Source organism: Pseudoalteromonas sp. T1lg65, assembly GCF_051930985.1.
Taxonomy (GTDB): domain Bacteria; phylum Pseudomonadota; class Gammaproteobacteria; order Enterobacterales; family Alteromonadaceae; genus Pseudoalteromonas.
This window is the reverse complement of the sequence record NZ_CP196837.1, coordinates 2,822,501-3,283,873: the sequence shown is the minus strand read 5'-3', so window position 1 is coordinate 3,283,873 and position 461,373 is coordinate 2,822,501. Positions and strand designations below refer to the sequence as shown.

Genomic DNA, 461,373 nt, shown 5'->3' with positions numbered 1-461,373 from the left:
AAGTGCTGTCGTTCCTCTTTGGAAATGGAACTTAACAATGATTTTAAGTATCGCATGGTAATAGGATTGAATAACAGCACTCGGGCTGGGTTTTTTCTAACCTTGTTTCTCTTGGCTAAATATCTCAGTACACACTCTTCATAAGCACCATGTGATGGTTTACAGCATTCGTTTTCCCAATTGTAAATGGTTTGATGAGAAACTCCCATGTTCAAGAATTTAGCAAATCCACGCAGGCTCAAACCAAGTGATAGGCGCATATAAAGAACATTGTCTCCACTATACTTGGAACCAATTAAGTTGAGATCCTCGATCATTTTAGTTTTGCCGTTATCCTGCTCTGCCATAAGTCCTTGCCATTTGCTTTAAACATGCACAAATTCGAATGTTAAATTACTGTTATTTTGGTGTCAAGTGTATGTTTTTTTTATTTGATTTCATTTTAGTGCTACTAAACTACTTCCATTGTGTAGTGAGGTAAGTGTAACAGAAGTTGTCAGTGTTTTATTTATTGCCTTTGATTTTTAAGACTTTTTTATGTAGCTGTGTAAGATGTATTTACAGCTGTTTTCATTTGTACCTTGATTAAGTCCGTTTGTTGAGAATAATGAACGGCAGATGACTAATAGAGTTATACACAGGGCAGATTATGAAAAAGACAGTTTTAGTACTAGCCGTATCAGCGGCATTGAGTGTGTTGGGCGGTTGTTCTCAGCAAGTGAAACATGAATCGACAGCGACCACTGTTGTAGCGCAAAACTTACATTCAGGTATCGACAAAGAAAACTTTGATATGAGTGTACGTCCACAAGACGACTTTTATCGTCACGTAAATGGTACTTGGTTGGCAAATACAGAACTACCAGATGACAAGACTTTCATGGGTGGTTTTTTCACTCTAGCGGATGAGTCGGATGATGCGGTGAAAGAAATCATTCTACAAGCTCAAAAACAGTCGGCTAAGTCTGGCACGAGTGCACAAAAAGTAGGTGACCTTTATGCGAGTTTCTTAAACGTTGAAAAAGTAAATGCGTTAGGGTTTACACCAATTAAACCACTTCTAGATAAAATCGCTAAAGCGAACACTCACGACGAAATCGCTGCTGTAATGGGTCAATTAGCCGTGTACGGTGTCACCACACCTATCGGTTTAGCGATAGAAGCTGATGCTAAAAATGCCGATGTAAACGTACTTTATATGGGTCAAGCTGGATTAGGCTTACCGGATAGAGATTACTATTTAAATGATGATGAGCAGTCTGCGCAACTACGTGCGGCTTATCAACACATGTTGACGACTCAGTTACAACTAATTGGTGAGTCAGCTCCTGAAAAGATGGCTAACTCTATAATCGAAGTAGAAACTAAGTTAGCAAAAATTATGTGGGACCGCACAAAAGCTCGCGAAACGAGCTTAACGTATAACCCAGTTACACCAGAAGAATTGAAGCAGAAATTAGCTTCATTTAGTTGGTCTGAGTATACCAAGGTAGTCGATTTACCTGAGATGGATAAAGTGGTTATTGCTGAGCTTAGCTACGTTGAAGACTTTGGCGCTTTATTTGCTGATATTTCGGTAGCGCAATGGCAAGCGTACTTGAAGTTTCATACTGTAAATGGCTTTGCATCTTACTTAAGTGAAGACTTTGGTGAAGCGGCTTTTGCTTTCTTTGGAAAAGTATTAAGTGGCTCTCCTCAGCAGCGTCCTAGATGGAAAAGAGGCGTAAGCTTAACAAATGGTACGTTAGGTGAAGAAATTGGTAAGTTGTACGTAGAAAAACACTTTACACCTGAAGCCAAGGCGAAGATGGAAACGCTGGTTAAGAACTTAATCGAAGCATACCGCATTAGTATTGATGAACTGGAATGGATGTCTGATGAAACCAAAGCTGCGGCAAAAGTAAAACTTTCTCAATTCCGTTATAAAATTGGTTACCCGAACAAATGGCGCAGTTACGACTTTGAGATCAAACCTGATGATCTAGTTGGTAACATTATGCGCTCTGCAGAATTTGGTGTGAAAAAAGCAATTGCTAAAATCGGCAAGCCAGTAGATAAAGAAGAGTGGGGTATGACACCACAGACGGTTAACGCATACTACCATCCGCTAAGAAATGAAATAGTCTTCCCAGCTGCTATTTTACAACCGCCATTTTTTGATATGAATGCTGATGATGCCGTGAACTACGGTGGTATTGGAGCGGTAATAGGTCATGAACTTGGTCATGGCTTTGATGACCAAGGTGCGCAATATGACGGTCACGGTAACATTCATAACTGGTGGCAAGAGAAAGATCTTGAGCAATTCAAATCTCGTGGTGACGCGTTAGTAGAGCAGTTTGGTAGTTACAAGTTGTTTGACGATGCATCGGTAAATGGCCGTTTAACGTTGGGTGAAAACATTGGTGACTTAGGTGGCTTGACGGTAGCGTACAAAGCTTATCAGTTGTCACTTGAAGGAAAACCACGCCAAAACCTAGACGGTTACACACCAGAGCAGCGTTTCTTTATTGGCTTCTCGCAAATTTGGCGTGCGAAAATTCGTGAACAAATGCAGCGTCAATTGCTTCAAGTAGATACGCACTCACCGGGTGAATTCAGAGCAAATGGTTCATTGACAAACTTTACACCGTTCTATGAAGCGTTCGATGTAAAAGAAGGTGATAAGCTTTATAAACCAGAAAACGAGCGTATCAAGATCTGGTAATTATTAATCCCTTAAGATGATTAAAAAGCCGTTATCAATCAGTAACGGCTTTTTTATTGGTCTAGACCATCAATCATGAAGTTCCCGAGAGGTAATGGTATTCAGAGTAACCATCACGGTTTGCTGATTCGCTTTTCCCAAGTTCTGGTTGCTTAGAGCTGGTTAGTCTGGCTTGCCATCTGCTTCAACCAGCTCAAATCTTGGAATAGGCTCTCCTTCAACCAGTACGTTTTCCACAAACATTGCAAGCGGCCTCACCCAAAAACTATGATCTCCATACAGAGTTTGGTAGACCACGACCTTTTCTTGCGTTTCACTGTGTGTTGCAACGTGATGCACGCGATATAAATTGCCTTTGTAATGACGATAGATGCCTGCAACAGGGAGGTTATTGCTTGCTGTCTTCATATAATTTTCTTCTTCAATTAATGAAATAAAAGCCATACTACACGGTTTGTAAATGATATACTGGCGAGTATGAAAACGTGTGATTTTAGATTATGAATTATATTGAGCTTGAAAACTTTAGAAAAGCATGGGTATTTAAACATCAAGACCTAAAAGTCAGTGAAGATGACCTCGCGCTTATCAAGCCAATGACTGCAAATCGTGCTGCGATTCTATGGAGCACCATGATATGCAAAGAAAAAGACCATCCTGACTTTTTTACTTCAAGTGATTGGGTTGGTAAATCTGAGACTTGGCAAGAAGAGTTAAACTGGGAAAAAGCGTGGGAAGAAGGCGAAGACTTCCCTGAAGCTATTCAACAGTTCTTAGATTGGCAAGCGAATACCACAGTGTATTTTTGTTTATCTCGTGATGAAGTACTCGAAACACGATTTGATGTATTTGTAAGAAATTGGCAGAACTTTATGTTTTTAGCGGATGGCAGCTTTTTAGTTGGTAAAAAGCGCGATGCCGTGGTGCAATTTATGGCTGAAGGCAACGCTAAGTTAGGTAAGCGTCCTAACAACTAGTAAAGCGTTTTGTTTGTGCTGGAGGCCATGATATAACACCTATAAACAGGAGGTATTTTTGGCTCAGCAACAGCAAGACACAATTTGGTATGATGCAAAAGCGCGATTGGCATTTGCTGAACTTGTTAATGCGTTTTATGCCAGAGAACTTCCTGAGTTGGCGAAGTTGGCTGATCATGCACGTCTTCAGCGGCTATTAACCAGTTTGCCTTATTATGTTGAGCGAGCGGCTACTCATATTGTTAGGGGCGACGTGCCATTGGAGCTAGACAGCAACAACGGTTGTTGGTTAGCAAAGCAGCGAGCGGAACCTAACGTAGATAAGGCTGCTAATCAGGCTTTCTTTAGTACCCACTCTGACGTGGGGTTAGTTGTGCCGGTGATGGTTTCAGATCAACGTGGTTGTGGATTGCAACTGGATTCGATTGACCAAATCCGAGCTGACCAAGGCGTACACTGCAATCAGTTTGGATGGTTTAACTTTAGCGGTGATTCTATTACTGTAAATGCCCAAACGGATGCTGATGGACTACAGCTACTCAAACCATCCAAAGTATTCATGGTTGCAGCCTGTTGTGGTCATCGCTGGCAGTTTGGTAAAGCCATGCCGCCAAGACGATTAACGCTCAGAGAAATGTTATTAGCAAGCGGAATTAATTGGCGTCAGGTGCAAAAGCGCAAGAAACAAAATAAATAACCTCAGCTGCGGATAAGAGTTTTGATTTAGTAAACGGGTTTTGGCTTAACGATGCGATTTTTTCAAATTGCGCTGGTAGTATTGGCGCTGTTTCTCCAATATAAACTGTGGTTTGGACACAACGGTGTTCAGGACTACACGCGCATAAAATCTGCAGTAAAAGCCCATCAAGAAATAAACGCCAACCTCACAAAACGTAACAAATTACTCAAAGCGGACATTGAAGATCTCAAACTGGGTCTTGAAGGTGTCGAAGAGCGTGCTCGTCACGAGCTCGGCATGATTAAACCGAATGAAACTTTTATCCGCGTCTTACCTAAAGTACCCCATGAAAACTAAAATAGCGATTGTCGTGCCAGCTGCAGGAGTTGGTAGTCGAATGCAAGCTGGAATACCAAAGCAATATATCGAACTATGCGGTAAACCAGTCTTGCGCCATACCTTAGACAAACTTGCACAATTGTTAGTTGTCGACAAATTTATTGTGGCAGTGAGTGCCAGCGACGAATATTTTCAAGAAAGCTATTTGCCAGACGCGCGCTTTGTGCGTTGTGATGGCGGAAAAGAACGTGCTGACTCGGTGTTAAACGCGCTTCAGGTGCTACAAGATTTTTCCCCTGAATGGGTGTTAGTACACGATGCTGCACGTCCGTTGGTGGCATTGACGGATATCGAAAAACTGATCCGCGAGTGTATAGAGAATGGCGAAGGCGGGATCTTAGCTTCTCAGGTAAAAGATACGATTAAACGTGGTGATACATATGCAGAAGAAACGGTGCCACGCTCCGCACTCTGGCAAGCATATACGCCACAAATGTTTCGCTACCAAGAATTGAAAAGTGCGTTACAAACGGCATTACAAAATGGTGTAACGATTACGGATGAGGCATCAGCAATGGAGCTACAAGGTCACCCTGTACGTTTGGTCGCAGCACGCAGTGATAATATTAAAATAACCACACCAGAAGATTTACCTTTAGCAGAGTTTATTATTCAACAACAAGAGAAATCGCATGTTTAGAATCGGTCATGGCTTTGATGTGCACCGCTTTGGTGGTGACGGTCCGCTTACCATTTGCGGTGAAAAAATCCCTTACGAGCAAGGCTTTATTGCTCACTCTGACGGTGATGTAGCAATTCATGCGCTATGCGATGCGTTATTAGGCGCAATGGCTTTAGGCGACATAGGCAAACATTTCCCCGACACTGCCAGTGAATTTGAAAATATCGATAGCCGAATTTTACTTCGTCGAGTGATGCAGCAAGTGGATGATAAAGGGTATAAAGTCGGTAACTTAGATGTGACGATTGTGGCGCAAGCACCAAAAATGCGCCCTCATATTGATGCGATGAGAGCCAACCTCGCAGAAGATTGTTTGGTGGCGTTAGACCAAGTGAATGTTAAAGCGACTACCACTGAAAAACTGGGCTTTGAAGGGCGTAAAGAGGGGATCTCTAGCCACGCTGTTGTACTGTTGGTTGCAAAATGAAAGCATTAAATTATTTGTACGGTCAGCCTGAGTCACAAGCTGATTTTAAAGCGAGTGCCGAAGATTTCCAAGTTGAGGAAATCATTGATATTCCGTTTACCGGTGAAGGTGAGCACGTTTGTCTGCAAGTGGTCAAAAAAGGTGAAAACACAGCTTATGTTGCCAAGCTAATTGCTGCGCACGCTAAGGTGCAGGTAAGAGATGTCAGTTATGCTGGAATTAAAGACCGACATGGTGTTTGTACGCAGTGGTTCAGTGTACCGGTGCCAATTAAAAAGCAAATAGACTTTTCAGAGCTAAACAGTGAATCGGTTTTTGTTGTGAAGCAACTGAGACACAATCGAAAACTAAAAACCGGATGTCATCGTGGCAATCGATTTATTATTAAGTTACGTAACCTTTCCAAACCACTGGATGTGTTGTCGCGGATCAATGCGGTCCGCCAAGGCGTGCCAAACTATTTTGCAGAACAACGTTTTGGCCATGATGGTAATAATTTAGAACTTGCTAATAAGCTGTTTGCAGGTGACACCATCCGTGATAAAAAACTAAGGGGGATCGTTCTTTCCGCCGCTCGTTCACACTTATTCAATCATGTAGTGAGTAACCGAGTTGCAGAAGGGGGATTAGCGAAAACCTGGCATCGAGAGATTTTTTTACTCAGTGGTAGCAATGCGTTTTTTGAGGCTGATCTCGATGCTGAGTTAGTTGAACGCCTGCTCAGCGGTGATATCTTAATGTCAGCACCATTAGTCGGTAAAGGTGATAAAGGTTTACTTGATAAAGAACGACAATGGCTGCAGCCTTTTGCGGATTGGCATCAAGGTCTGGCAAGCTTTGGGATGAAAAACGAACGCCGTGCTGCGAGACTGATCCCTCAGGATATGACGGTGAAAATGCTTGACGGTACCTGTATGGAGTTAAGCTTTTCGCTACCAAAAGGCGCCTATGCAACGGCGGTATTAAGGGAGCTAGTAATGCATAAAGATGTGAGCATCAAAATCAATCGCAACGAGGTAAATAACAATGAGAATACTGCTGAGTAATGACGATGGCGTGCATGCCAAGGGCATTTTGGTGCTATATCATGCATTATCTACAGTGGCTGATGTGACCGTTATTGCGCCGGATAGGAATTGTAGTGGCGCAAGTAATTCACTCACTTTACTCAACCCTTTACGGGCAACTGAACTAGAAAATGGCTTTATTTCTGTTAACGGTACTCCTACAGATTGCGTTCATCTAGGAGTGAATCAATTAATGGATAAAGCACCTGATCTGGTGATTGCTGGAATTAATAACGGTGCAAACCTAGGCGATGATACGCTGTATTCAGGTACCGTTGCAGCTGCGACCGAAGGACGTCATTTAGGACTGCCTGCCATTGCTGTGTCGTTATGCTCTAAAAAAGAAGCCTACTATGAAACCGCTGCCGAGGTAGTTGTGGAACTCGTCAGAAAGCTTGCGAGTCACCCACTACCTAAAGATCAAATCATTAATATCAACGTGCCTGACATTCCAAAACATGAATTAAAAGGGATCAAGGTAACGCGCCTTGGCGCGCGTCATAAAGCGGAAACCATGACCAAACAAATCGACCCTTGGGGCCGTGATGTGTACTGGTATGGTAATCTTGGAAGTGAAAGCGATGCTGGGGAAGGTACTGATTTTCATGCGATTAATCATGGGTATGCTTCTGTTACTCCATTAAAGATTGATATGACCGCCCATGAGAGTCTAGATGCCATGTCTAGCTGGTTGGCGTAGCCGTAGGAGAGCTTAACCGTGCTGAGTAACTTCCAAGGTAGCGCGAAGTCATTAGTAGAATTGCTTAAGAAGCAAGGGGTTGAAGACGCCTCCGTTCTCAAAACCATCGAAAATACACCACGGCATTTATTTGTTGATGATGTGCTGAAACATAAGTCCTATGAAAATACCGCTTTGCCGATTGGGCAGGGACAAACAATCTCACAGCCTTTTATCGTCGCTAAGATGACTGAAGTACTTAAACAGGTGGGCGTTTCTGGAAAAGTATTAGAAGTTGGTACGGGTTCTGGCTATCAAACTGCAATATTGGCACAGCAGTTTGATGAGGTATATAGCATCGAGCGTATTAAATCATTGCAATGGCAAGCGCGTAGAAGATTACATCAATTAGATCTTTATAACGTCAACATGAAGCATGGCGATGGTTGGCAAGGCTGGTCAGCGAGAGCGCCGTTTGCAGGAATTATTGTCACGGCTGCCGCGAAAAGCGTGCCACAAGCGTTGTTGTCACAGTTGCAAGATGGGGGCGCCATGGTGATCCCGATCGGTACAGATGATCAGGTCTTAACACTGTTTGTCAGACAGGGCGATGACTTCATTCATCATAAATTGGCACCTGTCAGATTTGTGCCACTCATTGAGGGAGAGGTGAGCTAATCTTGCTCTGTGGAAGTGGTCAAAATGGTAAGATGTTTATTTGCCGATTTCGCATGTGGACCTAATTCGTCGAGAAAAATCGAAAAACAACTGATATATTAGTGCTCTAGTCGTTAAAAAGGTACAGTGAATGGGGATCGTAAAATCCATTACCATTGGTTTTTTAGGAAGCATGTTGATTGCGTGTTCTTCTAACCATTCACCTGCACCGGTTACAACTTTAAAGACTGGTCAGAGCAGTAAATTGAATAAACTATCTATTTCTGGTGATAATTACCGAGTCCAGAAAGGTGATACACTCTTCTCTATTGCGTTTAGCGCTAACAAAGACTTCAGAACCGTCGCGAAACTCAATGATATTAGCCCTCCTTACACAATTTACCCAGGCCAATTGATTCAACTTGAGTATTCCAAAAAAAGAACTAAATGGACTAAAAAACAAACAAGAAAGCCCGTCAAGTCCCTCAAAAATCAACAAAAAAATAACATAACTGCGAAAAAAGAGCTTGATAAGCCAAAACAACGAGAGTATGTTCAAAGACAAGCCAGTAAAAAATCCGATGCTACCAAGGCTCAGTATAATAATAAGGTACGTTGGAAATGGCCTGCTGAAGGAAAGGTTACGCGCCGTTTTTCCGTAAAGGTAAACGGCTATAAGGGGCTTGAAATCTCTAACCGACCTGGAACCTCAGTTAGGGCTGCTGCCGATGGTGTCGTTGTTTATGCAGGAAATGCATTACGAGGTTACGGTAACTTGATTATTTTGAAGCATACCGATGACTATTTGAGTGCTTATGCACATAACGCAACGTTACTAGTTAAAGAGCAGCAAAAAATTAAAGTTGGAGAGAAAATTGCCGAAATGGGTAGTACAGACGCATCTAAAACGGCATTGAGGTTTGAAATCCGTTATCAAGGGCAATCTGTCGACCCGGCAAAACACTTGCCATAAAGCGGTGTGCTGTATATTGCAGTTCACTGTCTTTTATTCGCTTGGGCAGAATACTTATGGCTCAAACTGCAAAAACACCTACTAAACCCACTCCTGGAATAGACAACAAGTTTGATGATACGGATATTGACGAACCACAAGATGAGCTTCTTGAAGATATTGAAGAAGATGAGGAGCTTTTTGCCAAAGACGAAACGGTTAAAAATCTCGACGCAACTCAGCTGTACTTGGGTGAAATTGGTTTCTCTCCGCTACTTAGTGCTGAAGAAGAAGTTTATTTCGCAAGAAAGGCACTAAAAGGCTGTGAAGCTTCACGTAAGAGAATGATTGAAAGTAACTTGCGATTAGTGGTTAAGATTGCTCGTCGCTATAATAACCGAGGTCTAGCATTACTGGACCTGATCGAAGAAGGTAACTTAGGCTTGATCCGAGCAGTTGAAAAGTTTGACCCAGAAAGAGGGTTTCGTTTTTCAACATACGCAACATGGTGGATAAGACAAACCATCGAACGTGCAATCATGAACCAAACTCGCACCATTAGGCTGCCAATTCACGTTGTTAAAGAATTAAATGTTTATCTCAGAACCGCACGTGAGCTAACCCAGAAACTTGATCATGAGCCAACAGCTGAGGAGATAGCCGAAAAGCTTGACCGTCCAGTGGAAGATGTCAGTAAAATGCTGCGCTTAAATGAACGGATCACTTCAGTGGATACGCCAATTGGTGGAGACAATGATAAGGCGTTGTTAGATATCATTGCGGACGAAAAGGGCGGTGGTCCAGAAATTGAAGTTCAAAGCAACGATATCAATAAACACATTGTTGATTGGTTAGGGGAGTTAAATCCAAAACAACGTGAAGTACTAGCGAGACGCTTTGGTTTATTGGGCTATGAACCTTCAACCCTTGAAGATGTAGGTCGTGAAATAGGCCTGACGCGAGAGCGGGTAAGACAAATTCAGGTAGAAGCGCTGAGAAGGCTCAAAGATATTTTACAGCACGAAGGGCTAAGTACCGACAGCTTATTCGAGCAGCAATAGTTTTATTCCAACTCACAGCAATAAAAAACCTGCACTAGGCAGGTTTTTTTGTTTGTTGATATCACATCATGGTGATATTAAACCCGAATTCAGGTTATTTAAAGACTTTCAATTTTTGCTTTTTGCTCTAAAAGCTTAGTTTTTGCGTCTGAGTACTCAGCTAATTTTTCCTTCTCTTTAGCAAGTACAGCCTCAGGCGCGTTGTTTACGAATTTTTCATTCGCTAACTTTTTCTCCACCTGAGCTAAGCCTTTTTCCGCCTTCTCTAATTGCTTAGCGATACGAGCAAGCTCCGCTTCAACGTCAATGAGACCAGCCATTGGGATCATAATTTCTAGGTCGCCTATAAATGCCGTTGCACAAGCTGGAGCGTCGGCTTTATTGTCCAATTGACTAATGCTTTCAAGTTTTGCCAGTGAGCTTAAGAAGGCTTGGTTTTCTTCAAGGCGGCGTTTATCTTCATTGCTGGCACCAGCAAGTAACACATTAAGCGGTTTACTTGGACTGATGTCCATTTCACCACGAATGTTACGAATAGCTAAAATGAATTGCTTAACCCACTCTAGATCTGCCATTGCGCCCGCATCAACTTTGCTTTCGTCAAATACTGGGAATGCTTCTAGCATAATAGTATTTGCTTCAATACCAGCGATTGGTGCTACACGCTTCCAGATGGTTTCAGTGATGTAAGGCATCAGCGGGTGCATCAAACGCAGTAGGCCTTCAAGTACGGTGATCAAAGTATGACGAGTGCCACGCTGTTGGGCATCGTTACCTTTGAATAAAATCGGCTTGGTTAGCTCTAAATACCAGTCACAGAATTGATTCCATGTGAACTCATAAATGGTATTGGCTGCGAGGTCAAAACGGTAGTTATCTAGATGCTCTGAGAAGATCTTCACCGTATTTTGGAATTGTCCCAAAATCCAGCGATCTGCCAGAGAATATACTTTTTCGTTGTCATTGAAGCCACAGTCTTGTTCTTCTGTGTTCATCAATACGTAACGGCTAGCATTCCAAAGTTTGTTACAGAAGTTGCGATAGCCTTCAAGGCGGTTCATATCCCAGTTGATATCACGGCCTGTAGACGCCATAGCAGCAAGAGTGAAACGCAGTGCGTCAGTGCCATGTGCTTCAATACCATCGACAAAGGTTTTACGGGTATTCTTTTCGATTTTTGCTGCCAACTGTGGCTGCATCATGTTACCCGTACGTTTGGTTACTAGACTTTCTAAATCGATCCCATCGATCATGTCTAGCGGATCAAGCACATTGCCCTTTGATTTAGACATCTTATCGCCGTTTTCGTCTCGGATAAGCCCGGTTACATAAACCGTTTTAAATGGTACCTGCGGCTTCCCGTCTTCATCTTTGATAAAGTGCATGGTCATCATGATCATGCGCGCTACCCAGAAGAAAATAATATCAAAACCGGTAACCAAGGTGTCAGATGGGTGGAACACTTTTAAATCTTCCGTGTTTTCAGGCCATCCCAATGTTGAAAATGTCCAAAGCGCAGATGAAAACCAAGTATCTAGTACGTCTTCATCTTGCTGAAGTACAACACTTGCATCTAGGTTGTGGTTGTTGCGGACTTCTTGTTCATCGCGACCAACGTACACATTACCTTCGTTATCATACCAAGCAGGGATGCGGTGACCCCACCAAAGTTGACGAGAAATACACCAATCTTGCACGTCACGCATCCAAGAGAAATACATGTTTTCGTATTGCTTAGGTACAAATTGAATATCACCATTTTCAACAGCTTGAACAGCAGGCTCTGCTAAAGGTGCAACGCGGACATACCACTGATCGGTAAGTAATGGTTCGATAACCACTCCTGAACGGTCGCCGTAAGGTACCGTAAGGCTGTGATCTTCGATTTTCTCTAGTAGACCAAGTTGTTCGAATTCATCGACAACCAGTTTACGAGCGTCAAAACGGTCTAGGTTATGGAAACGCTCAGGAATAGGTGCGTCTAATGCTTCAAGCGGCTTACCATCAAAGGTGAAACATTCACCCGTGTTAAGAACTGCAGCGTCTTTATTGAAGATATTGATCATTGGCAGCTCGTGGCGCTTACCAACTTCGTTATCGTTGAAATCGTGTGCAGGTGTGATTTTTACGCAGCCAGTGCCTTTTTCCATGTCAGCGTGTTCGTCAGCAACAATTGGAATACGGCGATTAACGATAGGTAGTAAAATCTCTTTACCAATCAAGTCTTGATAACGCTCGTCATCTGGGTTTACAGCAACACCTGTGTCACCGAGCATGGTTTCTGGACGTGTGGTTGCAACGACAATGTAGTCTTTACCATCCTGTGTTTTAACGCCATCCGCAAGTGGATAACGCAAGTGCCACATGTGACCTTGCTTGTCTTTATTTTCAACTTCTAGATCAGAGATGGCTGTGTGTAGTTTAGGATCCCAGTTTACCAGGCGTTTACCGCGATAAATCAGGTCATCTTGGTATAAACGTACGAAGACTTCTTTTACCGCTTCAGATAAACCGTCATCCATCGTGAAACGTTCACGGTCCCAATCAACAGAAGCACCTAAACGACGAAGCTGTTTGGTGATTGTGCCACCAGATTGTTCTTTCCATTCCCAGATTTTATTAATGAACTCATCACGACCAAGATCGTGACGTGATTTGCCTTCTTCGGCAGCAAGTTTACGCTCTACTACCATTTGAGTCGCGATACCAGCGTGATCCGTACCAACTTGCCAAAGGGTGTTTTTACCCTTCATACGTTGGTAGCGGATTAACGTATCCATGATGGTATCTTGGAACGCGTGGCCCATGTGCAGGCTACCCGTGACATTCGGTGGTGGGATCATAATTGAATATGCGTCACCTTGGCCGGATGGCTTAAAGTAGCCGTTTGACTCCCAGTCTTGATATAAAGACTGTTCAATATCTTGTGGATTATAGGTTTTATCCATTACACAGAACCTTAAAAAATGCTAATTCTCAAAATCTTCGGTGGAAATCGTGGCGCCAATGTTGCGGAGCTGTTTAAAACGCTCTCGCGCAGCTTGTTTGGCGCTAGCTTCAACAGGTACAAAGTCGTAAACCTGTTCGAAGCGACGAATAAAGTCGGGTATGACCTTAGCTAAATTAATCAATATCGGGCGACGAGCGACCGGTGGCATCTCACCAATTTCAACAGGTGCACCACCTTTGGGGCCTTCGCCTTGCAGATTATGCGGCACAAATCGTTCAGCATCGAAACACCATAAATGTTCGTCGATGAGCTGCGCATCTTGAATATTATCAACATAAATAAAGATGCGATGGCCTTCACGATATAAAGATGCCGCGGTTTGTGCAGCCAGATCAAAATGAGCCGGTATATTGGCCGCCGGCTCATCATTATGTTTTAACACGTAAAAGCGCGCTTTGATTGTCATGACAGAAATACCAATTTGCAACAAACGAGATACTTGTTTTTATCTTCAAGCGACGTCTATTTGAACGCAGTTTAGCATCTTACTCAATCTGCTTGTGAGCGCTATTTACTAATGTTCAAAATAAAGCCGCATTCTGACACAGAATGCGGCCTCCATCAATGCAGGACAGTGTATATCGAGTATTAACTCGACATAAAATTAGTCTTGCTGAGCGTCGGTAAGATTGGCTCGGTTTAGCAGGTATTGCATAAGCATGGGAACCGGACGGCCGGTTGCACCTTTGTTCTTACCACTTTTCCAAGCTGTTCCCGCAATATCAAGGTGGGCCCAGTTGTATTTCTTCGTAAATTTCGACAAGAAGCATGCTGCCGTAATAGTTCCCGCAGCGCGACCACCAAGGTTAGTGAAATCGGCAAATGGGCTTTCTAGCAGCTCTTGGTAATCATCCCACATGGGTAGCTGCCAAGCACGGTCACCGCTTTGCTCTGAGGCTTTTAGCAGATCATGGGCTAGTGGGTTGTGATTAGACAGCAAGGCACTTGCATGGTGGCCTAATGCGACGATACAAGCTCCGGTTAAAGTGGCAACATCAATCACGGAGTCCGGTTCAAAAGCTTCAACGTAAGTGAGCGCATCACACAATACTAAGCGACCTTCGGCATCGGTATTGAGTACTTCAACAGTCTGCCCTGACATGGTAGTCAAAATATCACCTGGGCGGTAAGCGTCACCACCTGGCATATTTTCACAGCCAGCCAGTACACCAATAATGTTTAATGGTAACTGCATCTGCACGACCGCACGCATCAAGCCTAGTACACCAGCTGCGCCACCCATATCATATTTCATTTCATCCATGGCTTCGCCTGGTTTGATAGAAATACCGCCAGAGTCAAAGGTTAAGCCTTTGCCAACAAATACGATTGGGGCCTGACCCTCATCACCGCCATTGTAATGAATTACGGACATTACCGATTCATTGCGGCTTCCACGGCCTACAGCTAAATACGAATGCATACCTAGCTCTTCCATTTCTTGCTCACCCACAAGATTTACCGTGACGTTGTTGAACTCTTCAGCTAATTTTTGTGCTTGTTCACCTAAATAACGCGGATTACAAATATTAGGTGGCATGTTGGCTACGTCTTTGCAGAGTTTGCTACCAGCTGCAATGGCTAAACCATGCTCAATGGCGTTTTCACCAATGGTAAGTTCACGACGAGTTGGAACGTTAAAAACGATTTTACGTAATGGCCTACGCGCTTCACTTTTTTTGCTTTTTAATTGATTGAAGGTGTAAAGACAATCTTGGGTGGTTTCAACTGCTTGTCTAACTTTCCAGTAGGTGTCTCGGCCTTTTACGTGTTGCTCGGTCAAAAAGCACACCGCTTCCATTGAACCAGTTTCATTTAACGTATTGATAGTTTTTGAAATGATTTGTTTGTACTGTTTGTCGTCAAGCTCTCTTTCTTTACCACAGCCGACTAATAATACGCGTTCACTGAGTACATTTGGTACATGGTGTAATAACAGTACTTGACCTGGTTTGCCTTCAAGGTCACCACGTCTTAATAAATTGGAAATATAGCCTTCGCTTATTTTATCCAGCTGTTCTCCTATCGGTGAAAGGCGGCGTGGTTCATATACTCCAACAACAATACAGGCACTGCGTTGTTTCTCGGGACTACCACTTTTAACGCTGAATTCCATTGCGACTCCTAAATCTTAGTTATGTCATTTTGAACTTTTCATGCCAAGGACTATTCCTACAGTGAAAGCCTAGTTCTGCTTAAACCTTTGGTAGGATAATCGAATCTGTTGGCATATAATAAAGTGACTAAAATAATCAGTTTACTCAAAATTTCCCACTATGCCAGTGAAACAAGACGTTTTATAGGGACGAACATTGTTAATTTTCCGCTATTTAACGGGTGAAGTACTAAAATCGCAGGTTGCGGTTTTCCTGACCCTAATGACAATATTTCTGTCACAAAAGTTTGTGTCAATCTTGAGCTCAGCCTCTGAGGGAGGGATCCCAGGTAAACTAGTGCTGTCCTTATTGGCGCTCAAACTCCCACAACTTGCAGGGTATATTTTACCGCTCAGTTTATTTTTGGGGATTATCCTCGCTTATAGCCGAATTTACGCTGATAGCGAAATGACCGTACTGCGGGCATGTGGCGTTAGCGAATGGTATGTAGTTAGAGTGACGTTAGTCTCCAGTGCTGTATTCGCCCTATTAGCTGCTTGTGTCAGCTTGTATGTTGCGCCTTGGGCAAGTGAACAAGAGTATCAACTGAAAGAACAAGCGGATGCAGAATCAGGGCTATCAACGCTTAGAGCCGGGCGCTTTCAACAAACTGGTAATGAAAAAGCGGTGGTATTTGTGCACTCTATCGTTGAGCAAGGGCGCGAGCTAGACAAAGTATTTGTTGCGCAGCTTCCAGACAAAAACTCTAATCAGGCTGCCCGCCTAGTGTATGCGCAAAAAGGTGAAATCATAGAACAAGAGTCAGGTGCACAACAGCTGTTACTCCACGAAGGTAAGCGTTATGACACGGATGGATTCAGCCAAGCCTTGAACAAAACGGAATTTGCGACTTATCAAGTGCAAATTAGAGAGCAAGAAATAGAACATCAACGACGTAAATTAGAAGCAATCCCAAGCCTTCAACTGCTTGATATGGATACACCAGAAGCGGCCGCGCAGTTGCAACTGCGTTTATCTGTACCAATTTCTATTATCTTACTTACTTTACTTGCAGTACCTCTTAGCGTGGTTAATCCAAGACAGGGCAAGTTCGCGAAGTTAGTGCCAGCCATTGCCTTGTACCTAGGATACTTTATTCTTTTGAATGCTGGTAAGTTCTTACTGGCGGAAGAAAAAATACCACGCTCAGTCGGCCTTTGGTGGATACATCTGTGTATTTTGTTTATCGGCGCATACTTGATTGCCAAAGGGCGTCCGTTTGGCGTTTGGCTCCGTTCAATGCTGCTCAATAGGAAAGCCACATCATGATGAAAACGTTAGATTGGTATTTGGGCCGCAGCATTTTGCAAACTACAAGCTTTGCTCTGCTTGTCTTTGTTGGGATCAATACCCTTATTAAGTTTATTGAGCAACTACGCTCTGTGGGCCGTGGTAGTTACGATTTAATCGATGCATTTTTGTACACCATTTACAGTATGCCAAGTGATATTGTGGTGTTTTTTCCCATGGCTGCGCTTATCGGTGGCTTGATAGGACTAGGTGCATTGGCCTCAAGTAGTGAGCTGATTGTGATGCAAGCGTCTGGTTGGTCTCGATTGCAGATCATCGGCTCGGTGATGAAAACCGCTGTAATTCTCGCGCTGATGATGATGGCTCTGGGTGAGTGGGGCGCGCCAAGAGCAGAGCAAACAGCGAAACAAATTAAAAACGATGCGATTTATGGCGGTGAGGTATACAACGCTAAAAAAGGCATTTGGGCCAAAGATGGCAATAACTTCTTGAATATTGCGAGTGTCGATAAAAGCGGATTATTGCAAGACGTGGCCATTTACATTTTCGACGACACCTTGACTTTGCAAAAGATCATTCGTGCTCAGCAAGCGAAAAGTATCGCGACGGGCTGGCAATTGCTGGATGTAGAGGAAGTGACGATAGCAGCCCAACAGATTCAAACTCACTACAGCAAATCTGTCGTTTATGAGTCTGAATTAAGTGAAGACCGTTTGGGGGTTGTGTCAGTTGAGCCTGATTCATTATCTTTTACAGGCCTTTGGTCATTTTTGTCTTATCTGGAGCAAAATCAGCAAGATGCTAGTAGTTATGAACTGGCACTATGGCGTAAAGTGATGCAACCACTGACAATTGCGGTAATGTTACTTGTCGCATTGTCATTCATTTTTGGGCCACTGCGTAGCGTGAGTATGGGCGCGAGAATTATCATGGGCGTAGTGACTGGATTGGCATTTCATTTAAGTAATGAAATATTTGGCCCCATCGTTATGGTGTACCAAGTGCCACCAGTGATTGGTGCGCTGATGCCGAGTGTGCTGTTTGTGTTGCTGGCAATACACTTGTTGAAAAAGCAGGTTTAGTGCAAGAGTGGTAATGATTGGCGGTGATAAGCCGCCAATATTCAGCAACCGCTGAGGTTGATTAATCTAAGCTGTTGTATACGCGTTTATTTTCTTCTTTACTGAGTACTACCATTTCGGTACCACACAGTATATCTTGTAGCGCTCTTTTCTTTTTGAAGTCTACGAGTGCAACTAAGTTGCCAAGTCCAAGTAATGCACAAAGGCTACGGGCGATAGCGACTTGCCAAGTTAATAACTTGCCGTCTGGCATTTGTACTTTTAAACGCCAAGCACGCATGCCTATAGTCTGGCCGCTCTTAGTCCAAAAATAACTGAAAAATATCACCGCTACACTGATCAGTAGTACCGCTCTTAGTCCATATAGCCAAGGCGTTGATTGAATTAATGCTGACACATCTTCATGACCTTCAAGGCTTAAATAACCAAGTGAAATAATCCCCTGAATTATCAATAAAAAAACGACCGTAGTAAGCATGGAAAATGCCACGACAACTAAGCTATCGTATATCAATGAAGCAATTCGACGGATAAAACCTGCAGGTGGAAAATCAGACATATCTAAGCCCGTAAAATAAAAATTAGAGTTGCATTTTACACGTAAATTATAGAAAAACTTAGTTTTGTCGGTGTTTTGCTCAAATACCAAGCAGTTGAGCCAAGATTGCAAAAAAATTACTTGCTGTATTAAAGCCGCTTTGTATAATGCAAAGCATAGAGACGAAGGCAAACAAAAAAAGCCTGAGCTCAAAGTGGTTTTTCTTTATTTTCTCTTGTTTTAGAAGATGAAAGAAAAATTATGCCAGTGTGATGGAATTGGTAGACATGACGGATTCAAAATCCGTTGCCTTCGGGCGTGGCGGTTCAAGTCCGCCCACTGGTACCACTTTTTATAACCCTAGCCGAATGGCTAGGGTTTTTTTATGCCTGAGTTTTAATGAATTGCCATTAGGGTAAAGTTGGACTTGTGCGCCACGCCTTCGTGGCACTGTTGCGACGATACGAGTCCGCCCACTGGTACCACTTTTTATAACCCTAGCCGAATGGCTAGGGTTTTTTTATGCCTGAGTTTTAATGAATTGCCATTAGGGTAAAGTTGGACTTGTGCGCCACGCCTTCGTGGCACTGTTGCGACGATACGAGTCCGCCCATTGGTACCACTTTTTATAACCCTAGCCGAATGGCTAGGGTTTTTTATGCCTGAGTTTTAATGAATTGCCATTAGGGTAAAGTTGGACTTGTGCGCCACGCTCTTGTGGCACTGTTGCGACGATACGAGTCCGCCCATTGGTACCACTTTTTATAACCCTAGCCGAATGGCTAGGGTTTTTTTATACCTGAGTTTTAATGAATTGCCATTAGGGTAAAGTTCGGCTCATGCCCACCTCTTTTTGGAAAAGCAATTATTGTTCTTTGTTTCGATTGATTTCAATCGTAATTGAGCCGTCTTCTTTTACTGAGCCAAGATAGAATGGGTGCTCTTTCCATTCTTTCTCTTGCAGGGCTTTTCCTATTGCTTGAGCTGTTTCGATTGGCTCATTGTCATAGATAAATAAATCTATATCACATTTGGTGCTGTCACAGTTTATATTTTGAATATGAAAATTTACTAGTTCGGGATGTGTGGAAAAATAGTTATACACCTTATCTGAAAACTCAAATGCCCACTGTTCATCATTAAGTTTGTTATCGATACTGGCTTGATTCTTGACAGCCTCATTTATGTAACTTTCGTCGTTATATCTGGAGTTTTCATTTGGTTTATTAAAAGCATTAGTCGACATGTTAGTACTGAGTATTTTACTAACACCTTGGGTTGGAACGTTGCATTCGATGCTTTTTTCTAGTTTTGTTTCTAAAATTGGGCCCGAATTAAGTTCTAATTTTTTCCTTAGAGATTCCAGTTGATTAAAAAGGTTACTATTTTCATTTTTTATCTCACTTATTCTCAAAAATAAATAAATTGAAGTTAGAGATGATAATATGGATATTAATAAAAGTGTTTTTTTCATGTTGTTTTTTCATTTTAATAGCTGTTTTTAGGCAGCTCTTTTTGGAAATTTATTATCTTTCAGGTGGGCAGATTATTTTTACACATTTAATATCGTCACATTTTATGCAATAAAACTCTGCCGCATAGGCTATAGAAAAACCAAGCGCCATTGACGAAAAAAGAATGGCTTTAGATATTTTTTGTATTTTTTCTTTCACTTGTTAATCTCCTTTTTTTGGTACTGTTGGTACTGCTGGGCAGCGAATGATAACGCATTCATTATCTGAGTTGCATTTATAACAACGTATACCAGATGCTGTTATAACTTCTTTCAAGATACTAAAGTACCCTTCATCTTTATAATTTGTGTTTGCATTAGCAAAACCGATAGACATTGACATTCCAAAGCCTAGCATTAGCGCTATCGTCTTTCTCATTTTTTCTCCTTAGTGAGTTAGTTGGCCGAATGACCGAGTTGCTCTAATTCCTTTACGATTAGAGATTTATTAAAGCCACTAATTGCTTTATTCCCAATGATAATCTGAGGAACTCCTTCAACATCCAAGGACTCATAAAGCATTTTAACTTTTTTATTACTTGTTTCGATATCATATTCAGTAAAGGTGATGTTATTTAATGTCAAAAACACTTTTGCCTCTTTGCAGTAAGGACACCAAGAAGTAGTGTAAATAACAGCAACGCTATCTGTGTCTTTAAAATGAGGAGCAGGGTCCACTTCTACATACGGTGCAGGTGAGTTAAAATGCGCAAAGGCCTTTATAATTGAAACGCCCAGTGTGAAGCCAATAATTCCAAACAACAAATAAGAAATTGCATTTTTAAACTGCTGATTCATTATTATCTCAAATCCTTTTGTGTTATTTATGTTTATTTTTGGTATATTAATTGTTTTTTTTGGTTTTCAATAGGGCTGGGTGTTTTTTATTCTACTAACTAAGTTTTTAAAATTAACGACCACTTTTCAGTATCTGGCTAGTAGTCCATATGCAAATAAAATAGCAGTGGTCTTTCATTTCTCACTAAAAAAGATATCCATTGTGTTCTTTTGTGGCATCTAACAGCTGCTCAAATAGCGCTTTTTTTCCAAGAAGATCGAGTTTTGTATCATCCCACACCGGTAACTGATAACCGCACTGTTCCATCCATTGTTGTTTTGCTTCGGCGCTTAGAGTGGAAAATTGTACGCCTTCTAATCGTAACGCGGCTCTACACATATTTACCACTGTGTGGCGAGACTTTAGGTGGTCAGCAAAAGTGTGCTCGGCTGCATCAAACAACGCATGTTGTAGTTTGAGGGGGAGGGAGTCTAAAAACTTTTGGCTAATGATTGCAGCCCAGCCATCTTGAACAGATTCTACTTCACAAACCACACCAAGGTGTTTTTTTAAGTCAGAAGGGCCATTAAATAACCCGACAATTGACGGGTCTAACGCTTCAATTTTACCGAGCTTTGCAAGTTTTGCGACGTCTTTCCAATGTACATCAATCGGTGTTGTGTCACATAGCTGATATAGTTTTTTCAATACTTGGCTTGCAGGCACTCGGAAGATGATATTTTTGAGTGATTGGGGTGTACATAACGCGCGGTTAAATCTCTTTGTTGTGGTGATGGTCCTGGGGCCGGGAATGATGTGATATAGGACTTGCAGTTTACCTTGTGCTTTTATTGGTTGTAGCACTTTTTCGCGCCATACCTTTGATGTCACTAAATTAAGATAGGCTTGTGGTTGGGCTGACCAAAATGGAATATTAAGAATGTCCAGCATTGGAACCGCTGGAGTCAGATTTGAGATGGACAATAATGCGCCTTGAATTGTGCCTCGAGATACTTGAGCTGCCAGCTCCCTGCCCACACCTTTGCTGCCAAGTTGATGGATCTGAACATAAATTTGTCCTTGCGAATAATGCTCTATCCAATGTTTTAATTCATTATGCATGTGAGGAGATAGGTGCGCCTGTTCAGTATCGTAAGGGGAGCCGAAATGTAGCTGAAAGCTGGCTTGGCGACGTTTTTCTGTGTCTTGTTCTTTATCGGATAAGGCATGTAGCTGTGGTGGTACAAGCAACCCACAGGCGGAAGCTAACGTGAGTTTAAGCAAGCTTCGGCGGCTAAGGGGTTGAGATAGAGTCATGTTACCACCTGTCATATCGATTAGTATTTACTGACGAGCTTAACTACGTCAGTCTTCAAAAAACTATCTAGCACAACTCCTTTTATCTGTTGAATAGTACAAATTTTAGCAGGAAATACTTGATATGCAGGCTTTGCTCTAGGTGGAGAAACAAGCCCGCATTCATCAAATCTGGATTTGCTGTTGAAAAGCTAGGTGGTGACACAGGAATTAGACTAGGCTTATGAGTATTATCATGCGCTTGGGGGTTACCTGTGCAACTCCGAAAATCGGTCTTATTTTATAAGTTAGCGGCTTTGACATCGGTTGTTGTGATCATCATAACCAGCTGGTTTTTATATTTTGAGTTAGCGAGATCTCATCAGTTGTCCGCCTATTTCACTCAGCTTCAATCAAAGCTTCAAAAAGTAACTGACTTCGAAGAACTTTTATTACTGGAGCCCAGCGTTACACATAAAAATACCTTTGCTCAGCTTAAATTTGATTATCAAAACACTTTCAACGAGTTGCTTGCGTTTCACCAGAGCGGCGGCGCAGATGCAACAAGCTTGGCAAGCCTAGATGAAAAGGCGCAAGCTTACTTCACCACGATGAAAAAACTTATCCATATTCAAAGTGTGATGGGGTTTGACGAAACATCAGGAATTTACGGAAATTTTCGACGTAATGCTCACTTATTGCAACAGCGTGTCGAAAACTCAGCACTCGCTGAACTTGAAGTTGCCATACTTGAGCTCCGGAGAAGAGAAAAAGACTACTTTCTTCGTGGCGAAATACGTTACTTAACCATGCATGATGAATTAAATAACGAAGCCAGAAAAGTTATCAAAGCACTTAAATTAGAAAATGACTATCTCAATTTACTCGGGTCATATAAACAAGGGTTTGATAGTTATGTGGAGTTACTGCAAGTATTAGGAATGGCTCAGGGCTCTGGCGTGAAAGCACAATTATTTTTTGAAAAGCGCCAACTACGCTCTGAGTTTGACTCTGTATCGTTGCAACTACAAAGCGCATCACAAGGCCGAAAAGAACTGATTATTCTGAGTGGATTGATCATTATTGTTTTGGTCAGTGGCATTGTTTTAATGCTACTGAGTTATCAAAACGGCAAAGTTAGTGAGCATGTACTCGCAATTAACCGAGTACTGATTAAAGTTGCCAAGATGGAGGACTTTAGTCTGCGTGTTAACCTGCGCGGTAGTGATGAAATTGCCCAAATAGGTCATCACCTTGATAATTTATTGGCGTTTATAGAGACCTTGCTGCAACGTTTGTCAGCGGCTCAGCAAAAGCTCATTGATGAAGCCAAAATGGCGAGTTTGGGAAATATGGTGAGCGGCTTTGCACAAGAGCTAAATATGCCCATTGATGAAGCGATGGTCGGCCAAACTAAACTGAAAAAACAAGTGATGACATTGAAAGAGCAGCTGGGGATGGGAAGAATGCAAAAACAAGCATTAGCTACGCTGATCTCGGATGCAGAATCCGCTTTGTATTTACTAGAGAGCAACTTACAGCGAACCGCTTCACTAGTGGATGATTTTCAACTGGTTGCTGGTAACCAAGAGTTTGAAGCGCGAACATGGTTTAATCTTAAACACTTAGTTGAAACCACATTTGGTTGTTACCACACAGAGCTTCCCAGCGATGCTTTTCAGGTTGAGTTGGAAATACCAGAGCACTTGCGATTGAATAGCTATCCATCGGCATTTAACCAGATCCTTAGTTATTGTATTCATAATTGTATTAAGCATGCGAGAGTGAAAGGAAAGGTGCTAAATATTGTTGTTTCAGCCATGGTTATCAATGATTACGTGCATTTGTACTTTAAGGATGATGGTGCAGGTATTGATAAATCGCTGTTGCCTTCGATATTTGAGCCATTTGTTACTTCAAAGCGGTTTGCTGGAGGCACGGGGCTTGGTCTAAGCATTGTGTACAATTTGGTAAAACAAAGGTTGGCAGGTGAGGTTAAAATGCAAAGCCCAGCCCATGGCGGAGCTTGTCTTCATATTATCTTAAGTGATACACCTTATGACGTATCCGAGGCCAATACAAAGCTCCAGATGGATCGCGAGTAATAGCGAGCTTTGGATAACCAATATCTCTCTGCTAGTTAGCTCTAAAACTATTTTGCTAGAGTAGATGCTGCAGTTCAGGGTTGTCTCTATTAACACAATCTGTTACTTAGTCGTTATCCCAGCTTTAGGTTACATAAACTTATGCCAATTCACTTAATAAAGTAATTATTAACGAGGATTGGTATCAGCTGCAGATAAGCGTTTTGAAAGTGGAAAGATTAAAAAGGCCGCATGTGCGGCCTTTATCGATCAAGCTGTACGGTTAAGCTTTTTTACTCGCGACCCACTCATTCACGAATTGCTCTAGTACATTCAATGGTACAGGACCATTTTTCAGCACAACGTCGTGGAACTGGCGAATATCAAACTTGTCGCCAAGTTCTTTTCTGGCTTGTTCACGAAGTTCTACGATTTTCAGCATACCAATTTTGTATGCCGTTGCTTGTGAAGGCATTACAATGTGACGTTCAACCATTTTCACAGCATCAGACTTGGCATTCGGGGTGTTGTTTACGTAGTAATCAATCCCTTCTTGACGAGTCCATTTCATAGCATGAATACCAGTATCAACCACCAGACGACATGCACGCCAAAGTTCCATTGCTAAACGGCCAAAGTCTGAGTACGGATCTTCGTAAAGCCCCATTTCTTTTGGCACTAATTCTGAGTACAAGCCCCAACCTTCAACATACGCAGTGTAACCACCAAATTTACGGAACTTAGGAACGCCTTCTAGCTCTTGCGCAATAGCGATTTGCATATGGTGTCCAGGAATACCCTCGTGGTAAGCAAGTGCTTCCATTTGATAAGTTGGCATGGCTTCCATGTCATATAAGTTGGCATAGTAGATACCAGGACGAGAGCCATCAGGTGCAGGCTGTTGATAGAAAGCCTTACCTGCTGCTTTTTCACGGAATGCTTCTACACGCTTAACGATCATGTCCGCTTTTGGCTTCACGATAAACAATTCGTCTAGTCTAGACTTCATGTTATCAATCATGTCCTTAGCGTCTTTTAGGTATTTTGCTTTACCTTCTTCAGTGTTTGGCAAGTAGAATTGTTTGTCTGTTTTCATGAATTCCATAAAGGCTTTTAAGTCGCCCTTGAAACCCACTTTGTCTTTTATGGCACGCATCTCATCGTGGATACGCGCTACCTCAGAAAGGCCAATTTGGTGAATGTCTTTTGCTGTTAGGTCAGTAGTGGTAGTACGTGCTAGCGCATTGTTATAGAACGCATCGCCTTTTTCAAACTTCCATACACCGTCTCTGTCATCTGCGCGTTTTTCTAATTTCTGAAGGTAACTGATCAATTCGTTGTATGCAGGTTTTACCGCGCTGTTAAGCGCGTCAGACGCCTTGTCGATAAGCGCTGACTTTTCGTCTTCAGTAATTTCTAATGCAGTGACTTTACGTTTAAAGTCAGCAAGCAAAGTAGAGTCAGCTCCACTTTCAAAAGGCGCACCCTTAATAATGTTTTCACTTGAGCTAATCACGTGAGGAAATACAAACTTAGGTGCAATGATGCCTTTGTTAGCACGAGTTTCCAGTCCTTTGATAAGCTGGCTGAACACCTTAGGCACACCATTTAGGCGAGAAATATAGGCTTCTGCATCTTCAACGCTGCTGATTTGGTGCTGGTTTATCAAAAATGCCGGTACCATTGAGTGTGTACCATACATTTGGTTGACTGGATAACTGTAATGACGCCATTTGAAATCGGCAATGGTGTTTTCAAGATTTTGCTTGAATAAGTCGTAACTAACCTGGGTATTCGCATCAAGCTTGTTGCGGTCGATAGCGTTTAGCGACGCGAGATCTTTTTTGGTTAAAGCTAGATCTTCTAATGCACGCTCTTCGCTTTCGTCATCCCACTTGTCGTAGTCTTGCTTGATACCCATGTACGTTTGGTAAACAGGGCTTCGCATCACGCCGCGATTGAAGACTTCTTCAAATAGTGCATTGGCTTTTTCAACTTCACTTTGTACAACTTGTTGCTTCACGACAGTTGCCGCGTTCTGAGTTTCTGCAGTTTGCTGACAGCCTGCAAGTAAGGCAACGCTTACAGCTGCAGCTAAAATGGAAAGTTTACGCATTGTTAAACCCTTTTTTTATTGTTGCCAAAATGGCAGGTTAGTATTAAACGAATAACTCTAACAGATCATTTAAGTATCTGTGTCCTTTATTTGTTACTATCCATGAATCAGTGAATTCTTCAAGTAAGCCGAGATTTACAGCATGTATAATCTGCGGCTCTATCGTCTGCAAAGATAACCCTGTGTAATTCACAAAGTCGGCTTTTACAGTAGGCTCTTTGAGTCGAAAAGTATTCATAAAAAACTCAAAAGGCCGGTCTTGTTTTTCGACTTGCCAGCTGTCGAATAGATATGGCTTAGTGAGATCCATATATCCTCTGGGGTGCTTCACTTTGACCGTGCGGAGAATGTGCTTTTGCTCGGTAAGAGTGATTTTTCCGTGTGCACCACACCCAATTCCTAGGTAGTCACCAAAACGCCAATAGTTGAGGTTATGCTGGCATTGAAATCCTGCTTTTGCGTAACCGGATATTTCATATTGGGTGTAACCATGTTGAGCAAGTAAAGCTTGGCCTTGTTGTTGAATATCCCACAGTGTCTCATCTTCTGGCAAAGTGGGAGGCTTAGAAGCAAATTGCGTATTTGGTTCGATGGTTAACTGATACCAAGAAAGATGCGGCGGAGCCATCTGTATAGCCTGCTTCAAATCGGACAAAGCATCGTCGACCGATTGGTTTGGCAAACCATGCATTAAATCAAGGTTGAAACTACGCAGCCCCGCTTCATGAGCTTCTTTAGCTGCATTTAGTGCTTCTTGTTCGTTGTGAATACGTCCCAAACTAATCAGTTTGTCTTTTTGCAAACTCTGCACGCCAATGGAGATCCGGTTAATCCCAGCATTGACATAATGTTTGAATTTGTCGGTTTCAACAGTGCCTGGATTCGCCTCTAAGGTGATTTCGATGTTTTCTTCAAACCCAATCAGCGATTCAATTTCAGTGAGTAGGTACTCATAAGCAGAGCCGCTCAGTAAGCTTGGGGTCCCGCCACCAATAAAAATACTATGTAACTTACGACCTTGTACATAGGGTAAATCAGCTTTTAGATCTGCCAATAAATGCTGAATGTATTCGGCTTCAGGGATCTCCCCTTTTTGACCATGACTATTAAAATCACAATAAGGGCATTTTTGCACGCACCAAGGTACGTGCACATATAGACTAAGGGGAGGTAGTTTCACGAAAGCCCTTGAAAATAAGCGAGTAACTGTTGTAATGCTTGACCACGATGGCTAATCGCGTTTTTTTGCTGTTTGCTGAGTTCTGCTGAAGTGCAGCCTAACTCGTTCACATAAAATATCGGATCGTAACCAAAGCCTTCCTGTCCAGCTTGAGAACGTGTTATTTCGCCTTCCCAGCTAGCCTGGCAGATCACTGGCGTCGGGTCATGTTCATGACGCATGAACACTAGCACACACCAAAAACGCGCACGTCTATTGGGCGTATCACCGAGCTGTGCCAATAGGTGATCGATGTTATCTTGATCAGAGGTATTTGCACCGGCATATCTAGCTGAATAAACACCAGGTTCACCGTTTAGTGCGTCTACCTCTAGACCCGAATCATCAGCAATTGCTGGCAACCCTGAAATTTTCGCGGCGTGTCTTGCTTTAATAATGGCATTTTCCACAAAAGTGGTGCCAGTTTCTGCCACTTCAGGAACTTCAAATTCACTTTGTGGTAGCACTTCAATATGGCAGTCAGCGAGCATTGAACTGAGCTCTTTTACTTTGCCTTGATTGCTTGTGGCGAGTACAACTTTGCTTATTGTCATGACTTAATCTTCATAAAACTTTTGTTGGAAAACCAGCTTACGAGTCTGTTGTTTCTCAGTGATATCTATTTCGAACCTGAAAATATCTTCGTTATCAAAGTCTAGCTGTGCAAGGTAATAAACAGCGTCCCCTTCAACGACTTCTTTAAACTCTAATTCGACGGTTTTGCCCAGTAAATTACGGGCTGTACCAGTGACTTGTGCCTTGAGTGCTGGTTTTGCTGGCGTGTCAGCCAACACAGAAATATTAACGATGGCTTTGCTACCACTGCGTGTTAAGCCATAGGCTTTTGCTATGGTTGGCTGAATAAAGGTTGATGGGAAAGCAATGTAATGCACCTCCCACGGTCCTAGGTCTTTAAATTGGCCACCTTGTGTTTCGCTGGTTAGGCCTGATGTTGAAAATAGAAGGCACAATAATAAAAGCAGTTTTTTCATTTTGATTACCTCAGCATGTCCATCAATAAGATTTGGAAGAATTGAATGCCTATAATCAGAACTAAAATAGATAAGTCTAAACCGCCAAGTGATGGAATGACTCGGCGAATCGGTTTTAGCATAGGTTCAGTTAATTGCTCAAATACTGCTGCAATAGGATTATAGCCTTGAGCAACCCAACTCAGTATCGCGCGAATAATTAAAATCCAAAAAACTAGGCTAAAAGCCTCTTTGAGGACAGTTAATGCACCGTTCATGGCGGCACCAACAAAGTCGAAGTAACCCCCGAGCATCAACATTAAGACGGAAATTTTTGCGAAACCAACAATGAATGCCAGTACCAAAGAGGCAAAATCTAATCCACCTACGCCAGGAATGATTTTTCGCAGCGGATTAACCGCAAATGAAGTTGCTTTGACAATAGCTTGACTAAATGGGTTATAAAAGTCTGCGCGCACCAGTTGCAACCAAAAACGCAACAGCACAACCATTAAAAATAGGTCAAATACGATCCCGACTAAAAATTGTATGGCATTCATTGATTACCCTTATATTTCTTTTTCCATTTCTAGCGCACGTGCGATACAAGCATCCATCGCGTCTGCAACTGTTTTATGTAAGTGTTGTGATTTTAAGTGTTCAACAGCTGCGTGCGTTGTACCACCTTTAGAGGTGACGTTGGCGCGCAGTTGAGAAATTGAGATATCGGCTTGGTCGCAAGTCATCTCCGCGGCACCAAGTGCGGTTTGCTGTACTAACTGTCGTGCTTGCGCTGGTGTAAAACCTAATGAGATAGCTTTTTCTTCAATGGCTTCCATAAATAAAAAGAAGTAAGCAGGAGATGAGCCGGTGACCGCGATAACATCGTTAATCTTTTCTTCTGCATCTAGCCACAAGGCAATACCGGTTGAAGAGAAAACTTGTTCGACATAATGTTTTTCTTCCTCGGTGATACCATCACCATATAAACCAGATACACCACGGCCAAGCAGCGATGGGGTATTGGGCATACAGCGCACCATCTTAACGTTTTGGCCGAGCATTTCACGTAGACGCGCAATCGTGATGCCGGCGGCAACTGAAATAAATAACTTATCGCTTAGGTCTACACCGCTTTGTTGAAAGCTTTGACATAAACCTTCCATCATTTGTGGCTTGACTGACAACACGATAACGTCTGCTTCTGCAACGGCTTTTAGGTTGTCTTGAGTTGTGTTTACGGCAAGTTGCTCGGCAACTTTGGCAAGCTTTTCTGCATTTCGGTTAGTGGCAATAATGGATTTTGGGTCAAACCCACTTTTGATCATACCGCCAATAATGGCGTAGCTCATATTTCCCGTACCGATAAATGCGATAGTCTTGTCTGTCATGCTAGTATTCACCTCATTGTCTTTTGCCAAATAGATCTGTACCAATGCGAACCATAGTAGAGCCTGCGGCAATTGCTTGCTCAAGATCACCACTCATTCCCATTGATAAGGTATCTAGCTGTGGATATTGGTCCCTTAGTCTATCAAAGCAAGCGCGCATTTGCTTAAAATAATGTAGCTGCTTTTGCGCATCATCAGTTTGTTCTGTGATTGTCATCAGTCCTCGTAGCGTTAACTGTCTTGCTGAGTCTATATACTCAACCAGTTCGTCAAGCTCGCTTAACTGGCAACCGGATTTATTCACATCGCCGCTAATATTCACTTGGATCAAGATATTCAGCGGTTTAAGGTTAGTGGGACGCTGTTCGTTTAAACGACGCGCTATCTTCAACCGATCAACACTTTGCACCCAACTAAAGTGCTCGGCGATATGTCGAGATTTATTAGATTGGATCGGGCCAATGAAATGCCATTCTAATTGCTTGTTAGCGCTAAAATGTTGTACTTTTTCGATCGCTTCTTGAACATAAGACTCGCCAAACTTAGTGTGACCAGCGTTAATTGCAGCTTCGATATCGGCAATAGGTTTGGTTTTTGATACCGCGAGCAAATCTACCGGCTCTAAGCGGTTAAATTGTTGTTTGGCTTTTTCTATCCTAGCGTAGGCGTTATCTAAGCGTTCTGCTATTGTAACCATATATATACTAGTGCTCGTTGTGGAGTTAAAAATGGATATTACAGAATTATTGGCATTTAGTGTGCAATACAAGGCCTCTGACTTACATTTATCATCGGGTGTACCACCGATGATCCGTGTTGATGGAGATGTACGCCGCGTTAATATTCCCGCCTTGGAAGCTAAAGATGTCAATAATCTTATTTATGACATTATGAATGATAATCAACGCAAGAACTACGAGCAAAATTTAGAAATCGATTTTTCTTTCGAAGTACCAAACCTTGCACGTTTTAGGGTGAATGCGTTTTTCTGTAGTCGGGGTCCCGCTGCGGTATTTAGAACCATACCGAATACAGTAATGACATTAGAGCAACTCGGCGCACCAGAAGTATTCTCTAAAATTGCCGAGCATGAGCGAGGCTTGGTATTGGTAACAGGTCCTACCGGCTCGGGTAAGTCAACCACACTCGCTGCTATGGTTGATTACATTAATGCGACGCGACACCAACATATTTTGACCATAGAAGATCCGATTGAGTTTGTGCACCAAAATAAATTGAGCTTGGTAAATCAGCGTGAGGTGCATCGAGACACGAGAAGTTTTAATGCTGCACTTCGCAGCGCCTTGCGTGAAGATCCTGATGTCATTTTGGTAGGGGAATTACGTGATCTGGAAACCATACGTTTGGCGATGACCGCTGCAGAAACAGGCCATCTGGTATTCGCTACTTTGCACACCACCTCGGCTCCTAAAACCATTGACCGTATTGTTGATGTATTCCCTGGGGAAGAAAAGGATATGGTGCGCTCGATGTTGTCTGAGTCGTTGCAAGCGGTAATATCTCAGTCTTTGGTGCGTAAGGTCGGAGGAGGACGGATTGCTGCGCATGAGATTATGCTAGGCACACCTGCGATCCGCAACCTAATTCGCGAAGACAAAATTGCGCAGATGTATTCATCAATTCAGACTGGCGCGATACACGGCATGCAAACGATTGACCAATGCTTAACTAATTTGGTCAATCGCGGCCTTATCACGCAACAAGATGCTAGGGCAAAAGCGCACGATAAAAACCAGTTTAACGGCGGGTACTAAGGGGGCACGATGGCAATTGAAGCATATTTAAAAGCGATGGTCGACAAGCAAGCATCGGACTTGTTCGTATCTGCAGGGTTACCGGTGAGTGCCAAAATTGACGGTGAGTTAACGCCCTTAGGCTCTGAAAAACTCACGGCCGAGGCTGCTTTATTGTTAGTTGAGTCAATAATGAATGATGCGCAAAAAGCGCTTTTTCATGACACCAAAGAATGTAACTTTGCTCTGGCAAACGATATTGGTCGGTTTCGTGTCTCGGCATTTTGGCAACGTGATTGCGCTGGGATGGTGATCCGCCGTATCGTCACAACCATACCGGATGTAAAAGATTTAGGTCTACCCTCGGTGCTGACGGATGTCATTATGGCAAAACGTGGCTTAGTGCTCTTTGTGGGTGGTACAGGCACCGGCAAATCAACTTCTTTAGCAGCCTTACTTGGTTATCGAAATCGTAATCAGCGCGGACATATTTTAACCATTGAAGATCCCATAGAGTTCGTTCACGAGCATCAAAAAAGCATTGTCACTCAGCGCGAAGTGGGGATTGATACCGAAAGCTTTGAAGCGGCGTTAAAAAGCTCGCTCAGACAGGCTCCAGATGTCATCTTGATTGGTGAAATTCGTTCTCAAGACACTATGGAATATGCGCTGAGTTTTGCCGAAACTGGGCATTTGTGTGTTGCTACGTTACACGCCAACAATGCAAACCAAGCAATCGATAGGATAATGCATTTAGTTCCTAAAGAAAGCCACGATAAATTGCGCTATGACTTAGCATTAAATTTGCGCGCGATTGTTGCACAGCAGCTTGTGCCTTCTGCTAAAGGAGAAGGACGAGAAGCTGCGATAGAAATTTTATTGAACTCGCCACTAGTGTCCGAGTTGATCCGAAAAGGCGATGTGGGATCGCTTAAAGAGGTAATGGCGAAATCTAAAGAAATGGGGATGCAAACTTTTGATCAGGCATTATTCGAACTTTATAAAGCACAAAAGATTAATTACGCCGATGCACTGCACCATGCGGACTCTCAAAACGATCTGCGCTTAATGATCAAACTCCAAAACAACGAGCAGTCAGGCGCTGGCTTTTTGCAGGGGGTAACGGTTGATGGTTTGGGCTCTGATAAAGAATAGTCTCGTTGCTGGGTTACTCGGAGCTGTTGTATTTTCTGCGCGGGGTAACGAGCTAGATATTTATATTCGGGATGATGTCTTAACTGAATACCAGCGCTTTTTACAAGGGCGCTCGGTATTAGAGGTGAATGATTTCGGGGGGGCGTATACGCGTCGAGATGTTATTGATATGGTGCTTGCTATGCAAGCGTTGCGGCTCGGCGGTTTTACTACGGCTATTCATTTTCGTCCAGGTAACGTTAGTTTTCGGGAGTCTAGTATAATTGCCAGCGGTAAACAGTTATTGAGCTTTGATAGCTATTGGCTAAGCGAATTACAGGGACAACTACACTTTTTTATCAGTGATCCAGTAGTTGAAAAAGGCGACTATATTGCCGGTATTTACTACTCACCACAAAACACCAAAGTAGCGAATATCCGATCGCTTGAAGACTTCAGTTCCTTAACAGCGGTGTCTAATCGCAAATGGCGCGCTGATTGGACTGTATTGACTAAGTTGTCTTTACAGCAGCTCCATGATGAGTACAGCTGGACAGCGCAGGCAAGGATGGTGAGTCAAGGTTGGGTTGATTTTATGCTCGCTCCGTTAATGCCAAGTCAAAACAATCAGTTTAAATTAGAGGATATCAACTTAGTTGCGCATAACCGTTTAGCGGTGCTGATAAATGATAGTCGTCATTTTGCTATTTCACGGTTGCATATAGACGGTGAGCGTGCCTTTGCTGCAATGCAAAAGGGGTTATCCATCATGCGGCTACAAGGTAAATTAAAATTGGCCTATCAGCAGGCTGGTTTTATACCTAGTGAACAAGCGTACAAAATTATTAATCCTGCCACTGAGATTCAAAGAAACTCTCCAAAATAATACATGCAGACATGCCGTCTACATTGCCTTTGGCAAGGTTACGATAACCACCTTCATCAAATAATCTCGCTTTGGCATCTGCGGTGGTTAAGCGTTCGTCTTGTGTTTCAACAGGAAGTCGAAAATGGTTATGCAGACGGTTGGCGAACTTTTTTGCTTTGAAAGTTACGTCTTGATTAGTACCATCCATATTTAAGGGTAATCCCACGACGAGTAGATCGGGTTGCCACTGGGTCACAAAGTTTTCTAACTCCTGCCAGTTTGGAATCCCATCTTTTGCTTTAACAGCACCTAAACTATTGGCCGTGCCTGTGATTTCTTGTCCTATGGCAATACCAATGCTTTTGGTGCCAAAGTCAAAGCCCATTACACTGCGTTGACCGGCGGGCGTTTTTTCTTTTTTACTCATTGACTGCTAATTTTTATTAATTAATTTATCTGTAAGCCACTTTACGCGTGGCCAATTTCATTGCTCAGTTGAGCAACATCAATCCCCAGCATTTGCACTGCTTTTTCCCAGCGTTTTTCGGGAGGGGTGTTAAAGATGATTTCTGGATCGGCTTCAACCACCAGCCAAGAGTTTTCTTTCAGCTCTTTTTCTAGCTGACCACTCACCCAACCAGCATAGCCAAGGGTGATAATAAAGCCGTCAGGGCAGTGATTAGAAGTCAGTGATGCCAGCACGTCCTTAGACGTAGTCATCATGATATCTGAGCTCAATTCTTGAGACGACGCATAACCATGTTTTGGCGTATGCAGTACAAAGCCTCGATCAGTGTGTACAGGACCGCCAGCAAAGACACTGGCCTTAGCTGCGATACTTTGTTTGTCATTGTTGATGTCAATTTGATCGAGTAACTCACCCACAGTAACGTTAATGGGATGGTTGACTACCAGCCCCATTGCACCGTCTTCACTGTGCTCACAAATATACGTCACCGTGTGGTTGAAAAAAGGGTCGTCCATGGCAGGCATCGCAATCAAAAAGTGGTTGGCGAGAGATTTCATAATCGGACCCCCAATAAAGTTATCTCATAGTATGGTCGAGCTTGTGCTCAATCGCATCAAAAAACTTGTCCATAATAGAAATATCGAATGCAGCTTCGATTTCTTTAACACAAGTTGGTGCGGTGACATTAATTTCGGTTAATTTGTCGCCGATAATATCTAGGCCGACAAACATTAGTCCTTTGGCTTTAAGGATTGGCGCCACTGCGTTGGCAATGTTACGCTCAACATCCGTAATAGGGCGAGCTTCACCACGCCCGCCTGCCGCAAGGTTTCCACGTGTTTCTCCACCTTGAGGAATACGCGCTAGGCAATAAGGAATGACTTCTCCGTCAACCAATAGTACGCGCTTATCTCCGTCTTTAATCGCTGGAATATACGCCTGCGCCATGGCAAAACGTGTACCATGCTCTGTTAACGTCTCGCAGATCACGCCAATGTTGGCATCATCTTGTTTTATTCGAAAAATAGAAGCACCGCCCATACCATCTAAAGGCTTAAGGATAATGTCTCCGTGTTTTGCCAAAAATGACCGGATCTGCTGTTGATTACGTGTCACGAGTGTATCTGGCGTATGCTCGGTAAACCATGCCGTGAATAGCTTTTCATTGGCATCGCGTAAGCTTTGCGGTTTATTTACCACTAGACATCCAGCATGTTCAGCCTGTTCTAAAATGTAGGTAGCGTAAATATACTCGGTATCGAATGGTGGATCTTTACGCATCAAGATAACGTCTAACTCACCCAGCGCTACAGTCTGTTTGTCATCAAGCTCGTACCAATGTTGAGTATCATCAAAAACTTTAGCCTTTGCGGCGGTCGCCATTGCAATACCTTGTTCTAGGTAGAGATCACCCATTTCCATGTAATACAGTTCATAACCACGTTGTTGCGCTGCCATCATCATGGCAAACCCAGTGTCTTTTTTGATATTAAAGCCACTGATGGGGTCTGAGATAATACCGAGTTTAATCGTCATAATTTCTACCTAAACTAAAAGCTATCAATGATATGGGGACGCTTGGCGATTATTAAAGAGTTAAATCGCCAAACTGTAGTTGCAGTGCGCTCAATACGGTTAATGCTGCGGTCTCGGTACGCAGTACGCGAGGGCCTAAGCGTACATCGGTGAAGCCACTGTCACTCGTTGCGGTCATTTCTTCGTCAGTGAAGCCGCCTTCAGGACCGACTAAAAATCGCACGCCTTGAGTCGGCGCCGGAAGCGTTTTAATACTGTGATTTGCTCTTGGGTGTAATGTGAGTTTTAGCGCTTGTGTTGTTTGCTGTAGCCACTGTGTCAATTCAATGGGAGGATGAATTATCGTGATGCTGTTACGTCCTGATTGTTCAGCGGCAGCAATCGCAATTTTTTGCCATTGTTGGTGTTTCTTTGCGAGCCGCTCAGCGTTTAACTTTACACCGCATCGAGTGGTGAACAGTGGGGTAATTTCGTTAACCCCGAGCTCTACTGATTTTTGAATGGTAAAATCCATTTTATCACCGCGCGAGATCCCTTGGCCTAAATGGATGTGAAGTGGAGACTCTACTGATTTATCATCGAACTGCTCAGGTAACGCGACGACTTTTTTCTTACCAATTTCTACCAAAGAACATAGGTATTCTCCGCCTTTGCCATTAAAAAGACTGACCTTGTCTTGAGTCGTCATTCGTAATACGCGGCCAATATGACCGGCAGCGTCATCTGATAACGTGACTGGGACACCGACTTCAAGTGTTGAATCTTGGAAGATATGAGGAATTCGCATAGTTTAATTATTTAGGAGATTTTCAGGCAATGTTAAGACCTGTCTGTGCATTCGTCTAGTGGCTGAGCTCAATCTTTGTATGAAATCGAGATGATAGATATTGCTGAGCGTTTTTATCTTCACTGGTTAGTTTACCGCTGTGACAGGTTAAGTGATTATGAATTGGGTGCGTACTCACCAACTTGATGGTATACCCTTGCGGAGTTTGGTCTACCAAAAAGCGGTTTGGATGCAGAGAATTAAATATAAACTTTTGTTCGCGAGAAGCTAATTGATAATCCAGTGCATGTAAAAGCACACCATTGATAACGTGGTAATCTAGCAGATAGCTGGCTAACTCCGTGACACTAATCTCGTTACTAAAGTCGCAATAGTAATAGTCTTTTACCTGTTGTTTGAACATCATTTTTAGCATTTGCCGGGTATAGTCACCTGCAATGATCATGTCACTGGGTGCTTGCGGCGCTTGGCTTTGCAGATAGTCGAGTAGTTCTTGGCTGAATTCCCCATTACTATCTACAAGTAAAAAATTACTACTTTTTGTTGCCATAACGCCTCAATAGACGCTCTGTATTATGAGCTAGACTGAAAACAAGTTAATAAGTAGATAGCCCATAGAGCAGAAAACGGCAAATTCGATACAAGCAATACCAACATTATCTTGATGGTCTACTTCCAAACCTATGTCTATTTTAGGTAATGAAATATGCAGCAACACAAAGCTACAGACATACAGTGCACACCACATAATTCCGCAATGTAAAACGACTGAAAATAAATTTTCAACGACTTTTGCACCATGGTACGGAGCACTGTGAAGTCCCGCATAAATCGCCAGTGCCAGACCTATGGTTTTACCGGCGTAACGAATACCGATAGAGGTGTTTCTGAGGCTAAAGTTTTGTTGCAGGGAAGCGCCTTGGTTAGATTTAGCGAAGCGACTTTCCCTTAGCTTACTGTCAATGGCGAATAATATTTGCAGTATGCAGAAGCCCAAGCCGACAACCAATAAGTCACTCCAACCTTTGGGATGCACCCAATGATATAAGCCTAATACCAAAATCGTGTTGGCAATCAGCATGCCTGAGTCAACGATCGCTGCACAGATGTTCTGTTTGAGTATTTCTCGCTCTTCATTGAACTGATATAAGATCCAGTTGCGATGAATACGTTGTCCAAGATAAATAAAGCAGATAACTAAAGCGATACAAAGCAGCGTGTGCAGTGGCTGTGCATAGGCTTTATCGACACCTAAATCATTGAATAAGTAAGCGATTGATACACAAATTAGAGTAACCTGACTGGCATAGTTGATACCCAAGGCAAAGTTATCACGTTGCGCTAACTCTTCTTGCAAAAGTTTCTTAGCATTATGTTGTACCACGAAGCGCAACATCATCATAAAAGCACAGATAATGATGAAGCATGCTAGGATGGCTAAAAAGTTGATATTGGCTAAAGACAAATAACTCATACTCGGTGTAAGGTTGTGTTTTAGATAGAGTTACTATAACACTGCTCTTCTCAAGAGCTAGGTTTATTGGAGTTTTTATGGATGGTTTGTTTGCTCAACCTGAACTGAATGAGTTGGCAGCTGAGCGTTATGCTCGGATCTATCCTAGCTTGCCTTTTGATGCAGAGCTTGCCCGTTTACTCGCATTGAGTGATTTTGCTTTTCGGATTATAGAACGCTTTCCCGACTGGGGAGTGTGGCTTACAGATGAACAAGTAGTCAAATCAAGAGACTGTCCAGATATTTTCGACTTTTCAAATCCGTTAGTTGAGGAGAAACAAGCGTGGCAGAGTTTGCGCCATTATCGATTAAGATATTGGCTTAAAGTAATGTGGTTAGATCTGATTAAACACAACCCAATTGAAGATAGTATTACGTACATCTCTAAGCTATCTGAACAATTGATCAGCCAAGCTTATCAATGGGCTTATGCGAGTTGCGAGCAACAGGCTGGCTCTCCAAAAGATGAACTTGGTAATGCGCTACCGATGATTATTCTGGGAATGGGGAAGCTGGGAGGCGGAGAGTTAAACTTTTCATCTGATATAGACCTCATTTTTGCCTACCCACGTAATGTTGCGACCACAGGTGGACGCCGAGAATTAGAAGCGCAAATGTTCTACACCCGAGTTGCACAAAAGTTAATTGCTGCTCTGAATCAAACTACCATAGATGGTCAGGTGTTTAGGGTCGATATGCGACTAAGACCCTTTGGCGACAGTGGTCCGCTGGTAATGAGCTTTACTGCGATGGAAGATTACTACCAAGATCAAGGTCGTGAGTGGGAACGTTACGCCATGCTAAAAGCGCGTCCATTGGGGGCAAAATCACCTTATTGGCAAGAATTTACCGACTCGCTCAAGCCTTTTATTTATCGGCGTTACATAGACTTTTCCGTGATCGATTCACTACGCAAGATGAAAAACCTAATTGCGCAAGAGGTGCGACGCAAAGGCTTGGTTAATAATATCAAGCTCGGCGCGGGTGGCATTAGAGAAGTAGAGTTTATTGTCCAAGCACTGCAATTAATTCGCGGTGGTCGAGAGTCTCAGCTACAAACGCCATCCTTATTAAATGCGTTAGCACAGCTTCAGCAATTATCGATCGTACCAGACTCTGTCGTGCAGAAATTGCGTATTGGCTATCTGTATTTAAGGAGAATTGAGCAGTATTTACAGGCTTTTGATGATAAGCAGACGCAGACTTTGCCAGAGGATAGATTAAATCAGTCTCGACTTACCGCTTTACTTGGGACTGAAAGCTATCAGCAAGTGCAAACCGAAATAGCGGACATGATGCGAGAGATCCGCAATGAGTTTTCTCAGGTGATAGGCGCGCCCCCAGAGCAAGAACAAAATGAAGATGAAGGAGCGAGTTATGCTTGGCTAAGTGGTGATTTGTCTCAATTACACAGTGGCGGTGTAGAGCTTGATGGTTGGGAAGCACAACTTGGTGAGTTCAAAGCGCTGTTAAGCCGTAAGCAGATGGGAACACGTGGTCGTGATATTCTCGATAAACTGATGCCATTGGTATTAGCGTCGTTGCTTAAACAGCCAAGTGAGGCCGGATTACAGCGCGTGCTGGCGGTGATTGCAAAAGTTGCCTCTAGAACCGCTTATTTGGAATTGTTGTATGAAAATCGTGGTGCGTTGACGCAGCTTATCAAGTTATGTAATCACAGTGCCTGGATTGCAGAACATATCGCTAAATACCCAATTTTGTTGGATGAGCTGATTGACCCGCAGACGCTTTATAAGCCGTTGCCGTTAAACGCATATCACCGTGAAATACAGCAAACATTTTTGCGTATAGACGAGCAAGATATCGAAACACAAATGGAAGCGCTGCGTCAGTTTAAACAAACCCACCAACTAAAAATAGCAGCAGCAGATGCAACGGGTGTTTTGAGTATAATGAAAGTTAGCGATCACTTAACCGCGCTAGCAGAAGCCATTATTGCCAAATCTGTCGATATTGCTTGGCTCCACATGGTTGCACGGTACGGCGCGCCTGATAATACTTGCGCAGATAACAAGGGATTTGCTGTTATTGCTTATGGTAAAGCGGGTGGTTATGAACTGGGTTACAACTCGGATTTAGACTTGGTATTTGTGCACAATAGTGATGGAAGTGGCGAGACTAACGGGGAAAAGTCGATTTCTTCGCGACAATTCTATTTAAAATTGGCGCAACGATTAATGCACCTGTTCAATACCAATACTCTCTCTGGCATTTTGTATGAGCTTGATACAAGACTTAGGCCTGAAGGCAATTCTGGTCTTCTTGCAATTAACATAGAAAGTTATTATCAGTACCAGCTAGAGCAAGCTTGGACTTGGGAGCATCAGGCGCTTGTCAGGGCGCGTATGGTTGTTGGTAACGATGAGTTAAAGCAACGCTTTAGTGCGATCCGCAACGATATATTGCAGCTGGAACGTGACTCTGAAAAACTTCGAACGGATATTGTGTCTATGCGAGAAAAAATGCGTAATCACCTCGATAGTAGCAGCGACACACAATTTGACCTTAAACAAGGTGCCGGCGGGATAACTGACATTGAGTTTTTAAGTCAATATTTAGTTCTTCGCTATGCACACCAATATCCTCAGTTAACAGAATATCCAGATAATATTCGTATTTTGGAATGTGCGGCGAACTTATCGGTATTGTCAGCAACAGAATTGCAAAGCCTTGTTACTACGTATTGTGGATTACGAGAAGTATACCATTTGCAAAGTTTAAATGGCCTAGGACGTACACTGCCTCGTGAACAACTTGCGGAAGATATTCAGCAAGTTGAGAAAATTTGGCACAAGGCATTGAGCTGATATGGACGAAAAGATAAAGGCAAGTCTTATGCTTGCCTTTATCTCAAATTCTCTAATTTCTTGCAGTTTTCTCTGACATAAATCGAGGGGTTTTCTGTTATCACAGCAGCTCTTGCTTTGTGACAGAAGAAAGTGAACACTTCAAACTCGAAGTCATCATCGATAGCGGTGCCAACTTGATACAATGCGGAGACAAAGTCGGTATCAAGTCGGAAATTGTATTTGACCACGTAATCACGTTCAAGATACCAGTACAACTCGACGCCTTCAGCTTTGGCCTGCTCGGTTAAAACTTCTTTTAACGTATCGCCCGCTTCAAACCGACGGGGCAAAATTGCGCCAGTCCAGCGAGGATTCGATGGTTTTACGGCAAGTTCGCGCCGAGCGATGGCATCTTCTAGCGGATAGGTTGGTTTACCTATGGTTATTACGAACTTTTCACGCTCAGTATCTCTGTCACTTACTCTGTTTCTGAAGCTTTCATAAAACTGCGACAGACCGCGAGCCGCTACGTTAGTGGTTTCTTTAAAGTTCATATGTTTGGCTGCACCAAAAAGAAAGTAATAGGCAGCCCACACAAGTAAAAACCCCAGTGATAGATGCTTGATCCAAAACCAGGTGTTTGATATTGCGTTGTTATTATTACTTTTTCTTCTTTTCCTTTTTGCCATAACTACCACGTAAGGTTATTAGTAAAGTGATGGAGCGTTTTTATCTGGCCGAGTTTTGAATCTTCTATGTAGCCACATATACTGCTCGGGCGCGCACATAATCGCTTGCTCCATACGTTTATTTACTCTACTAACATCTGCAAGATCGTTGCCACTTGGAAAGTTTTCCATCATTGGCTGTATTTCAAGATGATACAACCCTTTGTCGTCTCTCGTACAGTGTAAGCTCACCGTCTCGGCATTTTTACTACTCGCAAAGAGCAAAGTGCCTGTTGTGGTAGCGGCATCTGGCACGGCAAAGAAAGGGGCAAACTCGCAGCGTTTTCGTCCATAGTCCTGATCAGGAAGGTAGTAGCATAATCTTTTGTTGGCAAGTGTCTTTAGTAAGCCTTTCACATCTCGTTTCGAGACGAGATATTCATTTGAGCGCAAACGTCCACGTGTCATAAAAAACTCCATAAGTGGGTTATTGTGTGGACGATAAAAACCGACACCTTGCATTTCTGTACCGAGCACTCGACCAGCCATTTCTAGGTGCAGCATATGAGGTACAAGCAGAATAGCCCCTTTACCTTGATTCTGGATAGCCTTGACGTGTTCTAGCCCTTTAATAGAACCCACAACTCGTTTAATTCGCCATTCTGGCCACCACCATGCCATACCGGTTTCTAGTGTGGCGATACCGGTGTTTTCCATATTTTTACGTAGAATAGTTTCGCGTTCTTGCTCGCTGAGCTCAGGAAAACAAAGAGCAAGGTTTACGCGTGCGACATGACGTCTCTTCTTCATGTATTTATAAACTAGGTGACCAAGCCCTCGACCAAGCGATAGCTGCCATTGCTGAGGCAGCCAAGACACTAGATATAAAAACAATACGCCTAACCATGTCGGCCAAAATTTGGGGGTTAAGAAGGACCACTTGAAGGGACTATGATTTACCAAAATCGTCTACCTAAAACAACACAGAGCGAGTATTTTAGCGATAAGTACTTAAAAACACAAAAGCCAGCAATCGCTGGCTTTTTGAATTGTATCGGTTGTGTCGTATTAACCCTCAACAAGTCCTTTATTGATAGACTCAAGATCAGCACGAGACAATGTTCCAGTAGCTTGTTTTAGCTTTAAGCTAGAAAGCACATACTGATAACGCAGATCTGCTAAGTTACGTTTTGCGTTGTATAGGTTTTGTGTACTGACTAGTACATCGACGATAGTACGAGTACCTACCTCAAAACCAGCTTCTGTCGCTTGTAACGCACTTTCAGCAGATACCACTGCTTGTTCTAGCGCTTTATAAGTTGCTACGTCTGACATCACTTGATTATACGAAGTGATAACCGAGCGTGTCACATTACGCATCGCCGCTTCTAAGTCTTCTGACGTGGCAACATAATTGGCGCGAGCTTGAGAAGTCGCTGCAGTAGTTTGACCACCTGAGTAGATAGGCACATTCAACGTTAATCCAACCGAGGTACCATCACCACGCGGTTTTAGTTGCGTCCCAGGTCCATCTTCTAAGCTATCTGAGTATGATGCGCTTAGCTCTAGAGTTGGATAGTGACCAGCCTGAGCTAACTCGATTTGATCTTTAGCAATATCAACAGCCGATTTGGCGACTTGTAAATCTAAGTTACTTTCTTTAGCCACTGTGATGAAATCAGCTGATTGCTTATTTGGCGTTACGGTTGAGAAAGTATCTGTATCCAACTTATCTAATTTATCGTGGTATTTACCCGTAATCGTTCTTAACGTTTCACGTGCGGTTTCAACGTTGTTTTTCGCACCAATCTCGTTAGCAACGGCGCGGTCGAACTGGGCACGTGCTTCATGCACATCGGTGATTGCCGTTAACCCAACTTCGTAGCGCTGTTTAGTTTGTTCAAGCTGACGCTCGATAGCGCGTTTTTCTGCTTGGACAAATTCTAAGTTATCCAATGCACTCAATACGTTGAAATAACCTTCAGCAATACGAACTATAAGCGATTGCTGCTCTTTTTGGTATTGAGTATCGGCTTGCAAAGCGCGTTTTTCTTCAATCGAAAGGCTTTGCCACGAGCGCATATTGAAAATAGTTTGGCTTAGGCTAATAGAACGAGAAAAGGTATCCGTATCGGCTTTACCCATAGTATAGCCTTTAAGGTCGTTCCCTGTTGCACCCTCTCCACTGTTATCCGAATAACTCATCTTAAAACCGAGTTGTGGAAGCAAGGTACCTAGCGCTTGTTCTTTAGCATAGCGCTGCGCATCAGCTTGTGCTTTGGCTTTCAACACTGTTGGATCGTTAGCGGTCGCGATATCGTAGACTTGTAATAGATCTTCCGCATGAGATAGGCCGCTGGTTAACGCGCACGACAGCCCGACAAACAAAGATAGTAGACTTTTTTTCATTGGTTGCTCAGTCCTTAGACAATTTTTGTACTAACAGCATGTTACCCTGTTTTCGCAATCTGGTTAAAGTCGTAATACGTAAATCGTCGCCAACAAGTGTAACAGAATATAAAAATACTCGGTGTTTATGATATACAAGCATACGTTAGTTAGGTAAACGCGCTCGTATACTATGTTAAGTAACCCTACTATAAGGGCGATAGCTTTGCTTTTAAACCGTTATCGATGAAAATTACAGGATTTTTTTATGAAGCCTTTGAGTCAATTTTCGAAACAAGACGTGATTGTTTCTTCAACAGAAACAATCTTTGATCGTTTCTTCAAGATCCATCTCTATGAATTTGAACACGCGCTGTTCGCTGGTGGCAGGTCAGGACCTATCAAAAGAGAAATCCTCGAACGAGGTCATGCTGTGGCTGTTTTGCCTTATGACCCTAAAACCGACGAGGTGTTACTTATTGAACAAATTCGAATAGGCGCGTTAGCTTCAAAATCGTCACCTTGGTTACTTGAATGCATCGCAGGGATGGCTGAAGGGAGTGAACAGTTTGAAGATGTCGCCCGTAAAGAAGCAAAAGAAGAAGCGGGTCTGGATTTAGACAAATTGATTTACATGCGCTCTTATCTTTCTAGTCCGGGAGGAACAACTGAGCGCTTGTATTTATATCTTGCGTTGGCTGACTTGTCTGAAGCATCTGGCATTTATGGTCTTGCTGAAGAAGGAGAAGACATCAAGGTGCATGTGCTTCCTTTCCAAGAAGCCATGGCTAGACTTGAGTCAGAGGAAATTGATAACGCTGCTACAGTAATTAGTCTACAATGGTTGGCGTTAAATAAGTCTCGTATTTCAACGCTGGGTTGAGGAGTTTACTTTTGACACAACTCTTAAGTTCGAAACAATACATACAGTCGTTACCTCGGTTTATCACCTTGTGTGAACGTAACTACTTGCGCGCAATTAAATTGCTTCCTAATGAACAGGTAGGTGAATGTCGAACGATTGATTTGGCATCAGCGCGCTATGAACTGCGCATTGATGATGTAAAAAAGTACACGACAGACATACGTATCAAGCAGCAACATGCAATTACCCCTTACTTACCACATTTCGAATTGGCAGTGAGGCTCTATCACGACGCAAAAGTTGCCGAAGTGATCCAGCATGATTATCACAGTAAAATTAAACCTTCTTATGGTTACCCAAATCCAGATATGCATCAAAAAGATGAAAAATATCAAATCAATGCATTTTTAGCTGATTGGTTGATGATCTGCTTGGAAAAGGGGCGGGTGCATTTAAACTGGGACGTGAATAATGGCTTGGTTTGAACAAAGTTATCATTTTGCAACACCAAGATTAACCTTAGCGCATTTTACCGATAGTCATTTATTTGCGACTAGAGATGGTAAATATTTCGCTGAGAATACCGCGCTAAATCTAATGGCGACACTAGCACAGCTTAGTTTTGAAAATGTAGACTGTGTGATTTTTGGTGGCGATCTTACCCAAGATCACAGCTTTGAGTCCTATCGATTATTCGCTGAGCTGGTTGAACAAAGCCCGCTTAATTGCCCGGTGTTTTGGGTGCCGGGTAACCATGATGATATTGCATGGTTAGAGGAAATCAGCCAAGGACAAATTCGCAATGAAAAACGCTTAAACGGGCCTTTTGGACAGGTTTTATTGGTAAATAGTAAGGGAGAAACACCTGCAGGTTGGTGTCAGTGGTCGCATCTGAGAGAATTGGCCCAGTATCTTGATGAGCCTAGCTTAGTGTTCTGCCATCATCATCCAAAAGCAATAGATGGGTATCTAGACAAACATATGTTGGAAAATGGCCCACAGTTACTAAATACGTTAGTAAATAGCAATCAAGTGCAAGCATTAATACACGGTCATGTACATCATGAGTACGAGCTCATATTTCGTAATTTACCCATATACGCAACGCCAGCAACTTCAGTGCAATTTGCGAAGCATACCGAAGATTGGCAACAGCAACGAGCAGGTCCTGCGTTTCGGCTAGTCACATTAACCAAAGATTCTTTTTCAACAACAGTAAAATGGCTCAAAAAGTAGTATATATTCACGGTTTTAATAGCTCTGAGAAGTCACATAAAGCGGTAATTTTTGGTCAACATTTAAAGAGTAAAAAAACGCACTATGTTGTACCTAGGCTGCATTACGATCCGCGGATAGCGATTTCCCAGCTGCATAGCTGCATTGATTCTGATACTGTATTACTCGGAAGCTCCTTAGGAGGATATTATGCGACCTACTTTGCAGAGCTTTTTGGTTGTAAGGCCGTGGTCATTAATCCGGCGGTGAAACCATTTTCACTTTTAAATGACTTTCTGGGACCACAATACAATCCCTATCAGGATTGTCACTATCAGTTGCGGCCAGAGCATGTTGAAGCGCTAAAACAACTGTACGTGCAAAACTTAACGAAGCCGAGTAACTTGTTATTATTGCAACAAACTGGTGATGAGGTGCTGCCTTTTGTCGAGGCGGTACGCTACTATAAGACATGTCACCAATACATTGAATTTGGTGGTGATCATAGCTTTGTGGATTTTTCCCGATATTTTGAAACCATCACCACCTTTTTAGAGATTACCTAAGCGCGAATACGAATCTGCATATCACAAGATGTGCTGTTAAAATTGAGCGGATAAAGATAACTAGAATTAGCCTATGAGTCAGCAAAACTATAATGCCGAAGCCATTGAGGTGTTGAATGGCCTAGAGCCAGTAAAACGCCGTCCTGGCATGTATACCGATACCACTCGCCCCAACCACTTAGGACAAGAGGTTATCGATAATAGTGTCGATGAAGCATTGGCCGGCCATGCGAGCAAAATTGATGTTATTTTGCATGAAGATAACTCATTAGAGGTTATCGATGATGGTCGCGGTATGCCAGTGGATATCCACCCAGAAGAAGGCATACCTGGGGTTGAACTTATTCTTACCAAATTGCATGCCGGTGGTAAATTTTCCAATAAAAACTATCAGTTTTCTGGTGGTTTGCACGGCGTGGGGATTTCTGTTGTTAACGCACTTTCTACGCGTGTGGAGATCACCGTAAAACGAGATGCTCAAATCTATGAGATGGCGTTTGAAAACGGTGACAAGGTGGAAGACCTTACGGTAACGGGTACTGTTGGTAAACGTAATACCGGAACTTCTGTCCACTTTTGGCCAGATCCAAGCTATTTCGATTCAGCCAATTTCTCTTTAAGTAAGCTTAACCACCTATTAAAAGCCAAAGCCGTCCTTTGTCCGGGACTGCGTATTCGCTTTGTAAACAAGCAAACGAAAGAAACCCAAGAGTGGTATTACGAAGCGGGCTTAGAAGATTACCTCAAAGATGCGGCCGCAGGATATGAAGTACTGCCTAAAGCGCCTTTCACAGGAAGCTTTAGTGGTTCGACCGAAGGGGTTGACTGGGCATTGCATTGGTTACCTGAGGGTGGGGAATCTATCGCAGAAAGCTATGTCAACTTAATCCCGACGGCGCAAGGCGGAACCCATGTTAATGGCTTACGTCACGGTTTACTTGAAGCAATGCGAGAGTTTTGTGAATTCCGAAATTTACTGCCGCGAGGCGTAAAGCTTACGCCTGATGATGTATGGGATAAATGTAGCTATGTCCTTTCGGTTAAAATGCAAGATCCTCAGTTTGCGGGTCAAACGAAAGAAAAGCTTTCTTCCCGTTCTTGTGCGACATTCGTTTCAGGAATTGTGAAAGATGCCTTTAGTTTATGGCTAAATGAGCATACAGAAACCGCCGAACTACTCGCAGAATTGTGTATCAGTAACGCACAAAAACGCATGCGCGCGGCAAAGAAGGTTGTTCGTAAAAAGGTCACCTCAGGACCTGCTTTACCCGGAAAACTAACCGACTGTTCAGGTAGTGAAACAGAACGTTCAGAGCTGTTTTTAGTGGAAGGGGATTCAGCTGGTGGTTCTGCTAAACAAGCGCGCGATCGCGAGTTCCAAGCCATCATGCCGCTGCGCGGTAAAATCTTAAATACTTGGGAAGTAGAATCAGGACAAATTTTGGCTTCGCAAGAAGTGCACGATATTTCAGTTGCACTGGGTATGGATCCGGACTCTGAAGATCTATCAGGACTGCGTTATGGCAAGATCTGTATTCTTGCTGATGCGGATTCTGATGGATTACACATTGCCACATTACTTTGTGCTTTATTTGTTAAACATTTCCCTGAGTTGGTTCGAAAAGGACATGTGTATGTGGCAATGCCACCACTGTTTCGAATTGATGTGGGTAAGGACGTCTATTACGCGCTAGATGAAGATGAGAAAAAGGGCATCTTAGATCGTATTGAAGCGGAGAAAAAACGCGGCAAAGTAAATGTTCAGCGCTTTAAAGGTCTAGGTGAAATGAACCCAATGCAGTTGCGTGAAACCACCATGGACCCAAATACTCGTCGATTAGTCCAACTGACATTAGATGAACCAGCAGAAACGCTTGAGATGATGGATATGTTACTGGCCAAGAAGCGCTCGGGTGACCGTAAAATATGGCTAGAACAACACGGTGACAAGGCAGAGGTATAACAATGACAAGAGCAACTAAGTTACTCGCATTTAGCGTGTCCATAACTAGTTTATTTTTAACTGCGCAAGCAATCGCTGAGGATATTTTGCCAAGACTTAGTGTCCCTGCGGGCTATAAAATTAGTTATTTTGCCAAAGACGTCGATAACGCTAGACAAATGGCAGTTGGCAAAGATGGCACCGTTTACGTCGGCTCTCGTAAAGCTGGAAAGGTTCACGCACTTATCGATCACAACCGCGATGGCGTTGCGGACAAAAAAATTCTCATCGCAGAAGGATTAAATTTACCATCAGGGATCGCGTTAAAAAATGGTGATTTATATGTCGCGGAAGTTGAGCGTATTATTAAGTTCAGCCAAATAGCGAAGAACTTAAAAGCACCAAAAAGTGAAGTGGTATTTGATGATCTTCCTGACAAGCGTCATCACGGCTGGAAGTATCTGACTTTTTCTCCAGAAGGTGAGTTAATCATTCCAGTTGGCGTGCCTTGTAATGTCTGTGCGGAAGATCCTAAGTTCGGTCGTATTTTTTCGTTGAATTTGGAAACCAAAAAATTATCCACCATTGCATTAGGTGTGCGCAATTCTGTTGGGTTCGATTACCATCCTAAAACCGGCAAGTTATGGTTTAGCGATAATGGTCGAGACATGATGGGAGATGATATTCCACCTTGTGAGCTTAACCGTGTCGATGAAGTGGGGCAACACTTTGGCTTTCCCTATGTACACGGTGGCAGTGTCTTAGATCCTGAGTTCGGTGAAGGGAAAAAAGTCACTGACTATGTTATGCCTGCCTTGGCATTACAAGCCCATGTGGCTCCGTTGGGCATTCATTTTTATCGTGGTAAACAATTCCCGCAAGCAATGCAACATCAACTCTTTGTTGCTGAACATGGTTCTTGGAACCGTAGTAAAAAAGTGGGCTATCGAGTGATGGTTGCCAAAGTAGAAAATGGCCAGATAAGAGGGTACGAACCTTTTATAACAGGCTTTATGGAAAATGAAACAACTTACGGTCGTCCAGCCGCCATTGCTGAACTTGCCGACGGTAGTTTGCTGGTTTCCGATGATTACGCCAACGCGATTTATCGCGTCAGCTACAACAATAAGTAAGGTGTAATATGACAGATCCACAAGCCCTGTCATTACAGGGTATAGAACAACTTCCTATGGGGCGTTTTACTGAAGACGCCTATCTGAATTACTCCATGTATGTGATCATGGACCGTGCCTTACCACACATTGGTGATGGCCTTAAGCCTGTGCAACGGCGTATCGTGTATGCCATGAGCGAGTTGGGCTTATCGGCACAAGCGAAATATAAAAAGTCAGCGCGTACAGTCGGTGATGTGCTTGGTAAATATCATCCTCATGGTGATAGCGCATGTTATGAAGCCATGGTGTTGATGGCACAGCCGTTTTCTTACCGTTATCCACTAGTTGACGGACAAGGTAACTGGGGGGCAGCAGATGACCCTAAATCCTTTGCAGCGATGCGTTATACTGAAGCGCGTTTGTCTAAGTTTTCAGAGATCCTGTTAAAAGAGTTAGGCCAAGGTACAGTAGATTGGACCGCCAACTTTGATGGTACATTGGATGAACCCTTAGTACTGCCTGCTCGATTGCCACATATTTTGCTCAATGGCGTGACAGGTATTGCGGTTGGTATGGCAACAGACATTCCACCTCATAACGTACGTGAGCTTGCTGAAGCGTGTTGTTTGCTATTGGATAAACCTAAGACTGAGTTGGAAGAAATTTTAGACTTAGTTAAGGCGCCAGACTATCCGACAGACGCCGAGATTATTACCCCGGCAGAGGAAATCAAAAAGCTCTACACCACAGGCCGTGGTTCCATAAAAATGCGTGCCGTATATACCGAAGAGCAAGGTGAGATAGTGATTACTGCGCTACCACATCAATGCTCTGGGGCTAAAGTGCTTGAGCAAATCGCAGCCCAGATGACAGCGAAAAAGCTGCCAATGGTTGCAGATTTACGTGATGAATCAGATCATGAAAACCCAACTCGAATCGTTGTGGTGCCACGTTCAAACCGTGTAAAAGTAGAGCCACTAATGGCCCACCTATTTGCAACCACAGACTTAGAAAAGAACTATCGCGTTAACCTGAATATGATAGGTCTAGATGGTCGTCCGCAAGTTAAAGATCTGCGTCAGATCTTATCTGAGTGGTTGGTCTTCAGAAGAGAAACTGTTCGTAAGCGATTGCAATACCGTTTAGATAAAGTCTTAGCTCGATTACATATTCTTGAAGGTTTGATGGTTGCCTTTTTGAACATCGATGAAGTCATTGAAATTATCCGAAATGAAGATAAACCGAAAGATGAGCTAATGGCTCGATTTAGTTTATCTGACAAACAAGCGGAAGCGATTTTAGACTTAAAACTGCGCCATCTTGCCAAGCTTGAAGAGGTGAGAATTCGTGGCGAGCAAGATGAATTAGAAAAAGAGCGTGAAGGATTAGAAAAGACTTTAGGTTCTGAGCGTCGCATGTCGACATTGATGAAAAAAGAAATTCAGGAAGCAGCAGAAATTTACGGTGATGATCGACGCTCGCCCGTGGTTGAGCGGGTAGAAGCCAAAGCACTGAGTGAAAAAGATCTGATCCCATCAGAATCAGTTACTGTCGTACTGTCTGAGAAAGGCTGGGCTCGTGTTGCGAAAGGTCACGATATTGATGCGGAAGGACTGAATTATCGTGCAGGTGACAGTTACAAAGCTAGTGCCAAAGGTAAGAGTAATCAGCCTGCGGTATTTTTAGACACTTCAGGGCGAGCCTTCGCTACTGATGCGCATAGCTTACCATCTGCACGTAGCCAGGGTGAGCCGATGACAGGTCGTTTCAATTTAGGTACAGGTTGTAACTTCGAGCATGTTGTCATGGGAGATGAAAAGTCGACCTACTTAGTGGCGACAGATGGTGGTTATGGCTTTATCGGCGAATTCTCCGATATGGTCAGTAAAAACAAAAACGGCAAAGCTTTTGTCAGCGTGCCAAAAGGCGCACACCTTATTGCCCCGATCCCTGTTTATGATGTCGCTACCGATCGATGTATGGCGATTTCTAGCGAAGGTCGGATGTTAATCTTCCCACTGCGAGATCTACCAAAACTCGGCAAAGGAAAAGGGAATAAAATTATTTCCATCCCTAGTGCAAAAGTCCAAGCTCGGGAAGAGTATGTCAAAGTGCTCGCGGTAGTACCTGATGGTACGTCAGTTACCTTACATGCTGGTAAGCGCAAACTGACCTTGAAGCCTAGTGATCTAGAGCATTACTATGGTGAACGTGGGCGACGAGGTAATAAATTACCTCGCGGGCTGCAACGTGTTGATGAATATGAAATTGAAAGCAACTTCATAGATCAGAATGCAGAAGACGTTGCGGAAACACCAATAGATGATACTAGTGAATAACCTCATTTATTAACTAACCTTAGCCGCCAATAAGAGTTTTAAGAGCCTAATCACCGGATGATTAGGCTTTTTTATGCCTAAAATTCACGCTGTCATCAAATTCCAATTTTATCCCTATTCTTTCTATTAGTTGATCAACTACGAGTCGAGAAAAGCGCGTTGATAACACCGCTCTCGCGTCCTGCTATCGCCAAGGTACCAACATCCGTGTAGGCACCGCTCTCGCGTCCTGCTACCGCCAAGGTACCTACATCCGTGTAGGCAAGGCGAAAATTTGCTATTTAGTTGTTCTACATAAGAAATTTTTAACGCGGTTAGCGACTGCCTTTATCTCTTAAATGGATAAGATATTAATGTGAATTGGAATTATTTCTACAACTTCAACTTTTTTTAAAGTGCTACGTCTTATAGGTATCGCAACGGTTACTACTTAAGGAAACATAACCGATGAAAACTATTTTGATGTTGTTGAGCTATGCGCTTTTTTCTCAGATGGCTTTTGCTGAACCGATTTTACTCATTAATGGAACCTTACTAGATCCTAGTGACCGAAGTGTTACTCAACATCACTTGATGTTGGATGAACAGCAAATTATTGGCCGATTTCATGAGATCCCCGACAACTATTCTGGAAAGATAATTGATATTACCGGAAAATTTGTTATTCCCGGCATGATAGATATGCACACACATGCTTTTGGTAATCGAGCACCAAATACACAGACGGAAGTTATGGGACCGAGTACCACCGCACAAGTCGTTTTACACGCAGGGGTAACGGGATACGTTGATTTGTTTGGTAATGAAAACCAATTGATTGCGCATCGTGAATTACAACGCCGTGGTGTAATAGAAGGCGCAGATATCTACGCCAGTTTAACCTGTTTAACGGCCCCCGGAGGGCATTGCTCACAATTTGGAAAAACGCGTACCATTGCCAATGAAGCTGAGGCAAAAAAGCATATTCTTGAGCTCGCAAAACACCAAGCAGACGTCATCAAGCTCGTTAGTACAATCAATGGTCACCTTCCTTCATTATCACCAGAGTTACTTAAGTTCTCTGTTACTTTTGCAAAACAACAGGGGTTAAAGTCGATAGTGCATATTCATACGCTAGCCGACATTGAAAATGCGATTTCAGCAGGTGCGGATGCGATAACACACTTACCTGATGATGCAGCTATTCCTGATGACTTGGCGAAAACAATTGCTGCTAACAACATTGCCATGATCCCGACATTGGCATGTGACACAGATGAGTATGAGTTTATGTTTTCGGCCGCACTGGAGAGCCCTTTGGTACAGAAATTGACTGCTCCAAGGGTAGTACAAGGCTATGCGAGCGCAGCGGCTAAAATGACAGAGTCACAAAAACAACAAGCTAAGCAACGCACTCAAAAGTATTATCAATCTATTAGCAGCCTGATTAAAGCTAATGTTACCCTACTTGCAGGCTCTGATGCTGGAAATTATGGAACCCTTCAAGGTTTTACTGTGCATCGAGAAATTGAAAAGTTTGCAGCCGCTGGACTTTCAAACTGGCAAGCGTTAGCCAGTGCGACAAGTCATGCTCGCGCCTTTTTAGGTGAGCCTGTGGGCCTAAAAGAAGGAGCGCAACCCAGTGTTGTGATCCTCAATCAATCGCCAATTGAAAGTGTGCGTCATACGCAAAGTATATGGGCTGTGATACACCGAGGTCAGCTCGTCAATTAAGTACTCCATATATGAGGTTTATTCGCGCGCAGGGTGTGCTTTATGTGTTGTTGGGGGCAGTCTCATCATGGGCTGGGCTAATTTCGGCACAGCCGTTGTTTGCCAGTTTACCTTGTGTAAATAGTATGCTTTAGTTGTGTTTAGTTACAGCTAGAGGTGGAATACATGAGTTTTTTGAAAACAGTTATTTATGTGGATAGCGTCGAAGAAGTTTTAGATTTCTATTTTCAGGCGTTTGGTATAAGTGCACATGATATGACTGATGAGGGGGATTATGGAGAACTCGACACTGGAGAAGTTAAATTGGCATTTGCCAGCCATCCCTTGGCGCAGTCGCAATTCAAACAAAACTATATTCGCTGCCACCCAAAGCAGCCATTGCTTGGTTTTGAAATCAATTTATCTTGCGACAATGTAGTACAGAGCTATGACAAAGCAATTGAAGCAGGTGCCGAGCCTTTAATGCCGCCGCATTCCAAAGGGGGGAAAACTCAGGCCTATGTGCGTGCAATAGAAGGAACGTTGATTTCGCTCACTCACGATTGAATTGGGGTTACTTTATACCTGAAGAAGTAACCCAGTTATATTTATATATCGAAGTCAGCTAACACCTTAGCAAGTCCAATTGGCTCGATCTCTACACACACGTTGTCGTCGTTCCAATTTAATCCAACTAATGCTTCGTCTTCTTTTAGATCTAATACCCACTCATCCAAGAAATCAGCAAGATCAATACTAATAGGTGTGAAGTCCGCCCATTCATCGCGGCATTGAGCTTGAGCTTTTTCCTCGCTGTCCCAAAGCAATAAAACATCTGTTTCATCAAACTGGTTTGAGTCAACCACAACCATGCCACCATCTTCGGCACCGAGCGCCCAAACTATGGCATCTTGTTTCACTCTATCAGCAAAGGTGCTCACTTCTGAGCTAATTTCTTCATCTATCATTTGTGTTATCTCAATTACGTGGATTGGTGTTCTTGGCAATTTCCAAATTGTTCCATTGGTTATGGAGTGCAATCAAATTTGAAAAAGCGGATATTTCGGTGAGTTCTCTAAAGAGAATCCAATCAAGCAGGCAGTATAAACTGATTTGTAAATAATCACATTGTAAAAATGGCGACGTCACACAGAGTTCATTCAGCGCTTGCAAAGTTCCATGTACACGTTCTCTTTGCAAATTAAAGAACAGTTTATCTTCATTGGTATTAAAGCCAGACCTTTGACATAGTAGTAGTTCAACAAGAGAGTCATTACAGGCATTTATAGTGACCAAGAAGTTTTCTTGTTGCCAACTGGGCGTGACTAACTGGTATTTATCCTGCAGATACCTAGCAATGAGGTTGGAATCACAGATGATGTCATCGTCGATTAAAAAAGGAATCTTTCGAGCTGGGTTGGCTGCAATGAGTTGTGCTTTTCCAGTATCTGAAAAAATATCAATATGCTGATATTCGACGGGGAGCTGCTGTTGCAGGATCCACATTCTGAGTCTGCGAGCATAAGGGCTGGTATTAGAACCGACAAGTTTCATGGCCATCATTCCTTTTGATAAGTAATTGAACAGAATGATGGCTGACGATTAAGCACGACGCAAGTGTTAATCGATATCGATTAAAAATCTAACAAGTTAGTCTGAACGACTTGTTACTTCTAGTAAATGAAATCCAAACTGCGTTTGTACAGGACCCTGAACCTGATTAAGCGGTGCAGAGAATACTACCTTGTCGAATTCAGGCACCATCATACCTGGCCCGAACTCCCCGAGAGCTCCACCGTCTTGGCCCGATGGGCAGTTAGAGAATTGCTTTGCCATTTCCGCAAAGTCTTCACCAGCTGCAATGCGCTCCTTCAATTCGATGCATTGGGCTTCACTGTCTACAAGAATGTGCCTTGCACTTGCAATCGTCATAATGTCTCCATTAATTATGTTTATTACTACTTTATTCTAATGCATGGAGAGTGAAACACCAGTCTATTGTGACAACAGTTTTTCTATCGCTGTGGTCAGCTCTTCAGACATCGGTTCCACTCTGCTGTTGAAACGTTGGATTGATTGACGATCTGCTGACACTAAGTATTTGTAAAAATTCCAATTTGGTGAACTGGTTTTTTCGTTTAAATGCTTAAATACTGGATTTGCATCACTGCCTCGGACTGGGCTAGTCGACATCATATTGAAGGTTACGCCATAGTTAATGAAGCAGACTTCGGCGGTCGCTTTTTCGTCATCTTCTTCTTGAAAAAAGTCATCTGAAGGAAAGCCTAAGACTACCAGGCCTTTGTCTTTGTATTTTTGATGCAGTTTTTCGAGTCCTTCAAACTGACCGGTAAACCCACAATTACTCGCAGTATTTACTATCAATAAAGGCTTATCTTTGAATTCACACAGATTAATAGAATCAGATGATCTTAACTTGCGTAATTCAACATTGGTGAAGTCATCACACTGCTGTGCTGAAGTATAACTGCTGAAACAAACAACTAAACCGGCTACCAGGATTTTTCTGAACATGATATTTTCCTTTATTCTAATTGCCCTTATGATACGCCTAACAGACGTAAGTTGATCAAATTTATTTATGCAGATAAGACTCGCTACACAACAGGACCTAGGTCAAATCGTTGCTATCTATAATGAAACAATCCCAAGCCGACTGGTGACTGCCGATACTGAGCCAACTTCGATTTCTCAAAAACAAGCCTGGTTTGATTCGCACACCGATAATCGTCCCATTTATGTAGCGGAAAAGTCCGGTCAGGTAGTCGCTTGGTTAAGCTATAGCGACTTTTATGGCCGCCCCGCGTATGCAGGCACCGCTGAAATTAGTATTTACCTTACCGAATCTCAACGCGGAAAAGGACTCGGAAATACACTACTAAAGTTTGCTGAGCAAAAAGCCCCGGCGCTTGCCATTAACACATTACTTGGTTTTATATTTAGCCATAATCTACCAAGTATCAATTTATTTAAAAAGCATGGTTATGAATCGTGGGGAGCCTTACCCGATGTTGCGGTGATGGATGGCAACTCATACAGCTTAACGATTTTAGGAAAGCGCGTCAGTAATTAAGGGTCGAACAATAACTTGGTTTTTAGCGACTTATTTTTCTTCTACTACACTGAGATTTGAAGCGAAGGAAATGGGTTTTTAAAGCATGAATCAAGTTTTAATTATCGACAGCAGTAGCGTACAAGCAATGAGAGTAAAAGTGTTGTTTGAGCTACTTGGTGGGCAAGTTGAACATATTCACTATCGCTCTGTTGATGATGAACTCGATGTTACCAAATATGATGTAGTGGTTGTGGCTCATGGCGTTCCGGCTCGAGAAGTAACTCGACTACATGAGCTGCGAAGACATGAGAAACTCGTTTTATTGGCACCTAAGCCTGATAATGCCGAGCACTTAAAATCCTTCAGTGAAATTAACAAAGCTTTACCCAATGGCATTGTTATTTATCCGTTTTTTGCAAATAAAGATATCACTTCGTTGCTTGAACGATTGCTTGAGATTGGCGCGACCAACTCACTCGTCTTACCTAAGGTATTGTTAGTTGATCATTATACGCCTCGACTGGACGCGCTCGCCAATGGCCTTCGGGGTGCACAATTGGCCGTTACCACCGCCACCAACATTGAAGAAGCGCTTCAAGTTGCAGAGCATCAACACGTCGATTTATTAATTTGTGACTTTAAACTCGACAAAGACACCGGACTGGAGGTGTTCAATAAAGTGCGTCAGGTCCACCATAATTGCCGCTGTTTACTTATGACATCACGTGTTAATCAAGTTGACATGTTAGAAGCAGTTAGAAAAGGTGTTGAAGACGTATTAATTAAACCATTTGATGAAAGTGAGCTATTACAAACCCTTCATAAACTATGGCAGAACGAACTATTAAGAAGACACAATAGTGAGCTTGTAGAGCGCCTTCAGGACACGGTTGATGCCCTTATTGAACGAGACAGTCTGCTGAGAGTTATTTACAAGCACACACCGGATCCTATCATGCTATTTGATCGCCAAGGCAGGGTGTTAGAAGCCAATGATGCCTGCTGTGAATTGTTTGAAATTGAAGAAGCAATGCTGCCTACGCTATCTATCTTTGAGCTGTTTGAAGAGTCATCACTAACGCAGCTTAGAGAAATGATCAAACATTCAGCTTCTTTGCATCATTTTAATTGCGAACTCACATTACCACGTATCGAAGGTGCAAATATTCGTTTAATGGGGACTTTTAATGAAATTGACCACCACGGAGATATTGCTCTCGCGGTGATCTTTAAAAATGTTTCTGAGCTCAGAGAAAAGCAAGATTTGTTAGAAGAAACCAAAGAGCTATTAGAGGAAGAAGTTCAAGCTCGAACAGCTGAATTGTTAAAAGCCAAAGAGTTAGCCGAAGCCGCTAACATATCCAAGTCAGAGTTCTTGGCTAATATGTCACACGAGTTGCGCACTCCAATGCATTCGATTCTGAGCTTTGCAAGATTTGGTATAGAAAAAACCAGCAGTGAAGATATCCCGATTGATAAGCTTAAAAAGTATCTCTCAAGAATAGAAACCAGTGGAGAACGGTTGCTGATGTTACTTAATAATCTACTGGATTTATCCAAGCTGGATGCGGGTAGGTTTCCTTTTAACCCGAGCAATCACAACCTAGTTTCGCTCATTAAAAGTGGCATTGAAGACGTGCTAGGAACTGCGCTGGATAAAAATATTCAAATCAAATTTAAAAAGCCTATCTCTGAAGTAATGGCGTATTGTGATGCTGAACAAATTAATCAAGTTATTAGAAATTTACTTGCTAACGCGTTGAAGTTTAGTCCTAATAATTCTAGCGTGGTTATCTCGCTAGAGTGCATTGGCGAGCAAGCGCATATAAGGGTTATTGATAAAGGCATCGGTATTCCTGAAGATGAACTCGAGCAGATTTTTGCCAAGTTTGTTCAAAGTAGCAAAACTAACAATGGAGCTGGTGGAACGGGGCTGGGGCTGGCGATTTGTAAAGAGTTTATATTGCTACATGGTGGACAGATTTATGCCAGTAACAACGAAGATGTTGGTGCTTGTATTCGTCTTGTATTACCACTTTGTCCAGAGCCTGGACTACGTAATGACGCGTAATCAAAACGGTTGGCAGAACTTTCAAGCTCAGGCTATAACTAAATCAGGCCCTATCAGATCGTGAACAATAAGGATGACGAAAGATGGCACTGAAGCGAATTTTGGCAGTTGATGATGAACCTTTTAATCTGGAAATAATTGAAGAAATTCTTGAGGACTTAGACTTTGAGCTACAAACCGCTGGCAGTGGTAAAGAGTGTTTAGCTGTAGTGGAGGAGTTTGACCCTCAGGTTATCCTACTTGATGTCAGTATGCCGAAAATGAGCGGCTATGAAGTATGTAAAGCAATAAAGTCCAATCCTTCAACCAGTCATATAGTGGTGATGTTCGTCTCAGCCAGAGGTTCGGTTGAAGAGCGAATGGAAGGTTATTCTGTCGGTGCTGAAGACTATATCGTTAAACCTTTTGGGCAAGGAGAATTAAAAGCCAAACTGCTGAATCTGAGTCAGCTTTTATTGGAAAAGGATATTCTAGCTCAGCAGGTTGAAGACGCCACTACCACGGCATTTAGTGCAATGGCGACGAGCAGTGAAATGGGGCAGATCGTCAACTTTGTTGAGCACATTGGAGAAATAACCGATCCCCAGCAGCTCGCAGCTGAACTTATAAATTGTTTAAATGGACTCGGCTTGAGTTGTAACGTTGAGTTTCGTTTAAATGGTGAATATCTGCATTTTGCCTCCAGCGGTGTATGTTCGCCAATTGTGGTTGAACTGTTTGAAATTCTTCATACCAAGGGCCGCTTGCATGAGTTTACCAATCGCATTTTAGTAAATTACCCCGCGCTGAGTATTCTAATTTTAAACATGCCGGATGAAGACGTTGAAAAACATGGCCGTCTCAGAGATCATATATGCTTTATCGCCAGCGTGACTGAGCAACAACTGATGTCGATAGATACACGCTGTAAACTGATCCAGCAGCGTCAAGACCTTGAACAGTTGATCGAAAAAGTAGAAGGTAAATTTGACCGGCTAGTTAGCCTACTGGATCAAAACCGCCGAGAAAACGAGGAAGTATTCAGAGGGTTGCAAGAGCTATTTGAAGATCGTATTCCCACAATGGGATTAGACGAAGATCAAGAACAATTTATTTACCAAAATGTAGATATGGCGATACTAAAGTCGGTGGCTAGAAAGGAAGCGTTAAACGAAGTAAAAGCTGCATTTCAAGCGATAGAAACAGAGTTTGAAGTTTTATCGGAGAAAAATAAATAGCGGAGCCATTATCAAGGATGCTAACTAAGCATCCCGTGGCAACCCTTTTTCTATGATCCTTATCAATCGCTGCTGTTTGCGTTCAGCGTGTGTTTGTTGCAGCCGTTGTTTTTCCAATGCCCATTCGATATGTTCAAGCACCATAGTGGAGGCATGTGGTTTTCTATCTTCCAATGCGCTAATAATGTTAGGGTCATACTCTGCGTTACCCAGTCCGACCGCTAAATTGCGCTGCCAACGATCATAACCAATTCGACGAATGGGACTGCCTTCTGTTTGCTTGAGAAAAGTCGCTTCGTCCCATGCAAACAAACTCAGCAACTCCTGATCTTTCAACCCTTTCCTAGGTAAAAAATCAGCTTCTTCGGTTAGTTGGCTAAATCGGTTCCAAGGACAGACTAATTGGCAATCGTCACAGCCATAAATACGATTGCCTATCTTGTCTCTAAATTGTTCTGGGATCGGGCCTTGTAATTCGATGGTTAAATAAGAAATACACCGCCTAGCGTCAACCACATAAGGTTCAACGATTGCGCCCGTCGGACATAAGGTCATGCAAGCATTACAATTGCCACAGTGATTCTGCTGTTCTGGCTCATCAATCGGCAAGGGGAGATCAACAAAAAGCTCTCCAAGAAAAAACCATGAACCAGCTTCTCTATGGATCAATAAACTATTTTTACCACGCCAGCCAAGTCCTGCCTTTTCGGCCAATTGTCTTTCTAATACAGGCGCGGAGTCGACGAATGGTCGGTATCCAAGAGTAGCGACTTCTAGCTCTATTTTTTGCCCAAGTTGTTTGAGTTTGTTGCGCATGACCTTGTGGTAATCTCGACCTAGCGCATAGCGGCTGATGTACGCAGTACTTTTGTTGGCGAGCGCTTTAGCAAAACTCGCATCAGGTGGTAAATAGTTCATTTTCACTGAAATGACGCGTTGAGTCCCTGGAACTAATTCTGCGGGGCGGGTACGTTTTAATCCATGTGCAGCCATATAATGCATATCACCGTGAAAACCTGCAGCAAGCCAGCGTTCAAATTGCGCTTCGTGGGCACTTAAATCGATATCGGTGATCCCAACTTCGGCAAAGCCAAGTTCTTGACCCCATTGCTTAATTTTATCTGCGAGTTCACTATAATTGATATTGTTGGTCGTCACTGGAAGAAAATAATGGCTATTGAATACACGGATAATTTACCACAACTTACCTACACAGCCCAGCAAGTGCAGCAAAATGAAGCTGAAGCTGCACGCTTAAGTGGTACAACGCTCAGTGACTTGATGCAGCGAGCGGGTCACGCGGTGTTTAGATATATCGTGGATCATTACAATAGTGCTGAACGAATTGTAGTTCTTGCGGGCAAGGGGAATAACGCAGGTGATGGATATGTGATTGCTCAAAAGTGCGTTGAGGCAGGTTACGATGTTTGTGTGTATCCAGTATTTCCGCCCTCGCTTTTGAGTGGCGATGCAAAAAGTGCATTTCAGGCATATCGAGGGAATATCAGCGATAATTTAGGTGCTGTGTTGCAATCTCAGCCGACCGTAGTCGTTGACGCCGTATTTGGTAGCGGATTTGCAGGTCAACTACCTGAACATATCCAGGATGTTTTTAGTATTATCAATGGATTAAGAGATGTTGCTAAAATAGCTGTTGATCTTCCTAGCGGGTTAAATGCAACCACATCACAAACGACACAACATTGCTTTTGCGCAGACGTGACCATTACCTTTATTGGCCTGAAATGCGGCTTGCTGACCGGAAGCGCCAAAAGAGTAGTTGGTAAGTTGTATGTGGCCGATTTAAAAATTAAACATGCTTTTGAGCAACTAGTTAATAGCACTATCTCGTTTCTTGCGCACGATACGTTGCTCGCGCTTTGCCCTAAAAGAGAAATAGACAGCTATAAGAATAACCATGGTCATGTTTTGTTAATTGGTGGAAACCTTGGTATGGCCGGAGCTATTCGACTAGCCGCTGAAGCATCCCTACGCTCAGGGGCTGGCCTTGTTTCAGTGGCCACTCATCCAGAAAATTGCCAAACTGTATTACAAGGTCGCTATGAGTTGATGGTGCATGGTGTTAGTGGTGCATCGCAGTTACAGCCACTATTAACACGGGCACAAGTAATAGTAATTGGTCCAGGTCTTGGCACTGATAACTGGGCTAATGAGTTACTCGATAGTGCCATTGCTTGTGGTAAACCGCTCGTGGTAGACGCTGATGGATTGAACTTGCTAGCTAAACGCAGGCTACCAATTGCTAATGCGGTAATAACACCGCACGTCGGTGAGGCAAAGCGTTTGCTTAGTTTATTTGATCCGCAAGTAGAAATAGATAATCGGTTTTTGGCAGTATCGTTATTACATCAGTATTATCAATCAATTTGTGTGCTCAAAGGCCCTGGTACCATTATCAGCGATGGTAAGCGAATGAATATTAACCGCTCGGGTTGTTCAGGCATGGCGAGTGCTGGGATGGGAGATGTTTTATCTGGTATCATAGGCAGTTTTATGGCGCAAGGGTTGGAACGATTTGATGCTGCAACGCTAGCTGTGTATATTCATGGTTTAGCGGCAGAGCAAGCCGCACATCAAGGTTCAAAGGGAATGCTAGCCAGTGATTTATTCGAGCATATTCGGAGTATTGTAAAGTGACACACAGTCATTTGATTTTAGATTTAGCTGATGAAGCAGCAACGGTAGAGATGGGCAATCGTATCGCTTCAGTGATCCGTGATGGCGCAGTACTATTTTTACATGGAGATTTAGGTGCAGGTAAAACCACCTTAAGTCGCGGTATTGTTCAAGCTCTGGGACATTCAGGAAAAGTTAAAAGTCCAACTTATACCTTAGTTGAACCTTACGAGTTGGAAGATGTCTCAATATATCATTTTGATTTATATAGATTAGGTTCACCCGAAGAACTTGAGTTTATGGGGATCCGCGATTATTTTGCAGAACAAACAATTTGTATTGTTGAATGGCCCGAGCGTGGTAGTGGTTTTATCCCTGAACCTGATCTTGCCATCACAATGCGTTATAAAGATGAAGCTCGACAAATAGAGCTTAATGCGAAGTCTGAGCGTGGTAATAAGTTAGTAGAACAACTCAAAAATTATGCGTAGCAATTGGCAGTTAACTTATCCTTTTATCGTAATCGGCATGCTCTTGGTGAGTATGTCTGCTTATGCAAAAAATAAAATAGAAAACGTCAGAGTATGGCCCTCACCAGAAAGCACACGAGTGGTACTCGATCTGACGGAAAAGCCTGATTTTAGCTACTTCGTTCTAAAAAATCCGTTAAGATTGGTAGTAGACATACACAATACGCAGCCAAGAACCTCATTTCCTGACATCCCAGCCGAGCATAAAGTTGTCAATAAAATTCGCTATAGTAAACCTGCTAAAGCGGGTACTGCACGTATTGTTTTAGAGCTTTCCCGCAGTGCAAAACCAGTATTAATGTCACTTGCACCGACAGGACCTTATAAAGACCGCCTGGTTATTGACTTGTATCCAAAACAACAAAATGCCTACAGTAGCGTTCCAAGCAAGAAAAAAGAAATCGTCAAAGACCGCGATATCGTTATTGCTATTGATGCCGGCCATGGTGGTGAAGATCCCGGCTCAATAGGCCCTTCTGGGACTTATGAGAAAAACATCACCATGCAAATTGCCAAACGAGTGGCACGTTTGATTGATCAACAGCCAGGAATGAGTGCAAGACTCACTCGGACTGGGGATTATTATTTAAAATTAAATACGCGAACAGCGAAAGCAAGACAAAAGCAAGCCGACTTTTTTGTTTCTATACATGCTGATGCATTTTCAAGCCCTGGCCCGAATGGCGCATCGGTTTGGTTACTGTCGTTACGTAGGGCAAATTCAGAAATAGGTAAATGGCTGGAAGATAAAGAAAAGCACTCACAATTATTGGGGGGAGCTGCAGATGTTATCAAAGATACGGCCAGTGAAAAATACCTAGCCAAGGCGCTACTGGATATGTCGATGGATCATTCGATGAATACCGGTTATCGGGTGGCTGAGGAAGTGATTAAAGAACTAAAGAAAGTGGCCAAACTGCATAAAAAGACACCTCAGGCTGCGAATTTTGGGGTGTTAAAATCTCCAGATATTCCTTCGATATTGGTTGAAACAGGGTTTATTTCAAATCCCAAAGAAGAAAAGCTGCTGAAGTCACCGTTTCATCAAGAGCGCTTGGCCAAAGCCATATTTACCTCAATCAAGCGATACTATGAGAATAACCCTCCTGACAATAGCTTGTTTGCCCGTTTGCGATCTGATAAGCCAGTGATACACAAAGTGAAAAGTGGCGAGTCGCTTAGCGTATTGGCAAGTCGTTATGGTACTAGTGTTGCAGCATTAAAAAGTATCAACAACTTAAAATCTAATACCTTGTTTATCGGACAAGTGTTAACAATTCCTAAAGCATAATAATGACCATAGAAATTTTACCTGCTCGATTGGCTAACCAAATAGCGGCAGGAGAAGTAGTTGAGCGACCAGCGTCAGTAGTCAAGGAGCTGGTAGAAAATAGCATCGATGCAGGCGCGACACGAATACAAATAGACATTGAACGTGGTGGTCACAAACTAATTCGTATTCGTGATAATGGCAGTGGTATTGGCAAAGATGAGCTGCAGTTGGCATTATCACGCCATGCAACGAGTAAGCTAAAAACACTTGATGACTTAGAGTGTATAGCTTCATTAGGATTTAGAGGTGAAGCATTAGCGTCAATCAGTTCAGTATCTCGACTCACTTTAAGCTCAAAACCAGCTGAACAAGAAACCGCTTGGCAAGCCTTTGCCGAAGGTCGTGATATGGCTGTTCAAGTGCAGCCCACAGCTCATCCTGATGGAACAACCATCGAAGTCAAAGACTTGTTTTTTAACACGCCAGCAAGACGGAAATTTCTTCGTACAGAAAAAACCGAATTTAGCCATATAGATGAGCTAGTTAAACGTATCGCATTAAGTCGCTTTGATATTGCTATCACCTTAACGCATAACCAAAAGGTGGTGCGTCAATATCGACCAAAGACAATGGAAAAAGGAGTTGAGCGCGTAGCCCAAGTCGGCGGTAAAGTATTTTTGCAGCAGGCAAGCTTTATTGAATCTGGACATGAAGGTTTAAAACTGTATGGCTGGGTACTGCCTGCAGGTTTAGGAAATAGCACTCAGTATACTTACGTCAATGACAGGATGATGCGCGATAAACTAATTTTGCACGCTATCCGTCAAGCGTTTGAAGAATCAAGTGGGAGTGAAGAACTTCCTGGTTTCGTGATTTACTTGCAACTAGATCCCCGCCAAGTCGATGTGAACGTGCACCCTGCAAAACACGAAGTTAGATTTCATCAGGCACGATTAGTACATGATTTTATTGTGCAAGCTATTAAGCAAGTTGCGACTCCCCAGCAAGACTTAACTGAGCCTGAATCGTTCGTAGAACAAGTAACGAATCCAGTAACCAATCAGCAAGCTAGTGAACAAGCTTACCACCAAAGCTATCGCTCAGAATTACAGCCTTTGTCACCATCGCATTTTGATTCGTCTACACAGAGCGATATCAGTAATGTACATGCTGGCGGTGTTCGCCCAGAACGCAATCGTGCGTCTAGTTCAGAGGCAAGTGGACGTAAAGTCAACGTCAACCAGCTTTATCAAGGGTTATCACATCAACATGTGCAGCAGTTTGATGTCGTTACAGAACCTAGACTCATATCCACAGGCACAGAGTCAACAAAGCAAGTCACATGGCTAGCGCTGGATGATGGCGATGTGCTGTTTATGGATGAACAACAGTTATTTTTGGGACACTGTAAAGATGGTTTGCGGTCATATTGGCAGCAACAACTTGAAAGCGATGGTACTTTGCAGGGGAAAGCCTTATTGCTACCCGTCAGAATTAAGCTGGATAAACAAAGCATTAGTCAACTCAATATCAGAGAGTCTTGGTTGACTTTGCTTGGCTTTGGTTTTGAGATCTTTGATACACATATCATGATGAAAAAGTTGCCAGTTTCTCTTTATAGCTTGGACGTTGCTATTGTTTGTGAACGACTGATAGCATCAGAATTAGGTGAAGAGTTGTCATTTTGGCTTGCGTGGTTAGAACGGCAAACACCCATTAGTTATTTTTCAAGTCAACACTTTATGCAAGTAAGGACAAGGTTGTTTGAAAACCCCAGCTGTTTTGCGAAGATAAAAAGTACGGCTGTTAAAATCGATACAAAACGTCTATCAGAAATCGTAATTTCACCTTAATTCACGCTTGTTTTGATTATTATTCACAGTATTGATGCGTTATAATAGTCTTTCTGAGTTGTACAAGAATAAGGTTTGATGTGAATAGCTTACCTGTTATTACCCTGATGGGGCCAACTGCTGCAGGAAAAACGGCACTAGCCATAGAACTTTGTCAGCAGCTAAACACGGAAATTATTAGTGTAGACTCGGCACTCGTGTATAAAGGGATGGATATCGGCACGGCAAAACCGTCATTGCAGGAACTGAAAACAGCACCACATCACCTTATCGATATTATTGATCCAAAAGAAAGTTACTCAGTGGCTGAGTTTCGAGCGGATGCCATCAAGCTGATTGATCAATTACATCAACAGGGAAAAGTGCCCGTATTGGTTGGCGGCACCATGATGTATTTTAAAGGATTGATCGAGGGTTTATCGCCATTGCCCGAAGCTGACTCAAAAATCAGAGCGGAACTTGAACGCGAAGCGCAAGCAAAAGGGTGGCCGGCGCTACATACAGAACTTTCGGCTGTTGACCCGCAAGCCGCTGGTAAAATTAGTGAAAATGATTCCCAGCGTATTAATCGGGCGCTTGAAGTTTATCGGCTTACCGGTAAAACAATGACTGAGCTGCAGCAAACCAAACAGGCTGAATTACCGTATCAGTTCCATCAGTTCGCAATTGCACCAAGTGAGCGCAGTGTGTTGCATGAGCGAATAGAGAAAAGATTTAAAATAATGCTTGAACAGGGCTTTAAAAAAGAAGTTTTGGCCCTATATCAACGAGATGATTTACACCCTGATTTGCCGTCGATTCGCTGTGTTGGTTATCGGCAAATGTGGGAGTATTTGGATGGTGAATGCGATTATGATGAAATGGTTTTCAAAGGTATCGCGGCAACCAGACAGTTAGCGAAGCGTCAACTTACATGGTTAAGAGGCTGGGAAAATGTCACTTGGCTTGAGACTGATGAGCAAGAAAACTTGCAACGTGTTTTAACTTCGCTAAGCTAATAAGTAGTCGGGAAATCAGTAGCTTCTGATTTCACCGTCCACCTGACATAATAACACCTAAAACGAAGGATAAGAAAATGGCAAAAGGCCAATCTTTACAAGATCCATTTTTGAATGTCTTGCGCCGTGAGCGCATTCCTGTTTCAATTTTTTTGGTCAATGGTATTAAGCTACAGGGTAAAATCCAGTCTTTTGACCAGTTTGTAATTTTATTAGAAAACACAGTAAACCAAATGGTTTATAAACACGCGATTTCAACCGTAGTTCCAGCTAGAGCTGTTAATTTCCAAGGCAGCCAAGGTACAGATGCGCCGGAACAAGGTGATGAAGGTAATTATTAATTAAAGAAGTAGGAGCTTAATGCTTGTTTGACCGTTATGAAGCCGGCGAACAGGCAGTCTTGGTTCACATAGAATTTCCTCACGAGGGAGATCGAGAAGATCTTCGTGAACTTGAAATGCTTGTGTCTTCTGCTGGTGTTAGTAGTGTGGCGGTTGTGCAAGGCAGCCGCCAAGCACCACACGCAAAACTGTTTGTTGGCACAGGTAAAGCCGAAGAAATAGCCGAGATTGTCAAAACCCACAACGCAGATGTCATTATATTTAATCACCAACTTAGTCCCTCACAAGAGCGAAACTTAGAGCGCATTTGTCAGTGTCGGGTGTTAGATAGAACAACATTGATCCTGGATATATTTGCCCAACGAGCACGTACCCACGAGGGGAAGCTGCAAGTTGAGCTTGCACAATTACGCCATATTTCCACCCGCCTCATTCGTGGCTGGACGCACTTAGAGCGTCAAAAAGGTGGTATAGGTTTACGAGGACCGGGTGAAACTCAGCTTGAGACCGATAGACGTTTACTTCGAGAGCGCATAAAGAGTATTCGCAAGCGACTTGATAAAGTGGCTGTGGTGCGGGAACAAGGGCGTCGTGCGAGAAGTCGCAATGAAATCCCAACAGTTTCGCTTGTTGGTTATACCAATGCGGGCAAGTCTACTTTGTTTAATAAGATCACGGATGCTGATGTATACGCTGCCGATCAGCTTTTTGCGACTCTTGATCCGACACTCAGAAAGTTAGAGGTAGACGACGTAGGCAGTGTGATCCTTGCAGACACAGTAGGATTTATCAGACACCTGCCACATGACTTGGTTGCGGCTTTTAAAGCAACGTTGACAGAAACTCGAGAGGCAGATCTTCAGCTACATGTTATTGATGTTGCGGATCCTAGAAGAAAAGAAAATATAGAACAGGTACAATTGGTACTTGAAGAGATTGAAGCCAATGAAATTCCACAATTATTGGTTTATAACAAAATTGATCTAATGGACGATGTTGCGCCTAGAATAGATAGAGATGATCAGGGCAAACCGATCCGAGTTTGGCTGAGTGCGCAAGCTGGAGTTGGCATTGAGTTGCTTTTTGAAGCGATAAAAGAGTTGCTAGCCAAAAAGATTTTTGTTGCTCAGTTAAGTGTTCCTCCGAGTAAAGGTCGTATAAGAGGAGCGCTATTTAATCTTAATGCCGTTGAAAAAGAAGGCTATGATGAGCAAGGTAATTGGCAAGTAGCGGTTAGAATGCCACAAGTTGAGTGGGAAAAACTTAAAAAAGAGCTAGAAGAAAACCTCGACAGTTTGGTCGTGGGTAATTGAAAAATCTCTATTTTCGAGCGTTTTTAGTATGAGACTCGTTCGATTTTTGTTAGATTTAGACTAATTCATTTTAATAACAATGGAGTATAGCTATGGCCTGGAACGAGCCGGGTAATAATGGCAATGATAATGACCCGTGGAAAAACCGCGGTGGAAAAGATCAAGGCCCGCCTGATCTAGACGAAGTATTCCGTAAGTTTGGTAACAAGTTTGGTGGCATTTTTGGTGGTAAACCAGGAAAAGGTGGCAATGGTGGTGTTGGTGGAGCAGGTCTCACTTTCATCATATTAATTGCCCTCGTGGTTTGGGCACTAAGTGGTATTTACACCGTAAAAGAAGCTGAACGAGGTATAGTCCTACAGTTCGGTAAATTTGCGCGTATTTCAGAGCCTGGTCTACGCTGGAAAGCGACCTTTATTGAACGTGTTATTCCAATAGATATTGAGGCTGTGCGTTCACTCTCTGCTTCTGGCTTTATGCTAACTGAAGATGAAAACGTGGTTAGTGTTGAGTTTGAAGTGCAATACCGTGTTGTCGATCCAAGATTGTACCGCTTTAGCGTTACTGATGCGGACCACAGCTTGCAGCAATCACTAGACAGTGCGCTTCGTTATGTTGTTGGTCATTCACGCATGGATGAGGTACTAACCACAGGTCGTGAAGTGGTGCGTCAGCGTACATGGGATGAGTTAAATGAAATCATTGAACCATACAACCTTGGTCTGATTGTCACCGATGTGAACTTTAAAGATTCAAGACCGCCTGCAGAAGTAAAAGACGCGTTTGATGATGCGATTGCTGCGCAAGAAGATGAAGAACGCTTTATTCGTGAAGCTGAAGCTTACGCAAAAGAGATTGAACCTAGAGCTCGTGGTCAAGTGACTCGTATGACCCAAGAAGCAGAAGCGTATAAAGAGCGTGTAACGCTGGAAGCTCGAGGTGAAGTTGAACGTTTTGAGAAATTGCTACCTGAATATCAAGCTGCGAAAGAAGTAACCCGCCAACGTTTATACATTGACGCTATGGAACAAGTGCTTAGCAGTAGTTCTAAGGTACTCGTTGATGTTGAAGGTGGAAATAACATGATGTATTTACCACTTGATAAGATCATGCAATCTCAAGGTGGTAACTCAGCACCGGTTAGACTACCAAACAAAAATGACCTAGAGCAACTTCGTAGAACGCTTGAGCAAAGCCAGAGTAAAAATAGCTCAGTGAACTCAGGTGGTGATCGTTATGATCGCGATAGATTTGGTAACGGGAGGTAATTGACATGAAAAATACGTTAGTTGTTGCATTACTGATCGTCGCCGTGATGGCGGTATCTTCAGTGTTTGTTGTTACTGAAGGGCAAAAAGCGATTGTACTTACATTTAGTAAGGTAGAAAAAGACAGTGAAGGTAATGCCGTCGTTTATGAACCAGGCCTACACCTAAAAATACCTTTTTTCAGTCAGGTACGTCGTTTAGATGCGCGTATTCAAACTTTAGATGGTCAACCAGATCGCTTTGTCACCAGTGAGAAAAAAGACCTTATTGTTGATTCTTTTGTGAAATGGCGGATCAGTGATTTCAGTGCTTATTATCTGCGTGCTCGTGGAGATAAACAGTATGCTGAAACGCTGCTTAAACAGAAAGTAAATAACGGCTTGAGAACAAACTTTGGTTCTCGGACTATCAAAGAAATTGTTTCTGGTGAGCGTAGTGAATTGATGGAAGAAGCACTTGTTCAGGCTTCTGAAAGTGCGACTGAGTTGGGTATTGAAGTGCTGGATGTGCGTGTTAAGCAAATCAACTTACCTAATGAAGTTAGTAACTCTATCTATCAACGTATGCGTGCTGAGCGTCAAGCAGTGGCAAAAGAGCACCGCTCTGAAGGTCAAGAACAAGCAGAAAAACTCAGAGCTGATATCGATAGACGTGTCACTGTTATGTTAGCCGATGCTGAACGTAATGCTCGAGCAGTTCGTGGTCAAGGTGATGCAACGGCAGCTAAGGTTTATGCAGATGCTTACAACAAAGATCCAGAGTTTTTCTCTTTTGTACGTTCACTTGAGGCATACAAGCGTACGTTTAAAGATAAAGGTGATGTGATGATACTTTCACCTGATAGTAAGTTCTTCGACTATATGAAGAGCTCTTCAGGTAAGTAATCTTTCAATCACACTCGTGAGTCATATAAAACCCCGAAACGCTTGTTTTGGGGTTTTTTATTATTAGCGCGTCTGGGTTTTATACCAATCCTTTTAATAAGTTGATCAATTTTGAGTCGAGAAAAGCGAGTTGATAACTCCGCTCTCGCGTCCTGCTACCGCTAAGGTACCTACGTCCGTGTAGGCACCGCTCTCGCGTCCTGCTATCGCCAAGGTACCTACGTCCGTGTAGGCAAGGCGAAAATTTGCTATTTAGTTGTTCTAAATGAGAAATTTTTAACGCAGTTAGCAGTAGGTTTCGTCTCTGAAATTGATCAGAGATTTAAGCGGATTGATATTAGATGTGTCTAAGGAGCTTCTTTCTCTCTAAATCAGTCGTCGGCACTGTTGCGCATCTCTTCGAGTGTACTATGTGTGTAACTTTAGTTGCGGATAAGCGAATTTGCTGAGCAATACCGGTTTCCCGATCCCCTGCGTGCGCTCTACTTGAATAGCGAGCGACCACTTCATGAAGAAGCCTGGATATTAATAAATGAGGAGCATTGAATGTCAGCGCCGCTTGATATGAGATATTTACACTCTACAAAGTATTTTAAGTTAGTAATGCATTGACAATAAAACATATTTTATTTTTCAGAGTAAAGTCAGTGTAAAATCAGAGAAAGCTCCAGTTTTTTATTTTGCCCACCTTAAGCTTAGCCTCAGTAACCTCACAACAGCGCCTTTTTCGCGAAAGCATGATAATCCTCAGTATACCTTTTGCGTTCAATGGGCAGCTTTTACTTAATAGGATTTGGTATGGCGATAAAATTAATATGTAAAACAATGTGCACAGTGGTATTCCTAAGCAGTATTAATCTGTATGCGGCAGGAAGTAAAGTTGCTAGAGCATCAGCACCTGAAGCAAACCAAGCGCAGATTAATGGCGCTTATAGGGATATTCAGCCTCTAGAGCAGGCTTATATCAGCATCGCACCTGAGGATCGGAAAGACGGACTGATGGTGGGGGAATTAGGCATTGATGGTGGTAAGAGCGCATTAATGGTTAAATTGGCTGAGGAGATTGGCGAGGGTAAACATAGTGATTTTGACAGTCTACTGATCGTACATCAAGGCAAGCTATTATTTGAGTCTTATTATTCTAGAGGTCGAATCAACCTTCCTCACTACCAAGCATCCGCCACCAAAGCTTATACCGGTTTAGCGCTGGGCAGAGCGATCCAACTTGGTTATCTAACTATGGCTGACTTGGATAAGCCATTGATTAGTTTTCTAAAAGATCTGGACACTAAAAAGTTAGTGAAGGGTGCAGAAAAAGTGACGTTGCATAAAGCGCTTACCATGCACTCAGGTATCCGCCTCAGTCGTGAACAAAAAGAAATTATAGAAAAAGATCCAACAAAAATAACAGGGCAAGCGCATGTGCAAGCTTATCTAGAGCACAGTACGCCCATTACGAGTGAGTCACAAACGTTCAGGTATCAAGCCGATCCTATGTTAGTTATGCAGGTAATCGAAGCGGTGGTTCCGGGTTCTGCTGAAGATTTTATCAAAAAGGAGTTACTCGATAAGCTGGGGATCACAAATTATCTTTGGAGAACCGATATTAATGGTCTTCCGGTGTCAGGTTCTCGTACGACTATGACCTCGCGCGATATGGTGAAATGGGGGCTCTTGACTAAGAATAAAGGCAAATGGAATGGTGAGCAGCTCATTCCCGAGGCCTACATTAACAGAGCAGCTAACCGGATCCTACTCACTGGTGATGATGATATTTTTGGTGGTGGAAAAGACGTTTTTAATCAAGGGTATGGTTATTATTGGTGGAGTGCAGATATGAAATATGGTGGCAAAAAGTATTTCACTCGCTCAGCTCAAGGTGGTGGCGGTCAGTATATTATCTTGATAGATGAGCTTGATTTGATGGTAGTAGTAACTGCTAACAATCGTAACGATACGACTTTACAGTTAACAGCAGAAAGAATTTTGCCTGCTTTTGTAAAATGACATTTTCGAGTCTGAAGACGAAGGAGTTGCTTGTAACCAAGCTCTCCTTCTCTCAAGGCCGCTAATAAAGCACTAAAAAGCGTATTTTACGGAGAATTGTATTCTGTCTAAGTCACCTTTTAAGCCACTTTCGGTCTCTCGTTGCGCCACTTTATACTCAGCACCAAAGGTGAGCTTTTTAACTGGTGAGTAGAGAATATTAGCACTAAAGCTGGTACTGGATTCAGTAGGATCGCCCATCACCCCCAACAGATCTTGATCATTGTCAGCACTAAAGAATGAATACAAAAACGTTGAACGGAATTGTGTATTCCAATGGTGTTGATACGCAACAAAACCAGAGGTTGAATCAATAGCATGTAGAGAATTACCGTCGAAGACGGCGCCATTCACTAAGTTTAATCCAACATATCGGCCTAATCCTTGACCCTGAGTCAGCATAAATTTAAGACTGTCTTTGCCAAAGTTAATTTGACCGGATGCACTTAGTCCAAAAGAACTTTCGGTTTCATCTGCACCGTCCATTTTATAGGTAAGTTGACGTGCTATACCGGCAATAACAAAGTGACCCCAGTCGGCTTTGTGAGTATATCTTGCGGTAAAGTCTGGCATCCCAGCGTCATCGGTGACAACTCGACCTGAATCGGCTGTTGTCACTGTGCTTTCAGGGTTTTCGATGGAGAATGACCAATTACCCGTTGTATATTTTGCCATCGCTTGTCGCACGAACACAGTACCATCTGCAGGGCCAACAAAGTCTAATGTTTCTGGCAGGGCACTGACATTTTGGAAATTTGACCATGTTTGTCCAAATAGCCAGCCCTTGTAGGTCACAAATGCTTGTCTGATCCTTGGTGAATAGGAATTTGTTACTCGTTCGTTGCCGCCCGTTGAAGCAATAAAGTCCAGTTCCACTTTGGTTTTAATATTGTCACCGTCGTCTAGCTTAGTGTCGGTTGAAAAGCTAAATCGTGACTGCCTGGCGTGCATATCAAAAACAGCGTCACTGTCACTATTAGCGCCAACAGGCGTGGTACCTGGCACATAAAAATCGCGACCTATATGTTGTGCGCCTAACGTTCCATCTGAAAAATCACTCCAAATAGCATCTAACTTTACGTAGCCGCCGTAGTTTAGTTGTGTATCCCCAATTTGTGCAGCCATTGCAGGTGCTGCAATGATGCTGCTGATCGCCAGAGCCAGTGAGCGCTTATTAATTTTGATTGTTGTCATAATCCGGTTCCTTAATTACTTGGTTGTTGCTGTTATTTTGACAACCAAGCATGATGTAGAAAGTTCACCTTTCAATGTTGTTTAAGGTCGTAATTTGCTCAATTATCTATTGGTCTATAAGACTAAGGTGTAATGAATTCATATACCTATTGAAGGGACTTTTGGATAGTGTTAAAACTGGTAACCCTCAGCTGCGGATAAGAGATTTGAAAGTGTCAATACCTAAGAACCTATGTGTCTAATTCCAATGATGAGATTTTGTTCACTATCAAGGCGTCTTTACGCAGTAATAGCTGGCTATTACGAGTAAAACCTACGAAGAGAGTGGACTAAATAGCGTTATTGGACAAATTCGCTTATAAGCACTTGAGATTAGTTAACATAAAGCTTCAAAGTGTGAACGACTAAAAACACGTTCGAGTTAACTATCTACAACTAAGGTCTAATACTTTAGCGAGTAGTACTGAGTGATCCTAGTTGGCAGCGAGTCTGCCGTGGAATGTGATTATGAAACATTCACGGGACAAATCATGTTAATGGAGATGAGTATGTCGCAAAGCATTTATCCTGTTATTGAGCAAATCAAAGAAACCGCGTTGGTTAACGACGAGCAATATCAACAACTATATAAGCAGTCGATAGACAACCCGGAAAGTTTCTGGGCTGAACAGGGCAAGCGTCTAGATTGGTTCACCCCTTACAATAAAGTTAAAAATACCTCTTTCGATAAAGGCCACATTAGCATCAAGTGGTATGAAGATGGCGTGCTAAATGCGTCGTATAACTGTATCGACCGTCACCTTGCTGACAAAGCAAATAAAGTAGCGTTAATTTGGGAAGGGGATAACCCTGAACACAGTGAAAATATTACTTATCAGCAGCTTCATGATGAAGTTGCAAAGTTAGCAAATGGTCTGAAAAGCTTAGGCGTTCAAAAAGGTGATAGAGTTGCCATTTATATGCCAATGACCCCGCAAGCTATTTATGCGATGCAAGCGTGTGCGCGTATTGGTGCTATTCATTCGGTGGTGTTTGGTGGTTTCTCACCGTCTGCAATTGCTGATCGGATTAAAGACTCTGGCGCCAAGGTGGTGATCACCTCTGACGAAGGTCGCCGTGGTGGGAACTCGGTACCATTAAAAGCAAACGTTGATGAAGCGGTTGCACAACCTTCTGTCACTAGTGTTGAGCACGTGATTGTGCATCAGCTTACTGGCGGGGATGTTGAGTGGAATAGCCATGATGTGTGGTGGCATGAACTAACAGCACAGCAAGCAGCGCTATGTGAGCCAGAGCCAATGAGTGCTGAAGATCCGCTATTTATCCTGTACACCTCAGGATCAACAGGTCAACCAAAAGGGGTTGTGCACACCACTGGCGGTTATCTCGTTTACTCGTCTATGACGCATGAATATGTATTCGATCTAAAAGAAGAGGATATCTATTGGTGTAGTGCCGATGTGGGTTGGATCACTGGTCATAGCTATATTGCTTATGGACCGCTAGTGAATGGCTGTACTCAGGTAATTTTTGAGGGCATACCCACGTACCCCACTTCTGGCCGTATGGGAGAAGTTGTCGATAAACACGGCGTAACCATTCTATACACTGCCCCAACAGCGATTCGCGCTTTGATGGCTAAAGGGGATGAGCCTACGGCGAGCTCCAAGCGGGATAGCTTAAGAATTTTAGGGTCGGTGGGTGAGCCAATTAACCCTGAAGCGTGGACTTGGTATCACGAGCAGATCGGGAATAGCCAGTGTCCAATCGTGGATACTTGGTGGCAAACTGAAACCGGTGGCATTATGATCACGCCATTACCCGGGGCAACCGCATTGAAACCGGGCTCAGCAACTCGTCCATTCTTTGGTATTGCGCCTGCTTTGTTTGATGCTGAGGGCAATACATTGGAAGGCGCGGTGGATGGTAACTTGGTTATTCTCGATAGTTGGCCTTCTCAAGCAAGAACGGTTTATGGCGACCATGAACGTTTCGAGCAAACCTACTTCTCAGCCTATCCGGGTGTATATTTCACTGGTGATGGTTGTCGTCGAGATGAAGATGGATACTACTGGATCACTGGTCGAGTAGATGATGTATTAAACGTATCTGGGCACCGTCTGGGCACCGCAGAAATTGAAAGCGCGTTGGTCGCGCACGAAGCGGTCGCTGAAGCTGCTGTGGTTGGCTATCCACATGACATCAAAGGGCAGGGAATTTACGTCTATGTCACACCGAATGAAGGCGTGGTGGTGAGTGAAGCGTTAACTAAAGAAGTACGTGCTTGGGTCAGAAAAGAGCTTAGCCCGATTGCTTCGCCGGATATGATCCAGTGGTCGCCAGGTCTGCCTAAAACGCGTTCGGGCAAAATTATGCGCCGTATTTTGCGTAAAATCGCAGCCAACGAATATCAGCAATTGGGGGATACTTCGACACTTGCCGATCCAAGTGTGGTTGATGAACTAATTGAGAACCGTCTCAACCGTTAACCTAAAAGCTTGAATTGCGGCCTAATATAACCATACTATTACGGCTGTTATCTTGCAGATAACAGCCGATTTTTTAGGAGCATAGCATGTATCAGTTTTTAATTGCGGACGATCACCCATTGTTTAGGGAAGCACTTAAAGGCGCTCTTAAGTCGCACTTTGAAGCGCTGGAAGTATTTGAGTCCGAGAATTTTGACACCACGCTTGCGGTCCTTGAACAACAAGAAGAATTGGACTTACTCCTCCTTGATCTGCACATGCCCGGAAATGGTGACTTGTACGGATTAATCAGAATTAGAGAAGACTACCCAAGCTTGCCTGTTGTTGTTGTATCTGGAAGTGAAGACGTAACTATTATCTCTAAAGTGATGGGATACGGTGCCATGGGCTTTATTCCCAAGGCTGCATCAGCTACACAGATAGCGGAAGCCATCAATAGGGTGTTAGAAGGGGATACTTGGTTACCCGATGAAGTACAGGACAAAGTAGCTGAAATCGAGTCAGAAGATAAAGTTTTAGCTCAGCAGGTCGCGTCGTTAACGCCACAACAATACAAAGTCTTACAGTACTTACATGAAGGCTTATTAAACAAACAAATCGCCTACGAGCTCAATATTTCAGAAGCCACTGTGAAGGCACATATTACGGCAATTTTTAGGAAGCTTGGGGTGTATAATCGCACGCAAGCGGTGTTAATTGCTTCAAAATTGCAACTAGAACCAATAGAAGCGACTGAGTAATAACACATAAAAAACCAACCCAGTTATTCATGTCAGAGCAATCGGGTTGGTATTCATTTATAACCGTGTTACTAATATTAAGAAAACACCACCGTCTTATTGCCGTTAATAAACACTTTGTGTTCGCAGGCGAGTTGCAACGCATTACAAAACACCGTTTTCTCAATATCCTTACCGATTTTCGCCATTTCTTCAGCGTGATTGGCATGGGTAATTTGCGTGACATTTTGCGCAATGATTGGGCCTTCATCGAGTTCATCATTGACAAAATGTGCCGTTGCCCCAATGATTTTAACCCCACGTTCAAACGCTTGGTGATAGGGTTTTGCGCCAATAAAAGCGGGTAAAAATGAGTGGTGGATATTGATAATTTTGCCATCAAAACGACCCACAAATTCAGGGCTTAGAATGCGCATATATTTGGCCAAGCCAATAATGTCTGGTTGGTAGCGCTCAATAACTTCAGCCATTGCTTTATCATGCTCAACCCGACTCAGCCCTTCATGAGATACACAATGAAAAGGAATACCAAAGCCACTCGCTAATTTTTCTAGGTCAGGGTAGTTTGCGATCACCGCTTGGATTTCAATATTGAACGCTTGTTCATAGTGTTTAAGCAGCACACCACCCAAGCAATGGGCTTCTTTGGTTGCAAGTAACACCACTTTGGTTTTTTCTTGACCGTGCAGCGCCACTTTGGCACCACTGGGAAGTTGTTGGCGTAATTGCGCCAGAAAACCTTCGCTGGGCGTGCCCGTCAGCTCGGTACGCATAAAAAAACGCTTGGCAGATTTATCAACAAACTCGTTATTACGGACAATATTAAGCTTATGTTCGTGACATAAGTTAGTGACCTTAGCGATAAGCCCGATATCATCGGCACACTCGGTCGTTAGTATGTATTTCATTTCCTCATTCCTGTTCGTTTTCACGAACTTTCAGCATACTGCGAAATTCACCAAGATGGAAAGTCTTATCTTGCATGATTCAGTAGTGCCTTCAGCTTGGCTGGTTTCACTGGCTTAGACAAGTAATGAATGTCTTGTGCTTTGGCTTGTGCTTTGAGTTCGTTGTCACGTACCGCGGTAATTAAAATTGCTGTCACCGGTGATTGCCAAATTTCTCTCAGCGTCTTAATCAGTGAAATACCGTCGTATTGCTCATCATTAAGTTGGTAGTCCATTAAAATCACATCAGGAGCGTCATGTTGTCGTGCGTATGCAATGACTGCATCGGCTTTTGAAAAAGAACTGTACTGGGTATTCCACTTTTCTAGCAAACTGGCCATGGCTTCGAGGTTTTTCGGGTCGTCGTCGACGGCAATTAGGTTGAGCGTTTTTTCGCTAATGGTTTTTTGACTCAGTTCATTTTTTTGAGTGATCAACTCGACATTACCGTAAGGAATTTCGATGCTAAAACAGCTGCCTTTATCTTTAGTTGAGCGCACCATAATGGGAATCGAGAGAAGATCGCACAAGCGTTTTACCACACCCAGTCCTAGTCCAATGCCTTTATTATCGCGGGATTGTATCCGGTAAAAGTCATTAAAGATCTTTTGTTGCTCTTGTTCGCTAATTCCAGGCCCAGTATCCCAAACTTCTAACCTCAAACTATGATTTCGCGCTCGGCAGGCGATGAGTACTTTTCCGTGTTCTGTATATTTCACCGCATTTGACACCAAATTTTGGATAATTCTGCGCAGATAAGTGATATCGCTGTGCACGGTAGCGCTACAACTTCTTACTTTTAGTTGTAGCCCTTTTTCTTTGGATAAAATGGCGTACTCACTGGCAAGGGGACTAAGAATATCGTCAATCGCAAAGTGTCGAGGCGAGGGCTTCATTGCGCCTTGTTCTAATTTTGCGATGTCTAATAAAGCGCTCATTAGGTGGACAGTCGAATCTAAACTGTCACTGAGCTTTTCAAAGTTACTTTGGTCTTTACTTGCTAGCTGGTTCTCATCAATGGCGCCAAGGTACAGTCTTGCTGCATTCAACGGTTGCAGAATATCGTGACTGGCTAAGGCCAAAAAGCGTGTTTTGCTGTCGTTAGCGCGTTCGGCTTCTTTTTTGGCTGCAACCAGTGCTTGCTCTGTGGTTTCTCGGTTTGCTATTTCAGCCTTCAAATCTTGGTTGATAGCTCGGATCTCTTGAGTACGAGCTTCGATCCGGTTTTCCAGATCCATGTTGATTTCTTCCAGCGCATTTTGTGTGGCGATGTGAGCTGTAATGTCGGAAAAGCTAGTAACAAATCCGCCTTCTGGCAGCGGGTTACCTGTCATTTCAAACACCTGTCCATCACGGCGATGGCGAATAAAGTGATGTGATGTGCCATTTTTAAGGTGTTGCACCCGTTTATTCACGTGCTTTTCAATTTCACCAGGGCCACATTCACCACGCTCTGCATTGAAGCGGATCACTTCTTCAATTGGCTGCCCAACTTGTAAAAAACCATCGGGATAGTCGAACATTTCATTGTAACGCTTGTTCCAAGCGACGAGGTTTAAGTTCTTGTCCACCACAGAAATACCATGACTAAGGTTTTCTAGCGACGTAAAAAGGATGTTTTGATTAAATTGCAGTGCTTGGGTGGTTTCATCAAAAAAGTTAACCACTTCCTCAAATGCAAGTTGCTTACCCGATGACACACTGCGAATTAAGGCGCGCGCAGAAGACGCACCCAATACGCCAGTGAGCGCCCGTTCACAAAAAGCGATAAAGTCTGGCTCGGGGTAAGTGTCGTTATCTCCAAGTTCATGGTTCAGCACATAATGACTAAGAAGTTGCTGGCTACGTTGTACGCCCAAAAAGGTTTGGAGCAGAATTTTAAAGTCATAAATAGTGGCTCTGACTTCTTTATTAAGTCGTCTAGCAAGTGCTGCTTGCTCTTTGGGATTAACAAATGCAGCGGCTTGAATACGGTCAACTAAGCGCTCCTGCGCACCCAGTGAAAAACTGATATAACAACTGATATTGGCAAGCAAGGCCAGCAACGTGCCTTGGGTGATGATACTTTGACGTGCTTCGTATTCAATTAAACTGGGCGCCTCAAGGATCGGCAGCATTAAAAAGAGCACCCAACAGATAAAGCCCGCTATCAGGCCTGCGTAAACGCCGTAAGCATGGCCTTTTCGCCAGTACAAACCACCAACAATGGCTGGCAATAACTGAGTAACTAAAGAAAACGCCACCAATCCCATATTGGCTAAGGCTTCGCCGTGACCAAACCATTGTTGATACATATAAGAAAGCACAAGAATAGCGGCAATAATAAAGCGCCTAACCAGTAAAATTGGTGTTTTATAGTTGCTATTCAGCGCATTCTTTTTAAATTTTCTTTTTAATATCAATGGCAAAACGACATCGTTAGATAACATGGTACTAAGCGTTAACGTTGCGACCACAATCATCGCTGTTGCTGCCGACAGCCCTCCGATAAACACAAAGGTTGCCAGAATCGGATGTTCCATCATCAATGGAAGCGCCAGAACAAAACTATCCGCGCCGGTACCTTGGCCAATATCAGGATGGATTGCGGCAGTGGCGATGGGGATGATCATGGCTGCAATTAGCAACAGATAGAGCGAAAAGCCCCAACGTGCGGTTTTTAGGTGATTAGTATTATGGTTATCAACCACAATGACATGAAACTGTCTTGGTAAACAAACAATGGCAGCTGCTGCCATCAGCGACTGGCCAATAAAGTTGAAGTTGAAAAATTCAAAGCCTTGCCAGTGAACTTTCATTTCGCTGAAAGTTGTATCAGTATCGCTCAAGGCTAACCATGCCAGTACCGCTACTACGGCTAAAGCTAATAGCTTGATAATGGACTCAAAGGCGATAGCGAGCATTAATCCGGAGCGGTATTCGGTCACATCCACTTTACGAGTACCAAAAAAGATAGCAAACAATGCCATCGCAAATGTACCGAGTAACGCTAACGCCGTGCCGGAGATCTGCTCGCCTTCTTGTAGCAGTGAAAAGCTGCTGCTTAGGGCTTTAAGTTGCAGCGCGATATAGGGGATGGTCGCCAGCAGTGCGATCATAGTTACCATAATGGCGGTGGATTGGCGCTTACCATAGCGAGCAGAAATAAAGTCAGCGATGGTGGTGATATTTTGTTTTTTACTAACCAATATCAGTTTTCTTAAAAATCGCTGACCGAAAAGAAACAACAAGGTTGGGCCAAGCAATATTGGCAGATAATGCCAAGAACTGGTGGCAGCGGTGCCCACCGAGCCATAATAAGTCCACGAGGTACAGTAAATCCCCAAAGAAAACGCATACACGAACGGATGGTGGCTTATTTTTAATGCAGTTGGTGTGGTTTTGTCTCCCCAGTTCGCCAACCAAAAAAGTATCCCGATGTAAGCGACTGAAACCAATATGAGCGCAATAGTCATAGTGTGCGTGTTGTTATTATCCTGTTATTTCTGAGCCCTACTGTATCAGAACATCTACGGATTGTTGTGGATTAATTACCACACAACAGCTCCCGTAATGTGATTAGGACCAATATAAAGATCAAGACGTTAAGCGTCTTTAACCTGAATATCATGATACTTCATTGTTGAAATTAGACTAATGTCTTATGACATCACCTTTCCTTCAGTCCGGTAGCTAAATCGGCACATGAAAAAAGTTAACGTTATGAAAATAAATAGCTTTTTACTCAATGAGCCTTTGTCGGTATGCAGTTTACGTAAACGTAACCTGTTCGTTACGACTAAGGTCTCAATTTAAACTTGCCCCGCCATTGCTACTCTCACAGAGGACAACTAACACTAATTCTTGTTTATCGTTAGCAAGTAATAGGGGATTTAAAATGGCTTTTAAAAGTGAAGAACAAGCAAAAGCATACTGGTCAGAAAATCTCGCCTTAATGTTTAAGCTACTAACCATTTGGTTTGTCGTTTCCTTTGGGTTCGGCATCTTATTGGTAGATGTACTCAATGAAATCAGATTCTTCGGTTTTAAACTGGGTTTTTGGTTTTCGCAGCAAGGTGCAATTTATACCTTCGTGGCACTGATTTTTGTTTACGCGATAAAAATGAATGCCTTAGATAAAAAATACGGCGTAGATGAATAAGGAGTCGGGTGATGGATGTGCAAATTCTAACCTTTATTATAGTTGGCCTTAGCTTCGCACTTTACATCGGTATTGCGATTTGGGCGCGTGCGGGCTCAACTAATGAATTTTACGTAGCGGGAGGCGGTGTTCCACCGGTTGCAAACGGGATGGCGACGGCCGCAGACTGGATGAGTGCAGCCTCGTTTATTTCAATGGCTGGGATCATCTCTTTCGCAGGTTATGACGGTGGTGTGTATTTGATGGGATGGACCGGTGGATACGTGTTACTCGCGCTCTGTCTTGCGCCATATCTTCGCAAGTTTGGTAAGTTTACCGTGCCAGACTTTATCGGTGACCGCTACTATTCACAAGTAGCACGTGTTGTCGCTATTCTGTGTGCGATCTTTATCTGTTTCACCTACATTGCGGGCCAGATGCGCGGCGTTGGCGTAGTATTCTCGCGTTTCTTGGAAGTCGACATTGAAACTGGTGTTTACATCGGTATGGTAATCGTTTTCTTCTACGCGGTGCTTGGTGGCATGAAAGGGATCACGTATACCCAAGTTGCACAGTACTGTGTATTGGTGTTTGCGTATCTCGTTCCAGCCATCTTTATCTCATTGATGATGACAGGCCACTTACTGCCGCAAACGGGCTTTGGTGCGACGTTATCTGACGGTTCAGGTACTTATTTGCTTGATAAACTCGATGGGCTAAGTACCGAATTAGGCTTTGCCCAATACACCGAGGGTTCTAAGAGTATGGTTGACGTGTTCGCAATCACAGCTGCGCTAATGGTCGGTACTGCAGGTTTGCCACACGTTATTGTACGCTTTTTTACCGTACCAAAAGTAAAAGATACTCGTATTTCAGCAGCTTGGACTTTGGTTTTTATTGCTATTGTGTATACCACAGCGCCGGCGGTTGCTTCTTTTGCTCGTGTAAACATGATCGACACCATTAATGGTAAAGATGGCAGTGGCACAGTTTACGAAGAAGCGCCGCAATGGGTGAAAAACTGGGAAAGAACAGGTCTTATCGTGTTTAACGACAAAAACGGCGATGGCAAAATGTCTTACTCAGCAGGCAAGTTAGAAGACCCAGCTAGCGCGAATGAGGTAAAAATTGACCGCGATATCATGGTATTAGCCAATCCAGAAATTGCTGATTTACCAGCATGGGTAATCGCATTGGTCGCAGCCGGCGGTATTGCCGCAGCGCTATCAACCACTGCAGGCTTACTGTTGGTGATCTCAACCTCGGTATCTCATGATCTGTTAAAACGAACAATTAATCCAAATATCAATGATAAACAAGAGCTGTTGGCGGCTCGACTATCGGCGATGGTTGCCATAGCCATCTCTGCTTATTTTGGTATTAATCCGCCTGGGTTTGTGGCATCGGTGGTGGCATTTGCTTTTGGCCTTGCGGCGGCTAGCTTCTTCCCTGCCATTATCATGGGCATTTTCTCTAAGCGAATGAACAAAGAAGGTGCCATCGCGGGTATGGTGACTGGCATCGGCTTCACTGCGGCTTATATCATTTACTTCAAGTTTGTCAGTCCCGAGTTGAACGCGCCTGCAAACTGGTTGTTTGGTATTTCACCGGAAGGGATCGGTATTATTGGTATGTTGATCAACTTTGGTGTGGCAGCTGTAGTGATGAAATTAACTGCTGATACCCCTGAAGAAGTAAAACAAATGGTTGAAGGGATCCGTAACCCCAAAGGAACGAGTGCTGCACACGCGCACTAATAAGGTGTTGTAATAGAAGTGCCCGGCTGTAATGTCGGGCACGTTTGTTTTGACCCACAGTAAACAGGGATTGAAATGACACCCGAAATTCAAGATATCTACCAGTTTGTGCTTAAGCAGGCACCGTTTAGTGAGCTGCCGGAGTCAGCAGCCAGCTACTTTGCAAAGCATCTCGAAATTGTCTACCTGACGGCTGCAAACCAGCATCATTGGCTGAAAAGTGGCGAGCCGAATCTGTATTTGATCCGCTCAGGGTTAGTCGACTTAATCTCACCAAAAGATGAATTAATTGGGCGAATGAGCCAAGGTGACTACTTTGGCTATCCGTCACTACTCACCGGCGATGCCATTCAAAATCGGATTGAAGTGCAACAAGAAGGGTTGTTGTATGTGTTGGCCCAGCCTGAGTTTGACTTTTTGCGCCGTGAATACAAAGCTTTTGAGCAATACTTTGTGCGTGCTCATGCCAATCGGTTGCTGTCATCCAAATATAAGCAACAAAATGAAACGTGGTCGGAACGAAAGATCGCTGAATTGATGAACAAAGCTGCGGTGTCTATCTCGCCCACTTCTAGCATTAGAGAAGCGGCAAAAAAAATGAGTGAGTTCGGCGTTTCATCCATAATGGTCACTGAGCAGGCTAAGTTGGTGGGATTGGTGACAGACAGAGATCTGCGTAACCGAGTATTGGCTAAAGATGTGTCGCCAGAGCTTGCTCTCGCTGAAATTATGACGAGATCACCCAAGCATATTTTTGAAAACAATCGGGTTTTTACTGCCCTGCACTTAATGCTAAAACACAATATTCATCATTTACCCGTGTTAGACGAAAACTTTAGACCATTAGGAATGTTGACCAGTACGGATCTACTACGGCAGCAAAAGAGCGATCCGGTGCAATTGATTGGGCGGATCTACAAGGCGCAAAACCTTCATACCTTAAAAACCTGCGCACAAGAGATCCCAGAGTTGCTTCGCAAGTTTTCGTATCATATTGAAGATATTTCATTAATCGGCAAGCTGCTCAGTGGTCTCACTGATGCGATGACCTCTCGATTGATCTTTTTATATCAGGATAAACACGGCCAAGCGCCTTGTCGCTTTGCGTGGATCTGTTTTGGATCGCAAGCAAGGGAGGAGCAAACACTTCACTCAGATCAAGACAACGGGCTATTGCTACCTGATGATGTTGAGCCTCATCACCGTGAATATTTCGCAGCGATGGGAACGTTTGTTTGTGAGCAGCTTAATGAATGTGGCATTGTCTCTTGTCCAGGCAATATTATGGCAAGTAATCCAGAATGCCAGGCGACAGTCACACAATGGACCGAAAAGTTTTCAGCCTGGATAACATCTCCCACGCCAAAGGCGATGCTAAATTGCAAAATTTACTTTGATATGCGCTTTATTGATGGGGCGGGAGATTTGTATGCCGCACTGAGTCACGCGTTGGCAGGGATCAGTAAAAATGAGCTTTTTTACGCGGCGATGGCAAGTGATATTAATACTAATTCTGTGCCAATTGGGTTATTCCAGCAATTTAAACTGGAAGGGGAAGATAGTAAACATAAGTATCTGAACCTTAAAAAGCGGGGCGTTGCCATTATCAATGATGTGGTACGGCTTTATGCACTGCGAGCGGGTGTAGAGAAAGCCAACACTTTAGAGCGCCTCGATACTTTAGCTGGTGGTCAATTGTTGGTGAAAGAAGATCTCGATAACTTAACAGACTGCTGGCGGTATCTTACTCAGTTAAGATTAAAAACTCAGATCAATCATGAAGGGTTACCGGCCAATTGTATTAACCCTGAGCATTTATCCTCACTGGAACGCCATCAACTTAAAGAGGCCTTTTATCTGGTCAAGCAAGCACAGCAAGCATGTGCATTTAAATTTGCCAGAGGCAGTTTATGAGTTGGTTTTCGCGAATTGTACAGCAATGGAAAAACAGTCATTTAGAATTTTCAGAGGCAAGCTGTGTTGTCGTCGACTTAGAGCTGACAGGACTTGATCCCAAAAACGGTGAAATTGTCTCGCTGGCTTGGCTGCCAGTGGAAAGCGGTCGGATAATCGTAAAGCGCAGCCAACTACTACTAAACAAAGAGGTCGCAACATTATCACAAAGCCCAATTTATCATGGTGTGGATAACCATACGTTAAAAGCTCAAGGCAAGAGTTTGAAGACTTTAGTTACTCAGTTTTGCAAAGAAATTGATGGCAAAGTGTTGGTGGCACACAACCTTCCGTTGGATTGGTCTTTTCTGAAAGTAGCAATAAATCACTACCAGCTTTCACAAAAACCAGCTTTGATGCTAGATACAATGCAGATCGAAAAAAACAAAATCTTGCAAAGTGGTTATCCGCTTGCGCAAGATGCGCTAACTTTAAGTCAATGCCGTGCAAGATACGGCTTGCCATCTCATCAAGTGCACGATGCGTTAAGCGATGCGCTAGCTACAGCCGAGCTGTTACTTGCCCAAGTTAGTAGTACTAAAAATCCCCACTGTCGTATTCGAGATTTAAAATAACTCCTACACGACTATGCTGCTTAATAGAATAAAAAGGTGACTGTAGGCAAATAGAGAGTTTCAATGAAATATTTTCGTGATGTTTACGCTACTCAAAAGTGTGCTATGTTTGGCCTTGAATAATGCCTGTGGTACAGGTGTCAACGTTGGAGTGAATATGCCGATTAGGCGAGATTTTGTAGTCTCCTCAGTATAATTTCTAATTTAATTTCGATTCCCAAAAAGAGACTAAAAAATGGATAAACAGGCGACTATTGCAGGGCAAGCAGTCTATACAAAGAATGTACTTTCAATCTATGATTTTTGGGTATTAGGCGTATCTAACCGTTATTTTTGGAAATGTCCAACGCCACGGATTGCTGAAAAGTTTGTTGAGCAGGTCTCGGATAACCATTTAGATGTTGGAGTTGGTTCTGGCTATTATCTTAAGCACTTTTTACCCCAGACAACACAGCGAATCGCGCTGTTAGACTTAAATCAAAACAGTTTGGATAAAGCATCTGAAGTGATCAGTCACTTTCAGCCTGAAATTTACCGAGCTGATATCCTACAGCCACTTAAGCTGAACGCGGAAAAGTTTGATTCAATCAGCGTTAACTTTCTACTTCATTGTTTGCCGGGAAGTATTTCCACAAAAGGAATTATATTTGAGCACTTGAAAGAATATATGACGACGGGTGGAGTATTGTTTGGAAGTACTATTTTAGGAAAGGGAACCGAGCAGAACTTTGTTGCGCGCAAGCTAATGGGTATTTATAACGAAAAAGGGATCTTTAGTAATCTTGATGACGATCTGGATTCATTGACCGAAGTGTTAAATGAGCAATTTATTGATGTTAGCGTCGAGTTGGTCGGGTGCGTCGCTTTGTTTTCAGGTAAAAAGGCCTGAACTTAATGAAAGACCAACAGGCTCTAATTATCCCGATTTAAGACGTCCAGTTATACCTGCTCTTTGTATTAGTCACGTCATAATGAGGCTAGAAGGCAAAGTTGGACAAGCAGCTATAAAAATTTATGCCTAAGTCTTACACATTTGTCTAAGGTCTATTACAATAGCCGCATCTTAACGGGGGGAGACTTTCGTACTTGCGATTTAGTAGGTTTTTATTTTAATGGCAATTAAGCTCGCAATTAATGGTTTTGGGCGAATAGGGCGCAACATTGTTCGCGCACTGTATGAATCTCAGCGCAATAATGAAATTGAAATCGTTGCTATCAACGAGTTAGCAGACCCACAAGGCATTGCGCATCTATTAAAGTATGACACATCACATGGCCGTTTTGGCTATCCTGTTTCTCTAACCGCCTCCTTTTTACAAGTTGCTGACGACCAAATTCAGCTTTTTTCTGAGCCTGATCCTAGTCATTTACCCTGGCGTGCGCTCGATGTGGATGTGGTATTGGATTGTACCGGGGTTTATCATTCGAGACAGCATGCCCTGCAACACATTCAAGCTGGGGCAAAGAAGGTATTGTTTTCGCACCCAGCAGATGCGGATGTTGATGCGACCGTTATTTACGGTATCAACGACGAGGTATTGCTGCCCGAACACACCATCGTATCAAATGGGTCTTGTACTACTAACTGTATTGTTCCTGTCATAAAAGTACTAGATGATCACTTTGGAATAGAATCAGGGGCTATCACAACGATTCATGCTTCGATGCATGATCAACAAGTGATCGATGCGTATCACAGTGATTTACGCCGTACTCGTGCTGCGAGTCAATCGATTATTCCTGTCGATACCAAGCTGGCACGCGGTATAGAAAGAATCTTACCTAAGTTTCAAGGTCGTTTTGAAGCTATTGCGGTACGTGTACCAACTATAAACGTGACGGCGATGGATCTCAGTGTGACGGTGAATCAAGACGTAACACTTGAAGCGGTAAATCAAGCATTACAAAACGCCAGTGGTGGTCGACTGGAAGGAATTTTGAGTTATACCGAAGAACCATTAGTCTCGGTTGATTTTAATCATGATGCGCATTCTTGTATCATAGATGGTACACAAACCCGGGTAAGCCACAAGCGCCTAGTGAAATTATTGGTCTGGTGTGACAACGAGTGGGGATTTGCCAATCGTATGCTAGACACGGCAGCATCTATGATGCGCTAAATTTTAGGCAATGGTGATAGGCCATACCTTTGTCATTGCCAATAAAACAAAAGTATCAGTAGTCAAAAAATCATGTATCGTTCTTGAAGGAGAGTTCCCATGTCAGTCATTAAGATGGCAGATTTAGATTTAAACGGTAAACGAGTACTCATTCGTGAAGACCTAAATGTGCCTGTTAAGGATGGCAAAGTCGCTTCAGATGCGCGCATTCGTGCCGCGTTGCCAACCATTAAGCTTGCTTTAGAAAAAGGCGCAAAGGTAATGGTAATGTCGCACCTGGGTAGACCGACAGAGGGAGAGTACGATCCTCAGTTTTCTATGCAGCCAGTCGTTGACTATCTAGCACAAGCATTACCACAGCAAGTTCGCTTAGCAAAAGATTACCTAGATGGTGTTGAGGTTGCAGACAACGAGGTTGTGGTGTTTGAAAACGTGCGCTTTAACATTGGTGAAAAGAAAGACGACGAAGCGCTTGCGAAGAAGCTCGCTGCACTGTGCGATGTGTATGTAATGGATGCGTTTGGTACTGCTCACCGTGCTCAAGCATCAACGCATGGCGTTGGTTTATTTGCAGAAGTTGCTTGTGCAGGACCATTGCTTGCCGCTGAGCTTGATGCTTTAGGCAAAGCGCTAGACAATCCAGCAAGACCGTTAGTGGCAATTGTTGGTGGGTCAAAAGTGTCGACGAAACTAACCGTATTAGATTCATTGTCTACTGTGGTTGACCAGTTAGTTACTGGTGGTGGCATAGCAAACACCTTTATCGCAGCTGCGGGTCATCCAGTAGGTAAGTCTTTGTATGAAGCGGATTTAATTCCTGAAGCAAACAAGCTGTCTAATGCTGCTAAAGCCAATGATGGCGAAATTCCAGTACCGACCGATGTCGTGGTAGGCAACGAATTTTCTGAATCTGCAGTAGCAGTAATTAAAGATGTTACAGAAGTATCTGATGATGACATGATCTTTGACATCGGTCCTGATACAGCGACTCATCTTGCAAATATCATTGCTAAAGCAGGCACTGTAGTTTGGAATGGTCCGGTTGGGGTATTCGAATTTGATCAGTTCGGCAACGGCACAGAAGCGATTGCGAATGCCATCGCTAAGTCATCGGCATTTTCGATTGCCGGTGGTGGTGACACATTAGCTGCAATTGATAAGTATGGTGTAGAAAAAGACATTTCTTACATCTCAACAGGTGGTGGTGCTTTCTTAGAGTTTTTAGAAGGCAAAAAATTACCAGCAGTTGCTATGCTTGAAAAAAGAGCAAATAGTTAAGTAATAGACTCAGAAATAAAGCTCTCTCACTTTCACTTTATTTCTGAGTAGGCGCATTGCGCCAATGCTGGACGGGTCATGGATTCGTTCAGCTTTTCTAATCCCGTTCAAACCGATAGCGATGGCTATCAACAATTGGAGAAAAGCGATATGGCTTTAATCAGTATGCGTCAACTTTTGGACCATGCAGCTGAACATGGCTACGGTGTTCCAGCGTTCAACGTAAACAACCAAGAGCAAATGCGTGCCATCATGGAAGCAGCGGACAAGACCAACAGTCCGGTTATTGTGCAAGGTTCAGCTGGTGCACGTAAGTATGCAGGCGCGCCTTTCATTCGTCACATGATTTTAGCAGCGATTGAAGAATGGCCGCATATCCCAGTTGTTATGCATCAAGACCACGGTACTTCTCCAGCTGTGTGTCAGCGTTCTATCCAGTTAGGTTTTTCATCAGTGATGATGGATGGTTCACTGCTTGAAGATGGCAAAACACCTTCGAGCTATGAGTACAATGTGGATGTAACACGTCGTACCGTTGAAATGGCGCATGCGTGCGGTGTTTCTGTTGAGGGGGAACTAGGTGTACTAGGTTCATTAGAAACTGGTGAAGCTGGGGAAGAAGATGGTATTGGTGCGGTTGGTAAACTAACTCACGACCAACTACTTACCGATCCTGAAGAGGCGGCTGACTTTGTAAGAAAAACCGGTGTTGACGCGCTAGCAATTGCGTGTGGTACATCGCATGGTGCTTACAAGTTTACTCGTCCACCAACAGGCGACATTCTTGCGATCAATCGCATCAAAGAAATCCACGCACGTATTCCAAACACACACTTAGTCATGCATGGCTCATCTTCAGTACCGCAAGAGTGGCTGGCGGTGATTAATGAGTTTGGTGGTGAAATCCCAGAGACTTATGGCGTGCCAGTTGAGCAGATCGTGGAAGGGATCAAACATGGTGTGCGTAAAGTAAATATCGATACGGATCTGCGTTTGGCATCTACCGGTGCGGTTCGTCGTCACCTTGCACAGAACCCTTCAAATTTTGATCCTCGTAAATTCCTTGCTGAAGCAACTAAAGCGATGACTGAAATTTGTATTGCACGCTACGAAGCTTTTGGCACAGCGGGTCAAGCCAATAAGATCAAGCCGATTTCTTTGGATGAGATGCACCTTAAATACTTAAGTGGTGAATTAAACGCACAAGTTAAGTAATCACTTAGCTTATAGTATCCAGCAATTAAGCATAAGCCCTCTGATGATCAGGGGGCTTTTTTTTACCAACTAAATGAACATTTGTCTGTTATACCAATTGTATTAATTCTCTAACCAATTTGAAGGGAGAAATACCCTATTAGCTTCGTTAAAAATTTCTCATTTAGAATAACTAACTAGCTCATTTATTTAATGCAATTGGTATTGCAGGGATCAGATTTTTATCAAGCACAGCATGTAGAGATCAACTTCTTACTAACAAGGATCAGGATCTTACTAAGCAGGATCATCGTTTTACCAAGTTGTTTGATCTCATTATGAAAAGATCAATGACTTACCACGTAATCAATATAGGTGCAGCTATGAATAAGAGGCTTTGTGCTTATAAATTGCACTACCAGTTGGTATAAAAATGATCTTTAACACTTCGTCTTAGTAAAAAAATGATCCTCAAAGCGTTAGTTAATAAAATCGTGATCCGTGGATCTTTGCTTATCATTTACCGATCAATGTAGGAGTCATTATCACTGCGTATGGTCTGAGCCTAATTATAGTGGAAGTAGCTACCCGCAAAAATTAGCTAGGTTTTTCATTGTTTAAGTCGCTATGTATCCAAAATAGAAATTTTTTTTAGCGAGATTGTACTTTAGCAGTTAGACTTTCATAAAATTGTCATAGTTAGTCATAATAATGACATCAACACATCAGTAATGAGAGAACATTTGGGATGTCACGTAAAGTACTTGTAGTTGATGATGAAGCACCTATCAGAGAGATGCTGGTGTTTGTACTAGAGCAAAATGGTTTCCAAGCGATTGAAGCCGAAGATTACGATTCTGCGATTGCAGCAATGGTAGAACCTTATCCAGACATGGTGTTATTGGATTGGATGTTACCAGGTGGTAGCGGCATTCAAATTGCGAAGAAATTCAAGCAAAGCGAATATACACGTCAAATCCCTATTATCATGCTTACCGCTCGTGGTGAAGAAGAAGATAAAGTCAAAGGATTAGAAGTCGGTGCCGACGACTACGTGACAAAGCCGTTTTCTCCTAAAGAACTTATGGCTCGAATTAAAGCGGTGATGCGTCGAGTTTCTCCTACCTCGTTGGAAGAAGCAATCGAAGTGCATGGTTTGCGATTAGATCCAATTTCTCACCGCGTGACTTCGGCAGGCACAGAGCTAGATATGGGGCCAACTGAGTTCCGATTACTACACTTCTTTATGACACATCCTGAGCGTGTATATAGCCGTGAACAGCTACTTGATCATGTTTGGGGTACTAATGTATATGTTGAAGATCGTACCGTTGACGTGCATATTAGACGTTTACGCAAAGCGATTGCGCCTTTAGGTCATGACCGTTTAGTACAAACTGTACGTGGCGCGGGTTATCGTTTTTCTAGTAAACTGTAGTCGTATACTATGTTGGAGTACGTAGTAAGTACTCCATAACGGACTTGATTCATGTATAAAGTGATTGATAAACAGGCGCTGTTCAGACGCCTGTTTTTGTATTTTTTACCGCTAGGCGTTATCGGGTATTTCCTCGACATTCCCTTTATTCTGTTATCTGTTGGTGCACTCGCGCTGTTGGTGTGGCATTACCAGCAGTTATATCGACTCAGTGACTGGTTGTTGAATCAACGCAGCTTTAATCCACCTGAAGGGAAAGGGGCGTGGGAACAAGTATTTGAAGGAATTTACCAACTTCAACAACGCAATAGAAAAAAGCGTAACGAGTTGGCGGAGCTAATTCGTCGTTTTAGAGAAGGTGCTGAAGCAATTCCTGATGCTGTTGTCGTTTTGCAAAAAGATTTGAGTATTGTGTGGTGTAATCAATTAGCACTTAAAGTACTAGGATTACAGTGGCCAACTGACCATGGTCAACGCTTAGACAACTTGATCCGAGATCCAAAATTCGTTCGCTACATGCTGCGTCAACGCTTTGATGAGCCGCTCGAGTTAGAGACCGGGCTTGCGCATGAGAAAGTATTGGAAATTCGAGTGATGCCTTATGCAGAGCAGCTGATGCTAGTTGCCAGGGATATCAGTCGCTTAAAGCAACTAGAACAAATGCGTAAGGATTTCGTGGCAAATGTTTCTCATGAATTGCGAACGCCTTTAACCGTCATGGCGGGTTATCTTGAAATGATGGACAGTGATAATATGCCACCGCCAGCGATATGGGAAAAAGCACATGGTACGATGATGGAGCAATGCAAACGGATGGATAGTTTGGTGAACCAGTTATTGTCACTTTCTCGGATCGAAGGCGCAAGAAAACAAGACAACGACAAAGCGGTAAATGTGCCGGCGATGCTCGATCTTATTCATACCGAAGCCAACTCACTTAACCAAGATAAAGGACATGAACTGGTATTTAACATTGATAGAAATATCGATGTTAAAGGTGCGCCAGATGAGTTGAGAAGTGCTTTTTCTAATCTGGTTTTTAATGCCATTCATTACACTAAGCCTGGCGGTAAAATTGAAGTCAATTGGCAGCTGGTAAATGACCTGCCTCAATTTAGTGTTATCGATAATGGAGATGGTATTGCGGCTGAACACATCCACCGTTTGACTGAACGATTTTATCGAGTTGATAAGGCTCGTAGTCGCAAGACCGGTGGATCGGGCTTGGGCTTAGCTATTACCAAGCATGTACTTTCTAGACATGACTCTACATTAAAGATTGAAAGTAAAGTTGGTGAAGGCTCGAAATTTTGGTTTGCTTTTCCAAAAACAAAAGGCATTTTTATGACAATGGATTGAAGTCACAAAATTGTAATCTGACAGTAATTTTATTGTCATTTATGAGCTGCAAAATGAGCAACATAAACTAATGGGACCAACAACTGGAGTGACCCGAATGAAATTTAAAAGCTTAGTTGCCGCAATGGGTGTGGCTGTTACTACTTTAGTATCATCACAAGTTTCTGCTCTTGATGAGAAACTACCTGCATATGAGAAAACCAGCGGTATCTCAGGAAACTTTTCATCTGTGGGCTCAGATACCCTAGCAAACATGATGACATTTTGGGCTGAAGAATATAAGCGCATTTACCCAAATGTAAACATCCAAATTCAAGCCGCAGGTTCATCTACTGCGCCACCAGCGTTAACAGAAGCAACAGCTAACTTCGGTCCAATGAGCCGAAAAATGAAATCAAAAGAAATCGAAGCTTTTGAGAAGCGTTATGGCTACAAGCCAACCGAAGTTCGAGTTGCAATCGATGCCTTGGCTGTTTTTGTTCATAAAGATAATCCAATTGAAGGTTTGACGATTCAACAAGTGGATTCGATTTTCTCTTCTACACGTAAATGTGGTGCCGCTGCAGAAGCAAATCGTTGGAGCGACTTAGGGTTATCTGGTGATTGGGGTACGAAAGACATCCAGTTATACGGTCGTAACTCTGTATCAGGTACTTACGGTTACTTTAAGAAGAAAGCGTTGTGTAAGGGTGATTTCAAAAACAATGTAAACGAGCAGCCAGGTTCAGCATCTGTTGTACAGTCTATTTCTTCATCGGTGAATGCAATAGGGTACTCAGGAATTGGTTACAAAACTTCAGGTGTTCGTACTGTACCACTTGCGAAAAAAGGTACCAATTTTGTTGATGCAACATTAGAAAATGTCGCAACAGGTAAGTATCCGCTTTCACGCTTCTTATATGTATATGTGAATAAGCACCCAAATAAACCGCTTTCTCCAATTGAAGCCGAATTTTTGAAAATGGTGCTTTCTAAAGAAGGTCAGAAAATTGTAGAAAAAGACGGATATGTGCCACTTACGAGTGAAATGGCGACTAGAGAGCTAAACAAGTTAGGCTTGCTATAACCGTTCTTTTTTAGAAATCCAAATGCCGCGTAAGAACGCGGCATTTTGCTATCCAACGCTGAAAAAACACTTTGGCCTACAAAAAACTGACCAATCATCACCCTCAATCTTCATATTTCTTCATAGAAAAGCGTCAGCAAGGCGTATTTAAATCGTATAACGAATAAAATCTCACCTTTGCTATAAATTTTGATTTGAGTTCACTTAATTGCAAAAAGTTGTATCTAGAATAAAGATTTTGAACAAAATTATTGGAAATACTCTATAGTTAACTAAGATAAAAACAAATCTATAATCCGTCTTTCTTTAGAAGGTGTAAATATGAGCCTAGGTGCCGCTTTTGCAGATCTGAGTATCACCAAAAAGATACACGCAATAACCTTGGTTGCAGTCGTAGCGTTCGTAGCTATCGTGATGGTTAACTACAATGCAATTAGCTCCAACCAGAAAGCCCTCAATGAACTTAAATTATCCACCTACAAACTATTAAATATCACGGCAGAAAACGCCAATAACCTTCAAAACTTGGATCAACTCTACACACAAGCAGTCACGTTTGGTGATACTGAGCTTATTGGCAAAGCCGCACAAACAGTAAAACAAATCACTGAAAATTTGGACAAGTTGGACTCAGTACAACGTGGATTTATGCCAAGTAATAGTGCTGATGAACTGAAAAAATACAGTGAGGTGGCGCGTTTAATTGCTTCAGGCATGATAGATGGAACTGCGGATTTTAGTAAAATTCAAGAAGATGCAAGAAGAAAAACCGAAGTATACGAAAGCCTAGTTAAAAGCTTTAACAATGCTAAAGAAAGAGCAAATGATCGATTCATTGAGCTTTTGGAAAACACCGAAGCTCGCTCCGATAACGCCCTAAAAATTATGCTTATTGTAGCAGTTTGTTCTTTGATCATTCTAATCATGCTAGCGATAGCAATTGCGCACCGTATTGGAAGCTCAGCTCGAGATGCAGCAGAAAATTTGAAGCTTTTAGCGCAAGGTGAAGGCTCTTTATCGACTACTTTGAATGTCCGCTCTCGTGATGAGATAGGCCAAGTATCTATCAATTTCAATGAATTTGTCGCGCTACTTAAGGGGACAGTAGTAGATGTGATGAGTGTTGTTGAACCTCTGGCTAAAGATTCTGGACGCCTGATTGAAGGGATGGGCAAAGCAGAGTCTGCAACAAATCAACAAACACACGATGCCGAAGTGGTGCGCCAATCAATGGAAGAAATGCGTTTGAGTGTTGGTGATATTTCTCAGTCAGCTTCCCAAGCCTCTGATGCAGCACAGGTTGCAGAGCAAGAAGTTGAGCAAAGTAAACGTCAAATTCAAGTCTCGGTAAATGAATCACAGGCTTTGAGTGAAGAAATCAACCGTGCAGCAGACACAATCAATAAACTTGCTGACGACACTCAGAATGTGACGCAGATTCTAAACGTTATTACCTCAATTGCAGAGCAAACAAACCTCTTAGCTTTGAATGCTGCGATAGAAGCTGCGAGAGCGGGTGAGCAAGGACGTGGTTTTGCCGTGGTTGCTGACGAAGTAAGAGAGTTAGCATCTCGTACCGCGCAATCGACTAACGAAATTAGAGAGCTATTAAACGTTTTGACTGAAGCTGCGAATCAAGCTGTAAATGCAATGACCAGTGCCAGTGATATGGCTTCTAATAACGCGGAGGCTGCAGCCCAAACCGGTCAGTCAATAGAACAAATAGCTGAGCAGATATTATCAATTAATAGTATGAATGGCCAAATTGCAGCCGCAACAGAGGAGCAAACGTCTGTTGCTGCTATGGTGGTGGATAATGTCACTTCTATGCATAACTCTTTCCAAGATACCATGCATGCGTTACACGATGTAAGAGATGTTGCTGAAAACTTGAACACGTTATCTGAAAACCTGAAAGATGCGACCTCTAAGTTCAGGGTTTAAGGTTGATGGTAGGCTAAGATGGACAGCCACATACTATAAATAAAAAACACGGTCTCGACCGTGTTTTTTATTATGTATTAATGCGACAGCGCGGACGTATTGATGAATTAGTTGTTTTGACTCGCTTTTTTAAGCAGTTCGGCCTGTTCTTTACACTGATTAAAAGCTTCTACACATTTGTCTGTACAAACACTGTGAGACAGCGTACCAGCCGTTGTTTGTAGCTCACAATTACTTTCGCATTGATAGTTTTGTTGTGCACATTGATTCAACTCTGGCGAGTTAGTGTTAGCACAACCAAATATGACGAAGCAAAGTGAGATAACAGTGAGCGAGTTTTTCATTATTTTTCCTTAAATAGAAACCTGAATATTGTCTATTAATCTTACTTTACCTAAAAAGGCAGCAGCTAATATGACAAAATCACTATCTTTCAGTGTAGCAGGCTTTAAGGTATCCCTTTGGGCAATATTAAAATAATCAGCAACTAATCCAGCTTCCGTTAGATCGGTAATGGCTTTATTGCGAATGGCATCGAAATTCAGCTCACCTTCTAGTATGCTATCAGCGGCGTGTTTCAACGTCTGGTATAACACTTTTGCTTGGTCTTTTTCCGCCTCAGTGAGATAGCCATTTCTTGAACTCATCGCAAGTCCTGATACTTCACGTTGAGTTGGTACTCCTATCACTTCGACAGGGATAGATAGGTCCTTAACCATGGCTTTTATGACTTGCAGCTGTTGAAAATCTTTTTCACCGAAGCAGGCAAAGTCAGGCTGAACCAAATTGAACAGTTTGCACACTACCGTAGCGACACCTCTGAAGTGTCCCGGCCTCGCGCCGCCACAATGGCGTTCAGAGACTCCTGGTACGTCGACAAAAGTTTGTTCTGCATGACCATTCGGATAGATGGTTTCGACAGTGGGCGTAAATACAATATCGGTATCTAAGTCTGCGAGACCTTGTTTATCTTGATCTAGAGTACGCGGGTAGGTCGATAAATCTTCATTAGCGCCAAATTGCATAGGGTTAACAAAAATACTGACAACGACCTTATCTGCTAGCGTCTTGGCTTTTTCAACTAAAGAAAAGTGTCCTTGGTGTAGATTGCCCATTGTCGGTACGAAGGCAATGCTTAAGCCTTGTTGACGCCACGCTTTTATTTGACTGCGTAGTGATTTAATTTCAGTGATCGACTGCATTTTTAGTCTCTTTTTCTGAGTGAACCATTGATAAGCTTAAAGTGCACTCATGACGATTTTAATTAAATTCATGCTCGTTAGTTGGAAACAGTCCTGCTTTTACATCATCGCAGTACTTTTTGACAGCATCATGCATGTTTCCTGTTTCCAGTAAAAAGTTTTTAGAAAACTTTGGTATATAACCTGCCGAAATCCCAACAAGGTCATGCATCACCAATATCTGACCATCAGTATCTTTTCCAGCACCAATCCCTATTACCGGAATTGAAACGGCTTCAGTAATGCGTTTGGCCAATGCCGACGGAATACATTCGATGACCAGTAGTTGGGCTCCTGCAGCTTCTAGGGCCTTTGCATCCTCTACCATCTTATTCGCTTTATCGTCGTCTCGACCTTGAATCTTGAAGCCACCGAATACGTGCACTGATTGCGGCGTTAGCCCTAAATGACCACACACAGGAATACCTTGTTGTGTTAACGCTTTAATACTGTCATAAAGCCAATCACCGCCTTCTAGTTTGACCATATTCGCGCCAGCCCGCATTAGCTTAGCCGCGTTTTCGCAGCTAGTTTGTACGTTGGAATAGCTCATGAAAGGCATATCAGCAATGACAAAAACGTCTTTGCTTCCAGCTCTGACACATTTTGTGTGATAGGCAACTTCGTCCGTGGTAACGGCTAACGTGTCATCGTTACCTTGCAAGACCATTCCCAGCGAGTCGCCGACGAGTAAAACGTCGACACCACAATCGTGAAATAGCTTTGCAAAACTTGCATCATAAGCGGTCAAAGAGGTGATTTTATTATTCTCACGCTTCATTTTAGCAAGCGTAGATACAGTAATTTTTGCCATAGTCATTCCTTCTCGTTGTTATTATGATTGTAGCTTGGTGAGGCCATTTAACGGAACATCAGAGGCTAGCGTTTTTAGTTGCCTACCATCCGGTAATTCGAGCTCATAGTCGAGCTCAAGCAGAGGATAAACGACAAATTCACGCACAGTTAGGCCGTAGTGTGGGACCGTAAGCCGAGAGGTCGTTATTATTTCATTGTTAAATAACAAAATATCTAAGTCTAAAGTTCTTGGTCCCCAGCGGTTATCTTTTCTTACTCGTCCGTGGTTTAGCTCAATCTCTTGTAATATGTCGAGTAACTCGATCGGCTCAAGCGAAGTTGATAATTCAGCAACGGCGTTGACATAATCCGGTTGGTCTTGTGGTCCCATTGGTTTTGAGCCATAAAAGCTCGATTGCTTGTTCAATGTCAACTGTGGGTGCGCAGCCAGTACGTTAAGGGCACTAGTAAGCTGCGCTATTGGCTCAGAGAGATTTGCACCGAGCCCGATATAGACGGTATTCATTTATTCAGCTTTCTGTTGTTTTCTTGGCTTTCTTTTGTATCTACGTTTTGGTTTACCTTGGCCACTGCCTAAGGCTTTTACCATGTCTTTTTGACCTGTGACATCTTTATTCAAATACTCAGTCCACCAGTCAGCAAGCTCTTTTTGCTGCGTTTCTCCACTGTCTACTCTCAGCAACAGAAAATCGTAAGCAGCTTTAAAACGCGGTAACAAACTGAGGCGGTATGCGCGCTGGCCTGAGCGTTTATCAATACGTTGTTGAATATGCCAGATATCACGTGCACCTAAAGTGAAACGTTTGGGAACCGCAACACATCGAGCGTTATCAGCGAGCACCTGATTAATAGCTTGCATAAAGGCATCGTGAGAGTTAAGGCCATCAGCTTCAAGCTCGGCTACCTTTTCAAGAATTGGGAACCAAAGCAAGGCAGCATAGATAAAGGCTGGTGTCACTTTTTTGTTGCTATTAATCCGCTCGTCGGTGTTAGCAAACATTTTTTGGATGAAGTTTCGCTCAAAGTCACTTTCTGGTTTGCTAAGAATCGCTTCTAAAGCAGGATATAATTGCCCAAATAGTCCTAGCTCTCTTAGCATCAAGAAGTTTTCTTCGGCTTTACCACCTAAAAATAGTTTTAAAGATTCTTCGAACAGGCGGGCTGCTGGAATATTACTTAACAGAGGTGCCAAAGGCTTAATTGGAGTTTTGGTGGCCTTGGCTATTTCCATATCTAGTTTTGTGGCAAACCTGACGGCGCGAAGCATGCGCACCGGATCTTCGCGATAGCGAGTTTCTGGATCACCAATCAGTTCTATTTTACGTGCTTTGATATCTGCAACGCCGCCAGCAAAATCTTTGATAGAAAAATCATTGATAGAGTAATAAAGGGCGTTAATAGTGAAATCACGACGCTCGGCATCTTCTTCGATACTACCGTAGACATTGTCACGCAATAATTGCCCGTGCTCACTGGCTTGACTGATTTTATTTGCTTCGTCTTCACCTTGGTGGTGACCGCGCATGGTTGCAACTTCTATAATTTCTCGGCCAAATACAATGTGAGCTAAGCGAAATCGTCTACCAATTAGGCGGCAGTTTCTGAATAGCTTTTTCACCTGCTCTGGGGTGGCGTTGGTGACGACATCAAAATCTTTAGGTTCAAGTCCCAATAGGATGTCTCGAATACAACCGCCAACGAGGTAAGCGTCGTAACCACCATCTTTTAAACGATAAAGTACCTTGATGGCATTTGGACTGAACTGTTTACGCGAAATACCATGCTCACTGCGAGGGATGACCACAGGAGTTTTGTTTATTGTTTTTACCTCTGTGTTGCCAGATCCTGAAACCAGCTGGCGGCAAAAGTTTACAAGTGTGGTAATAATAACCTGTCTCCTGAGCAATGTTTGTTTATTTCGCTAAATGATTTGTTGTATTTAACAGAATGAAGCTGAATGTCTTATGTCTGCATAACTTAACACAAACTACATCGTCGACTCTCACCTAAAAGCTGACATCGATTCAACTCTCTGTTTGGATACTTTAGTTGCAACCGTACGCAAGGTGTTTCGCATTTCGGTGCAATCGCTTAAACGAGATGAATACTTAAGTCACTTTTGGTCGTTTAAGCGCTAAGTTAGTTTGCAGTTGATGCGATATTATGGGTTTCACTTTATATTACTGCCCATCACATTAGTGCAATCAATCAACAAATTAACAAGGCTCGCTATAATATACTCAATTGAGCAGAAATTGAAGCGTTAGCGGTGAACAGGAATAAACTCAAAACTATCTTCGGCTGTAGGTCGTACTTGAATTTCAGGGACTTTAGGCAAGCGGTTAAAGTCGTAATTTTGGACAGCATGCTGTAATAACGCTTTACTTGAGTCATAATTTTCAAGTGAATCAACAGGCTGTCCCAAGAACCTTAGTGCTGCGTGTAAAGTTGGCATTGGGTTAGTCTTATTAATCGCTGGCGCATGATTTTGCTTTGAAAGCTTGAAACCAGGTTTTGCAACCGCCAATGGGACATGTGAATAAAACGGGACGCTTTGCTTTAATTGATTGAACAAACTGATCTGTCGGGCTGTCGGTTCTAATAGATCCGCGCCTCTAACGATGTGCGTGATCCCTTGTTCAATATCGTCCACCACTACCACTAACTGATATGCGAATAAACCATCTCGCCTGCGGATAATATAATCTTCATGTGCCAAACTTGGGGGAATGTCTACTCGGCCTTGAATGGCGTCATTAAAACCTGTTATCGGAAAATGTTGCTCGATTCGAATAGCATTTTGTGATTGTGGCAATGACTTGTTTCTACAGCGGTTATCATACAAGCCACCCATCGCTTTAATTTCTTTTCGGGTACATTGGCACGGATAGACAAGTCCCAATTTATTGAGAGTGTTAAGCGTGTCTTGATAAAGTGCATGTCGCTGAGATTGATAGACAACGGTTCCGTCCCAGTGTAATCCATAGGCATCCAGCGTAGCTAAAATGTCGCTGTCGGCACCATCAATCATACGCGGAGTGTCAATATCTTCGATACGAACCAGCCATTGGCCGTGGTGAGCTTTTGCATCTAAGTAGCTTGCTAATGCTGCTACTAATGAACCGAAGTGAAGTGGCCCAGAAGGGGAGGGAGCAAATCGGCCACGATAGCTCCCAAAATATTCAGCGTTTGGGGACATAACAGGTTGAGATTATCCTCGGCCCTGTTGTTTTTCTTTGATTTCAGCTAGCGATTTACAGTCCACACATAAATCGGCAGTTGGACGAGCTTCTAAACGGCGAATTCCAATTTCGATACCACATGACTCACAGAAACCAAAATCATCGTCGTCGATAAGTTGTAGTGTCTTTTCGATCTTTTTGATCAATTTACGTTCACGGTCACGAGTACGCAGCTCTAATGAGAACTCTTCCTCTTGTGCCGCTCTGTCAACAGGATCTGGGAAATTTGCCGCTTCATCTTGCATGTGCGTTTTCGTACGGTCAACTTCGTTACGTAAGTCTGCACGCCATGCTTCCAATATTTTTCTGAAATGAGAACGTTGTGCCTCATTCATGTATTCTTCGCCTGGCTTTTCTTGATAAGGTTCTAACCCGGCTTGAGCCAATAACCCTAATTTTTTCTGGTCTGGCATACCATTCTCCTAAATCCTTAATACATAACCCCAGCTAACGCCGGCGGCTATAAATAGCAAAATCTTCACCCCATAGCAAACACTTTTTTATTAAAAGAGTATGCCGAATTTTAAAAGCTAACCCTTTTTTCTGGTGCGAGCGATTGCCACGTTATGTGGGCAAATTTATTATTATCAATAGGCAGTAAAGCGTATTTGTTCAGTAATAGCTATTTTTGAGGCAGAAATAGCCGCTTTATAGGCATAAATTTCAACACCTTGTTGCTGTGCTTCGATTATCAGTCTGGCGTATTGAGGGTCAATGTGGGCCGCTGGTTGCACGGATTCTATGCCTGTATGTAATACCACGAACAACAGTACTGCACGATTTCCTTGTTGTTTAATGTGAATAAGTTCTCGAAGGTGTTTTTGCCCCCTAAGGCTTGGTGCATCAGGGAAGTAACCTTGGTGTTGTTCAAGTAGAGTCACGGACTTGACCTCAACATAACAATACTTTGCACTATCATCATTTGGCTCGCTTAACAGTATATCGATTCTGCTGTTTTCGTTTCCATATTTCACTTCGGTTGCCAGAGATTGATAGCCGTTTAACTGCGAGATGCGTTTTTCTTCAATGGCCTCTACAGCAACTTTGTTGGCAACCGTTGTGTTGACACAAATAAGTTCGCCTTTGTCGTTTTGGGTAAGTTCTAGAGAATGTGGGTACTTACGCTTCACATTGTCGCTAGTTGAGAAATAGCCAGTGAAACCAGGCTCGGCACAGCCTGTCATTCTGCCAGTATTGGCGCAGTGGGCTGTAAAGGTTTCACCATCACCTGTTTCTAAATCGGCAAGGAAGCGTTTATAACGTTTCAATAATTTTGCTTTTTTTAGTTTTGGTTCAAACTTCATTAATCGCTTTCGGTTGGGTGTATTTGCAGCCTAGTGTACACTTGTGAGATCAAATGAACACAAGAGTGAATATAAGAATGTCAGATAAATTTGTTGTCAAACTCACGGAAGATGCCGCACCAAGTTATTTGGGCGCGAACGCGGTAGTATCTTTTGAAAAAGATACTGCTGTGATCCACCTGCAAGAAAACGAAACCCTAAAAAATGTTCAAAAAGCCGCGCGTAGCATAGCTCAGCAAGGGGTTGCTCAAGTGGAACTCTGTGGGGCACTTTGGTGTACTGAATCACAATGGGCTTTTTACCAAGGTTTTGTGAGTGCAAAATCACTAGACCCTGTGACATTTTGTGAAAATGCGCAATCTGATCTCAATGAGCTTGCGGCACTTAAACGTGCTGCAACTTGGATGCGCCAGATGATCAACGGCACAGCCGAAGACATCTATCCTGAAAGTCTCGCGGGTAAAGCGGCAGAATTTATCCAGTCACTTGCTCCTGAGCATGTGAGTTATCAAATCATCAAAGGTGATGCGTTACTTGAGCAACAATGGATTGGGATCCACTCTGTAGGACGCGGTAGTGATCGTCCTCCTGTTTTGCTTGAGCTTGATTACAATCCAACTGGGGATGATGAAGCGCCAGTCAGCGCTGCTTTAGTTGGTAAAGGTATTACATTTGATTCGGGTGGCTACTCAATTAAGCCAAGCGAAGGAATGTTAACGATGAAGTGCGATATGGGTGGTGCTGCGACGGTGACTGCGGGTCTCGCGTTGGCAATTCAGCGTGGTTTTGATCGCCGAGTTAAGCTCTTCTTATGTTGTGCTGAAAACCTAATATCAGGCAATGCCTATAAGTTGGGGGATATTCTAACGTACAAAAATGGCACCACCGTTGAGATTGTTAATACCGATGCAGAAGGTCGCTTAGTGTTAGCTGATGGCCTGATGGCAGCGGGAGAAACTGGCGCTGAGCTAATTATTGATGCTGCCACGTTAACGGGGGCTGCGCTGGTTGCGGTTGGTCAAGAATATAATGCCTTGTTTGGCTTAGATAAAGACCTTGTCAGAGACGTACAGACTTTGGCTAGTGAAGAATTTGAAGCCGCTTGGCCTTTGCCTCTTGAAAAGTGGCACCAAAATAGCTGCCCTTCGCCCTATGCAGATACTGCGAATAGTAGAGCACAAAAAGGCGGTGGATTTGGTGGCGCATCAAATGCCGCTGGGTTTTTGTCTCGTTTTGTTCCAAATGAAGGCAAAGGTTGGGTGCATATTGATTTGGCTGCATCATTTCAAAATAGCGCAGATAGCCTTTGGAGCGCAGGAGCAACAACAGTCGGTATGAGAACGGTCGCCAGAACGTTACAAGATAAAGCTTAATTTTAGCGAGTGGGGAGGACTATTGTTAGTACTTCCCCACATGTTTATGCCAGTAATACCGCGGCCAGTCTAACAAAATCAGAAGAAGTCAAAATACCGACCAGCTTATTTTCATCATCGACCACTGGCATGCAGCCATGTCTGTTTTCCACAAAAAATTTCACCACGTCTTGTAGGCTTTGTGCTGGTGTGACACTGGCGAAATCCGTCGCCATGATATCGTTAACTTTGGTTTGTTTTTCTTTTCTTTCCATTGCGTTGGCGCCATATGTCGCCATAATCCCCATTACTTTTGCAATCATTATTTTTTGAGTTAGCATGCCCACGAGTATGCCTTCTTCATTGATAACGGGAATATGCCGGACATTTTTTTCTTTCATTATATTGTGTGCATCATGAAGAGTATTGTCAGCGGTAACCGCAAAAGGATCTGCGGTCATTAGGTCTGCAACGGTGTGATTCATAATAATTCCTTGAAAAGTACCAATCTTAAATAAGTCTAGATGTTAGCCAAAGACTGTCCAATTGATGCTAACCGAGATCAAGGTTTTTGAACTTTTTCTACTTTAAAGTTGTCGACTGACGACCAATAAAGATAAAAGGAAGAAATAATGAAAAAAGTGATTTTGGCGAGTGCGTTCGTTAGTTTATTTAGCGCATCGGTGTTCGCAGAAAGCCGCAGTATTGAATATGGTGAAATAAACGAAATTCTCGATTTGATCCACAACCAAGCTAAATCTGACTATATTCTTTCTAAATTTCATTTAGATATCAAAGATGATGCCCTAGCGTTGCAAGATATTAAGCTTTGGCTTGAGCAAGATGGCAAGGTTATCGGGCAAGGGAGTGTTGATACAGAAGGTAACATTGACTTGCCAATTCTACCTCAGAAACAAGCTGAGAATGTTAAATTAGTGATAAATCAGCCTAAAGGTGCGGTTGCCATCAATGTTGCCACCGATATAGCACCATTGACTCGTCAGCAAGTCTCGTATCAAGAGTTATTTGTGTTACTTGATGATGTAAATGAGTTCACGAGTTTAATGGCCGGTGGCCTTTCATGGTTTGTTCCATCGATGGACAAACTGGAATTCACCTTCGCGGCCCCAGCGGAAATTACTTTCACGGATGAGAAAGGCCGAAATAAAGTGTTCAAAACAGACTCAGAGCACAAAATCGAAGTCCCGATGAAAAGTAAATGGATGAAATTAAACCCGACGTTGCAATTTAGCGCATTACCTGAAAAGTTTGCGCCAATGGATTAATCTTCCAATGTGGTCGGCTGAGCTGGGCTAAGGGAATCAATCTTGGCTTTTGCTAGCCGAATATATTTTTGCTCGACCAGTGTCGATACAGATACCAGTTCAATTCCCAGCAAAGGTAATTGCACTAGTTTTTGTTTAAGAAATTGGTAAGTTTCGGGATAAGGGTGGGCAATCATGATAATCGGCTCTCCCTGATAAGCTCTGCTGACTAACTCATCCCATTGTTTGTTCATTGCGTTGCTCGATACTTCATTATCTAAAAAGATATGTCTAGCTACGTTTTTTACGCCAAACAAGTTTGCGGCATGTTGAGCTTGGCTCTCGGTAGTTGTGCGACTGTCCAAGAAATACAGGTTTCTGCGCTTTAGCACTTCCATAGTCCACTTCATTGGCTCAAGATTCTGAGTTAACGCTGATCCCATGTGGTTATTTACCCCTTTTACTTGAGGTAAGGTAGACAGCGCATTACCCAAAGTGGTCTGCAGTTGCCACTTTTCCATGTCAACAGTTAAGGCTCCAGGGCCAAGCGCTTTTTCGCTATTAAGTGCTTGCATGGGCACGTGTAACAATAACTCTTTATTTTGTTGTGTCGCTGCAAAGGCAAACTGTTGAGAAAAAGGAGTATGAGGCAATATCGAGTAACTGATATGACCTGGCAGGTTAAGTAATTGTAGATCGCGCTGGTGATTACCTATGTCATCAATAACGATAGCCAGTTGTGATGCTGGCACGACGGCAGAAGTAAGCGCGAATAAAATCCCTAAAATTATTTTTAGCACTGTATTTATTATTATCTTGTTGCGCTACCAAGGTAGCAATCCTGTTACACCTGTCGGTATTATTATTATTTGGCCTCATTATCAAAGCTGAGGTTATTTAGGTCGAACCAATGCTACTGCCTTAGGCCAATGTGTAGCAAGTTGCTCGATACCAACTTGTTTGGGTGATTCTTCACCAGTCATTATAGCGCTTTTATTCATAAGAGAAAGCGCTTGTTCTGAGATAGAGACATCCGGTTCAACCCCTGTGCCTTCGATTGAGAGTCCATCGGGGGTGAAATATCTAGCCGTTGTGAGCTTCAAAGCGGTTGTACCATTGCCAATGGGAATTAATGATTGAACCGAGCCCTTACCAAAAGAGCGTATGCCAACAACGAGTGCTCGCTTGTTATCTTTCAAGGCCGCGGCAAGGATCTCTGCAGCAGACGCTGAGTTTTTATTTATTAGCACTAAAATTGGCGCACCATTAAGAATGTCTCCGCGTTTTGCAAAATAGGCTTGGTTTGCATCAAAAAAGCGGCCTTTGGTTGTCACTATGGTGCCTTGATCTAAAAATAAATCAGAAATCGCAACCGCACTGCTAAGTGTCCCGCCAGGGTTGTCACGTAAATCAATAATCAAGCGGCTAAGTGGCGTGCCGTTTTCATGTTCTAGCTTGCTAATATGCCTTGCAACATCATGATATGAATGGTGATTGAAGCTATTTAAGCTTAAGTAACCAACACTGCCATTGAGAAGCTTACTTTCAACACTTTGAATGGTGATTTCTTCACGTTTTACATTTAGTGTGACAAGCTTTTGACCACGAAGCACATCGACTTTAATGAGCTCTTTTTGCGCTGACTTTAGTAAGCTCGAAACATGTTCAATGGAGGTGCGCTTGACATTTTTGCCGTTGATCGCGATAAGCTTATCACCGCTTTCAATGCCTGCGAGTTCTGCGGGTGAATTGGGTAACGTATCTAGGATGACCACATAATCTTGCTGTTCTTCAACTTCGATTCCAAGCCCCGTGTAGCGACCGTTAGCAGCACTAAAAACGGCTTCAAGTTCGTCTGCGTCGAGATATTTAGAATAGGGGTCAAGATGATCAAACAGCACATTAAAATTTTGCGTGTTAAATTGGCTTAACGGGATATCTTCAACATAGTAGGTGTGGATGTGATAGAGAATTTCATCGACTTCTTGAGAATTAAATTTTTGTGCGAATGCAAGACTAGATGTAAAAAAGAGCGCTAACAAAAACACACACAGTACGACAACGCTCTTCACTATTCGAGAGGTAGTGTGAAAAAAAGATGTTGAATTCATGTGCTGCTCCTCGCTGAGGTGCAGCAGTGTTACTCATTTAACTAGAACTGCACCATTTAACAGGGTCCACAGCGCTTCCCTTATGCCGTAACTCAAAGTATAGACCAGGATTTCGCTGCCCGCCGCTTTGCCCCACAAGTGCAATCGTTTCGCCGCTTTGCACTTGATCTCCGACATCGCGTAGCAGAGTCTGAGCGTGACCATATAAGCTCATATATCCATCCCCATGATCCAGTACAATGACCCAGCCAAAACCATTTAGCCAATCGGCAAATACCACTTGACCGGGAGCGATGCTGTTTATGCCATCGCCATCGGAGGCATCAATCAATACGCCTTTCCAGTTCATGCCTGCGTGTTTGCGTTGACCAAAACGATGCTTAATACGACCTTGTACTGGCCACGGCATTTTACCTTTCAGGTTACGCAGGCCCGCTAATATGATTTCATCAACGGATTGGACCTTGCTAAGTTCTTCTAGCGTTGCGATTAGGGTTTGTTCGTTTTCTTTCAAATAGGCAATAGCGGATTGAGTCGACTTCAGCTTTTCGTTCAACGCAGCGAGGTGGGCCTGTCGCTCTTGCCGGGCAATTTGTAGTTGCTGATGACGCTCTGTTTGTTGCGTTTTAAGTGCTTCCAATCTACGTTGAGCCAGCAGTAAGGATTGTTGGGTGCTATTAAGTTGTTCAGAGACCAACTTTAATTCATTGAGTTGCCTAATTCGCGCTTTATTGAAATAGTTGTAATAACTAATTGTACGTTCAAGCTTTGCGGCTTTTTCTTGATTAAGCAGCATCCGCGAATAATCATGGGCGCCAGTCATATACGCGCTTTTTAGTTGAGCTGCGAGCAGCTTTTCTAAAGTTTGCTTTTTAGATGCAAGTTGATGGGATTGTCGACGAAGTTCACTTTGCTCTTGTTGGTTATCTGCAATGCCTTTGGCAGTTAAAGACAATGCCTTCGCACTTTTAGCAATATCCAGTTCAAAGCTACGAAGTTTGGACTCCATCGCTTTTATTTCAGCACGTTGTTGGTTATAAGCTTGAGTGCTCTTTTTTATTTCCTGTTGAACTGCGCTTAAATCCTCTTTGGTACGAGATTCATTGGCAACGACAGATGTCGTTGCCAATACGAGCAAAATACTGGCTATCTTTAGCGCGTTTATCATCATTGCAGGTAATAATTATTTAAGTAGCATTATTGGAGAGCCTGTCATTTCTATTGGTTGCTCCATACCAAGTAGATGCAACATGGTTGGTGCTACGTCGCTGAGTGACTTACCTGCTTGTGCTTGAGCGTCACGACCCACGTAAATAAACGGCACGGGCTCGCTTGTGTGTGCTGTGTGAGCTTGACCTGAGTTTGGATTGACCATCTGTTCTGCATTACCATGATCGGCGGTGATCAATGCTTCGCCACCGACTTCTTGCAGGGCATTCAGTACACGTCCTATGCATTTATCAACCGCTTCACATGCTTTCACCGCAGCTTCAAATACGCCGGAGTGACCTACCATATCACCGTTCGGATAGTTGCAGATGATCACATCAAATTCGCCACCATGAATTGCTTCGACCAATTTGTCGGTGAGCATTTCAGAGTTCATCTCAGGCTGGAGATCGTAAGTAGCAACTTGTGGAGAAGGAATTAACTCGCGTTTTTCACCCGGGAATAATTCTTCTCTGCCGCCACTGAAGAAGAACGTAACGTGGGCGTATTTTTCAGTCTCTGAAATACGCAACTGTGTTTTGTTGTGTTTAGCCAACCATTCACCCAAGACATTATTTAGTGCTTCAGGTGCAAAAGCGACGGGAGCCTCTATATCTGCCGCGTATTCGGTCATCATCACAAAGGCACTCAGTGCTGGTGTCTTTTTCTTCTCAAAGCCAGAGAAGTTTGCATCAACAAAGGCGCGAGTCATTTGACGTGCTCGGTCGGCTCTGAAGTTTAGGAATATCACCGTATCGCCATCTTCAATAGTGGCCGGGTTTTGTTGTGCAGTTTTTATTACTGTCGCGTCAACAAATTCATCGTTCTCACCTCTAGCGTATGCTGCTTCAAGCGCAGCGACACCGTTTTCATAACTATGTGGCGCTTGACCTAATACCATAAGATCGTAAGCTTTTTCGACACGATCCCAACGGTTATCTCGGTCCATAGCATAATAACGGCCAACGATAGTTGCTAATCTGCCACAGTTAAGGTCAGTGAACACCTGTTCCACGCGCTCAATTGAGGCTTTTGCACTGCGTGGTGGTGTATCGCGTCCATCTAAAAATGCATGTAAATACACTTGGACGCCTCGGCTAGCTGCCAGTTTTATCGCTGCAACGATATGATCTTCATGACTATGTACACCGCCAGGGCTTAATAGTCCCATCAAGTGAACCGCTTTGCCTTTAGCTGCCGCCTTTTCAATGTTTTCAACAAGTATAGGGTTGTGTTCAAATTCTCCATCTGTGATGGCTTTGGTGATGCGAGTAAAATCTTGGTAAACCACACGACCCGCACCCAAATTGACATGTCCGACTTCAGAATTGCCCATTTGCCCTTCTGGTAGACCCACATCTAAACCAGAACCAGAAATAAGAGTGTGAGGCACTGATTGCCATAGTTCGTCCATAACTGGAGTGTTTGCTGCTAATATCGCGTTACTTTCACTTTCTTCACGATATCCCCATCCGTCCAAAATCATTAAAACCAAAGGTTTTTTCTTAGCTGTCATTTGCACTCCTGAACATAGAAATTAGGCACGATATGTGACTCAACCCAGCCTATTTGGAGACCAGATAGATATAAAAATTGAGTCTTTAATCACGGTTACGCTGGCTTTTTCGTAGAATACCTTTTTTTGTATGAATATTCAGCCCCTAATACGCTCTATTCGGTCAGTTTACAGTTGATTTATCCTCAATTTGAACAAGTTTGTTTTGTGTCAACTAAAGAGGGTATACTTGCTGCCACTGAATACTTTGACGTTAGATTTTTGATTGGTAAGTTCATGGAACAATACATTACGTTTTTAGGAAACAATCCGGTACTAAGTATTATTTGGTTAGTGCTGGCTGCAATGTTAGTAGCAAGCTGGTTTAAGAGTAAGTTTTCTGCGATCCGACAGATCAATACGCAACAGCTTACATTACTAGTGAATCGCCAAGATGCTCAAGTACTAGATATGCGTACGCAAAAAGAGTTTAACCAAGGACATATTGCAGGCTCTGAGCTCATTAAAGCTGAGAAAGTAAAACAAAAAGATTTTACGGGCCTTGAAAAGTATAAATCTAAGCCCATTATACTTGTGTGTAACGCTGGTATGACGGCCTCTGCAGTTGCTGATAACATGCATAAAGCGGGTTACGAGCAAGTATTTGTACTGTCAGGTGGTATGGGTGCGTGGCAAAACGCTGGATTACCGTTATCAACAGGAAAGTAATTAGGATTTTTTATGAGTCAAGTTGTCTTATATACCAAAGATTACTGCCCTTTCTGTCATCGTGCGAAAGCGCTGCTGGATGCAAAAGGTGTCACATATACCGAATATGATATCGGTGCTAAGCCAGAACTTCGCGAAGAAATGATAGCTAAAGCCAATGGCGGACACACTGTTCCGCAGATATTTATCGATGATCACCATGTTGGTGGTTGTGATGATATGATGGCTTTGGAAGCGCAGGGCAAATTAGATCAATTATTAGAGGCTTAAAACCAATTAATACTGGTACATGCCATTAATCAATTTTATTTTTATTTAGGCTATAAGTTGTAGTCATCACCGCAAAAGAATTTTAGGAACCATCATGTCAGAGCAAAATCAAAACGAAGCAGCACAACAAGAAGGCGCACAATTCAACATTCAACGTATCTACACCAAAGATGTATCGTTTGAAACGCCTAACTCTCCAGCTATTTTTCAAAAAGAGTGGACGCCAGAAGTTAAGCTGGATATGGACACGCGTTCAGCAAAGCTTGACAACAATGTATTTGAAGTTGTGTTAGCACTAACTGTAACTGCGACGATCGGTGAAGAAACGGCTTTCTTATGTGAAATTCAGCAAGCAGGTATCTTCGCTATCGGCGATTTAGAAGAAGTACAAATGGCACATATGCTTGGTGCTTTCTGTCCAAACATTCTATTCCCATATGCGCGTGAAGCAGTAGCAAGCTTAGTTAATCGTGGTACATTCCCACAGCTTAACTTGGCTCCAGTTAACTTTGATGCACTTTTTGCTCAATACATGCAGCAGCGTGCAGCTCAGTCGCAAGAGCAAGCTGAGCAAACAGCTGACGCATAAGCGATGAGTACAGCAAAATCAGCTGTAACAGTATTGGGGGCGGGGTCGTATGGCACCGCCCTTGCTATTTGTTTTGCCCGCAATGGCCACAAAGTCACTTTGTGGGGGCGCGATAGCAAACACGTTGAGGCGTTAGCAGCTGAACGTCAAAATCAACGTTACTTATCTGATATTACCTTTCCCGAATCACTAGAGCTAGAGGCAGATCTGCAGCAAGCTGTGCAGTCAAGCCAGTTGGTGCTAGTGGTAGTACCGAGTCATGCATTTGCGGACACGTTAAAACGTATTAAGCCGATGTTGCTTAATGATTCTCAAGTTGCGTGGGCAACTAAAGGGTTAGAACCAAACACTGGGCGCTTGCTGCAAGAAGTGGCGTTAGATGTACTTGGTGATGGTGTGCCTTTGGCTGTGTTAAGTGGTCCTACTTTTGCGAAGGAAATGGCGGCGGGCTTGCCTACGGCGATTTCAGTATCATCAACCTGTGCTAATTTTCGAGAGAAACTTGCTGAACTGTTACACTGCGGTCGTTCGTTCAGAGTGTATAGCAATGACGATTTTATTGGTATCCAATTGGGTGGTGCGGTTAAAAACGTGATTGCTATTGGCGCTGGTATGTCTGATGGCTTCGGATTTGGGGCTAATGCCAGAACCGCATTGATCACACGCGGATTGGCTGAGTTATGCCGATTAGGCTGTGCGTTGGGTGCTAAGTCCGAAACGTTTATGGGTATGGCTGGATTAGGTGACTTAATCCTGACTTGTACTGACAATCAATCTCGCAACCGTCGTTTTGGATTGGCGCTCGGTCAAGGCAAAACGGTTGATGAAGCGATGCAGAGCATTGGTCAGGTCGTTGAAGGTTACCGTAATACCAAAGAAGTATATTTACTGGCGAAACGCACCGGCATTGAAATGCCCATTACCGAGCAAATCTATCAGGTCTTGTACGAGAATAAAGACGTGAAAGAAGCGGCAATGGCATTACTAGGTCGCGAGAAAAAAGCGGAATAACTTCTGTTCAATAAAAAAGCGGGGATGCCCGCTTTTTTATTTTGCACCAGCAAAGTCCAGTTGTCGCCACGACTCATAAACGAATACTGACACCGCGTTGGATAGGTTCATACTACGACTATCTGGACGCATGGGAATACGGACTCGTTGCGGCTCAGGGAGTGAATAGATAATGTCTTCTGGCAAGCCACGGGTCTCAGGACCAAATAACAAACAATCACCAGCTTGGTAGTCTACTTCATGGTGATATTTAGTTCCTTTGGTGGTGCAAGCAAATACTCTGGTTGGATTACGTTGAGCTAAATAGTCTTCAAAACAGGCATAGCGTTTTACTTCACTAAACTCATGGTAATCAAGGCCAGCACGTCGTACTCGTTTGTCATCCCAATCAAACCCTAATGGCTCAATTAAGTGTAATGAGTAACCTGTATTTGCACATAAACGAATAATGTTCCCTGTGTTTGGTGGAATTTCAGGTTGGTAAAGTACGATATCTAACATGATACACCTCAAAGCTAATTTGCCGGGCAGTATAACGGAAGCGTAGTTTTCTACAAGTGATACCAAGTCTACGCTAGGCATAACAAATTTGAGGCGCTAAATCTGTCGCTAATTGAATTTTTCTCCTCCGAATTTAGATTCACTCAACCGTAAAGACGCGCATACCGTAATCAGTTTTTCATTTCTGTACGGTAAGTTGTATGATTTAGCGATAGTGGAAGAAGTGTGAGGTTTTCGTGGATCGCAGTTATGAATTTTGGGTGAGACTTTCCAGTATTTTTACCATTACCATGGTGAGTTTGATGATCATTGCTAAATGTTGGGCATGGTTATCTTCTGGCAGTGCTGCGATGCTCGGATCTCTAACTGACTCTTTGCTGGATGTTAGTGCTTCGGTAATGAATTTTTTGGTATTAAGTTATGCACTGCGTCCGGCGGATGATGACCATCGGTTTGGTCATGGTAAGGCTGAATCTCTTGCTGGTATGGGGCAAGCGGCCTTTATTGCTGGATCAGCTAGCTTATTGGCGTTTCATAGTGTTGAACGACTTTATAATCCTACCGTTATGCCGCAATCTTTGTTTGGCGTGTGGGTCAGCCTTTTTGCCATTGTTTGTACTTTGCTAATCGTGTTGGTGCAAACCCAAGTAGTAAAACGGACTAAGTCGGTCGCTGTTAAAGCGGATGCATTGCATTACAAGGGCGATATTTTATTGAACTTGGCCGTACTAGCGGCGATAGTTCTTAACTACATTGACATCGGCTACGCAGACCCAATTTTCGCTATCGGAGTGGCAATCTATTTGCTTTACAACAGCTGGGAAATAGCAGGGGAAAGTGCAGCGCACTTGATGGATAAAGAATTGCCAGATGAGGAAAAAGCGGAAATAGTGCTTATCGCATCAAGCCACGAAGAGGTTTATGGTGTCCATGACTTAAGAACTCGGCAAAGCGGCAAGATTAAATTTGTACAACTGCATTTGGAACTGGATGACCATATGCCACTAGTCCGAGCTCATCAAGTCGCTGATGAAGTAGTCGCTAATATCAAAGCTGAGTTTGACGGAGAAATTGATGTGTTGGTGCATCAAGATCCGGTTTCATTAGCGGTAAGTGATGAGCAAAAGGCATAAAAGTCAGAGATTACCGCACTTCGAATAGGATCAGCTTCACACAAAAGTTCATGCTTGCCATCAAACAGCATACAACTAGCATCAGGATGGTGTTGTATAAACCGCTGTTGGGCGAGGTTATCGACAATGGTATCGTGTTTGGCCGATGCAAGCCTGATTGGAATCGCGAGCTTCGCCTTGGCTAACCGTTGACATGCACTAAGCGCTTCGTAAAGCCACGAAAAGCTAACCCCACCCAATTGTAGTTCTGGATAGCTATCGTATAACCCTCTAAAAAGGGCATATCGAATGGAGCAGCCCGTTAATTCGTTATTGGCAAAAGGTTTATTGATATAGGGCTGTTGCCCGATGGCGTAGTGCTTGCCCAAGCCAAGCAAGCAAGCGCAACCGGCAATAAACTTTGCTACCCCTGCTGGATAAGGAGCGGTATTTATCCCGAGCATTGGAGCACTTAGATAAAGCCCGTGAATGGTGTTTGTTTGATAGCGAGTCAGATAATCACACGCAATTGCTCCGCCCATGGAATGTGCCAATATCACCTGCGGTACGTTACTATTTGGACTGACAATATTTGCAATAAAGTTGTGTAGCGTGTCGCCGTAGTCAGAAAAACACTGAATATGACCAATTTGGTGATTTTTCAGCGGGCGAGGGGAATAACCTTGACCTGGGTGGTCATAACTAAATACCGCGATTTGATTTTTCGCAAACTCCCAAAACAATTCTCGATATTTGTGGGCTGATTCGATTCTGCCATTGACCAATATCACAGTGTAACGAGGCTGAGATGGCACGTAATAGGCGTAAAACAGTTTACCGGAAGGGCTCTGAAAATACCCCTTTTGGCATTGCTGCCAATGCTTATCAATGTTGGGAAGGTGCTGCTCTAGCTGCTTACTCTCACTAATGTACATATTTTTCAGAATTGGCAGGTAAGGTAATACCTATCCCAAAGCCTTGAGCGTCTTGAAGTTCGATATTTGCATCATGCACTGTTAAGCCATGCAGTGCAACCGCAAGTCCAAGACTAAATCTATTATCCATTTGGATAAGAGTCTTTTTGCCGCTAACTTTGAACTTGGGGCGGTGAGGCCCGCGAAAAAGAAGGAGAAGAATCCCCTTCTCAAGTTATACCAATTCTCTTAATTAGTTGAGCAACTTTGAGTCGAGAAAAGCGAGTTGATAACTCCGCTCTCGCGTCCTGCTACCGCTAAGGTACCTACGTCCGTGTAGGCACCGCTCTCGCGTCCTGCTATCGCCAAGGTACCTACGTCCGTGTAGGCACCGCTCTCGCGTCCTGCTATCGCCAAGGTACCTACGTCCGTGTAGGCACCGCTCTCGCGTCCTGCTATCGCCAAGGTACCTACGTCCGTGTAGGCAAGGCGAAAATTTGCTATTTAGTTGTTCTAAATGAGAAATTTTTAACGCAGTTAGCAGCAGATTTTATCTCTCAAATTGGTCATATATTAATGTGAATTGGTATTATATGCCTATCTATTGCATTCTTTAGGCATCGTTGGGCAATAGACTCCAAACTGCGAGAAGCATTCCATATAAGTGCCTAAATATCCACCCGCGACTTGTGGGGTGAGCTTATTCGCTAATGGTGCAGGTTCTTGTGATAGTTTCTTAATGCTTTTCTTTTGCAAATTGAGTTTCATTTTAATTTCCTTATGACTAATTGTGATTGCTAGCAATCGACTGTGTACAACAATGTACCCAAAAAATATGACATCAGGGTACGACTAGGTCAACTGCGTAATATTCATCTTGAGGGAACTTTATCACTTGAATAAAACTTAATTGAAAAAAGTTTTATTTTATTATATATCATATGGTTAGTTTGTTTTATCGTGGGTGGGGGAAATTACTGAAGCAGCGGCATGAGCTAATTTAAATCGTTAAATTAGACTCACACCAGCATAGTGTTACCTACTCTTTAAAAAAGCTATCTTCATTGTTGGCAAGCATGGCTTCTATATCTTCGATCATGGCTTGCGCATCTTGTTCGGACATATCTGCATTTTGCATTGGCGTAGAAATTTTATGTGATTCTTCAGACCACTCACCTAAATCTATCAATTGGCAGCGTTTGCTACAAAATGGACGGAATGGACTTTGTGCCGTCCACTCCACTTGGTTTTCACAAGTTGGACAGTTTACTTTAGTCACCATAAAAGCACCTCTTTGTTTAACGGCCGCAGTGTATCGCTAAATGGATATATGATCCAATCTGTGGCGGTTACTAGAGCCTGTTGTTCTTTGCTGTTTGATGTTTGTTCTCTTTAGTGGGTTTTGAGGGCGGCGCTCGACTTGCCACCCAGTAATCTAAGCAAAAGTTGCGTAACAATGCACAAAGCGCACAGGGGTGAACCCGAACAGCTGCGCTTGATTGGCGTTTCAACTATGTAATCGCCTGACTCATCTAGCATAACGATGCTACGCAGGCTCTGTCTTGTATGAATGCCAATCAAACAGCGGCAAAAGCAAACTTGAAAGATCAACTGGCCCTAATAGCTTGTGACACGATTAATTTCAGTGAGGGATGTGAGCCCTTCAGCCGCCTTTTTAAGCCCTGATTTGCGAAGGTTTGAGAAGCCCTGTAGCTCAGCTTGCTCTGCAATTTGTAGTGAGTTTCCTCCTTCCATAATTAGATGGGAAATTTCACTGGTGACTTTCAGTACTTCATAGATCCCGACGCGGCCTTTATAGCCGTCGGTACAGTGTTCGCACCCTTTTGGCGAGAATAACGTTAAGCTTTTAATCTGCTCAGCAGTAAAGCCTTGTGCAGCTAATACGTCATCAGGCAAAGTTTCTGGTTGTTTGCATTTAGGGCAGAGCCTTCTTGCCAAGCGCTGTGCAATAATCAAGTTAATAGAACTGGCTACGTTATAGGCAGGTACGCCCATATTCAATAATCGGGTAAGGGTCTCAGCTGCTGAGTTAGTGTGTAGAGTACTCATCACTAAGTGACCGGTTTGTGCCGCTTTTATCGCAATCTCGGCCGTTTCTAAATCTCGGATCTCACCCACCATGACCACATCGGGATCTTGTCGTAAAAACGCCCGTAATGCATTGGCAAATGTCATCCCCGCTTTGGGATTGATTTGAACTTGATTAATCCCTTCTAAGTTAATTTCTACCGGATCTTCTGCTGTGCTGATGTTTCGCTGCGGCTGGTTGAGGATGTTTAAGCCAGTATACAAGGACACGGTTTTACCAGAACCCGTAGGGCCGGTTACTAAAATCATGCCTTGAGGCTGGCTTAGCGCTGTTAAATACATTTGCTTTTGTTCTGGCTCATAGCCGAGTACATCAATACCTAACATGGCGCTAGATGAGTCTAAGATCCGCATTACGATTTTTTCACCCCACATGGTTGGCAGGGTACTGACACGAAAATCGATGCTCTTACGCTCGGAGATTTTTAGCTTGATACGTCCATCTTGTGGCTTGCGTTTTTCTGCGATATCCAAGTGCGCCATCACTTTGATACGGGCGGCAAGTCGATTTGACAAGGTATTAGGGGGACTGGCCATTTCATGTAGTAAGCCGTCAATTCTGAAGCGCACGCGGTAGCGTTTTTCATACGGTTCAAAATGCAAATCGGATGCACCTTTTTTGATGGCGTCCATCAAAATTTTATTGATATAGACAATGATTGGGGCATCGTCTTTATCTTCAGAGCGGTTTTCCTGCTGTGGTACATCCTCGACTTCTAAATCGGCAAACTCTTGGAACTCAGAATCTGAGAGCGATAATCCACCCGTTGCATCGAATAACTGATCAATTTTTCGTTCTAGCAGCTTGTAATCAGCGACCACGACTTCACATTGTAAACCCGTGCTGAACTCAAAGTTTTCAAAAGCATCAAAATCCGTTGGATCTGAGGCGGCAATGTATAGCTTACGGCCTTTCTTGCGCAGTGGCAGAATAAGATGCTCACGGATCAGTTTTTCTTTAACAAGATCCTCTGGGATTTCTCGTATATCAAAGAAATTCAAATCAAAGCAGGGGACTTTAAAATGTTCAAGACATTGCTCGGCTAATTCTTTTGGAGAAAGCCCTGAACTCAAGCAGATTAACTCAGCAGTGGAATTAGCTTGCGCTTGATGAGATTTTATCTGTTCTGCGGTTACCACGCCAAGGGTCATAAATTTACGTAGTAGAGGGGAGTGATGTTCCATAAAGCCTCTTAAATGTCAGTTATTTATGGCGACTCAATTAAAAGCTTACTCTATACCGCGGTGTTTTTACAGCGGTTTTGCTTGTTTAATAAAGTCCATATGCAGCTTTGCCAATTCAGCCAGCGTTCCGTCAAGCGGGCGATTGTTATTGATAATAATATCAGCATGTTGCTGTTTTTCTTCACGAGACATTTGTGCATCAATAATTCTGTGTACTTGCGTTTCATCAACATTGTCCCGCGCACAAGTTCTAGCTACTTGGATTTCTATGGGAACATCAACGAGTAGCGTTTTATCGCAATATTGTTGTAAGTTGTTTTCAAAGAGCAAAGGGGCCGATAACACGACGTAAGGGCTAGTTGCGCTTTCAAGCTGTTCAATCATAGCGTTACGGATCAATGGATGCATCAGGTTATTCAACCAAGTTTTTTCTTCGTCTTTGGTGAAAATAATCTCTCTGAGTTTCGCGCGATTGAGTGTGCCGTCAGCATGTAAAATTTGCTCACCGAAGTGCGCCACAATTTGCTTAAGCCCTTCGGTATTTGGCGCGACAACGTCACGGGCAACGACATCGGCGTCTACGACAATAATGCCTTGCTGCTCAAGATAATGAGTTAACGCCGATTTTCCAGCGCCAATGCCTCCGGTAATGCCAACTATCCAGTTTTTTAACTTCATAATAGGTTTACTTCTTTCATCATGGCTCTGTGGGTAAACACCTTAAGACAGTAACAAATTTACGTACCAGTGCTGTAATTGTTCACCGTAGAGCAAAGTAATCCATCCTGCTATTGCGAGATACGGACCAAAAGGAATGGGTGTCGCTTTGTTTTTGCCTTGTACCGAAAGCTGCACACTTCCGATAATAGCACCAACAACACTGGATAGTAGCACGATAGTTAGAATGGCTTGCCAACCCATTAACGCGCCAAAAATAGCCAGTAATTTAAAGTCGCCATAGCCCATGCCTTCTTTGCCGGTAACCAGTTTGAATACCCAATAGACACTCCACAAACTGAGATAACCCACAGCCGCTCCAATTAATGCCTCGGTCGGAGAAATGCCTAAACCAAAGGCACTAGCGAGTAACACTAGCCACAACGTAGGCTGAGTGAGCTGGTCGGGTAGCAGCATCTCGTCAATATCAATAACGGTGAGAGCGATCAACACCCAAGTGATAACGATGTAAAGTACGGCTTCGGCTGTTGCGCCAAAGTGCCACGCAACCCAAAGGGATAATAATAGGGTGGCTAATTCAACCAAGGGATAACGAATTGAGATAGAAGCTTGGCACGATGCACATTTTCCTCTGAGCCATAGCCAACTGAGTAAGGGGATATTTTGCCAAGGTTTAATTGGTGTTTTACAGCTAGGGCAATGAGAATGAGGAAAAACTAAATTAAAACGTTGCTCTTTGGTATCTTCGGCGTGCTCAAGTTCTAACAATACACGGCATTCAGTTTGCCAGTTCGTTTTCATCATTTTGGGTAAACGTAAAATCACCACGTTTAAAAAACTGCCAATACAAACACTAACAAGAGCGACAGTAAGCAGCCAAAACCAGCTTTGAGTTTGTAGTAAAATAAGTACTTCTTGCATAGTGGAGTGTTGTCCTAGCCTTGTTGTTATTGGTTGCAATCAGAGTATCGTTTGATAATCAGTATGGTGAGCACTAGTCGTAAGGTTAGATAACTGAGCCAAGCTGGAAAATAGGTAAGTACATCGCAACAATCAGGCCACCGACGACCACGCCCAATACCACCATAATAATCGGCTCAAGCAGGGTAGATAAACCATCTACCGCATCATCGACTTCTTGCTCATAAATGCTGGCTGCTTTGCCTAGCATACTGTCTAGCGAACCTGATTCTTCGCCGATGGCGACCATCTGTACCACCATATCAGGAAACACGTTGGTATTACGCATCGCCCAATTCATTTGATTACCAGCGTTAACCTCAGCTTTGATCTCTTTGATAGCGCTTTTATAAACGCTATTTGCAGAGGCACCCGCTGCAGAGTCAAGCGCATCACCCAATGGCACGCCAGCAGCAAAGGTTGTTGATAGGGTACGAGCGTACCGTGCCACGGCGGCTTTTCTTAAAATACCACCAACAATAGGTAAGCGCAGTAGCAGTCTGTCATTGAGGCTGCGAAATGCTTTACTTCTAAATAGCAGCTCTTTATAGGCATAAATCCCAGAGATCAACGCGATAACAATGATCCACCAATAAGCCTGAGCAAATTTGGAAATGCTGATGACCATTAGGGTAAATGCCGGAAGCTCGGCGCCAAAACTACCAAAAATATCTTGGAATTGCGGCACTACAAAGATCAATAAGATGGAAGTTACAATAAGTGCGACCACCATCACCGCAATAGGATAAAACAACGCTTTTTTTATTTTTGATTTTAGCGCTTCGGTTTTTTCTTTATACACCGCGATGCGGTCAAAAATTCGATCCAGCGCTCCGGATTGCTCTCCTGAGTGCACTAAGTCACAATACAAATCATCAAAGTATCTAGGGTAGGCGCGTAATGAGCCCGCCAGTGACTGCCCGGCTTTAACTTCATCAGCAACATGGTTGATTAATTTGGTGAGGCTTTTATTTTTTACGCTGGTGGCCACCATTTCCAGTGTTTGTACTAAAGAAACCCCTGCCGATAACATGGTCGCGATTTGCCTCGTCACGGTTGCGATATCTTGAGAAGCGATTTTATCAGTACCACCCAGGCCAAATAACGGCTTAGGCTTGCGTTTAACCTTAGATGGGGTAATACCTTGTTTTCTTAACTGGGCTTTAACCAGCGCAACGCTTTCGCCAGTCATTTCACCGCTGAGTTTTTTACCACGGTTACTGACGCCAGCCCAAATAAAAATATCAAGGTTATTTTGTTTCATGGATGCCTTTAAAAGAAAAAGAAGAGGAAGCAATTCCTCTTCTTTACTTTACTCAGTGTTGGTTAGTTGTTACGTGGTTGGTGTCGCTGCAGCAGCTACAGTACAGCTGCTAGGTAACCATGCTGTAGAAGCATTTCCTGTTGCAGCACCAGTACAAACCCATTGAGAAATATTGAAGCCAGCAGTGAAGTTTGCAGCAGTTGCGTTTGTAGCCGCGTTACCTACACCAGTCTGTGGTGTTAATGTGATGGTTAATCCAGTAAGGTCATCATCGCCAGTTACTACAATTACACCTGCAGCAGACACATCAAGTGCACCAGCAAACTGAGTTGCAGAGAAGCCTGCATCACAATCATCCGGATCTTGACCTATCTGTGCTTTTTCACTAACACAGGTTTTTGCTGTACTGGCAGCAAGTAATACTTCAGATGCTCTAGCGCGGTTGGTGTAATCTTGATACTGCGGCAAGGCCACCATGGCTAAAATGCCGATGATTGCTACCACAATCATTAATTCGATAAGGGTAAAACCACCCTGTTGTTTGTGTGTCATGATGTGTCTCCTAAGAAGAAAAATTACAAAACCGTTCTGGGCCGAGTTAGTTCATTGCTAGCAAACGGTAATAAACCTTGGATGCTATTTGGGAATAACTCTTATTTAGTTTTGTTATAATAAATAATATTATAATTCTATTTATTATAACAATTAAACTTTAATTACTCGCGGCAAAATTCTATTGGTTAAACACATTGTAGCAGTATTTAAAAATAGCTGGTGTGTTACTTAAAACACGATTCATGCATTTTACTAAATACCGGATAAGTATGCTTAAGTGTGCCGTCCATAGCGCGCGTGTTCAAAGTAAAAAAGAATGTGCCTAAAGCTGTTCAAAATGAGTTCATTCTTTTTTCGTATTTAACTTTTTTTCAAAATATTTGTCAATGACATAAGTCAATCAGAGGTGAGAAAAAGCGGGAAGTAAATAATCGTTCTGTGACGTGTTTTTCTAGTTATTATTTAGTAGTAAAACACGTCACAGAGAGTAGAGTGCATGTCTATTCAAAACGCATGGATAAATCAATGCTGTGTAAATGTTTAGTCAGTGCACCGCTAGAAATAAAATCAACCCCAGCTTGTGCGTAGGTCGTTAAGGTTTCAATGGTCATATTACCCGACACTTCTAAGCGCGCTTGCTTATTGGTTATGGTAACGGCGCGGCGGATATCTTCCACGCTAAAGTTGTCGAGCATAATAATATCGCTGCCTGCATCTAACGCTTGTTGTAGCTCATCTAGGCTTTCGACTTCCACTTCAACGGGCTTGTCTGGGTGGTTTTGTCTGGCAGCAGCGACCGCTTTAGCAATGCCACCACACGCGGCAATATGGTTTTCTTTGATCAAATAAGCATCAAAAAGGCCAATTCTATGGTTTTCTCCACCACCACATTTCACTGCATACTTTTGCAGGGCTCTTAAACCCGGAATGGTTTTGCGGGTATCTAATAGTTTGGTGTCGGTGCCTGCCAGTACCTTAACATAGCGAGCTGTGGTGGTTGCGGTACCGGACAAGGTTTGCACAAAGTTCAAGGCGGTTCTTTCTGCGGTCAGTATGGCTCTTGCAGAGCCCTTAGCGGTAAACAATCGAGTGTTCGCTTTAACATGCTCACCATCATTTACTAATACATTAACCTGTACACTCGGGTCGACCTGTTTAAAAACCTCTAGGATTAGGGCTTTGCCAACAAACACGCAATCTTCACGGGTGATAACGTAGGCGCTGGCTATTTCTGCTGCTGGAATGAGTGCAGCGGTAATATCGCCTTGATTCGGTGATTGGTGGTTGAGATCTTCGGCTAATGCTTGCTGGACGAGATGTTCTACGAGTGCTTGATCGATCATATTGGCAACGTGCTTATTGTAAAAAATTGCCGGAAATTTTACGCGTGTTTGTGACAATGTACAATTATCTTATATTTACCCGCGATTTTTTGACTTAGATCTTATGCTTGGGTAGTTTATCAACAAAAACGAGGAGCCGCATGATGTCGACTTTGCTACCGTTTGCAAAGCATCAACAAAGCCCATTTTGTGATGCACGTCCTGAGGAACACGAAATTGACTTATTGGTGATCCACAATATTTCTTTACCTGCAGGGAAATTTGGCACTGATTATGTGGACGACCTATTTATGGGGACCATTGACTGTGATGCGCATCCTAGCTTTTCAGATCTAAATGGTCTGACTGTGTCGGCGCATTGCTTTATTCGTCGAGATGGTTCTGTCACGCAATACGTGCCTTTTAATCAGCGCGCGTGGCACGCTGGCGTGTCACAATTTGACGGGAGAATACGATGCAATGATTTTTCCATTGGCATTGAACTTGAGGGGACGGATCTTCATCCGTATACCGATGAACAATATGAAACCTTGGTGAAAGTGACACAATTCGTGCAAGCTCTCTATCCAAAAATTACAAAAAACCGTATTGTAGGGCACTGTGACATTGCGCCGGGAAGAAAAACGGACCCTGGCGCGTCATTTGATTGGGCCCATTATTTTACACTTCTTGATAACGCAGAGGATCAGGTATGATCTTGATATCTATTATATTGGCTTTAATTATTGAGCGCCTAGGGGCGAAGGAAAGGTATTGGCAAAGTGAATATTATTTGTGCCAATACTATCAAAAAACCAAAAAGCATATTGCCCATGATGGTTTGTTGGGGTCAACCTTTGGCACCATGCTATGGGTACTTGTTCCCACTTGTATTATTGCTGTAATTTTTAACTTAAGTGAGGTCATTGTCTGGCAATTTATTGTCAATGTAGTGATTTTACTAGTGTGTTTTGGCTGTGCTAATTACCGCGACTTATATAAAAAGTATTTAAATGCTCTGACCCGAGGTGATAACGAAGCCGCCACCTTGTATGCATTACAAATGGGGCAAGATAAATTAGAACACGAACCGGGTGGCGAGACATTTGGACAAACGTTGGCATGGATTAACTTTCAGCATTATTGTGCGGTGATGTTCTGGTTTGTGGCGCTAGGTGCGCCGGGCGCAGTGTTTTATGCTTCTGTAAGACAACTGGTACATTGTCGTGATAACTTAGTTGACACACCGCTTGAAAGATTAATGCCACAGTTTAGTCGACTTTACTTTGGACTGAACTGGTTGCCTGCACGAATTGCCAGCTTTGGCTTTTTAATCATCGGTAACTTTTCGAAGGGGACTTCAACCTGGATTGGTTATTTACTGGATTTTAAAACATCAAATCGCAAAGTCGTTACTAACATTGCGCTTGCTGCAGAGCAAATCGAGCAGCAGTTTTTGGGGTGCACCTTTGAGGCGACCTGTATGATGCGGTTGGTTAAACGCAATATATTGTTTTATCTAGTTATTATTGCGGTCTTAAGTTTATTGGGTGTAGTCGATTAACGAGCAAAAAGGTAGCGCACCGCGGTATCGAGCTGTGCGCTATTGTTAGTTACTTACTATCTTTTTTTGCCACTCTTTTTTACGTTCTTGCATCATGGCCACCAATTGCTGGTCGATTGGTAGATTTTCAAGTACGAACTCAGAAATATCGATCAGATCGCATACCCCGGTGACAGACCAGAGCGCTTCTTCTAAGTCCTTCGCTTTGTGAATAGCATAATGACTGATATACCTGAGTTCGTTGGCAAGGTAATCCATATCAGGGCGACCTGTTTTTGAAATATACACGTCATAAACGAAAAGCAGCTCTTTGCGAAGTGCGTTTTTCAAAAATAGGTGTAATTCCTTAAAGCTATTTCCTGCCGGAATACATTCTGCCTTCATCGCTTCGTGTTGTTTGTGTTTGCTGGTGTTAAAACGAATGAACAGGGTGTACCGTAAAGGTTTATCTTGGCGCGAAATACTCTTTAAAGTTTCGGTCAAAGTTTCTTCAATAAATCTATCTGGGAAAACGGCTTTTGCATCAATGTGATCTTGTCCATCTTCTCTGAAAGAGTGCAATATTTTATGCAGTGAAGTTGGATAGAGGCCTTGACCAATTGCGCCTACTGCATTGTGAGAGGTCTCTTTTTGCAAGTAGAGCGGAAATTGGCAAACTGACTTCGTTACCATGTTTCTCAGTGCTAAAGATAACCCTGGGATCTTCGGAGCTTCATCACAGGCGACGAGTTTATTTTTATTGTTTTCAATTAACACTCTGAAAAAGTGGACCGCTGAGTGATCCAAATCGCCAATTTTTGCCACTTTTAAATTAATAATGGTCTTGGCTTTATTGACCGCCATCACCTCATACCTTAATTTGGTGAGGTCGTAGCTTTTGGTAATCCTTTGTAGGTCGAGCAAATCAACATGAATGTAATCTCCTTTTGCGATAGGTAAAGGTTGAGGACATTCAACTTGCATCCCCATTACCGAAAAGTCTCGAGTTACGCCCTGCACACTCCCTTTACCATCAATGTGGATGGCTACGTGCGTTTTGTACAAATATCGTTTATGTGCTCGTAAGTTAACATATTCTAAAGAAACGACTTCTAGCGGCGGCGGCGTTGCCGATTTACCATGACCAAAGAGTTTCAGTTTGTTCACCAGTGCTTGGTCAAATTGTAGTGTTTGGAAATGTTCCGTTATATCCGGTTGGCTTACCTCGGTAACCAACAGCAGATGCTTTACATCTTGAATAAACCCTTGCACTCTCGGGGTGGGTTTTTTATTGAGCTTTTCGACATTTTTCCCAGCGCTAGTGGGTAATGAAAGTGGAATGTAGGCGTCTTCATGATGACTTGGCATCATTTGTATTTTAAATACGCGCCAGCTGTCTTTTTTGCTGCCAAATCCAAGAAACAAGTCTCGAAGTTGCGCGTGCTCTTTTAATTCATGATCAAACGCTGAGTAGAAGTAAATTTTGCCCTTACTTGAATGCGTAAATACATAGCAATATGCCTCTTTTACGGCGCTTTTCTGGGTTTGTAAGTAACGTAGTCTTTTTGAGCTAAAAATCTGGTAAAGCGAAGAGCTCTTTTGTTCATCTTCGAAGTAATAGTTTACATACGCATTGTTTTCGTTAGTCAGTACCATGCTTGGGTAAAGGTGGTTTTTGCGTTCACTAACAAACATAAACAATGAACTGACACGTGGTAAGTAATACTGCTCATAGCCCTTACAAACCACAGCATCCAAGGTGTTATCTAGATTTATCTTATAGCGTCTTTTGTTACCATGAATAAAGCTATTTAAGAACTCATCAAACCCCGGCTTATGCTCAATAAAGGTCCTTTTCAAGCGTACTTGGTTGTATTCGACAGTACCTTGTTCTACCGCGACGACTTCGTATTGGATCCCTTCTTTGAGGCCAAGCTCAAAGTCTTGCTCTAATCCAACCAGTCTTATATTTAATAACTTACCGGGTTCGACTTTAATTGCGACGGGCAATTTAATTTTAGCCCCGCTGAGGGATATGTCTGAAGTAGTCGCTGCAATTCTGGGTTCATTGCTATTTACTTCTACTGAAATCTTGATGGAATAATTCATGCGCTCTTCGGAGCGGCATTCATAAGACGCAAAGCGAATAAGTGGAGTGTAGTTATGGTGATCTTTTTCTTGTTCTACTTTTTCGGCTTTTTCTACTGCATTCCTTTGCATGACCTTAAAGTTGTTTTCAGTGCTCATTACGGCTTCGTATACCGCTAACGTATAGCCACCAAGACGTGCAACTTCTCGTTCAAACACTTCAATCGCGATATCGTCCATAAAGTGTTGTTTGCCTTGGTACTCGTAAGGTTTCACTTCGCCAGCGACTTGTCCCCGCAAATCGATAAAGCGAGCGATAGGTTGTGATAACCGTGTCATTTCCATTTTCAGTAGGAACTGATCTGGTTTAGAGAGTTTTGCCGTTTTTTGCTTAAAAATACGCTCAAAGGCAGGATCACCAAGATCTGCTTTCAACTCGTCAATTAAGCTTTGGTATTGTTGTAATTTATCTTCAGGCATAAACAGTTTTACACGCGCTTGTTAACTTATGACCATTGGGCCAGTGCCATAATTATGTCACTATATGGCTCATCATTTGTTATTCTCAACTTATTATTGTTTATAAGCAAGATATATACCTGTAATTTATGGCGAAAAAGAAAACAGCATTTGTCTGCAATGAGTGTGGTGCCGAATTTGCCCGTTGGCAAGGTCAGTGTTCAGAGTGTAAATCGTGGAACACCGTCACGGAGTTTCGAGTACCCTCTGTAAAGTCAGCACCGATAGGGGGTTCAACATCCGGCTACGCCGGGTTGGTGGAAGCCAAAGTGCAAACATTGGATGAAGTAAACCTCGAACAACTTCCTAGGTTCTCAACAGGATTTAAGGAATTTGACCGAGTTTTAGGAGGTGGAGTTGTTCCGGGGAGTGCAATACTTATCGGTGGTAGTCCAGGCGCAGGGAAAAGCACCGTGTTACTACAAACTATGTGTCGACTAGCCGAAACCATGAATACGCTCTACGTTACCGGCGAGGAGTCGCTGCAACAAGTTGCCATGCGAGCAGCGCGATTGGGATTACCGACTAACAAACTCAAGACGCTCGCAGAAACCAATGTTGAGACTATTTGTCAGCTAGCACTACGAGAAAAACCCAGCATTATGGTGATTGACTCCATCCAGGTAATGCACATGAGTGATATTCAATCGGCCCCAGGAAGCGTTTCTCAGGTCAGAGAAAGTGCTGCATATTTGACTCGCTTTGCTAAGCAGAACCAAGTTGCCATCATTATGGTTGGTCATGTAACCAAAGATGGTACGCTTGCCGGCCCAAAAGTGCTCGAGCATTGTATTGATTGTTCAATTCTGCTGGAAGGGAGTGCAGATAGTCGATTCCGTACCCTAAGAGGTAATAAGAACCGTTTTGGGGCAGTCAATGAGCTTGGTGTGTTTGCCATGACAAGTCAGGGGTTGAAGGAAGTCAGCAACCCTTCCGCGATATTCTTAAATCGGGGAGAGGAGCAAACTCCCGGCTCATTGGTTATGGTGATTTGGGAAGGAACACGACCGCTGTTAGTCGAAGTACAAGCTTTGGTTGATTATTCTCAACTCGCCAATCCAAGGCGTGTTACTGTGGGGTTGGAGCAAAATAGGTTGGCGATGTTGCTCGCTGTTTTGCACCGACACGGAGGATTACAAGTTGCTGATCAGGACGTATTCGTTAATGTTGTAGGGGGAGTAAAAGTCACCGAAACAAGCGCTGATTTAGCCTTGATTGCAGCATTGGTATCTAGCTTCAAAAACCAGTCATTAGACAGGCAGCTCGTCGTGTTTGGAGAAGTCGGACTTGGCGGTGAAATAAGGCCTGTGCCTAGTGGCCAAGAAAGACTAAAAGAAGCTGCTAAACACGGGTTTAAAAGAGCTATTTTACCAAAAGCAAACCAGCCCAAAGAGGTAATTGAAGGGATGGAGGTGGTCGGTGTCTCAAGCTTAAGCGAGGCACTAGAAGCCCTATTTTAGTAGCGACGAATCTATAAACGGTTCTAGTCGTAAGGGCTAAGATCAATAAAGGCAGCGCTAGCTGCCTTTATTGTTTGATAGTTATCAACGGCTAAAAGCGACTCTTATCTCGCTGCTAGCATTAGTTCTCGGTTACGTTGTAATTTAGCCACTAACTGAGAAGCAACTGGTTTAAATTTAGCCAGTTCAGCTTTCGGTAACGGCTCTGATTTTGGCAACTTAACCGTTTTAGGGTTGCGATGTACGCCATTAACTAAAAACTCGTAATGTAGATGAGGTCCAGTAACACGACCTGTAGAACCGACAGTACCAATTTTTTGACCTTGCTTTACCTTTTGCCCATTTTTAACATGGCGCTTATTAAGATGCAGGTATTTCGTGATGTATTTACCGCCGTGCTGGATAAATACGTGATGACCATTTAAACGGTCATAACTGGCTTTAATCACTTTACCGTTACCTGATGAAACCACAGGCGTACCAACACGAGCAGCGTAGTCAATGCCGCGATGAGCAGAAACTCTGCCTGTTACAGGATGAAGTCGTTTCGGGTTAAAGTTGGAGCTGATGTACTTGAAGTTAACAGGCGCGCGCAAGAAGGCTTTTTTCATACTTCTGCCTTCCGGTGTGTAATAGTCACCGTCAGTATGGCGTACGGCGCTGTAACTTTCGCCTTGATTAATAAATTCAGCAGCAATGATTTTGCCTGTGCCGATTTCTTCACCATCAACAAAAAAGGTTTCGTAAATCAACGAAAAGGAATCACCTTTTCTGATATCGTTCGCAAAATCGATGTCCCAGCCAAAAATATCCGCAAAGTTCATGATTTGACGTTCACTCAAACCTGCTGAAATACCTGCACTCCAGAAGCTGGAATTGATTTGGCCTGTTGCGGCATTTTCTCGCACTTCTATTTCTTTGCTTTCAATGCGTGTCTCGTATTTGCCTTCACCATTGCGGGTAATGAACAGGGTATCAGTTTTTGAGAGTACATATTTTAATTGTGCGAGATCACCATTACCATCACTGGCAAAACTTAATACCTCACCAGGATGAATTTTGGTTAATTTTCGAGTCTCGGCATTGGTACTTACAACGTTATGAACGGTTTTTGCTGAATAACCGGCTCTTTTAAAGATTAAAGCTAAATTGTCCCCTGGCTTAACCTGATGATCAGTAAATTGGAATTCTGCCTGGTTGTTATCCGAATTGCTTGAAGCTTTTGGAGCTGCATCTAATTCTGTTAGTTGTTCTGTTTTTTCAGCGACTTTGACCGGTAACTCGTAACGTTTACCGACTTCTAATGCTTTACCATTATTATCTCGAGAAGCTGTTGCTTTTTCAGAAGGGATCAGGGCAATTCCGACCATCGCAGAGAGGAAGCCGATAATGAGCACTTTGTGCCTTTTGGGGAGCTTATGAACGACATGAACCATAATGCGCCTTTTCTGCTGTCAAGAACTTTTCTAATGATTATTTCAGGATATACGTAATAAACAGTGAATACCAGAGTTTTGTGCATTTAAACTCACAGAAATATACGCTAGAATCGAGCGATTACAACTAATTATCTGTTGGAGCAAGAATGGTGGACTTTGAAACTGCACTCGCCGAAATAAAAAGAGGTGCAGAAGAGATATTAATTGAAGATGAGCTAAAAGAAAAACTCAAATCGGGCAAAAAACTGCGTATTAAGGCGGGATTTGATCCTACAGCGCCAGATTTGCATTTAGGTCACACTGTTCTTATCAATAAATTGAAGACTTTTCAGGACTTAGGTCACGAAGTGATTTTCTTGATCGGTGACTTTACAGGAATGATTGGGGATCCAACAGGCAAAAATGTGACGCGTAAACCGCTCACACGCGAAGATGTGCTAGCAAACGCTGAAACATATAAAGAGCAGGTTTTTAAGATTCTAGATCCAGCCAAAACCACCGTTGCTTTTAACTCAGAGTGGATGGAAAAACTTGGTAGTGCAGGCATGATAAAACTTGCAGCCAGACAAACGGTTGCTCGAATGCTTGAACGAGATGATTTTAAAAAGCGTTATAATGGTGGCCAATCTATTGCCATTCATGAATTTTTGTATCCGTTAGTTCAGGGCTGGGACTCCGTTGCTTTAGAGTCAGACGTAGAACTGGGTGGAACCGATCAACGTTTTAATTTATTAATGGGACGCGAGTTACAAAAAGAAGAAGGACAAAAGCCACAAACCGTATTAATGATGCCATTACTTGAAGGCACTGATGGCGTTCAAAAAATGTCTAAGTCACTAGGTAACTACATCGGTATTACGGATGCGCCAAATGATATGTTTGGTAAAGTGATGTCTATTTCTGATGATTTAATGTGGCGTTACTATGAACTACTGAGTGCTAAATCTTTGGAAGATATCGAAGGGTTGCGCGGTGAAGTTGCAGCCGGTCGTAATCCTCGAGATATCAAAATCGAGTTTGCCAAAGAAATGATAGCGCGCTTCCATAGTGAAGAAGACGCTGAAGCAGCGCACCAGGACTTTATTAAGCGCTTCCAAAAAAATGCGCTACCAGATGATATTCCTGAAGTCACAATTACCATCGATACTGCTTCAACCTTTATCACGACAGCACTAAAAGAAGCTGGACTAGTTGCCAGCACGTCGGAAGCCATCCGTATGATTAAGCAAGGTGCAGTAAAATTAAACGGTGAGCAGAAAGTAACTGACTCAAAGCTAGAAGTAGTAAAAGGAAGCAGTGATATTTACCAAGTGGGTAAACGTAAATTTGCAAAAATCACTATTTCATAGTTATAGCAATTGTTTTAACCAAAAAGCCGGGTCGCAGCCCGGCTTTTTTTGTGTTTAGCCTAGCATTGAAAATGTAATATTTGCGCAAACCATTAACAGCGCAAGAGTTGCTATAAATAGCCAGCGCATTTGCGTTAATAGTTTCAACGTATCGGTAATTGCCTCGCTGCAGGGCTGTTGTTTGCTGCCAATTCGCATAACATTGTAACGCTCCCCCAAGTAAAATCGAGGGCCTGCAAGTTGAATGTTGAGATTGGCTGCAAAAAAACTCAATATCCAGCCTGAATTGGATTGTGGATAATGACGGCCGTAGTGTTTTATGTAATGCCAGCTTTGCTTTCCATTGAGCAATAGCATAAAAAATAAGACGAGTATGCGAATAGGTAAATACTCGATAAACCATATCGTACGCTGAATGGGTTTAATAAAAGCACTATTTGGCTTTGCCACTTTGCGCCATGCATGGTCGCAAATCATTAATAGCTTATAGAGTAAAGCGATATAGGGTCCAAGAAGTGCGTATAGGCTTGCGACAACAAAAAACTGGCGTATCGAATTTAATACGGTGCTATCAAGCGTAGCTTTACTTATCCCCATTTCACTTAGCTGATCTACCTCCCTTGCAACCATGCTTTTTAGTACTGCTCTGGCGGTTACTTTTTGATGATTACTCAGTAGCTTGGCAATGCGTTTAGCTTTGTCTTCATGGCTGGCATCAAGACACAGAAATAATACCAGTCCGCTCAGCCATTCGGGATAAAAAGCAAATTGAAGCAAAGCAAAGGTAAGCAAAATGGTCGTGAGGATCGGCAAAACAAAGCCAAGTGTGCCAGCAAGGGTTTGATAAGACGTGTTGGCTTTGGGCTTGTAAACACGTTCAGCGACGGCTTTAAAAGTAAGGTAAAGCAGTAAGTTGGGATGATATACGGAAGAGATCCGCAAGCCAAGGCTGGCGAAAACAGCAACTAGAAACACGAACAGGCCCAAATGGGCCTGAAGCAGTGTTTCCAACACTATAGCTGGACCTCTGTCAGCTTATTCAGTAAAGCTACAACCATTTTCGAAGAATTAACTGATGCCACTTCTAAATATTCTTCAAAAGACTGTGGCGACTCTTTGCCAGCAATGTCGGAAAGCGAGCGAATAATTACGAACGGCGTGTTGAGTGAATGACAAGCCTGTGCAATTGCTGCACCTTCCATTTCAACCGCAAGCATAGACGGGAAATCGTTGCGTGCTTTATCAATTTTTACCGGGTCGCACATAAATGAATCGCCAGTACAGATTAGGCCGATCATAGTTTGGATATCAGCTAGTTCATGTACACTTTGCTCTGCAGCCTTGACTAAAGCAGTATTGGCTTCAAACGCTGCTGGCATTTGTGGAACTTGACCAATTTCGTAACCGAATGCGGTTACATCTACATCGTGATGGCGAACTTCGCTTGAAATTACCACATCACCCACATTTAACGACGGTTCGAAACCACCCGCTGAGCCGGTATTGATGACACAATCTGGAGCAAAGTTGTCGATTAGTAATGTGGTGGCGATGGTTGCTGCAACTTTACCAATTCCAGATTGCACTAGAGTGACTTCATGGCCTGCAAGTTGGCCAGAGTAAAAAGTAAAACCACCTTTAGTTAGGGTTTGTGGGTTTTCCATAGTATTACGCAAAATGGTAACTTCTTGTTCCATTGCGCCAATGATGCCAACTTTCATATATTTTTCCTGAACTGGATAAGTCATAGTAAGTATTAGGCTAATTATAACCTGAGCTGAGCAGACAAATCTATCCGCAGCTTTTTATGGGGCGGGTGACAAAAAAGACGAGCAGCTGCTCGTCTTTAAAGTTAGATTTCTGCCAGTTGTGTTGACTGGGCTTTAGCCTGAGATGGAGATAACACCGCTGGTTTGAAGGTGCGGTTGCGAGTTTTCTTGGGGACATCTGGTTGCTTGCCAAGCTTAAAGAGAATCGCAGCTCTTACCTCTGAACTTTGATATCCAGTTTTTACTTTCATTCTAATGTGAGGGATTTTTGCAGACTCAAGTGCGCCACTGACAAACCAGTCTTTTTGCGCTTTGTGACCGTTCTTATTCGAGTTATTTACTAAATCAACAGCAGCGACAACGTTCAACGTTTCTTTGTCTACTAGAACGAAGTCTAATTGCTTGTTTTTCGCCTTGGTTAGCGCAGCACGCTTTGCTTTATTTGATATACCAGGCTTACATTCAAGGACATCGATTAGTTTAACTCGGCTAACTATCTTAAATTTGTCGCCTACAGCTCTTTCTAACAATTGTAGGAAAGAAGCTTCGACGGTCGTGAACACCGAATCTTTTCGGTTAAACGGGTAAGGATTGCCGCCTGCATCGGTATATTTCGACACAACGATGGAAGCAACGATAACCAATGCCAAAATAGCTAGTAACGCAAATTCCATAAGTAGACTCCAAAACAAAAAAATGACACTCGGAATTATTAAGCAATAGATGTGCCATGAAATTTGTCAATGGAGGGCGGCTGCGAATAAAGTGCAGCCTACAAAGAATGAATTGCTATTGTGCTAAGGACGGTATCCGCTTGGGAGCCCTTTGACGGCATAGGCCACTGCATCGTGAGCATGAAGTGATTCATAGTGATTTATTTTAATATAAAAGTCTTTAAAAGGCAGAGAGTTAAGTTTTGCTTTTAATTTTCTAGCTGCATCTTCGCAAAACATCAGGTTTTGTCCATTCAGTCTTGCAAATTCTTGTTCATCTTCACGTTTAACTGCGGCTTGCACAGGTGTCTTTAATTCATCTTCCAGCAAGTCAATCAAGCCAATAACATCAAACTCGGTGATATTTTCAGGTAACTGCACTTTGATATTTGCAACAGAACGCTGTGAGTGTGGTGTTGCTGGAACGCCCTCAGTGGTGCCAAGCCATGCATAGATAGCTTCATGGTCTAAAGTCTGGCCTTTAAATTGCTCATGAAAAGCGCTTTGAATTAACTGTCGAGATAGAGCTGCTGAGCAAGGGCAGGTAGATGAATAAGTTACATCTAACGCGAGTTCTAGAGTGTAGATACCGTCAATGACCATTGCTGTGATCGTCACAGGGTAGGCTTTCCAGCCCATTTTTTGACTTAATAAAGAAGCTCTTCTCAACGGTAGTTCAAATTGAAAATGTACTTTAGCACTATTACTCAAATCGCTATGAGTCGTTATGAACTCATCTAACACCGCTTTTATTGTCTGTGGAGTGAGAGTCTTCTCACACGAAAGTGTATCGAGAGCCAAAAATAGCCTAGACATATGAATGCCTTTGGCGTCTTCTTTGTGCAGATTAACGAATGCGTCGGCTTTTGCAGTGACATGAGTTTGCATTTGTCCTTTCGACTCAAGGACTAAGGGAAGCTCTATGTTACCCATACCAACCCAATCTAAGGTACCAGCTTGTAAAGCTTTAACATTGTGCGCTATGTCTGGCATATTGTTTTGCATCTACACTCTCTACAGTTACAGCATTAAAAGTGGCGCATAATACAGCAAAAATAGAAGAGTTGGGATGCTTGAATGAAAGCTTAATGACAAAAAATAGGGCATTTGTGAAGTTAGCAATACAAAATTAGTGGCTACTTTATGGATCAAGCGGAAACTTTTGCTGGCAAATAAATACTTAACCTCTGGTGTGGATAAGGGTTTTGAAAGATCATATTATGAATAGCCCGCTATTTTTCATACCCGATAATGACATTTAGCTCAATATCAAAAGGCGTTTTTACCCAGTATATAGCTGGCAATTGTAAGTGGAAATCACGCTGAAAGCGGCTAAATTAGGATAATTTAGAAAATTCGCTTATCTACAGCAGAAATTACTTATTTCGGTGACATTCGCTTATTAACTAGGCTTTTGTATAATAGATAAAACTTGCTGAGTAGATTTGCTCAAAATACACGCCAGTACAGGCACTTCGAGTATTTCTATGTCATCCGAATGGATCGGCCCCACTAACCTGTTATTGAATGGTGAAGTAGTAATATGACAGAGAATTCGTTTGGCTCTTGGGCTCGAATTTTATCCAATTTGGTGGAAAAATACGGAGAGAAACGCGCTTTCATTATTGCGTATGCTTTTACGCTGTTTGTTTCTTCTATCTTGGCGTGTATGTTTTATTATATCGCGGTTGGCGTGATTGAACTTGTCGATATATTAGCTGTACTGTTTATGGCTGCCATTATTTCTCCTGCATTAATTATGACCTCCGTTTTATCTTTGAGGCAGCTACAGTCTTCCAAAGTATTTTTAGAGTCTGCGACACAGCAAGAGAAAATGCTTAACCAAACTTTAAAAGACAACATTAACCGCTTAAACAGTGAGATAGATGAGCGGAAAATGGCGTTGCATGCAAAACACCGAGCCATTGAGGAATTGCGCAAGGAAATTGAAGAACGCAGAAAAACTCAACAAGAACTAGCTCAGCAAAGCATGTTGTTAAGAAACATTGTCGACTCTTCACCTGACTTGTTCTATTACCGTGACGAAAATGGTGTTTTTGCTGGTTGTAATAAGATGTTTGAAAAAGTGATCGGTTTAAACAGTGATGAACTCATTGGAAAATCAGTCGAACAAATATACTCCTCTCAATATCTACCAAAAGTGCTTGAAACCGATAGTTATGTGAGCCAGACACAACAGCCGCTAACGCTGGACGTAGAATATCCAGTGGATGAGCAAAACCGTTGGTTTGAAATGCGCAAGCTACCATTTATTACCGATCAAGGTGAATATATAGGCTTATTAGCCTTTGGTCGTGATATTACGAGCCGTAAGGAAGCTGAGCAAGCACTGGAAACAGCATATAAAGACAAAGGCAAGTTCATCGCGACCTTGAGTCACGAACTGCGTACGCCGTTAAATGGTATCGTTGGTTTGACGCGGATGTTGCTTGATACGGAGCTGTCATCGCAACAAAAGAGCTGGTGTAACACGATATTTTCTAGTGCTGAAACTTTAGGCAACATTTTTAATGACATCATCGACCTAGATAAGATCGATAGAGAGCAATTAGACATTGCGGCAGATAGTATCAATCTGTCTGACTTTATTAATGATATAGTCAATTTCGCCGGGCTTATAGCAGATCAGAAAGGGCTTGATTTTACCATTAACCGAAGTGGTATGTTAGATGTCTACGCGTTACTAGATCCCACTCGTTTGCGCCAGATCCTTTGGAATCTTATTAATAATGCAGTGAAGTTCACCCATCGTGGCGGCGTTACACTCGAATGCGCCAGAGAAAATCGAGATTCGGGACCTTGGTTGTCCATTAGCGTAATTGATACCGGTATGGGAATACCAGAAGATCAGCAACAGCGTATATTCGAAATGTATTATAAAGCGCCAGATTCGTCGGGAACAAATGCCATCGGCTCGGGGATTGGACTTGCCGTAACCAAAGCTTTGGTCAATGCAATGGATGGCACGATCACTGTCAGTAGTGAAGCTGGAAAAGGCAGTCGCTTTGATGTTGAAATTCCATTACAGCTTTGTAACGCACCCAAAGAGCAAAGTTACGCTGGAAGAAGTCTGTATATTCTGCTGGTTGAAGATGTGCCGCTAAATGCCGAAATCGCGATGAATTTGCTCGAACAACGTGGACATGAGGTGATATGGGCTGAAACAGGTGAAGACGCTTTATCTTTTGTTGAGACCGAGGACGATCTTGACCTTATCTTGTTGGATATGCAGTTGCCAGACATAAATGGTGATGAAGTAGCTCGCCGTATAAGAAATGAAAGCCACTTTGATCATCTTCCTATTGTCGCGTTGACGGCAAACGTACGCAGTGCAGAAGAGGAATTGACAGGGATAGATATTCAAGGCGCACTGGCGAAACCAATAAACACCACCAAGTTAGATAAAATTTTGGCAGAGTTGTTTGGTATTGATGCGCTAAAAGACAAGCATATTGGAGAAGAGTTACCGAGTATCTATTTGGAAGTGACGGACAATTTAGATACAGAAACAATTAATGATTTTGTATCTTCGATGGGAGCTCAGGCTTTCCAGCGCAGTTGTGATCTCTTCACAAAGTTGAGTCCAAGGTATTGTGAGGAGCTTAAAATTGCAGTTGAGCAAAATGATATCGAGGAATATGCAGCTGTTGCCCACAAAGTAAAAGGAGCTGCTGGCTCTGTAGGGTTAGCTACGGCTCAGCTACAAGCTAAAAAAATGGAACAGCATGCGGATGGTCAAACGCCTGAGGTGCTAATCGAATGGATAGAGCAGTTGAAGAGCAAAATAGAAGAAGGGCAAAATGCCCTTCATCCATTAATTGCAAAGCTCGTCGAAAGTTCGCCAGAGTAGTTATTGAGCGTCGATTTTACCAATGAATCGGTAACCTTCACCATGAATGGTGCTGATAAGCTCTGGTGTTGAGTTGTCTGTTTCAAAGTGCTTGCGGATACGACGAATAGTCACATCAACGGTGCGGTCGTTAGCACGTAGTTCTCTGCCCGTCATGTGCTTGATAAGTTGCTCACGACTAAAGATCCTACCAGGAGAATCAAGCATAAGACGCAGTGCGCGGTATTCACCTTTTGGAAGTCTCTTAGACTCTCCAGCTGGCGAAGTCAGGCAGCGACTGTTTTCATCCAATTCCCAACCGTTAAACGTAATCACGCCATTTGAATCAATAGCTGTTTCTTCGCTTGGTGCACCAGTACGAGAGATTAAATTTCTAGCGCGAATGGTCAGCTCACGAGGGTTAAATGGTTTGGTAATATAGTCGTCAGCACCAATTTCTAGGCCTAAAATACGATCCACGTCGTTATCGCGGCCTGTTAAGAAAATAAGTCCAATGTTTTTCTTTTGGCGAAGCTCTCTTGCCAAAATAAGACCATTTTTACCTGGAAGGTTGATATCCATTATTACTAAGTTAACGTCATCATTAGATGTCAACTTGTCATGCATATCATCGCCATCAATGGCTTCAATTACTTTGTAACCTTCTGCTTCAAATAAACTAACGAGGTTCAGTCGAGTTACGTCTTCATCCTCAACAATTAGAATGACTGGCGTTTGCATTATTAATTAACCTTTTGGGAATATATAATTTACAATTTAAACAGAGAATATAAATAACCCTGTATATTTACGATTATAGGAGTATATCCAAATGTTAACAAGTAAAATCAGTTAGGGTGAAACTTAGAAACGGATAACAACCGTGAACGAACAACAAAATACTGATTTTTAAGCGCTTGTTTATTTATATATAGCCGGATTTTACTTCCTTCTTGGACTAGCGAGGCTACGCCGCCGGTTTCCAAAAACTCGATACTTTCACCCACTGTCAGCATGCCTGATTCAGTGGTTTCGGTCCAAGCGCGTAGTATATCATTTTCATCTTGTTCATCAATGTATGTTATATCACAAGATTTAGAAATTTCCGTAAATGGTGCACTTTTCTCGACTAACTTAACCTCTATCAGTTGCCCATTTATTTTCAGGTTCTGCGCACTATTTAATTCGGCGCCAGGTCCTGATTCTAAACTAAAAAAACAAAATCGTGTTCCCATTTTTTCTGAAGCATTAGGGAAATCAACAAATTTGGCCATTTGATATAGAAATGCTGAACGTACCTGATCAGGTGTTTTTGCATGAATAACTGAACAGAATAATAATAGTGTAATTAATACCAGTTTCTGAGACATTTATTTAATCTCCGAAATAGGTAAAATGATTATAAATTTAGCACCATCATTGTAATTCTCATCTAAATTAATCGTGCCTTCTAGCGCTTGCGTAACCAAATTATATACTAGGTGTAATCCTAAACCGCTGCCGCCTTCTCCTCTTCTGGTGGTGACAAAGGGGTCGAAAATACGCTTCTTAATAGTTTTTGGTATGCCTTGTCCGTTGTCCGAATATTCTATACGAATTTCTTTTGCTGATTTTTCGACGGAAACGCAGATTTGGTTATTAATATCGTCTTTAAATCCGTGTAGTAAGGAATTTGATATAAGTTGTTCAATTACCTGTTGTAACGGACCCGTTTTACTCTCAATGTTCAGGGTCTCGTCGCATTTGATTTCAATATCCGGCTTTTTGGTAGCCAGCTCAGGTCGCATCGAAGCGATAACATCGTTAAGAAGTGCTCGTACTTGGATTTTGGCATTGACCTCCAAATCTTGACTAACAGCCAAGCGTTTGAAGCTAGATACCAATTCAGCTGCGCGATTTAAGTTACGATATATTAAGTCTAGGTTTTCTATACCTTCTTCGATAAATCTTTCCAGTTGTTTAGAAGTAAGGGCTTTTTGTTGAAAAGCATTATTGATATCAGAAAGCTTATCACGAAGTAGGGTGGAGCCAGTTATACCTAAACCAATTGGAGTGTTAACTTCATGCGCAACCCCTGCAACCATTTGTCCTAAGGACGCCATTTTCTCATTTTCAATGATTTGATTTTGGTATTGGTGCATTCGTTCTAGAGTATTAAGCAGCTCCTGATTAGCCTCTCTGAGCGCAATCGTTCGCTGATTTACTTTCTCCTCTAAACTTTGGTTAAGCTGCTTTATCTCTAGTTTATCAGCCTTGTGACGTTCAAGTTGATTTTCGGTTCGAGCGAGCATGATATTTAAGTTATTGGCTAGTACATTTAATTCAGCGATAGAGCTACCTGTGGCTCTGGCATCGTAATTATGATTTTTTGAGACGTCTTGCAGTAGTTGAGATAACTCTTCGATTGGCGATGCAATGCGGCGTTGAATACCGCGTGAAACAAAAAATACCAAAATTAATACAAAGATAGTGAGGGCGATATCAACCAGTATTTTTTTATTGATATAGTTAGACAGGCTTTCTAATCCGCCACGAACATAGACGTAACCTTCAACTTTTCCTTCATAAAGAACAGGCTTGATGAGCTCAACATAATCGTCAGTCACTTTGGCAGTACTTAGCTCGTCAATACTATTGATTTTTAACGGAACAGGTGGAGTTCTACTGGCATTAAAGCTGGTAAAAAAAACGGGCTTTTCAGTAACGTCATCAATTGCGTAGATATGAATGTTTTTAACAATATCAACTTCTTGGAATGATTTTAGTCTGGCTTCTTCGGTTTTTCTATCATCAAACAGAATTGTAATTTGTGAGTTGAATGAAACAATATCAGCGATCATCTCGATTTTATTGATAATGAGTCGCTTTTGTTCTTTGATATCAAGATAAGTAGAGATGGATATTGATAACGATAGGCAAAGTGCCGTTACTAACATAACGGCACTAATTAACACTTTTCTTATACTTGTTTTTGTTACTTGCCTACTCATTCTCAGCTCAGCAGCGCGTCCAGCTTATTAAATCTTAGTGTAGCAAAGGATTTAGTAAACAATAACAGCATTTTATGTTAACGCCCAACTTATCATGAACTAAGCTAAGCGATTTTATTCAGAGTTGCCTAATAGTCTGCACTATAGACTGTAAACTTTCCGTTTTGCGCAGTAATATCAAAGCTACCAAAGTTCGACTCTAAGATATCCGGATACTTTAAAAATCGGTTGGCAACCAATTGTAGTTTTGCAGATTTTTTCATAAATGACTTAATGTTGATTAAAAATTGTTCTGCGATGTCATAATCTGTAGCAAGCCCTGTATGGAAGGGGGGGTTACTAAAAATTAAGTCATATTTTCCCGATAACTCACTTAAACCATTGCTCAATATTAACGTTGCCTCGAAGCCATTTAATGCCAACGTCTGTTGAGTCGCAAAAAGAGCTAACGCGTTGACGTCCAAACAAGTGAATTTCAGTGCGGGTGAATGCATTAAGCTAAAGCATGCGATAAGGCCGGCTCCACAACCAAAATCTAGCGCATCACCGCAGCGGGGTAGTGTAATATGGTTGAGTAGTAGTTCAGTCCCGTTATCTAGTTTACCATGGTTAAAAACACCAGGAACGCTGATAGCTTCAAATTCACGGTCTGCCAGTTTAATAACAAACGTTTTCATATAGTCTTCGATGCAGAAACTTGATAACGGTGACAGCTGATTGAACTCGTAAAGTATACAATGCTTCGCAGAGTCTAACTTGTAGCAGTACTGGGCCTTGTCTTTTAGCTGCTTTTCGACACTCTTAACACCACCTTTATTGTCTCCAACGACTAATAGGCGAGTATGCTCTGAAGTATTGGCGCGGATGTTATCCAGCATCATTTCTGCTTCTGGTTTTGATTTTGGATAGTAGTAAATTACCAAGTCAATCGCATCTAGGTTTGGCAGACTGTGTCCAACATGGCTATTAATCCCCGCAAATTTGGCAGCATGCTGATGATCTGCAAAATCATAGCTAAATACATCGATATCTGAATTAGGATTAATTTTTTGTAGTTCATAAAGAAATGCATCTCGAGTGTGATTTATGACTAAAATGCGCTCAGCTATCAGCTCTTCGTCATTTCTTAATAACAATAAACTTGGGTTAGAAAGTTGCACAGTTGGGCCCTTGAAAGCGATTGAATGGTATTTAAAGAAAGGCGCTAAGCGCCTTACTTATGAACGGCGTTCGAACATTAAATCCCAAACACCATGACCAAGGCGGTGACCACGTTGTTCAAACTTGGTAAGTGGCCTGAATTCAGGTCTAGGTACATAATCGCCAGTTGACGATTGGTTTTGGTAGCCAGGTGCTGCAGACATAACCTCTAGCATGTGCTCGGCATAGTTTTCCCAATCCGTTGCCATATGGAAGACTCCACCAATTTGCAACTTCTTACGTACGTTCTCTGCAAATTCAAGTTGGACAATGCGGCGCTTGTGATGGCGTTTTTTGTGCCAAGGATCAGGGAAGAAAAGCTGCAATTTCGCCAAGCTAGAATCGGGTATACAATCAGCAAGTACTTCAATGGCATCGTGCTCGAACACTCTAAGATTAGTGACTCCTTCAGCGTCGGCATCCATCAGGCAGGCACCAACACCTGGGCGGTGCACTTCAATTCCAATAAAGTTTAAGTCGGGGTTGTTTTTTGCCATCTCGACAAGTGACTTACCCATACCAAAACCAATTTCCAGCACGACGTCGTTATCATTACCAAATACGCTATTAAAATCTAGCAAACCATCATTGTGCTCGAGTCCCATTGTCGGCCAACATTGTTCTAATGCCGCTGCCTGACCCTTGGTTAGTCGCCCTTCGCGTTTCACAAAGCTACGTACTTTTCTGATGTACTTGCCTTCTTCTTGCGCTTGCTCGAGCGCACTTTTGCTTGATTCGTTCATAGTCAATTCTGTGCTCTAAAAAATGGTCGCACATTATCCTAGTTCGTCAGTGAATAAACAAGTGTAGAGTCAAGCTCGAAGTAAATTTATCAATTTTTATCTGACTTCAATTACCTCATTGGGGTGACGCAATACCTATTTATCATTACACTGGCTGCCGTTTTAAAAGTGGGTTAGGAATATAACGCAGTGGTTTCTGAGAATAAGTGGTTTTCTTCGCAGGTTGTCGATTGGTATGAGTTACATGGTCGAAAAACCTTACCGTGGCAACTTGCAAAAACACCATACAAAGTATGGGTATCGGAAGTAATGTTACAACAGACTCAGGTCACCACAGTGATCCCTTATTTTGAACGTTTTATGGCTCGGTTTCCCACGGTAAAGGATTTAGCTGATGCGCCTGAAGATGAGGTGTTACATCATTGGACCGGGTTAGGGTATTACGCCCGAGCGCGTAACTTACACAAAGCTGCGAAGCTTATTCGTGATGAGTATCAAGGTGTTTTTCCAGATACTTTAGAACAAGTTATGGCACTTCCTGGAGTTGGACGTTCGACAGCTGGTGCCATTTTATCGTTAGCACTTGGTCAACATCATGCGATTTTGGATGGTAATGTAAAGCGTGTGCTAGCACGATTTTTCATGGTTGAAGGTTGGTATGGTGTTAAAAAGGTCGAAAACCAACTTTGGCAGCTAAGCGATGAAGTGACACCAAAGCAGCAGGTTAGAGAGTTTAATCAAGCGATGATGGACTTAGGCTCTGCGGTTTGTACCAGAAGTCAGCCGAGTTGTGATACTTGCCCTTTGATGGAGCAGTGTGCAGCATTTAACCATAACAGAGTTAAAGAGTTCCCCAACCCCAAGCCGAAAAAGGTAAAGCCCAAAAAGCAAACTTTTCACTTAATTTTAGAATGCCAAAATCAGTTGCTTATGGAAAAGCGCCCCAACTCGGGAATTTGGGGGGGATTGTTTGGGTTCTTTGAGTTTACAGAACAAGCAGAAATAGCGGTTTTTCTGGCTCAGCAAGGCATTAACAGCTCAAACATGAGAACGTTGCTACCATTTACCCATATTTTTACTCATTTCGAATTAACAATTACACCGGTTTTACTTAGTTTGGATGATTTTCCCGATTGTGTGCACGACTTACCTTTACTTTGGTATGATATGAAATCACCTCCAGAAGTTGGGCTCGCAGCCCCAACAAAAAAGTTGGTTAAAGTCTTAAACGGGTTAGGGTAAACTTAGCCTTAATCACATTTAATTAGCAATATAAGGCAGGCTTATGGCGCGCACAGTGTTTTGTCAAAAGTTACAAAAAGAAGCCCCAGGTTTAGATTTTCAATTGTACCCTGGTGAATTGGGTGAAAAGATTTTTAATAATATTTCTAAAGAAGCTTGGCAACAATGGCAGCACAAACAAACTATGCTGATTAACGAAAAGCATTTGAATATGATGGACCCTGAGCATCGAAAATTGCTAGAAGAGCAAATGGTTGGCTTTTTGTTCGAAAATAAAGAGGTGGAAATTGAAGGCTATAGACCACCAGAAAAATAAGCATAAACTAGAAGCATGAATTAAGGTCGCCGCAGCGACCTTAATAAATTAATACTTTCGATCAACAGACAGTTTGGCAAGAGCAACGAGTGCTTGCTTGTAGTCAGATTCTTCTAACACATCTAGCTGTTCAATCGCTTTTTGTGATTCTTCCTGAGCACGGGCCATTGTGAAGTCTAACGCTTTGGTTTCTGTTAGTGTATTTAAAATATCATCAAGACTCTCAAGACCATTACCGTGTTTAATGGCTTCTCTGATCTGCTGTGTTTGCTGCGCAGAACCTTGTTTCATCGCATAGATCAGTGGCAGAGTGGGCTTTCCTTCCGCGAGGTCATCGCCAATATTTTTCCCAAGCAGCTCTGCATTAGCACTGTAATCGAGAATATCATCGACCAGTTGGAATGCGGTACCCAAGTGCATACCGTATAATTTCAACGCCGTTTGCACTTGTTCAGACTGCTGGAGAATCACTGCTGGTAGCATGGTTGCAGCTTCAAATAGCTTCGCTGTTTTGCTATAGATAACCTGCATGTAGCTTTGTTCTGTGGTGTCAGGATCATTACAGTTCATTAACTGTAAAACTTCTCCTTCAGCGATAATATTGGTGGCGTCTGCGAGAATCTGCATCACTTGCATGTTTTCTAAGCCAACCATCAACTGGAAAGAGCGCGTGTAAATAAAGTCACCAACGAGCACGCTAGCGGCGTTGCCGAACTCCGCATTTGCGGTAGGTTCACCTCTTCGCAAAGAAGACTCATCAACCACATCATCATGTAATAAAGTTGCGGTGTGAATGAATTCAATTATCGTTGCAAGCGTAATGTGTTTGTTGCCTTGGTATCCAAGCGCTCGCGCTGCCAAAATAGCTAGCATGGGCCTAATACGTTTTCCACCACTATTAACTATGTACAAACCTAACTGTTTCACTAACGCAACATCTGATTGCATTTGTTGATGAATAAGTTGGTTTACGTCGAACATATCTTGCTCAACTAACTTTTGGATAGTTGTTATATCCATTACGCTCCAAGCCAATCTAGTCTTTATTGATTAATCAAACATTCAGATTGTACTACAAAAAAAAGCCTTGCTCGATATTTTGTCTTTAAAGCGTTGAAAAAATCAGTTTTCCGGTGTTTTTTTAATCTTTTGACAGAGTTTTTTTGCGAATACAGAGCTTTTTATTTGCCAACAGGTAGGGTGGTTGTAAGGTGTTTCTGATTCGATACTATGAAAACCTGAAATTGCGCAAAAAGAGCTTGGCTTTGACATTTTTTTGACTAAAATGGAGAAAAATATTTGATTGCCCTCAGAAGAGCCAAAATTTATTCACTTTCTTCAAATTTTATCTTGCGTGGACGAATGCATTAGCGTAAACTTCGCGCCCTATTGAAGAATATTAAGTTGCGTCGATTTGAGGGCGCACAGACGGAGTTAATTATGTACGCGGTTTTCCAAAGTGGTGGTAAACAGCACCGTGTGACTGAAGGTCAAACAATTCGTCTAGAGAAACTAGACGTTGAAACTGGTGCAGCAGTTGAATTTGATTCAGTACTTCTAATTGCTGATGGTGAAAAAATTGAGATCGGTGCACCGTTCGTTAACGGTGGTAAAATAACAGCTGAGGTTGTTTCACACGGTCGCGGCGAGAAAATTAAGATTGTTAAATTTAGACGTCGTAAGCATTCTCGCAAGCAGATGGGCCACCGTCAGTGGTTCACTGAAGTTAAAATCACTGGCATTAGCGCTTAATAATTTAGAGGTACAGAAAGATGGCACATAAGAAGGCAGCTGGTAGTACTCGTAACGGTCGTGATTCAGAAAGCAAACGCTTAGGTGTTAAGCGCTTTGGTGGTGAGTCAGTATTAGCGGGTAACATCATTGTTCGTCAACGTGGCACTAAGTTCCACGCTGGCACTAACGCAGGTATCGGTAAAGACCACACAATCTTCGCAAAAGCAGACGGTAAAGTTGTTTTTGAACAGAAAGGTCCTTTAAACCGTAAATACGTTAGCATCGTTGCTGAGTAATCGGTAAAGATTTAGAAAAACCCCGCTTAGGCGGGGTTTTTTGTTTTTGGTCTCTCGAAACACTTTTGTTCCTAAAAGCAACTTTAATACCTATTGGTATAAAGCAAATTAAAATTACTATCACGTAACAAATGAGAGCACGAGCTGGTAGCGCATTTGCATTACTAAGCGGAAGTTATAGGAGCACCATCTGGCTGCTGCTATAATAACGTGATAATACAAACAGAGTTAAAGAGTTAACAACCATGAAGTTTGTCGATGAAGTCGAAATTAGAGCGGAAGCCGGGGATGGAGGCAGTGGTGTCGTATCATTCCGCCGCGAAAAGTTTGTGCCAGATGGTGGTCCAGACGGTGGCGATGGAGGTGATGGTGGCAGTGTATTCCTACAAGCGGATGAAAATCTAAATACACTTATCGATTATCAATTTGAACGCTTTCACAGAGCTGAGCGCGGCACTAATGGTCAAGGTCGAAACTGTACCGGCAAGAAAGGCCAAGATCTAATCATCAAAGTTCCGGTCGGTACTCGTGTCACTGATGTAGATACAGAAGAGTGCTTGGGTGATCTAACTAAACATGATCAAAAGCTATTGGTTGCCAAAGGTGGCTTTCATGGTTTAGGCAATACTCGTTTTAAATCTAGTACTAACCGAGCTCCTAGACAGAAGACATTGGGAACACCGGGTGAGGTGCGTAATCTGCGCTTAGAATTGATGTTGCTTGCAGATGTGGGCCTACTTGGTTTACCAAATGCAGGAAAATCGACCTTTATCCGTAGTGTCTCTGCCGCGAAACCAAAAGTGGCCGATTATCCATTTACCACTTTGGTTCCAAACCTTGGGGTCGTGCGGCCAGAGGCGAGTAAGTCGTTTGTAATCGCTGATATTCCAGGGTTAATTGAAGGCGCGTCTGACGGAGCTGGATTAGGCATTCGTTTTTTAAAACATTTAGAGCGCTGTCGTGTGTTATTACATGTTATTGATGCTATGCCAATTGATGGCAGTGATCCTGTAGACAGTGGTTTTGCTATCATTAACGAGCTTCATCAATATAGCCCTAAGTTGGCAGAAAAACCACGTTGGTTAGTATTGAATAAAATCGATCTTATCCCAGAAGAAGAACGTGAAGAGCTATGCAATCGCATTGCTTCAGAGCTAGGCTTTGAAGAAAATGTATACATGATTTCGGCTGCCAATAAGCTAAATACCAATGCATTGTGCTTTGACATTATGACTTTGCTAGACAGCATGCCGAAAGACAAGTTTGAAGAACAGCAGCAAGAAGAAGTTGAGTTCAAATGGGACACCTACCACCGTCATGCGACTAAAGATAAAGGCAAAGACGATGATGATTGGGATGATTGGGATGACGACGACTACGATGTTGAAGTTATCTACGAGCGCTAAATAATACGTTTTAAAGGCCCTCAGGGCCTTTTTTGATGCATTCAGAACACAACTTTAGAACGAGGGGATACCGTGATAGTTTCAATGGTTGCGGCGATGGCACACGATAGGGTCATAGGTAAAGATAATGATATGCCTTGGCATTTACCAGCTGATCTCAAACACTTCAAACAAGTTACTTTAGGTAAGCCGATTATAATGGGACGTAAAACGTTTGAATCCATAGGTAGGCCGTTACCAGGAAGACGAAACATTATTATTACTCGTAATCAAGACGTTTCATATGACGGTGTAGAAGTGGTTAGCTCTCCAGAGCACGCACTAGAGCTCGTTAGTGGAGTCGATGAAGTTATGATCGTGGGTGGTGGAAATATCTATAGCCACTTTCTACCAATAGCCGAGCGCCTATACTTAACTTTTATTGATTTGAAAGTTGAGGGAGATACATGCTTCCCTGACTATCAAGATGTTGCGAGTTGGTATGAGGTGGAAAGTGAGAGTCATGATCCGGATGAAACCAATAAGTATAGTTATAAATTCGTAACTCTCCACAAAAAATGAACACTTTCTTGCTAACAATGGATTAGATTGCTAAAATATCGCCAGTTCAACGGTACGAAAAAAGTATTAAAGGGTACAAGTAATGAAATTATCTACCTTGCTTCTGTCAGCATCTTTAGTCGCTTCAGCATTGTCTTTTAGCACCTCCGTAAAAGCAAATGAACAATTGGCTCTATCACTATGTGAATATATTGCAGCTGATGACAAGATGCGTATTCGCAAAACGTTAAAAACAGCTCGCGTGAAAATGCGTAACATTTATGATGCGATTCAATGTAATGGCAATAACTTGCTAAGACATGCGATCGCTAGCAATGCAGCGGATGCAGGGGAATACATTGTAAAGAGTTTACCAAAGAGTGCACTTGAAGATGGTAGTGACATTGCTTGGGCTGAAGGAAATGGTCATGGTGGCTCACCATTAATCGCTATTATTAAAGAGCGAGCTGGTATGTAACATACCCCCTTCTCTCAAAAAAGGCCCTTTATGGGCCTTTTTGCATTTTACATAGCAAAATTAATCACTCTGTCCCCTGCGGTGTTTACTTCTTAAACATCATCTTAAAAAGCTTGCGCCTTATCAATATGTTCGAAGTTTTGTCATATTTTTATGTTACTGGCCCTTGAGAAATTACCTCATCAAACCAATACTGATAGTAAGGGTAAACAAACAAGAGGGACTGTATATATGAAGATCAATTTATCTGGTCATCACGTCGATGTTACTGATGCTGTGAAAAACCACGTTCAAGAACGGTTCGCTAAGGTTGCAAACCATTTTCCATCGTTGTTATCCCTAGACATCATCATCAGTAAAGAACATAAAAAGTTTTATACGGAGATAAGTACAAACTATTCTGGAAGTCGTATTTCAGTGAAAGGTGAAGACGACGTAATGTACCCATCTATAGCCGCAGCGTCTAAAAAGTTAGATTCAGCGCTAAAGCATAGAAAAGGGCAGCTTAAGGCAAACAAACATCAAAAACCGGTAAGTACCACACCACCTATAGCCCATGAAATTATTCAGGAAATGGATTTAAGGTAAACGCGCTATATTAGTTAAATATTTAAGGCCCCTCAGGGGCCTTTTTTGATACACTCGCCCTCATCCAGAGAAAAGAGAAAGCGTTCAATCGACTATGGATTTTCAACGTATTCTAGAAAAGTCAGTCTCCCACGTTAAGCCGCTTCTTAATCAGGGGAAGGTGGCTGATTATATTCCTGCGCTTGCCTTACAACCGCTTGAACAGTTTTCTGTTTCTCTTCATACGGTGGATGGCCAGACTTACAGTGCAGGAAACTGTGACGCTAAGTTCACTATTCAATCGGTTTCAAAGGTTATGACGTTAACATTGGCGCTACAGCGTTATGGTGATGAACTTTGGCAAAGAGTCGGAAAAGAGCCTTCAGGAACCGCATTTAATTCACTGACGCAACTCGAATTTGAAAATGGTATTCCTAGAAATCCCTTCATTAATGCGGGGGCAATAGTTACTTGCGATGCGCTTTACTCCAGGCTGTCTGCACCGCTTCATACAATGCTTGAAAGCTATCGATTAATGTCTGGCAATCATAAGCTTGGTGTCAATAAAGTTGTTGCACAATCAGAGTACGATCATCGCTACAGAAATGCGGCAATGGCTTACCTGATGAAGTCTTTTGGTAACTTTGATAACAAAGTAGAGGATGTGCTTTGGTCTTACTTTAGTTTCTGTGCCATTGAGATGAATACCATGGAATTAGCACGATCTTTTTCTTATTTATCTAATCAGGGTTTTTGTTTGCAATCCAATCAACGTGTTTTAACTAAAAAGCAAACTAAACAAATGAACTCATTGTTATTTACCAGTGGTCTCTATGATGCCGCTGGAGACTTTGGTTACAGAGTAGGAATGCCCGGAAAGTCGGGGGTTGGTGGCGCAATTATCGCTATTGTTCCGAACCGCTTTACGATCTCTGTTTGGTCTCCTGGGTTAGATAAATTTGGAAACTCTTTAGCTGGAATAGCTGCGCTAGAGTTTTTATCAAATGAATTAGGAACGGCAATTTTTTAATGGACAATCAGAGGTGTGTCGAACAGTCGAAAACACCTCTGATAAACACTTATACCAATCCGCTTAACTAAGTAGTCTATTTTGAAGCAAGAAAACCTTGTCGATAGTTCCGCTCTCGCGTCCTGCTACCGCTGAGGTACCTACATCCATGTAGGCAAGGCAAAAATTTCGTTATTTAGTTGTTCTAAATGAGAAATTTTTAACGCAGCTATCGTCAGGTTTAATCTTTCAAAATGATTAAGTGTTATTGCGGATTGGTGTTACTTATCCCAATAAGATTGTTCTAGTGAATCTTCTCGGTCGGGCAAACCATGAGATAGTCTAGGTGAGTGTTGGACCAAAACTTCGTAGCTAGCACGGTTTGCATATTTGCTAATTTGTGCGAGTGAAGAGTAAGTAATCGCACTTTGCTCATGTTTTGCTGAGTTCGGAACATTAAGTTTATGATATTCGTTTGCGCTAATGTCATGAAGTACTGCAGCCAGTGCACAGTCACCAGCACCATTGGTATTTTTGATAATATCAGGGCCGCCCATATAAGGTGCGGTATGGCTGTATGCTTTCATTGGGTGTTGGCAAAGCGACTTTTTCATTGCTCGTGAGAATTCATATTGGTTGAACTCAGGAATAGCACCCGGTAATAACGGGTATTCTGTTTCACGTTTGAATTGCTCATCCACATAGCCCGCCATAAACAGTCCCTTAGGGCCCGCGGTGCAGATCACTAAATCTACCCAGTCTAGTGCTTTATCAGCAGCCAGTAAGGGATCCGAAAAACCAGTGATTGCCTCGCCTTCTTCTTCATTCATGGCGAGAATATCGACATGTTTTTCAACAAAATCAGACCACCATTTCGGGTCTTGTTCAATTAAGAACTTGGTGCCAAGGCTAAGAACAACAGGGACTCCAGCGGCGTTAGCATATTCAACGGCTTGTATCGTTGCGGCTGTCATCGTCTCGTCAGCACTGGTGCGCATTAGATAGGCACTGATCACTAAAGCAGATGCGTTTTCTATGAGGGCTTTGCTAATAGACTCTGGACGGAGGTGGTTCATTAGCCCAGGACTGATTGCAAACGTGCGTTCACCGCTGTCATCAATAAGGGTGAAGCAACGGCCAATAGGACCTGAAACCGGTTGCAAATGGTCTAAATCTACTCGGCTTGAAGTATTGCACAGAAACTTATAAGCATAGCTACCAATTTGGATGTTTTCACTCATTACACCTAACAGCACCGATCTGTCATCTGCCAGTACAGAGTAATTGTGCATGGTGTTGCCAATCGTGCCACCGGCAAACTCATAGTCAATCATGTCATCACGTTTTAGCCTATCGTAAAGGGCGTTGGTGACATCATTATCTATCACTTGTGACATGCCGCGTTGTAATTGGAACTCATCAAGAAAAGCTTGATCAACTTTTGCTTCGATATCTACTACGATCTGGTCAATGCCACAGATATAGCTTCGTTTTAGTCGATCATCAGAATGTAACTGGTTGATAAGCGGATCTTTATCTTCCACCGGAAAATAATGTTTATGCCTACGGCGTCCCGGAAATTTCATGTTTTACCCGTGTGTGTTGAGCGTACGAAATAAAAAAAGCGGCGAATTATAGCTTAAATCCACATCGGTGAGCCACGGCAAAATTGCGAAAATTAGTAATTACTCGCATAAAAACACGTAATTTGTAGCCAAAATATAAACTTACTCTCGATTTTTTATGAGGCAGTGGGTACATCGAAAATAAATACATTCTTTAGTTAACCATAAAGCTAGTTATAGGTCGGTTTTGCAAATTAATCATCTAACCCTGATATAATATCAATGGAATTAAAGAGGTTAGATGGTAAAAAATGTCGCGCGAAGTAGATGATGAATATTGGATGGAGCAGGCGTTGCAATACGCTGATAAAGCTGAGCTGCAAAATGAGATCCCTGTTGGTGCTGTGGTTGTTAAAGACCAGCAAATAGTTGGTATCGGTTGGAACCGTTCGATTTCAGAACATGACCCATCAGCGCATGCAGAAATGGTAGCAATTAGAGAAGCGGGAAAAACGCTGAATAATTATCGTCTGGTTGATTGTACCTTGTACGTCACGCTTGAGCCTTGTCCTATGTGTGCAGGTTTATTGGTCCATAGCCGAGTGAAGCGGGTAGTTTTCGGAGCAAGTGACGAGAAGACTGGAGCGGCTGGCTCTATTATGAATTTGCTACAAGATCCGAAACTTAACCATCAAGTTGAGGTTACCTCTGGTGTGTTAGCAGAGCGTTGCGGCAATAAACTATCTGCGTTTTTCAAACGCAGGCGCAAAGAAATTAAAGCACTTAAAAAGCAAGCGCAAGCTGGATCAACTAAGCATTGAAAATCTGAGTTGGATTTGGCGGGCAGTACGCCCGCAAAGCACAATTTACTTGTTACGGCTGAGCAGCCACTTTGTTGTTTTCGCGTTGCTCTTCCATTTGGATGAGTGCGAAGATTCTGTGGCGCAATAACATTTTTCGATGGGCATTTTTTAACATAATACGACGACGATTAGGCGTCGTGAATCGTGTATTGCGTTTAAATTGATGAGTTCGACGTCTTCTTAACATCAGAACCTCCTGAAATTGTGAGAGATTTTTAGACTAATTTTTACAGTATGCGTGTGACGTATTTATGACCTTTGGACACGCGTTTCAAGCTGCTTTTTGTAGCCAATAAAATGCTGCAAAAGAGAAGCCAGTTTTGGCTGAAGTGAATGGGTCGCTTTGCGCTGAGTATAAAAAGAAGGTTACTCATCCGTGCTTGTTGTCATTGCTCCATTCTCATCTAGCCAGACAAGGGCATCGTAATAACGCCGTATGTTATCTACGTAGGTCACCGCGACGTCGCCACGGGCATATCCGTATTGCGTATTTCGATAGTAGCGCTTTTTTGTTAGTAGTGGTAGGCGTTTTTTAAGATCTGCCCAATTGTTGGGATCAGCTCCTTGTTGTTCTGTTATTTTGCGTGCATCCCGGACATGTCCCCAGCCTACATTATAAGCGGCAAGCGCCAGCCAAGTGCGATCTGGCTGAGGGATATCCTTAGGAATACGGTTGAACAAAATACGCAAATATTTTGCCCCACCTTTGATGTTTTGTTGGGCTTTTAGTCTGTTGGTTACTCCGACGCGTTTAGCGGTCGGCTGGGTTAACATCATAATGCCACGCACGCCTGTTGGGGATTTAGCTCTAGGGTTCCACATCGACTCTTGATAGCTCACCGCGGCGAGCAGGCGCCAGTCGATATTTTCTTCAGCGGAGTACTCTTTAAACCACTTCAGATATTTTGGTAGTACTTCATGTACGGCTTCGACAAAAGCCAGAGTATTCACATAGTTAAAGTCTTCCACATGCCCGAAATACTTTTCTTCCAGCGTTGCCAACGTGTTGTTTTCTCGCGCTTCGGCAAAAAATGGAATAAGTAGCGAGTAGAGTGAATCGTCGCTTTCTGCCCTCATCATCCAAGCAACGTGTTCATCGCGTGAGACAGAAAACGCGATGCTTACCGTGGGGTGGTAGCGGCGAAACAACGCGAGAGTATGAGAGTCGGTGATTGTGTAGTCGATTTCACCATCAATGATGGCTTGTAACAGTTCTTCTTCGCCTTTATCAGCAACCGTATGCCATTGAAGATGCGGATAGTCTTCGATCGCAGTTTCAAGAGCGAGAACGTGATTACTGTTTGCTAATACAGTGATAGGGTGATGAATGTCGTCGAAATCTCTAGGCCACTCTCGACCTTGTTTATACACCAGCTTTTGACTGATCATTCGATAAGTAGGACCAAAACGATATTGCTTAGTCCGCGATGGATGAAAGCTAGTTGAAGCGGCAACAATGTCGAGGTCGCCTGAATCAAGACGCGAAAAGAGCTCATCTAAGCTAAAGTGAGGCACCATCTTGAGCTTAACGCCTAACTCCTCTGCAAATTCAGTGGCCAGTTCATATTCAAACCCCTGCTCGCCGTTTGGGCCTTGGTAATAGTTACCGGGCCCAGCAAGCGTACCTATTCTTAACTCTTGATTTTGCTTTACACGTTGCAGCTGATTTGGTGGCGTTTTGTCACAACCTGCCATCAGTATCAACAATAGAACAGCAAAAACGAGTCTTATCATATACAAAGTTTACCTGTCACTTGGTGAACTTCTACGGTAACTCAGCCGTGGGGTAAAAGCAAAAATCTCGAGCTCGGTGATTATTTAACCTCAGCTGTGTATAAGGGTTTTGGGAATCCAAAACTAAGATACCGCTTTGGCTATTACGAGTGAAAACAACGAAGAGAGTGTGGCAAAATAGCTTTATTGGGCAAATTCGCTTATGTGCAGCTGAGGTTATTTACGTGTTTTGACAAAATAGAGTTAAATCTGGAGCGCATTTCCACTATAATGTGCGCCCAAGATATCGTTCAATCCTTAACCCCGGATGAAATACCTATGTTGATCCTACGTGGTGCACCTGCACTTTCTGATTTCAAAGTCCAAAAGATCCTTAAAACATGTACTGCTGCAAACTTACCAGTTTCAGGCGTTTATGCTGAGTTTATGCATTTTGCTGACCTGACTGCGGAGTTATCGGAAGCTGAACTTTCCAAGCTAAATAGTTTGTTAAAGTACGGTCCGACTATTGTGGAGCATGAACCTCAAGGCACATTAATTTTAGTTACGCCGCGTATCGGTACCATTTCTCCTTGGGCTTCAAAAGCGACGGATATTGCAAATAACTGTGGCCTAACGCAAGTACACCGTGTAGAGCGTGGTATTGCCTATTATGTTGAGGGTGAACTAAACGATGTACAGTTGGAGCAAGTCGCTCAGCTGTTACATGATCGTATGACTGAATCAGTTCACAGCAAACTTGAAGATGCTGGGCAGCTATTCCGCACTGAGTCACCGCGTCCAATGTCATCCGTTGACATCCTAGGCGGTGGTAGAGAAGCGTTAGCGCTTGCAAACGTTGAACAAGGTTTCGCGCTTGCTGATGATGAAATCGACTATTTGGTTGACAGTTTTGTAAAACTTGGCCGTAATCCAAACGACATTGAGCTATTTATGTTTGCCCAAGCGAACTCGGAGCACTGTCGTCACAAAATTTTCAATGCAGATTGGACAATTGATGGCGTAGAGCAGCCTAAATCATTGTTCAAAATGATCAAAAACACCTACGAAACCAACAGTGATAATGTACTTTCTGCGTATAAAGATAACGCAGCAGTAATGAACGGTTCAAAAGCGGGCCGGTTCTTCCCAAATCCTGACGGTGAATATACGTACCACGAAGAAGACATTCATATTTTGATGAAAGTGGAAACCCACAACCACCCAACGGCGATTGCACCTTTTTCTGGTGCGTCAACGGGTTCTGGTGGTGAAATTCGTGATGAAGGTGCGACAGGTCGAGGTTCAAAACCTAAAGCAGGCCTTGTTGGCTTTACTGTTTCTAACTTGCGTATTCCTGGTTTCGAGCAGCCGTGGGAAAGCGACTTTGGTAAACCGGGTCGTATCGTTAACGCGCTAGACATTATGATCGATGGCCCTTTAGGTGGTGCGGCATTTAATAACGAATTTGGTCGTCCAAATCTACTAGGTTACTTCCGTACTTACGAAGAAAAAGTAGAAAGCCACAATGGTGAAGAAGTCCGTGGTTATCACAAGCCAATTATGATTGCGGGTGGTTTGGGTAATATCCGTGCCGATCACGTACAAAAAGGCGAGATACCAGTCGGTGCTAAGTTGATTGCATTGGGTGGTCCAGCAATGAACATCGGTCTTGGGGGCGGTGCAGCATCTTCAATGGCGTCGGGTCAATCAAACGAAGACTTAGATTTTGCATCGGTACAACGTGAAAACCCAGAAATGGAGCGTCGTTGTCAGGAAGTTATCGACAAGTGTTGGCAACTAGGTGACGAAAACCCAATTGCGTTTATTCACGATGTGGGCGCAGGGGGTCTGTCAAACGCGTTCCCTGAGTTAGTCGATGATGGTGGTCGTGGTGGTAAATTCCAGCTACGTAACATTCCAAATGATGAGCCGGGCATGGCACCGCATGAAATCTGGTGTAACGAATCACAAGAACGTTACGTGTTAGCGGTTGCTGCTGAAGACTTCCCTCGTTTTGAAGCTATCTGTAAGCGTGAACGTGCTCAGTTTGCCGTGATTGGTGAAGCGACTGAAGAACGTCACTTAACGGTTGCTGATAGTCATTTTGATAACAACCCCGTTGATTTACCGCTTGATGTGTTACTTGGCAAGCCGCCGAAAATGCATCGCGATGTAGAGTCAAAGCGCGTGGTTGGTAAAGCACTTGATACTAGCAATATTGAATTAGACGACGCAGCAAAGCGTTTACTTCGTCTACCTGCAATTGCTGAGAAAACGTTCTTAATCACCATCGGTGACAGAACGGTGACGGGTTTAGTTGCACGTGACCAAATGGTAGGTCCTTGGCAGGTGCCAGTAGCAAACTGCGCCGTAACGGCAGCCACCTACGATACTTACCACGGTGAAGCAATGTCGATGGGTGAACGTACACCTGCAGCATTGCTTAACTATGGTGCTTCTGCACGCTTAGCAGTTGGTGAGGCACTTACTAACATCGCCGGAGCGAACATTGGTAGCTTGAACAACATTAAGTTGTCTGCAAACTGGATGGCGGCAGCTGGCCACCCTGGTGAAGATGCCGGTCTATATGAAGCGGTTAAAGCCGTTGGTGAAGAGCTTTGTCCTGCGCTTGGCTTAACGATCCCAGTTGGTAAAGACTCAATGTCGATGAAAACCAAATGGGAAGAAAATGGCGAAGAGAAGTCAGTAACCGCTCCGTTGTCATTGATCATTTCAGCGTTTGGCCGTGTTGAAGATATTCGTAAAACCGTGACGCCTCAGCTTCGTACTGATAAAGGCGAAACGAGCTTATTGCTACTTGATTTAGGTGCTGGTCAAAATCGTCTAGGTGCATCAAGTTTAGCGCAGGTATACAAACAACTTGGTGATAAGACTCCTGATGTAGATAATCCAGAGCTATTAAAAGGCTTCTACAACGCGATGCAAGCTTTGGTTGAAGCTGGCAAATTGGTTGCTTATCACGACCGCTCTGACGGTGGTTTATTTACCACAGCTGCGGAAATGGCCTTTGCTGGCCACACCGGTGTGAGCATTGAATTAGATGCGTTAACAGGCTCTGATCTTGAAGTCTTATTCAACGAAGAACTAGGTGCGGTGATCCAAGTACGCAACGACGACCTTGCAGACGTCGAAGCTGTGTTTACTACGCACGGTATAAGTGCAATTGCACACCGCATTGGTTCGCTTAACGCGGATGACAAGGTTGTATTTAGCCGTGGGGGTAAAGAAGTACTTGCTCATACACGTACTGAACTACGCACCATTTGGGCTGAAACCACTTATCAAATGCAGGCAATGCGTGATAACCCAGAGTGCGCTAAGCAAGAGTTTGACGCTAAATTCGATGAAAAAGATCCGGGCTTAAACGTAAAACTAAGCTTTGATTTAAATGAAGATATTGCCGCGCCGTATATTGCGACTGGTGTTAAACCTCAAGTTGCTATCTTGCGTGAACAAGGTGTTAACTCTCACGTTGAAATGGCGGCTGCGTTTAATCGCGCAGGGTTTGCAGCAATCGACGTACACATGAGCGACATTCTTGAAGGGCGTTTAACACTAGAGCAGTTTAAAGGTTTAGTGGCATGTGGTGGTTTTTCATACGGCGACGTATTGGGCGCTGGTGAAGGTTGGGCGAAATCAATCTTGTTCAATGAACAAGCGCGTGAGCAGTTCCAAGGCTTCTTCCATCGTGATGACACCTTCAGCTTAGGTGTTTGTAATGGCTGTCAGATGCTGTCGACATTGAAAGAACTGATCCCAGGCACTGAGAATTGGCCTCGTTTCGTAACCAACAAGTCAGAACGTTTTGAAGCACGTTTCAGCCTTGTTGAAGTTCAGCAAAACCCGTCAGTATTCTTTGATGGCATGGCTGGCTCTCGCATGCCTATCGCGGTTTCTCACGGTGAAGGTCACGCTGAGTTTGCTAACCAAGCGGCGGTTCAGTCAGCATTGGCTTCTGGTAACGTAGCGCTGAAATTTGTTGATAACTACGGTAATCCAACAACACAGTATCCAGCGAACCCGAATGGTTCACCGGAGGGGATCACTGCAATGACGTCAACAGATGGTCGTGCAACGGTCATGATGCCGCACCCTGAGCGTGTATTCCGTGCAGTAGCGAACTCTTGGCACCCAGATGAGTGGCAAGAAGATAGCCCATGGATGCGCATGTTTAGAAACGCGAGAAAGTCTGTTTCTTAACAAAATCATACAAAAAAAGCCGCGTCATGCGGCTTTTTTAATGCGTACAATTTGGCTATTGAATAACAGCTAAAGTACTATCGACAATATTGTGTTAAATGTCATAAAAAGAGCCAAAGAAATGAACAAGTGGGTAAGGATCACCATTGTTTTGATAGTTGTAATGACAAGCTTGTACTTGTTTCGTTTACCGCTGTCTATTTGGTTTATGACAAAAGTGATAGATGATGAAAGCGTTCAGATAAGCTGTTTAGACTGGTCTTTTGCTGGGTGGTCTAGGTTGTCTATTGATACTCTTTGTCTCGACGCTTCAGGGATCAAGATACGCGTAGAACAAGCAACGCTAGATAAATCGGATTTTGTTGCTGAGCGCATAAACGTGAAGCTCGATAGTTCATCTACCCAATCAAATCAGAGTAAGCCAACCGTTACCATTCCTGTGTTGTTTCAACGTCCAAAAGTAGTTATCGATAAACTGACCTTGCAGACGCCTTGGCTTGAGCAAATTATTACGCTTAGTGTTAGTGAGCCGAGATTAAATCACTTCGAAATTAGCGGAGATATCGAAGCACAGGTAGCATTGCAAAGCACCGAGGTTTCTGCGATGGTATCTTTGGCGAGCCCAGTTGTTAAGGTGTTTTTACCAACGCAAATACAAACGCTAAGTGGAGTGTTAGCGGTGCAATTTGATGGTGAGACTGTTACCACTCAGGGAACTGTCCACACCGTCGCAAAGCAAAGCCTCAAGGGTTTATCTTGCCAAGCTCAGTTAGATTTTGATGGTGAAGTAACTGCCAGTTACCAGCTCGCAACTCAAGCTGGGCTCTTAACACTAATCGAACCTATTGCACTACAACTAGCACCCAACTGCTTGCAAGCAACACCGATTAAAAACGAACTCACTTGGCAATTGATGGCCCCACAGCCAATTGAGTTTTCCCCTTCTCAGTTAACCACGGACGCGGTTCGGTTATCTTCGTCGAACACTGACCTTATCGCTGAGCATGTCGAGCTTGATTTAACACTGCGAAAATTAAACACCACGTTCTCGTTGGCGCATCAAAGTCAGCACTTTGGGCAACATAGCGCAAAGATAAAAGCCGAACTAGCGAGCAAAGCTATTGCAATCCAAGGTGAGATTAACAGTCAAGTGGATAGCTTTTTGGTTAATGAGGTTATGGAGCTTGCGCAAGTAAATATCGACAGCGAATTTGTTGTGCGTGGCAATCCTCAGCAAACGCTGAATGTAACACTGCAACCACAACTGAAAATAGGTTCCGCTATGCAACAAGATATTATTGCTGAGCAACTCGAGCTCAAGGCTGAGTTAACTTCTGTGTTAGATATGCCGAGCGTGTTAAGAGGCCATCAACGAGTTGCAGGTATTCCTGAAGGTGTTAGCGTTTCTGGACCTGTGAGAGCTTCAATAGAGCAACTTAAAATACAGCAATTACAAGGACAGTGGCTAACTCTAGAAGCGGATTTATCATTGCAGCCTGATGGCAATTTTATCATCACGTCAGATCTAAGAAGTGAAAAACTTAGTCACGATTTGGCGGCGATAGAGAAAATCACCCAACAGATCAGTTGGGCCGGCGATCTCAGTGCTGGTGAGTTTTTATCGACTTTGTCTGGCAACACCTCTATCGCCAAACTTGTCACGCCAAAAATGATTGTTAAGGATCTGAAGGTAATCAGCAAAGCCTCACAAAATCGCACGATAAAATCCAGTCATGTGATAAATGCCAGTGGCGTGAAAGTGTTACTTGAACATCAATATTCAGAACAGTCGCAACCAATAACGGTGCGAATACCTATGCAGTCTATCGATGTCATCAAGCCGCTAGTGAAACAATGGTTACCTGAGTTACAGCTCTCTGATGGTAGTTTATCGGCAACGATTGCAGGGGATTTGGTAAGCGGTTTATATCAATTTAACGGCATGATGGAAAATGTGACGGTGCTTTACCAAGATAGGTTGTTAAGAAATGTAATTTTACCGCTTCAGGGACAGCTCAGTTCAGCTAATATTCAACTTTTTCCGACCAAGATGACGATTCAAGAAATTCGCTCCGGAGCGGTTTTGAATAATTTTAGTGCAGAACTCTACTCCGATGAAAGTAACTTTGCGTTACGAGAGATTGAAGCTCAGGTATTTGGCGGCAAGGTGTCCGTTGAAAATATACTTTTATCTGAGCAGCCACAAACGGTGACAGTCAACCTTGAGCGTCTGAGCCTTGATGACATAGCTAAAGCGGGTCGTGATGTCGGGGTGGAGTTGAGAGGGAGAATTAGCGGGAATTTGCCAGTTCATTTGGACGGAAAAACGGTTCGTATTAAGCAAGGAAAAATTGAGAATCACGGGGAGGGCGTACTGAGAGTTGAAAACAATGCCTCGATAAACGCCCTAAAGGAGCAACAGCCTAGCTTACAAAACGTTATTGGTGTACTAGACGATTTAACGGTAGAAAGCTTAGTTAGCGATGTTAGTCTTTCACCTGATGGTTGGTTGGATTTAGGGGTTCGTATAACTGGAGTAAACAAGGCGCAAAAACAACCTGTAAACTTTAATTATACCCATTCTGAAAATGTGTTTGATTTACTGCGTGCATTACGTCTTAGTGACGAAATTACGCGAGAAGTCGAAAAAGCGTTAAACCAAGAGGAGCAACAGTAAGTGAAATGGATCATTATTTTAGCTGGGGTTATCACCCTAAGCGCCTGCACTCATCGAGTTCAGGTTGAAACCAAAGAACCTATTACTATAAATCTAAACGTAAAAGTTGATCATGAAATTCGCGTCAAAGTAGACAAAGAGCTAGACGATCTTTTCAGTGAAGACAGCGAGCTATTTTAAGGAGGACGTATGAAATTAACCAAACTATTCATTGTACTAAGTGCCATTGCCATGAGTTTTGCTGTCTATGCCATGTCGCTTGATGAGGCAAAATCACGAGGCCTCGTCGGTGAAAACACCTCAGGTTATGTAGCTGTAGTTTCCGGTGGTGCGGAAGTGCAACAACTAGTTGATGAAGTTAATACTAAGCGCAAAGCGAAGTATCAGGAATTGGCAAAGAAAAATGGCATCTCGCTGGCACAAGTGGAAGCCTTGGCAGCCAAAAAAGCCTACACCAAAACCGAACCAGGCCATTACATTCAAGTAAATGGTAAATGGGTGAAAAAGTAGCTCACCTCCGCAGATATCAAAGCCCAACTCAAAGGAAGAAATAAAGTTGAGTTGGGTCTCGCTAAAACCAAGTAGAACTGAAAAGCATTGTGATACATTGAGGGCGGCTCAAGTGGTAGAGCAAAGCCTTTATCTCACCCATGGAGGTTACTCTGGCACTGCTTATATTGAAGCGCTCAATGAGGGCTTTTCAGTTATCGTTTTGACCAACAAAGGGACTCTAAGCAGGCGTTATCACCATTTTCGATTGCGTGGACAGCGGCGCATGCTTACTCTCCGACAGTGAGTGAGCAAGGGGTTAAATGCTGGGAATAAGTGAGATTGGTATTCCAGCAGTTTGCATAAAAGGAAGCTTAATGTGCAACAGCAAGTCGACAATATAGTTAATGCATTTGTTAATCGAACAAAACCACCGCAGCTAGATATCGCGGTTTGGAACAATGGGGCGCAATATCGTGCTTCCTTTGGGAATGATAACGATGGTCAGGCTGATGTATTTGAAATTGGCTCTGTGGGAAAAACGCTTACAACGAGCTTGCTCCTGATCTTAGCCGAACAAGGGGTGGTGAATATTGACGATAGAATAGGAAAGTTTCGTCCTGACTTACCCATTCTAAAAGACGTTACGTTAAAGCAACTCGCTACCCATACATCAGGATTACCTGCAAATCCAATCAGCACAATCGGATTTTCCGAGAATAAGGTAATCAATAATATTCTCGATTTTAGTCATTCAGATCTAGATGCATTTTTACAATCTATAAAAAAACCACCAAAGCCGGGTAAGTTTAATTATTCAAATCTTGGTATGGCACTATTGGGTAATCTTTTGGCGGATCTCCTTGGCGTGAGTTATGAACAGGCTGTTCAAACGTCTATTTTACAGCCTCTAAAAATGACAGATACCTATGTCAATTCAAGCGCTTATAAATCGCAGCGATTAGTCAAAGGTCACAGAGCTTCGGGTTGTGAGGTTGCTGATTTTCAATGGCGTGGAATGGAGCCTGCTGGCGTGTGGCGCTCGACAGTTGATGACATGCTGCTGTTTTTAAAAGCTCATTTAGGCTGTACTGGAGAGAGTTGGAAAGAACGATTGAGTGAAGCAACTGCGCCAACTTTTGCTGAGCCAAAATTTGCAGATTTGGGACTGGCTTGGGCGCTTGGTTACGATGATGAACTTGGTCAGTTTGCTTGGCATAACGGTGGAACCTTCGGACAACACTCCATGGTAATGATTTGCAAAGAGAAAAACATGGCGATAGTGTTGCTGACCAACAAAGCACCTAAGTTATGGCATGGCTTTTTCTCAAATTATCGCCTTGAGTCGCTAGCTAAGCAGGTTATGCTAGAAGTACTGCAGAGCTCGGGCTAATTATTATAACTTTAAATGCATTTGCATCGTATCTTTAGACGGAGCTTTTAACTAATCAGTTAGAAATCATCTAAACGTCAGGTTTTTTATTTGCAGAGTATTTATCTTACTCAGCATGCAGACTTTATCGCTGGAGTGTCAGCACAGCTCTGCTTACATACTAATCTACAAAGCTAAATAGGATAGGTCTAAGGTGTGCAGGGATAAATAATGACTTTTTACGAGCACTAGTTACGTGTGTTTTTATAACGGTACATATCCGACAGAAGATGCCAATTCAAAATATCAGATAGGATAATTCAAGTTGTGCCTAAAAGCTGGTGGGCCGGTCGTATCAAGGCTGGTAACGATATCCGAGCTAGCTTGAATAACGTATTGCTTCGAAGTTCAATTAGTACTTTTAATTAATAATAACAATACAGTAGGGAAGGTGTTTTATGAGACTCAAACTGGTTATTGCTGCTGCTTTTTACTCTGCAAGTGTATTGGCAGAAGCGTCAAGCTTCCAAATTACGAGCCTGTCAAATAATGTGTTTATCATTACTGAGAAAAGCTACGGCACCAACATAGGGCTGATAAAAATGCATGAGGGTGTCGTGCTCATTGACCCAATGCCTGGGGATAAAAATTTAGATAAATTACATCAGATCATTCGGCAACAAACAAAATCACCCGTACGTTACATTTTAAATACTCACCAGCACTTTGATCACACCGGGGGCAATGAATATTTCGTTAAGTTAGGTGGTGCAGTCATTGAAAGTGTAGCGCGTTTGCCCGAAGTTGAAGTGTTGCTGCTGAAATCACATACCGCGAAGGACAAAGTCTTTTTTCATCGTCAAAGTAACAGTATTTTTGTCGGTGATATTTATGATACCAGTTGGCACCCTACATTTTATACCGGAGGAATATCTGGGTTTGAGCAGGCTGTTGAGAAAATTTTAGCGTTGGGTGATGAGTACAGTACGATTATTCCCAGCCATGGTAAACCCTCGGGTAAAGCAGAACTACGCAGCTTCAGAAACAATACTCTTGTATGGTTTGACAGAGTAAAAGCCTTAAAAGAACAAGGAATGTCGGTTCAACAGGTCATGAATGAAGAAAGTATCAAAAACCTGTTAGGTAAGTTCAACGCGGAAAATAAAGCTGATTTTGTGCCTGAAAAAGCATTTAGACGCTTTATTGAAAGAACTTTTACTGTGATTGACAGCGAAGGATAATGTGTATTCCTAAACGCTGTAAGCAAACTTTTTGTGGTTGAGAGCTTAAACCGCTCATTGATTTTGACAAGTTATGTCTATCAGCATTTTAGGTTTATCAAAATGTAATGAGGGAAACTGTTCAATTAACTGGTTGTATAAACTCATATTCCTTTGCTTTAACTTGTACATGGCATCTATGTGAACTTCATTCAGTTGGGTGTTTTCGATAATGCTAGATAATGCATTAACCGGTAGCTCTGAGTGTGCTGCGGTCAGGTTGTTGATTGCAAACCACAAGGGATCAATGTCACTTTCGCTACCGACTAGTGAAGCACCTTGTGATAACAAAAAAGGTATTAATTCATCAATCACGTTGCTATCGGTACCTTTAGTCAATACTTGTGTAATCAAAGATGCGCCGTACCAATTAGAGTTTTTGAGCTTGAACATTTGCTTGGACAATAACCGTTTTTGTTGTTCTATCGGCAGTTTAAAAATCAACAAGTAAAAGTCACTATCTAGCGGTGCTAAGTTAGCGTTAATCAGGTTTTCGACCTGTTGTTCGGTATATTTTTGGTTGGCGTAGATTAAATTTGCAAAAGTCCCTTTTTCTGAGTGGCTTAACGTAGATAGCACTCGGTTTAATTCTCTGTTTTGATTAATTATATCGTTGTAACTGGAAAGCGCATCTAGGCTAATGCCTTGAGAGTTTAGTGCTGTGGCAAGAGACATAGCATGAGTCATAAAGTGTGTACTGGGGCACTCATGATTTTTGATAGCTTGCCAAGCTGGTGATAGTGTTTTATTGACTTCATTAGCATGCACTTTTTTTAGTGTGATGTCTGAATCATGTATTTCCGATGTACAATAGTCTTCCACACGTGGAGGTGTTAGATCTGAATAATGTTGTGATAACTCATTCAAGCGATGTTGAACTTCAGGGTCAGATATAAACATCTTTGGTGAGATGTTTTTAGTACGCCAATTCGATTTGTCGTTATCAATTGCTACCAGAGCCTGTAGGGTTAAACTGGAACCTGGGTTTCGGGGATCTAAATACACGGGAGCTAAATCAAACATAGCAGCTAAAAGCTGTTTTGCTTGTGGTTTAGGAAATTGACTGAGTATAAAAACCCCAGGTTCGTGTTTTATCGGGTGAACGAAAAATAATGGATTATCAGCAAAGGGTTTTAGTTGTTGAATCGCGCTAAAAGAACGCTGAAAGTCGACATTTTGGAGTGCTTGAGATAGTGCGCTGAGGCGGATTTGATATTCAATATCAGGGTAACTATTAACCAGCAGGTTGAGGTTTTCACCGTTAGGCCCTAGTTCACTCTCAATCAATTTCAACATAGAGTGAAGCGTTAAGGGAGCTTGTGTACCAAAACTTAATTGCTCTATTTGTGAAACCTGAGCTGGTGTTTGTGCATGGTATTTAGATAGACCATTTATTTTCTCCAGCCACTGCATGGCAGTCTGATAGTCAAAATTTGCGGCTAAAGTATGCGCAATTTTATATTTGTCAACACCTTCAAAATACCATGAGATAGCTTTTGTGCTGACAAAGTTGGCTTGCAATCTACGTGAACTTTTTAACGCCCGAACATAAGCTTTACAGCTACTCTGCATTTTGGGTATCACCGATGGCTGAATGATACGTTCGTCACTTGTGGCACCTGAAAGGGGAGGTGTTTTGTCCACATGAGATATCGCATTTTCAGCGGCAGATTGCCTTGGCTGACTATTATCTAGCGAGAGTAAGAATGAAATAGCGAAGATGATAGACAAAAGCAATAATGTGGCAATGACGGCTCTTATTATGGTCGTTACCTTCATTTTCTTTCCCGCAATTTCACTGTGTACTTCATTAATAATGTAATCTTTAAATAAAAGGGCAACTGCTTTAATGAGCTGGTTGAACTTGCTTAGCACCGAACATGCCAGCATAAAAGGCGGTTGTCCTTTATTAATCCCACTTACACTTGCTCACAAGTTGACTATGAAAAAGTTGTGGTGAGGTTGGTGATAGCTTAGCAGCAATAGGTACCAAAATACTTAGTCTTGTGGCACCAAGTGGTGCCGGCTGCTGCGATGTCTTTAGTTTGCTTTTTCAAAATAACAGCATTGTCTGCGAGATTTTTTAACGTTTTCTTTTGAAATGAAATTTTCATAATAATCCTTATTAATTATATAACTAGGACCTTATTGTTATAGGTCATTATTAGGGTACCTTGTCCAAGGGCAATTGAACAGACCCTAGCCGCTAACTTGGTTACTTGAGTTGAGTTTAAAAAGTTACGTAATAAAAAGACTGGAGTTTCTTTGTGATATTTGTGTCTATTTTATTACGGTTAAGAAGTTTGTGTGTAAATAAGGAACATACAATGCCGAAAAAGTCTTTTTTAAAACTAGTTAAGTGGCGAACACTTGTTACGGTATCAATCTTAGTCCTGTTTGTTATTTGGGTTTCCCAATCAAAAGTGACGTTGACCTCGAGTGGCGTATATAACTCCTTAGAGTTACCGTTGGGTTCAAACTACATCAGAGTGAGGGCCGATTATGCGGCTCATGCGTCAGAACCCAAGTTGCTCTCTCCCGCTTTGCAGGGCCTGATTATTCATTATTGATGGTGGACTTGTTGGACATTGGTATTGCCAAAACCAAGGATATTCAGAAGCAATCGTAAATAACTCATTGAGTTTGCATGCAATGGCGCACAGTACGATTTTAAAGTTGCGGAAAACCCTAATAAAGAATCATTATATGCCTATCCAATGCCTGAAAAGCTGCTGTTTACCAGCGATTTGCATGGAAATTTACAATTCTTTGTGAACTGGGGAAAGAACTTGGCTTGCTGAATGAACAGGGGGATTGGAGTTTTGGTTCTGGTCATTTCGTGGTTATCGGGGATTCAGTAGATAAGGGGCGCGATACTTATGGTTTGCTTTGAAAACTTTATGAGCCAGCTCAGCAGGCTGAGGCAGCTGGTGGTAAGTTACATTACATTTTAGGCAACCATAAGCAGTACATTTTGGAAGGTAATTTTAGTCGAGTTGGTTCTGAGCAGCACTTTGCCGTAGACTACCTCATTAGAGGCCATACCCATGTCGATAAACTGCAAGCAAGATATGACGGCAAGGTCAGTTAATACTGAAGTGACTGGGGAGAGCTTGTATATTGAATCTGGCAACATCCCACGGCGGGATCGCACTTTGTAAAAAGGCTTTAACACCCGCTTCTTTTCTGATCTAATAACGCCCACATTATCACTATCTACTTGTTAACTGTGTCGTTATTTAGCCACCTTGAACTTGTTGAAGATAAGCGTTCTTCCATTAATCAACATCATGATCTTGCTGATGTTTTGTTTCTTATCATCTCGGCAGTTTTATCCGGTTGTGAAGGCTGGAAAGATATCGAGGTGTTCGGGAACAGTAAACTGCCCTGGCTCAGGCAGTTCAGAGCATTTAAACACGGTATTCCAACGCTGGAGACTGATTCGTTGGTTTTGGCCTTGTTCAGTTGGGTCAACGAGCAACGGTCTCAGTCAGGTAAGCCAATCATTGCGTTTGATGGCAAAACCTTGCGCGGTGCCAGTAAGAAACGTGAGGATAACTTACACTTGGTGTCCGCTTTTGACTGTGAGTCTGGTTTAACTTTGTATCAGCGTACAGTAGAAAGTAAATCCAATGAAATACCGGCAGTTAGGGCCTTATTAGATGTGCTCGATATTTCAGATTCTATCATCACATTAGATGCGTTACATTGTCAGAAAGCGACACTCTCAGCACTGATTTCAAGAGAGGCTGACTACTTGGTTCAAGTCAAAGCAAATCAAAAAACTCTTTATAAAGAGCAGTTGCTTCATGTTTTGAAGCAGCCTTTGAACAAGAGGAGAATTTGCCTGAAGATGTACAAGTCAGCAGTGGCCATGGACGTCAGGAAACACGCATTACTTATGCTCTGAGAGCAGACAAACTGCCTGAAGAAATAAAAGAAAAATGGCCTAGGCTTACTTCGCTAGTCGCAGTAGAAAGACACAGTAAGTCTGGTTCAACAACAAAAATAGACACGCATTTTTATATTGCTTCTGTCGAGCCAGATGCACAGATGTTGCAAAAAGCGATTCGCCATCATTGGCACATAGAGAACCAACAGCATTGGGTATTGGATGTCGTGTTTAAGGAAGACGCTTGTCAGATCAGTGAGCCGATTTCAGCGGAGAATATGGCGCTGTTCAGACGGGTTGTTCGCAATCTGGTAAAACAACACACAGGCCGTAAAGATTCGATACGTGGCAAGTGTGTTCGAGCCAGTTTTGACGATGAATTCAGAGCAGAACTTATCTTCGGTTAACAGTCATTAACAAAGTATGCTCTCACCTTGGGCAACATCCAGAAGCTGATGCATAAAGCATTAAAAGAGCAGTTTTTAGATCCAAATATAAGTGTTCGTGACTTTGATATTAATTCAGGAGCTGACTGGTATTAATGGGAAAGTGTTTACTTGCTAAGCAAAAATTCATTAATAAGTTGACGCAGAAGTATCTTTTCTAGAGCCGCTATTTATAGACAAAATAACAACTCTTAACAGAAGACCTGATTGAACAGAAAAAATATGGCCCTGGCAGCGAATAAAAACTTAGTACGTCTTTACCTAGTGAAAGATTAGCGAGTATTAATATAGCGTTCTGCGTTTGCGAATAGCTTGTCACACTTACCTTTTTGTACTTGATACTCTTCACTTTCTTCATCTAAAGAATCAAGTTCTTCTTTTGCAAGGCGGTATTCAGCAACCATTTTTTCATACCTTTCTTCAAAGTTTTTCTCTCGCATTTTTTTTGCATTTTTTCTAGCTGGTTTACGCATAGCTTTCTCTTAAATTGGGGGAGGACGTGTTAATTACGTATACGTTACTGCCTTGATGCTTTATATTGGTAAGAGTAAAAAATTTACTTTAAATTAAGGCGTTTTATTTATTTAAATAGGTTCTTTGCAAGGAAAGAGCTGGTTAGTTATAAATAAATTTGCAGTAGAGTAGAGTGGTTCGTTCTATAATAATTTATTTAGAGAGATATTTCCTTTTACGGCAATATCTCTCTAATAACAAGTTACGCTAAAGTAACGTTGTTAGCTTGAGGGCCTTTAGCGCCTTGCTCTACTTCAAAAGCAACCGCTTGACCTTCAACTAGGGTTTTAAAACCATCTGAAGCGATAGCACGGAAATGAACAAACACATCTGCACCACCATTATCAGGAGTGATAAATCCAAAGCCTTTAGACTCATTAAACCATTTTACTAAACCAGTTGTTTTATTTGACATATATACCTCGATATATTTAAAAATTGAAATGTAAGCTACTAAATCTTTAATGAAGGATAAGGTATCGCAGGGTAACTATGACGAATAAAATCGAAAATAAACTGAGAAAAGCTTGTACTAAATATTTGATTAATAGCTCTGCCTTTTGAGCTAAGAACACTATACACGATATTTTACGAATAGATACATATTTCTTTTTTAATTATCATTGCCCAATAAAATCAATGCATTAAGAATGCACAGTGAGGGTCTTTTGCGTGAAATAAGTTAAACAATAGCGCAATAAGCGAATTATGATGGGGTAAAAGTACTTTATTACAGCTTGGGTGAAGTGAGCGCGTGTAGTATTTGCTTCAAAAGTTTCCAAAATGGAAAATTTTGCCGTGTTAAAGCGGAGCAGCTTTTTGCTGTTGAGAGCTTAGCTTCATTCGATACGGCATGTTCGTCAGCTACAGTGTTAGGTAATTGGTTTAAAGCGAAATCTGTAATGATAAAAATTGAGGACCTTTTGGTCGCCCATGGTGGAATGTGCCAAACTGTTTTAGGCACCAAGCTAAGTGTTGAGCAGAACAATGCACGTTTTCATCATGCTTTATACCAATCCGCAATACCACTTAATCATTTTGAAACATTAAACCTGACTAGCAGCATTCAGAAACTTAATCACACCGTTTTAAAAGAGAAGTTTACAGATGCAAATTTACTGCGCCGTGATTTTGATATCGGCTCCACCGCAGGTTGTGGTACATGTTACGTTCTTTTATTGCCAGTATATTTAAATTGGCATCGCGCTAGAGCACCTGATTGACTTTAAAGATACAAATAGGCTTTCGATATTGAGTTTGAGAGCCTGTTTCTTATCATAACCACCTCACTACAGCATTACAGCAGCCGTAACGTCTAAAAACCACCCTCTATTACTGCTAGTTAGCGTGTTATGTACTTTGCGAACTTATGAAACCTCAGTTCAACAGTAAAAAGACAAATCACCACACACAACATAAAACCATTCGATTATACAAAAGTTACACGATATAAACACAATTGCTTACTAAAGACACCAAAAACCTGATGACAATATTGTTTTTGTTAAAACTAAATTTGTTTGTTTTTCAATCTTTTATAATTATTTATTAACATAAATAAAGTTTATTTATTAAATTTTGATTTAAATCATCAAAATTAACATAAATGTCATTGACAGCGTTGTCATGTGGATTTATTGTCGTCTCGCTAGCAAAGGAAAGGGCCCAATTCCGAAACACATAGCAAACTCTAATTGAAACATAAAAGGAAAATTTGAAATGAAAAAGTTTAATATGGCTTTATCTCTAGTAGCTGCATTCGTTTGTGGTGGTGCTATGGCATTACCGAATCAAGCTTTTGACACGGATGGTTTCGAACGTGTTACTGAATATAGTCAAGGTCCTGTTGCAACTTCGATTATTACCAGTGAATTCGCTCATCACCTAAATGTTTATCTGCACCCGCGTGCTAACGGCGATTCATGTTCTTACGGTAATATTTATGACCATACTACTGGTCAGCAAATCGCTCACGCTAACGTAACTCGAGTGCCTGCGCAGGTATTTATCCAACAAGCATCTGCAGATATTCCAGAAGAATTTCTAACGAATAATAAGCGTCTAGTTGTATCTTGTACTACAGCAGAAGGCGAAGATTATGATGTAATGGTTAATGTACCTGGTGCACCAATCGTGAATTGGGAACTTAAAGCAGAGCCTAGAGGTGAGTTTGTTTATCGCTCTCAAGCATACAGCTACCATAGCGCTTATGAAGTAACTAGCGTATTAAACGTAAACAACCAAGGTAATGGTGGTAGTTGTAAAACTCTATCTAATCGTGGTGTTGAGCTTGGTTTATTCCATGGAAAAGACGGTAAAGGCAATTTCCACTCTGACGTATTTTCAACTAACGTAACGGTTGATAACTCAGAAGCAACACAGCCTGTGATTTATCAAATTTTAGAGTGTCAAAACGCGGCAGGTAAAACAATGGCAGTTAAAGTTTTAACTTTAACTAACCCTGATGAAATTTACCTAATGGAAGATGAGCTTATCATTAAGTAAGTGATGAGATAAGCGATAGAGCGCCGAATTAGAGGCGCTCTTTTTCTATTTACGCAGCTTTACCGAGCGTTATTACAAATCGCTATAGCCGCTCTTAATTTGCTTTTACCAAATGTCGCCATTCGCGCAAACTCTAATTTGCCGATAGGTACATGCTGACAATCGATAGATTGCTGAGCAGCATCTAGGTCAGGATCGTGGACATAAACGCAGTTGTCATCAATAGCTGTGACGCACACCCAGTGAGGGGCTTTCTTCCCATCTAATCGGTAAGTGCTAATTAATATCACCACCCGATGATTATCTTTGAGTAGAGCATATAGGTGTTCTAACTCCAATGATGACTCATGAAGTACACAGCCAGATTCATTAGCTTGCGTCATAAACGTTTCGTGTACCGTGCGCATCACTTGTTTTTTCTCTTCGCTTCTGACCCCTTCCAAAAACAGCGGAGTGAGTTGAGTTAAGAACACTTGTGCGCGAAACCCTCTTTGAATCGCGCAAAGTGCCAGCCCAATAGGGTGGCAACCACCATGACCGCTGGTCATAAATATGGTGGTCGCTGTGCGCCATAATTCCAGCTCGTGAGCTTGTGAGAGTTCAATACTACTGTGTAAGCTCTGCATTGCCATCATTAATGCGGCAGGGCCGCAGGTAAACTCTGTTGTTTGTCTGTACCAAGGGATTGGCAATGCAACGCCGTTACCATCAAACCTTGCTACGCGCTTTTGCATTCGCAGCGCTTCGCTGCCATCGCCATAGTAATCGCTATAAGCCCCAAAAACCTGATAGCCCATACTTTTGTATAGTTTAATGGCGCCATGGTTAGAGGCTGAAACTTCTAGTCTTAAGTAAGCTCGGCCTCTTTGTTGAGTCAGGTGCTCCAGTTCATTGAGTAACTTTTGTGCGATCCCTCGCCCTCTGTGAGAGGGAAGAACTGCTAAAGAGTAAAGCCGCGCAAGTCTGGTCCCTTTTAGACACCAGACTAGACCATAACCAACTATTTCTTGTTGCAGCGTGGCAACAATAAACAAAGCATGCTGCGCTTGTAACCAATGTTTGAAGCTTCGCGAGCTTAGCCGGTCGGTATTAAAACAGCTTTGCTCTACTTTAATAAGCGCCTGTAAGTCACTCAGAATTGCGGTTCTGAGCGTGGCTGACTCACTCATATTTGCCTCTAGCTTCTAGGCGCCTTACAAACTCAGTCATGATTAACATGTACAGTTCATTACCTAAATAAGCATCTTCAACTTTGTGATCAATACTAGGATTGTCATTCACCTCAATCACATAGGCTTTACCGTTGACCTCTTTAATATCAACGCCATACAGACCATTGCCAACCACCTTACATGCCTTTAATGCGGCTGCAAGCACAGCTCTTGGCACTTCAAATGTCGGTAGCGTTTCAAAGCCACCAGAGCTAAAGCGCTTGGAATCATGATTGTAAATTTGCCAGTGATTTCTCGCCATATGATAGCGACAAGCGTAAATTGCTCGCCCATTGAGTACGCCAATGCGCCAGTCAAAATCGGTGTATAAATATTCTTGCACCAGCACTAATGCGCTTTCAGCTAATAAATCTTCCAGTCGAGCGGTTAATTGTTCGCGGTCCTGAACCTTGTATACTCCCCGAGAGAATGACCCCTCGGGCATTTTCAACACCATTGGGTAACTAAACAGCTGCTCTAAGTGTGTTAGGGTATCCAAAGTTGCATCACTGACTACATGCGTTTTTAATGTCGGCACTTTTGAGTAACTAAAAGCGTCATGTAAATAAACCTTGTTGCAACAGCGCAAAATAGAGGTTGCATCATCCATCACCACGACACCGGCGCTTTCTGCCTTACTCGCTAGGCGATAAGTAATATGGTCAATGGCTGTCGTTTGGCGAATAAACAAAGCGTCATATTGGTTAATATCATCGAGTGTCTCAATGGTTTTAACTTGTGCATGAATACCATTTTTTCTTGCAGCTTTGACAAACTTAGCAATGGCATCCTCATCGCTGGGAGGAGAAGGCTCTTGTGGATCAACCAAAATAGCCATTTCCCATCGCGCGTGTAATTGTTTGCTAGAGCGCTTCCAAGCTGATTCACTAAGTGCTTGAACTGTGGTTAATAACAGCTGCTTTTGGCTCTCATTTAATTCTGAAATGGATCCTTGCTCAGCCAATAAACGCCCATCGCTAAGTAACCGAATGCAAAGTAGCGGAGCCGCAAAGCGTTTGTACAAAGTACTTGCCAACGGTGCTAAATGAGTATAAGCGGATTGACCAAAGAAGATCCATTGTGGCTCGCTCTCCAATAGCTTCTTCTGGTTTAGTGACAGTGAAAACTCAATGTGTTCAGTACGCAATGCATTGATGGTTTTTACTGTGGGTAGAACCACGTGCTTGCGTGCCTCGGCGAGCAATGAGCAATAATACCCTTTACTTAGGTATTGGCCGGTTGCACACAAATTGATAACGCGGGTTTTGGGTTCATCGCGTTTTGGATAGTCTTGTAAATATTGTTCAAAACTTAGCACATTCGCTAAGCCAAACTCAGCTGCGGCTTGTTCAGATTCAACCACAATCAAAGTTTTTAGCATGGTAATTCCTGATAGTAGAAACTAGGGCCTGTTGATCTTTGCTGTTTGGTTTTTGTTCCCCTCAGTGGTTTTTCAGCGCGGCGCTCGACTTGCTGCCCAGTAACCTAAGCAAAAGTTGAGCAACAATGCACAAAGCGCACAGGGAGGAACCCGAACAGCAGCGCTGGATTGGCATTTTTGCTAAGTAGTCGCCTGACTCACATAGAATCACTATGCTACGCAGGCTCTGCCTTGTATAAATGTCAATTAAACTGCTGCAAAACAAAGTTGAAAGATCAACTGGCCCAAAATAACGGCGAGCCAATAGCTCACCAAATTTAAATCAATAACATAGTATTGATATCACGTGTTATAGGGTTAAAAAGGGGTTCTGACCAGTGAGTTATTTTTATCCAGAGGATGAAGGATTTTGTGTATATTTAATGGTTAAAAAAACAGCTGTTGAAAATGATTGAATATCGCTATTCCCCCATTGTTATTGTATCTTTGTTAATCAGCGCGAAGGTAGTTAACGTCAAAAAGGATGTTTTTTCGTGCTGATAATAATAAATAACCGAAGGAAATTGGAATTATGAAAGCACAATTGTTGTTATTGGCTTTGCTGGCGGGGACTTCATTATCGGCTTTTGCAGGCAATGACGTTTATGGCACGGTAAAAAATTTAAACCTACGCTCTGACTCGGCATATAACGATCATATTGTTTATGTTTATTTAAATGTCATGAAAGACCAATCATCATTTGCGGGTTGTGTAGCAAACCCTGAAAGTTTGGTGTGGAATCTGGACATGTCATCCCCCGTTGCTAAGTATCAGTATGAGTTATTACTCACCTCATACATAGAGCAACTTCCGTTACGTATCACTGGGCAAGATGATGTATGTAAAAATGGGCCCGTTGAAGATGACATTATGGTTGAAGTGAGTCCATGGGGCTGGCCTGAAATGAATCGTTCGGGTAAAAAAGTCAAAGAAAAATAACACACAGAAGGCTGGAATCAGCCTTCTTCTAAATAGTTGTGTTTTCTACTCAATATCAAGTTGAGTATTTTCCCGCTTTAACACTGATAGCTGCTTGAAAATCAGACGTGCGAGATGAGTGCAAGATATAACCGCGATAATCAAAATGCCATAAAAAGCGATGGTTGATGGCCAGCTTGTGTCAAATAAGCGTTCAAAAGCCATGCTCGCTAAAAGCAATATTAAAACAATAATATAGCTCGTTATTTGCCAAGGAAACTCAAGCTCTGATTTCCATGTGCGCTCATCTTTATCGAATTTAACTTCCTCGCAATATAGTCCGTTGAATATCTTCGCAAGCGACTTTGTTTTAGATGCGATTAATCCTTGGCTGTTCAATAAGCAACAAGTTAACTCTCCACTGTTGAAGGAACTGAAGTTCGCACTGATAGTGACGGTTAGAAGTTCACCTGCCAATGTGAAAGTGTGCTTACTGCTAAAAGATAGTCGCCATGCTTTAGTTACAATTTCACCATCAACTCTTATTATTTCACGGCCGAGGGTATTTCCTTCAATAGTGATTACGTGCCCTTTGTAGTTAAATTCTTGTAGTTGCTTCATGATTCGTCCTGTTGAAATTCTAGAATATCTCCGGGTTGGCATTGTAGTGTCGCACATATCGCCTCTAATGTTGAAAAGCGAATGGCTTTTGCTTTGCCGCTTTTTAACACGCTTAGGTTTTGTGGGGTGATACCAATCGTTTCAGCTAATTCTGCTGATTTCATTTTCCGTTTTGCCAGCATCACATCCAAATTAATGATGATAGCCATTAGATGGTTAGCCTTTGTTCGTCTTCCATTGATTTAGCTACTTTACAGTGAGCACAAAATATATGCAGGATATAACCAGCAACCGCTAGCACAAAATCGACATTGGCAAAAAAGCTAGTTACAGTCATTTTTATATCGAAAAATGTAGCCTCTAAGAGCAAGCTAAGCGCTGGTTTTGCAACCAAACCATATAACATAATTACTTTGGCGATTAGCAGGTAAGTCTGAATACTAAGATGAGAAAATACAGGTTGCCCTAACTCGTAACTCTTTAGCAAACGGTAAAAAATAGTAAGTACGCCAAGTGCAACTAAACCACTGGCTCCAAACTGGACGGCACTTTTCACTTCAGCATAAACGTTATCACTTTCGTCGAGGCCTATTATCATTAACGCAACTGATACAAGCCCTAGTAACGACGCGCTAACCAAAACGTATAAGTGGTCTTTAATTAGTTTTCTTTCGGCTTTGATAAATTTTTGAAAAGCATCCATGACTTCAACCCTGTTGATTAATTTTGTATCTAATTTAGGTATTTTAGTTCTGTTAGTCAATCATTAATTATCGTTTTTCGGTAATTAATGATTGTTTTTCATCTTTTAATAAGTGCTTGGTACACACTCGTTAAATTGTAAGAGTACAGTAGTGGTTAACGGAAAGAGCATGAGGTTTGGGGGAGTAAAGGTGAAATTCGTAGCCAATATGCGGGGAGCAAAGCCACCTAATCGTGTATATTTCGGTGGCTTGTAATGAAGGTAAAAACCCTTTTATATGATTCTAGAGCGCCGTGCCAAAAAAGATTATTTAACTGGCACTAAAGAATCAATGGCCTTCTTAGCGCTTGATTTTCTTTCCTGCCACTCTTTTTTCATTAATGCTTTGAATTGCAAAAAGCCCATATCAGAATTAGGGGTAAACGGTTCAATTTTATCATCGTCTACATAGTCAAAGTATTCATAGTGCTCGGTATTTTTTTGCGAATACTGATAACACTGGATTGTGATACAAGCCTGAATAGTGCATTCATTCTTTAATTGGTGGGTTTGGTTAAGTCCGGGTGAGATCCAAGTCACTTGATCTTTAGTAAATTTGGCTTTTTTGAAGGGAGTAGTGACATCTGTTGCGAGCATGGCAAACAATCGAACCGTTATTTCGCCGCTTAGCACACGGATGATGGCATTGGCATCCGCATGGTTGTGAATAGGGGAGTAATGACCACAAGGCCAAATTTCCATTACGTAAGGAATACCTGGTGAATCTCCCTGGTTAACGCCCATGGTGATCCGTAAATAGGTTTCGTCTAAATTACCAGTTTCGCCAAACTCAAATTGTTTCTCGCGCAACGTTTTATAGCACCAACCATTTTCGTCATTAATACTGGCATTAATGGCTTGGGTAAACTCAGGAAAATCGGGCGTGTCCAATTGAAAATTCTTGCCTGCAATATTGGCGTAAAGTTGCTGACAAGCAGGCGTTAAATTTGCTGCAACGGTTGCTTCATAACTTGCGACATCGTCCATGGTGATTTGATCCGAGTGCTTCACGGCCAACGGTGGATTAACCACAATAGGATCTCGCCAAAGGCTGCTCAGCGAGTTGTTAACATTACCATTTACGGCAATCGTTTTAACACTGTGAAGCCATGAATTTTCGGAGTCTTTCGTTGCTTGAATGTAGCCCTCATCGTAAGTTAATAATGCCAATTCAGGACGCATCTCACCCTTTCCGTAAATTATGCGTGGAGCTAGACTATCAATGCTCAACCAGTAGTGGCTGTGAAGGTCATCGCTAAGGCCAGGCTTGAGTTTTCCTGTTTGCTCAGCAATGTCATTATTACTGACTGAAACGAGTTCTTCCCAACCCCAAACGGATTTTCCAAAATCTTGATGGACGATTTCGTGTTTATATAGTGTCGCTTGGTTTTTATTGATGGTGAGTTTTAACCCAAGTTTTCTATCGGTTGCAAAAAACTCTATGTGGAGCGGTTCACATTGCGCTAAAACGACATTAATTGTGCCCTGTCCATTGATAATGAGTGGAACGGTTTGCTCTGCCGATAGGGTCAGTGTTTTTCTTTTCGGAATGGATAAATTATTTACTTGCTTATTCATATTGCATCTCGCCACTTGTTGATTAGCCACTGGTTGCTAGTGCTGGATCTGTTACTAGCAGAATCTGCGAGAAGTCTAGTCAAGTTAACAGGTTGCTTAAATTACAAGAGATTACGCGGCGTTACAGCGTGTTGGAATATTAAAGAAAATCTCTAACTTGCCGATAGAGAAGCGTTAACAGCATAAGGATATCAACATGCAGATTAAAGCCAGCTCACCCGCCAATATGCTCAATTTTGAGCGTAACTTAACGACGTCAGTCTCAAAAAATGAAACTGAAGATATAAATGAAGTCTTAAGAAAAAAAGTAGCCGCTGATTATGAAAACGATCCTAATACCATCAAATTCACAAAGCGAGCGCAGCTATACCGTGTCATAGATCTTTCTGGTTCTGATGAACCGCCAAAATATCAATATGGTCGGTTAACCGATCTCGATGATATTGAAGCGTTTTTAACGCATCAGGATCGTCTGGACAAAGACAAAAGCGAAATATTAAGAAACTATATTCCATCAAAAGAGTATCTAACCTTACTCGATAAAATGGACGATGATACGCTCAATAAGTTTGTTGATATGATGTCCTCGGCGTTCAATGTCGAGGGTTTCTTTATTGAAAAAACACAAGACAAAGCACAAGAGCTTATCGCTACAATGAGCCAAATGTCTGAAGAGCAAATTGTTGATACCATCAATACCCTATCTAAACTCGCTGAAAAAGAACAAGCTGCGGCACCAAGTCAAGTACCAAAGCTACTACTTCCCGGAGGGAGTGTTGAAAATGTGTTATTTCATCGTTTTTCTAAGTCAGCTCAGTCAGAAAGACTTTGGCAATATTCTTTTGAAAATAATAAACAAGTAGATAAATACGTTGATTTGTTGAGTAGTGGTAAATTCTCTGAAGAAGACTTACAAGAGATTAATCATCATTTGCGAGAAAGCCCCTATGATCAAAGCAAGGGCATTCTTGATATGGCGATGGTGATTAAGAAAAACGATCACCAGCCTTTTATAGAAATGCTGAGTAGCGCAGACGAACTAAGCGAGAACAATGTATTTTCGTATGTTAGCCAACAGCTGGATATCGATGAGCACACCAGTGCTTATAAAAGCACCGAAGGTGGACATGTGTTTTTAACCGATTCTCTTCCCGATGATTCTGAACGGCAGCGTTTGTACAGTCAGCTGATCAATGCTTTTGAAAATCAAGGAATGGGGTGGATGGAAGACACCATTGAACATATCAAAGAAAAGCCCCCTCAAGTACAAGCCGATATCTGGAAGACACTGAATAAAGAGGTATTGGAAAAGCCTGAACAGTTTAATAAAACGGACTCAATAGAAAGCTGGATGGAGTTGCATTTGGCCTCATTCACCCGAGAGTTTGAGCAAAAGCAAATCAAAGCGCTGTATAAAATGGCGGATGAAGCTGATGTGCCCATTAATTTAGGTCTGCTTACTTGGCAAAAGCAAACATCACTGATTATCGATAAGGATGCGAAAAAGTCCACGGGAAGCTAGAACATATTGTTGTTATTACCTTTGAGAAGCAGGAACTTTGTAGTAATTCCTGCTTCTTTATATTATTACTGGTTGAATCAATTGGCTTATTTGCAGTTAAGGTTAAATACTTATTCTTTAGCGCTTTTTTCAACCAGATAAAATAGTTGACCGGCGTAGGCATCCCAAACAAAGTGCAGAGCAATGACAACCCATAATGATCCCGTCCAAAGATAAATTAAAGCCAGAATAAGGCCGAACAATCCCGTTTTGACTATCCCTTGCCAGCCCTGATAAAAATGAAATAAACCAAACACCAGACTAGAGATAAATAGTGCTGGTAAGGTCCCAAGCGATTGGCCCAAAACGTGTAGCAAGAACCCTCTAAATAGTAGCTCTTCACAGATCCCCGCGGTTAGAGATGTGCCAAAGATGAACCAGTTTCGTTCTACTTTCGTGCTCGGCATTATCCAAGCTATCGGCTCAAATTGGGCTCGGAGTTTTGGGTGTTGGGACTGGTTTTGCTGTATGGAATGCAAAGAAAAAACAAAGTAACTGAGAATGACTAAACATCCCAACCAACCGATAAATGTTGTCAACTGCCAAGAATGTACGAGTCCTAGCTGGGTCATACTGATACCACCGGTCGCGAGGTGAATTAACAGTAAAATGGTTGGAAGCCAGAGGGTAAGTATCGTGCTTTTGTATATTTTAAGCTTGGTTGTTTGGCCAGCCAATAATCGTGTTTTGTCCTTATTTTGGTTGGCTAATTCGTAGATAAGCCAGCCAATAATCCAGACGAGTAATAATATTTCAACGCTCATTTTGTTGTTCCTTATTTTTTATTGAACACAGTGTATGGACATATCCAAATTAAAAAAATATTCTTTATTTTTATAGTTATTAAACTTTTGGTTTATCAATGCTGAAAAATGACCTGTTGCATTCGTTTTTGCTGGTGGCAAAACACGGCGGCATTAGCAAAGCTGCTGAAGTAAAGTCCCTCACCGTAATGGCGATGAGCAAACAAATGAGCAATCTTGAGACGCAGCTTGGACAACCACTTTTTGAGCGTAGTGGTCGTAAGTTATATTTAAGTGAATTTGGCAAAGCGTTTGAGGATGAAGCGAAAAAAGTCATTGCTGCACATCACGAAATGGACAATTGGTTAGCGTCGGCTGCAAATAGAATTCAAGGCACGATTAAGGTTGTTGCACACAATAATGAATTTATGCAAGGGACCGTACTTCCTTGGCTATCTGAATTTTGTGTTAAGTATCCAGAGTTGAAATTGGAACTCGATATCAAAGAGACCGTGCTTGATATCAATGAAGATGATTACGATATTTTTTGGGGGGTGAGCGGCTATCTGGGTGACAAATTTCCGAGTTTAAAGCGCCGTGCTTTGTTTCACACTACGCTTGCTCTATATGCCTCACCGCAATACCTGCAAGAACATGGTGTACCCGTTCAGTTAGACGACTTGGAGCAACATTATGTGGTTGGTTACCTACACAATCAACCTTCAAACGTGTTGATGCTTCATGATCAAAAGCCTGTGTATAAATTGCTTAAACAAAAAGTTGCAACGGTCGTCGGGTTGATTGATTTGGCTATTTCTGGGCTCGGAATTATTAACGCGAGCAGTGATAGTGAAGAAATAACAGCGGCGATCTCAAACAATCAATTGCAACCGATTATGGAAGATTACTGGGTTAAAGGTGTGGGTGTATACGCGTATTATCATAACGTTAGGCATCCTCAGCCTAAGGTGAAAGCGTTTCTGGACTTCTTTTTAGCAAAGCAACTTCAATGGAAGCTGTAACTGAATCACGTCAGGCTTTAGAGTGTGTTGATATAGCGAAGGTATGTCTCGTGCCAAAATAGGTTGCCAAGATAAATGGGGTATGGTTTGGCAACCTATGAATGGGTAAAGCGGAGTTATTTCAAAGGTATTAACCTAACAAGCTCAATGCAGCCTGAGGGCGCTGATTCGCTTGGCTCAGAATTGACTGACTGGCCTGCTGTAAAATTTGCGCTTTGGTTAATTTTGCAGTTTCTTGAGCAAAGTCAGTATCTTTGATACGTGATTTAGCCGCTGATAAGTTTTCAGAAATATTCGATTGGTTACGAATAGTAGACTGAAAACGGTTTTGTACTGCACCCAGCTCAGCACGCTTTTTATCAACAACGGCTATTAAACCATCCATCGCGGCCATCATCTGTTGTGCGTTAGCTTGTGAAGACAGAGAAATTTCATTAGTTCCTGAATGCACTAACTTACTATAACCGTATCCACCCGCAGCACCTCCACCAGATACATTTGATATACCTGTTAAATCTTCAGAGAGCTTTTTGCCTGAAATACCAGTAGCAATAGCTGCTAAGCCAGTAAAAGTGAAGCCACCGTTGGCTGTTAACGAGTTACCTTTTACATCTCTCATGCTAAAAGAGATGGTTTGCACCGCATCAGCACCTACTTGAAAGCTGGCATCGTAACTGCCGTCCAATAGGTTCTGACCGCCAAATGTGGTGTCTTTAGCGATACGGTTTATTTCTTCTTTTAGCTGTACAGCCTCTTCTTGTAGAGAAAGCCTATCAGCATCAGTGTTAGAACCGTTCGCAGCTTGCTGAGCAAGGGTTCGCATGCGTTGCAACATTGACGTCACTTCGTCCATCGCTCCTTCCGCAGTTTGTGCCAGCGATAAACCGTCGTTGGCGTTACGGTTACCTTGGTTTAAGCCTTGGATTTGTGAGTCTAAGCGATTTGAAATTTGTAAACCTGCTGCATCATCAGCAGCACTGTTAATACGAAAACCAGACGAAAGTCTTTTAAATGACGTATCGAGTGTATTGCCTGAGTTCATCAATTGTCTTTGCGCATTCAAAGAGCTGACGTTGGTATTTACATATAAAGCCATTGGGTTTATCTCCATATAAAAATTCTAGTGCGATCCTAATATCGGTACTTTTGCTGCTATCTTTAGTAAATCATTGAAATTAATTAAATATTTCTGTTTTTAGATTTTTTCGTGGTGTAATATTCTTAATGGGGTGTTGGGACAAAAGGTTTCGTTACTTCTTCCTTTAATTGTATGTTTTATATGGGTTTTATGTTATTTCTCGTTCTGTTTTTCTTGTTTTAAAATTCAGTTATATACATTTATGTATCATTTTTAGGTAAATTTTACTTTAACAGTATTTTGTTTTTGTGAATTATCCAAATTGAAAGTTTTGATGTATTCAACAAAAAAAATATTGCCGTGGGGTTTGCACGACAAATAGGTTTAGTTCAAAAATGCAAAATGGGTTGCCAATAGACAGCAAGTTATCAGGCAACCCATAATTGGATAAAGGGAGCAAAGTTAGTTTATTAACCAAGCAAGCTTAAGGCTGCTTGTGGACGCTGATTTGCCTGACTCAAAATTGACTGACTTGCTTGCTGTAAAATTTGCGCCTTGGTTAACTTCGCGGTCTCTTGAGCAAAGTCAGTATCTTTGATGCGTGACTTCGCCGCTGATAGGTTTTCAGAAATATTCGACTGGTTACGGATCGTAGACTGAAAACGGTTTTGCACTGCACCTAGCTCCGCACGCTTTTTATCAACAACAGAAATAAGTCCATCGATCGCTGCGAATACGGTTTGGGCATGTTTTTGACTGGAAAGGGAAATATCACCAGTTACCGGGTTCATCGCGCCAAACATGACGTCATAACCGTAGAAAGCAGTGCCAGAACCATCGGTTGAGAGTCCTGTTACTTTTGTTAACCCTACCGTTTCCTCGCCAAGCGCTCTTCCTGTAATGGTCGAAGCTATCATCGCAATACCTGAAAAAGTGAAGCCACCATTCGCGGTCAAGGTATTTCCCTTCACATCTTTCATAGTAAAGGAAATAGTCTGAACTGCATCGGCTCCGACCTGAAAACTGGCATCATACGTACCGTCTAATAAGTTTTGACCACCAAATGTGGTGTCTTTGGCAATACGGTTGATTTCTTCTTTCAGTTGGATTGCTTCTTCTTGCAGCGCGAGTCTATCTGCGCCCGTGTTTGAGCCATTAGCAGCCTGCTGCGCAAGCGTTCTCATGCGCTGTAACATTGACGTGATTTCGTCCATCGCGCCTTCAGCGGTTTGTGCAAGTGATAAGCCGTCATTAGCGTTACGGTTACCTTGGTTTAAACCTTGAATTTGTGAGTCTAAGCGGTTTGATATTTGTAAACCGGCCGCGTCATCCGCAGCACTATTAATACGAAAACCTGAAGAAAGACGTTTAAATGATGTATCTAGCGTGTTACCTGAATTTAAAAGCTGTCTTTGTGCATTCAAAGAACTGACGTTGGTATTAACGTATAAGGCCACAGAATAATCTCCGAAAAGGTTTAATTACATTTGATCCTGTTATCGGTACTTTTGTGGGGTGCTTTAGGCTTATTGTTGAAGTTAATTAAATATTCCTGTTTTTGTTGGTGGTTTGTTTGAATTATTTATTTTCTGCTTGTTATTTTTTGGAATTGAAATTTGGTTTGTTTGTATAGTGTTGAATTGGTTTTGTTTGTAAGTTTTTGTATTTAAGAGTTTTTTTAATTGAGGTTGCCTAAATTGCACGGTTTAATTTCTCACCAGCAATTAAACCGTGTTTTTATATTTTTTAAATAGCGGTGTTTATCACACCGCATTGTTCATTATTATTTATTTTGTATTGGCTAGCTGTAGTGCTAATTGCTGAATAATCACAAAAGCTTCATAGTGTGGGTCATGATTGTCATCACCATTACTCAGCAGGATCACGCCATTTTTGGTTTTGGTGTCACCAATCATTTGTGATATCACACCGGGATCTGAGCCATCATGGTGGATTAAGCTTCCATCTAGCTCCCAAAAATAGCCAATATCTCTACTGGGAACTGGCACTTCAGTTTGCGGACTTAACATGTCTGACACTGCGGCTTTTGAAAGCAATTGGTGCCCACCGAGTTTGCCTTCATTCATACTGGCGATTAGATATTTTGCAAGATCGTTAACGGTTGAAATTGCTGAGCCATCTGGATAGGTAATCGCACCATAATCAGGCATAGCAAGCAGCTGCTCATCATCAGGTGAATAAACAAAGCGAGTGGCAACATTATCCGCTGTTTTACCCACACCCCAGTAACTGTTTTGCATCGCTAGCGGTGCAAAAATATAGTCATCTACCAAGGTTGTGAACGGTTTTTGTGCCTTTATTTCTAATGCATATGCCGCGAGTGCTGTAGCGATATTAGAATAAACGTATATTTCACCGGTTTCATAGTCGTACTGACTGGTAAAATTGATCTCCTGATAGTTGCGTCCAGATTCGCTTAAGTAATCCCGCAAATATGTCCCAAGATCTGGGTTGATTTGTTCGTCACACAAATTAGAGCCAAGCAGGGCATCATTCATATTCTGTTGTGTCTCGTGCAGATAATAAGAGCAAGTGTAGGCGGGGCTTGCGTCTACGATGCCACTGGTATGCGTAACTAGGTGAGCAAAGGTGATAGGCGTGTCTTGTGCTGAAATGGCTTTCAAAGTAAATGGCAAAATTGGTGCGATTGGCTCATCCAAATTAATCAGTTTATCTTCAACCGCATGAGCCAGTGTTGCACCGACCATGGTTTTACTAACCGACGCAAGATAAAACGGTGTATTCGCCGTAACCGGAGTGTTTTTCTCATCTGCTGAACCAAATCCATTGCTGTACTTCAGTTTTCCATTTTGGATAACTGCAACAGCTAAACCGGGAAGCCCACTTTGTGCCATTAAGTCATTAACCTGATGTTCAAATGTCACGATATCGATAGATGGATAAGTTTGTTTGCCTAGCTGTTTTAGCGCGTAATCGTAGGTCGCAAAGCGCTGCAAATCAGTTTCTAAACTGGTATAGGCTGGGATCACTACGTCAGGTTGAAAACCGACTTTTTCAAAGGCTTCACCTTGGGCATTGCGATACACTTCATTTGATAGCCCAATTTCCCAACCGTTGGGGAGTCTAAAACTGAGGATATCAGAGAAAGCACCAGAGGTTTCTTCTCCGACTTGCGTAACGTGCGGTAACTGTTTCATTGCCATGGCAAACACTTCGGCTGCACTGACTGTGATTTGGCTCGTTAATAGGTAAACTGGTTTCGTGTATGCATTTGCATTGGCTGGTAATTTATGTTGTTGCGCTATGCTTTTTCCCGATTTACTAACGGCTTGTTTTTGGAACGCGATGATCTCTTTAGCGTTGAAGTGGTTCGCAATTGCCATTGAAATGACGTCATCACCACCTAAATTGTTGCGAATATCGATGATCATGCCATCCGTGTCTTGTAGCTCTTGCATAATTGCGTCAAAGCGAGCTTTGGCTGCAGCGAGTTGTGCACTTTCGCTCGCCTCAGGATCGTTGGCATATTCGGCCATATTGTTGATCACTATGATGCCGATATTGTCCTCGGTTTTACCCCAGATTAAGGTTTTTAGGTCGTCTCCTTCAGGAAAGCTTTTATAGCTTTGTTCGGTGATATAGCTTGCTGCGGTTTCCTCGTAGTCTTCGAAAAACTCTTCGACAACTTCCATCGTATCAACGTCATAACCAAAACGAAGGTAAGATTTGGCTTCGCCTTCGGCACTACGTAAAATCGGGCTGGGTTTCATGGTGAAAAATTCACTATCACCAGCTTTAATAGAAACATGGGCATCTTGCAGTGGCGCAACCATTTCACTGAGCACATCAAATAGTGCTTCATCGCTCATATCATCAGTAATAAGAGGTCTAAATACTTGACGTTGCGTTTTCCAGTCAACGCCTCTTAACTCGAAAAAGGCATAGTAGTCATTAAATGCATGCCAAAAGTATTCGAATACATCAGTTGGTGTTGTATGGTCACCTATCGTAAGTGGTGAATTACATTGTTCTGGCTTTCGTGCTTTCGTAACAAATTCGGTGTTTGTTGTTGAGCCTTGTTCCTTTATCCAAAGTATATCTCCGAATCTAACAATATCAGGAAATCGCTCTTTTGTTTCAAGATGCGAGAAATCACCGGTGAGTATGCAGTGATTTGAATTAAACTCGAGTGTTTTCACTCGGTTTTCATCTATCACCAGAAGCTTTCCGTAACCGACTTGATGCCAAGTCCCTTCTGCTTTTTCTATGGGGGGGCGATTATCAGAATCGTTGTTACAACCGCTGAGAACTAAACTTGCAGATATGGCTAGTGCCAAAGTGTTAAACGCCAATTTCATAGTGTGATCCCTTTATTGATACGTTTCAATATATGGGACGTAGATTACTAGTCGAAGCGACAACATACTGTTATGCGATAGATAAAAAGTGTAAAAGTAATGGTCGGTTTCTTACACTATTCAACATGTTGAAATATAGACGTTCATTATTGAGAGTTTTTATCGTGAAAGGCTAACGGCTAAGAGCTTCAAGCAGCCACTGGGTTCACCTGATTTTACTTACCTGCTATGCTTCGCCTTTTAGGCCAATTGAGTAGGGCATAATGATTAAAGATAACGACATAATCGAAACACTTGAGGAACTAGAGTCATTTCTATTATTGGTAGAAAATGGTGGTTTGGGGTTAGAAAATGTCGCAGGTTTAGCACTGGCGACGAATAACAGTGATGGACGTCCATTTGTTGCTGTACTTGACGATAATCATAAATTATTGCTCGGTCGTTGGGTGACGCAAGAAGTGTTTGAAAACGGCAAAGATATGGTTCGCCACGGGGCGAAAAAACAATAATCGCGGCTACTAGAGCGTGTTGATCTTTCAAGTTTGTATTTGCAGCAGTTTGATTGGTATTTATACAAGGCAGAGCTTGCGTAGCATAGTGATTCTATGTGAGTCAGGCGATTACGTAGTAGAAGTGCCAATCAAGCGCTGCCCTTCAGGTTCACCTCAGTGCGCTTTGTGCATTGTTGCTCAACTTTTGCTTAGATTACTAGGCGGCAAGTCGAGCGCCACGCTCAAAACCCACTGAGGGTAACAAAAATCAAACAGCAAAGATCAACACGCTCTAGCAACAAAAACAGTCTATTTTTGTTGCTACGCCTGACTAATCTCAAAACTCTTATCCGCAGCTGAGGTTAACTATTCTGATTTTCCCATTGAGAATTCTTTAACAATTTTTGGTGATAGCAAGCGCTTGATAATCCACACTAATACGCCAGATACACCCATGGCAAAAGCCGTATTTAGCCAAAAGAAAAACACCATGATATTCGCAAAGTCACCTATTCCCTTACCATCAGGCATTTGAGAGATCATTACAAACTGCAAGATGACTCTGACTATCTGCCAAATAATGCCGAGTGACAGTAACGAAATAAAGGTAACCCTAGCCCAGTTTTTTCGCTGTAGTAACTTCACGGATGAAATAAGCGTTATGACCCATAGCGCGAAAAAGACATAAACAAGTGCTGGGACATATTCTAGTAATGGGATGATAAATTCATCGTGAGAAAGTTCAGAAAACGCGCTACCCAATGGTGTCATCGAGATAATGACGACTTGAAAGAGTGAAGCAAACGAGAAGTAGCCAGATAAGAGAATAAATATCCATGCTACAGTGGTAACGAATTTAGAGTTAGTTTCCATATTAATTATTTCCTTTTTTACTCTCAAAGAGCAAGGGGCTAAAAACATCAAAAATGCCCAAAGCAACGTTTAATTGTTACAAGTGAATATGTGGTGCTCGCTTGAAAGATTTAGACTGGTTTATTAAAGCTGCCCGGATAGACATTGGCGCTAAAAATGCGCCATTGGTTTTCAACTTTGTGGCATAGATACAAAGTGTGAAAGTCGATGTGCGCGCCTTTAGTATGAATACGCCATTCTAGCGTTACGGTATTTTGCGTGTCGCTGAGAACCTGAACATCAACAATGTTGAATTCAGCCGATTGATAGCCAAAATCCCGCATTTTCTCGCAGTTGGCTGAAAACTTCTGAATAAGCGTGTCTTTTTCCGAATACACCTGAACACCATCGGCGTCAGCAATGGCACAAGGCAATCGGTATAAACTTGCTATCGCTTTGGCATCAAAAGCGTCGAAAGCGGATGTGTAGTGGCTGAAGAGTGCTTCCATTAATATTCTTATCTCATAATTAGATTTGAATTTTTCAATCAAACAACGGCGTTTGTATCGTTATTAGTACCACATTTGGTCGGTTTTTCAAGTGCTTGAATAAAACATGACTCGTTTGCCAAATCTTCTTTAACAATTTGATATTAAGACGAATTCGAATCATCTTCCATCAATTCAATGGCGACAATCTCAGAGCGGTTCATGGTTAATTTGTATCGCTCTAGCTGAATGCCTTGTTCGGATGTAAATCGCAGGACCAGATTAATTTGATAGCGCCGTTCTACCGATTTTTTAGACACTTTTTGACCATCTAGGGTATAAAGCTTGCCAGCACCTTTTTTTAGGTAGCGTACAAACGACGCCATATTGAAGGTAATTCGCTGTTGAACTTCGTCATAGCCGGGTAAAAATTCATCGATGTAGACCTGATTTTTACAACTAAAGTGCATCAAGTTAGCAGCTTGCTTGTTTTGTTGTCTGCGTTTTTTTAGCAGCTTTACCACGTCGTGCGGAAGATCTTTTTTACGAATATGCTCAAGCCAAATGGTTTGAGAACAAATCAGGGTATCAGTCACTGAATTTTTGAATTTGTTACGCCACTTAGGACGGCCTCGTTGGATCAAGCGCCATGCCCATTGCGTTAGGTCTTCTTTAAATATCTCTCGAAGTCCATAAATGACACCGAGTAGCGCTATTAAAGCCACCGTTATTTCTTCAAAGTTAGAACGCGCATTAAGCACAATAAACATCACAAAAGCCATGATCACGCCAGTCACTAAGCCCTTTACTAAGCGCTTCAAATGGCTACTAAGATCAATCGTTTCTTTGGTAAACACCACGCCGTATTCAATCAGTCTTTCAAGCAACTTCATTTTGTTTGTAATTCGGTTTGGGTCGTCTAATGTGACCTGAGAGTTATAGGTTTGCTCCGCTCTATATTGGCTTTCACGTTGACAGAATTCGATAACGACATTTCGTTCTTCGGTAAATTCACTGGATTTCGGCCCGTTGGACAGGAGTTTTAAAAACGCTTGTTCTGTGTGCCAACTTAAGTAGTTGTCTGCATTTTGAAAGTAGGATTTCAGTTTGTTATCCGGTGGCGTGTAGCGCCTCAGCTTTTTCAATAGGCCTGTTGTTTGTTCCACTAACTCTGCCGCTGCTGGGAAAAATGTATCGGGTTCTTTGAGCTGCAAGGTGGCTTTCACGTCGGCATCAAGGGCAATGCGGATCTGGTAGCAAAACAGGTTTAAATTGACCCGATAGCCTGTTTTTTGCCCTTTGCTTTGACTGATAAATCGACTGCGAACCAGCGGTAAATGAAGTTGCTCTGAGTAATAGGCACTGTGGCTTTTTATGTTTGCGGTAAAGAAATCGGTCTCATTTAATGTTTCCGCGTTGATACCCATATCGGTTGGGATAGAAAAGTACAGGTCGAGTTGATTTGTTTCTTTGGGAAGAAGTTGATAGTGGACCTTAAAAGATAGGTTTTCGTCTTGGCTTAGCTGTGCTCTACTCACTCGGGTTCGAAATCTCCAAATTAAAATGCTATTTAACGTCCGTCTCTTTAGTTTAGCACAAGTCCTTTAGTTACATTGGCTTAACTAACGCTATTCCAATACCGGAAGAATAAATTTTGATTGGGATAATAGCTCAATTGTGAAAAGTGATATTGTAAGCATTTAACCTGAGGAACAATTATGCCACAAGAACAACAAGTCACACTCCATGCTTTTATTACGCAGCTGAAAGAAGAGGGCGAACGTGTTGAATTTGAACAATCGATTGCGTTGATTGATCAACTCTACCACTTTACACCCGTGGCGTTTAGCTGCGGTGAGCAGCACAGTGAAGCGGGAACAAATCAAGGATCGTGTAAAATATTCGCCTTTGCTCAGCTACATGAGTTGTCGGAGCAAGCAACGTTACACTGTTTTGGGCGCTATTATCGTGAAGATGTATTGCAAAATCCAGAGGGTTCCGATCATGGCAATATACGTAACTTTATTAAGTTTGGTTGGCAAGGTGTAAAGTTTTCTGAATCAGCACTTGAACCCGTTGAACAATAATACGAGTTATAAAAGCTGTGGGGTAAGCTACCACAGCTTTTAGGTATCTAGGCTTTTTTCTGTTGTGCTTCAAATTTATAGCCAGCACCATAAACGGAGTGAATAAACTCTTGTTGTGGCGCAATGCTACTAAGCTTTTTACGGATGTTTTTTATATGGCTATCAATGGTTCGGTCACTGACGATATGACTACCATCATAAATATGGTCCATCAACGCATCTCGGCTGTAAATTCTACAAGGGCGACCATACATAGCCTTAAGCAGCATAAATTCAACATGGGTGAGAGAGATTTGCTCGCCTAGAAATGATACAAACAGGGTCTCTTCGTCTAATTTGAGCTTACTTTCGGTCTCACTTAATTTACCTTGCTCATCCAATGAAACTCGACGCAAAATGGCTTTAACACGCGCCACGACTTCTTTGGGACTATAAGGTTTACAAATATAGTCATCAGCGCCAATCTCAAGCCCCAACAACCGGTCTACTTCTTCGACTTTGGCGGTGATCATCACGATGGGAACGGTAGAATAGGCACGAATACGTCTGCAAATTTCAATGCCATCCACGTTGGGCAGCATTAAATCGAGAAGAATAAGCGCGGGTTGTTGTTGTTTGAATGCGGGTTCCGCCTCTGCACCATCGTGTACACAATGGCTGGTGAATTCAGCTTGAGCTAAATATTTACTAAGAATATCAGCCAGTTTTGGCTCGTCTTCTACGATCAAAATATGTTTGTTTGGCACCCGAAATGTCCATTTAGCGTCTCAGTTCAATCATAATAGCGAGACCTCCCAAGTCACTCAAGTGTGCGCTGATATTTCCGTTATGTGCTTCAGCAATACTTTGGCAAATAGCGAGCCCTAATCCAGATCCCCCTGAGGCTCTGTTACGGTGTTTGTCTACCCGATATAGCCGGTCAAAAAGCTTATCAATTTGGTCTTCGGGAACTGTGGGTGCACTGTCTTGCCAATAAATGGTGGTTATGGCTCCAGTATGGTTTACGCTGACGTCAATTGTTCCTGGTTGAGCTTGTGAAGAATCGGTATAGCGTATGGTATTTTGTAGAAGATTATCAAACAGTTGGCCAAGGCGTTGTTCATCACAGTCAATTGTAAGTCCAGTATCACACTGTAAATGTACCTGAAAGTGGCTTAGCTCGAGCTGGTGGCTGCATTTTGCAAAAGTCCGGCTAAGGATGTCATGCAAATTATGTTTGGCCATGTTGTAACTGAGTGAGCCTCTATCGGAAAGAGAAAGTTGATGCAAGTCATCGACTAAGCGAGTTAAGCGCTGAATTTCTTCGTGTAAGGATTGTAGTTGTTCGGGATCACTGTTAATCACGCCATCAATCATGCCTTCGAGTTCAGCCCGGATCACAGCGATGGGCGTACGCAGCTCGTGAGAAATATCCGCTATCCATTGCTGTCTTGCTGTTTGGTTTTGGGCCAAAGTATCCGCCAATCGGTTCATGTCTCTGGCGAGTAAACCGAGCTCGTCTTTGCTGCTGATCTCCGTATGGGCTTCGAAGTTACCTTGAGCAAGTAGTTTCGCGTTGCGCCTAAGTTGGATAATGGGCGTGACCAAATATTTACTAAAGGGAATGGCGATGATCACCGTAACTAACAGGGCTATGACGGCAATTAAAATAAATTGACGCTGTTGTTGCTGGGCAAATAATTGGTCAAACTCATTGCGGATCAAACCACTGGCTTCGACTCCGAGATAAGCAATCACTTTATCGTGTTGTGCATTCTCAAGGTGCTCATTTTCGTAAACAGGAAACCATAGTGAGTCTTTACTATTTTGTTTGTTTCCCATCACCAAGTTTCCTTGTGCATCCTTAAGTAATAAACGTTTTCGTTCACCTCTAGGCCCTGGTCTAGGACGTTGCCTTGGTGGCCGATGTTGTTGATCCTCAAAGCGAGGTCTAGGTGGCGGGCGACGCTCATACCTTTCGTTGCGCGGAGGCAGCTGTTGAGCACCATAAAATTGGCGTACGATGTTTTCCCAATCGGGTGAGTTTTTATAAACCCAGTTTAGATTGCCATGTTTCTCGTAGGTTTGTGAGACTAATACAACGATTTCTTGCAGCTCAACTCTTGAAGTGTTCTCTACATATTGAGAAAAGCTTTTTTCGAACGCGAGTTTATTTGCAACATAAATAGCCAACACCAAAGCGGTGTTGGCGATAAGAATAACAAGTAGCAGTTTGACACGAATGGTCAGTTTCATACTTTATATTTACCCACCTAAAGGACGTTGTGCACGCAAGCGCAAGTTATCAGGATCTGGGGTTCTACGTTTTGGTAACCACCTTCTGATACATCGCTCATCTGTGGCACATTTATCGGTTAGTGCCTGTAAAAATGCCACCAGCTCTTGTTGTTGCGTTGGGGTTAAATCCGCTGCGACAAACGGTGATTGGCGCAACAATTCCAGTGCGGCTTCGCTGTTTTCTCTGGCGTTTTGGTTTAGTGTGTCACACTCGGCGCTCAAGGCAAACTGCTTTAAGCCACAAGCTCCGCCACGTTGAAAGAATTGCTCTACTGCTTGCTCTGGATTTGAGTAATGGGCGACCACCTGCTCAAGACTTTCGTAAGCACCTGCGTGGCTATAAGGCGCGGTCAAAGCAACATTAAGCAAACTCGGTACTCTAAACGCAAAGCGGTTCCTCGATTGAGGATCAATGGCTGCGCGGCCAATATCAGCATGCTCACCGTCTTTACCAATCCCATATTGTGGGAATGCCAAATTAAAAAAACCATCATTGGTAAAGCGTTCGCCGCTATGGCAGGCAACGCAACCTGCACCGCCATCAGCAACAGGCGTGAAGAAAAGCTTCGCGCCGCGTTTTTGTTGCTCCGTTAACGCACCAAGGTCCCCTCGCACATAACGGTGCCAGTCGGTGTTGATCATCACAAATGAAGACTGATATTCACCGAGTGCAAAAGCGATGTTGTCAAAGGTGATCAGCGTTTGCGCATCGGCTTGTGAGTTAAAAGCTTCGCGGAAAGCTTGTAGCCAATCATTTGTCGCCAAACTGCCTTGTTCTGCTCCATAGTCACCAATGCGCTGTGCTAAGTGTGTTCTTACTTGTTCATTGGTGGTTGCGGTTGCAAACGCTTCGCCGCGCATTTCTTCTTTAGAGGTAACGGGAAAACGCGCAAGTGTACTGACGAGAGTTTCACCAGCTAGTGGGTCTGGTTGGTTAAATCCTGAGTCTGGGGTACTAATAAAGCTGGTTTCGTTTCCTTGTTCATCGGTGATAGTAACACGCTCTACACGACCATCCCAAAACAACGACTTGGTGGCAAAGCCGGTGTTAAAAATCGTCGGCGAATTACGAGGAATATTGATTTCGTCGTTAACGGCTCGTCGGTTAGGCCCAATAACATTGCTATTCACCGCGTTCGTGCCAATAGCCAACGAAAGTCCATCTGCCCCGCCTAGTCTTGGATCATGACAGCTGGCACAGGCCACTGACTTTTCGCCACCTAGTGCTTTGCTAAAAAACAGTTGCATGCCTAGCTGTGCCACCGGCTCAGAGATGCGTGGCAGTTGGCGTGCACCGGGAACGCGCCCAGTTAACCCTTGCTCAGCAATGAGCTGCGACAGTTCGTTATCAAGTGCGGTTGCAGGCTGATTGTTTCTAACCGGTGGTTTTGGCGGTGGAGTATGCGCAAAGACAGACTGTGTGTTCACCACTCCTATCACTGTCATAGCACCGAATAAAAATAGATTTTTCATTGTCGCCCCAAATTTAGTGTGTTTATAGAATTTAAATGTGGCAATGAAAAGTGCAGTGAATGTGGAGGTGAAAATTTATTACTACACCGTACAGAACGAATTAGCCCTTAGGGTTAAACAATATAGATTGTGCAAAAGAGTGAGTAACCATTCATTTTTTTCGGATAAATATGGGAATCTTGTATTTCGCAGTTAAGATGACTTCAATATTTATTTATTCTAAACAACCACTTATGATTTGTTGTGTCATTTTGTTTTTATAAAAACGTCAAAAAAATGTATGCAAAAGTGTTTATTTTGAGCCTGCGCTTGAGCCGCATGGTTTAACGACCAGCTTAAAAGACAGCTCTTTTTCAAAGATATACTTTTACACATTACCAAGGAAAATTTGATGTTATCTAAAAACAGAATGTTACTTTCTGCGACGGTATCTAGCCTTATCGCGCTATCTGGAACTACGATTGCTGGTGAGTGGATCCCCATTTACTCACCTGAGCCTGATCCGGACAAAGGAGAAACACTACTCGGTTATTCTTCAGAAGGGCGTGAAGTGTTTGAAGTGCAAACCAAAGACGGTAAAAAAATTAAAGTAGTTGATATTGGTGGCTATGGGTACGTCAGTGACATGATTCTGGGACGCACTGAAACGCTTAAGCAAGCAGGCTATCGTTTGGATATCCAGCCAATTTCAAATCATGGTGGTGGACCGCTTGTGGAAGATTTACTAACACCTCAAGGCGCCGTTCGATATACAAATACCGGCTACCAATGGCCGAATGGTGTTATTCCTTACGTTATCGATAGAAGTTTAGGGGCACAGGCGAGAAGAGATTTTCAATATGCCGTTGAACATTGGAATGCGAACACCAGTATTCGCTTAATACCTCGCACCAGCCAAAGGGATTATATTCGAGTACAAAATGGCGGCGGTTGTAGCTCTTGGATCGGTCGTTCAGGCGGTGAGCAAACATTAACACTGGCAAATAACTGTGGTCCTGGCACGGCGGTACATGAAATTGGTCACGCTGTAGGGTTATTCCATGAACAAACTCGCACTGACCGAGATAATTACATTCGCGTATTATGGCAAAATATTTCTGGGAATATGGCCTATAACTTCCAAAAAATAGGGAGTAATCAAGGTCATAATCATGGTCGTTACGATTACGATTCCATCATGCATTATCGCACCAACGCATTTGGCATCGGTGGCCGCACGACCATTGAAATTCTAGATTCAAGTGTTAATCGGTACAACGTGGGTAACGGCAGACGATTAAGTCAGGGAGATATGGACGCCGTTGCTTATATGTATGGTGGAAAGGAACCGGTGAAAGAATGTATTGCCCAGCCTTTAAACAATGGTGATTCAGTCACGATAGCGGCACAAACCGGGCAATCGCGTTGTTACAAAATATCGGTGCCAAATGGCGTCGAAAACTTTGCCGTAACGACTCAAGCAAATAATGGCGATGCGGATTTATTTGTAAAACGCGGTCAGTCTGCAACACAAAGCATTTATGATTGTAAGTCGGATGGTGAGAACTCCAATGAGTCATGTTCAGGCCAGGTTGTGGGGGGCGATTACTATATTAATGTGTTTGCTTATCAAGGGTATCAAAATCTGCGATTAAGCGCTTCGTATTCTACAACCGATGGTGAAGATCCTATCGACGATAGCTGTCAAGCACATACTTTAACCAATGGCAAAGCAGTCACACTTAAGAATATCGCAGCGAATACCAGCATGTGTTTCAAAATCGACGTAAGTGACTCAGTGAATACCGTTAAGTTCACCTTGGCTGGTGGGCAAGGTGACGCTGATCTTTTTGTTACTAGGAATGGATTGCCGAGCCAAGATTCCTTCGATTGCTCAAGCACTTCTGAAGACAATAATGAAGTATGTACGCTGTCTGCTCAGGCAGGCCAGTATTATGTTCGAGTAGTCGCTAACGATGCGGTTTCAGACACTTCACTTAAAGTCGAACTGGGCGGTGATAATACCGATGTAGAGATCTTCACTGGAGAAATTTCAACACCAGACGAAGTAGACATTCACCCCAATGGTGAGTGGTTTGAATATCAAGGTGGAAAGTTAATTGCCAATTTAACAGGCGAGGATGGCGCTGATTTGGAACTGAGCCTTGAAAAGTGGAATAACGCTGAAAATAGCTGGCAGAAAGTGGCTGAATCGACTCAACCGCGTTCAACAGAGTCGATTGAATATCAGGCACAATACGGTTACTACCGATTTAAAATTTATAGTTGGGATAGTAAAGGCACTGGCCGCTACCAGTTCACATTGCAACGTTAATTAACCTGAACCCGAGTAAATCACAAAGCCTACTCAATGAGAGTGGGCTTTTCTATGATGGGCAAGATCGAGTTCTTGTTGTTAGTTTTGTGGTAACCCATTGAAATTATTTGTTAAAACTTACTTTCATTGCGCATAGTTAGCTGTATATAAAATTCACAGTTCAAAAGCTCAAAATATCTGCGTTCTATTTTTGGAAACTGGTATCCTTTACTGGCAAAGGATACTGCACCCTGTTTAAACGATATATCTCATCAGCAGCCTTTGCACATTCAAACTTTCTATCAATAAAAAACAAAAGGAATATTTGGTTATGGTTGGATTTAATCGTGAGCTTTTATCTCAGCTCAAAGTTATTATTGTAATTTCAATTCTCGCTTTTAGTTTTTCAAGCGAAGCGTCAACAGTCACCCCCATTGGTTTAGAATTTAAAGTTGGTGGGGAAGGTGATGTTGTCCGACAGGGTCACTCGATAGCACCTCTAACGGATGGCGGTTATGTTATTGCTTGGTATCAAAGTTTTCCCGAGAGGAGTGTATTTGCCCAGCGTTACGACTTACACGATCAGCCAATTGGCAACGAGTGGAAAGTAAGTACAGCTGAAGTAGAGGAAGGTAATAATCCACAAGCAGTAGGGCTTAAAAATGGTGGTTTTACCATCATTTGGAATCAGTTAACGGATATTGGATTTGGCACCAGTTATGGGTTGTTTAGGCAGGAATATGACTCGGAAGGCTTACCAATTGGTGATATTAAATTAATGGCGGCTCAAACTGGGACATCAGTTTCGTTAACATCAGCTGCACCGATAAGTGGAGGCGGATTTGTCGTCGCTTGGGAAGAGGCGCCAGTAGGGCTTGAACGAGTAAAAATATGGCTACAACGATACTCAGCTGAAGGGCCTTTAATCGGAGAGGGTACAGTTTATGAAGATACTCCGATTCTTAAGCAAGAAGATACGGCAGCTGTTACTGGCTTGGATAATGACTTTTATGCAGTTGCATCTGTAGCGTCGGAAATTAATGGTGTTCAGGGGATCATAACTTTAGCTTTGCATGCGGCAGATGATTATCCTATGGTTTTTACAAAGGTCAACGACCATAACTCCTTGATTAGCCTTCATACGCCACTAAGCCTTAAACGCTTGAGTGATGGTAAGCTTTTAGTGAGTTGGAGCGGCCCAACAGACTCTGGAACAAACACAAGTTATTTTCGTTTGTTCAATGAACAAGGAGATCCGATTAATGAAGTGACAACAGTCGCGAGCCACTCAATTAGTGTTGATGCGAGTCCATTAAGTAATGGTGGATTTGTCCTTGTCTGGGATGAAGACTTAGGCGGCGTTGCAAAACGGGATATCCATGGTCGAACATATGACAGAAATGGGCAGATAGCTAGTGATATTTTCAAAGTGAATAGCGATCCCAGCGGTGAGCAAGTTTCGCCCTTAGCTATTCCTGTTGGTCAAAATGAGTTTGTTACCGTATGGAATGAGTCAAACACAGGTTCACTTTATACAAGGCGGCACAAGCTAGAAGACGGAGCGTCTCAAGCTCCGAAAATGGAAATAGATGGAATACCAAACGTTCTGTATGTTGGTCAGGAAGTCACGTTAAATGTGAACGTCACGGGACAAAATATTTATGGCATGGATGCGGTATTGGCCTCAAACAGTCCAGTAAATGCAAAATTCAGCGGCGCAGAATATGGTGATTTTTTTGCTGATTTTGAACGAATTGGTATGCCAAGTTCAGTATCCGATTCTCAGTGGCAAGGTGCTTTGAGTTTAATGGCCCCAGCGATTGCAAAAAGTGGTTCGGGGACATTTGCCACAGTGACGTTAACCGGCGTGGAAGCAGGAACTGTGACGTTAACGTTAGACAGCCAAATCACAGATCCTAATGGCGTTCTACTACTGGATAAACGAACCAACTACTCATTGGAGATCAAAGAAGCTCTAAAAGTAAAAGGTAGTTTAGCGGACTTTGGCCTTAGTACCGTTAACGAGTCAGTAAAGGTCTTTGTTAATGGCAAATTGATTACGGTCGCAGCTGACGGTACTTTTGAAGCTTCAGCTACCCCTGGCGAGATTGTGATCCGCATCGAAGCAGAAGGCTTTTTGCCAGCGGAAAAAACGTTACAACTGAGCTTTTCAGATACCTTGACAGATCTTGGGAATATCGTATTGGTTGGCGGAGACAGCAATGGTGACGAGCGAATTGATAATACCGATCTTGCCATGCTGCAAGATGCTTACCGGAGCACCAAGGTTGGGGGATTTCCGTACACTCCATCTCTCGACTTTAACCGCGACGAGCGGATAAACCTTCAAGACCTGACTATTTTAGGTCGTAACTACGGCAAATCTGGCGGACAAAGCTGGTAATTTCTCGGGTATAAGTGCGGCGATTTACTAGGTGCTTATATCATTTATTTCAAAAAATGGGCTGGCTGTTCTTGGTGTACAAGAACGGCCATCGCAATGGTTCTGATCTAAAACCTTTTACAGGTCAGACTTTTTATCGCTTAACAATCCACCCGCATTTTCGATTTTAAAAAATCTATCCTTTTTATACCAATAACTTAGCTGATATTTAGGAATGCAAAGTAAGTTGTTTCTTAATAGTAAAACAAGGTAATAAATGGGTGAAACTTTGTAAACCATGTTGTTATTTGTTTTTTTGATGTTAGCTTGATAGTTGTCTTTTCAGAGACAAAAAACATCAACTTAAGGATTAAAAAAATGAAATTAAAATTACAAAAAAAGCCACTTAAAGCACTTTCAAGCCAAGCTACTCTAAACGCAAAAGCGACTCCGCAAATTGGCGGCGGCGTGCAACAAACTGAGTGGTGCAGTGGTGGCCTGAATTGCTTTGAAACATACCCATGTATGTTTACAGATAATAAAAACGATTGCTTGAAAATGTAATTGAGCTCAGTTGATGGTGCGTTAGTAGCAATACTAATCGCACCATCAAACGCGTTCTTATTTGTTATTTATGTGCGGAATAACCTCACCCGCAGCTAAGCGGGTTTTTCTAATAAGGCTATTTTTTCCACTTCCTTCGTAGTCTTTACTTTTAATAGAGCTAATCCACACTAAATACTTGCTTTTTCAGACTTAGAGCAGAGTTATGGTTTGTTGGTGTGAGGTTTTTATTGTTAAAAAGTTAACGTTATTAATTCTGTTAATGTGTTGATTGTTTCTAAATTCGTGATATTTTGATTGGGTCCGTAATGTGGACAGTCATATTTTTTAAAGGAAATAACAACAATGAAACTAAAACTACAAAAAAAACAGCTTAAGGCCCTTTCAGACAAGTCAGTACTAGCTGGACAAGCAACTCCTCAAGTCGCTGGTGGTGTGCAACGTACAGAATGGTGCAGCATGGGTCCTAAGTGTCTAGTAACATCTGATTGCTGGTACACAGATAAAAGCGGTTGTACAGAAATGTAACATGCCGTCATTGTGGTGTGGTGCTTTGTGATCACACCACTTTACTATCCGTGAGCCTTGAAGAACTTATCGAGATATATTGGTAAAGTCTGGTTGAGATGATTACCCAGATTTAGTTTCTAGCTAATTGATATTAGTAGTGTATTTTTTTAAAAATGGTTTTCCATGTTGATTTACCCGTTTTTATGCTGTCAACCCTATTGAGCGTTACCTTGCTATTCCCTAAAATACCTGCAAATTAACCAATGAAGAACAAGTCATGACAGATACAAGCAAGCCTGAATTACCAGATCGCCTTTCAATTAATCCTCGTAGCCCTTTCTACAATGAGGACGTGCTAAATAATGACATCGGAATTCGTTTCAACGATAAAGAGCGCAACGATGTTGAAGAATATTGCATGAGCGAAGGCTGGATTAAAGTGGCGTCACCAAAAGCACTTGACCGTCGTGGTCAGCCGCTGTTGTTAAAGTCAAAAGGTAAGGTTGAAGTTTACTACCGTTAATGCAGAACTTTGGGGTGAAAGTTGTTCACTCCACTAAAACCAGTTTATATCAAGAGTAGAACACCCCGTGTAAATGAAAAAAGCAGCCCGAAAGCTGCTTTAAAGTACCCCCAGGGGTTGGGAAATCAGTTAATTACTACATTTTTTGCCGCGACAAGGTTTGTCAGAGCCGCCACCGTTATTATCAGTGACAACGACTTCAGCCCAATTTGACCAGACTGAACTGGCAATCGTGTTGTAAGCGCGCACACGATATCGGTAGGTTCCAGTGCCACTATTATCAATATAACTCGTCGTATTTGTGTTTGGCATTGCAACGAGAGATGTACCACGCCATTGTCCATTTTTGTGTTTAAATTCACGTTGGATTTCAAAACCTGATTCATTATCACTATTGTCTAACCAAGTTAGTAGTACGCTGGCATTTTGCTCATCTGTGGCAATGGTGTTAGACGGGGCCGCTGGCGGCTCGGGTTGTGGTGGAGCCTCAGGTGTTGAAGTACACATTGTTGCTGATGCCAGTGTGGTGTTACCGCTAATATCTCTGGCTTGCACACTAAAACAATATTGCGTGTTTGCTTGCAAGTTTGTCGCAGCGTAAGCGGTGTCTGCTTGCCAATCACTAGAAGTACAGCCACCTTGTTCACAGTTAAAGCGATAGCTTACGACGCCGCCATTGTCATCGACAGCAACAACAGCTTGCATCTCTATGCTGGTCTCATTGGTTGCCGTAGGTTGTTGAGCAAAGCCCATTGGGTTTGGATCAGGTGCAGTTGTGTCTGGGGATGCTGGCGCGACTTGTCCGTGCAAGTAAAAGTGCCCTTGTGAGCCGTAGTCACTCGCGTACAAGCTAGAGGTTCCGTACACCTCCAAGACATAAAGCCCTTGTGCCAGTGTAGTAGTTAAACTTGCACTGGTATTTGTCTGATCTTCGCTACTAGCAATAACAGCACCAGTGCTGTCGTACAATCGCAAGCCGATATCTAGATTTGCTCCTCGACGTGTCGAGCGGGTAAATGCATCCCATGCAGGAGTAGCGTGAAATTCAGCGTTACCGCTGCCTGCATTAAATTGGAACCAATCACTATCGCCCACCTGAATACTGCCTTTGTTCTCTGGAAGTACGTTAGTTGGATCGAGTTGACGATTGGTAGCAAAGAACTGCCCATTATCTTCAACTTCAAGAATGGTGGGAACCTGCATGTTGCCTTCGGTGTCGGCTGCAGCGCCGAGTTTTTCCGTTATGATCGCAATATCATCCTGAAACTGATTAGCATCTGGGTATTCACCTTTGCTCCACTGAGTGACGTTTTTGTAGTAACCGACTCCCATGATTGGCGCCCAGCTAGACAGTTCGCTATCAGCACCTAATCCACGGAAATAGCTGGTCGTTGAAGTGCCGTCGTGACTAAGCCCCAGATTGTGGCCGAGTTCATGGGAGCCAGCCTCTGCCATATATGTGGCTGTGCCTGCGCCGAGACGATTGTAATACACCAACGCGGGTTGGTAATAAGTGAAGTTACTGCGTCCCCAAACATTGACATAAGCAACACCACCAGCGCCTTGATGCGGCATAGCGCTACCATTACTATCCGTGTCCTCGGTGAACAGTAACCAGCCAACATTAGGACCAAACTCTGTAGGCACTTCCGTGGTTACGTTGATATCGAAAGCCGCGAAATCGTCAGCAATACGAGTCCAAATTTCATGGATACGAGCACGCTCTGTGGCATTAAAGCTCGTCGGATCGCCATCTAAATCGTATGGCGTGGATTGGTAGGTCGTACCTCCACCCCAAGCTCGGCCGCTGATCTCACCCCCATCGAAGTCTAAATAAACGGTGTTTGGCGAATTTGGACTGCTGTGTAATGTAAACACATCAATAGGGGGGAGCTCCAGCTGTGGGTCTGTAGAGTTAGTGCTGATATCTTCAGTTAGCCCTTCTTCAATATAAAAGATTTCGCCACTGTTGTCGGCTTCCATCAACAGCATATCGATGGCAGGAATGCCAAGCGCAGTAAGCTTGTCGAGCACTTGTTGTTGGATGTGGGGTGGTAATTTGTTCAAGCTGTGTTTTAACCGACCATCAGGGAGGTGTTCTATTGCTTGAGGTGGTAAATTGGCTTGATTAACCGCAGTCGAATTGGCAAACCCAAGCGAACTTGCGGCAGCGCAAGACATGCTAAACAGTAAGCCTGCTTTGCGTGTTGTGAATAACTTCATTGTATGCTCCAAATAAATACAGCGTGGTCATTTGGAACGGTAAAGATAGGTAGCCGTTAACGAACAATTGGCTACGCTAGCAATCCCGCTATCATAGGGCTTTTGCCCCTTAGACCGGTGACTTTGCGCCCCATCCTTTCGAATGGTTTGCCCATTGCGTCAAAATCAATTGACCAGGAAATCCTAACAAAGAAATTATCATTAGGCTAATAATTTATCATTTTATTAACTATTGTGCGGAAATAATGTAATAAGGAAACAGCAAAACATTAGATAAGGGAATGTTTACAAATATAGCAAGGTGTTATAACTTTAGGTACATCGTGTGATTGAACTTTGTTCAAAAAAGTGCATGAATCAAAGAACAATAAGTAGGAATAGAATGGAACAACATAATTCAGGAGTTGAGCATCATAGTATGCGTGAACAACAGGCCGCTGCACTCATGTTTGATTTGTTTAAACATTATGCTTGGTTAGGTGCTGCGAGCATTGGTGGTATTGTTGTGCTATTGCAAATTAAAGTAGTAACACTCAGCTTGGATGTCTACATATCTATGGCCCTGTTGGCTTCTAGTGTTTTACTCTCCTTACTGGCTAAAGAGTACTTAGTTGATAGTTTGCTGGGTAACAGAACACCATTTCACGAGTCGAAGATGATTATTGTGTTAAGAAGATTGACTTTATTTAGCTTGTCAGTGGGTGTTGGATTCTTTATGGGATCTATTGTATTAACCTAGGGGCTTTTGAACTTTGCTGTTTGATTTTGTTCCCCTATGTGGTTTTTGAGTACGTCGCTCGACTTTCCGCCTAGTATTCTAAGCAAAAGTTGAGACCACTCAGTTTGCACAGGCTTACAAAGCAGGAATATGAGCGCGTAAAGGAGAGGTTATAGTGAAAAAATGGTTCAGAGTTTTGTTGTTAATCGTTGCCCTTGTTGCAGTTTTGGCGGGCTTTCAAACAGAAGTATGGAAATATTCAATCGCGGTGATTGCCTTATGTGCATTATGCTTTGTGGCGACACTGTCGGGTAATGGTCGCGCTAAATCAAGGTCGAACACCTTTTTGGGGTCTGGGGGTTATGACTCATCTGGTGGTGGTTGTGGCAGTGGTGGTGATTGTTAGTTTTCAAAGCAAATGAACGGCAGATTAGCCATTTTAGCGTGTTTTGTTATGCCGTTATTGGCTGTGCAATCACGCGATTTCGGCCGTTATGCTTGACCTGATAGAGCGCCTTGTCTGCCCGTTTTAATGCCTCTTCATAGCCCTGATCATTTTCTTGAATAGTGGCTACGCCAAGACTGATAGTAATATTAACAGAGTATTCATTGGATTTTACCAAAGTGTCTTCGACGCTTTTGCGTAACCGCTCTGCGGTTTGAGCGGCTTGCTCTAAACCAACATTTGGCAGCACAATCACAAATTCATCACCGCCGAACCGACAGGCAATATCGGTTTGTCTTAAGGTATTTTTGCAAATCTCAGCTATGCCACAAATGGCTTTGTCTCCAGCGTGATGTCCTTCGCTGTCATTGAGCTTTTTCAAGTGATCTAAATCGATCATGATAATGGAAAGCGGCGTGCCATGTCGCTGATATGCAGCAAAATGATAGCTCAGCTCAGTTTCCATTTTTCGCCTATTAAACAAGCCGGTGAGCTGATCAGTTGTGCTTTGTTCCCGCAGTTGGTTTTCAAGATTATGGCGCTTGGAAATATTACTGGCTACCCAGAGCACGACATCTTCCCCATCAACCATAAAATCTAGCGCCTGAATACGACCTTCAAACCAGATCGGCTCAACAGGTCCTTCGTCTGGCAGACCCTTTACGTCCTTGTTGCTAAGTTCGTATTCTTCAATCAGTAAATTACCTGACGCGAGCGCTTTAGCAATAATATTGATAAACCAAGCTGCTTTATCTGGCTTTATTAGCTCCTGAATATTGTGACCAACCAGATTACTACCGTCATGGTAATAACGCGCATCTTTACCGCCAAATATAGCAAGGTATTTACCACTTCTTGAAAGGAGAAAGGCGGGGTCGGGAAGCGCTGCTAATATAGCGGACATCTGCTCAATGTTAATAACCATTCTCCTAGTTAATAAAATCTAATACATTAGGTTTAAGGTTGTTCTTTACGCATTAATGATGAACCTTGATATTGCAAGGAAAGTCAGTTTCATCAAACAAGCAATTAGCTTCTAGCTTTCATAATAAGCAGAGTTTTGAAAAATTCCAGTTTGTGCCAACTGAGAAATTAGCTTGCTTTGATTTTTTGTATTGTTGTGCTTGTATGGATTATCGCTTGGGCGTTGTATTTGCTTTTGGTAGGCAAGTATTGTTCGCAGAGCAATCATGATGATTTCGCCTGCTTAATTAAAGAGTCGGCTGTTATGTGGTTGAGCTGGCATTTTCTAACTGCGTGTTGGTTAAATACCCAAACTTGGCTTACCGCTGGGTCTTTGGGATTATCAGGCCATGTCACTATGCTAAACGCGATACTCTCATTTTCCTTAAGTGACAAAGAAAAATGACGCGCGTTGCATAAGATGTCAGCGACAGATTGTATGGCATGCGCCATTAACTGTTCTCGTAAAAGGCGTCGATCTAGTCTTTGAGAGAGTAAAGTATATTGATTAGAAAGCATTAATTTTTGCTGGGTTGCAATGCGGATTTTATTTTTTATCTCATGCACAGCGGCGGTTTCACCTCTGTTGTTCATTATCGTTTGTTTTTTCTCTAGCTGAAATAGTTCATGTGAGAGTGCCTTCAGTTTCTGCATTAACGTTGAAAACTCAGGTTCTTGCTGTTTACCGTTGGTAAAGGTAGCTGGAATATCAAGCTGTTCATCCAGCTCAAATTTAGCAAATAGGTGAACTCCTTGAGAAGGTGCATAAAGAACATGAATATCGGTTAAGCTTCTTAATGTGGCGACTTGTTGAAGTGAGGTGAAGTCGTTTTCAAGTTTCTGAGTCAGCGTTTGTAATTCATTGTAGTTTGGGGTCGCGTGGGCGCAAGAGCAGCCAAAAATAAATAACAGTAATACTGGATACATATTAAGTTCCGTTCGGTGAAGTTGATAATGCTTGGCGCTAAAAAAGTGAGCACCAAGCGATTTAATGGCTATTTTGATTAGAAGTTAACCTGCTAATTTCGTGCGACCTCAGCTAACCAAGCTTGCCATTCACTTTCGTAACGGTTTGCCCAATAAGTAAGTTGGCTTTGATAGGTTGACCAATCGGCTTCACGGGTTGCGTTTCTTAGTGTCATCACGTCGTCTTGATGTCGTTCAAACATAAAGCGAACACCTAAATAACCCCAACGATAGATTTGATCGGTGCTGTCGCTATAGTTGGTGTTTAAAACAGAGGCTAATGACAGGTTACTACCGTTCGGGTTGATCAGAGAAATAGCCGCTTCATTATTGCTTTTTAGAGAAATATACTCAGCTAATCCTTCACTCCACCAAACAGTATTTTGCGGATAATCGCCAAAGTTACCTTTTAAGTTAAAACGACCATCCAAATAGTGAACGTATTCGTGCTCTAGGTTCCAAATTGCAAACTCAGGTCTGAGCCAATCAGCTTCGTGCGCATAGAAGGTAGCTTGGTTGTTCGGATCGGTTGCATTACCTTCAATGTACATGCCGCCGTTGTTGGTGTTAATGCCGTAAAAGCGAGAGCCATAACGGCTATAGTTGCGATAATCATCAAAGATGACCATCAGTAAATTATCATTAAGATCGTTGTTCACGGGCTGCCAAGCGGTTTCAAGTTTTTGATGAAAATAGGTTTCTTCAGCACCAACTAGCGAGCATGAGTCACTAAATTGTACTGTAGTCATGTCTTGCGCTTGGAATCTTAGTGTATCACTACAAGTGTGATGATACGGCAAGGTTGTTTCAGGCGTTGGTTTACCTTTTGCAAAAATAGGTGTGGCTGCACATGCAAGTAACGTACTGGTCAGTATTGCGTATTTCATGTTGTATGTTTCTCCGGTTATTGTGTTGTTGTTATCAATCCGGCCAGACTGCTAAATTAATGTATAGCATTAAATTGGATAATGTATACAATTATGTGAAATAAATTATTTATATTTATGAAAAGGTATTAGAGTTGTTGGGGGGAAATTATTCTAACTATCTATAAACTATATTTAAATTTTAGCTAGGTTGGACTAAACGCCGAGTTGCCTCGGCGCTTGATATGATTAAATATTTGCAGATTTTAGCCAGCTAAGGAAGTGTCTAGCTTCGCTGCCGTTTGCAAATTGGGTAATTTTTTGACCTGCGTTATCGGCAAAAATTACCTTAGCTTTGTTCACCGAAATTGAGCGAATAGGTTGCTCAACACGGATCTCAGTTCCGTTGTATGTATAAGACATAATAAAACTCACTTTAATTGCACGTACTATACGTGAATAAACTTAAACGAGCTTCATTACAGTTTAGCGACCCTAGTTACAGTGGTTCATCCCAAATGTACTCACTGTTTTATCCTATGCTATGCGCATTGTCGCTTGACTATATTCAGCTCAACTCTTTTTTACTGTTATGCGGTCTTACTGGATCAAGGCAAGTGGCATGAATACACCAATATCAATACAAGCAATAAATTGATCACTTAATTAAGTGTGCCAGTGGTAAAACCAATAACAGCAGAACTCAATCCTGAAGATTAAATTCGATAGTGGCATCAACGATAAAAACAACGATGTGAAATTATTGTCGAGTTAACGCTAAATTTATTGGTTACAACATGTAAGGCAATTCAATTGCGAGACGAAGGTGTAAAGTGCTTTTTTGAGAGGTAGTAAAAGCAGGAGAGCGATACTACAGTTAATCTATAGAAGATGCAAGGACTGTTTTAAATTTCACCAGTAAAGGCTGGTCGATTCAATTTTTATTTGTCTTTTAACACTTTAGTGAACAGCGGGTTGTAGCAAGGTGTATCAAAGTATATCGTACCGTAAATAATTACAATGTATTACTACAAAAACTCGTTTCAAACTACCAACAGTGATATCGCATGATACAAGCCGAGCGCTTACTCTACAAGGCATGAGAGAGCATTCAAATGTTGAAAACATCCAACAATCTGGCAGAGCGCAACTAAGCGCCAATGGCTGAGACTCACAAAGGCATGAGAGAGCATTCAAATGTTGAAAACATCCAACAATCTGGCTGAGCGCAACTAAGCGCCAATGGCTGATACTCACAAAGATTGAAACAACAGCAATTATTCCGTCTTTTCTTTAAACTCACACAAGTCTTCAATTAAACAAGAACCACACTTGGGCTTTCGAGCGGTACAGACATAACGGCCGTGTAGAATAAGCCAGTGGTGAACGTCTACTTTAAACTCTTTGGGGACGACCTTTTCGAGCTTCTTTTCAACCTCAACCACGTCTTTACCCATGGCAAATTTGGTACGGTTGGAGACGCGGAAAATATGCGTGTCGACGGCAATGGTCGGCCAGCCGAAAGCGCAGTTGAGTACGACATTTGCGGTTTTCCGACCAACGCCGGGTAAGGCTTCAAGGGCCTCGCGATTTTCGGGGACTTCCGAGTTGTGTTTGTCGACCAAGATCTGGCACATTTTGTAGACATTGTTGGCTTTTGAATTAAACAAGCCGATAGTCTTAATGTAATCACGAAGGCCTTCTAGTCCCAAATCTAAAATTCCTTGCGGCGTATTAGCGACGGGAAACAGCTTTCTGGTGGCTTTGTTAACGCCGACATCCGTCGCCTGTGCTGAGAGTGTCACCGCGACCAGTAGCTCAAAAGGTGAGCTGTATTCTAGCTCAGTTTCTGGGTGTGGATTTTCATCACGTAAACGAGTCAGTATCTCAATTCTTTTTTGTTTATTCATATGACTTGCTACTAATTTTGTATCTATTTTAAGTTAGGCTCGTAACTCGAGCTCTTGGGCCTTTGACTTCTTCTGGTTTGGGCTGTGTTTTGGCTTTGATTCGGTCATCCAAAATATTTTTCGCTGCGATCAATAAACCTAAGCCTAGGAAAGCACCAGGCGGTAGAATGGCAACCAAAAACTGATAGTCAAACTGAAACACTTCAACTCGCAATACGCTTGCCCATTCACCTAATAATAAGTTTGCACCGTCAAATAACGTGCCTTGACCGATTAATTCACGCATGGCACCAAGGACCAGCAATACAATAGCAAATCCGAGTCCCATCATCAGTCCATCCCAAACCGACAGAATAGGTGAGTTCTTTGATGCGAATGCCTCTGCACGACCGATGATTGCACAGTTGGTCACGATGAGTGGGATAAATATACCAAGCGATTGGTACAACCCGAATGTATAAGCGTTCATCAGCAATTGTACTATGGTGACGAACGCTGCAATGATCATTACAAACACTGGAATACGTACGTCTTTAGGCACCCAATTTCTGACCAGTGACACGGTAAGGTTTGAGCCGACGAGTACCAATAATGTGGCGATACCAAGACCTAATGCATTAGTAATAGTCGAAGTGACCGCCAGTAAAGGGCACAAACCTAATAGTTGCACCAAAGCAGGGTTATTTTTCCACATGCCTTCTTGGAGCAATGATTTGAGTTGTTCCATTAGTTACTCCTCACACGCATTGTTGGCATTAAACAGTTCGTTGAAATGGGTTTTAGCATACCAAGTTGCTTGATTCACAGATGTGACGACGGCACGTGGGGTAATCGTGGCGCCAGTAAACGAATCAAACACCCCACCGTCTTTTTTGACCTGAAAGGCTGAGTCTTGTTGTGCCGTTATGTTCTTGCCGGAAAATGACAATATCCAGGAAGATTTGGCGAGCTCTACTTTATCACCCAGCCCCGGTGTTTCTTCGTGTCGGGTAACGCGAACACCGCTGATTTCACCTGATTCAGATACTGCGCTGAGAATATCAATATTGCCGCTATAGCCTTTGGGGGTGACGTGGCGAACTAACAACGCAACTGGTTGATTGTCGAGACGAGCGCGATAAATAGTGTGAGGACCGCCGGGACCAAGCTCTGGCGCATTGCTGGTAGTGCAGTCGAGATAGAGCGGGTTGTCATAGCTGCCTTCTTGCATTACCTGTGACAATAACGTCATGAGCTTTTGCTTTTCATTAACTGCGATCTTGTCTTTGGTCATTTCGTTGACGATTGCCACTGCGCCTGTGGTAACCAGCGCAAATATGCACAAAATGATGCCGTTTTTTTTCATTGAGTCGACTATCATTGGTTCGCTCCATGTCCATAAGTTCTTGGCTGGGTGTAGTGATCAATTAAAGGAACGGCCATATTCATAATTAATACGGCAAAAGCGATGGCGTCTGGATAACCGCCAAATTGCCTGATCACATAAACTAAAATCCCTATCAAAGCACCGTAAACTAATCGGCCTTGGTTTGTTGTCGAAGCAGACACCGGATCGGTGGCGATAAAAAATGCGCCCAGCATGGTGCCACCACTTAGAAGGTGAAATAGCATCCCAGGTTGTGATTCAGGAGCTATTAAATATCCCGCTGCGCTAATAAACGCCAAGCTGCATAAAAATGCGACCGGAATATGCCAGTTAATCACTTTGGATTTTAATAACCATAATCCACCGGCTAAAAATGCTAAGTTCACATACTGCCAGCCCTGTCCCGCGATTTCACCAAATCCAATAACAGACATGCTTTCGGTCACGGTTAACCCTTTGCCTACCGCTGTTTTTACTGAATCAAGCGGTGTTGCTGAAGTTGCTCCGTCGATAACGGTTGCACGCCATGCTTCAAGTGTTTGTCCTGATGCTGTCGCTTCGAACAAAATAACATGAAACTGATCTTGCCAATTTAATGGTGCGTGCATGATTTCGTTAATGGGTGACCAAGACGTCATTTGTACAGGAAATGAGATCAGCAATAACACGTACGCAGCCATCGCCGGATTGAACAGGTTAAAACCCAGTCCACCGTAAAGTTGCTTCACCATAACAATCGCAAAAATACAGCCAATAACTACAATCCACCAAGGGGCAAGGGGAGGAATACTAATTGCCAACAGCACAGCCGTAAGCCAAGCACTGCCATCTTGCAGTGTCGGCCAAACGGCACGGCCTCGCATTTTAAGCACAGCCGCTTCGGCCAATGTGACAGTGATTAATGCCAGTAGTAATTGAAGGAATACACCTGAACCAAAAAAGTAACTTTGCACGGCAATGCCGGGAACACAGGCGGCAATGACGGTCAGCATAAGTCGTGAGACTGATTTTTGACTATGGTTGTGTGGGGATGACGCCATGGTTAGTTTCATGATGGCTCATTTCCTTCTTGTTTGTTTGCTTGCTTTTTAGCTTTAGCCTTAGCGATCGCCGCTTTTACAGCCTGACGCTTCTTGTCTTCTGCTGAAAGAGGTACTTGCGGAGTTTCAACCTCTTCAGCTTCAGCTGTGGTTTGCTTAGTTTCTGGCTCGGCAGGTGTTGCTTCGGAAGCTTCTACTTCTTTCGCGGCCTTTTTGGCTTTGGCACGAGCAATAGCGGCAGCGATGGCGGCTTTTTTCGGGTCAACTTCGTTAGCTTCTGGCTCGGCAGGTGTTGCCTCGGAAGCTTCTGCTTCTTTCGCGGCCTTTTTGGCTTTGGCACGAGCAATAGCGGCAGCGACAGCGGCTTTTTTCGGGTCAACTTCGCTAGCTTCGTCTGCTTCTGGCTCGACTGGGGGGGATTCAGAAGCTTCTGCTTCTTTCGCGGCCTTTTTGGCTTTGGCACGAGCAATAGCGGCTGCGACAGCGGCTTTCTTCGGGTCAACTTGGTTTTCTTCGTTTGCTTCTGGCTCGGCAGGCGTTGATTTAGAAGCTTCTGCTTCTTTCGCGGCCTTTTTGGCCTTGGCACGAGCAATAGCGGCTGCGACAGCGGCTTTTTTCGGGTCAACTTCGCTAGCTTCCGGCTGAGATAGTTCTGCTGCAGAAGAGTCAGTGTTCTGCGCTGCTTTTTTCGCTTTGGCGCGGGCTATAGCTGCGGCAACTGCGGCTTTTTTCGGGTCGACTTCGTTAGCTCCCGGTTCAGTCGGTATTGCCTCGGAAGCATCTGCTTTTTTCGCTTTGGCGCGGGCTATGGCTGCGGCAACGGCTGCTTTTTTATCATCATTGGAATTTTCGCCGTCAGACTTCTCAGCTTTGTACTGCCGAGCTTGCTCTTTGCGCCTTGCTCGCTCTTCAGCGATTGCGCTGTTATCCGGTTCTAGCTCACCTTGTTCATTGCGTTTGGCTTTAGCTCTGGCGATAGCAGCTTGCACCGCAGAGTTATCTGGTTTGCTGGCCGTGACTCTGGCAAGGGCTTCTTCCACTTTGGTTTTTTGTGACTGAGTGGGCTTTGCGCCTCTTTGTTTATGCCTATTTTGGCGCTCTTCTTGTTCTCGCTCAAGGCGCTCTTTACGCGCTTCAAAGCGGGCTTTAGCGCGCTCCGCTTTAACTTGCTCTAATTTTTGCTCACGGATTTCCGCTTTGGCTACTCGGTAATACTGCACTAGTGGAATTTCACTTGGGCACACATAAGAACAAGCACCACATTCAATACAGTCGAATAAGTTGTATTCTTCTAACTTTTGGTATTCTTTACCCTTTGCAAACCACTGTAACTGTTGCGGTAACAAAGATTGCGGACAGGCGTCGGCACATGCACTGCAGCGAATACAAGCTTGTTCATCTCCAGGCACTGCAAGTTCTTGGTTATCCGGCGCAAGAATACAGTTGGTTGTTTTAACTACGGGAATGCGCACCGTTGGTAAGGTAAAGCCCATCATAGGTCCACCCATCACCACACGCTGAGCAGGAACGGGAGTAAAACCTTGCTGATCCAGCAAGTGTTTGATTTCAGTGCCAAGTAGGGCCCAAACATTACCTTGGTTGGTGATCGTGTTACCCGTTACGGTAACTACCCGCTCAATTAAAGGCTGGTCATTGTACACAGCGTCATGAATCGCAAATAATGTACCGACGTTTTGTACCAATACACCTATATCCGCAGGTAATCCGGTGCTTGGGACTTCCTTATTGGTTAGCACTTTTATGAGCTGCTTTTCACCACCCGACGGATATTTAGTTGGAATTGCTTGGACAATAATATCAGAATTGTTTTTAGCCGCTTCCTTAATGGCTGAAATGGCTTCAGGCTTGTTGTCTTCAATGCCAAACAGTATCGCTTTTGGATTGAGTAAGTGTTGTAATACCTCGGCACCAGAAACTATCTCTTTGGCATGTTCTCGCATTAATCGATCGTCAGCTGTGATGTAGGGTTCGCATTCAACCCCGTTAATCACTAAAAACTCAATATCTCTAGCACTGTCAGCTTTGACATAGGTAGGAAAGCCCGCACCACCCATTCCTGCAATACCGGCCTCATGGATGATGTCGATGATTTGTTTATGACTAAGTTCAGTTAGGCTAGTTCTTGGTGTACGTTCAACCCAACGTTCCTCGCCGTCGGGACGCAACACTATACTCAACTCTGGCAGCGCCGAAGGATGCGCAGAAGGCATAGGTTGAATGTCTTCGATATAGCCAGATGTTGGGGCATGTACTGGTAGAGACCAGTTGGTGCTTGGAGCACTTAATGCCTGCCCTTTTAGCACATGATCACCTTTGCTCACTAAAAGTTGTCCATTAGCACCAATATGCTGTTTCAACGGCAGTACTAGTTTTTCTGGCAATGCTAATCTGGCAATGGCTTGTTGATTAGATTGTGTTTTTTGCTCGGGTGGGTGAATGCCCCCTGGGAACTGCCACAACTTACCGCTCTTTATTTGTTCAAGTAACGTTTCCACTTAAACCTCTTAGTCAATTTGTGTCACAGGGATGGCGTTTAGTTGCCACTTCCAGCTTTGTTTGGTTTCAGCTACCGGTAACATGTCAATACAATCGACAGGGCAGGGCTCTACGCAAAGGTCGCAGCCGGTACATTCGTCTATGATTACGGTGTGCATTTGTCTGGTAGCACCAACAATCGCATCTACAGGGCAAGCCTGAATACACTTTGTGCAACCAATGCATTCATCTTCTCGAATATAAGCGACTTTTTTAACTGGTTCGGCTTCTTCTCCACCTGCTAGCGGTTTAGCTTCAACGCCCATTAAATCCGCGAGTTTTTTCACCGTAGCATCACCACCTGGTGGGCACTTGTTTACGTCATCGCCATTGGCTATCGCTTCTGCATAAGGGCGACAACCAGGGTAGCCACATTGTCCACATTGTGTTTGTGGTAGGATGGCGTCAATCTGTTCCACAATTGGGTTACTCTCAACTCGATATTTAATCGCGGCGTAGCCTAGTATCAAGCCAAATACTAGTGCTAAAGTTCCCAAAGCAATCAGTGCATATAGTAGCGTCATATCAGTAACTTCTTAAAACTTTACTAAGCCAGAGAAGCCCATGAACGCTAGGGACATCAAACCGGCTGTGATCATGGCAATAGAGGCGCCCTTGAATGGGGTAGGAACATCAGCAATGGCTAAGCGTTCTCTTAATGCGGCAAATAAAACTAATACCATAGAAAAACCTAAGGCTGCACCAAATCCATAGACCGCAGACTCGATAAAGGAATGATCATTTTTAATATTGAGTAGTGCAACGCCCAACACCGCACAGTTGGTGGTGATCAAAGGTAAGAAAATACCCAGTAATCGGTAGAGGGTAGGGCTAGTTTTTCGAACTACCATCTCAGTAAATTGTACAACCACTGCAATCACTAAGATAAAACTCATGGTCCGCAGAAAAAGTAAATCGAGAGGTTGTAGTATGTACTGATTGACTAAGTAGCTGGTCACAGACGCGAGCGTGAGTACAAAAGTGGTCGCCAGCGACATTCCTACCGCAGTATCTAACTTGCCGGATACACCCATAAATGGACATAACCCTAAAAACTGTACCAGCACAAAGTTGTTCACTAGCACCGTACCAATGAGCAACATAATGTATTCAGTCATGTTTTCCTCTTGACTTCATGATGGATGTCGTTGAAAAAGACACCCAATATCAGATTTAACAGTACGTAAAGTTTAACCAAGTTTGGCAATGTTTAATTTATGTAAGCTCTGATTGGGTACACGTTTTTTAGACTTCTGTACTTCACACCGATAGATGATAGGTAACAAAAGGTTAAGCATATAACTAAAGTTGTACGCCACCGAGCTACTTGGTTAACGTTGAAATTCTTAAAGACCCCTTTAATAGTGGGGGCTTAACGCAGATCAGATAAGCGCAATGATAACATATAAAGTAGAGTGTTTGGAAAGGCGCAGCGATTAAATATGGGAGCATTAGCCCCCATATAGACTAGATTTCTTTAGGCTTTTCTATGTAATAGCCTTGGACGCCATCTAAGCAGAGTGTTTCTACAATGTGTTTTTCTTCTTGGCTCTCAACACCTTCCGCAAACACATTGACTCCAATACGGTGAGCAAGGTCGACCATTAACCTCATAAAGTATTGATTATTTTTATCTTCTTCCAAGCCGCGTGTATAACTGGCATCCATTTTTATGTAATCAGGCTTGAGATCTCTAAAGAATTTAAACGAGGTGAGTCCAACGCCAAACCGCTCTACAGTGATCCGCGCGCCAACACGATGAACCATGTCGATAAAGCGTTTACTGGCTTTGATGTTTTGTTGTAATCCAAATTCGCTGACTTCAAATACCAACTTACCGGCGAAGTTGGCTTCTTTGAGCAATCGTCGTTCCAACCAAATCACAAATTGGTCGTTGTGGGCACTACTCGCGGTGACATTGATACCAAACATTTTCTCATTGAAGTTTCTGGTTTTGATCAGCTCCAATGAAGAGTTAATGATGAGCTGATCGATTTCAACTGCCATTTCAAGCTTTTCAGCCATCGCCAGAAAAGACGCCGTTGGCAGCATCTGCCCATCTTCGGTTTTAAATCGCGCTTGTATTTCCGCATAGGCTTTAGAGTTGTTACCAATCGGCATGATATTTTGCATCATCAAACCAACGCGTTTGCTCTCAATTACTTCTCGAATAACGCGACGCCAGTTTTGGTTGCCAAAGCTCGCGCTGACATTATTAACCAAATCCGAATCGCGCTGCATGTGCCACGCATTCGCTTGTTTGCTTTGTGCCATACTCATAGCGGTATCGACGACAGAAAGGAGTTCACCCAAAGGTTTGCCATTTTCGTAAGGAACAATGCCGGTATTTGCTACAGAAGATAGCTCTTGGTTTTGCTGAAATTGCGTAAATCTTGATTGTAGTGTTTCGCCAAATTGCTCGGCTTCTTTGCTCGGAACATTAGGGAGTACCACCGCGAAATCAGAACTGTTTAAGCGGAACACTTGGCTACCTGAATACGTTCCCGTTACGTGTTTAACAATTTCCGCCACGGACTTAATGTATTCATCACCTTTTTGATAACCACGAGTTTGATTGATGATTTGCAATTCACTACAGCGGATCATTGCCAGAGAGCCAAAAGCTTTTTTATTCGAGGATTCAATGTAATTTTCGTAATATTCAACGAACATATTGCGGTTGCCAAGTCCGGTAACGACGTCCTTATAGGCTTCCTGTTTTATTGAGTGTGCCGCATTTTTTATTTCTTCTTGCTTGGTGTGCAAAAAGCTTGCTAAGCGTTTAAATGACGGTGCAAGTTCATGGCTCAACTCTTTAATCTTATCTTCATCAAACTCTAGCTCGCTACCACCCAACCCTTTGTCTTGAGTAATGTAACTATCGACGGCGTTTGCGACAGTTGTAGAAATGTTGCGATTGAGCTTTTTATATACGTTTTGAATAAAGAACACAGGAATAAAAGCCACTAAGCCGGATATGACAAATAACAGAAGCAATGATTGCTGCATTAATGATGCTTGGCTTTGGGCGTTAATTAGAAACTCAATTTTGATATCTTTCAGTGTGTTGACTGCAAATTGAGGCCGAATGGCGTTAATACTTGTTTCGATCAGGTTAGCAAGAAAGGGAAGGTCGGTTTCCTGGTTAACAGCGAGTACGGTTTCGCCGTTGAAGTCGCGAATTATGAAAATAGCGAATACGTCACCATGTGCAAGCGCTTGCTGAATATGTTTGGGAGTGACTTCATTTAGTGTTTTATCTTTTATGTATTCCGAAACCATAGTATGAGCACTTTGTTGTGCCTTGTTAATGGCAGAATCAAAGCTTGAGGCGATAAAAAAAGTGCCTATTAAGGAAAGAAGTAACCATGAAATAGCTTGTAAGATAATGAGTTTTCTAAAACCAGCCATAATGCGCATCTTTAGGTTAGTAGTGACAAATTATACCAATTCGTCTTGATTCTTGCTTTATTTCAAGGAGTAAAGCAGGTGTGTTGTATGCTCAATCAATACTAACTTAAAACAACATAACCCAACATGATACCAGTTTGGTTATTGACGAGGATATTCTCGGTTCAAAAGTTGTTTATGTAAAGCAATGGGTATTGTTCGGCAAGTATAACCGCTTAAACCTTCGAAATAGCGCTTGTTATCAAGGGCATAATTGATTTGCTCGAGTACAAACGAGATGCAAGTAGGGTAGTGTAAAATAGACAGAAAGTCTAACAATATCTGGATATTGGCTCCCCCTCCCCGACTCGAACGGGGGACCTGCGGATTAACAGTCCGTCGCTCTAACCAACTGAGCTAAGGGGGAACAGTAACTTGGATAAGATTGAATGGCTCCCCCTCCCCGACTCGAACGGGGGACCTGCGGATTAACAGTCCGTCGCTCTAACCAACTGAGCTAAGGGGGAACAATCTTAATGTATTTGACTTGGCTCCCCCTCCCCGACTCGAACGGGGGACCTGCGGATTAACAGTCCGTCGCTCTAACCAACTGAGCTAAGGGGGAATTGTCAAATAGTGAGTAGAGTGGCTCCCCCTCCCCGACTCGAACGGGGGACCTGCGGATTAACAGTCCGTCGCTCTAACCAACTGAGCTAAGGGGGAAGCGTATCTCTCAACGGGGCGAAATATTAATGACGACGTTGCAAGGTGTCAACCAATAAAATCACAGAAACGTAAAAAACTAGATTAAACGATGAAATTATGCTCGATATTACCTTCCGTTGAGTTAATAGCACTCAGTTTTGCTGTTTCAGAGAGTTCTATATTACGTATTTGGTATCATTTTTAAGGCAATTGCAGCCACTTCTCAATAAGGATATTGCTTTCTTAATTTATTGGATGTGTATATTTATACAGTTGTTTTTGTTGGTGATATTGTAAATTTCAAGCGGTTTGATTGAAATTTATGCTTAAAGGTTTATTTTTGTATGTTTTCTAATGATCAATTGATTTGCTTTATTGTTTAGTGTTTCGGATCTTTACTACAAAATCGATTGCTGAAATTTGATCCCTTCAATTTAGTGAGGTGTCTAGTACCGCAAGAGTGACAATTATATGAAAATTAGGAAGTTTTAAAAAATAACATAAAAATCAATAGCTTGCTTTTTGTTTCAGGACTAGGGATAGGTTCGATAGTTTTGTCAGAGGCAATATTAGACCATTGTACGAATTTGATCCAGTTAGGTGTTTTGAATGGATCATTTATGAAAGCGCTTTTCTGATCCGATCAGGTGCTTGCTAACGCTTTATTTTATTGGGCTAGAGAGAGTTATCCACGGAATCTGTGGATAACATTGTTTATTAATATTTAAGAAGTATTGCAAGACTATGAAATATGGGCGTTGCAGCGGTTTCAAGTTATTTTATCAAAAAAAATACTTTCTTATTTATCAATGGGTTAAATTGAATTGTGTTTTTCGGCGTATTATTTGCCCAATATGAAGGTTTTGTGAACTTTTGCCTATATGGATGTGCAAAAAGTGGCCGCAGTCAACTCGATTTATGTAATTTTTTTGTCAAAAAGTAATTTTTTTTATTCTAAAGCTGCTTTGCCTTACTGAGTGCCAAATTTGTCATAATTTCTGCGTTATAAGTAGGCCCTGTTGATCTTTCAAGTTGGTTTTTGCTGCAGTTTGCTTGGCATTTATACAAGGCAGAGTCTAGGTAGCATAGTGATTCTATGTGAGTCAGGCGATTACGAAGTAGAAATGCCAATCAAGCGCCGCGCTCAAAGCCCGCTGAGGGGAACCAAAATCAAACAGCAAAGATCAACAGACTCTAGCCAAATAGGCATTATTTATCTTCTCAAGCGATCACGCGTAGCCTCAACTCGTTGAATCGAATACAATGGCACTTCAAAAGTATCAGAAATAGGTTGTTATGACTCAAGCTGCCAGCGAACCTAGTGGTAATGATATTCTGCATGGAGACATTAGCGCTACCTTAAAACGTATGACTGTCCCCATGATATTTGGGATGATCACCTTGATGACTTTCAATCTGGTCGATACCTTCTTTATTAGTATGCTCGGAACTGCACCTCTAGCAGCCGTGAGTTTCACTTTTCCCGTCACTTTTACTGTAATAAGTTTGGCAATTGGCCTTGGAATTGGTACTTCTGCTGTGATCGCCAAAGCGTTAGGTGGCCAGAGCTATGAAGAAGCAAAATTCGACGCATCCGTGGCGCTGATTATTTCCTCAGTTTTAGTGACCTTGTTATCGCTAATCGGATTACTATCCATCGATGGGTTGTTTTCACTATTGGGTGCAAACCAAGAAGTCATGCCTTACATATATGACTATATGTCTGTCTGGTTTTTTGGTGCCGTTTTTTTAATAACACCGATGATTGGTAATTCCATTCTTCGAGCCAGTGGAGATACCAAAACGCCGAGCATTATTATGGGCCTTGGTGGTCTGGTAAATGCCATTTTAGACCCTATTTTAATTTTTGGTTTTGGTCCAATTGAGGCCATGGGAGTTAAAGGAGCTGCAATTGCCAGTCTTATTGCTTGGTTCTTAGGGGTAATAATCATTCTTTACCTCCTCATTGTGAAGAAGCGCTTACTCTCATTCCGTTCCCGCTATACCAGCTTTTATAATGCAACGAAGAAAATTCTGACGATTGGGCTGCCAGCAGCTGGTGCGAATATGTTGACGCCCATCGCAATGGCTGTGCTCACTGCTGTAATAGCTCGATTTGGTCCAGAAGCTGTCGCTGCTTTTGGTGTAGGTAGCAGGATTGAGTCAATAGCAAGCATGTTAGTGTTAGCTCTGTCGATGACTTTGCCTCCTTTTATCAGCCAAAATTTTGGCGCGCAAAACTATCAGCGAGTGCAGCTGGCTTATAAAAAAACACTACAGTTTGTTTTACTGTTTCAGCTTGCGATCTATCTGGTGTTGCTTCTTAGCTCTGATTTAATAGCGTCAACGTTTGGCAACGAGGCTGAGGTTGTCGATACCATAAAAGTGTTTATCTACATTCTGCCACTCACCTATGGCCTTCAAGGAGTGATCATTTTGACCAACTCCTCATTTAACGCACTTCATAAGCCGATGAATGCATTGGTGTTGAGTGTGATCCGCTTATTTGTATTCTACGTTCCATTTGCATATATAGGCTCACAGCTGTATGGCTTGATTGGGTTGTTTGTTGGTGCCGCGATTGGTAACTTGTGTACCGCTGTCGTAGCTTATACTTGGTTTAATCGAGCATTGAACAAAATTACCGGTATACCTTCATTGGAGACAAGATAGTGGAAGATAAGTTTGAATTGGTCTCAGAGTTTCTGCCCAGTGGTGACCAACCAACGGCCATCAGGCAATTATGCGATGGATTAGAGGCTGGCCTTGCGCATCAAACGTTATTGGGTGCAACTGGTACCGGTAAAACTTTCACCATGGCCAACATCATTCATAATCTCAATCGGCCAACTATTATTATGGCTCACAATAAGACGTTGGCGGCACAGTTATACGGAGAGATGAAAGAGTTCTTTCCTCACAATGCGGTGGAATACTTTGTTTCCTACTATGACTATTATCAGCCTGAAGCTTACGTAGTCGCCAGTGATACCTTTATCGAAAAAGATGCGTCAATCAACGAACATATAGAACAAATGCGTTTGTCTGCGACCAAAGCCTTACTGGAGCGACGCGATACCATTATTGTGGCTTCAGTCTCTGCTATTTATGGTTTGGGTGATCCTGACTCTTACATGAAAATGATGTTACTACTCAAAGTCGGTGAGAGTATCGATCAACGAGACATGTTAAGAAAGTTAGCAGAGCTGCAATATACCCGTAATGATATGGATTTTAGCCGTGGTACCTATCGAGTTCGCGGAGAAGTGATTGATATTTTTCCTGCAGAATCTGACTCCGTCGCGGTGCGAGTTGAGATGTTTGATGACGAAATTGAACGGATCAGTTTATTTGATCCGTTAACGGGAAGTGTGGAAAAACACCTTGTCAGGGCAACGATTTATCCGAAAACTCACTATGTGACACCAAGAGAAAAAATCTTAGCCGCAATAGAGAATATCAAGTTGGAGCTTAAAGATAGACGCCAACAGTTATTGGATAACCATCGTTTGGTTGAAGAGCAGCGCGTTGCACAGCGAACACAATATGATATTGAAATGATGACCGAACTGGGCTATTGCTCTGGCATTGAAAACTACAGTCGATATCTATCAGGTCGAGCACCAGGCGAGCCACCGCCGACATTGTTGGATTATTTACCTGATGATGCACTAATGATTATTGACGAGTCACATGTTACTGTCTCTCAAATCGGTGCGATGTATAAAGGAGATCGGAGCCGTAAAGAAAACCTAGTTGAATATGGCTTTAGACTCCCTTCAGCGCTTGATAACCGCCCGTTGAAGTTTGAAGAGTTTGAAGCGATTGCACCGCAAACCATTTATGTTTCAGCCACGCCAGGCGATTATGAAATGAAAAGATCCAATGGTGATGTCGCAGAGCAGGTAATTAGACCTACCGGATTACTCGATCCAGAAATTGAGGTTCGTCCAGTCGGCACCCAAGTCGATGATTTACTCTCTGAAATTTACCAGCGTGTTGCTGTCCAAGAACGAGTTTTAGTGACAACTTTAACTAAGAGAATGGCTGAAGATCTTACCGATTACCTCAATGATCACGATGTAAAGGTAAGATACCTACATTCAGATATCGATACAGTCGAGCGAGTGGAAATTATTCGAGATCTTCGTAAAGGAGTATTTGATGTTTTAGTCGGTATCAATTTACTAAGAGAAGGCCTCGATATGCCGGAAGTATCATTAGTAGCAATATTAGATGCAGATAAAGAAGGCTTTTTACGCTCGACAAGATCTTTGATACAAACCATTGGACGGGCAGCAAGGCACTTACATGGTAAGGCGATCCTTTACGGAGATCGGATAACAAATTCAATGCGCCAAGCTATAGATGAGACCCAGAGGCGCAGAGATAAACAGCGTAAATTTAATGAAGAAAACGGAATTACCCCTACCGCCTTAGTGAAAAAAATAACCGATGTGATGGATTTAGGTGAAGATGTGTCTGCGTCAGAGCCAAAAGTCACGGTAGCAAAACATACGTCTCGTCAGTCCTTACCTACCGATCCAAAAGAGATTGTGGCCCAAATTGATACTTTAGAAGCGCAAATGATGAAGTATGCCAAAGAGCTAGAATTTGAAAAAGCCGCAGAGATCCGCGATCGCGTGCATGTATTGCAGCAACAGCTAATTAAAGCTTAAGTAAAAAGAGGACAACATGTCCTCTTTTTTTACTGAACTTGAGTTAGTGATTTATTACACGCGTATTTAACGTAGAAATGTCAATAATTGAGGTGTTGTAACATGTCACTTACTCGAGTTTAAATCAGCTATTAAAAGCGATAGCTGAAACCAGCCGTGACTGAGGAAATATCTAGATCACCCATGTCCATGTATTGATAACCAATGTTGGTAGCCCAACCACTATCCCAATCATATTGCCAGCCCGCTTCCACGATAAAGCCAATGCCATTATCTGTGACGATATCTTTGCTGCCTCTAGTTATCTCGTAATCGTAATAGTTAGCCCCGAGCTTGCCATATAAATAGCTGTTATCACTGACTTGATAATAGCCTTTTGCCGCAACGACAAAATTATCAAAATCCACTTGGTCGGCGCCTAGCTTGAACAACGTTTTATCATTCTGTGTACAAGTAAACTTGCGATCATTTGCGTCTGTGCAGTTCCAATCATCAACGTCTTCGCCGCTGTTGTAACCTAGTTCAAGCGCTAACTCAGGCATAAAGTGATAGTTATAATAAACGTATACGTGGCCGACGCCATCACCGTCTTGATTAGAATTTTTATAGGAGGCACTTCCGCCAGAAAATTGCATGCCTAGGCGATGAGTTTCGCCATTTTGCTCAGCTAAAGAAGAAAAACTTGTTGCTAATATAGCGATAGATAATAGCGTTTTTAGTTTCATTTTGTTGTCCATCAAGGTTGTTATTTAAAGTGCTACTAGTTTATTTATTCTACCGTGTCAGAGTCTGTAAGAGGCTTGTTGTGAACTGTGAAAGGATGTTTTAAGGCGCTACAATTATTAACTTTTTCGATATAAATTAAGGAGGGTTGTATTGCAACAAAGTAACTCGGGAGCGCTAAACCTAGGATAATAGCCGTGTATAACAGATAAAAGAAAACAGTGTTTGACGTCAAAAATAACAGTGTAATGGTGCAGTAAATTTGACAGTCTGATAAGAGGCCATTGGAGTGTAACAACGGGAACTGTTAAAAGCTCATGGGAATGAGTTGAATTTTAAACATTGGCGTTTCAGATAGAAGTGAACGATTATGTTGATATCCGAAGCAGGCTTCAGAACGTAGACTAGAGTATATGCTTGCTATTATATTTTTCTATTCTCTAAAATCATGTTTTGTTACAGTATTTTGCTGATAATTGCGTTATAGTATTTGCTAATTTTAAGTATTTTTAATATTCACCGTCTTTAAAACTAAGAGTGTTGCGGTGAAATACCTTGATTATTTCTCCTTAGCTTGAATATCATAAAAGCATTAAGGAGTGTAATGTACTTTCAATTTATGCAACATGAGAGTAGAGAAAATATTGTTGCGTGGGTAAACTTACCTTCTGCTACCTAAAAGAAGAACGAAAACTAGACTTGGGACTGAGGACATGAAATTCGCCTTTAAGGATTTTTTATTTGATAGCCAATCATTGGCACTTTATAAAGATGAAAAAAAATTAAATATCAAAGAAAAACCAGCACAAATTTTGAATTTGTTCCTGACTGAACCGGAAACAATCCACAGCAAAACCGATATATTGGAAAAAGTATGGCCAGATCGTAAAGTCACTGATCAGGTTGTTTTTCAGAATATTGGCCACTTACGAGCCTTATTTGGTGATGATGCGATTAAAACCTTTTCTAGAAAAGGGTATCAGTGGCAGTTTGCTGTTTCTCCTTATCAAGAAAGTGCTGAAGCACCGCAAGTGCAGCAACCGAAACCAGAACCCATTGCTGAGCCAGACATAGCCAAGTCAGAAGAAGCAAGCACGCCCAGTGAAGCGGCGGCTGTTGAAGAAATTAAAAAACCGATGCCAGCTTATTATTGGTTAGCAATACTTGCGATTGTAGCCGCTGGTGGCGCTTATTTTGTCCTCTAGCGCAGTGGCTTTTACTTGCAGTGAAGATGTGCAGTTAAGCTGATTTTGGTTGCATATTGGCAGTGAGATACGATTAACTTCTTTAATAACGCATGCTAATTGAAGTTGTCATTTCATTGCTACGATGACATGTCTAATTTGCGATAAACTTATTATATTAATAAGAACGGCATAAATCATCGCTATTTACTTGATAATAAGTGGCGACTAAAAATCGCTGATAATCGTCATAGCCACCTTGGTTTTTCATAAAATTAGTGATGGCTTTTAGGTTACTGGTGGTCTCTGGGGTCTTTAATCTATTCTCAACTTCACAAAGGGCCAAGAAGGCACTGAGCTCCTGTATCGCCAGAGGCTGTTTCGGTGGGTTATACGCCAGGTAACACTCAATAGGAGTGAGGTGTTTATTGTTCCGAGCGCACAATGCCGTTTGTAGTAGCTCTTTACTTTCAAAGTGCATTAGTGTTCTTAAATAATTGAAAGCAGGTTGCTCGGCTGGCGTGTTGCTGAGCAAATAATGTAAAACGTTATTGCCGATAGCATCTTGGACACATAGCTGCTCCGCAAATGCCATCGGAGCACAAAAAAAACTGAACTTATCTAAGGTATTGATTCCTTGCAGAACTTTCTCTGGAAAGTCACTATCTTTCAGACAGTAAGCTGTGACATCTTGATAAAAGTGCTCGGCAGCGTCGTTAGTTTTGGCGCTTTTATAGAGAAACTTTAGGCAATTCGCTTTTTCTTCTAATGAAGCGTGATGATATAAGTTACGTATTTTGTTTTCATCACGACTTTTTATGGCCAGTAATAGGCGGCTAATAATATCTTCCATTTTTAACTCTCATTTAAGAACATGCCTAACAATGACATGTTAGCCTAGCTTGAGCTAATTGAAAAATACGACATCACTAGTGGGTCATTACAATATTTAATTAAAGATAATTTCTTTCCAAACGTTGTCTGAACATCGGCAATGCTTTACTTGCAAATAAAACAACCGAAAGTAGAGCAAGCATAATCCAAATCGGCTGGTTACCGTATATCGCATACCAGCTCTTTCCTGAGATAAGCGATATTGTTTGTTTTAGAGTGCCTTCCTCGAACTGCGGTAGGCTGCTTTGTGTTTGAGTAATCGGATCGAAAACGCCACTGATCCCGTTATTGGTGACCCTTATTAAAGGAAGTTGCAATTCTATAGCCCGCATTCTTGCTATTTGCATGTGTTGATGGGGGCCATGAGAATCTCCAAACCAGGCATCATTACTAACGGTAAAAAGAATGTCTGAGTTATCGTGTAGGTTTCCCCTTACCAATTCAGAAAAGGCGATTTCATAGCAGATCGCAGGTAGGATCTGTAATCCATTGGCAGTTAAGTTTGCTTGGAATTGGTCGCCTCGCGCAAAGGAAGACATTTCTAAGTTAAACAGTGGCGCAATAGGGCGCAGCCACTTTTCAAAAGGAACAAATTCCCCGATTGGCAGCAACTGGTGCTTTTGATAACGGTTAGTGTGCAGGTATTGATAATGTCCCTCGGTATCTTGAGCTTGTTTTTTACCAAGCACAATTAAAGTATTGTAAGCGCGCTTAGTATCAAACTGATAGTCTGGAATACCCGTGATAACAGCCGTGTTATTGAATACAGCAGCCTTATCTAGCCCCTGTAAAAAAGGGTAAGCAATATCTTCAAATTCAGGAATGGCTGCTTCAGGCCAAACTACCAAATCGACGTCTTGCCATTGTGTGCGGGTTAAATCTCGATATTTACTCATGGTTGGCCAAAAGTACTCGGGTTCCCAACGCAGGCTTTGTTTGATATTCCCTTGTACCAGTAACACGTTAATACTCTGCTCCGAGTGTTTTGTCGGGTTACTAAATAACGGCAAAGTGGTTATAGCGGTGACAAATAACGCCCAGATCCCGAGCTGAATATAAGCTTGTTTTCTAATGCTGTAGTAGGCGAGTGTAGGCAATAAAATACATAACAGGGTTAGGCCAAATTCACCAATGAAAGGGGCAATCGAACTGAGGGGGGTATCTGTTAACGTATAACCAAAGCTTAGCCAAGGAAACCCGGTTAACAGTTTACCTCTTAGCCATTCTGTTACGGCAAAACCTACTATTAAGGCTATTGTTCTTTGCCAAGGTATTGCTGTAAATCGACTAGCAAAAATAAAGGCGAGCATGGGGTACAATGCTAAGTACCCGCATAATAGCATCATCAGAAGTAATGAAATAGCAAGCGGAAGGCCGCCAAATTCAGCAATAGAGACATGAACCCAGCTGATCCCTACGGCAAACCAACCAAAGCCAAAGCAAAATCCATAGCTTGCAGCTCGTTTCCACTGTGGGGTATCTGTAATCTGAATTGCAATATAAAGGCAAATAAAAACGAGTGGCCAAAAGCCGAAAGGAGCGTATGCAAGGGTTAGCGTGCCGCCGGCAATAAAAGCAAGCCAAGCACGCCAATCCGTTAAGTGCCGAGTAAATTTAGATATTAGTGTCTTCAGCATGTTCAGCTTTAGGTATCGTTACCTGAAGTTGCAAAATTCTGCGGCTGTCAGAATTGGTGACTTTAAACTGAAGCGGTTCTATATCAATGGTTTCACCACGGCTTGGCATATGCCCAAATGCATGGAGAATAATACCACCTATGGTGTCAGCTTCTTGAGTATCAAAACTGGTATTAAAAAACTCATTAAATTCATCGAGTGGAGTCAGCGCTTGCACGGTATAAACGTGCTTTGACAATTGGCGAATATCTTGTTGCTCTTCGTCATCGTCGTGCTCATCTTCTATTTCACCTACGATGGTTTCTAGAATATCTTCAATAGTTACTAACCCTGATACACCACCGTACTCGTCAATAACGATAGCCATATGGTAGCGTTTTTGACGAAACTCGTTGAGCAACGTGTCGACTCTTTTACTTTCAGGCACCACAACTGCAGGGCGTAAGTATTCACGAATGGTAGGCAAAGCCTCATCGCTGCTTAGTACGAGTGGCAAGAGATCTTTTGCGAGTAAAATACCTTCGACATGATCTTTGTCTTCGCAGATAACAGGAAAACGTGAGTGTGATGAATCAACCATGATTGGTAATTGCGCTTCAAGCGACTCATCCACATCGAGTGTTATCATTTGTGACCGTGGGATCATGATGTCACGTACCTTTAGCTCAGAAACGCTGAGTACGCCTTCCATCATGTCTTTGGTTTCAGGATCGATTAGCGCGCGTTCTTGTGCATCAGCGATGACTTCTGCGAGCTCTTCTTTATTTTGGGGTTCCCCTTGCAGCATCTGTGTGATGCGTCCCAGCCAGGTCTTGCTAGAAGAACCCTGACTACTTTGCGAGTTATCGTCGCTCATTAGCTTTTATTGCTCCGTAAATTAATATTCGTCTCTGTATGGGTCGGCAATATCCAAAGTAGCCAATATTTGCTTCTCTAGGGTTTCCATTTCGACCGCGTCTTGTTCATTTATATGGTCAAAGCCAAGCAAATGCAAGCAACCATGGATGACCATATGTGCAAAGTGATCATGGAACGCTTTTTCTTGTTCGACAGATTCACTGTAAACAACCTGGGGACATATAATCAAATCGCCAATTAACGGCAACTCGATACCCGGTGGTGCATCAAAAGGAAAAGACAAAACGTTGGTGGGTTTGTCTTTTCCTCTATACTGACTATTTAAAGACTGACTTTCATCTTCGTCAGCAATTCTAATGGTTAGTTCTGCATCATCTCGAAACTGTTCGAGTGCTTTTTCTGCCCATAGTTGGAACTGGGCTTCAGAGGGTATCTGATCAAAGTGACAAGCAAGTTGTAGATCAAGAGTTAATTGCACCAGTTATTCCTCGAAATTGTCTTTTTGCTGTCTGGCTTGTTGTTTTTTTGCCTTTTCAGCGCGTTCGATTTCCTCTTTTTTCTCATAAGCTTCCACAATTCTGGCCACAACAGGGTGCCTTACTACGTCATGTGACTTAAAGAAGTTAAAGGAAATTTCTTCTACATCGCTAAGTACTTCAATTGCATGCCTTAACCCTGAGCGAGCGCCGCGAGGTAAGTCTACCTGAGTGATATCACCGGTAATCACGGCTTTTGAATTAAACCCGATACGAGTTAGGAACATTTTCATTTGCTCAGTCGTAGTATTTTGACTTTCATCCAAAATAATAAAGGCATCGTTAAGCGTTCGACCACGCATATAAGCAAGAGGCGCTACCTCAATGACATTTTTTTCTATAAGGCGCTCTACTTTCTCAAAACCTAACATTTCGAATAAGGCGTCATACAGGGGACGTAAATAGGGGTCGATTTTTTGCGTTAAGTCACCAGGTAAGAACCCTAGCTTTTCGCCAGCTTCGACCGCTGGACGAGTTAACATGATACGTCTTACTTCTTGGCGTTCTAACGCATCGACAGCCGCAGCAACCGCAAGATAGGTTTTACCAGTACCAGCAGGACCAATACCAAAGGTGATATCGTGCGTTAGTACATTAGCGACATATTGGCTTTGATTAGGATTTCTTGGTTTGATAACGCCACGACGCGTTTTGATATAAACTTCTTTTTCCCATACATCCGGAGCGTCTTGATCCAAACAATTTGCTTCAGTAATGGCCAAATGAACCCTGTCTGGCTCGATTTCGGTAATTTGACCTTTTAGAGGTTGAGTATCCACATATAAAGATTTAAGAATATCGACAGCAGCACTTGCAGTGACGGGCTTTCCTGTCACTTTAAACCAGTTATCGCGGTGTGCAATTTCTACTCCTAAACGGCGTTCTATTTGTTTTAGGTTTTCATCGAACGGGCCACAGAGAGAAGATAGGCGATGGTTGTCGGCAGGTTCTAAGTAAATTTCTATATTTTTTAATTGGCTACTCAAAATTACTTCCTATAAAAAGTTACGCCAGCAAGTGCTGGCGTATCACTAACATACTATGGCGTAAAAGTACCTACACCTAACTCATTGAGCTCAGGTTCGCTAGGCGTTTTATTTAAAATGTCTGCAGGACTGACGTCTTTACGCAGGTTCATTTCTGCTTCAGTTCTAATCAACTCACCTCGAAGCGAATTTGGTAGTGCCTCGGTAATACGTACATCAACGAACTGACCGATCACCGAATGCGGACCTTCAAAGTTTACCACGCGGTTATTTTCGGTGCGGCCGCGTAGTTCCATTGGATTCTTTTTCGATGGACCTTCTACCAAAATACGTTGTTCAGTACCGTGCATTTTGCGGCTAATGTCTTGTGACATCTGATTGATACGGTTCTGTAAGATATACAAACGCTCTTTCTTTTCTTGCTCACTCACATCATCTGGCAAGTCAGCCGCTGGCGTCCCCGGACGTGCCGAATAAATAAAGCTGAAGCTCATATCAAAACCGATGTCGTTGATAAGATTCATCGTGGCTTCAAAATCAGCATTGGTTTCACCAGGGAAGCCAATGATAAAGTCAGAAGACATACTTAAATTTGGTCGGATCTTACGTAGTTTACGAATAGTCGACTTGTACTCAAGTGCTGTATGGCCACGTTTCATTAAGTTAAGAATACGGTCAGAGCCACTTTGTACTGGTAGATGAAGGTGATCAACTAGCTCAGGAACATCAGCATACGCTTCAATAATATCTGGCGTAAATTCAACTGGGTGCGACGTGGTATAACGAATACGATCAATACCGTCGATTGCTGCGACGTATCTCAGTAGATCAGAGAAGTAGCAGATTTCGCCATCGTGCATTTCCCCACGATATGCATTCACGTTTTGACCAAGTAGATTCACTTCGCGAACACCCTGCTCAGCGAGTTGTGCCACTTCCAAGATTACGTCATCTAAAGGACGACTGACTTCTTCACCGCGCGTATAAGGCACCACACAGAAGGTACAATATTTAGAACAACCTTCCATAATCGAAACAAAAGCGGTTGGACCTTCAGCTTTAGGCTCTGGCAGACGATCAAACTTTTCGATTTCTGGAAAAGAGATATCAATCACAGAACCTTCTTTATTCTGTACTTGTTTGATCATCTCTGGAAGACGATGCAATGTCTGAGGTCCAAAAACAATGTCAACAAAAGGCGCACGTTGGCGAATGGTGTCACCTTCTTGAGAAGCAACACAGCCGCCAACACCAATCACTAGATCTGGGTTAGAATCTTTCAACAGTTTCCAACGACCTAATTGATGGAATACCTTCTCTTGTGCTTTTTCGCGAATTGAACAAGTGTTGAGTAAGATCACATCGGCTTGCTCAGCTTCCTCGGTTAGCTGATAGCCGTTTGTTGAATCCAAAAGATCCGCCATTTTCTGGGAGTCATACTCATTCATCTGACAGCCCCAGGTTTTAATATGCAGTTTTTTACTCATCTAAATAATGCCTCGTTTACAACTCGGTTTTTAGCACAAGCTTGCTTGTGCAGGTGACGCTGCAATGTATATCATCAAGCTTAAAGGACGCGTATTTTATCTGACCTACCGTAACTAGCCAAGTATAGATTTTAACTTTCAAAAACTGGATCAACGGTGGGTGTAATATTGTAATTACAAGCAAACATATTAGATGATATGCGTTACAATGCTTGCAGGTAGAATTAGTAGGAATTCACAATGAAAAACAAGGCTCTGATTGTAGGTGGAGGAATGGTTGGGGCGGCTTGTGCAGTCAAGCTAGCCAAGCAAGGTTGCGAGGTTACTTTAATAGAAACGTCACCGATTGACGCTGAGCAGATTCTACAGAGCGAACAGGTCGATATTAGAGTCTCCGCTATCAATCGTTTTTCAGAGCTGTTACTTGAAGAGCTGGGGGCGATGTCATCACTGAAGTCGGCCAGAAACGCACAGTATAGGCAGCTAGAGGCCTATGAAGATAAGCCTGGGCAATTAATTTTTGATTGTGACGAGGTAAACAGTACACATTTGGGCCACATCATTGAAAACAATTTGATCCAAGCTGCTTTGTGGCGTCAATTTGCAGAGCTCAAAATTCAAGTGAAGTCACCGCAAGGGCAGCCAATAAGTTTGACTCAAGACGATGAAGGAGTGACGCTACTGTATCAACAGGATGAATTCAATGCTGACTTGCTGATTGCCGCTGATGGTGGGCGCTCGCAAATACGGCAACTTGCCAGGATAGGTGTCACGGGATGGCAATATGATCAACACTGCATGGGTATCCTGATTAAGCTAGATGCACCGCAACAGCATAAAACTTGGCAACAGTTCACTCCCAATGGCCCGATTGCATTTCTGCCAATGCAATATCCGTATGCAAACCTAATTTGGTACGATGAGGGAAGTAAATTAAAGCAGTTGAGTGGATTGAGCCACGCAACACTTAAACAGAAAATTATCGAAACATTTTTTGAGTTACCTGGAGATTTTGACGTTGAGCAGGTTGCTGTATTTCCACTTGCTAGACAACATGCCAACCAATATGTTGCTAATCGAGTGGTGCTGGTTGGAGATGCAGCACATACCATAAATCCACTGGCAGGGCAGGGCGTTAACCTGGGTTTTAAAGATGTTGCTGCATTATCTGATGTGCTAAACAATGCAGATGATATCGGTTCTCTCTCACTTCTAAGAAAGTACGAGAAAAAGCGCAGAACCGATAATTTGCTAATGATGAGTATGATGGATGCCTGTTACTTTGGCTTTTCTAACTCTGTAGGGCCTTTGAAAGCGTTGCGAAATATTGCGCTTAATGTGGCAAATAAGGCCGGACCTTTAAAAAGGGAAGTACTAAAGCATGCAATGGGTGGCATTAGTTAATGTCGCCAAACTTCTAGCGCGATGAGAAAAAAGGTATAAAAGAATTGAGAAAAAGATAACTTGGGTGGAAATGATTTAGATAAAGATTAGAAATATTGAATTTCAAAAACAACATGGTGCGGAAGGAGAGACTTGAACTCTCACATCCGAAGATACTGGAACCTAAATCCAGCGCGTCTACCAATTCCGCCACTCCCGCATTTTTTATAGGTAGTTTGGAACCTAAATCCAGCGTCTAAATTAAAGACTCTGCCAATTCCGAAACTTCCGCATAATTTAGATTGGAAAACCAATCAAGGTAGTAATCTCAGTGAAGAGATGGCTGGAGTACCAGGATTTGAACCTGGGAATGGCGGGATCAAAACCCGCTGCCTTACCGCTTGGCGATACTCCAGCAATATAGAGGTAAGTTCAAACTTTATATCGTATCAGTGTTTGAGCCTGATAAAACAATGAGATATCAAAACCACTCTCATCTAACTTACCGCTGGCGATACTCCAGCAAAATAGAGGTAAGTTCAAGCTATTTCAGTTCTGTCTTGAAGAACATGGTGCGGAAGGAGAGACTTGAACTCTCACATCCGAAGATACTGGAACCTAAATCCAGCGCGTCTACCAATTCCGCCACTCCCGCATTTTTTAGAGGTAGTTTGGAACCTAAATCCAGCGTCTAAATTAAAGACTCTGTCAATTCCGAAACTCCCGCATAATTTAGATTGGAAAACCAATCAAGGTAGTAATCTCAGTTAAGAGATGGCTGGAGTACCAGGATTTGAACCTGGGAATGGCGGGATCAAAACCCGCTGCCTTACCGCTTGGCGATACTCCAGCAATAGTTTCAAATCGTTTTTCTGGACCCAGGACTTGAATCTGGGGGGAATGAGTGAGGGATCAAAACCTCTCTCTGTTTGCCTTACCGCTTTCACTTCGTGACGAGGCGATACTCCAGCAATAATTTCAAATCGTTTTAGTTCTGATTCAAGAACGTGGTGCGGAAGGAGAGACTTGAACTCTCACATCCGAAGATACTGGAACCTAAATCCAGCGCGTCTACCAATTCCGCCACTCCCGCATTTTTAGAGGTAGTTTGGAACCTAAATCCAGCGTCTAAATTAAAGACTCTGCCAATTCCGAAACTCCCGCATAATTTAGACTGGAAAACCAATCAAGGTAGTAATCTCAGTTAAGAGATGGCTGGAGTACCAGGATTTGAACCTGGGAATGGCGGGATCAAAACCCGCTGCCTTACCGCTTGGCGATACTCCAGCAATAATTTCAAATCGTTTTAGTTCTGATTCAAGAACATGGTGCGGAAGGAGAGACTTGAACTCTCACATCCGAAGATACTGGAACCTAAATCCAGCGCGTCTACCAATTCCGCCACTCCCGCATTTTCGCACAAGTTGCTTGGAACCTAAATCCAGCGTCTTAAAATAAAGACTCTGCCAATCCCGTCACTTCTGCAAGAAAGTGGTGGCTATGCCCTGATTTGAACAGGGGACCCCATCATTATGAGTGATGTGCTCTAACCAGCTGAGCTACATAGCCATGGCTGGAGTACCAGGATTTGAACCTGGGAATGGCGGGATCAAAACCCGCTGCCTTACCGCTTGGCGATACTCCAACGAAACTCAAATCATTTTAGTTCCGATTTAAGAACATGGTGCGGAAGGAGAGACTTGAACTCTCACATCCGAAGATACTGGAACCTAAATCCAGCGCGTCTACCAATTCCGCCACTCCCGCATTTTTTTTGCACAAGTTGCTTGGAACCTAAATCCAGCGTCTTAGATAAAGACTCTAGCCAATTCCGCCACTCCCGCAGTTTTCGCATTATCAAATGAGATTGGTAGTAATTAAAGCATGGTGGCTATGCCCTGATTTGAACAGGGGACCCCATCATTATGAGTGATGTGCTCTAACCAGCTGAGCTACATAGCCACTTCTTTAATTTCTCATCATCTTTGATGCGGGGCGTATTATGCGTATATGCCCCAAAGCCGTCAACACCTTTTTTGCAAAAAATCCGCTAGCACAGTTTGTTTGCAGATAAATTAAGCGAAACGGTTGGAATTTATAACAAATAGCTAGTTAGTAATGCAAACTTTTGGCAGATAAAGTGGTGATAGGTGCTGATAAAGTAAAAAAGGGGGCGTCAGAAGCCCCCTCTTAAAAAGTTTATTAGACGTTGAACAGGAAGTTCATCACATCGCCATCTTTAACGATGTATTCTTTACCTTCTTGACGCATTTTACCGGCTTCTTTAGCACCTGACTCACCACGATATTCAACGTAATCATCAAATCCGATGGTCTGAGCACGAATAAAACCACGCTCAAAGTCTGTGTGAATTTTACCAGCCGCTTGTGGTGCCGTTGCACCAACTGGAATCGTCCAAGCGCGAACTTCCTTCACACCAGCTGTGAAGTAGGTTTGTAATTTCAGTAGTTCATAACCACCACGGATTACGCGGTTTAGACCAGGTTCATCTAAACCAAGATCGTCCATAAACTCTTTTTTGTCTTCTTCGTCTAGTTCTGAAAGCTCAGCTTCAATTGCTGCACATACGGGGATCACAACCGCATCTTCAGCTTCTGCAATTTCACGCACCTTATCTAAGTAAGGGTTATTTTCAAAACCATCTTCATTGACATTTGCAATATACATAGTTGGCTTGATTGTTAAGAAATTAAGGTAGCTGATGGCTGCCTTTTCTTCTTTATCAAGCTCTAAAGAACGCAGTGTTAGGCCTTCGTCTAAGTGTGCTTTTACTTTTTCAAGCACTACCAGCTCAAATTTAGCGTCTTTGTCGCCACCTTTAGCTTTTTTGGCGTTACGTTGTACAGCGCGATCAGCAGTGTCCATGTCTGCCAGTACTAGCTCTGTATTAATCACATCAATATCTTCAGCTGGATCGATTTGACCGGCAACGTGGACGATATTTTCGTTTTCAAAACAACGAACAACGTGACCAATAGCATCCGTTTCACGAATATTGGCTAGAAACTGGTTACCTAAACCTTCACCTTTGGAAGCGCCTTTAACCAGACCTGCAATATCAACAAACTCCATTGAGGTTGGAATGACACGTTGTGGATTGACGATTTCCGCCAATTGGTCAAGACGAGTGTCTGGTACAGGAACCACACCTGTATTTGGCTCAATAGTACAAAAAGGGAAGTTAGCGGCTTCAATGCCCGCCTTGGTCAACGCGTTAAATAACGTAGATTTACCAACGTTTGGTAAACCAACTATGCCACATTTAAAACCCATAATGTTTAATCCTAATCTAGTGCTCTAGTAACTTTGTCAATCGCAGCAGTGAACTGTTACGGCTTAAAAGAATTTAGTCTACTTTGTGCTTTTAACACACCGTCTTTTGCGAGTATTTCCATACATCTTACTGCTTCATCTACGGCAGCATCGATTTTATCTTGGTCGACTGCTGGTGCTTTTCCTAACACCCAACCTGTTACTTTGTCTTTATGACCAGGATGACCAATTCCAATTCTCAAGCGCATGAAATCTTTGTTATTTCCCATTTTTGCAATGATGTCTTTTAGACCGTTATGGCCACCATGACCACCGCCTTTTTTTAGCTTGGCGATGCCTGGTTCTAAGTCCATTTCATCGTGTGCGACGAGAATGCTTTCAACGGGAATTTTGAAAAAATTAGCAAGGCTAGATACTGACTTACCACTCAAATTCATGTAGGTGGTTGGAATAAGCAGCTTGAACTCTTGGTTATTGATCAACACTTTGCCTGAAAGGCCGTGGTGTTTAGCATCAGGTTTTAGGAGGCAGTTGTAGCGTCTGGCTAGTTCTTCAATAAACCATGCGCCAGCGTTATGACGAGTGTTTGCGTATTCGGGGCCTGGATTCGCCAGGCCCACCAGCATTTGAATATTATTCAAGGTGCTAACACCTTAATAATTACTCAGCCGCGTCTTCAGCAGACTCTTCAGCAGGAGCTGCTTTAGGAGCATTTACTGAAACAACTGCTTGGTCGTGGTCTGCGCCTTTTGCAAGTTCAACAGAAACAACACCAGCAGGAAGTTTAACGTCAGTTAAGTGAAGCGTTTCACCTGCAGCAACATTTGCTACGTCAACCTCGATGAACTCAGGAAGGTTCGCTGGAAGACAAGTGATTTCGATTTCAGTCATTTGGTGAACAATCGTGTTGCCGCCTTTAGCTGCTTTCTCTTCATTAATGAAGTGAACAGGAACTTTAGTGTGGATCTTCTGGCTAGCATCAACACGTTGGAAATCCAAGTGAGTGATCTTTGGCTTATATGGGTGACGCTGGATGTCTTTAAGAATAGCTTCAACTGCATCACCACCAACGTTTAGAGTTAGGATGTGAGTGTAAAAGCCTTCGTCTTCTTGAGCTTTGATTACTTTGTTGTGATCAAGCGTAAGAGCAACAGCTTCTTTACCAGCACCGTAAAGGATTGCAGGAACTTTGTCAGCACGACGTAGGCGGCGGCTCGCACCCGAACCTAGGTCAGAACGTAATTCAGCGTCTAGTTTGTAGTCAGACATGGATGTCTCCAAATAATTTAAGTTAATATGCAGAATGCTCGCGACCAAGCACTCTGTCCAAAAAAGGCGCGCCAATATAACACTAACTCACCACTTAGGAAACTATAAAAACAAAAAAAGCATCCGGGGATGCTTTTTGATAGACATAGGTATTGTCTAATTAGTGTTGAAACATCGCCGAGATCGATTCTTCGTTGCTAATACGGCGGATGGTTTCAGCCATCATATCTGCAAGCGTGAGTACCTTGATGTTATCAAGCGCTTTTAATTCGTCAGAAAGCGGAATTGAGTCGGTTACAACCACCTCGTCAATTACTGAGTTACGTAAGTTTTCAGCAGCATTACCCGAAAGCACTGGGTGAGTCGCATAAGCAAATACACGTTTCGCACCATGTTCTTTCAGTGCGGCCGCAGCTTTACATAATGTACCACCGGTGTCGATCATATCGTCAACGATAATACAGTCACGACCAGCCACATCACCGATAATATGCATCACCTGTGATACGTTAGCTTGCGGACGGCGTTTGTCGATAATTGCTAAGTCCTTGTCATCAAGTAGTTTTGCAATTGCGCGAGCACGTACAACACCACCGATATCAGGAGAAACTACAACAACATCTTCAAACTTACGTTCTTTCATGTCTTCGATAAGTACTGGACTACCAAATACGTTATCGACTGGCACGTCGAAGAAACCTTGGATTTGCTCTGCGTGAAGGTCAACGGTAAGAACACGGTCAACACCGACACTAGATAAGAAATCAGCGACAACTTTCGCAGTGATTGGTACACGAGCCGAGCGCACTCGACGGTCTTGGCGTGCATAGCCAAAATATGGAATTACTGCCGTAATACGGCCAGCTGACGCACGACGTAGCGCATCAACCATGACGATAAGCTCCATTAGGTTATCGTTAGTTGGGGCACAAGTTGATTGGATGATAAAAACATCTGAACCACGAACATTCTCGTTGATCTGAACGCTAATTTCACCGTCACTAAAACGGCCAACAACGGCATCACCTAACTCAATAAATAAACGTTTTGCAACTTTTTGAGCTAACTCAGGTGTTGCGTTACCAGCGAAGAGCTTCATGTCGGGCACGGTAGGGTTCCTCAGGCACTGAATTTTTGGACTAACATGCAATGACCACGAAATGACAGAGTCAAAACAAGCTAACTTAAACAATATACTTCTACATTTGCCAAGTGTTTAGTTGTTGGTGACAAACTGAAACACTTGTATTTCGGGCAACAAAACCCTGCCAAGATGATGGGAGTTTTTCGAGCACACGCAGCGCTGCCTCGCGATTTTCAAATTCCGCGAAACAACAAGCTCCAGTACCAGTCATCTTGGATGGTGCATATTTTAGCAACCAGCTGAGGGTATTTTCAACCTCGGGGTAAAGCTTTTTGACAAGAGTTTGACAGTCGTTGCGTGTATTTTTGAGTTGCCAGCCCGATTCAAGCTTGGCGGTATCGCGTGGTAAATCGGGATGAGTGAAAATTGCAGCTGTACTAACATGGACGTTTGGTGCGACCACAAGATACCATTTTTGGGCAATCTCAATGGGAGTCAAATGTTCACCAACACCCTGTGCAAGCGCGGTTTTCCCCTCAATAAACACCGGCACATCTGCACCGAGAGAAAGCCCAAGTGTTGCTAATTCTTGAATAGTCAGATTGCATTGCCATAGCTTATTGAGTGCCAATAAGGTGGTTGCTGCATCGGATGAACCACCTCCCACACCGCCACCCATAGGAAGATTTTTTTTGATATGAATAATGACACCATGTGCGCTTTTTTTGTGAGGAGTGAGCAGTTTTGCTGCGCGATAAATCAAATTATCCTCAGTAGGAATGTTCGCGGTATCTCCACAGAGCGTAATTTCTTGCTCGGTTGTTAGCTCAAAACTCAGTTCATCGCCGAAGTCGAGCAGTGTAAATAAAGTTTCTAGTTCATGGTAACCATCTGATCGACGACCATTGATATGCAAAAACAAGTTTAATTTTGCTGGCGCGGTAAGCGTGAGTTTGTTCATTTAAAACTGCCAATTTGAGATCTGAACTTTGACTTCAATGTCAGCGGACTGCAACTTCATCCGAGACGGCAACCACATACCATCTTGTTGCGAAAATCGTTGGTATTGGATTTGCCACAAGCGACCTGATGGACTTTGCCATTCGCTCGACACGAGTCTACCTAAGTCGTCATAAACGTCACTGTCATTTGAAATAGTAGCAGTTAACCAAAGTGGTGCCTGCTCTACAGGCAATGATAAGCCAGTAAGACGTTTAATCAGGTCACTGCTATCTTTACCGGTATGACTTTTTTCTTCTACGGTGAGCGTCGAATGTCGTTCAAATTCTTCGAGTTCAAATACTCGAGTGCCAATAAAGCTGGTAAGAATAAGATGTTGCTTGTTATCGGCTAAATCCCAGTTAAAGTTTGCAGATTGTCGGTTGTCAGGGGCGATAAAAGCCAATTTACCACGAGCCTGCCAATGACGTTTTTGTTGTAGCGCTGTTTTCCAGTTTTGTTCTAGTTTTGGTTCCGGTAAACGTTGAGCACAACCAGCTAAAAATAATAAAAACATGAGTAAAATCAAATGAAGTTGTTTCAATGGCTTTTCCTTCCTTTCCATATTCGATTGATTTTTGGTAAAATTGTCAGCTTTCAAGCATGGCTTAAGCAACACTGGCATCTATGACCATCATCGCACTTGGTATTAATCACAAAACGGCATCTGTTGAGTTGCGCGAAAAAGTTGCGTTTTCTCCAGAACAGCTTACGGAGGCATTGCATCAACTCCACTGCTCTGGGCAGTTCAAAGAGTCGGTGATAGTGTCTACCTGCAATCGTACCGAGCTCTATTGTATCCTTGAGTCTTCAGATCCCCAAGTGTTACTCCAGTGGTTGGCACAATTCCATGACATCGATCAGCATCAGTTAGCAGACAACGTTTACGTGCACCTTAATCAAGATGCGGTAAATCACTTGATGCGAGTTGCCTGTGGCCTTGATTCATTAGTATTGGGTGAGCCGCAAATATTGGGGCAAATAAAACAGGCCTATAGCACTGCAAAACAACATCAAGGGGTGAAGCCTACTTTTGAGCGTTTGTTTCAACATACCTTTTCAGTGGCAAAGCAAGTACGTACAGAAACCGATATTGGTGCAAGTGCGGTCTCAGTCGCTTACGCAGCGGTGAATCTCGCCAAACATATTTATGGTCAATTGGATAAAACGCGCGTGTTGCTGGTTGGCGCAGGAGAAACCATAGAATTAGTCGCCAGACATATGTATCAGCACCAACCGAAATCCATCACCGTTGCAAATCGTACGATAGAGAGAGCAAAGAGCCTAGCTGAAGAAGTCAATGGTGAGGTGATTTCGCTAGCACAATTGCCAGATACTCTGCCTGAGGCTGACATCGTGATCAGCTCAACGGCAAGCACTTTACCCATCATAGGTAAGGGAGTTGTGGAACAGGCGCTGAAGAAACGTCGTCACAAGCCAATGCTGTTTATTGATATTGCCGTACCTAGGGACATTGAAAGTCAGGTGTCAGAGTTAGATGCCGCCTACCTTTACTCGGTCGATGATTTGCAAGCCATTGTCAACGAAAATATGGCAAGCCGCGAACAGGCAGCCAAGCAAGCGCAAACGATTATCGATGAAAAAACCAAAGAATTTGCACTTTGGCAGCGCTCGCTAGAATCGGTTGATGTGATCAAGCAGTATCGCGAGTCAGCACAAGAAATAAAAAATGAACTCGTAGATAAGGCATTAAATCAGCTACAATCGGGCAAAGACGCTGAAAAAGTCATAACAGAATTAGCAAATAAGCTGAGTAATCGCTTAACTCATGCTCCAACGCGGGCAATCCAACAAGCTGCGCGAGAAGGCGACACAGATAAGTTAGTGCAACTCAAGCAAACATTAGGTATTGAGCAGGAATAGTATTTAGATGAAAGAGTCGGTTTATCGTAAGTTAGAAACTTTGGTTGAGCGCTATGAAGAAGTGCAAGCCATGCTGAGCGACCCAGAAGTTATAGGTGATCAGAATCGCTTTCGTGCGTTGTCCAAAGAGTTTTCTGAACTTGAAGATGTGGTAAAGGCATTCACTGCGTATCAACAAGCACAAGAAGATGTAGCCACCGCAGAGGAAATGTTGAAAGACTCAGATCCTGATATGCGTGAAATGGCGCAGGAAGAATATAAAGAAGCGAAGGCGACAATCACGGCACTAGAAGATGATTTGCAAGTGTTGATGTTGCCAAAAGATCCTAAAGACAACAACAACGTGTTTCTGGAAGTAAGAGCAGGAACCGGAGGGGACGAAGCAGCAATTTTCGCAGGTGACTTGTTCCGCATGTACAGTCGCTATGCTGAAACTCAGAAATGGCGTGTGGAAGTCGTTAGTGCCAACGAAGGTGAGCACGGTGGCTATAAAGAAGTTATCGCTAACATAAGCGGTGACGGTGTCTACGGGAAGCTGAAATTTGAGTCAGGTGCGCATCGCGTGCAACGAGTACCAGAGACTGAATCGCAAGGGCGTGTTCATACTTCTGCATGTACTGTCGCTGTGATGGCAGAGATCCCAGAAGCAGAAGCGGTAGCCATTAATCCTGCCGATCTAAAAATCGACACCTTTAGAGCCTCTGGTGCGGGTGGTCAGCACGTGAACAAAACCGACTCCGCAATTCGTATTACGCACCTTCCAACAGGCGTTGTGGTTGAATGTCAGGATGAGCGCTCGCAGCATAAAAATAAAGCCAAAGCCTTATCTGTACTTGGTGCACGCTTACAACAAGCTGAAGATGAAAAGCGTGCGGCAGCAGAAGCCTCGGAGCGTCGAAACTTGGTGGGCAGTGGTGACCGCTCCGAACGTATTCGTACCTATAACTATCCGCAGGGGCGTATTACCGATCACCGAATTAACCTGACTCTATATCGCTTAAACGAAGTGATGGCAGGTGAACTAGGCGCAGTGATTGATCCACTTGTGATTGAATACCAAGCTGACTTACTCGCTGCGATGAGTGAAGACGAGTAATGTCATTATTATCCATTGCCCAAGCAATCGCTTGGGCAACCTCTCAGTTGGTTGATAGCTCAGAGTCAGCCAAACTTGATGCAGAAGTGCTCTTACTGCATGTTATCAACAAAAACAGAACCTATCTTTTTACTTGGCCTGAAGCTGAGTTGACCCCTGAACAGCAAGCACAGTTTAAAGCCCTTGTTTTACGCCGCGAGCATGGCGAACCGGTGGCACATATAACAGGAACTCGTGAATTTTGGAGTCTACCGCTACAAATAAATAACAGCACCTTAATCCCAAGACCAGATACAGAAACATTAGTAGAGCAAGCACTTTCACTTGGATTGCCCGATGACGCTAGAGTACTAGACTTAGGCACGGGGACTGGTGCCATAGCACTGGCATTGGCAAGCGAAAAGCCAAACTGGCAGATCATCGCTGTCGATGCTTCGAAAGATGCGGTGGCACTGGCGAAGGCTAATCAGCAGCGTTTAGGATTTAATAATGTAACGGTTGAACACAGTAATTGGTTTAGTGCGATTAACAATCAAAAATTTGACCTTATCGTCAGTAATCCACCGTATATTGATGAGCTAGATCATCATTTATCGCAAGGTGATGTGCGCTTTGAGCCGCTCAGTGCGTTGGTAGCACCTGATAACGGTTATGCAGATATTTATCATATCATCACTTATGGGCGACAGTTTTTACACGTAGACGGCTATATGATGCTAGAACATGGATATCAGCAAGCATCGAAAATCCAACAGTTTTTTGCACAAATGGCGTATAACAATATACTTACAGTTAGAGATATGGCAGGGTGTGATAGAGTGACCATGGCGCAGTTTTCATCAAAGACGTCATAAAAATACTTAAAATCCCTTTGTTTTAGCGCTTCTATAGGATCCGTAAGATGGATGATTTTTTGTTTTCAGATGAACCAGCTGAAGTAACCGTGCCTGAGAAAAGCGGTACTTGGAAGATTGTGATTGTTGATGATGAACCAGAGGTCCATGCCGTAACCAAGTTGGCGCTGAGTGACTTCGAGTTTCAAAACAAACGGTTAGAATTTCTTAGTGCATATTCAGGTGAAGAAGCGAAAAAACTGATTGAAGCACATCCAGACGCTGCTGTTGTGCTTCTTGATGTTGTGATGGAGACCGACGATGCCGGTTTGCAAGTTGCAAAATATATCAGAGAGACAGCTAAAAATAATCACATTCGCATTATTTTAAGAACAGGACAACCGGGCCAAGCGCCAGAGCGTCAAGTTATCGTGAATTACGATATCAACGACTATAAGTCGAAAACCGAGCTGACGGCGCAAAAGTTATTTACCGTGGTGATGTCTAGCTTGCGTTCTTATCGAGATATTTTGGCAATTGAGCAGTCGCGCCAAGGGTTAGAAAAAATCATCAAAGCCTCTCGTGATATTTTTGCAACGCACTCTATTGAAAGTTTTATCGAAGGTGTACTACAGCAGTTAACTTCATTACTTGGTACGGTAGATGAAGCGATGTACGCCACTTCACTGGCTGCAGGAAAAGAAAGCAATAGGGCGGAAGATCAATTAGTGGTTTTTGCTGGCCGGGGCGAGTTTGAAAGTAGCGAAGGCAAGCCTATTTCAGAGGTGTTAAGTAAAGAGCAGATGGAAGCCTGTCAACGAGCACTAAAAGACAAGGATATTGTTTACAAAGACAATTATCTGTTTGCTTACTGCTCTAGTGATTACAACCATGCTTCTATGCTGTTTGTTTCAGGTATTCCTGAATTTTTAACTGAAACACAGCGCCACTTGATTGATATTTTTGCGCAAAATATGCAAATTGCGTATGAAAATGTGCAGCTGCAAGCAGAAATAGAAGATACTCAGCAAGAGTTGGTCATCCGTTTGAGTGAAGCGTTAGAGCTGCATTCGACAGACACTGGTAATCATGTCAAACGAGTAGCCATGCTTTGTTATGCGCTAGCCAGAGGCTATGGCTTATCCGAACATGAAGCTGAGCTAGTGAGAATGGCTTCACCATTACATGATGTTGGAAAAGTCGGTATTCCCGATGCAATTTTAAATAAGCCCTCGAAACTTGATGCTGATGAATGGCAAGTGATGAAGACCCACACTGATAAGGGCTACGCTTTGCTAAAAGACTCCAAGCGAGACATTGTGAATGCAGGCGCGATTATTGCCAAAGAACATCATGAAAAGTGGGATGGTACGGGTTATCCAGAAGGCAAAAAAGGTGAAGATATTCACATTTATGGTCGTATCGTTGCACTCGCGGATGTGTATGATGCGTTGCGCCATCAGCGTTGTTACAAAGAAGCTTGGGATAAGGAAAAAGTAGTTGCGGAGATCACAGCTCAAAAGGGTAAACATTTTGATCCCAAGTTGGTTGACGTTTTCATTACGCATATAGAAGAATTAGAAGAAATTTTATCTCGTTACCCCGATTAAGGATTGGTTATGGACTATATGGCGTTAAAGCATACGCATATGTTATTTGTGGTGCTGAGCATTGTGCTTTTTTATACTCGGGCACTATCTCGTTTGGCTTCAGGTAAGCTAGCTGCTAACAAAGGTGTCTTTATTGCCAGCCACAGTGTCGATACTCTATTGCTTGTTTCTGCAATTTGGCTTGCTGTGGTTGCTGGTTTAAACCCGACCGCTCAACCTTGGCTAATGGAAAAAATACTGCTTGTGATTGTCTATATCGGCTTGGGGTTTGTGATAGCAAAATCTGCCGCTAAAATGGCAAAAGTCGCAGCGTTGTTAGCAGCGACGGCAACATTGATGGCGATCAGCTATCTGGTTCAAAACAAAGTCGCGTTTTTACTGTAGCTACTTGAAGTTTAAGTCGAAACTTTAGATAGACAGGGATGGCTGGGTTTGTATATTGCGACTGTGTTGTTATCAATTGCAAACGCCCTCTTGGGAATACAGCAAAAAATGGTAAACTAGTCGTTCTAGGTTGAATAAACAAAGAGAAATATTGGAAGCTATGAGTGATATCTGGTTAGATGAGCAAGGCAAGTCTCATGATGGCTGTACAGATGTATATGCGTATCCACCTCTGATCCGTTGTATTAAGGCGGAGCAAAGTTGGGACGCGCAAGCGGATATCAATCATACTCTCTGTCTACTGGCTGAGTTAGAACTCGAAGTAGATAAAATAAGCCGCGAACAAAAAGACCCACACAAGCGTCTTAATGACATTCTTGATGCATTTTACACGCAATGGCTGTTCAGTGGCACTGAGCAAAATGTACCCGAATACAAATTAAATAGCGTGTGCTATGTGCTGGCAATGCGCAGTGGTACTAATACGGCGCTATCTCTCATTTTAACTCACTTACTTGAGCGGGCTGGTCTTAATGCAAGTCTTGCACTTAATCAAGGCGAAGTGATGATCCATGTCTCCTGTAGCGAATACGAAGGTTACGTTGTTGAACCTCACTCGGGCTTTCAAAGCTGGTATGTAATACCCGAAAATGATGAGGAAAAAGAGCAAGAACCCATGGAACTTATCTTCAACGAAGAATCAGTGAAACTCTATTTATCGCAGCAGAAATGGTCGTTTATTGCGGCCGAAAAATTTGGTCATGCGCTGAGCTGTGTTGAACTGCTGATTGATATTCTGGGTGATGATCCGTACGAACGTAGAGACCGTGGCTACCTGCTTAATCAACTGAATTGTCCTAAGATGGCAAAAGATGATTTGCAATACTTCATTGATGAGTGCCCAGATGATCCAACGATTGAGATTATTCAGCATCAAATCAAAGAACTAGCAGATTACAACAACATACTGCATTAAGAGTTATTCCGGTATTACGGTTTACGATAAACGAGCTGGTCATCGTAGTTCATTATGGCTGAGCTCGTAACACATTTTCTTTGTATCAAGGCCAAGGAGCGAAGTCTTTGCACTTTGATACCTCTAAGTAGTCTTGGAAAGTAAATAATTAGGAAGATAAATGAATACTGATATCATCAATATCTCTGGGATCGAAGTTGCAAATGATAAACCGTTTGTATTATTTGGCGGTATGAACGTACTCGAATCAAGAGATCTCGCCATGTCTATTGCTGAGCATTATGTGGAAGTCACCAATAAGCTCGGTATCCCATACGTATTTAAAGCTTCTTTTGACAAGGCTAATCGTTCATCTATCAACTCGTATCGCGGGCCGGGTATGGATGAAGGATTGAAAATTTTTGAAGAAATCAAAAACACTTTCAATGTGCCTGTTATTACCGATGTGCATGAACCATATCAGGCTCAGCCTGTTGCTGAAGTTGCCGATGTTATTCAGCTTCCGGCTTTCTTAGCTAGACAGACTGATTTAGTTGTTGCAATGGCGAAAACAGGGGCGGTTATTAATGTCAAAAAGCCTCAATTTTTAGCACCTCATGAAATGCGCCATATTATTACCAAATTAGGTGAGGCGGGTAATGATAAAGTTATTTTGTGTGAGCGAGGAAGTTGTTTTGGTTATAACAATTTAATCGTAGACATGTTAGGCATGGATGACATGAAGCGTATGGCGCCGGTAATTTTTGACGCGACGCATGCACTGCAACGTCCAGGTGGGCGTAGCGATTCAGCTGACGGGCGTCGTGCGCAAGCTGCAGAATTAGCAAGAAGCGGTATGGCACTGGGCATCGCGGGGTTATTTATTGAAGCACATCCAAACCCTAATGAAGCCAAATGTGACGGGCCATGTGCATTACCACTGGGCAAGCTTGAAGGCTATCTCAGTCAAATGAAAGCTGTCGACGATCTTGTTAAGAGTTTTGCTCCACTTGACACCAGTGCTGCTGATTTGTAATTACCAAAGCTCGTGTTGTGCGAGCTTTTTAAAGGCGTGTATACATGTCGCGTAGATTCCCACCTCTTAATGCACTAAAAGCGTTTGAAGCAGCAGCTAGGCACTTGAGTTTTACCAAAGCTGCGGAAGAACTTTATGTTACGCAAGCGGCAGTTAGCCACCAAATCAAGATATTAGAAGAGCATTTAGGTTTAAAGCTGTTTTTAAGAAAAAATAGAGCCTTGTTACTAACCGAAGAAGGACAAGGCTATTACCTCGATATTAAAGATATCTTTACGCAGCTAGTGGATGCGACGGAAAAGCTTTTAGCCAGAGGGGCGAAAGGCTCTTTAACGGTGAGCCTGACCCCGAGTTTTGCTATTCAGTGGCTTGTTCCCCGGTTGAGTAAGTTTAATGAACGCCATCCGGAAATCGATGTGCGGATCAAAGCTCAAGACCAAGATGATAATTCTCTGACTGATGATGTGGACGTGGCGATTTACTATGGCAGAGGAAATTGGAACAGCGTGCAGATGCATAAACTACATACTGAGTATTTAGTTCCTCTATGTAGCCCTTTTTTACTTACCGGTCCAAAACCGTTAAACCAACCGAATGATTTGGCGCAACACACATTGCTTCATGATACGACCCGACGTGCTTGGAAGGCATGGATGAAAACAGCCGGAGTAAGAAATGTATCAGCAGATGCAGGGCCTATTTTTAGCCATTCCTCTATGGTGTTACAAGCTGCGATCCACGGTCAGGGAGTTGCATTGGGCAATAGTGTGTTAGCGAAACCCGACATAGATGCTGGACGTTTGGTTATTCCGTTTAGTCATCATCTTGAAAGTAAAAACGCCTATTACTTAGTCTTTAGAGAAGCGCAATCGGAGCTCGGTAAAATCGTCTCCTTCAAAGAGTGGATGCTAGATATGGTTGAACACGAACAAGAGCAAAATAGTTTATGAGCACAGTAGATATTCAATGGCATCATGCCGAGAACCCAATTGCACAACTTATTTTTGCTCATGGTGCGGGCGCTGGTCGTGACAGTGATTTTATGCAACAAATGGCTCAGTTATTGGCTTTAGAAGGCATTAGTGTAGGTCTATTTGATTTTGAGTATATGCAGCTTGCCAAGGTACAAGGAAAAAAGCGTCCACCAGATAGAGCGCCAAAACTGTTAGAGTATTTCAATCACGTTCTGTCAAACAGCAACACTGAACTACCTTTGTTTATCGGTGGAAAATCAATGGGAGGCCGAATGGCTTCGATGCTTGCTTGTGAAAGCGAGCTTGCACTCAAAGGTGTATTGGTTTTTGGTTATCCTTTCCATCCACCGGGTAAACCCGAAAAGCTAAGAACTGATCATTTTACAAAGTTATCTTGTCCTTTGTTAATTTTACAAGGAGAGCGTGACACGTTTGGCAATCGCACCGAAGTGGATGCTATGGAACTGCCATCTCAAGTCGAAGTCAAGTGGTCGCGCGACGGTGACCACTCGTTAAAACCACGTAAAGTAAGCGGGATCAGCGAAACAGAAAGTCGTGGCTTTGCGGCTAAAATGGCGGCAGCATTTATACGAGGATTGGTGTAATGGCAAAGCTGTATTTAGCCGTAGGGAGTTTGTTTTGTTTATTGTCTGTGGCTTTTGGGGCGTTTGCTGCACATGGCTTAAAGGGCGATTAAGCGACTATGCAATAGGGATATTTAATACCGCAGCGCAATATCAAATGACCCATGGTTTAGCCATTATTGCGGTCGCATTTATGCTTAAATGGGGTCTGAAAGTACAAGCTGCAGGCGGGTTGTTTATCGCTGGAGTGATATTGTTTAGCGGCAGTTTATACTTACTCGCCATTACTGGCACGAAATGGTTAGGTGCTATTACGCCCGTCGGTGGTATTTGTTTTTTGTTGGCTTGGTCACTCGTTGTTTTCCAAGCCTGTAAATCTTCTTTTTAATCAAGTCTTACTGAGTACATCATGTCTAGTATTGTTATCTATTGTCGTAGTGGTTTTGAGTCTGACGCTGCTGCCGAAATTAATCACTATGCCGCCAAATACGGTATCGCAGGGTACGTAAAAGCGAAACCAAGCACCGCTTTTGTGACATTTGAGTGCTTCACACCTAGCGATGCAGAAGTTTTGATGAAGAAAATTGACTTTAAAAAGCTAGTTTTTGCAAGACAGTGGTTCGTTGGTCGTCAATTAATTAATATGCCCATCGAAGACAGAGTAAGTGTGATAAAAGAAGCCGTTGTTGATTTTCCCTTGTGTGGTGATTTAAGAGTGGAAACACCCGATACCAATGAAGGAAAAGAGCTCTCTAAATTTTGCAAAAAGTTTTCAACCCCATTATCAAAAGCCTTAGAAAAGCAAAACAAGCTAACTCGTGAACATAAACCCACAAAGCCGGTATTGCACGTACTGTTTCTCGCCAATAATACGGCGTACGTGGGGTACTCATTTAGTGACAACAACTCGCCATTTTTTATGGGGATCCCCCGATTAAAAATGCCATCAGATGCACCTAGTCGTTCAACATTAAAATTGGATGAAGCATTTCATGTTTTTATTCCAAAAGATCAACAAGAAGTGCGTGTTCAATCAGGTATGCGAGCGGTGGATTTAGGAGCTTGCCCTGGAGGTTGGACTTATCAGCTAGTACGCCGAGGTATGTTCGTATCGGCAGTGGATAATGGGCCGATGAATGATGATTTAATGGAATCCGGTCAGGTCAAACATTTTCGTGAAGATGGTTTTAAATATCGCCCAGAAAAGCGCAATATCACTTGGCTTGTTTGTGACATGGTAGAAAAACCAAATCGCGTAGCGGATTTGATGGTTGATTGGATAGTTAATGCTTACGCCAAAGAGTTGATCTTTAATCTGAAGTTACCGATGAAAAAACGTTTTGATAGCGTGTATGAATGTTTGGCCTTGATCCACGAAGAGCTACAAAAATACAGCGTTGATTACGAAATACAGGCTAAGCATTTGTATCACGATAGAGAAGAAGTCACTGTACATATTAACGTGCTAAAAGTACCGCAAAGTCTGTATAGCTGATAACAAAGGAAAGTTGGCTGATAAAGGTGTTCCCCAGCTTCGCGGATACCGATGTCAGCCCTTGAACCCTGAGGTTCAAGGCGGAGAGCAACAGCCTACCGTAGGCTTCTCGGTACTTGCCGAGCATGCTCAGTAGTAAGCAAACTGCAATCCTAAAAGAAGTTTATCGGCTCAGGGACTTAATCAGCTGTCCAACGAGCTAGGGAACACCTACAGTATATAAAACATCTATCCATCACGAAACCATAAGCTGGACTTTTCTGTACCGTTAGTTGCCTTTTTGCGCGCTTTGTATAGTTACCAGTCAAGCTGAATAAGTAATAACGGATTTTAACCAACTTTTTAGTGTTAGTGATTCACGTACCAGATTGAAAGTCGTGGACTATTGAGCTGAATCATACAATTCGTTGGAGTTGCTGGGGTGGCAGTGGTAGCATTGGATTATCTACTGCTTAGGACATTATCATGAGCGAATTCAAAGATTATCAGCAAGCACAGTTGCTACTTGAACAGCACGAGCTGTATATTTCTCCTGCAGAAGTACACGGTACTATTTCTGGCCTACTAGCCTGTGGCCTAAATATTGAAGAATCAGAATATCTTGGACTGTTGTCTGACGTATTTAATGAAGGTCAAAAGTTTGATAGTTCAATCAGAGAATTTTGTGTTGAACTGTACAAACAAGTCTCTACTCGCTTCAATGATGGTGAGTTCCAATTCGAGCTTTATTTACCGCGAGAAGATGAGTCATTACAAGATCAAGCAGAAGCGTTAATAAGTTGGATTGCAGGATTTCTACTTGGTTTTGGGCTTAAGCGTAAAGATTACGGGACCTTGTCAGCTGACGTAAAAGAAGTGATCAATGACTTCAGCGAAATCACCAAATTAGATACCCGTTTTGATGAGACCGAAGACGATCAACAAGCATTACATGAAGTTATTGAATACACTCGCGTGTCTGCACTGCTATGTTTTGCGGAAATGGGCAAAGAAAGCCAACTAACCACTACCTCAAAAACAATACACTAATTATGATAAAAAATACTGAATTCGTAACAAGACGCGCCCGTCTACTGGCGCAAATGGATAATAATTCAGTCGCTATCATCCCCGCGGCTGTTGAGTTAACACGCAGTAGAGACACCGAGTTTCCTTTTCGTCAAGACAGTGATTTTTTCTACCTAAGTGGGTTTAATGAACCAGATGCGGTATTGGTATTGAACAAAGATGCTGCTGGTAATGGCACCACAACACTGTTCTGTCGTAACAAAGATAAGCTTGCTGAAGTATGGCATGGTCGTCGACTCGGGCATGAGCAAGCCAAAACACAGTTGCAGATAGACGATACTTATCCTCTTTCTGAGCTTGATCATCAACTTGCCATTTTGGTAAATGGTCATAAGGTGTTGTATTACGGTCAAGGAACGTATGCAAGTTTTGATGACAAGGTATGGCAGTTGCTCAGTACCTTGCGTGGCGCTCCGAAAAAAGGCTATCGCGCACCGGAAATTATTAAAGATGTGCGCCTGTTGATCCATGAAATGCGCTTATTTAAGTCGGCCGATGAAATAGCAGTCATGAGATTAGCAGGTAAAATCAGTGCCGAAGCTCACATTCGCGCTATGCAGTTTGCTAAGCCTGGAGCCACTGAATATCAACTTGAAGCAGAGCTGCATCATCATTACGCCATGAATGGGGCTCGTCATCCAGCTTATGGCACAATTGTCGGTAGTGGTATCAATGCCACAATTTTACACTACACCGAAAATAGCGATGAGCTTAAAGCCGGTGATTTAGTATTAATTGATTCGGGTTGCGAACTGGAAGGTTATGCAGCCGATATCACGCGTACATTTCCGGTCAACGGTAAATTTAGTGAACCACAAAAGGCAATCTATAACTTGGTTCTCGAAGCTCAACACGCCGCATTTGCGGAAGTAAAACCAGGTGGTACGTTGCAGCAGGCGAATCAAGCTGCAATGCGAGTATTGACGCAAGGTTTGATTAACTTGGGAATATTGGCAGGAGAACTAGAGGAATTGCTTGAAGCCCAAGCTTGTAAAGCGTTTTACATGCACGGCCTTGGCCATTGGTTGGGCCTAGATGTGCATGATGTTGGTGAATATAAGCTAGACGAGGCAGACCGACCATTCGCGCCGGGGATGGTATTGACGATTGAGCCTGGACTTTATTTTGACGAAGATGCTGCTGTACCTGAACAATACAAAGGGATTGGCGTGCGTATAGAAGATGATTTATTGATCACCGAGTCTGGTTTTGAAAACTTGACCGAAAGCGTGCCAAAAACCATCGCAGAAATTGAAGCCTTGATGAGTAACAAGTGAGAAATTTAGGTGCAACAATTTGATGTCGTTGTCGTTGGGGGCGGCATGGCTGGAGCCAGTGCTGCCATCGCGATAAAAAAAGCAAACCCTACATGTACGGTAGCGGTTGTGGAAGCGTTTCAACCCAAAAGCGATCATCACCCAAGCTTTGATGATCGCAGCATTGCGTTAGCACAACAGTCAGTACAATACCTGAACCAGCAAGGTCTGTTTAACGTTGATTGGCCTTTCGCCGAAGCTATTAAGCAAGTCAATGTGTCAGATCGAGGACATTTTGGTAAAGCTTGGATCAAGCCTGAAGATTATCAGGTTGATGCATTAGGATACGTTGTCGAGGTTAATCCATACGGTGCATTTTTACACCAACAACTGGCAGCTCAAGCTATCTCGTTATTTTGTCCTGCAAAAGTTGCTGAACTTAAGCAATTCCAAACACATATAGAACTGCGATTTGATGATGGAAACTCGATATGTGCCAATCTGTTGGTGGTCGCAGATGGAGCACAATCACCGACTCGCAAGAAATTAAACTTAGGCTTTGAATCTATCGCTTATGAGCAAGGGGCTTTGATAGCCAATGTTGAGATTGAGCAGCCCCACCAAGGCCATGCATTTGAACGCTTTACCCAAACTGGGCCTATGGCTTTGCTCCCGATGAGTGGCAATCGGTACTCTTTGGTTTGGTGTATGCCTAATCACAAACTGCCGGATTATGAACAGCTCGAAGAAGCGGCATTTTTACAAGCCTTGCAATCGGAATTCGGTTATCGGGCAGGGCGTTTTGTGCAAGTTGGAAAGCGTTCCAGTTATCCTCTACTTCTTGGCCGTTGTGAGCAATTAGTGCACCACCGAGCAGTGGTGATCGGTAATGCCGCACATGCCATTCATCCCATAGCAGGGCAAGGTTTTAATTTAGGCTTACGAGACATTCAGTGCCTCGCCCAATTGTGTCAGCAGCAACCTGCTACACAGTGGGGAGACTTTCAATTTACGCGTGCTTATCAATTGGCGCGAGCGCAGGATATTAATACAGTGATGACACTGACCGATGCACTCGTTAGATTATTTTCAAACGCTTCTAGAACCCTCGCGCTTGGTCGTAGCCTTGGGCTGTTAACCATGGCATTGTCAAAGCGAGCAAAAGCACCTTTAGCCAGACAGTTAATGGGTTTTAGCCGTTAAGGAGTTATCATGCAGCAAGTACAAGTATGTATAGTTGGTGGGGGTTGCGTAGGCCTGTCTTTGGCACTGGGCTTAGCACAACAAGATATTTCGGTGTTGGTTTTGGATAGTGGTGATGTGCCGCAACCTGTTGCTGAACACTATGGCGCACGTGTCAGTGCGATAAGTGCAACGAGTCAAGCGTTGTTTGAGCAACTTGGCGTTTGGTCTGCGATCGTTGCGCAACGTGCCACCCCTTACAACAAAATGGATGTTAGAGACAAAGACAGCTTTGGTCGCATTGCCTTTGACAGTAACGAATTGGACCTGCCGCAACTGGGTCATATTATTGAAAATGACGCGATCCGTTATGCTCTATGGTCATCCTTGAGTCAGCACAGTATGGTGACGTTGATGAGTAACACGCGTTATCAAACCCTACATCAAACCGACTCAGATGTTTTGCTAACACTCGAAAGCGGTGAGCCAATTATGGCTAAGTTGCTGGTGGCAGCAGATGGGGCGCGTTCAGCCATTCGTCAACAATTCAATATGCCGATAACTTATTGGGATTATGATCACCATGCGCTGGTGGCGACAGTAAAAACGCAGCGCCCACATGAAAGTACTGCACGGCAAGTTTTTTTACCTGATGGGCCGCTGGCATTTTTACCGTTACCCGATCCTCATCATCATTCAATCGTTTGGTCCACTGCTCCGCAGCATGCTGAACAACTGAAAAATATGCCAGAGAGTGAGTTTAATAAGGCTCTTAGTGCTGCGATAGATATGCAGTGTGGTGTGACGCAAGTTGTCGGTGAACGTCAGGTGTTTCCGCTTACCATGCGCTATGCCAAGCAGTGGCTCAATGGCCGAACGGTGTTAATTGGAGATGCCGCACATACTATTCATCCGTTAGCTGGTTTAGGCATGAACTTAGGTTTGAAGGATGCAGCCTATTTGATCCAACTGCTAGCCTCTAGCACCGATGATTTTGCTAATCACAAAATATTGCGTCTGTATGAAAGAAGCCGCAAAGCAGATGCACAAAAGCACATTGCCATGATGCAAGGATTAAAAGTCTTGTTTGAAGGGGCAAACCCGTTGAAAAAGCTTTTCAGAGGAGCGGGGTTGAGTATGGTTGATAAAATGGGACCAATAAAAAACTTATTTGCTAAAGAAGCGATTGGTGGCGATTTGTAGTTAACCTGAAAAAAGCCCCTTGCGGGGCTTTGCGGTTAATTAAAGTTATACCAATTCTCTTAATTCGTTGCTCAGATATTAATGTGACTTGGTATTAGTCAAAGCTAACAGTAACTTCGTTAGAACAAATGTCGCCTTCTTGACAGATTTTGTAAGTGTAACTTGTTGCTGCTGGATCATAATCAAAATCACGGAACTTACCGGTATTACTGATTGTATCAAGCACTGCGCCGTCACGGTAAACCGTCACAAATTCAGCGCTACTACCTTCCCAAGCAAGCTCTACGCGTGTAAAGCCAGTACGAGTTTTGTTACCACGAACAACAGAAAGTTCAATAGAGTCAGAACTTAGCAGAACGCTTTGGCTACTAGTGTGGCTGTTGCCTTCACTGTCTGTCACGGTTAGCGATACGGTATACGTACCTGACTCCGCAAAAATATGCAGTGGGCTTGCTTCAGTGCTGATACTGCCGTCACCAAAGTCCCATGCCCAGCTGACGATATCGTCGTTCGGGTCACGACTTAAGTCAGAAAATTGAACAGATAAGCCATTTGCATCATAACTGAACTCAGAAACCGGAGGTTGTGGAGATACTTCACCAAGACCGGTTAAATTTAGTGTCCAGCTATTGAGTGTACCAGTATCAACACCAGCATTATCAGATACCCAAAGTGTCCAATCACCCGTCGCTACCTCACCATTAAATGCAGTGGAGTTAAAGGTTTTGCTGATGTTGTCATCAGAACCACCTTGGCGGTCATGTAATGTTGCAACCGTACCAGCAGGAGAGGTTAGTGTCACAATTAAGTCACCAATGTAGGTGTGAGTGATATCAACTAATGTATTAGTGTCAAATACAGTTACTTCGTCAGCCACTGTGATGACAGAGCGAATACCTGCAGCATCGTTATCAGGGATATCTACCGCAGTGTTATTTTCGTAGCTAAAGTCGTGTAAGCCTTGTGGTAACACGCTTAGCGCAACTGATTTTTGCTGGCTTAACTCACCAGACATTGCATCAACTGTGAAGCTATAGTCACCCCAGCGCGTATCTGCGGTCGTTGGTACTTCAAGCGTGACTGTATCGCCAATCGTTGCAGTTGTTTGCGATAGAGTTGCATCAGCAATTGGGGTCGCTAATCTTAAGTCGATTGTACCTTGCCAATCTGCAATCGATGAGAAAGTGAACTCATAACGAGCCGTTTCACCTGCGACAATTTCTTGATTAGAAGGTGCAACTGAGACTTTAAAGCCTGGCTCAGGATCCGCATCCAATACTGCTTGATACACGTTCAAACGTTTGCCTGATACTGTTTTGCCATCTAGTGCTGCGTTGGCATCGCCGCTTTCCATGAGTAAGTTTTTAAGCTCAACAGCACTCAATGAAGGGTTGACTGAAAGCACGAGTGCAGCAGCGCCAGCAACATGGGGCGTTGCCATTGAAGTACCTGAGTAGCTGCTGTAACCGCCACCAGGAACCGTTGATAGAATCGCACTACCCGGAGCGCCTAAATCAACTGAAGTCAGACCCCATTGCGAGAATGAAGACATGGCGTCGGTATGAGTTGTACTGGCAATGGAAAATACGCTTTCATGTTCATAACTAGAAGGATAATGTGGATTTTGATCGTTATCTACAGCCCCATTACCAGCTGCAGCAACAAATAAGATATCCGCATTTTCACTTGCTGTGATGGCATCCGCCAGCGCTTGGCTGTAACCACCGCCGCCCCAGCTATTGTTTGTCACTCTGATATTGTGGCCAGCATTTTTCAGAGCAACCATGTAGTCAATACACTCAATTGCATCTGAAGTGGTACCGCTACCTGAAGCGCTTAAGAACTTACAACCTACGATAGAAACTTCATGGTTAACACCAGCTACACCCGTCGCGTTGTTGGCTGCGGCACCGATGGTACCTGAAACGTGAGAACCGTGACCCTGATCATCCATTGGGTCGCCAGTACCAGTAATGGCGTTGATCCCATAAACGTCATCCACATAGCCATTGTTATCATTATCTATACCGTCACCGGCGATTTCGCCAGGGTTTCTCCAAGCGTTTGCTGCAAGATCGGGGTGGTTGTAGTCAACACCTGTATCGATAACACCGACAATGACGTCACGTGAACCGGTAGTGATATCCCAAGCTTCTACTGCATCGATATCGGCATCTTCTGTACCGCCTGTTTGACCGGTGTTGTGAAGGCCCCAGAGTTCATCGAAACGACTATCGTCAGGAATACCTAACGCCGAAACTTGATAATCCGGCTCAACATAAGCAATGGCAGGGTGTTTGGCTAGCTTCTCTATCGCAACCTTGGCGCTGATCCCTTGAAGTTTGAAGTTTGCTAGGCGACCTTCAAGAATATTGCGATATTTATCGTCTTTTTCATCCGCATTCAGGTCAGAGATCCGTGCTTTTACAAGGTTTCTGGCATGTGCACGCATTGCGGCTGACGTGTTTTCTTTAAAGACAACCATGACACTGTCTTCAGCAGCTGCTGATGTAGTTTTGATTTGTACTGCTGCATGTGCTGTTAATGATAAAGCTGGTAGTAACGCTAATGTTAAAGCGGAAAGTTTTGTTTTCATCATAAAATCCATTCAAAAGAGTTAAGCCTTTACTGTTGTACGCTTTTGCGCTGAAACAGCATGGAGTATCTGGTAAGTGGCAACAAATTTTGAGTGGCAACGAATACAACCTAGTTTCAGTTTCATATTCTTGCAATGTAAATGGATGGTTAAAATTAAATTTCACACTTTTTTGTGTTGAGGAGGAATTTTTTATCTAGCTTGTTGGTACTTTTTTTGTACCATTTTCAATTGGGTGTGTTGGAATTTTATTCATGCTTTTTTTGTAGTTGTGTTTGTTGTTTTTGTTTTTGAGTTTTGTTTTGTTGTTATCCTGTTGATATTTATTGGTTTTTTATTTCATGTTAATTTCTTATTTATCTATTGGTGTTCCCATCATAGAGTTAAGGAAGATAGAGGTACAAATAAAGTTTTATTTACTTATTACCAAGTAAAAACTCTACTTGAGCTTCTTGAATGTAAATTTCTGGTAACTGGCACAAAGGATCTCACCCAATTTTTGGGGAGAAAACGGAAGTTCATCTAAGGTCGCTGACATTTGCGTATAGGTCCGGCAACAACCTATGTAAAGGTCATTATTAGCAGCGTCCTTAACTAATAAATTATCAAACGAATATTTAAGGAGAACCGTGTGAAGTTTTCAAAGTCAATTATAAGTTGTGCGATAGTCCTTGCACTTACCCACTCAGTTTCTGCTTTTGCTGAAGATAGTCAAAAGGCTTCAGCTGATGATAAAGCAGTTTCTACCTCTGCTTTAGCACAAATTGAGCGTGTAGCGGGTCAAACAAATGAACTTAAACTTTCACAAACCTCAGCTGCAGGTGGTAACAGCCTAGCTACCACTCAGACAGGTGAATCAAACCTTACCGACATAACAACGGTCGGTGACAACAATGACACGGCTGTGGCTCAAAATGGCGCAGGCAACGTTGCATTGATCACGACTACTGGCAATGGTAATACGCAAAGCTATGAGCAAGATGGCGAAGCCAATGGTGCTTTGACAGAGTTAACTGGTGATGAGAATAACGTATCTGTAACTCAAAGTGGAACAGGTGTGCTCGGTATTAATAATGAAGCAATTAACGTTGTTTCAGGCAATGGTAACGATATCTCTGTAACGCAAGGTTCTGGCGGCCACTGGTTTTATAACAATGATATGCAAGGCGATGCCAACCAAGTCAGCGTAACACAGCAGGGCAGTTGGAACGAAACAACGCTTGAGACTGTTCAAGGTGACGCAAACCAAATTGAGATAAGTCAAGATGGTTTCTATAACCAATTCACTGTAAGCCAATTACAAGGTAACGATAATGAAATCGAGTCAGAGCAAATTGGCGATTTAAACATTGTCGAAGTTGAAGAGTTAACCGGTGATGAGAACAGCATCGACATTGAACAATTTGGTGACAGCAACAAATTCGCTTCAAGTTTATTCTCTGGTGAAGACAATGAAGTTGAAATCATCCAAAATGGCGATGAAAACCAAATAGCGGCTGATGTTGTTGGTAACGGAAATGAGTTTCTAGCGTATCAAAACGGCAATGGAAATGAGTCCTACTTGGGAGTTGTTGGTGACGGAAATGATTTCACCGCAGTGCAATTGGGCAATGAAAACTCAGCGCATTTAGCTAACTTTAACGGTAGTGATAACAACATCGATGTCGTACAAAGCGGCGATCTAAACCAGCTTATCGTACAGTCTTCTTACCCAGATAACAGCTTATCCAGTGACAATAATGATGTTGCCATAGTGCAAGAAGGTACTTTCAATGGTGTTGCGGTAACTATGAGTTCTGTAGTTGAAAGCGCAAACAACCAAGTGGATATTGCACAAAATGGTGAGTTAAACGCGATTGACTTGATGTTAGAAGGCAGCGGCAATGCGATTGAAGTTCTTCAACAAGGAAATAATAACTTTGTTGCAGGTATCGACAGCGGTGCATTCATAATCATGGGTGATGACAATGTGTTGTCTATCAATCAATTTGGTAACGGCAACCTTGTTGAGGGGGGATTAAACGGCAGCGGCCAAAATATCTCAATTACTCAAACGGGTGACAACAACGTTGCAACTATCGTTCAGCAGTAATCGTGGAGTGGGGGCTTGGCCCCCATATTCTATGTATCGTGTTCTGAGTTTATGGTTCTTACTTCTAACATTCTGCGTTAAGGCACCTGCAAGTGATGTTGAAATAGGTGGTCTTGTCATTGATCAAAGCATTAGCCGTTTTGGGCATCAATTTTATTTCCAGTTTTCACAGCTTTGGCGCGATGTGCCAAACACCTCGGGTGTTAATGTCACGATTAAAGAAACCGTATTGCCGCGTGCAGGTACTAAATTAGAAGTGTTAATGAACAACGAAGTGGTATATGCCACGGCGATGGGAAGGAGAAATGATTCAATTGACGAGCGAGTAGAGACGTCTCTATTTGCAATTATGGATGCAATGGCGAAGCTGCAGTTTCAGCAAGGTTCGCCTGATTTAGCAGCTAGTGGGTGGTAATCATGACAACAAAAATAATATCGAGCTGTATTGGCTTTGTGTTTTTAAGTACTTTTGGTTATGCGAGTGAACTCGTTTATCAACCAATTAATCCTGCATTTGGTGGTAACCCGTTGAATGCCAATATGCTATTGAATAAAGCACAATCTCAAAACAAGCATAAGGCCCCCATCATTGAAAAAACCTACGGTGAGCGTTTCCAAGAATCTCTTGAACGTACGTACTTAAATCGTATGGTGAGAGAAATAACTGATATCGCGTTTGGTGATGATGTAAACGACAGCGTATTTAATCAAGATTCAATTTTTATGAGTGGTGATTACCAAATTGAAATTATCACTAGCTCATCAGAAAGCATCACCGTCAGAATTACTAATACCGTTAATGGTGAAGAAACGATCCTTGAAGTACCGAGATTTCAGCCATGAGGGTATTTTTACTTTTTGCTTGGCTTTTGTTACTGTCAGGTTGTGGAACTTTGTCGAGAACTTTACCACCAGAACAAAGCTTACCAAGCGTGCTGGAAACGACTGAAACCTATCAAGAACTAAAATCTTTGCCCGAACCTAAAGGGCGAATTCCAGTTGCCGTGTATTCGTTTAGAGATCAAACCGGACAATACAAACCCAAAGAAAACGTCAGCTCGTTTTCAACCGCTGTGACGCAAGGCGCTAATTCTATATTGATGCAAGCACTTCATGAAACCGACTGGTTTGTAGCGGTTGAACGTGAGGGGCTACAAAACTTACTTACTGAGCGAAAAATTGTACGAGCCGCAAACGACGATAAACAAAATATTCCAGAGTTACCTCCATTGATGACCGCGAAAGTCATTCTAGAGGGAGGAATAATCAGTTATGACTCTAATACGCGTACCGGTGGGTTGGGAATGGAGTACTTTGGCATTGGCGCTTCTGAACTGTATCGAGAAGACACTATCTCCATTTACATGCGAGCAGTCGACGTGCGTACAGGCCAAGTGTTACTTTCTGTCGCGACGACCAAGAAAGTCTTGTCGATGGAAGTTCGTGCTGGTTTTTTCAGATATGTTAGTTACAAGCGGTTAGCCGAAGCTGAAGCGGGTTTTAGTGACAACGAACCTATGCATATTTGTGTCACTCAGGCGATAGAAAAGGCATTGACGGAGCTAATTAAGCAGGGGATAGGAAAAGGGCTCTGGTCTCCGGCCTAAACTCTGCTGGCGATTAGGTGAGGGTAAGCTCACCTTGCGGATGTCAGTGGAATATGCTGTTGAGCCCAATTAGCTAACTCTATTCGGTTGCGAGAATTTGTCTTCTTAAAAGCACTGTATATATGGGTTTTAACCGTATGCGCGCTAATGTTTAATGAGTCTGCAATATCTTCATTCCGGGCACCAGTGGCCAGTAAGCGAATGACGGATTTTTCTCTGGTAGTGAGTGAATTCAAACGTTCATCTTGTAAATTTGGATCGGACATAACACAAGGCTTAGGAAGTAAAGTGATTAACTCACTAAACGCCTCCGAAATCGCACTTCGACAGAACCACAGTTCATTGTTGAGCACTGTACGTACAGCTTTAAATAGTGTTTCTGGTGGTGTATCGACGTAAATAAGCCCTTTGACGTTGCCAAGCAGTGCGGTTTTTTCATTTACTTTTTCAGGTCTTGCGTTAAATAGCAGCACCCTATGTTTTTGTGCTAAGTGCAGTATTTCAGCACTTAGTAACTCATTACAATCTCGTAAACTGACATCAACTAAAAAAAGACTAAACGCACTTCTTTGTGTATCACAGGGAAGTTTATCATCGACTTTTACCTGCTGGCTCACCGTTTCTAATACCCTTAGTAATAGCGAAAACTCAGGACAGGAAGTATCAACGGTTGGATGGGTCAACATGAATATGCTTTGTTGATAGAGTTGGTGTTGGTTGTGTTGCAAGTTTCTTGTGCTCATATTGATATATGTATTATTTTTTATGTATCCATAAAAGATACATTTAATTCACATAAACTTTAAGCTTTATTTTCTAATTTTTATGGTTTTGTTAACTGGATGTTGGGTAGCCTGAATCCTGATTGAGACCTAGGCTACCCAGATTTAATCGTAATTATTTATAAAGTGCTCGCCACGCACAGGTGCGGTAGCCATTTTTCATGAAGTAAAAGCGGTTGCAGTTGTCGTCATAATTGTAGCTGCCAACATCTACCCGGTAACCACTGATATACCAGTTATGCAATGAGATAAAGCTGCCATTGTATAACAGTGAGAAATGTAAATGAGGGCCTGTTGACTGGCCGCCTTGACACAATGCTGTGCTCTTGTCGTCAGCGTATCTTCCTAGCCATGCTCCAGCAGCGATAACATCACCTGAACGATAACGAAGATCTTCCATATGATAGTATTGAGTTGCATACCCACTGGCGTGTGTAACGCGGATATTGCAGGCCGAGAATCGTGTAACAGTGCCACCATGTGCAGCTTGAACCCAAGGAGTGTTGCTGCCCCAGCCACCAGAACCATTGTTAAAGTCTAGTGAGGAATATGGATAGCCAGATCCAGTGTTTGAATGTGCGCCACCGCTATACCATGCATACCCTGAAGGCCATGGAAAACTTAGATAAAAATCAGCCTGTGGTTCAATGTTTTGGCTGTAGGGGACATCAGTGTTGAGGAGCAGAGATTGTTTGTTAAACAACGCTTGGTAAAGGGTTGCCGTTTCATGCACTGGACGTCCGGTAAGGCTGGTGAGTGCGACAGAAGCGCTGTCTTTAGTCTTTAACTGAGCTTGGTTATTTTGTTCTACAAATTGCCGGTGTGCATAATAAAGTGCACTCAGGCGTAATGCGATATCCATCACTTGCTCGTCAAAGCCTAGTTTAGAAGACAAGTTGTTAAAGGGTTTTTGCAAAGCCGCTTTCGTTGGTGACGAAATGACTTGGCTATATTGCTCCATCAGGGCAAGCAATAACTTAGGGTTGATGCTTGAGTACCCCGCGTAATGTAAAATGACATCTAACTTTTCTTCAAGGTGTGGTGCAGTACTTGCTATTACCGATGGCCAATCTTCTTGCTGTAACTGGTTACTAAACAAGAACTGCGATGGTTCGACGACTGTAATACTGGTAAGGGGCAGCGATTCGATTTGTGCTTGACTAAACGAAATACTAGGAAGTGGGTAATGTTGTCCAGCTGCGCTAACTGCGCAGCTCATCAGTAGCATTGAAGTTGTACTAAGTATGGAAACTTTCATGTCATATCCTTTTAGAGTGTTTGTTCACATACTTATATGTTCTAATAAAAACGCAATGTAAAATTATGGTTAATAATTTGTTTTTCGTTATTTGCTTATTTGGAGCTTTGAGTTTACGGCCCCCTACCTTAATAGACCTTTGCTGCTGTTTATTAAGGTAGATGTTTTTGGTGTCTCTTTTTCTTTAGGGATACTGTTTAGGATTACGTATGGTAAGTTGTTGCTTTTGGCTTGATACATCGCTTTGTCTGCCTTTGCTATCAACTCATTTGCACTGACAGCATCATCAGGAAATACCACACCACCAATACTCAAATCTAAGTGAATCTCTTTTAAATCTCCTTGTTCATCTTGTAAGCAATAAGTATCCGATAACAGCGAGTATTTGTGTTGAGCAAGTCGAGCTAATTGACTTTTATCAACCAAACGAGGGGCAATAACCACAAACTCGTCACCACCATAACGAGCAACAAAGTCAGATGCTCGTTTGTACATTTTTAGTTTTGCGGCAAGAATCCTAAGTAACTGATCGCCTGCTTGATGGCCGAGTTGATCGTTCACTGGTTTGAAGTTATCTAAATCGATGAATAGCAAAGAAAAACCATTACCATACCTTTCATAATCGGAGACTGCTTTTTCTAATTCGTCATCAAATGCGCCGCGATTATGCAGCATAGTCAGATTGTCCATCACGACTAAATTCTCTAAGTTACGTTGTAGTTCAAAGCGTTCCTTTGAAAACGTGATGGTGCGACTCAGTAGTGGAGTACTGATCTCGTGTTTAGGTATGTAGTCCTGTGCACCAAGTTGAATGGCTTTTTCACCGTAGATATTGTCGGAAATACCCGTTAATACGATAATCGGAGAAGATTTGGTTAAGTGTGTCACTTTGGTTAAAGTCGATAATCCCCCACTTTCAGGCAAATTTAAATCGATAAGAATCGCCTCTGGTTTGACTGTATCAATGGCTGTTTTCAGGTTGGCGATGGTTTTGAAGTGTTTCACTTTAAACTTTTGCCTTCCTTCATATTTATCTAACACCTGTTTGACGATATAAGCGTCTTCATCGTTGTCTTCTAGCAAGTATATAAGCCAAGTATTCATTGTCGCTCCTGAGCAATGTGGTTGTAATCAAACCAATACCGCTTAAGCGTTTCTAGTAAAGAAGAAAGCTCTTGTAAGCGCGATGGTTTGGTTAAGTATGACTTGGCACCTAACTTATAAGCCGTGCGTATATCGTTTGGGTGCGTTGACGTGGTATAGCAAATAATCGTTAGGGTTTGGATTTGATCCTGTTTTTGCAACTGGCGCATCACCTCAAAGCCGTTCATTTCAGGCATATTCAAATCAAGCAAGACGACCATATTTTGCGTTGGTGTGGTATTTATATGTTCCAGTAACTTTTTGCCGTTAGAAAACACCTCTAATTCAGGGGCATTAGGCAGAGTTTCAAAAGCCCGTCTAAAAAAGTAAACATCGTCAGGATCATCCTCTACTAATATCAGTTCCATTTGTTTTACCTTTTGTTGGGATCGTTATTTCAAATTTAGCACCCTCGTTGCAGTCCACACAACTTATTTTGCCTTGATGTAGTTTTACTATCTGACGACATAGCGCTAATCCAATACCACTGCCAGATTGGCTACTTTGGTTTAAGCGGGTAAAGGGTTCGAAAACGAGGTTTCGGTGTTCTTCAGGGATACCAATACTATTATCTGAATAGATAATCATTTGTGACTCTGAACTCGTTTTAACGTTAATCCTAATGATTGGTGAAATATCTTGTTGGCGGAATTTTATGGTATTGCTAATTAAGTTTTGGAAGACTTGGACAAACAATGAAGGGTCCAATGGTAACGGTTGTTCTCCATTTTCTATAAGTACTTTAACCTTATGTTCTTCAATACTTAAGCTGAGTTGTTCACAAGCATTTTCCACTATCATATTCAGTGGTGTGTCTTGTCGTTTTAATTCGTATGAATGTAGTCTAGATAATTTAAGTAAATCTTGGATCATGGTTCGCATACGCTGACTGGCATCAACTAAGCGACTCGCCTCATATTGTGCATCCTGATAACCTGTAAATTCAGGTGTTATTCGGCTGGCTAAGCTATCGGCAAAGACCGTAATTTTGCGCAGTGGTTCTTGTAAATCATGGGAGGCAATATACGCAAAATGCTCTAAATGCGCGTTAGACTCCTGCAACTCTATTAGCAGCTCTGTTTGCTCAGTAATATCGACAAAAGTACCGAGGATTAATTTAGGAGAGCCATCTCCATAGCGCGTAATCACGGTATCAACCGAGTAGCACCATATCCAATGACCATCGGCGTGACGAAAACGATACTTAAGAGGGATTAAAGCGCCATCTTGGCTTGTGCGTACTTCTTCCAAGTGCTCTTTAACTAATAGGTGTTCACTGGGATGATAGCATTGTTCAAAGCTTTGCTGATTAACATCATCAATAGTGTAACCCAGCAGCTGGGTGTAGCGTTTGTTGATACGGGTATTTACCTGCTCTTTAATGTCATAGAGATAAAGCCCGCAAACTGCTGAGTCGATGATACGTTGCAGAAATTTTTGATTTTTCTCCAGTTCAGCTTCGGCTTTTTTTCTTGCAGTAATATCAATCGCAATACCAACAATTTTGTTGATAACTCCACTGCTAGTTTTCAGAGGGTATAACGTTGTTTGATACCAACATTCAGTATCTTGGTAAGGCAACATCTCTGTATAATCAACAGGCTTCCCTAATTCGACACACAGCCGGTAATTTTTTTCTAAGCGAGCAATAATTTCAGAGGGAAAAACACTGCCTTTCAAATCGGTAAGTGTCTTGCCAATAATGTCGCTAAGTTGAACGCCTGTGCGTTCACACGCGAGTTTATTAAATTCAAGAAAGCGAAATTGATTTTTAGGTTCAACCTGAAGCAACCAAATAGCTTGACTGGAGCCATCATAGATAGCGTTTAGAATATCACTCTTTTCAGCAACTTGAGTTTCAAGCGTTTTGGTTGGATTGATATTTCTCAGCGCTCCTGACACTAACTCAGGCTCACCATCAGCCGAAAATTGAGAGTCACCAATAGCAGAAAACCAAGAGTATTGGCCTTGTCGATTTAGTCCTAAATACTCAACGTGATATTTCTTCTTGGTTTTAAAATGCTCTTCAATAGCGGCTTGCACTCTGGAACGAAAGTCTGGGTGAATATGCTCAACCCAATCGTCAAAACTAACATCATCCTCTTCTTTTTTCCCTATCATGGTTTTCAAGCGAGATGAGTAAGTCACCGTATTATCATTAGGGTTCCATTCCCAGATCCCATCCTCTGTGGCACCGATTGCTCTTTGCATTCTGGCATTGGAATCGGCTAAAGCCTGTTCGGTACGCTTCAATGAAGAAAGGTTATTAAACACCGCGATAATGAAGTTCTGGCCTTCGTATTGCTCTTGGATCAGGCGCATTTCCATGGGGATTTTTTTACCGCTACGGTGTGTGACATGGCAGAGAGCTTCTTTGCTGAAGTCTTTCTGTAGCAACAAAGACTGGCTAATGGATTCTAAGCTATCAAAAGGATCGTCCAAGGTAACGATATCGTGTAGGCGTATGCTGATTAATTCTTCAGCATGTTGATAGCCTAGCTCTTGGTAAAAGTAAGTGTTGCATTTTCTAACACTCAGCAATTGGTCTAACAGTAATGCGCTGGTTGGCAGCGCATCTAACATGAATTCAGTGATTTTGTGTTCGTTCAGCTGATGGTGAAGTTGTGACTTTTCATCAGTGACCTTTTTTAATTGAGCGCTGACGCCAAGGTATTGATTGGGAGTCGGAATGGAAATAGCACTGGGGATCAGCCTAAATAAATATACCGCGGTGATCATAGAAATCAGAGCCGTCAGGGCTTTGGTAATACCATGTATGCCATAGGCGCCATTCCAGACGGTGTAAACACCGATAACGTGGGTAATACCGCATAACAAAATAAAGCTTGAAAACAAAACAAATAGCCAGTTACGACCAACATCTGGCCGCTTTTTGGCGTAAATCATAATAGCCAAGGGAATAGAAAAGTAAGATGCCGCGATTAGTAAATCGGATAACACATTTGTCCACAAAATGTGGGGTTGCCACAAGTAGCAATGGCCATGGGGCATATATGCGTTGTGGAAAAAAGATTTAATCGTGTTCAACTCCATAAACAACCCTTATTGGCGAGTGACTTTATTGTATTGGTAGTGAAACCTCGGGCAGTGTTTCGATTTGCGGGGCGGCGAACAAATATCCCTGCATCAGGGTAATTCCACACGATTTTAGAAACTGATAATCTGCGAGGGTTTCGATTCCTTCTGCGACCAATCTAATGCTGAGCTTATCTGCCATGAGCTTTACGCCTTCTACAATCGCTTGCTTAGCAGTGTCTTCAGCTACTCCTTGGATCAGCGACATGTCTAATTTTAGTATATCTGGCTGAAATTTGGACAATAAATTAAGTCCGGCAAACCCTTCACCAAAATCATCGATAGCGGTGCTAAAACCATTTCTTGAATAAGTCTCAAAAATATCTAGTAACTTCTTGTGATTGTTGACTTTTTCATGCTCGGTAACTTCAAACGTGATACGGCTTTTATCGACACCATATTTTTCAGCTGCTTTTAATGTTCTGGCTAAACAAGTTTGTGGGTCGTAAATGGCATTTGGCATAAAGTTAATACTCACTTTTGCCGAATTGCTAAGTTTCGACAAGGTTTCGATAGCCGTAATACGGCACAATTGGTCAAATGCGTATTTATTGTCTTCATTTACCCGACTGAGCACTTGCCCCGCACCTTCGCCATTTTTCCCTCTGACCAGCGCTTCGTAACAGTGGACCTTGCCTGTTGTGATATCTACGATGGGTTGAAATGCCATGACAATATCAAAGTCATGGCTTTTAAAACAATCACATTGCTCACACACGTTCATCGTTTACCTCCTCGGTGTTCCTGATTTCAAATTCCATTATTTTATCAACCAATTAGGCTATTAGATTACAAAGCCTGTAGGCCAAAGTGTGGCACAAAAACACAAAAGTGCAGTGCTATAGATACGAATAAGGTAGGAGGAATGATCAATGGCTAAACGAGTCAGTCATTGATCATTTACAGTTATCACTGACCCGTCAAGTTGAGATACTTTTCGGCTAGAGTGTCTAAGCTTTCTTGGTGGTCAGGATCGGGTTTGATGCAGTCAATTGGACACACACTAACACAAGTTGGGCTGTCGTAGTGGCCCACACATTCAGTGCATTTATCTGGGTCGATTTGATAAACCTTTTCTCCCATATAAATTGCTTGATTAGGACACTCGGGGTCGCACATATCACAATTGATGCATTTATCCGTGATAAGGAGCGCCATCGTTAAGCCTTTTTAAATGGGTTACGCGTGTCTTCGTTTTGCCCGAGGTTGCGCATCAAGATAGCGTGGTTGAGGTCAATGTCTTCCGGTAGCGGAATCTTGACGATATGCCCAGAACCCTTGGCATCATCAATCGATTCGCCTTTTTTATTTTCCATGTGCTCTAAGTTGAAGTGGATATTACCTTTGGGTGTCATTAATTCGAGACTGTGACCGGTGCAGAACTTATTTTTCACATCAATTTCGACCAAACCATTGTCACAACGACCCAAAACTTCACCAACAAACTGTTGTTGTTCTGAAATGGAGTGACCATAGTCGTAATTTTGATAGTCTTGATGGGCATGGCGCTTTAAAAATCCCTCGGTGTAGCCTCGATGGGCTAGATTTTCTAACGTTTTCATTAAACTCGGGTCAAATGGTTTACCTGCCACGGCATCATCAATGGCTTTTCGGTAAACTTGTGCGGTACGTGCAACATAGTAAAAAGACTTGGTACGGCCCTCAATTTTCAAACTATGTACGCCCATGCGCGTCAATTGGTCAACATATTGAACGGCGCGTAAGTCTTTAGAATTCATGATATAAGTGCCGTGTTCATCTTCAAATGCCGGCATATATTCACCAGGGCGACCTTGTTCTTCTAGCATAAAGACTTCATTGGTCGGGGCACCTTCACCGAGCGTTGGGAGCACGGCATTGGGATCGATTTTGTGTACTACATCGCCAGTTTCAGTTTCTTTACCAGGCTTAACATCGTATTCCCAGCGGCAAGCGTTGGTACAGGTGCCTTGGTTGGGATCGCGTTTGTTGATGTAGCCAGAAAGCAAACAGCGCCCAGAATACGCCATGCATAATGCACCGTGGACAAATACTTCTAACTCCGTTTCTGGGCAAAGCGTGCGAATTTCTTCAATTTCCTGTAATGACAACTCGCGAGATAAAATAACCCGCTCGATACCCTGTTTCGCCCAAAACTGTACACTCGCGTAGTTAACAGCATTGGCTTGAACAGACAAATGAATCGGCATGTCTGGCCACTTTTCACGAACCAGCATAATTAAACCGGGATCTGACATGATCAGTGCATCTGGTTGCATTGCAATAACTGGCTCGATATCACGCAAATAGGTTTTAACTTTACTGTTGTGTGGTGCGATATTTGATACCACATAAAGTTTTTTATTTAGCTGGTGGGCTTCGTTAATACCAAGCGCTAAGTTATCTAGGTCAAACTCGTTGTTACGAACGCGAAGGCTATATCTTGGTTGTCCGGCATAAACGGCATCTGCTCCGTACGCAAAAGCGTAACGCATATTTTTTAAACTACCGGCAGGAGAGAGAAGTTCTGGTACAAACATGGTTTTCCTCATACATCGAACTGATTACTGGTCAGCTGTTGAGTTGAATGCCACGTAAATGGCAAGAATTAAAAAGCGGCGCAGTATAAAAAAATACTCGTGCGACTTTTTTGATTTAGATCAGTTTTCATGAGTTTGTATGGCATTAGGTACTTGGATGGTATTGCTTTACAGAAAAAATTGCTTTCTTCTGGCAATAAAGCGGTGTGAGATAGTAGGTTTTTTCAGCCAAACCACGTATAATTCGCGCCCGTCAATATTCACAAAATATTTTGGAGCAAAAAAGATGGCTTTAGAGCGCACTTTTTCAATCGTTAAGCCTGATGCGGTAGCTAAAAACCACATCGGTGCAATCTACAACCGTTTCGAGTCTGCTGGTCTTAAGATCGTAGCATCTAAAATGGTTCACCTTTCAAAAGAGAAAGCAGAAGGCTTTTATGCAGAGCATAAAGAGCGTCCTTTCTTTGGTGCACTAGTTGAATTCATGACTTCTGGCCCAGTAATGGTTCAGGTTCTTGAAGGTGAAGATGCAATCCGTAAAAACCGTGAAATCATGGGTGCTACTAACCCTGCTGAAGCACTAGCTGGCACACTTCGCGCTGACTATGCTGATAGCATCGACGAGAACGCGGTACACGGTTCTGACGCGCCTGAGTCTGCAGCTCGCGAAATCGCTTACTTCTTCGCTGAAGAAGAAATCTGCCCACGTACTCGTTAATTTCGAGTTGTGAGTAGCTGAAAGAAGGGCTTTCGAGCCCTTTTTTCGTCCCAGTTTTTGGCTGTATGCTTTGCTAAACAACCGTGTTTAGCAAAGCGTATCAGCGCTACTTTTGCGTTTGACCATGTTAGTGGTGTTGAAAGTAGCGAGAGTGCTTGCGCTGATTTGTTATTTTTGTGTGTTTTTTATACAATGTCGCGCTGGCTGTTTTTTGTTATCGTGTTGAACTGAGGTTGTTGCATGTCCACTGCTGAAAAGAAAATTAACTTACTTGATCTAAATCGCGAAGGGATGCGTGAATTATTTGCTTCCTATGGCGAAAAGCCATTTCGTGCCGATCAGGTGATGAAGTGGATTTATCACTTTGGTGTCGACAATTTCGACGACATGAGCAATTTAAACAAAAAACTTCGAGCTCGCTTACAGGCCGAATGTGAAATCAAAGCGCCTGAAATTTCAGTCAAACAAGAAGCCTCTGACGGCACAATCAAATACGCTTTATTACTTGAGGGTGGTCAAGAAGTAGAAACCGTCTGGATCCCTGAAAAAGACCGAGCAACTTTGTGTGTTTCTTCTCAGGTTGGTTGCGCATTGGAATGTACTTTCTGTTCAACGGCTCAGCAGGGCTTTAATCGTAATCTAAAGGTTTCTGAAATCATCGGTCAGGTATGGCGTGTAGCGACAGACATTGGCTTACATCAAGGTGATAGCACTAAGCGCCCGATCACTAACGTGGTGATGATGGGAATGGGTGAGCCGCTACTTAACCTCAACAATGTCGTTCCAGCAATGGAATTGATGATGGACGATTGGGCATTTGGTTTGTCAAAACGCCGAGTAACACTGAGTACTTCTGGTGTGGTGCCTGCGCTTGATATCTTGAAAGAAAAAATCGATGTCGCATTGGCTATTTCATTACATGCGCCAAATAACCCATTGCGTGACGAGTTAGTGCCAATCAATAAAAAATACCCAATTGAAGAATTTCTAGCTGCGTGTCGTCGTTACATCGACGGTTCTAAAGCCAACAAAGATGTCACGATTGAATATGTAATGCTGCAAGGTGTCAATGACAGCACAGATCATGCCCATGAGTTAGTTGAAGTGCTAAAAGGTACACCTTCAAAAATTAATTTGATCCCGTTTAACCCCTTCCCAGGTAACGAGTATGGCCGTTCTAGTAACAGCCGCATTGATCGCTTTTCTAAAGTGCTGCAAGCCGCAGGCTTAACTTGTATTGTTCGCCGCACGCGTGGTGATGATATCGATGCAGCATGTGGTCAACTAGTCGGGGATGTTGTTGACAGAACCAAGCGTTTAGCCAAGAAAAAGCAACGTGAAGACAATGCGATTGCTGTAAATGCTAATTTAGGTTAATGGTAACGGGCTGGATACGTTTGTAACTATGTGTCCAGCCTAGTAAATGATTTAGTATTAACTGAAAAAATAGATGAATCTCCTCACCTTTTGGGTAATATAAGGCTCAGGAATATTTAGTGTCATAAAAGGGTGGTGTTGCGAGTGCAAGATGTTCGTAAATTGGGATTGATTGCATCATTAAGTGCAGGAATGGCGCTGTTGCTTAGTGGCTGCGTAACCGAAAATAGCTATCGTTCAGATGGGCGCCCGGTGGCAGAGCAGCAAATTAATAACACCAAAGCGGCAAAAACCCGCATTGCCCTTGCACTACAATATCTTAGTTCGGGGAATACCACCTCAGCCAAATTCAATTTTGAACGGGCATTGCAACTGGCACCTGAACTCGCTGAAGCGCATTACTCTCTAGCTTATTACTATGAGCAAGTTGGTGAGCAGCAGCGTGCGGATCAAGCCTATCAAGCAGCCTTAAAAGCCGAGCCAGGAAATCCCGACACCTTAAACAACTACGGCACCTATTTGTGCCGTATTGGCCAGTATGACAAGGCTAGTGAATACTTTTTGGAAGCAATCGCGGTACCCAGTTACTTGCGCGTTGCTCAGAGCTACGAAAACTTAGCACTGTGCGCCATCAAGCAAAATCAATTTAGCCTAGCGCAAGATTATTTAATTTCAGCCATTCAGCACAATGGTCAAAGACGTTCTGCGCAGTTAACACTGGCGGGACTGTATTATGCTAAGAGTGACTTTTTGGCGGCGCTTGAGGTACTAGCTAATTTTAGTGCTCGCGGGTTTGTTTCGGCACGTAGTTTAATGTTGGAACATTTGGTGCACTTGCAAATGGGTCACATACAAAAGTCCCAAGACTTGGCGACGACGTTGATTCAAACTTATCCCGACTCGCCACAGGCCGCACTGATTTTAAAAGATGAGCTGTCCAGCAGTGAGTTTGAGCAGTTAAGAAACCGCGTACGCGAAGCCCAGCTAAGTCAATTAATAGACACGACACCAAATTATATAGTGGCGAATCCAAAAATAAAAATTAAGCGTAAAAAAGCCACAGATTCAAACAGATTCACGGACCGTTCACCCTCCGTGGATACTATCGGCATCGCAACTTCTGTGCAGATTGCCAAGCCTCAGACAAACACACAAAAGCGCAGTCCCAAGCCAAGTGGAGAAGTCGAGTTTTATGAGCCTGAAGCACAAGATATTATTTTTAACACGGAGCAATCACCTGCTTATACCGTGGTAAAGCAAGAAAGGGAACAAGGCGACAATACTTCGCCGCTACTGAACACAAATATTGCAAAGCCTGAGGTACCATTTCACCGTGTTATTGCCGGTGAAAACCTTTTCAGTATCTCAGTAAAATACAATGTCAAAATTGTTGAGCTCATGCGCTACAATGAGGTCAAAGAGTCAACTCGCTTGCATGTGGGACAGAAGATCTATCTTAAAGAACCCAATATCATGCATGAAATAAGCGCTGGCGATACTTTAATGACCATTGCCGATCGATATGGAGTTTTGATCGATCAACTAATGAGATGGAATAAGTTAACCCCGGACGTGGCACTGAAGCCAGGCCACGGATTACTGATAGTAGATCCTAATAATTACATGTTATGAGCCAGACAAACGAACAACAACAAACAGAGCAAGTACAACCCTCACTGGGTCAAACATTAGCGACTGCAAGGCAAACTAAGGGAGTAAGTTTTGAAGAGATTGAATCTCGGTTAAAGCTCACTCATGGCCAAATTATGCGTTTGGAGCAAGATGATTATCTCAGTCTTGGCCCAGAAACGTTTGTAAAGGGGTATATCCGTAACTACAGCCTGTTACTGGGATTAAACCCTGAAGACGTATTAGCGTTATACCAAACGCCCGAGGTACCGACTCAAAAACGCAGAATGCAAAGTTTCTCGAGACGTACCCATAAAGAAGCCCATGATAGCCGGTTAATGTTAGTCAGTTATATCATTGCCGCAGTGGTGTTAGGTTCATCGGCATTTTGGTTTTGGCAAACCAATAATACGCCGGTAGCGGCACAACCTGACGTACAGGATTCTCAACCAGAACCTCAGGAAACCGCAGCACCAACGCAAGTAAACCCTGTGATTATTGATGCACCAACAAACCAAGCCAGCGCTTCAGAATCAGCAGCCGGACCAGAGGCTGAAGAATACCAAAATGATTCCATCAATATGGAAACAGCAACAGAACAAGTTGTGGTACAATCACCGCCGCAGACCAAAAAGGGCGAAAGCCAGATAGTAATGCACTTTCGTGATGACAGTTGGGTGGAAATTTTTGATGCCACTGAAGACCGCATCGCATTTGGCGTGAAAAAATCAGGTTACACGATGACAGTTACTGGTAAACCCCCGTTTTCGGTTGTATTGGGTAATCCATTGGTTGTGGATGTCGAGCTTGATGGTAATACTGTGTCATTATCTGGTCTGCCAAAAAATCGTATCGCTAAATTTAATTTACCGTTAACAGAGTAGTCTACATGTTTTCAGAGCCTCCTATTAAACGCAGAAAATCCACCCGAATTTACGTTGGCAATGTGCCCATTGGTGATGGTGCACCTATCGCCGTGCAATCAATGACCAACACAAATACGCTGGATATTGACGCCACGGTTGCACAGATCAAAGCAATTCAAGATGCTGGAGCGGATATCGTTCGCGTATCGGTACCAACGATGGATGCTGCCGAAGCGTTTAAGCGCATCAAGGAGCAAGTTGATATTCCGTTGGTAACGGATATTCATTTTGATTACCGTATTGCTCTGAAAGTAGCGAAATACGGCGCTGATTGTTTGCGCATTAACCCAGGTAACATCGGTAGCGAAGATAGAATCCGCGCTGTCATTGATGCGGCAGGTGAACAAAATATTCCTATCCGCATTGGGGTTAATGGCGGTTCACTTGAACGTGACTTGCAAGAAAAATACGGTGAACCGACACCTGAAGCCTTACTCGAATCGGCAATGCGCCATGTCGAAATTTTGCAACGACATAACTTTGACCAATTTAAGGTGTCAGTAAAAGCCTCCGATGTGTTTCTTGCGGTAGGAGCTTATCGTCTGCTGGCTAAAGAAATAGACCAACCGTTACATTTGGGGATCACAGAAGCTGGTGGTTTCCGTTCTGGCTCTGTTAAATCAGCAGTGGGTTTAGGTATGCTACTTGCCGAAGGCATTGGTGATACGTTGCGTGTATCACTCGCCGCTGATCCTGTACAAGAAATCAAAGTGGGCTTTGATATTCTCAAATCGTTGCGTATCCGCTCTCGCGGTATTAATTTTATTGCCTGCCCAAGTTGTTCAAGACAAGAGTTTGATGTGGTTAACACCATGAATCAGCTCGAAGAACGTCTGGAAGATGTCACTGTACCAATGTCGGTATCCGTGATTGGCTGTGTGGTAAATGGACCTGGTGAAGCGTTGGTCAGCGATATTGGCCTTGCGGGGGCGAATCGTCGTTCTGGGCTTTATATTAACGGTGAGCGTCAAAAAGCGCGGATAGACAACGACAATATAGTTGAACAATTAGAACAACAGATCCGAGATTTTGTGGCCAAAAAAGAGCAACAAGAAACCATTGATGTCAAAATCGTCGAGTGATCGCCAACAGATCGTTTACGTTTTGGCCGAGCAAGGTATAATGGCCGGATTTTCTCCGGCATTGGCCGTGTAACGCATTTACAAATTTGAGTTAGGAATTTCAGTGACAAAACAAATTCAGGCAGTTCGCGGAATGAACGATTGCCTGCCAGGTGATACTCAAATCTGGCAGAAAGTAGAATCAGTATTAAGAGACACGGTAGGCGCATTTGGTTATCAAGAAATTCGTTTTCCTATCGTTGAGTCGACTGAACTGTTCAAACGCTCTATCGGTGAAGTGACCGATATCGTCGAAAAAGAAATGTACACATTTGAAGATCGCAATGGTGATAGTCTTACTTTAAGACCAGAAGGCACCGCGGTTTGTGTGCGTGCAGCGAATCAAAATGGCTTGCTATATAATCAAGAACAACGTCTTTGGTACATGGGACCGATGTTCCGTCATGAGCGCCCTCAAAAAGGCCGTTATCGTCAGTTTCACCAAATCGGTGTAGAAACATTTGGTATCGCGACTGCGGATATTGACGCGGAAGTGATCTTAATGACTGCGCGTTTTTGGAAGGCATTCGGTATTCAGGATCATGTCAAGTTAGAACTTAACTCGCTCGGTTCAAATGAAGCTCGTGCAGAGTATCGTGACGCATTAGTTGCGTATTTAGAACAGCATAAAGACAAGCTGGACGAAGATAGCCTACGCCGCATGTATAGCAATCCACTACGTGTGCTTGATAGTAAAAACCCTGATGTTCAGGCTATCTTGGCTGATGCGCCAAAACTGTCAGAGCACCTAGATGAAGAGTCTCGTGAACATTTTAAAAATTTATGTGAACGTTTAGATGCAGCAGGCGTCGAATACCAGGTTAATGAAAAGCTGGTTCGTGGCCTTGATTACTATAACCGTACTGTATTTGAGTGGGTAACGACCAGCTTAGGTGCACAAGGTACGGTCTGTGCGGGCGGCCGCTACGATGGCTTAGTTGAGCAACTAGGCGGTAAACCAACTCCTGCGGTTGGTTTTGCGATGGGTATGGAACGTTTGGTATTGCTGCTACAAGCGTTAGAATGCGTTGGCGAAATTCGTCGTGATGCTGATGTGTATGTTGTAGCAATGGGTGATACCGCTAGTATTCAAGCGCCAGTAATCGCTGAACAACTTCGAGAAGAAATCCAAGGCTTGAAAGTGATGGTTCACTGTGGCGGCGGAAACTTTAAAAAACAATTTAAACGTGCAGATAAAAGCGATGCGTTAGTTGCCCTAGTGCTAGGGGAAGATGAGTTAGCGCAAGGCAAAGTAACGGTAAAATATCTGCGTGAAGAGAAAGAACAAATCACGTTAACACTAGCAGAAGCAAAATTGCTTTTGGCTGAGTTGGTGAGCTAAGAGGTAATAATGGAAATTTATTCAACAGAAGAACAACAAGCAGAAGCAATAAAACGATTTTTCCGTGAAAATGGTGTCTCTTTAGCAATTGGTGCATTTATTGGATTAGGTGGTCTGTACGGTTGGAAGGCTTACAATCAGCACCAAATTGACACTGCAGAAGCCGCATCTGAGGCATTCACTAAAGTGGTTGAGAGCGAAGATGTTCTGGCAAAAAGCGAAACACTAGTTTCTGAACATAGTGGCTCAAGCTACGCTGTACTAGCAGCTTTCGTTGCGGCGAAAGAAGCGGTAGAAAAAAACGATTTAGACACTGCAGCAAGCAAGCTTAGCTGGGCGGCTGAAAACGTACAAAACCCAGAATTACAAGCGACTGCATTACTGCGTTTAGCGCGAGTTCAAGTGGCTCAAAAAGCATACGACAAAGCATTAGCTACATTGGCAAAGCCAATGCCAGAGTCTTTTAAAGCGCAAATTTCTGAGATACAAGGCGATGTCTATTTAGCGCAAGGCGATAAAGACAAAGCCAGAAGTGCCTATCAAAGTGCAGTTGAGGCCAATGGCACACAGAACAACCCACTGTTACAGATTAAATTGGATGACCTAGCTACTAGCAGCGCGGTTTAAGGAGTTGTCATGAAGAAGTTGACTATGGCAGGTCTGGCACTGTGTGCTGTTGCGCTAACAGGATGTTCGTCCAATGACGAAGACAAAGAAGAACTGAAACTCCCTGAAATTGTTAATCAGTTTGAAGCTGACATTGTTTGGCAAGAAAGTGTCGCTGATGGTGTTGAGCACTATTTTTCTCGTTTGACGCCGACGGCTTATCAAGACACGATTTATGCTGCAGCCAGAGAAGGCCAGGTTACCGCGTTTGATGCCCAAACAGGCAAAGAAAAATGGCGCGTTGATGTACGTAAGAATGTTGCATTTTGGCCTTGGGAAGACAGCGACAGTGCAAAGTTATCAGGCGGTATAACGCAAGCTTTTGGTAAATTATATATTGGCTCAGAGCATGGCGAAGTGATCGCACTTGACCGTGAAAACGGTGAGATAGTTTGGCGCAAATCGGTTCCTGGTGAAGCGCTTTCAGCTCCAGCAGCGGGAGATGGCTTAGTATACGTGAACTTAGGGTCTGGTAAGTTGGTTGCTTTGCACCCAGATACAGGCGAAGAAAGATGGCGTTACGAGCAAGAAGTTCCAGCGCTAACTTTACGTGGCTTAAGCTCTCCAACGAGTGCCAACGGTGGCGTATTAGTTGGAGAAGAAAGTGGCAAGCTAACGGCTGTTATCGCTGAAAATGGTTTCACTGCATGGAGCACCGACGTGGCACTAGCTAAAGGCGCTTCTGAGTTTGAACGTTTGGTTGATGTGGATACCAAGCCGCTGGTTAGCGGCGCGTATATCTATTCCATCGCCTATAATGGTAAACTAGTCGCTATTGATGTGCGCAGCGGTAATGTTGTTTGGGACCGTGAGTACAGCAGCTATCGTGATTTAAGCTTAGACCTAGACACTATTTACTTGGTTGACAGTGACGGCGTGTTATATGCGCTAGACAAAAACACGGGTATTGAACGTTGGACACAGTCAAGTTTACGCGGCTGGTACTTAACCGCACCGACTGCTGCGGGTGATTACGTTGTGGTTGGCGATCAAGAAGGTAATCTACATTGGCTAAACAAAGCCAATGGTGAATTAGTATCACGCACTGAAATGGATAGCTCAGGGTTTTATATCGAGCCTATCGTAGTTGATGGCAAACTATATACCTATACGCGAGATGGCGAGCTTAGCGCAGTTCAGATCCCGTAGTCAGATACTTAACTATATGTTTTCTGGGGCTTCGCTTTGCGAAGCCTTTTGTTGTTTTTAAAAGAGGTAGTCTATGCTTCCTGTGATCGCTCTTGTTGGGCGACCTAATGTGGGTAAATCCACACTATTTAATCGATTAACGCGCACTCGTGATGCACTTGTTGCCGATTTTCCAGGATTAACACGTGACCGTAAATACGGTCAGGCAAACTATGATGGTTACGAGTTTATCGTTGTCGATACAGGTGGGATCGATGGCTCTGAAGAGGGCATAGAAACGGAAATGGCCGAACAGTCTCTGTTGGCGATTGAAGAAGCGGATATCGTCCTGTTTCTAGTTGATGCACGCGCCGGTATGACGGTGGCAGATCAGGCTATTGCTCAGCACTTACGTAAGCAGCAGAAAAAGTGTTTTGTGGTCGCAAATAAAACCGACGGCATTGATGCCGATTCGAATTGTGCAGAGTTCTATCAGTTAGCGCTGGGTGATGTGTACCAAATCGCAGCGGCACATGGTCGTGGTGTAACACAACTGTTAGATCACACCTTACAGCCTGTCATTGCGGAGCTTGCTGAAGAGGAAGAAGAGCTGGAAGGCGATGATGAAGCCATTGCTGAGCTCTATCTTGAATCAGATGAAGACCCCGAAGACGGTAAAACAGGTTTTGAAGACAAGCCCGTTAAGTTGGCAATTATCGGTCGTCCAAACGTAGGTAAGTCAACACTAACAAACCGTATCTTAGGTGAAGAACGCGTTATTGTTTATGATATGCCGGGCACCACACGTGACTCAATCTATATCCCGATGACGCGTAACGAAAAAGAATATGTCCTTATCGACACCGCTGGTGTTCGTAAGCGTAAAAAAGTCAGCGATGTGGTTGAAAAATTCTCGGTGATTAAAACCCTGCAAGCCATCGAAGATGCCAATGTGGTGCTGTTGGTTGTAGATGCTCGTGAAGGTATTTCGGATCAAGATCTTAGTTTGCTTGGTTTTGCACTAAATGCGGGTCGTTCACTAGTGATTGCGGTAAACAAGTGGGATGGTTTGGATGACTACGTAAAAGATCGGATCAAAACCGAGCTGGACCGTCGCTTAGGCTTTGTGGATTTTGCTCGCTTACACTTTATCAGTGCGCTACATGGCACCGGTGTGGGTCACTTGTTCGAGTCTATCGACGAAGCGTACGAATCTGCAACTAAACGTGTTAGCACTGCAATGTTGCGTCGTATTATGGATATGGCACAAGCGGATCACCAGCCGCCATTGGTACGTGGTCGTCGCGTGAAACTAAAGTATGCGCACGCCGGTGGTTACAACCCGCCACGTATTGTTATTCATGGCAACATGGTGCACGAGCTACCTGACAGCTATAAGCGTTACTTGATGAATTACTACCGTAAAGCGTTGAGTATTATGGGTACCCCAATCAAAATTGAATTTAGAGAAGGTGATAACCCTTACGCAGGTCGCTCTAACAAGATGACCTTGTCGCAAAAGCGCAAGCTCAGGGCATTTACCAAAGAAAACCGTAATAAGTCATAAATAGGGCATAGCCTGAAAACTGACTCAAGGGCCACGAGATATCGTGGCCTTTTTGTTTCCAACTAACCTTAGCTGAGGTTAACTATTTAACCTGAACTCGGGATAATGGATATGGCAAGATTAATTAAATCAAAACGCTATAGAGTTCAATCATACGGTGCTGCTATTTTTTATGTAGTTCAAGGCGAATTCTCGTATGTAATAGCTGGCTATTGCTAGCGAATTCAACGCTGAAATACGTAAAAAGAGTAGCGCTGTAACATATCGCTTATCCCGAGTTCAGGTTATTTATCTATCCCAATCTCAGGGCAATGAATTCCGCTAGTTTGTCCACCGCATGTGATGATTCTTGGGTATTTTTAACGAGACTAATACCGATGTTGCCGAGCTCGGGCAATATCGTGGTGTGTGATTGATAGGACAGCTCACTGGGGACGGTACTTTTTGCCAGTACCGTGACGCCTAAACCTTCCCGTAGAGCAGCTGTAAGCCCAGTTAAGTCAGCGTTGCTATAAACAATGCGGTATTGCAGTCCGGCTTGCTGTAAGGCTTCTATTGCTCTGCGACGATAGATACAACCTTCTGGTGCCGTCACTAAAGTAATTACTTGTTGTTGTGCTAACGATAAATCGCCTACCCAAACCAATTGGTCCTGCATAAAAATTGGGTATTTGGACGAGCTGAGCTCTTCATTTAAAGCCAGTACTAAGTCGAATTGATCCTGTCGTGCAACAGAAAGTAAATGTTTGCTTAAGCGAGACTTAACCTCTAGAGCGACCTCCGGGTATAAAGACACGAAATCCCCAATGATTGAGGGCAAAATGCGCGCAGCAAATTCACTGGGAATACCCAAGCGCACACGACCTGTAACGCTCTCAGAGGTAAACTGCTGCAATATTGCATCATTTTGTTGCAGCATTTGCTTGGCTAGCGGTAGTAACAACTCACCATATTGGTTAAGTACTTGCCTTTGGCCTTGTTTTTTAAATAACTTACAGCCCAACATTTCTTCTAACCGTTTGATTTGTAAACTCACCGCAGGCTGAGATAGGCCAAGCAGTTCACCTGCTTTAGCAAAGCCGCCCATGTCTACTACGGTAACTAAGGTTCTTAATCCGTCTATCGATAAGTTTTTCATATAAGGAAATGAAATTTATAAAAGCCAAACACATTAGTATTATTTATCAATGGATAAATAAATACAATTTGTTGTTGCTTGGACGCATCAATATACTTTGGGCTATTGAGAATCCATTAAGGTAGCCGCATGAGTGTCGCTTCAATTATCTTTGCCAAACATCGTCAAGGTACGATACCTGCGCAAAACAGCTATACACCAACTGACGCAGTGGTGGTGTTAGATTTCAGCGGTTTTGAAAGCACCCCTTTTCTAAGCCAAATATTGGGATTAAATCTCAATAAATTGATGGCGCCGGGGTTAGGTGTACAAGGGCAACTTGAAGCTGGCGAAAACTTCGCGGTGTACTATTTTAGTGAAACAGCGTATCGCTTTGTGGTGTCAGAAACCGCTGCATTAGCGTTAGTTGAACTGATTGACAGTCACAACAGCGAGTTTGACATTGAGCTGGTACGTCGTGATGATCTTGTTGCTGCGACAGTGAGTGGTGAGCTAGCATTTTCCCATTTACTGGATGCCTTTACCCTAACGCCAGGTTTGCGTATTTCAGACAGTAATGCCTGTTACGGTAAGCAAAGCGGCGATGTCTTCATCACGACTTTATTGGTAGATGATGAGCAGCAGTATCAACTGATCGCCCAACCAGCGGTGCTTGCAAAGTGGCAAGCTGCGTTAACTGGCTCAGGATTCAAACTAGTATCTTAATTCCGTGCAGTCACAGCTAAGCTGTGACATAACCGCCTCATTTACGAGGTACTCAGAATAACTGAGTAAAAAAACAGTGAAGGATATGTATGACTTCTAAAACAGTACTCCACGCTAAGCACTTAGAAGCTGGCGCAAAAATGGTTGATTTCCACGGCTGGGATATGCCTATCAACTATGGCTCACAAATTGAAGAGCACCATGCTGTTCGTCAGGACGCAGGTATGTTTGACGTTTCGCACATGACCATCGTTGACGTTGAAGGCGCTGACGCTAAGCCACTACTAAGAAAGCTAGTTGCTAACGATGTCGCTAAATTAACCGTACCGGGTAAAGCACTTTACACTGGCATGTTAAACGAGCAAGGCGGCGTGATCGATGACTTAATCATCTATTTCTTCACTGACACACAATATCGCTTGGTAGTTAACTCTGCGACGCGTGAAAAAGATTTAGCACATATCAACGCGGTTGCAGATGATTATGATGTTGTCGTTACAGAGCGTCCAGAGTACGCGATGATTGCGGTGCAAGGTCCAAACGCAAAAGCAAAAACAGCCACAATCTTAGACGAGCAGCAGCAAGCGGCCGTTGCTGGAATGAAGCCTTTCTTTGGTGTACAAGCGGGCGATCTATTTATCGCAACGACTGGTTACACGGGTGAAGAAGGTTATGAAATCGTTGTTCACAACGATGGTGCACAGGCGCTATGGCAAAAATTATTAGATGCGGGCGTTCGTCCTGCTGGCCTAGGTGCACGTGATACGCTACGTTTAGAAGCGGGCATGAACCTTTACGGTTTAGATATGGATGAAACGGTATCTCCATTGGCTGCAAACATGGCTTGGACTATCGCGTGGGAGCCCGTAGAGCGTGACTTTATCGGTCGTATTGCGATTGAAAAGCAACGCGCAGAAAAAAGCACTGACAAGCTAGTTGGTTTAGTTCTTGAGAGCAAAGGTGTACTTCGTGCAGGCTCTAAAGTTATCGTAGAAGGTGGCGAAGGTGTTATCACTTCTGGTACATTCTCACCGACTTTAGGCTTTAGTGTGGCGTTGGCACGTGTTCCTCGCTCAACAGGCGAAACCGCACAAGTTGAAATGCGCAAAAAGCTGGTAGATGTTAAAGTAGTGAAGCCATGCTTCGTACGTAACGGCAAGTCAGTTATTTAATTAGAATAAACACTGTGTCGTGTTGCACGGCACAACAACCGACCAAAGGAACAAAAAAATGAGCAACATTCCTAGCGAGTTAAAGTACGCTTCTTCACACGAGTGGGTTCGCGCTGAAGGTGACGGCACATACACTGTTGGCATCACTGAGCACGCACAAGAACTTCTAGGCGATATGGTATTCGTTGAGTTACCAGACGTTGATGACGAAGTTGACGCAGGTGAAGACTGTGCAGTAGCTGAGTCAGTAAAGGCTGCATCAGACATCTACGCACCAATCAGCGGTACTATCGTTGCAATCAACGAAGAACTTGAAGATGCTCCTGAAACAGTAAACAGCGACCCATACAACGATGGTTGGTTGTTTAGAATTAAAGCTTCTGATGAGTCTGAGCTAGACAACTTGCTAGACGCAGAAGGCTACGCAAATTCAATCGACGAAGACTAATTTGTTGATATTCAATAAAAGCCCCTTTTTAGGGGCTTTTATTTGGGTCTGTTGCCCTTTGTTGTTTGACTTTTGTTCTTCTGAGTGGGTTTTGATCGCGGCGCTCGACTTGCCGCCTAGTAATCTAGGCAAAAGTTGAGCAACAATGAACAAAGTACACTCAGGTGAACCCGAAGGGCAGCGCTTGATTGGCATTTCTACTGCTTTATCGCCTGACTTACATAGAATAACTATGCTACGCAGGCTCTGCCTTGTATCAATGCCAATCAAACTGCTGCAAAAACAAACTTAAAAGGGCAACAGGCCCCATTTTTTAGAGCAATTGATTTGCTCTAAGTGTAGCGCTATCAGGCCTACACGCTGAGTTTTCAGAATACTGCGCGTTACCGAGGCATCTATTCGCGCTTATGTCGCAAACTAGATGAAGTAGTATTCCACATTTTTATTTGGATCATAGGAACCTGGACTAATGTCAAACGCCAAATCTCTTGAACAGTTAGAGCAAAAGCAAGATTTTATCCGCCGCCATATCGGGCCAAGCCCAGCACAGGTAAGCGAGATGCTAAGTGCTCTTGGAGTGTCGAGTGTTGAAGAGCTGATCGGTCAAACTGTACCTGCTTCGATTCGTCTTGAAGAAGGCCTACAGATCGGTGAAAGCCGCACTGAAGTTGAAACCTTGAGCTACCTAAAATCAGTAGCAAGTAAAAACAAGGTATTCAAGTCTTACATCGGTCAGGGTTACCACCCAACACATGTACCAAACGTCATTCTACGTAACGTACTTGAAAACCCAGGTTGGTACACGGCATACACTCCATATCAGCCAGAGATTGCGCAAGGTCGTTTAGAATCATTACTAAACTTCCAGACTCTTACGATTGACCTAACAGGTTTAGACCTAGCTTCAGCATCACTACTTGATGAAGCAACCGCTGCAGCTGAAGCAATGGCGCTAGCTAAGCGTGTTGCTAAAGCGAAAAAAGCCAACATCTTCTTTATTGCTGATGACGTACACACGCAAACTATTGACGTAGTGGCAACACGCGCAGAGCAGTTTGGTTTTGAAGTAGTAGTAGGTCCAGCAAGCGACGCTGCAAACCACGACATTTTTGGTGCATTGTTCCAATACCCAAGCACAACGGGTGAAGTGGTTGACGTACAAGATTTAATTGCACAAGTACAAAGCAAAAAGGCGATTGCCTGTGTTGCTGCCGACATCATGAGCTTATTGCTACTTAAAGCGCCAGGTAAACTAGGTGCTGATGTAGTACTTGGTTCTGCACAGCGTTTTGGTGTGCCGATGGGCTACGGTGGTCCTCACGCTGCTTTCTTTGCAACACGTGATGCTTACAAGCGTTCACTTCCGGGTCGTATCATTGGTGTATCAAAAGACCGTTTAGGCAACGATGCACTACGCATGGCAATGCAAACGCGTGAGCAGCACATCCGTCGTGAAAAAGCCAACTCAAACATTTGTACAGCGCAAGTATTGCTAGCCAACATGGCGGCGTTCTACGCGGTGTACCACGGTCCACAAGGCCTTAAAACAATCGCTCAGCGTATTAACCGTTTTGCAAGTATTCTAGCTACTGGTCTTAAAGCAAAAGGTGTTGCGCTTAAGCACGACACTTGGTTCGACACGCTAACGGTTGTTGCTGATAACAAAGACGATGTAATCGCGCGCGCATTAGCGGCAGAAGTTAACTTTGCAACAAACCACGCGGGTGAATACTCAATTTCTGTAAATGAAACAACCACACGTGCAGATGTAGCACAGTTGTTCGACATCATCCTTGGCGAAGGCCACGGTCTAGACGTTGATACACTAGATGCACAAGTGAGCAAAGACGACATCACAGGGATTCCTGCTAACCTAGTTCGCGATGACGAAATTTTAACGCACCCTAACTTCAACTCGTACCACAGCGAGACTGAAATGCTGCGTTACATCAAGCGCCTAGAAAATAAAGACTTAGCGCTTAACCACTCAATGATTTCGTTAGGTTCATGTACCATGAAGCTAAACGCGACCGCTGAGATGATCCCAGTAACTTGGCCTGAGTTTGCAGAGCTACACCCGTTCTGCCCATTAGATCAAGCGCAAGGCTACCAAGTGATGATCAACGAGTTGCATGACTGGTTGGTAAACATCACAGGTTACGATGCAGTATCTCTGCAACCTAACTCAGGTGCACAAGGTGAATACGCAGGTCTTATCGCAATTCGTAAATATCATGAGTCACGTGGCGAAGGCCACCGTAACATCTGTTTGATCCCAAGCTCAGCGCACGGTACTAACCCTGCCTCTGCGCAAATGGCCAGCATGAAAGTAGTGGTGGTTGGCTGTGATAAGAACGGTAACATCGATATGGAAGACCTACGTGCGAAAGCCGCTGACGTATCAGAAAACCTTTCTTGTATCATGGTTACTTACCCGTCTACACACGGTGTTTACGAGCAAACCATCAAAGAAGTATGTGATATCGTTCACCAACACGGTGGTCAGGTTTACATGGATGGCGCGAATATGAACGCGCAGGTGGGTGTAACCAGCCCAGGTTCAATTGGCTCAGACGTATCGCACCTTAACCTACACAAAACCTTCTGTATTCCACACGGTGGCGGTGGTCCGGGTGTTGGTCCTATCGGTGTTAAGTCACACCTAGCGCCATTTATGCCTAACCACAGCGTGATCAACGTTGCGGGCACGACTGAAGGTAACGGTGCGGTTTCAGCAGCGCCGTACGGTTCTGCGGCAATTCTACCTATCTCTTGGGCATACATTGCGATGATGGGCAGCGAAGGCTTAAAGCAAGCGACAGAAATGGCGATTGTGAACGCAAACTACCTAACTGAAAAGTTAAGCGAACACTACCCAATCTTGTACCGTGGTCAAAACAACCGTGTTGCACACGAGTGTATTGTTGACTTGCGTCCGCTTAAAGAAGCAACTGGCATCACTGAAATGGACGTCGCTAAGCGTCTACAAGACTACGGTTTCCACTCACCAACAATGTCGTTCCCAGTAGCGGGCACATTGATGATTGAGCCAACGGAATCAGAGTCTAAAGTAGAAATAGACCGTTTCATCGAAGCCATGGTGTCTATCAAGGGGGAAATCGACAAGATCGCTTCAGGTGAGTGGTCAATCGAAAACAACCCATTAGTATTTGCACCACACACGCAAGCCGACGTACTTGGCAATGAGTGGGACCGTGCATACGACCGTTTTTACGCGGCATTCCCAGTACCAAGCGTAGCAAAAGACAAATTCTGGCCAACGGTAACCCGTATCGACGACGTATACGGCGACCGTAACCTAATTTGCTCATGCCCAGCGGTAGAGACTTACGCAGAGTAAGGGGTGGTTGATGTCACTTTCGAATGAAGTTTGAAACTACAAAAGCAAGTTTGAAACTTTAATAAAGTTTGAGAGTAAATCATATACAAAAGAGCGCCATAAGGCGCTCTTTTTGTTTATATAGTCAAATGTTACTGATACAAAATATACGGGCTGTATGTTTACGGTGGTAACTCCCTTTTTATGACAGCCGAATTAAACTGGCCATAGAATACCAAGATTACCGAGATAAAAGCGCTTCGATAACCATGTATTCTTTTACTAGTGTTTTATACCCCCACTAACTTTAAAATTATAGCGCCAGCAACAGCTGTAACAAACGGGGCAACGTACAATTGATGAAATTGTGAAAATATAGTTGAAGATGGTACCTCGATCGACTCTTCAATTTGTTGTCTATTCTTTCTTACAGTCCCTTTAATTGACTCTTCAATTAATTGATCTTCAATTTTTTGTCTCATTTTTCTTAATCGACGACTTAACTGTGCCCCCGAAGAAAAATACGCCAAGCCCACAAAAAATAATATATAAACTGCAAAAAAATATAAATTCTGTTTATTTGGCAAATCCGTCAAATCTGGCGTAGGAGAATGTTGCCAAAATAGATTTAATATATCTGTGTTTTCGTAAATAAACTGTACTAATTGTTTGAAAGGCTTAGCAATGGCACCGCCAAATGCTGTGCCATCATCCAATCGAAAGTACAACATTTTTAGCACAGAAATGGCGGTAGATATAATAGCTGGGAATGCTATGATTATCCCTGTAATCTTCTTAAACATCGCTTTTGATTTAGCTTCATGGAAGTTCACACAACACTCCATTTAATATTTAACAAATTCCTATACCTTCATGAAAGTACCAACTTCATCTCACAACCAATTTGATAAAGTGAACATAATGTCCATCATCTGAACAACCCTTAATAATCTAGGGCTGCATGCACAGCCCTAACTTGCTAACGTTTTTTATCTGATTGTGATAGCACCGAAGCAGCCAGAGACTTGGTCGTCTCGCTGTACTTGTCACTTTGCAATACTGCCGACGCCACGCTTTCCATTTCAGCCCCGGTCTGGTGAGATGTACCAGCTTGACTGAGAACTGAGCCTGCTAAGGTTTTTTGAATTTGAGATGAACCATTGTCCGTCAGTACAGACGAAGCCAATGATGCCATCTTTGATGAACTTTGTTTTTTGTTAGTCATAATTGACTCCTTTTTTCCACGGTTAAACATCAAGCGACATGCTTGAATTCAGTTTGAACGACTGACGGTATTCCACCTACTTCATGGGGAATGAGCAAGCTCCAGGGATATCTTACCGATTGGTGACGTTCGTATTGATAAACTGATACGCTGGGCAGATTGCGTTTGTCATAGGCCTGTCCAAATCTGAACGCCACACTGTTTTGTGAGGCCAACACCAAATGAATGTGTTCTACCCCTTGCCCCAGCAGTTCTTTGCAATATTCAAGGAATTCCCCGCTTAGACGGTCTTGTTTTTCTTTCGACCAGTGGTTGTTTCTGTCTAGTGAAAGTAGCGACAAACAATGAACCGGCAACCCAGAGAAAACCGAAGCAATAGCCTGCCTATCAACGGGGTATGACACCGAGACCGCGAGCACAACGGAATTACCTTTGACCGATGAGGGTTCAATGGTGAATTGCTCGCCGTCGTCAACACCATCCAGTCCTCGCCAGTCCGCAATATCTCTATCCCAGTCATAAACAGAGATTTGGCTTTCATCATCCAGCAGGTAGCCGGTATAAAACGTAAATGGAACTGGCGAAACTCCGCCATAGGAGATTGAAATATCAGACGCCGCTGACTGAGCCGTCTTCTCTGACAGACTCATTTTCAAATTATTAACTCTAGCTAACGCCACATCAGGTCTAGTGATTACGCTATCAGTAATCTTTTCTCGGATGTCATTGACTATTGATTCGACCCGCCATGAACACTTGTTTTTTATAAACTCACTTAATGGTGAATCCGATGTATCGACTAAGCCTCTCTGTTCGATGACTATGGTTTTCTTTTTGTCGTTCCGCTTTTTTTCGTCCCGATAACGCTGGTATTCCCAAAAAGCCCCGAGCACAATCAACCCGATTTCAACGAATAAACAAGTACCTATAATAAACTGCGCTGTGCTTGAAGATTGATAGCCCAACGACAAGGTTCTCTCTGCATCTTTGTACATGACCGAAATAGCCCAACTCCCAGCTAACGTCAGGGGTAACAAGTAAACCCCGGCCCTGAAAACCTTCAATGCAGGTGAACGCTTCCTAAATAACCAATCTGCCGCTTTTTTAACAAAATAACTGATAGCTTCTTTCATCTTCCGCTCTCTTCAATCACATCATGTTCAATACCACCGCCGTCCCATTCACCGCTGGATAACCAGAACTCAAAGTACACTAGCCACATAGAAGCCCACGGCAGAATTGTGTTTGCCAAAAACATTGTTGGTTGCCATTCGCTGACTTTGTTCTTTTGTTTAACCACTGGTAAGTAGAGGCAGAGTTGAATGCCTTTAATACCAGTTTGATTCTGGTAGATATGAGGTATCTTTCGGCCTTGAGCCAAGGTTGATAAATCAGGATCTCTAACTACACAAACGGGAGGATGACTGAGGGTATATCGAATAACCACCTGGTATTCCCTAGAAAATGGCAGTGGCTGAATCTTTCCCACCCACTGAACCGTTTTGTCATTATCAGAAATCATTACTGTTCCAGGGCAAAACTGCTTCAGAGCCAGATACTGTTCGCGTATACCAATTATAGGCTGCTCCAGCCTCCTTAAGAACGAAGGGTCAGTCCCCATAGAACTGATTCCTTTTAACCGGCACAACAGGGGTAACAACTCGCGAAGCCGAATGTGCTTTTCCTGCGATGGCTGCTGTTATCGCCCCCGTACCCAGTGCAACGCCTAGATTTCCATTGTTCCTATTTGCATTTAAGGATTTGATAATTTGGTCTTTGGCGGCAAGTACAGGCCTTTGTCCGAATGCACCGGACAGCGCAGCGAAAACGTTATCCATACCTTGATTGTTGGCATCCGCCAGACTCTCAAATGTATCTACAGCTGCCTGGTGCCAAGCATAAAATGCCTTCCGGTATTTTTGTCCCTCTAGCTTTTCGACACGATTCCACTTTTCAGCGTAGTTTTCAGGTCTCATCGTGGGATTTGTAATAAGGATCTCATCAAAACTGCTCTCAATATGTAGAGGCATCAGTTCGATAACGTCTAGGATCAAGTCAAGCTCGTTGTCATATTCTTTTCCTGACTTTACGACCTCTACGTAGGCTAAACTGGCTAACATTGTAACTATCACAGAGATTGGTCTGAAATCAGCGTGTAAATTTCCGTCTTGCTGAGACCAAACATCTCGATGGCGTTTCAAAATTTGGATAATCCGATTGAGCGGCTTCTTTTTTGACTGATCAGGTAACTCGGTAACGGATTTGTTCAAGGCCTCTAGAAATACATGCCTTCTACGTATTACTGGTAGCATGGAACAGGCTTCATCAAACCCTTGAGCCATCCCTTCTGGATTGGACTCTTTGAAGCCAGTATGTTTATCAACTACCCACAGTGGATGGCCCTGCGATCTCGGAAGGTTATATTTCTTCGCAGGTGTAATGTCTAAGTGGTAATCGCCTTTGTAATTAATCCGAAGACCCCTTGGTAGATCTTCCACGAGGTCCTTATATATATCGCTATCCAATAGATGTTGTTTAACCACTTTGACAATTTCGTCTCGTGTCGCATATCCCGCGTGTGGCAAAAACAGGATGAGATCTACGTCAAACTCTTCCTGAGATAATGGCTTGTTTGTTGTTCTCAACCTCATGGACCCCTGAGGGTATATCTGAGTATCTTTCAGTAAAGGATGGTCGCAGCTCGCTAGATAATTACCAACAGCTTTATAGGCTGTTTCAATTCTCTCTCGCTGTGTTTTAGTAAGGTCGAGGTTGTCAAATACCGAGTCCAACATCTCCACCAACATGGATTTTTTGTGCTCGCTTAACCCTCGGGCATTAGTAAATAGCGCAGTCATGGCCTACCTCCATCAAAGTTTCCCAAGCAAAGGAAGGCCCTTTGGCGTTGAAGCATCACATATTAAGTGACTGAGGTAAGCTACCCCAGCAATCAACATTAACCCTCTGATAAATTTTTCGGACGACTCTTCAGGGGACCACCGATAAGCTTTGACTACACAAGTGGTCAGCATTGTCAGTACAGTCACACCATGGAAAAACTGTCTGTGATTGGGATGAAATGCAGGCTCTAAGATGTCCGGCAGCTTTCCCATTAAGGCTCCAACAGCAGGAGCAATGGCAATATGATGGCTAACTGAATGCTTTTTCTCATCCAGTAGAGCGGCGGTCATGCTCACTCCAGCACCAACCAACATATGCGTATTTGCGTTTGGCATATATTTTTATCCTCATTAATTAGGTAACATCTAAATATTCAGTTCTGTCCTATTTACAAAGGCGGAACTCAGGTTTAAAACTGGACAATGTCCAGAAAATTATTTTTGTCCGTCTTAGGGAGTAGCAAATGAAGGACTACGACTACTACACGGTCGATGAAATTTTGCAGGCGCTGGAGTCAAATACTGATGAGGTACTAACAAGAACAACAATCTTGTCTAAGTGCCTTGTAAAAAAGTCAGGACTGACAGTTGAAGCTGATGAGGTATTCAACGAAGCATTAATGCGGATTCTCGGCGATACCAGGCATGTGCCAAAAGATATCCCCCTTACAGTCACAATTGGTAATGTGATTCGGAGTATTTGCAACGGAATGGCTGAACGAAATCCAGAAAAGGTTTTTAAACACTCAGAATCAATTGATGGTTACTGCGAAACAATCGCCGATACCAATGGTGATAGTGAAGAAGGTACCGACCCAAGATGGGGAATTTTGATGAGTATCTTTAGTCAGGATGATGATGCTATGAGATTTTTGGCCGCTACACAGGAAGGCCAGAATAAATCAGAAATTGTGAAGTCAGTATTTGCAGGTGACGAAACTGCCTATGACACAACTCGTAGGCGTATTGTAAGGAATGGACAAAAGTACTTAAAGGAGGCTGGATGATGGCTAACAAAGAGATGAACAATTTGCTCGACGATATCATGATCGAGCATATTGCCAACAGTCCCATTAGTGAGCTTATTGCTGAACACAAGCTAACTTCTAATGAAATCAATGTGACTCAAGCACGTTTTCTGCATCGTGTGAAAGAGTGCAAACAGCATTACAAAAAAGTAAGGCTTACGGAAGCAAGAGCAAAATTAGAGGCTGAAAAGAAAAAACATGAAATAGTTGATGTAGCAGGGTATTTGGCGAAGAAAGGGAAAGATGCCAAAGAGGTTCTTATTGAACTGTTAATACAACAAAAGCTGCCAGACAATCTAACATTAGCCTTTCGAGAGGGCAAAGAATTCAAAGATGAAGATGCAAATCAGATAGTTGCAAACTTGATAGCTATGGGAGTGATTGAATTTGACGATAAAGATAATTAAGGATTTTGTCGAATCGTTATACATAGACGAATTTGCAATTTCAGAGCCAAAAGAAATTGATATTGAAGCAATTGCATATGAACATCAGGCAATCGTATTAGAAAGACCTCTAAATGGTTGCGAAGCAATGATTATTGGCGCAGGGGATAAAGCGACTATCACTGTCAATTCAGCCAGCGATACACCGAGAAAGCGCTTTTCAGTTGGACATGAGCTTGGTCATTGGTTCAGAGATCGAGGAAAAGTCGGCAACTTGTGCTCACACAGTGATATGGAGAATCCTAGCGGTGTATCTAAACATCGTGAAAATATTGCCAATAGTTATGCGTCTGAACTGCTTGTGCCGAGTTACTTGTTGAAAGACCATTTAACAGGTAGCCGCCTCGACTTAGACTTAATGAGTTCTGTTAAGTCAGCCTTCGACACAAGCTTTATGATGACCATGCGTCGTGTTATTACCAGCGATCATCACATGGGCCACTTTGTTATCTATCGTAAAGATGGCAGCCGATATCTGTTCCACAAAAATAGTATTTTGCCTGGAAGCTTCTTTCCTACCAATACAGCACCACAAGGATCGAAGATTCATGATTTGATATTCAATGGTGTTAAATCTAGTGCTGGTGAAGTAGATGGCAGCGTGTGGTGCAGAGAAGGTTGGGCAGATGATGCAACAGTTCATGAACACGCCTTTCAGTACCATGAAAACATGTTTATTAGTCTAGTTTGGTGGGAAGATGAAGAGCCTATTTGGCAGTGTATAAATAGTAAAGAGAAGTTAGTTGATTAAAATATTTTGGTCATACATGTAAAAGTAACTATCTTCTCAATTTGCTCTGGACTCTTACGCGCAGATCAAATCACAGCAATTCAATCATGTAATTGAAAAGTTTGTTTTTATTATTTTCTCATTCTAAATCGGCTTCTTTATTTTAACCTCTTTGCTTTATTGTGTTGTCATCCGTTAAATCAACTTTCTTATTTAGCAAAAAATTAACTTTTCTTTAGAACATTTGGTTCAATAAAAAACATTTATATTCATATTAGCTATTAATATCCATAAAAATACAAAATGCCAAAAACGCGATTCTAAGTGAAATCAATAACATGAAAATATAAAAATGACAGTCCTTATATTTATTGATATATTATATAAGTGATTGAATTTAATTGTTGTTTTTGATCTTTTGTTTTGTCTCATATATATGTTTAGCTATAGAAATATTAGGTGGCTACAGGTTGTATGGGTAAAGTTAATTACAGAATTAATCAAAAAGAGTTAATTAAACTTAGAGAATGGAAAAAGCGAATTGATGAAGCTCGAGATCAATGGGGTCAGAGTCGTTGATTTTGATTCCGCTTATTTCTGATTAGCTTAGCTATACTGATATAACGACAAACTAATGGACTAGTTTAAGTTATGGCACGTTTACCTCGATTAAACCTTCCAAATATACCGCAGCATATTGTTCAACGCGGCAACAATAGGCAAATTAATCAAAGGGGTCAGAGTTGTTGATTTTGATTCCGCTTATTTCTGATTAGCTTAGCTATACTGATATAACGATAAACTAATGGACTAGTTTAAGTTATGGCACGTTTACCTCGATTAAACCTTCCGAATATACCGCAGCATATTGTTCAACGGGGCAACAATAGGCAAATTACTTTTGTTGAACCTGATGACTATGTCATTTATCTCGAAAAGCTAAAGTATTACGCCAAAGAGTACAACGTTAAAGTTCATGCATTCGTGCTTATGACGAATCACGTACATTTACTGGCTACACCAACCACACCGAACGGTGTAAGTAAGCTGATGCAGTCACTAGGGCGCTATTACGTCAGGTATTTTAACCAAACGTATAAACGTACGGGTACACTTTGGGAAGGGCGCTTTAAATCCACACTGGTTGATAGTGATAATTACTTTCTAGTGGTCAGTCGTTACATTGAGCTAAACCCAGTTAGAGCTGGCATGGTTAAACACCCAGCTGAATATACTTGGTCTAGCTACGATCAAAGGGGTCAGATCTTGCTTTTTGCCTCTCTCCACACTTAGTTGTTTAGCAAATTGCAAGACCTGACCCCAGGCCGTTTTCACCTAAAGGGGGCGATAGGAAGTCAGCATCATTTCATAACGCTCGAAAATAGAGAATCAACGACTCTGACCCCATTAATACGACCCCTGACCCCATTAATACTTGTAATTGAATGATAAAAAGGCGCCTCTTTGTTCTCGTGCTGGTAGGGTGTTTAGAGGGTAAAATACCGGTGTATCATTGGGTTGATAAACGGTTTCGTTCAACAGGTTTTTGATTTCAAGAGAGACGCTGAGCCTATCGTTATTGTTAACGGTAAATTTGCGGGTAATTTTGAGTGTCAGCCAATCGTAACCGTTGGCTGGTGGGTTAAGTAACTCTCGGTTTGGGTCAAACAAAATGTTGTCATGATATGTAGAGTAACTGAGCCAGTATGCTCCTACTTGCCAATTTGTATCGTCATAGGCTAAGCCCACTTTTAGGCTGTTATTGGGGGATAAGTTGGTGTTGTCAACTCCAGCTTTGTCTTCATTACGTTGGTGGCTTGCGGATAACTCTGCATACCAATGAGATGTGAGCTGATGTTTGTATTCAAGCTCAATGCCATACGAAGAAATCTCTCCGCTGTTTTTATTTTCAAGCGCGAAGTTTGGATCGTCTGAAGGCCGAAGTAAAATCAAATCATGTTCTTCACTTTTATAAATAGTGGCAGTAAAAAGTTGCTCTGAGGTTTGATAAAAAAGCTGAGCTTCTGTGGTATTGATTGTCTCTGAATTTAAGTCAGGTGTGCCTTTTTGAATGCCGGGTGTTTCTATGGTGCGTTCACCTGAGGATGGGTGACGAAACGCTTTAGCGTGGCGTAATTTGACGCTCCAGTCTTCATTAAAGTGGTAACTCAGTCCAAATCTTGGAATGAAATCGGCTTGATTATCAATATTATCAATCAGCTGTACAGAGGTTACATATTGCCCGCCAAGTTCCACGCTAAATTGTGGCGTTATCTCATATTTAATTTGTCCGTAAATACTGGCATAGCGCTCTTTGGCATCAGGAATGGTGCTGGCGCTATACACACGGCGATGCTCGTAAGTACCGCCAATCAGCAAGCTGGTATCGTCAGCCAGTTTGCCAGTTAGGTTGAGTTCGAGCAGTCTTATATTAAAAGGTGAGCGAATACGGATCGCGCTATCAGCTACGCCATCACTGCTCCATTCCATGATTTTTTTGATATTGGTGTAATGACTTTCCAATTGCCAGTTATCATCAAATTGGTATTGATAACTGAGGTTGGTAAATGTTGCAGGGTGGCGTTTAGACCAAGGGATGTATCGCGCTTCAGGACCATCCCAAAAATTGGCGAATTTGTCTTGTAGGTTTCGAAAGTGAGAAAAAGCCCAATCTTGGTAGTTTAGGTTTACGTGAATTGTTTTGTCATCTTGAAACGCCTTTTTACTGTATGGGATGCGCGTTATCGGATCGGTGGTTTTGGCATTCCAGCCTTCAACATCGCTGTAAAGCAGGTGTATTGCAGCTTTAAACTCATTTTCTTGGTACAGGTAACTGCCATCAAGTTGTTTTGTGGCAAAACTACCCCATGTGATATTTTGCTCTGCTTCCCAGCCATCTTTAGATGGTTTTCGGGTGATGATATTAAACACGCCTTGATAGGCGTTGGTACCGTATAGCACTGAGCCTGGTCCGCGAATATATTCGATGCGCTCTACAGAAGACAAAGGGATGGAAGTATACAAGTTATGTGCACCCGAAAGGTTGCCAAATGGTCTACCATTAATTAACCCTAGATGTTGCAATAATCCCGTCCAAGGCTTACTTCCTCTGGTGGTGATAGCGGTCAGCACCCCAAAGTTGCTGTTTACTGACACGATACGCTCAAGTACTTCAAACAAATTTTGTGCGCCAAACTGTTCAATTTGTTGACGAGAAATGACAGATATACTGGCGTTGGTATCACGTAGCGATTCTGCTTGTTTGGAAGCCGTTGTTATTTGCATGCTCAATAAGTCTTCCAAAGACAACTCGAAAAGCGCGCTCGTATCGTCGTCAGCATTTGCTGAATGGCACAGTAATGTGGCGGATATCAGCAAACATGAGGGAAGCTTCATGGATTTGAACATGTAGACTTTTCTAAAAAAATAAGATGCTTAGACAAAGATAGCAGAGAATATGGGTGATTCAACGGCTGACCCCTGCAGCGTTTTTCCAATAAGCTGCTAAAGGTTGATGATAACCAACGCGATAGGCATATTTCCATAGCCTAAGCTGAAATGAATCAATTTAAACCACTGAGAAGTTGTGTTAAAACATGTCGGATGGTGCTTAGCTTATATCAACTTACAACTTGTTAATCTTCACGCAGGAACTTGGGAGCAGGTATTCTGTTGCGCTAACGAACTAGGTGTGTAGAAGTCAAATTGGTTCTGGTCTAGTACTTAAACTAACTAAAGTGAAAAAAGAAGCGAGAGAACATGGAATTACTACAATCTGTTATTAACTCGATATTACAAAGCTATGAAGTGTTAGGGATCGGGATCACACTTATATTAGGTTTTTTGACGCAGTTTTTCCCAATTACTAAAGACGTCACAGATGGTAACGGCGAGACTAAGAAAAAGGTTACACTATGGGGGGTAAGTGTCATTCCTTTAATGGTGATTTCCACGGTATTGGCTGTGTTGGCACATATGGATGGTGAAAAAGAGAAAGAGAAAAACAAGGCAGAAGCTAAACAGCGTGAAGAGGACTTGCAGCAGTTAATTTCGAATAATGGTAACCAATATAAAAAGCATCTAGAAGAAAAGTTATCAGCCACGGAAAGCAATATCGCAGTTATCGAACGTAATACTAACGACGTACTGCAACGGCTCATCGTGATGAGCGATGAAATTACTAAAATTACAAACCTACCTAGCACTGCCGATAAAAATCAACACAATGATGAAGCGTTAAAAATATTGGCAGAAGAAGCACGTAAAAATAAAGCGTTACTTGAGCAACTAAAGCGCTCTACTAATAACCCCGCAAAATATAGCTATACCGCTGTTTATACTGAATTTGATATGTCTAAGTGTCAAAACCCGAAGAAAAAAGGTGTTTACTGGGAGTTGGCTATCAACGGGATAACACTCAGTGAGGTAGAACCGAAAGCCGCAGAAACAACACTCACAAGTAACAATGGTTCTGATAAGTTTAAAATCGCGCAAAAAACACCGTTCGAAATCAAGGCGATAAATTCTCCTTCCTACCAATTTTTGTTTTCTGGTTATATCAGAGAATATACTGGTCGTAGTTTCTTTAAAGGTTATTACCAATATCGATATTCAGGTACGTTCAGTCAAATAGTTCACTTTGAAATACCTGACAAATCCAACCAAACGAAAGTAGAGCAACAAGTACCCATAACGTTAATCGCGGGTGATAGCTGTGAAATAGCCTTGCATGCAAAGATCACCCGCACTCAGTTGTAGCCAGTGGTTGGAAATTGCATTTGATGATATCAGGTTTAAACCGCGACCCTGACGAAATCTAGAAACGAATCATCAAGCTTTTTACATGTGAGGTCTTGCACTGTACACGCACCTAAAGCTTGATCTAAGAAGACCGCCTCCACTGTTGATAATACCAATCCGCATAAACATCTGATCAATTTGAGAGATAAAACCTGCTGCTAACTGCGTTAAAAATTTCTCATTTAGAACAACTAAATAGCAAAATTTTTGCCTTGCCTATACGGATGTAGGTACCTAAGCGTTAGCAGGACGCGATAGCGGTGCCTATACGGATGTAGGTACCTAAGCGTTAGCAGGATGCGATAGCGGTGCCTATACGGATGTAGGTACCTAAGCGTTAGCAGGACGCGAGAGCGGTGTTATCAACTTGCTTTTCTCGACTCAAAATTGATCAACTAGTTAAGAGGATTGGTATAATTTGCGGGTCTTCAAAACTATCTCGTTAATCTTGTTGCTGGTACGATGAGTTGCTACTCTCAGGGTAAATAACCATAATCAAAGGCAACATGATGCAGGAATTTTTCGAGAAGTTTGCAATTACGACCAAAATTAATGTGGTATGGGGAGAAATGGATGCGTTGGGGCATGTGAATAACGTGTCTTATTTTCGCTATTTTGAAACCGCGAGAATCGATTTCTTAACACAGACTGGCTTACTTTCTATTTTATCAGAGCCCACTCATAGCCCTGTTCTGCGTGATACTTATGCGCAATACAAGCGACCAGTTACATTTCCAGATACCCTGTATATTGGTTCATACATTACCGACATCAAAGAAGATCGCTTCACCATGCGCTACGAGGCGTTTAGTGAATCACAGCAGGCAGTTTGTACGACGGGATATGCAACTGTGGTGATGTTTAATATGAAAACTGGGCAAAAATCGCCAATTCCAGAGAATATGCTGACCATACTTAAGCAATACGAGAGGGATAGCTATTAACACGCTCTGGTAGAACTTAACATGCGATAAAGTCGGTGTTGCGCTATGTCGTTACCTGAAACTCATAGGCAACACCTTCATTTTGTTGCGTTCGTCAGCACGACGAATACCGAATCTAGGCTTTTTTGAATAAGGCTTGCAGTTGGCTCAACACCGCAGCGATGGCGACGCCAAGCACGGCACCTAAGCCGAGTTTTGCTACGATACTTAACAGCCAGCTGATTGTAGGCATCAGTTGTTCTGTGGCGTGAACAATGCTTTCTAACAGGTGGAATTGGTGAACAAGAATATCAACGCCAACTAACAGCATTGCCAGCACGCCAGCGACGGATAAAAACTTCATTAGGCCATTGGCAAAATGGAGTAGGCCTTTACCTAGTCCGCGTTTAATTGCAGCCAGTGTGGTTTTGCCTGTGTCTTTAAGCATTGCTAGGCCAATATCATCCAATTTTACAATTAAGGCGACAATGCCATACACGCCGATTGTGAGCGCGAGTCCAATGAACGACAGTACGATCGCTTGTTTTTCAAAGGGCTGATCTGCAATGGCGCCAAGGGCGATAATGATTATTTCTGCCGACAATACAAAGTCGGTCACAATCGCGCCTTTGATTTTGTCTTTTTCAAACTCAACCAAGTCGACGTTTTCATCTGCTAGCGCTTTTACAAATTCAGCGGCTTCTTGCTGGTGCTGCTGACGATGAAACAGGGCGTGAAGAATTTTTTCTCCACCTTCAAATAGCAAGTACAGCGCCCCTAAAATCAGCATAATGGGGATCATAAACGGCGCAAAGTAACTAAATGCTAAAGCGACTGGCACTAAAATAAACTTGTTTAGCATTGAGCCTTTAAAGACTTTCCAGACTACAGCAAGCTCTCTGTCGGGCTTTATGCCGCCAGATAATTGCTCGGCATTGACGGCAAGGTCATCTCCGAGTACCGGAGCGGTTTTGGTTGCAGCTAGCTTGGTCAGCGCAGCGACATCATCGAGCAATGCGAGTAAGTTTGCTGATGGCATAAACTTTCCTTTCGTATCTTTTTTAATTAGAGCGCGTTGCTCTTTTATTATAAGCAAGCTCGTATACAAAGCCGACCTGAAACTCAAGAGCAGGTTATCACCTGATGATATTGCAGGCATGTTGACGCGAAGACAACCTAAACGTGGCTTAAATTTTCGTATTTTTTAACGCATTTGTTCGAGAGCCAAAACGGTTTTCGGTATGCTATTGGCATCAAAAAGATAGCAAAATTACCAATGCCAACATTAACCGCAAAGCAAAACATAACAGCGATAGTTAGCGCGATTAAAGCCGAAGAGCAATTGCTTAGAGCGCGTTATCCTATTTTAAATCAGCAAAACGGGATAGCCATGGTTATTTTGCTGTTGTCATTATTTTCATTAATTGGCGTTGCTGTGCTTTATTACTTTGCGCTTATTCCTGCATGGCTGTGTATTCTTCTGGTGGCGTTTATTACCTCTATTGCTCATGAACTTGAGCATGACCTCATCCACAAGCAGTATTTTAGCAACTGTCCATTTATACATAATTTTATGATGCTAATGGTATGGTTGATGCGGCCAAATACGGTGAACCCTTGGTATCGCAGAACTATCCATTTACACCATCACAAAGTATCTGGCACTGAACAAGACTTAGAAGAGCGTTTAGTGGGGAACGGCATTAAATCCCCTTGGTTGAGGGCCGTGGTAGTCACCGATGGATTGCTAGGGTTATTAATTAACGCCAAGCGTTTTAGTAAAGAAATTAACGGTTTTAGATTTTTTCAGGTCTTTAATGCAGGCTTCCCGATTGCGACGGCGTATTTTGCGATTTTATATGGTGTGGTTGCTTATTATGCGCTGCAACTTGTTCAGCCATTTGAATTACCCAAATGGGGAGCTGAGCTACTTGCGGTTGCTGAGTTTTTAATGGTAGTACTGATTGTGCCAAATATTATCCGTTCGACGTCTTTGAATCTGATCACCTCTTCAATGCATTACTATGGTGGTGTCAGTAACGTGTTAGAGCAGACGCATGTGATCACCAGCCGTTGGTTTTTACCGTTTCAGCTTTTTTGTTTTGATTTTGGTCGGACTCACACAATTCATCATTTTGTGCCAAATCAGCCGTTTTATATTCGACAATTAATAAGTAAGAAAATACGCCCAGTGATGGCCAAGCACGGAGTACGTTTTGATGACTTACAAAGTCTAAGGCATGCAAATCATTACCCGATAAAAGAGCTGGTCAGTCAAAAATAAAAATAGGTATTACAAAAAGCGTAATAGCACTAACCGATACCTCACAATTTTGTCGCAATTAACAATATCCAAAGTCATCTAGAACTGATTGGGAAAGTGGTCATCAAGTGATAATATGAATTTGCACAAACTATTAAAAATAAAAGGGTTTTATGCAAGTAACAGGGAAGCTGATTTTAAAAATTACTTTAATATTGGTTGGTTGTTTAACAGCGCTAGTGTTGGCTTTAGCTGCCTATGTGTTGGTAGACTTCTCACCCAAACAACAGTCCGATTTTAGTAATCCAAACATTGTTAATGATATCACCAAGCTAAACCCCATTCGGGTTGAAAAAGTGGTTACTCCTGAATCAATCCAAGATATTCAACAAGCCATAAAGTCTACTAACGGGAAAGTATCTATTGGTGGTGGCCGATATAGTCAAGGTGGTCAAATTGCACTTGAAGATCATCTTCACCTTGATATGAGAGACTTCAATCAAGTTATTTCATTTGATCCCACAGCAAAGGAAATTACTGTTCAGAGCGGCATTCGTTGGCGTGATATTCAAGAGGTTATCGATCCTGAAGGTCTCTCCATAAAAATCATGCAGTCATACTCGAATTTTACGGTAGGTGGTTCTTTGAGTGTTAATGTACATGGACGCTATATTGGCGAAGGCCCAATTATAAGGTCAGTGAAATCCATAAAAGTTGTTCTAGCTGATGGCGCTGTTGTGGATGCATCACCACACGAAAACGCAGCAGTGTTTTATGGTGTTATCGGTGGGTATGGCGGATTAGGTGTTATCGCTCATGCTACGCTTGAGCTAGTGCCAAATGTAAAAGTTGGTCGAGAAACTGATTATATGAAGATTGAACAATACGGGTCTTTTTTTCAACAAAACGTAAGAAACAACCCAAGTATCGTCTTTCATAATGCTGATATTTACCCGCCAGATTATACCCATGTGAATAGCGTTAGCTGGCTTAAAACTGAAAAGCCGCTTACTGTGCAAGAGAAACTGATCCCACGTGATAAAGATTATTGGTGGCAACCCAAAGTTGCCAAATTTGTCGCGGATTCAAATATTGGTAAGTGGATGAGACAGCATATTTTTGAGCCTATCAAAAATGCTTCTGACACTGTGCAATGGCGAAATTATGAAGCCAGTTATGATGTGAGAGAACTAGAACCCAAAAGCCGGAAAAACCAAACGTATGTCTTGAGGGAGTATTTTGTACCAGTTGACAGATTTGACAGTTTCTCAGCAAAAATGTCTGCCATCTTTAAATCGCACGAGGTGAATGTGCTCAATGTGTCGATTCGCCACGCTTTGCCAGATACAGGTTCACTATTAGCGTGGGCGAGAGAAGAAGTGTTTGCTTTTGTTGTTTATTACCGCCAAGGAACATCCGAGCAAGATAAGGAAGGTGTGAAAGTATGGAGCCGAAAAATGATTGATGCTGTAATTTCAGAAGGTGGAACTTACTATTTACCCTACCAACTACACGCAACCACAGAGCAGTTTCATCAGGCTTACCCAAGAGTTAAAGAGTTTTTTGCATTAAAACAAAAATTGGATCCCAACAACCGTTTTAGTAATAAGTTGTGGGAAACGCATATCTAGCAGTTCAGCTCCGCAGTCATTTCATACGACTTAACATCGGTTTTGGCTTGCCAGAACGTTTACTTGTTTGCATAGCAAAATCTATTGACCAAGTACTAAACCTTTCTTCTGTATAAAATACGCGGAAAGAAAAGCTAGCAGCAATTTATGTTTAAAAATTGACTAGTAGCTTGTTTGTAATATATTGACTATGTTCCTCTATAGGAACAACAATAAGATCAATAAGGATAATTTTAATGAAAAACCTAACAATAAAGAAAAAGAAACTTAAACAGCTCTCAGAAAAAACACAAATATTATCACTTGAACAGACACATCAAGTTGGCGGTGCAAGCTTAGGTGATGTATTCGATTTCGGTTATGAAGTTGGTAAAAAGCTGCACGACTGGCTTTGTGATGAGCATGAAAAATAGAACAAAACTCTATTTTAGTTAGTCCTAAGAGAACAATTACCGTCAGAATTAATACCAGTTCTCTTAATTAGTTGAACAATTTTGAGTCGAGAAAAGCTAGTTGATAACCAGGAAAAATTTTGCTATTTAGTTGTTCTAAATGAGAAATTTTAACGCAGTTAGCAGCAGATTTTATCTCTCAAATTGACCAGATATTTAAGTGAATTGGTATAAGAACTTCGAGGCTGATGTGAACTTGGTTTCAGCCTCATTTGCTAAACATTAAGCAAGCTATCTCATCTATGTTCAAAAATAGAGTGTTTATCGAGACCGTGTGAATTCGGGAGCTTGCACTGTGTCCCAAGAAAACTCCATATTCAAACTTGGCTCATCCCACCGTCAGGCGGTTGTTGGTATCTCGGCTGGTGAGGATTTGGTCGGTGTCAAAACGGGTTGAGCGTTTTGCCATACGGTCATACAACAGCACATTGACCGTTGCAGCTAAATTCATGCAACCTGTGGTTGGTACATAAACCACCGCATCTGCGGCGTCAACGATATCCTGTGGTAGGCTGCCATCCTCTGGACCAAATACGTATATTGCATTGTCCGGATGCACAAACTTTGGCAGTGGTGTTGCACCTTCGACCAGTTCTACGCACACCAGTGAGCGGCCCGGTACTTTTAAACTAGTGAAATCATCAATTTGTTGGATCGGAATGTTGCTAGCGATGTTTTTTGTATCAGTATGATACTTAGCTGCTTTTGCATAGCGATTACCATTAAAATAAACGGCTTGTGCATCATAGCAGCCAGCGGCTCGTAATACGCCACCCACATTAGTCGGCGATTTAGGGTTCACTAATCCAATCGCAACAAACGACTCACTCATACTCAGTAACTCTCACTGTACCGGCAGCACTGCCAGTAAAAAATTCGACGAGCGATTGTATCATGTGCGTTGTTTTGTGTCAGTTTATGGGCGAGTTACTATAGAGCTAAGTCCCGTAAAAAGAGGATTTAAGGCTGTATTAAGTTAATTGTTGGGCCTAAAGCGGGAAAGATGCTGAACCCCGTTCAGCATGACAGTCAGTTGACCTCGTTAAGTAAACGGCAGAGGCTTTTAGTCTTCTTCTGGCTCATCGTCAGACAAATCATCGGCTTTTCTGTAACCAGGTTTTGCTAAGATCTCAACATAGAAAGAGGTTAAATTCTCAGTTTGTGTTTTATCAATCAACTTATTAAATTGTGATAGGTGCACAGGCTCAGCTTCTGCTTCGGTGTTACCAAACTTACAGTCAAAATCCCAGAAATCGGCGCCAGCTGGCAAGGTTTTATTGCGTTCACGTTTTACGTATTTTTTTAGCTCATGCTTTACCGCATCAACGCGTCTTGCAAGTTTGATTTTAGGGTGAGTTAGTTCAAATGTTTTTTTCATAGCTGCCTTCAAGCAAGAAAGACTCAATCGGCAAAAAGAATGCCTGAGTTGGAAATGTGTATCTATTAAGCGTAAAACGTACACGTGAATAAATACAGAAATGTAATGCGCTATTTTACGTTATATTTAGCCAACTGGCGAGGATGTTGAGTGCGATAGCAAGCTTGATGGATGTTTGAACATGTTTTGGTAAAACGTGACTAATTAGCCTAAAACAGCATCTTTTAGCTAACTTAACCACACGTTATTTTTCAAAATTAATAAAATCAAAGGTTTATGATTTTGGTCTGGTAATTGCTCTTTCGTGACCCTAATGACTAATAATAAAAAGGTATTGTATGAATAATCAGCAGCATAATAGAGCAACTGTCGCTATGTTGATTGCAGTATGCATGTTTCAAACGCTTTGCATCGTGTGGGAATCAATGAACGGTGGTGTATTGACCCACCACTTTTTTATGCGAAAAGATCTGCCGGGTATATCCAATTGGTGGGGCTTTATTATCTTACCCGTACTTGTTTTGTTGGTATCACTGAATATAAAAAAACGGGCGGCAAAACTAGAAAACCTACCTGATAGTAGTCAACAACTCTATCGAAATGCCGGCTTGGCTTTTGCTGTCATGTTGATTGTCAGTGTCGCTCAATCAATCGTTTTTAGTCTGGGCTATCATCAGGCTGCGATGTTGATATTACTAGGTTTGCTGGTTGCGGCGCTGGTATTTCCGCTTCATCGTGGTGAGTATATTCTTGGCTATGTTTTGGGCTCGACGTTCGTTTCTGGTTCTGCGATGCCCTTTGTTGGTGTGGTGCTTTTTAGTGTGATTTCAATGCTTATTCACTTGTGGATTAAACCATTGGTATTGAAAAAGCGTTTAAAACAGAGTGGCTTAGAAAAAACCAAGATGTCTTCCGGTCTATGAGTTTGGGTTCTACAGAAATATGTACACCAAAAAGTCGGATAGCATTTTGCTAGTCCGACTTTGGCTGCTTAACTATCCTAGTTAAGCTTTTGCTGAGGTGTTGTGGTAGAAGCTAATTTGCTTTCTAAGCGTTGCAACTGCTCAGCTAATGCAGTTTGTGTCATTTCAAGCTGGGCTAGGGTGCTGCCAATTTCTATTTGTTTGCTATCGCGGTTTTGTGATTGAGATTTTAGCTGATCCAAATCAGCACTCATTGTTGTGAGTTGCTTTTTCAACGTCTCTGCTGTTTGCAGTTGCTCTTGAAATAAAGCCAGTTTTAACGTCATTTCTGACTGATTTTGCGATAAGTTATTAAGGTTAGAGGTCATATCAGACAGGCTGTTAGTGTGTTGAGATTGAGTGCTGGCAATTTTAGTAGCCTGTTCTTGAAGTTCTTTGATCTCAGACTGATTACGTCGCCACGCAGAAGCCCAAAGCTTATCCATTTGGCTCCACAGTTCATCGGTACGCTCGGTTAAAGTTGACAATTTTGCTTGGATAGCACCTGCAGACTGGCCCAATTCTTCTCCGGTTGCCGAAAGCGCATTTTCTAGTTCTGCAATGCGTCGCTCAGAAGCTGCCAGCTTTGTTTGCATTACAGCGCTTTGTTGATGGAGAATAAACCCCCCCGCGGCCAAAGCGATAATCGATATTGCACCGAGCCAAAGAGCGACGTTACTTGTTTGAGCGGGGGCACTCGGGACGTTTTCACTGTTTTCAAAAGAAGTTTTTTTGTTGTTCGACGGTGTTTGAGTCTGTTTAAAGGCTTCAACTTGGTCTATGTCAGGCATGATACTAGGTAGCTCAGGCTCAATTTTATTGTTCACCGTTTTTTCCTTCTTGGTCTGTGACACTTGCTCAAGAAGCTTACTCTAAAATGGTTGAGGATGGTACATGCTATAGGCTTATTTCACTGCGAACTTAACTTATTATCGCTGTGTTTAATGGCCCTGATGATCCAAGTAGCTTGGGTTTGTGCTTGCCTGTGTTTATGTACCGCGCATTGAATGCACAGATAATATCAGCTGAGGAGACTAAGATGATAAACCGAAACAAGCTTCGGTTTATCACTTTTGAACAGTTACTGCTGTTGTAAAAATTTCAGTAAGTCTTGATTTAATCTGTCCTTATGTGTGTCTGCTAGGCCGTGTGGCGCATCTTTATAGATAATAAATTCTGAGCCTTTAATTAACTTAGCAGAAACTTCACCGGATACTTCGATAGGAACTACTTGGTCATCATCACCGTGAATGACCAGCGTTGGTACGTCAAATTTAGCTAAGTCAGGGCGGAAATCCGTTGCGGAAAATGCCGCGATAGAATCGTAAGTATTCTTAGCACCGCCTGTCATACCTTGTCTCCAAAAAGACTGGATTAAGCCTTGTGAAACTTTAGCATCAGGGCGATTAAAGCTGAAAAATGGACCACTTGCGATGTCTAGATATAGCTGTGAACGGTTATCGTTCGACGCTTTTCTCAAGCCATCAAATACCGCTTTTTCAATGCCGTTAGGGTTTGTGTCAGTTTTAGTCATAAAAGGAGTTACTGCGCTAACTAATGCCACCTTGTTGACTCGGCTTGTACCGTGGCGGCCTATGTAGCGTGCTACCTCACCACCGCCAGTAGAAAAGCCAACTAAAGTCACCTTATTTAATTCCAGTGCATCGATAACTGCTGCTAGGTCATCTGCGTAGTGGTCCATGTCGTTGCCATCCCAAGGTTGGCTAGAGCGGCCATGTCCTCTTCGGTCGTGGGCAATCACGCGGTAGCCTTTATCAGCCAAAAATTGCATTTGTGATTCCCAGCTGTCAGAGGTTAACGGCCAGCCATGACTAAAAGTGACAACTTCACCGTCTTTCGGTCCCCAATCTTTATAGTAAATTTCAACGTTGTCGCTGGTGGTAATGGTGCTAGCAGTGCGCTCATAGTTGGTTGTCGCTTGTGCTGTTGCTGCGGCTAAAATGAATGCGCCGGTGATGATGGTGTTTCTTAACAAGCTGGTTAGGTTTTTCATAGTATTTTCCTTTTATAAATTTACTGAATATTGAGTGTTTTTAGTGACTAGCGTCATTGTTGTGTGTCCCTAGTCGATGAGTGTCATTCTGTACTAAGTTGATGTATCATTTGCTACACTTTGTGTTGAATATATTGCAGATCGTATTTTTATGGTTGATCGTCTCGCATCATTGTTTGAGCACTTCTCTTTAACGGCTCATACATTTCAATCTGGGCCGCTTTGTGGCTATAACGAGATTGACTTCAAAGCACCGGTTGGGCAGCTTCACTTAATTAGAGAGGGGCAGGTCGAAGTTTGGCATGGTAGGAAAAAGGCCTATGAGGTTACGCAGCCCAGTTTACTGTTTTATCCGCGACCATTAAAAAGACGTTTTGTGGTGGCGCCAGACTCTGATGCGCAATTTTTGTGTGCACATGTTTCGTTTGAAGGTAATGAAGCGAATCCAATCGCAAATGCGTTACCAGACAGTTTGTGCTTGCCACTGGATTCCTTGCCACACTGTGAAAAGGTGTTGTCATTACTATTTGAAGAAGCTGAGGCCTGTAATTGTGGTCGGCAAGTTCTGCTTGATCGGTTGTTTGAAGTCTTGCTGGTGCAACTCATCAGAGAGTTGATGGAAAATCAGCTGGTCAAAGCCGGAATGCTAGCTGGGTTAGCTCACCAAAACCTGCGCAAAGCCATTGTGGCTATACATGAAAACCCTGAAGTTGATTGGACAGTAGAAAGTCTTGCCAATAAAGCGTTTATGTCGCGCAGTGTGTTTGCGAATTTATTCCGAGAAACGGTAGGGTATACACCAGCTAAGTACCTGCAAAGTTGGCGAATAGGATTGGTTCAAAAGTGGTTGAAAAGCGGTAAATCTTTGCGGCTGATCACCGAAGAAGCTGGTTATAAAAGTGAAGCTGCGTTGTCGCGAGCATTTAAAGCCCATAGCGGAATGTCACCAAGGCAATGGCTTCTCAATAATCGATAAAGTGTCAGTGGCTCAGTATCAAAAGTGTTGTTAACGCTTGCAAACCCAACAGTACTTCTCAACAGAGGATGGATTCAACACGAGTATGCCGAAGGAGCTGTTGGGTAAATTTGCTTGGATGAAGTTGGGGTTGTTTAGTCTTCTGGTCCTTGCAAGGTAAAGGTTAAATGTCGTCGCATGTCTTTTAAAATCACGCCTTTTTTCAGCATGGCGGCACTTAAGCGCTTTTGCCATTTTAACAAGTCAGGTTTTGCCGCTTCGAGTGTTTGTGCATCTTCGAATTGAAAACACAGTATCAGTGAACCTGGAAATAAGTGGTATTCCACATCAAACCAACATTGCAACATACCTGGAATTTCTTCACGGGCTTGTTGTTCGAGCATATCTGCAACATTAATCACTATCGCTTGTTGTTTTTGTTGGACTTTCGAGAGTTTTTTCATAGGTGCGTTTCCAAATTAAAGGCAAAGATTCAGCCACAAACGTGGATTATAGCTAAGGCTGAAGGTGACCAATAGAGATGCTTTACAAAATTTGAATATGTCCGAATATACGTTTAGGTAGGCAAGCTGCAAAATTGTTGGCTGGATGGAGAGTTACCACCCAACCCAGATTTATGGTTACCTAAATGCTAAAAAATGAAATATCATTTTTTAGCTTGCTGGAAAGCTCTGTGAGTTTGTTGGTGGCTGCATCGTTTTGATGCATAGATTCAATGGAATCTTCGGACATAGCGGCAATCTTCTCCATCGTCATGTTGATGTCACTGATCACGGATACTTGATCGGCGGATGCTTGCGCGACTTCTTTGACTCTGGCTAGTGAGTCACTGGCTTGCTTTTCGATATTTAACAGTAGCTCGGTTGCTTGTACGGTTTTTTCTTTACCACTTTCTACCAGTGGTTGAACGGCTTCCATGGCATCGACAGAGGCGGCTGTTTGAGTTTGTACGTCATTAATCATTGCTTCAATCTGCGAGGTTGCTTCGCCGGTGCGCTGAGCCAATTGACGCACTTCGTCAGCAACCACCGCAAATCCTCTGCCAGATTCTCCAGCTCTTGCTGCTTCTATTGCAGCGTTTAGCGCGAGTAGGTTCGTTTGTTCAGAGATACCGCTAATGACGTTAATGATACCGCCAATTTGCTTGGTATTCCCTTCGAGCTTTTTGATTTGTTCTACGGTCTGGTTAACCGTTTGTGAGATCCGCTCCATTTCAGTTGCAGTTGCATCGACAACTTCTCTACCTTGTTCTGCATACTGGGCGGTAAGTCCTGAATTTTCTTCGGTATGGTGTGCAATTTGTGACACCTGATCGATGCTTTCACGCATTTCGCTAAGTTTTATTGCTGTTTGTGAGGTTAGTTTCGCTTGATTTTCAGCTGCATTAAGCACCGATTTTGAACCTTGTGACACATGTTCGACTTGAGTGGCGACGCTGTTAGATGCGCTGATGATATTACTGACAATTGCTATCATTTTTTTGTTCATATCAGCAATTGATCCGAGCACGCTATTTGGATAACGAGCGCTAACGTCGTGAGTTAAATCGCCTTGAGCAGTTTTATTGATTGCTTCTTGTGCTTCAAATGGTTCACCGCCTAGAGTTTCTCTTAGACTTTTTTCAATAAGTAGGCCGACAAATATAGAAGCGGCAAGCGCGATGGCGCACAATATCAACATTAAGTTTTGGAAGCCTCCAGCAATGACTCTTGCTTCGGGGGTCAACATTTGATTTTGGCTTTCTTGATAATCGATAAACTCATTGATGGTGTTGAGCCATTCTATAAAAGCGGGTCTCGCTGCTTGTAACACCTGATCAGAAACATTGTTACCGGCGCGTTTGTCAGCAATGATTTTACTAACCAACGGAAGTGTCTTGGCTTGAATCGCATCAATGCGAGCAAGGATATTTCGCTCTTGGCTACTAAAGTGAGTGCCGTTGCTAAGCATATCGTCCATTTTGATTTCAGAGCGTCGATAAAATGCTTCTAGTGTCTTTATTTCGTCAACAAAGCTGTCTATTTGAGATTGACTATTGGCAATTGCAATATCACGGATTGCAATAGCTCTGTCGTGTACACTACCTCGATAGTTAATCGCATAGCGTTGTTTTACAGAGTTAATGTCGGTGATTTCATTTAAAGTTCGATCAATAAAGTTAACTTTTTGGATCCCTTGAACTGTTAGCAACACAAGTAAGGCCAGAATAAATCCGAACCCAGTAATTAAACGACTCTTTACGGTCATTTTTGATAAAAAGTCCATCATTGTGTCAATCTCTGTGGTTTAAAACTGTTCTAGCTGAGTCTAGCTCGGATTCAAATCAATACCATTTAGAATTATCTATTGATGTAATCGTTTTTTTGGTAATCAGTGGGAAAGTGGGAAAGTGGGAAAGTGGGAAAGTTTGAGAATGAGGTATCGCTTTCCTTAGCTAAAATACCTCAAAGGTTAGATCCTTAAAAAGTCGCCAGTACTTTGATTGAGTCATCAACTTCACTGACAGGAATGTAACCAATGGTTGAAGTGTCAGCGACGACGAGTTGCTTCATTTCTTGGCTTGATGCAACGCGTTTTAATGGTGCGACTTTGCCTGTAAAGATTAGCCTTGCCATAAACGCTTTATATCGTTCCGGCTGTTTATCGACTACATGCTGGCAAAAGCTCTCGTATATTTTGTCTTCATTGTCGATTTCCAAAATCATGACCTTATCACCACTTGGAAACAGTTGTTCTTTACCCAAAAAAATACGTTTAATGTAATTTTTATCCAATTCCTGTGAAAAACTGGGATGGGCAATAATGGCGATGTTCGCCAGTGACTGAGCAGAGAAGCACATCATCAAAGTTAGAATTATGGTTTTTAACATGACTTATCTCCTTAAAACACAAAGCTTACAGACGCGCTAAATACACCGGCATCAACACGAGGTCGAATTGGGTCCAATAGCTCAGTTTTGTAATCTGTGTAGGAGTAATCTAGCTTCAACACAGTGCCTGAATTTAGGTTGTACTTTACACCTAAGGTATAAGTCTTTTTGTCTTCGTCTGTTTCACCGATAGCCTTTTCAAGTAGAGGTTTGACTGGGTCATTGTTGTCAATCAGCTTGAGAATGTTGAACTGTGGATCAGTATCAAAGTTTTCGTACGTGAAGTGGGGTTGAAAATCACCTAAGAAATACACGAACGACACGTAATAGCCTGTCGGGTTGGTAAATACGCTATCTTCAACTTTATTAATCGTGTATTCGCCAAGCACCATCCAATCATCAAATTCGGCTTTAAGAGCAATACCTGCGTTGGTAGCCGAATCACCTTGTGGAATAATCGCGTTGGCGACATCCATAGAGACGGTAGGTAGTGCAGGACCAGGCATGGCTTGGCTGCCAGGAATTGACTCTGTAGGTAATAAAGCCAGGACATTACCAGCAAAGACCGGTGGGATGGTTACTTTTGACTTAAAGTAAGAAGTGCGCATGCTAAACCAGTCTTTTTGTAACGACCATGAAAACCCCGCCATAAAGTCAATATCGACAGGACCGCCAGGGGTTTGCTCGTGTAAGGTGCCATAGAACATCTGCAAATCAGAGTCGACTTCACCAATGACACTGCGGTACATGGCATTTACCCCTTCCATATTATTGAAAAGTGGGATGTAAACGGATTGTGGAGGCCTAATCCAATGGTAGGAGTAGCCAATATCTAGGCTTTCACTGAAGTTATAAAACGGGGTGCGAAACTTACCGACTTTTACACTCCAATTGCGATTAATAATGTGGGTGAGATATAGCCATTCGATTTCTGCGTCAAAGTCGTTCTGGCCTCGTGCCGTTAACTGAATAGTTGCCGATGTGTTGTTACTGATGTCACTGTAAAACTGTATTCCAGCCAGTGATTCAGGTTTAAATTGTACATCATCATTATAAAAGCCAAGTGACTTATCCGATTCAAGCGTTGAACCCATTGTCACCGTACCAAAGCCGCTAATTTTCAAGTCCTGACAAAATCCATATGTACTCACTGTGAATAGGCTTAATACGGTTAAGTAGCGAGTGAAATTAGCTATTAAACGCATAGTTGATTCCTATGTTGTAATACCAACAGCAGTAAATTTGATGCTGTAACCAACCAAGCTTCCCCGACCTTTAATAGGCCACTTAGTTAATTGAATTGGTATAAATTGAGTATTTGCCTTTGAGTTTTATTTCTATTTTTGGAATAAAAAACAATCAAAAACGGATATTTGCTATTGAACTGTGTTATTGCTTGTTGTTATTATGTACCTTATTAGGGGTCTACCTTGTTCCTTCTTACTTCTTCACACGCAGATCAAAGCCATATCAAAATAAAATACTTAGGGTTAAATTGGGGTTAAGGTTGTTGTTATTTAGAACAATAATTTCTATGAGCCAAGCTGTGCTGCAAATAGGTTACAGAAAGCATCGCTTTATCATATTGCCTTAGCTGGCTGATTGATTGGTTACAACAGATGTGCGGCAAAAATTCTATTGTTGCTTAAAACTGAGTTTTTCTTGTGTAATGGGTAAGGTAATTATGAAGCGAGCTCCGGCATCGTAAGGTGCACATTCTATTTTTCCCTGAAGCACATCGACAACAGAGTGGTAGATAATACTCATACCGATACCAAGTCGAGATTGCATGCCATTAGTGGTGAAAAATGGGGTAAAAATTTGCTCTATGGTGGCTGTGCTAATACCCACACCGTTATCGGTATAGGTTATTTGCACGTTATTGCCATCGCCTGTTGAGGCAATGGAGAGTTGAATAAAGTCCATCGTCTCTAGACCATGAATACAACTATTCTCAACCAACTGCTCTAGTATTTTATAAAGTACATCAGGGTAGCTCTGAATGACTAGTGTGTTGTCGCCTTCTACCGAAAATGAAAACGAGATAGGGTAGGCTTGTTTCAACAAAGATATTTTTTTCTCAAAAAAAGCGCTGAGGTTAATTTCAGTCGGTGACTCATCTTCTAAGTAAGCAGAAATTAATTTAAACCGCTGCAAGAGATTGACGGCTTTGTCACTGTTTGCTTCGGTGAGGGATAACGATTGTTCGGTATGCGTAATGAACTGCTGCAATTCACTTAAGCTGAGTTTTTTTTCAGCTAGTCCTTGTTTTACCTTACTCAGCGCCGACTTTACTGCTGAATTGGCGGTGATGACGACACCCAGCGGGGTATTTAGTTGGTGCGCCATTCCAGATACTAACGTGGTCATCGCAGAGGTGTTTTTTCTTGCCATCAGCGCCTTTTCGGTTTTATTCAGCAGCTTTAACGCTTTGACCAGCTTTTTACCTTTACGTCGATGTAAATAAAAAAACAGACTGGATAGTAATAGCACCAAAATACTGGTGACTAAAATTAGCTGAGTTTGTTGACGAGTCGCTAAGGTCTTAGCCTCAGCTATTTGCTTCTCCTTGGTCAGCAGCGCGATATCGAGCTCTTTGCTGGCCAGCTCGGCTTCTGCGATATAGTGTTCAAGGCCAACTTCAGAGCGTTGCTTTTCAAGGTGTCTATGATGTTCGATATATTGTTTGGACCAGGCAAGGGCATCCGGATAATTGTTCTGATGTTCATATAGCGTCGCTAACTTTAACAATGACTCCGCGTGTAAAATATCTGCTTTAATACTTTGTGAAAGTGTCAGCGCTTGCTGAGCTTGTTGTTGTGCAAGTTGCACTTTGCCATTCAACAAGTAAGAGTCTGCAAGCGCCAACTTACTTTTTATGGTGTGTGAATTTGTCTGATGCTCAGACATTAACTCGATAGCACGTTGAAACAGTTGCTCGGAGGTATTCGGATCAGCAACTTGTGCTTTGAGAAAGTGGGAATGTGCAGTCAGTGCTTTACCTGAATCAGTAATTCGCTCTGTTTGTGATAGATAGCGCTTTGCAAGTTGGTTGTCATTTTGGGCGATAGCTAGCGCAGCTAAGTTGTTTAAAGCGCGATGATAATGTGCTGAAGATTTTTCCTCTAAGGCTTTTTGATAGTCTGCATCAAGGTAATATTTGGCCTCATCAAATCGTCTTAACGCAATAAAGCTATTACCAATGTGATGCATGCTGAAGCTAATTTTATCAGCATTATCCTCCAACAGCGCTAGCTCGTATGCAGAGAGGTAGCTGGCCATCGCTTGATTATGCAGCCCGAGCTTTGCAAACGCGTGACCAGTTAAATAGTGATAGGTAAATAGGGTTTGATGATTTGGGTTTTGGCCCAGTGTGGCTTTGATCTCAGATAACACATTAAAAGCGACGCGAGCTTCTTCGTTGTTTATTGCATGTATTGCTTGTGTGATTAGTGGCGAAATAGCAGGCTCTGCGGGGTAACGAGCAATAAACTTATCGTGCATGAGCAAAGGGTCGGCATAGAGTCTCACTGGTAAAAGCAGCAGAATGACTAGCTGACCTAGCATGCAGAATATAGCTTTGCGTTTCCCCATTGTTACTTCTTATACAGCAAATTAGTCCTACTAAGGATATGAAAGAAATTCCACAACAGCAAAAACGAAGCAAAAAAAAGTGTTTTAAATCAACTTTTCAGGCTCTTAACTTTGTTTTTCTGCGTATTTTGCTTTGACCAATTCGACATAATGGTTAAGGCATTTGGTGGTACTTTTTTCGAATGACGTGATTTGTTGTTGAAGCTGAACAATGCGGTCTATTCGAAACTCTCTATAACCATCTCTGAGCAGGCAGTGTGCCACTAACGTCCATTTTCCACCCCAATAAACAAGACCCAGCGGTTCAATAAGGCGTTGTGACAATTGCCCATTTACATCCTGATAATCCAGCAGGACAACAAGATTTCTTTCGATACTATCACGTAAAATTTGGCTGAACTTTTGTTGTTTTTCACCATGATTGAAGCTTGAAACGAGATAAGGAGAGTGCTCATGTTGCTGCTTCAGCTTAGCAGGAAGTACGGCTTCAATTTTTGCTATGGCAGATTTCGCTTGCGCACTGAGTTCGGGATCAGTCCAAGCACTCACCATTTTGCTGCCAAGCAATAATGCGGTTAGCTCATCGTAACTGAACATCATTGGAGGGAGAGAGCATTCAGCGATGAGATAGCCGACGCCTGCTTCTCCCTCAATGGGCACGCCAGAACTTTGTAAGTTCTGTATATCGCGATAAATCGTACGCTCAGATACAGCAAAGTGATCGGCCAACGATTTAGCGGTAATGGCTAAACGTCTGCCCTTGAGCAGGTTTACTAGCTGAAATAAGCGTTCTGATTTATGCATTTAGTTATGTTCTATTATGAGCTAATCGTCACTCTCGTTGTCACACGTTTTGGATAGAATGAGACTATGTGAAATTGAGACACTATCTGAGTCAATAAATTGGGTAAAGTGCTGGCAGTCGGGTTGTGTTTCAAACTTTTCAGCAACCGCTTTTGCAGCAGCCTCGGTTTCCCAATAGATTACATCAACATATTCATCACTTTGCGAGGTTTTTGCAAGTGAACGGTACAATAAGCCTGGTTGTTCATGGAGCCAGTTATTAAACTCCTTATTTATTTGTAACAGATCGGCTTCAGTTGCCCCGGCTTTTAATTTAAATTTTACGATCTCAACAACGTTTTGTGTCATGATAGTTTCCTTCTGAAAAGTTAACTTAATTGGCTGATAGGTATTGCCTGTATCTAACGGACGAAACAAGTAAAACACATTGGTTTGTCAGGGAGTGTCAGGAGCATGGAATGCGTTATCAATTAAAGGAGCAAAACATGGATAATATCGAAGTACATGAATATTTAATGGCAAAGCCGTTTACTACCGTAAGCCAACCATTTGGACCAAATGTTGATGTATACAAAGTAAAAGACAAGATGTTCGCCATTGTTGCTTTCGGCGGATTGGAACATGAACCGGGAAATACTCCCAACTGGCGAGTAAATTTAAAATGCGATCCTGATGAAGCAAATGCGCTTCGCGATATTTTCCCAGCGGTGTTACCAGGCTATCACATGAACAAAAAGCATTGGAACACGGTCATTCTAGACGGCTCAATTCCGGTCGGAGAGCTACAAAGAATGATCGATAATTCGTTTCGTTTGGTTGTGGAAAAAATGCCTAAAAAATTACAAACTCTGATTATCACCGATTAGCGTTTCTTCAGGTGAGTTCATGATTTTGCAAAAAATTTGACATTGTATTTTTCATGGGTACATTTGCAGACGAAGATGGAGCATATTATTACAGCCAGAGGCTGGGAGTTGTTATATGAAAAAAAGTGGAAGTTTCGCGGCAATGGCTGGACTATTTTGTTTGATCGGACTGGCTGGATGCAGCGCGCCGAACAAGCATGACGACATGTTAGATTGTGATAAACAAAAACAAATGTGTGAGCAACTGTGTGAGCGTGATGGAGATAATGCCAGCCAAGTTAAGCAATGTCAGCAACAGTGTGTAGTGGAACAAAATACCTGTGCAGCCGATTCAACAACGGAAGATAAAGTACATATTTTCTATGAGTTTTAGAAACTAACTTCCTGGCTTTCAAGGTGATTGCTATTTGGAAGCCAAACTCTCTTTGATTATTAAAACGGCTCGACACGCCGTACCTTCGGCAGTGAACTTCTCGCTTTTATTTATCTGACTGTTACCTTCAATCAAGCTGAAACAACTAGCAACAAAATACATTGCGTAGGTAATTCATACTTATTGACATTGTTTTAATCGTGGGTACATTTGACTGTAAAGCAGTATTGTCCTAGGAGTAGGGATTATGACGAAACTGAAATTTCTAGCTGTTGCGGTAATGGCAGTAGCAACATCTTTGGCTGGATGCAGTGCACAGATAAAAAGCAACCATGAACACGGTTTGATTGATTGCAATAAGCGCGGAGAAATGTGTATGAAGCGTTGTGACGGCATGGTGGATAGACCAATGGAGATCCAAAGTTGTCATCAACAGTGTTTTGCTGAGCAAGATAGTTGTATGGTTAGCAAAGAAACGGAAGATAAGTGGAAAGCTATTCTGGAGCTGTAGTTTAACTCTCGGGATAGCAATAAATCGGCTTTCAGGGTGACAAGCACGCTGAAAGCCAAACTCACTAATTTATAGAAGAAATAAGATAGCTTAAAATGGGGTTAGGTTGTGGATCTCGACTGCTATCAGGCAAGTGTTTAGCTGAAGTAAACACACCTTGCTCAACCAAAGTGTCTAGAATATCCAAATGTGCTAAGCCTGTTTTCCCTAGATACAAGTTGTCTAGACTCCGTTGTGTTGACAGCTGCACGACATCTTTAAAGCCTTTCAGATACAGATGATCTTTGGTAAAACCACCACCACGAAATACTCGGGTGGTAAGTGCAAAGGCTTCATTTGTATTGAGTATTTTAGAATCCACCAAAAACTCAAACACCTGATAAAAATTATCACCTTTAAGCATCATGTTCACCGCGATCACCCGCAGTGCTAGCACTTTAAGTCGTGTTAAGTTTATCTGCCCAGACTGATATTCTCGGAAAATGGCCAAGCCTTCTTGGGTGTACGTATTGCCGGGCAAGCCCAAATGCAGCACTTTAAGCTGTTGAGCTTCAGCATTGAGGGTCGTCAATAAGTGCACGCCAATTTCATGTTCTATAAGCGCATTGATGTCTAGCTCAGACAACATCGCGTTACTGTTTACTAGCAGCAGTCGCTTACCATTATCTACCATGGCTTTGGCAACTAGCTTGCTAGAAATAGCAACTTTACAGGGTAACCCCATCGTTTCAATGGCTTGATTGAAGCGAACTAAAGCTTGTTCAGCGGTAATATTTTTCTCTGGTTGTACTTCTGTTTCTCTGGCGTGCAGTAAAAAAGTCGCATTTTTAATGTCGTTAAAGTCTGGTTCGCCGTAATAGCGCAGTGAATTGTACAAAAAGGCTTCGCGACCAATTTGTGTGATCAACTCAATTTTAGTGGCATAACTATCAATGACTTTGCGATAGAGACTTTTGACTACGGGGTCTTGAATTTTGTTGACCGGCAATCGATAAAGTTGCTCTTTAAACTCGTACGGATCAATTCGTAACGGCCGATATTTAAATGCTGGCAAATAGTGGCGCTTGGCAAAAAAGCGGCGTTTTTCCTGTGCGATATTGGTTGGATTTACATAATGTAATGTGTCCAAGTTCCTAGCCAGGCGATACAAAGCACTGTCGACATTTAAAATCGCCGGATCAAGTAGGCTGTTAAGCTTGGCTTTACGCAGTGGTTTGTAACAGTGGTACTTAGCAAAAGCACGAGCAGTCTTACTCAGTGTTAGGTGTAAGTGACGCTGTAACTTATCAAACACCACAGGAAAGAGCTCTCCTGTGGTTTCATCCATGAAAATCTTTTTCACCTCAAGTGGCATCACTAAGGTATTACTAAAGTTAGCGGTCACAAAGGTAGTTTGGTAGCCATGGCCTTGAAATACAGTATTTTCAGCACAATCAACGGGTTGTCCTGCAATTTTTTTGCTCACCAGCTGTTTTTTTAACTCATCTAACACCGTTCTGAATCGCAACGTATCCAATTGGGTGGTACCAAGGTTGAAAGTTGGTGCGTAATGGTGGTGTCGAATTTGATGATTGTAACTGTGCACATCAAACAGCACACAGGCGCCAAAGCGGCGCTCTAACGCCGTTAATAGTGCACCGAGTATGCGATAATAAGCGGCGTGTTTTGATAAACTGAGATCTAGCTCGTGACTTGGTAATTGCTCATGCCATACTTGCTTACCCCACGCTTGGTCATAAATGGCCTGCTCAGGCGCTCGATTTAAATCGTATTCATAGCGTGAATCTTTGGCGATTAACGTGATTGGCAGTGAAGCAACCATGTCATCGGTAAACGGATCTTCTTCTTGTAACCTATCGGCTTCAGAGATCGCATACAGACTTTTAAGGCTAGCGCGTACTTTGTGACCCGCGTGCACAGCGGTAGCAACGTAAGGCACATACTCTTTCACTTCAAGGTGAAATGCACCTTCGGCAAAGCTACCACTGATGGGTTTCCCGGCTTCGAGTGCCGAGAGAATGTCTTGTTCAGATAGCATGGGCGTCTTCTATCACTTGGCGGAATTCACTTTTACGGCGGCTGACTAGCTCTTTGGCATGGACAACACTTTCAACAAAATCGATGACTTGCACTTGCAGCTTACTGCGATTCAAGCGGTTAATTCTGGTGATCCCGCCTGGCGAAAGTACGTTCACTTCAATTAACTTGCCGCCAATCACGTCAATCCCCACAAAATACAGACCATCTCTGACTAATTTAGGGCCGATATGGCGACACAGCGCTTTTTCTTGTGCGGTGAGTTTGTGTTTAACCACCTTGCCACCAGCGTGAACGTTGGCTCTGACTTCATTAACAGCGGGGACGCGCTTCATGGCACCAATTGGTTCACCATTGAGCATTAAGATGCGTACGTCACCTTCGTGCGCGCCTTCGACATAGTCTTGCAGAATGACATAATTACTGCCTTTACCAGACTCATCACCGCCAATATAAAACTCAAGCAATGAGCTAAAGCTTTGTTTGGCACGCTTTTCAACCACGATAACGCCACGTCCGCCGTAACCGTCCAACGGCTTGAGTATCATTTTTTCATTTTCAGACTCATCAAAAATACGCTCTAGGTATTCTTTGTTTTTAGAGACATGGGTTTTAGGGATAAACTCACTCGCGATTCCCTGAAATGAAGCGGTATATAGCTTGTTGTTGGCAATCCGTAGGCCATCGATATCGTTGACGATAAAGGTATCGCCACGCACTGAATCTAGAAAGTTCATGGCTAATGGATCTAGCGGCGGGTTGGCACGCATAAAGATGACATCAAAGCCAGCCAATGGTAACTGAATACGCTTGAAAGATGCTTTGTTGTAAAAGCTGACGATATTGTCGGGCACTTTTTGGCCGGCAATAAATACATCACAGAAGGCACTGGCGACGCTTTCACGAATTGTCAGGTTATTAATCGTGGTGATTGCCACTACATGACCACGAGAAACGGCTTCATGGATCAATCTCAGCGAGCTATCATTTTCAGCTTCTACTCGCTCCCAAGGGTACATAATAAAACAAATTTTCATGGTCATAATCAGGCTGTATTGCAATCAAAATCGGACTATAACGGCAAAGTTATCAAGATGCTCACGGATTATTTTTATCGACAAGATAAGTAAAAGTAATCGATAAAGAGTGGGTAGGTATTTGTTTTGATTTAATTAATTTGTATTACCAGAATATAGCGGCATGACCTAGTTTGAGTCAATGCCGCAATCTTTAATAAGTTTTTAGTGTTTTGTGTCTTTAGCCTCTACAGCAAAGTGACGATTAAAGAAGTTGGTAATGGTTTGATATAAATGTTGCTGGACTTTTTTGCCACGTAAACTGTGCTTTGAACCCGGGTAAGTCATCATTTCAAAGTGCTTGCCTTGGTCTTGCAGCTGCTTAAATAATTTGGTTGCATGGGTAAATAGTACATTGTCATCGGCCATTCCATGATAAATGAGTAGTGGGCCTTTTAAGCCGTCGGCAAATGGGAATACTGCACTTTGCTCGTATCCTTTAGCATTGGTTTTTGGATGACTTAAATAGCGCTCGGTGTAGTGCGTATCATACAGTGCCCAATCTGTTACCGGTGCACCAGAAACCCCCGCTTTGAAGTAATCACCTGCCTTAAACATGGTCATCAAGGCCATATACCCGCCATAGCTGTGGCCATAAATGCCGATACGCTGAGGGTCGACAAAGTCTAAAGTGCGTAGGTATTCCACGCCTTTAATTTGGTCCGCCACTTCAACAACACCCAATTGTTTATAAATAGGATCTTCAAACTGTTTACCACGATTATATGAACCGCGGTTATCCAATTGAAAAATCACGTAGCCCTGTTGTACAAGGTATTGGTAATACAGGTTGCGTTTATGCCAAGCATTAACGACCCGTTGAGCGTGCGGTCCACCGTAAACACTGACAATGACAGGATGCTTTTGTTGTCTGTTAAGTCTCTTAGGCTTGAATAGACGATAATGTAGGGTTTGGCCATCATCAGCCTTTAACGTACCGTACTCGGGTTCAACCAAATCGCTCAGGTAGGGTGTCAATGGGTGAGAATCATCTAATGCATTTTCTTCAAGCCAAGTGACAAATGAACCGTCTACTTTTCGCAGTGCTACATTTGATGGCAAGTTTATCGCTGAAGCTTTATCGATAAAGGTGCGGTAATCTTCAGCCAGAACAACTTTATGGCCTTTACCTAGCTCGGTAATCCTGCGGATCTTTCCTTTTTTAAATAGAGGAACTTGGTAAAAATGACTTTCAAGTGGGGTGTCTTTTCGGCCAGCAAAGTAAACCACACCTTTTTTCTCATCAACGCCTTTTAAGCTTTCTACAATCCAATCACCAGACGTAATTTGCCTAATTAGTTCACCGCTGATGTTGTAAAGGTAGAGATGTTTGAAGCCATCTCTCTCAGATGCCCAAATAAAGTGCTTTTTGTCCTCTAAAAAGTGCAGATCAAAGTGCAGGTTTATCCATGTATTACTGGTTTCTGTGAGCGCGACTGTTTGTTGTTTCGTGACGCTATCGTAAAAACGTAACTCTAGCTTTTGTTGGGCGCGATCTTGCCATTGATAGGAAAGGGTATTGTGGTCGTTTAACCACTTGGCTCGGGCTAAATAAATGTCTTTATCTTTGCCAAGATCAACCCAATCTATCTGCTGGTTTTCTAGTTTTACCACGCCGAGCTCGATCGTGACATTATTTGTGCCGGTGTACGGATAGCGTTGATTAAATAGCTTGACTTCATCGGCGTAGATTTCATTGCGAATGGCTTCTTCTACCGGACTTTCGTCAATGCGAGTAAAGGCGATTTGTTGTTCATTACCAGACCACCAGTAGCCGGTCATACGAGACATTTCTTCTTGAGCAACAAATTCAGCCATACCATTTTTTATTGTGCCGCCACCATCTTTGGTTAACTGAATTTCTTTACCATCTTTGAGTGAGATAGCAAATAGGTTTTGTTCACGTATAAACGAGACGTAATTACCTTTTGGTGAGAATTTAGCATCGGTTTCAAATGCTTCTGTATTTGTTAACTTGTGACTTTTTCCTGAAGCTAAATCGTAGTAGTACAGATCGCCGTTTATAGGAAACAGTAACAACTTTCCATCTTTCGACCATTGATACTCTAAAATACCTTGACCAAAAATACGTTGTCTTTCACGACGCGCTTTTTCTTCGTCAGACAAGTTTTCAGCACCGGAAAATACGGCTTGAGAGTCTACTAGCAGGCGTTTGCTATTGTCTTTAAGGTTGTATTCCCAAAGGTCGTAGCGGTTGTAATCTTCTTTTTTGCCTTGTAAGTAAGTGACTCGGCTACCATCAGGAGAAAACTTTAACTTAGTCGGTGCTTTCCCTGATAAACTGGGATCATCAAAAAGACGCTCTAATGTTAGCGGTTGAGCATTTGAAGCAGTTGCAGTAACAACCACTGGAAGTGCCAATAACAGCTGCTTGAATAATTGTACTTTCACGCTGATTTCCATTGTATATTTATGTGGCAAAGATAGTAAGTAACAAGCTTTTCAATATCAACCTGTTGAGATAGAGTGCCAATAGAAATAACCCCTGAAGGTGTAAACATGGCATTTTGTTTAGCAAAAGAACTGCAACGTGACTGTATTGAAATAGCGCATTGGCCGTTGTGTAAAGTGTTGTTGATGAATGACAATCAATATCCGTGGTTTATTTTGGTTCCTCAAGTTGAAGGCGTAAAAGAAATCGTCGACTTATCGGATGCGCAACAGCAAACCTTTTGGCAGGAGTCTGCAAAACTAAGTCGGCTAATTAAGGCGGTGTATAATCCCGATAAGCTTAATGTCGCGGCGCTTGGTAATATGGTACCTCAGCTGCATGTACATCATATTGCACGTTATCAAACCGATGTCGCATGGCCAAAGCCTGTTTGGGGCTTATTTCCAGCGAAGCCTTATACCGAGGCCCAACTACAGCAGCTTAGGCAGCGCCTAGATCAAGCTTTGTAACTTGAGGAGCACTTTGCTCAAATATCTGGTGATTTCCCCCTGCCGAGAACACTCTATTTAACAGACTCCAGCATCCCTCTGCTGGAGTTAAACGTGCAAGTACTTCGTGGCTTTCGAGCCGAGGATAAGGTAATTCACTGCCATTAAAGACGGCGATCATTGGGCCGGTATTTCTTCTGCTAACGATTACCATGATCAGTAGGCTACTGCTTTTCAAGGTGACTTCATTGTCTAATCGTAATTGCTTACAGCTAAAAAGCTGAGATTCAGAAACACAGATAGGGAGCAAGTCATATTCTTGGTCGAGCAATTGTGAGCAACAGCTTGAAGGAGCGCTGGTGGCTGAATATTGCAAGCTATGCTGCTGCAACCAAATATTCCGTATCTTCTGCTTACAGGTTAGTAAATCAGTTAGCTGTCGCGGTTGTCCTTGTAGACCTGTCATTTTTGTTCTATGTAATTTTTTGGTGTATTTAATGTTACACATCTCAGGATGAAAATATTCCTAATGCAGACTAAATATGATTTATATGAATATTTTGGTATTTTATTTTGTTTGCATAAAATTAACATTTAAATTAACATTTGCGGTGGTCAATGTGGGTTTTGACCTTATGGTTTTGGGCTTTTAAACGGATGTAAAATGAAATCTGGGGAACGCAACAATAAGTCGTACAGTGTCAAACGAGACATTCAAGCCTCGATTCGTAAATTACGTCAAGGCGTTAACTTGTCGCAAAATGAGCTTGCGAAAAAAATGTCGACGCCAGTAGATCAGTCGACAATTTCGAACTGGGAAAGTGGAAAAACGGACATCACTGTGTGGCAGTTGTTAGATATACTGATGATCTGTGGCAAGGACTGGTCCACTTACTTTGGTTTATTACAGAGTAAAAAGCTAAATAAGGAAGAAAAGCGAGAGGTAGAATAGTGAGTTTTAACTATACGGATTTAGCAAGTTTAATAGCGATCATCGCAGGCCTATTGTTAACTTGGAAGAGTCTTAATGCTAGATGGTTGTTTTTTGTGTTGGTGTTTTTACAGTGTCTGGAAATCATTACTCATCCTTTCACCATTAATTGGACTCAGCACTATTATCTGTGGTGCGTACTACTGGGTTCCTTGTTACCTTTATCTTTGATTTTTAGAAACGCGATCGCTTACTACCTTTCAGAAACTTTGGACTCTGACTATTTCAGAAGCATTCAAAAAAGCTATCAATTAACCCCCTTAGAGTGTGCTTTTATTGTCATCTATCTTATTTCTGCCGTTTTTCACTTCTCGGTGTGGCTAGAGATTCAGCTATATATGGCTCACATTATTGATAATGTGTTTTTGTACACCTATGTCTGGGAAGGTTTTCAAATAACGGCTCAGTGCTTAGAGATTATGGCGATGTTGACATTTATCATGACGGAAAGAAAATCAATGAAAAGGTTTGAGCATGAAGAGGCTCTTTAGTAAAAAGCAGCTTAAGTCGATTTTTGGTGGTAATACAGGTGGTGAGTTTAAACCTGAGTTACCGAATAGAAAAGGTTCAGGCGACTCAGAGCTTTCTGAATCAGGACCTGATGAATCAACGTCGCGACAAGCGTCACAGAACGGCCTTTAACAATAAGATACAAGCCACAGTGATCACTGTGGCTTGTTGTTTATTATAGCCCGAGTACCTGCTTACCTTGTTTAAAGGTTACATCCACAGGAATGTTAGCATTGGCTAGCTTTTCCAGATCGGCTTTAAGTTCAGATTTAATATCACCATGGGTGGCGATAAGTTGATCTACTTTTTGGTAGTCGCCATCACCTTGCAGGGTCAGAATTAGATTTGAAAGCTTCTCCATCGCTGCGCCCATTTGTTCCATATTTACTTGATACAGGCCTTGCTCATTTTTAGAAAAAGCCCCTTCATCTTTGAAAAAGTTAAAACGGATCATGTTAGCTTTACCGTGGGCGCTTGATGCACCAAAACGCACTGAACGGAATATACCAGCCATAAACGTGACATAGTAATCTTCCAGTGTACCTTCGGTGATTTCACCTTTTTTCAACAGCTGCTCAACCATATACAGACCGAGAATATCCGCCTTGCCTTCTTCAAGCGCACTGGCGTGCTCTTGTAGCGATTGACGGACGGTACCTTTACCTGTAATGGTATTTTTAATGCCAAGACCATGCGCGACTTCGTGGAACATTGTGTTGGCAAAGAAAGCGTCAAAAGTAATATGTTTACGTTGCTCAGGTACAATTAACTGATCGGCAATAGGTACTAATATTTTGTCGAACTTAGCACGCATGGCATTTTTAAGTTGTAAGCGACGCGTGCCTTTTTGTAGTTGCACTTCTTCATCGTTTGGAAGGTTAATTGCGATGGTTTTACTACCTGCATTAGAGTGGCCAGCGTAGTAGATAACATCGTAGGCGTTCAGATCAGCATCGGAACCCGGTATTTCTTGCTTATACTTTTCAGCGACAGGTAGGCCCGTTTGTAACTCAGGTAAAAAGGCTGCGAATTTAGCTAATCGCTCGCTCCACGCTAAGTCTTTCACAAGTACATAAGATTCAAAGGCCGCTCTGTAGCCAAATAGTTGATCCTCATAAGTTTCAATCGGACCGATCACAACATCTATAGGGTTATTCTTCATGTCCATCCAAGCAAAATCGGATGGCTGATATTCATTACTTAATAACGCTTCCGCTCTTAGGTTCAAGTAATTTGCAAACTCTTTATCTACAGCGAGTTTACTGGCTTTACGTAATAAATCAGCAGCTTTATTTAGCTCATCTTTAAAAGCTTCAGAGTAGGGAACACTATATAAGTCGCCTTTTTCGTTGCGGCGAATGAGAGAGTATAAACCGGTTTTATCTTTGACATCGGCGTTGTTTAATTCTTCTTTGCTGATGTCACTTGGATAAAATTCTGCGCCAAGTGCCTTTTCTTCAAATCCGGATAAGAATACTTTATCGCCGTTTAATCTGTCCCATGGACCATAGTTAATGTCTGCAAAACGGCGAACTTGTTCGTCGGTGATTTTAGTTAAGAAAGAGTCTTTTTCTTCGCCAAAAGCCTGTTTCCAAAACAAGTCATCCATAATGACAGAGGCATCGATAAGTAATCCAAGCATTTGTTTTTGATTTTCGCTCAAGTGGCTCAAATCGGTTTGCAGTGTTACCGGTGTATAGATATCAAGTCTGTCACGTGCGGTATCGACAAGTTGGTATCCTGACGCAGCTTTAGTGGATGCTTGTTCTTGCACTGTTTTTGTTGACGTTGATGGCTCTGAACAGCCGACTGTTAAAAATGAGGTTGCCAATGCAATGGCGATAGAAATAGTAGTGCGCTTCATTTATTTTCCTTTATTTCTTATTCGAGCAACTAACCTCAGCTGCGGATAAGCGAATTTGTCCAACAATGCTATTTTGCCCGCTCTTTACGTCGTTTCCCTTGGCAATAGCAGCCATTACTTCGAGAAAACACTTTGATTTTAAACAATGTACCATCATTGGATACGAATAATCGCGTGGTTGAAACATATACTGTTTCAAACTGCCAACCCAAGCCTGAAGTTAGCTAAAAGGTGCGTTTTAGTTGTGTTGATACCTTACATCATCTCAAAAAAATATGCTGTACTTTGCGGGAGATTTATTGATGTGTTTTGTCATCAGTGCGGATGATTAGCATCATCTTTTAACTGAATGAAAAATCATGCAACTTCATATAATTGTTGCTATCAATGGGATCGCGCATTATTTTTAAGTCGTAGCTTAACTTTCAAAGCATGTTAGACAATACTAAGAGTAAGCCCACCCATAAGAGCCTAATTATTAAGGACTGAGTGCATGTCAACTGAAAACGCTTTATTAACGATTCTGACCGATCGAATTAATAATGATACGTTAGTGCTACCTACGTTACCTGAAGTTGCCGTTCGAGTAAGGCAAGCCGCAGACGATCCTGAAGTGAACTTAATGCAGATGGCAGATGTTATCTCACATGATCCTGCGCTATCAGCCCGAATGATAAAAGTCGCGAACAGCGCAATGATGGGACGCTCGGTAAAAGTGAATACACTCAATCAAGCGGTGACACGAATTGGCCTTAGACAGATTAAAAACATTGCGACAGCAATGGCCATGGAGCAACTGTTTGTTTCCAACAACAAGTTAATTAAAACCTACATGGACAAGGCCTGGAAAAAGACACTGAAAGTGGCTTGCCAAGCTATCACAACCATGGATTTTTACTTGCGAGTAAACAAGCATACGTCATTGAACCGAGACACGATTACCTTAGCCTCGTTGGTATTTAATATTGGTGTGCTGCCTATTTTAACAGAAGCCGAACGACACCCAGAGGTATTTGCTAATCCGAGTTTTTTAGCGCATGCGATTCAAAAGCTTGGTGGAAAAATTGGCGGTGCTATCATGAGAGAATGGGGATTTACCGACGAGTTTGTTGAAGTGGCAGAGTGCTGGGCGAATCCAAATTACCGACCTGAGCACGTATGTTATGTTGATTTTATTCGAGTGGGTGCAATCGTCGAAGGGATTTTACAGGTATCTGATAAGGCCACAGCTTTACAACAATATGAAGACAAAGGAGTGATACGAGCTGTCGACTTTTTCGCTTCGGATACGTATTTAGATGTACTACAAGATGTGAGAAGTATGTTCGAATAATCGTTGCTGCACTCACCGTGAGGTAAGTGCAGCAAACGGGTTATTCAGCAATAGCGCTGTCGTCACCTAGTCCCACCGTTAACTCTTCGAGTAATTCTTTAATCTCTTCTGAGACCAAAATGAAATCGGCATCGAGTTTTACTGCGAGATCTTCTTTCGGAATGTCTGCATTTTGCTCTTTTAATGCTTCAGCGTAATTTAGGCGTTTTAACGTACCATCATTTTGTAAAATGAACTTAACGCGTTCGCGCCAGTCTAGGGCTAGTTTCGTGACTTGTTTACCGTTGGCTAAATGGGTTTTGACCTCTTCTGATGACAAGTCGTGTTGCTTTAGTTTAACTTGGGCGCCACTATCATCCGCTTCTTGAAGCTCTGCATCGTTGCCTATAGCAAAACCCTCAGGTGCATTGAATTCAGTTAGCCAGTGGGTAAGTTGTAACTGTAAATCGTAATTCGCAAAAGCAGGAACAACAGGAAGGGTGCCAAGAGACTTGCGTAGTAAAGCCAACAATTCTTCGGCTTTGTTGAAGCTCGAGCTATTTACAATAACCCAGCCTTTAGCTTGGTCGATAATAGCAAATTGTAGGCTCGATTTTTTAAAGGCTTGTGGCAATAAAGTAGCAAGAATATTTTCTTTTAACTCATCTTTTTCTTTCTTCTTCACTGGACGGTTTTCTTGCTGCTCTATTAGTTCTACCTTTTCTGCCACCATATCGTTGATCACCGAGGCTGGTAGTACTTTTTCTTCCCGTTTAGCACACACTAAAATGCTATTTTGAGAAAAGTGTGAAAGCATTTGACCGTGTTTACCAAATGCTTTTGTCCACCCAAAAGAGGTCATGTCTTGGCTTCCACAAGGCTTGAATGTGTCTTGCTCTAATGCCTTTTCGAAATCTTCTTGCGCGTAGCTAACGTCTTGTTTGAACTTGTAGCAAATAAGGTTGCTGAACCACATAAAATAGTCACCCAAAAGAGAAATGGCGCTCATCATAGCAGATCAATTGGCGCTTCTTCAAAGTGCAAAATCAGTTATACCAATCCGCTTGACTAAGTGGTCTATTTTGAAGCAAGAAAACCTTGTCGATAGTTCCGCTCTCGCGTCCTGCTACCGCTAAGGTACCTACATCCATGTAGGCAAGGCAAAAATTTCGTTACTTAGTGTTCTAAATGAGAAATTCTTAACGCAGCTATCGTCAGGTTTAATCTTTCAAAATGAGTAAGTGTTATCTCAGCTGCTGTTGAAAATATAAACAAGGAGGAAACAACCCTGTACTTTTGGTTGTTAACCTTGGCCCATGTTGAATATTGCCATCGGCTTTTGCAGATCTTTTGGAAAACTAATGTTATAGGTCAGACCTTTACCTTGTTCGCTACTTACTTCAATGTCACCATTGAGTGTTTGCTTAACCAAGTTAAAGGTGATGTGTGTACCGAGACCACTACCACCCTGATCTCTTTTGGTGGTGAAGAAGGGGTCGAATAATTTTTCAAGCTGAGTTTGTGAAACACCTTTTCCATTGTCTTTATAGATGATGTTTACTTTTCCTTGCTCTTCGGTGATAAGGATATCAATTTGCCCATTATCCATGTTTTCGAAACCATGGATCAGCGAATTCATTATCAGGTTAGTAAAAATCTGGCTGATTGCACCCGCCGGTAAATTTAAAGTCATCGAGTCGGGGCATTCCACGTTAATAACATGCTTGGTTTTTTTCAGCTTAGGGTGCAGTGAGCGGATCACTTCACCTAAATATTGCTTAAAGTTGATTTGTCTTATCGCTTCACTTGCTTGGTCAACGGCAATCTGTTTGAAACTTGCGACCAATTCCGAGGCCCGGTCTAAGTTTGTGGTGAGTAAGCTGGCGCTCTGTTTGGCCTCACTAATAAACTCTTCTAGTGCCTTAGGTGACAGCGTTTTATTGGTGTACGCTGCTTCTAATTGATCCAGCCGCTCTTGAAGAAACGAAGTCGCAGTAACGCCAATGCCAACTGGGGTGTTGATATCGTGGGTAATACCAGCAACAAGTCCACCAAGCGCAGCCATTTTCTCCGAACCAACCAAACGCTCTTGTGCCATGTTTAGTTCATCAACATATTTCTCTAGTTCTTTTTGTTTTGTCAGTAATTCTTCTTCGGTTTGTTTTCTTAAATCAATCTCTTCGGTAAGCGTGAGTTTTTGTTTTTCAAGCTCATATTTTTGTTGTTGTAAATCCATCATAGCCTGACTAAGGTTCGATGTTTTTCTAGCAACTTCTTGTTCTAGCTGAATATTGTGTTGATCTAATTTTTCATTACTTATGAGCAACTCTTTTTGAGTTTGGTCGAGCTTTTTGCGGTATTCAGCGACTTTATCAATCAGCTTGTTAAAAGCTTCTTCCATGACTTTGAGTTCATTGCGCTCTTTGGTGCCGATATCAATTTTGTGTCCATCGACGTTATCGATTTCAAACTCTTCGATTTGATCGGTAAGGTCACTCAAAGGTTCGGTTAACAGCTTTCTAAAGGCTATCAAGAACAAGATGATTAAAAATGTGGTTTTAATCATCGCATTACCAATCAAAAAGTAGATCGAGATCATGATACGACTGAAAACCACTTCGCGGCTTGAAAATAATGTTACGTCGCCAACTTGGGTTGCACGTCCAGAAAACTCGAAAATTAATGGAAACGTGTAACCAAATAAACCGGAGGGAGTGTCTTCGATGATCGCTTCTTCTTGCACCAATTGCTGGCTGTACAGCTCCTGAATATCCAACGAGCGCCCCAGTTGGGAAATGATTTCACCACTGTCATCTCGGACAATGATGCCTTCAATCATTGGAATGGCCAGTAACCCCTCTGCGGTGGTGACGGTTTGCTTAGTGTTTAGCTCCCAGATAGCTCTCGTTAAGCTACGGCTAAAGGTTTTTTGCAACATCGTCAGTTCATTGCGGATGTAGTCCTTCGTGTTGACATATTCTGCAACAATTTGGCCGCAAGTCACGACGAAGGTTAGCAAGAAGTAAACCGACAATACGTTCGTAAGCAACTTTTTTGATAAGCTTTTTTGCAGCATGAAATCGCCGGAGCTCCCAAGAGAAGTTTATTGCAAGACACAATCTGTTTTTAAAGTTAGCTAATAAATGGTTAAAAATAAATAATTATCTTCATTAATTCTATACTTCAATGCCTTACGGAGGCCTATTTTATATGATATAAGAAATAATATGGCCTCAGTCATTCAATGTTGCGTTAATTAAGAGTCGCTTTATGAGCTTTTCAGTCTTAGTGTGTGATGATTCGACCGTTGCGCGTAAACAGGTAATAAAACACCTGCAACAGGCCCTTGATGTGGAAATATTTCAGGCGGCAAACGGAGTCGAAGCTGTTGAATTATTATTGCAGCAACAGATAGATCTGCTTTGCCTTGATTTAACCATGCCCCAACTTGACGGCATTGGTGTGTTGGAAGCGATTAAAACACACAGAATAGAATGCTTTGTTGTTGTTATTTCGGCAGATATCCAAAAGCAGATGAAACAAAAAGTTATCGAGTTTGGCGTACTCGACTTTTTAGAGAAGCCAGTGTCACCCCAACAGCTGCTAACGTTATTAGATGAATTTGGCATCCGCTAAGAACATTATGTCTTTTCGTCTGGGATTATGATTTTTTTGCATAATTAATTTTTCTTTAACTTATTGACAGCGTGTACACAAATCAGGCAAGCTAAAATTATGAAAAAGATTACTGTAATTACGACCATTATTACCACCACCATCCTTTCGGGATAGTGGCATAGGTCGGTGCATGTTTAGAAAAGGCCTGTGTTCACTACGAACACAGGCCTTTTTTGTTTTTGGAATGAGGAAAAGTTAATGCGAGTGTTAAAGTTTGGGGGCTCATCCCTAAAAGATTTTGAATGTCTACAGCAAGTCCGTGAGCTAATTAAAGTGCATGGTCAGCCACAGTCACTAGTTGTACTATCGGCGCCAGGAGGGATGACAGATCAGTTAGTTGAACTCGTCGAGTTGGCGGAATCCGGTGCTGATTATGATGCCCAGTGGCAAGTGCTGAATGCGCGTTGTGAGCAGTTACGAGGTCAAGTGCAGGCAGTGTATGGCAATATCAGTGATTGGCCAGATTTTGCCAAGCTTAGTGATTGTCTGGCGGGAATTAAGTTACTCAAACAGTGTCCAGAAGGGACAAAAGCATTCGTGATTAGCTTTGGTGAACGTGTTAGTGTTGCACTGATGACAAGCATGCTGCAGCACGATGCATTGATGTTGAGTGCTGAGAGTTGCGTAAAAACTCAAGGTGGCTACCTTGATGCTGAAGTGGATTTAAAGCTCAGCAAATTATGCTTTGCTGAAGTACTAAAAGCGCAGTCCGCGCAGTTTTATGTGATGGCTGGTTTTACTGGAAGTAATGAAGCAGGTGAATTAACAACGCTTGGTCGCAATGGTTCGGACTACTCAGCCGCAGTCGCAGCCGCCTGTGTGGAAGCCGAAGTTTGTCAGATTTGGACCGATGTTGATGGTGTATACAGCGCAGATCCAAGACTCATCAAAAAAGCCACTAAAGTCGACGTCTTGTCTTACAAAGAAGCCATGGAGCTTTCTTATTTTGGTGCAAAAGTACTTCATCCTAAAACTATCTTACCTTGTGCTAAGGCCAATGTTCCTTGTGAGATAAAAAATACTCATGCGCCAGAAGTCCCCGGGTCGATGATTTGTGCGCAAGGCGGCGGTGATGCACCAGTGAAAGCACTATCAAGCCTCGATAAATTGGCCATGCTAACAGTGTCAGGACCGGGGATGAAAGGTAAAGTCGGTATGGCAGCAAAAGTATTTTCTGCGTTAGCTGCTGATAACGTATCCATAGTGCTAATCACTCAATCCTCTTGTGAATTTAGCATCAGTTTTTGTGTCCATGAACAAGATTTATCATTGGCATTGTCTGCGTTAGAACTGGCGTTTGAGTTGGAGAATCAGGCTGGTTTGATTGAACCAATTGAAGTGCAGCGTAATCTGGCTATTGTTACTTTGGTGGGTGACAATATGAAAGCGCACAAAGGACTAGCGGCAAAGTTCTTCGCGTCACTTGCGCAAGCCCAAGTTAATATCGTTGCTATCGCACAAGATTCTACTGAGAGCGCAATATCTGCAGTGGTAGATGGCGAACTTTGCCAAGACGCGGTGAAAGTCTGCCATGAAAACTTTTTCACCCATGTGCCGTCCATTGATGTATTTTTGGTTGGTTGTGGCTTGGTGGGACAGGAGCTTATCAAGCAGTTTCATAAGCAACAAGATTGGTTGGAATCGAGAAATATTCGTCTAAACCTGTACGGCGTTGCAAACTCAAGAAAATGTTATCTCAATTCTGACGGTGTACCTTTTGACAATTGGCAGCTGGCGCTTGATCAAGCGCAGTCCAGTTTCGATTTGGCTGAATTAAGTCACTTTGTTAAGCAAAATCACTTAATAAATCCAGTGATCGTTGACTGTAGTGCTTCGCAGCAAGTTTCTGATAATTATCTCGACTTCTTAAATGCGGGTTTCCATGTTGTTGCTGCAAATAAAAAGGCCAATACTGGCAGTTATGAATATTACCAGCAGCTACAACAAGCAGCTCAAGCTAAGCGTCGTCATTTCTTGTATGAAACCAATGTTGGTGCCGGGTTACCGGTATTAGATAACCTCAAGCTACTGTTTGGTGCGGGTGACGAATTACTGTCGTTCAACGGTATTCTATCTGGTTCACTGTCGTATATTTTTGGTGTGCTGGAAGATGGCTTGTCACTTTCAGAGGCTACGAACAAAGCAAAGCTTAGTGGATTTACTGAGCCTGACCCAAGAGATGATTTATCAGGAACTGATGTCGCTAGAAAGCTACTTATCATTGCACGTGAGTCTGGCCTACCGCTGGAGTTAAGCGATATCGAAGTTGAGTCAGTGTTACCCAAAGGGTTTGCCGAGGGAGCAGATGTTGATGCCTTTATGGAGCAGCTTCCAAGTCTGGATACGGCTTTTGCTGAGCGAGTTGCCGCTGCTGCTGCACAAGGCAAAGTACTGAGATATGTCGGTTCTATTGAGCATGGCAAATGTCGTGTAGGCATCGAAGCAGTTGATAAAAATCATGCGCTTTATGATATTCGTGATGGTGAAAATGCCTTAGCGATTTTGAGTCAGTATTATCAGCCGAAGCCCTTTGTGATCAGAGGTTATGGTGCCGGAGCAGAGGTCACATCAGCCGGTGTATTTGCAGATATCCTGAAAACCTTATCACGCTAGAGGTAACTAAATGAAAACGTTTTACGCACCAGCATCAATGGGTAACTTCTGCGTCGGGTTTGATGCATTAGGCGCTGCAATCCAACCTATTGATGGCAGTTTACTCGGTGATCAGGTCAGTATTGAACAAGCAGAACAAGACGCTTTTAGTTGTATCGGCCCTTATGCGACTAAGTTGTCGGGTGATCCAAAAGATAACTTAGCCTATCAATGCTTATTACATTTTCGAGCGCATGTCGCACCTAACATGCCATCGGTGGCAATGACATTACATAAAGGCTTGCCTGTCGGCTCAGGCTTGGGCTCTAGTGCATGTTCCGTGGTCGCAGCATTTGCGGCTTTGAATGATTTTGCAGGTACCCATCTATCTACAGAAGAACTGTTAGAGTTGATGGCCGATTTTGAGGAAAAAGTCAGTGGTGGTCGTCATTACGACAACATTACTCCGTGTTTTTTAGGTGGTTTGCAGCTTACCGCAGAATGTATACCCGGTAAGGCGATGCCGGTTCTAGACGACCAAAGCTGGTTATACGTCATTGCATATCCGGGTTTCGCTTTAAATACCGCCAAAGCGAGACAAGCATTGCCCAAGACTTTCTCAACCCATGACACGGTAGAGTTTGCACAGCGTTTGTCGGGTTTTTGTATGTTGATGCAGTCAGGACAATATGATTTAGCATTGAGCATGATGAAAGACACCATTGCGGAGGAAGCACGTGCGCCACTAATAAAAGGTTTTAGCGAAGCTAAAGCTGCGTTACCTGATATTGGTGCAGAGCTAGTTAGTATTTCGGGTGCTGGGCCAACACTATTTGCACTGTGCAAAACAGAACAAGCTGCCACAGAGGTGAAAGCTTGGTTAGACAATAACTATATTAATGAAGCTGGATTCAGTCATATTTGTAAACTGGACCATTTAGGCACAAGAGAATTGGGGAATGAGTCATGAAGTTAGTTAATTTAAAGGATGCACAGCAACAAGTGTCGTTTACTGAAGCGGTAAAAATAGGATTAGGGCGCAATCAGGGCGTATTCTTCCCAGAATCATTCCAGCCTTTGGCTGATGTCGATGCGTTACTAGACAAACCATTTGCTGAGCGAAGCACTGAGATTCTGTATCATCTTATTGGTGATGAACTGCCAAAAGATACGTTATCTGAAATGGTTCAGCGTGCTTTTAATTTCCCGGCAAAATTGGTGGCTGTTGATGACACTCACTACTGTCTTGAGCTGTTTCATGGTCCCACTTTAGCATTCAAAGACTTTGGTGGGCGATTTATGGCGGAATGTATCAGTCTGTTTAATCAAGGCGAACGGGTAACAATTCTTACTGCCACAAGTGGTGATACCGGTGCCGCTGTTGCACATGCGTTTTACAATAAACCCAATGTTGATGTGGTTATTCTCTATCCAGAGGGCAAAATATCATTGGCTCAACAGAAGCTGTTTACAACGCTTGGCGGTAACATTCACTGTTACGCGGTGAAAGGTAGTTTTGATGATTGTCAGGCAATGGTTAAATCGGCGTTTCTAGACGATGAACTAAAACAAACGCTCGGCTTGAATTCAGCTAACTCAATTAACATCAGTAGGCTGGTAGCTCAAGTGTGTTACTACTTTGAAGCAGTCGCTCAGTTACCCAAAGAGAAGCGTGGCAAAGTCCATGTTTCAGTGCCTAGCGGTAATTTTGGTAATGTTTGTGCGGCGATGATAGCAGCGGCGCTGGGGTTACCGGTTGCTAAACTGAGTGCGACGACCAACCAAAATGATACCGTACCACGTTATCTCGATTCTGGTGAGTGGGCACCAAACGCCACGCTTGAATCACTTTCCAATGCCATGGATGTGAGTAAACCTAATAACTGGCCACGTGTCGAAACCATGCTTGAGCGAGGTGATTTTAATAAACATGACTTTTATTCACGTTCAGTCGATGAGGATGTCACTCAGTCTGTGATGAAGCAGCTTCATGAGCAAGGGTACTTGGCTGAACCTCACACCGCGATAGCTTATCAAGGTTTAGTGCAAGATATGGATGCAGATGCCTGTGGCGTTTTTCTCGCTACAGCTCACCCAGCTAAGTTTAAAGAGTCAGTGGAAGCTGTTTTAAATCATCAGCTTGATATGCCAAAAGTGTTGACTGATGCGCTGTTAAAGCCCTGCCTTGCCGAGCCATTACAGGCCGACTACGAGTCATTAAAACAGGCTGTGATGAATAAAATAAGTTAATGTTGGTTAACCCTTGAAGTGAGGATGTTTTGTGCTTCAGGGGTTCACTTATTTGCTCTATATTATCATTTCAAATATAACCTTCTTGGTTACATAATAAATTTTAATGTTTAAATAAAAAAATATCATCGCGATAGGGGTGTGAAATAATTTCAATCCCTGCTTAAATATGCCCATGCTGATTTCGTCGTCAATTGGTTGCTTTTTGCTCCGCTAAATCGATGACAAAAACTATTTTACGTTTACCTAGGAGAAACCATGTTAGAACGTAACATGAACATCGCAGACTTTGATCCAGAACTATTTGCAGCTATTTCAGCTGAAACGGCTCGTCAAGAAGAACATATCGAACTTATCGCTTCAGAAAACTACTGTAGCCCGCGAGTGCTAGAAGCGCAGGGATCACAGCTGACGAACAAATACGCAGAAGGTTATCCAGGTAAGCGTTATTACGGTGGTTGTGAACACGTTGATGTGGTTGAGCAACTAGCTATTGACCGCGCATGCGAACTATTTGGTTGTGATTACGCTAACGTTCAACCACATGCTGGTTCACAGGCGAATGCTGCGGTATTCCAAGCACTACTTCAACCACATGACACTGTTCTGGGCATGAGCCTAGCGCACGGCGGTCACTTAACGCACGGTTCGCACGTAAATTTCTCTGGTAAAACGTACAATGCAATTCAGTACGGCTTAAATGAAGAAACGGGTGAAATTGACTACGCACAAGTCGAAGCATTAGCGCTTGAGCATAAGCCAAAAATGATCATCGGTGGTTTTTCTGCTTATTCTGGTATCGTTGATTGGGAAAAATTCCGTGAAATCGCTGACAAAGTAGGTGCTTACCTTCTTGTTGATATGGCGCACGTTGCAGGTTTGGTTGCCGCTGGTATTTATCCAAGTCCGGTTCCTCACGCACACGTTGTGACTACAACAACACACAAAACACTGGCTGGTCCTCGCGGTGGTTTAATCATTTCAAACTGTGGTGACGAAGACATCTACAAGAAGTTAAACAGCGCAGTATTCCCTGGCGGCCAAGGTGGCCCTTTGTGTCATGTCATTGCAGCAAAGGCTGTGGCATTCAAAGAAGCGCTACAAGACGACTTTAAATCTTATCAACAGCAAGTGGTTAAAAATGCCCAAGCGATGGTTGCAGTGCTTCAAGAGCGTGGCTACAAAGTGGTTTCTGGTAAAACGGATAACCACCTATTTTTGCTAGATTTGATCGACAAAGACATCACTGGTAAAGATGCTGATGCTGCACTAGGTAGAGCAAACATCACCGTAAATAAAAACTCTGTGCCTAACGATCCGCGTTCACCGTTCGTTACTTCAGGTCTTCGTATTGGTTCACCAGCGATCACACGTCGTGGTTTTAAAGAAGCTGAGTCAAAAGAACTGGCGGGTTGGATCTGTGACGTACTAGACAATATCACTGATGAGTCAGTGCAAGCACAGGTGAAAGAAAAAGTTAAAGCGATTTGTGCTAAATTCCCTGTTTACGCATAAATTCGCTCACATCTGACGCGTTTTTTGTTATGATTAAGGCCGCAAATAAGCGGCCTTTTTTGTTGTTAATGCAATGAGGTTGCTAGATTTAGCCGGGCTAAACTTAAGACTTTTACTTTAAGCAATAAAAGTTAGCCAAACATAACGAGAACACCTATGCATTGCCCATTCTGTACAGCAAAGGAAACCAAAGTGATAGATTCACGTTTGGTGGCTTCCGGTTTTCAGGTTCGCCGTCGTCGCGAATGTATTCTTTGTCATGAGCGCTTTACCACGTTTGAAGGTGCTGAGCTGGTTATGCCTCGCGTAATCAAACAAGATGGTACCCGTGAGCCTTTCAATGAAGACAAATTACGTAACGGCATGCAGCGAGCGTTGGAAAAACGGCCAGTTAGTACAGAACAAATTGAAGACGTAATCCTGCGCATTAAATCTCAGATCCGTGGCACGGGAGAGCGAGAAGTATCCAGTGACCTCATCGGTGAGTGCATTATGGAAGCGCTTAAAAAGCTCGATAAAGTTGCTTACGTTCGTTTCGCCTCGGTGTATCGGTCATTCGAAGACATTAGAGAATTTGGAGAAGAAATCGCGAGGTTAGGAGATTGACTACGTTCTCTGAGGATGACCGTCGATTTATGCGTCGTGCTATCACCTTGGCTGAACGCGGACAATTCACCACAACGCCTAACCCAAATGTGGGCTGCGTGATTGTCAAAGATGGCGAAGTCGTCGGTGAAGGTGCCCACATGAGAGCTGGCGAAGGTCATGCAGAAGTGCATGCACTTAATGCCGCTGGAGACAAAGCAAAAGGCGCAACAGCCTATGTCACTTTGGAGCCTTGTAGCCATTATGGTCGTACACCACCGTGCGCTGAAGGATTAATTAAAGCCGGCGTCAGTCGAGTGATTGCAGCTATGGTGGATCCCAATCCTCAAGTTTCTGGACGAGGCTTGGCAATGTTAAATGCCGCAGGTATAAAAACCGCTTCAGGGTTATTTGAGCAATCAGCACGTGCACTTAACAAAGGCTTTTTCAAGCGCATGGAACATGGCTTACCCTTTGTAACCTGTAAACTCGCCGCTTCCATTGACGGTAAAACGGCGCTCAGTAATGGTCAAAGTAAGTGGATAACTTCACCACAAGCGCGTGCCGATGTGCATTTAGAAAGAGCCAAAAGCTGTGCCATTTTGACCGGTGCCGATACGATACTTGTAGACAACGCTATGCTCAATGTCAGACTGTGCGAGGCGCAGCTAGCTGGTTATCCGCAACCGGAAGTGAGACAGCCAACACGGGTGATTATTGACTCACAAAACCGTTTAACGCCAGAACTGGCCGTGTTCAAAATTGACTCACCAGTTATTATTTTCAGAAAAAGCATTGATAATAAGCAACAATGGCCGCATTTCGTAAAGCAAATTGAAGTGCCATGCTGCGGCGACAAACTCGATTTGCTTGCTGTACTAAAGACGTTAGCGTCATTGCAATTTAATCAAGTGTGGTTAGAAGCTGGCGCAACTTTGTGCGGTGCTATGCATGAGCAAAACTTACTCGACGAATATGTGTTATATTTTGCCCCGAAATTGATAGGTACAGGTAAATCCTTGTTCAATACGCTTGAGCTTGAAGATATGTCACAAGTCTCGGAGCTGGAATTTGCAAACATAAGCCAAGTCGGACCCGATATTAAAATTGTCGCGAGGAAAAAGAATTAATATGTTTACTGGTATTATCGAAGCGACCGGCGTATTGAAAGAATTAACGCTAAAAGGTGGAGATCTCGCACTGAGAGTGCAGAGCCATAATTTAGATATGAGCGATGTTCAACTAGGCGACAGTATCGCGACCAATGGCGTATGTTTGACCGTAGTGGCTAAACACAGTGATGGTTTCAGTGCCGACGTATCTAACGAGACGTTGGGGTTAACGCGGTTTAGTCAGTATCAAAAAGGCCAAAAGGTAAATTTAGAAAAAGCCTTACAAGCCACTTCTCGACTGGGTGGACATTTGGTATCTGGACACGTTGATGGCATTGCTGAGATTGTGTCAAGCAATAGCAATGGTCGAGCAACTGAATATTGGTTGCAAGCGCCAGAGAACTTAATGAAATATATTCCGTATAAAGGATCGGTCGCTATTGATGGAATTAGCTTGACGGTTAATGCGGTCGAGAAAAACCGTTTTAAACTCACCATTGTTCCTCACACCGCACAAGAAACAACCATTGCGGACTTTAAAGTAGGAACTAAGGTCAATCTGGAAGTAGATCAAATCTCGCGCTACCTTGAAAGATTAATTCAAGGTCAATCGAGCGCTGCCAGCGAATCCACTCTCACAACCGGTTTATTGGCTAAAGCTGGCTTTATTAAATAATTAGTCATAGACAAAGTAAAAATGGGAAAGCTATGAATTTAAATAGTGCTGAGGAAATTATCGCGGACATTAAAGCCGGTAAAATGGTGATTTTAATGGACGATGAGGACAGAGAAAATGAAGGCGATTTAATCATCGCCGCAGAGCATATTACACCTGAAGCCATCAACTTTATGGCGACCTATGGTCGAGGCCTGATTTGCTTAACCATGACCCAAGAACGTTGTGAGCAATTAAATTTACCGCTGATGGTAAAAAGCAACGGTGCGCAATTCTCTACCAACTTTACTTTGTCTATTGAAGCTGCAAAAGGGGTAACCACGGGTATCTCAGCGGCAGATAGAGCGCGCACAGTGCAAGCTGCTGTTGCTAAAGGTGCTGTGCCAGGAGACATCGTTCAGCCGGGTCATATTTTCCCAATCATGGCTAAACCGGGTGGCGTATTAACCCGTGCTGGGCATACCGAAGCAGGATGTGACCTAGCACGTTTAGCTGGTCTGGAGCCATCGTCTGTGATTGTTGAAATCCTTAACCCTGACGGCACTATGGCACGACGTCCTCAGCTTGAAGTGTTTGCAAAAGAACACGGCATTAAAATCGGCACCATTGCGGATCTGATCGAATATCGTAACCTAAACGAAACTACGATAGAAAAAGTGGCTGAGTGTAGCTTGCCCACGGAGTATGGCGAGTTTAATTTAGTAACCTATAAAGACACAATCGATAATCAGCTTCACTACGCGTTGGTTAAAGGTGAAGTTAAACCGGAAGAAGCACAGCTGGTTAGGGTTCACTTACAAAGCACTTTCAATGATATCTTGTTGTCAGACCGAAGTGCTGATAGAAGTTGGACGCTACATAGTGCGATGAAACACATTGCAGAAAACGACGGTGTACTCATCATCTTAGGCAAGCAAGAAAAAACCGAAGATCTTGAAATGCTCGTTAAAGCCTTTGCTTCAGAAGATGCAGGTGAAAAGGTCAACTATAGAAAGTTCCAAGGAACATCAAGAACCGTTGGTGTCGGCTCGCAGATTCTGGCTGATTTAGGCGTATCAAAAATGCGCTTGATGAGCTTACCGAAAAAGTACCATGCACTTTCTGGATTTCATCTAGAAGTGGTTGAATACGTAGAACCGCAATAAAGTAATCACTCATCCGCAACGGCATCTTGTACGCTGATTTTACCCATAAAGAATACGGTGAAACAGATGCCTTTGCTGGTATTAATGCAGTAGGCGATTTGCTTTAAACTATGCTATTATGCGCGTCAATTTGGCAATTGCTCATATAGATTTAGGAATATCTAATGAAAATAATCGAAGGTAATAAATACGCTCCTGGCAAAAAATTTGCCATTGTCATTTCTCGTTTTAATGATTTCATTGGTAGCAGCTTATTAGAAGGTGCTGTGGATGAGCTAAAACGTACCGGTGGCGTTAAAGATGAAGACATCACCGTAGTATACGTACCTGGAGCAGTAGAGTTACCACTAGCAGCGAAGCGCGTAGCCATGAAAAAAGAGCATGACGCTATCATCGCACTAGGTGTGATTATTCGTGGTGGAACGCCGCACTTTGATTTAGTGGCGAATGAGTCAAACAAAGGCTTAGCAAGCGTTTCTCTAGATTATGATATTCCAGTTGCATTCGGTGTACTAACCACAGAAAGCATTGAGCAAGCCATTGAACGTGCGGGCACCAAAATGGGCAACAAGGGCGGCGAAGCTGCACTTGGTGCACTAGAAATGGTGAACGTGCTAGAGCAAATTTAAGAGGAATCTAAGTGAAACCAGCAGCTAGACGCAAAGCACGTGTACTTGCTTTACAAGCCATCTATTCTTGGCAGTTAAGCGGCAATCCTATTGCCGATATCGAACAACAAATGTTGATCGAAAACGATGTTACTAAAGTAGACGTTGAATACTTTAAAGACTTAGCACGTGGCGTAGTGGTGAACCAAAAGCAACTTGACGAGTTGATCAAACCGCATTTAGCTCGTCCTTTTGATGAGCTTGATATGGTTGAGCGCGCAGTTCTTCGTGTTAGTGCATACGAATTGAAATTCCGCGAAGATGTACCATACAAAGTTGCTATCAATGAAGGTATTGAATTAGCGAAAATATTTGGTGCTGAAGAAAGCCACAAGTTCGTTAATGGTGTACTTGATAAAGCCGTTAAGTTTATTCGCAAGTAAATTTGACAGCTAGGAGAGCCGGCCTTGGCCGGCTTTTTTGTGTATGAAAGAATTTGAGTTAATCAATAGCTATTTCAAGGGCCGTGGTATTCAGCGTCGTGACGTTGACCTCGGTATCGGTGATGATTGCGCATTGATTTCTGTGCCAGCAGATAGACAATTAGTGGTCACAACAGACACGCTGGTTGCGGGTGTGCATTTTTTTCATGATGTTCCGCCTAGGGCTTTAGGGCATCGCTGCGTTGCTGTTAATTTGAGCGACCTAGCGGCAATGGGGGCAGAACCTGCTTGGCTATCAGTAGCACTTACATTACCAAAAGCGGATACCACCTGGCTGGAGGAATTTACCGCAGGAATGCACGAAATTGCCGAGTACTATAACGTACAAATTGTTGGTGGAGATACAACTCAAGGACCACTCAGTATTACGTTGTGTGCTAAAGGCACAGTACCGACGGGCAAGGCTATCACCCGCTCAGGAGCAAAGATCGGCGATTGGATCTATGTGACAGGCACGTTAGGTGATGCGGGGCTTGCGATTGAAGCTCGCAAAAAGCAACTATCCGTCGAGCCGCAGCACTTAAAAGCGGCACAACAAAAATTCCATTACCCCACACCGAGAGTTGCAGCAGGGCAAGTGCTCAGAGGGATTGCTTCATCTGCAATGGATATCTCTGATGGATTGTTAGCGGATATTAAACATATCCTCAAACAGTCAAAAGTCGGGGCGAAAATCCATGTTGAAAAAATCCCGATGTCTGCGGCGTTAAAATTAAGCTTAGATAAACAGCAAAGAGAAAAGCTAGCGCTGAGCTTTGGTGATGATTATGAGCTGCTATTTACGGTCTCTGATGAAAAGAAAAGCATGCTGCACACACGGTTGCAACAATATGGTGTTGATATCACCTGTATTGGGCAAATCACGGCAAACAAAGAGCGGGTTGAGCTATTAGAAAATGGCAAGCAATATCAGTTCAGCGGTACTGGTTTTGAACATTTTAGTTAGGAGAAAGTTTGAAGAAGTCTTTAGCGTTCAACTTAAAACGCCCACATCAATTTTTGGCTTTAGGTTTTGGCCTAGGGCTAGCTAAAAAAGCTCCCGGAACGTTTGGCACGCTAGGGGCGCTACCTTTTATCTTTTTAACTGAAACGACACCTATTTGGGCTCAGTGCCTTGTGGCACTACTCCTTTCACTTGCTGGCATCTGGCTATGTGGTAAAACCGCGGAAGATGTGAATGTTCACGATCATCCTGCAATCGTGTGGGACGAAATAGCAGGGTTTTACATTACGATGATAGGCACAGCTTTAAGCTGGCAATCTTTACTGATAGGCTTTATTTTGTTCCGCTTTTTCGACATAGTAAAGCCTGGGCCAATTCGCTTGTTAGATAAAAAGTTACATGGTGGCTCAGGGATCATGCTAGACGATGTGTTAGCAGGCATTTTTTCATTGATTTGTGTTCAGGCTTTGTTTAAAACTGGCATTTTGGTCTAATACCAATTGCATTAAATAAATGAGCTATTTTGAAGCTAGGAAATGCTTTAGTAGCACCGCTCTCGCGTCCTGCTAACGCTTAGGTACCTACATCCGTGTAGGTAAGGCAAAAATTTTGCTATTTAGTTGTTCTAAATGAGAAATTTTTAACGAAGCTAATAGAGTATTTCCCCCTTCAAATTGGTTAGAGAGTTAATACAATTGGTATAATTGGAGTTAGAGACGGTATCAGCATGATGCGACTATTGTTTTTCGTTATTTTTGTATCACTATTGCTGTGTGGGAAGGTCCACGCGGCAATTGACGACTATGTTGTAAAACAATGGAACACGCAAAGTGGTTTGCCATCTCAGAGTATCAAAAGCGTAGTGCAAGACCTCGATGGTTACATGTGGCTCGGCACGCAGTTTGGGTTAAGTCGCTTTGATGGTCATCATTTTCAAAATTTTAATACGCAAAACTTTAACGCTCTACACAGTAATGCAATTAACAAGCTGCTCATTGATCGCTTTGGTATGCTTTGGGTCGGAACTCGGCGAGGTTTGTTACGTATCAATGTGCAGACGATGGACGCTCAGCGCTTTGATGTGCAAGGTCCCGTTCGAGATATTATTGAAGACCAAGACGGAAGTATTTGGGTTGCTGCAAACGGGCTCTACTACGCCTCCTACAAGCAGCTGTCATTCGCGCACAGTGATGTTGACCCAGCTCCACTAGAGATGAAGCAAATTAACCAAATTGTCGGCTCGGTGACCAAAATGACGTTGGCCCCCGATGGGATCTGGTTGATTAACGAACGACATCTATTGAAAATCAATGAAGCTGATAGTTACGGAAGCGACAACATAAGGCTAGAGTTAGCAAGCAAGGTTTCGCTGCCTGAGCAGCTGGCTCAAACAATCGTTCACGATTTGGCTTGGGTGGATGGCAAGCTATTTTTAGCCTCAGAACTTGGTGCTTACTTCTTGGATATCGATGAAGTACTAAGACGCTATCAAGAAGTCGGCAATACCGCAGTTTATAAGTTTTTGAGCGATCAAGAAGGTGGTCTTTGGGTATCGGCCTATGGCCGCTTGCTATATCGTCAAAGTAGCGGTGTTTGGCAAGCCGTGGAGCCGGTTCATCTAGATCAAAGTATCTGGTTTGCGGATATATTTTTAGATAAAGATAGAAACATTTGGTTTGCGAGTCTCAATGAAGGGTTATGGTTTGCTCACTCAGGAAAAGTTGAGCGTCATCATATTGGGGTGAGTGCGAACCAAGCTTTGTCTGCTATTGCTAAGAGTCCTAGTGGTGAAGTATGGGTAGCTAGCCGAGATGGCCTTGGTATCTTGACAGAAAACGATCTGTATCAACCTGTAATTTCTGCAGAGCAACTTGGCTATTCAGTAATTCATGATATGGAGTTTCAGGGCGAGCAGCTGCTGCTTGGCACTGATCGAGGTGCCATGATTTATCAAGATGGCAAGCTTACTAAATTGTCTCCTAGAGAACTGCGTCAAAACCCGGTGTTTTCAATTAGTCCTTCCAACAAAGGTGGAATGTGGTTAGGCACGGGCCGAGGCTTATACCGATTGGATTATAAAGGTTTAACACCGTTTACTTATAATGCATTTTTAGGCAGTCAGTTCGTCACTTTTATTACTGATACGCCACGTTTTGGCTTTATTGGAACCAACAAAGGCGCATATCGATACAACGATAGAGGCATTGAAAAGATAGGGGCTCAGACTTCGTTAGACACAGCCTATGTCACCAGTATTTTACACCTTGATGGCATTACTACCCTTGTTGGCTCGTTAAACGATGGACTATTTTACCGTTCCACAGAAGGTGGATGGTATCAGCTGGATACCGCGAAAGGTCTCCCCTACGGTTCTATTTTTTCATTGTACTTTGAAAAAACCAGCGAGTTGGTATGGGTGAGCACCATGAAAGGCGTTTACCGTATGCCAGTAGAGCAGTTTGCTGGTGAGATTGAAAGCTTGCAAGTAGAGCAGGTGATTAGTCCTTTTGACCGTCAGCTAGATGGTCGGCCTAGTCAGTGTTGTTCGGGCTTAGGTTTAGATGCGGTGGTAGAAACAGACGATGCGATTTTATATCCCAGCCTGCAAGGCGTAGTAGAGATATCAAAATCCATACAACTTTTTGGCGGCGATGAGCTCTATCCCAAAGTGGAGTCCATACAAACGCCAAGTCGTACATTGAATGCTAATTTGCTAAAACAGGCAATTGCACTTAATACCTCAGAGCGGGATTTAACAATTAAATATACTAGTATCGACTTTTATGCACCACAAAGCGTTGAGTTTCGGTACATGCTAAAGGGCCATGATACGGACTTTAGAGAAGCAAAATCGCGAAGAGAAGCTATATACACCAACCTACCTCCAGGCAATTTTACTTTTCTTTTAGAAGTTAAACGACGTGGCCAGGATTGGGTAAAAGCAAAGCAACTATCACTTAACATTGAACTGCCGCGACGTTTTGATGAAACGGTCTACTTTAGACTCTTTATTACCTGTACCTTTATTTTTATGTTCTATCTTATTTTCTGGGTGTTCCGAGCTCAGGAAAGAAGGAAGCAGGCATCGTTGGAGGCTTTGATCACTGAGCGAACTACAGAGCTTCGTAAAGCGAATGAAAAATTAAATCAGGTCAATACTCAACTTAAGTTGGTGAGTCATTCTGATGAGCTTACAGGGCTTAGAAGTAGAAGGTTTTTATTTGATCAGTTACCCAAGGATGTAGAGCATTATCAAAGAAATGCACAATCACTGCAGGCTCAGGATAAAAGCCTGGTGCTAATGATTATGAACATCGATGGATTTAGTAAAGTAAACGACTCTTACGGTCCAATCGGTGGTGATAGCTGTTTACAACAATTGGCAACGTTACTGAATTTACGAACACAAGGCTCAGATTATGTTGTACGTTGGAGCGGCGACGAGTTTTTATTATTGCTACGTGATTTCAGTCGCAACCAAATCGATAATTACGTGAGTGAGCTATGTAAAGCGATTGCCAACACCGAATTTAAGCTACCTAACGGCCGAGCTACCAAACTGACGGTATCGATGGGATGGTCTTGTTATCCGCTACCGCTTTTAGGCGGTAAAGTTATCGGCTGGGAAGCTTCGGTTAATCTTGCAGATCTCGCGCTGCATCAAGTAAAACAGCGTGGTGGTGACGGAGTGGCGACAATTGTGTTTGATGAGCAACTCGATGCGTTTGAGTTTGAGCAAAGTGGCAATATCGAAGCTCAGCTAGAATTGCTCCAAAGCAATGGGTTAGCCGAAATCAAGGTGTGGATGCGCTAACCAGAGTGTAGTTAGGTGAAAAAGCAAAGGCTTCCCAAGGAAGCCTTTGTTGTATTTGCTTTAGTGTTTTAGCCAAGCAGTGATTTGCTGAGTCAGTGCTTCGCTACTAAGCCCAAGCTCTGCATGGATCTCTTCTTGAGAACCATGTTTAATAAACTCATCTGGTAAACCGATATGTTTCACTGCTTTTAGATAGCCATGCTCAGAAAAATACTCGCTAACCGCAGAACCCGCACCACCTGCAATCGCATTATCTTCCAACGTTACAAAGTGGCTGTGAGTGTTGACGAGTTGATCGAGCAACTTGGTATCCAAAGGTTTTACAAAACGCATGTCGACAAGTGTCGCGTTAAGCTGCTGGGCCACGTCTCGTGCGTTGTCTAGCAGTGTACCAAAGTTTAAAATAGCCAGCTGTTCACCATTTCTGACTAGGTTAGCTTTACCGATTTCGAGCTGGGTCATAGTTTGCTCGACTTGAGCATCACCTGCACTGCCTCTTGGATAACGCACTGCCGCAGGCTGCTGCAACAGATGACCTGTATAAAGCATTTGGCGGCATTCGTTTAAATCACTAGGCGTCATAATGACTAAGTTAGGAATACAGCGCATAAAGCTCAGGTCGTATGCACCTTGGTGTGTTTCGCCATCAGCACCAACAACACCAGCACGATCGATGGCAAATAGCACAGGTAAGTTTTGCAATGCAACGTCATGTATCAGTTGATCATATGCGCGCTGCAAAAAGCTTGAATAAATTGCAACTACCGGATTTAATCCTTCACAAGCAAATCCAGCCCCAAGCGTGACAGCGTGTTGCTCTGCAATGGCTACGTCGAAATACTGTTCGGGATATTCTTTTGAAAAGCGCACCATACCGGAGCCTTCGCGCATGGCTGGTGTTATTGCCATCAAGCTAGGATCTTGTTCTGCCATATCACACAACCAGTCACCAAAAACTTTTGAAAAGGTTGGCTTGCTAGGTTTTGATTTTGGCAAGCTATTTTCACTAGGGTCAAACTTAGGTACGCCATGATAACCAATGGGATCCGCTTCGGCAGGCTTGTAGCCTTTCCCTTTTTGAGTTTTTACATGTAATAGCTGCGGGCCTTTCAGGTTTCGCATGTTTCTGAGTGTGTCAACCAATGCATCAACATCGTGACCATCAATAGGACCAATATAATTAAAGCCCAGCTCCTCAAAAAATGTCCCAGGAATGATCATGCCTTTTAAGTGCTCTTCCATTCGGCCTGCCAGTTCTTTGACCGGAGGAACACCTGACAATAACTTTTTACTGCCTTCGCGAATGTTGGTGTAGAAACTGCCTGATAAGATTTTTGCGAAATGGGTGTTGAGTGCACCGACATTCTCGGAAATGGACATTTCGTTATCGTTTAAAATCACCAGCATGTCAGATTTTATGTCACCTGCATGGTTCATCGCCTCAAATGCCATACCGGCAGTCATGGCTCCGTCGCCAATAACAGCCACGGTTTTTCTGCCCTTGGCTTCTTTCTCAGCAGCGATTGCCATAGCAAGTGCTGCTGAGATAGAGGTGCTAGAGTGTCCAACACTAAACGTGTCATATTCACTTTCACCACGGTAAGGAAATGGGTGTAAGCCATCTTTTTGGCGGATCGTGTGCATTTGGTCACGTCGGCCCGTGAGAATCTTATGAGGATAGGCTTGGTGTCCTACATCCCACACCAATCTGTCTTGCGGAGTATGGTAGACATAATGCAATGCTACGGTAAGTTCTACAGTACCTAGCCCAGATGCTAAATGGCCGCTACTTTGAGAGACTGAGTCTAACAAATATGCTCGCAGCTCATTACTTAAACTGCTTAACTTGCTTTGAGGCAGCTGCCTAAGCTGACTCGGATCGTCTATTAAGGCTAATAAGGGATACTTGCTACTATCAAGTTTCATGTTCTTTATCGAAGTCCTAAATGAGCAAGCCTATGCTCACTTCATGGTTATTTATTATTTACCAACTGCCCATCATATTATGTTCGTTGGCATATAAAAAGGGGTTCTCTGTAACTTTTCTATTCAACCAATGTAGTTGTATGTGTCAATTATACTAGTGGTCTCGGTCGATGATATATTTTGCCAAGTCGGCCAGTACCTGCGTATCCGCAGCGACCCTATCCAGTGCGTTAAGCGCGATTTGAATTAAATGCTCTGCTTTGGCTTGTGCTTGTGGTAATCCCAGTAAAGCTGGATAGGTCGATTTATTTTGGTCTATATCTGAGCCGCTTGGCTTACCCAATACTTCGGTACTACCTTCGATATCCAAAATATCGTCTCTAACTTGAAATGCAAGACCAACCGCATTGCCGTATTCAACGAGTGCTTGATACTCAGGCTCAGAAGGGTGTCTGCCTGCACTTAGCAATCCTAACTCTACCGAACATCGTAACAGCGCCCCGGTTTTTAAGCGATGAATACGCTCTAATTCAGTCAGTGAAATTTGCTGATCGGTAGCGTCCAGATCGAGTGCTTGACCACCTACCATCCCCTGCAATCCTGAAGCTTTGGCTAGGACATTAAGCATCTTCAATTGACTACCGATAGCTAGGCTATCTGATGGCTCACTGAGCAGTTCAAAGGCTAGGCTCTGCAAGGCGTCACCAGCCAAAATTGCGGTGGCTTCATCGTACATGATATGACAGGTCGGCTTGCCTCGACGCAATTCGTCATCATCCATGGCTGGAAGATCATCATGAACCAATGAATAGCTATGAATACATTCTATTGCTGCTGCACATGCATCCAAGTCTTGTTGGCTCGCACCAAATAACTCGCCGGTAGAATATACCAAAAATGGTCTCAGACGCTTACCACCGTTACTGATTGCGTATTGGGTCGCTGCCTTTATTTGATCGTCAGTATCTAGCTGTTGCTCGAAGTAGCGCGCGATAGTGTGTTCGACACGTTCTTTTGCCAAACCTAGCTTTTTAATTAACAGTGCTGTCATTATAACTCGTTATCAAAAGGTTGCAGGGTTGCTGCTTCACCTTCACCCATTAAAATCGAGACCTGTTGCTCAGCTTGTTGAAGCTTTTGGTGTGAGGCTTTCGCTAACTTAATGCCACGTTCGAATTGTTTCAGTGCTTGGTCGAGAGGCTGCGAGCCACTTTCCATTTCCGCGACTATTTGTTCAAGTTCTTGCATCGCTTCTTCGAAGCTTAAATTTTCAGGTTTTTTTACAGCCATCGCAGTGAGAACCAAGTTATGAGAAGTGGGGCAATTTTAGGGGGATTGAAGCTTAAGGTCAAAAAAACCAGTCACATTTTGACTAGAAAAAGTGGTATAGGTGTTAAGCAGCTTAAACTCGCAATTTAAGTACTTTTTAATATAATAATGTTAAGTTGTCGCTCGACTTGCCGATAACTCGAATAATAAGAACAATTTAACACTAATAACGCTCCCCTGGAGGAAATGTGGATTTAGCAACGGTAATAGGGATCCTAGGCGCAATAGGTCTAATTATCATGTCAATGGTGCTCAGTAGTGATGGTCAAGTAGCAATGTTCTACAACACGCCATCGGTCATCATTGTATTCGGTGGGTCTATATTCATCGTGTTATCACACTTTACACTCGGCCAATTTTTTGGAATTGGTAAAGTTACCGCAAAAGCGTTTATGTTCAAGCTGGAAACCCCCGAAGAACTGATTGAGAAAGCGGTAGAACTTGCAGACTCAGCGCGAAAAGGCGGTTTTCTGGCTTTGGAGGAGGCGGATATACCGAATCCCTTTATGCGTAAAGGCGTTGATATGTTGGTCGATGGCCATGACGCAGATGTGGTCAGGGCGACGTTGCAAAAAGATATTGCATTAACTTCTTCGCGTCATGAAGTTGGCGCTGGTTTATTTAAATCTTTGGGTGATATCGCACCTGCTATGGGGATGATAGGTACCCTAATTGGATTGGTTGCAATGCTCTCAAATATGGACGATCCCAAAGCGATTGGTCCAGCGATGGCAGTGGCACTTTTGACGACGTTGTATGGTGCTTTCCTTGCTAATGTCGTTGCTATTCCTGTGCAAACTAAGTTACTACTGAGAAAAGACGAAGAAGAGCGTAATCAGCGCTTAATTCTAGATGCCATTTTGGGTATTCAGGATGGACAAAATCCTAAGGTCATCGAAGGTATTCTGAAAAACTACCTACCAGAGTCGAAACGAGCTGTTGCTGCTGAGGAGTAGGTATGTCTGACGAAAAAGAATGCAAATGTCCACCACCTGGCTTGCCGGCTTGGATGGGAACATTTGCGGATTTGATGTCGCTACTGATGTGCTTTTTTGTTCTATTGCTGGCATTTTCTGAAATGGATGTGTTGAAGTTTAAACAAATAGCGGGCTCAATGAAGTTTGCGTTTGGTGTACAAAACAAAATAGAAGTAAAGGATATTCCCAAAGGAACCAGCGTGATTGCGATGGAGTTTACTCCGGGTAAACCCGAACCGACACCCATTGAAACGATCCAACAGCAGACCGTCGAAATGACCCAGCAAATGCTGGAGTTTCAGGCTGGTGATGAGTCCTCTGCTGGCGGTCGTCAAGAACAACGGGGTAATAAACGAGGTGGTGAATCCTCGAGTACCGCCCAGCAACAAGCTTCCACACAGGCTGTTGCAGCAGCCGAGCAGGAACAAGTAAACGAGCTAGTAAAGAAAATTGCTCAACAATTACAAAAGCAAATTATGGATGGCGCGATCGAATTAGAGTCATTAGGTCAGCAAATCATAATCCGCATTCAAGAAAATGGGGCATTTCCTTCAGGCAGTGCGTTTTTACAGCCAAAATTTAAGCCATTGATACAAGAAATAGCAGGGCTGCTCAAGGATGTGCCAGGTGAAATAACAGTCTCTGGGCATACCGATGATTTTCAGGTGACCAACGAGTTATATACCAATAACTGGGATTTATCTGCTACTCGGGCCGTTGCCGTAGCTTCGGAGATGCAAAAAGTCCCAGGCTTCGATAAAAACAGGATGGTGGTAGTCGGACATGCTGATACCCGCCCGTTGGTGCCTAATGAAAGCGATACAGATCGACGCCGAAATCGTCGTGTAGAAATATCAATCTTGCAAGGTAAAGCGAAAGAGTCCGACCCGATCGAGGTGAGTGGTGATGGTGAGCAACAGCCATAAAGCTACTAACTTGATAACTAAATATCGAAAAAGGAAGTAGTTAGACTACTTCCTTTTCTTTTGGAGCTTACCCTAAGCTTGGGATAAGCCCCATCATTTGCAGGATTTGTGATGTGATAATGATTACACCAAATAGCGCTGCGATCGTTAATCCGATATTGCCACCCTTAACCTGATAGCCTTGATTCTCGATTTGCTTACGTTGTTTTCTGACCATAGCAACAGGTAAAAAGATAGCCAATACCACCAGTGCAATGGCTGCATAACCGAGAGCCATAATAAACCCTTGAGGGAAGAATAGGGCAAACCCAAGCGGAGGCAAAAATGTGATTAATGCGGTCTTGATACGGCCACTGGTGTTGTCATTTTTCTTAAAAGCATCTGCAAAAAAATCGAACAAACCCAGACTCACGCCAAGAAAAGAAGTCGCTAATGCCAAATCGGCAAATAGGGTGATAAACAAATTCACATTTTCGTTATGCGCAATATTCGAAATACTGGCTACAAAACCTGGCAAGCCTTCGCTAGCCATTAAACTGCTTTGTCCCATGACACCTTGGCTGATGAGCTGCCAAAATACATAAATAACAAGTGGTAAGGCAGCACCAAACATCATGACTTTACGTAGTTGCTTGATATCTAGGCCAACGTATTTCACGATAGATGGAATAGAGCCATGGAAACCAAAAGAGGTGAATATGACAGGGATTGCGGCAATGACTAACCCTTGTTCTAATGGCATATCGATAAGGTGCTGACCGTGGACATAGGGGGTTAGAATAAAGAACAAACTCGTTAACACAATGACTTTAATCGTAAACAACACTTGGTTTAACTTATCAACCGTACTAGTGCCCAAAGTGACTATTGTGGCAATGGCAACAGCTAAGATTATTGAGCCGAGTTGTGGGCTTAAGCCTGCGCCGAGCCAATTGGTGAACTTTTCTTGCAGTTGTTGACCGCCACCAGCAATGTATGCAGCACAGAGTGCGTAAAACAAAAACACCATGGAAAAATTAGCGATGTACTGGCCTTTTTTGCCGAGTAGATTTTTTGCTAGGGTGTTCAGGGTTGCATCTTGATCTGCGTATTGATGTACTTCTAACATTAGTAGTGCAGTGTAAGTCATGATCACCCAGGTTACTGCAAGCAGTGAAATGGCGACTGAAAACCCAAGTCCCGCTGACGCTATTGGAAGGGCGAGCATTCCAGCGCCAATTGTGGTGCCAGCCACAATTAACATGCTGCCCAGAGTTTTGTTTTTAAGCACGACATGCCCCAAATTATTATTATGATGCCGGGCAAGATATAACGAATAGCGATGAATTGAAATAGTAAATCGGTATGTAAGTTGGGTACGGTTGTATTCTATTTGTTACAGAAATAAAAACACCGCTTACGGAAGCGGTGTTTTTATGACAGATTTATTTTACTTCTTTGCCTGCAGCTTGCTGATCTGCATGGTAGCTGGAGCGAACAAACGGCCCACATGCAGCGTGAGTAAAGCCAATTTCGTCGGCATACTCTTTTAGTGCATCAAATTCAGCGGGCGGCACATATCTTTTTACCGGCAGGTGGTGCTTGGAAGGTTGCAGATACTGGCCAACAGTGAGCATATCGACATTGTGCTCGCGTAGGTCACGCAGTACTTCTTCGATCTCTGGTATTTCTTCACCAAGTCCAACCATTAGGCCTGACTTAGTCTTAACTTCAGGATGGGCTTCTTTAAAGCGCTTAAGCAGTTCAAGTGACCATTTATAATCAGCACCAGGACGCGCTAACTTATACAGGCGCGGTGCAGTTTCTAAGTTGTGGTTAAATACATCAGGTGGTGTTTCAGACAGGATCTCAAGGGCTTTGTCCATACGACCACGGAAGTCAGGCACCAAAATTTCAATGGTAATGCCCGGATTGTGTTTGCGAATTTCACGAATACAATCGGCAAAATGCTGAGCGCCACCATCACGTAAATCATCACGATCTACAGAAGTAATGACTACATAGCTCAACTTCATATCTTTGATAGTAAGTGCTAGTTTTTCAGGTTCTTGCGCATCAGGCTTTAATGGACGACCGTGTGCAACATCGCAAAATGGACAACGGCGAGTACAGATTGCACCCAAAATCATAAAGGTCGCAGTACCGTGATTAAAACATTCTGATAAGTTAGGGCAAGATGCTTCTTCACACACCGAATGCAGGCCATGCTTACGCATTGCTTGCTTGATACCGTCAATACGTTCACTTGACTTTGGTAGCCTGATCTTTAGCCACTCTGGTTTTCTGAGCATTTCTTCGCGCTCTGTCGGCATGACTTTAACCGGGATCAATGCCATTTTTTCAGCATCGCGGAGCTTTACCCCAGGCTCCATTTTGACTGGTTTACTCATTCGTTTTCAAACCCTTCAGTATATTCAACATGCTCCGCTTTGATGCGCTCAAGCATGTGTTTTATCAGACCATCACCTGCTTCTTGCAAAGATTTTGGACCATTTAAATCGATTGTTTGCACCATGTTCATGCCTGCGTAACCACACGGATTGATACGCAAAAATGGGCTCAAGTCCATGTTGACGTTTAGTGCGAGCCCATGAAATGAACAGCCACGACGGACACGCAACCCCAGTGAAGCTACTTTGCTATCATTTACATACACGCCGGGTGCATCGGCTTTAGCGTAAGCGTCGATACCGTAGTCTTTAAGTGCAGCAATTATGGCTTCTTCAAGCCAAGTTACCAGCTCTCGAACACCAATCTTTAGACGTCGTAAATTTAACAACACGTAAAGCATCTGTTGGCCAGGACCGTGATAGGTAACTTGACCACCACGATCGACTTTGACCACTGGAATATCACCGGGCGCCAGTAAATGTTCTTCCTTTCCGGCTTGACCTTGAGTAAAAACGGGCGTGTGCTCTACCAACCAAAGTTCATCGGCTGTGTCATCGTCACGATCATCAGTAAAGGCCTGCATTTTTTGCCAAATAGGTTGGTAATCTTGCAACCCAAGTTGGCGAACAATCAGCTTTCGAGCGCTCATTACTTTCCTTCGATGATTAAAGTACGTAACGGACGACTTCGATGCTGCCAATCTCAGTATAGATTTGCTCGATATGTTCTTTTGAAGTCACAGTCGCAACGACTGTCACTGATTCATAAGTCCCTTTGCTACTTGGTTTCACCTTCGGGGCATAATCACCCGGTGCAATCTGTTGCAAAGTGGTGAGGATTTGGTCCGTCAAATTAACATCTGCAAGGCCCATAATTTTAAAAGTAAATGGGCAAGGAAATTCTAAGTATTCGTCAAACTTAGTATTTTGAACTGGTTTTACCACGACGGTATCCTTTAAAACTTACTACTTAATACGCAATATGATGGCGACAAGCCGCATTTACAAGAGTGACTTTGACTCTTAGTAAGACCTGCGCTCACCAATTAATCAGCGTATTCTATCATTTTTAAGACAAAAAAAAACGTCCATGAGCAGGACGTTGTTGATGAAGGGTTTTGAAATTAGTTACTGTCAGTAATGATATCTTTGCAATCGTTAAAAACCATTAGAGCAATAATCAGTAAGAAGCAGTGATTGGTAACAGCTAAGCCAAGAGAATCAATAAATATTCGGAGCACAGTTACTGAGGACAGCAACACTAACATTGCCACTTTTTTGTGCTTAAATTGACTCACTATCGTTTCTTTCGATCGCAAAGTTTTGCTGCTTAACACACCTACAAGGTGATGCACAACCGCAGCAACCAACAGCAGGTTGATGCAGGTAATCAGTATCGCTGGTACTGGGAAAATAATAATGCCCGCCATCATAAGAGGGAATATCAGTAAGCATCCAAACTGAAGTCCGTGTGACTTTTCGGCTGGTGTTTTGTTGAGGTGCGTAGTGAGTTCATCAAGTGCAGCATACAGCGCAATATAAAAGCCGATATATAATAACGCGGGAATGTTTAAAAAATTGCTTAGCAGAAAGCAGGCAATAAACATTGCCATGCTAAGGTGCACATAAATGGGGGATTGTTTAAAGTATTGAGGAACAGTCATGGTTGGATTTCCTTACATTTCTTCCTTGTATATTTGGACCTTAAATCACATTGCACAGCTTTATCTTTAAATGTCTGGTTGATTTTTAATTCTCTCTCTTTACTTTGTCAATACAATGGACACTGCAGTTGTTGTAATGAAGAAGGTTGAAGTAGATGAAGCTTGTTGGTTTCTTTGCGAGGGGAGTATTTGAGAAAATGCTATCAACGAGGAGTTAATAAGGCCAACTTTTCCTATTCCGGTTGGCCTGTTGAAAGGTAATCTATTGAGAGATTTGCAATCTTAGGTAGTCATAGATTTTGCTAAAGAAACCGCCTTCTGCAACTTCTTCCAAAGTCACCAGTGGATACTGGGCAATGTCTTCACCTTCTAACTGTAGATACAAAGTACCGACCTTTTCACCTTTCGCAATGGGGGCTTCTAGTGTTTTATCAAGCTCAAAGTGAGCTTTTAGGTTGTCGCTTTGACCGCGCGGGATGGTAATTGGCGTATCTTGCATAATACCAAGAGAAACGGTTTCTTGATTACCCATCCAAATACGTTGCTCAGCGAAGCTGTCGCCAGCTTTGTATGGAGTGATTGTTTCATAGAATCTGAAACCGTAGTTAAGTAGCTTTTTGTTTTCTACTTGTCTTGCACGTTCACTCTCTGTGCCCATGACTACAGCGATCAGGCGCATGTCGTCTTTGGTTGCAGAAGTCACCAAGCTATAGCCTGCCTCTGAAGTGTGGCCGGTTTTAATGCCGTCAACGTCGAGGCTTGCATCCCACAATAATGTGTTACGGTTGTATTGTTTGATGCCGTTATAAGTGAACGACTTTTCTTTGTATAGCGCATATTCTTCTGGTACATCTCTGATCAGCGCTGCCCCCAAAGTGGCCATGTCTCTGGCTGTAGTGAAATGTTCGTTGGTGTCTAAACCATGGCTATTGATAAAGTGACTGTTTGTCATGCCTAGTTTTTCAGCGTGGGCATTCATTAAATCGGCGAATGCGCTTTCGCTACCAGCAATGTGCTCAGCCATGGCAACACAGGCGTCGTTACCCGATTGAATAATGATACCGCGGTTAAGGTCCTCGACGCTCACTTGTTTGCCTACTTCAATAAACATCTTTGATGATTCTGGGAAGTTTTTAGCCCAAGCCTTTTCACTAATAGTTACCATATCCGAAGGCGAAATGTTGCCTGACTCGATTTCAGTACCAATGACGTAGCTGGTCATCATTTTGGTCAAACTTGCAGGTGCAAGTTTAGTATCAGCATTGCCTTCTGCAATTACTTTGCCCGTCGTGAAGTCAACTAGAATGAAGCCTTTGGCATTAACCTGAGGCGGTGAAGGTAAAATGGCTGCATTGGCACCCGCAAGTGTAAAAGTACACACTAGCCCAAGAAGATTTTTGGCAATTTTTGATTTGATTGAAGTCATCATGCTCGCTTTTTTGTTTATCGGCAATTAGCGCCAGTTACTGATTTAGGCGGTAACTTGGCTTTAACTATATTCTAAAGTTCCTGCTCACTGTAAAGCAAGAAGGCTCGGTTAAATTGATTGTTTCTTAACTTTTCGAGTAAGGCTTGTGCTTTGCTATCATCTTGTAGCGGCCCTACACGCAGTTTGTATAAATTATTTTCGAAAGTGATGGGAGTTCCTAACCCATATTGCTCTCGAAGCTGTCCGGCAAGCAGTTGTAAGTTCTCTAATTTACTGCCCGCAGCGACTTGTACATACGTTAATCTTGGATTAGTTCTGTTGAGTGTGACAGCTTCAAGCTTAACTCGTGCTGTACCTTGGGTATGATAGCCGAGTTTGTACGCTGCAGCATATGACAAATCAATGACCCTTTCGTCATGAAATGGGCCTCGGTCATTAACTCTAACAATGGCGGACTTGCCATTATCTAAATTGGTGACTTTGACAAAACTTGGTAATGGCAGAGTCTTGTGTGCAGCTGTCATATCGAACATGTTATAGATTTCACCGTTTGAGGTATGGTAGCCATGGAATTTTCTGCCATACCAAGAAGCAATCCCTTGTTCGGTATAACCTTTTTCATCAGACATTGGCGTATACCGAACCCCATTAATAACGTAAGGGCGGCTAGTGGCAACGCTTTTGGCCTCATCTGTGACAATCGCGTCTTGCATTTCTAACGCGGTAGGAACGCGCAATGGCGCTTTGTCGTGGCGAATATGGTAGCGACTACTACAGGCAGTTAAGGTTAAGAATATTATTATCAATAACAAGGTATTGAAAAAGGCGCTAGTCGATTTCATTACTTTAATAACATCCTCTTATCGGTTGCGATGGACATAATAATGCCAAAACCCGCCATCAACGTCACCATGGATGTGCCACCATAACTAATAAGCGGTAGCGGAACCCCAACAACGGGCAACAACCCAGACACCATTCCGATATTAACAAAAATGTAGACAAAGAAAGTCATTGTTAGTGCGCCTGCAAGTAATTTACTAAACGCATCTTGTGCCCTTACGGCAATGTACAGCCCGCGGCCAATAATAAATAAATACAAACCGAGTAAAATGGTCACGCCAGTGAGACCAAATTCCTCTCCAAGTACTGAAAAGATAAAGTCGGTGTGGCGTTCTGGTAAAAACTCCAATTGCGACTGTGTGCCATGCATCCAGCCTTTACCCTCAATTCCACCAGAGCCAATGGCAATTTTGGACTGGATAATATGGTAGCCAGCGCCCAATGGATCGCTCTCTGGATTCAGAAATGTCAGCACACGTTGTTTTTGATAGGCATGCATACCATAGTGCCAAAATGCAAAGCCGCCGGGAATGGCAAGCAGTAATCCTGCGCCAATCAAACGCCAGCTGAGGCCTGCTAAGAACAACACAAAAATCCCGGAACTGGCAATTAAGATTGAGGTACCTAAGTCAGGTTGCTCTTTGATTAAAATGGTGGGCACAAGCACAATGATAAAGCCACCCAGTAAATTGATAATACTTGGTGGTAAATGAGAGCGGCCAATAAACCAAGCGACCATCATGGGAACAGCCAGCTTCATTATTTCAGACGGTTGAAAACGAGTAACGCCTAAGTCTAACCAACGCTGGGCCCCTTTACTGCTTACTCCCACGAATAACACCGCCACAAGCATCACTAAGCCGGTCAAATAAGCTGGGATCACCACCCGTTTTAGGGTGTTTGGTGAAAGCTGCGCCATAAAAAGCATTGCCAGTATGGCACCAAACATTCGCGTAGCGTGACGAGTTAGCATTCCTGTATCTTGACCGCTGGCACTATAAACGATGGCTAAACTGCCTAACATCATCGCCATAAGCGCGAGTAGTAAGGGTAAATCCAAGTGGATTTTCTGCCAAAAAGAGCGCTGCTGGGTGAGTGGCGTCATGATTCAGGCTCCTTGGGTAGTGGGTAGGCCGAAAAGTAATAATCCATCAGTTGCCTTGCGATTGGAGCGGCGACAGTACTACCTCCACCTTGGTTTTCAACGACAACGGCCACAACGATCCGCGGGTCACTGAACGGTGCAAATCCCACATAAATGCCATTATCGCGATGTTTTTCTTTGAGCTTTTTAGCATCATACTTTTCACCTTGGGCAATGCTAACAACCTGAGCAGTACCGGTTTTACCTGCTGGGTCGTAATCCGCCCCTTTAAACGGGGTACTCGCAGTTCCTTCTAACACGGCGTTGTGCATTGCTGTGAGAGCAATATCCCAGTGGTAAGGGTTATTCAGCTCGATAGGTGGCTTCTCTTCGGTATAAAGCCGCTCTATAATTTCGCCTTGTTTAGAGACCTGCACTAAGTGCGGCTGATAATTTTTCCCTTTATTAACCAGTATGTTTAATGCGTTGGCAATTTGTACTGGTGTTGCCGTCCAGTAACCTTGCCCAATACCGACAGAAATTGTATCTCCAGGCCACCATGACTCTTTGAAACGTTCTCTTTTCCATTGTGTGGTAGGCATAATGGCTGACGTTTCTTCGTAGATATCAATGCCTGACAATTCACCGAAACCAAACTGACTCATAAAGTCACTAATTTTGGTGATCCCAAGCTTATATGCCGTGGTGTAAAAATAGGTATCACAGGACAGTTCTATGGCGGTGTAAACATCCACTTTTCCTTTGGCATGGCCCCACGCCTGCCAATCTCGCCAACGGTGGTCAACACCAGGAATTTCAAAAAAGCCCGGATCATAAATGATGGTATCTTCCTCAACAATCTCTTCTTCCAAAGCAAGTATTGCTAAATGTGGCTTTACGGTTGATGCCGGAGCATAACGGCCTTGCGTAGTACGGTTAATCAGAGGTAAGTCAGGGTTTAAAAGGGCTTTGTAGTCTTTGGAGCTTATGCCGTGAACAAACAAATTAGGGTCATAACTGGGATTGGAATAAAGCGCCAAAATTCCACCATCTTTGGGATCAAGCGCAACAACGGCACCACGATTGTCGCCAAGAGCATGTTGGGCTATTTGTTGTAAACCAATATCAAGTGTCAAGACGAGGTCTCGCCCAGGAGTTGGGGTTTCCATGCTCAAGGTGCGAATAATTCGACCTCGGTTATTCACCTCTACTCGTCGAGAGCCTACAATGCCATGCAGGTGTTGCTCATAAAATTTTTCTATGCCCAATTTACCAATATCGTAAGTGGCTCGGTAATTGGTGGCTCTACCTTCTGCTTCAAGTTCTTCTAGTTCTTTTTTGTTAAGCTTGGAGACGTAGCCCAAAGCATGTGTCAGGGTGTCACCATAAGGGTAATATCGAGATAAACGAGCCTCGATACTAAAGCCGGGAAACTTATGTTGGTTAACGGACATAATGGCCACTTCTTGCTCATTTAAGCGGCCCTTTAGTACTTGGCTTTTAAATCTACGCTTATTGCGTATTTCCTTCTTAAACTCGGTGATTTGTGACTCAGTAAGCTCAATAAGCTGGCTAACTTCAGCTAATGCGGCATCCAAGTCTTCGACTTGCTCGGGAACCACCTCAAGATTGTAAACTGGTCTATTTTCAGCCAGCAGAACACCGTTTCTATCGTAGATAAGACCTCGGTTTGGCGCGACAGGCAAAACCTTAATACGGTTTTCGTTAGAGCGAGTTTTGTATGTTTGGTGTTCTTTAATTTGTAGGGTGTAGATATTGTGAAACAAAATTCCAATTAAAATGACAACAAAAACAAAGCCGACAAAAGCTCGCCTTGCGAACAAGTTTGCCTCTGCTGAATGATCCCTTATCGTCGGCCTTGTTTTTAGCATTATTATTCTCTGTGATATGGGTGATTGTTATTTAAGCTCCAGCCTCGATATAAGCTTTCTGCTACCACAATTCTAACCAATGGGTGGGGCAATGTCAGATTTGATAATGACCACTTTTGCTCCGACGCAGCAATGCACTCAGGCGCAAGACCTTCTGGGCCACCAATGAGCAGGCTGACATCTCGGCCATCATGTTGCCACTTTTCCATATTCGCTGCTAGCTGGTGTGTATCCCAAGGTTTGCCAGTCACCTCTAGAGTAACTATACGATTTCCTTTTGGGATTGCTGCTAAGGTTTTTTCACCTTCTTGTTGTAAAATTCGCTTAATGTCAGCGTTTTTACCACGTTTCCCAGCAGTGATTTCAATTAACTCCAGTGGCATGTCCTTTGGAAAACGACGCTGGTATTCTTTAAAGCCAGTTTCGACCCAAGCGGGCATTTTGGTGCCAACAGCAACGAGTTGGATCTTCACATCAACCCCAAAGTTTTTCTAAATCGTAAAACGCTCTGGTTTGCTCTTGCATTACGTGCACAACCACATCGCCAAGGTCAACCAGTACCCATTCCCCCACATCTTGGCCTTCTTGACCAATGGGAGGCTCGCCGGCATCGCGAGCTGACTTAGCAACATGATCCGCGATCGACTGAGCATGGCGCTTTGACGTGCCTGTGCAAATAACTAAATAATCAGTGATAGAAGAGGTTTCTCGTACATCTAAATGCACCACATCACGCGCTTTCATATCGTCAACTTTGTCTAGCGCGAATGCTAATAGTTGTTTTGAGTCCAAGTTTATTTCTCTGTTTTGCAAATAATCGATAATTTTAACATGCTTTTCAAGGCTATTCAGCATACAGACGATGCTGATTAATATATTCTATGACTGGCCTTGTTAGCCATTGTTCCATGCGGTCGGTATTTTGTTGGGCAATCGCTTTACGAATATCGCTTGAGGCAATGTCTCGTTGCACACCATCTAGAAAAAAGCAGTGACCAGCTTGTGTTGTGGTTAGCTTGGTGACGTCGCTGGTGATAGCGCTTTTAAGATAATTTGTTAACGCACTATCAGGTGTATTGTCTTGCCCTGGACGTTGATACACTACCAAATGGCACAGTTTCGTGATTTCTTGCCAGTGATACCACAGGTGGAAAGTATTAAAAGAATCCATCCCCATTAAAAATATGATGGGGGAATCTCCAGCCTCTTGTCTTAACTCTTGTAACGTCAGCAAACTATAGGATGGACCTTGTCGTAGTAACTCGCGTTCATCAATTTTTAGCACATCGTGATTTTGCAACATCAGCTTGAGCATATTGATGCGATGAGCATCTGTAATACTGGGGCGTTGCTTGTGTACTGGAATAGCGCAGGGCAAAAAGTACAAGCTCTGCAGTTGCAGTGTTTCAGCACACTGTAACGCCATATTCAAATGTCCCAAGTGAGGAGGATCAAAGGTACCACCGAGCAGCGCAATCATGACAGCTCCGAACGAGTGATCGGCAACGGTATCGGTATAGGTTGGACGAATGTTAAGGCAATATGTGCGAGTGCTTGATAGGGCGCAACCACTCGTCCTTCTTTATAAGCAACATCAAACTCAGACATTTGCCCGATAAGAGATTTGATGACCTTCACCGGGAGCCTGTCTAACGCCTGTTGCGTCATTGCCTGTTGGTTTTTCCAAACATTATGCTTTTTGAACGCTTCTTCTAATGGTGTGCCTGATTGCCACGCATTTTTGATGTTAAGAAGCAGTTTGGCCTGATTTTGCAAGGTCCATAGAATGCTGACCGGTTCGACATTATCGGCAGCTAGCTTGTTAAGCACTTTGATTATCAGTTTAGCGTTACCGGTTAAGATGCCTTTGTTTAAATCAAAAATATCAAACTTGGCTTGATTTAATAAGCCAGTGACGATTTGTTGCTCATCAATTTGGCTTTTGCCATAGAGTAAAGACAGCTTTTCTAGCTCTTGATGAGTTGCCAACAAATTGCCTTCGGTAGCCTGCAATAGGGCGCGCCGAGCAGGCACAGTGATAGCAAGCTTAAGACGTTTGCATTCATCGTCAAACCAACGTTCTAAATGTCGTCCTGTCAGGGCGTAGCAAGGGACAAACACACCTTGTTTTTCCAGCGCTTTAAACCACGCGGTACGTTGTACATCTTGCCCTGCACCTAGTCCTTTTAATAGTAAAACAACGTCAGGGTTGGGGTTCTGGGCAAGCTCTTTGAGTAATTGACTACCTGCGGCAGGGATTTTTTGCTCGTTTAAATCCAGTTCAATCAGGGTTTTAGCACTAAATAGCGACATGCTATTGTACTGAGCTATTAGTTCTTGCCAATCGAAGCCAGGTAGCAGCGCAAATTTTATAACTTCATCAAAGCCTTGACGTTGCGCACAGGCACGAATTTCTAGTACACAGTTACCTTGTTGGAAGGGTTCTTCGCCAAATACCATATAAAAAGGCGAGAGCCCTTTACTCAACGTTGTAGTGAGTTGATTTGCATAACAGCGCATTATATTTGTGAGAGCTCTCGGATAATACGTTCGCTGGCTTGTCGGCGAAGCTCGCTTACAATGAGTTCCAGCTCTTTCGCTTTGGCAAGGGCATTATCAGGATCGTCTTGATAATTTCGATAAAGCTCAAAAGTCTGTTCGACCGCTTTACCACTAGGACGGGTAACACGATAAGACACTTTATAAGCTAATTCGTATTGGGCCACCTGTCCGTTTTTAAATAAGCTCAGTGTTTGACGTTCCAAAGAATCTTTAAATAGATGGAGCTCAGACACTTGTTTTGCGCGAGTCGGATTTAGCGTTACCTGCGCGCGTATCAGATCAGATTTAAGCTGCTCGTATAACTCTGAGCGCGCATCATCTGCGCTCAGAGTTAGTACTTTTAAATCATCCGGCAAGTAGGAAGCTTGCTTCAAATGAAATCCGCAGCTTGTGAGTAGCAAGCAAACTAGCACAAAGGCGAGTTTGCTTGATTGCCACAGTACGTTGCGCATCTTAGTTGGCTACCACGTTTAGTAGTTTACCCGGCACATAGATAACCTTGCGAATGGTTAGGCCATCGGTGAACTTAGTGACATTTTCTTCTGCAAATGCAATGGCTTCGACCTGTTCTTGTGTCGCATCAGCCGCAACCGTCAGCTTTGCACGAAGTTTGCCGTTCACTTGTACGATGATCAGTTTTTCATCTTCAACCAACGCACTTTGATCTACTTTAGGCCAAGCGGCGTCTAGGATGTCACCAGCTTTTCCTAATTCAGACCACAGTTCATGACACATATGCGGCGTGATTGGTGCAAGCATAATGATCATCGCTTCAAGCGCTTCATTGGCTAGCGCAATATCTTGCTCATCGGCAAGAGGGGCTTTTATCAGCTTGTTTGATAACTCCATGACCGCAGCGATAGCAGTATTAAACGTTTGGCGACGCTCAATATCATCAGTGACTTTGGCAATCGCTTTGTGTAAATCACGACGCAATGTTTTTTGCGCTGCGTTTAACTTACTGACATCAAGTTGGGCAGTCCCTGCGTTATTCACGTCTACTGCGTATTTCCAGATACGACGAAGGAAACGGTGCGCACCTTCAACGCCTGAATCCGACCATTCAAGTGTTTGCTCTGGTGGTGCGGTAAACATCATAAACAAACGAACCGTGTCAGCGCCGTATTGTTTGATTACGGTTTGTGGGTCGATACCGTTGTTTTTCGACTTTGACATTTTGCTCATACCAGCAGATTGCACCGGCTGACCATCTTCTTTGTGCCATGCTTTAAGAATGCGACCCTTGTCGTCTGTCTCTGTTTGCACGTCCGTTGGCGAGATCCAAATGTCACCGCCTTTTTCGTCTTTGCGGAAGTAAGTCTCTGCAAGCACCATACCTTGACACAGTAGACGCTCGAACGGCTCATCAGAGTTAACTAGCCCAAAGTCACGAAGTAACTTGTGGAAGAAACGCGAGTACAATAAGTGTAAAATGGCATGCTCGATACCACCAATGTATTGGTTAACTGGCAACCAGTAATTTGCTGCACCTGGCTCTAACATACCTTCGTCGTAACGTGGGCTGCAGTAGCGCGCATAGTACCAAGATGATTCCATAAACGTATCGAATGTATCCGTTTCGTGGAATACCGGTTCGCCATTTACCGTCGCTTTCGCCCATTCAGGGTCGGCTTTAATTGGTGAAGTAACGCCGTTCATAACCACGTCTTCAGGAAGGCGCACAGGCAGCATATCTTCAGGGGCGGCAAGCTCTGAACCATCTTCTTTGTTTAACATTGGGATTGGTGAACCCCAATAACGCTGACGGCTTACCCCCCAGTCGCGCAGACGGAAGTTCACTTTGCGCTTACCAACACCGATTGATTCTAACTTAGTTGCAATTGCTTCAAACGCTGCGTCAAAGTCTAGGCCGTCAAACTCACCAGAGTTTATCAGTGTGCCTTTTTCTGTGAACGCTTCTTTTTCAAGGTTTGCTGCAACTTCAGCGTCGGCAAGAGGTTGAATAACTTGCTTAATCTCAAGTCCATAAGCAGTTGCAAACTCGTAGTCACGTTGGTCGTGACCCGGTACGGCCATGACGGCACCTGAGCCATAATCCATCAACACAAAGTTAGCAACCCAAATAGGCACTTCCTGACCGGTTAATGGGTGAACGGCTGTAAAGCCAGTGGCAATGCCTTTTTTCTCCATTGTTGCCATGTCAGCTTCGGCAACTTTGGTGTTTTTACATTCTTCAACAAAGCGCGATACCGCTTCGCTGTTTTTCGCCGCTTCTTGTGCAATCGGGTGACCGGCTGCCACAGCCACATACGTTACACCCATAAAGGTATCTGGACGCGTGGTGTATACTGTAAAGCTTTCGTCGTTATCAGCACGTTTAAAGTCGATTTCAACGCCTTCAGAGCGACCAATCCAGTTACGCTGCATGGTTTTAACTTGCTCAGGCCAGTGTTCAAGCTTGTCCAAATCATCTAGCAATTCTTGAGCGTAATCCGTGATTTTGATAAACCACTGTGGAATTTCTTTTTGCTCGACAATCGCACCTGAGCGCCAACCACGGCCGTCAATAACTTGCTCATTTGCAAGTACCGTTTGGTCTACCGGATCCCAGTTTACGGTTGACATTTTCTTGTACACTAAGCCTTTTTCGTAAAGCTTAGTGAAAAACCACTGTTCCCACTTGTAGTATTCAGGATGACAGGTGGCGATTTCGCGATCCCAGTCATAACCAAAACCAAGTTGTTTTAGCTGGTTACGCATGTAATCGATATTTTCGTAGGTCCATTTTGCTGGTGCAGTATTGTTTTTAATTGCCGCGTTTTCAGCTGGCAGGCCAAATGCATCCCAACCCATAGGCTGCATGACGTTTTTACCTTGTAGGCGTTGGAAACGAGAAACCACGTCGCCAATGGTGTAGTTACGTACGTGACCCATGTGGAGGCGACCACTTGGATAAGGGAACATTGAGAGGCAGTAGTACTTCTCTTTACTTTCGTCTTCAACCACTTTGAACGTGTTGTTTTCTTCCCAGTACGACTGTACTTTGGCTTCGATATCTTGCGGGTTATATTGCTCTTGCATCTAGGTTTCCAAACATCTGGCAAAATTAATAGAAAATTGCCCGATAGCATACCCGAATTTAGCCCGTAATCACAGCACCTCACAGGTAAATATTTAACTTCAGCTTTGCACAAGATATTTGCAAAAAGAAATGTTTAAACGCGCTGTAATTTTTGACTCCTAATGGGGTCATTTCACATCATTCAGTTGTATGGAAAAGGGACTATTTCGTTCTTAGGTTTTACCTAAGCTCCTTGTTATGACCCCGTTTGTTGCAGGGAATCCATCAATGTTCAGAGTTTAAAGTTTAATTGCTATTGCAAATAGTTATCATTTGGCTTGCTTTTTGTGGGTTTGCAACTTAATATGCCGCCACTCAATTTATTAATACTATTCTAATTTAATCAAGGGTGAGCATGCTTAGAACAACATTTAGCGCGCTAGCGATAGCAGTTTCAGGCGCGGTAGTTGCAGACGAAGTAAACACAAACAATGATACAGCGCTAGATATGGAGCGTATTGTTGTTTCGGGTAGTCGAGTGTTTGAAAGTATCGATGAAGTACCGGCATCAATAACCATTATTACCCAGCAACAGATCCAAGATCACTTAAAAGTGAATCCTGAACTGCAAAGCTTGTTATCACAAATTGTTCCGGGGCTTGCGCCGGATACGGGTTCCTCAAGCAATTCAGGTCAATCATTACGCGGTCGAGCGCCGCTAGTTATGATCGATGGTGTGCCTCAATCTACACCGTTACGTAACGGTTCGCTTGGCGTCAAAACCCTTGATCCTAGTGCTATTGCCAGAATTGAGGTGATTAAAGGTGCTACGTCGATTTATGGTAATGGCGCGTCGGGTGGGATCATTAACTACATCACCAAACAAGCAGACACCGACGGACAGTTGGATGGTGAGATCAGTCTTTCTAGCCGTTTTAGTGCGGTTAAATTAGAAGAAAGTGCAGGCGCGCGCGTCTCTGCTGCTGTCAATGGTCGCACTGGTGATTTTAGCTATTTGGTTACTGCCAGCTATGAAGAAAATGGCGTACAGCGTGATGCTGAAGGTGACATTCTTGGCCTACAATACGGTCTGTCTGACTCGGTAACTGAGAACTACTTTACCAAGCTGGGCTATGACTTTGATGAAGAAAAGCGTTTGCAGTTTAGCTATAACTTCTACAGTTCTCAGCAAAAAACGGATTTAGGCGATGTCGTTGGCGACATGCAAAAAGGTGAAAAAACCTACGCTGTCCACGTGCCACCAGCGCTACAAAAGCAGGGCAAGCCACAAGGTCCTGATGGGAATGAAAACATCACGGTAAAATATACCGATCTAGAGATTTTCAATAATACCCAGCTAACGCTTGATGCCTACATGCAAGATATTGAAAACGTGTTCTTCTTCTCGACCAGTTTGGCAAACCCTGAAGATGGCTACAGCGGTGGACAATCTATTATTCGTTCGGAGAAAAAAGGCGCGCGTGCGACGTTCAACACCGTCGCTGATTTTGACCAAGTCCAAGCAACCTTTATCTATGGTATTGACGCGCTACGAGACATTACTTCACAGCCGCTGGTAGATGGTCGTATGTGGGTACCAGAAATGGACATGAAAAGTGTCGCAGGTTACTTACAAACCAAATGGCTGGTTGCCGATGACTTAGTGCTAAAAGCGGGCGTGAGAAAAGAAAGCATCGACCTTGCTGTCGATGATTATCGTACCTTAAAGTTGTGTCGTTCAGGCCAACAGTGTACAACGCCATTCGAGGTAAAAGGCGACACGATTGATTATGATGCAACCACCTATAACGTCGGTGTTAAGTACAATGCCAACGAACTGTTTAGCCCGTTTTTCAGCTACTCACAAGGCTCTGATATTTCAGATGTAGGTCGTTTATTGCGCTCAGCGACAGTGAGCGACATTGGTTTGATCCAAACAGAAGCCTCGATCATCGATAACTATGAGGTTGGTTTTAATTCTCAACTAGATGACGTGCGTTTTGAATTTGCTGCTTACCGTAGTACATCAGAGCTTGGCACGACCAACACCTTCAATAGCAAAACTGGTATTTATGAACCGGTTCGTGCACCACAAAAAATTTGGGGCTACGAAGCGCTTGTTGATTACAAAATTAATGCCGAGTTAAATCTTGTTGCGACTTACAGTTTTGTTGAAGGTAAAAATACCAAAGACAATAGTTACTTAGGTTCTAGGCAAATCAGTCCCGCCAAATTTACCGCAAACCTAAATTGGCAGCCTAGCGATGCGCTATCAATGAGCTTAAGTTATTTATACGTTGGTAACCGTAAGCGCTTTGATATCGGCGAAAATGGTCGTTACTCGGTCGATCAGGGACCAATTACTAACTACAACATCTTTAACTTCAGCGGCAAATATCAATTTGCGCCGAATTGGCAAGGCTTTGTGGGCATTGAAAACTTGTTCAATGCGGACTATTTCACCGCAAGAGCGCAATCATACACTTATGGTGGTTATAACGTAAAAGGTCTAGGCACTACAGTTACTATGGGTGTCACTTACGATTTTTAATCGCTAAAATCTAATGAGCAGGGTTTGTAGGCAATCAACATACACAAACCCTGTTATTCCTAGTCTACACTTTATCTATTACCGCCAACACAGAAAATGTAACTGGTAGTATTCAGTGAAGGGACCGACATAGGAGTAAATAGCAATGGCAGATTACAAAAAGTGGCTCAATCAGTTTTCGTCTTGGCTTAAAGATGTGAAAGAGCATGAGCTGGATGACTTATCAAAACGATTTTGGGAAACACAAAAGGAATTTAAAGAGTACACCAAGCACACCTTCGACGATTATTACTACTACCTCAAGCGGGATGTGGAGCACTTTTTAGAAAACAAAGCGCACTACGACGACGTCGCATGGCAAGAAACCAAAGCCAATATCTTATTTGAAATATCGCAAATGGAAGACCGTACTCAGTTAGAATGGACGGCGATGCTGCGTGATTTTGAGCACCAAGGTGTTTACAAACAAGGAGAATGGATAGCTTTGGGGCAATTAGTGTGTAAGAATTGTGGTCATAAATTTGATGTTTATTATGCAACTGAAATCCCTGAGTGCAGTGAATGCGGTCATGGAGAATATATAAGAAGAGCGTTAGCGCCCTAAAGCTAGCATATAGTACAGCGGCGCGATGGCTGAAATAAAACGCATGCATAAACAAGCACCATAAACATAACTAAGAAGTTAGAATGACCAAATCCACCTCTATTTTTTCTAAAAAATCGGTGTCGGCTGAAGCGCTGGCACCTGAAATCTCGCTTACTCACATTGAAAACTGTATTCAAAACCCTTACCCGGAAGCTTTACCGTTTATCGGCCAACAGCGTGCGCAAACGGCCATTGACTTTGCGCTAGGAATGGACCTGCCGGGTTACAATGTGTATGTAATGGGCGAAGCTGCGTTGGGCCGTTTCACTATGGTTAAAGACAAGCTTGATGCCCATAGCAAAACCAAACCAACGCCTAAAGAATGGTTGTACGTCAATAACTATGACGACCACCGTGAGCCAATCGCGCTATTTATGCAAGCTGGTGAAAGTAAGCAGCTAGAAGAAGACATCGATGCCTTTATTGATGAGATTTTAGATACTTTTCCTGCGGCATTTGATAACCCAGGTTATCAGCGCAAGAAAAAGTCGCTCGACAAAGAGTTTGAACTGAAATACGACGCCGCGATTACCGCGGTAGAGCAGCAAGCGATTGACCTGAGTGTTGCGCTGATTGAAGACAGTGGCACGGTCGGATTTGCCCCTGTGGTAGATGGAAAACAGCTCAGCGATGCCGAGTTTGCGGCGCTAGACGAACATGTGCAAGCGCACTTTCTAAACGCTATCGATAAACTGGAAGATGCCTTAATTGAATCGTTGATTGAGCTGCCTAGATGGAAGCGCGAGTCATCTGAGAAACTCCGTAAACTTAAAAAGACCACCATCGAAATGGCGGCCAAGCCGTTATTAAAAGATCTTGAGCATAAGTATGCTAGCCACATTGGTGTATTGCGTTACTTAAAAGATTTAAAGGTTGAGATTGTCGACGCGGTGCTTGATTGGTTAGATGACGATGACAGCAGTGATGACAACAAAGATGACTTTGATTCTAAAGCCATGCTAACCGACTTTTTTGCCCCCAATATTTTGGTTGAGTTTAAAGATGGCGATCCTGCCCCGGTGGTTTATGAGCCCAATCCAACCTTTGGCAATATTTTTGGCACGGTTGAATATGCCACTTCTCAGGGCAATTTAATTACTAGTTATCGCTCAATCCAAGCAGGTGCATTGCACCGCGCTAACGGCGGCTACTTGATTATGGATGCCGAAAAAGTCATGGCGAACGCCCAAGTGTGGGATGGTTTAAAGTTGTCACTAAAAACCCATCAAATTAAAAACGACTTGCCTTATCAAGACAGCTCAGTCGGCAGCAGTTTTACCTTAAAGCCTCAGCTTATTCCGTTAAATGTAAAAATTATTTTGTTAGGTTCAAGAGACTTGTATTACACCATTGGTGAATACGATGAAGAGTTTGGTGAGTTGTTCCGTGTTTTGGCTGACTTTGACTACTACCTGCCAAGTTCAGACAAAGTGCAATATCAGTTTATTGTGAAGGTGCTGGAATACTGTCGTAATGAGCTGCACTGTGAATTGACACCTCAAGCGTTAGCACGCATGTTGAAGTTTAGTTACCGCCAAGCCGAGCACCACAGTAAGTTATCGGCGCGTTTTGCCGATGTACTTGAGCTGGTGGCCGAAGCCAGTTTTTATGCAAAACAAGATGGCTTAAAGCAAATTGATGCTGGTCATATTGACGAAGCCATTATTGGCAAAGAATATCGCACCGGGCAGTTAAGCGAAAATATGCTCAGTGATATTCAAGAAGGGCACACGCTCATCGCCACCGAAGGCACGGCTATTGGTAAGGTGAACGGGTTAACCGTATTGCATATTGGTGACACCGCGTTTGGTACGCCAGCGCGCATTACCTCAACAGTTTATGCTGGTGCAGATGGGGTGATTGACGTTGAGCGTGAGGTAGATTTAGGAAAATCGATCCATTCTAAAGGCGTGATGTTATTGACCGGATATTTGGGTAACAAATATGCTCAGCACTTTAGCTTAACGCTCAGCGCGAATATCGCAATTGAGCAAAACTATGGCTATATCGACGGTGACAGTGCCTCGCTCGCCGAGCTATGTGCGCTACTTTCTGCGGTGACACAACTGCCAGTTGACCAATCCATCGCGTTAACGGGCTCAATTAATCAACATGGTGACGTGCAAGCCATTGGCGGCGTAAACGAAAAAATCGAAGGCTTTTTTAGGCTGTGTAAAATGCGCGGGCTGACCGGCAAGCAAGGCGTGATTATTCCCGAATCCAACCGTGTTAACCTGGTGCTGGCCGACGAGGTAATCGAAGCCGTCAGCAAAGGTCAATTCCACGTGTATGCTGTGGCAACGGTGGATGAAGCGCTAAGTATTTTGATGAACCGTCCTGCGGGTGAATTGACAGACAAAGGTTATCCAACTGATAGTATCAATGCGTTGGCAATGGAAAAATTAGAGCGTATCGCCAAAGTGGTTAACGGCGATGACGACAAAGACGAGGCTGAAAATGACAACAACTAACATCGTCCTGATTGTGGTGGCTGTGGTTATCGCCGCGATATTTTTTAGAAGCAGCCAAAAACAAAAGCAAGTTGCAGATTATAACCGCCAACAAGCACAAGTTTTTTTGGCTGAAAACGCTCAGCAACAGGGCGTACAAAGCACCGCTTCTGGGCTGCAATATCAAGTGATGCAGCAAGGCGAGGGTGGAGGTAAACCAACCGCCACCAGTAAGGTCAAAGTGCATTATCATGGCACGTTAATGGATGGCACGGTGTTTGACAGTTCAGTGGTGCGCCAACAACCCATTAGCTTTGGCTTAACTCAAGTGATTGATGGCTGGACAGAAGGGTTACAGCTGATGTCGGTTGGGGACAAATATCGCTTTTGGATCAAACCCGACCTTGGCTACGGCAATCGTGCCGCAGGTAAAATCGAACCCGGCTCGTTACTTATTTTTGAAGTAGAATTGTTAGCAATTGAATAACCGATGGGGCCAACGCCCCATTTACGACATCTTGCCTGTTGGTGTTCATCAAATCACTTCCAACCAACATAGTAGTAGGTAAGTTCCGCTTAGTAATCCAAATGTAAAAACCGCCTTGTTAATTTTTTTACTTTAGGTTAACATTCTTGGCCATGGAGATAACTAGTCTGTAGGGAATGCCCACAAAAATGTTAAATGATGAAGAAATTAGTTGTTTAATTACAACTGACTTGGATTTGTTGACTCGCGAGTATGACCCAGATCTAGTTAAATATATGCGCCTTACCTTAGGAATGAACTTAAGGCAGTTTGCTAAGGTGGCTGGAGTGTCTCACGGCACTATTGCCAATTGGGAAGCGGGCGTAACCAGACCCAACGATAAACTCTACCAAGATTGCGTCGAAAACTTTATCAATATCCGCAACCGACACAAAAAGCTGCCGGTGCGAGATATCTTGTTTAATGCTAAGACCATTGCACACTTTAAAAAAATGTTTCTCAAACTAAATCGAGATGATAAAAAAGAGTTTATTAAACAGTTTACCGACGAAGGGGATCAGTAATGGCGGCCAACTTTAAAAAATTAATACTGAAAAAGTCAGTGTTAAAAAATATTATAAGCGAATCATCTTTAAAAGCTGTATTTGGAGGCACAATAATAGGTGATGGTAATCAATCCAGCACGCCTCAGCAGCAACCGATATATGAGGCAAATCAAAAGCCTCAAAGCAATGTCTATTTTCCATAGGTGTTAAAGTGAGTTATAAGTGCTATACAAAGTCTTTTTCTATTAGTTACAGTAGGATAGTGACGATGTATATTGGCTTATTTTTTTTATGGCCATTTTCAATTGTTATTGGAGGAGCCAACGGTGAGTAAAAACAGTAAAAAACTCGTACTAAAAAAGTCTGTTTTGAAGACCATTTTTGGTGGGTTTCCGGCTGGTGGCGTGGACCCATCAAGTGTTCCTGAAGCAGAAAGTAATATTAGGTTGCCCGATACTCATCGTGTTCAAGGTGGCTGAGATGAATAAAGTTACAAAAAAGTTAGTGCTGAAAAAGTCAGTGTTAAAAAACATTACTAGCAAATCATCTTTAAATGCAGTGTTTGGAGGAACAGTTGTCGGTGGTGGAGATCCATCGAGTCTCCCCCAACTGCCCGTCGCACCTCAGATTAACAACGTGAATGGGGCTAATCAGCATCTTCCATTTAAACTCGAACATTCCTAGGCGGTAGGTAGTGTATGGATTTAATTCTAAGCTATTTTGAAAACGTTTATAACACAATCAGAACAGTTTTCATCGTTTTGCTGTTGTTGGTTGCTATTGTTAATCGACATGACGGACACCGTGTTTACATGGTCGCAGTGATCATGGGAGTGCATTTGGTCAGTGTTACCATCCTACACTTTGTAACTTTCACGTTAATAGAAACCCAGCTGTTCTATTCGCTCATGGAGCTAGTTATTGTTTTGATGCTTATTTATCGAGTGCATATAATAAGGCCCATCGCTGCGCGTTATTCATCCGTGGCCAATTTATTTAAAAACACCCATAAAGCTAAGCAAGAATATGCCATTATCTTCCTTTACTGCATCTCAATCACCTACAACCTAGCAATGGTTATTGAGCATTTAATAAGACATCCCTACATAATTGGTTTTGATAAGTCCTCGGCTGTTTACACCGTAGTGGTATATAACAGTTACACAGATTTCAAAATCATCGTAGCCGCAATATTAGTGCTCACATTATTCACCATGACTGTCGATGGTTGGGTGATCCGCAAAACTGAACAACCTCGTCAGAAACCGCAAAACTAATGGTTGTGATCCTTGCTCCGTTGAAAGCGGGTGAGGATCACGGTAATCCCACCGTTTTTACTTGTTACTAAATTCTCGCTTGCTAGGTTCACTTGAGTATTCCTGCTGTCTATTCTCATTTTGTTCGCGCTCTTGGTTACACAGCGGGCAAGATACCTTTTCGAGAGGGTTATCCGTGCGAAAATAGTTACATTGCCCAATCAACATGTAATACAAGATTTTTAAAGAAGGAGTTGCGTGCTTATCTATCATGACCCACCTTTGTGTGTTTATAAACCTCAGTTGAGGTGCATGATATTTACTTTGATGTGGTAAATATCAGTCCTTGGTTTACTCACTGTGTGCTAAAAGTACTTCGCCACTTTGTTTAATGTTCCACAGCGTCGCTATGCACAAAATCATAGTCATGAGCTTGTCTAATGTATTGAACAGGAATCAAAAATTTTGGTTTGCGGTGGAGGTGTATTGTCCGGGGCATAAAAGGCGGATAGAACAGGTAGGCTCAGTCATAAATCATAGTAACGCATTGAGGGATTGCCCCTCAATGCGAGTTTAAGTCAGTTATAATCTAACGGCGCGCGTTAGTTGGTTTGAAAAACAGGCATCTTTTTTACACAAGCTGCTGTCGGTCAATGCATTTTTGAAATCCTCGGTATTTCGATGCGCTTGTCCAAAGCTTCTGGTGATAATTGGCGAGCCATTTAAGACCACTTCCTTATATGCACCTTTAATGTCGTCCAAGGTCAGCGCGTCGACTGCGTTGGCTAATTGCGCATTTCTGTCAAACTGCGCGTACCCCAGTTCAATGTTGTGGCTGTAGCTTTGTGTACGCTCGCTGAGGTTTTTATCCTTGGCCGTAAGGTCATTAATCACGGCCATTTTATACTTCTGGAATTCTGCTTCTGGCATATTGGCAATGGTGCTTTCAAAGCCTTCCAAAAACGCATTGACATGACCTTGCAGCTCAACCGGGCCCGCCGCATGAGATTGAATGATAAATAACAGCGTAGGTAAGCCATTCACAAAGTGTTGGCTAGTACCAACAACATAACCCAACTGCTTTTCGGTGCGAATATTTTGACCAAATGGCGCATCAATTAAAGTACCCAATAACGCGTACTTTGCAGAATTTTCAATTGAGGTATCGTCACTTACCAAACTCATTACGAATGATGAATCGTTGTGATCAATGTTCAACTGCTTAATTAAAGGCTGACCTGTTTTATTGACCAGTACCGCTTGTTTGGCTCTTGATTTTGGCGAAGCGTCGGCAAAATTAATTGCATGTAACTGTTTGGCAAGCGCACTTGCATCCGTCGTGGTGATATTGCCATGGCCCAGTACTTCTACATCAATTTCTTTGTGGAATGCTTTGATATAGGCAGCGAGATCCTCCATTGTTACGGTTTGTAGCGCATTTGCCAACGCTGCTGGTGCAAAAGTACTTTCTTTCCATATTGCTTGCATCGCTCCTATAGCTTGAGTGTAAGGACGAGCATGTTTGGCATTTTGCCAATCACGAATTAAACGGTTTTTATGCAATTCAAAACTAGCAGGGTCGATAGTCAGTGATTTAATACGTTTGTTGATGGTTGCCAGTAGCAAGCCCTGTTTTTGGTCGTATCCGCCAACGGTAAACTCAATACCCTGAGATGTTGCGTTGATGTCATAATCAAGGCCCGCTTGTTTTGCTAAATAGCCGTATTCATTGAGGCTGTCTTCTAGCAGTGCGGCATATAAGTCGTTTTTCGCTCTAGACTCGGCGCTGTTGGCGGCAAAGTCTGAGTAGATATTCACAACAACGTCGGCTTTTGGAATTAAAAACTCGCTGTCTTGTTTATGCCAAAACTTAAATCCAGGCTTTTCAAATACCACTTGCGGAATACTTGAAGCCTGACTTTGCGGTTTGACGGCTAACTCAGTGGCAATAAATGGGTTAGCTTCAGGTAGTTTTAGTTCACTGATGGTTTTGGGCGCCGCATAACGAGCCAGCTGTTGTGTTGTTAGCGCCTTGATGCCGTATTTAGTATCGTATTCTGGCTGTATGGTATCGGTTTCTAGTCCTTTGGCGACCAATACAGAACGCAGGTTTTGTGGTGTTAAATACGCAAGATATTCTGAGACTAACTCAGGATCCCACTGTTCATAGGTATACGGTGAATTTAAGACATACTCAGGGGCATAATTTTGTAGCTGGCTAGTTATGAAGCTTGCGGTCATTGCGGCATTATGTTTTTCCGCAAAATTAAACTCAATGTTGGCTATCTTTTGTTGCTCTTCGAAGTATTGCTTACTCACTCCTTGCTCTTTAATCAATTCGATATAGGCGAAAGCGGCTTCTGCTACTTCATCTCGTTGTGCAAGCCCTTTTTTGGTTAGCTCAAAATGAATATACAGCATTTCATGGTCATTCGGACCATAATTATAGGCCGAGAGTGACTCAACAAAGCCTTTATTTTTCAGGTAACTGTATAGGCTTCCAGTACCTTCATGCCCCAACAGTCTGGTCAGTAAACTGACTGGCTTTGTTTTAAAGTGCTTTGTGGTGCTTGGAATAGGGAATTGTAACGTCAAAGAGCGTGTGTCTCGTAACGCATCAATGTTAATTTGTACGCCTAGTTGGTCCTCTGTAAATGGCGCCACTTTGGGCTTGTTCACTGCAATGCCATTGTTCGGAACTGCTGAGAACTTGCTCTTGGCCCAGCTCTCTAGGGTATCAAGGTCTTCTTTACCGACAATCGATAGTGTCATGATAGAAGCAGAATAATACTTTTTATAGTGTGCGCGTAAGTCATCAATGAGTTTTGAGTCTTCGCGATCTGCTAATGTGGTTAAGTTACCAACCGAGAACTGGCTGACCGGGTGTGCTTGGTTACTGGTATCTTTTAGCACTTCCCGATAACGGCGACCTTCGTCTTTAATTTTCAATGAGTATTCTGAGTGAACCGCATTTTTCTCACGATCTACGAAAGTTGGATTAAAAGTTGGAGAGATAAAAAATTCAGAGAAACGATCTAACGCTTCGTTAAATGACGCTTGGTTTACTTCAAAGAAATAGTTGGTGTGTTGTTGACCTGTCCCAGCGTTATAAAAGCCGCCATTCGCTTTGATGAACTCTTGAAATTCACCAACGGTTGGGTACTTTTCTGTACCAAGGAACAGCATATGCTCTAGGAAGTGTGTCAATCCTTCACGGTCTTTAGGATCTGCCATATGCCCAATATGAACATCCATTGAGGCTGCAGATTTATCTGCATTTTCATCAGATACGAGTATTACTTTTAAGCCATTATCTAGCTCTAGATAGCGGTAGTCTCTTTTATCATTCTGGCTTTTTACTACCGAATTACTGGTCGACGCTAGTGAATTTGTGGATTGGCAGCCCGTTAAAACCGTTGTGCCAAGTGTGGCACCAACAAAAAGTGCGATTAGGGTGAGTTTGTTTTTATTCATAGTTACCTCTTTATTTAGCTACCCATTTTCCATGATGGGTCTTGCCCTGTGAGGGGAATATTGCCTATTTCAGTGACGAATGGAAGAGCAATACATACACCTTTACAATTTGACAGATTTCATTAACTTGCCGAGTGATTAGTCGTCGACAAATTCTGTGCTGGGCAACGAGATATTTCGTGATAGACTACGCGACTTTTCTGCTGTCGAGAGGTTTACGATGAAAGTTGGGTTCGATTATGGAAGCTCTAATTGCGCGATGGGCGTAATGCAACAAGGAAAGGTTTCCTTGCTACAGCTAGAGCAAGGTAAGCATTATTTACCTTCTACCATGTATGCGATGCACAATACATTGGTTCCGACCTACGTACAGCAACACCTACCACAGCCAGACATGAGCTATACGCAATCACGTCAAACCCTATTGAATTCAGCTAAGCAGGCAAAACGCGATCTGGACTTAGACGCAAGTGAATCAGGCGTGTTCTTCGGTCAGGCAGCAATAGACGAATATATTGAATTTCCAGACGAAGGCTTTTTTGTAAAGTCCCCAAAGTCTTTCTTTGGTGCGGTTGGTCTAAAGCCACAGCAAATCGCATTTTTTGAAGATATTGCCACGGCTATGATGATGGAGATTAAGCGCCGCGCAGAGTCACAGTTGCAAGACTCGTTAACGCAAACGGTTATTGGTCGCCCTGTTAACTTTCAATCTGTTGGTGGAGAAGAAAGCAATCAACAAGCAGAGCAGATCTTAACCACTGCTGCAAAACGTGCTGGATTTAAAGACGTCGAGTTTCTGTTTGAGCCGCTGGCGGCCGGTATTGAGTTCGAATCTAGCTTACAGCAAGATAACAATGTGTTGGTAGTGGATATTGGCGGTGGTACCAGCGATTGCTCATTTGTACGAATGGGCCCAAGTTATCGTGGCAACGCCAATAGACAGCAAGACTTCTTGGCGCACACAGGTAAGCGCATTGGCGGAAACGATTTAGATATTGCTCTGGCTTATCATCAATTGATGCCACTGTGTGGATTGGGCTCAAAAATGCTGTCCGGTTTACCGATGCCGAACCAGCTGTTTTTACAAGCCTGTCGCATTAACGATGTGCAATCGCAACTGGATTTTTACAGCGACAAGCTGGCTAGAGATCTTTCAGCCATGTTACGTGATGTAATGGAACCAGAAAAACTCAAGCGTCTGATCAAAATCCAGCAAAATAAGCTCACGCATCAATTGGTTAGGGAAGGGGAATTAACCAAAATCGCGATGTCTGAGCAAACAGAGCGACAAGTTAGTTTAGGCTTTCTTGAATCGCAACTTACTCAGTCAGTGACACATCAGGACTTTTCTGATTCAGTAATGAGCAACCTTGAACAAATGGCGACGTTGGCAAAAGAAGCCATCAAACAAGCTGGTGTTAAACCAGATACTATCTTTTTAACGGGTGGCAGTGCTCAATCTCCGCTGCTAAAGGCGACTTTGTCTCAATTGATCGGTGACGTGGAAATGGTTAATGGTGACAACTTTGGTAGTGTCACCGCAGGCTTAACTAAATGGGCGGAACGCGTATTTGCGTAATACGTCTGCTACAGCAATAAATTAACGGCTAAGGCGATAAAAATAAGACCAGAAACGCGGTCTATCCAGATTGGTGCACTGGGGTGTTGACGAAAATAGTTAGCAATTTTATCGCCGCTGTAAATATACATACAGTCAATGGGAAAGGCCAAAATAGGGTAGAGTAAACCAAACATCGCCAGTTGTACCGTGGTTGACGTGCCTAAGCTGCTGTCGACAAACTGCGGAATGAACGCAATAAAAAATAGCGCAACTTTGGGGTTCAACACTTCTGTCATCATGGCTTGAAAAGTCACATTTTTGGCTTTTTTAGTGCTGACGTGCGGTTTGTCCTCGCTATCAATACAGGGCTGCTGAGCAAAAGTAGCCTTAAGGGTGGTTAGTCCTAAATACGCTAAATACGCAGCCCCTAAATATTGCACTGTGGTGTAAGCGGTTTCCGAGGCTTTTAATATCGCCGACAAGCCAACCACAGCAAACACCGTATGTACCACGCCACCTAAAGCGAATCCAATAGCGCTTTGCATGCCAGCACGGCGCCCATTAGTGAAGGTTTGTGCCATCAAAAACGCATTAGATGGCCCTGGTGCAACTGCTATGACAAAGCTGGCAACTAAAAACGAAACGAGATATTCGGGATTAAGCATGTTTACTCTTTAGATTAAGTCTTTACCTATCCAGACCACTTTACCTAAGATCTCAAGTTGCTCAAGCTCAGAAGGTAATACCACTTGGTCCTGATACTCTTTATTGTCGCTTATTAGGCGTACAGAGCCATCAAAGTTTTGTTGCAGCCTTTTGGCATATAACTCCTCACCTAAGCGAACAACGTAAATCAGCCCTTCACTGAGCTTTTTATCTGACAGGTCAACTAAAATGGTGTTGTTGTTATGAATGGTTGGCTCCATCGAATCGCCTTTGGCAAACACTACTACCAGCTGGCTTTTATCTAAATGCTTAAATTCAATCCATTTTTTACGAAATGCTAAATATCTAGCGACTTCTGCATTTTGGTTAAACGCGCCATATCCTGTACTCACCGACACGTGATAACCCGGCACAACGACAAAGTCTTCGTTGAACTCTTCAACTGAAACCGTTTGCTGCACAATGGGCTGATGGTCACCGCATTCTGCGGGAATGCCGGTTACTAACCACATTAAGTCAACGTTGGCTTGCTTGGCAATGCGCTCAATCACACTGAGCTTAGGATCTTCACCCTTTAAAATTCTGCGCAATGTTCCTTCCGAAACATCTATTTTTAACGCAAAAGCTCTAATGCTGTCGGGTTTAATTGCATATTCGACGCGTTCAGCGAGGCTTACAAGGTGATTCTCCATGTTGGCACCCTTATTATTTTTACGTGATGCGTCATTATATGAGCAATATTGCACCCTGTAAAACAGTTTATGACGCATTTATTGATCAAAAACGGCTTGATGTGCGTAACAAATAGATCTAAAATCTTTAAAAAGTTACGCGGTATAAGTTTTTTATTATATTCTGCGTTAAAAGTTGATTTTTAAGTTTGATTCGGTTTGCGTATTTTTTTAAGGAAAGAGTGACATGACAACCAAGCAATTTTCTACATTATCTCGAGTACCAATGAGTTCGGCGATCTTGCGCTTTGCCCGTCAAGCCAGAGGCTACACTCAAGCAGAGTCCGCTGCGACCTATGGCATTGAAGAGAGAACCTTAAGGAGATGGGAAAACAATGAATATAACCCGAAGTGGAACGATGTAATCGCATTGGTCGAAGATGTCTATCTACTCGATATCGTCAATGTAATTGCAGGGTTGAGAAGTCAAGATGCTGCGTAAAAAATTGAAGTGTTAGTGTAATATTTGGCTTTCTATCAACCTCAGCTGAGGTTTATTATGTTAGGGTTTAACGTATTAGTTTGTTACGTGCGCGACAAAATAAAAAAGCCGGCGAGTGCCGGCTTTTGGTTGCTTAACAATTAGATTGCTTATTCGTCGTCTTCAACCAGGGTCATTAGTGATGTGTTACCACCTGACGCTGTGGTGTCGATACTGATTGTTTTCTCAGTCACCAAACGATTGATTAGTGTGTCGTAGTACTCGGCACTAATTACTGGCAAGATTGCACCTTTACGTTGTGCAAGCTGCTGTGAGAAGTAGCCTAAACGTGAAGAGCGAGCCGCAACGACCGCACCTGCTAGGTGAGGGTGTGCCAAAATGGCTTGTAGCTGGTTTGGCTTAGCAACTTGGAAAACACCTTCAGCAACACCTGTAGAGATAAACTTGTCTCTAAACGCTTGCGCTTCCTCATAGAACAATTCAGACGCAACAGTAATAACCGTGTTACCCGCAGCCAGTGCTGTGATAATCGAAATTGCCCAGAAGTTGAATGACGTACTCTTGTCAGCGTACGCAACCACACAACCACGCGGCTCAAGGTGAAGGGTGTTCGACTCACCCGTTGGACCTGGAAGCGTTGTGTATGAACGCATACGTTTCTCTAAGCGGTTAAGCTGAGTACGTGCGTCTGACAAGGTTAAAGCCAAGTCATCAGCTAGCTCATCGATGATGTCTACCGTTGCCACTTTTGCTAATAGCTGACGTACCGCTGAAACACGGTCATTCAGTGGTGTTCTACGCCAGATTTTCTCATCACGTAGTGAGTTTTTCATTAGCTTTTCAACTTGCTCAGCGGCACCTGGGAAGTCATGCGTGTCCAGTTCATCTGGAGTTAGATCCGTCATCTGCACGTTTTCAGGCGATGCCTTTTCTTTCACTAGACGTACAAGGTAGTTTGGACCACCTGCTTTTGGACCGGTACCAGATAGACCACGACCACCGAATGGTTGCACACCAACAATAGCGCCAATCATATTACGGTTAACATAGACGTTACCCGCACGAGACATTTTCGCAAGATACTCACAACGCTCTTCAATACGTGAGTGAACACCCATGGTTAGGCCGTAACCCGTGCCATTGATTTGGTCGATGACATTGTCTAGGTCTTCGCCTTTAAAACGAACAATGTGTACCACTGGACCAAAAACTTCGCGCTTCAGTACCGACAAGTCTTCAATTTCATATAAGCGAGGCGCGAAGAAATACGCACCATTTTCGCTGTTGTCTGGGATCTTAGATTCGAACAACAGTTTGCCATTACCTTTCATGTACTCAACGTGCGCAGTCAGCGTGTTAAGCGCTTTTTCGTCGATAACTGGACCAACATCCGTAGATAACAGAGCAGGGTCGCCAACATGTAGTTCTTGTAATGCGCCTTTAAGCATTTCGATAATGCCGTCAGCCACATCTTCTTGAAGGAAGAGTACACGCAGTGCAGAACAACGTTGACCCGCACTTTGGAAACCAGAAGAGATAACATCGTCAACCACTTGTTCAGGTAGAGCGGTTGAATCGACAACCATACAGTTTTGACCGCCGGTTTCAGCAATCAATGGCACCTGAATGTCATTACGTTCAGCAAGCACTTGTGAAATCAAAGTACCGGTTTCAGTTGAACCCGTGAACATCACCGCTTGGATGCGCTCGTCAGGAACAATGTGTTTACCTACTTCGCTACCACGCGCAATCACTGGCTGCACCACGTGTTCAGGAAGACCAACTGTACGCATTAGCTCAACGCAGCGCAGTGCAATCATGCTGGTTTGTTCAGCTGGCTTAGCGATAACCGTGTTACCAGTGACGATTGCTGCAGCAACCTGACCTAGGAAAATCGCTAGCGGGAAGTTCCAAGGGCTGATACATAGGATTACACCACGTGCCTCAAAACGCTCGTCTTTCGCTAGTTCTTCAGCGCGAGCTGCGTAGTAACGACAGAAGTCAACGGCTTCGCGGACTTCATCGATACTGTCTTGTGCTACTTTACCTGCTTCTTTAATACAGATTGCAACTAGTTCGTCATGATGACGCTCAAGAATGTCAGCGGTGCGACGCAGCAGATTTGCACGTTCTTCAACCGGTGTTTGTGACCAGCTTGCAAACGCAGTGTCAGCATTTGCCAACATTTGCTGCATTTCATCAGCACCATCTACCGGCACTGTACCAACAATTTCTTTGTGGTTTGCAGGGTTACGAACCGCTAGATGACCTTCAGGAACATCGGCTTCGCTGATTAAGTGCTCGTTAAACCAAGTGTCTAAGTTTTCTTTAAACGGTGTTAATTCGTTGATGTCGGTTAAGTCTTTACCTTTTGAGTTAGGGCGTTCATCACCGTATAACTCGATAGGCAGCTTAATCTGCGTGTTATAGCGATTACGCAGGCTTTGTAGCGTCTCAACGGGATCTGGAAGTAGCGATTCAACTGGCTTCGATGTATCAACAATCGCGTTTACAAACGATGAGTTTGCACCGTTTTCAAGTAGACGACGTACCAAGTAAGCAAGCAAGTCTTCGTGCTGACCAACCGGTGCGTATACGCGACACTGAATGCCTTCGTTTTCTACGATTTGGTCATACAAAGATTCACCCATGCCGTGCAGACGCTGGAACTCAAAACCTTTGTTATCGCCTTTTGCTACCTCAAGGATAGTAGCAGCAGTGTACGCGTTATGTGTTGCAAACTGTGGGAATAACACATCGCGTGCTTCTAGTAGCTTAATCGCACACGCTTTGTATGACACGTCAGTCGTTGCTTTACGTGTAAATACAGGGAAGTGGTCAAGACCATCTTGCTGTGTGGTTTTGATTTCAGTGTCCCAGTAAGCGCCTTTTACCAGACGAACCATTAATTTTCGACCCACGCGGCGAGCGAGATCGGCAACCCATTCAACCACGAAAATAGCGCGTTTTTGATAAGCTTGTACAGCTAGACCAAAACCGTTCCAGTCGCCAAGCTCGTCATCAGAGAACACCGCTTCAATAACGTCTAATGAGATATCTAAACGATCTGCTTCTTCAGCATCAACCGTGAAGCCGATATCGTATTCTTTTGCGACCAAAGCAAGCTCTTTCAGTCTTGGAACCACTTCTTCCATTACACGCTCACGGTGTGTGAACTCATAACGTGGGTGGATTGCTGAAAGTTTTACAGAAATACCAGGGCTCTTGATAGGACCGCGGCCATTAGCTGCTTTACCGATAGCGTGGATAGCATTCATGTAGCTTTGGAAGTAGCGGTCCGCATCTTTCATGGTGCGTGCGCCTTCGCCTAGCATATCGTATGAATACACATAGCCTTTTTGTTCTTTGTCAGCGGCGCGGGTGATTGCTTCGTGAATGGTTTCACCCATTACGAACTGCTTACCCATGATCTTCATCGCGTAGTTTACCGATTTACGGATCACCGGCTCACCAAGACGACCAATGGTGCGTTTTAGAACGCCGAATTGCTCTTCTTTATTCTTATCTGAGTAATTTACCATTTTGCCGGTAACTAATAAGCCCCAGCTCGATGCATTTACAAATAGTGAGTCGCTGCTACCTAGGTGTGAACTCCAGTCACCTTTTGCCAGCTTGTCACGAATTAGGCTGTCTTGGGTTTTCTTGTCTGGCACGCGAAGCAGTGCTTCAGCCAAACACATCAACACGACACCTTCCTCAGTTGAAAGTGAGAATTCATTCAGTAGCGCGTCTACTCCGTTTTGACCGTCTTGATCTCTACGGATATTCAACACCATTTGACGTGCACGTTCCCATGCTCGGCTTCGTGCTGTAACGCCTACCTCAGCCAAAGGTAAAATATGATCAATTACTGCGTTTTCATCAATGCGGTAATAATCACGGATCTTTTGTCGGATAGGACAGTTAGTTGTCAAATCGCCGTTGTAAAGCATAAGCAACCCTCAAAAATTAGAGTCAAAAATACATGTAATTAACTCCTGTTTAGTCAGCAATTTAATGCATTTAAAGTAACTCAGTTACAACACTTTGACAGTGCAAAATGGTGTTTTTTAAAACCTTACCAAGCTCTTAATTTTTAAACAGGAAGCCTCAATTACGACAAAATGATGCAGTCACATTGCTAACCATAACACACAAGATTGAGTGTTCAACTTTTAGCCAGAATGCACATGTTTTAGTGTCCGACTTGAGAGCAAAAAAGAGGTAAAAAAGCAGCTCAAGTCTAGTTTCGTTAATTTCGGGGGCATTCTATCGAAAAGACAGCAGAATATGCTGTTTTATTTTCAGTTAATACGGTAAATTTGCGGGTATTCAACAACCGGAACAGAATTTTGTGCTGCTATGACCACTTCCATCAAAACACGTGTACTAGATCGCATTGATTTGGCGATTTTAGATGCGCTTCAGCGCAATGCTAGAATCTCAAATGTAAACTTAGCAAAGGCGGTAAACTTGAGTCCTAGCCCGTGTTTGGACCGAGTAAAAAAACTTGAAGCTGAAGGGTACATAGAAGGATATACCGCAAGGTTAAATGCAGCAAAGTTAGGGCAACATTTGGTGGCTCATGTTGAGATCACCTTAAAAAGCTCAACGGAAGAAGTGTTCGAAATATTTAAGCAGCATATTGTGGCCATCCCCAATGTGGTGTCTTGCGATATGGTGGCTGGCGGTTTCGATTACTTAGTCAAAATCCGTGTTCAGGATATGCGCCAATATCGAGAAGTGCTGGGACAAATTGTTGAAATCCCGGGAGTCGGGACAAATCATACCTATATGGTGATAGATCATATAAAAGAAGATATGGGTGTTGAAGTTCTGAATTATCAATAGTGGAACATGCTTGTAATTGAGGGAAGTAGCGTGAATAAAGTGGTCCTAATTACTGGCGCCAGCCGGGGCATTGGTGGTGCTTGTGCCAAGCGTCTGGCCAGAGACGGTTATCAGGTTGTTGTCAACTACAAACAAAATCAGCCAGCGGCCAATCAAGTTGTTGAAGAAATCACGCTACAAGGTGGTAAAGCATTCGCAATACAAACCGACATCACCAATGAGCGAGCGGTGGTTGAAATGTTTGAGCAGATCCAAAGCCAAGTAGGGCCGGTAACGCATTTAGTAAACAATGCCGGTGTATTGAGTCCTCAGACTCGAGTTGAGCACATGAGCGCGCAGCGTATCAACGACATGCTGACGCAAAATGTGACGCCCTATTTTATCTGTGCTCGAGAAGCGATAAAGCAGATGCGAGCGAGTGGTCACGTCGAGCGTTGTGCCATCGTAAATGTGTCTTCTGCGGCATCTTATTTAGGTGGTGCAAACGAATATGTTGATTACGCTGCTGCTAAAGGTGCAATCGATAGCTTTACGCGGGGACTGTCGTTAGAGTTAGCGGCTGAACAAATTCGAGTGAACTGCGTTAGACCGGGTCTTATTTATACTGACATTCATGCCGATGGTGGTGAACCAAATCGGGTTGATAGACTGGCGCACAACCTACCGCTACAACGTGGTGGAACTGCCGAAGAAGTTGCCAACGCGGTAGCTTGGTTGTTGAGCGAAGAAGCCAGTTTTGCAACGGGTACCTTTATCGACTTGGCTGGTGGAAAGTAGACTAAGAAGATACCCGTGTACTCTAATTAATCTTTTCATCCAGCGCCTTATTGATTTGCATAAGGCGCTGTTCTAATTGTGCCTTTTGTTGTTGTAATATTTGCCATCGCTTATGCGGTTGTGTCTCACTATCGCGAAGCGCGCGATATAGCGTTCGTTTTGGAACATTAAAACGAGATGCTGCTTCTGAAGGCAATAACCTATGCTGTAGCACCGTCGCGATGGCTGAGTTTAACGCTTGCTGATTAACCATGTTTCGCTCCTTGTCCGAGCGTTCTTGCTTCTGAGGCATGCACAGGCCAAATGCTAACGTCTAGATGCCAAAGTAAATACATGGTGTGATATAACTCAATCATAATCGCCTTCCTGTTTTCGGTGAATACCAGTTAGGGATAGGAAGAAGCGTGCCAATTAATTAAAGGTTTAAATATCAGATGGTTATAGATTTTCTATGCAGGTTTAAGTGTTTAATTGCACTGTTGCGGTGAAAATACTTAGGATGTTGCACCGAAACGGCGCTGATATTTTGGTTAGGAAAAGATGAGAGGGTTGAATATTCAACCCTCTTTAATTCACTTCAGTCTGCTTTATTGCTCAATCTTTGCTTAGATTACCAGGCGGTAAGTCGAGCGCCGCGTTCAAAACCCACTAAGGGACAAAAACCAGCAGCAAAGATCAACACGTGCTGGAAAGCTACTTCTTCTTTTTCGCTTTTTTCTTGGCTTTAATTTTTGCCGGATCTTTTTTCTTTTTCGGTGCTTTCGCTTCTTTATGTTTCGGCTCTAGCCCTTCAATAACGCGGCGTTTTAGCTTTTGATCTGTATAGCGTTCTACTTTGCCTAAAATCTCGGCGTCGTGTGCTTCAATCAATGACACGGCTGTACCTTTTTTACCTGCTCGTCCAGTACGGCCAATTCGGTGAACATAGATATCAGCGGTGCGCGGCATATCAAAGTTGATGACGTGACTGATGTCGTTTACATCAATACCGCGTGCAGCGACATCGGTAGCGACTAAGATATTGGTTTTACCACTATGAAAACTAGCCATCGCGGTCATACGCTTGTCTTGCGGCATTTCACCACGTAACCAAGTGGTTTTGATGCCTTTGGCGAAGAGTTCTCCCACTAGCTTTTCGAGGCGCTCGCGGGTTTTTACGAATACTACTGCTTTTGTCACTTCTTCAGAGTTTAACAGCGCAGCTAATAATTCAACCTTGTGGTCATAATTGTCAGCCAAATGTAACCACTGATGAATCTTACCTTTTTCTTTACGTGACGGTGTCGCTTCCAGCTTAATCGGCTCATTGAGAATACGCTCAGCAAACTTCTCAACGTGCTCACCTTCAAGGGTTGCTGAGAACAAGAAGCACTGACGACGGTTAGTGGCTTGCTCGCAAATTTTCAACATTTCTTTGCGAAAACCCATGTCCAGCATGCGATCCGCTTCATCCAGTATCAGCAGCTCAACGTTTTCAGCATGGAAGTTTTCGGTTTCAAGGTATTCCATTAAGCGCCCTGGTGTGGCGATAAGAATGTCATTGTTCTTTTCAAAAATCTCTTTGTGACTACCGTAGTTAATACCACCCGTTACCACACCGATTTTTAAGTTAGTGCCTTCAGCAAGCAAATTACATTGTTCGTGAATTTGATAGGCAAGTTCACGTGTTGGCGTCATGATAAGCACTCGCGCAAAGCCGGGGTCACGGCGAGGAAAGTCCATCAAATACTGAATGGCAGGGATCAAGAAAGCGGCGGTTTTACCTGTGCCTGTGGGTGCTGAAGCTAAAATGTCGCGGCCAGTAAGTGCTTCAGGAATGGCCAGTTGTTGAATACTCGTGGCGTTTTCAAACCCCATTTTGCCAATGGCGGTAATAAGCTTGCTGTCGAGATCGAATTCAGTAAATTGCATAATGCATCAAAAATAAAGGACAATAGCGGGATTATATCAAAACTATGTGAATCTGTAGAAGCAATAGCAGTAATATTTATTCTCAGATCTCGATGTGTCATGGAAATCGCTTAAGTCACTATGTCTGCATTTACGTTTAAACAATTTACCATCAAGCAAAATCATGCTGCTATGAAAGTCTCTACGGATGGAATACTGCTAGGGGCGTGGGCGCCTGTCGAAGGCGTTAAGCATATTTTAGACATTGGCACGGGGACCGGATTAATTGCGTTAATGAGTAAACAGCGCAATCCCCAAGCGTCCGTTACAGCGGTAGAGATTGATGAGCAGGCAGTTTTGGATGCTAAGGATAATTTTATGAGTAGTCCATGGCCCGATATTCAACTGCAGCAAATTGATATTCAATCGTTTTATAGCGATAACCTATTTGATCTCATTATTTCTAATCCGCCGTACTTCAATGACAGTTTAAAAGGACCGAATGAGCGCAGAAATCGAGCAAGACATACGGATTCACTAAGTTTTTTGACGTTAATTACTTCCTACCAACGACTATCGACACCGACAGGAAAGCTAGCAGTGATTTTACCGGAGTCTGAAAGTCAGCATTTTTGCCAGCTGGTCAATCAGCGGCAGCTCTTCATTCAATCCAATTGGGCAATTCGCAGCGCCCCCGACAAAGCAGTTTCTAGACGTTTACTACTTATAGGGAAGGTGCCAAAGAATTTGCTGCAACAAGTGCTAGTGATACGTAATGAAAAGAATCAATACTCAGAAGCATTCACCAACTTATGCAAAGCATTTTACCTAAAAATGTAGGTAATGGAGAGTCAATCTCTGAGCTTGTTAATTTGGAAAGGTTGGCAACAAGACGCAAATTGTTCGCTTTCAACTATTATTAGTCTGAACAGTTTCAGATTATGGTCATACACATCGTCGCTTTGACGAATCATGTATGTCTGGTAGACGTAAAAACAGGTTTCCAATGCAGATTGCCCCACTTCCAAAAGACGAACAGCATCGGCTCAATGCACTTCACAAATATGATGTGCTAGATACTGAAAGTGAACGACGTTTTGATGAATTAACCGAGCTCGTTGCTGAAATTTGCCAAATGCCAATCGCATTAATCAGTTTGGTTGACTCTGATAGGCAGTGGTTTAAATCCAAAGTTGGCTTGGATGCCTGCGAAACCTCGCGGGATGTGGCGTTTTGTGCTCATGCCATATTGCAAGATGAAGTGTTTGAAGTGCCGGATGCAACCCAAGACGACCGTTTTATGGATAACCCATTGGTCACCGGTCCACCCAATATCCGAGCCTACGCAGGGATGCCTCTGGTGAACAGTGATGGATATAAGCTGGGTACACTGTGTGTGATAAGTGATGTTCCCAAATGTTTATCGCCATGGCAACGAAAAGCACTATCAACACTAGGCCACCAAGTTGTCATGCAGCTTGAGTTAAGAAGTAAAATTAAAACAGTAGAAAAAATTAGCCAAGCCAAAGGTGATTTTCTTTCCAACATGAGCCACGAGTTAAGAACGCCACTCAATGCAATTATTGGTTTCAGCTCGGTATTAAGTGAAGCCGCGATAAAAGAGACTTTACCTGAACAATTTCAACAGCATATCAGTGATATTCAATTTAGTGCCAATCAACTTATTAGCGTGATTAATTCGGTATTAGATATCGAAAAAATCGAAGCGGGAAAAATGGAGTTACAGCTTGAGTCAGTTAATTTGACGGCGCTACTGGAAAGCACTGCTGCCATGTTTGCCAACAGCTGCAACGCAAAAAACTTGACTATGCATTGTGACTTAAAAGAAATAAACAATTCGGTTTATGATTGTGACAAGACCAAGTTTGTGCAAATTGTTACCAATTTAATTTCCAATGCAGTGAAGTTTTCAAAAACAGGTGGTTGTGTGCTAGTAAAAGCGAGCAAAACGAAAGATGGCGTCACTATCACAATTAAAGATGACGGTATTGGTATTTCGGACGAAGAGCAAAAACTATTATTTAATAAATTTCAGCAAGTGGGTAGCAAAAAAAACGGCACAGGACTTGGGTTATGTATTACTAAGCAGTTAGTAGAATTAATGAATGGCAGCATTTTGATCTCCAGCCAAATAGGGAAGGGAACAGAGTTTACAATAGTGTTGCCACTTCACGAATCGACGATAAAAGAAGCAATAGAATCACGCGTAAATACTACGGTACTTTACGCCAATGTGGCTGTGGTTGAAGATAATCATTTAAATCAAAAGCTGATAGCAATCATATTAGACAAGGCTGGGTGCAAATATGAAATCTATCAATCCGCCGAACAATTTGAATCGGATGGTTTAGCTTGTAATCACGATATTATTTTTATGGATATGAACCTTCCAGGGAAATCAGGAAGGGAGATTACCGAGAACCTCAAGGAACAATTAAAAAACATTCCAATCATTGCCGTTACCGCGGATATTTTTATTCAGAATGACCGTGCTCTTTTTGATGATGTTATTCAAAAGCCATATTCGATAGAGCAAATAATGACGGCCTTGTGTACCAGATATAAATAATGTCTTTCTGCTATTAACAGAGTGTTTTTCCGGCTTTTTTCATAGCATTATGTTGTTTTTATAGGCTTGTCAGTTTGAACTCTTTCCGAGGTTTTCAGTGGTTTCTCAATAATTATTCTCAAAATTCTCTTTTTATCATGTTCGGGTGGTTAAGTATTGATTTTAATAATTTACTTGATGTAAATTCGGATATTGTGTAATTGGCAGTGTAGTAACGCCTGAAGCATTTTTACTGCATGTCCCAGAATCTCGATTTTATAGTTGACCTCTTCTTTATAGTTGCAAGTGTTGGGTTTGAATTGATGATTTATCGTGTCTGTCAACTAAAGTGTATCCCCCTTTTATTAAAATAAATTTGAACTGGACCAACTCGTAATGAATAAATTTAAATGGATGATAGTCTGCTTTTCGACGGTCGTAGTGACATTTGTACTGTTGATTGTAATACTACTGAGTAGGGCTTATTTCATTACAGATAAAAATGGTCTTTATCAGTATCTAGTTATTCCTATTTTTGGAGATAACGCAGCAAATATAAGGTTATACACCAAGGCGAATATTGGGCGGGATATAAATGTTCAAAAAGAATTCTTCGGACCTATCTTTAGGTTAAATGACAAAAATGAACGGATAGCGTATTGGGTGTGTGACAATCAAACTTTTAGTGCGAATACACTTGGTGCTGAGCAATACCAGATCCAGTGTAATGATAAAACACATTCCTATAATCTAACAAAAGCGCAGACTAATATCCCTGACAGTATTGAAGATAAAGAAGTTTATGCCTTCAGTGATTTACACGGCAACATTTCCTACTTTAAGCGAGTTTTAACCAACCTTGGGGTCATAGACGCGAACGGTAATTGGAGCTTTGCAAGCAACGGCATTGTTTTAACGGGTGACTTTATCGATAAAACGAGTGATGACAGAGCATTAATGTGGTTTATCTATGAACTCGAGCGCCAAGCGGCAGAGCAAGGTGGGTTTGTATTGAGCCTATTAGGAAACCACGAGATATTTCAGTTGCAAGGTGATTACAGACACGCTCACCCGGTGAGCACATATTTGACGCAAAAAATGCTACCTCTAACTCAGGCTTTAGATAACAAGACGGTATTAGGACGTTGGTTGCGTGAAAAGGCTGTGATTGCAGAGCTAGACGGAAATTTGTTTGTGCATGCTGGCTTAAGCCCAGTATTGCTTGATATTGATGATATTCAATCACTAAACCATGAACTTCATGCCTACTGGCAAGGCAAAACTTTGAGTGAAGTCACTTATGCATCTATCTTTGGAGCACAGGGGGTGGTTAATTATCGCGGTATGATTAAAGCCACTTCTTTTTATCCGGCATTAACCCAGCAGCAGTTTGATGAGCTAACCGAGTTACATGGGTTTAAAAAAGTTATCTTTGGCCACACCGAAGTAGAGCAAGTGAGCTTTTTGTTTGATGGTAAAGCGATAGCAATAGATGCCAGCCGTCATTCTAGTCAGGTGTTAAAGTTAAAGGCTGAGCAACAGATACTAGTTGATGTTGCGAGTCGCAATCAAAATGAGGCATGGAAAACCTCTGCAAAGCAAATCCCTTTTAATTTGTTTGTCAGTAATGATTGGCTGATTTTAGTAAATGGGGTGGACTAGGAGTAAATATCACCAATGTCACTCGAACAAGTTGAGGCAGTTACATTTCTGGGTAATGGTAGGAAAAGGTATGGATAATAGCATCGCTAATATTCTCGAATTTTTGCAGCAAATCGAACTTCCATTTAAAACCGTCCAAGTTTTAGAGCCCACCTTTTTACCCGGAGTAAAGTTGGGAAAGTCGCATTTGTTAATCGACCTTAATTTACTCAAATATCCCGGAGACATTCTTCACGAAGCAGGACATTACGCCGTTATGGACCCTAAATTCAGGGGCAAAGTGTATGGTGATGTATATAGAGAAGGTCTTAAGCAGGGGCGTAGTAAGCAAATTATGCAAGGCGAAGAAATGGCGGCAATTGCCTGGTCTGTTGCAGCGATAAGGGAAATTGGATTACCACTTGATGTGATTTTTCACGAACATGGTTACAGAGGTGCTAGTCAAAGCTATATAGAAGCTTTTAGTAACGGTGAAGGGTTTGGTTCACCGTTACTTCGAGTGTGGCAAATGAGCTGTGAAAAGCGAGGGTTTCCACATATGGCTCGGTGGATCAGAACAGAAAGCTGGCCTTATGAGCAGCCAGCCGAGTAAAAACTAAGTAGTTACAGTTGCTCACTGTACTCCGTCATGATCTGTTCTATCCATGTCGCGATGCGCTCGTCGCTTTTGTCGTATTGGCTGTCTTCATCTAGCGCTAGACCCACAAAATGGCGCTTGTCTTCGGTTAGCGCTTTGGATGCCTCGAACTCATAGTCTGCTGTATTTGGCCAGTACCCCAAAAAAGTCACGCTTTGTGGCGCAATTTTGTCATGTAACATACCTAAGGCATCTTGAAACCACTGACCGTAACCTTGCTGATCACCCATGCCAAAAAGCGCAATCGTTTTACCGCTAAGATTAACTGAATCAATATCGTCCCAATGCGATTCCCAATCCTCTTGCAACTCTCCGAAGTCCCAAGTTGAGATCCCAAAAATGATGAAATCAAATTGTTCAGCTTTGCTAAGAGGTTCGTCTTTTATATTGAAAAGCGTGACAGTATCTTCGCCGATAATTTGCTGGATCTTTTCCGCTGCCATTTCGGTATAGCAAGTCGTTGAGCCGTAGAATAATCCAATCTGCATTGTATTTATCACTTCCGCGTTGGCTGTTATCATGGCGGCAAGTCTACATCATGACACCAAGAATACCAATGAGTATGGTTGCTATGGCACCTGTGATCACCGTATTCGCTCAAGGAACCAATGGAAAATACACAGTATATAGAAGCGTTTTTAGATGCTTTGTTTTTAGAGCAAGGGCTAAGTGAAAATACCATCGCGGCTTATCGAAGTGATTTGGAAAAGTTTGAGCACTTTATTACAGAGCAAGGTGATGCAAAACAGATACTGGAAGTGACCAGTCAAGATATTGAACAATATCTGGCTTATCGGGTTGATAAAGGGCTTAAGTCGAAAAGTAATGCTCGTGCTATCAGTGCGCTGAAACGATTTTATCTTTATTGGGTTAGAGAAAAGCAGATCGAGCAAACGCCACTTGCAACTATTGCACAACCTAAAACAACGCAGTCATTGCCAAAGACGTTGTCAGAACAAGAAGTCGAAGACTTGCTCAGCGCACCTGATTGTGACGATCCTTTAGGTCTTCGTGATAAAGCCATGTTAGAGCTTTTATATGCTACGGGTTTGCGAGTTTCTGAACTAGTCGGATTGAGGATGGAACAAATTAATTTGCGCCAAGCTGTTGTATTAGTGCGGGGTAAAGGGGGCAAAGAACGTTTAGTGCCGATGGGTGAAGAAGCATTGCACTGGATTGAACAATTTCTAAAGAAGGGTCGGAGCTTACTTGTGAAGCATGCTACCGATTTCGTTTTTCCATCTAAACGTGGCATTGGGATGACGCGACAAACTTTTTGGCATCGTATTAAACACTATGCTATTTTGGCAAACGTTAAGTCGCCGTTATCGCCACATACCTTACGCCATGCGTTTGCAACACATTTGCTCAATCATGGGGCTGACTTAAGGGTGGTTCAAATGATGTTAGGGCATAGCGATTTGTCGACAACCCAAATTTATACCCATGTTGCTAGTGAGCGCTTGAAAAGCCTTCACCAACAACATCACCCAAGAGCTTAAAATAATTGGGAATTTAATTTGCTTATTCCGGTCCTAGTAGAATAGCAATGGTAACGATTAAAAGAGACGAACATGAAAAAATTATTAGTAGCAGCTTCTTTAGCGCTGTCTTTCGGTGTATTTGCAGAGCAAGAGCAACCTGTAGAGAATTTAGTACAAAAAATTGATCCAATTACAGAAAGCTTTTCAACCTTGGGTGTCAATGTGATTGAGATCAAAGATAGCCCAATTGCAGATTTGAAAACGGTGATCACCGATAAAGGCGTTTTATATGCAAGCGCTGACGGTAAGTATTTACTACAAGGTACGATGATTGACTTAATCAATCGTAAGAACATCACAGAAGATGCGTTAAGTGGTGTCCGTAAAAAGGGCATTGAAGAATATCAAGATTCGATGATCGTTTACAAAGCGGAAAACGAAAAACATCAAATCACCGTATTCACTGATATTACATGTGGTTATTGTCGTAAGTTACACCGCGAGTTGGAAGATTACCTATCTGCTGGGATAACAGTTAAATATTTAGCTTTCCCTCGTGGTGGATTGCAAGGCTCTGGCTATGAAGATCTGATGAACGTTTGGTGTGCAGCAGATGCAGCTAAAGCACTTACCGATGCGAAAGCTGGCGGTGAAGTCAAAAAAGTCGAAAACTGCAGCGCGCCAGTTGCTGAACATTATCAGCTTGGTCAGAGCTTTGGTATTTCAGGAACCCCTGCCATTATCATGGAAGACGGGAGTATAATCCCAGGTTACCAGCCCGCTGAAGCGATTGCTAAAATTCTAAATAGCAAAAAAGACGAGCAATTGTAAGCCTTGGCTAATCGCCAAAATAGATAGCGCGTCATGTGTTTCGACAACTATTTCCGATATACTAGTGTCGAATACAAAATATAATAAAAGGCCTTAGGGCCTTTTTTGTTTGCTTCGAGATATCATGCACACAGAAATAAAAGCTAGACCTTGGGTTGATGATTCTCATCTTCCAAACACGTTACATCCAGTCATTAAACAGCTTTACGCGGCTCGCGGCGTGAAATTTGCTGATGAATTAGATAATCGTGCTGCGACGTTACACGATTTCTCTTTGTTTAAAGACATTGATGTTGCCAGTGATTTGCTTATCCAAGCGCTGACCGAACAAGCCAAAATTTTGATTGTAGGAGACTTTGATGCAGACGGCGCTACCAGTACTGCGTTATTGATGCAAGGTTTGCCGATGTTTGGCTTTCAGTCTGTTGATTACCTTGTGCCAGATAGGTTTAGCCTAGGTTATGGTTTAAGTCCTGCACTTGCCGAACAGATTGTGACCTTGCGGCCTGACTTGGTGATCACGGTTGATAACGGTATTTCTTGTATCACTGGGATAGAAATCGTCAAACGCGCGGGGATCAAAGTTATTGTTACTGATCACCATCTGCAAGGTGAGCAATTGCCGCCAGCAGATGCTATCGTAAATCCCAACAGACATGATTGTGAGTTTCCTTCTAAAGCAATTGCGGGTGTCGGTGTAGCCTTTTACCTATTGATAGCTCTGCGCCACCATATGCGCGAAAGACGACTGTTTGAACAAACTCAGCTCCCGCCGCCGAATTTAGCTTCATTACTGGATATTGTTGCGTTGGGTACAGTGGCTGATGTTGTGCCGCTGGATGCGAACAACCGGACTTTGGTATATCAAGGGATCGCACGGATCAGAAGTGGTCAAACTCGACCTGGTATTCAAGCATTAATTGAAGTATCCAATCGTAATGCCACCAGACTTAGTGCCACCGATTTTGGTTTCGCATTAGCGCCAAGACTTAACGCTGCTGGTCGTTTAGATGATATGAGCTTGGGAATAGCTTGCTTACTCTGTAACGATATTAATCAAGCGCGACGAATGGCGGGTGAACTTGACAGTTTAAATCAAGAGCGCCGTGAAATAGAACAAGGCATGCAGCAAGAAGCACAAGCGGTACTAGAAAAATTAGTGTTGAAAACGCAGGAAGTGCCAGATGCACTATGTTTATATCAAGATGATTGGCATCAAGGTGTTATCGGTATCCTTGCGGGACGGCTGAAGGAAAAATATCATCGTCCTTGTGTTATTTTTGCGCAAGGTGACAACGGTGAAATCAAGGGCTCATGTCGTTCTATTGAAGGGGTGCATATGAGAGACCTACTAGAGCACATCAATACGCAACACCCAAATTTGATCGCCAAGTTTGGCGGCCATGCAATGGCAGCTGGACTCACTATATTGGAACAAGACTTTGCCGTTTTTAAGCGTAAATTTGAGCACTATGTGGGTCAAATCTTAACAGAAGAAGCTAAGCAAAGTATTTTGTTGACCGATGGAGAATTACCGCAAAATTGCTTCAATCTTGATTTTGCCTATGCACTACAACAAGCAGGACCTTGGGGTCAGCAATTTAACGAACCCGTATTTCAAGGACTGTTTGAGCTGGTGCAACAGCGATTGGTTGGTGAAAAACATTTAAAATTAGTGTTGAAGCACCCGAGTGGTCAACTGGTCGATGCCATTGCGTTTAACATTGACGTAAGAGCGTGGCCAAACGCAAGTTGTCAGCATGCAATGGTGGCTTATCAACTTGATATTAATGAGTTTCGCGGTAAGTATTCGTTGCAGTTAATTGTGCGAGAAATTCAACCTGAAAAAGGGTAAACCATCGGCCATAAAAAAACTTGCAAAATATTTGCTGCAAGGGATGCGAAGCGAGCGCTAATTTTGGTACTATTGGCCGCTTAAATTTAGGGTACCTCGGGTGCCCAAACCGTTTTGTGAATTCACAATCCCACAAATTTAGTTCTGGAGTAAGTGTAAATGTTTGAAGTGAATCCTGTGATTAACCAAATCAAGGAAATTCGCGAACGTACAGAGCTTCTTAGGGGGTATCTTTGACTACGCTCTGAAGCAAGAGCGTTTAGAAGAAGTTAATGCCGAATTAGAAGATCCTGCTGTATGGAATGAGCCGGAAAGAGCCCAAGCTTTGGGCAAAGAAAAATCTAACCTTGAAGTAATAGTTGAGACCATTGATAACTTGGTTTCAGGTGCTGAAGATGCTGAAGGTTTAGTCGAATTAGCGGTTGAAGCTGAAGACGAAGAGACCTTTACAGAAGCCGAGCAAGAAGTTGCAGGCTTAGTTGCTCAATTAGAAAAGTTAGAATTCCGTCGCATGTTCTCAGGTGAGCAAGATGCGAATGATGCTTATATTGACTTACAAGCAGGGTCAGGCGGTACAGAAGCACAAGACTGGTGTAACATGCTGTTGCGTATGTATTTACGCTGGGCAGAAGCAAAAGGCTTTAAAGCCGAAATCGTTGAAGCAACCGATGGGGATGTTGCCGGTATTAAAGGTGCAACAGTTAAAGTCACTGGTGAATATGCGTATGGATGGCTGCGTACGGAAACAGGCGTACATCGTTTGGTCCGTAAGAGTCCGTTTGATTCAGGTGGTCGCCGCCACACTTCATTTGCTTCAATATTCGTTTATCCAGAAATAGACGACAACATTGAAATCGATATTAATCCAGCCGATTTACGTATCGACGTGTATCGTGCGTCGGGGGCTGGTGGTCAGCACGTTAACCGTACTGAATCAGCGGTACGTATTACGCACTTACCGACGAATACGGTAGTACAGTGTCAAAACGACCGTTCGCAGCACAAGAACAAAGACCAAGCGATGAAGCAGCTCAAAGCAAAGCTATTCGAGCTTGAGTTACAGAAACAAAACGCGGAAAAGCAAGCCCAAGAAGATGCTAAATCAGACATCGGTTGGGGAAGTCAGATCCGTTCGTACGTACTTGATGATTCTCGTATCAAAGATTTACGTACTGGTATTGAAAACCGCAATACCCAAGCCGTGTTAGACGGTGATTTAGACAAATTTATCGAAGCAAGCCTGAAATCAGGCCTTTAATCCACAAGCTAAACTAAGAGCTAAATAATGACAGATCACAATCAAGACGAAAATAAACTTATTGCTGAGCGTCGTGGCAAGCTTGATGCGATTCGTGAGAATTGCGCTGCAAATGGCCACCCGAACACATTCCGCCGTGAAGATTACACAGCCGATCTACAAGCTAAGTTTGGTGATAAATCGAAAGAAGAGCTGGTAGAGCTAGATCACCAAGTATCAGTGGCTGGTCGTCTTCTTGCGAAACGTGGTCCTTTCTTAGTGTTGCAAGATATGAAAGGTCGCATTCAAGCTTATGCTTCAAAAGACACGCAAAAAGCACTTAAAGAAAAGTACGGTCAACTGGACATTGGTGACATTATTGGTGTGAAAGGTCCACTACACAAATCAGGTAAGGGTGACCTTTACGTTGATATGGTTGAGTATGAACTACTGACTAAATCACTGCGCCCGTTACCAGAGAAGTTCCACGGACTGACAGATCAAGAAGCGAAATATCGTCAACGTTATGTTGACTTGATCACTAACATGGAAACTCGTGAGACATTCCGTATTCGTTCAAAAGTGATTGAGGGTATTCGCCGTTTCCTTGCTGAACGTGACTTTATGGAAGTTGAAACGCCAATGCTTCAGGTAATTCCTGGTGGTGCAACCGCACGTCCATTCGTTACCCATCATAATGCCCTTGATATCGACATGTACTTACGTATTGCGCCAGAGCTTTACTTGAAGCGTTTAGTTGTGGGTGGTTTTGAGCGAGTGTTCGAAATCAACCGTAACTTCCGTAACGAAGGCCTATCGACGCGTCATAACCCTGAATTCACCATGATTGAATTCTACCAAGCGTATGCGGATTACAACGACCTGATGAACTTGACCGAAGACATGCTTCGTACCGTCGCGCAAGACGTTTTAGGTACTACAACTGTTGTTAATACGGTTAAGAATGCGGAAGGCGAAGTTGTTGAAACAATCGAGTATGACTTTGGTAGTCCATTCCAGCGTTTATCTATGGCAGATGCGATTCTTGAGTATGGCCCAGATGCACAGCAGCAAGCCGAAATCTTCAAAGATCCTGAGAACCACTTTGAAGCGTTAAAAGCATATGCGAAGAAAGTACACGTTAAGATCCCTGAAAACTGTGTTTGGGGACCGGGTAAATTCTTATGTGAAATATTCGAAGAAGTGGCAGAGCATAAGCTAATTCAACCAACATTTATCACCGAATACCCATGGGAAGTGTCACCTTTAGCGCGTCGTAATGATGAAAACCCATTCATCACTGACCGCTTTGAGTTCTTTGTTGGTGGCCGAGAATTGGCAAATGGTTTCTCTGAGCTTAATGACGCAGAAGACCAAGCTGCACGGTTCAACCGTCAGGTAGAAGAAAAAGATGCCGGTGATGATGAAGCGATGCATTTTGATGCTGACTATATCCGCGCGCTTGAGCACGGTTTACCACCAACAGCTGGTGAAGGTATCGGTATTGACCGTTTGGTGATGTTGTTTACTGATTCACCGACGATTAAAGACGTTATTTTATTCCCGCATATGCGCCCAGAAGGCCAAGCGGAATAAATAGAGTGTTAGCTCTAAAAAGGCGCCCTATGTGGCGCTTTTTTTATGTCAGATGAGTGGTAAAAACAACAACGGAAAAAACACAGCATAGGCGCTGAAAAGTGCTTAATGTCGGTTGTGAAAGTATTTATTAAGGATCGAATATTGGTACGAAGATGCGGAAAAAACGTTTAAAAACCAATCGGCTGCTGAGTTACTAAGCAGACTGAACAATCTATCACCATTTAGTGGGTATTTACAAGAAAAGTATTTGACATATTTTTTATAGCCTATATTATACGCCCCACAAGACGGAGAGGTGGCCGAGTGGCCGAAGGCGCTCCCCTGCTAAGGGAGTATAGGGTTTGTAGCCCTATCGAGGGTTCGAATCCCTCCCTCTCCGCCATTTTATGGTTGTCTTGTAACGGACGCATAGCTCAGCTGGATAGAGTACCTGGCTACGAACCAGGCGGTCGGAGGTTCGAATCCTCCTGCGTCCGCCACTTTTTCAAGTGGTTAAATATAGAGCGTGATGTTTAGACTGCGGTCGGAGGTTCACTCTTACAAAGTACGTCCTGCATCCGGCACTTTATTCAAGTGGTTAAATATAGAGCGTGATGTTTAGACTGCGGTCGGAGGTTCACTCTTACAAAGTACGTCCTGCATCCGGCACTTTATTCAAGTGGTTAAATATAGAGCGTGATGTTTAGACTGCGGTCGGAGGTTCACTCTTACAAAGTACGTCCTGCATCCGGCACTTTATTCAAGTGGTTAAATATAGAATGTGATGTTTAGGCTACGGTCGGAGGTTCACTCTTACAAAGTACGTCCTGCATCCGGCACTTTATTCAAGTGGTTAAATATAGATAAGTTGGAAAACTCAAAATTCAATACGGACGCATAGCTCAGCTGGATAGAGTACCTGGCTACGAACCAGGCGGTCGGAGGTTCGAATCCTCCTGCGTCCGCCACTTTCTCAAGTGGTTAAATATAGAATGTGATGTTTAGGCTGCGGTCGGAGGTTCACTCTTACAAAGTACGTCCTGCATCCGCCACTTTCTCAAGTGGTTAAATATAGAGCGTGATGTTTAGGCTGCGGTCGGAGGTTCACTCTTACAAAGTACGTCCTGCATCCGGCACTTTTCTCAGGTGGTTAAATAGAGAGAAACAAAATAACGGACGCATAGCTCAGCTGGATAGAGTACCTGGCTACGAACCAGGCGGTCGGAGGTTCGAATCCTCCTGCGTCCGCCACTTTCTTCAAGTGGTTAAATATAGAATGTGATGTTTAGGCTGCGGTCGGAGGTTCACTCTTACAAAACACGTCCTGCATCCGCCACTTTCTTCAAGTGGTTAAATATAGAATGTGATGTTAGGCTGCGGTCGGAGGTTCACTCTTACAAAACACGTCCTGCATCCGGCACTTTTCTCAGGTGGTTAAATAGAGAGAAACAAAATAACGGACGCATAGCTCAGCTGGATAGAGTACCTGGCTACGAACCAGGCGGTCGGAGGTTCGAATCCTCCTGCGTCCGCCACTTCATTCAAGTGGTTAAATATAGAAAATCAATATCCGACAAACTGTCGGTTTTTTTATGCCTGAAATCTGGTACATGGAGTCGTAATAGTACCAGTCGGTCGGAGGTTCGCTCTTACAAAGTACGTCCAGCATCTGCCACTTCATTCAAGTGGTTAAATATAGATAATCAATACCCGACAAACTGTCGGTTTTTTTGTGCCTGAAATATGGTACTTGGAGTCGTAATGGCACCAGACGGTCGGTGATTCACTCTCCACAACATACGTCCTGCGTTCGCCACTTCTTAATGTGGTTAAATATAGATATTCAATACCCGACAAACTGTCGGCTTTTTTATGCCTGAAATCTGGTGCATGGGGTTGCAATAGTACCAGGCGGTCGGAGATTCACACTCCACAATATACGTCCTGCGTCCGCCACTTTCTTCAAGTGGTTAAATATAGATTTAGATGTTTAGACTACGGTCGGTGATTCACTCTCCACAACATACGTCCTGCGTTCGCCACTTTCTTCAAGTGGTTAAATATAGATAATCAATACCCGACAAACTGTCGGTTTTTTTGTGCCTGAAATATGGTGCATGGGGTTGCAATAGTACCAGGCGGTCGGAGATTCACACTCCACAATATACGTCCTGCGTCCGCCACTTTATTCAAGAGGTTAAATATAGAATGTGATGTTTAGACTACGGTCGGAGGTTCACTCTTACAAAGTACGTCCTGCATCCGGTACTCTGACCAAGAGGTTAAATTTAGAAAATCAATCCCCGACAAACTGTCGGCTTTTTTTATGCCTGAAATATGGTACATGGGGTCGCAATAGCGACTGAGGTTAGTGGGGTTTAGAGTAAATGAAATAGTAAAATGATCTGCTAGTTGAAAGTTAGTCGCTATATTAGGGGACTATTAAGTATACTTAGCGTTAAGGAGTTTTGAATATAAACTTAAATGGGCTAAAAAATTACTTTATTGGGGCCTTGAACAAATGAAAAATGGATAAAGAAGGTTGAGGTATGCGATTAAGCTGGTTCCAGTCATTTATCCATTTGATATAAGTGGCTTAGCTAAAGTCAGTTAACAACTTGTCTTTAGCCTACCAATCAATTCTTGGAAGGTTTAACACCCACCGTTTGGTCCTGAAGGATTTGGATTGATAGGACATATCTGACCCAGTTCGGGGCTAGAAAGTGTCTTGCAGCCATTTGTACCACAGTTTACATATATAGATTGCCAACCACCAGCAACATTAGGTGTCATTTTTGGGGATAGGATGCTGTTTGCTTGCAGGGATTTTAAAGCACTTTTCTTCAAAGATAATTTCATTTTTCTTCCTTAGATTATCGTTATATTTATAAGTCACCAACTAGGGTGATATTCAAAGTTACATATTTTATTTTTTCAGTCAAGATCTGCTTAGACAACTTTATACCAGTCCTATTAATTGGTTGATCAACTTTGAGTCGAGAAAAGTGAGTTGCTAACACCGCTATCATCTCTTACTATCGTTAAAATAGGGATTGCAAAAAATTTTGCCATTTAACCTCAGTTGAGGAGAAGAGTTTTGATAAGGTAATTACGTAAGAACTCATTTTTTTTAATGTCGATGATAGAATTATACTAAATACCAAGCCGTTCTTATGTTGTAATAGCTGAATATTACAAGTGAAAGCAACGAAGGGTGTGGATAAAATAGCATTATTGGGCAAGTTCGCTGTCAGAAGATTTAATTTCTCTAGTTGATTGGATATTTATGTGAATCGGTGTTGCTCTAGCTGTTGAAGGAAGGTAATCAATAACCGGTAGTTAAGTAGATTTTTGTGCTTGAAGTGCTGTAAATGAAATCGGGGGAACCAAATTGTTCAAAGCTCAATTGCTAGAATAAGCTTATGGAGTTATTGATTAAAAAGATTTTTTAAATATGGATTTAATTTTTTTAAAATGCTGGGTTGAAAGTTGGATAATGTAATTAGAAAAACAAGAGCACATGTTATTCCAATTAATTATCCATTTTGATAGTGTTTACCGAAGCTATCTAGATAATATTAAGTAATAGCTTGAATGCGCGTACAGCTTTTTAAGGTATTAGACAGTCACTATGTTGTGAAGGTTCTGGTTTGATATGACACATTTGACCAGGCCCCTTACCAGATAGGTGACAACCACAAGTATGACAATCAGCACCAACAGAGTAATCTCCCCCTGCAATATAGGGAGTCATTTTTGGGGATAAAGTGTTGCTGTCCTGCAAAGATTTTAAAGTTTTTTTCTTTATCGATAATTTCATTTCTTTTCCTTAGTTTATTTTGATTATTGTAATTCCTAAATTCGACTGTGTTTTAAATTTTCATATTTTGCTTTTGAAGTCAATATTTTTTGTTTTTGTATCAGTGTTTTCAATAATAAGAGTAAAGGCACTATCGGATATGTTTTTATTTTAGAAATCATCATCAACGATAGGTGAATAGCCTATTCACTTGCTAATCTGATGTGTTCGGAACACAATGATGTATATATACCTGTTTATTTATACTTTATGGTTTTGTAGTCAATGTTGTCTATTCATCATGCGTTAGTTTTTTTTATATGTTTACTTTTCCCATGTACGCTCGCAGCTTTGACGGTAGGAGCCGAGCGCAGCGAATTATATATGCCGTTGCTGAAAGATAAAAAAGTCGGTTTGATCGTGAATCACAGTTCCACTGTAGGGCAGGAACATTTGCTGGATTATTTGATTAAACAAAAAACAGAGGTGAAACGAGTTTTCGCGCCAGAGCATGGATTTCGTGGCAATCACGATGCTGGTGCTAAAGTGGCAGATGGCAAAGATCCGAAAACAGGAACTCGTATAACATCCCTGTATGGTAGTAATAAAAAGCCCAAACTTGAGGACTTAGCCGATTTAGACATTCTGATTTTTGATATTCAGGATGTAGGAGTGCGATTTTATACTTATATAAGCACGATGCATCTGGCGATGGAAGCTGCATCCGAAGCTGGCATTGAGTTTTGGGTGTTTGACAGGCCGAACCCAAATATCAACTTTATTGATGGGCCTGTGCTTGAGCCAAAGTTTCGCTCTTTTGTCGGTATGCATCCAATTCCTGTTTTACACGGCATGACGGTCGGTGAACTGGCACAGATGATAGTAGGTGAAGGCTGGTTAGGAACAGATAACACAGTCGGACTAAGGGTATTTCCAGTTAAAGATTATGATGTTTCCAAAGAATATATTTTACCTACTGCACCAAGTCCAAACTTACCGAATCAAACGTCTATTTATTTATATCCATCGCTGTGCTTTTTCGAAGCTACACCAGTTTCGGTGGGGCGAGGGACTGAGTGGCCTTTCCAAGTATTCGGTTATATCGATCCCACGTTAGGAAGTTTTGAGTTTACTCCGCGACCTATTATTGGCGCGGCTTCTAATCCTAAGTTGAACGGTCTACGAGTCTTTGGTACGGATCTCAGAAGAATAAACATCAAGGGGCTGAATTTGTCATGGTTAATAGAGACACAGCAAGAATTCGCCAAACACAAAAAGGAATTGTTTAGTCGTGCTAGTTTTATGGATAAACTGGCAGGTACCGATTTGCTGAGAAAATGGATTGAATCGGGATTAACGGAGCAACAAATTCGTCAGCGCTGGCAGCCTGCTTTAGAGCAGTTTAAACGTCAGCGCCGACCTTATTTAATTTATGCAAGATAAGAAGTTTATCTTAAAGCCTGCATATTTTTATTCGCTTTTTCAGCACGCTTTTGCCAATGCAAATTGGAGTGAGTCAAGGCAATATATAACACGTCTATCAAATAACTTTGTGAGCATCTGGTTAAGATCCCAGAGTGCTTGAAAGGCTGCTCTTCATCAATGCTAAACAAGTTTGAATCGGCGAGATTAATCAGTTCACTATTGCCATAGCGACTAATAGCAAGACACTTCGAACCATTATCGATTGCTTGATTGACGAGAGTTATCAAACTTTTACTACTGCCAGTATTACTAATGACAATGATCAAATCGTCTTTGCCCATGGTGGCAATATAACTTGACGCACTGATCTCATCGACCTGAGCGATAGCTGGAATACCTAATTTTTGCAGCTTCCAAGTTAAGTCTTGAGCCATAGTAAAGGTACTACCAATAGCGCAAACAATAACCTTTTTTGCTCCTTTAATAAGTTGCAACGCGTTTTCAAATTGCTTCGCGGTATTTAGTTTTCTGGTTTCAGCTATCACATTCTGTTGCTTAATTTGCAACTTATCAGCGATTGACTCAAGCGAGTCACTCGATGTGATCAATTCGTTTGCTTCGATATGTTGCTCTGTGCGCTCATTTAAAGCGTCAACAACAGCAATTTTAAACGCGGGAAATCCCTTATAACCTAGCTTTTGTGCAAATTTAACGACGCTAGATTGACTAACGCCAGCTTCTTTAGCAAGCTCGATTGAAGAAAGCCCTCGAATTTTTTCCCCAAACATTAGGGTAAAGTCGGCTAGTTTTGCTTCACTGTTAGACAGAGAAGGACGTAAAGCTTTTATTTTTACAAATGTAGACATGCGTTAGCGAACTCTGACTCATTATATTGAACCCATTATAGGTTCAAAGGTTAAGATGCGATAGAGTCAAACAGCAGATAATTGCGTTTTTTGTACTCATTGTACCAGTGAGTTTGTATGGCAAGATGCAGTTACAGTGAACGCAATGACTTGGCCTACCGGTTTTGTTAGATTAAGCTACCTGCTTTAAAAAATAATAAAAGACTTAAACGTATGGTTTGGTATTCGATTCTTCCTCCCTTAATCGCCATATTGGTGGTTTTTTGGAGAAGGGAAGTTATTCTCGCGTTACTACTCGCGTTGATTTCATCTGAGCTATTACTTGCTCTGCATCAGGGTGAGACTCTCATCGGTGGCGCTTTTTTTGGCAGTATTGAAAGAGTAATAGATGTGTCTACTTCTGCAGGCAATAGCAGAATTCTTATCTTTAGTATTGTCATAGGTGCGTTGCTAGCTTATATACGAGAGTCTGGTGGCGTTGCCGCAACGGTGAATATGCTGCTAAACAAAGGAGTGGCAAAGAGTAAAAAGCAAGTGGGCCTACTTACGATGTTTACTGGTACCGCTGTATTCATTGAATCTAATATGAGTGTGCTGACCTCGGGTATCGTCGCAAGAGGTTTATTTGATAAGTTTAAAATGAGCCGTGCGCGACTGGCATATATTATTGACAGTACCAGTGCGCCAGTTTGTATTCTTATATTGCTCAATGGTTGGGGCGCGTATGTGTTGGGGTTACTCAGTAATTATGAACTCGAACAATCTGCTGTGAGTATTCTTTGGGGCAGTGTCGCATTTAATTTTTACGCCATAATTGCTTTAGTTATCGTGTTGTACACCATTGTTTTTGACAAGGTGCATGGCCCAATGAAAACCGCAGAAGAAAAGCTAGAACATCAGCAGATTGAACTAGAGAGCGGCCCTGAGGCGAGTAAAGCCCGTTACATGTTAGTGCCGTTGTTGACGCTTGTTCTAAGCATGATTGGTTTTATGTTTTATACCGGAGGCGGAGATTTAGCCAGTGGCAGTGGCTCCAAATCCGTTCTGTATGCCACTGTATTAGCGTCTGCCGTCGCCTACGGTTTGTTATTGTTTGGCAAACGATTCAGTCATCACGAATTAGTTGATGTTGGCTTTAAAGGTATGGGAGAGTTATTGCCTTTGGTCACGATTGTGTTGCTGTCATTGACGCTGGGTGCAAGTTTAAAAGAGCTAGGGACTGGGGTATTTGTTGCTTCTTTGGTTGGAGACTATTTGCCCATTTACTTGATCGTTCCGGTGTTGTTTATTACTGGTGCTATCATGTCATTTACCACCGGAACTTCCTGGGGCACCTTCGCTATTTTGATACCTATCGGCGTCCCCTTGATTCAAGCTCTAGGTTTACCACCTGCTTTAGTAGTAGGAGCAATTCTAAGTGGTGGAATATTTGGTGATCACTGCTCGCCGATTTCAGACACTAGTGCGGTTTCAGCATTGGCATCGGGATGTGATTTACTGACCCATGTAAAAACACAGTTGCCTTATGCATTAGTGGGGGGAGCGCTTGCGACACTTTGTTTTTTCATCGCAAGCTTTATCATGATTTAGTTGACATGATCAGAGCATAAAATGCAGCGCAGTGCGCTGCATTTTTTATGGGCAAGCATGTTGTGGAAGCTGCCCACCAGTTAGTCCCTCAATGGCAATAATATGGCCACTGGTGTCGGCAATTAACGCTAGAACGTTGTTTTGCTGTGGTCCTGAAATAGGCTTGTTTTCCATCACTTGTAGTTCAGCCAGCAAGCTGCTTTTTATTTCCAATAGTGTTTCGGTGTTACATTCAGCAATTAACCATTCCGTTGCCGTGGCTTTGACTAACTGTCCATAGCGCACTTGATTTATCACTTCCTGCGACTGTTTTAAACTGTCTTCCAATTGTGTTTTTTTGGCTCGAATTTGTGCATGGTACTTTCCTTGCGTTATTTCGTGTGTCTCTATTCTGCCGTAGTTTTGGTAATCAATATCGTGAACGGAGGCAAACTCGGCCATAGTATTAGCTGTGGGTGAGTTTTTAAACCATACACCACAAAGCAATGCTAAAGAACATGCCACGGCGCTCCATTGCACGTATTGAAGCTTGTTTTTTAACGTACTCGTTTGACGAAAATGCGCGATTCTGATTTGTATACGTTGCAGTGTGCTCAGTTGTCGTGGTTGCTTTTGCGACAAGTAAGCCTGTTTCAGTTGGTTTTCGAATTCATCATGATGTTTCATGTTCGTTACCTAATTTCGTTTTCAGTGACTCCTTTGCATATCGAAGTCTTGTTTTTACTGTTTCTTTCGGGCTATCCACAATTTCAGCTATTTCTTGCAGTGAAAAACCTTCAAGTTGCAAAGATAATGCTTCGCGCTGTGGCAGTGGTAATTGTCGAATAAGTGTATATAAACCTTGCTCGCCACAGCTTTCATCAAAGGTGGGCTCAACTGTTAACGTGCAGCTCTCCAGTGGTTGTTGATTTGCACCCTTTCTATAAACGTCAATCATGAGATTTCGTGCTAAGCGAAACAAAAAGGCTTTGGGAGCACCTGCATGACGGTAAATAGCTGGATTCTCAATCAGTTTCAGCCACAGTTTTTGGCAAATGTCTTCAGCAACATGGGGTTCTGTCTGGGTACGAAGGTAGTGAAAAATATCACTTTGGTATTTTTCTATCACACTCTCTAGAAAACAAAGGTGACCGCTTTGTGCATATTCAAACAGCGGGTCATCTGCTTCATTAGAGGCGCCGAAGCGCCATAATTTTAGTGTTCTTAGCATAGGCAGGCCTATTCTTGTTGTAAGTTAAACTCTAAAACAATTTTTTGGTTTTGTTGGACTTGTGGCTTGCCGTCAACAACTAAAGGTCTGTACTTCCACTTTTTCAGCGCTCTAATTGCCGCTTTGTCAAAAACTCGCTTAGGCTCCGAGTTTGTTACTCTAACATCGATCACTTCACCTGTGGGAGAAATTGCAAACTGCATTTCTACCCAGCCCTCAATGCCATCTCGTGCAGCCGTTGGCGGATAGTTGGGAGTGGTTCGAAACATCGGGGTTGCTTGTCTATCGGTATTAAAGTCGATAACCGTGTCGATGTCGACAGAATCAAAACTCGGACCGACGGTTGTTATCTCACTTCCAACATTGTCAATGGTCGATTCACTCTCGATTGGTCGTGTCGGACGTTCCATTGGCATAGGTGGCGGTGTTAATACTCTTGTTCTTTCAATGACCTTACTGTCCTCTCTATCTTGTAGGATTAAAATATCTACCACTGGTTTGTCGATTGTCGGCTGCGCTAGATCTTGTGAAGTTAGATATTGCATAAAAGCAAAAAGAGCAAAAGTGACCGCTGTTGCGCCAAACAAAGAAAAAGCAATTTTGTTAAATGCTACAGGTGTGAAATCTGATGTTTGAAGTAAAGTCATGGGCGTTCTCCTTATTGTTTTCATAGCTATAACGATTGAAGAGCGCAAAAGGGGTGAAATTTTTTCTTCCTATACTCGCTTTGCAAAAAAGCCTTGGTTTACAATACACAAAAATGGGAGAGTTCATGAAGTTACAAGAGATAGATAAAGCGCGTTACCGTAAGCATTTAAATCAGGTGATCATTGCATGCGTGCTCAGTTTGACCGCAGGAAGCCTTGGTATAGCGCAATTGTTGATCGTGCTATTACCAGATGCTGATGGTAGCCATTTTCATTGGAACTTGGCAGGAGTTGTTGTGAGTTGTGTTGTAATAGCAACGATTTTAAAGCGCTATAAACATCATCCCTATATGTATGAAGTAAGCTATGTTTGGGATTTGAAGCAATCGCTAAACAAAATAACGCGTAAAATGCGCAAGCTAAAAGCGGCTGCTGAGCTAGGTGATATAGATGCAATTACCGCAATACAATACAGTTACGATGGCTCGAGACAACTGTGGCAGTTGGATGATAACACCATCACGATGGAAGAATTGTCAGTTTGGCAAGCCGAGCTTGATGCGCTCAAGAGTAAGTACCAGCTGGATGTTTCAGGCGCAGACTACCAAGAATCTATGCTTGAGAAGTTTTAACTAGGTTTAGCCATGCGTTCGGCCTCACATCCTTGTATAATACAACTAGAGACACCATATACAGGTTATGGTAAAGTATTGTTATATTATCACATTTAGCGTGGTTCAGTAGTGGCAGAAGTAAGAGCAAGGGTTCAGCTTAATGTTGGGCAAAACAGTGACATTCCGGCAGAAATCATTTCTTTTCAAGGGTTAAACGATGGTCATGAGCATGTGGCTCTGGTGTTTAACGAAGCTGATGAAAAGCAACAAACTCCGCTAATTCGCATGCATTCAGAATGCCTCACTGGTGATGTTTTTCACTCTTCTCGCTGCGATTGTGGTGAGCAGCTGAATGAATGTATTGAAACCATGCACAAACAAGGTGGCGTGCTCCTTTACTTACGTCAAGAAGGGCGGGGTATCGGCCTGTACAACAAGATTGACGCTTATGTTTTGCAATCCCAAGGTATGAATACCTATGAAGCGAATAATCATCTTGGCTTTGAAGATGATTTGCGTGATTTTTCAGATGCTGTGCTGATGTTACAAGCACTAGGTCTAAACCATGTTAAATTGATGACCAATAACCCAAGAAAACTCAAGGCGCTTCGGGATGCAGGGATCACCGTTGAAGAAGTGGTAGGTACGCAAGCCCATGTTAAAGTTGGTATTACGGGCAATAAAGGGTATTTGGAAACCAAAGTCACCCATGGCGAGCACATGTTGGACATCAAAAAGATCACCAAAACTGGTGAGTAGTTTTTGAGGCTAAAGACTTAGCCTCCATGTCTTTATCAGGAATTATAGGGTAAAACCTTTTTTCCTGTCTTTTCACCCTCATATCGAACCAGTATAATCAAAAACGTTTTCGCCAAGATAAGTGGACTATGTCGACACCAATTAGAACATTCAAAGCAAATATGGGACTTCAGTGGCTTAAAGCTGGCTGGGCCATCTTTAGAACGCAACCTGTCACTTTCATTTTTATGTATATTTTTATTGTGGCGGTGAGTTTGCTAGCCATCCTCGGACCACTTTTCCAAGTTGCGGCAACGCTAACAGGCCCGTTTCTGAGTGCAGGTTTCTATCTCGCGGTAATTAACAAACAGGTAAATAAACCGATTAAACTCGCCGACATCTTTGAACCTTTTGGTGCAAAAGGAAGACGTTTAGCTCTCGTGCGTGTTGGGATCTATCAAATGGGGGCGGCGGTACTGTTAAGTCTGGCTGCAGCAGGCTTGTTCTCTGAAGTCACCACGGTGATGGAAACCGCAGGTGAAAATACGGATCCCAGTATCTTGCTACAGAATATCGTACAGTCACTCAGTATGGCCGATATTGCGCTTTACGTGATTATTCACTCATTTATTATGATGGCATTTGCCTATGTCGTTCCGCTGGTTTTTTTCCAAGGCGAAAAGCGGATGTTTCATGCAATGAAGTGCTCACTTAATGCGTTTTACCATAATATGGGGGCGTTAACCGTATTTGGCCTAGTAGTAGCACTGTTGTTACTAGCTTCAGCACCTTTGTCTATGATCCCTGCCATTATTATCATGCCTGTGGCATTAATTGGTTTTTTTGTCTCTTATCAAGCGATGTTTATGCCGATAACGCTACCGGGTGATAAGCCTGAATCAAATAACAGTAAAGTAGATAGTGGGCGCTTTGACGCGTAATGGATGAGGAAGCAGTTAAAAAACTGAAAAACTACGCAATTTGGTTGCTTTCAAGGCAAGATTATTCAGCGTTCAGCCTTACTCAAAAGTTGCTCCAAAAAGGGGCAACAGAAGAGGTTGCACAGCAGCTGGTCGAGTGGCTTCAGTCATTGGGCTATGTCAATGACAAACGCTATGCTGAGAGCTTTTTGAATCGCCAAGTCGCTAAATATCACGGGCAAAAACGTGTTATGATGGCGGCCAGTCAAAAGGGGATCGACAGACAGACACTGGCAGCCCTGATAGAAGAAAAGCAAGTCGATTGGTATGAACTTGCAGCGCAAGCCTACGAAAAAAAATATGGCTGGTGCGAAACACAATTAGAATATAAAGAAAAAAGCAAACGCGTTAGCTATATGAGCCGACGAGGTTTTAGCTTTGATGAAATAGAATTTGCAATCGAAGCTGCAATACAAGCAGCACAGCAAGAAGCAATAAAGGGTGAATGATCACATGCAGCATAAGACTACCGCACAAATCAGGCAGAGCTTCTTAGATTTCTTTGCCAAAAATCAGCACCAAGTAGTGCCATCTAGCTCACTAATTCCGGGTAACGATGCGACATTACTGTTTACCAATGCAGGTATGGTGCAGTTTAAAGACGCCTTTTTAGGTGCTGAAAAACGTCCATACACTCGAGCAACCAGCTCGCAGCGTTGTGTACGTGCCGGTGGTAAGCACAATGATTTAGAAAATGTGGGTTACACTGCAAGACACCATACCTTCTTTGAGATGCTGGGTAATTTTAGCTTCGGTGATTATTTCAAAAAAGATGCCATTCAATATGCTTGGCAGTTTCTGACTGAAGTGGTCGGTTTACCAAAAGAAAAATTGTTAGTAACGGTGTATCACGAAGATGATGAAGCGTTTGATATCTGGGCTAAAGACGTTGGCGTGCCAGAAGAAAAAATCATACGTATTGATACTGCTGATAATTTTTGGTCAATGGGTGACACCGGTCCGTGCGGCCCATGTTCAGAAATCTTTTATGATCACGGAGAACACATTTGGGGTGGACCTCCAGGCTCACCTGAAGAAGATGGTGACCGTTTTATCGAGATCTGGAATCTGGTATTCATGCAGTTTAATCGCCATGCCGATGGCACTATGGAACCGCTTCCTCAGCAGGCTGTTGATACGGGGATGGGTCTTGAGCGAATTTCGGCAATTTTACAGGGTGTGCACTCAAACTACGAGATTGATCTGTTCCAGGCATTGATCAAATCTGCAGCTGAGATCACTGGAGCACAAGACTTAGAAGATAAGTCTTTACGCGTTGTTGCGGATCATATTCGTTCGTGCGCGTTCTTAATTGCTGACGGCGTCATGCCTTCAAACGAAGGCCGAGGCTATGTGCTGCGCCGTATTATTCGCCGCGCGGTGAGACATGGTAATAAGCTTGGTGCCAAAGGAGCGTTTTTCTATAAATTAGTTGCATCTCTTGCCGAGCAAATGGGCGAAGCTTATCCAGAGTTAGTAAAGCAACAAGCGATTATCGAAAAAGTTCTGCGAATTGAAGAAGAGCAATTTGGTAAAACACTGGACAGAGGTTTAGCCATCCTTGAAGAAAGCCTAGCTGACATCGAAGGTGATGTGATCCCAGGTGAATTGGTATTTAAGCTATACGATACCTATGGTTTTCCTGCCGACTTAACCGCAGATGTTGCGCGTGAGCGTTTTATGACAATTGATGAACGCGGTTTCCAAGAGTGTATGGATGCACAACGTAAAAAAGCGCAAGCAGCAGGTAAGTTTGGTGCTGATTACAACGAACGTTTGAAGTCAGAAAAATCGACTGATTTTAAAGGTTACGATGCTGAGCACTATACTGGCACAGTCGTTGAAATCTTCAAAGAAGGCCAGCTGACGCCAACGCTAGAGGATGGTGAATATGGTGTAGTAGTACTCGACCGTACACCATTTTACGCTGAATCGGGTGGCCAAGTTGGTGACACCGGTGTGTTAAATGTTGCAAACGGTGAGTTTATTGTCACTGATACTCAAAAGTTGGGCAATGCGTTTGCGCATCATGGTCATGTAGTTGGTCGTATTGGTGTAAATGATAAAGCGGATGCAAAAATTGATGCCGAACGCCGTGAACGGATCAAGAAAAATCACACTGCGACCCACTTAGTACACAAAGCACTCCGTGATTTGTTAGGTGAACATGTAACGCAAAAAGGTTCTTTGGTTATGCCTGATCGCTTGCGTTTCGATTTTTCACATTTTGAAGCTGTAACCAAAGCACAACTGCAACAAATTGAAGATGCGGTAAATGCAGAGATCCGCAGCAACTTTGCTCTGCAGACTGAATTGATGGACATAGATTCGGCCAAAGATAAAGGCGCAATGGCGTTATTTGGCGAGAAATACGATGACGAAGTACGGGTAGTATCGATTGGTGATTACTCAATCGAACTGTGTGGTGGTACGCACGTAAAACGCGCTGGTGATATCGGTTTATTTAAAATTGTATCAGAAGGCGGCATTGCAGCAGGTGTGAGACGTATCGAAGCGGTAACCGGTGCTGATGCGATTAACTATGTTACTCAGCAAGAACAAGTACTGACAGAAATCGCGGCATTAGTGAAAGGCGATGCTGGTAATGTACTGGAAAAAGTTTCAGCGTTGATTGAAAAGTCCAAAGGGCTTGAAAAGCAGGTTGCGCAGCTAAGCGACAAATTGGCAAGCGCAGCTGGTGCATCGCTACTAGATTCAGTGGTTGAGGTAAACGGCATTAAGCTGTTGGTGGCCAATGTAGCTGGTACCGAAGCAAAAGCGCTGCGCGGCATGGTTGACGATTTGAAAAACAAAATTGGCTCAGGCGTTATAGCCTTGGGGGTAGCTAATGACGATAAAGTTAGCCTTATCGCTGGTGTCACTAAAGATCTAACAGCTCAAGTTAAAGCCGGTGAGTTAGTTAACCACATGGCTTCACAAGTTGGTGGCAAGGGCGGTGGTCGTCCTGATATGGCGCAAGCTGGTGGTTCGCAACCAGAAAACCTAGACGCTGCTCTTGCAAGCGTAACGCCATGGTTAAGTGACAAAACACAGTAATCAGCAGTGGCGCTGATTGTTCAAAAATATGGTGGCACTTCGGTTGGCTCAATTGAGCGGATCGAAGCTGTTGCTGAGCATATTATCAAAACCCAACAGCTAGGCCACCAAGTGGTGGTTGTGTTGTCTGCAATGTCAGGCGAAACCAATCGCCTGATTTCTCTCGCTCAACAAATAGATGATACGCCCAACGCTCGTGAACTAGATGTGCTAGTGACAACTGGCGAACAAATTTCTATTGCTTTGTTGGCTATGGCGATTATTAAACGAGGCCATTCTGCGGTGAGTTTACTTGCCGATCAGGTCGGAATTCAAACGGATAATCGATTTGGTAAAGCGCGTATCGTACATATTAATACTCATCGTTTAAGACAAGAACTTGAGCATAATCGGATCAGTATTATTGCGGGCTTTCAGGGGCGTGATGAAGAAGCTAATATCACGACCTTGGGACGAGGTGGAACTGATACCAGTGCGGTCGAAATCGCTGTTGCACTGGCTGCCGATGAATGCCAGATTTACACTGATGTCGATGGTGTTTATACCGCAGACCCCAGAGTTGTTGCTGGGGCGAAAAGGCTAAAGCAGATTCATTTTTCAGAAATGATCGAATTAGCGAGTCTTGGCGCTAAAGTGCTGCAATTAAGATCGGTAGAGGCCGCAGGTAAACATCATTTGCCATTACGCGTGCTGTCCTCATTTGCCCCAGATGAGGGGACTTTAATTAGCTACGAAGAGAACAATATGAATAGTCGAACCGTGGTTACAGGTATCGCACATCAAACACAGCAAGTCTTGTTTACACTGATAGGTGTGCCAGTTGGCATTGAGCGGCTTGCTAATATTTTCACCCTGTTGGGCGAGTTCCACATTGAAGTGGATATGATTAATCAAATGAAGCACAATTCAGGCAAAATAGACTATGCTTTTACTGTGCATTCAAATGATTATGCTCAAGTATTTGAAGTCCTTAGTACCCATCTAGAACTTCTCGGTGCTGAGAGAGTAGAGACTAAAGCGGATGTAGCTAAAATCTCTGCTGTTGGTATTGGTATGAAGTCCCATTCTGAAATTGTAGGCCAGTGTTTTAAGGCGCTGGCAGATGCCAAAGTGCAAGCATTGTTGTTTTCAACTTCAGAGATCAAGATATCATTGCTTGTAGAGGAACAATACCTTGAGCATGCTGTAAACGCTTTGCATGCATCTTTCAATTTGGAAAGTATTGTATAGTGGAAGTTTTTGCTTACTTTTATGGAAACTTTTCATTAGAATGATCGGGACGCGGAATCTTTTAAATTTGGAATAACAGGAGCAAGAGAATGCTAATACTAACTCGTCGAGTGGGTGAGACCCTGATGATTGGTGATGAAGTGACAGTGACCGTATTGGGTGTGAAAGGCAACCAAGTACGTATCGGTGTAAATGCACCTAAAGATGTATCTGTTCACCGTGAAGAGATTTATATGAGAATTCAGGCCGAAAAATCCGGCCCAAGCTCTGATATGTAGTACAGAGTCAGTCAGAATTGCTAAACCCCGCCTAGAGCGGGGTTTTTTGTGCCACGAAATCTAGTTTTCTAGGTTGGCAGATTGAGCCTGTAACAACGCTATTGCAGGTTCGTTCAGTATCGATTTACTAATGTAAGTGGCATTTTTCTTGTGAAATAATAAAAAGCCGCGCTGAGTTTCTTGGATTTTGTCCAATTCGGTGAATTGATAACTGAAGTTTTTTTGTAGACTGTCGCTGGTAATCCCTTGTTGGTCAATGGTCAAGGTTATCGTATTACCCGCAACGCGCGAAATCATTTGTCGAGCAACCCACCATGGCTTGCGATAATAAAAAGCAACGCATTCCAGTACTGCGAGCAAAATCAAAAAATTGCCCAAATAACTCTGCTGCAACAAATAAATAGCAACTAATCCCAGTAGCACTAACATGGCAATCAAAGTAATTTTTGGCTTGCCACCAAGGCCATTTTGTTCTGACTCTTCATAGCACTCGATAAAGTAAGGTTTGTCCAGAATGTACTGGCTTTGAAAAGTATTTTGCGGATCGTCGTTATACTTATTATTCATATATGAGAAGAAAAAGTGAATTTCTTCAATTATAACATTTGATGTACTTCGCGTCGCTCGCTGCATTAACTACGTGGCCTTTTATTGTGGAAACCGCTATTTGCGCTTTATCTAGCTTGACGTTTACGTAAACGTTAAATGTTGGTAAGACCAATTTACATGTCTTTGGTGGTTGTCCATTAATTTATCTTTTTTTCTCTGGCGCTAATTTGCTTTGTGCGCTAAATTTATTTGTTACATTGCTATATTGTTGTTTTTTAGTGGGTTTTATTTGTGTTTTTCAGTTTTGTCGTCACGTGTGATTAATTCATGTTGTTTGGTATTACCAATTTCCACTTGGCTTTACAAGGCTAATCAATTTGGTATATGGTGAAATAATATTTACAAAAAAGTATCAATTTTTTAGTGCTTTTGTGCCTTGTCAGCGTTGCTTGCATGCTGGTACGAGCAATGGCCATAAAAATCAATAACAACATTGGGAGTGAGGAAATGGATATAGGTGCTTTGCTAGTTCAAGCCGCGAATCTGATGATAACGGGAATGGCTGGAGTGTTTGTATTTTTGTCCATTTTAATTTTAGCGATGGGTTTGTTGGCAAAGTTTGCTGCAAGTACGTCGTTACAAACACCGCAACAAGTGTCAACTCGCGGTAGTACAGCATCACAACAGGGTGTCTCTAAGGCGCATGTCGCCGCGATTTCTGCGGCCGTTGCAACCTACAGAAAAAATAACGAATAGGGGGTTAGCATGTCACAGCTTAAACTTACAGAATTGGTATTGCGCGATGCGCATCAGTCACTATTAGCCACCAGAATGCGACTTGAGGATATGTTACCAATCGCCGATAAGCTCGATAAGATGGGTTATTGGTCGGTTGAGTCCTGGGGAGGCGCGACGTTTGACTCTTGTATTCGCTATTTAGGTGAAGATCCTTGGCAACGTATCCGAGCGCTTAAGGAAGCCATGCCGAATACCAAGCAGCAGATGTTACTACGAGGCCAAAATTTATTGGGTTATCGCCACTATGCTGATGATGTCGTCGAAAAATTTGTAGAGCGAGCACACACAAACGGTGTTGATGTATTTCGAATTTTCGATGCGATGAATGATGTTAGAAACCTTGAAACCGCAATAAAAGCGGCAATCAAAGTAGGTGCTCATGCGCAAGGGACAATTTCGTATACTGTCAGTCCGGTTCACACCCTAGATATGTGGCTAGAGCAGGCTAAGGCACTGGAGGCAATGGGTTGTCATTCAATTTGTATCAAAGACATGGCTGGTCTGCTTAAGCCATATGATGCTGAAGTATTGATTAAAGGCCTTAAAGACACGGTTTCAATTCCCATCGCGATGCAATGCCACGCTACAACCGGTCTAAGTACCGCGACTTATCAAAAAGCCATAGATGCGGGAATTGATATGCTAGATACCGCAATTTCGTCGATGAGTATGACCTATGGTCATAGTGCGACTGAAACCTTGGTAGCAATGGTTGAAGGTACTGAGCGAGATACAGGACTAAACTTGACCGAACTGGAAGACGTTGCGGCTTACTTTCGAGAAGTTAGAAAAAAATATGCTGCATTTGAAGGAAGTTTGAAAGGTGTTGATGGCCGTATTCTCTCCGCACAAGTGCCAGGTGGAATGCTGACCAATATGGAAAATCAGCTTAAAGAACAAGGGGCTGCAGATAAATTAGATGCAGTGCTTAAGGAAATACCCAAAGTCAGAAAGGATTTAGGGTATTTACCACTCGTGACGCCAACGTCACAGATTGTCGGCACCCAAGCCGTTCTTAATGTGTTAACCGGAGAGCGTTATAAGTCTATTACCAAAGAAACTGCTGGTGTTCTCAAAGGGGAATACGGCGCAACACCTGCGCCGGTAGACACTGAATTGCAGCAGCGTGTTTTAGAAGGCGCTGAACCAATCACTTGTCGCCCTGCTGATTTGCTTGCACCGGAGGTAGACAGTTTACATGCCGAGCTGATTGCAAAAGCCCAAGCAGATGACCTAGAGCTTGCAGATGAAGTGATTGATGATGTACTCACATACGCTTTATTCCCACAAATCGGTTTAAAGTTTTTGCAAAATCGTAATAATCCAGATGCATTTGAACCAAAGCCAACACTGGTTGAAAACAGCAACACAGAGCAAAAATCGGAGCCAGCGGTAAAGCGCAGCAGTACACAGGCTGAGCGTTATAGCGTGAAAGTGGATGGTACTGTGTATGATGTTGTCGTAGCACCGGGCGGAGCGCTACAAACGGTTCAGGTCAAAGACAGTGAACTGATCCCGCAATCAACTTCAGTAAGCTCTGGTAAGACCCTCAATGCGCCGTTGGCAGGCAACATCTTCAAGCTAAAAGTCAGAGTCGGTGACGAAGTTCAAGAAGGAGATGTGGTGTTAATTATGGAAGCCATGAAAATGGAAACGGAAGTCCGTGCCACCCAAAGCGGTAAAATTACTGAGCTACAGGTTTCCGAAGGGGATTCAGTAAGCGCAGGTGATGCCATGATGTCACTGGCTTAAAGGGGGAAAAATGGACGGTTTACTTAACCTTTGGCAAGCCACTGGACTTGCTAACTTTACTTTTCCCGCACTGTGCATGATGGCCGTGGGCTGTGGATTACTTTATCTCGCGATTGCTAAAGGCTTTGAACCATTACTGCTGGTGCCAATCGGATTTGGGGCAATATTGACCAATATTCCGGTTGCTGGCTTGGCTGACCCTGGCGGGTTGCTCTATTACGTTTACTACATCGGAATCGATAGTGGGGTATTTCCACTGCTGATATTTATGGGCGTAGGGGCGATGACTGACTTTAGCGCCCTCATTGCCAATCCGAAAATGCTATTGCTTGGTGCCGCTGCACAATTTGGTATTTTCGCGACGTTGTTTGGTGCGATTATGCTGAACTTTGTTCCGGGCTTTGAGTTTACCCTAAAAGATGCGTCAGCTATCGCGATTATCGGTGGTGCAGATGGCCCTACTGCTATCTTCCTTGCTTCTAAATTAGCGCCTGAGCTATTAGGTGCGATTGCGGTTGCAGCCTACTCTTATATGGCATTGGTGCCCATTATTCAGCCACCGATCATGAAGCTGTTTACCACTGAAGAAGAACGGAAAATCGCCATGCCGCAATTAAGAGAAGTATCTACCAAAGAGAAAATCTTATTTCCGCTTGCGGTACTTGGACTCACTATTTTGTTCTTACCAGCAGCAACGCCATTGGTCGGTATGTTCTGCTTAGGCAACTTAATGAAAGAGTGTGGGGTTGTTGAACGTTTGAGCAAAACGGCACAAAATGAGTTGATCAACATTACGACTATTTTTCTTGGTCTTGCAGTGGGCTCTAAACTTGCTGCCGATCAGTTCTTAACGGTTGAAACCATAGGTATCTTAGTACTCGGTGCCGTGGCATTTAGTATCGGTACCGCTGCAGGCGTATTAATGGCAAAGTTGATGAATCGCTTTAGCGAACAACCTATTAATCCGTTAGTTGGAGCCGCTGGGGTTTCTGCGGTACCAATGGCAGCCAGAGTCGTAAACAAAGTCGGATTACAGAGTAATCCACATAACTTCTTGCTGATGCATGCGATGGGCCCAAACGTAGCTGGTGTGCTTGGTAGCGCTGTTGCTGCAGGTATTTTATTGGCACTTGTCGGTTAACCTTTTTATTTGGTACTTCTCCAACCAACTGCGCAGTTTCCAGCTGCGCTTTTTTGTTTTAGATAACCTAAGTTAAGGTTAAATAGCTAATACCATTCATAGCACTATCAGTTGACGCCACAGTAATGATAGTCTTTTTCGTAATATACATTTATTCACAGGAGTTATGTGTTGAACGTAGTCATTCTTTTAGGTTGTTTACTGGTTGCGTTGGTGGTGTTGCTCCCATTGTTAGAGAAATACCAACATCGCTTAGGGCTGCATAAAATGCAGAAATATGCCAAGTATGTTTTGCCGTTATTGATGGTGACTTTGGTGATTAGGCTGATTTATGGTTTGCTCAACCAATAGCAAAAGTAACGAGTTAGCTGGTTTATTTTTGATCTTTCTCGACATCAAGCCATCCGTTTTTTTGATTTCGGTTCAAGGCACTTAACAAAGTAATTGCCCGTTCAATGGTTATCCTTTGATCCGCGATATCTTGATAAATTTGTGTTGCTTGATTTTTTCTTCTGACAGCGGCGCCAGCACTTAAAAATGATTCGGCAATATTAATGGCAAATTGTCTAAGCCCATTTGGCTTATTGGTATTTGTTTCTGGGTCTAGCTCAGCTTGTTCGGTCAACTTTTCGCTAAGTTGTGACAGTAATACCTGACTCAGGCTATTCTGTGCATGGGGTAAAACGAGTAGCTCGTTAAGTACCTGTTTTAAAAAAAGTGACTCAAATAAATGCAGATTGTCTTGTTGCATGAGCCAAGATAACCCCTGCGTAAATTCAGTTTGACTACATTGGGCTGACTTTAACTTCTCAATGAGTCGATATACCTGCTGCCAATGTTGCCACATGTATACGTATGATAACCCAGGCCCTTTGATATTCTGCATCCCGACGATAAACTGGTGCTGACCTGACGTCGCAAATTTTGCGATTTGGCTAGTTAACTTATTGGGGTTGATAGCACTGTCCGAAACTAACAGACATTTGTGGATAAACCAGTTTTCGAATGCCGTGGTAATGTCTTTTCGATGTGGTTGTAAACTGGTTAGCTCAAGGAATTGCAGAGCTTTTTCTGCGGTATCGCTGTGCGTGATCAGGTGTTGCCGATCTTGCTCTGACAGCGAATGTGCAGCGGCGAGCGCTTCTCGTAATTGGACAAACGTTGCATCAGGAGGACAATGTAGTTCGGCACCGGCCAATGTAGCCTGCTCAGTCAACTGCTCGATCGAATAGTCGAGTCGCCACCGGTGAATTAAAGCATGGAGCGAGTCGATGTCTTCGTTATCTATGATTTTGTTAAGCTTTTCATGCAATGCTTGTTTTGTGTAGTTGTAAAAGCCATCAATGTTGGTACCGATCACCACTAATTTATCGAACGGTACATCATTGACCATGATGCTGGCGAACACCTGCGAGCGGGCGACGCGGTCGTTACGGTTGTTAATTAGTGCAATTAGTTGATTTTTTGGCTTTTTAGCATGTAGCTCTAACTCTAACCGTCGCCAGTTCTCCAATGTTGCTAATCGCTCGTTGGCAGACATACCGTTGATAAAGCTTTGTGATACCTGGTCGACTTTTGCAGCTTGAAAATGTTGAAGTACTCCGATGTCTGGAATGATCCTCGCAGCGGTTTCTTTGTACACATAGTCTTTGTTGATCCCGATGTAAGCGGCCATTTTACAGACTAGGGCAATGTTATCTGGGTGCTCATTATAGGGGTATTGTGCCAATACATCAGGGGTGATCTGCAAGCTATCGGCCCAGTGAGTGCGGATTAATGACGTCTCTACTTTACGAGCATAGAGGTCGAGTACCGGAGCCATGTTTTGTTCGGCGCTAAAAACTTGTGTTTTTTTACCAATAAATGCGCACATTTCATTTGCGACATCCATGCCAGAAGGACCGAGAATATCTTCATGATCGGGGTAGGCGTTGGTGATGGTGGTGAAGTTGTCTTTCATCCACCGCACTAGCACTTTGACATAACGGGGGGTTAGCCCCATGCATTCCCATAAAAATACATCGGCTTTCACCTTACGGGCAAATTCCAGCACATCTGCCTGTTCCCAAATACTGGCTTTATCAAAGGGTCTGAAAATTGGTACTTCGTATTGCTCGCCTGAGGGTTTTGAATAAATCAACATAGCTTCGCACCCCGTAGTTTTGCTTATCACGCGCATAGATAAACTGCTAAATAATGCGGATTTTAGTCGCTCGGTACCTGACTTACCGCGCGTCCCCCAGCCGCCAATCGTAACTGGGATATGCGACCGGTTGTCGATGATCTTACGGCTGATATAAATGTGACGACCCCAAAAGTAGCTAATAAATGCCAGTACAAAAAACACCAGCTGACCAATGGTGTTTTGATATGCCGAGTCCATATATTCTCTAAAGCTATACCATAAGCTCAGAAATGTTGTTGATAACTCACTTCTGTTGTAAAGGGTGCTTATATCCTCACTGACCGGAAACGCGCAGTCATCAATACTGGCATAAGGAACGAACTTTAATTGAAATCCCAGCTCAGCTAATTGGTGAAGATAGTGTTGTTGTTCTATGTCACTGCCTTTTCTTAAATCATCAAACCGCTTGTAATCCAAAGAGAGTGACCAATAAGCTTTAAGCCTGCGCCACAGGGCACTGGGGGCCTGTACCACTAAAATCCCATCAGGGGTATAGGTTTTGGCTGGCTTTTTCACACAGTCATGACTGAGTGCACTGAGCAAGAAATCAAGTAGCGGAAGGTGTGGTCTAGATGAGTGCTCTTGGGTGTTATAGAGCAATTCTCCAGGCACTTTTGTCTCACTAATTTCTGCCGTTGTGCAGCTGGGGACATGAAGATAGGGAGCGGGCTTCTTGGCTTGGCTATGCGGGTAACTGTGGCGTTTATCAGTGCTGGGATGCATATATTCATAGAGGACTTTCCACAAGCGTATCCCTTTTCTGTAGCCTTGCAATACCGACCAACCTTTTGAGCGTTTTGTTGCATTAAAGCCAACTGCATTTTGTCCCTTAAAGGACAATACTCGTCCTAATACATCGTCTGAGCAAAGCGGTATAGATACTTGGTCAGTTTGGTTATCGAGTGCAGCAATAATGGCCTGATGATAAAAACTGCTCAATTGTTCGCGTGTGCGGGTAATATAGCGATTGAGTGCGATATGGCTTTGCAGCTTTAGTTGTGCATTAAGCGTGTCTATAAACCGCTTGAAAACTTTACTGGGCTGTTCTTCATGCGCTTGCATATTCAGCATGATCCTAGCTGATAACTCTAACGCTAAACGTTTCACCGGCAATGAATATTGGCCATTTAGTGTTTTTTGCCAAAGTGTAAAGGCAAAATCCGATTCAGAAAATCGCATATCGGTGAGTTGTTTTAATAGCGTAATACGTACGGCATCACTTTGCTCTGCGCTAAAGCGCGCAAGTAATATCTGTTCAGCTAGCCGATCGGGGTAGCTTGAAAGTTGTTCTATTACGGCTTGGCGAGCACGCGGCAGGTTGTGCTGGCTTAATGCTAGTAATAGACTTTCGTCTCGCTCAGTCAGTGATTGTTGTCTGGTGATAATTCGTGGTAACTGGCTTAAAATATAGAGGGTATTAGGAGCGATGGGCTTGAGTGTTCCCATATCGAGCGAATCTTCAATGATCGACCAAACATGGGCACGAATAAACGTCGGTCTTTGATGAATGAGGATCTCCATGATGCCAACGACTGCTTGATAAGGAGCTTGATTATCTTCAATCATGGCAACAAGATCATTAACCAGATCTTTGTTTAACTCCGGATCAGTACCAAATGCATACAGCGTGGCTATTTGCCCAACCAATGTCTTTATTATGTTGCTCTTAATTTGTTCATTGTCTGTTTCTTGCAAAAGTTTGCTACAGACTGTTTGTAAATCTAAGCGTTGCCAAGCCTCAGAAGGTTGTTCACTATGCTCCAGCAAATATAGGTTGCCTAGTGCCCCGAGTCTCAAAATAAGAAAGCCCAAAAGCTGCTCATGCTCTGCCACTTGATTGTGATATCTAGAAACGACAGCTGCTTCATCAAACCATCGATCAAAAGCCGCTTGGTCGGCCTTAAGCTGCTCGGCAGAAGCACCGAGTTCTTCTGCATAAGACAAAATATGTAGATGCTTTTCGGCATCGATTTCGGATTTTTCGATTTGTTGTAAGAATCTAAAATGTTTTACATTGAGCTGTTTGATGGTGTCGGTGATCTGCTCGATTTCGTGAAATAGAAACGAAATAGTTTGCAGCATTAGCCAGGGGATCTCTTCTTCGTGGTCTGGCTTGTTATGAAGCAGTTTCCAACTACATAGCTTATCTAACAACGTACGATATTTTCGTTGTTCCAAGTTGAGCCAAAACTTTTCGGTATCTGCAAATAACAACAGCTCAAGCTGCTCTCGTAGTTTTTTATTATTCTGCATCGTTTATTGCTCTTGCCATGTCTCTCAGCCTTTGCCGCTCAAAAGCCAGTTCGTCATGGGCGTAAGGCGTCATACTGGTGTGTGTAGTGTTGCCGACCACTAACTGTAACTTTATGTCATTACTACTGTTTTTCCAGTTTCTCTGCCAGCCCAGCGACACCGTTGCTAACATGTCTTGGGAAATGACGAAATCTTTTTGCCAGCTCAGCGTAGTAAAGGTATTGCGTTGACTAGCCCGTCGATCATCATCTGAGAAACTGCCACTGGCAGAGAACTGAGCTGTTACTATGTGGCTTTTATAGTAATGCTGCCAAGCTAGCGTTAATTCTGCGTTGTCGATGCTACTCCAGTCTTCGTTGCTGGTAACTTGTAACTGCGTACTCACTCGAGTGTCGCTTGAACCAAAGTGACTGAAGCTTGTGGCGCCTCGCCAGCCATGTAAGTGCCTGCTGCGGTAGACACTAAATAACCTGGGATTTAGCTGCGTTATGGTATCGGTGTCCGTGTTTTTGAGATTGTCATAGTAGGTAAAAGGACTCCACCACCATTTAACTCGATATCCCGAGTCGTAGTGTGCTATTTGACCTAATTTGATTGCAAATCGGGAAACCAGCAAATTATCTTGCTCTGTGCCTTGCTGAAAGCGGTTGTTGTTATTGAACTCTGCAAACCAGTGGCTATTTTCATCTAACCATTTTACATTGCCATTCAAATACAGCAGATCATTTTGCGGACTGGTAGAGGCATAACCCAAAGCAACTTCATACCAACGTTGATGTGTTTGCTTACGAAAAATGAGCCCAAGTTCTGCATATTTTGTTTCTCTGTCTGGCTCAATTCCTTGCGTAATATTATCTTCTCTAACAGTCAGTTGGCCTTGCGTCATCCATTGTTCCGGATAGCTCAATTGCGTCACGGGATAAAATTTCTCTGTCGTGGCGAGCGCGGTTTTATTACTGGGTAGCTGCTGCGCAAATATTGGGAGCACTGGCGTACTGGGTACTTTGGAATAATGTTCTTTCATTTGCCAAAGGGAGGCACGCACTAAGATATCCGGTTGCCTGGTCAGTAATAGTTCACCTGCTGGGTGAGTAGTGATAGATTCGGAACTTATACCGTTTTCAATACGTTCTATTCTTATTAATCCCGGTTGAGACAAGGTAGCGATGACAGGATTGGTTTCACTTGCTTGATAGAAAAGCTGTTCAGGCTCCGGCATGACTGATTGCCACACACCGTTCCTGCTTTGCTCTATGTTAATCGTGACACGTTGGTTTTGCAGAGGGTTAAGCCAACGTATAGTTAGCGGCTCATTGTCGGATACATTTTCTGTCAGGTTGAAGTAACTGGCTTGTTGTTCGTGGACACTGATATTGGTGAGGCCTCTCGCATGGCCGATTTTGATATGAGCAGGAAGCGGACGTAACGACTTTGCATTAGAAAACTGAATAGATAATCTCATTTCATTCTGTGAAGCTCCCGGAATTTGCAGATTTAGCTTTTGCTCCGGAGGTACGCTAAGTCCTTGGTGAAATTGATTAGTTAAGTGAGCCATTATTTTGTTATTGGTGGATTCACTCATCAGTGCTTTTCGTGACACGCGTTTGGTGCCGGAAAAGTCAACATAGTTGTTAATTGGTACCCAGTGACCATAAGCTTTTAGTGCAGTGTAAGCGCTATTAAGTGCTTGATTGTTAGCTGCTACATCAACCAATTTAATAATCAGTTGTTGATAAGCTGAAGAGGTTAAAGTGAAGCTCGTAAGTCGATATAGGCCGTTTACAGCAAGGGTTAACTCGTCGACCTCTTCAGTGGCAAATAATGCTGTTTGAAATGTCAGCTCACTGAGCAATGGTATCCTCGGATTCGGCTGACTTACTTCAGCATGCTCTACAGAGTTAAAAGAGAGATCTAAAAACAAATCTTGCGTGGCAAACAAAATCACAGTTTGGCCTTGAGTGAGTCTAAAGCGCGTGTCCGTTGCTGTACTAAGTCGTTGCGTGGGGTCGTGTGTTTCGATATTGGCTGCTAGGTCGGTTTCAACTGGAATAAGGGATAACTGCTCCCCTATGTTGGCATATAGCCAAGCGGGCGAAGACTGTGCTCCAAGTCGTGCCCTGACTTTGGCATTGAGTTCGACAGGGGTTTGCGCATGAAGGCGAATGCTTTGACCTTTAGTCAACAGGTAGAGATGCTTATCGTTACCTTGCTGTTTGACCCTCACAATACCACAATGCTGTAAAGACCATTCGGGTGGTTGGAGGATACGTTTGGCTTGAACTTGCTCTGCTATTGGAGTTAGGTTTTCGTCAGTCATTGTAGCCAGGCGCCAATGTGCCTCTGATAGCACACCATCAACTACCAGTTTTTGCAATTGCACGGTATCACAGGCTTCGAGGCGGTTACCTATTGCTGCGCAAAGTTCGGTAGCGCGAGTGAGGTTTCGTTCCGTTAGGTAGTTTTCTAGTAGCACCGTTGCGGCGTAATCTTGCAGTTGCTTTTTTGGCTGCAAAAGCAATGTGTTAAGCAGCTTCGAGGCGCTGCCCGCTCTACCTAATTCACGCAACCAGGTATCTTGCAAATGCCAAGCCTGCAGTTGTACCTCAGAATATGAACTAGACAAATAGGGCGCTAACTTGGTTAGTGCGTCCTCCTTGTTTTGTTGTTGTAGGACTTGTAATTGATGTAACTCGTCATATTTGGAGTGTGAGGTTGATGTATTTGCTGTGGTTAACCATGGTTTTATTGGTTGCAAGCTATGCCTGAAAGCCTGTGCCCGGTTGTCAGTAATGGTGTGCAATAATTCATTAATTAAAAGTTTAATCGATGGGTTGTCTATGCTAATTAACCTATTGGCATTGGGTAACTTACGTAATGCTTGGATTTGTATCGCAAGGGCCACGTCGCGGCCATTCTCTGCGGAGGCACTTATTTGCTGGCAGGTTGTTGGTACTGGTAAACGGATTGCTTGAAAACCTACGTGTCCCAAAGCGTAGACGCTAAAGTGTCGACCGCAGGCTGTAAATACAAGTTTTGCTGTTGAAGTGGTACGTATCAGCGCAAATAGTGCGTTATTAACCCGTTGTTCGGAGTTTAAATCGAAAGTGAGAGTTTGATTGAGTTGATGGAATAACAATGATTGTTTGCTAATCGTTGGTAATACGATTTTTTTAACTACCCTAAATCCTAAGTGAGTACTAACTTGTTTAGATTTCGAGTCTATCTTTCCATTACTATGATTTGGTGTCAAGGTACGTTTGTAGGAAATAATATCCAATAAGTCCAGATACTTACGACGCTCTTGGCTGGTCGATTGTTCGTGGTTAAATTGATTTAACATGCTGAAATTATTGTGAATATAGATATCTCTTAGGATGCTTTTTAGCTCAGGGTACCAAGTTGACGGTTCGTTGATGATTTCACTTTCATTTACAGTTAACGGTCTGTCGCGCTCTAATAATTTTATGGAAATATACACCGAATTTGGTGCAGATATACTCAGTGTTGAGTGTCGTTCAAAAGTGATATATGTATGGTTTTTGATCCCCACCTCAGGCGAAGCATACTCAAATGCTTTGATATCTGGAACGTTAATAAGCGCTTGCTTACTATTGTCAACTGCAATTGAAACCTGTGTGTCTGAAGCGTGAGTCGAGAAGTGTTTCCTTACTTCAACTTTAACGATTGTGTCAGCCGCAACTGGGTAATCAAGCACTTGATTAGGAGCTAGCAAATAAGCCCGTTCAACTTGCGTTCCTGTCGTGAGTTCAACAAAGGGCAGTGGAAGTGCAACTGCCTTCTCGTTCTTTGTTTCATGTAGAAATTGTCCGGTAAAGAACTCGGCGCTCAACTGTCCGTTGGATGTGTGATGTTTGACAGTAATAATGCGGTTAAAGTCTTGGGCGGGAAGTTGGCAATACTTGGAATCGCAACGCCAATCGGTATTTTGCAGTATTTGGTATAAAAATGGGCTACTGCCAGAGGAAAAAGTGAATTGCTCTAGCTGTTGCTTTGGTATTGTCAGCCACTGATAAGCGGGCAATAGCAGATGTCGCGCTTGGTTGCTTGTAAAGTCTCTACGAGCCGACAGTCGAGTAACCTGTTGTTTACTCTCGCTAAGCCACTGTACACCAGTTAACCAACTAGCTGGGTCTCTGTCAGCGCTATGAGCATAATCCGTGAATAACACTACAAAAATGAGGACGAAAGGCATGATGCAAACAGCTCCGTGTGCTGAGAGGAAGAAGAAAGCAGTTGCCGCGTAACTAAGCTCAATTCAATGTGCACAAAGCGTAGCGGTGGTAACGGAAGTTGGTGGATGATATTTTTTGTGCCGCCCAATTCAGATACATCTTGAGGATAGACCAAAGCGTTAAAGTCGTGTTTATTCAAACAAGTTTTTAGCTCCCAGAGTTTACGATTGTTCTTTTTGCCTTGACTGAGAATGATGTGTGCAGATTTGGCCTGCTTTGTTTGTCTTTTTTCGGGCGTAAAGCCGTGAAATTGGAAGATAACAGCATTATGATGGCGATGAAAAAAAGCTTCGATTGCGTTTGTATGTAAGTTATGACCCACGATGGAAAAGTCATTGCTACCTGTCGCTGCGCCTTCATCATGTCGATGGCTACTATTAGTAATTAACAAGTTACATAGCTGGTGGAAAACACCGAGTCCTATCGGTAAGGTAAAACGATCGTAGAATTTATGAGGTACTGAGATAATACACGGTTTACCTTTTCGGTTTTTATAATACAGCGCTCCTGCGTGGCGGTTGTCTTGCTTTGGGATCAGCCGAACATAATTCAATTCGGTATGCTCCAACGCCCATCCAGATATTGGATAGGGTTCAGTAAACCAAGCTTGAAGTTCATGCTTGGTCGGCGTATTGAACTCTTTAGCTTGCGTTGCGTTAACTAGTAATAGTAACAAAATTGCTATGATTCTATACATCTTCTGTCCACCATATTAGTTGTTCCGTCTCATCAGCTGCATCGGTTAGGACACTAATCCAAACTGAATGTGATGCTTCTAACTCAACAGACAAGGTTTGCTTCACATCATCTTGTACGGTCAATGTCACACTTGGATACATAAATAGTTTGGGTGTTTTTGGAGTGAAAAACACAACAGATTGTTGCTGATCCGAATTTAAGCGGACTATTTTGTTTGTAAGCGTGTAGTCAGTGCTTGGTTGCTGTGCCAATTCAACGTTTAGTTTCGTTTTTAAGGTGATGGGAAGATTGGCAGATTGGGCTAGGGTTTTAATCACTACCGCGGTTGGAGCAAGTTTTTTGGGCAAACTAATACGGTAACGTTTGTTTGCGTCTATTTTGTACAGCCGAGTTTGAATATGCGTTCTGGGGAGCCCTTGATTAATGTATATCGCTTCTATATTGGGTTGCGAAAATTGCTCAGGTACTGTTTCTTCAAATTGCTGAATGTAAGGCGGTTGGTTCTTAACTACAATGGTTTTGCTTGGATAGGTTTGCTGTGGTTTTAATACCTTTGCGTCAATGGCTGAGACCTTGCGAAATGCAAACGGGCGCTGTTCAGTCTTTGCCGCTAGTTCATTTAGTGGTAACAATGCGGTATTCGATATTGCCAACATATTATCTAAATCAACAGATTGAAAGCGACGTTGTTCAGTTGCGGGGAGTGGTGCTTTAAACAGTCGCACTATGGCTAATTTATCTTGTGCCGCCAATAAGTGATGATTGTCAGCGTATTGACTAAACCAAGCATTTATTTCAGACGTTTCTGGGCATGGAATAGTGCACAAAGTTTGTAAATAATGGAAACTTCTGTGTCTTGAACGTAGCTTTACTAGCGCGTTTTCAGCGCTAACTATGGCACGATTGATACCTCGCGGCACAGTGATGTAACGCTTTTGAGGTTCCTCGACTTGTGTTGGCGGAGTAGCTTGACTTGGCACTAACCTATCGTAGTTGGAAAGCGTACTTGCGGTCGTAAACTGAGTTGCATCACGTGGTGTCTCAGATGAATAAAAAGCTAATTTAATCCGCACTCCTTCCTCAGCTCTCCAGTCGAGTTCAATATCACTGCCAGATACAACGCTAAATTCGGCGGAGGATTGCGCATCTACTTGATAATATTGGCTATGTAACACAGTAATGGGTTGCTGTTTAGTCTGCTCTTCAATGATACTGAGATAATTGGCTGCTTGACTATGTATGGTAACTAAGCCGAGTGGTGGGCTTTTCAACACATATTGAAGTTCGTTTATCCGCTGGGCGGTCAGCGCGCGAGGCGAGAGTTGAGAGTCTGGATCATGCCATACGAATGACAGTTGCTCGTTGGGCTCGGTCAAATTAATAAGGAAATTTGTTTGGGGTGCACTAACACTAAAGCTCAGAGAAAGTTTCGTATCAATATAATACCCTGTAGTGGTTTTAAGTGCTTCAGGTTCCTCATACGGCGCGATGGCGCGAGGTAATGTCTCGTATAAAAGATCACTAGTAAAGTCGATGTTAGGAATACCAATAGGGGCAAGTTTAAGCCAGTGAAAAGCGCTGGCGTTGTATTTTTCTTGGCTCGAAAGCGCATCGCCACCCAAACTATGAAAGCTTGCAACGCGTTGTCGCCAAGATTGTGGTTGCTGTAACCATACTTTATTGGGGTCTTCATCAAAATGGGGGGTTTTTGCATGCACACGCACGACTAAGCCAATGAAATCTTTATTTTCTGGGACGAACTCTAGCAATAGTTTGGTTGCGCTAGAAAACTGAGTCTGATTTAGATAAAAAGACTGTCCAGAAGCCGCTCCAAAGGTTTGCTTTTCATCCATAACCAGTTTTAAAAAATGTTGATTTTCATCACGTTGTATCTTTGCGCTATGATGATAGACACCCTGGTGAAGTGTTCTGTTACTGCTATCTAGCAGTTGATATTTTATCGCATAGTGAAGCGGTTTTTCGTCACTGATATTCGACTCAACTATAGCGTTTGAGAGTACTCGTAGTTCTCTGGTACGGTTTGCAGCAAATTGATATGACAAAGACTTATTAGCAGGCAGCCAATGAACGCGCGCACGATTATTATAGGCTAAATCTTCGTTCATAAACTCGGCTGAGAACAACCAAAGTATCACGGGCAACAACAGACTGACAGCCAACATAGCTATAGCTACAATTATTAACCCTTTAAGAAGCAGCTTAATGCCTTGCATTTTGCTCCCTCGCTGTATCTCTCAGAAAATCCTCATAACTCATGAGTCGGTTAGTTCTAGGGAAATAAATAACACTTAGTTTGTTTGCTGAGCGGGCGCTCAGCGCGAGCTGATGATGTTGAGTTTGTATCACTTGAAGATCGCACGGGGGCGCGAGTACAGAACAAATTGACCACAGTGATGGCAGGTGCTGAGTTGCTGCATATAGGTCCGTTTGTTGGGCGATTTTCTCGCGTGTAGTCGCAGGAATGATATTCCAGTCAGACGTTGACAGGCTGTCGATATCAAGCTGCTCGGCTTGAGGATGACGAGATATTACCACCAGTCTTTGGTATAGCGCTTGAGCATCAATGCTGTAATGCTTTTTATAATCCGACGCGAGCCAAATGGCGGCCAGTTCACTATTTTTGGTAAACAGCTGATAACCCGATTGTGCTGAGCTGCTCAGCTCAAGACCTCGTGTTGAAGCCTGACCTGCAACGATCGCTAAATCAGCGCCCATTGCTGCCACCGTTTGTTGCAACCTGTTGATGATCTGTTGATGTGATGCATTAACAACAGTGCGCTGTAGTGCTAATGCGGTTGGGCGCACCGAAGCGGGCATTCCATGACTTCTAATCTGCACATTAAGTAATGCCACTTGGGGATAAAATCGTTGGGTACTTTGGTGGACAACATTAAACAAACTGCGTGTGCTTTCGGGCAGTAATACGTTGGCATAATCACTTGCCTGAGGGTGAGCGCCAGCTAGTAAAAGTACTCGTGATTTGGTGCGGGTAAACAGATCACTGGCAAAACCTATCGTGTGACTTTCGAGTAAGGGCCTCGGTACTTGAATTGTCATATTTTGCGATGGCGAGAGATTGAACACATACATCCCTTGCCCTAAACGTAAACTTTGCTCAGTGCCATTTGGTTGCAGTACAACATATTGCTCGTTTTGGTGGCTTACTAAGTTAATTTGATAGTGAACTAAATTGGCAATGCTATTCAGTTGTCTCAACCGTGCGTGGAGTGTTGATGCATCATCTGCAAGGCTAACATTATCCACTAGTTCAAACAGGGGCCGTAAAATTTCATACTCCCATAATGCGGCTTGCTGTGGAGTCAGTAGAGAAAAGTGATCGCTATTTTTGGTCGTAATTTTATCTGCGAATGTGTCAACCAGTTCGTGAACAGACTGGTCACTATATTCTATTTCTACACCAAGAAGCGTGTTGGATTGCATTGATAAAGATGACAGTAGTTGAGAATAATTTTTTGAATCCAAATATAACTCCACCAAAGCCCCATTAAAGTCAGCAGAGGGAAGTGCTTGATAATCAGGAAGACCAAACTGAACAGACTGAATACCGGTTAATTCTCGGATCTGTGATTGGCTAACTGAATCTGGCAGCTGATTATAGACCCAAAATTTGTTCTCTTCGGTCAGCCCAAGTTGTGTGATCTTCGTATTAACTCGACGAGTGTATTCTCTTAGCTGAACGCTGCCATACTCCTCAAAAAGGCTGATAAAATCCTGGTAAAACGGGCTTTGCTTGTTGTTACTATTAGAGGGAGATGCACTGCTTGCACCGCCTAAGGCCAAGGCTGAAGGCTGCCAAAAATCAAACAGTAAAATGGCGGACTCACTCGCGAGTCGCTCGTCGGTGGGATAAGGGACGGTAATAATATGTGCGTTGCGTGGAGTAAGAGACAATACAAATAACCCTCGGATATCAGTATTTGACGCATCTTCAATAACAATGCTACTGGTCGTTTTTGTACTGTTGAAGTTGATTTGCGCTAACATGGATTGCGCTTGTGGGAAGTTTGCTTGTGGTGCGTCAATCAACAAGCGCATCGCGGCTCTAAATTGGCTGCGTTGTTGTTCATTAATAAATTGACTTTGTGCTGCAGCTTCTTTTTGGGTGTATAAGCGACTTTTGTAGTTTCTTACTATCCCTTGCAGGGAACGATCATCTTGGTAATTTGAAGCAGAAAGATCCAGTGAAGGAGAGCTTAGAAAGCTTGGAATTATCATAATTGCAAAGCCGATGGCAATCGCAATAAAACCACCCACAATTGAAGTTTGGAATGTGGAACGGATCACTAAACCTAGTGCGTCTTTTTGATAAATTTTAAGAGCGAGCAAAGTCGACAGCATATAGCCAAATGCAAAGGTATCGGTGACTTTGACCGTGGGGAAAAATTCTACAACCGCGTAGTTCAAAGCAAGCTTGTAAATAAAAGCAATGTTGAAAAAGAACAGCAGTAAGCGAGCTCCTTCAATATTGGCGTGTTTTAGTCGAGTAAACCTTAAAATCATAGAACCAACAATTAGAATGATGCTGGTTTCTATCAGTGAAGTAAGTAATTTACTTGGCTGCATAATTTGCAGTGCTAATAAAGCTGGCAACATGATGCCATTAAATTCCCAGCCATACTTGATATTGGCTCTTGAAGCGAGAAAAGCCGTGATCACCAGAATAATGTAGGCTTTTGGTGAAGCAATGATCGACGAGGCGATGCCTTCGTACATGAGCGCTAAGTTTTCAATATTAAAATTGGTGAACTGCATCAACACAAAACGCACCAGTAGGTAAGTCACCAAAATCTGAATAGCAGACACTTTTACACCATACCTGAAACCGCCATTCCACATGGTGTTTGCGACCAAAGCGATAATGATCAACCCAAGACTATGAAGTTGGCTTGCATAATGAAATGTGATGTCCCATTGAGCCAAGGTATCGGCGATAGGTGGCCAAATCAGTACGTCCATCACCACTCTGACGAGAATACTGAGTAACACGATGGCAAAGAACCTGTCTCTGCCAAACATTTCAGCGTAACCGAACTTTTCTAATGCCGTCTTTGCACTAAAGCGCATTAGCGCGTAAACCACAATGGATTCGACAATCACAACCCAAGCTGAGACTGGACTGACAATAAAAAGAGGAACTAAATATCCAGGTACAACCAGCCCGGTTAGCGGAAAACCAAACCTTAAGTTGAAAAAGCTAACGACCAATACACCGACCCAAACACTAGTAATAACCGATTGTCCGAGACCACCAGCACTTGGAAAAAGCATAATTGTCCAGTCCATTATGGATCGACCTGCTGGTTATCGCGTAATGAAGGAGCAGGTTGCTCAATAGAATCGGTGTAAAGCCGACAATCTAGTAACTCGAAAATGATGCCGCTGATGGCAAACGGGGTGGTTGATGAGACATTTTTTTGCTGCTTAATAGTTCGGACAAGCATGATATAGGGATGTGAATTCAACTGTATCGGCAGCGACAGCTTACCCTGATGCAGAGTCAGAAATCGGAGTTTTCCTTTGGCTTGTTGTTCAGTAAAGCCGGTACAGGCAATGAGCAAATCTAAAGCAGATAGCTCGAACACGGGAAAGGCATGACGCTTCGCCAGTGTTTCCATCGCGCTATTAATTTGTACAATTTGCCCAAATAAGTTGAATTTTACAACGGCAACAGAAAGATGGTTTAGGATGGCTTCTTGAACTAAAAGTTTGTGCTCCATTTGATTCAAAGAGGTCGTGATTTTTTGGCTGATGGATTCTCTAAAATTAAAAGTGAGGGCTTTGACGAGCGCACTTTGTGAACTTTTTTTGTCGGATTGATACACTTTATAGTGAAATAGTAACTCGCCAATTTGCCGAGCAAAGGCGTTAACATTTTTTAAAAATGCCGTTTCGTTAAAGTCTGCTTCTGCTTCAACGGTCATAGCCCAAAAACCACGAACATCTCCGGCGTATATTAACGGAGCTAGGTAGGTGGTATCAGTACTTAACGTATGATTGAAAAATGGTCTTGTTGAGACAATAGCGCCCATTTCTTTTATTGCATCGGAGTAGGGGGAGCGTTCAAAGTCTCGGCGCATTTCTTGAATATCCTCCAGCGCACAATTCATTGCCAGTACCTCACTTAAACGATGGTCGCCATCAATCCGACTGAGAAACACTGATTTGGTTAAGCTGAGTTGTTGTGAAGTGAGTTTTAGCAGTGGATGCCACGGATCGGATTGATCGAGAAAGTTATGAGGCAAAGAACGCCCGAGCATACGTTCTCGTGTATTGGTGAGTAGTTTGATGAGCGCCTGTTCTTCACTGTATTTTGCTATCACAAATGACCAAAGCAACGCGAACCACGGTAATGAAACCAGTTCACCCATTGGTAGCAATCGTTTGAAATAGACGGTAGAGATTAACCCAAATAAGACAAAAAATAGACTCAGTAGTAATGCTTTGAATAGATTACTGATAACGTTATTTCGTTGAAACCAGACAAGTAGAATTATCAATAAGATGCCTTGCAGTACAAGCGAGCTTACCGTTGCAATGGGGAATAGTAATTTGTTGCGAGCATAGTTGTCGGCGACCATTGCTTGTGTTTGCATAAATGAATATTGGAAATCAAACGCTTCTGTAAACCGGGATTCTTGTCCAACGAGAATGATGCGGTTATCAATTTGCTCATTAAATAGATCACCAGAGAGCAAACGGCTCGCTCTAAACTGAGGTAGGGCATTAAGTGGTAATGAGAAGTCGAGGTAAACTGGGTACAGCTCAACGGTTTGCGGAAAAAACAACTGGTGCCAAAGGTTTGAGCAGGTTGCAGTTGCCGGTGATATTAATCTAAATGGCCTGACTTGCAGTGTTGGTAGGCAATAGTCGCCGTTGTGGTTTGGTTGCACTAGCTCATAGTCTGGGCTGGGAGTATCGGATAATGGTGATTCAGACAGAAAAACCACAACTCTAGGCGAATAATTGTCCAAAGCCGCTTTGATGTCATTTGCTTGCTTAGACAAATCAGTTGCTTTTATGACCGTGACTGCGCTGCTATGGGTGGGAGACATTTGACCATAAAGTTGCAGTAAAGAAGCATGGATAGTTTGGTAAATGCCAGTAAACGACAGAGCATAAAACAGCACAAACAAGCTGATGAACATCCAAAATGCCTGTTGCTTAATAACAGCTGAGAGAGAGAACTTCCATTGCATCGCAGGCAAGTCACTATTTTTGTAGGTTTTATCTAAAAATCCTAGCAGTAGACTGAAGAATTTCCAGCAAATAGAAAATTTAAAACACGACTTTTCAGTAAGTTGAAATGCATCTAGGATATCGAGCAGCAGCGGCAAAATAGCGGCTAAATTAGCTCCGTCAAAAATTCTTTACGTTTATCTAGTCGGGCAGCTATTCTTAGAGTATTATTGCCACAATATGTTAAAAAACCCGTTTTGAGGAACAAATGCGTCTAGAGATACATTGTGCTGACCGTATCGGTATTGCTCAAGAGATCTTGAATATCTTAGTTAACTATCAAGTTGACTTAAAGGGTATCGAAGTTGATTCGATCAATTGTCGTATGTACGTTAGCTTTCCCCCGATTGAATTTGAACAATTCCAAAAAATCATGCCGGAAATACGCCTGATCGACGGCGTAGAGGATGTGCGAACGACTGCTTATTTGCCTTCTGAGCGGGAACATAATGAGCTTAATACCCTACTCAGTGCGTTACCTGATGGCGTAATTTCAATTGATGCTAAAGGTTGGGTGCGTCACTGCAATGATGCAGCCAGTCGCGATTTGAATTTGACTGAGTCTGAAATTATTGGTGAAAACATTAATAACCTGCTTAAAGGTTTCAATTTTACGCGGTGGCTTGAAGGTAAAGAGGTACTGGGCCAGACAACGCGTGTTGAAGTAGGCGGTGAAGACTTTATTGCAGACATCTTGCCTATTTCGGTTCCGCAGGTCAACGAAGGTGATGTGTTGGCAGGGGCAGTGATCAACATTAAGTCCCAGTCACGTCTTGGACAACAGGTGAGTGCCTTCAGGCGCTATGGCCAAGAAAGCTTCGCAACTATTCACAGTCACAGCACTGCGATGCGTCGAGTGGTCAGAGAAGCCAGAAAAATGGCTCAGCTTGAAGCCCCGATTTTGATTACGGGCGAAACTGGAACGGGCAAAGAGCTACTTGCAAGGGCATGTCATTATGCCTCAAATCGTTCACTTAAGCCGTTTATTGCTCTGTCTTGCGCTTCGTTGCCTGATGATGTCGCTGAATCAGAACTGTTTGGTTATGCAGGTTATGAAGAAAATGCTGCGCCAAAACGAGGGGTACTTGAACAAGCTGATGGTGGCACGGTATTTCTTGATGAAGTCGGCGAAATGTCCAAGCAGCTACAAACCAAGCTGCTTAGGTTCTTGCAAGATGGTACCTTCAGAAAAGTGGGTGATGAAAACGAAGTAAAAGTAAACGTTCGTATTATCGCAGCAACACAAAAAGACCTACCAGCAATGGTGCAAGAGGGATCATTTAGAGAAGACTTATACTATCGGATTAATGTTCTGACTCTCGAAATCGCCCCACTGAGAGACCGTAAAGCTGACATTGGTCCATTAGCTGAGCATTTTATTCAGAAGTATGCCCAGCAAAATGGCCACGCTGCGCCAAAACTTGCAAAAGACTGTATCGAGTTTTTAGAGCAGTACCCGTGGCCTGGTAACGTAAGACAACTTGAAAATGCGGTATACCGTGCGGTTTCGTTGCTTGATGATAAAGAACTGCGAGTAGAGCATCTTAATTTGCCTACTTTCACGCATGATTTAGGCTACTTGGAGTCTGACTTTGAAGGCACGCTAGATCAAGCGGTGAAACGCTTTGAAGCGACATTATTGCGAAAGCTTTATCCTGCTTATCCAAGCTCGAGGCAATTAGCGAAAAGGCTAGGTCTCAGCCATACTGCGGTGGCAAATAAGCTCAGAGAATATGGTATTAACAGGAAAACCGTAAAAGTTTAATACCAACGAGAGTTAATACATCTCCCATTTGAGATTGCTATTGCATTGAGCTAAAAAGGCGCTTCCGCGCCTTTTTTAATGGGGTTAAGATTTGGTCCCCATATCTTTTTTCACGCCATCAACTTTGACATTATCGATACCATCTTGGGAAAATGACAGGGTGATGCTAACGTTACTGCGGGTGAAAAAATAATCGATACCATCTACAGATAGCACGTAGTCACCGATCACTTCACTGCTGTGAAAATCTGTTTTCGATAGCGTGATAGTGTGATTGCCTATCTGCCAGGTAAATCCACCAATAAAGCCTTGATTGAACTCTTGTATCCAGACTTTGGTATTGTCTTTACTCAATGTTAAAGCGACAGAATAGGCTTCGGGCAATTCAGACATGTCGTAACTGTTTTCCCCGATACGGAACTTGCCATTTGCCTTGTTCCAAGCAAATCCAAACTCGAATTCTTTTTCAACCCCAGTGGGGTAAACCAACGTGCCTTCGCCTTTGAAGTCAAAATCTGCTCGACACAAACTGGACAACCCTAATAGTCCAATGCCAAGTAAGTAATATAGCTTCTTCATTTTTTGCTCACTTCAGTTTTTATTTAATTTAGCACTAATCGTTTGAAAAACAATCAAAAGCGGGAATGTGCAGATAATGTTTATGGATTACAACATTAGTGCGATTACTGTTCAAAGTATAGTTGTACTACCAATCCTATACAAAAATTGCGGTCTTGGGTGCTGTTATTTTTTCACTTACGATAAGTGTATTTACAGTCATCATTCGGATGAAAATCACGACGGCTATGATAGACTCAGAATTTCTGTAACTGGTAGGACCAATTTAAATGAACTTATACTTTCGGCTGTTACTGTTATTTTGGAAAATAAGAAAGAACACGCATATCGCTGACTCATTATTGGAAAGCATCGACATAGAGTTTAGGGCGTTACCTTCCGATTGCGATATCAATATGCATTTAACCAACTCCAGATATTTAGCCTTGATGGACATAGCAAGAACTTGGATGACCGAACGTTTAGGGCTGTTTAGTAAGGTTATGAAGCGTCGTTGGTTTCCCATTGTTAATGCAACGGCAATTACTTATGTACGAGACATAAAGCCGCTGCAAAAGTTTACCGTGTCAACTCGTCTTGTAGGCTGGGATCACAAGTATTTCTATATCGAGCAAAAATTCCATTCTGCTCGGGGGTTACACGCGATAGCTTATGTCCGTGGGGTGTTCAAACGTAAAAGTGGACTGGTGCCTGTTGACGAGATGCTTGAAGTTGCTGGTTTTAACGGAGAAGCCCCGATTTTGCCGAGTGAAATCGTGCATTGGAAAGCGATGCTAGAAGAAAAAAAGTCAAACAACAAGCGGTAAGATACGGTTTGTCGCTCGGCGAATGAGCTGGACCAACGAGCATCAACTACGAGAATTATGTTTTGCAACAAACTATAGGTCGCGCGTGAAAGGTAAAAAAGATATCATTTAGGTACTATCATTTGTTTTTACTCAGAAACAACTTTGGAAAAAATTAAAATACGAGGGAACCTTATGAATACAAAAATTATTGCTGGTATTGGCGCTGTAGCCGTTGCTGCGGGTATTTATTTTACGACTCAATCAAGTGCGCCAACGACGGCTCCACTGCAAAATGTTGAACTGGAATATGTCCCAGCCGATACTGCACTATTTTTCGGGTCACTTGTGCCATTTGACTACGAAAAGTACCTAAGTCTAATGCCTGCTGAGTTACGCTCTGTCCAACAGCAAGAGGTATTTGAGCAACTGTCACAAGGTGAAAACCACGTTGCGCTGCGTTTTTTTGCTGAACTGATGAACCGTTATTCCCTCGCACTTGCCTCCGAACAGCAGATGAAACAGCAGCTGGGTATTGATGGGCCGATTCGCAGTCTGATTTACACTGTTGGTTTAATCCCGACCATTCGTGTGGAGTTGGCCGAGCCAGCTACGCTTGAGAAAACCGTAATGCAGTCAGCGGATAAAACAGGCATTGTTTACAAAACTGAGACATTACAGGGCCAAAGCATTACACGTTATGACTTGCAGCTTGAAGGCGAATCCCCAGTAGAGCTAATCACTTCTACAAAAGGCAAATGGTTTACCTTAACTGTAAATACAACATTTAATAATGAATCGGACCTTGCGGTTGCGTTAGGCCTAGAAAAGCCGCAATCGAGCTTAGCAAATAGCCAAAAGTTAGAACGTTATATTTCGGACTTCAATTTCGACGGCAATATGATCAGTTACCTTGATCATCAGGCTGTTGTAAATGGTTTGACAGCGCAAAAACCATCAAGACTGTCTCGCATGATCGATAGCCTGCTTAGCGCGAGTGGTGAACAAGATGCACTTGCAACAATCCGTAGCAAAGAGTGTCAGACTGACTATGCAGCGATTGCCGCTAAGTGGCCAGCCACGGTAAGCGGTACCACGTCGCAAGAATTGACGTCTAGCTATTATAAGTCTGTTGTAGATACTACCATCGTTATTAATGATGATAGTTTGAATAACATCCTAATGGGGTTACGCGGTTTTATTCCTGCTTATTTAGCAAAGCAAGAAGACAGTTTATTTGGTTTTGGCGTTGGCGTTGATGTAGCTCAGCTTGCGCCAACAGTCAGTGCAGTTTGGAATCAAATCACGACAGCTGAGGTAAGTTGTCCTGAGTTAGTTCAGTTACAGGCGCAAATCAAGCAAAACAACCCTATGGCCATTGCCATGGCGACGGGAATGGCTGGTTCGGTAAAAGGCATTAGTGCGAGCTTTTCTGCGTTCGATCTTGAGTTTCCAAATGGCCAACAAACACCTCCTGAGGTGAAGGCACTTGATGGATTGGTGGTACTTTCAGCAGATCAACCGCAAACGTTGATTGATACTGCTAAAAGCTTAGATCCTGCGTTTGCACAACTCGAAATCCCAGCAGATGGTTCTCCAGTTGTATTAAATGACCTGTTCCCATTACCTCCACAAATTAAGCAGCAAGTTCTTTTGGCTATAAAGGGTCAGCACTTGGTTCTATCGGTTGGTGAAAAGTCTGCAAAATTGGCAGATACGCTGAGTGGCGAAGTGATTAAGTCCAACGGTCTAATTCGTACAAACTTTGATTTGCAGTCATTCTTTACCATGATGGCCGATATGATGGAATCTTCAGGCGAAACGCTGCCCCCTGAATTTGCAGAGTTACAAAAACAAAACATGAGCTTTGGATTTGAACTGGACCTGACAGAGAAAGGAATTTTGTTAAGGGCAGAAGGCGTAATAAATAAAGACTAATTGCAGTTCTGAGTAAGGCCGTGATGAGCTAAACTGCTTCACGGCCTTATCAAATTGGCTTGCTTACTCAATCAGTACACTGTACGTAAAAGCATTCTCTGCAACTTGAGAATTAATCAATACTCTGTAGATGGTATCTTCAAGTACCAGCTCATTGACGCGACCTTCTTTCAATAATTTGGGGTTTTCATCAATTCCCATTAACCAACTACCAGACTCTGTGTCTGCGGCAAGATTGATCAGTTTTTTGCCTACTCGGTTTGGCAGGTAAATCGCAGCTGTGCTGTTTTTACCCCAGATGGCTTTAAGTTGCTCACTATCACTCACCAGCACGTACTCGCTCGGACCTGAAGGCCGTATTAGCGATTTTTTCTCAACCTTACATGTATCACAGTTTACAGTGAGCGCTGATTCAAGATTTTGTAACTCACCTTTATAAGTAATTCCATTACTGTTTATATTCCATGGATATGACACCTCACTTTGGTGATGACAAGCGAGAAGTAACACCAAAATAGAGGCTAAGCTGATGTATTTCATTGTATAAAACCTTTTAAAAGCAATCTTATTCCAAATATTGCAATTATTTTCCGTGGAACTGTTCTAAATTGGGTACATTATAGACTGGTAACAGGTATCTTGTCCATATTACAAATAATAAAGTTATATTTAGTTGTTTTATTTGTTAATTATTTGTCTTTTGTGTGGTGGGCGCGATAGTTTGTTTCTTTTGTATATAGTGAATGTGGTTAAAGCTTGTGTTTTCTGTAATCGTCTCCATTATAAACAACATTCGACGTAATCAAGATTGGAAAGATGGAAAACAAAATACAGCTTACGCCCGACAATATTTCTCAAGTAATTTCGGAACAAAACCCCGATGGTTTGGTTTTGCTCAGTTTTTATAGTGCCGAGAATCCAGACTGCGTTACTCAAGATAAAATACTGACCAAACTAGCTGAGGATTATGGACAGCATGTTGTTTTAGGTGTCATTGATTGTGATACTCAGCAGGCGCTTGCTGGGCAATTGGCGCAACAAATTGGCTTACAAGCTTTACCAACAATTGTGGTACTGAAAGCAGGTGCGCCAGTAGATATATTGGCAGGAGCAAAAACTGAGCAAGAGATTACTGAAGCACTGTCTGAGCATCTTCCGTCACCTGAGTTAATGCTTCTAGAGCAAGCCAAAAAACAGTTAGCTTCAGGCAATGTTAATGAAGCTTTTTCTTATGCTAAAAAGGCGTATGAAGCGGCGTCAAGTAATAGCCGAGTGATCTTAGTATTCGCTGATATTTGCATGCAAATAGATAAACTCGAAGATGCTGAAGCTTTATTAGCGCAAGTGTCAGAGCAAGATCAAGATGCTTACTATCACAACTTAAAAGCTAAACTCGAACAAGCAACGCAAAGTCAAGATTCTCCAGAGCTGCAAAGGTTGCTCAACGAAGTTGAAGCAGCGCCAGAGTCACTAGAGCTGCGTTACGAACTGGCTAAAGTTCAATATAACCTAGGTAAAAAAGAGCCTGCGCTAGAGTCATTATTCATGGTGTTACGCAAAGACTTGAATTTTGCCGACGCAAAGAAAGACTATTTAGATATCATCGCAGCTTTACCTGATGGCGACGAGTTAGCATCGAAATATCGTCGGAAACTTTACAGTTTGCTCTACTAAAGCTCGGTCTATGCGATAGTTTAGTGGTTGTTGCGCTGATTAGCGCTTTGACCGTGTAAAACGAAAGCAGGTTGGGTTTGATTGCAATATCGCCGTAATGAAAAAGCCAAGTACAGATACTTGGCTTTTCGTGTACTAGGTCGAATTTGTAATTATTACAGCGTTTTCATGTATTCAACAAGTTGCCACTTCTCTTCTTCAGAAAGCTCAGTGCCGTAGGTATGTCCCGCATTATCATTGCCAGGTTGGACACTGCCGTCCGCTTTATTAACTTTAAATTCGTTCAGTCCTTGGTTTGTGACATAACCTACATTTACGGGATCAAACTCGCGGCTGCCGACCCAAAATCTATCTGGGCGTTGCTCTGGAGCCTGTAGTAAGGACCAAAGGTTCGGAACAGAACCATTATGGAGATACGGTGCGGTTGCCCAAATACCGTTTAATGGTCTTGCTTTGTAAACACCCGCATCATAAAAGCCATCTTCACAGTCATCGCCGGCATTTGGTGTTAATTTATCTCTGCCTGCAAAATAAGACTTCAAACGCTCTTCAATGGATTTCAACGCAGATGTCTTTCCACCGCTATTTGATGTTTCCTCAGCAATCAAGCCCGCTTCGATTGCTTCGACTGGATTCTTCAATACCAAACCAGCGACACCATTAACAGGAATATCGATGGCGTGTGTCACGGCTGCAAACTTTTCCCCCACTAATATGTCGGACTTAGTTCCCTCAAGAAACAGCGTTTTTGCCATATGACAGGTGGCATTATTTGACATCACCGGGTCAGTACCAACTTCCTTAACGGGAGTTTTTATCGCAACATAGTCTTTTAATACATCTTTTGGTGCAACAATTTCATGGCATGATGCGCAGTTTGCTTGGTAAAGCATTTTTCCTTTGGCTGCTTTTGAGGTGTCTACGCCTGGCAAGTATTGTTCTGGCCACGCGGGTGGACGTAATGTTTTAACCCAGGCTTCAAGTTGGCCTATTCCGTTAAAGTCGATTGTGGAGCTATAGCGCGCATGTTTACCCCACACTCGCTGCCAAACTGGTGCTTCAGTGATTGAGAGAGAGCCAAATACACCGACAACTTCACCCATATTTCTGATCAACGGACCAACCACGGGAATGTTCGGTGCTGACGCATTCCATTGGACTACATTCGACTGGTGTGTTCCCCAAAGAAACGGATATGAAACCGGAGCTGTAGGTGCATTTCGGTTGTTCAAATCATCCAGCGCAAACGCAGTTCCTGCATTTTGAATATTACCAAAAGCATCTAACCGTGCGTAACTGGTGAAGTCATCGGGGTAATCTGCAGGTAGGTCATTGACAGCCTGTCTTTCGGCGGTAGCCATTGAAACATGTTTGAGGTCATCCCTAAGATCTTCAATAGCAGCATCAGACGCATTACTTCCTAACACTCTCGAGGCGAAGCGATTAAACTTTTGATTGTCGTTTAGTGTTGTATTTAGCGAGGCGTTCAGTTTACTGAAGAACAACACGAAGTTAGCCAATGTTGGTGCACCATCAATTAAAATTTTGGTACCTTGATAGTCTAGCTGGTTCGTATGGCAAGCCGCGCAGGTCATGCCAACCCAAGCTTGGCCAGTTGTTTGGTTGTTGTGAAGCGCAAAACCGATGGGTAACCCCGAAGGGTTACTGGCAGAAGACCTGCTAGGCAGGTAGCGCAGCATTTCCATGTGCTCGCTATCACGAAACAGCTGTTCACTGTCAGGCTGTTCTAACCAAGTGAACCACGTATAAGGAATGATTTGTGAGCCTTGACCTGTAAACCAGAAGTCATTTCTTAGTTTGTCGCTCCATCCTTGGTCTAGCCAGACTCGCTCTGGTACAGAGCCTTGCTCTTTAACTTGGGGGACGTTTTCTAGAGGTACTGTCGGTTCTTTTTTTGCGGTACTACAACTGACAACTGAAATCGTACTGAGTAGCACAACACAGAGCTGTTTTGAGTATTTTAGTTTAGTCATGATCGATCCCTAAAGCGAAATTCCAATAACGGTAGAGTGTTTTTGTTAACAAGTAAATTACAAGCGCTTACGCTATAGATGTTGTTGAAAACACACAGCGCGAGTTAGCTTTGTATTTTCAAGCATTAACTATAGTAGGGGAAGATGTTTTTGTTTACGTTTTTTTTACTAATTTGGAAGGGACCATCAGTATCAAATTGGCTGTTTGTACAACTTAGCGCTAATTTGATGAATGTAGTAGCCAGCAGTTATCGGGTGAGAAACACCAATAACAGTGGCTACCAGATTAACTAATTAAAAAACAAAATCGACACCCATACTTATTGTTCTGGAGTCACCATGGTAAGCCCACCCAGTTGGCTTATCACCTTGATCTACAAATTTGTCATACTGAATTTTAAATGCCGCACTTGGCAAAAAGTTGTATCGCACGCCAAAACTAAGCATGTAGTGCTCTTCTAAGTCTTCAGTCGGTACCTTGGTGCGTTCGTGATCGGCTTTTGAGTATGACACATACGGCTGATAATCTCCCCAGTTGTATACTACAGACAACAAGTAAGTGGGAAACTCAGTTCCGACTGCATCGTCATAGTCAACAAAGTTTGCATCAAAAAGAACGGTAAAATCACTGAGCTGTATGCTGCCGCCTAGGCCAATGAATGTTTGGGAAAAAGGTTGATATGGATCGATAGAACCATCTTGTTGTATGGTTTCTCTGTCTCTATCGTTCTGGAAGTAAACGAATCTTAAATCGAAATTTTCACCCGACATATTCCAATTTACGCCAGTGATATCAGTCCAGTATTCGTTGACGGTTCTTGCATTTCCTCCATACAGTTTATCGTAATAAAGCATTTCTTTGTTGTCGTCAGAGTACTCATTACCATAAAAAAAGCTCACGGTATTGGTGTAATCACCTAACTGGAAGTCATACATTGCGGTTACGCCATTGAACTGGGTCACCTGCCACCAGTATAAGTTTGCTGGTGGACGCATCCACGGATAGGCATAACCTACTTCGGAAAATTCAGAATAGTAGTACATAGGAATATTTCGACGACCGGCCATGAGCGTCAAGTTATCGGTTGCTCGATAAGTGACATAATACCAGTCAAACTCAGGCTCAAAATCATCAACCCCTTTGGCTACTAATTGGGCTGTGATAGTGAATGAGCTGTTTAGTTCTGCAATAGCTTGTACAGCGAGAATAGACTCAGCATTAAAAGTGATGTCGTTGTCGTACTGGCCTACATCGTAAAAATCAGCAGTGAGAATCTCATCGCGCTTTTGACCCGGGTTTAAAGGATCGTCCACCGAGCCTAAAGTTTTACCTGCGATAATTGAGCCGTAGCCACTAATGTCTATTTCTGCAAATGCTGAAGAGGACAGAAGCAATGATAAACAGGAGGTAATAACAATTGAGTTTTTCATATTTTTTCCCTTGTTTAAAATTTAGCGACGACTTTCACAGAGCCATTGACTTCACTTGCATCAACATAAGCAATAGCGTCTGGGTTGGATGAGACTGAGTTGATAATTTCTTGCGCAGTTGGCATCTCTTTAGGTGGTGTTCCCTTACCTGTAAATAAAATCTTTGACCAATAGGCTTTGAATTGGCTACTGGACTTTCCTATCACGTTTGAGTTGAATTCTTCTGCTGTTGCAGAGCTGTTTTCTGGACTCAATAGCAACGCGGAACGGCCATTAGAGAAAGCTTTCGCTTTGCCTAAAAAGATATTCTTTATCGTTGTTTGATCGAAAGTTGAATCGTTATCAGGGTGCACAATCACTGCGACTTCAGCATGAGCGTTCGATAGTTGGAAAAGATTTAATGCGGATAATGCCAAAGCAACTTTCCAGACTTTACTTCTGTTAGGGTTCTTCATAAAAGATTCCTTTGTGAGCGGTGGTAGAGAAGCAGTTATTTCAAATTTAGACGCAGTTGAATTTTTTTCAAATATATGGATTTAAAATGTTACGGAAGTAATTATTTATTGAATTCACAGGAGCTTATAAACGCGTGGGATTATTATTGAATTTAACATTTAAGGAACGCGAACCAAGATTTATATTTTTACATTAACGAGTTCATGACTCTCATTGTTTAGGAAAGTAAAACTACTGTTTTTTGGTTGTTTGGGGTAACAACCAAAGTGCTAAGAAGTATTTAGCCTGCCAATACAGCAGTATTGAGGCTGGGAAAAAGTGTCACAGGGTACTTAAAAAACGAGCGCGCCGCATTCAGTTCAGCAAAGTCGAGATATGTTTTAATGCTCAGTCTGTTGAGTCATCTCAAGCATAGATTTTGTAACGCACTTTTGCCAAAGGTCGGAAGGGATAATTATCTCCGAGCGACTGGTACTCCTCAATATCGCTCGGAATAACATTTTGCTAGCAATCAACAAAAACGCCTATAAGAAACAGTGTTTCTTCTATTTACCCGCAGTCGAAGTTATTTAGGTCGAGGATTGAGTTTTCATGATCTGCAGGTTTTGCTGGTTGCCAATATACCAAATACTATTTCTATCTCCGCGATAGGCTCGATGCTGAGTCTTTTGAGCTAATCGCCAGAAAATGTATCCTATGAATATTGCAGTACACTCTAGCAAGATACTAGACAGACTTTCTGCTGGCCATAACCCCATACTCGGCAACAGCAAGGCCAGTATAGAAGTGGCAGGTAATGACAGGCATAACAAACTGATAAGTCGCAGTGTCCAAATTGCCGTGATACTCATGCCTAGAGTGAATGCTGCGAATAAATTACCGGCAAAACAAAAATAATACACCCACAGGTAAGCAGCATTTACATTTAATGTGGTTACTGCAATCCACTTAGTGATAGCAAATGATGCTGCCACTCCTAGTATTGAACCAAGTGCTACACCAATAGTGAGTTTGCCCATGAAAATAGTGGGTTTGGACTGTTGTGTATGTTGCTTACGTCGCTTTTCAAGCCACAGTAAGTTGCCGGTGTAAAACAGCACTGCGCCCATAATCCCCATCAAAAAGTACAGCCAACGGCCTAATTCACCACCATAACTGCCAAAGTGTAGACCAAACATAGTGGTAACAATCGACCCCCAAATGCCTTGATCGCCATTGATTATGCTACTGGTGGAAACCTTAAACGTATATGGATTCATAAATAAGAAGTCCGTTTTTGGGCCTCGCATTAAATGTGACTCACTCATCAATTGAATTGACGCAGAAGGGCTTTTACTATTTAAACGGCTTAACTGGATGGCTTTAATTTCATGCTCAGGAGCGTATTCACGTGTTTTGGCGATAATTTGTGTAATACTCGGGAGGTTATTTACATGAAACTCAACTGAGGCCGGAGCTTCCCGAGCGAACAACGGTTTATCACCGTAAATTTTTCCTAGCCCATCGTATATAAAATCATGAAATGCGAACACGATAACGGTGATTGCGATAACAATGTGAAATGGCAAACTGGTGACGCCGATCAAATTGTGGCTATCCAACCAAAATCGACTTTTTCCTTTGTTAGTTCTCAGAGCTAAAAAGCTCTTAACCAGAGTCGGCAGCAAGAAGATGACGCCAGATACAAGTGCCACAAAATATAAGATCGCAGCAATCCCCAGCACGTAAACGCCGGCATGGTCATGGCCAATTTCACCTGCAATTCCTGCACTTCGATGCAAATAATCTATTAGCGCTGAAAGTTTGTTGACGTAACTGGGTTGGGCTTCAAGTGTGCCCTCAGTGGTAAGTGTTGCATGCCATAATTGGTCGTCAAGGCGCAGCCCTCTTGGTCCACCTTGCTCATACCAAGTTATGGGAGATTGCTCTGTAGAAAAGTTAACACTTAACCACTTGGTTGAATCGGGGTGTTGGTCAATTACCTTCTGTATTAAAGAATCATATTGAGTCGATTCTACCTGTGCCATTGTTTGAGTGGGGGGAGAAGCCCATTGGTCAATGTGGCCTGCGAACATCGTCAGTGCACCAGCAAAAAAACCGATGAATAATAGAAGCCCAGTGGTGATCCCTGTCCATGTATGAATACTTTGATATGTTCTTAGAATATCCGCGCGGACTTTCATGTTATGCCTTTACAAATATGAGTAATAAATAGATGACTAGGTTCGAGACTGTAAGCCATGCTACAGCCTGCTTTCCTGTTCTGAATAAATAAACAAAGCTCAAAATTAATAACCAAACAGGAGTAACCAGCCACATATTAAACTGAGTTTTCCATAACAAGCGTTCGTTAGAAATGGCTTGAGTTAGTCCATCTGTGCTAATCCACGCAAAAAGCCCGACGATCCCAAAACTTAAACACAGACCCAGAACAGTTCCTGCGAACGTTTTACTCCACCAATCAGAAGAAATTTTTTGTTTTTCACAGCCCATTACGCTTTCCTAATGAGGTAGATTGAAAAGGGAAGGAAAATGGTTATTACCATTGTGGCCATCAACCATAGGAATAGCATGGCACTACCACCGAATATCAACCAAGCGCTGAACACAGATGCAGCTATGAGAACATAGCCGAGCAGTTGAAAGTTTTTTGAAAGAGGTGTTCGCAGTAAAAGCTGGTTTTTATTCGTACAATAAAGCACGAGTATCGCTATAAAAACAAGAACTAAAAACAATACACTGAGCAAAACAAACTCCGTTTTAAGCACGAAAAATAAACACAATAACATGATTAGATTATATCGAATGTTATCTTTTCAGCAACGGTAAATGATATGAGAATTATTTTTATTTAATTTGTATGAATCTCATTTTTAAATTTGGGTCTAATTTAGTGTTGCACTGACTGAAATTTGAACTCACTTGATTGACAGCGTTGTCATTCGCGTGTTACCAAAAGGAGTTCAAATAACAATCAAGGTGAAGGGTATGTCGAATCTAAATAATAAAAACTTAATCAGCTTATTCATAGTTGGGATAGCACTGACGGGGTGTTCACCCAAGGACGAGGTATCGCAACCAGCAGAGCGGAACACTGCAGCTGAATTCTTTGATGATTTTTCCTATACAAATCTACAAGAGTTTTATGCTAACGGATGGAAGGCAAGAACCGAGACGGGGCACCCCGGTATTGCCGGTGCAACTTGGTCGGATGAAGGTATTAGCTTTCATCAAGATATTGAAGGTACACAATACGGTGCCATCCGTATGACTTCAGTGACAGATGGTAGCGGAGAAAACACCCGGCATACCCAGTTTTGTCATGCCAGGAAATACTTGAAAGGAACTTACGCAGCGAGAGTATTTTTTAGGGATACGCCTACTTTTGGCCCAGATGGAGACGAAGTCATTCAAACGTTTTATGCTATCAGCCCGTTAAAAGCGCCGATGGACCTTGATTACAGTGAAACAGATTTTGAATATTTGCCAAATGGTGGTTGGGGCGCCGGCGAAGAGCCTGCAATGTGGACGACAACATGGGAAACGTTTCAGCTAGAGCCTTGGACAAAAGTTAATGAAAATACTCGTAAGCCAGGAAGTTATGCCGGTTGGCGTACTTTAGTATTACATGTTTATGATGATAAGGTGGTTTACTATGTTGATGGTAAGTTGTTCAGTGAGCATAGCGAGCAAGTGGCTCCTGAAGTACCTATGTCTATGAATTTTAACCTGTGGTTTATGCCCGAAGGTGCCGATGGTTCAAATGGCCCTGTTGATTCGCCAGAGCTGCGTCAATATCAAGAAGATATTGATTGGGTGTATCACCGAGCAGAGGAGATTTTAACTACCGAACAGGTCATTCAGCAAATAGCCCAGTTTCGTAATAACAAGGTGACACATAGAGATCGGGTTCCAGAAAATAATCCACCGTTACCTTCCCCATGCGGCCTATAGTAGCTTAATTTCAAAGTCAGAGTGATGGTACCAAAACCCATAGCACCAGCACTCTGATATTACTATGCATCACAGGGTAATTGAGACTGTATAAGGCAGCGAGCCTGAGCTACTTCGATTGACTCACCACCAAGACAAAAGTCCAATCGAATTAGCATCTCTTCACTTTTGGGTGAGATATATTAAGGAGAATAAATGAATAAAGGCCACATGCAGTGGCCCTGGGATTGAGAAAGTAACAGTAATTAAAAGCTTAGAATTTGTATTTAACACCAAACATAGCAACAACCGGGTCTAACTCTACATCTGAGGTTAGTGCCTTAACACCATTTGCGTATACTGTAGCGTCAGTATTGATATCCATTTTTGAAATCATACCGTGGACACCCCACTTTTCATTGATGTCGTAGTTAAAACCAACTTGTAATGCCAATCCAAAAGAGCTGTCCAAGTCCAATTTTACATCGTCTGTGCCCAATGTTGCTTTGAGCGCCGCGCTAGGCTCTTCATCAAAGAAGACGGTGTAGTTCAAACCTGCGCCAACAAATGGGCGGAATTTTGCTGTTGCGTCGAAGAAGTGGTATTGCGCAAACAATGTTGGTGGTAAGTGTTTTACATCTGCAATATCGTTACCTTTCAAGCCTCCTGCGCCTTCCACTGTATGTGAAAATGGGGTCGCTGCCACAAGCTCGAATACGATATTGTCGTTGTACTGATAGTCAACAGTAATACCTAGTTGCGTGTTAGAGTCAGCAACTAGACCAAGTGCTTTATTTTCATTAATTGCAGATGCACTGTTTTCAGGGTTTACGTTAATAGCCCCAACATTCACGCTTAACTTTGCTTGAGCAAAAGGAGCAGCAACTAGTAGGGTAGATAGTAAAGCAGCGCTTAATGTTCTCATCTTCATCTCCTGAACCTATTTTAAGGTTGTAAAATCGGCATTTGGTGTTTCGCAAATAAGGCCTGCGAACCACCTTGTTGTTTTCATTGGAGTCATCATAAGACGCTGCAAAAACAAAATGCTGTTCTAGATCAATTTTTAAATTGTCTGCTTTCAGAAATTTTTGAAACTTTGATTTAGATTAAGTTTTTACCAAATCAACGAGCGTGTATATTTGCTGAGTGTCATGATTTTGAATTAAAAGTGAAATGATATGGTCAACATCTGGCCGTTAAATAAGGCAAGTGTTTATCATAAGTAGAACATCACCATGCAATATGCTTCTTTGTTTGACCAACCGGAAAATTCTTATTCTGTTGAAATACTCCGTCATTTAATTCAAGCTCCGTCGGTTACGCCATGTGATGCGGGTACAATCCAATTTATGTCTGAGAAGCTCGGTGATTTAGGTTTTGATACTGAAGTATTTGAGCGCCATGGAGTGAAAAATTTAATTGCTTCTATGCACTTTGGTGAGGGACCAATTTTAGCGTTTTCCGGTCATGTAGATGTTGTGCCGGCCACCAGTCAAGGTTGGATTTCAGACCCTTTTGGTGCACAAATAATCGATGGTGTGATTTATGGACGCGGCGCTGCAGATATGAAAGGTGGTGTTGCAGCCATGTTATCAGCAACACGAGTATTACTAAGCCAGCCAAAAAAACTTGCCGGTACCTTTTATTGGTTGTTGACCTCTGATGAGGAAGGTGAGGCCGAGTTTGGTTCGAAGTTAATAGCAGAAAAACTAGCACAGCGTGGAGTGATATTAGATGCTTGTTTAGTCGGAGAACCTACTTCACATCAAGTTGTTGGAGATACAGTTAAAAATGGTCGCCGAGGAGCAATATCTGGTCGTATTGCGATCCGTGGAAAAGCAGGGCATGTCGCTTATCCTGAGCAAACAATCAATGCCGCACATATTGCGGGTAATGTGGTCAATGAGCTTGCCTCTTTGCCTTGGTGGAAAGATGAAGCTGGCTCACAGACAACGCTACAGGTCACAGGGCTTACAGTGCCTAATATTGTAGATAATCTAGTTCCAGCTAGTTGCGAAGTGACTTTTAATATCCGTTATAGTCACGCTTACAAAAGTGGTGAAGTGAAAGATTATATCCAAGCCGCGCTCTCTAACCTCAATATAAATTTTGATATAGAGTGGGAACGTCCGTGTGAGTCCTTTTACACTGGAGCTAAAGCTGAGCGATGTTTCTTGAATTTAGTGGAACAAGCAATTTATGAGCAAACAGGTCAATACCCTAGTCTTAGTACTGCAGGGGGAACATCTGATGGCAGGTTTTTCGCGAATGAATTGACGCAGGTGATAGAGTGTGGCGTAAAGAATGATTCTATTCATCAAGTCAATGAACACGTATCTGTAGCTGACCTTATAAAAATAGAAAGAATATATTTATCTGTTTTAAAAAGGTTTTTTAATTTTGTTTGATATTTTTTTGAAAAAAATCTTGAAATAAATTTTGCAGACCATAGATAGGGTTATGAGGGCGCCGGAAGGGCCTGAAAACTAAATAACCTTATGTTTTTAAATGTGTTTATTGCTTTTTTTAAGAGTAAACATCATGTATAGCTTTATAAGAGGATACATATTATGCGTACTGTAGATTTATCACCACTATACCGTTCATTCATTGGCTTTGATCACCTTGCATCGTTGATGGATGCAGCTGCCCGAACTGATAAGCAGCCGAGCTACCCGCCATACAATATTGAAGCATTAGATAAAGACAAGTACCAGATCACAATGGCGGTTGCGGGCTTCAGTGAGCAAGAATTGACACTTGAATCTGAGAACAACACCTTGACTGTGAAAGGTCAAAAACAAGATAAAGAAGAAAAATCAGAGCGAAAGTTTATCCATCAAGGAATAGCCGAGCGCAACTTTGAACGCAAATTCCAACTTGGTGACCATGTTAAAGTTATTGGTGCAGAGCTTGAGCATGGATTGCTAGTCATCGATTTACAACGAGAGATCCCAGAAGCGTTAAAGCCAAGAAAAATTGAAATTGGCTCAGGTAAGTTGTTAGAAAGTAAGTAAAACTTCCACCGCTTGATTTTTCCATTAGTTCGGCCGCTCAATAGCGGCCGTTTTTTGTATTGAAACTCGGCGCTGCTTACATCAACAATAATGTTGTTGAATGGATTTACTTCGACACGTTTTGAAATATTTTTAGTACACTTTTTAAACCTTAATATGGTTTGGATCGACTAAACTTATAGACCTGAAGACGGAGAGCCTGATCATGATGAAAACACACTTTTTTAATAAAACTTGGAATATTGCTTTTGCTATCACTACAGTAATTTTTTGTTTACTAGCTTTATTTTCTGATGTTCACCCGGTTTCTGAAAAGTCCCATCATCAGTACCTTCAAAACAAACAGTTGATTGAAGTCAAAGTAGAGTAACGTTTGAATCTGGCGTGGTATTGTTATAAAAGTGATGAAATTTATTAATCTGGCTTTTTCTAATTTAGGGATAGGCTTTCCTATGTCTACGCGTATCAGTATGCGGCATTGACAGGATTTACTTGCATGAGTGCTGTTTTTTAACCGTCTCATCACTCCCCCCAACTTATTCGAATAATTACCCTAATAAAAACAAACTTGAGAATATCTAATTATTACATGTTTTTGGTAACGTTAATTTCACATTTACGTTGATAAGTCTCTAATATCGATTATGGTTACATTAAACCAATATTGAGATCGTCACTTGGTCTTTAGGTTTCAATATTGTCCAATACATCTATCAAATAGGAAGGGAGTTCTATTAATGATAAACATTGATGTCAGAGGCGCGAAGCGCTGGTTGTCAAGTCTATTAGAGAGTGATGAAGTCATCCGTAATCTAGGAAATAGCCGGTTAGTTTTATTCGAAAATGCCAACAAACGTCTCATACTAGCAAAGGGAGCTGTAAAAGAAACGTCTCTACTGACACAGTGTGGTGACCGAAAAATAAAAGTACTCAAGGGGAGTATGTCAATAAAGTGGGTGCAAACAGCTCAAATTGATATGTCTCAGCGAATTGGATCTTATCTAGTGTCCGGCGATACACAAACAAGCTTTTTATTTAATAATCAATGTGTTCAGCTAACCAGTGACATAGCGACCGCCATCACCACGAATTCAAATACGATATGGCTAGAAGAGCAAACGAAGGCAAAAGCGGCAAAACAGCGCGTGAAGTTCTGCTCAGCTTCACTTAGACCTACTGATATTTACCATTCCAAACAATCAGAGCGCATATTGCGTGGAGTCGTTGAACTATTTCAACAATCTGATTGTGAATTAAGTTTAAAAGCGCTCCACACTTTATCAAAATCAAGCATTAGTGAGGTGTCATGGCAAGCGATAGAAGGAATATACCTGCGTAGCAAGCGACAGAAACATTATGCATAGCTGCCTCTGAATATAATCTTGATTATAATTTAATACATTAAACAGGGATGAATAATGGCACTTTTTATTAGAGATTTTTACAGTCATCAAGCAATCGACTTTGACTCATTCGTTCGTTGTATCAATGGTGTGTATTCAGACACTTCATGCCTCGAACCTCCCACAATAAACTTAATGGCAGAGATGTTGTACCGTCTTGCAAAAAATAAAGAGTTTTTAACCCATAAAATTGCAAATCAGATAGCTGAAGCTGGATCTTTACCAAGCCAGCATTGGCTCAGTGACAACGACACTTTGGTTTTATACCAAAACAGTCGACCTTATTTCCAATTAGTGGCGTCTTTTATGCCACCTCAATTAGAGGAAAGCACAGATCAAAGAGCATTGGTTAAAGATTATTTACATGACCACAACTTTTCTTTTCTAACGACTAACTATTATGGTCCAGGCACCGCATCCGAATTATATACCTACCGTTATTCTAACCAGCTTAAGGTTGGGGAGCCTTGCCACTTGAGCTTTGAAAAATTTCATCAATTAACAGATGATGAAGTTCTGTTTTTTGAAGCATCTAAAGACATCCATCGTCAAGCGCTACCAAAATCTTTTTCGATTTCTCTAGAACTCAGGTTTGAACAAAATGGTAATCGCCATTTTAGCTTTGATCATGAAAAGTTGGTGATTAAGGAGGAGATTAAATCTGGTAAACAAGTTGCCAGTGACTTTTTGGCTGAGCTGTTGTACGAAACATAAGTTTGTTTTTGGAATTTGCGGTTATTTCGAGAGCTTTTTATCGGTAATTACTGCTATACAAGCATAAATATGTTAATTGTTGTATATCTGAAAACAAATCGAAATAATACTCGGAGCCAAACATGATGAACAGGCAAAGTCTTGTTGCGTTATCAGTCGTCCTTGGTCTGTCTGGATGTGCCCAAGAACAAGCAAGCACAAAAGTGGAATCAAGCAAATCGATGAGCACAGCAAAAGAGACCTTAACCCGTCAAGAAATAGACAAAATCATCGACCGTTATACACAACAATTTATAACGCACCAGCCGGCATTGGCGACATCCTTAAAGCTTCCTGAAAGTGAGTATGGCTCATACCAAAGCCGTTTACCCGATTATTCGGTATCTGGAATGCAAGCGCTGCAGCTTGATATGGCAGCTTCTGCAGAGCAACTAGCTGAGCTTTCTGCGAACGTATCAAATGCCGATGATTTATTGCATGTAAAAGTGAATGAGATTATTGCGCGCTATTACGCAGGTGATAAAGCTTTTCCTGCAGGGTATATTGATACCTGGGGAGGGCACTTACCCTATATTGTAAATCAGCTATCCGGTCCTCTTGTTGATATTCCTAATATTATTAAAGATCAGCATACATTAGAAACAGAATCGGATGCTTTAAGTTACATTGAAAGGCTTAAAGCGTTTGCTGTGTTGACCACGCAAGTTGCTAACAAAGTGAAAGCGGATGCAGAAAAAGGCGTAATATTACCGAAAGTATTATTCCCAAACACCTTAGGTTATTTACGTAACTTTATCAGTGCCGAGAGTTCGGAGCACCCCTTAGTTATCTCATTTGAAAAGCGCTTAGCTGAAGTCGAGGGGATATCAGAAAAAGACCGCGTAGCGCTTGTTTCCACTGCGTCAGATATTGTAGGTCAAAAAATTTATCCA

At 42.8% G+C, this 461,373-nt stretch carries 416 protein-coding genes, 21 tRNA genes, 1 other RNA gene, 3 pseudogenes and 1 riboswitch (2 of these 442 only partly in view); of the genes and pseudogenes, 222 read left to right on the top strand and 219 right to left on the bottom strand.

What is annotated here, in order from left to right; all coding sequences use genetic code 11:
* Window positions 1-347 carry the 5' portion of a helix-turn-helix domain-containing protein gene (locus ACSLBF_RS14620; RefSeq protein WP_440054090.1) on the bottom strand. Its footprint begins 31 nt before the window's first position, so only the first 347 of its 378 coding nucleotides appear in the window; the start codon lies at window positions 345-347; its stop codon lies beyond the left edge, outside the window.
* A gap of 302 nt (window positions 348-649) precedes the next feature.
* Here ACSLBF_RS14620 and ACSLBF_RS14615 point away from each other — a divergent pair, with 302 nt between their 5' ends.
* Complete coding sequence (locus ACSLBF_RS14615; protein ID WP_440054089.1) at window positions 650-2,707, top strand: M13 family metallopeptidase; 2,058 nt, start codon at window positions 650-652, stop codon at window positions 2,705-2,707.
* Between the two features lie 162 nt (window positions 2,708-2,869).
* On the opposite strand, the gene ACSLBF_RS14610 is transcribed toward ACSLBF_RS14615, so the two are convergent.
* Entirely contained in the window at window positions 2,870-3,115 is a 246-nt protein-coding gene (locus ACSLBF_RS14610; RefSeq protein ID WP_440054088.1) for a DUF1653 domain-containing protein, read from the bottom strand.
* A 92-nt stretch (window positions 3,116-3,207) separates the two neighbouring features.
* Here ACSLBF_RS14610 and ACSLBF_RS14605 point away from each other — a divergent pair, with 92 nt between their 5' ends.
* From ACSLBF_RS14605 to rpoS, 10 genes are all read left to right on the top strand, one after another.
* Window positions 3,208-3,684 (top strand): DUF2947 family protein, encoded by a 477-nt coding sequence (locus ACSLBF_RS14605; RefSeq protein ID WP_440054087.1) that lies wholly within the window; start codon window positions 3,208-3,210, stop codon window positions 3,682-3,684.
* Between the two features lie 58 nt (window positions 3,685-3,742).
* The gene (locus ACSLBF_RS14600; RefSeq protein ID WP_440054086.1) at window positions 3,743-4,381 is read left to right on the top strand and encodes a hypothetical protein; all 639 of its coding nucleotides are present in this window, start codon (window positions 3,743-3,745) and stop codon (window positions 4,379-4,381) included.
* 51 nt (window positions 4,382-4,432) lie between these two features.
* On the top strand, window positions 4,433-4,720 hold the full coding sequence (gene ftsB, locus ACSLBF_RS14595) for a cell division protein FtsB (RefSeq protein WP_440054085.1): 288 nt from the start codon (window positions 4,433-4,435) through the stop codon (window positions 4,718-4,720).
* A complete protein-coding gene (ispD, locus tag ACSLBF_RS14590; RefSeq protein WP_440054084.1) occupies window positions 4,710-5,402 on the top strand; it encodes a 2-C-methyl-D-erythritol 4-phosphate cytidylyltransferase in 693 nt (230 codons plus the stop codon). The genes ftsB and ispD overlap by 11 nt, the downstream gene beginning before the upstream one ends.
* On the top strand, window positions 5,395-5,871 hold the full coding sequence (gene ispF / locus ACSLBF_RS14585; protein WP_440054083.1) for a 2-C-methyl-D-erythritol 2,4-cyclodiphosphate synthase: 477 nt from the start codon (window positions 5,395-5,397) through the stop codon (window positions 5,869-5,871). Before ispD ends, ispF begins: the two co-directional genes overlap by 8 nt.
* A complete protein-coding gene (gene truD, locus ACSLBF_RS14580; RefSeq protein ID WP_440054082.1) occupies window positions 5,868-6,917 on the top strand; it encodes a tRNA pseudouridine(13) synthase TruD in 1,050 nt (349 codons plus the stop codon). Before ispF ends, truD begins: the two co-directional genes overlap by 4 nt.
* Window positions 6,898-7,638, top strand: a complete 741-nt coding sequence (gene surE / locus ACSLBF_RS14575; RefSeq protein WP_440054081.1) for a 5'/3'-nucleotidase SurE — start codon at window positions 6,898-6,900, stop codon at window positions 7,636-7,638. Before truD ends, surE begins: the two co-directional genes overlap by 20 nt.
* A gap of 18 nt (window positions 7,639-7,656) precedes the next feature.
* Window positions 7,657-8,295 carry a protein-L-isoaspartate(D-aspartate) O-methyltransferase gene (locus tag ACSLBF_RS14570; protein WP_440054080.1) on the top strand — a complete coding sequence of 213 codons (639 nt, stop codon included), beginning with the start codon at window positions 7,657-7,659 and terminating at the stop codon, window positions 8,293-8,295.
* 130 nt (window positions 8,296-8,425) lie between these two features.
* Window positions 8,426-9,247, top strand: a complete 822-nt coding sequence (locus ACSLBF_RS14565) for a peptidoglycan DD-metalloendopeptidase family protein (RefSeq protein WP_440054079.1) — start codon at window positions 8,426-8,428, stop codon at window positions 9,245-9,247.
* Window positions 9,248-9,303: 56 nt separating this feature from the next.
* Window positions 9,304-10,287: an RNA polymerase sigma factor RpoS gene (gene rpoS / locus ACSLBF_RS14560; RefSeq protein WP_440054078.1), complete on the top strand. Its 984-nt coding sequence runs from the start codon at window positions 9,304-9,306 to the stop codon at window positions 10,285-10,287.
* Between the two features lie 98 nt (window positions 10,288-10,385).
* On the opposite strand, the gene ACSLBF_RS14555 is transcribed toward rpoS, so the two are convergent.
* The 3 genes from ACSLBF_RS14555 to pepA form a co-directional block, all read right to left on the bottom strand.
* A complete protein-coding gene (locus tag ACSLBF_RS14555; RefSeq protein WP_440054077.1) occupies window positions 10,386-13,235 on the bottom strand; it encodes a valine--tRNA ligase in 2,850 nt (949 codons plus the stop codon).
* A gap of 21 nt (window positions 13,236-13,256) precedes the next feature.
* Entirely contained in the window at window positions 13,257-13,703 is a 447-nt protein-coding gene (locus tag ACSLBF_RS14550) for a DNA polymerase III subunit chi (RefSeq protein WP_440054076.1), read from the bottom strand.
* Between the two features lie 198 nt (window positions 13,704-13,901).
* Window positions 13,902-15,413: a leucyl aminopeptidase gene (gene pepA / locus ACSLBF_RS14545; protein ID WP_440054075.1), complete on the bottom strand. Its 1,512-nt coding sequence runs from the start codon at window positions 15,411-15,413 to the stop codon at window positions 13,902-13,904.
* A 196-nt stretch (window positions 15,414-15,609) separates the two neighbouring features.
* On the opposite strand from pepA, the gene lptF reads away from it, so the two are divergent.
* Both lptF and lptG read left to right on the top strand, forming a co-directional pair.
* Window positions 15,610-16,722 (top strand): LPS export ABC transporter permease LptF, encoded by a 1,113-nt coding sequence (lptF, locus tag ACSLBF_RS14540; RefSeq protein ID WP_440054074.1) that lies wholly within the window; start codon window positions 15,610-15,612, stop codon window positions 16,720-16,722.
* Complete coding sequence (lptG, locus tag ACSLBF_RS14535) at window positions 16,719-17,786, top strand: LPS export ABC transporter permease LptG (RefSeq protein WP_440054073.1); 1,068 nt, start codon at window positions 16,719-16,721, stop codon at window positions 17,784-17,786. The genes lptF and lptG overlap by 4 nt, the downstream gene beginning before the upstream one ends.
* 61 nt (window positions 17,787-17,847) lie before the next feature.
* Here lptG and ACSLBF_RS14530 read toward each other — a convergent pair whose 3' ends face one another.
* Complete coding sequence (locus ACSLBF_RS14530; RefSeq protein ID WP_440054072.1) at window positions 17,848-18,345, bottom strand: RDD family protein; 498 nt, start codon at window positions 18,343-18,345, stop codon at window positions 17,848-17,850.
* Window positions 18,346-18,587: 242 nt separating this feature from the next.
* Here ACSLBF_RS14530 and ACSLBF_RS14525 point away from each other — a divergent pair.
* Window positions 18,588-18,672, top strand: a tRNA-Leu gene (locus ACSLBF_RS14525).
* Between the two features lie 517 nt (window positions 18,673-19,189).
* Here ACSLBF_RS14525 and ACSLBF_RS14520 read toward each other — a convergent pair.
* From ACSLBF_RS14520 to ACSLBF_RS14500, 5 genes are all read right to left on the bottom strand, one after another.
* Window positions 19,190-19,798: a hypothetical protein gene (locus ACSLBF_RS14520; RefSeq protein WP_440054071.1), complete on the bottom strand. Its 609-nt coding sequence runs from the start codon at window positions 19,796-19,798 to the stop codon at window positions 19,190-19,192.
* 52 nt (window positions 19,799-19,850) lie between these two features.
* Complete coding sequence (locus ACSLBF_RS14515) at window positions 19,851-19,997, bottom strand: hypothetical protein (protein WP_440054070.1); 147 nt, start codon at window positions 19,995-19,997, stop codon at window positions 19,851-19,853.
* A 3-nt stretch (window positions 19,998-20,000) separates the two neighbouring features.
* Window positions 20,001-20,216, bottom strand: a complete 216-nt coding sequence (locus tag ACSLBF_RS14510) for a hypothetical protein (protein WP_440054069.1) — start codon at window positions 20,214-20,216, stop codon at window positions 20,001-20,003.
* Window positions 20,217-20,233: 17 nt separating this feature from the next.
* On the bottom strand, window positions 20,234-20,635 hold the full coding sequence (locus ACSLBF_RS14505) for a glutaredoxin family protein (protein WP_440054068.1): 402 nt from the start codon (window positions 20,633-20,635) through the stop codon (window positions 20,234-20,236).
* A gap of 184 nt (window positions 20,636-20,819) precedes the next feature.
* A complete protein-coding gene (locus ACSLBF_RS14500; protein WP_440054067.1) occupies window positions 20,820-21,932 on the bottom strand; it encodes a TRAP transporter substrate-binding protein in 1,113 nt (370 codons plus the stop codon).
* 254 nt (window positions 21,933-22,186) lie between these two features.
* Here ACSLBF_RS14500 and ACSLBF_RS14495 point away from each other — a divergent pair, with 254 nt between their 5' ends.
* The gene (locus ACSLBF_RS14495) at window positions 22,187-24,016 is read left to right on the top strand and encodes an ATP-binding protein (protein ID WP_440054066.1); all 1,830 of its coding nucleotides are present in this window, start codon (window positions 22,187-22,189) and stop codon (window positions 24,014-24,016) included.
* 262 nt (window positions 24,017-24,278) lie between these two features.
* Here the strand turns inward: ACSLBF_RS14495 and ACSLBF_RS14490 are convergent, their stop codons facing one another.
* The 7 genes from ACSLBF_RS14490 to ACSLBF_RS14460 are packed head-to-tail and all read right to left on the bottom strand — an operon-like array spanning window position 24,279 to window position 30,389.
* Window positions 24,279-26,111 carry a DUF885 domain-containing protein gene (locus tag ACSLBF_RS14490; protein ID WP_440054065.1) on the bottom strand — a complete coding sequence of 611 codons (1,833 nt, stop codon included), beginning with the start codon at window positions 26,109-26,111 and terminating at the stop codon, window positions 24,279-24,281.
* Between the two features lie 43 nt (window positions 26,112-26,154).
* On the bottom strand, window positions 26,155-27,291 hold the full coding sequence (gene hemW / locus ACSLBF_RS14485) for a radical SAM family heme chaperone HemW (RefSeq protein WP_440054064.1): 1,137 nt from the start codon (window positions 27,289-27,291) through the stop codon (window positions 26,155-26,157).
* A complete protein-coding gene (locus ACSLBF_RS14480) occupies window positions 27,288-27,884 on the bottom strand; it encodes an XTP/dITP diphosphatase (protein WP_440054063.1) in 597 nt (198 codons plus the stop codon). Before ACSLBF_RS14480 ends, hemW begins: the two co-directional genes overlap by 4 nt.
* Before the next feature lie 3 nt (window positions 27,885-27,887).
* The gene (locus tag ACSLBF_RS14475; RefSeq protein WP_440054062.1) at window positions 27,888-28,322 is read right to left on the bottom strand and encodes a DUF4426 domain-containing protein; all 435 of its coding nucleotides are present in this window, start codon (window positions 28,320-28,322) and stop codon (window positions 27,888-27,890) included.
* A gap of 5 nt (window positions 28,323-28,327) precedes the next feature.
* Window positions 28,328-28,861 carry a YggT family protein gene (locus tag ACSLBF_RS14470; RefSeq protein WP_440054061.1) on the bottom strand — a complete coding sequence of 178 codons (534 nt, stop codon included), beginning with the start codon at window positions 28,859-28,861 and terminating at the stop codon, window positions 28,328-28,330.
* 9 nt (window positions 28,862-28,870) lie between these two features.
* On the bottom strand, window positions 28,871-29,692 hold the full coding sequence (gene proC, locus ACSLBF_RS14465) for a pyrroline-5-carboxylate reductase (protein WP_440054060.1): 822 nt from the start codon (window positions 29,690-29,692) through the stop codon (window positions 28,871-28,873).
* A 13-nt stretch (window positions 29,693-29,705) separates the two neighbouring features.
* Window positions 29,706-30,389 (bottom strand): YggS family pyridoxal phosphate-dependent enzyme, encoded by a 684-nt coding sequence (locus tag ACSLBF_RS14460; protein ID WP_440054059.1) that lies wholly within the window; start codon window positions 30,387-30,389, stop codon window positions 29,706-29,708.
* 31 nt (window positions 30,390-30,420) lie between these two features.
* Between ACSLBF_RS14460 and ACSLBF_RS14455 the strand changes: the two genes are divergently transcribed.
* Genes ACSLBF_RS14455 through ACSLBF_RS14445 form a run of 3 tightly spaced genes read left to right on the top strand, consistent with a single transcriptional unit; the run spans window position 30,421 to window position 33,466 of the window.
* Window positions 30,421-31,467, top strand: coding sequence for a type IV pilus twitching motility protein PilT (locus ACSLBF_RS14455; protein ID WP_440054058.1), 1,047 nt, complete (start codon window positions 30,421-30,423; stop codon window positions 31,465-31,467).
* A gap of 9 nt (window positions 31,468-31,476) precedes the next feature.
* Window positions 31,477-32,601: a PilT/PilU family type 4a pilus ATPase gene (locus ACSLBF_RS14450; protein WP_440054057.1), complete on the top strand. Its 1,125-nt coding sequence runs from the start codon at window positions 31,477-31,479 to the stop codon at window positions 32,599-32,601.
* Window positions 32,576-33,466, top strand: a complete 891-nt coding sequence (locus ACSLBF_RS14445) for a hypothetical protein (protein WP_440054056.1) — start codon at window positions 32,576-32,578, stop codon at window positions 33,464-33,466. Before ACSLBF_RS14450 ends, ACSLBF_RS14445 begins: the two co-directional genes overlap by 26 nt.
* On the opposite strand, the gene ruvX is transcribed toward ACSLBF_RS14445, so the two are convergent.
* The 6 genes from ruvX to ACSLBF_RS14415 are packed head-to-tail and all read right to left on the bottom strand — an operon-like array spanning window position 33,426 to window position 37,714.
* Window positions 33,426-33,875, bottom strand: coding sequence for a Holliday junction resolvase RuvX (gene ruvX / locus ACSLBF_RS14440; protein ID WP_440054055.1), 450 nt, complete (start codon window positions 33,873-33,875; stop codon window positions 33,426-33,428). The two genes, ACSLBF_RS14445 and ruvX, sit on opposite strands and share 41 nt — an antisense overlap.
* A 41-nt stretch (window positions 33,876-33,916) precedes the next feature.
* Window positions 33,917-34,474, bottom strand: a complete 558-nt coding sequence (locus ACSLBF_RS14435) for a YqgE/AlgH family protein (protein WP_440054054.1) — start codon at window positions 34,472-34,474, stop codon at window positions 33,917-33,919.
* A 19-nt stretch (window positions 34,475-34,493) separates the two neighbouring features.
* Window positions 34,494-35,453: a glutathione synthase gene (gene gshB, locus ACSLBF_RS14430; protein WP_440054053.1), complete on the bottom strand. Its 960-nt coding sequence runs from the start codon at window positions 35,451-35,453 to the stop codon at window positions 34,494-34,496.
* A 52-nt stretch (window positions 35,454-35,505) separates the two neighbouring features.
* Complete coding sequence (rsmE, locus tag ACSLBF_RS14425) at window positions 35,506-36,240, bottom strand: 16S rRNA (uracil(1498)-N(3))-methyltransferase (RefSeq protein WP_440054052.1); 735 nt, start codon at window positions 36,238-36,240, stop codon at window positions 35,506-35,508.
* A gap of 55 nt (window positions 36,241-36,295) precedes the next feature.
* Window positions 36,296-36,790, bottom strand: coding sequence for a hypothetical protein (locus tag ACSLBF_RS14420; protein ID WP_440054051.1), 495 nt, complete (start codon window positions 36,788-36,790; stop codon window positions 36,296-36,298).
* Window positions 36,791-36,820: 30 nt separating this feature from the next.
* On the bottom strand, window positions 36,821-37,714 hold the full coding sequence (locus ACSLBF_RS14415) for a DUF350 domain-containing protein (RefSeq protein WP_440054050.1): 894 nt from the start codon (window positions 37,712-37,714) through the stop codon (window positions 36,821-36,823).
* A 77-nt stretch (window positions 37,715-37,791) separates the two neighbouring features.
* Between ACSLBF_RS14415 and glnE the strand changes: the two genes are divergently transcribed.
* Window positions 37,792-40,581, top strand: coding sequence for a bifunctional [glutamate--ammonia ligase]-adenylyl-L-tyrosine phosphorylase/[glutamate--ammonia-ligase] adenylyltransferase (gene glnE / locus ACSLBF_RS14410; protein WP_440054049.1), 2,790 nt, complete (start codon window positions 37,792-37,794; stop codon window positions 40,579-40,581).
* A 38-nt stretch (window positions 40,582-40,619) separates the two neighbouring features.
* Here glnE and ACSLBF_RS14405 read toward each other — a convergent pair whose 3' ends face one another.
* The 3 genes from ACSLBF_RS14405 to tolC all read right to left on the bottom strand — a co-directional run bounded on the left by ACSLBF_RS14405 (window position 40,620) and on the right by tolC (window position 43,640).
* Complete coding sequence (locus tag ACSLBF_RS14405) at window positions 40,620-41,252, bottom strand: TcpQ domain-containing protein (protein ID WP_440054048.1); 633 nt, start codon at window positions 41,250-41,252, stop codon at window positions 40,620-40,622.
* Window positions 41,253-41,270: 18 nt separating this feature from the next.
* Window positions 41,271-42,194, bottom strand: coding sequence for an LpxL/LpxP family Kdo(2)-lipid IV(A) lauroyl/palmitoleoyl acyltransferase (gene lpxL / locus ACSLBF_RS14400; protein WP_440054047.1), 924 nt, complete (start codon window positions 42,192-42,194; stop codon window positions 41,271-41,273).
* Between the two features lie 105 nt (window positions 42,195-42,299).
* Window positions 42,300-43,640, bottom strand: a complete 1,341-nt coding sequence (gene tolC / locus ACSLBF_RS14395) for an outer membrane channel protein TolC (RefSeq protein ID WP_440054046.1) — start codon at window positions 43,638-43,640, stop codon at window positions 42,300-42,302.
* A 247-nt stretch (window positions 43,641-43,887) separates the two neighbouring features.
* Between tolC and ACSLBF_RS14390 the strand changes: the two genes are divergently transcribed.
* From ACSLBF_RS14390 to ACSLBF_RS14350, 9 genes are all read left to right on the top strand, one after another.
* Window positions 43,888-44,502, top strand: a complete 615-nt coding sequence (locus ACSLBF_RS14390) for an NUDIX domain-containing protein (RefSeq protein WP_440054045.1) — start codon at window positions 43,888-43,890, stop codon at window positions 44,500-44,502.
* A gap of 11 nt (window positions 44,503-44,513) precedes the next feature.
* A complete protein-coding gene (locus ACSLBF_RS14385) occupies window positions 44,514-44,969 on the top strand; it encodes a DUF1249 domain-containing protein (RefSeq protein ID WP_440054044.1) in 456 nt (151 codons plus the stop codon).
* Entirely contained in the window at window positions 44,956-45,720 is a 765-nt protein-coding gene (locus ACSLBF_RS14380) for a metallophosphoesterase family protein (RefSeq protein WP_440054043.1), read from the top strand. The genes ACSLBF_RS14385 and ACSLBF_RS14380 overlap by 14 nt, the downstream gene beginning before the upstream one ends.
* Window positions 45,705-46,265 carry a YqiA/YcfP family alpha/beta fold hydrolase gene (locus ACSLBF_RS14375; RefSeq protein ID WP_440054042.1) on the top strand — a complete coding sequence of 187 codons (561 nt, stop codon included), beginning with the start codon at window positions 45,705-45,707 and terminating at the stop codon, window positions 46,263-46,265. Before ACSLBF_RS14380 ends, ACSLBF_RS14375 begins: the two co-directional genes overlap by 16 nt.
* Window positions 46,266-46,338: 73 nt before the next feature.
* On the top strand, window positions 46,339-48,228 hold the full coding sequence (gene parE, locus ACSLBF_RS14370; protein ID WP_440054041.1) for a DNA topoisomerase IV subunit B: 1,890 nt from the start codon (window positions 46,339-46,341) through the stop codon (window positions 48,226-48,228).
* Window positions 48,229-48,230: 2 nt separating this feature from the next.
* Window positions 48,231-49,340, top strand: a complete 1,110-nt coding sequence (locus ACSLBF_RS14365; protein ID WP_440054040.1) for a PQQ-dependent sugar dehydrogenase — start codon at window positions 48,231-48,233, stop codon at window positions 49,338-49,340.
* A gap of 8 nt (window positions 49,341-49,348) precedes the next feature.
* Complete coding sequence (gene parC / locus ACSLBF_RS14360; RefSeq protein WP_440054039.1) at window positions 49,349-51,661, top strand: DNA topoisomerase IV subunit A; 2,313 nt, start codon at window positions 49,349-49,351, stop codon at window positions 51,659-51,661.
* A 447-nt stretch (window positions 51,662-52,108) separates the two neighbouring features.
* Complete coding sequence (locus tag ACSLBF_RS14355) at window positions 52,109-53,374, top strand: amidohydrolase family protein (protein WP_440054038.1); 1,266 nt, start codon at window positions 52,109-52,111, stop codon at window positions 53,372-53,374.
* Window positions 53,375-53,539: 165 nt separating this feature from the next.
* Window positions 53,540-53,920 carry a VOC family protein gene (locus ACSLBF_RS14350; RefSeq protein WP_440054037.1) on the top strand — a complete coding sequence of 127 codons (381 nt, stop codon included), beginning with the start codon at window positions 53,540-53,542 and terminating at the stop codon, window positions 53,918-53,920.
* 41 nt (window positions 53,921-53,961) lie between these two features.
* Here the strand turns inward: ACSLBF_RS14350 and ACSLBF_RS14345 are convergent, their stop codons facing one another.
* The 4 genes from ACSLBF_RS14345 to ACSLBF_RS14330 form a co-directional block, all read right to left on the bottom strand.
* A complete protein-coding gene (locus tag ACSLBF_RS14345) occupies window positions 53,962-54,321 on the bottom strand; it encodes a DUF2750 domain-containing protein (RefSeq protein ID WP_440054036.1) in 360 nt (119 codons plus the stop codon).
* 10 nt (window positions 54,322-54,331) lie between these two features.
* The gene (locus tag ACSLBF_RS14340) at window positions 54,332-54,907 is read right to left on the bottom strand and encodes a glutathione S-transferase family protein (protein ID WP_440054035.1); all 576 of its coding nucleotides are present in this window, start codon (window positions 54,905-54,907) and stop codon (window positions 54,332-54,334) included.
* 96 nt (window positions 54,908-55,003) lie between these two features.
* Complete coding sequence (locus ACSLBF_RS14335) at window positions 55,004-55,285, bottom strand: peptidylprolyl isomerase (RefSeq protein WP_440054034.1); 282 nt, start codon at window positions 55,283-55,285, stop codon at window positions 55,004-55,006.
* Between the two features lie 63 nt (window positions 55,286-55,348).
* The gene (locus tag ACSLBF_RS14330) at window positions 55,349-55,888 is read right to left on the bottom strand and encodes a glutathione peroxidase (protein WP_440054033.1); all 540 of its coding nucleotides are present in this window, start codon (window positions 55,886-55,888) and stop codon (window positions 55,349-55,351) included.
* 67 nt (window positions 55,889-55,955) lie between these two features.
* On the opposite strand from ACSLBF_RS14330, the gene ACSLBF_RS14325 reads away from it, so the two are divergent.
* The 3 genes from ACSLBF_RS14325 (at window position 55,956) to ACSLBF_RS14315 (ending at window position 59,717) form a co-directional block, all read left to right on the top strand.
* A complete protein-coding gene (locus ACSLBF_RS14325) occupies window positions 55,956-56,447 on the top strand; it encodes an N-acetyltransferase family protein (protein ID WP_440054032.1) in 492 nt (163 codons plus the stop codon).
* A gap of 85 nt (window positions 56,448-56,532) precedes the next feature.
* Complete coding sequence (locus ACSLBF_RS14320) at window positions 56,533-58,500, top strand: ATP-binding protein (protein WP_440054031.1); 1,968 nt, start codon at window positions 56,533-56,535, stop codon at window positions 58,498-58,500.
* Between the two features lie 83 nt (window positions 58,501-58,583).
* Window positions 58,584-59,717: a response regulator gene (locus ACSLBF_RS14315; protein WP_440054030.1), complete on the top strand. Its 1,134-nt coding sequence runs from the start codon at window positions 58,584-58,586 to the stop codon at window positions 59,715-59,717.
* A 24-nt stretch (window positions 59,718-59,741) separates the two neighbouring features.
* On the opposite strand, the gene queG is transcribed toward ACSLBF_RS14315, so the two are convergent.
* The gene (gene queG / locus ACSLBF_RS14310; protein WP_440054029.1) at window positions 59,742-60,875 is read right to left on the bottom strand and encodes a tRNA epoxyqueuosine(34) reductase QueG; all 1,134 of its coding nucleotides are present in this window, start codon (window positions 60,873-60,875) and stop codon (window positions 59,742-59,744) included.
* 12 nt (window positions 60,876-60,887) lie between these two features.
* On the opposite strand from queG, the gene ACSLBF_RS14305 reads away from it, so the two are divergent.
* From ACSLBF_RS14305 to ACSLBF_RS14260, 10 genes are all read left to right on the top strand, one after another.
* Window positions 60,888-62,375, top strand: a complete 1,488-nt coding sequence (locus ACSLBF_RS14305; protein ID WP_440054028.1) for an NAD(P)H-hydrate dehydratase — start codon at window positions 60,888-60,890, stop codon at window positions 62,373-62,375.
* A gap of 50 nt (window positions 62,376-62,425) precedes the next feature.
* The gene (tsaE, locus tag ACSLBF_RS14300; protein WP_440056245.1) at window positions 62,426-62,845 is read left to right on the top strand and encodes a tRNA (adenosine(37)-N6)-threonylcarbamoyltransferase complex ATPase subunit type 1 TsaE; all 420 of its coding nucleotides are present in this window, start codon (window positions 62,426-62,428) and stop codon (window positions 62,843-62,845) included.
* Window positions 62,838-64,175 carry an N-acetylmuramoyl-L-alanine amidase gene (locus tag ACSLBF_RS14295; RefSeq protein WP_440054027.1) on the top strand — a complete coding sequence of 446 codons (1,338 nt, stop codon included), beginning with the start codon at window positions 62,838-62,840 and terminating at the stop codon, window positions 64,173-64,175. The genes tsaE and ACSLBF_RS14295 overlap by 8 nt, the downstream gene beginning before the upstream one ends.
* Window positions 64,176-64,177: 2 nt before the next feature.
* Entirely contained in the window at window positions 64,178-66,010 is a 1,833-nt protein-coding gene (gene mutL / locus ACSLBF_RS14290; protein ID WP_440054026.1) for a DNA mismatch repair endonuclease MutL, read from the top strand.
* Window positions 66,011-66,117: 107 nt separating this feature from the next.
* Window positions 66,118-67,008: a tRNA (adenosine(37)-N6)-dimethylallyltransferase MiaA gene (gene miaA, locus ACSLBF_RS14285; protein WP_440056244.1), complete on the top strand. Its 891-nt coding sequence runs from the start codon at window positions 66,118-66,120 to the stop codon at window positions 67,006-67,008.
* A 77-nt stretch (window positions 67,009-67,085) separates the two neighbouring features.
* Window positions 67,086-67,349, top strand: a complete 264-nt coding sequence (gene hfq / locus ACSLBF_RS14280) for an RNA chaperone Hfq (protein ID WP_440054025.1) — start codon at window positions 67,086-67,088, stop codon at window positions 67,347-67,349.
* Window positions 67,350-67,372: 23 nt separating this feature from the next.
* Window positions 67,373-68,662: a ribosome rescue GTPase HflX gene (gene hflX / locus ACSLBF_RS14275; protein WP_440054024.1), complete on the top strand. Its 1,290-nt coding sequence runs from the start codon at window positions 67,373-67,375 to the stop codon at window positions 68,660-68,662.
* A 92-nt stretch (window positions 68,663-68,754) separates the two neighbouring features.
* A complete protein-coding gene (gene hflK, locus ACSLBF_RS14270) occupies window positions 68,755-69,930 on the top strand; it encodes an FtsH protease activity modulator HflK (protein ID WP_440054023.1) in 1,176 nt (391 codons plus the stop codon).
* Between the two features lie 5 nt (window positions 69,931-69,935).
* Window positions 69,936-70,814, top strand: a complete 879-nt coding sequence (gene hflC, locus ACSLBF_RS14265; RefSeq protein ID WP_440054022.1) for a protease modulator HflC — start codon at window positions 69,936-69,938, stop codon at window positions 70,812-70,814.
* A 798-nt stretch (window positions 70,815-71,612) separates the two neighbouring features.
* Window positions 71,613-72,821, top strand: coding sequence for a serine hydrolase domain-containing protein (locus ACSLBF_RS14260; protein ID WP_440054021.1), 1,209 nt, complete (start codon window positions 71,613-71,615; stop codon window positions 72,819-72,821).
* A 72-nt stretch (window positions 72,822-72,893) separates the two neighbouring features.
* Here ACSLBF_RS14260 and ACSLBF_RS14255 read toward each other — a convergent pair whose 3' ends face one another.
* Complete coding sequence (locus ACSLBF_RS14255; protein WP_440054020.1) at window positions 72,894-74,054, bottom strand: DcaP family trimeric outer membrane transporter; 1,161 nt, start codon at window positions 74,052-74,054, stop codon at window positions 72,894-72,896.
* Between the two features lie 548 nt (window positions 74,055-74,602).
* Between ACSLBF_RS14255 and acs the strand changes: the two genes are divergently transcribed.
* Together acs and ACSLBF_RS14245 are read left to right on the top strand one after the other, a co-directional pair.
* Window positions 74,603-76,543 (top strand): acetate--CoA ligase, encoded by a 1,941-nt coding sequence (gene acs, locus ACSLBF_RS14250; RefSeq protein ID WP_440054019.1) that lies wholly within the window; start codon window positions 74,603-74,605, stop codon window positions 76,541-76,543.
* A gap of 86 nt (window positions 76,544-76,629) precedes the next feature.
* The gene (locus ACSLBF_RS14245; protein ID WP_440054018.1) at window positions 76,630-77,283 is read left to right on the top strand and encodes a LuxR C-terminal-related transcriptional regulator; all 654 of its coding nucleotides are present in this window, start codon (window positions 76,630-76,632) and stop codon (window positions 77,281-77,283) included.
* Window positions 77,284-77,360: 77 nt separating this feature from the next.
* Here the strand turns inward: ACSLBF_RS14245 and purU are convergent, their stop codons facing one another.
* Entirely contained in the window at window positions 77,361-78,191 is an 831-nt protein-coding gene (gene purU / locus ACSLBF_RS14240; protein ID WP_440054017.1) for a formyltetrahydrofolate deformylase, read from the bottom strand.
* A gap of 65 nt (window positions 78,192-78,256) precedes the next feature.
* Window positions 78,257-81,685: a PAS domain-containing hybrid sensor histidine kinase/response regulator gene (locus ACSLBF_RS14235; protein WP_440054016.1), complete on the bottom strand. Its 3,429-nt coding sequence runs from the start codon at window positions 81,683-81,685 to the stop codon at window positions 78,257-78,259.
* A 422-nt stretch (window positions 81,686-82,107) separates the two neighbouring features.
* Here ACSLBF_RS14235 and ACSLBF_RS14230 point away from each other — a divergent pair, with 422 nt between their 5' ends.
* The 13 genes from ACSLBF_RS14230 to ACSLBF_RS14170 all read left to right on the top strand — a co-directional run bounded on the left by ACSLBF_RS14230 (window position 82,108) and on the right by ACSLBF_RS14170 (window position 97,034).
* Window positions 82,108-82,371, top strand: a complete 264-nt coding sequence (locus ACSLBF_RS14230) for a DUF4212 domain-containing protein (RefSeq protein WP_440054015.1) — start codon at window positions 82,108-82,110, stop codon at window positions 82,369-82,371.
* 11 nt (window positions 82,372-82,382) lie between these two features.
* The gene (locus ACSLBF_RS14225; RefSeq protein ID WP_440054014.1) at window positions 82,383-84,107 is read left to right on the top strand and encodes a sodium:solute symporter family protein; all 1,725 of its coding nucleotides are present in this window, start codon (window positions 82,383-82,385) and stop codon (window positions 84,105-84,107) included.
* A gap of 75 nt (window positions 84,108-84,182) precedes the next feature.
* On the top strand, window positions 84,183-86,021 hold the full coding sequence (locus ACSLBF_RS14220; RefSeq protein ID WP_440054013.1) for a DUF294 nucleotidyltransferase-like domain-containing protein: 1,839 nt from the start codon (window positions 84,183-84,185) through the stop codon (window positions 86,019-86,021).
* On the top strand, window positions 86,018-86,635 hold the full coding sequence (locus ACSLBF_RS14215) for a 3'-5' exonuclease (protein WP_440054012.1): 618 nt from the start codon (window positions 86,018-86,020) through the stop codon (window positions 86,633-86,635). Before ACSLBF_RS14220 ends, ACSLBF_RS14215 begins: the two co-directional genes overlap by 4 nt.
* Before the next feature lie 235 nt (window positions 86,636-86,870).
* Window positions 86,871-87,524: a class I SAM-dependent methyltransferase gene (locus tag ACSLBF_RS14210; protein ID WP_440054011.1), complete on the top strand. Its 654-nt coding sequence runs from the start codon at window positions 86,871-86,873 to the stop codon at window positions 87,522-87,524.
* 223 nt (window positions 87,525-87,747) lie between these two features.
* Window positions 87,748-88,755 (top strand): erythrose-4-phosphate dehydrogenase, encoded by a 1,008-nt coding sequence (epd, locus tag ACSLBF_RS14205; RefSeq protein WP_440054010.1) that lies wholly within the window; start codon window positions 87,748-87,750, stop codon window positions 88,753-88,755.
* 99 nt (window positions 88,756-88,854) lie between these two features.
* On the top strand, window positions 88,855-90,033 hold the full coding sequence (locus ACSLBF_RS14200) for a phosphoglycerate kinase (RefSeq protein ID WP_440054009.1): 1,179 nt from the start codon (window positions 88,855-88,857) through the stop codon (window positions 90,031-90,033).
* A 150-nt stretch (window positions 90,034-90,183) separates the two neighbouring features.
* On the top strand, window positions 90,184-91,248 hold the full coding sequence (gene fba / locus ACSLBF_RS14195; RefSeq protein WP_440056243.1) for a class II fructose-bisphosphate aldolase: 1,065 nt from the start codon (window positions 90,184-90,186) through the stop codon (window positions 91,246-91,248).
* A 480-nt stretch (window positions 91,249-91,728) separates the two neighbouring features.
* Window positions 91,729-91,848 (top strand): peptidase inhibitor family I36 protein, encoded by a 120-nt coding sequence (locus ACSLBF_RS14190; protein WP_440054008.1) that lies wholly within the window; start codon window positions 91,729-91,731, stop codon window positions 91,846-91,848.
* 127 nt (window positions 91,849-91,975) lie between these two features.
* The gene (gene phoB, locus ACSLBF_RS14185; RefSeq protein ID WP_440054007.1) at window positions 91,976-92,665 is read left to right on the top strand and encodes a phosphate regulon transcriptional regulator PhoB; all 690 of its coding nucleotides are present in this window, start codon (window positions 91,976-91,978) and stop codon (window positions 92,663-92,665) included.
* A 51-nt stretch (window positions 92,666-92,716) separates the two neighbouring features.
* Window positions 92,717-94,024, top strand: a complete 1,308-nt coding sequence (gene phoR / locus ACSLBF_RS14180) for a phosphate regulon sensor histidine kinase PhoR (RefSeq protein WP_440054006.1) — start codon at window positions 92,717-92,719, stop codon at window positions 94,022-94,024.
* A gap of 97 nt (window positions 94,025-94,121) precedes the next feature.
* Window positions 94,122-95,090, top strand: a complete 969-nt coding sequence (locus ACSLBF_RS14175) for a PstS family phosphate ABC transporter substrate-binding protein (RefSeq protein ID WP_440054005.1) — start codon at window positions 94,122-94,124, stop codon at window positions 95,088-95,090.
* Between the two features lie 321 nt (window positions 95,091-95,411).
* Window positions 95,412-97,034, top strand: coding sequence for a methyl-accepting chemotaxis protein (locus tag ACSLBF_RS14170; RefSeq protein WP_440054004.1), 1,623 nt, complete (start codon window positions 95,412-95,414; stop codon window positions 97,032-97,034).
* Window positions 97,035-97,141: 107 nt separating this feature from the next.
* Here ACSLBF_RS14170 and ACSLBF_RS14165 read toward each other — a convergent pair whose 3' ends face one another.
* The 8 genes from ACSLBF_RS14165 to sfsA form a co-directional block, all read right to left on the bottom strand.
* Window positions 97,142-97,378: a hypothetical protein gene (locus ACSLBF_RS14165; protein ID WP_440054003.1), complete on the bottom strand. Its 237-nt coding sequence runs from the start codon at window positions 97,376-97,378 to the stop codon at window positions 97,142-97,144.
* A gap of 9 nt (window positions 97,379-97,387) precedes the next feature.
* Window positions 97,388-98,236, bottom strand: coding sequence for a pantoate--beta-alanine ligase (gene panC / locus ACSLBF_RS14160; protein ID WP_440054002.1), 849 nt, complete (start codon window positions 98,234-98,236; stop codon window positions 97,388-97,390).
* 58 nt (window positions 98,237-98,294) lie between these two features.
* Window positions 98,295-99,089, bottom strand: a complete 795-nt coding sequence (gene panB, locus ACSLBF_RS14155; protein WP_440054001.1) for a 3-methyl-2-oxobutanoate hydroxymethyltransferase — start codon at window positions 99,087-99,089, stop codon at window positions 98,295-98,297.
* 21 nt (window positions 99,090-99,110) lie between these two features.
* Window positions 99,111-99,596, bottom strand: a complete 486-nt coding sequence (folK, locus tag ACSLBF_RS14150; protein WP_440054000.1) for a 2-amino-4-hydroxy-6-hydroxymethyldihydropteridine diphosphokinase — start codon at window positions 99,594-99,596, stop codon at window positions 99,111-99,113.
* Window positions 99,597-100,895, bottom strand: a complete 1,299-nt coding sequence (gene pcnB, locus ACSLBF_RS14145; RefSeq protein ID WP_440053999.1) for a polynucleotide adenylyltransferase PcnB — start codon at window positions 100,893-100,895, stop codon at window positions 99,597-99,599.
* Between the two features lie 459 nt (window positions 100,896-101,354).
* Entirely contained in the window at window positions 101,355-102,290 is a 936-nt protein-coding gene (gene gluQRS / locus ACSLBF_RS14140) for a tRNA glutamyl-Q(34) synthetase GluQRS (protein ID WP_440053998.1), read from the bottom strand.
* 12 nt (window positions 102,291-102,302) lie between these two features.
* The gene (gene dksA / locus ACSLBF_RS14135) at window positions 102,303-102,746 is read right to left on the bottom strand and encodes an RNA polymerase-binding protein DksA (RefSeq protein ID WP_440053997.1); all 444 of its coding nucleotides are present in this window, start codon (window positions 102,744-102,746) and stop codon (window positions 102,303-102,305) included.
* 174 nt (window positions 102,747-102,920) lie between these two features.
* Entirely contained in the window at window positions 102,921-103,637 is a 717-nt protein-coding gene (sfsA, locus tag ACSLBF_RS14130) for a DNA/RNA nuclease SfsA (RefSeq protein WP_440053996.1), read from the bottom strand.
* Window positions 103,638-103,714: 77 nt separating this feature from the next.
* Between sfsA and pepB the strand changes: the two genes are divergently transcribed.
* Entirely contained in the window at window positions 103,715-105,010 is a 1,296-nt protein-coding gene (gene pepB, locus ACSLBF_RS14125) for an aminopeptidase PepB (protein WP_440053995.1), read from the top strand.
* Between the two features lie 44 nt (window positions 105,011-105,054).
* Here pepB and ACSLBF_RS14120 read toward each other — a convergent pair whose 3' ends face one another.
* Complete coding sequence (locus ACSLBF_RS14120) at window positions 105,055-105,474, bottom strand: CBS domain-containing protein (protein ID WP_440053994.1); 420 nt, start codon at window positions 105,472-105,474, stop codon at window positions 105,055-105,057.
* A gap of 147 nt (window positions 105,475-105,621) precedes the next feature.
* Here ACSLBF_RS14120 and ACSLBF_RS14115 point away from each other — a divergent pair, with 147 nt between their 5' ends.
* The gene (locus ACSLBF_RS14115; protein ID WP_440053993.1) at window positions 105,622-106,275 is read left to right on the top strand and encodes a DUF2987 domain-containing protein; all 654 of its coding nucleotides are present in this window, start codon (window positions 105,622-105,624) and stop codon (window positions 106,273-106,275) included.
* Here ACSLBF_RS14115 and ACSLBF_RS14110 read toward each other — a convergent pair.
* The 4 genes from ACSLBF_RS14110 to gpmM form a co-directional block, all read right to left on the bottom strand.
* Window positions 106,272-107,054 carry a divergent polysaccharide deacetylase family protein gene (locus tag ACSLBF_RS14110; protein ID WP_440053992.1) on the bottom strand — a complete coding sequence of 261 codons (783 nt, stop codon included), beginning with the start codon at window positions 107,052-107,054 and terminating at the stop codon, window positions 106,272-106,274. The genes ACSLBF_RS14115 and ACSLBF_RS14110 overlap by 4 nt on opposite strands.
* 93 nt (window positions 107,055-107,147) lie before the next feature.
* Window positions 107,148-108,365, bottom strand: coding sequence for a S41 family peptidase (locus ACSLBF_RS14105; RefSeq protein ID WP_440053991.1), 1,218 nt, complete (start codon window positions 108,363-108,365; stop codon window positions 107,148-107,150).
* Between the two features lie 37 nt (window positions 108,366-108,402).
* Window positions 108,403-109,533, bottom strand: a complete 1,131-nt coding sequence (locus tag ACSLBF_RS14100) for a murein hydrolase activator EnvC family protein (protein ID WP_440056242.1) — start codon at window positions 109,531-109,533, stop codon at window positions 108,403-108,405.
* A gap of 15 nt (window positions 109,534-109,548) precedes the next feature.
* Window positions 109,549-111,090 carry a 2,3-bisphosphoglycerate-independent phosphoglycerate mutase gene (gene gpmM / locus ACSLBF_RS14095; RefSeq protein WP_440053990.1) on the bottom strand — a complete coding sequence of 514 codons (1,542 nt, stop codon included), beginning with the start codon at window positions 111,088-111,090 and terminating at the stop codon, window positions 109,549-109,551.
* A 276-nt stretch (window positions 111,091-111,366) separates the two neighbouring features.
* Here gpmM and ACSLBF_RS14090 point away from each other — a divergent pair, with 276 nt between their 5' ends.
* The 4 genes from ACSLBF_RS14090 (at window position 111,367) to gpsA (ending at window position 113,668) form a co-directional block, all read left to right on the top strand.
* Window positions 111,367-111,798 carry a rhodanese-like domain-containing protein gene (locus ACSLBF_RS14090; RefSeq protein ID WP_440053989.1) on the top strand — a complete coding sequence of 144 codons (432 nt, stop codon included), beginning with the start codon at window positions 111,367-111,369 and terminating at the stop codon, window positions 111,796-111,798.
* A gap of 12 nt (window positions 111,799-111,810) precedes the next feature.
* On the top strand, window positions 111,811-112,068 hold the full coding sequence (gene grxC / locus ACSLBF_RS14085) for a glutaredoxin 3 (protein WP_440053988.1): 258 nt from the start codon (window positions 111,811-111,813) through the stop codon (window positions 112,066-112,068).
* 94 nt (window positions 112,069-112,162) lie between these two features.
* On the top strand, window positions 112,163-112,657 hold the full coding sequence (secB, locus tag ACSLBF_RS14080) for a protein-export chaperone SecB (RefSeq protein ID WP_440053987.1): 495 nt from the start codon (window positions 112,163-112,165) through the stop codon (window positions 112,655-112,657).
* A gap of 3 nt (window positions 112,658-112,660) precedes the next feature.
* Window positions 112,661-113,668 (top strand): NAD(P)H-dependent glycerol-3-phosphate dehydrogenase, encoded by a 1,008-nt coding sequence (gene gpsA / locus ACSLBF_RS14075; RefSeq protein WP_440053986.1) that lies wholly within the window; start codon window positions 112,661-112,663, stop codon window positions 113,666-113,668.
* Window positions 113,669-113,704: 36 nt separating this feature from the next.
* Here gpsA and trmL read toward each other — a convergent pair whose 3' ends face one another.
* On the bottom strand, window positions 113,705-114,169 hold the full coding sequence (gene trmL / locus ACSLBF_RS14070) for a tRNA (uridine(34)/cytosine(34)/5-carboxymethylaminomethyluridine(34)-2'-O)-methyltransferase TrmL (protein ID WP_440053985.1): 465 nt from the start codon (window positions 114,167-114,169) through the stop codon (window positions 113,705-113,707).
* Between the two features lie 302 nt (window positions 114,170-114,471).
* Between trmL and ACSLBF_RS14065 the strand changes: the two genes are divergently transcribed.
* Window positions 114,472-115,302 carry a cation diffusion facilitator family transporter gene (locus ACSLBF_RS14065; protein ID WP_440056241.1) on the top strand — a complete coding sequence of 277 codons (831 nt, stop codon included), beginning with the start codon at window positions 114,472-114,474 and terminating at the stop codon, window positions 115,300-115,302.
* On the opposite strand, the gene ACSLBF_RS14060 is transcribed toward ACSLBF_RS14065, so the two are convergent.
* From ACSLBF_RS14060 to nadC, 10 genes are all read right to left on the bottom strand, one after another.
* Window positions 115,257-116,216 carry an alpha/beta fold hydrolase gene (locus ACSLBF_RS14060; RefSeq protein ID WP_440053984.1) on the bottom strand — a complete coding sequence of 320 codons (960 nt, stop codon included), beginning with the start codon at window positions 116,214-116,216 and terminating at the stop codon, window positions 115,257-115,259. The genes ACSLBF_RS14065 and ACSLBF_RS14060 overlap by 46 nt on opposite strands.
* On the bottom strand, window positions 116,206-116,346 hold the full coding sequence (locus tag ACSLBF_RS14055; RefSeq protein ID WP_440053983.1) for a hypothetical protein: 141 nt from the start codon (window positions 116,344-116,346) through the stop codon (window positions 116,206-116,208). Before ACSLBF_RS14055 ends, ACSLBF_RS14060 begins: the two co-directional genes overlap by 11 nt.
* A 446-nt stretch (window positions 116,347-116,792) precedes the next feature.
* Window positions 116,793-116,963 carry a hypothetical protein gene (locus ACSLBF_RS14050; RefSeq protein ID WP_440053982.1) on the bottom strand — a complete coding sequence of 57 codons (171 nt, stop codon included), beginning with the start codon at window positions 116,961-116,963 and terminating at the stop codon, window positions 116,793-116,795.
* Between the two features lie 271 nt (window positions 116,964-117,234).
* A complete protein-coding gene (yacG, locus tag ACSLBF_RS14045) occupies window positions 117,235-117,477 on the bottom strand; it encodes a DNA gyrase inhibitor YacG (protein WP_440053981.1) in 243 nt (80 codons plus the stop codon).
* Between the two features lie 335 nt (window positions 117,478-117,812).
* Window positions 117,813-119,489 carry a type IV-A pilus assembly ATPase PilB gene (gene pilB, locus ACSLBF_RS14040; protein WP_440053980.1) on the bottom strand — a complete coding sequence of 559 codons (1,677 nt, stop codon included), beginning with the start codon at window positions 119,487-119,489 and terminating at the stop codon, window positions 117,813-117,815.
* Between the two features lie 66 nt (window positions 119,490-119,555).
* Window positions 119,556-120,167: a dephospho-CoA kinase gene (coaE, locus tag ACSLBF_RS14035; protein ID WP_440053979.1), complete on the bottom strand. Its 612-nt coding sequence runs from the start codon at window positions 120,165-120,167 to the stop codon at window positions 119,556-119,558.
* 42 nt (window positions 120,168-120,209) lie between these two features.
* Window positions 120,210-121,088 (bottom strand): prepilin peptidase, encoded by an 879-nt coding sequence (locus ACSLBF_RS14030; RefSeq protein WP_440053978.1) that lies wholly within the window; start codon window positions 121,086-121,088, stop codon window positions 120,210-120,212.
* A gap of 85 nt (window positions 121,089-121,173) precedes the next feature.
* On the bottom strand, window positions 121,174-122,391 hold the full coding sequence (locus ACSLBF_RS14025) for a type II secretion system F family protein (RefSeq protein ID WP_440053977.1): 1,218 nt from the start codon (window positions 122,389-122,391) through the stop codon (window positions 121,174-121,176).
* Between the two features lie 69 nt (window positions 122,392-122,460).
* The gene (locus ACSLBF_RS14020) at window positions 122,461-122,943 is read right to left on the bottom strand and encodes a pilin (RefSeq protein WP_440053976.1); all 483 of its coding nucleotides are present in this window, start codon (window positions 122,941-122,943) and stop codon (window positions 122,461-122,463) included.
* Between the two features lie 503 nt (window positions 122,944-123,446).
* Window positions 123,447-124,289, bottom strand: a complete 843-nt coding sequence (nadC, locus tag ACSLBF_RS14015; protein ID WP_440053975.1) for a carboxylating nicotinate-nucleotide diphosphorylase — start codon at window positions 124,287-124,289, stop codon at window positions 123,447-123,449.
* A gap of 140 nt (window positions 124,290-124,429) precedes the next feature.
* Between nadC and ampD the strand changes: the two genes are divergently transcribed.
* Window positions 124,430-124,984 (top strand): 1,6-anhydro-N-acetylmuramyl-L-alanine amidase AmpD, encoded by a 555-nt coding sequence (ampD, locus tag ACSLBF_RS14010; protein ID WP_440053974.1) that lies wholly within the window; start codon window positions 124,430-124,432, stop codon window positions 124,982-124,984.
* Entirely contained in the window at window positions 124,981-125,832 is an 852-nt protein-coding gene (ampE, locus tag ACSLBF_RS14005) for a beta-lactamase regulator AmpE (protein ID WP_440053973.1), read from the top strand. Before ampD ends, ampE begins: the two co-directional genes overlap by 4 nt.
* Window positions 125,833-125,877: 45 nt before the next feature.
* Here the strand turns inward: ampE and ACSLBF_RS14000 are convergent, their stop codons facing one another.
* Window positions 125,878-128,379, bottom strand: coding sequence for a PilZ domain-containing protein (locus tag ACSLBF_RS14000; protein ID WP_440053972.1), 2,502 nt, complete (start codon window positions 128,377-128,379; stop codon window positions 125,878-125,880).
* A 128-nt stretch (window positions 128,380-128,507) separates the two neighbouring features.
* Between ACSLBF_RS14000 and radA the strand changes: the two genes are divergently transcribed.
* A complete protein-coding gene (gene radA / locus ACSLBF_RS13995; RefSeq protein ID WP_440053971.1) occupies window positions 128,508-129,878 on the top strand; it encodes a DNA repair protein RadA in 1,371 nt (456 codons plus the stop codon).
* A 104-nt stretch (window positions 129,879-129,982) separates the two neighbouring features.
* Here radA and ACSLBF_RS13990 read toward each other — a convergent pair whose 3' ends face one another.
* Window positions 129,983-131,314, bottom strand: coding sequence for a peptidoglycan DD-metalloendopeptidase family protein (locus ACSLBF_RS13990; RefSeq protein ID WP_440053970.1), 1,332 nt, complete (start codon window positions 131,312-131,314; stop codon window positions 129,983-129,985).
* A gap of 152 nt (window positions 131,315-131,466) precedes the next feature.
* On the opposite strand from ACSLBF_RS13990, the gene tyrS reads away from it, so the two are divergent.
* The gene (tyrS, locus tag ACSLBF_RS13985; RefSeq protein ID WP_440056240.1) at window positions 131,467-132,666 is read left to right on the top strand and encodes a tyrosine--tRNA ligase; all 1,200 of its coding nucleotides are present in this window, start codon (window positions 131,467-131,469) and stop codon (window positions 132,664-132,666) included.
* Between the two features lie 54 nt (window positions 132,667-132,720).
* Here the strand turns inward: tyrS and ACSLBF_RS13980 are convergent, their stop codons facing one another.
* The 4 genes from ACSLBF_RS13980 to folE2 form a co-directional block, all read right to left on the bottom strand.
* Complete coding sequence (locus ACSLBF_RS13980; RefSeq protein ID WP_440053969.1) at window positions 132,721-133,680, bottom strand: cobalamin biosynthesis protein CobD/CbiB; 960 nt, start codon at window positions 133,678-133,680, stop codon at window positions 132,721-132,723.
* Window positions 133,680-134,387 carry a 5'-methylthioadenosine/S-adenosylhomocysteine nucleosidase gene (gene mtnN / locus ACSLBF_RS13975; protein ID WP_440053968.1) on the bottom strand — a complete coding sequence of 236 codons (708 nt, stop codon included), beginning with the start codon at window positions 134,385-134,387 and terminating at the stop codon, window positions 133,680-133,682. The genes ACSLBF_RS13980 and mtnN overlap by 1 nt, the downstream gene beginning before the upstream one ends.
* Window positions 134,388-134,518: 131 nt before the next feature.
* Entirely contained in the window at window positions 134,519-135,109 is a 591-nt protein-coding gene (locus tag ACSLBF_RS13970) for a DUF2726 domain-containing protein (RefSeq protein WP_440053967.1), read from the bottom strand.
* Window positions 135,110-135,232: 123 nt separating this feature from the next.
* Entirely contained in the window at window positions 135,233-136,153 is a 921-nt protein-coding gene (folE2, locus tag ACSLBF_RS13965; RefSeq protein ID WP_440053966.1) for a GTP cyclohydrolase FolE2, read from the bottom strand.
* A gap of 538 nt (window positions 136,154-136,691) precedes the next feature.
* On the opposite strand from folE2, the gene arcB reads away from it, so the two are divergent.
* Window positions 136,692-139,019 (top strand): aerobic respiration two-component sensor histidine kinase ArcB, encoded by a 2,328-nt coding sequence (gene arcB / locus ACSLBF_RS13960; RefSeq protein ID WP_440053965.1) that lies wholly within the window; start codon window positions 136,692-136,694, stop codon window positions 139,017-139,019.
* Here the strand turns inward: arcB and arcA are convergent, their stop codons facing one another.
* The 5 genes from arcA to trmB all read right to left on the bottom strand — a co-directional run bounded on the left by arcA (window position 139,020) and on the right by trmB (window position 143,931).
* On the bottom strand, window positions 139,020-139,739 hold the full coding sequence (gene arcA / locus ACSLBF_RS13955) for a two-component system response regulator ArcA (RefSeq protein ID WP_440053964.1): 720 nt from the start codon (window positions 139,737-139,739) through the stop codon (window positions 139,020-139,022).
* Between the two features lie 107 nt (window positions 139,740-139,846).
* Window positions 139,847-140,368, bottom strand: a complete 522-nt coding sequence (locus ACSLBF_RS13950; RefSeq protein WP_440053963.1) for a YfiR family protein — start codon at window positions 140,366-140,368, stop codon at window positions 139,847-139,849.
* Complete coding sequence (locus ACSLBF_RS13945) at window positions 140,369-141,988, bottom strand: sensor histidine kinase (protein ID WP_440053962.1); 1,620 nt, start codon at window positions 141,986-141,988, stop codon at window positions 140,369-140,371. It lies immediately after the preceding gene.
* Window positions 141,989-142,116: 128 nt separating this feature from the next.
* Window positions 142,117-143,148 carry a methyltransferase gene (locus ACSLBF_RS13940; RefSeq protein ID WP_440053961.1) on the bottom strand — a complete coding sequence of 344 codons (1,032 nt, stop codon included), beginning with the start codon at window positions 143,146-143,148 and terminating at the stop codon, window positions 142,117-142,119.
* Between the two features lie 57 nt (window positions 143,149-143,205).
* Entirely contained in the window at window positions 143,206-143,931 is a 726-nt protein-coding gene (trmB, locus tag ACSLBF_RS13935) for a tRNA (guanosine(46)-N7)-methyltransferase TrmB (RefSeq protein WP_440053960.1), read from the bottom strand.
* Window positions 143,932-144,120: 189 nt separating this feature from the next.
* Here trmB and mutY point away from each other — a divergent pair, with 189 nt between their 5' ends.
* Window positions 144,121-145,173: an A/G-specific adenine glycosylase gene (gene mutY, locus ACSLBF_RS13930; RefSeq protein WP_440053959.1), complete on the top strand. Its 1,053-nt coding sequence runs from the start codon at window positions 144,121-144,123 to the stop codon at window positions 145,171-145,173.
* 43 nt (window positions 145,174-145,216) lie between these two features.
* A complete protein-coding gene (locus tag ACSLBF_RS13925) occupies window positions 145,217-145,489 on the top strand; it encodes an oxidative damage protection protein (RefSeq protein ID WP_440053958.1) in 273 nt (90 codons plus the stop codon).
* Window positions 145,490-145,537: 48 nt separating this feature from the next.
* Here ACSLBF_RS13925 and ispB read toward each other — a convergent pair whose 3' ends face one another.
* Complete coding sequence (gene ispB / locus ACSLBF_RS13920; protein ID WP_440053957.1) at window positions 145,538-146,509, bottom strand: octaprenyl diphosphate synthase; 972 nt, start codon at window positions 146,507-146,509, stop codon at window positions 145,538-145,540.
* 420 nt (window positions 146,510-146,929) lie between these two features.
* Between ispB and rplU the strand changes: the two genes are divergently transcribed.
* From rplU to glsB, 7 genes are all read left to right on the top strand, one after another.
* Window positions 146,930-147,241, top strand: coding sequence for a 50S ribosomal protein L21 (rplU, locus tag ACSLBF_RS13915; RefSeq protein ID WP_440053956.1), 312 nt, complete (start codon window positions 146,930-146,932; stop codon window positions 147,239-147,241).
* Between the two features lie 20 nt (window positions 147,242-147,261).
* A complete protein-coding gene (rpmA, locus tag ACSLBF_RS13910; RefSeq protein ID WP_105169123.1) occupies window positions 147,262-147,519 on the top strand; it encodes a 50S ribosomal protein L27 in 258 nt (85 codons plus the stop codon).
* A 245-nt stretch (window positions 147,520-147,764) separates the two neighbouring features.
* On the top strand, window positions 147,765-148,925 hold the full coding sequence (gene cgtA, locus ACSLBF_RS13905; protein WP_440053955.1) for an Obg family GTPase CgtA: 1,161 nt from the start codon (window positions 147,765-147,767) through the stop codon (window positions 148,923-148,925).
* 72 nt (window positions 148,926-148,997) lie between these two features.
* Complete coding sequence (folA, locus tag ACSLBF_RS13900) at window positions 148,998-149,486, top strand: type 3 dihydrofolate reductase (protein WP_440053954.1); 489 nt, start codon at window positions 148,998-149,000, stop codon at window positions 149,484-149,486.
* Window positions 149,487-149,568: 82 nt separating this feature from the next.
* On the top strand, window positions 149,569-149,943 hold the full coding sequence (locus ACSLBF_RS13895) for a DUF3718 domain-containing protein (protein ID WP_440053953.1): 375 nt from the start codon (window positions 149,569-149,571) through the stop codon (window positions 149,941-149,943).
* A gap of 231 nt (window positions 149,944-150,174) precedes the next feature.
* The gene (hpf, locus tag ACSLBF_RS13890; RefSeq protein WP_440053952.1) at window positions 150,175-150,531 is read left to right on the top strand and encodes a ribosome hibernation-promoting factor, HPF/YfiA family; all 357 of its coding nucleotides are present in this window, start codon (window positions 150,175-150,177) and stop codon (window positions 150,529-150,531) included.
* A 94-nt stretch (window positions 150,532-150,625) separates the two neighbouring features.
* Window positions 150,626-151,540, top strand: coding sequence for a glutaminase B (gene glsB / locus ACSLBF_RS13885; protein ID WP_440053951.1), 915 nt, complete (start codon window positions 150,626-150,628; stop codon window positions 151,538-151,540).
* A 260-nt stretch (window positions 151,541-151,800) separates the two neighbouring features.
* On the opposite strand, the gene ACSLBF_RS13880 is transcribed toward glsB, so the two are convergent.
* On the bottom strand, window positions 151,801-153,105 hold the full coding sequence (locus tag ACSLBF_RS13880; protein WP_440053950.1) for an inosine/guanosine kinase: 1,305 nt from the start codon (window positions 153,103-153,105) through the stop codon (window positions 151,801-151,803).
* 290 nt (window positions 153,106-153,395) lie between these two features.
* Between ACSLBF_RS13880 and tadA the strand changes: the two genes are divergently transcribed.
* A complete protein-coding gene (gene tadA, locus ACSLBF_RS13875) occupies window positions 153,396-153,905 on the top strand; it encodes a tRNA adenosine(34) deaminase TadA (protein WP_440053949.1) in 510 nt (169 codons plus the stop codon).
* A gap of 52 nt (window positions 153,906-153,957) precedes the next feature.
* Here the strand turns inward: tadA and ACSLBF_RS13870 are convergent, their stop codons facing one another.
* Both ACSLBF_RS13870 and mltF read right to left on the bottom strand, forming a co-directional pair.
* On the bottom strand, window positions 153,958-154,134 hold the full coding sequence (locus ACSLBF_RS13870; protein ID WP_440053948.1) for a hypothetical protein: 177 nt from the start codon (window positions 154,132-154,134) through the stop codon (window positions 153,958-153,960).
* 179 nt (window positions 154,135-154,313) lie between these two features.
* Window positions 154,314-155,681: a membrane-bound lytic murein transglycosylase MltF gene (mltF, locus tag ACSLBF_RS13865; RefSeq protein WP_440053947.1), complete on the bottom strand. Its 1,368-nt coding sequence runs from the start codon at window positions 155,679-155,681 to the stop codon at window positions 154,314-154,316.
* 318 nt (window positions 155,682-155,999) lie between these two features.
* Here mltF and purL point away from each other — a divergent pair, with 318 nt between their 5' ends.
* From purL to ACSLBF_RS13835, 6 genes are all read left to right on the top strand, one after another.
* On the top strand, window positions 156,000-159,884 hold the full coding sequence (purL, locus tag ACSLBF_RS13860; protein WP_440053946.1) for a phosphoribosylformylglycinamidine synthase: 3,885 nt from the start codon (window positions 156,000-156,002) through the stop codon (window positions 159,882-159,884).
* Window positions 159,885-160,005: 121 nt separating this feature from the next.
* The gene (locus ACSLBF_RS13855; RefSeq protein ID WP_440053945.1) at window positions 160,006-162,561 is read left to right on the top strand and encodes a YdbH domain-containing protein; all 2,556 of its coding nucleotides are present in this window, start codon (window positions 160,006-160,008) and stop codon (window positions 162,559-162,561) included.
* Complete coding sequence (locus tag ACSLBF_RS13850) at window positions 162,562-162,741, top strand: YnbE family lipoprotein (RefSeq protein WP_440053944.1); 180 nt, start codon at window positions 162,562-162,564, stop codon at window positions 162,739-162,741.
* Between the two features lie 9 nt (window positions 162,742-162,750).
* Window positions 162,751-163,071 (top strand): YdbL family protein, encoded by a 321-nt coding sequence (locus ACSLBF_RS13845; protein ID WP_440053943.1) that lies wholly within the window; start codon window positions 162,751-162,753, stop codon window positions 163,069-163,071.
* Between the two features lie 358 nt (window positions 163,072-163,429).
* Window positions 163,430-164,443, top strand: a complete 1,014-nt coding sequence (locus ACSLBF_RS13840) for a serine hydrolase domain-containing protein (protein ID WP_440053942.1) — start codon at window positions 163,430-163,432, stop codon at window positions 164,441-164,443.
* A 437-nt stretch (window positions 164,444-164,880) separates the two neighbouring features.
* Window positions 164,881-165,663, top strand: a complete 783-nt coding sequence (locus ACSLBF_RS13835) for an MBL fold metallo-hydrolase (protein WP_440053941.1) — start codon at window positions 164,881-164,883, stop codon at window positions 165,661-165,663.
* Window positions 165,664-165,717: 54 nt separating this feature from the next.
* On the opposite strand, the gene ACSLBF_RS13830 is transcribed toward ACSLBF_RS13835, so the two are convergent.
* Both ACSLBF_RS13830 and ACSLBF_RS13825 read right to left on the bottom strand, forming a co-directional pair.
* The gene (locus ACSLBF_RS13830; RefSeq protein WP_440053940.1) at window positions 165,718-167,592 is read right to left on the bottom strand and encodes a hypothetical protein; all 1,875 of its coding nucleotides are present in this window, start codon (window positions 167,590-167,592) and stop codon (window positions 165,718-165,720) included.
* 83 nt (window positions 167,593-167,675) lie between these two features.
* Entirely contained in the window at window positions 167,676-167,816 is a 141-nt protein-coding gene (locus ACSLBF_RS13825) for a hypothetical protein (RefSeq protein WP_440053939.1), read from the bottom strand.
* Between the two features lie 213 nt (window positions 167,817-168,029).
* Here ACSLBF_RS13825 and ACSLBF_RS13820 point away from each other — a divergent pair, with 213 nt between their 5' ends.
* Together ACSLBF_RS13820 and ACSLBF_RS13815 are read left to right on the top strand one after the other, a co-directional pair.
* The gene (locus tag ACSLBF_RS13820) at window positions 168,030-168,272 is read left to right on the top strand and encodes a hypothetical protein (RefSeq protein ID WP_440053938.1); all 243 of its coding nucleotides are present in this window, start codon (window positions 168,030-168,032) and stop codon (window positions 168,270-168,272) included.
* Window positions 168,273-168,931: 659 nt separating this feature from the next.
* A pseudogene (locus ACSLBF_RS13815) lies at window positions 168,932-170,001 on the top strand (ISAs1 family transposase).
* A 311-nt stretch (window positions 170,002-170,312) separates the two neighbouring features.
* Here ACSLBF_RS13815 and ACSLBF_RS13810 read toward each other — a convergent pair.
* Together ACSLBF_RS13810 and cspE are read right to left on the bottom strand one after the other, a co-directional pair.
* The gene (locus tag ACSLBF_RS13810) at window positions 170,313-170,513 is read right to left on the bottom strand and encodes a hypothetical protein (RefSeq protein WP_440053937.1); all 201 of its coding nucleotides are present in this window, start codon (window positions 170,511-170,513) and stop codon (window positions 170,313-170,315) included.
* 242 nt (window positions 170,514-170,755) lie between these two features.
* Window positions 170,756-170,968 carry a transcription antiterminator/RNA stability regulator CspE gene (gene cspE / locus ACSLBF_RS13805; protein ID WP_440053936.1) on the bottom strand — a complete coding sequence of 71 codons (213 nt, stop codon included), beginning with the start codon at window positions 170,966-170,968 and terminating at the stop codon, window positions 170,756-170,758.
* Between the two features lie 487 nt (window positions 170,969-171,455).
* Here cspE and ACSLBF_RS13800 point away from each other — a divergent pair, with 487 nt between their 5' ends.
* Together ACSLBF_RS13800 and ACSLBF_RS13795 are read left to right on the top strand one after the other, a co-directional pair.
* Window positions 171,456-171,776 carry a hypothetical protein gene (locus ACSLBF_RS13800; protein WP_440053935.1) on the top strand — a complete coding sequence of 107 codons (321 nt, stop codon included), beginning with the start codon at window positions 171,456-171,458 and terminating at the stop codon, window positions 171,774-171,776.
* Window positions 171,777-172,272: 496 nt separating this feature from the next.
* Window positions 172,273-173,058, top strand: a complete 786-nt coding sequence (locus ACSLBF_RS13795) for a hypothetical protein (RefSeq protein ID WP_440053934.1) — start codon at window positions 172,273-172,275, stop codon at window positions 173,056-173,058.
* A gap of 59 nt (window positions 173,059-173,117) precedes the next feature.
* On the opposite strand, the gene ACSLBF_RS13790 is transcribed toward ACSLBF_RS13795, so the two are convergent.
* On the bottom strand, window positions 173,118-174,227 hold the full coding sequence (locus ACSLBF_RS13790) for a GNAT family N-acetyltransferase/peptidase C39 family protein (protein WP_440053933.1): 1,110 nt from the start codon (window positions 174,225-174,227) through the stop codon (window positions 173,118-173,120).
* A complete protein-coding gene (locus ACSLBF_RS13785) occupies window positions 174,220-175,650 on the bottom strand; it encodes a RimK family protein (protein ID WP_440053932.1) in 1,431 nt (476 codons plus the stop codon). Before ACSLBF_RS13785 ends, ACSLBF_RS13790 begins: the two co-directional genes overlap by 8 nt.
* A 571-nt stretch (window positions 175,651-176,221) precedes the next feature.
* Here ACSLBF_RS13785 and ACSLBF_RS13780 point away from each other — a divergent pair.
* Window positions 176,222-176,629, top strand: a complete 408-nt coding sequence (locus tag ACSLBF_RS13780) for a hypothetical protein (protein WP_440053931.1) — start codon at window positions 176,222-176,224, stop codon at window positions 176,627-176,629.
* A 45-nt stretch (window positions 176,630-176,674) separates the two neighbouring features.
* On the opposite strand, the gene ACSLBF_RS13775 is transcribed toward ACSLBF_RS13780, so the two are convergent.
* From ACSLBF_RS13775 to ACSLBF_RS13760, 4 genes are all read right to left on the bottom strand, one after another.
* Complete coding sequence (locus tag ACSLBF_RS13775) at window positions 176,675-177,229, bottom strand: hypothetical protein (protein ID WP_440053930.1); 555 nt, start codon at window positions 177,227-177,229, stop codon at window positions 176,675-176,677.
* Window positions 177,226-177,438, bottom strand: a complete 213-nt coding sequence (locus tag ACSLBF_RS13770; RefSeq protein WP_440053929.1) for a helix-turn-helix domain-containing protein — start codon at window positions 177,436-177,438, stop codon at window positions 177,226-177,228. The genes ACSLBF_RS13775 and ACSLBF_RS13770 overlap by 4 nt, the downstream gene beginning before the upstream one ends.
* A complete protein-coding gene (locus ACSLBF_RS13765) occupies window positions 177,438-177,932 on the bottom strand; it encodes a hypothetical protein (RefSeq protein WP_440053928.1) in 495 nt (164 codons plus the stop codon). Before ACSLBF_RS13765 ends, ACSLBF_RS13770 begins: the two co-directional genes overlap by 1 nt.
* A 306-nt stretch (window positions 177,933-178,238) precedes the next feature.
* Complete coding sequence (locus ACSLBF_RS13760; protein WP_440053927.1) at window positions 178,239-179,549, bottom strand: cysteine dioxygenase; 1,311 nt, start codon at window positions 179,547-179,549, stop codon at window positions 178,239-178,241.
* A gap of 196 nt (window positions 179,550-179,745) precedes the next feature.
* On the opposite strand from ACSLBF_RS13760, the gene ACSLBF_RS13755 reads away from it, so the two are divergent.
* Window positions 179,746-181,071, top strand: a complete 1,326-nt coding sequence (locus ACSLBF_RS13755) for a hypothetical protein (RefSeq protein WP_440053926.1) — start codon at window positions 179,746-179,748, stop codon at window positions 181,069-181,071.
* Between the two features lie 110 nt (window positions 181,072-181,181).
* Here the strand turns inward: ACSLBF_RS13755 and ACSLBF_RS13750 are convergent, their stop codons facing one another.
* A complete protein-coding gene (locus ACSLBF_RS13750) occupies window positions 181,182-181,874 on the bottom strand; it encodes a CPBP family intramembrane glutamic endopeptidase (protein WP_440053925.1) in 693 nt (230 codons plus the stop codon).
* A gap of 98 nt (window positions 181,875-181,972) precedes the next feature.
* On the opposite strand from ACSLBF_RS13750, the gene ACSLBF_RS13745 reads away from it, so the two are divergent.
* Window positions 181,973-182,875: a LysR family transcriptional regulator gene (locus ACSLBF_RS13745; protein WP_440053924.1), complete on the top strand. Its 903-nt coding sequence runs from the start codon at window positions 181,973-181,975 to the stop codon at window positions 182,873-182,875.
* Window positions 182,876-183,005: 130 nt separating this feature from the next.
* Here ACSLBF_RS13745 and ACSLBF_RS13740 read toward each other — a convergent pair whose 3' ends face one another.
* From ACSLBF_RS13740 to ACSLBF_RS13730, 3 genes are all read right to left on the bottom strand, one after another.
* Window positions 183,006-183,971, bottom strand: a complete 966-nt coding sequence (locus ACSLBF_RS13740; protein ID WP_440053923.1) for a flagellin N-terminal helical domain-containing protein — start codon at window positions 183,969-183,971, stop codon at window positions 183,006-183,008.
* A gap of 452 nt (window positions 183,972-184,423) precedes the next feature.
* Window positions 184,424-185,410 (bottom strand): flagellin N-terminal helical domain-containing protein, encoded by a 987-nt coding sequence (locus ACSLBF_RS13735; protein ID WP_440053922.1) that lies wholly within the window; start codon window positions 185,408-185,410, stop codon window positions 184,424-184,426.
* Between the two features lie 330 nt (window positions 185,411-185,740).
* Window positions 185,741-188,293, bottom strand: a complete 2,553-nt coding sequence (locus ACSLBF_RS13730; protein ID WP_440053921.1) for a serine hydrolase — start codon at window positions 188,291-188,293, stop codon at window positions 185,741-185,743.
* Between the two features lie 263 nt (window positions 188,294-188,556).
* Here ACSLBF_RS13730 and ACSLBF_RS13725 point away from each other — a divergent pair, with 263 nt between their 5' ends.
* Window positions 188,557-188,802, top strand: a complete 246-nt coding sequence (locus tag ACSLBF_RS13725) for a hypothetical protein (protein ID WP_440053920.1) — start codon at window positions 188,557-188,559, stop codon at window positions 188,800-188,802.
* Between the two features lie 348 nt (window positions 188,803-189,150).
* Here ACSLBF_RS13725 and ACSLBF_RS13720 read toward each other — a convergent pair whose 3' ends face one another.
* From ACSLBF_RS13720 to ACSLBF_RS13710, 3 genes are all read right to left on the bottom strand, one after another.
* Window positions 189,151-189,657 carry a hypothetical protein gene (locus ACSLBF_RS13720; RefSeq protein ID WP_440053919.1) on the bottom strand — a complete coding sequence of 169 codons (507 nt, stop codon included), beginning with the start codon at window positions 189,655-189,657 and terminating at the stop codon, window positions 189,151-189,153.
* Window positions 189,658-189,767: 110 nt separating this feature from the next.
* Window positions 189,768-190,145 (bottom strand): DUF4440 domain-containing protein, encoded by a 378-nt coding sequence (locus tag ACSLBF_RS13715; RefSeq protein ID WP_440053918.1) that lies wholly within the window; start codon window positions 190,143-190,145, stop codon window positions 189,768-189,770.
* 143 nt (window positions 190,146-190,288) lie between these two features.
* The gene (locus ACSLBF_RS13710; protein WP_440053917.1) at window positions 190,289-191,662 is read right to left on the bottom strand and encodes a hypothetical protein; all 1,374 of its coding nucleotides are present in this window, start codon (window positions 191,660-191,662) and stop codon (window positions 190,289-190,291) included.
* 180 nt (window positions 191,663-191,842) lie between these two features.
* Here ACSLBF_RS13710 and ACSLBF_RS13705 point away from each other — a divergent pair, with 180 nt between their 5' ends.
* Window positions 191,843-192,211 (top strand): HopJ type III effector protein, encoded by a 369-nt coding sequence (locus ACSLBF_RS13705; RefSeq protein WP_440053916.1) that lies wholly within the window; start codon window positions 191,843-191,845, stop codon window positions 192,209-192,211.
* Window positions 192,212-192,258: 47 nt separating this feature from the next.
* Here the strand turns inward: ACSLBF_RS13705 and ACSLBF_RS13700 are convergent, their stop codons facing one another.
* The 3 genes from ACSLBF_RS13700 to ACSLBF_RS13690 are packed head-to-tail and all read right to left on the bottom strand — an operon-like array spanning window position 192,259 to window position 195,961.
* Complete coding sequence (locus tag ACSLBF_RS13700) at window positions 192,259-192,957, bottom strand: response regulator (RefSeq protein ID WP_440053915.1); 699 nt, start codon at window positions 192,955-192,957, stop codon at window positions 192,259-192,261.
* A gap of 13 nt (window positions 192,958-192,970) precedes the next feature.
* Window positions 192,971-194,446 carry an ATP-binding protein gene (locus tag ACSLBF_RS13695; protein WP_440053914.1) on the bottom strand — a complete coding sequence of 492 codons (1,476 nt, stop codon included), beginning with the start codon at window positions 194,444-194,446 and terminating at the stop codon, window positions 192,971-192,973.
* Between the two features lie 9 nt (window positions 194,447-194,455).
* Window positions 194,456-195,961, bottom strand: coding sequence for a cytochrome-c peroxidase (locus ACSLBF_RS13690; RefSeq protein ID WP_440053913.1), 1,506 nt, complete (start codon window positions 195,959-195,961; stop codon window positions 194,456-194,458).
* A gap of 391 nt (window positions 195,962-196,352) precedes the next feature.
* On the opposite strand from ACSLBF_RS13690, the gene ACSLBF_RS13685 reads away from it, so the two are divergent.
* The 5 genes from ACSLBF_RS13685 (at window position 196,353) to ACSLBF_RS13665 (ending at window position 202,237) form a co-directional block, all read left to right on the top strand.
* Window positions 196,353-198,275, top strand: coding sequence for a M12 family metallopeptidase (locus ACSLBF_RS13685; RefSeq protein ID WP_440053912.1), 1,923 nt, complete (start codon window positions 196,353-196,355; stop codon window positions 198,273-198,275).
* 313 nt (window positions 198,276-198,588) lie between these two features.
* Window positions 198,589-200,661: a dockerin type I domain-containing protein gene (locus ACSLBF_RS13680; protein ID WP_440053911.1), complete on the top strand. Its 2,073-nt coding sequence runs from the start codon at window positions 198,589-198,591 to the stop codon at window positions 200,659-200,661.
* Between the two features lie 357 nt (window positions 200,662-201,018).
* On the top strand, window positions 201,019-201,204 hold the full coding sequence (locus ACSLBF_RS13675; RefSeq protein ID WP_440053910.1) for a hypothetical protein: 186 nt from the start codon (window positions 201,019-201,021) through the stop codon (window positions 201,202-201,204).
* A gap of 345 nt (window positions 201,205-201,549) precedes the next feature.
* The gene (locus ACSLBF_RS13670) at window positions 201,550-201,732 is read left to right on the top strand and encodes a hypothetical protein (RefSeq protein ID WP_440053909.1); all 183 of its coding nucleotides are present in this window, start codon (window positions 201,550-201,552) and stop codon (window positions 201,730-201,732) included.
* Between the two features lie 259 nt (window positions 201,733-201,991).
* Window positions 201,992-202,237 (top strand): DUF3297 family protein, encoded by a 246-nt coding sequence (locus tag ACSLBF_RS13665; protein ID WP_440053908.1) that lies wholly within the window; start codon window positions 201,992-201,994, stop codon window positions 202,235-202,237.
* A gap of 129 nt (window positions 202,238-202,366) precedes the next feature.
* On the opposite strand, the gene ACSLBF_RS13660 is transcribed toward ACSLBF_RS13665, so the two are convergent.
* Complete coding sequence (locus ACSLBF_RS13660; RefSeq protein WP_440053907.1) at window positions 202,367-204,460, bottom strand: zinc-dependent metalloprotease family protein; 2,094 nt, start codon at window positions 204,458-204,460, stop codon at window positions 202,367-202,369.
* A gap of 75 nt (window positions 204,461-204,535) precedes the next feature.
* Window positions 204,536-204,622: riboswitch (cyclic di-GMP riboswitch) on the bottom strand.
* A gap of 220 nt (window positions 204,623-204,842) precedes the next feature.
* Between ACSLBF_RS13660 and ACSLBF_RS13655 the strand changes: the two genes are divergently transcribed.
* Window positions 204,843-205,199, top strand: coding sequence for a hypothetical protein (locus ACSLBF_RS13655; RefSeq protein WP_440053906.1), 357 nt, complete (start codon window positions 204,843-204,845; stop codon window positions 205,197-205,199).
* Between the two features lie 154 nt (window positions 205,200-205,353).
* Window positions 205,354-205,584, top strand: a complete 231-nt coding sequence (locus ACSLBF_RS13650) for a hypothetical protein (RefSeq protein ID WP_440053905.1) — start codon at window positions 205,354-205,356, stop codon at window positions 205,582-205,584.
* 46 nt (window positions 205,585-205,630) lie between these two features.
* Here ACSLBF_RS13650 and ACSLBF_RS13645 read toward each other — a convergent pair whose 3' ends face one another.
* The 16 genes from ACSLBF_RS13645 to ACSLBF_RS13570 form a co-directional block, all read right to left on the bottom strand.
* Entirely contained in the window at window positions 205,631-206,548 is a 918-nt protein-coding gene (locus tag ACSLBF_RS13645; RefSeq protein WP_440053904.1) for a diguanylate cyclase, read from the bottom strand.
* A 263-nt stretch (window positions 206,549-206,811) separates the two neighbouring features.
* Entirely contained in the window at window positions 206,812-207,513 is a 702-nt protein-coding gene (locus ACSLBF_RS13640) for a hypothetical protein (RefSeq protein WP_440053903.1), read from the bottom strand.
* Window positions 207,514-207,605: 92 nt separating this feature from the next.
* On the bottom strand, window positions 207,606-208,439 hold the full coding sequence (locus ACSLBF_RS13635) for a collagenase (RefSeq protein WP_440053902.1): 834 nt from the start codon (window positions 208,437-208,439) through the stop codon (window positions 207,606-207,608).
* 228 nt (window positions 208,440-208,667) lie between these two features.
* The gene (locus tag ACSLBF_RS13630) at window positions 208,668-208,841 is read right to left on the bottom strand and encodes a hypothetical protein (RefSeq protein WP_440053901.1); all 174 of its coding nucleotides are present in this window, start codon (window positions 208,839-208,841) and stop codon (window positions 208,668-208,670) included.
* Between the two features lie 854 nt (window positions 208,842-209,695).
* Window positions 209,696-210,328: an endonuclease III gene (nth, locus tag ACSLBF_RS13625; protein WP_440053900.1), complete on the bottom strand. Its 633-nt coding sequence runs from the start codon at window positions 210,326-210,328 to the stop codon at window positions 209,696-209,698.
* A 28-nt stretch (window positions 210,329-210,356) separates the two neighbouring features.
* Entirely contained in the window at window positions 210,357-211,055 is a 699-nt protein-coding gene (locus ACSLBF_RS13620) for an electron transport complex subunit E (RefSeq protein ID WP_440053899.1), read from the bottom strand.
* A gap of 3 nt (window positions 211,056-211,058) precedes the next feature.
* Complete coding sequence (gene rsxG / locus ACSLBF_RS13615; RefSeq protein WP_440053898.1) at window positions 211,059-211,688, bottom strand: electron transport complex subunit RsxG; 630 nt, start codon at window positions 211,686-211,688, stop codon at window positions 211,059-211,061.
* The gene (rsxD, locus tag ACSLBF_RS13610; RefSeq protein WP_440053897.1) at window positions 211,685-212,746 is read right to left on the bottom strand and encodes an electron transport complex subunit RsxD; all 1,062 of its coding nucleotides are present in this window, start codon (window positions 212,744-212,746) and stop codon (window positions 211,685-211,687) included. Before rsxD ends, rsxG begins: the two co-directional genes overlap by 4 nt.
* Entirely contained in the window at window positions 212,743-215,250 is a 2,508-nt protein-coding gene (rsxC, locus tag ACSLBF_RS13605; RefSeq protein WP_440053896.1) for an electron transport complex subunit RsxC, read from the bottom strand. Before rsxC ends, rsxD begins: the two co-directional genes overlap by 4 nt.
* Before the next feature lie 9 nt (window positions 215,251-215,259).
* Window positions 215,260-215,814, bottom strand: a complete 555-nt coding sequence (rsxB, locus tag ACSLBF_RS13600) for an electron transport complex subunit RsxB (RefSeq protein WP_440053895.1) — start codon at window positions 215,812-215,814, stop codon at window positions 215,260-215,262.
* Between the two features lie 12 nt (window positions 215,815-215,826).
* Window positions 215,827-216,408, bottom strand: a complete 582-nt coding sequence (gene rsxA / locus ACSLBF_RS13595) for an electron transport complex subunit RsxA (RefSeq protein ID WP_440053894.1) — start codon at window positions 216,406-216,408, stop codon at window positions 215,827-215,829.
* Between the two features lie 349 nt (window positions 216,409-216,757).
* Entirely contained in the window at window positions 216,758-218,701 is a 1,944-nt protein-coding gene (locus ACSLBF_RS13590; RefSeq protein ID WP_440053893.1) for an EAL domain-containing protein, read from the bottom strand.
* 329 nt (window positions 218,702-219,030) lie between these two features.
* Window positions 219,031-219,107 (bottom strand) — tRNA-Asn (locus tag ACSLBF_RS13585).
* 23 nt (window positions 219,108-219,130) lie between these two features.
* Window positions 219,131-219,207: transfer RNA gene (locus tag ACSLBF_RS13580), tRNA-Asn, on the bottom strand.
* A gap of 21 nt (window positions 219,208-219,228) precedes the next feature.
* A tRNA-Asn gene (locus ACSLBF_RS13575) sits at window positions 219,229-219,305 on the bottom strand.
* A 21-nt stretch (window positions 219,306-219,326) separates the two neighbouring features.
* Window positions 219,327-219,403 (bottom strand) — tRNA-Asn (locus ACSLBF_RS13570).
* A 1,278-nt stretch (window positions 219,404-220,681) separates the two neighbouring features.
* Between ACSLBF_RS13570 and ACSLBF_RS13565 the strand changes: the two genes are divergently transcribed.
* Both ACSLBF_RS13565 and uvrB read left to right on the top strand, forming a co-directional pair.
* The gene (locus ACSLBF_RS13565) at window positions 220,682-222,058 is read left to right on the top strand and encodes an MATE family efflux transporter (RefSeq protein WP_440053892.1); all 1,377 of its coding nucleotides are present in this window, start codon (window positions 220,682-220,684) and stop codon (window positions 222,056-222,058) included.
* Window positions 222,058-224,064 carry an excinuclease ABC subunit UvrB gene (gene uvrB / locus ACSLBF_RS13560; RefSeq protein ID WP_440053891.1) on the top strand — a complete coding sequence of 669 codons (2,007 nt, stop codon included), beginning with the start codon at window positions 222,058-222,060 and terminating at the stop codon, window positions 224,062-224,064. Before ACSLBF_RS13565 ends, uvrB begins: the two co-directional genes overlap by 1 nt.
* A gap of 131 nt (window positions 224,065-224,195) precedes the next feature.
* On the opposite strand, the gene ACSLBF_RS13555 is transcribed toward uvrB, so the two are convergent.
* Window positions 224,196-224,789 (bottom strand): porin family protein, encoded by a 594-nt coding sequence (locus tag ACSLBF_RS13555; protein ID WP_440053890.1) that lies wholly within the window; start codon window positions 224,787-224,789, stop codon window positions 224,196-224,198.
* A gap of 711 nt (window positions 224,790-225,500) precedes the next feature.
* Here ACSLBF_RS13555 and ACSLBF_RS13550 point away from each other — a divergent pair.
* The gene (locus ACSLBF_RS13550) at window positions 225,501-225,992 is read left to right on the top strand and encodes a winged helix-turn-helix domain-containing protein (protein ID WP_440053889.1); all 492 of its coding nucleotides are present in this window, start codon (window positions 225,501-225,503) and stop codon (window positions 225,990-225,992) included.
* 157 nt (window positions 225,993-226,149) lie between these two features.
* On the opposite strand, the gene ACSLBF_RS13545 is transcribed toward ACSLBF_RS13550, so the two are convergent.
* The 6 genes from ACSLBF_RS13545 to miaB all read right to left on the bottom strand — a co-directional run bounded on the left by ACSLBF_RS13545 (window position 226,150) and on the right by miaB (window position 232,369).
* The gene (locus ACSLBF_RS13545; RefSeq protein WP_440053888.1) at window positions 226,150-226,824 is read right to left on the bottom strand and encodes a hypothetical protein; all 675 of its coding nucleotides are present in this window, start codon (window positions 226,822-226,824) and stop codon (window positions 226,150-226,152) included.
* Between the two features lie 100 nt (window positions 226,825-226,924).
* Window positions 226,925-228,502 (bottom strand): apolipoprotein N-acyltransferase, encoded by a 1,578-nt coding sequence (gene lnt, locus ACSLBF_RS13540; protein ID WP_440053887.1) that lies wholly within the window; start codon window positions 228,500-228,502, stop codon window positions 226,925-226,927.
* Entirely contained in the window at window positions 228,480-229,358 is an 879-nt protein-coding gene (gene corC, locus ACSLBF_RS13535) for a CNNM family magnesium/cobalt transport protein CorC (protein ID WP_440053886.1), read from the bottom strand. Before corC ends, lnt begins: the two co-directional genes overlap by 23 nt.
* 21 nt (window positions 229,359-229,379) lie before the next feature.
* Window positions 229,380-229,838, bottom strand: coding sequence for an rRNA maturation RNase YbeY (ybeY, locus tag ACSLBF_RS13530; protein WP_440053885.1), 459 nt, complete (start codon window positions 229,836-229,838; stop codon window positions 229,380-229,382).
* Window positions 229,839-229,841: 3 nt separating this feature from the next.
* The gene (locus ACSLBF_RS13525; RefSeq protein ID WP_440053884.1) at window positions 229,842-230,882 is read right to left on the bottom strand and encodes a PhoH family protein; all 1,041 of its coding nucleotides are present in this window, start codon (window positions 230,880-230,882) and stop codon (window positions 229,842-229,844) included.
* A gap of 53 nt (window positions 230,883-230,935) precedes the next feature.
* On the bottom strand, window positions 230,936-232,369 hold the full coding sequence (miaB, locus tag ACSLBF_RS13520; RefSeq protein ID WP_440053883.1) for a tRNA (N6-isopentenyl adenosine(37)-C2)-methylthiotransferase MiaB: 1,434 nt from the start codon (window positions 232,367-232,369) through the stop codon (window positions 230,936-230,938).
* Window positions 232,370-232,609: 240 nt separating this feature from the next.
* Between miaB and ACSLBF_RS13515 the strand changes: the two genes are divergently transcribed.
* A complete protein-coding gene (locus ACSLBF_RS13515) occupies window positions 232,610-233,773 on the top strand; it encodes an FAD-dependent oxidoreductase (RefSeq protein WP_440053882.1) in 1,164 nt (387 codons plus the stop codon).
* A gap of 114 nt (window positions 233,774-233,887) precedes the next feature.
* Here the strand turns inward: ACSLBF_RS13515 and ACSLBF_RS13510 are convergent.
* The 17 genes from ACSLBF_RS13510 to lolB form a co-directional block, all read right to left on the bottom strand.
* Window positions 233,888-233,972: transfer RNA gene (locus ACSLBF_RS13510), tRNA-Leu, on the bottom strand.
* Window positions 233,973-234,092: 120 nt separating this feature from the next.
* A tRNA-Gln gene (locus ACSLBF_RS13505) sits at window positions 234,093-234,167 on the bottom strand.
* 155 nt (window positions 234,168-234,322) lie between these two features.
* Window positions 234,323-234,407 (bottom strand) — tRNA-Leu (locus tag ACSLBF_RS13500).
* Between the two features lie 120 nt (window positions 234,408-234,527).
* Window positions 234,528-234,602: transfer RNA gene (locus ACSLBF_RS13495), tRNA-Gln, on the bottom strand.
* A 158-nt stretch (window positions 234,603-234,760) separates the two neighbouring features.
* Window positions 234,761-234,845: transfer RNA gene (locus ACSLBF_RS13490), tRNA-Leu, on the bottom strand.
* Between the two features lie 119 nt (window positions 234,846-234,964).
* Window positions 234,965-235,039: transfer RNA gene (locus ACSLBF_RS13485), tRNA-Gln, on the bottom strand.
* A gap of 39 nt (window positions 235,040-235,078) precedes the next feature.
* Window positions 235,079-235,163, bottom strand: a tRNA-Leu gene (locus ACSLBF_RS13480).
* A gap of 81 nt (window positions 235,164-235,244) precedes the next feature.
* Window positions 235,245-235,321: transfer RNA gene (locus ACSLBF_RS13475), tRNA-Met, on the bottom strand.
* Window position 235,322: 1 nt separating this feature from the next.
* A tRNA-Gln gene (locus tag ACSLBF_RS13470) sits at window positions 235,323-235,397 on the bottom strand.
* Between the two features lie 37 nt (window positions 235,398-235,434).
* Window positions 235,435-235,519, bottom strand: a tRNA-Leu gene (locus tag ACSLBF_RS13465).
* A gap of 118 nt (window positions 235,520-235,637) precedes the next feature.
* Window positions 235,638-235,714: transfer RNA gene (locus tag ACSLBF_RS13460), tRNA-Met, on the bottom strand.
* 240 nt (window positions 235,715-235,954) lie between these two features.
* The gene (ychF, locus tag ACSLBF_RS13455; RefSeq protein ID WP_440053881.1) at window positions 235,955-237,046 is read right to left on the bottom strand and encodes a redox-regulated ATPase YchF; all 1,092 of its coding nucleotides are present in this window, start codon (window positions 237,044-237,046) and stop codon (window positions 235,955-235,957) included.
* Window positions 237,047-237,102: 56 nt separating this feature from the next.
* The gene (pth, locus tag ACSLBF_RS13450; protein ID WP_440053880.1) at window positions 237,103-237,687 is read right to left on the bottom strand and encodes an aminoacyl-tRNA hydrolase; all 585 of its coding nucleotides are present in this window, start codon (window positions 237,685-237,687) and stop codon (window positions 237,103-237,105) included.
* A gap of 19 nt (window positions 237,688-237,706) precedes the next feature.
* Entirely contained in the window at window positions 237,707-238,315 is a 609-nt protein-coding gene (locus tag ACSLBF_RS13445; protein ID WP_440053879.1) for a 50S ribosomal protein L25/general stress protein Ctc, read from the bottom strand.
* A gap of 160 nt (window positions 238,316-238,475) precedes the next feature.
* Window positions 238,476-239,423 (bottom strand): ribose-phosphate pyrophosphokinase, encoded by a 948-nt coding sequence (locus ACSLBF_RS13440; protein ID WP_440053878.1) that lies wholly within the window; start codon window positions 239,421-239,423, stop codon window positions 238,476-238,478.
* A gap of 91 nt (window positions 239,424-239,514) precedes the next feature.
* On the bottom strand, window positions 239,515-240,360 hold the full coding sequence (gene ispE, locus ACSLBF_RS13435) for a 4-(cytidine 5'-diphospho)-2-C-methyl-D-erythritol kinase (protein ID WP_440053877.1): 846 nt from the start codon (window positions 240,358-240,360) through the stop codon (window positions 239,515-239,517).
* Window positions 240,361-240,942 (bottom strand): lipoprotein insertase outer membrane protein LolB, encoded by a 582-nt coding sequence (gene lolB / locus ACSLBF_RS13430; RefSeq protein ID WP_440053876.1) that lies wholly within the window; start codon window positions 240,940-240,942, stop codon window positions 240,361-240,363.
* Window positions 240,943-241,025: 83 nt separating this feature from the next.
* Here lolB and hemA point away from each other — a divergent pair, with 83 nt between their 5' ends.
* The 11 genes and pseudogenes from hemA (at window position 241,026) to rlmM (ending at window position 251,249) form a co-directional block, all read left to right on the top strand.
* Window positions 241,026-242,282 (top strand): glutamyl-tRNA reductase, encoded by a 1,257-nt coding sequence (gene hemA, locus ACSLBF_RS13425; RefSeq protein WP_440053875.1) that lies wholly within the window; start codon window positions 241,026-241,028, stop codon window positions 242,280-242,282.
* 7 nt (window positions 242,283-242,289) lie between these two features.
* Window positions 242,290-243,378, top strand: coding sequence for a peptide chain release factor 1 (gene prfA, locus ACSLBF_RS13420; protein ID WP_440053874.1), 1,089 nt, complete (start codon window positions 242,290-242,292; stop codon window positions 243,376-243,378).
* The gene (prmC, locus tag ACSLBF_RS13415) at window positions 243,378-244,232 is read left to right on the top strand and encodes a peptide chain release factor N(5)-glutamine methyltransferase (RefSeq protein ID WP_440053873.1); all 855 of its coding nucleotides are present in this window, start codon (window positions 243,378-243,380) and stop codon (window positions 244,230-244,232) included. The genes prfA and prmC overlap by 1 nt, the downstream gene beginning before the upstream one ends.
* A gap of 47 nt (window positions 244,233-244,279) precedes the next feature.
* Entirely contained in the window at window positions 244,280-245,821 is a 1,542-nt protein-coding gene (locus tag ACSLBF_RS13410) for a DUF3369 domain-containing protein (RefSeq protein WP_440053872.1), read from the top strand.
* A 9-nt stretch (window positions 245,822-245,830) separates the two neighbouring features.
* Complete coding sequence (locus tag ACSLBF_RS13405) at window positions 245,831-246,205, top strand: SirB2 family protein (RefSeq protein ID WP_440053871.1); 375 nt, start codon at window positions 245,831-245,833, stop codon at window positions 246,203-246,205.
* 160 nt (window positions 246,206-246,365) lie between these two features.
* Window positions 246,366-247,181 (top strand): tetratricopeptide repeat protein, encoded by an 816-nt coding sequence (locus ACSLBF_RS13400; RefSeq protein ID WP_440053870.1) that lies wholly within the window; start codon window positions 246,366-246,368, stop codon window positions 247,179-247,181.
* 160 nt (window positions 247,182-247,341) lie between these two features.
* Window positions 247,342-248,196: a 3-deoxy-8-phosphooctulonate synthase gene (kdsA, locus tag ACSLBF_RS13395; protein WP_440053869.1), complete on the top strand. Its 855-nt coding sequence runs from the start codon at window positions 247,342-247,344 to the stop codon at window positions 248,194-248,196.
* A 44-nt stretch (window positions 248,197-248,240) separates the two neighbouring features.
* Window positions 248,241-249,146 carry a transcriptional regulator GcvA gene (locus ACSLBF_RS13390; RefSeq protein WP_440053868.1) on the top strand — a complete coding sequence of 302 codons (906 nt, stop codon included), beginning with the start codon at window positions 248,241-248,243 and terminating at the stop codon, window positions 249,144-249,146.
* Window positions 249,143-249,775 (top strand): alpha/beta family hydrolase, encoded by a 633-nt coding sequence (locus ACSLBF_RS13385; protein ID WP_440053867.1) that lies wholly within the window; start codon window positions 249,143-249,145, stop codon window positions 249,773-249,775. The genes ACSLBF_RS13390 and ACSLBF_RS13385 overlap by 4 nt, the downstream gene beginning before the upstream one ends.
* Window positions 249,775-250,142 (top strand): annotated as a pseudogene (locus ACSLBF_RS13380) (DUF423 domain-containing protein). Before ACSLBF_RS13385 ends, ACSLBF_RS13380 begins: the two are co-directional and overlap by 1 nt.
* A 21-nt stretch (window positions 250,143-250,163) precedes the next feature.
* Window positions 250,164-251,249 carry a 23S rRNA (cytidine(2498)-2'-O)-methyltransferase RlmM gene (gene rlmM / locus ACSLBF_RS13375; RefSeq protein WP_440053866.1) on the top strand — a complete coding sequence of 362 codons (1,086 nt, stop codon included), beginning with the start codon at window positions 250,164-250,166 and terminating at the stop codon, window positions 251,247-251,249.
* A gap of 26 nt (window positions 251,250-251,275) precedes the next feature.
* On the opposite strand, the gene ssrS is transcribed toward rlmM, so the two are convergent.
* A non-coding RNA gene (gene ssrS, locus ACSLBF_RS13370) (6S RNA) lies at window positions 251,276-251,458 on the bottom strand.
* A gap of 256 nt (window positions 251,459-251,714) precedes the next feature.
* Between ssrS and ACSLBF_RS13365 the strand changes: the two genes are divergently transcribed.
* Genes ACSLBF_RS13365 through ACSLBF_RS13350 form a run of 4 tightly spaced genes read left to right on the top strand, consistent with a single transcriptional unit; the run spans window position 251,715 to window position 255,958 of the window.
* Window positions 251,715-252,278: a UPF0149 family protein gene (locus ACSLBF_RS13365; protein WP_440053865.1), complete on the top strand. Its 564-nt coding sequence runs from the start codon at window positions 251,715-251,717 to the stop codon at window positions 252,276-252,278.
* A 2-nt stretch (window positions 252,279-252,280) separates the two neighbouring features.
* A complete protein-coding gene (pepP, locus tag ACSLBF_RS13360; RefSeq protein WP_440053864.1) occupies window positions 252,281-253,594 on the top strand; it encodes a Xaa-Pro aminopeptidase in 1,314 nt (437 codons plus the stop codon).
* Between the two features lie 9 nt (window positions 253,595-253,603).
* Window positions 253,604-254,776: a 2-octaprenyl-6-methoxyphenyl hydroxylase gene (ubiH, locus tag ACSLBF_RS13355; RefSeq protein WP_440053863.1), complete on the top strand. Its 1,173-nt coding sequence runs from the start codon at window positions 253,604-253,606 to the stop codon at window positions 254,774-254,776.
* Between the two features lie 9 nt (window positions 254,777-254,785).
* Entirely contained in the window at window positions 254,786-255,958 is a 1,173-nt protein-coding gene (locus ACSLBF_RS13350; protein ID WP_440053862.1) for an FAD-dependent oxidoreductase, read from the top strand.
* 94 nt (window positions 255,959-256,052) lie between these two features.
* On the opposite strand, the gene ACSLBF_RS13345 is transcribed toward ACSLBF_RS13350, so the two are convergent.
* On the bottom strand, window positions 256,053-258,554 hold the full coding sequence (locus ACSLBF_RS13345; protein ID WP_440056239.1) for a S8 family serine peptidase: 2,502 nt from the start codon (window positions 258,552-258,554) through the stop codon (window positions 256,053-256,055).
* 631 nt (window positions 258,555-259,185) lie between these two features.
* Here ACSLBF_RS13345 and ACSLBF_RS13340 point away from each other — a divergent pair.
* Genes ACSLBF_RS13340 through ACSLBF_RS13325 form a run of 4 tightly spaced genes read left to right on the top strand, consistent with a single transcriptional unit; the run spans window position 259,186 to window position 262,253 of the window.
* Entirely contained in the window at window positions 259,186-260,646 is a 1,461-nt protein-coding gene (locus tag ACSLBF_RS13340) for a curlin (protein WP_440053861.1), read from the top strand.
* A gap of 31 nt (window positions 260,647-260,677) precedes the next feature.
* Window positions 260,678-261,061: a CsgE family curli-type amyloid fiber assembly protein gene (locus tag ACSLBF_RS13335; RefSeq protein WP_440053860.1), complete on the top strand. Its 384-nt coding sequence runs from the start codon at window positions 260,678-260,680 to the stop codon at window positions 261,059-261,061.
* Between the two features lie 2 nt (window positions 261,062-261,063).
* Entirely contained in the window at window positions 261,064-261,489 is a 426-nt protein-coding gene (locus ACSLBF_RS13330) for a curli assembly protein CsgF (protein WP_440053859.1), read from the top strand.
* A complete protein-coding gene (locus ACSLBF_RS13325) occupies window positions 261,486-262,253 on the top strand; it encodes a CsgG/HfaB family protein (RefSeq protein WP_440053858.1) in 768 nt (255 codons plus the stop codon). Before ACSLBF_RS13330 ends, ACSLBF_RS13325 begins: the two co-directional genes overlap by 4 nt.
* A 29-nt stretch (window positions 262,254-262,282) precedes the next feature.
* On the opposite strand, the gene ACSLBF_RS13320 is transcribed toward ACSLBF_RS13325, so the two are convergent.
* From ACSLBF_RS13320 to trhP, 8 genes are all read right to left on the bottom strand, one after another.
* On the bottom strand, window positions 262,283-262,996 hold the full coding sequence (locus tag ACSLBF_RS13320; RefSeq protein ID WP_440053857.1) for a response regulator transcription factor: 714 nt from the start codon (window positions 262,994-262,996) through the stop codon (window positions 262,283-262,285).
* A 154-nt stretch (window positions 262,997-263,150) separates the two neighbouring features.
* Complete coding sequence (locus ACSLBF_RS13315; RefSeq protein ID WP_440053856.1) at window positions 263,151-264,293, bottom strand: M23 family metallopeptidase; 1,143 nt, start codon at window positions 264,291-264,293, stop codon at window positions 263,151-263,153.
* Window positions 264,294-264,416: 123 nt separating this feature from the next.
* The gene (locus ACSLBF_RS13310; protein ID WP_440053855.1) at window positions 264,417-265,397 is read right to left on the bottom strand and encodes a diguanylate cyclase; all 981 of its coding nucleotides are present in this window, start codon (window positions 265,395-265,397) and stop codon (window positions 264,417-264,419) included.
* A complete protein-coding gene (locus tag ACSLBF_RS13305) occupies window positions 265,394-265,804 on the bottom strand; it encodes a response regulator (protein WP_440053854.1) in 411 nt (136 codons plus the stop codon). Before ACSLBF_RS13305 ends, ACSLBF_RS13310 begins: the two co-directional genes overlap by 4 nt.
* A complete protein-coding gene (locus tag ACSLBF_RS13300) occupies window positions 265,779-268,490 on the bottom strand; it encodes a PAS domain S-box protein (protein ID WP_440053853.1) in 2,712 nt (903 codons plus the stop codon). Before ACSLBF_RS13300 ends, ACSLBF_RS13305 begins: the two co-directional genes overlap by 26 nt.
* Before the next feature lie 25 nt (window positions 268,491-268,515).
* Window positions 268,516-269,256 carry an EAL domain-containing protein gene (locus ACSLBF_RS13295; protein WP_440053852.1) on the bottom strand — a complete coding sequence of 247 codons (741 nt, stop codon included), beginning with the start codon at window positions 269,254-269,256 and terminating at the stop codon, window positions 268,516-268,518.
* Window positions 269,257-269,441: 185 nt separating this feature from the next.
* A complete protein-coding gene (locus ACSLBF_RS13290; protein ID WP_440053851.1) occupies window positions 269,442-269,690 on the bottom strand; it encodes a YfhL family 4Fe-4S dicluster ferredoxin in 249 nt (82 codons plus the stop codon).
* A 2-nt stretch (window positions 269,691-269,692) separates the two neighbouring features.
* Entirely contained in the window at window positions 269,693-271,051 is a 1,359-nt protein-coding gene (trhP, locus tag ACSLBF_RS13285; RefSeq protein WP_440053850.1) for a prephenate-dependent tRNA uridine(34) hydroxylase TrhP, read from the bottom strand.
* Between the two features lie 286 nt (window positions 271,052-271,337).
* On the opposite strand from trhP, the gene ndk reads away from it, so the two are divergent.
* From ndk to der, 9 genes are all read left to right on the top strand, one after another.
* A complete protein-coding gene (gene ndk, locus ACSLBF_RS13280; protein WP_440053849.1) occupies window positions 271,338-271,769 on the top strand; it encodes a nucleoside-diphosphate kinase in 432 nt (143 codons plus the stop codon).
* Between the two features lie 240 nt (window positions 271,770-272,009).
* The gene (locus ACSLBF_RS13275) at window positions 272,010-273,146 is read left to right on the top strand and encodes a bifunctional tRNA (adenosine(37)-C2)-methyltransferase TrmG/ribosomal RNA large subunit methyltransferase RlmN (RefSeq protein WP_440053848.1); all 1,137 of its coding nucleotides are present in this window, start codon (window positions 272,010-272,012) and stop codon (window positions 273,144-273,146) included.
* Window positions 273,147-273,338: 192 nt separating this feature from the next.
* Window positions 273,339-274,778, top strand: a complete 1,440-nt coding sequence (pilW, locus tag ACSLBF_RS13270; RefSeq protein WP_440056238.1) for a type IV pilus biogenesis/stability protein PilW — start codon at window positions 273,339-273,341, stop codon at window positions 274,776-274,778.
* A complete protein-coding gene (locus ACSLBF_RS13265; RefSeq protein WP_440053847.1) occupies window positions 274,775-275,659 on the top strand; it encodes a RodZ domain-containing protein in 885 nt (294 codons plus the stop codon). The genes pilW and ACSLBF_RS13265 overlap by 4 nt, the downstream gene beginning before the upstream one ends.
* Window positions 275,660-275,664: 5 nt before the next feature.
* Window positions 275,665-276,783 carry a flavodoxin-dependent (E)-4-hydroxy-3-methylbut-2-enyl-diphosphate synthase gene (gene ispG, locus ACSLBF_RS13260; protein WP_440053846.1) on the top strand — a complete coding sequence of 373 codons (1,119 nt, stop codon included), beginning with the start codon at window positions 275,665-275,667 and terminating at the stop codon, window positions 276,781-276,783.
* Between the two features lie 103 nt (window positions 276,784-276,886).
* A complete protein-coding gene (gene hisS / locus ACSLBF_RS13255) occupies window positions 276,887-278,164 on the top strand; it encodes a histidine--tRNA ligase (RefSeq protein ID WP_440053845.1) in 1,278 nt (425 codons plus the stop codon).
* A 9-nt stretch (window positions 278,165-278,173) separates the two neighbouring features.
* Window positions 278,174-278,791, top strand: a complete 618-nt coding sequence (locus ACSLBF_RS13250; protein WP_440053844.1) for a YfgM family protein — start codon at window positions 278,174-278,176, stop codon at window positions 278,789-278,791.
* Window positions 278,792-278,800: 9 nt separating this feature from the next.
* Window positions 278,801-279,979, top strand: coding sequence for an outer membrane protein assembly factor BamB (gene bamB / locus ACSLBF_RS13245; protein ID WP_440053843.1), 1,179 nt, complete (start codon window positions 278,801-278,803; stop codon window positions 279,977-279,979).
* A 73-nt stretch (window positions 279,980-280,052) separates the two neighbouring features.
* Complete coding sequence (gene der, locus ACSLBF_RS13240; protein ID WP_440053842.1) at window positions 280,053-281,525, top strand: ribosome biogenesis GTPase Der; 1,473 nt, start codon at window positions 280,053-280,055, stop codon at window positions 281,523-281,525.
* Between the two features lie 292 nt (window positions 281,526-281,817).
* On the opposite strand, the gene ACSLBF_RS13235 is transcribed toward der, so the two are convergent.
* Window positions 281,818-282,663, bottom strand: a complete 846-nt coding sequence (locus ACSLBF_RS13235) for a LysR family transcriptional regulator (protein ID WP_440053841.1) — start codon at window positions 282,661-282,663, stop codon at window positions 281,818-281,820.
* 129 nt (window positions 282,664-282,792) lie between these two features.
* Here ACSLBF_RS13235 and ACSLBF_RS13230 point away from each other — a divergent pair, with 129 nt between their 5' ends.
* From ACSLBF_RS13230 to gcvP, 4 genes are all read left to right on the top strand, one after another.
* Window positions 282,793-283,368, top strand: a complete 576-nt coding sequence (locus tag ACSLBF_RS13230; RefSeq protein WP_440053840.1) for a hypothetical protein — start codon at window positions 282,793-282,795, stop codon at window positions 283,366-283,368.
* An 89-nt stretch (window positions 283,369-283,457) separates the two neighbouring features.
* Window positions 283,458-284,540: a glycine cleavage system aminomethyltransferase GcvT gene (gene gcvT, locus ACSLBF_RS13225; RefSeq protein WP_440053839.1), complete on the top strand. Its 1,083-nt coding sequence runs from the start codon at window positions 283,458-283,460 to the stop codon at window positions 284,538-284,540.
* Window positions 284,541-284,598: 58 nt separating this feature from the next.
* The gene (gene gcvH / locus ACSLBF_RS13220; RefSeq protein WP_440053838.1) at window positions 284,599-284,988 is read left to right on the top strand and encodes a glycine cleavage system protein GcvH; all 390 of its coding nucleotides are present in this window, start codon (window positions 284,599-284,601) and stop codon (window positions 284,986-284,988) included.
* 469 nt (window positions 284,989-285,457) lie between these two features.
* A complete protein-coding gene (gene gcvP, locus ACSLBF_RS13215) occupies window positions 285,458-288,349 on the top strand; it encodes an aminomethyl-transferring glycine dehydrogenase (RefSeq protein ID WP_440053837.1) in 2,892 nt (963 codons plus the stop codon).
* A 269-nt stretch (window positions 288,350-288,618) separates the two neighbouring features.
* Here gcvP and ACSLBF_RS13210 read toward each other — a convergent pair whose 3' ends face one another.
* From ACSLBF_RS13210 to ACSLBF_RS13185, 6 genes are all read right to left on the bottom strand, one after another.
* Complete coding sequence (locus tag ACSLBF_RS13210) at window positions 288,619-289,161, bottom strand: YniB family protein (protein WP_440053836.1); 543 nt, start codon at window positions 289,159-289,161, stop codon at window positions 288,619-288,621.
* A 146-nt stretch (window positions 289,162-289,307) separates the two neighbouring features.
* Window positions 289,308-289,553, bottom strand: coding sequence for a hypothetical protein (locus ACSLBF_RS13205; protein WP_233999222.1), 246 nt, complete (start codon window positions 289,551-289,553; stop codon window positions 289,308-289,310).
* A gap of 29 nt (window positions 289,554-289,582) precedes the next feature.
* Window positions 289,583-290,686, bottom strand: a complete 1,104-nt coding sequence (locus ACSLBF_RS13200; protein WP_440053835.1) for an SAVED domain-containing protein — start codon at window positions 290,684-290,686, stop codon at window positions 289,583-289,585.
* A complete protein-coding gene (locus ACSLBF_RS13195) occupies window positions 290,683-291,075 on the bottom strand; it encodes a hypothetical protein (protein ID WP_440053834.1) in 393 nt (130 codons plus the stop codon). Before ACSLBF_RS13195 ends, ACSLBF_RS13200 begins: the two co-directional genes overlap by 4 nt.
* A gap of 88 nt (window positions 291,076-291,163) precedes the next feature.
* Entirely contained in the window at window positions 291,164-292,411 is a 1,248-nt protein-coding gene (locus tag ACSLBF_RS13190; RefSeq protein WP_440053833.1) for a nucleotidyltransferase domain-containing protein, read from the bottom strand.
* Between the two features lie 12 nt (window positions 292,412-292,423).
* The gene (locus ACSLBF_RS13185; RefSeq protein WP_105174769.1) at window positions 292,424-292,789 is read right to left on the bottom strand and encodes a metal-dependent hydrolase; all 366 of its coding nucleotides are present in this window, start codon (window positions 292,787-292,789) and stop codon (window positions 292,424-292,426) included.
* A gap of 128 nt (window positions 292,790-292,917) precedes the next feature.
* Between ACSLBF_RS13185 and ACSLBF_RS13180 the strand changes: the two genes are divergently transcribed.
* From ACSLBF_RS13180 to ACSLBF_RS13165, 4 genes and pseudogenes are all read left to right on the top strand, one after another.
* Window positions 292,918-293,460 (top strand): hypothetical protein, encoded by a 543-nt coding sequence (locus tag ACSLBF_RS13180; RefSeq protein WP_440053832.1) that lies wholly within the window; start codon window positions 292,918-292,920, stop codon window positions 293,458-293,460.
* Window positions 293,457-293,888 carry a hypothetical protein gene (locus ACSLBF_RS13175; protein ID WP_105174767.1) on the top strand — a complete coding sequence of 144 codons (432 nt, stop codon included), beginning with the start codon at window positions 293,457-293,459 and terminating at the stop codon, window positions 293,886-293,888. The genes ACSLBF_RS13180 and ACSLBF_RS13175 overlap by 4 nt, the downstream gene beginning before the upstream one ends.
* On the top strand, window positions 293,869-294,678 hold the full coding sequence (locus ACSLBF_RS13170; protein ID WP_105174766.1) for an ImmA/IrrE family metallo-endopeptidase: 810 nt from the start codon (window positions 293,869-293,871) through the stop codon (window positions 294,676-294,678). Before ACSLBF_RS13175 ends, ACSLBF_RS13170 begins: the two co-directional genes overlap by 20 nt.
* Window positions 294,679-295,479: 801 nt before the next feature.
* Window positions 295,480-295,905, top strand: a pseudogene (locus ACSLBF_RS13165) (transposase); the annotation flags it as partial.
* 180 nt (window positions 295,906-296,085) lie between these two features.
* On the opposite strand, the gene ACSLBF_RS13160 reads toward ACSLBF_RS13165, so the two are convergent.
* The gene (locus tag ACSLBF_RS13160; RefSeq protein ID WP_440053831.1) at window positions 296,086-298,065 is read right to left on the bottom strand and encodes a TonB-dependent receptor plug domain-containing protein; all 1,980 of its coding nucleotides are present in this window, start codon (window positions 298,063-298,065) and stop codon (window positions 296,086-296,088) included.
* 351 nt (window positions 298,066-298,416) lie between these two features.
* Between ACSLBF_RS13160 and ACSLBF_RS13155 the strand changes: the two genes are divergently transcribed.
* Window positions 298,417-299,415 carry a hypothetical protein gene (locus tag ACSLBF_RS13155; RefSeq protein WP_440053830.1) on the top strand — a complete coding sequence of 333 codons (999 nt, stop codon included), beginning with the start codon at window positions 298,417-298,419 and terminating at the stop codon, window positions 299,413-299,415.
* Window positions 299,416-299,966: 551 nt separating this feature from the next.
* Entirely contained in the window at window positions 299,967-300,401 is a 435-nt protein-coding gene (locus ACSLBF_RS13150; protein WP_440056237.1) for an acyl-CoA thioesterase, read from the top strand.
* A gap of 115 nt (window positions 300,402-300,516) precedes the next feature.
* Here the strand turns inward: ACSLBF_RS13150 and ACSLBF_RS13145 are convergent, their stop codons facing one another.
* Window positions 300,517-301,419, bottom strand: coding sequence for a DUF808 domain-containing protein (locus tag ACSLBF_RS13145; RefSeq protein ID WP_440053829.1), 903 nt, complete (start codon window positions 301,417-301,419; stop codon window positions 300,517-300,519).
* Window positions 301,420-301,656: 237 nt separating this feature from the next.
* Between ACSLBF_RS13145 and ACSLBF_RS13140 the strand changes: the two genes are divergently transcribed.
* The 3 genes from ACSLBF_RS13140 to ACSLBF_RS13130 all read left to right on the top strand — a co-directional run bounded on the left by ACSLBF_RS13140 (window position 301,657) and on the right by ACSLBF_RS13130 (window position 304,687).
* Entirely contained in the window at window positions 301,657-302,664 is a 1,008-nt protein-coding gene (locus tag ACSLBF_RS13140; RefSeq protein ID WP_440053828.1) for a fatty acid desaturase, read from the top strand.
* Window positions 302,665-302,816: 152 nt separating this feature from the next.
* The gene (locus ACSLBF_RS13135) at window positions 302,817-304,274 is read left to right on the top strand and encodes an FAD-binding oxidoreductase (RefSeq protein WP_440053827.1); all 1,458 of its coding nucleotides are present in this window, start codon (window positions 302,817-302,819) and stop codon (window positions 304,272-304,274) included.
* A gap of 236 nt (window positions 304,275-304,510) precedes the next feature.
* Window positions 304,511-304,687 (top strand): hypothetical protein, encoded by a 177-nt coding sequence (locus ACSLBF_RS13130; protein WP_440053826.1) that lies wholly within the window; start codon window positions 304,511-304,513, stop codon window positions 304,685-304,687.
* A 367-nt stretch (window positions 304,688-305,054) separates the two neighbouring features.
* Here ACSLBF_RS13130 and ACSLBF_RS13125 read toward each other — a convergent pair whose 3' ends face one another.
* Together ACSLBF_RS13125 and ACSLBF_RS13120 are read right to left on the bottom strand one after the other, a co-directional pair.
* Window positions 305,055-305,558 carry an RNA methyltransferase gene (locus ACSLBF_RS13125; RefSeq protein WP_440053825.1) on the bottom strand — a complete coding sequence of 168 codons (504 nt, stop codon included), beginning with the start codon at window positions 305,556-305,558 and terminating at the stop codon, window positions 305,055-305,057.
* 231 nt (window positions 305,559-305,789) lie between these two features.
* Window positions 305,790-306,104 carry a DUF6172 family protein gene (locus ACSLBF_RS13120; RefSeq protein WP_440053824.1) on the bottom strand — a complete coding sequence of 105 codons (315 nt, stop codon included), beginning with the start codon at window positions 306,102-306,104 and terminating at the stop codon, window positions 305,790-305,792.
* 338 nt (window positions 306,105-306,442) lie between these two features.
* Between ACSLBF_RS13120 and ACSLBF_RS13115 the strand changes: the two genes are divergently transcribed.
* A complete protein-coding gene (locus ACSLBF_RS13115; RefSeq protein WP_440053823.1) occupies window positions 306,443-307,027 on the top strand; it encodes a hypothetical protein in 585 nt (194 codons plus the stop codon).
* Between the two features lie 77 nt (window positions 307,028-307,104).
* Here the strand turns inward: ACSLBF_RS13115 and ACSLBF_RS13110 are convergent, their stop codons facing one another.
* Both ACSLBF_RS13110 and ACSLBF_RS13105 read right to left on the bottom strand, forming a co-directional pair.
* On the bottom strand, window positions 307,105-307,893 hold the full coding sequence (locus ACSLBF_RS13110; protein ID WP_440053822.1) for a hypothetical protein: 789 nt from the start codon (window positions 307,891-307,893) through the stop codon (window positions 307,105-307,107).
* A gap of 254 nt (window positions 307,894-308,147) precedes the next feature.
* Window positions 308,148-309,080: an alpha/beta fold hydrolase gene (locus ACSLBF_RS13105; RefSeq protein ID WP_440053821.1), complete on the bottom strand. Its 933-nt coding sequence runs from the start codon at window positions 309,078-309,080 to the stop codon at window positions 308,148-308,150.
* Window positions 309,081-309,231: 151 nt separating this feature from the next.
* Between ACSLBF_RS13105 and ACSLBF_RS13100 the strand changes: the two genes are divergently transcribed.
* Window positions 309,232-310,056, top strand: coding sequence for a cupin domain-containing protein (locus ACSLBF_RS13100; protein ID WP_440053820.1), 825 nt, complete (start codon window positions 309,232-309,234; stop codon window positions 310,054-310,056).
* A 134-nt stretch (window positions 310,057-310,190) separates the two neighbouring features.
* Here ACSLBF_RS13100 and ACSLBF_RS13095 read toward each other — a convergent pair whose 3' ends face one another.
* The 7 genes from ACSLBF_RS13095 to ACSLBF_RS13065 form a co-directional block, all read right to left on the bottom strand.
* Window positions 310,191-310,499, bottom strand: a complete 309-nt coding sequence (locus ACSLBF_RS13095; RefSeq protein WP_440053819.1) for a hypothetical protein — start codon at window positions 310,497-310,499, stop codon at window positions 310,191-310,193.
* A 181-nt stretch (window positions 310,500-310,680) separates the two neighbouring features.
* On the bottom strand, window positions 310,681-312,324 hold the full coding sequence (locus ACSLBF_RS13090; protein WP_440053818.1) for a methyl-accepting chemotaxis protein: 1,644 nt from the start codon (window positions 312,322-312,324) through the stop codon (window positions 310,681-310,683).
* Window positions 312,325-312,515: 191 nt separating this feature from the next.
* Entirely contained in the window at window positions 312,516-312,926 is a 411-nt protein-coding gene (locus ACSLBF_RS13085) for a hypothetical protein (protein WP_440053817.1), read from the bottom strand.
* Window positions 312,927-312,937: 11 nt separating this feature from the next.
* Window positions 312,938-314,131 carry a porin gene (locus tag ACSLBF_RS13080; RefSeq protein WP_440053816.1) on the bottom strand — a complete coding sequence of 398 codons (1,194 nt, stop codon included), beginning with the start codon at window positions 314,129-314,131 and terminating at the stop codon, window positions 312,938-312,940.
* 430 nt (window positions 314,132-314,561) lie between these two features.
* On the bottom strand, window positions 314,562-316,520 hold the full coding sequence (locus ACSLBF_RS13075; protein ID WP_440053815.1) for an ATP-binding protein: 1,959 nt from the start codon (window positions 316,518-316,520) through the stop codon (window positions 314,562-314,564).
* A 105-nt stretch (window positions 316,521-316,625) separates the two neighbouring features.
* On the bottom strand, window positions 316,626-317,324 hold the full coding sequence (locus ACSLBF_RS13070) for a helix-turn-helix transcriptional regulator (RefSeq protein WP_440053814.1): 699 nt from the start codon (window positions 317,322-317,324) through the stop codon (window positions 316,626-316,628).
* Between the two features lie 21 nt (window positions 317,325-317,345).
* On the bottom strand, window positions 317,346-317,672 hold the full coding sequence (locus tag ACSLBF_RS13065) for a hypothetical protein (RefSeq protein ID WP_440053813.1): 327 nt from the start codon (window positions 317,670-317,672) through the stop codon (window positions 317,346-317,348).
* A 137-nt stretch (window positions 317,673-317,809) separates the two neighbouring features.
* On the opposite strand from ACSLBF_RS13065, the gene ACSLBF_RS13060 reads away from it, so the two are divergent.
* The 3 genes from ACSLBF_RS13060 to ACSLBF_RS13050 all read left to right on the top strand — a co-directional run bounded on the left by ACSLBF_RS13060 (window position 317,810) and on the right by ACSLBF_RS13050 (window position 319,074).
* Entirely contained in the window at window positions 317,810-318,190 is a 381-nt protein-coding gene (locus ACSLBF_RS13060) for an MmcQ/YjbR family DNA-binding protein (protein WP_440056236.1), read from the top strand.
* A 115-nt stretch (window positions 318,191-318,305) separates the two neighbouring features.
* A complete protein-coding gene (locus tag ACSLBF_RS13055) occupies window positions 318,306-318,563 on the top strand; it encodes a hypothetical protein (RefSeq protein WP_440053812.1) in 258 nt (85 codons plus the stop codon).
* 247 nt (window positions 318,564-318,810) lie between these two features.
* Entirely contained in the window at window positions 318,811-319,074 is a 264-nt protein-coding gene (locus ACSLBF_RS13050) for a hypothetical protein (RefSeq protein ID WP_440053811.1), read from the top strand.
* Between the two features lie 64 nt (window positions 319,075-319,138).
* Here the strand turns inward: ACSLBF_RS13050 and ACSLBF_RS13045 are convergent, their stop codons facing one another.
* From ACSLBF_RS13045 to ACSLBF_RS13035, 3 genes are all read right to left on the bottom strand, one after another.
* Window positions 319,139-321,112 carry a flavohemoglobin expression-modulating QEGLA motif protein gene (locus tag ACSLBF_RS13045; protein WP_440053810.1) on the bottom strand — a complete coding sequence of 658 codons (1,974 nt, stop codon included), beginning with the start codon at window positions 321,110-321,112 and terminating at the stop codon, window positions 319,139-319,141.
* Window positions 321,102-322,148 (bottom strand): glutathione synthase, encoded by a 1,047-nt coding sequence (gene gshB / locus ACSLBF_RS13040; protein WP_440056235.1) that lies wholly within the window; start codon window positions 322,146-322,148, stop codon window positions 321,102-321,104. The genes ACSLBF_RS13045 and gshB (ACSLBF_RS13040) overlap by 11 nt, the downstream gene beginning before the upstream one ends.
* Window positions 322,149-322,352: 204 nt before the next feature.
* Window positions 322,353-324,599 carry a DPP IV N-terminal domain-containing protein gene (locus ACSLBF_RS13035; RefSeq protein WP_440053809.1) on the bottom strand — a complete coding sequence of 749 codons (2,247 nt, stop codon included), beginning with the start codon at window positions 324,597-324,599 and terminating at the stop codon, window positions 322,353-322,355.
* A gap of 108 nt (window positions 324,600-324,707) precedes the next feature.
* Between ACSLBF_RS13035 and ACSLBF_RS13030 the strand changes: the two genes are divergently transcribed.
* A complete protein-coding gene (locus tag ACSLBF_RS13030; RefSeq protein ID WP_440053808.1) occupies window positions 324,708-325,109 on the top strand; it encodes an HIT domain-containing protein in 402 nt (133 codons plus the stop codon).
* On the opposite strand, the gene ACSLBF_RS13025 is transcribed toward ACSLBF_RS13030, so the two are convergent.
* Window positions 325,081-325,554, bottom strand: coding sequence for a hypothetical protein (locus ACSLBF_RS13025; RefSeq protein WP_440053807.1), 474 nt, complete (start codon window positions 325,552-325,554; stop codon window positions 325,081-325,083). The two genes, ACSLBF_RS13030 and ACSLBF_RS13025, sit on opposite strands and share 29 nt — an antisense overlap.
* 198 nt (window positions 325,555-325,752) lie before the next feature.
* Here ACSLBF_RS13025 and ACSLBF_RS13020 point away from each other — a divergent pair, with 198 nt between their 5' ends.
* Genes ACSLBF_RS13020 through ACSLBF_RS13010 form a run of 3 tightly spaced genes read left to right on the top strand, consistent with a single transcriptional unit; the run spans window position 325,753 to window position 326,721 of the window.
* Window positions 325,753-326,040 (top strand): helix-turn-helix transcriptional regulator, encoded by a 288-nt coding sequence (locus tag ACSLBF_RS13020; protein ID WP_440053806.1) that lies wholly within the window; start codon window positions 325,753-325,755, stop codon window positions 326,038-326,040.
* On the top strand, window positions 326,040-326,570 hold the full coding sequence (locus ACSLBF_RS13015; protein ID WP_440053805.1) for a hypothetical protein: 531 nt from the start codon (window positions 326,040-326,042) through the stop codon (window positions 326,568-326,570). The genes ACSLBF_RS13020 and ACSLBF_RS13015 overlap by 1 nt, the downstream gene beginning before the upstream one ends.
* A complete protein-coding gene (locus tag ACSLBF_RS13010; protein WP_440053804.1) occupies window positions 326,554-326,721 on the top strand; it encodes a hypothetical protein in 168 nt (55 codons plus the stop codon). The genes ACSLBF_RS13015 and ACSLBF_RS13010 overlap by 17 nt, the downstream gene beginning before the upstream one ends.
* Window positions 326,722-326,764: 43 nt before the next feature.
* Here the strand turns inward: ACSLBF_RS13010 and ACSLBF_RS13005 are convergent, their stop codons facing one another.
* On the bottom strand, window positions 326,765-328,453 hold the full coding sequence (locus ACSLBF_RS13005) for a dipeptidyl-peptidase 3 family protein (RefSeq protein WP_440053803.1): 1,689 nt from the start codon (window positions 328,451-328,453) through the stop codon (window positions 326,765-326,767).
* A gap of 493 nt (window positions 328,454-328,946) precedes the next feature.
* On the opposite strand from ACSLBF_RS13005, the gene ACSLBF_RS13000 reads away from it, so the two are divergent.
* Entirely contained in the window at window positions 328,947-329,786 is an 840-nt protein-coding gene (locus ACSLBF_RS13000; protein WP_440053802.1) for an HDOD domain-containing protein, read from the top strand.
* Between the two features lie 40 nt (window positions 329,787-329,826).
* On the opposite strand, the gene rdgC is transcribed toward ACSLBF_RS13000, so the two are convergent.
* Together rdgC and ACSLBF_RS12990 are read right to left on the bottom strand one after the other, a co-directional pair.
* Window positions 329,827-330,741, bottom strand: coding sequence for a recombination-associated protein RdgC (gene rdgC / locus ACSLBF_RS12995; RefSeq protein ID WP_440053801.1), 915 nt, complete (start codon window positions 330,739-330,741; stop codon window positions 329,827-329,829).
* 327 nt (window positions 330,742-331,068) lie between these two features.
* Window positions 331,069-332,841 (bottom strand): ATP-binding protein, encoded by a 1,773-nt coding sequence (locus ACSLBF_RS12990; RefSeq protein WP_440053800.1) that lies wholly within the window; start codon window positions 332,839-332,841, stop codon window positions 331,069-331,071.
* Between the two features lie 194 nt (window positions 332,842-333,035).
* Here ACSLBF_RS12990 and ACSLBF_RS12985 point away from each other — a divergent pair, with 194 nt between their 5' ends.
* The 14 genes from ACSLBF_RS12985 (at window position 333,036) to ACSLBF_RS12920 (ending at window position 349,186) form a co-directional block, all read left to right on the top strand.
* Window positions 333,036-333,401: a response regulator gene (locus tag ACSLBF_RS12985; RefSeq protein ID WP_440053799.1), complete on the top strand. Its 366-nt coding sequence runs from the start codon at window positions 333,036-333,038 to the stop codon at window positions 333,399-333,401.
* Window positions 333,402-333,641: 240 nt separating this feature from the next.
* On the top strand, window positions 333,642-336,056 hold the full coding sequence (gene thrA, locus ACSLBF_RS12980; RefSeq protein ID WP_440053798.1) for a bifunctional aspartate kinase/homoserine dehydrogenase I: 2,415 nt from the start codon (window positions 333,642-333,644) through the stop codon (window positions 336,054-336,056).
* Window positions 336,057-336,066: 10 nt separating this feature from the next.
* Window positions 336,067-337,005, top strand: a complete 939-nt coding sequence (gene thrB, locus ACSLBF_RS12975) for a homoserine kinase (RefSeq protein ID WP_440053797.1) — start codon at window positions 336,067-336,069, stop codon at window positions 337,003-337,005.
* On the top strand, window positions 337,002-338,285 hold the full coding sequence (thrC, locus tag ACSLBF_RS12970; RefSeq protein ID WP_440053796.1) for a threonine synthase: 1,284 nt from the start codon (window positions 337,002-337,004) through the stop codon (window positions 338,283-338,285). The genes thrB and thrC overlap by 4 nt, the downstream gene beginning before the upstream one ends.
* A gap of 258 nt (window positions 338,286-338,543) precedes the next feature.
* Entirely contained in the window at window positions 338,544-339,800 is a 1,257-nt protein-coding gene (gene glyA, locus ACSLBF_RS12965) for a serine hydroxymethyltransferase (RefSeq protein WP_440053795.1), read from the top strand.
* A 156-nt stretch (window positions 339,801-339,956) separates the two neighbouring features.
* Window positions 339,957-340,406, top strand: a complete 450-nt coding sequence (gene nrdR, locus ACSLBF_RS12960; RefSeq protein ID WP_440053794.1) for a transcriptional regulator NrdR — start codon at window positions 339,957-339,959, stop codon at window positions 340,404-340,406.
* Between the two features lie 29 nt (window positions 340,407-340,435).
* The gene (ribD, locus tag ACSLBF_RS12955; protein WP_440056233.1) at window positions 340,436-341,515 is read left to right on the top strand and encodes a bifunctional diaminohydroxyphosphoribosylaminopyrimidine deaminase/5-amino-6-(5-phosphoribosylamino)uracil reductase RibD; all 1,080 of its coding nucleotides are present in this window, start codon (window positions 340,436-340,438) and stop codon (window positions 341,513-341,515) included.
* Between the two features lies 1 nt (window position 341,516).
* Window positions 341,517-342,173, top strand: a complete 657-nt coding sequence (locus tag ACSLBF_RS12950; RefSeq protein ID WP_440053793.1) for a riboflavin synthase — start codon at window positions 341,517-341,519, stop codon at window positions 342,171-342,173.
* Between the two features lie 32 nt (window positions 342,174-342,205).
* The gene (gene ribBA, locus ACSLBF_RS12945) at window positions 342,206-343,318 is read left to right on the top strand and encodes a bifunctional 3,4-dihydroxy-2-butanone-4-phosphate synthase/GTP cyclohydrolase II (RefSeq protein WP_440053792.1); all 1,113 of its coding nucleotides are present in this window, start codon (window positions 342,206-342,208) and stop codon (window positions 343,316-343,318) included.
* Window positions 343,319-343,482: 164 nt separating this feature from the next.
* The gene (ribH, locus tag ACSLBF_RS12940) at window positions 343,483-343,947 is read left to right on the top strand and encodes a 6,7-dimethyl-8-ribityllumazine synthase (protein ID WP_010382793.1); all 465 of its coding nucleotides are present in this window, start codon (window positions 343,483-343,485) and stop codon (window positions 343,945-343,947) included.
* 11 nt (window positions 343,948-343,958) lie between these two features.
* Window positions 343,959-344,369, top strand: coding sequence for a transcription antitermination factor NusB (nusB, locus tag ACSLBF_RS12935; RefSeq protein ID WP_440053791.1), 411 nt, complete (start codon window positions 343,959-343,961; stop codon window positions 344,367-344,369).
* A 43-nt stretch (window positions 344,370-344,412) separates the two neighbouring features.
* A complete protein-coding gene (gene thiL / locus ACSLBF_RS12930; RefSeq protein ID WP_440053790.1) occupies window positions 344,413-345,375 on the top strand; it encodes a thiamine-phosphate kinase in 963 nt (320 codons plus the stop codon).
* Window positions 345,376-345,383: 8 nt separating this feature from the next.
* Complete coding sequence (locus tag ACSLBF_RS12925; RefSeq protein ID WP_440053789.1) at window positions 345,384-345,866, top strand: phosphatidylglycerophosphatase A family protein; 483 nt, start codon at window positions 345,384-345,386, stop codon at window positions 345,864-345,866.
* Between the two features lie 233 nt (window positions 345,867-346,099).
* Entirely contained in the window at window positions 346,100-349,186 is a 3,087-nt protein-coding gene (locus ACSLBF_RS12920; protein WP_440053788.1) for a diguanylate cyclase domain-containing protein, read from the top strand.
* A gap of 60 nt (window positions 349,187-349,246) precedes the next feature.
* On the opposite strand, the gene dxs is transcribed toward ACSLBF_RS12920, so the two are convergent.
* From dxs to xseB, 3 genes are all read right to left on the bottom strand, one after another.
* Entirely contained in the window at window positions 349,247-351,112 is a 1,866-nt protein-coding gene (gene dxs / locus ACSLBF_RS12915) for a 1-deoxy-D-xylulose-5-phosphate synthase (protein WP_440053787.1), read from the bottom strand.
* Window positions 351,113-351,266: 154 nt separating this feature from the next.
* Entirely contained in the window at window positions 351,267-352,163 is an 897-nt protein-coding gene (gene ispA / locus ACSLBF_RS12910) for a (2E,6E)-farnesyl diphosphate synthase (protein ID WP_440053786.1), read from the bottom strand.
* Window positions 352,163-352,402, bottom strand: coding sequence for an exodeoxyribonuclease VII small subunit (gene xseB, locus ACSLBF_RS12905; protein ID WP_440053785.1), 240 nt, complete (start codon window positions 352,400-352,402; stop codon window positions 352,163-352,165). The genes ispA and xseB overlap by 1 nt, the downstream gene beginning before the upstream one ends.
* A 227-nt stretch (window positions 352,403-352,629) precedes the next feature.
* On the opposite strand from xseB, the gene pomA reads away from it, so the two are divergent.
* Both pomA and ACSLBF_RS12895 read left to right on the top strand, forming a co-directional pair.
* Window positions 352,630-353,397: a flagellar motor protein PomA gene (gene pomA, locus ACSLBF_RS12900; RefSeq protein WP_440053784.1), complete on the top strand. Its 768-nt coding sequence runs from the start codon at window positions 352,630-352,632 to the stop codon at window positions 353,395-353,397.
* Between the two features lie 2 nt (window positions 353,398-353,399).
* Entirely contained in the window at window positions 353,400-354,344 is a 945-nt protein-coding gene (locus ACSLBF_RS12895; RefSeq protein WP_440053783.1) for a flagellar motor protein MotB, read from the top strand.
* A 67-nt stretch (window positions 354,345-354,411) separates the two neighbouring features.
* On the opposite strand, the gene ACSLBF_RS12890 is transcribed toward ACSLBF_RS12895, so the two are convergent.
* From ACSLBF_RS12890 to leuS, 15 genes are all read right to left on the bottom strand, one after another.
* The gene (locus ACSLBF_RS12890) at window positions 354,412-355,614 is read right to left on the bottom strand and encodes an aromatic amino acid transport family protein (RefSeq protein WP_440053782.1); all 1,203 of its coding nucleotides are present in this window, start codon (window positions 355,612-355,614) and stop codon (window positions 354,412-354,414) included.
* A 154-nt stretch (window positions 355,615-355,768) separates the two neighbouring features.
* Window positions 355,769-356,734 carry a lipoyl synthase gene (gene lipA / locus ACSLBF_RS12885; protein WP_440053781.1) on the bottom strand — a complete coding sequence of 322 codons (966 nt, stop codon included), beginning with the start codon at window positions 356,732-356,734 and terminating at the stop codon, window positions 355,769-355,771.
* Entirely contained in the window at window positions 356,731-357,384 is a 654-nt protein-coding gene (lipB, locus tag ACSLBF_RS12880; protein WP_440053780.1) for a lipoyl(octanoyl) transferase LipB, read from the bottom strand. The genes lipA and lipB overlap by 4 nt, the downstream gene beginning before the upstream one ends.
* Before the next feature lie 16 nt (window positions 357,385-357,400).
* A complete protein-coding gene (gene ybeD / locus ACSLBF_RS12875) occupies window positions 357,401-357,679 on the bottom strand; it encodes a DUF493 family protein YbeD (protein WP_440053779.1) in 279 nt (92 codons plus the stop codon).
* Between the two features lie 179 nt (window positions 357,680-357,858).
* Complete coding sequence (locus tag ACSLBF_RS12870) at window positions 357,859-358,398, bottom strand: hypothetical protein (RefSeq protein WP_440053778.1); 540 nt, start codon at window positions 358,396-358,398, stop codon at window positions 357,859-357,861.
* A gap of 262 nt (window positions 358,399-358,660) precedes the next feature.
* The gene (locus ACSLBF_RS12865) at window positions 358,661-359,824 is read right to left on the bottom strand and encodes a serine hydrolase (protein ID WP_440056232.1); all 1,164 of its coding nucleotides are present in this window, start codon (window positions 359,822-359,824) and stop codon (window positions 358,661-358,663) included.
* A 74-nt stretch (window positions 359,825-359,898) separates the two neighbouring features.
* Window positions 359,899-360,669 (bottom strand): septal ring lytic transglycosylase RlpA family protein, encoded by a 771-nt coding sequence (locus ACSLBF_RS12860; RefSeq protein WP_440053777.1) that lies wholly within the window; start codon window positions 360,667-360,669, stop codon window positions 359,899-359,901.
* On the bottom strand, window positions 360,669-361,775 hold the full coding sequence (gene rodA, locus ACSLBF_RS12855) for a rod shape-determining protein RodA (RefSeq protein ID WP_440053776.1): 1,107 nt from the start codon (window positions 361,773-361,775) through the stop codon (window positions 360,669-360,671). Before rodA ends, ACSLBF_RS12860 begins: the two co-directional genes overlap by 1 nt.
* Entirely contained in the window at window positions 361,772-363,646 is a 1,875-nt protein-coding gene (mrdA, locus tag ACSLBF_RS12850; RefSeq protein ID WP_440053775.1) for a penicillin-binding protein 2, read from the bottom strand. The genes rodA and mrdA overlap by 4 nt, the downstream gene beginning before the upstream one ends.
* 2 nt (window positions 363,647-363,648) lie before the next feature.
* Window positions 363,649-364,119, bottom strand: a complete 471-nt coding sequence (rlmH, locus tag ACSLBF_RS12845; RefSeq protein WP_440053774.1) for a 23S rRNA (pseudouridine(1915)-N(3))-methyltransferase RlmH — start codon at window positions 364,117-364,119, stop codon at window positions 363,649-363,651.
* Window position 364,120: 1 nt separating this feature from the next.
* Window positions 364,121-364,438: a ribosome silencing factor gene (rsfS, locus tag ACSLBF_RS12840; protein ID WP_440056231.1), complete on the bottom strand. Its 318-nt coding sequence runs from the start codon at window positions 364,436-364,438 to the stop codon at window positions 364,121-364,123.
* Between the two features lie 52 nt (window positions 364,439-364,490).
* On the bottom strand, window positions 364,491-365,126 hold the full coding sequence (gene nadD, locus ACSLBF_RS12835) for a nicotinate-nucleotide adenylyltransferase (protein ID WP_440053773.1): 636 nt from the start codon (window positions 365,124-365,126) through the stop codon (window positions 364,491-364,493).
* Window positions 365,123-366,166: a DNA polymerase III subunit delta gene (gene holA / locus ACSLBF_RS12830; protein WP_440053772.1), complete on the bottom strand. Its 1,044-nt coding sequence runs from the start codon at window positions 366,164-366,166 to the stop codon at window positions 365,123-365,125. Before holA ends, nadD begins: the two co-directional genes overlap by 4 nt.
* Window positions 366,166-366,660 carry an LPS-assembly lipoprotein LptE gene (locus ACSLBF_RS12825; protein ID WP_440053771.1) on the bottom strand — a complete coding sequence of 165 codons (495 nt, stop codon included), beginning with the start codon at window positions 366,658-366,660 and terminating at the stop codon, window positions 366,166-366,168. Before ACSLBF_RS12825 ends, holA begins: the two co-directional genes overlap by 1 nt.
* 1 nt (window position 366,661) lies before the next feature.
* The gene (leuS, locus tag ACSLBF_RS12820; RefSeq protein WP_440053770.1) at window positions 366,662-369,250 is read right to left on the bottom strand and encodes a leucine--tRNA ligase; all 2,589 of its coding nucleotides are present in this window, start codon (window positions 369,248-369,250) and stop codon (window positions 366,662-366,664) included.
* A 395-nt stretch (window positions 369,251-369,645) separates the two neighbouring features.
* On the opposite strand from leuS, the gene ACSLBF_RS12815 reads away from it, so the two are divergent.
* From ACSLBF_RS12815 to ACSLBF_RS12775, 9 genes are all read left to right on the top strand, one after another.
* Window positions 369,646-371,781: a TonB-dependent receptor gene (locus tag ACSLBF_RS12815; protein ID WP_440053769.1), complete on the top strand. Its 2,136-nt coding sequence runs from the start codon at window positions 369,646-369,648 to the stop codon at window positions 371,779-371,781.
* Window positions 371,782-371,926: 145 nt separating this feature from the next.
* Entirely contained in the window at window positions 371,927-372,385 is a 459-nt protein-coding gene (locus ACSLBF_RS12810; protein ID WP_440053768.1) for a zinc ribbon-containing protein, read from the top strand.
* An 83-nt stretch (window positions 372,386-372,468) separates the two neighbouring features.
* Window positions 372,469-374,898 (top strand): Lon protease family protein, encoded by a 2,430-nt coding sequence (locus ACSLBF_RS12805; RefSeq protein WP_440053767.1) that lies wholly within the window; start codon window positions 372,469-372,471, stop codon window positions 374,896-374,898.
* Entirely contained in the window at window positions 374,885-375,364 is a 480-nt protein-coding gene (locus ACSLBF_RS12800) for an FKBP-type peptidyl-prolyl cis-trans isomerase (RefSeq protein WP_440053766.1), read from the top strand. The genes ACSLBF_RS12805 and ACSLBF_RS12800 overlap by 14 nt, the downstream gene beginning before the upstream one ends.
* A gap of 188 nt (window positions 375,365-375,552) precedes the next feature.
* Entirely contained in the window at window positions 375,553-375,927 is a 375-nt protein-coding gene (locus ACSLBF_RS12795; RefSeq protein ID WP_440053765.1) for a helix-turn-helix domain-containing protein, read from the top strand.
* On the top strand, window positions 375,927-376,112 hold the full coding sequence (locus ACSLBF_RS12790) for a hypothetical protein (protein ID WP_440053764.1): 186 nt from the start codon (window positions 375,927-375,929) through the stop codon (window positions 376,110-376,112). Before ACSLBF_RS12795 ends, ACSLBF_RS12790 begins: the two co-directional genes overlap by 1 nt.
* Window positions 376,113-376,235: 123 nt before the next feature.
* Window positions 376,236-376,388 carry a hypothetical protein gene (locus ACSLBF_RS12785; RefSeq protein WP_440053763.1) on the top strand — a complete coding sequence of 51 codons (153 nt, stop codon included), beginning with the start codon at window positions 376,236-376,238 and terminating at the stop codon, window positions 376,386-376,388.
* A 1-nt stretch (window position 376,389) separates the two neighbouring features.
* Window positions 376,390-376,593 (top strand): hypothetical protein, encoded by a 204-nt coding sequence (locus ACSLBF_RS12780; protein ID WP_440053762.1) that lies wholly within the window; start codon window positions 376,390-376,392, stop codon window positions 376,591-376,593.
* A gap of 14 nt (window positions 376,594-376,607) precedes the next feature.
* Window positions 376,608-377,186 carry a hypothetical protein gene (locus tag ACSLBF_RS12775; protein ID WP_440053761.1) on the top strand — a complete coding sequence of 193 codons (579 nt, stop codon included), beginning with the start codon at window positions 376,608-376,610 and terminating at the stop codon, window positions 377,184-377,186.
* Between the two features lie 57 nt (window positions 377,187-377,243).
* Here ACSLBF_RS12775 and ACSLBF_RS12770 read toward each other — a convergent pair whose 3' ends face one another.
* The gene (locus ACSLBF_RS12770; RefSeq protein WP_440053760.1) at window positions 377,244-377,438 is read right to left on the bottom strand and encodes a hypothetical protein; all 195 of its coding nucleotides are present in this window, start codon (window positions 377,436-377,438) and stop codon (window positions 377,244-377,246) included.
* A 309-nt stretch (window positions 377,439-377,747) separates the two neighbouring features.
* Window positions 377,748-380,639 (bottom strand): insulinase family protein, encoded by a 2,892-nt coding sequence (locus ACSLBF_RS12765; RefSeq protein WP_440053759.1) that lies wholly within the window; start codon window positions 380,637-380,639, stop codon window positions 377,748-377,750.
* A gap of 220 nt (window positions 380,640-380,859) precedes the next feature.
* Here ACSLBF_RS12765 and yegD point away from each other — a divergent pair, with 220 nt between their 5' ends.
* Window positions 380,860-382,218 carry a molecular chaperone gene (gene yegD / locus ACSLBF_RS12760; protein ID WP_440053758.1) on the top strand — a complete coding sequence of 453 codons (1,359 nt, stop codon included), beginning with the start codon at window positions 380,860-380,862 and terminating at the stop codon, window positions 382,216-382,218.
* A gap of 8 nt (window positions 382,219-382,226) precedes the next feature.
* On the opposite strand, the gene ACSLBF_RS12755 is transcribed toward yegD, so the two are convergent.
* Entirely contained in the window at window positions 382,227-382,865 is a 639-nt protein-coding gene (locus ACSLBF_RS12755; protein ID WP_440053757.1) for a LysE family translocator, read from the bottom strand.
* 9 nt (window positions 382,866-382,874) lie between these two features.
* Window positions 382,875-383,558 carry an XRE family transcriptional regulator gene (locus ACSLBF_RS12750; RefSeq protein ID WP_440053756.1) on the bottom strand — a complete coding sequence of 228 codons (684 nt, stop codon included), beginning with the start codon at window positions 383,556-383,558 and terminating at the stop codon, window positions 382,875-382,877.
* Between the two features lie 226 nt (window positions 383,559-383,784).
* On the opposite strand from ACSLBF_RS12750, the gene ACSLBF_RS12745 reads away from it, so the two are divergent.
* A complete protein-coding gene (locus ACSLBF_RS12745) occupies window positions 383,785-384,039 on the top strand; it encodes a helix-turn-helix domain-containing protein (RefSeq protein ID WP_440053755.1) in 255 nt (84 codons plus the stop codon).
* Between the two features lie 149 nt (window positions 384,040-384,188).
* Here the strand turns inward: ACSLBF_RS12745 and putA are convergent, their stop codons facing one another.
* The gene (gene putA / locus ACSLBF_RS12740; RefSeq protein ID WP_440053754.1) at window positions 384,189-387,992 is read right to left on the bottom strand and encodes a bifunctional proline dehydrogenase/L-glutamate gamma-semialdehyde dehydrogenase PutA; all 3,804 of its coding nucleotides are present in this window, start codon (window positions 387,990-387,992) and stop codon (window positions 384,189-384,191) included.
* 409 nt (window positions 387,993-388,401) lie between these two features.
* Here putA and ACSLBF_RS12735 point away from each other — a divergent pair, with 409 nt between their 5' ends.
* The gene (locus ACSLBF_RS12735; RefSeq protein WP_440053753.1) at window positions 388,402-388,890 is read left to right on the top strand and encodes a winged helix-turn-helix transcriptional regulator; all 489 of its coding nucleotides are present in this window, start codon (window positions 388,402-388,404) and stop codon (window positions 388,888-388,890) included.
* Window positions 388,891-388,920: 30 nt separating this feature from the next.
* On the top strand, window positions 388,921-389,667 hold the full coding sequence (locus ACSLBF_RS12730; RefSeq protein WP_440053752.1) for an SDR family oxidoreductase: 747 nt from the start codon (window positions 388,921-388,923) through the stop codon (window positions 389,665-389,667).
* Window positions 389,668-389,689: 22 nt separating this feature from the next.
* Here ACSLBF_RS12730 and ACSLBF_RS12725 read toward each other — a convergent pair whose 3' ends face one another.
* Window positions 389,690-389,920 (bottom strand): helix-turn-helix domain-containing protein, encoded by a 231-nt coding sequence (locus ACSLBF_RS12725; RefSeq protein WP_440053751.1) that lies wholly within the window; start codon window positions 389,918-389,920, stop codon window positions 389,690-389,692.
* Between the two features lie 440 nt (window positions 389,921-390,360).
* Complete coding sequence (srmB, locus tag ACSLBF_RS12720) at window positions 390,361-391,578, bottom strand: ATP-dependent RNA helicase SrmB (protein ID WP_440053750.1); 1,218 nt, start codon at window positions 391,576-391,578, stop codon at window positions 390,361-390,363.
* Window positions 391,579-391,698: 120 nt separating this feature from the next.
* Between srmB and ACSLBF_RS12715 the strand changes: the two genes are divergently transcribed.
* From ACSLBF_RS12715 to ACSLBF_RS12700, 4 genes are all read left to right on the top strand, one after another.
* Entirely contained in the window at window positions 391,699-392,397 is a 699-nt protein-coding gene (locus tag ACSLBF_RS12715; protein ID WP_440053749.1) for a tRNA1(Val) (adenine(37)-N6)-methyltransferase, read from the top strand.
* Window positions 392,398-392,533: 136 nt separating this feature from the next.
* Window positions 392,534-394,147 (top strand): hybrid sensor histidine kinase/response regulator, encoded by a 1,614-nt coding sequence (locus ACSLBF_RS12710; protein ID WP_440053748.1) that lies wholly within the window; start codon window positions 392,534-392,536, stop codon window positions 394,145-394,147.
* 375 nt (window positions 394,148-394,522) lie between these two features.
* Window positions 394,523-395,788, top strand: a complete 1,266-nt coding sequence (locus ACSLBF_RS12705) for a metallophosphoesterase (RefSeq protein WP_440053747.1) — start codon at window positions 394,523-394,525, stop codon at window positions 395,786-395,788.
* 70 nt (window positions 395,789-395,858) lie between these two features.
* Window positions 395,859-396,380, top strand: a complete 522-nt coding sequence (locus tag ACSLBF_RS12700; RefSeq protein ID WP_440053746.1) for a hypothetical protein — start codon at window positions 395,859-395,861, stop codon at window positions 396,378-396,380.
* An 11-nt stretch (window positions 396,381-396,391) separates the two neighbouring features.
* Here the strand turns inward: ACSLBF_RS12700 and fldB are convergent, their stop codons facing one another.
* Window positions 396,392-396,913, bottom strand: a complete 522-nt coding sequence (gene fldB, locus ACSLBF_RS12695) for a flavodoxin FldB (RefSeq protein WP_440056230.1) — start codon at window positions 396,911-396,913, stop codon at window positions 396,392-396,394.
* Between the two features lie 120 nt (window positions 396,914-397,033).
* Between fldB and xerD the strand changes: the two genes are divergently transcribed.
* From xerD to ACSLBF_RS12645, 10 genes are all read left to right on the top strand, one after another.
* A complete protein-coding gene (xerD, locus tag ACSLBF_RS12690) occupies window positions 397,034-397,927 on the top strand; it encodes a site-specific tyrosine recombinase XerD (protein ID WP_440053745.1) in 894 nt (297 codons plus the stop codon).
* A gap of 72 nt (window positions 397,928-397,999) precedes the next feature.
* Window positions 398,000-398,740: a bifunctional protein-disulfide isomerase/oxidoreductase DsbC gene (gene dsbC, locus ACSLBF_RS12685; protein WP_440053744.1), complete on the top strand. Its 741-nt coding sequence runs from the start codon at window positions 398,000-398,002 to the stop codon at window positions 398,738-398,740.
* A gap of 124 nt (window positions 398,741-398,864) precedes the next feature.
* Complete coding sequence (gene recJ / locus ACSLBF_RS12680; RefSeq protein WP_440053743.1) at window positions 398,865-400,595, top strand: single-stranded-DNA-specific exonuclease RecJ; 1,731 nt, start codon at window positions 398,865-398,867, stop codon at window positions 400,593-400,595.
* Between the two features lie 159 nt (window positions 400,596-400,754).
* Window positions 400,755-401,853 (top strand): peptide chain release factor 2 gene (gene prfB, locus ACSLBF_RS12675; protein WP_440053742.1). Its coding sequence is split into 2 segments (ribosomal slippage): window positions 400,755-400,829 and window positions 400,831-401,853, totalling 1,098 coding nucleotides; the frame shifts between segments, so codons are not numbered across the junction.
* Window positions 401,854-401,880: 27 nt separating this feature from the next.
* On the top strand, window positions 401,881-403,428 hold the full coding sequence (gene lysS, locus ACSLBF_RS12670) for a lysine--tRNA ligase (protein WP_440053741.1): 1,548 nt from the start codon (window positions 401,881-401,883) through the stop codon (window positions 403,426-403,428).
* 292 nt (window positions 403,429-403,720) lie between these two features.
* A tRNA-Ser gene (locus ACSLBF_RS12665) sits at window positions 403,721-403,813 on the top strand.
* A 20-nt stretch (window positions 403,814-403,833) separates the two neighbouring features.
* Window positions 403,834-403,910: transfer RNA gene (locus ACSLBF_RS12660), tRNA-Arg, on the top strand.
* A 391-nt stretch (window positions 403,911-404,301) separates the two neighbouring features.
* A tRNA-Arg gene (locus tag ACSLBF_RS12655) sits at window positions 404,302-404,378 on the top strand.
* A 206-nt stretch (window positions 404,379-404,584) separates the two neighbouring features.
* A tRNA-Arg gene (locus ACSLBF_RS12650) sits at window positions 404,585-404,661 on the top strand.
* A 207-nt stretch (window positions 404,662-404,868) separates the two neighbouring features.
* Window positions 404,869-404,945, top strand: a tRNA-Arg gene (locus tag ACSLBF_RS12645).
* A gap of 1,117 nt (window positions 404,946-406,062) precedes the next feature.
* Here ACSLBF_RS12645 and ACSLBF_RS12640 read toward each other — a convergent pair.
* Window positions 406,063-406,269, bottom strand: a complete 207-nt coding sequence (locus ACSLBF_RS12640) for a hypothetical protein (RefSeq protein ID WP_440053740.1) — start codon at window positions 406,267-406,269, stop codon at window positions 406,063-406,065.
* Between the two features lie 751 nt (window positions 406,270-407,020).
* A complete protein-coding gene (locus ACSLBF_RS12635; RefSeq protein ID WP_440053739.1) occupies window positions 407,021-407,230 on the bottom strand; it encodes a hypothetical protein in 210 nt (69 codons plus the stop codon).
* Window positions 407,231-407,494: 264 nt separating this feature from the next.
* On the opposite strand from ACSLBF_RS12635, the gene ACSLBF_RS12630 reads away from it, so the two are divergent.
* On the top strand, window positions 407,495-408,652 hold the full coding sequence (locus ACSLBF_RS12630) for an exo-beta-N-acetylmuramidase NamZ family protein (RefSeq protein ID WP_440053738.1): 1,158 nt from the start codon (window positions 407,495-407,497) through the stop codon (window positions 408,650-408,652).
* A 5-nt stretch (window positions 408,653-408,657) separates the two neighbouring features.
* Here the strand turns inward: ACSLBF_RS12630 and ACSLBF_RS12625 are convergent, their stop codons facing one another.
* The gene (locus tag ACSLBF_RS12625) at window positions 408,658-409,500 is read right to left on the bottom strand and encodes a MurR/RpiR family transcriptional regulator (RefSeq protein WP_440053737.1); all 843 of its coding nucleotides are present in this window, start codon (window positions 409,498-409,500) and stop codon (window positions 408,658-408,660) included.
* Between the two features lie 213 nt (window positions 409,501-409,713).
* Between ACSLBF_RS12625 and ACSLBF_RS12620 the strand changes: the two genes are divergently transcribed.
* Window positions 409,714-411,090 (top strand): Na+/H+ antiporter NhaC family protein, encoded by a 1,377-nt coding sequence (locus ACSLBF_RS12620; protein ID WP_440053736.1) that lies wholly within the window; start codon window positions 409,714-409,716, stop codon window positions 411,088-411,090.
* Between the two features lie 45 nt (window positions 411,091-411,135).
* Here the strand turns inward: ACSLBF_RS12620 and ACSLBF_RS12615 are convergent, their stop codons facing one another.
* The 3 genes from ACSLBF_RS12615 to ACSLBF_RS12605 are packed head-to-tail and all read right to left on the bottom strand — an operon-like array spanning window position 411,136 to window position 412,947.
* Window positions 411,136-411,756 (bottom strand): hypothetical protein, encoded by a 621-nt coding sequence (locus tag ACSLBF_RS12615; RefSeq protein ID WP_440053735.1) that lies wholly within the window; start codon window positions 411,754-411,756, stop codon window positions 411,136-411,138.
* Window positions 411,743-412,300, bottom strand: a complete 558-nt coding sequence (locus tag ACSLBF_RS12610) for an RNA polymerase sigma factor (RefSeq protein ID WP_440053734.1) — start codon at window positions 412,298-412,300, stop codon at window positions 411,743-411,745. Before ACSLBF_RS12610 ends, ACSLBF_RS12615 begins: the two co-directional genes overlap by 14 nt.
* 8 nt (window positions 412,301-412,308) lie before the next feature.
* Window positions 412,309-412,947 (bottom strand): energy transducer TonB, encoded by a 639-nt coding sequence (locus ACSLBF_RS12605; RefSeq protein WP_440053733.1) that lies wholly within the window; start codon window positions 412,945-412,947, stop codon window positions 412,309-412,311.
* A gap of 125 nt (window positions 412,948-413,072) precedes the next feature.
* Between ACSLBF_RS12605 and ACSLBF_RS12600 the strand changes: the two genes are divergently transcribed.
* The 7 genes from ACSLBF_RS12600 to csrA all read left to right on the top strand — a co-directional run bounded on the left by ACSLBF_RS12600 (window position 413,073) and on the right by csrA (window position 419,844).
* Window positions 413,073-413,579: a DUF3087 domain-containing protein gene (locus ACSLBF_RS12600; RefSeq protein ID WP_440053732.1), complete on the top strand. Its 507-nt coding sequence runs from the start codon at window positions 413,073-413,075 to the stop codon at window positions 413,577-413,579.
* A 111-nt stretch (window positions 413,580-413,690) separates the two neighbouring features.
* Window positions 413,691-414,320 (top strand): GTP cyclohydrolase II, encoded by a 630-nt coding sequence (locus ACSLBF_RS12595; RefSeq protein ID WP_440053731.1) that lies wholly within the window; start codon window positions 413,691-413,693, stop codon window positions 414,318-414,320.
* Window positions 414,321-414,448: 128 nt separating this feature from the next.
* A complete protein-coding gene (locus tag ACSLBF_RS12590; RefSeq protein WP_440053730.1) occupies window positions 414,449-415,240 on the top strand; it encodes a BPSS1780 family membrane protein in 792 nt (263 codons plus the stop codon).
* Entirely contained in the window at window positions 415,240-415,728 is a 489-nt protein-coding gene (locus tag ACSLBF_RS12585; protein WP_440053729.1) for a regulatory protein RecX, read from the top strand. Before ACSLBF_RS12590 ends, ACSLBF_RS12585 begins: the two co-directional genes overlap by 1 nt.
* 4 nt (window positions 415,729-415,732) lie before the next feature.
* The gene (alaS, locus tag ACSLBF_RS12580) at window positions 415,733-418,336 is read left to right on the top strand and encodes an alanine--tRNA ligase (protein ID WP_440053728.1); all 2,604 of its coding nucleotides are present in this window, start codon (window positions 415,733-415,735) and stop codon (window positions 418,334-418,336) included.
* Between the two features lie 6 nt (window positions 418,337-418,342).
* Window positions 418,343-419,566: an aspartate kinase gene (locus ACSLBF_RS12575; protein ID WP_440053727.1), complete on the top strand. Its 1,224-nt coding sequence runs from the start codon at window positions 418,343-418,345 to the stop codon at window positions 419,564-419,566.
* An 89-nt stretch (window positions 419,567-419,655) separates the two neighbouring features.
* Window positions 419,656-419,844, top strand: coding sequence for a carbon storage regulator CsrA (csrA, locus tag ACSLBF_RS12570; protein WP_440053726.1), 189 nt, complete (start codon window positions 419,656-419,658; stop codon window positions 419,842-419,844).
* A gap of 60 nt (window positions 419,845-419,904) precedes the next feature.
* On the opposite strand, the gene ACSLBF_RS12565 is transcribed toward csrA, so the two are convergent.
* The gene (locus ACSLBF_RS12565) at window positions 419,905-420,411 is read right to left on the bottom strand and encodes a YcxB family protein (RefSeq protein WP_440053725.1); all 507 of its coding nucleotides are present in this window, start codon (window positions 420,409-420,411) and stop codon (window positions 419,905-419,907) included.
* A gap of 489 nt (window positions 420,412-420,900) precedes the next feature.
* Between ACSLBF_RS12565 and ACSLBF_RS12560 the strand changes: the two genes are divergently transcribed.
* The 4 genes from ACSLBF_RS12560 (at window position 420,901) to ACSLBF_RS12545 (ending at window position 424,435) form a co-directional block, all read left to right on the top strand.
* Window positions 420,901-421,149: an OadG family protein gene (locus ACSLBF_RS12560; protein WP_440056229.1), complete on the top strand. Its 249-nt coding sequence runs from the start codon at window positions 420,901-420,903 to the stop codon at window positions 421,147-421,149.
* A 9-nt stretch (window positions 421,150-421,158) separates the two neighbouring features.
* The gene (gene oadA / locus ACSLBF_RS12555) at window positions 421,159-422,943 is read left to right on the top strand and encodes a sodium-extruding oxaloacetate decarboxylase subunit alpha (protein WP_440053724.1); all 1,785 of its coding nucleotides are present in this window, start codon (window positions 421,159-421,161) and stop codon (window positions 422,941-422,943) included.
* A gap of 10 nt (window positions 422,944-422,953) precedes the next feature.
* A complete protein-coding gene (locus tag ACSLBF_RS12550) occupies window positions 422,954-424,084 on the top strand; it encodes a sodium ion-translocating decarboxylase subunit beta (protein ID WP_440053723.1) in 1,131 nt (376 codons plus the stop codon).
* A gap of 171 nt (window positions 424,085-424,255) precedes the next feature.
* Window positions 424,256-424,435, top strand: a complete 180-nt coding sequence (locus tag ACSLBF_RS12545) for a hypothetical protein (protein WP_440056228.1) — start codon at window positions 424,256-424,258, stop codon at window positions 424,433-424,435.
* A gap of 22 nt (window positions 424,436-424,457) precedes the next feature.
* Here ACSLBF_RS12545 and ACSLBF_RS12540 read toward each other — a convergent pair whose 3' ends face one another.
* The 6 genes from ACSLBF_RS12540 to ACSLBF_RS12515 are packed head-to-tail and all read right to left on the bottom strand — an operon-like array spanning window position 424,458 to window position 440,850.
* Window positions 424,458-428,522 (bottom strand): poly-gamma-glutamate synthase PgsB, encoded by a 4,065-nt coding sequence (locus ACSLBF_RS12540; protein WP_440053722.1) that lies wholly within the window; start codon window positions 428,520-428,522, stop codon window positions 424,458-424,460.
* On the bottom strand, window positions 428,512-432,735 hold the full coding sequence (locus tag ACSLBF_RS12535) for a hypothetical protein (RefSeq protein WP_440053721.1): 4,224 nt from the start codon (window positions 432,733-432,735) through the stop codon (window positions 428,512-428,514). Before ACSLBF_RS12535 ends, ACSLBF_RS12540 begins: the two co-directional genes overlap by 11 nt.
* Entirely contained in the window at window positions 432,711-433,472 is a 762-nt protein-coding gene (locus ACSLBF_RS12530; protein ID WP_440053720.1) for a hypothetical protein, read from the bottom strand. Before ACSLBF_RS12530 ends, ACSLBF_RS12535 begins: the two co-directional genes overlap by 25 nt.
* A complete protein-coding gene (locus ACSLBF_RS12525; protein ID WP_440053719.1) occupies window positions 433,465-435,708 on the bottom strand; it encodes a hypothetical protein in 2,244 nt (747 codons plus the stop codon). The genes ACSLBF_RS12530 and ACSLBF_RS12525 overlap by 8 nt, the downstream gene beginning before the upstream one ends.
* Window positions 435,695-438,799 (bottom strand): poly-gamma-glutamate biosynthesis protein PgsC/CapC, encoded by a 3,105-nt coding sequence (locus ACSLBF_RS12520; RefSeq protein WP_440053718.1) that lies wholly within the window; start codon window positions 438,797-438,799, stop codon window positions 435,695-435,697. The genes ACSLBF_RS12525 and ACSLBF_RS12520 overlap by 14 nt, the downstream gene beginning before the upstream one ends.
* Window positions 438,799-440,850 (bottom strand): hypothetical protein, encoded by a 2,052-nt coding sequence (locus ACSLBF_RS12515; RefSeq protein ID WP_440053717.1) that lies wholly within the window; start codon window positions 440,848-440,850, stop codon window positions 438,799-438,801. Before ACSLBF_RS12515 ends, ACSLBF_RS12520 begins: the two co-directional genes overlap by 1 nt.
* A 110-nt stretch (window positions 440,851-440,960) precedes the next feature.
* Between ACSLBF_RS12515 and tyrR the strand changes: the two genes are divergently transcribed.
* Window positions 440,961-442,517, top strand: coding sequence for a transcriptional regulator TyrR (tyrR, locus tag ACSLBF_RS12510; RefSeq protein ID WP_440053716.1), 1,557 nt, complete (start codon window positions 440,961-440,963; stop codon window positions 442,515-442,517).
* Window positions 442,518-442,601: 84 nt separating this feature from the next.
* Here tyrR and ACSLBF_RS12505 read toward each other — a convergent pair whose 3' ends face one another.
* Window positions 442,602-443,096, bottom strand: coding sequence for a hypothetical protein (locus tag ACSLBF_RS12505; protein WP_440053715.1), 495 nt, complete (start codon window positions 443,094-443,096; stop codon window positions 442,602-442,604).
* Window positions 443,097-443,365: 269 nt separating this feature from the next.
* Here ACSLBF_RS12505 and ACSLBF_RS12500 point away from each other — a divergent pair, with 269 nt between their 5' ends.
* Entirely contained in the window at window positions 443,366-443,902 is a 537-nt protein-coding gene (locus ACSLBF_RS12500) for an acyl-CoA thioesterase (protein ID WP_440053714.1), read from the top strand.
* A 174-nt stretch (window positions 443,903-444,076) separates the two neighbouring features.
* The gene (locus ACSLBF_RS12495; protein ID WP_440053713.1) at window positions 444,077-445,819 is read left to right on the top strand and encodes a hypothetical protein; all 1,743 of its coding nucleotides are present in this window, start codon (window positions 444,077-444,079) and stop codon (window positions 445,817-445,819) included.
* A gap of 63 nt (window positions 445,820-445,882) precedes the next feature.
* Here ACSLBF_RS12495 and ACSLBF_RS12490 read toward each other — a convergent pair whose 3' ends face one another.
* Window positions 445,883-446,359 carry a hypothetical protein gene (locus tag ACSLBF_RS12490; RefSeq protein WP_440053712.1) on the bottom strand — a complete coding sequence of 159 codons (477 nt, stop codon included), beginning with the start codon at window positions 446,357-446,359 and terminating at the stop codon, window positions 445,883-445,885.
* Between the two features lie 276 nt (window positions 446,360-446,635).
* Here ACSLBF_RS12490 and ACSLBF_RS12485 point away from each other — a divergent pair, with 276 nt between their 5' ends.
* Window positions 446,636-447,493, top strand: a complete 858-nt coding sequence (locus ACSLBF_RS12485; RefSeq protein WP_440053711.1) for a tetratricopeptide repeat protein — start codon at window positions 446,636-446,638, stop codon at window positions 447,491-447,493.
* A gap of 155 nt (window positions 447,494-447,648) precedes the next feature.
* Here the strand turns inward: ACSLBF_RS12485 and ACSLBF_RS12480 are convergent, their stop codons facing one another.
* From ACSLBF_RS12480 to ACSLBF_RS12460, 5 genes are all read right to left on the bottom strand, one after another.
* Window positions 447,649-449,487 (bottom strand): di-heme-cytochrome C peroxidase, encoded by a 1,839-nt coding sequence (locus ACSLBF_RS12480; protein WP_440053710.1) that lies wholly within the window; start codon window positions 449,485-449,487, stop codon window positions 447,649-447,651.
* 294 nt (window positions 449,488-449,781) lie between these two features.
* Window positions 449,782-450,918 (bottom strand): porin, encoded by a 1,137-nt coding sequence (locus tag ACSLBF_RS12475; protein ID WP_440053709.1) that lies wholly within the window; start codon window positions 450,916-450,918, stop codon window positions 449,782-449,784.
* 14 nt (window positions 450,919-450,932) lie between these two features.
* Complete coding sequence (locus ACSLBF_RS12470; RefSeq protein WP_440053708.1) at window positions 450,933-451,373, bottom strand: substrate-binding domain-containing protein; 441 nt, start codon at window positions 451,371-451,373, stop codon at window positions 450,933-450,935.
* 570 nt (window positions 451,374-451,943) lie between these two features.
* On the bottom strand, window positions 451,944-453,557 hold the full coding sequence (locus ACSLBF_RS12465) for a PepSY-associated TM helix domain-containing protein (RefSeq protein ID WP_440053707.1): 1,614 nt from the start codon (window positions 453,555-453,557) through the stop codon (window positions 451,944-451,946).
* A 1-nt stretch (window position 453,558) separates the two neighbouring features.
* Window positions 453,559-453,867 (bottom strand): hypothetical protein, encoded by a 309-nt coding sequence (locus tag ACSLBF_RS12460; protein WP_440053706.1) that lies wholly within the window; start codon window positions 453,865-453,867, stop codon window positions 453,559-453,561.
* Window positions 453,868-454,362: 495 nt separating this feature from the next.
* Here ACSLBF_RS12460 and ACSLBF_RS12455 point away from each other — a divergent pair, with 495 nt between their 5' ends.
* A complete protein-coding gene (locus ACSLBF_RS12455; protein WP_440053705.1) occupies window positions 454,363-455,328 on the top strand; it encodes a glycoside hydrolase family 16 protein in 966 nt (321 codons plus the stop codon).
* A gap of 253 nt (window positions 455,329-455,581) precedes the next feature.
* Here the strand turns inward: ACSLBF_RS12455 and ACSLBF_RS12450 are convergent, their stop codons facing one another.
* Complete coding sequence (locus ACSLBF_RS12450) at window positions 455,582-456,232, bottom strand: OmpW/AlkL family protein (RefSeq protein ID WP_440053704.1); 651 nt, start codon at window positions 456,230-456,232, stop codon at window positions 455,582-455,584.
* 310 nt (window positions 456,233-456,542) lie between these two features.
* On the opposite strand from ACSLBF_RS12450, the gene dapE reads away from it, so the two are divergent.
* The 6 genes from dapE to ACSLBF_RS12420 all read left to right on the top strand — a co-directional run.
* Window positions 456,543-457,715: a succinyl-diaminopimelate desuccinylase gene (gene dapE, locus ACSLBF_RS12445; RefSeq protein ID WP_440053703.1), complete on the top strand. Its 1,173-nt coding sequence runs from the start codon at window positions 456,543-456,545 to the stop codon at window positions 457,713-457,715.
* A 162-nt stretch (window positions 457,716-457,877) separates the two neighbouring features.
* Complete coding sequence (locus tag ACSLBF_RS12440) at window positions 457,878-458,324, top strand: Hsp20 family protein (protein WP_440053702.1); 447 nt, start codon at window positions 457,878-457,880, stop codon at window positions 458,322-458,324.
* Window positions 458,325-458,529: 205 nt separating this feature from the next.
* Entirely contained in the window at window positions 458,530-458,694 is a 165-nt protein-coding gene (locus ACSLBF_RS12435; protein WP_440053701.1) for a hypothetical protein, read from the top strand.
* A gap of 367 nt (window positions 458,695-459,061) precedes the next feature.
* Window positions 459,062-459,688: a hypothetical protein gene (locus ACSLBF_RS12430; RefSeq protein WP_440053700.1), complete on the top strand. Its 627-nt coding sequence runs from the start codon at window positions 459,062-459,064 to the stop codon at window positions 459,686-459,688.
* A 54-nt stretch (window positions 459,689-459,742) separates the two neighbouring features.
* Window positions 459,743-460,441: a transposase gene (locus ACSLBF_RS12425; protein WP_440053699.1), complete on the top strand. Its 699-nt coding sequence runs from the start codon at window positions 459,743-459,745 to the stop codon at window positions 460,439-460,441.
* Window positions 460,442-460,566: 125 nt separating this feature from the next.
* Window positions 460,567-461,373, top strand: partial view of a DUF885 domain-containing protein gene (locus tag ACSLBF_RS12420; protein ID WP_440056227.1) — the start only. The gene runs 1,065 nt beyond the window's last position; 807 of the gene's 1,872 nt are visible here — the first part of the coding sequence; the start codon lies at window positions 460,567-460,569; its stop codon lies off the right edge, out of view.

Bases quoted from the DNA above. Each gene is read 5' to 3' on its own strand.
- ACSLBF_RS14615 (WP_440054089.1), top strand. From the start codon at position 650: ATGAAAAAGACAGTTTTAGTACTAGCCGTATCAGCGGCATTGAGTGTG.
- ACSLBF_RS14610 (WP_440054088.1), bottom strand. From the start codon at position 3,115: ATGAAGACAGCAAGCAATAACCTCCCTGTTGCAGGCATCTATCGTCAT.
- ACSLBF_RS14605 (WP_440054087.1), top strand. From the start codon at position 3,208: ATGAATTATATTGAGCTTGAAAACTTTAGAAAAGCATGGGTATTTAAA.
- ftsB (WP_440054085.1), top strand. From the start codon at position 4,433: ATGCGATTTTTTCAAATTGCGCTGGTAGTATTGGCGCTGTTTCTCCAA.
- ispD (WP_440054084.1), top strand. From the start codon at position 4,710: ATGAAAACTAAAATAGCGATTGTCGTGCCAGCTGCAGGAGTTGGTAGT.
- ispF (WP_440054083.1), top strand. From the start codon at position 5,395: ATGTTTAGAATCGGTCATGGCTTTGATGTGCACCGCTTTGGTGGTGAC.
- truD (WP_440054082.1), top strand. From the start codon at position 5,868: ATGAAAGCATTAAATTATTTGTACGGTCAGCCTGAGTCACAAGCTGAT.
- surE (WP_440054081.1), top strand. From the start codon at position 6,898: ATGAGAATACTGCTGAGTAATGACGATGGCGTGCATGCCAAGGGCATT.
- ACSLBF_RS14565 (WP_440054079.1), top strand. From the start codon at position 8,426: ATGGGGATCGTAAAATCCATTACCATTGGTTTTTTAGGAAGCATGTTG.
- rpoS (WP_440054078.1), top strand. From the start codon at position 9,304: ATGGCTCAAACTGCAAAAACACCTACTAAACCCACTCCTGGAATAGAC.
- ACSLBF_RS14555 (WP_440054077.1), bottom strand. From the start codon at position 13,235: ATGGATAAAACCTATAATCCACAAGATATTGAACAGTCTTTATATCAA.
- ACSLBF_RS14550 (WP_440054076.1), bottom strand. From the start codon at position 13,703: ATGACAATCAAAGCGCGCTTTTACGTGTTAAAACATAATGATGAGCCG.
- pepA (WP_440054075.1), bottom strand. From the start codon at position 15,413: ATGGAATTCAGCGTTAAAAGTGGTAGTCCCGAGAAACAACGCAGTGCC.
- lptG (WP_440054073.1), top strand. From the start codon at position 16,719: ATGATGAAAACGTTAGATTGGTATTTGGGCCGCAGCATTTTGCAAACT.
- ACSLBF_RS14530 (WP_440054072.1), bottom strand. From the start codon at position 18,345: ATGTCTGATTTTCCACCTGCAGGTTTTATCCGTCGAATTGCTTCATTG.
- ACSLBF_RS14520 (WP_440054071.1), bottom strand. From the start codon at position 19,798: ATGAAAAAAACACTTTTATTAATATCCATATTATCATCTCTAACTTCA.
- ACSLBF_RS14510 (WP_440054069.1), bottom strand. From the start codon at position 20,216: ATGAGAAAGACGATAGCGCTAATGCTAGGCTTTGGAATGTCAATGTCT.
- ACSLBF_RS14505 (WP_440054068.1), bottom strand. From the start codon at position 20,635: ATGAATCAGCAGTTTAAAAATGCAATTTCTTATTTGTTGTTTGGAATT.
- ACSLBF_RS14500 (WP_440054067.1), bottom strand. From the start codon at position 21,932: ATGACTCTATCTCAACCCCTTAGCCGCCGAAGCTTGCTTAAACTCACG.
- ACSLBF_RS14490 (WP_440054065.1), bottom strand. From the start codon at position 26,111: ATGCGTAAACTTTCCATTTTAGCTGCAGCTGTAAGCGTTGCCTTACTT.
- ACSLBF_RS14480 (WP_440054063.1), bottom strand. From the start codon at position 27,884: ATGACAATAAGCAAAGTTGTACTCGCCACAAGCAATCAAGGCAAAGTA.
- ACSLBF_RS14475 (WP_440054062.1), bottom strand. From the start codon at position 28,322: ATGAAAAAACTGCTTTTATTATTGTGCCTTCTATTTTCAACATCAGGC.
- ACSLBF_RS14470 (WP_440054061.1), bottom strand. From the start codon at position 28,861: ATGAATGCCATACAATTTTTAGTCGGGATCGTATTTGACCTATTTTTA.
- proC (WP_440054060.1), bottom strand. From the start codon at position 29,692: ATGACAGACAAGACTATCGCATTTATCGGTACGGGAAATATGAGCTAC.
- ACSLBF_RS14460 (WP_440054059.1), bottom strand. From the start codon at position 30,389: ATGGTTACAATAGCAGAACGCTTAGATAACGCCTACGCTAGGATAGAA.
- ACSLBF_RS14455 (WP_440054058.1), top strand. From the start codon at position 30,421: ATGGATATTACAGAATTATTGGCATTTAGTGTGCAATACAAGGCCTCT.
- ACSLBF_RS14450 (WP_440054057.1), top strand. From the start codon at position 31,477: ATGGCAATTGAAGCATATTTAAAAGCGATGGTCGACAAGCAAGCATCG.
- ACSLBF_RS14445 (WP_440054056.1), top strand. From the start codon at position 32,576: ATGGTTTGGGCTCTGATAAAGAATAGTCTCGTTGCTGGGTTACTCGGA.
- ruvX (WP_440054055.1), bottom strand. From the start codon at position 33,875: ATGAGTAAAAAAGAAAAAACGCCCGCCGGTCAACGCAGTGTAATGGGC.
- ACSLBF_RS14435 (WP_440054054.1), bottom strand. From the start codon at position 34,474: ATGAAATCTCTCGCCAACCACTTTTTGATTGCGATGCCTGCCATGGAC.
- gshB (WP_440054053.1), bottom strand. From the start codon at position 35,453: ATGACGATTAAACTCGGTATTATCTCAGACCCCATCAGTGGCTTTAAT.
- rsmE (WP_440054052.1), bottom strand. From the start codon at position 36,240: ATGCGAATTCCTCATATCTTCCAAGATTCAACACTTGAAGTCGGTGTC.
- ACSLBF_RS14420 (WP_440054051.1), bottom strand. From the start codon at position 36,790: ATGGCAACAAAAAGTAGTAATTTTTTACTTGTAGATAGTAATGGGGAA.
- ACSLBF_RS14415 (WP_440054050.1), bottom strand. From the start codon at position 37,714: ATGAGTTATTTGTCTTTAGCCAATATCAACTTTTTAGCCATCCTAGCA.
- glnE (WP_440054049.1), top strand. From the start codon at position 37,792: ATGGATGGTTTGTTTGCTCAACCTGAACTGAATGAGTTGGCAGCTGAG.
- ACSLBF_RS14405 (WP_440054048.1), bottom strand. From the start codon at position 41,252: ATGGCAAAAAGGAAAAGAAGAAAAAGTAATAATAACAACGCAATATCA.
- tolC (WP_440054046.1), bottom strand. From the start codon at position 43,640: ATGAAAAAAAGTCTACTATCTTTGTTTGTCGGGCTGTCGTGCGCGTTA.
- ACSLBF_RS14390 (WP_440054045.1), top strand. From the start codon at position 43,888: ATGAAGCCTTTGAGTCAATTTTCGAAACAAGACGTGATTGTTTCTTCA.
- ACSLBF_RS14380 (WP_440054043.1), top strand. From the start codon at position 44,956: ATGGCTTGGTTTGAACAAAGTTATCATTTTGCAACACCAAGATTAACC.
- ACSLBF_RS14375 (WP_440054042.1), top strand. From the start codon at position 45,705: ATGGCTCAAAAAGTAGTATATATTCACGGTTTTAATAGCTCTGAGAAG.
- parE (WP_440054041.1), top strand. From the start codon at position 46,339: ATGAGTCAGCAAAACTATAATGCCGAAGCCATTGAGGTGTTGAATGGC.
- ACSLBF_RS14365 (WP_440054040.1), top strand. From the start codon at position 48,231: ATGACAAGAGCAACTAAGTTACTCGCATTTAGCGTGTCCATAACTAGT.
- parC (WP_440054039.1), top strand. From the start codon at position 49,349: ATGACAGATCCACAAGCCCTGTCATTACAGGGTATAGAACAACTTCCT.
- ACSLBF_RS14355 (WP_440054038.1), top strand. From the start codon at position 52,109: ATGAAAACTATTTTGATGTTGTTGAGCTATGCGCTTTTTTCTCAGATG.
- ACSLBF_RS14350 (WP_440054037.1), top strand. From the start codon at position 53,540: ATGAGTTTTTTGAAAACAGTTATTTATGTGGATAGCGTCGAAGAAGTT.
- ACSLBF_RS14345 (WP_440054036.1), bottom strand. From the start codon at position 54,321: ATGATAGATGAAGAAATTAGCTCAGAAGTGAGCACCTTTGCTGATAGA.
- ACSLBF_RS14340 (WP_440054035.1), bottom strand. From the start codon at position 54,907: ATGAAACTTGTCGGTTCTAATACCAGCCCTTATGCTCGCAGACTCAGA.
- ACSLBF_RS14335 (WP_440054034.1), bottom strand. From the start codon at position 55,285: ATGACGATTGCAAGTGCAAGGCACATTCTTGTAGACAGTGAAGCCCAA.
- ACSLBF_RS14330 (WP_440054033.1), bottom strand. From the start codon at position 55,888: ATGTTCAGAAAAATCCTGGTAGCCGGTTTAGTTGTTTGTTTCAGCAGT.
- ACSLBF_RS14325 (WP_440054032.1), top strand. From the start codon at position 55,956: ATGCAGATAAGACTCGCTACACAACAGGACCTAGGTCAAATCGTTGCT.
- ACSLBF_RS14320 (WP_440054031.1), top strand. From the start codon at position 56,533: ATGAATCAAGTTTTAATTATCGACAGCAGTAGCGTACAAGCAATGAGA.
- ACSLBF_RS14315 (WP_440054030.1), top strand. From the start codon at position 58,584: ATGGCACTGAAGCGAATTTTGGCAGTTGATGATGAACCTTTTAATCTG.
- ACSLBF_RS14305 (WP_440054028.1), top strand. From the start codon at position 60,888: ATGGCTATTGAATACACGGATAATTTACCACAACTTACCTACACAGCC.
- tsaE (WP_440056245.1), top strand. From the start codon at position 62,426: ATGGGCAATCGTATCGCTTCAGTGATCCGTGATGGCGCAGTACTATTT.
- ACSLBF_RS14295 (WP_440054027.1), top strand. From the start codon at position 62,838: ATGCGTAGCAATTGGCAGTTAACTTATCCTTTTATCGTAATCGGCATG.
- mutL (WP_440054026.1), top strand. From the start codon at position 64,178: ATGACCATAGAAATTTTACCTGCTCGATTGGCTAACCAAATAGCGGCA.
- miaA (WP_440056244.1), top strand. From the start codon at position 66,118: ATGGGGCCAACTGCTGCAGGAAAAACGGCACTAGCCATAGAACTTTGT.
- hfq (WP_440054025.1), top strand. From the start codon at position 67,086: ATGGCAAAAGGCCAATCTTTACAAGATCCATTTTTGAATGTCTTGCGC.
- hflK (WP_440054023.1), top strand. From the start codon at position 68,755: ATGGCCTGGAACGAGCCGGGTAATAATGGCAATGATAATGACCCGTGG.
- hflC (WP_440054022.1), top strand. From the start codon at position 69,936: ATGAAAAATACGTTAGTTGTTGCATTACTGATCGTCGCCGTGATGGCG.
- ACSLBF_RS14260 (WP_440054021.1), top strand. From the start codon at position 71,613: ATGGCGATAAAATTAATATGTAAAACAATGTGCACAGTGGTATTCCTA.
- ACSLBF_RS14255 (WP_440054020.1), bottom strand. From the start codon at position 74,054: ATGACAACAATCAAAATTAATAAGCGCTCACTGGCTCTGGCGATCAGC.
- acs (WP_440054019.1), top strand. From the start codon at position 74,603: ATGTCGCAAAGCATTTATCCTGTTATTGAGCAAATCAAAGAAACCGCG.
- ACSLBF_RS14245 (WP_440054018.1), top strand. From the start codon at position 76,630: ATGTATCAGTTTTTAATTGCGGACGATCACCCATTGTTTAGGGAAGCA.
- purU (WP_440054017.1), bottom strand. From the start codon at position 78,191: ATGAAATACATACTAACGACCGAGTGTGCCGATGATATCGGGCTTATC.
- ACSLBF_RS14235 (WP_440054016.1), bottom strand. From the start codon at position 81,685: ATGACTATTGCGCTCATATTGGTTTCAGTCGCTTACATCGGGATACTT.
- ACSLBF_RS14230 (WP_440054015.1), top strand. From the start codon at position 82,108: ATGGCTTTTAAAAGTGAAGAACAAGCAAAAGCATACTGGTCAGAAAAT.
- ACSLBF_RS14225 (WP_440054014.1), top strand. From the start codon at position 82,383: ATGGATGTGCAAATTCTAACCTTTATTATAGTTGGCCTTAGCTTCGCA.
- ACSLBF_RS14220 (WP_440054013.1), top strand. From the start codon at position 84,183: ATGACACCCGAAATTCAAGATATCTACCAGTTTGTGCTTAAGCAGGCA.
- ACSLBF_RS14215 (WP_440054012.1), top strand. From the start codon at position 86,018: ATGAGTTGGTTTTCGCGAATTGTACAGCAATGGAAAAACAGTCATTTA.
- ACSLBF_RS14210 (WP_440054011.1), top strand. From the start codon at position 86,871: ATGGATAAACAGGCGACTATTGCAGGGCAAGCAGTCTATACAAAGAAT.
- epd (WP_440054010.1), top strand. From the start codon at position 87,748: ATGGCAATTAAGCTCGCAATTAATGGTTTTGGGCGAATAGGGCGCAAC.
- ACSLBF_RS14200 (WP_440054009.1), top strand. From the start codon at position 88,855: ATGTCAGTCATTAAGATGGCAGATTTAGATTTAAACGGTAAACGAGTA.
- fba (WP_440056243.1), top strand. From the start codon at position 90,184: ATGGCTTTAATCAGTATGCGTCAACTTTTGGACCATGCAGCTGAACAT.
- phoB (WP_440054007.1), top strand. From the start codon at position 91,976: ATGTCACGTAAAGTACTTGTAGTTGATGATGAAGCACCTATCAGAGAG.
- phoR (WP_440054006.1), top strand. From the start codon at position 92,717: ATGTATAAAGTGATTGATAAACAGGCGCTGTTCAGACGCCTGTTTTTG.
- ACSLBF_RS14175 (WP_440054005.1), top strand. From the start codon at position 94,122: ATGAAATTTAAAAGCTTAGTTGCCGCAATGGGTGTGGCTGTTACTACT.
- ACSLBF_RS14170 (WP_440054004.1), top strand. From the start codon at position 95,412: ATGAGCCTAGGTGCCGCTTTTGCAGATCTGAGTATCACCAAAAAGATA.
- ACSLBF_RS14165 (WP_440054003.1), bottom strand. From the start codon at position 97,378: ATGAAAAACTCGCTCACTGTTATCTCACTTTGCTTCGTCATATTTGGT.
- panC (WP_440054002.1), bottom strand. From the start codon at position 98,236: ATGCAGTCGATCACTGAAATTAAATCACTACGCAGTCAAATAAAAGCG.
- panB (WP_440054001.1), bottom strand. From the start codon at position 99,089: ATGGCAAAAATTACTGTATCTACGCTTGCTAAAATGAAGCGTGAGAAT.
- folK (WP_440054000.1), bottom strand. From the start codon at position 99,596: ATGAATACCGTCTATATCGGGCTCGGTGCAAATCTCTCTGAGCCAATA.
- gluQRS (WP_440053998.1), bottom strand. From the start codon at position 102,290: ATGTCCCCAAACGCTGAATATTTTGGGAGCTATCGTGGCCGATTTGCT.
- dksA (WP_440053997.1), bottom strand. From the start codon at position 102,746: ATGCCAGACCAGAAAAAATTAGGGTTATTGGCTCAAGCCGGGTTAGAA.
- sfsA (WP_440053996.1), bottom strand. From the start codon at position 103,637: ATGAAGTTTGAACCAAAACTAAAAAAAGCAAAATTATTGAAACGTTAT.
- pepB (WP_440053995.1), top strand. From the start codon at position 103,715: ATGTCAGATAAATTTGTTGTCAAACTCACGGAAGATGCCGCACCAAGT.
- ACSLBF_RS14120 (WP_440053994.1), bottom strand. From the start codon at position 105,474: ATGAATCACACCGTTGCAGACCTAATGACCGCAGATCCTTTTGCGGTT.
- ACSLBF_RS14115 (WP_440053993.1), top strand. From the start codon at position 105,622: ATGAAAAAAGTGATTTTGGCGAGTGCGTTCGTTAGTTTATTTAGCGCA.
- ACSLBF_RS14105 (WP_440053991.1), bottom strand. From the start codon at position 108,365: ATGAATTCAACATCTTTTTTTCACACTACCTCTCGAATAGTGAAGAGC.
- ACSLBF_RS14100 (WP_440056242.1), bottom strand. From the start codon at position 109,533: ATGATAAACGCGCTAAAGATAGCCAGTATTTTGCTCGTATTGGCAACG.
- gpmM (WP_440053990.1), bottom strand. From the start codon at position 111,090: ATGACAGCTAAGAAAAAACCTTTGGTTTTAATGATTTTGGACGGATGG.
- ACSLBF_RS14090 (WP_440053989.1), top strand. From the start codon at position 111,367: ATGGAACAATACATTACGTTTTTAGGAAACAATCCGGTACTAAGTATT.
- grxC (WP_440053988.1), top strand. From the start codon at position 111,811: ATGAGTCAAGTTGTCTTATATACCAAAGATTACTGCCCTTTCTGTCAT.
- secB (WP_440053987.1), top strand. From the start codon at position 112,163: ATGTCAGAGCAAAATCAAAACGAAGCAGCACAACAAGAAGGCGCACAA.
- gpsA (WP_440053986.1), top strand. From the start codon at position 112,661: ATGAGTACAGCAAAATCAGCTGTAACAGTATTGGGGGCGGGGTCGTAT.
- trmL (WP_440053985.1), bottom strand. From the start codon at position 114,169: ATGTTAGATATCGTACTTTACCAACCTGAAATTCCACCAAACACAGGG.
- ACSLBF_RS14065 (WP_440056241.1), top strand. From the start codon at position 114,472: ATGATCATTGCTAAATGTTGGGCATGGTTATCTTCTGGCAGTGCTGCG.
- ACSLBF_RS14060 (WP_440053984.1), bottom strand. From the start codon at position 116,216: ATGTACATTAGTGAGAGTAAGCAGCTAGAGCAGCACCTTCCCAACATT.
- ACSLBF_RS14055 (WP_440053983.1), bottom strand. From the start codon at position 116,346: ATGGATAATAGATTTAGTCTTGGACTTGCGGTTGCACTGCATGGCTTA.
- ACSLBF_RS14050 (WP_440053982.1), bottom strand. From the start codon at position 116,963: ATGAAACTCAATTTGCAAAAGAAAAGCATTAAGAAACTATCACAAGAA.
- yacG (WP_440053981.1), bottom strand. From the start codon at position 117,477: ATGGTGACTAAAGTAAACTGTCCAACTTGTGAAAACCAAGTGGAGTGG.
- pilB (WP_440053980.1), bottom strand. From the start codon at position 119,489: ATGGAACATCACTCCCCTCTACTACGTAAATTTATGACCCTTGGCGTG.
- coaE (WP_440053979.1), bottom strand. From the start codon at position 120,167: ATGAAGTTAAAAAACTGGATAGTTGGCATTACCGGAGGCATTGGCGCT.
- ACSLBF_RS14030 (WP_440053978.1), bottom strand. From the start codon at position 121,088: ATGCAAGAAGTACTTATTTTACTACAAACTCAAAGCTGGTTTTGGCTG.
- ACSLBF_RS14025 (WP_440053977.1), bottom strand. From the start codon at position 122,391: ATGAAACAAAATAACCTTGATATTTTTATTTGGGCTGGCGTCAGTAAC.
- ACSLBF_RS14020 (WP_440053976.1), bottom strand. From the start codon at position 122,943: ATGACACACAAACAACAGGGTGGTTTTACCCTTATCGAATTAATGATT.
- nadC (WP_440053975.1), bottom strand. From the start codon at position 124,289: ATGATCGATCAAGCACTCGTAGAACATCTCGTCCAGCAAGCATTAGCC.
- ampD (WP_440053974.1), top strand. From the start codon at position 124,430: ATGATGTCGACTTTGCTACCGTTTGCAAAGCATCAACAAAGCCCATTT.
- ampE (WP_440053973.1), top strand. From the start codon at position 124,981: ATGATCTTGATATCTATTATATTGGCTTTAATTATTGAGCGCCTAGGG.
- ACSLBF_RS14000 (WP_440053972.1), bottom strand. From the start codon at position 128,379: ATGCCTGAAGATAAATTACAACAATACCAAAGCTTAATTGACGAGTTG.
- radA (WP_440053971.1), top strand. From the start codon at position 128,508: ATGGCGAAAAAGAAAACAGCATTTGTCTGCAATGAGTGTGGTGCCGAA.
- ACSLBF_RS13990 (WP_440053970.1), bottom strand. From the start codon at position 131,314: ATGGTTCATGTCGTTCATAAGCTCCCCAAAAGGCACAAAGTGCTCATT.
- mtnN (WP_440053968.1), bottom strand. From the start codon at position 134,387: ATGAAAGTTGGCATCATTGGCGCAATGGAACAAGAAGTTACCATTTTG.
- ACSLBF_RS13970 (WP_440053967.1), bottom strand. From the start codon at position 135,109: ATGGAATTTGCGTTACTAGCTATTTTGGCATTGGTTATCGTTGCTTCC.
- folE2 (WP_440053966.1), bottom strand. From the start codon at position 136,153: ATGCAAAACAATATGCCAGACATAGCGCACAATGTTAAAGCTTTACAA.
- arcB (WP_440053965.1), top strand. From the start codon at position 136,692: ATGACAGAGAATTCGTTTGGCTCTTGGGCTCGAATTTTATCCAATTTG.
- arcA (WP_440053964.1), bottom strand. From the start codon at position 139,739: ATGCAAACGCCAGTCATTCTAATTGTTGAGGATGAAGACGTAACTCGA.
- ACSLBF_RS13950 (WP_440053963.1), bottom strand. From the start codon at position 140,368: ATGTCTCAGAAACTGGTATTAATTACACTATTATTATTCTGTTCAGTT.
- ACSLBF_RS13945 (WP_440053962.1), bottom strand. From the start codon at position 141,988: ATGAGTAGGCAAGTAACAAAAACAAGTATAAGAAAAGTGTTAATTAGT.
- trmB (WP_440053960.1), bottom strand. From the start codon at position 143,931: ATGAACGAATCAAGCAAAAGTGCGCTCGAGCAAGCGCAAGAAGAAGGC.
- ACSLBF_RS13925 (WP_440053958.1), top strand. From the start codon at position 145,217: ATGGCGCGCACAGTGTTTTGTCAAAAGTTACAAAAAGAAGCCCCAGGT.
- ispB (WP_440053957.1), bottom strand. From the start codon at position 146,509: ATGGATATAACAACTATCCAAAAGTTAGTTGAGCAAGATATGTTCGAC.
- rplU (WP_440053956.1), top strand. From the start codon at position 146,930: ATGTACGCGGTTTTCCAAAGTGGTGGTAAACAGCACCGTGTGACTGAA.
- rpmA (WP_105169123.1), top strand. From the start codon at position 147,262: ATGGCACATAAGAAGGCAGCTGGTAGTACTCGTAACGGTCGTGATTCA.
- cgtA (WP_440053955.1), top strand. From the start codon at position 147,765: ATGAAGTTTGTCGATGAAGTCGAAATTAGAGCGGAAGCCGGGGATGGA.
- ACSLBF_RS13895 (WP_440053953.1), top strand. From the start codon at position 149,569: ATGAAATTATCTACCTTGCTTCTGTCAGCATCTTTAGTCGCTTCAGCA.
- hpf (WP_440053952.1), top strand. From the start codon at position 150,175: ATGAAGATCAATTTATCTGGTCATCACGTCGATGTTACTGATGCTGTG.
- glsB (WP_440053951.1), top strand. From the start codon at position 150,626: ATGGATTTTCAACGTATTCTAGAAAAGTCAGTCTCCCACGTTAAGCCG.
- ACSLBF_RS13880 (WP_440053950.1), bottom strand. From the start codon at position 153,105: ATGAAATTTCCGGGACGCCGTAGGCATAAACATTATTTTCCGGTGGAA.
- tadA (WP_440053949.1), top strand. From the start codon at position 153,396: ATGTCGCGCGAAGTAGATGATGAATATTGGATGGAGCAGGCGTTGCAA.
- ACSLBF_RS13870 (WP_440053948.1), bottom strand. From the start codon at position 154,134: ATGTTAAGAAGACGTCGAACTCATCAATTTAAACGCAATACACGATTC.
- mltF (WP_440053947.1), bottom strand. From the start codon at position 155,681: ATGATAAGACTCGTTTTTGCTGTTCTATTGTTGATACTGATGGCAGGT.
- purL (WP_440053946.1), top strand. From the start codon at position 156,000: ATGTTGATCCTACGTGGTGCACCTGCACTTTCTGATTTCAAAGTCCAA.
- ACSLBF_RS13855 (WP_440053945.1), top strand. From the start codon at position 160,006: ATGAACAAGTGGGTAAGGATCACCATTGTTTTGATAGTTGTAATGACA.
- ACSLBF_RS13845 (WP_440053943.1), top strand. From the start codon at position 162,751: ATGAAATTAACCAAACTATTCATTGTACTAAGTGCCATTGCCATGAGT.
- ACSLBF_RS13835 (WP_440053941.1), top strand. From the start codon at position 164,881: ATGAGACTCAAACTGGTTATTGCTGCTGCTTTTTACTCTGCAAGTGTA.
- ACSLBF_RS13830 (WP_440053940.1), bottom strand. From the start codon at position 167,592: ATGCTGGCATGTTCGGTGCTAAGCAAGTTCAACCAGCTCATTAAAGCA.
- ACSLBF_RS13825 (WP_440053939.1), bottom strand. From the start codon at position 167,816: ATGAAAATTTCATTTCAAAAGAAAACGTTAAAAAATCTCGCAGACAAT.
- ACSLBF_RS13820 (WP_440053938.1), top strand. From the start codon at position 168,030: ATGCCGAAAAAGTCTTTTTTAAAACTAGTTAAGTGGCGAACACTTGTT.
- ACSLBF_RS13810 (WP_440053937.1), bottom strand. From the start codon at position 170,513: ATGCGTAAACCAGCTAGAAAAAATGCAAAAAAAATGCGAGAGAAAAAC.
- cspE (WP_440053936.1), bottom strand. From the start codon at position 170,968: ATGTCAAATAAAACAACTGGTTTAGTAAAATGGTTTAATGAGTCTAAA.
- ACSLBF_RS13800 (WP_440053935.1), top strand. From the start codon at position 171,456: ATGATAAAAATTGAGGACCTTTTGGTCGCCCATGGTGGAATGTGCCAA.
- ACSLBF_RS13795 (WP_440053934.1), top strand. From the start codon at position 172,273: ATGAAAAAGTTTAATATGGCTTTATCTCTAGTAGCTGCATTCGTTTGT.
- ACSLBF_RS13790 (WP_440053933.1), bottom strand. From the start codon at position 174,227: ATGAGTGAGTCAGCCACGCTCAGAACCGCAATTCTGAGTGACTTACAG.
- ACSLBF_RS13785 (WP_440053932.1), bottom strand. From the start codon at position 175,650: ATGCTAAAAACTTTGATTGTGGTTGAATCTGAACAAGCCGCAGCTGAG.
- ACSLBF_RS13780 (WP_440053931.1), top strand. From the start codon at position 176,222: ATGAAAGCACAATTGTTGTTATTGGCTTTGCTGGCGGGGACTTCATTA.
- ACSLBF_RS13775 (WP_440053930.1), bottom strand. From the start codon at position 177,229: ATGAAGCAACTACAAGAATTTAACTACAAAGGGCACGTAATCACTATT.
- ACSLBF_RS13770 (WP_440053929.1), bottom strand. From the start codon at position 177,438: ATGGCTATCATCATTAATTTGGATGTGATGCTGGCAAAACGGAAAATG.
- ACSLBF_RS13765 (WP_440053928.1), bottom strand. From the start codon at position 177,932: ATGGATGCTTTTCAAAAATTTATCAAAGCCGAAAGAAAACTAATTAAA.
- ACSLBF_RS13760 (WP_440053927.1), bottom strand. From the start codon at position 179,549: ATGAATAAGCAAGTAAATAATTTATCCATTCCGAAAAGAAAAACACTG.
- ACSLBF_RS13755 (WP_440053926.1), top strand. From the start codon at position 179,746: ATGCAGATTAAAGCCAGCTCACCCGCCAATATGCTCAATTTTGAGCGT.
- ACSLBF_RS13750 (WP_440053925.1), bottom strand. From the start codon at position 181,874: ATGAGCGTTGAAATATTATTACTCGTCTGGATTATTGGCTGGCTTATC.
- ACSLBF_RS13745 (WP_440053924.1), top strand. From the start codon at position 181,973: ATGCTGAAAAATGACCTGTTGCATTCGTTTTTGCTGGTGGCAAAACAC.
- ACSLBF_RS13740 (WP_440053923.1), bottom strand. From the start codon at position 183,971: ATGGCTTTATATGTAAATACCAACGTCAGCTCTTTGAATGCGCAAAGA.
- ACSLBF_RS13730 (WP_440053921.1), bottom strand. From the start codon at position 188,293: ATGAAATTGGCGTTTAACACTTTGGCACTAGCCATATCTGCAAGTTTA.
- ACSLBF_RS13725 (WP_440053920.1), top strand. From the start codon at position 188,557: ATGATTAAAGATAACGACATAATCGAAACACTTGAGGAACTAGAGTCA.
- ACSLBF_RS13720 (WP_440053919.1), bottom strand. From the start codon at position 189,657: ATGGAAACTAACTCTAAATTCGTTACCACTGTAGCATGGATATTTATT.
- ACSLBF_RS13715 (WP_440053918.1), bottom strand. From the start codon at position 190,145: ATGGAAGCACTCTTCAGCCACTACACATCCGCTTTCGACGCTTTTGAT.
- ACSLBF_RS13705 (WP_440053916.1), top strand. From the start codon at position 191,843: ATGCCACAAGAACAACAAGTCACACTCCATGCTTTTATTACGCAGCTG.
- ACSLBF_RS13695 (WP_440053914.1), bottom strand. From the start codon at position 194,446: ATGAAACTGACCATTCGTGTCAAACTGCTACTTGTTATTCTTATCGCC.
- ACSLBF_RS13690 (WP_440053913.1), bottom strand. From the start codon at position 195,961: ATGAAAAATCTATTTTTATTCGGTGCTATGACAGTGATAGGAGTGGTG.
- ACSLBF_RS13685 (WP_440053912.1), top strand. From the start codon at position 196,353: ATGTTATCTAAAAACAGAATGTTACTTTCTGCGACGGTATCTAGCCTT.
- ACSLBF_RS13680 (WP_440053911.1), top strand. From the start codon at position 198,589: ATGGTTGGATTTAATCGTGAGCTTTTATCTCAGCTCAAAGTTATTATT.
- ACSLBF_RS13675 (WP_440053910.1), top strand. From the start codon at position 201,019: ATGAAATTAAAATTACAAAAAAAGCCACTTAAAGCACTTTCAAGCCAA.
- ACSLBF_RS13670 (WP_440053909.1), top strand. From the start codon at position 201,550: ATGAAACTAAAACTACAAAAAAAACAGCTTAAGGCCCTTTCAGACAAG.
- ACSLBF_RS13665 (WP_440053908.1), top strand. From the start codon at position 201,992: ATGACAGATACAAGCAAGCCTGAATTACCAGATCGCCTTTCAATTAAT.
- ACSLBF_RS13660 (WP_440053907.1), bottom strand. From the start codon at position 204,460: ATGAAGTTATTCACAACACGCAAAGCAGGCTTACTGTTTAGCATGTCT.
- ACSLBF_RS13655 (WP_440053906.1), top strand. From the start codon at position 204,843: ATGGAACAACATAATTCAGGAGTTGAGCATCATAGTATGCGTGAACAA.
- ACSLBF_RS13645 (WP_440053904.1), bottom strand. From the start codon at position 206,548: ATGGTTATTAACATTGAGCAGATGTCCGCTATATTAGCAGCGCTTCCC.
- ACSLBF_RS13640 (WP_440053903.1), bottom strand. From the start codon at position 207,513: ATGTATCCAGTATTACTGTTATTTATTTTTGGCTGCTCTTGCGCCCAC.
- ACSLBF_RS13635 (WP_440053902.1), bottom strand. From the start codon at position 208,439: ATGAAATACGCAATACTGACCAGTACGTTACTTGCATGTGCAGCCACA.
- ACSLBF_RS13630 (WP_440053901.1), bottom strand. From the start codon at position 208,841: ATGTCTTATACATACAACGGAACTGAGATCCGTGTTGAGCAACCTATT.
- nth (WP_440053900.1), bottom strand. From the start codon at position 210,328: ATGAATAAACAAAAAAGAATTGAGATACTGACTCGTTTACGTGATGAA.
- ACSLBF_RS13620 (WP_440053899.1), bottom strand. From the start codon at position 211,055: ATGGAACAACTCAAATCATTGCTCCAAGAAGGCATGTGGAAAAATAAC.
- rsxG (WP_440053898.1), bottom strand. From the start codon at position 211,688: ATGATAGTCGACTCAATGAAAAAAAACGGCATCATTTTGTGCATATTT.
- rsxD (WP_440053897.1), bottom strand. From the start codon at position 212,746: ATGAAACTAACCATGGCGTCATCCCCACACAACCATAGTCAAAAATCA.
- rsxB (WP_440053895.1), bottom strand. From the start codon at position 215,814: ATGACGCTACTATATGCACTGATTGCTTTGGGAACTTTAGCACTAGTA.
- rsxA (WP_440053894.1), bottom strand. From the start codon at position 216,408: ATGACTGAATACATTATGTTGCTCATTGGTACGGTGCTAGTGAACAAC.
- ACSLBF_RS13590 (WP_440053893.1), bottom strand. From the start codon at position 218,701: ATGGCTGGTTTTAGAAAACTCATTATCTTACAAGCTATTTCATGGTTA.
- ACSLBF_RS13565 (WP_440053892.1), top strand. From the start codon at position 220,682: ATGACTCAAGCTGCCAGCGAACCTAGTGGTAATGATATTCTGCATGGA.
- ACSLBF_RS13555 (WP_440053890.1), bottom strand. From the start codon at position 224,789: ATGAAACTAAAAACGCTATTATCTATCGCTATATTAGCAACAAGTTTT.
- ACSLBF_RS13550 (WP_440053889.1), top strand. From the start codon at position 225,501: ATGAAATTCGCCTTTAAGGATTTTTTATTTGATAGCCAATCATTGGCA.
- ACSLBF_RS13545 (WP_440053888.1), bottom strand. From the start codon at position 226,824: ATGGAAGATATTATTAGCCGCCTATTACTGGCCATAAAAAGTCGTGAT.
- lnt (WP_440053887.1), bottom strand. From the start codon at position 228,502: ATGCTGAAGACACTAATATCTAAATTTACTCGGCACTTAACGGATTGG.
- corC (WP_440053886.1), bottom strand. From the start codon at position 229,358: ATGAGCGACGATAACTCGCAAAGTAGTCAGGGTTCTTCTAGCAAGACC.
- miaB (WP_440053883.1), bottom strand. From the start codon at position 232,369: ATGAGTAAAAAACTGCATATTAAAACCTGGGGCTGTCAGATGAATGAG.
- ACSLBF_RS13515 (WP_440053882.1), top strand. From the start codon at position 232,610: ATGAAAAACAAGGCTCTGATTGTAGGTGGAGGAATGGTTGGGGCGGCT.
- ychF (WP_440053881.1), bottom strand. From the start codon at position 237,046: ATGGGTTTTAAATGTGGCATAGTTGGTTTACCAAACGTTGGTAAATCT.
- ACSLBF_RS13445 (WP_440053879.1), bottom strand. From the start codon at position 238,315: ATGTCTGACTACAAACTAGACGCTGAATTACGTTCTGACCTAGGTTCG.
- ispE (WP_440053877.1), bottom strand. From the start codon at position 240,360: ATGAACAAACTCACGCTTACCGCGCCAGCAAAATTAAACTTGTTTTTG.
- hemA (WP_440053875.1), top strand. From the start codon at position 241,026: ATGACCATCATCGCACTTGGTATTAATCACAAAACGGCATCTGTTGAG.
- prfA (WP_440053874.1), top strand. From the start codon at position 242,290: ATGAAAGAGTCGGTTTATCGTAAGTTAGAAACTTTGGTTGAGCGCTAT.
- prmC (WP_440053873.1), top strand. From the start codon at position 243,378: ATGTCATTATTATCCATTGCCCAAGCAATCGCTTGGGCAACCTCTCAG.
- ACSLBF_RS13410 (WP_440053872.1), top strand. From the start codon at position 244,280: ATGGATGATTTTTTGTTTTCAGATGAACCAGCTGAAGTAACCGTGCCT.
- ACSLBF_RS13405 (WP_440053871.1), top strand. From the start codon at position 245,831: ATGGACTATATGGCGTTAAAGCATACGCATATGTTATTTGTGGTGCTG.
- ACSLBF_RS13400 (WP_440053870.1), top strand. From the start codon at position 246,366: ATGAGTGATATCTGGTTAGATGAGCAAGGCAAGTCTCATGATGGCTGT.
- kdsA (WP_440053869.1), top strand. From the start codon at position 247,342: ATGAATACTGATATCATCAATATCTCTGGGATCGAAGTTGCAAATGAT.
- ACSLBF_RS13390 (WP_440053868.1), top strand. From the start codon at position 248,241: ATGTCGCGTAGATTCCCACCTCTTAATGCACTAAAAGCGTTTGAAGCA.
- ACSLBF_RS13385 (WP_440053867.1), top strand. From the start codon at position 249,143: ATGAGCACAGTAGATATTCAATGGCATCATGCCGAGAACCCAATTGCA.
- rlmM (WP_440053866.1), top strand. From the start codon at position 250,164: ATGTCTAGTATTGTTATCTATTGTCGTAGTGGTTTTGAGTCTGACGCT.
- ACSLBF_RS13365 (WP_440053865.1), top strand. From the start codon at position 251,715: ATGAGCGAATTCAAAGATTATCAGCAAGCACAGTTGCTACTTGAACAG.
- pepP (WP_440053864.1), top strand. From the start codon at position 252,281: ATGATAAAAAATACTGAATTCGTAACAAGACGCGCCCGTCTACTGGCG.
- ACSLBF_RS13350 (WP_440053862.1), top strand. From the start codon at position 254,786: ATGCAGCAAGTACAAGTATGTATAGTTGGTGGGGGTTGCGTAGGCCTG.
- ACSLBF_RS13345 (WP_440056239.1), bottom strand. From the start codon at position 258,554: ATGAAAACAAAACTTTCCGCTTTAACATTAGCGTTACTACCAGCTTTA.
- ACSLBF_RS13335 (WP_440053860.1), top strand. From the start codon at position 260,678: ATGTATCGTGTTCTGAGTTTATGGTTCTTACTTCTAACATTCTGCGTT.
- ACSLBF_RS13330 (WP_440053859.1), top strand. From the start codon at position 261,064: ATGACAACAAAAATAATATCGAGCTGTATTGGCTTTGTGTTTTTAAGT.
- ACSLBF_RS13325 (WP_440053858.1), top strand. From the start codon at position 261,486: ATGAGGGTATTTTTACTTTTTGCTTGGCTTTTGTTACTGTCAGGTTGT.
- ACSLBF_RS13320 (WP_440053857.1), bottom strand. From the start codon at position 262,996: ATGAGCACAAGAAACTTGCAACACAACCAACACCAACTCTATCAACAA.
- ACSLBF_RS13315 (WP_440053856.1), bottom strand. From the start codon at position 264,293: ATGAAAGTTTCCATACTTAGTACAACTTCAATGCTACTGATGAGCTGC.
- ACSLBF_RS13310 (WP_440053855.1), bottom strand. From the start codon at position 265,397: ATGAATACTTGGCTTATATACTTGCTAGAAGACAACGATGAAGACGCT.
- ACSLBF_RS13305 (WP_440053854.1), bottom strand. From the start codon at position 265,804: ATGGAACTGATATTAGTAGAGGATGATCCTGACGATGTTTACTTTTTT.
- ACSLBF_RS13300 (WP_440053853.1), bottom strand. From the start codon at position 268,490: ATGGAGTTGAACACGATTAAATCTTTTTTCCACAACGCATATATGCCC.
- ACSLBF_RS13295 (WP_440053852.1), bottom strand. From the start codon at position 269,256: ATGAACGTGTGTGAGCAATGTGATTGTTTTAAAAGCCATGACTTTGAT.
- ACSLBF_RS13290 (WP_440053851.1), bottom strand. From the start codon at position 269,690: ATGGCGCTCCTTATCACGGATAAATGCATCAATTGTGATATGTGCGAC.
- trhP (WP_440053850.1), bottom strand. From the start codon at position 271,051: ATGTTTGTACCAGAACTTCTCTCTCCTGCCGGTAGTTTAAAAAATATG.
- ndk (WP_440053849.1), top strand. From the start codon at position 271,338: ATGGCTTTAGAGCGCACTTTTTCAATCGTTAAGCCTGATGCGGTAGCT.
- ACSLBF_RS13275 (WP_440053848.1), top strand. From the start codon at position 272,010: ATGTCCACTGCTGAAAAGAAAATTAACTTACTTGATCTAAATCGCGAA.
- pilW (WP_440056238.1), top strand. From the start codon at position 273,339: ATGGCGCTGTTGCTTAGTGGCTGCGTAACCGAAAATAGCTATCGTTCA.
- ACSLBF_RS13265 (WP_440053847.1), top strand. From the start codon at position 274,775: ATGAGCCAGACAAACGAACAACAACAAACAGAGCAAGTACAACCCTCA.
- ispG (WP_440053846.1), top strand. From the start codon at position 275,665: ATGTTTTCAGAGCCTCCTATTAAACGCAGAAAATCCACCCGAATTTAC.
- ACSLBF_RS13250 (WP_440053844.1), top strand. From the start codon at position 278,174: ATGGAAATTTATTCAACAGAAGAACAACAAGCAGAAGCAATAAAACGA.
- bamB (WP_440053843.1), top strand. From the start codon at position 278,801: ATGAAGAAGTTGACTATGGCAGGTCTGGCACTGTGTGCTGTTGCGCTA.
- der (WP_440053842.1), top strand. From the start codon at position 280,053: ATGCTTCCTGTGATCGCTCTTGTTGGGCGACCTAATGTGGGTAAATCC.
- ACSLBF_RS13235 (WP_440053841.1), bottom strand. From the start codon at position 282,663: ATGAAAAACTTATCGATAGACGGATTAAGAACCTTAGTTACCGTAGTA.
- ACSLBF_RS13230 (WP_440053840.1), top strand. From the start codon at position 282,793: ATGAGTGTCGCTTCAATTATCTTTGCCAAACATCGTCAAGGTACGATA.
- gcvT (WP_440053839.1), top strand. From the start codon at position 283,458: ATGACTTCTAAAACAGTACTCCACGCTAAGCACTTAGAAGCTGGCGCA.
- gcvH (WP_440053838.1), top strand. From the start codon at position 284,599: ATGAGCAACATTCCTAGCGAGTTAAAGTACGCTTCTTCACACGAGTGG.
- gcvP (WP_440053837.1), top strand. From the start codon at position 285,458: ATGTCAAACGCCAAATCTCTTGAACAGTTAGAGCAAAAGCAAGATTTT.
- ACSLBF_RS13205 (WP_233999222.1), bottom strand. From the start codon at position 289,553: ATGACTAACAAAAAACAAAGTTCATCAAAGATGGCATCATTGGCTTCG.
- ACSLBF_RS13200 (WP_440053835.1), bottom strand. From the start codon at position 290,686: ATGAAAGAAGCTATCAGTTATTTTGTTAAAAAAGCGGCAGATTGGTTA.
- ACSLBF_RS13195 (WP_440053834.1), bottom strand. From the start codon at position 291,075: ATGATTTCTGATAATGACAAAACGGTTCAGTGGGTGGGAAAGATTCAG.
- ACSLBF_RS13190 (WP_440053833.1), bottom strand. From the start codon at position 292,411: ATGACTGCGCTATTTACTAATGCCCGAGGGTTAAGCGAGCACAAAAAA.
- ACSLBF_RS13185 (WP_105174769.1), bottom strand. From the start codon at position 292,789: ATGCCAAACGCAAATACGCATATGTTGGTTGGTGCTGGAGTGAGCATG.
- ACSLBF_RS13180 (WP_440053832.1), top strand. From the start codon at position 292,918: ATGAAGGACTACGACTACTACACGGTCGATGAAATTTTGCAGGCGCTG.
- ACSLBF_RS13175 (WP_105174767.1), top strand. From the start codon at position 293,457: ATGATGGCTAACAAAGAGATGAACAATTTGCTCGACGATATCATGATC.
- ACSLBF_RS13160 (WP_440053831.1), bottom strand. From the start codon at position 298,065: ATGTTCAAATCCATGAAGCTTCCCTCATGTTTGCTGATATCCGCCACA.
- ACSLBF_RS13155 (WP_440053830.1), top strand. From the start codon at position 298,417: ATGGAATTACTACAATCTGTTATTAACTCGATATTACAAAGCTATGAA.
- ACSLBF_RS13150 (WP_440056237.1), top strand. From the start codon at position 299,967: ATGCAGGAATTTTTCGAGAAGTTTGCAATTACGACCAAAATTAATGTG.
- ACSLBF_RS13145 (WP_440053829.1), bottom strand. From the start codon at position 301,419: ATGCCATCAGCAAACTTACTCGCATTGCTCGATGATGTCGCTGCGCTG.
- ACSLBF_RS13140 (WP_440053828.1), top strand. From the start codon at position 301,657: ATGCCAACATTAACCGCAAAGCAAAACATAACAGCGATAGTTAGCGCG.
- ACSLBF_RS13135 (WP_440053827.1), top strand. From the start codon at position 302,817: ATGCAAGTAACAGGGAAGCTGATTTTAAAAATTACTTTAATATTGGTT.
- ACSLBF_RS13130 (WP_440053826.1), top strand. From the start codon at position 304,511: ATGAAAAACCTAACAATAAAGAAAAAGAAACTTAAACAGCTCTCAGAA.
- ACSLBF_RS13125 (WP_440053825.1), bottom strand. From the start codon at position 305,558: ATGAGTGAGTCGTTTGTTGCGATTGGATTAGTGAACCCTAAATCGCCG.
- ACSLBF_RS13120 (WP_440053824.1), bottom strand. From the start codon at position 306,104: ATGAAAAAAACATTTGAACTAACTCACCCTAAAATCAAACTTGCAAGA.
- ACSLBF_RS13115 (WP_440053823.1), top strand. From the start codon at position 306,443: ATGAATAATCAGCAGCATAATAGAGCAACTGTCGCTATGTTGATTGCA.
- ACSLBF_RS13105 (WP_440053821.1), bottom strand. From the start codon at position 309,080: ATGAAAAACCTAACCAGCTTGTTAAGAAACACCATCATCACCGGCGCA.
- ACSLBF_RS13100 (WP_440053820.1), top strand. From the start codon at position 309,232: ATGGTTGATCGTCTCGCATCATTGTTTGAGCACTTCTCTTTAACGGCT.
- ACSLBF_RS13095 (WP_440053819.1), bottom strand. From the start codon at position 310,499: ATGAAAAAACTCTCGAAAGTCCAACAAAAACAACAAGCGATAGTGATT.
- ACSLBF_RS13090 (WP_440053818.1), bottom strand. From the start codon at position 312,324: ATGATGGACTTTTTATCAAAAATGACCGTAAAGAGTCGTTTAATTACT.
- ACSLBF_RS13085 (WP_440053817.1), bottom strand. From the start codon at position 312,926: ATGTTAAAAACCATAATTCTAACTTTGATGATGTGCTTCTCTGCTCAG.
- ACSLBF_RS13080 (WP_440053816.1), bottom strand. From the start codon at position 314,131: ATGCGTTTAATAGCTAATTTCACTCGCTACTTAACCGTATTAAGCCTA.
- ACSLBF_RS13075 (WP_440053815.1), bottom strand. From the start codon at position 316,520: ATGGGGAAACGCAAAGCTATATTCTGCATGCTAGGTCAGCTAGTCATT.
- ACSLBF_RS13070 (WP_440053814.1), bottom strand. From the start codon at position 317,324: ATGCATAAATCAGAACGCTTATTTCAGCTAGTAAACCTGCTCAAGGGC.
- ACSLBF_RS13065 (WP_440053813.1), bottom strand. From the start codon at position 317,672: ATGACACAAAACGTTGTTGAGATCGTAAAATTTAAATTAAAAGCCGGG.
- ACSLBF_RS13060 (WP_440056236.1), top strand. From the start codon at position 317,810: ATGGATAATATCGAAGTACATGAATATTTAATGGCAAAGCCGTTTACT.
- ACSLBF_RS13055 (WP_440053812.1), top strand. From the start codon at position 318,306: ATGAAAAAAAGTGGAAGTTTCGCGGCAATGGCTGGACTATTTTGTTTG.
- ACSLBF_RS13050 (WP_440053811.1), top strand. From the start codon at position 318,811: ATGACGAAACTGAAATTTCTAGCTGTTGCGGTAATGGCAGTAGCAACA.
- ACSLBF_RS13045 (WP_440053810.1), bottom strand. From the start codon at position 321,112: ATGCTATCTGAACAAGACATTCTCTCGGCACTCGAAGCCGGGAAACCC.
- gshB (WP_440056235.1), bottom strand. From the start codon at position 322,148: ATGAAAATTTGTTTTATTATGTACCCTTGGGAGCGAGTAGAAGCTGAA.
- ACSLBF_RS13030 (WP_440053808.1), top strand. From the start codon at position 324,708: ATGGCATTTTGTTTAGCAAAAGAACTGCAACGTGACTGTATTGAAATA.
- ACSLBF_RS13025 (WP_440053807.1), bottom strand. From the start codon at position 325,554: ATGACAGGTCTACAAGGACAACCGCGACAGCTAACTGATTTACTAACC.
- ACSLBF_RS13020 (WP_440053806.1), top strand. From the start codon at position 325,753: ATGAAATCTGGGGAACGCAACAATAAGTCGTACAGTGTCAAACGAGAC.
- ACSLBF_RS13010 (WP_440053804.1), top strand. From the start codon at position 326,554: ATGAAGAGGCTCTTTAGTAAAAAGCAGCTTAAGTCGATTTTTGGTGGT.
- ACSLBF_RS13005 (WP_440053803.1), bottom strand. From the start codon at position 328,453: ATGAAGCGCACTACTATTTCTATCGCCATTGCATTGGCAACCTCATTT.
- ACSLBF_RS13000 (WP_440053802.1), top strand. From the start codon at position 328,947: ATGTCAACTGAAAACGCTTTATTAACGATTCTGACCGATCGAATTAAT.
- rdgC (WP_440053801.1), bottom strand. From the start codon at position 330,741: ATGTGGTTCAGCAACCTTATTTGCTACAAGTTCAAACAAGACGTTAGC.
- ACSLBF_RS12990 (WP_440053800.1), bottom strand. From the start codon at position 332,841: ATGCTGCAAAAAAGCTTATCAAAAAAGTTGCTTACGAACGTATTGTCG.
- ACSLBF_RS12985 (WP_440053799.1), top strand. From the start codon at position 333,036: ATGAGCTTTTCAGTCTTAGTGTGTGATGATTCGACCGTTGCGCGTAAA.
- thrA (WP_440053798.1), top strand. From the start codon at position 333,642: ATGCGAGTGTTAAAGTTTGGGGGCTCATCCCTAAAAGATTTTGAATGT.
- thrB (WP_440053797.1), top strand. From the start codon at position 336,067: ATGAAAACGTTTTACGCACCAGCATCAATGGGTAACTTCTGCGTCGGG.
- thrC (WP_440053796.1), top strand. From the start codon at position 337,002: ATGAAGTTAGTTAATTTAAAGGATGCACAGCAACAAGTGTCGTTTACT.
- glyA (WP_440053795.1), top strand. From the start codon at position 338,544: ATGTTAGAACGTAACATGAACATCGCAGACTTTGATCCAGAACTATTT.
- nrdR (WP_440053794.1), top strand. From the start codon at position 339,957: ATGCATTGCCCATTCTGTACAGCAAAGGAAACCAAAGTGATAGATTCA.
- ribD (WP_440056233.1), top strand. From the start codon at position 340,436: ATGCGTCGTGCTATCACCTTGGCTGAACGCGGACAATTCACCACAACG.
- ACSLBF_RS12950 (WP_440053793.1), top strand. From the start codon at position 341,517: ATGTTTACTGGTATTATCGAAGCGACCGGCGTATTGAAAGAATTAACG.
- ribBA (WP_440053792.1), top strand. From the start codon at position 342,206: ATGAATTTAAATAGTGCTGAGGAAATTATCGCGGACATTAAAGCCGGT.
- ribH (WP_010382793.1), top strand. From the start codon at position 343,483: ATGAAAATAATCGAAGGTAATAAATACGCTCCTGGCAAAAAATTTGCC.
- thiL (WP_440053790.1), top strand. From the start codon at position 344,413: ATGAAAGAATTTGAGTTAATCAATAGCTATTTCAAGGGCCGTGGTATT.
- ACSLBF_RS12920 (WP_440053788.1), top strand. From the start codon at position 346,100: ATGATGCGACTATTGTTTTTCGTTATTTTTGTATCACTATTGCTGTGT.
- dxs (WP_440053787.1), bottom strand. From the start codon at position 351,112: ATGAAACTTGATAGTAGCAAGTATCCCTTATTAGCCTTAATAGACGAT.
- ispA (WP_440053786.1), bottom strand. From the start codon at position 352,163: ATGACAGCACTGTTAATTAAAAAGCTAGGTTTGGCAAAAGAACGTGTC.
- xseB (WP_440053785.1), bottom strand. From the start codon at position 352,402: ATGGCTGTAAAAAAACCTGAAAATTTAAGCTTCGAAGAAGCGATGCAA.
- ACSLBF_RS12895 (WP_440053783.1), top strand. From the start codon at position 353,400: ATGTCTGACGAAAAAGAATGCAAATGTCCACCACCTGGCTTGCCGGCT.
- lipA (WP_440053781.1), bottom strand. From the start codon at position 356,734: ATGAGTAAACCAGTCAAAATGGAGCCTGGGGTAAAGCTCCGCGATGCT.
- lipB (WP_440053780.1), bottom strand. From the start codon at position 357,384: ATGAGCGCTCGAAAGCTGATTGTTCGCCAACTTGGGTTGCAAGATTAC.
- ACSLBF_RS12870 (WP_440053778.1), bottom strand. From the start codon at position 358,398: ATGACTGTTCCTCAATACTTTAAACAATCCCCCATTTATGTGCACCTT.
- ACSLBF_RS12865 (WP_440056232.1), bottom strand. From the start codon at position 359,824: ATGACTTCAATCAAATCAAAAATTGCCAAAAATCTTCTTGGGCTAGTG.
- ACSLBF_RS12860 (WP_440053777.1), bottom strand. From the start codon at position 360,669: ATGAAATCGACTAGCGCCTTTTTCAATACCTTGTTATTGATAATAATA.
- rodA (WP_440053776.1), bottom strand. From the start codon at position 361,775: ATGACGCCACTCACCCAGCAGCGCTCTTTTTGGCAGAAAATCCACTTG.
- mrdA (WP_440053775.1), bottom strand. From the start codon at position 363,646: ATGCTAAAAACAAGGCCGACGATAAGGGATCATTCAGCAGAGGCAAAC.
- nadD (WP_440053773.1), bottom strand. From the start codon at position 365,126: ATGATTGCGCTGCTCGGTGGTACCTTTGATCCTCCTCACTTGGGACAT.
- holA (WP_440053772.1), bottom strand. From the start codon at position 366,166: ATGCGCTGTTATGCAAATCAACTCACTACAACGTTGAGTAAAGGGCTC.
- ACSLBF_RS12825 (WP_440053771.1), bottom strand. From the start codon at position 366,660: ATGCGCAACGTACTGTGGCAATCAAGCAAACTCGCCTTTGTGCTAGTT.
- leuS (WP_440053770.1), bottom strand. From the start codon at position 369,250: ATGCAAGAGCAATATAACCCGCAAGATATCGAAGCCAAAGTACAGTCG.
- ACSLBF_RS12815 (WP_440053769.1), top strand. From the start codon at position 369,646: ATGCTTAGAACAACATTTAGCGCGCTAGCGATAGCAGTTTCAGGCGCG.
- ACSLBF_RS12810 (WP_440053768.1), top strand. From the start codon at position 371,927: ATGGCAGATTACAAAAAGTGGCTCAATCAGTTTTCGTCTTGGCTTAAA.
- ACSLBF_RS12805 (WP_440053767.1), top strand. From the start codon at position 372,469: ATGACCAAATCCACCTCTATTTTTTCTAAAAAATCGGTGTCGGCTGAA.
- ACSLBF_RS12800 (WP_440053766.1), top strand. From the start codon at position 374,885: ATGACAACAACTAACATCGTCCTGATTGTGGTGGCTGTGGTTATCGCC.
- ACSLBF_RS12795 (WP_440053765.1), top strand. From the start codon at position 375,553: ATGTTAAATGATGAAGAAATTAGTTGTTTAATTACAACTGACTTGGAT.
- ACSLBF_RS12790 (WP_440053764.1), top strand. From the start codon at position 375,927: ATGGCGGCCAACTTTAAAAAATTAATACTGAAAAAGTCAGTGTTAAAA.
- ACSLBF_RS12780 (WP_440053762.1), top strand. From the start codon at position 376,390: ATGAATAAAGTTACAAAAAAGTTAGTGCTGAAAAAGTCAGTGTTAAAA.
- ACSLBF_RS12775 (WP_440053761.1), top strand. From the start codon at position 376,608: ATGGATTTAATTCTAAGCTATTTTGAAAACGTTTATAACACAATCAGA.
- ACSLBF_RS12770 (WP_440053760.1), bottom strand. From the start codon at position 377,438: ATGATAGATAAGCACGCAACTCCTTCTTTAAAAATCTTGTATTACATG.
- ACSLBF_RS12765 (WP_440053759.1), bottom strand. From the start codon at position 380,639: ATGAATAAAAACAAACTCACCCTAATCGCACTTTTTGTTGGTGCCACA.
- yegD (WP_440053758.1), top strand. From the start codon at position 380,860: ATGAAAGTTGGGTTCGATTATGGAAGCTCTAATTGCGCGATGGGCGTA.
- ACSLBF_RS12755 (WP_440053757.1), bottom strand. From the start codon at position 382,865: ATGCTTAATCCCGAATATCTCGTTTCGTTTTTAGTTGCCAGCTTTGTC.
- ACSLBF_RS12750 (WP_440053756.1), bottom strand. From the start codon at position 383,558: ATGGAGAATCACCTTGTAAGCCTCGCTGAACGCGTCGAATATGCAATT.
- ACSLBF_RS12745 (WP_440053755.1), top strand. From the start codon at position 383,785: ATGACAACCAAGCAATTTTCTACATTATCTCGAGTACCAATGAGTTCG.
- putA (WP_440053754.1), bottom strand. From the start codon at position 387,992: ATGCTTTACAACGGCGATTTGACAACTAACTGTCCTATCCGACAAAAG.
- ACSLBF_RS12735 (WP_440053753.1), top strand. From the start codon at position 388,402: ATGACCACTTCCATCAAAACACGTGTACTAGATCGCATTGATTTGGCG.
- ACSLBF_RS12725 (WP_440053751.1), bottom strand. From the start codon at position 389,920: ATGGTTAATCAGCAAGCGTTAAACTCAGCCATCGCGACGGTGCTACAG.
- srmB (WP_440053750.1), bottom strand. From the start codon at position 391,578: ATGCAATTTACTGAATTCGATCTCGACAGCAAGCTTATTACCGCCATT.
- ACSLBF_RS12715 (WP_440053749.1), top strand. From the start codon at position 391,699: ATGTCTGCATTTACGTTTAAACAATTTACCATCAAGCAAAATCATGCT.
- ACSLBF_RS12710 (WP_440053748.1), top strand. From the start codon at position 392,534: ATGTCTGGTAGACGTAAAAACAGGTTTCCAATGCAGATTGCCCCACTT.
- ACSLBF_RS12705 (WP_440053747.1), top strand. From the start codon at position 394,523: ATGAATAAATTTAAATGGATGATAGTCTGCTTTTCGACGGTCGTAGTG.
- ACSLBF_RS12700 (WP_440053746.1), top strand. From the start codon at position 395,859: ATGGATAATAGCATCGCTAATATTCTCGAATTTTTGCAGCAAATCGAA.
- fldB (WP_440056230.1), bottom strand. From the start codon at position 396,913: ATGCAGATTGGATTATTCTACGGCTCAACGACTTGCTATACCGAAATG.
- xerD (WP_440053745.1), top strand. From the start codon at position 397,034: ATGGAAAATACACAGTATATAGAAGCGTTTTTAGATGCTTTGTTTTTA.
- dsbC (WP_440053744.1), top strand. From the start codon at position 398,000: ATGAAAAAATTATTAGTAGCAGCTTCTTTAGCGCTGTCTTTCGGTGTA.
- recJ (WP_440053743.1), top strand. From the start codon at position 398,865: ATGCACACAGAAATAAAAGCTAGACCTTGGGTTGATGATTCTCATCTT.
- lysS (WP_440053741.1), top strand. From the start codon at position 401,881: ATGACAGATCACAATCAAGACGAAAATAAACTTATTGCTGAGCGTCGT.
- ACSLBF_RS12640 (WP_440053740.1), bottom strand. From the start codon at position 406,269: ATGAAATTATCTTTGAAGAAAAGTGCTTTAAAATCCCTGCAAGCAAAC.
- ACSLBF_RS12635 (WP_440053739.1), bottom strand. From the start codon at position 407,230: ATGAAATTATCGATAAAGAAAAAAACTTTAAAATCTTTGCAGGACAGC.
- ACSLBF_RS12630 (WP_440053738.1), top strand. From the start codon at position 407,495: ATGTTGTCTATTCATCATGCGTTAGTTTTTTTTATATGTTTACTTTTC.
- ACSLBF_RS12625 (WP_440053737.1), bottom strand. From the start codon at position 409,500: ATGTCTACATTTGTAAAAATAAAAGCTTTACGTCCTTCTCTGTCTAAC.
- ACSLBF_RS12620 (WP_440053736.1), top strand. From the start codon at position 409,714: ATGGTTTGGTATTCGATTCTTCCTCCCTTAATCGCCATATTGGTGGTT.
- ACSLBF_RS12615 (WP_440053735.1), bottom strand. From the start codon at position 411,756: ATGAAACATCATGATGAATTCGAAAACCAACTGAAACAGGCTTACTTG.
- ACSLBF_RS12610 (WP_440053734.1), bottom strand. From the start codon at position 412,300: ATGCTAAGAACACTAAAATTATGGCGCTTCGGCGCCTCTAATGAAGCA.
- ACSLBF_RS12605 (WP_440053733.1), bottom strand. From the start codon at position 412,947: ATGACTTTACTTCAAACATCAGATTTCACACCTGTAGCATTTAACAAA.
- ACSLBF_RS12600 (WP_440053732.1), top strand. From the start codon at position 413,073: ATGAAGTTACAAGAGATAGATAAAGCGCGTTACCGTAAGCATTTAAAT.
- ACSLBF_RS12590 (WP_440053730.1), top strand. From the start codon at position 414,449: ATGTCGACACCAATTAGAACATTCAAAGCAAATATGGGACTTCAGTGG.
- ACSLBF_RS12585 (WP_440053729.1), top strand. From the start codon at position 415,240: ATGGATGAGGAAGCAGTTAAAAAACTGAAAAACTACGCAATTTGGTTG.
- alaS (WP_440053728.1), top strand. From the start codon at position 415,733: ATGCAGCATAAGACTACCGCACAAATCAGGCAGAGCTTCTTAGATTTC.
- csrA (WP_440053726.1), top strand. From the start codon at position 419,656: ATGCTAATACTAACTCGTCGAGTGGGTGAGACCCTGATGATTGGTGAT.
- ACSLBF_RS12565 (WP_440053725.1), bottom strand. From the start codon at position 420,411: ATGAATAATAAGTATAACGACGATCCGCAAAATACTTTTCAAAGCCAG.
- ACSLBF_RS12560 (WP_440056229.1), top strand. From the start codon at position 420,901: ATGGATATAGGTGCTTTGCTAGTTCAAGCCGCGAATCTGATGATAACG.
- oadA (WP_440053724.1), top strand. From the start codon at position 421,159: ATGTCACAGCTTAAACTTACAGAATTGGTATTGCGCGATGCGCATCAG.
- ACSLBF_RS12550 (WP_440053723.1), top strand. From the start codon at position 422,954: ATGGACGGTTTACTTAACCTTTGGCAAGCCACTGGACTTGCTAACTTT.
- ACSLBF_RS12540 (WP_440053722.1), bottom strand. From the start codon at position 428,522: ATGCAGAATAATAAAAAACTACGAGAGCAGCTTGAGCTGTTGTTATTT.
- ACSLBF_RS12535 (WP_440053721.1), bottom strand. From the start codon at position 432,735: ATGCCTTTCGTCCTCATTTTTGTAGTGTTATTCACGGATTATGCTCAT.
- ACSLBF_RS12530 (WP_440053720.1), bottom strand. From the start codon at position 433,472: ATGTATAGAATCATAGCAATTTTGTTACTATTACTAGTTAACGCAACG.
- ACSLBF_RS12525 (WP_440053719.1), bottom strand. From the start codon at position 435,708: ATGCAAGGCATTAAGCTGCTTCTTAAAGGGTTAATAATTGTAGCTATA.
- ACSLBF_RS12520 (WP_440053718.1), bottom strand. From the start codon at position 438,799: ATGGACTGGACAATTATGCTTTTTCCAAGTGCTGGTGGTCTCGGACAA.
- tyrR (WP_440053716.1), top strand. From the start codon at position 440,961: ATGCGTCTAGAGATACATTGTGCTGACCGTATCGGTATTGCTCAAGAG.
- ACSLBF_RS12505 (WP_440053715.1), bottom strand. From the start codon at position 443,096: ATGAAGAAGCTATATTACTTACTTGGCATTGGACTATTAGGGTTGTCC.
- ACSLBF_RS12500 (WP_440053714.1), top strand. From the start codon at position 443,366: ATGAACTTATACTTTCGGCTGTTACTGTTATTTTGGAAAATAAGAAAG.
- ACSLBF_RS12495 (WP_440053713.1), top strand. From the start codon at position 444,077: ATGAATACAAAAATTATTGCTGGTATTGGCGCTGTAGCCGTTGCTGCG.
- ACSLBF_RS12490 (WP_440053712.1), bottom strand. From the start codon at position 446,359: ATGAAATACATCAGCTTAGCCTCTATTTTGGTGTTACTTCTCGCTTGT.
- ACSLBF_RS12485 (WP_440053711.1), top strand. From the start codon at position 446,636: ATGGAAAACAAAATACAGCTTACGCCCGACAATATTTCTCAAGTAATT.
- ACSLBF_RS12480 (WP_440053710.1), bottom strand. From the start codon at position 449,487: ATGACTAAACTAAAATACTCAAAACAGCTCTGTGTTGTGCTACTCAGT.
- ACSLBF_RS12475 (WP_440053709.1), bottom strand. From the start codon at position 450,918: ATGAAAAACTCAATTGTTATTACCTCCTGTTTATCATTGCTTCTGTCC.
- ACSLBF_RS12470 (WP_440053708.1), bottom strand. From the start codon at position 451,373: ATGAAGAACCCTAACAGAAGTAAAGTCTGGAAAGTTGCTTTGGCATTA.
- ACSLBF_RS12465 (WP_440053707.1), bottom strand. From the start codon at position 453,557: ATGAAAGTCCGCGCGGATATTCTAAGAACATATCAAAGTATTCATACA.
- ACSLBF_RS12460 (WP_440053706.1), bottom strand. From the start codon at position 453,867: ATGGGCTGTGAAAAACAAAAAATTTCTTCTGATTGGTGGAGTAAAACG.
- ACSLBF_RS12455 (WP_440053705.1), top strand. From the start codon at position 454,363: ATGTCGAATCTAAATAATAAAAACTTAATCAGCTTATTCATAGTTGGG.
- ACSLBF_RS12450 (WP_440053704.1), bottom strand. From the start codon at position 456,232: ATGAGAACATTAAGCGCTGCTTTACTATCTACCCTACTAGTTGCTGCT.
- dapE (WP_440053703.1), top strand. From the start codon at position 456,543: ATGCAATATGCTTCTTTGTTTGACCAACCGGAAAATTCTTATTCTGTT.
- ACSLBF_RS12440 (WP_440053702.1), top strand. From the start codon at position 457,878: ATGCGTACTGTAGATTTATCACCACTATACCGTTCATTCATTGGCTTT.
- ACSLBF_RS12435 (WP_440053701.1), top strand. From the start codon at position 458,530: ATGATGAAAACACACTTTTTTAATAAAACTTGGAATATTGCTTTTGCT.
- ACSLBF_RS12430 (WP_440053700.1), top strand. From the start codon at position 459,062: ATGATAAACATTGATGTCAGAGGCGCGAAGCGCTGGTTGTCAAGTCTA.
- ACSLBF_RS12425 (WP_440053699.1), top strand. From the start codon at position 459,743: ATGGCACTTTTTATTAGAGATTTTTACAGTCATCAAGCAATCGACTTT.